376 protein-coding genes, 8 tRNA genes, 1 other RNA gene and 13 pseudogenes (2 of these 398 cut by a window edge) are annotated in these 461,373 nt (G+C 36.6%); 171 read left to right on the top strand and 227 right to left on the bottom strand.

Annotated elements, in window-relative coordinates; genetic code table 11:
• On the top strand, positions 1 to 1,262 hold the 3' portion of the coding sequence (locus IPM14_14860; GenBank protein MBK9099364.1) for an OmpA family protein. Its footprint begins 430 nt before the window's first position; the window shows 1,262 of its 1,692 coding nt (coding positions 431-1,692); the start codon falls outside the window, past its left edge; the stop codon is at positions 1,260 to 1,262.
• 229 nt (positions 1,263 to 1,491) lie between these two features.
• Here IPM14_14860 and IPM14_14855 read toward each other — a convergent pair whose 3' ends face one another.
• The 8 genes from IPM14_14855 to IPM14_14820 form a co-directional block, all read right to left on the bottom strand.
• Positions 1,492 to 3,426, bottom strand: a complete 1,935-nt coding sequence (locus tag IPM14_14855; GenBank protein ID MBK9099363.1) for a DUF2207 domain-containing protein — start codon at positions 3,424 to 3,426, stop codon at positions 1,492 to 1,494.
• Entirely contained in the window at positions 3,423 to 3,917 is a 495-nt protein-coding gene (locus IPM14_14850; GenBank protein ID MBK9099362.1) for a LemA family protein, read from the bottom strand. The genes IPM14_14855 and IPM14_14850 overlap by 4 nt, the downstream gene beginning before the upstream one ends.
• Positions 3,918 to 3,967: 50 nt before the next feature.
• Positions 3,968 to 4,639 (bottom strand): HAD family hydrolase, encoded by a 672-nt coding sequence (locus IPM14_14845; protein ID MBK9099361.1) that lies wholly within the window; start codon positions 4,637 to 4,639, stop codon positions 3,968 to 3,970.
• The gene (locus IPM14_14840) at positions 4,636 to 5,199 is read right to left on the bottom strand and encodes a CoA pyrophosphatase (protein ID MBK9099360.1); all 564 of its coding nucleotides are present in this window, start codon (positions 5,197 to 5,199) and stop codon (positions 4,636 to 4,638) included. The genes IPM14_14845 and IPM14_14840 overlap by 4 nt, the downstream gene beginning before the upstream one ends.
• A 197-nt stretch (positions 5,200 to 5,396) precedes the next feature.
• The gene (locus IPM14_14835) at positions 5,397 to 6,326 is read right to left on the bottom strand and encodes a DUF4340 domain-containing protein (GenBank protein MBK9099359.1); all 930 of its coding nucleotides are present in this window, start codon (positions 6,324 to 6,326) and stop codon (positions 5,397 to 5,399) included.
• On the bottom strand, positions 6,307 to 7,842 hold the full coding sequence (locus IPM14_14830; GenBank protein ID MBK9099358.1) for a Gldg family protein: 1,536 nt from the start codon (positions 7,840 to 7,842) through the stop codon (positions 6,307 to 6,309). The genes IPM14_14835 and IPM14_14830 overlap by 20 nt, the downstream gene beginning before the upstream one ends.
• Before the next feature lie 9 nt (positions 7,843 to 7,851).
• On the bottom strand, positions 7,852 to 8,577 hold the full coding sequence (locus IPM14_14825) for an ABC transporter permease subunit (protein ID MBK9099357.1): 726 nt from the start codon (positions 8,575 to 8,577) through the stop codon (positions 7,852 to 7,854).
• Between the two features lie 2 nt (positions 8,578 to 8,579).
• Positions 8,580 to 9,512, bottom strand: a complete 933-nt coding sequence (locus tag IPM14_14820; GenBank protein ID MBK9099356.1) for an ATP-binding cassette domain-containing protein — start codon at positions 9,510 to 9,512, stop codon at positions 8,580 to 8,582.
• A 187-nt stretch (positions 9,513 to 9,699) separates the two neighbouring features.
• Between IPM14_14820 and IPM14_14815 the strand changes: the two genes are divergently transcribed.
• On the top strand, positions 9,700 to 10,797 hold the full coding sequence (locus tag IPM14_14815) for a hypothetical protein (protein MBK9099355.1): 1,098 nt from the start codon (positions 9,700 to 9,702) through the stop codon (positions 10,795 to 10,797).
• Positions 10,798 to 10,869: 72 nt separating this feature from the next.
• Here IPM14_14815 and IPM14_14810 read toward each other — a convergent pair whose 3' ends face one another.
• The gene (locus tag IPM14_14810; protein MBK9099354.1) at positions 10,870 to 11,748 is read right to left on the bottom strand and encodes a CHAD domain-containing protein; all 879 of its coding nucleotides are present in this window, start codon (positions 11,746 to 11,748) and stop codon (positions 10,870 to 10,872) included.
• A 377-nt stretch (positions 11,749 to 12,125) separates the two neighbouring features.
• On the opposite strand from IPM14_14810, the pseudogene IPM14_14805 reads away from it, so the two are divergent.
• A pseudogene (locus tag IPM14_14805) lies at positions 12,126 to 13,704 on the top strand (OmpA family protein).
• Positions 13,705 to 13,807: 103 nt separating this feature from the next.
• Here IPM14_14805 and IPM14_14800 read toward each other — a convergent pair.
• From IPM14_14800 to IPM14_14570, 47 genes are all read right to left on the bottom strand, one after another.
• Entirely contained in the window at positions 13,808 to 14,182 is a 375-nt protein-coding gene (locus tag IPM14_14800; protein ID MBK9099353.1) for a hypothetical protein, read from the bottom strand.
• A complete protein-coding gene (locus tag IPM14_14795) occupies positions 14,128 to 15,312 on the bottom strand; it encodes an Omp28-related outer membrane protein (protein ID MBK9099352.1) in 1,185 nt (394 codons plus the stop codon). The genes IPM14_14800 and IPM14_14795 overlap by 55 nt, the downstream gene beginning before the upstream one ends.
• A 282-nt stretch (positions 15,313 to 15,594) precedes the next feature.
• Positions 15,595 to 16,170 carry a hypothetical protein gene (locus IPM14_14790; protein MBK9099351.1) on the bottom strand — a complete coding sequence of 192 codons (576 nt, stop codon included), beginning with the start codon at positions 16,168 to 16,170 and terminating at the stop codon, positions 15,595 to 15,597.
• A 39-nt stretch (positions 16,171 to 16,209) separates the two neighbouring features.
• The gene (locus IPM14_14785) at positions 16,210 to 16,566 is read right to left on the bottom strand and encodes a T9SS type A sorting domain-containing protein (GenBank protein MBK9099350.1); all 357 of its coding nucleotides are present in this window, start codon (positions 16,564 to 16,566) and stop codon (positions 16,210 to 16,212) included.
• Positions 16,560 to 16,862: a hypothetical protein gene (locus tag IPM14_14780; GenBank protein MBK9099349.1), complete on the bottom strand. Its 303-nt coding sequence runs from the start codon at positions 16,860 to 16,862 to the stop codon at positions 16,560 to 16,562. The genes IPM14_14785 and IPM14_14780 overlap by 7 nt, the downstream gene beginning before the upstream one ends.
• The gene (locus tag IPM14_14775) at positions 16,855 to 19,797 is read right to left on the bottom strand and encodes a PKD domain-containing protein (protein MBK9099348.1); all 2,943 of its coding nucleotides are present in this window, start codon (positions 19,795 to 19,797) and stop codon (positions 16,855 to 16,857) included. The genes IPM14_14780 and IPM14_14775 overlap by 8 nt, the downstream gene beginning before the upstream one ends.
• Before the next feature lie 152 nt (positions 19,798 to 19,949).
• On the bottom strand, positions 19,950 to 22,328 hold the full coding sequence (locus IPM14_14770) for a T9SS type A sorting domain-containing protein (GenBank protein ID MBK9099347.1): 2,379 nt from the start codon (positions 22,326 to 22,328) through the stop codon (positions 19,950 to 19,952).
• 350 nt (positions 22,329 to 22,678) lie between these two features.
• On the bottom strand, positions 22,679 to 26,914 hold the full coding sequence (locus IPM14_14765) for a choice-of-anchor D domain-containing protein (GenBank protein MBK9099346.1): 4,236 nt from the start codon (positions 26,912 to 26,914) through the stop codon (positions 22,679 to 22,681).
• A gap of 546 nt (positions 26,915 to 27,460) precedes the next feature.
• Complete coding sequence (locus IPM14_14760; protein ID MBK9099345.1) at positions 27,461 to 29,341, bottom strand: VCBS repeat-containing protein; 1,881 nt, start codon at positions 29,339 to 29,341, stop codon at positions 27,461 to 27,463.
• Between the two features lie 137 nt (positions 29,342 to 29,478).
• Entirely contained in the window at positions 29,479 to 30,417 is a 939-nt protein-coding gene (locus IPM14_14755) for a T9SS type A sorting domain-containing protein (protein ID MBK9099344.1), read from the bottom strand.
• Positions 30,414 to 32,918 (bottom strand): exo-alpha-sialidase, encoded by a 2,505-nt coding sequence (locus IPM14_14750; protein ID MBK9099343.1) that lies wholly within the window; start codon positions 32,916 to 32,918, stop codon positions 30,414 to 30,416. Before IPM14_14750 ends, IPM14_14755 begins: the two co-directional genes overlap by 4 nt.
• Before the next feature lie 367 nt (positions 32,919 to 33,285).
• The gene (locus IPM14_14745) at positions 33,286 to 35,868 is read right to left on the bottom strand and encodes a S8 family peptidase (protein ID MBK9099342.1); all 2,583 of its coding nucleotides are present in this window, start codon (positions 35,866 to 35,868) and stop codon (positions 33,286 to 33,288) included.
• A 161-nt stretch (positions 35,869 to 36,029) separates the two neighbouring features.
• Positions 36,030 to 38,930 carry a M28 family peptidase gene (locus tag IPM14_14740; GenBank protein ID MBK9099341.1) on the bottom strand — a complete coding sequence of 967 codons (2,901 nt, stop codon included), beginning with the start codon at positions 38,928 to 38,930 and terminating at the stop codon, positions 36,030 to 36,032.
• 60 nt (positions 38,931 to 38,990) lie between these two features.
• Positions 38,991 to 42,719 (bottom strand): T9SS type A sorting domain-containing protein, encoded by a 3,729-nt coding sequence (locus tag IPM14_14735; GenBank protein ID MBK9099340.1) that lies wholly within the window; start codon positions 42,717 to 42,719, stop codon positions 38,991 to 38,993.
• 143 nt (positions 42,720 to 42,862) lie between these two features.
• On the bottom strand, positions 42,863 to 46,261 hold the full coding sequence (locus IPM14_14730; protein MBK9099339.1) for a S8 family serine peptidase: 3,399 nt from the start codon (positions 46,259 to 46,261) through the stop codon (positions 42,863 to 42,865).
• A 78-nt stretch (positions 46,262 to 46,339) separates the two neighbouring features.
• Positions 46,340 to 48,997, bottom strand: coding sequence for an immune inhibitor A (locus tag IPM14_14725; GenBank protein ID MBK9099338.1), 2,658 nt, complete (start codon positions 48,995 to 48,997; stop codon positions 46,340 to 46,342).
• Between the two features lie 31 nt (positions 48,998 to 49,028).
• Entirely contained in the window at positions 49,029 to 50,504 is a 1,476-nt protein-coding gene (locus IPM14_14720; GenBank protein ID MBK9099337.1) for an endonuclease/exonuclease/phosphatase family protein, read from the bottom strand.
• 15 nt (positions 50,505 to 50,519) lie between these two features.
• Positions 50,520 to 51,425, bottom strand: coding sequence for a T9SS type A sorting domain-containing protein (locus IPM14_14715; protein MBK9099336.1), 906 nt, complete (start codon positions 51,423 to 51,425; stop codon positions 50,520 to 50,522).
• Positions 51,422 to 54,649: a T9SS type A sorting domain-containing protein gene (locus IPM14_14710; protein MBK9099335.1), complete on the bottom strand. Its 3,228-nt coding sequence runs from the start codon at positions 54,647 to 54,649 to the stop codon at positions 51,422 to 51,424. Before IPM14_14710 ends, IPM14_14715 begins: the two co-directional genes overlap by 4 nt.
• A gap of 19 nt (positions 54,650 to 54,668) precedes the next feature.
• Complete coding sequence (locus tag IPM14_14705; GenBank protein ID MBK9099334.1) at positions 54,669 to 56,231, bottom strand: T9SS type A sorting domain-containing protein; 1,563 nt, start codon at positions 56,229 to 56,231, stop codon at positions 54,669 to 54,671.
• A gap of 59 nt (positions 56,232 to 56,290) precedes the next feature.
• A complete protein-coding gene (locus IPM14_14700) occupies positions 56,291 to 57,487 on the bottom strand; it encodes a T9SS type A sorting domain-containing protein (protein MBK9099333.1) in 1,197 nt (398 codons plus the stop codon).
• 383 nt (positions 57,488 to 57,870) lie between these two features.
• Entirely contained in the window at positions 57,871 to 61,023 is a 3,153-nt protein-coding gene (locus IPM14_14695; protein ID MBK9099332.1) for a T9SS type A sorting domain-containing protein, read from the bottom strand.
• 323 nt (positions 61,024 to 61,346) lie between these two features.
• The gene (locus tag IPM14_14690; GenBank protein ID MBK9099331.1) at positions 61,347 to 62,150 is read right to left on the bottom strand and encodes a T9SS type A sorting domain-containing protein; all 804 of its coding nucleotides are present in this window, start codon (positions 62,148 to 62,150) and stop codon (positions 61,347 to 61,349) included.
• 203 nt (positions 62,151 to 62,353) lie between these two features.
• Positions 62,354 to 64,078, bottom strand: coding sequence for a T9SS type A sorting domain-containing protein (locus tag IPM14_14685; GenBank protein ID MBK9099330.1), 1,725 nt, complete (start codon positions 64,076 to 64,078; stop codon positions 62,354 to 62,356).
• A gap of 571 nt (positions 64,079 to 64,649) precedes the next feature.
• The gene (locus IPM14_14680) at positions 64,650 to 69,467 is read right to left on the bottom strand and encodes a T9SS type A sorting domain-containing protein (GenBank protein MBK9099329.1); all 4,818 of its coding nucleotides are present in this window, start codon (positions 69,465 to 69,467) and stop codon (positions 64,650 to 64,652) included.
• Positions 69,468 to 69,862: 395 nt separating this feature from the next.
• Entirely contained in the window at positions 69,863 to 74,566 is a 4,704-nt protein-coding gene (locus IPM14_14675; GenBank protein MBK9099328.1) for a choice-of-anchor J domain-containing protein, read from the bottom strand.
• A gap of 25 nt (positions 74,567 to 74,591) precedes the next feature.
• Entirely contained in the window at positions 74,592 to 77,489 is a 2,898-nt protein-coding gene (locus IPM14_14670; protein ID MBK9099327.1) for a hypothetical protein, read from the bottom strand.
• 168 nt (positions 77,490 to 77,657) lie between these two features.
• The gene (locus IPM14_14665; GenBank protein MBK9099326.1) at positions 77,658 to 82,685 is read right to left on the bottom strand and encodes a T9SS type A sorting domain-containing protein; all 5,028 of its coding nucleotides are present in this window, start codon (positions 82,683 to 82,685) and stop codon (positions 77,658 to 77,660) included.
• Between the two features lie 53 nt (positions 82,686 to 82,738).
• Positions 82,739 to 86,461 (bottom strand): T9SS type A sorting domain-containing protein, encoded by a 3,723-nt coding sequence (locus tag IPM14_14660; protein MBK9099325.1) that lies wholly within the window; start codon positions 86,459 to 86,461, stop codon positions 82,739 to 82,741.
• Between the two features lie 366 nt (positions 86,462 to 86,827).
• On the bottom strand, positions 86,828 to 87,934 hold the full coding sequence (locus IPM14_14655; protein ID MBK9099324.1) for a T9SS type A sorting domain-containing protein: 1,107 nt from the start codon (positions 87,932 to 87,934) through the stop codon (positions 86,828 to 86,830).
• Positions 87,935 to 88,121: 187 nt separating this feature from the next.
• Entirely contained in the window at positions 88,122 to 90,530 is a 2,409-nt protein-coding gene (locus tag IPM14_14650) for a choice-of-anchor D domain-containing protein (GenBank protein MBK9099323.1), read from the bottom strand.
• A 117-nt stretch (positions 90,531 to 90,647) separates the two neighbouring features.
• Positions 90,648 to 96,668 (bottom strand): choice-of-anchor D domain-containing protein, encoded by a 6,021-nt coding sequence (locus IPM14_14645; GenBank protein MBK9099322.1) that lies wholly within the window; start codon positions 96,666 to 96,668, stop codon positions 90,648 to 90,650.
• A 127-nt stretch (positions 96,669 to 96,795) separates the two neighbouring features.
• Entirely contained in the window at positions 96,796 to 97,194 is a 399-nt protein-coding gene (locus IPM14_14640) for a hypothetical protein (GenBank protein MBK9099321.1), read from the bottom strand.
• An 838-nt stretch (positions 97,195 to 98,032) separates the two neighbouring features.
• Positions 98,033 to 98,106, bottom strand: a tRNA-Ile gene (locus IPM14_14635).
• Positions 98,107 to 98,160: 54 nt separating this feature from the next.
• Positions 98,161 to 99,015: a DUF72 domain-containing protein gene (locus IPM14_14630; protein MBK9099320.1), complete on the bottom strand. Its 855-nt coding sequence runs from the start codon at positions 99,013 to 99,015 to the stop codon at positions 98,161 to 98,163.
• Positions 99,016 to 99,026: 11 nt separating this feature from the next.
• Complete coding sequence (locus tag IPM14_14625; GenBank protein ID MBK9099319.1) at positions 99,027 to 99,569, bottom strand: toxin-antitoxin system YwqK family antitoxin; 543 nt, start codon at positions 99,567 to 99,569, stop codon at positions 99,027 to 99,029.
• 34 nt (positions 99,570 to 99,603) lie between these two features.
• Entirely contained in the window at positions 99,604 to 100,110 is a 507-nt protein-coding gene (locus tag IPM14_14620; GenBank protein MBK9099318.1) for an HIT domain-containing protein, read from the bottom strand.
• Between the two features lie 58 nt (positions 100,111 to 100,168).
• Positions 100,169 to 102,262, bottom strand: a complete 2,094-nt coding sequence (fusA, locus tag IPM14_14615; GenBank protein ID MBK9099317.1) for an elongation factor G — start codon at positions 102,260 to 102,262, stop codon at positions 100,169 to 100,171.
• Positions 102,263 to 102,297: 35 nt separating this feature from the next.
• Positions 102,298 to 102,681, bottom strand: coding sequence for a hypothetical protein (locus tag IPM14_14610; GenBank protein MBK9099316.1), 384 nt, complete (start codon positions 102,679 to 102,681; stop codon positions 102,298 to 102,300).
• A gap of 8 nt (positions 102,682 to 102,689) precedes the next feature.
• Positions 102,690 to 103,112 (bottom strand): YtxH domain-containing protein, encoded by a 423-nt coding sequence (locus tag IPM14_14605; protein MBK9099315.1) that lies wholly within the window; start codon positions 103,110 to 103,112, stop codon positions 102,690 to 102,692.
• Positions 103,113 to 103,350: 238 nt separating this feature from the next.
• A complete protein-coding gene (locus tag IPM14_14600) occupies positions 103,351 to 104,304 on the bottom strand; it encodes a flippase-like domain-containing protein (protein ID MBK9099314.1) in 954 nt (317 codons plus the stop codon).
• 1 nt (position 104,305) lies between these two features.
• Positions 104,306 to 104,884, bottom strand: coding sequence for a septum formation protein Maf (maf, locus tag IPM14_14595; protein MBK9099313.1), 579 nt, complete (start codon positions 104,882 to 104,884; stop codon positions 104,306 to 104,308).
• Positions 104,877 to 106,202 (bottom strand): SpoIID/LytB domain-containing protein, encoded by a 1,326-nt coding sequence (locus IPM14_14590; GenBank protein ID MBK9099312.1) that lies wholly within the window; start codon positions 106,200 to 106,202, stop codon positions 104,877 to 104,879. The genes maf and IPM14_14590 overlap by 8 nt, the downstream gene beginning before the upstream one ends.
• Positions 106,203 to 106,216: 14 nt before the next feature.
• The gene (locus IPM14_14585; protein ID MBK9099311.1) at positions 106,217 to 106,615 is read right to left on the bottom strand and encodes a hypothetical protein; all 399 of its coding nucleotides are present in this window, start codon (positions 106,613 to 106,615) and stop codon (positions 106,217 to 106,219) included.
• 92 nt (positions 106,616 to 106,707) lie between these two features.
• A complete protein-coding gene (locus tag IPM14_14580; GenBank protein MBK9099310.1) occupies positions 106,708 to 107,772 on the bottom strand; it encodes an MATE family efflux transporter in 1,065 nt (354 codons plus the stop codon).
• Entirely contained in the window at positions 107,759 to 108,064 is a 306-nt protein-coding gene (locus IPM14_14575) for a hypothetical protein (GenBank protein ID MBK9099309.1), read from the bottom strand. The genes IPM14_14580 and IPM14_14575 overlap by 14 nt, the downstream gene beginning before the upstream one ends.
• Positions 108,065 to 108,285: 221 nt before the next feature.
• A tRNA-Ala gene (locus IPM14_14570) sits at positions 108,286 to 108,361 on the bottom strand.
• Between the two features lie 125 nt (positions 108,362 to 108,486).
• On the opposite strand from IPM14_14570, the gene IPM14_14565 reads away from it, so the two are divergent.
• Entirely contained in the window at positions 108,487 to 108,879 is a 393-nt protein-coding gene (locus tag IPM14_14565; GenBank protein MBK9099308.1) for a hypothetical protein, read from the top strand.
• Here IPM14_14565 and IPM14_14560 read toward each other — a convergent pair.
• Complete coding sequence (locus tag IPM14_14560) at positions 108,876 to 109,868, bottom strand: NAD(P)-dependent oxidoreductase (GenBank protein ID MBK9099307.1); 993 nt, start codon at positions 109,866 to 109,868, stop codon at positions 108,876 to 108,878. The genes IPM14_14565 and IPM14_14560 overlap by 4 nt on opposite strands.
• 112 nt (positions 109,869 to 109,980) lie before the next feature.
• On the opposite strand from IPM14_14560, the gene IPM14_14555 reads away from it, so the two are divergent.
• Entirely contained in the window at positions 109,981 to 111,171 is a 1,191-nt protein-coding gene (locus IPM14_14555; protein MBK9099306.1) for a pyridoxal phosphate-dependent aminotransferase family protein, read from the top strand.
• A gap of 72 nt (positions 111,172 to 111,243) precedes the next feature.
• A complete protein-coding gene (locus IPM14_14550; GenBank protein MBK9099305.1) occupies positions 111,244 to 112,365 on the top strand; it encodes a hypothetical protein in 1,122 nt (373 codons plus the stop codon).
• A gap of 227 nt (positions 112,366 to 112,592) precedes the next feature.
• On the opposite strand, the gene IPM14_14545 is transcribed toward IPM14_14550, so the two are convergent.
• A complete protein-coding gene (locus IPM14_14545) occupies positions 112,593 to 113,603 on the bottom strand; it encodes a hypothetical protein (protein MBK9099304.1) in 1,011 nt (336 codons plus the stop codon).
• 268 nt (positions 113,604 to 113,871) lie between these two features.
• Positions 113,872 to 114,582, bottom strand: a complete 711-nt coding sequence (locus IPM14_14540) for a redoxin domain-containing protein (GenBank protein ID MBK9099303.1) — start codon at positions 114,580 to 114,582, stop codon at positions 113,872 to 113,874.
• A gap of 402 nt (positions 114,583 to 114,984) precedes the next feature.
• Here IPM14_14540 and IPM14_14535 point away from each other — a divergent pair.
• The 3 genes and pseudogenes from IPM14_14535 to IPM14_14525 all read left to right on the top strand — a co-directional run bounded on the left by IPM14_14535 (position 114,985) and on the right by IPM14_14525 (position 119,653).
• Positions 114,985 to 116,401, top strand: a pseudogene (locus tag IPM14_14535) (FAD binding domain-containing protein).
• Positions 116,398 to 118,674 carry a molybdopterin-dependent oxidoreductase gene (locus tag IPM14_14530; GenBank protein MBK9099302.1) on the top strand — a complete coding sequence of 759 codons (2,277 nt, stop codon included), beginning with the start codon at positions 116,398 to 116,400 and terminating at the stop codon, positions 118,672 to 118,674. The pseudogene IPM14_14535 and the gene IPM14_14530 overlap by 4 nt, the downstream one beginning before the upstream one ends.
• Before the next feature lie 25 nt (positions 118,675 to 118,699).
• On the top strand, positions 118,700 to 119,653 hold the full coding sequence (locus IPM14_14525) for an XdhC family protein (protein MBK9099301.1): 954 nt from the start codon (positions 118,700 to 118,702) through the stop codon (positions 119,651 to 119,653).
• A gap of 130 nt (positions 119,654 to 119,783) precedes the next feature.
• On the opposite strand, the gene IPM14_14520 is transcribed toward IPM14_14525, so the two are convergent.
• Both IPM14_14520 and IPM14_14515 read right to left on the bottom strand, forming a co-directional pair.
• Positions 119,784 to 120,179: a T9SS type A sorting domain-containing protein gene (locus IPM14_14520; GenBank protein MBK9099300.1), complete on the bottom strand. Its 396-nt coding sequence runs from the start codon at positions 120,177 to 120,179 to the stop codon at positions 119,784 to 119,786.
• A 1,059-nt stretch (positions 120,180 to 121,238) separates the two neighbouring features.
• The gene (locus IPM14_14515) at positions 121,239 to 122,117 is read right to left on the bottom strand and encodes a DUF4835 family protein (protein MBK9099299.1); all 879 of its coding nucleotides are present in this window, start codon (positions 122,115 to 122,117) and stop codon (positions 121,239 to 121,241) included.
• A gap of 136 nt (positions 122,118 to 122,253) precedes the next feature.
• On the opposite strand from IPM14_14515, the gene IPM14_14510 reads away from it, so the two are divergent.
• The 7 genes from IPM14_14510 (at position 122,254) to IPM14_14480 (ending at position 130,956) form a co-directional block, all read left to right on the top strand.
• The gene (locus tag IPM14_14510) at positions 122,254 to 123,108 is read left to right on the top strand and encodes a hypothetical protein (protein ID MBK9099298.1); all 855 of its coding nucleotides are present in this window, start codon (positions 122,254 to 122,256) and stop codon (positions 123,106 to 123,108) included.
• A gap of 19 nt (positions 123,109 to 123,127) precedes the next feature.
• Positions 123,128 to 125,140 carry a helix-hairpin-helix domain-containing protein gene (locus IPM14_14505; GenBank protein MBK9099297.1) on the top strand — a complete coding sequence of 671 codons (2,013 nt, stop codon included), beginning with the start codon at positions 123,128 to 123,130 and terminating at the stop codon, positions 125,138 to 125,140.
• Between the two features lie 203 nt (positions 125,141 to 125,343).
• The gene (locus tag IPM14_14500) at positions 125,344 to 127,125 is read left to right on the top strand and encodes a response regulator (GenBank protein MBK9099296.1); all 1,782 of its coding nucleotides are present in this window, start codon (positions 125,344 to 125,346) and stop codon (positions 127,123 to 127,125) included.
• Between the two features lie 132 nt (positions 127,126 to 127,257).
• A complete protein-coding gene (locus IPM14_14495) occupies positions 127,258 to 127,698 on the top strand; it encodes a response regulator (GenBank protein ID MBK9099295.1) in 441 nt (146 codons plus the stop codon).
• A gap of 78 nt (positions 127,699 to 127,776) precedes the next feature.
• Positions 127,777 to 128,802: a glutamate--tRNA ligase gene (locus IPM14_14490; GenBank protein MBK9099294.1), complete on the top strand. Its 1,026-nt coding sequence runs from the start codon at positions 127,777 to 127,779 to the stop codon at positions 128,800 to 128,802.
• Positions 128,803 to 129,025: 223 nt separating this feature from the next.
• Positions 129,026 to 129,235, top strand: a complete 210-nt coding sequence (locus IPM14_14485; GenBank protein ID MBK9099293.1) for a hypothetical protein — start codon at positions 129,026 to 129,028, stop codon at positions 129,233 to 129,235.
• A gap of 17 nt (positions 129,236 to 129,252) precedes the next feature.
• Positions 129,253 to 130,956: a glutamine--tRNA ligase/YqeY domain fusion protein gene (locus tag IPM14_14480; GenBank protein MBK9099292.1), complete on the top strand. Its 1,704-nt coding sequence runs from the start codon at positions 129,253 to 129,255 to the stop codon at positions 130,954 to 130,956.
• Positions 130,957 to 131,025: 69 nt separating this feature from the next.
• Here the strand turns inward: IPM14_14480 and IPM14_14475 are convergent, their stop codons facing one another.
• A complete protein-coding gene (locus IPM14_14475; GenBank protein MBK9099291.1) occupies positions 131,026 to 131,232 on the bottom strand; it encodes a hypothetical protein in 207 nt (68 codons plus the stop codon).
• A 32-nt stretch (positions 131,233 to 131,264) separates the two neighbouring features.
• A complete protein-coding gene (locus tag IPM14_14470) occupies positions 131,265 to 131,471 on the bottom strand; it encodes a hypothetical protein (protein ID MBK9099290.1) in 207 nt (68 codons plus the stop codon).
• Between the two features lie 394 nt (positions 131,472 to 131,865).
• Here IPM14_14470 and IPM14_14465 point away from each other — a divergent pair, with 394 nt between their 5' ends.
• From IPM14_14465 to IPM14_14445, 5 genes are all read left to right on the top strand, one after another.
• Positions 131,866 to 132,102: a GIY-YIG nuclease family protein gene (locus IPM14_14465; GenBank protein ID MBK9099289.1), complete on the top strand. Its 237-nt coding sequence runs from the start codon at positions 131,866 to 131,868 to the stop codon at positions 132,100 to 132,102.
• A 1-nt stretch (position 132,103) separates the two neighbouring features.
• A tRNA-Leu gene (locus IPM14_14460) sits at positions 132,104 to 132,189 on the top strand.
• Positions 132,190 to 132,326: 137 nt separating this feature from the next.
• Complete coding sequence (locus tag IPM14_14455; GenBank protein MBK9099288.1) at positions 132,327 to 132,890, top strand: rhodanese-like domain-containing protein; 564 nt, start codon at positions 132,327 to 132,329, stop codon at positions 132,888 to 132,890.
• A gap of 2 nt (positions 132,891 to 132,892) precedes the next feature.
• Entirely contained in the window at positions 132,893 to 133,078 is a 186-nt protein-coding gene (locus IPM14_14450; GenBank protein ID MBK9099287.1) for a hypothetical protein, read from the top strand.
• A gap of 1 nt (position 133,079) precedes the next feature.
• Positions 133,080 to 133,337, top strand: coding sequence for a hypothetical protein (locus IPM14_14445; protein ID MBK9099286.1), 258 nt, complete (start codon positions 133,080 to 133,082; stop codon positions 133,335 to 133,337).
• A 10-nt stretch (positions 133,338 to 133,347) separates the two neighbouring features.
• On the opposite strand, the gene IPM14_14440 is transcribed toward IPM14_14445, so the two are convergent.
• The 5 genes and pseudogenes from IPM14_14440 to IPM14_14420 all read right to left on the bottom strand — a co-directional run bounded on the left by IPM14_14440 (position 133,348) and on the right by IPM14_14420 (position 140,256).
• Positions 133,348 to 134,943 (bottom strand): DNA polymerase III subunit alpha, encoded by a 1,596-nt coding sequence (locus IPM14_14440; GenBank protein MBK9099285.1) that lies wholly within the window; start codon positions 134,941 to 134,943, stop codon positions 133,348 to 133,350.
• A gap of 77 nt (positions 134,944 to 135,020) precedes the next feature.
• A pseudogene (purD, locus tag IPM14_14435) lies at positions 135,021 to 136,294 on the bottom strand (phosphoribosylamine--glycine ligase).
• A complete protein-coding gene (locus IPM14_14430) occupies positions 136,295 to 137,572 on the bottom strand; it encodes a glycosyltransferase family 4 protein (protein ID MBK9099284.1) in 1,278 nt (425 codons plus the stop codon).
• A 26-nt stretch (positions 137,573 to 137,598) separates the two neighbouring features.
• Entirely contained in the window at positions 137,599 to 139,071 is a 1,473-nt protein-coding gene (gene guaB, locus IPM14_14425; GenBank protein MBK9099283.1) for an IMP dehydrogenase, read from the bottom strand.
• Between the two features lie 15 nt (positions 139,072 to 139,086).
• On the bottom strand, positions 139,087 to 140,256 hold the full coding sequence (locus IPM14_14420) for an acyl-CoA dehydrogenase family protein (GenBank protein MBK9099282.1): 1,170 nt from the start codon (positions 140,254 to 140,256) through the stop codon (positions 139,087 to 139,089).
• 580 nt (positions 140,257 to 140,836) lie between these two features.
• On the opposite strand from IPM14_14420, the gene IPM14_14415 reads away from it, so the two are divergent.
• The 13 genes from IPM14_14415 to IPM14_14355 all read left to right on the top strand — a co-directional run bounded on the left by IPM14_14415 (position 140,837) and on the right by IPM14_14355 (position 152,051).
• On the top strand, positions 140,837 to 142,030 hold the full coding sequence (locus IPM14_14415; protein MBK9099281.1) for a hypothetical protein: 1,194 nt from the start codon (positions 140,837 to 140,839) through the stop codon (positions 142,028 to 142,030).
• An 18-nt stretch (positions 142,031 to 142,048) separates the two neighbouring features.
• Positions 142,049 to 142,924, top strand: a complete 876-nt coding sequence (locus tag IPM14_14410; protein ID MBK9099280.1) for a zinc ABC transporter substrate-binding protein — start codon at positions 142,049 to 142,051, stop codon at positions 142,922 to 142,924.
• Positions 142,917 to 143,672: a metal ABC transporter ATP-binding protein gene (locus IPM14_14405; GenBank protein ID MBK9099279.1), complete on the top strand. Its 756-nt coding sequence runs from the start codon at positions 142,917 to 142,919 to the stop codon at positions 143,670 to 143,672. Before IPM14_14410 ends, IPM14_14405 begins: the two co-directional genes overlap by 8 nt.
• 5 nt (positions 143,673 to 143,677) lie before the next feature.
• On the top strand, positions 143,678 to 144,556 hold the full coding sequence (locus tag IPM14_14400; protein MBK9099278.1) for a metal ABC transporter permease: 879 nt from the start codon (positions 143,678 to 143,680) through the stop codon (positions 144,554 to 144,556).
• A gap of 63 nt (positions 144,557 to 144,619) precedes the next feature.
• Positions 144,620 to 144,709, top strand: a tRNA-Ser gene (locus IPM14_14395).
• A gap of 101 nt (positions 144,710 to 144,810) precedes the next feature.
• Positions 144,811 to 145,890, top strand: coding sequence for a bifunctional diaminohydroxyphosphoribosylaminopyrimidine deaminase/5-amino-6-(5-phosphoribosylamino)uracil reductase RibD (gene ribD / locus IPM14_14390; protein MBK9099277.1), 1,080 nt, complete (start codon positions 144,811 to 144,813; stop codon positions 145,888 to 145,890).
• Positions 145,891 to 145,920: 30 nt separating this feature from the next.
• The gene (locus IPM14_14385) at positions 145,921 to 146,565 is read left to right on the top strand and encodes a riboflavin synthase (GenBank protein MBK9099276.1); all 645 of its coding nucleotides are present in this window, start codon (positions 145,921 to 145,923) and stop codon (positions 146,563 to 146,565) included.
• A 12-nt stretch (positions 146,566 to 146,577) separates the two neighbouring features.
• Positions 146,578 to 147,801, top strand: coding sequence for a bifunctional 3,4-dihydroxy-2-butanone-4-phosphate synthase/GTP cyclohydrolase II (locus IPM14_14380; GenBank protein MBK9099275.1), 1,224 nt, complete (start codon positions 146,578 to 146,580; stop codon positions 147,799 to 147,801).
• Positions 147,802 to 147,827: 26 nt separating this feature from the next.
• The gene (locus IPM14_14375) at positions 147,828 to 148,292 is read left to right on the top strand and encodes a 6,7-dimethyl-8-ribityllumazine synthase (protein ID MBK9099274.1); all 465 of its coding nucleotides are present in this window, start codon (positions 147,828 to 147,830) and stop codon (positions 148,290 to 148,292) included.
• A gap of 150 nt (positions 148,293 to 148,442) precedes the next feature.
• Complete coding sequence (gene aroF / locus IPM14_14370) at positions 148,443 to 149,285, top strand: 3-deoxy-7-phosphoheptulonate synthase (protein ID MBK9099273.1); 843 nt, start codon at positions 148,443 to 148,445, stop codon at positions 149,283 to 149,285.
• A gap of 205 nt (positions 149,286 to 149,490) precedes the next feature.
• Positions 149,491 to 150,123 carry a hypothetical protein gene (locus tag IPM14_14365; GenBank protein ID MBK9099272.1) on the top strand — a complete coding sequence of 211 codons (633 nt, stop codon included), beginning with the start codon at positions 149,491 to 149,493 and terminating at the stop codon, positions 150,121 to 150,123.
• 34 nt (positions 150,124 to 150,157) lie between these two features.
• On the top strand, positions 150,158 to 151,612 hold the full coding sequence (locus IPM14_14360; GenBank protein MBK9099271.1) for a hypothetical protein: 1,455 nt from the start codon (positions 150,158 to 150,160) through the stop codon (positions 151,610 to 151,612).
• 199 nt (positions 151,613 to 151,811) lie between these two features.
• A complete protein-coding gene (locus IPM14_14355) occupies positions 151,812 to 152,051 on the top strand; it encodes a hypothetical protein (GenBank protein MBK9099270.1) in 240 nt (79 codons plus the stop codon).
• Positions 152,052 to 152,061: 10 nt separating this feature from the next.
• Here IPM14_14355 and IPM14_14350 read toward each other — a convergent pair whose 3' ends face one another.
• Positions 152,062 to 154,407, bottom strand: coding sequence for a DUF748 domain-containing protein (locus IPM14_14350; GenBank protein MBK9099269.1), 2,346 nt, complete (start codon positions 154,405 to 154,407; stop codon positions 152,062 to 152,064).
• A gap of 359 nt (positions 154,408 to 154,766) precedes the next feature.
• On the opposite strand from IPM14_14350, the gene IPM14_14345 reads away from it, so the two are divergent.
• The 30 genes from IPM14_14345 (at position 154,767) to IPM14_14200 (ending at position 185,754) form a co-directional block, all read left to right on the top strand.
• A complete protein-coding gene (locus tag IPM14_14345) occupies positions 154,767 to 156,272 on the top strand; it encodes an arylsulfatase (protein MBK9099268.1) in 1,506 nt (501 codons plus the stop codon).
• 214 nt (positions 156,273 to 156,486) lie between these two features.
• A complete protein-coding gene (locus IPM14_14340) occupies positions 156,487 to 157,782 on the top strand; it encodes a cytochrome b N-terminal domain-containing protein (protein MBK9099267.1) in 1,296 nt (431 codons plus the stop codon).
• A gap of 3 nt (positions 157,783 to 157,785) precedes the next feature.
• Positions 157,786 to 158,340 carry a Rieske (2Fe-2S) protein gene (locus IPM14_14335; GenBank protein ID MBK9099266.1) on the top strand — a complete coding sequence of 185 codons (555 nt, stop codon included), beginning with the start codon at positions 157,786 to 157,788 and terminating at the stop codon, positions 158,338 to 158,340.
• A 5-nt stretch (positions 158,341 to 158,345) separates the two neighbouring features.
• A complete protein-coding gene (locus IPM14_14330) occupies positions 158,346 to 159,680 on the top strand; it encodes a hypothetical protein (protein MBK9099265.1) in 1,335 nt (444 codons plus the stop codon).
• Positions 159,644 to 160,579: a tetratricopeptide repeat protein gene (locus IPM14_14325; GenBank protein ID MBK9099264.1), complete on the top strand. Its 936-nt coding sequence runs from the start codon at positions 159,644 to 159,646 to the stop codon at positions 160,577 to 160,579. Before IPM14_14330 ends, IPM14_14325 begins: the two co-directional genes overlap by 37 nt.
• A gap of 3 nt (positions 160,580 to 160,582) precedes the next feature.
• Positions 160,583 to 161,134 carry a TetR/AcrR family transcriptional regulator gene (locus IPM14_14320; GenBank protein MBK9099263.1) on the top strand — a complete coding sequence of 184 codons (552 nt, stop codon included), beginning with the start codon at positions 160,583 to 160,585 and terminating at the stop codon, positions 161,132 to 161,134.
• 271 nt (positions 161,135 to 161,405) lie between these two features.
• The gene (locus IPM14_14315) at positions 161,406 to 162,746 is read left to right on the top strand and encodes a T9SS type A sorting domain-containing protein (GenBank protein MBK9099262.1); all 1,341 of its coding nucleotides are present in this window, start codon (positions 161,406 to 161,408) and stop codon (positions 162,744 to 162,746) included.
• A gap of 151 nt (positions 162,747 to 162,897) precedes the next feature.
• On the top strand, positions 162,898 to 165,252 hold the full coding sequence (locus IPM14_14310) for an arylsulfatase (protein ID MBK9099261.1): 2,355 nt from the start codon (positions 162,898 to 162,900) through the stop codon (positions 165,250 to 165,252).
• A gap of 97 nt (positions 165,253 to 165,349) precedes the next feature.
• Positions 165,350 to 165,940 (top strand): hypothetical protein, encoded by a 591-nt coding sequence (locus tag IPM14_14305; GenBank protein MBK9099260.1) that lies wholly within the window; start codon positions 165,350 to 165,352, stop codon positions 165,938 to 165,940.
• A 297-nt stretch (positions 165,941 to 166,237) separates the two neighbouring features.
• Positions 166,238 to 168,610: an arylsulfatase gene (locus tag IPM14_14300; GenBank protein ID MBK9099259.1), complete on the top strand. Its 2,373-nt coding sequence runs from the start codon at positions 166,238 to 166,240 to the stop codon at positions 168,608 to 168,610.
• Between the two features lie 216 nt (positions 168,611 to 168,826).
• Positions 168,827 to 169,429, top strand: a complete 603-nt coding sequence (locus IPM14_14295) for a DUF4136 domain-containing protein (protein ID MBK9099258.1) — start codon at positions 168,827 to 168,829, stop codon at positions 169,427 to 169,429.
• Positions 169,430 to 169,494: 65 nt separating this feature from the next.
• Positions 169,495 to 170,127: an outer membrane beta-barrel protein gene (locus IPM14_14290; protein ID MBK9099257.1), complete on the top strand. Its 633-nt coding sequence runs from the start codon at positions 169,495 to 169,497 to the stop codon at positions 170,125 to 170,127.
• 35 nt (positions 170,128 to 170,162) lie between these two features.
• Entirely contained in the window at positions 170,163 to 170,633 is a 471-nt protein-coding gene (locus IPM14_14285) for a hypothetical protein (protein ID MBK9099256.1), read from the top strand.
• Positions 170,634 to 170,745: 112 nt separating this feature from the next.
• Positions 170,746 to 171,465, top strand: coding sequence for a hypothetical protein (locus tag IPM14_14280; protein MBK9099255.1), 720 nt, complete (start codon positions 170,746 to 170,748; stop codon positions 171,463 to 171,465).
• Positions 171,466 to 171,476: 11 nt separating this feature from the next.
• Positions 171,477 to 172,721, top strand: coding sequence for a glycerophosphodiester phosphodiesterase (locus IPM14_14275; GenBank protein MBK9099254.1), 1,245 nt, complete (start codon positions 171,477 to 171,479; stop codon positions 172,719 to 172,721).
• 9 nt (positions 172,722 to 172,730) lie between these two features.
• Complete coding sequence (locus IPM14_14270) at positions 172,731 to 173,312, top strand: outer membrane beta-barrel protein (GenBank protein ID MBK9099253.1); 582 nt, start codon at positions 172,731 to 172,733, stop codon at positions 173,310 to 173,312.
• Between the two features lie 37 nt (positions 173,313 to 173,349).
• Entirely contained in the window at positions 173,350 to 173,541 is a 192-nt protein-coding gene (locus tag IPM14_14265; protein ID MBK9099252.1) for a hypothetical protein, read from the top strand.
• Positions 173,542 to 173,561: 20 nt separating this feature from the next.
• Positions 173,562 to 173,906: a DUF4136 domain-containing protein gene (locus IPM14_14260; GenBank protein ID MBK9099251.1), complete on the top strand. Its 345-nt coding sequence runs from the start codon at positions 173,562 to 173,564 to the stop codon at positions 173,904 to 173,906.
• Between the two features lie 294 nt (positions 173,907 to 174,200).
• The gene (locus IPM14_14255; GenBank protein ID MBK9099250.1) at positions 174,201 to 175,640 is read left to right on the top strand and encodes a DUF3943 domain-containing protein; all 1,440 of its coding nucleotides are present in this window, start codon (positions 174,201 to 174,203) and stop codon (positions 175,638 to 175,640) included.
• Between the two features lie 42 nt (positions 175,641 to 175,682).
• Positions 175,683 to 176,255, top strand: a complete 573-nt coding sequence (locus tag IPM14_14250; protein ID MBK9099249.1) for an outer membrane beta-barrel protein — start codon at positions 175,683 to 175,685, stop codon at positions 176,253 to 176,255.
• 19 nt (positions 176,256 to 176,274) lie between these two features.
• Positions 176,275 to 177,312, top strand: a complete 1,038-nt coding sequence (locus IPM14_14245) for an AI-2E family transporter (GenBank protein MBK9099248.1) — start codon at positions 176,275 to 176,277, stop codon at positions 177,310 to 177,312.
• A 22-nt stretch (positions 177,313 to 177,334) separates the two neighbouring features.
• Positions 177,335 to 178,372 (top strand): DUF481 domain-containing protein, encoded by a 1,038-nt coding sequence (locus tag IPM14_14240; GenBank protein MBK9099247.1) that lies wholly within the window; start codon positions 177,335 to 177,337, stop codon positions 178,370 to 178,372.
• 9 nt (positions 178,373 to 178,381) lie between these two features.
• A complete protein-coding gene (locus IPM14_14235) occupies positions 178,382 to 179,740 on the top strand; it encodes a hypothetical protein (protein ID MBK9099246.1) in 1,359 nt (452 codons plus the stop codon).
• A 101-nt stretch (positions 179,741 to 179,841) separates the two neighbouring features.
• Positions 179,842 to 180,735 (top strand): VOC family protein, encoded by an 894-nt coding sequence (locus IPM14_14230; GenBank protein MBK9099245.1) that lies wholly within the window; start codon positions 179,842 to 179,844, stop codon positions 180,733 to 180,735.
• A complete protein-coding gene (locus tag IPM14_14225) occupies positions 180,732 to 180,911 on the top strand; it encodes a hypothetical protein (GenBank protein ID MBK9099244.1) in 180 nt (59 codons plus the stop codon). The genes IPM14_14230 and IPM14_14225 overlap by 4 nt, the downstream gene beginning before the upstream one ends.
• Positions 180,912 to 180,944: 33 nt before the next feature.
• Positions 180,945 to 181,577 (top strand): hypothetical protein, encoded by a 633-nt coding sequence (locus IPM14_14220; GenBank protein MBK9099243.1) that lies wholly within the window; start codon positions 180,945 to 180,947, stop codon positions 181,575 to 181,577.
• Positions 181,577 to 182,419 carry an MBL fold metallo-hydrolase gene (locus IPM14_14215; GenBank protein MBK9099242.1) on the top strand — a complete coding sequence of 281 codons (843 nt, stop codon included), beginning with the start codon at positions 181,577 to 181,579 and terminating at the stop codon, positions 182,417 to 182,419. The genes IPM14_14220 and IPM14_14215 overlap by 1 nt, the downstream gene beginning before the upstream one ends.
• Before the next feature lie 32 nt (positions 182,420 to 182,451).
• Positions 182,452 to 183,111 (top strand): outer membrane beta-barrel protein, encoded by a 660-nt coding sequence (locus tag IPM14_14210; GenBank protein MBK9099241.1) that lies wholly within the window; start codon positions 182,452 to 182,454, stop codon positions 183,109 to 183,111.
• Positions 183,112 to 183,164: 53 nt separating this feature from the next.
• Entirely contained in the window at positions 183,165 to 183,701 is a 537-nt protein-coding gene (locus IPM14_14205; protein MBK9099240.1) for a DUF4136 domain-containing protein, read from the top strand.
• Between the two features lie 160 nt (positions 183,702 to 183,861).
• Positions 183,862 to 185,754 carry a T9SS type A sorting domain-containing protein gene (locus IPM14_14200; protein MBK9099239.1) on the top strand — a complete coding sequence of 631 codons (1,893 nt, stop codon included), beginning with the start codon at positions 183,862 to 183,864 and terminating at the stop codon, positions 185,752 to 185,754.
• Here the strand turns inward: IPM14_14200 and IPM14_14195 are convergent, their stop codons facing one another.
• Both IPM14_14195 and IPM14_14190 read right to left on the bottom strand, forming a co-directional pair.
• On the bottom strand, positions 185,755 to 186,003 hold the full coding sequence (locus IPM14_14195; GenBank protein MBK9099238.1) for a T9SS type A sorting domain-containing protein: 249 nt from the start codon (positions 186,001 to 186,003) through the stop codon (positions 185,755 to 185,757).
• A 40-nt stretch (positions 186,004 to 186,043) separates the two neighbouring features.
• Positions 186,044 to 187,060, bottom strand: coding sequence for a hypothetical protein (locus IPM14_14190; GenBank protein ID MBK9099237.1), 1,017 nt, complete (start codon positions 187,058 to 187,060; stop codon positions 186,044 to 186,046).
• Between the two features lie 170 nt (positions 187,061 to 187,230).
• On the opposite strand from IPM14_14190, the gene IPM14_14185 reads away from it, so the two are divergent.
• On the top strand, positions 187,231 to 187,935 hold the full coding sequence (locus IPM14_14185; GenBank protein ID MBK9099236.1) for a hypothetical protein: 705 nt from the start codon (positions 187,231 to 187,233) through the stop codon (positions 187,933 to 187,935).
• Positions 187,936 to 187,948: 13 nt separating this feature from the next.
• Here IPM14_14185 and IPM14_14180 read toward each other — a convergent pair whose 3' ends face one another.
• The gene (locus IPM14_14180) at positions 187,949 to 189,184 is read right to left on the bottom strand and encodes an HD domain-containing protein (protein MBK9099235.1); all 1,236 of its coding nucleotides are present in this window, start codon (positions 189,182 to 189,184) and stop codon (positions 187,949 to 187,951) included.
• A 220-nt stretch (positions 189,185 to 189,404) separates the two neighbouring features.
• Here IPM14_14180 and IPM14_14175 point away from each other — a divergent pair, with 220 nt between their 5' ends.
• Positions 189,405 to 189,899 carry a histidine phosphatase family protein gene (locus tag IPM14_14175; GenBank protein ID MBK9099234.1) on the top strand — a complete coding sequence of 165 codons (495 nt, stop codon included), beginning with the start codon at positions 189,405 to 189,407 and terminating at the stop codon, positions 189,897 to 189,899.
• A 10-nt stretch (positions 189,900 to 189,909) separates the two neighbouring features.
• Positions 189,910 to 191,970: a polyphosphate kinase 1 gene (gene ppk1, locus IPM14_14170; GenBank protein ID MBK9099233.1), complete on the top strand. Its 2,061-nt coding sequence runs from the start codon at positions 189,910 to 189,912 to the stop codon at positions 191,968 to 191,970.
• Positions 191,971 to 191,990: 20 nt separating this feature from the next.
• On the opposite strand, the gene IPM14_14165 is transcribed toward ppk1, so the two are convergent.
• From IPM14_14165 to IPM14_14095, 15 genes and pseudogenes are all read right to left on the bottom strand, one after another.
• The gene (locus IPM14_14165; protein ID MBK9099232.1) at positions 191,991 to 194,618 is read right to left on the bottom strand and encodes a BamA/TamA family outer membrane protein; all 2,628 of its coding nucleotides are present in this window, start codon (positions 194,616 to 194,618) and stop codon (positions 191,991 to 191,993) included.
• Positions 194,619 to 194,667: 49 nt separating this feature from the next.
• A complete protein-coding gene (locus IPM14_14160) occupies positions 194,668 to 195,828 on the bottom strand; it encodes a metallophosphoesterase (GenBank protein MBK9099231.1) in 1,161 nt (386 codons plus the stop codon).
• Positions 195,829 to 195,935: 107 nt separating this feature from the next.
• Positions 195,936 to 198,563 carry a BamA/TamA family outer membrane protein gene (locus IPM14_14155; GenBank protein MBK9099230.1) on the bottom strand — a complete coding sequence of 876 codons (2,628 nt, stop codon included), beginning with the start codon at positions 198,561 to 198,563 and terminating at the stop codon, positions 195,936 to 195,938.
• Between the two features lie 93 nt (positions 198,564 to 198,656).
• Positions 198,657 to 200,585: a tetratricopeptide repeat protein gene (locus IPM14_14150; GenBank protein MBK9099229.1), complete on the bottom strand. Its 1,929-nt coding sequence runs from the start codon at positions 200,583 to 200,585 to the stop codon at positions 198,657 to 198,659.
• Positions 200,586 to 200,738: 153 nt separating this feature from the next.
• A complete protein-coding gene (locus IPM14_14145; GenBank protein ID MBK9099228.1) occupies positions 200,739 to 202,994 on the bottom strand; it encodes an NADP-dependent malic enzyme in 2,256 nt (751 codons plus the stop codon).
• 220 nt (positions 202,995 to 203,214) lie between these two features.
• Positions 203,215 to 203,910, bottom strand: a pseudogene (locus tag IPM14_14140) (queuosine precursor transporter).
• 487 nt (positions 203,911 to 204,397) lie between these two features.
• Positions 204,398 to 204,676, bottom strand: a complete 279-nt coding sequence (locus tag IPM14_14135; protein MBK9099227.1) for a hypothetical protein — start codon at positions 204,674 to 204,676, stop codon at positions 204,398 to 204,400.
• Between the two features lie 17 nt (positions 204,677 to 204,693).
• Positions 204,694 to 205,446, bottom strand: a complete 753-nt coding sequence (locus tag IPM14_14130) for a hypothetical protein (protein MBK9099226.1) — start codon at positions 205,444 to 205,446, stop codon at positions 204,694 to 204,696.
• 136 nt (positions 205,447 to 205,582) lie between these two features.
• Entirely contained in the window at positions 205,583 to 206,233 is a 651-nt protein-coding gene (locus IPM14_14125) for a hypothetical protein (GenBank protein ID MBK9099225.1), read from the bottom strand.
• Positions 206,223 to 206,390 carry a hypothetical protein gene (locus IPM14_14120; GenBank protein ID MBK9099224.1) on the bottom strand — a complete coding sequence of 56 codons (168 nt, stop codon included), beginning with the start codon at positions 206,388 to 206,390 and terminating at the stop codon, positions 206,223 to 206,225. The genes IPM14_14125 and IPM14_14120 overlap by 11 nt, the downstream gene beginning before the upstream one ends.
• Positions 206,391 to 206,439: 49 nt before the next feature.
• Positions 206,440 to 206,553, bottom strand: a complete 114-nt coding sequence (locus tag IPM14_14115; protein MBK9099223.1) for a glycosyltransferase — start codon at positions 206,551 to 206,553, stop codon at positions 206,440 to 206,442.
• A gap of 597 nt (positions 206,554 to 207,150) precedes the next feature.
• Positions 207,151 to 207,444: a hypothetical protein gene (locus IPM14_14110; protein ID MBK9099222.1), complete on the bottom strand. Its 294-nt coding sequence runs from the start codon at positions 207,442 to 207,444 to the stop codon at positions 207,151 to 207,153.
• The gene (locus IPM14_14105; protein ID MBK9099221.1) at positions 207,434 to 207,697 is read right to left on the bottom strand and encodes a hypothetical protein; all 264 of its coding nucleotides are present in this window, start codon (positions 207,695 to 207,697) and stop codon (positions 207,434 to 207,436) included. Before IPM14_14105 ends, IPM14_14110 begins: the two co-directional genes overlap by 11 nt.
• A 9-nt stretch (positions 207,698 to 207,706) precedes the next feature.
• Positions 207,707 to 207,991 (bottom strand): SPASM domain-containing protein, encoded by a 285-nt coding sequence (locus tag IPM14_14100; protein MBK9099220.1) that lies wholly within the window; start codon positions 207,989 to 207,991, stop codon positions 207,707 to 207,709.
• A gap of 190 nt (positions 207,992 to 208,181) precedes the next feature.
• Positions 208,182 to 208,493 carry a hypothetical protein gene (locus IPM14_14095; protein ID MBK9099219.1) on the bottom strand — a complete coding sequence of 104 codons (312 nt, stop codon included), beginning with the start codon at positions 208,491 to 208,493 and terminating at the stop codon, positions 208,182 to 208,184.
• A 21-nt stretch (positions 208,494 to 208,514) separates the two neighbouring features.
• Between IPM14_14095 and IPM14_14090 the strand changes: the two genes are divergently transcribed.
• Both IPM14_14090 and bshC read left to right on the top strand, forming a co-directional pair.
• Positions 208,515 to 208,655 (top strand): hypothetical protein, encoded by a 141-nt coding sequence (locus IPM14_14090; GenBank protein MBK9099218.1) that lies wholly within the window; start codon positions 208,515 to 208,517, stop codon positions 208,653 to 208,655.
• A 198-nt stretch (positions 208,656 to 208,853) separates the two neighbouring features.
• Positions 208,854 to 210,475: pseudogene (gene bshC / locus IPM14_14085) on the top strand (bacillithiol biosynthesis cysteine-adding enzyme BshC).
• On the opposite strand, the gene aroA reads toward bshC, so the two are convergent.
• From aroA to IPM14_14050, 7 genes are all read right to left on the bottom strand, one after another.
• The gene (gene aroA / locus IPM14_14080) at positions 210,472 to 211,749 is read right to left on the bottom strand and encodes a 3-phosphoshikimate 1-carboxyvinyltransferase (GenBank protein ID MBK9099217.1); all 1,278 of its coding nucleotides are present in this window, start codon (positions 211,747 to 211,749) and stop codon (positions 210,472 to 210,474) included. The pseudogene bshC and the gene aroA sit on opposite strands and share 4 nt — an antisense overlap.
• Before the next feature lie 9 nt (positions 211,750 to 211,758).
• On the bottom strand, positions 211,759 to 212,355 hold the full coding sequence (locus IPM14_14075) for an RNA methyltransferase (GenBank protein MBK9099216.1): 597 nt from the start codon (positions 212,353 to 212,355) through the stop codon (positions 211,759 to 211,761).
• Positions 212,348 to 212,575, bottom strand: coding sequence for a hypothetical protein (locus tag IPM14_14070; GenBank protein ID MBK9099215.1), 228 nt, complete (start codon positions 212,573 to 212,575; stop codon positions 212,348 to 212,350). The genes IPM14_14075 and IPM14_14070 overlap by 8 nt, the downstream gene beginning before the upstream one ends.
• 12 nt (positions 212,576 to 212,587) lie before the next feature.
• Entirely contained in the window at positions 212,588 to 213,454 is an 867-nt protein-coding gene (gene deoC / locus IPM14_14065; protein MBK9099214.1) for a deoxyribose-phosphate aldolase, read from the bottom strand.
• 1 nt (position 213,455) lies between these two features.
• Positions 213,456 to 214,334, bottom strand: coding sequence for a bifunctional methylenetetrahydrofolate dehydrogenase/methenyltetrahydrofolate cyclohydrolase FolD (gene folD / locus IPM14_14060; GenBank protein MBK9099213.1), 879 nt, complete (start codon positions 214,332 to 214,334; stop codon positions 213,456 to 213,458).
• Positions 214,331 to 215,137, bottom strand: a complete 807-nt coding sequence (locus tag IPM14_14055) for a TIGR00282 family metallophosphoesterase (GenBank protein MBK9099212.1) — start codon at positions 215,135 to 215,137, stop codon at positions 214,331 to 214,333. Before IPM14_14055 ends, folD begins: the two co-directional genes overlap by 4 nt.
• A 166-nt stretch (positions 215,138 to 215,303) precedes the next feature.
• On the bottom strand, positions 215,304 to 215,846 hold the full coding sequence (locus tag IPM14_14050; protein ID MBK9099211.1) for a hypothetical protein: 543 nt from the start codon (positions 215,844 to 215,846) through the stop codon (positions 215,304 to 215,306).
• Positions 215,847 to 216,040: 194 nt separating this feature from the next.
• Between IPM14_14050 and IPM14_14045 the strand changes: the two genes are divergently transcribed.
• Positions 216,041 to 217,765, top strand: coding sequence for a GIY-YIG nuclease family protein (locus tag IPM14_14045; GenBank protein ID MBK9099210.1), 1,725 nt, complete (start codon positions 216,041 to 216,043; stop codon positions 217,763 to 217,765).
• A complete protein-coding gene (locus tag IPM14_14040; protein MBK9099209.1) occupies positions 217,758 to 218,546 on the top strand; it encodes a hypothetical protein in 789 nt (262 codons plus the stop codon). The genes IPM14_14045 and IPM14_14040 overlap by 8 nt, the downstream gene beginning before the upstream one ends.
• Here IPM14_14040 and IPM14_14035 read toward each other — a convergent pair.
• From IPM14_14035 to IPM14_14020, 4 genes are all read right to left on the bottom strand, one after another.
• On the bottom strand, positions 218,543 to 219,880 hold the full coding sequence (locus IPM14_14035; protein MBK9099208.1) for an MATE family efflux transporter: 1,338 nt from the start codon (positions 219,878 to 219,880) through the stop codon (positions 218,543 to 218,545). The two genes, IPM14_14040 and IPM14_14035, sit on opposite strands and share 4 nt — an antisense overlap.
• A gap of 314 nt (positions 219,881 to 220,194) precedes the next feature.
• A tRNA-Ser gene (locus IPM14_14030) sits at positions 220,195 to 220,278 on the bottom strand.
• Positions 220,279 to 220,373: 95 nt separating this feature from the next.
• The gene (locus tag IPM14_14025) at positions 220,374 to 220,544 is read right to left on the bottom strand and encodes a GIY-YIG nuclease family protein (GenBank protein ID MBK9099207.1); all 171 of its coding nucleotides are present in this window, start codon (positions 220,542 to 220,544) and stop codon (positions 220,374 to 220,376) included.
• Positions 220,545 to 220,570: 26 nt separating this feature from the next.
• Positions 220,571 to 220,657: transfer RNA gene (locus tag IPM14_14020), tRNA-Ser, on the bottom strand.
• Positions 220,658 to 220,950: 293 nt separating this feature from the next.
• Between IPM14_14020 and vanZ (IPM14_14015) the strand changes: the two genes are divergently transcribed.
• Together vanZ (IPM14_14015) and IPM14_14010 are read left to right on the top strand one after the other, a co-directional pair.
• Entirely contained in the window at positions 220,951 to 221,259 is a 309-nt protein-coding gene (vanZ, locus tag IPM14_14015) for a VanZ family protein (protein ID MBK9099206.1), read from the top strand.
• A 7-nt stretch (positions 221,260 to 221,266) separates the two neighbouring features.
• Positions 221,267 to 221,355: transfer RNA gene (locus IPM14_14010), tRNA-Ser, on the top strand.
• A gap of 517 nt (positions 221,356 to 221,872) precedes the next feature.
• On the opposite strand, the gene IPM14_14005 is transcribed toward IPM14_14010, so the two are convergent.
• The 3 genes from IPM14_14005 to IPM14_13995 are packed head-to-tail and all read right to left on the bottom strand — an operon-like array spanning position 221,873 to position 223,998.
• Entirely contained in the window at positions 221,873 to 222,922 is a 1,050-nt protein-coding gene (locus IPM14_14005; GenBank protein MBK9099205.1) for a hypothetical protein, read from the bottom strand.
• 1 nt (position 222,923) lies between these two features.
• On the bottom strand, positions 222,924 to 223,508 hold the full coding sequence (locus tag IPM14_14000; GenBank protein MBK9099204.1) for a hypothetical protein: 585 nt from the start codon (positions 223,506 to 223,508) through the stop codon (positions 222,924 to 222,926).
• Positions 223,509 to 223,515: 7 nt separating this feature from the next.
• Positions 223,516 to 223,998, bottom strand: coding sequence for a hypothetical protein (locus IPM14_13995; protein MBK9099203.1), 483 nt, complete (start codon positions 223,996 to 223,998; stop codon positions 223,516 to 223,518).
• Positions 223,999 to 224,355: 357 nt separating this feature from the next.
• Here IPM14_13995 and IPM14_13990 point away from each other — a divergent pair, with 357 nt between their 5' ends.
• Together IPM14_13990 and IPM14_13985 are read left to right on the top strand one after the other, a co-directional pair.
• Positions 224,356 to 224,451 carry a T9SS type A sorting domain-containing protein gene (locus IPM14_13990; GenBank protein ID MBK9099202.1) on the top strand — a complete coding sequence of 32 codons (96 nt, stop codon included), beginning with the start codon at positions 224,356 to 224,358 and terminating at the stop codon, positions 224,449 to 224,451.
• A 227-nt stretch (positions 224,452 to 224,678) separates the two neighbouring features.
• On the top strand, positions 224,679 to 225,116 hold the full coding sequence (locus tag IPM14_13985) for an STAS domain-containing protein (protein ID MBK9099201.1): 438 nt from the start codon (positions 224,679 to 224,681) through the stop codon (positions 225,114 to 225,116).
• A 983-nt stretch (positions 225,117 to 226,099) separates the two neighbouring features.
• Here IPM14_13985 and IPM14_13980 read toward each other — a convergent pair.
• The 6 genes from IPM14_13980 to IPM14_13955 form a co-directional block, all read right to left on the bottom strand.
• Complete coding sequence (locus IPM14_13980; GenBank protein MBK9099200.1) at positions 226,100 to 227,218, bottom strand: collagen-like protein; 1,119 nt, start codon at positions 227,216 to 227,218, stop codon at positions 226,100 to 226,102.
• Between the two features lie 42 nt (positions 227,219 to 227,260).
• Positions 227,261 to 228,337, bottom strand: a complete 1,077-nt coding sequence (locus tag IPM14_13975; protein ID MBK9099199.1) for a CxxxxCH/CxxCH domain-containing protein — start codon at positions 228,335 to 228,337, stop codon at positions 227,261 to 227,263.
• Between the two features lie 20 nt (positions 228,338 to 228,357).
• Positions 228,358 to 228,579, bottom strand: a complete 222-nt coding sequence (locus IPM14_13970) for a hypothetical protein (GenBank protein ID MBK9099198.1) — start codon at positions 228,577 to 228,579, stop codon at positions 228,358 to 228,360.
• The gene (locus IPM14_13965) at positions 228,557 to 229,552 is read right to left on the bottom strand and encodes a cytochrome C (GenBank protein ID MBK9099197.1); all 996 of its coding nucleotides are present in this window, start codon (positions 229,550 to 229,552) and stop codon (positions 228,557 to 228,559) included. Before IPM14_13965 ends, IPM14_13970 begins: the two co-directional genes overlap by 23 nt.
• A gap of 5 nt (positions 229,553 to 229,557) precedes the next feature.
• On the bottom strand, positions 229,558 to 230,679 hold the full coding sequence (locus IPM14_13960; protein MBK9099196.1) for a hypothetical protein: 1,122 nt from the start codon (positions 230,677 to 230,679) through the stop codon (positions 229,558 to 229,560).
• 186 nt (positions 230,680 to 230,865) lie between these two features.
• On the bottom strand, positions 230,866 to 231,402 hold the full coding sequence (locus IPM14_13955) for a cytochrome c family protein (protein MBK9099195.1): 537 nt from the start codon (positions 231,400 to 231,402) through the stop codon (positions 230,866 to 230,868).
• Between the two features lie 446 nt (positions 231,403 to 231,848).
• On the opposite strand from IPM14_13955, the gene IPM14_13950 reads away from it, so the two are divergent.
• Positions 231,849 to 232,307: a hypothetical protein gene (locus tag IPM14_13950; protein ID MBK9099194.1), complete on the top strand. Its 459-nt coding sequence runs from the start codon at positions 231,849 to 231,851 to the stop codon at positions 232,305 to 232,307.
• Positions 232,308 to 232,315: 8 nt separating this feature from the next.
• On the opposite strand, the gene IPM14_13945 is transcribed toward IPM14_13950, so the two are convergent.
• The gene (locus tag IPM14_13945) at positions 232,316 to 232,606 is read right to left on the bottom strand and encodes an ATP-dependent Clp protease adaptor ClpS (GenBank protein ID MBK9099193.1); all 291 of its coding nucleotides are present in this window, start codon (positions 232,604 to 232,606) and stop codon (positions 232,316 to 232,318) included.
• A gap of 140 nt (positions 232,607 to 232,746) precedes the next feature.
• On the opposite strand from IPM14_13945, the gene IPM14_13940 reads away from it, so the two are divergent.
• From IPM14_13940 to IPM14_13930, 3 genes are read left to right on the top strand one after another with little or no spacing between them, the layout of a single operon-like run.
• A complete protein-coding gene (locus IPM14_13940) occupies positions 232,747 to 233,496 on the top strand; it encodes an electron transfer flavoprotein subunit beta/FixA family protein (GenBank protein MBK9099192.1) in 750 nt (249 codons plus the stop codon).
• Positions 233,497 to 233,508: 12 nt separating this feature from the next.
• Positions 233,509 to 234,480, top strand: a complete 972-nt coding sequence (locus tag IPM14_13935; protein ID MBK9099191.1) for an electron transfer flavoprotein subunit alpha/FixB family protein — start codon at positions 233,509 to 233,511, stop codon at positions 234,478 to 234,480.
• Between the two features lie 15 nt (positions 234,481 to 234,495).
• Positions 234,496 to 235,089 carry a bifunctional nuclease family protein gene (locus tag IPM14_13930; GenBank protein ID MBK9099190.1) on the top strand — a complete coding sequence of 198 codons (594 nt, stop codon included), beginning with the start codon at positions 234,496 to 234,498 and terminating at the stop codon, positions 235,087 to 235,089.
• Positions 235,090 to 235,094: 5 nt separating this feature from the next.
• On the opposite strand, the gene IPM14_13925 is transcribed toward IPM14_13930, so the two are convergent.
• From IPM14_13925 to IPM14_13870, 12 genes and pseudogenes are all read right to left on the bottom strand, one after another.
• On the bottom strand, positions 235,095 to 235,454 hold the full coding sequence (locus tag IPM14_13925) for a DUF2851 family protein (protein ID MBK9099189.1): 360 nt from the start codon (positions 235,452 to 235,454) through the stop codon (positions 235,095 to 235,097).
• On the bottom strand, positions 235,417 to 236,544 hold the full coding sequence (locus IPM14_13920; GenBank protein MBK9099188.1) for a DUF2851 family protein: 1,128 nt from the start codon (positions 236,542 to 236,544) through the stop codon (positions 235,417 to 235,419). The genes IPM14_13925 and IPM14_13920 overlap by 38 nt, the downstream gene beginning before the upstream one ends.
• A gap of 175 nt (positions 236,545 to 236,719) precedes the next feature.
• On the bottom strand, positions 236,720 to 237,538 hold the full coding sequence (gene pyrF / locus IPM14_13915) for an orotidine-5'-phosphate decarboxylase (GenBank protein MBK9099187.1): 819 nt from the start codon (positions 237,536 to 237,538) through the stop codon (positions 236,720 to 236,722).
• Between the two features lie 6 nt (positions 237,539 to 237,544).
• Positions 237,545 to 238,773, bottom strand: a pseudogene (gene rodA, locus IPM14_13910) (rod shape-determining protein RodA).
• 13 nt (positions 238,774 to 238,786) lie between these two features.
• Positions 238,787 to 240,521: pseudogene (gene mrdA / locus IPM14_13905) on the bottom strand (penicillin-binding protein 2).
• A gap of 62 nt (positions 240,522 to 240,583) precedes the next feature.
• Positions 240,584 to 241,072, bottom strand: coding sequence for a rod shape-determining protein MreD (gene mreD, locus IPM14_13900; GenBank protein MBK9099186.1), 489 nt, complete (start codon positions 241,070 to 241,072; stop codon positions 240,584 to 240,586).
• A complete protein-coding gene (mreC, locus tag IPM14_13895) occupies positions 241,069 to 241,902 on the bottom strand; it encodes a rod shape-determining protein MreC (GenBank protein ID MBK9099185.1) in 834 nt (277 codons plus the stop codon). Before mreC ends, mreD begins: the two co-directional genes overlap by 4 nt.
• Entirely contained in the window at positions 241,902 to 242,927 is a 1,026-nt protein-coding gene (locus IPM14_13890) for a rod shape-determining protein (protein MBK9099184.1), read from the bottom strand. The genes mreC and IPM14_13890 overlap by 1 nt, the downstream gene beginning before the upstream one ends.
• Positions 242,928 to 242,935: 8 nt before the next feature.
• Positions 242,936 to 244,453, bottom strand: coding sequence for a bifunctional phosphoribosylaminoimidazolecarboxamide formyltransferase/IMP cyclohydrolase (purH, locus tag IPM14_13885; protein MBK9099183.1), 1,518 nt, complete (start codon positions 244,451 to 244,453; stop codon positions 242,936 to 242,938).
• 30 nt (positions 244,454 to 244,483) lie between these two features.
• Entirely contained in the window at positions 244,484 to 245,092 is a 609-nt protein-coding gene (purN, locus tag IPM14_13880) for a phosphoribosylglycinamide formyltransferase (protein MBK9099182.1), read from the bottom strand.
• 65 nt (positions 245,093 to 245,157) lie between these two features.
• Positions 245,158 to 246,675: a DUF3808 domain-containing protein gene (locus IPM14_13875; GenBank protein ID MBK9099181.1), complete on the bottom strand. Its 1,518-nt coding sequence runs from the start codon at positions 246,673 to 246,675 to the stop codon at positions 245,158 to 245,160.
• A gap of 47 nt (positions 246,676 to 246,722) precedes the next feature.
• Complete coding sequence (locus IPM14_13870) at positions 246,723 to 248,351, bottom strand: CTP synthase (GenBank protein ID MBK9099180.1); 1,629 nt, start codon at positions 248,349 to 248,351, stop codon at positions 246,723 to 246,725.
• Between the two features lie 180 nt (positions 248,352 to 248,531).
• Here IPM14_13870 and IPM14_13865 point away from each other — a divergent pair, with 180 nt between their 5' ends.
• From IPM14_13865 to IPM14_13850, 4 genes are all read left to right on the top strand, one after another.
• Complete coding sequence (locus IPM14_13865) at positions 248,532 to 248,948, top strand: SRPBCC domain-containing protein (protein MBK9099179.1); 417 nt, start codon at positions 248,532 to 248,534, stop codon at positions 248,946 to 248,948.
• Positions 248,949 to 249,045: 97 nt separating this feature from the next.
• Complete coding sequence (locus tag IPM14_13860; GenBank protein MBK9099178.1) at positions 249,046 to 250,602, top strand: sel1 repeat family protein; 1,557 nt, start codon at positions 249,046 to 249,048, stop codon at positions 250,600 to 250,602.
• A gap of 4 nt (positions 250,603 to 250,606) precedes the next feature.
• Positions 250,607 to 251,758, top strand: a complete 1,152-nt coding sequence (locus IPM14_13855; GenBank protein MBK9099177.1) for an aminotransferase class I/II-fold pyridoxal phosphate-dependent enzyme — start codon at positions 250,607 to 250,609, stop codon at positions 251,756 to 251,758.
• A complete protein-coding gene (locus tag IPM14_13850; protein ID MBK9099176.1) occupies positions 251,758 to 252,756 on the top strand; it encodes a cation transporter in 999 nt (332 codons plus the stop codon). The genes IPM14_13855 and IPM14_13850 overlap by 1 nt, the downstream gene beginning before the upstream one ends.
• On the opposite strand, the gene IPM14_13845 is transcribed toward IPM14_13850, so the two are convergent.
• From IPM14_13845 to asnS, 14 genes are all read right to left on the bottom strand, one after another.
• Entirely contained in the window at positions 252,749 to 253,963 is a 1,215-nt protein-coding gene (locus tag IPM14_13845) for an MFS transporter (GenBank protein MBK9099175.1), read from the bottom strand. The two genes, IPM14_13850 and IPM14_13845, sit on opposite strands and share 8 nt — an antisense overlap.
• A 3-nt stretch (positions 253,964 to 253,966) precedes the next feature.
• Complete coding sequence (gene nusB / locus IPM14_13840; GenBank protein ID MBK9099174.1) at positions 253,967 to 254,443, bottom strand: transcription antitermination factor NusB; 477 nt, start codon at positions 254,441 to 254,443, stop codon at positions 253,967 to 253,969.
• 62 nt (positions 254,444 to 254,505) lie between these two features.
• Positions 254,506 to 255,522 carry a YdcF family protein gene (locus IPM14_13835; protein MBK9099173.1) on the bottom strand — a complete coding sequence of 339 codons (1,017 nt, stop codon included), beginning with the start codon at positions 255,520 to 255,522 and terminating at the stop codon, positions 254,506 to 254,508.
• A 223-nt stretch (positions 255,523 to 255,745) separates the two neighbouring features.
• Positions 255,746 to 256,399, bottom strand: coding sequence for an energy transducer TonB (locus IPM14_13830; protein ID MBK9099172.1), 654 nt, complete (start codon positions 256,397 to 256,399; stop codon positions 255,746 to 255,748).
• Positions 256,400 to 256,493: 94 nt separating this feature from the next.
• Positions 256,494 to 256,931, bottom strand: a complete 438-nt coding sequence (vanZ, locus tag IPM14_13825; GenBank protein ID MBK9099171.1) for a VanZ family protein — start codon at positions 256,929 to 256,931, stop codon at positions 256,494 to 256,496.
• Positions 256,924 to 258,486 carry an NAD(P)H-hydrate dehydratase gene (locus tag IPM14_13820; GenBank protein ID MBK9099170.1) on the bottom strand — a complete coding sequence of 521 codons (1,563 nt, stop codon included), beginning with the start codon at positions 258,484 to 258,486 and terminating at the stop codon, positions 256,924 to 256,926. Before IPM14_13820 ends, vanZ (IPM14_13825) begins: the two co-directional genes overlap by 8 nt.
• Before the next feature lie 48 nt (positions 258,487 to 258,534).
• Positions 258,535 to 259,962: an NADH-quinone oxidoreductase subunit N gene (locus tag IPM14_13815; GenBank protein ID MBK9099169.1), complete on the bottom strand. Its 1,428-nt coding sequence runs from the start codon at positions 259,960 to 259,962 to the stop codon at positions 258,535 to 258,537.
• Between the two features lie 2 nt (positions 259,963 to 259,964).
• Positions 259,965 to 260,330, bottom strand: a complete 366-nt coding sequence (locus IPM14_13810) for a hypothetical protein (GenBank protein MBK9099168.1) — start codon at positions 260,328 to 260,330, stop codon at positions 259,965 to 259,967.
• 1 nt (position 260,331) lies between these two features.
• On the bottom strand, positions 260,332 to 261,771 hold the full coding sequence (locus IPM14_13805; protein MBK9099167.1) for a sodium:proton antiporter: 1,440 nt from the start codon (positions 261,769 to 261,771) through the stop codon (positions 260,332 to 260,334).
• 7 nt (positions 261,772 to 261,778) lie between these two features.
• Entirely contained in the window at positions 261,779 to 263,302 is a 1,524-nt protein-coding gene (locus IPM14_13800) for an NADH-quinone oxidoreductase subunit M (protein MBK9099166.1), read from the bottom strand.
• Between the two features lie 3 nt (positions 263,303 to 263,305).
• Positions 263,306 to 265,246: an NADH-quinone oxidoreductase subunit L gene (gene nuoL, locus IPM14_13795; GenBank protein ID MBK9099165.1), complete on the bottom strand. Its 1,941-nt coding sequence runs from the start codon at positions 265,244 to 265,246 to the stop codon at positions 263,306 to 263,308.
• Positions 265,247 to 265,256: 10 nt separating this feature from the next.
• A complete protein-coding gene (nuoK, locus tag IPM14_13790; GenBank protein ID MBK9099164.1) occupies positions 265,257 to 265,556 on the bottom strand; it encodes an NADH-quinone oxidoreductase subunit NuoK in 300 nt (99 codons plus the stop codon).
• 9 nt (positions 265,557 to 265,565) lie between these two features.
• A complete protein-coding gene (locus tag IPM14_13785; GenBank protein ID MBK9099163.1) occupies positions 265,566 to 266,081 on the bottom strand; it encodes an NADH-quinone oxidoreductase subunit J in 516 nt (171 codons plus the stop codon).
• A 181-nt stretch (positions 266,082 to 266,262) separates the two neighbouring features.
• Positions 266,263 to 267,558: an asparagine--tRNA ligase gene (gene asnS, locus IPM14_13780; GenBank protein ID MBK9099162.1), complete on the bottom strand. Its 1,296-nt coding sequence runs from the start codon at positions 267,556 to 267,558 to the stop codon at positions 266,263 to 266,265.
• Positions 267,559 to 267,802: 244 nt separating this feature from the next.
• Between asnS and IPM14_13775 the strand changes: the two genes are divergently transcribed.
• Positions 267,803 to 269,338 (top strand): T9SS type A sorting domain-containing protein, encoded by a 1,536-nt coding sequence (locus tag IPM14_13775; protein ID MBK9099161.1) that lies wholly within the window; start codon positions 267,803 to 267,805, stop codon positions 269,336 to 269,338.
• Between the two features lie 190 nt (positions 269,339 to 269,528).
• Positions 269,529 to 271,133 carry a C69 family dipeptidase gene (locus IPM14_13770; protein ID MBK9099160.1) on the top strand — a complete coding sequence of 535 codons (1,605 nt, stop codon included), beginning with the start codon at positions 269,529 to 269,531 and terminating at the stop codon, positions 271,131 to 271,133.
• A gap of 6 nt (positions 271,134 to 271,139) precedes the next feature.
• Here IPM14_13770 and IPM14_13765 read toward each other — a convergent pair whose 3' ends face one another.
• The 3 genes from IPM14_13765 to IPM14_13755 form a co-directional block, all read right to left on the bottom strand.
• Positions 271,140 to 273,833, bottom strand: coding sequence for a hypothetical protein (locus IPM14_13765; GenBank protein ID MBK9099159.1), 2,694 nt, complete (start codon positions 273,831 to 273,833; stop codon positions 271,140 to 271,142).
• Between the two features lie 8 nt (positions 273,834 to 273,841).
• Entirely contained in the window at positions 273,842 to 274,375 is a 534-nt protein-coding gene (locus IPM14_13760) for a hypothetical protein (protein ID MBK9099158.1), read from the bottom strand.
• Between the two features lie 329 nt (positions 274,376 to 274,704).
• The gene (locus tag IPM14_13755) at positions 274,705 to 276,345 is read right to left on the bottom strand and encodes a GAF domain-containing sensor histidine kinase (protein MBK9099157.1); all 1,641 of its coding nucleotides are present in this window, start codon (positions 276,343 to 276,345) and stop codon (positions 274,705 to 274,707) included.
• A 214-nt stretch (positions 276,346 to 276,559) separates the two neighbouring features.
• Between IPM14_13755 and IPM14_13750 the strand changes: the two genes are divergently transcribed.
• The 13 genes and pseudogenes from IPM14_13750 to IPM14_13690 all read left to right on the top strand — a co-directional run bounded on the left by IPM14_13750 (position 276,560) and on the right by IPM14_13690 (position 286,078).
• Positions 276,560 to 276,781, top strand: a complete 222-nt coding sequence (locus tag IPM14_13750; protein MBK9099156.1) for a ferrous iron transport protein A — start codon at positions 276,560 to 276,562, stop codon at positions 276,779 to 276,781.
• Complete coding sequence (feoB, locus tag IPM14_13745) at positions 276,778 to 278,811, top strand: ferrous iron transport protein B (GenBank protein MBK9099155.1); 2,034 nt, start codon at positions 276,778 to 276,780, stop codon at positions 278,809 to 278,811. The genes IPM14_13750 and feoB overlap by 4 nt, the downstream gene beginning before the upstream one ends.
• Positions 278,812 to 278,892: 81 nt before the next feature.
• A complete protein-coding gene (locus tag IPM14_13740) occupies positions 278,893 to 279,348 on the top strand; it encodes a transcriptional repressor (GenBank protein MBK9099154.1) in 456 nt (151 codons plus the stop codon).
• Positions 279,345 to 280,057, top strand: a pseudogene (locus IPM14_13735) (MBL fold metallo-hydrolase). Before IPM14_13740 ends, IPM14_13735 begins: the two are co-directional and overlap by 4 nt.
• Before the next feature lie 15 nt (positions 280,058 to 280,072).
• Positions 280,073 to 281,119, top strand: a complete 1,047-nt coding sequence (locus tag IPM14_13730) for a PD40 domain-containing protein (protein ID MBK9099153.1) — start codon at positions 280,073 to 280,075, stop codon at positions 281,117 to 281,119.
• Between the two features lie 104 nt (positions 281,120 to 281,223).
• The gene (locus IPM14_13725; GenBank protein ID MBK9099152.1) at positions 281,224 to 281,598 is read left to right on the top strand and encodes a hypothetical protein; all 375 of its coding nucleotides are present in this window, start codon (positions 281,224 to 281,226) and stop codon (positions 281,596 to 281,598) included.
• Positions 281,599 to 281,607: 9 nt separating this feature from the next.
• The gene (locus tag IPM14_13720) at positions 281,608 to 282,807 is read left to right on the top strand and encodes a M28 family peptidase (GenBank protein MBK9099151.1); all 1,200 of its coding nucleotides are present in this window, start codon (positions 281,608 to 281,610) and stop codon (positions 282,805 to 282,807) included.
• A complete protein-coding gene (locus IPM14_13715; GenBank protein MBK9099150.1) occupies positions 282,753 to 283,025 on the top strand; it encodes a PDZ domain-containing protein in 273 nt (90 codons plus the stop codon). Before IPM14_13720 ends, IPM14_13715 begins: the two co-directional genes overlap by 55 nt.
• A 99-nt stretch (positions 283,026 to 283,124) precedes the next feature.
• Positions 283,125 to 283,544 carry a hypothetical protein gene (locus tag IPM14_13710; protein MBK9099149.1) on the top strand — a complete coding sequence of 140 codons (420 nt, stop codon included), beginning with the start codon at positions 283,125 to 283,127 and terminating at the stop codon, positions 283,542 to 283,544.
• On the top strand, positions 283,544 to 283,969 hold the full coding sequence (locus tag IPM14_13705; protein MBK9099148.1) for a YjbQ family protein: 426 nt from the start codon (positions 283,544 to 283,546) through the stop codon (positions 283,967 to 283,969). The genes IPM14_13710 and IPM14_13705 overlap by 1 nt, the downstream gene beginning before the upstream one ends.
• Positions 283,970 to 283,995: 26 nt before the next feature.
• Positions 283,996 to 284,463, top strand: a complete 468-nt coding sequence (locus IPM14_13700; GenBank protein MBK9099147.1) for a low molecular weight phosphotyrosine protein phosphatase — start codon at positions 283,996 to 283,998, stop codon at positions 284,461 to 284,463.
• On the top strand, positions 284,435 to 285,307 hold the full coding sequence (locus IPM14_13695) for a fructosamine kinase family protein (GenBank protein ID MBK9099146.1): 873 nt from the start codon (positions 284,435 to 284,437) through the stop codon (positions 285,305 to 285,307). Before IPM14_13700 ends, IPM14_13695 begins: the two co-directional genes overlap by 29 nt.
• 27 nt (positions 285,308 to 285,334) lie before the next feature.
• A complete protein-coding gene (locus tag IPM14_13690; GenBank protein ID MBK9099145.1) occupies positions 285,335 to 286,078 on the top strand; it encodes a glycosyltransferase family 2 protein in 744 nt (247 codons plus the stop codon).
• 64 nt (positions 286,079 to 286,142) lie between these two features.
• On the opposite strand, the gene IPM14_13685 is transcribed toward IPM14_13690, so the two are convergent.
• A complete protein-coding gene (locus IPM14_13685; protein ID MBK9099144.1) occupies positions 286,143 to 286,979 on the bottom strand; it encodes an FKBP-type peptidyl-prolyl cis-trans isomerase in 837 nt (278 codons plus the stop codon).
• A gap of 149 nt (positions 286,980 to 287,128) precedes the next feature.
• Here IPM14_13685 and IPM14_13680 point away from each other — a divergent pair, with 149 nt between their 5' ends.
• Positions 287,129 to 287,773, top strand: a complete 645-nt coding sequence (locus IPM14_13680) for a M15 family metallopeptidase (protein ID MBK9099143.1) — start codon at positions 287,129 to 287,131, stop codon at positions 287,771 to 287,773.
• On the opposite strand, the gene IPM14_13675 is transcribed toward IPM14_13680, so the two are convergent.
• Positions 287,765 to 288,925 (bottom strand): histidine kinase, encoded by a 1,161-nt coding sequence (locus IPM14_13675; protein MBK9099142.1) that lies wholly within the window; start codon positions 288,923 to 288,925, stop codon positions 287,765 to 287,767. The genes IPM14_13680 and IPM14_13675 overlap by 9 nt on opposite strands.
• A gap of 75 nt (positions 288,926 to 289,000) precedes the next feature.
• Here IPM14_13675 and IPM14_13670 point away from each other — a divergent pair, with 75 nt between their 5' ends.
• The 4 genes from IPM14_13670 to IPM14_13655 are packed head-to-tail and all read left to right on the top strand — an operon-like array spanning position 289,001 to position 292,742.
• A complete protein-coding gene (locus IPM14_13670; GenBank protein ID MBK9099141.1) occupies positions 289,001 to 289,960 on the top strand; it encodes a right-handed parallel beta-helix repeat-containing protein in 960 nt (319 codons plus the stop codon).
• Positions 289,961 to 289,996: 36 nt separating this feature from the next.
• On the top strand, positions 289,997 to 290,530 hold the full coding sequence (locus IPM14_13665; protein MBK9099140.1) for a GNAT family N-acetyltransferase: 534 nt from the start codon (positions 289,997 to 289,999) through the stop codon (positions 290,528 to 290,530).
• Complete coding sequence (locus tag IPM14_13660; GenBank protein MBK9099139.1) at positions 290,527 to 291,999, top strand: phosphotransferase; 1,473 nt, start codon at positions 290,527 to 290,529, stop codon at positions 291,997 to 291,999. The genes IPM14_13665 and IPM14_13660 overlap by 4 nt, the downstream gene beginning before the upstream one ends.
• The gene (locus IPM14_13655) at positions 291,999 to 292,742 is read left to right on the top strand and encodes a nucleotidyltransferase family protein (protein MBK9099138.1); all 744 of its coding nucleotides are present in this window, start codon (positions 291,999 to 292,001) and stop codon (positions 292,740 to 292,742) included. The genes IPM14_13660 and IPM14_13655 overlap by 1 nt, the downstream gene beginning before the upstream one ends.
• Here IPM14_13655 and lptB read toward each other — a convergent pair.
• Genes lptB through kdsA form a run of 5 tightly spaced genes read right to left on the bottom strand, consistent with a single transcriptional unit; the run spans position 292,720 to position 297,202 of the window.
• On the bottom strand, positions 292,720 to 293,457 hold the full coding sequence (gene lptB / locus IPM14_13650) for an LPS export ABC transporter ATP-binding protein (protein MBK9099137.1): 738 nt from the start codon (positions 293,455 to 293,457) through the stop codon (positions 292,720 to 292,722). The genes IPM14_13655 and lptB overlap by 23 nt on opposite strands.
• A complete protein-coding gene (locus IPM14_13645) occupies positions 293,450 to 294,838 on the bottom strand; it encodes a hypothetical protein (GenBank protein MBK9099136.1) in 1,389 nt (462 codons plus the stop codon). Before IPM14_13645 ends, lptB begins: the two co-directional genes overlap by 8 nt.
• Positions 294,838 to 295,374, bottom strand: a complete 537-nt coding sequence (gene lptC / locus IPM14_13640; protein ID MBK9099135.1) for an LPS export ABC transporter periplasmic protein LptC — start codon at positions 295,372 to 295,374, stop codon at positions 294,838 to 294,840. Before lptC ends, IPM14_13645 begins: the two co-directional genes overlap by 1 nt.
• Complete coding sequence (locus IPM14_13635; GenBank protein MBK9099134.1) at positions 295,371 to 296,348, bottom strand: KpsF/GutQ family sugar-phosphate isomerase; 978 nt, start codon at positions 296,346 to 296,348, stop codon at positions 295,371 to 295,373. Before IPM14_13635 ends, lptC begins: the two co-directional genes overlap by 4 nt.
• A gap of 41 nt (positions 296,349 to 296,389) precedes the next feature.
• Positions 296,390 to 297,202 (bottom strand): 3-deoxy-8-phosphooctulonate synthase, encoded by an 813-nt coding sequence (gene kdsA / locus IPM14_13630; protein ID MBK9099133.1) that lies wholly within the window; start codon positions 297,200 to 297,202, stop codon positions 296,390 to 296,392.
• Positions 297,203 to 297,466: 264 nt separating this feature from the next.
• Between kdsA and IPM14_13625 the strand changes: the two genes are divergently transcribed.
• The 12 genes from IPM14_13625 (at position 297,467) to IPM14_13570 (ending at position 311,266) form a co-directional block, all read left to right on the top strand.
• A complete protein-coding gene (locus IPM14_13625; protein ID MBK9099132.1) occupies positions 297,467 to 299,941 on the top strand; it encodes a PIG-L family deacetylase in 2,475 nt (824 codons plus the stop codon).
• Between the two features lie 144 nt (positions 299,942 to 300,085).
• The gene (locus tag IPM14_13620) at positions 300,086 to 301,792 is read left to right on the top strand and encodes a sodium:solute symporter (GenBank protein MBK9099131.1); all 1,707 of its coding nucleotides are present in this window, start codon (positions 300,086 to 300,088) and stop codon (positions 301,790 to 301,792) included.
• A gap of 44 nt (positions 301,793 to 301,836) precedes the next feature.
• Complete coding sequence (locus tag IPM14_13615; protein MBK9099130.1) at positions 301,837 to 302,094, top strand: hypothetical protein; 258 nt, start codon at positions 301,837 to 301,839, stop codon at positions 302,092 to 302,094.
• 10 nt (positions 302,095 to 302,104) lie between these two features.
• Positions 302,105 to 302,500 carry a TetR/AcrR family transcriptional regulator gene (locus tag IPM14_13610; protein ID MBK9099129.1) on the top strand — a complete coding sequence of 132 codons (396 nt, stop codon included), beginning with the start codon at positions 302,105 to 302,107 and terminating at the stop codon, positions 302,498 to 302,500.
• A 563-nt stretch (positions 302,501 to 303,063) separates the two neighbouring features.
• Entirely contained in the window at positions 303,064 to 303,276 is a 213-nt protein-coding gene (locus tag IPM14_13605; GenBank protein MBK9099128.1) for a hypothetical protein, read from the top strand.
• Between the two features lie 16 nt (positions 303,277 to 303,292).
• Complete coding sequence (locus tag IPM14_13600) at positions 303,293 to 305,389, top strand: sodium:solute symporter family protein (protein ID MBK9099127.1); 2,097 nt, start codon at positions 303,293 to 303,295, stop codon at positions 305,387 to 305,389.
• A gap of 1,485 nt (positions 305,390 to 306,874) precedes the next feature.
• A complete protein-coding gene (locus IPM14_13595) occupies positions 306,875 to 307,480 on the top strand; it encodes a T9SS type A sorting domain-containing protein (GenBank protein MBK9099126.1) in 606 nt (201 codons plus the stop codon).
• A gap of 138 nt (positions 307,481 to 307,618) precedes the next feature.
• Entirely contained in the window at positions 307,619 to 308,095 is a 477-nt protein-coding gene (locus IPM14_13590; GenBank protein ID MBK9099125.1) for a hypothetical protein, read from the top strand.
• A 168-nt stretch (positions 308,096 to 308,263) separates the two neighbouring features.
• On the top strand, positions 308,264 to 309,502 hold the full coding sequence (locus IPM14_13585) for a SpoIIE family protein phosphatase (GenBank protein ID MBK9099124.1): 1,239 nt from the start codon (positions 308,264 to 308,266) through the stop codon (positions 309,500 to 309,502).
• A 23-nt stretch (positions 309,503 to 309,525) separates the two neighbouring features.
• On the top strand, positions 309,526 to 310,023 hold the full coding sequence (locus IPM14_13580; GenBank protein ID MBK9099123.1) for a DinB family protein: 498 nt from the start codon (positions 309,526 to 309,528) through the stop codon (positions 310,021 to 310,023).
• 67 nt (positions 310,024 to 310,090) lie between these two features.
• Complete coding sequence (locus tag IPM14_13575) at positions 310,091 to 310,693, top strand: hypothetical protein (protein ID MBK9099122.1); 603 nt, start codon at positions 310,091 to 310,093, stop codon at positions 310,691 to 310,693.
• Positions 310,694 to 310,843: 150 nt separating this feature from the next.
• Entirely contained in the window at positions 310,844 to 311,266 is a 423-nt protein-coding gene (locus IPM14_13570; GenBank protein ID MBK9099121.1) for a 30S ribosomal protein THX, read from the top strand.
• A 9-nt stretch (positions 311,267 to 311,275) separates the two neighbouring features.
• Here IPM14_13570 and IPM14_13565 read toward each other — a convergent pair whose 3' ends face one another.
• The 4 genes from IPM14_13565 to IPM14_13550 form a co-directional block, all read right to left on the bottom strand.
• Complete coding sequence (locus tag IPM14_13565) at positions 311,276 to 312,280, bottom strand: hypothetical protein (GenBank protein ID MBK9099120.1); 1,005 nt, start codon at positions 312,278 to 312,280, stop codon at positions 311,276 to 311,278.
• Positions 312,281 to 312,297: 17 nt separating this feature from the next.
• Positions 312,298 to 313,152: a hypothetical protein gene (locus IPM14_13560; GenBank protein ID MBK9099119.1), complete on the bottom strand. Its 855-nt coding sequence runs from the start codon at positions 313,150 to 313,152 to the stop codon at positions 312,298 to 312,300.
• A gap of 76 nt (positions 313,153 to 313,228) precedes the next feature.
• Positions 313,229 to 314,257, bottom strand: coding sequence for a Holliday junction branch migration DNA helicase RuvB (ruvB, locus tag IPM14_13555; protein ID MBK9099118.1), 1,029 nt, complete (start codon positions 314,255 to 314,257; stop codon positions 313,229 to 313,231).
• 71 nt (positions 314,258 to 314,328) lie between these two features.
• The gene (locus IPM14_13550; protein MBK9099117.1) at positions 314,329 to 315,378 is read right to left on the bottom strand and encodes a DUF1624 domain-containing protein; all 1,050 of its coding nucleotides are present in this window, start codon (positions 315,376 to 315,378) and stop codon (positions 314,329 to 314,331) included.
• A gap of 306 nt (positions 315,379 to 315,684) precedes the next feature.
• On the opposite strand from IPM14_13550, the gene IPM14_13545 reads away from it, so the two are divergent.
• Positions 315,685 to 316,917, top strand: coding sequence for a T9SS type A sorting domain-containing protein (locus IPM14_13545; protein MBK9099116.1), 1,233 nt, complete (start codon positions 315,685 to 315,687; stop codon positions 316,915 to 316,917).
• A 193-nt stretch (positions 316,918 to 317,110) separates the two neighbouring features.
• Here IPM14_13545 and IPM14_13540 read toward each other — a convergent pair whose 3' ends face one another.
• Positions 317,111 to 317,509, bottom strand: a complete 399-nt coding sequence (locus tag IPM14_13540) for an Hsp20/alpha crystallin family protein (protein MBK9099115.1) — start codon at positions 317,507 to 317,509, stop codon at positions 317,111 to 317,113.
• Between the two features lie 69 nt (positions 317,510 to 317,578).
• Positions 317,579 to 319,501, bottom strand: a complete 1,923-nt coding sequence (gene dnaK, locus IPM14_13535) for a molecular chaperone DnaK (GenBank protein ID MBK9099114.1) — start codon at positions 319,499 to 319,501, stop codon at positions 317,579 to 317,581.
• Between the two features lie 371 nt (positions 319,502 to 319,872).
• On the opposite strand from dnaK, the gene IPM14_13530 reads away from it, so the two are divergent.
• Positions 319,873 to 320,646, top strand: a complete 774-nt coding sequence (locus tag IPM14_13530; GenBank protein ID MBK9099113.1) for a biotin--[acetyl-CoA-carboxylase] ligase — start codon at positions 319,873 to 319,875, stop codon at positions 320,644 to 320,646.
• Complete coding sequence (locus IPM14_13525; protein ID MBK9099112.1) at positions 320,646 to 321,395, top strand: type III pantothenate kinase; 750 nt, start codon at positions 320,646 to 320,648, stop codon at positions 321,393 to 321,395. The genes IPM14_13530 and IPM14_13525 overlap by 1 nt, the downstream gene beginning before the upstream one ends.
• A 5-nt stretch (positions 321,396 to 321,400) precedes the next feature.
• Here the strand turns inward: IPM14_13525 and IPM14_13520 are convergent, their stop codons facing one another.
• From IPM14_13520 to IPM14_13475, 10 genes are all read right to left on the bottom strand, one after another.
• Positions 321,401 to 322,252 carry a pantoate--beta-alanine ligase gene (locus tag IPM14_13520; protein MBK9099111.1) on the bottom strand — a complete coding sequence of 284 codons (852 nt, stop codon included), beginning with the start codon at positions 322,250 to 322,252 and terminating at the stop codon, positions 321,401 to 321,403.
• A 7-nt stretch (positions 322,253 to 322,259) separates the two neighbouring features.
• The gene (locus IPM14_13515) at positions 322,260 to 323,099 is read right to left on the bottom strand and encodes an acetyl-CoA carboxylase carboxyltransferase subunit beta (protein MBK9099110.1); all 840 of its coding nucleotides are present in this window, start codon (positions 323,097 to 323,099) and stop codon (positions 322,260 to 322,262) included.
• Positions 323,099 to 323,818: a DUF1573 domain-containing protein gene (locus tag IPM14_13510; GenBank protein MBK9099109.1), complete on the bottom strand. Its 720-nt coding sequence runs from the start codon at positions 323,816 to 323,818 to the stop codon at positions 323,099 to 323,101. The genes IPM14_13515 and IPM14_13510 overlap by 1 nt, the downstream gene beginning before the upstream one ends.
• Complete coding sequence (tsaB, locus tag IPM14_13505; protein MBK9099108.1) at positions 323,815 to 324,486, bottom strand: tRNA (adenosine(37)-N6)-threonylcarbamoyltransferase complex dimerization subunit type 1 TsaB; 672 nt, start codon at positions 324,484 to 324,486, stop codon at positions 323,815 to 323,817. The genes IPM14_13510 and tsaB overlap by 4 nt, the downstream gene beginning before the upstream one ends.
• Positions 324,470 to 324,901 (bottom strand): tRNA (adenosine(37)-N6)-threonylcarbamoyltransferase complex ATPase subunit type 1 TsaE, encoded by a 432-nt coding sequence (tsaE, locus tag IPM14_13500; protein MBK9099107.1) that lies wholly within the window; start codon positions 324,899 to 324,901, stop codon positions 324,470 to 324,472. The genes tsaB and tsaE overlap by 17 nt, the downstream gene beginning before the upstream one ends.
• Before the next feature lies 1 nt (position 324,902).
• Positions 324,903 to 326,471, bottom strand: coding sequence for a bifunctional response regulator/alkaline phosphatase family protein (locus IPM14_13495; GenBank protein MBK9099106.1), 1,569 nt, complete (start codon positions 326,469 to 326,471; stop codon positions 324,903 to 324,905).
• An 81-nt stretch (positions 326,472 to 326,552) separates the two neighbouring features.
• Positions 326,553 to 327,761 carry a hypothetical protein gene (locus IPM14_13490; protein MBK9099105.1) on the bottom strand — a complete coding sequence of 403 codons (1,209 nt, stop codon included), beginning with the start codon at positions 327,759 to 327,761 and terminating at the stop codon, positions 326,553 to 326,555.
• On the bottom strand, positions 327,649 to 333,372 hold the full coding sequence (gene sprA, locus IPM14_13485; protein ID MBK9099104.1) for a cell surface protein SprA: 5,724 nt from the start codon (positions 333,370 to 333,372) through the stop codon (positions 327,649 to 327,651). The genes IPM14_13490 and sprA overlap by 113 nt, the downstream gene beginning before the upstream one ends.
• Before the next feature lie 265 nt (positions 333,373 to 333,637).
• Positions 333,638 to 334,153, bottom strand: coding sequence for a cupin domain-containing protein (locus tag IPM14_13480; protein ID MBK9099103.1), 516 nt, complete (start codon positions 334,151 to 334,153; stop codon positions 333,638 to 333,640).
• A 5-nt stretch (positions 334,154 to 334,158) separates the two neighbouring features.
• A complete protein-coding gene (locus IPM14_13475) occupies positions 334,159 to 335,898 on the bottom strand; it encodes an agmatine deiminase family protein (GenBank protein ID MBK9099102.1) in 1,740 nt (579 codons plus the stop codon).
• Between the two features lie 278 nt (positions 335,899 to 336,176).
• On the opposite strand from IPM14_13475, the gene IPM14_13470 reads away from it, so the two are divergent.
• Positions 336,177 to 337,433, top strand: a complete 1,257-nt coding sequence (locus IPM14_13470; protein MBK9099101.1) for a M20/M25/M40 family metallo-hydrolase — start codon at positions 336,177 to 336,179, stop codon at positions 337,431 to 337,433.
• Here IPM14_13470 and IPM14_13465 read toward each other — a convergent pair.
• Genes IPM14_13465 through hpnC form a run of 3 tightly spaced genes read right to left on the bottom strand, consistent with a single transcriptional unit; the run spans position 337,430 to position 340,432 of the window.
• A complete protein-coding gene (locus IPM14_13465; GenBank protein ID MBK9099100.1) occupies positions 337,430 to 338,716 on the bottom strand; it encodes an FAD-dependent oxidoreductase in 1,287 nt (428 codons plus the stop codon). The genes IPM14_13470 and IPM14_13465 overlap by 4 nt on opposite strands.
• A 19-nt stretch (positions 338,717 to 338,735) precedes the next feature.
• Positions 338,736 to 339,578, bottom strand: a complete 843-nt coding sequence (gene hpnD / locus IPM14_13460) for a presqualene diphosphate synthase HpnD (GenBank protein ID MBK9099099.1) — start codon at positions 339,576 to 339,578, stop codon at positions 338,736 to 338,738.
• Positions 339,575 to 340,432, bottom strand: coding sequence for a squalene synthase HpnC (gene hpnC, locus IPM14_13455; GenBank protein MBK9099098.1), 858 nt, complete (start codon positions 340,430 to 340,432; stop codon positions 339,575 to 339,577). The genes hpnD and hpnC overlap by 4 nt, the downstream gene beginning before the upstream one ends.
• 274 nt (positions 340,433 to 340,706) lie before the next feature.
• On the opposite strand from hpnC, the gene IPM14_13450 reads away from it, so the two are divergent.
• The gene (locus IPM14_13450; protein ID MBK9099097.1) at positions 340,707 to 340,949 is read left to right on the top strand and encodes an STAS domain-containing protein; all 243 of its coding nucleotides are present in this window, start codon (positions 340,707 to 340,709) and stop codon (positions 340,947 to 340,949) included.
• A 94-nt stretch (positions 340,950 to 341,043) separates the two neighbouring features.
• Here the strand turns inward: IPM14_13450 and IPM14_13445 are convergent.
• The 4 genes from IPM14_13445 to IPM14_13430 all read right to left on the bottom strand — a co-directional run bounded on the left by IPM14_13445 (position 341,044) and on the right by IPM14_13430 (position 345,751).
• Positions 341,044 to 341,127 (bottom strand) — tRNA-Leu (locus tag IPM14_13445).
• A gap of 91 nt (positions 341,128 to 341,218) precedes the next feature.
• Positions 341,219 to 343,429 carry a PBP1A family penicillin-binding protein gene (locus IPM14_13440; protein MBK9099096.1) on the bottom strand — a complete coding sequence of 737 codons (2,211 nt, stop codon included), beginning with the start codon at positions 343,427 to 343,429 and terminating at the stop codon, positions 341,219 to 341,221.
• Between the two features lie 82 nt (positions 343,430 to 343,511).
• Positions 343,512 to 344,084, bottom strand: coding sequence for a UDP-2,3-diacylglucosamine diphosphatase (locus IPM14_13435; protein ID MBK9099095.1), 573 nt, complete (start codon positions 344,082 to 344,084; stop codon positions 343,512 to 343,514).
• The gene (locus IPM14_13430) at positions 344,081 to 345,751 is read right to left on the bottom strand and encodes a M1 family metallopeptidase (GenBank protein ID MBK9099094.1); all 1,671 of its coding nucleotides are present in this window, start codon (positions 345,749 to 345,751) and stop codon (positions 344,081 to 344,083) included. The genes IPM14_13435 and IPM14_13430 overlap by 4 nt, the downstream gene beginning before the upstream one ends.
• Before the next feature lie 139 nt (positions 345,752 to 345,890).
• Between IPM14_13430 and glgC the strand changes: the two genes are divergently transcribed.
• The 4 genes from glgC to IPM14_13410 all read left to right on the top strand — a co-directional run bounded on the left by glgC (position 345,891) and on the right by IPM14_13410 (position 351,921).
• Positions 345,891 to 347,135: a glucose-1-phosphate adenylyltransferase gene (gene glgC, locus IPM14_13425; GenBank protein ID MBK9099093.1), complete on the top strand. Its 1,245-nt coding sequence runs from the start codon at positions 345,891 to 345,893 to the stop codon at positions 347,133 to 347,135.
• A gap of 95 nt (positions 347,136 to 347,230) precedes the next feature.
• Positions 347,231 to 349,057 (top strand): excinuclease ABC subunit C, encoded by a 1,827-nt coding sequence (locus IPM14_13420; protein ID MBK9099092.1) that lies wholly within the window; start codon positions 347,231 to 347,233, stop codon positions 349,055 to 349,057.
• Positions 349,041 to 349,928, top strand: coding sequence for a L,D-transpeptidase (locus IPM14_13415; protein MBK9099091.1), 888 nt, complete (start codon positions 349,041 to 349,043; stop codon positions 349,926 to 349,928). The genes IPM14_13420 and IPM14_13415 overlap by 17 nt, the downstream gene beginning before the upstream one ends.
• 235 nt (positions 349,929 to 350,163) lie before the next feature.
• Complete coding sequence (locus IPM14_13410) at positions 350,164 to 351,921, top strand: T9SS type A sorting domain-containing protein (GenBank protein ID MBK9099090.1); 1,758 nt, start codon at positions 350,164 to 350,166, stop codon at positions 351,919 to 351,921.
• 35 nt (positions 351,922 to 351,956) lie between these two features.
• Here the strand turns inward: IPM14_13410 and IPM14_13405 are convergent, their stop codons facing one another.
• Entirely contained in the window at positions 351,957 to 352,523 is a 567-nt protein-coding gene (locus IPM14_13405; protein ID MBK9099089.1) for a hypothetical protein, read from the bottom strand.
• Positions 352,514 to 353,845 carry a hypothetical protein gene (locus IPM14_13400; GenBank protein ID MBK9099088.1) on the bottom strand — a complete coding sequence of 444 codons (1,332 nt, stop codon included), beginning with the start codon at positions 353,843 to 353,845 and terminating at the stop codon, positions 352,514 to 352,516. Before IPM14_13400 ends, IPM14_13405 begins: the two co-directional genes overlap by 10 nt.
• 115 nt (positions 353,846 to 353,960) lie before the next feature.
• On the opposite strand from IPM14_13400, the gene IPM14_13395 reads away from it, so the two are divergent.
• Complete coding sequence (locus IPM14_13395; GenBank protein MBK9099087.1) at positions 353,961 to 354,722, top strand: hypothetical protein; 762 nt, start codon at positions 353,961 to 353,963, stop codon at positions 354,720 to 354,722.
• Positions 354,723 to 354,827: 105 nt separating this feature from the next.
• Positions 354,828 to 355,310: a histidine phosphatase family protein gene (locus IPM14_13390; GenBank protein MBK9099086.1), complete on the top strand. Its 483-nt coding sequence runs from the start codon at positions 354,828 to 354,830 to the stop codon at positions 355,308 to 355,310.
• Here IPM14_13390 and ffs read toward each other — a convergent pair.
• The 3 genes from ffs to IPM14_13375 form a co-directional block, all read right to left on the bottom strand.
• Positions 355,298 to 355,393, bottom strand: an RNA gene (ffs, locus tag IPM14_13385) — signal recognition particle sRNA small type. The two genes, IPM14_13390 and ffs, sit on opposite strands and share 13 nt — an antisense overlap.
• Positions 355,394 to 355,459: 66 nt before the next feature.
• The gene (locus IPM14_13380; protein MBK9099085.1) at positions 355,460 to 356,431 is read right to left on the bottom strand and encodes a site-specific DNA-methyltransferase; all 972 of its coding nucleotides are present in this window, start codon (positions 356,429 to 356,431) and stop codon (positions 355,460 to 355,462) included.
• A 21-nt stretch (positions 356,432 to 356,452) separates the two neighbouring features.
• Complete coding sequence (locus IPM14_13375) at positions 356,453 to 356,905, bottom strand: Hpt domain-containing protein (protein MBK9099084.1); 453 nt, start codon at positions 356,903 to 356,905, stop codon at positions 356,453 to 356,455.
• Between the two features lie 121 nt (positions 356,906 to 357,026).
• Between IPM14_13375 and IPM14_13370 the strand changes: the two genes are divergently transcribed.
• From IPM14_13370 to IPM14_13345, 6 genes are all read left to right on the top strand, one after another.
• A complete protein-coding gene (locus IPM14_13370) occupies positions 357,027 to 358,208 on the top strand; it encodes an isocitrate/isopropylmalate dehydrogenase family protein (GenBank protein ID MBK9099083.1) in 1,182 nt (393 codons plus the stop codon).
• A gap of 58 nt (positions 358,209 to 358,266) precedes the next feature.
• Complete coding sequence (locus IPM14_13365; protein ID MBK9099082.1) at positions 358,267 to 358,623, top strand: four helix bundle protein; 357 nt, start codon at positions 358,267 to 358,269, stop codon at positions 358,621 to 358,623.
• Positions 358,624 to 358,666: 43 nt separating this feature from the next.
• A complete protein-coding gene (locus tag IPM14_13360; GenBank protein MBK9099081.1) occupies positions 358,667 to 360,304 on the top strand; it encodes a carbon starvation protein A in 1,638 nt (545 codons plus the stop codon).
• Positions 360,305 to 360,316: 12 nt separating this feature from the next.
• Complete coding sequence (locus IPM14_13355) at positions 360,317 to 360,850, top strand: HD domain-containing protein (GenBank protein MBK9099080.1); 534 nt, start codon at positions 360,317 to 360,319, stop codon at positions 360,848 to 360,850.
• An 8-nt stretch (positions 360,851 to 360,858) separates the two neighbouring features.
• Positions 360,859 to 362,826, top strand: a complete 1,968-nt coding sequence (gene lysF, locus IPM14_13350) for a homoaconitase (GenBank protein ID MBK9099079.1) — start codon at positions 360,859 to 360,861, stop codon at positions 362,824 to 362,826.
• A 102-nt stretch (positions 362,827 to 362,928) separates the two neighbouring features.
• Positions 362,929 to 364,362 (top strand): MmgE/PrpD family protein, encoded by a 1,434-nt coding sequence (locus IPM14_13345; GenBank protein MBK9099078.1) that lies wholly within the window; start codon positions 362,929 to 362,931, stop codon positions 364,360 to 364,362.
• Here IPM14_13345 and IPM14_13340 read toward each other — a convergent pair.
• Positions 364,351 to 365,682, bottom strand: a complete 1,332-nt coding sequence (locus IPM14_13340) for a hypothetical protein (GenBank protein MBK9099077.1) — start codon at positions 365,680 to 365,682, stop codon at positions 364,351 to 364,353. The two genes, IPM14_13345 and IPM14_13340, sit on opposite strands and share 12 nt — an antisense overlap.
• Before the next feature lie 265 nt (positions 365,683 to 365,947).
• Entirely contained in the window at positions 365,948 to 366,907 is a 960-nt protein-coding gene (locus IPM14_13335) for a hypothetical protein (protein MBK9099076.1), read from the bottom strand.
• A gap of 212 nt (positions 366,908 to 367,119) precedes the next feature.
• Between IPM14_13335 and IPM14_13330 the strand changes: the two genes are divergently transcribed.
• Both IPM14_13330 and IPM14_13325 read left to right on the top strand, forming a co-directional pair.
• A complete protein-coding gene (locus tag IPM14_13330) occupies positions 367,120 to 368,340 on the top strand; it encodes an HpcH/HpaI aldolase/citrate lyase family protein (protein ID MBK9099075.1) in 1,221 nt (406 codons plus the stop codon).
• Positions 368,337 to 369,893 (top strand): citrate lyase subunit alpha, encoded by a 1,557-nt coding sequence (locus IPM14_13325; GenBank protein ID MBK9099074.1) that lies wholly within the window; start codon positions 368,337 to 368,339, stop codon positions 369,891 to 369,893. Before IPM14_13330 ends, IPM14_13325 begins: the two co-directional genes overlap by 4 nt.
• Positions 369,894 to 369,895: 2 nt before the next feature.
• Here the strand turns inward: IPM14_13325 and IPM14_13320 are convergent, their stop codons facing one another.
• The 7 genes from IPM14_13320 to IPM14_13290 all read right to left on the bottom strand — a co-directional run bounded on the left by IPM14_13320 (position 369,896) and on the right by IPM14_13290 (position 379,112).
• Complete coding sequence (locus IPM14_13320; GenBank protein ID MBK9099073.1) at positions 369,896 to 371,362, bottom strand: PEGA domain-containing protein; 1,467 nt, start codon at positions 371,360 to 371,362, stop codon at positions 369,896 to 369,898.
• 3 nt (positions 371,363 to 371,365) lie between these two features.
• Entirely contained in the window at positions 371,366 to 372,334 is a 969-nt protein-coding gene (locus IPM14_13315) for a DUF4249 family protein (GenBank protein MBK9099072.1), read from the bottom strand.
• Positions 372,331 to 374,574: a TonB-dependent receptor gene (locus IPM14_13310; protein ID MBK9099071.1), complete on the bottom strand. Its 2,244-nt coding sequence runs from the start codon at positions 374,572 to 374,574 to the stop codon at positions 372,331 to 372,333. Before IPM14_13310 ends, IPM14_13315 begins: the two co-directional genes overlap by 4 nt.
• Positions 374,575 to 374,669: 95 nt before the next feature.
• Positions 374,670 to 376,001 (bottom strand): ABC transporter permease, encoded by a 1,332-nt coding sequence (locus IPM14_13305; GenBank protein ID MBK9099070.1) that lies wholly within the window; start codon positions 375,999 to 376,001, stop codon positions 374,670 to 374,672.
• Positions 376,002 to 376,080: 79 nt separating this feature from the next.
• On the bottom strand, positions 376,081 to 377,241 hold the full coding sequence (locus tag IPM14_13300) for an FtsX-like permease family protein (GenBank protein ID MBK9099069.1): 1,161 nt from the start codon (positions 377,239 to 377,241) through the stop codon (positions 376,081 to 376,083).
• 5 nt (positions 377,242 to 377,246) lie between these two features.
• Positions 377,247 to 377,918 (bottom strand): ABC transporter ATP-binding protein, encoded by a 672-nt coding sequence (locus IPM14_13295; GenBank protein ID MBK9099068.1) that lies wholly within the window; start codon positions 377,916 to 377,918, stop codon positions 377,247 to 377,249.
• A 21-nt stretch (positions 377,919 to 377,939) separates the two neighbouring features.
• Complete coding sequence (locus IPM14_13290) at positions 377,940 to 379,112, bottom strand: efflux RND transporter periplasmic adaptor subunit (GenBank protein ID MBK9099067.1); 1,173 nt, start codon at positions 379,110 to 379,112, stop codon at positions 377,940 to 377,942.
• A 483-nt stretch (positions 379,113 to 379,595) separates the two neighbouring features.
• On the opposite strand from IPM14_13290, the pseudogene IPM14_13285 reads away from it, so the two are divergent.
• A pseudogene (locus IPM14_13285) lies at positions 379,596 to 381,194 on the top strand (sodium-dependent transporter).
• Between the two features lie 108 nt (positions 381,195 to 381,302).
• Here the strand turns inward: IPM14_13285 and acs are convergent.
• The 4 genes and pseudogenes from acs to bshB1 form a co-directional block, all read right to left on the bottom strand.
• Positions 381,303 to 383,191: pseudogene (gene acs, locus IPM14_13280) on the bottom strand (acetate--CoA ligase).
• Positions 383,192 to 383,298: 107 nt separating this feature from the next.
• Positions 383,299 to 383,745, bottom strand: coding sequence for a heme-binding domain-containing protein (locus IPM14_13275; GenBank protein MBK9099066.1), 447 nt, complete (start codon positions 383,743 to 383,745; stop codon positions 383,299 to 383,301).
• Between the two features lie 47 nt (positions 383,746 to 383,792).
• Entirely contained in the window at positions 383,793 to 385,391 is a 1,599-nt protein-coding gene (locus IPM14_13270; protein MBK9099065.1) for a phosphoenolpyruvate carboxykinase, read from the bottom strand.
• A gap of 44 nt (positions 385,392 to 385,435) precedes the next feature.
• Positions 385,436 to 386,149, bottom strand: a complete 714-nt coding sequence (bshB1, locus tag IPM14_13265) for a bacillithiol biosynthesis deacetylase BshB1 (protein MBK9099064.1) — start codon at positions 386,147 to 386,149, stop codon at positions 385,436 to 385,438.
• 225 nt (positions 386,150 to 386,374) lie between these two features.
• Here bshB1 and IPM14_13260 point away from each other — a divergent pair, with 225 nt between their 5' ends.
• Both IPM14_13260 and IPM14_13255 read left to right on the top strand, forming a co-directional pair.
• Entirely contained in the window at positions 386,375 to 387,928 is a 1,554-nt protein-coding gene (locus tag IPM14_13260) for a T9SS type A sorting domain-containing protein (protein ID MBK9099063.1), read from the top strand.
• A 289-nt stretch (positions 387,929 to 388,217) separates the two neighbouring features.
• Positions 388,218 to 388,862, top strand: a complete 645-nt coding sequence (locus tag IPM14_13255; protein MBK9099062.1) for a T9SS type A sorting domain-containing protein — start codon at positions 388,218 to 388,220, stop codon at positions 388,860 to 388,862.
• Positions 388,863 to 388,897: 35 nt separating this feature from the next.
• Here IPM14_13255 and IPM14_13250 read toward each other — a convergent pair whose 3' ends face one another.
• The 20 genes and pseudogenes from IPM14_13250 to IPM14_13155 form a co-directional block, all read right to left on the bottom strand.
• Complete coding sequence (locus tag IPM14_13250; protein ID MBK9099061.1) at positions 388,898 to 389,146, bottom strand: hypothetical protein; 249 nt, start codon at positions 389,144 to 389,146, stop codon at positions 388,898 to 388,900.
• Between the two features lie 82 nt (positions 389,147 to 389,228).
• Positions 389,229 to 390,890, bottom strand: coding sequence for an FAD-dependent oxidoreductase (locus tag IPM14_13245; protein MBK9099060.1), 1,662 nt, complete (start codon positions 390,888 to 390,890; stop codon positions 389,229 to 389,231).
• 12 nt (positions 390,891 to 390,902) lie between these two features.
• Positions 390,903 to 392,309, bottom strand: coding sequence for a GHKL domain-containing protein (locus IPM14_13240; GenBank protein ID MBK9099059.1), 1,407 nt, complete (start codon positions 392,307 to 392,309; stop codon positions 390,903 to 390,905).
• 421 nt (positions 392,310 to 392,730) lie between these two features.
• Complete coding sequence (locus tag IPM14_13235; protein MBK9099058.1) at positions 392,731 to 393,270, bottom strand: SRPBCC domain-containing protein; 540 nt, start codon at positions 393,268 to 393,270, stop codon at positions 392,731 to 392,733.
• A 19-nt stretch (positions 393,271 to 393,289) separates the two neighbouring features.
• Positions 393,290 to 393,619, bottom strand: coding sequence for a DHCW motif cupin fold protein (locus IPM14_13230; GenBank protein MBK9099057.1), 330 nt, complete (start codon positions 393,617 to 393,619; stop codon positions 393,290 to 393,292).
• A 38-nt stretch (positions 393,620 to 393,657) separates the two neighbouring features.
• Positions 393,658 to 394,155 (bottom strand): N-acetyltransferase, encoded by a 498-nt coding sequence (locus IPM14_13225; GenBank protein MBK9099056.1) that lies wholly within the window; start codon positions 394,153 to 394,155, stop codon positions 393,658 to 393,660.
• Positions 394,152 to 394,739, bottom strand: coding sequence for a YdeI/OmpD-associated family protein (locus IPM14_13220; protein ID MBK9099055.1), 588 nt, complete (start codon positions 394,737 to 394,739; stop codon positions 394,152 to 394,154). Before IPM14_13220 ends, IPM14_13225 begins: the two co-directional genes overlap by 4 nt.
• 6 nt (positions 394,740 to 394,745) lie before the next feature.
• A complete protein-coding gene (locus IPM14_13215) occupies positions 394,746 to 395,192 on the bottom strand; it encodes a hypothetical protein (GenBank protein MBK9099054.1) in 447 nt (148 codons plus the stop codon).
• Between the two features lie 106 nt (positions 395,193 to 395,298).
• Positions 395,299 to 395,700, bottom strand: a complete 402-nt coding sequence (locus IPM14_13210; protein MBK9099053.1) for a hypothetical protein — start codon at positions 395,698 to 395,700, stop codon at positions 395,299 to 395,301.
• Between the two features lie 21 nt (positions 395,701 to 395,721).
• Complete coding sequence (locus IPM14_13205; GenBank protein MBK9099052.1) at positions 395,722 to 396,156, bottom strand: hypothetical protein; 435 nt, start codon at positions 396,154 to 396,156, stop codon at positions 395,722 to 395,724.
• Between the two features lie 301 nt (positions 396,157 to 396,457).
• Positions 396,458 to 397,609, bottom strand: coding sequence for an acyl-CoA/acyl-ACP dehydrogenase (locus tag IPM14_13200; GenBank protein ID MBK9099051.1), 1,152 nt, complete (start codon positions 397,607 to 397,609; stop codon positions 396,458 to 396,460).
• Positions 397,610 to 397,707: 98 nt separating this feature from the next.
• The gene (locus tag IPM14_13195; GenBank protein MBK9099050.1) at positions 397,708 to 398,580 is read right to left on the bottom strand and encodes a helix-turn-helix transcriptional regulator; all 873 of its coding nucleotides are present in this window, start codon (positions 398,578 to 398,580) and stop codon (positions 397,708 to 397,710) included.
• Between the two features lie 143 nt (positions 398,581 to 398,723).
• A complete protein-coding gene (locus IPM14_13190) occupies positions 398,724 to 399,266 on the bottom strand; it encodes a GNAT family N-acetyltransferase (protein ID MBK9099049.1) in 543 nt (180 codons plus the stop codon).
• A gap of 5 nt (positions 399,267 to 399,271) precedes the next feature.
• Positions 399,272 to 400,193: pseudogene (locus tag IPM14_13185) on the bottom strand (cysteine synthase family protein).
• 17 nt (positions 400,194 to 400,210) lie between these two features.
• On the bottom strand, positions 400,211 to 401,116 hold the full coding sequence (locus tag IPM14_13180) for a polysaccharide deacetylase family protein (GenBank protein ID MBK9099048.1): 906 nt from the start codon (positions 401,114 to 401,116) through the stop codon (positions 400,211 to 400,213).
• A 16-nt stretch (positions 401,117 to 401,132) separates the two neighbouring features.
• Positions 401,133 to 401,720, bottom strand: coding sequence for an isoprenylcysteine carboxylmethyltransferase family protein (locus IPM14_13175; GenBank protein ID MBK9099047.1), 588 nt, complete (start codon positions 401,718 to 401,720; stop codon positions 401,133 to 401,135).
• On the bottom strand, positions 401,710 to 402,123 hold the full coding sequence (locus tag IPM14_13170) for a hypothetical protein (protein ID MBK9099046.1): 414 nt from the start codon (positions 402,121 to 402,123) through the stop codon (positions 401,710 to 401,712). The genes IPM14_13175 and IPM14_13170 overlap by 11 nt, the downstream gene beginning before the upstream one ends.
• 203 nt (positions 402,124 to 402,326) lie before the next feature.
• On the bottom strand, positions 402,327 to 402,665 hold the full coding sequence (locus IPM14_13165; GenBank protein MBK9099045.1) for a hypothetical protein: 339 nt from the start codon (positions 402,663 to 402,665) through the stop codon (positions 402,327 to 402,329).
• Between the two features lie 28 nt (positions 402,666 to 402,693).
• On the bottom strand, positions 402,694 to 403,479 hold the full coding sequence (locus IPM14_13160) for a nucleotidyltransferase domain-containing protein (protein ID MBK9099044.1): 786 nt from the start codon (positions 403,477 to 403,479) through the stop codon (positions 402,694 to 402,696).
• Positions 403,480 to 403,554: 75 nt separating this feature from the next.
• Positions 403,555 to 404,319, bottom strand: a complete 765-nt coding sequence (locus IPM14_13155) for a class I SAM-dependent methyltransferase (protein ID MBK9099043.1) — start codon at positions 404,317 to 404,319, stop codon at positions 403,555 to 403,557.
• Between the two features lie 119 nt (positions 404,320 to 404,438).
• Between IPM14_13155 and IPM14_13150 the strand changes: the two genes are divergently transcribed.
• Positions 404,439 to 405,275: a glycerophosphodiester phosphodiesterase gene (locus tag IPM14_13150; protein MBK9099042.1), complete on the top strand. Its 837-nt coding sequence runs from the start codon at positions 404,439 to 404,441 to the stop codon at positions 405,273 to 405,275.
• A 96-nt stretch (positions 405,276 to 405,371) separates the two neighbouring features.
• Here IPM14_13150 and IPM14_13145 read toward each other — a convergent pair whose 3' ends face one another.
• The 5 genes from IPM14_13145 to IPM14_13125 all read right to left on the bottom strand — a co-directional run bounded on the left by IPM14_13145 (position 405,372) and on the right by IPM14_13125 (position 408,378).
• Positions 405,372 to 405,953, bottom strand: a complete 582-nt coding sequence (locus IPM14_13145) for a transposase family protein (GenBank protein MBK9099041.1) — start codon at positions 405,951 to 405,953, stop codon at positions 405,372 to 405,374.
• A gap of 167 nt (positions 405,954 to 406,120) precedes the next feature.
• On the bottom strand, positions 406,121 to 406,339 hold the full coding sequence (locus IPM14_13140) for a hypothetical protein (protein MBK9099040.1): 219 nt from the start codon (positions 406,337 to 406,339) through the stop codon (positions 406,121 to 406,123).
• A gap of 175 nt (positions 406,340 to 406,514) precedes the next feature.
• On the bottom strand, positions 406,515 to 407,036 hold the full coding sequence (locus tag IPM14_13135) for a hypothetical protein (GenBank protein ID MBK9099039.1): 522 nt from the start codon (positions 407,034 to 407,036) through the stop codon (positions 406,515 to 406,517).
• A 242-nt stretch (positions 407,037 to 407,278) separates the two neighbouring features.
• A complete protein-coding gene (locus IPM14_13130; protein ID MBK9099038.1) occupies positions 407,279 to 407,644 on the bottom strand; it encodes a hypothetical protein in 366 nt (121 codons plus the stop codon).
• 254 nt (positions 407,645 to 407,898) lie between these two features.
• Complete coding sequence (locus tag IPM14_13125) at positions 407,899 to 408,378, bottom strand: hypothetical protein (GenBank protein ID MBK9099037.1); 480 nt, start codon at positions 408,376 to 408,378, stop codon at positions 407,899 to 407,901.
• 267 nt (positions 408,379 to 408,645) lie between these two features.
• On the opposite strand from IPM14_13125, the gene IPM14_13120 reads away from it, so the two are divergent.
• Positions 408,646 to 408,858, top strand: a complete 213-nt coding sequence (locus IPM14_13120) for a hypothetical protein (GenBank protein MBK9099036.1) — start codon at positions 408,646 to 408,648, stop codon at positions 408,856 to 408,858.
• A gap of 655 nt (positions 408,859 to 409,513) precedes the next feature.
• On the opposite strand, the gene IPM14_13115 is transcribed toward IPM14_13120, so the two are convergent.
• Complete coding sequence (locus IPM14_13115; protein MBK9099035.1) at positions 409,514 to 409,807, bottom strand: hypothetical protein; 294 nt, start codon at positions 409,805 to 409,807, stop codon at positions 409,514 to 409,516.
• A 151-nt stretch (positions 409,808 to 409,958) separates the two neighbouring features.
• Positions 409,959 to 410,528, bottom strand: a complete 570-nt coding sequence (locus IPM14_13110; protein ID MBK9099034.1) for a hypothetical protein — start codon at positions 410,526 to 410,528, stop codon at positions 409,959 to 409,961.
• 225 nt (positions 410,529 to 410,753) lie between these two features.
• Here IPM14_13110 and IPM14_13105 point away from each other — a divergent pair, with 225 nt between their 5' ends.
• Positions 410,754 to 411,740 (top strand): integron integrase, encoded by a 987-nt coding sequence (locus tag IPM14_13105; protein ID MBK9099033.1) that lies wholly within the window; start codon positions 410,754 to 410,756, stop codon positions 411,738 to 411,740.
• A 419-nt stretch (positions 411,741 to 412,159) separates the two neighbouring features.
• Positions 412,160 to 413,768, top strand: a pseudogene (locus IPM14_13100) (amidohydrolase).
• A 12-nt stretch (positions 413,769 to 413,780) separates the two neighbouring features.
• Here the strand turns inward: IPM14_13100 and IPM14_13095 are convergent.
• The 5 genes from IPM14_13095 to IPM14_13075 all read right to left on the bottom strand — a co-directional run bounded on the left by IPM14_13095 (position 413,781) and on the right by IPM14_13075 (position 418,956).
• Positions 413,781 to 414,209 carry an endonuclease domain-containing protein gene (locus IPM14_13095; GenBank protein MBK9099032.1) on the bottom strand — a complete coding sequence of 143 codons (429 nt, stop codon included), beginning with the start codon at positions 414,207 to 414,209 and terminating at the stop codon, positions 413,781 to 413,783.
• 77 nt (positions 414,210 to 414,286) lie between these two features.
• The gene (prmA, locus tag IPM14_13090; protein MBK9099031.1) at positions 414,287 to 415,129 is read right to left on the bottom strand and encodes a 50S ribosomal protein L11 methyltransferase; all 843 of its coding nucleotides are present in this window, start codon (positions 415,127 to 415,129) and stop codon (positions 414,287 to 414,289) included.
• A gap of 3 nt (positions 415,130 to 415,132) precedes the next feature.
• On the bottom strand, positions 415,133 to 416,569 hold the full coding sequence (dacB, locus tag IPM14_13085; GenBank protein ID MBK9099030.1) for a D-alanyl-D-alanine carboxypeptidase/D-alanyl-D-alanine-endopeptidase: 1,437 nt from the start codon (positions 416,567 to 416,569) through the stop codon (positions 415,133 to 415,135).
• A gap of 1 nt (position 416,570) precedes the next feature.
• Positions 416,571 to 417,944, bottom strand: a complete 1,374-nt coding sequence (locus tag IPM14_13080) for a YchF/TatD family DNA exonuclease (GenBank protein ID MBK9099029.1) — start codon at positions 417,942 to 417,944, stop codon at positions 416,571 to 416,573.
• 10 nt (positions 417,945 to 417,954) lie between these two features.
• Positions 417,955 to 418,956 carry a phosphoribosylformylglycinamidine cyclo-ligase gene (locus IPM14_13075; GenBank protein MBK9099028.1) on the bottom strand — a complete coding sequence of 334 codons (1,002 nt, stop codon included), beginning with the start codon at positions 418,954 to 418,956 and terminating at the stop codon, positions 417,955 to 417,957.
• A 223-nt stretch (positions 418,957 to 419,179) separates the two neighbouring features.
• On the opposite strand from IPM14_13075, the gene hrcA reads away from it, so the two are divergent.
• The 13 genes from hrcA to IPM14_13010 all read left to right on the top strand — a co-directional run bounded on the left by hrcA (position 419,180) and on the right by IPM14_13010 (position 431,163).
• Positions 419,180 to 420,223 carry a heat-inducible transcription repressor HrcA gene (gene hrcA, locus IPM14_13070; GenBank protein ID MBK9099027.1) on the top strand — a complete coding sequence of 348 codons (1,044 nt, stop codon included), beginning with the start codon at positions 419,180 to 419,182 and terminating at the stop codon, positions 420,221 to 420,223.
• Between the two features lie 22 nt (positions 420,224 to 420,245).
• Entirely contained in the window at positions 420,246 to 420,878 is a 633-nt protein-coding gene (grpE, locus tag IPM14_13065) for a nucleotide exchange factor GrpE (protein MBK9099026.1), read from the top strand.
• 5 nt (positions 420,879 to 420,883) lie between these two features.
• Positions 420,884 to 422,032 (top strand): molecular chaperone DnaJ, encoded by a 1,149-nt coding sequence (dnaJ, locus tag IPM14_13060; GenBank protein MBK9099025.1) that lies wholly within the window; start codon positions 420,884 to 420,886, stop codon positions 422,030 to 422,032.
• Between the two features lie 156 nt (positions 422,033 to 422,188).
• On the top strand, positions 422,189 to 422,608 hold the full coding sequence (locus IPM14_13055) for a ComEA family DNA-binding protein (protein ID MBK9099024.1): 420 nt from the start codon (positions 422,189 to 422,191) through the stop codon (positions 422,606 to 422,608).
• 27 nt (positions 422,609 to 422,635) lie between these two features.
• Positions 422,636 to 423,199, top strand: a complete 564-nt coding sequence (locus tag IPM14_13050) for a hypothetical protein (protein MBK9099023.1) — start codon at positions 422,636 to 422,638, stop codon at positions 423,197 to 423,199.
• 10 nt (positions 423,200 to 423,209) lie between these two features.
• Complete coding sequence (locus IPM14_13045; GenBank protein MBK9099022.1) at positions 423,210 to 423,737, top strand: hypothetical protein; 528 nt, start codon at positions 423,210 to 423,212, stop codon at positions 423,735 to 423,737.
• 62 nt (positions 423,738 to 423,799) lie between these two features.
• A complete protein-coding gene (locus IPM14_13040) occupies positions 423,800 to 424,132 on the top strand; it encodes a hypothetical protein (GenBank protein MBK9099021.1) in 333 nt (110 codons plus the stop codon).
• Positions 424,133 to 424,139: 7 nt separating this feature from the next.
• Complete coding sequence (rsmD, locus tag IPM14_13035) at positions 424,140 to 424,697, top strand: 16S rRNA (guanine(966)-N(2))-methyltransferase RsmD (protein ID MBK9099020.1); 558 nt, start codon at positions 424,140 to 424,142, stop codon at positions 424,695 to 424,697.
• Positions 424,667 to 426,781, top strand: coding sequence for a VCBS repeat-containing protein (locus tag IPM14_13030; GenBank protein MBK9099019.1), 2,115 nt, complete (start codon positions 424,667 to 424,669; stop codon positions 426,779 to 426,781). Before rsmD ends, IPM14_13030 begins: the two co-directional genes overlap by 31 nt.
• 10 nt (positions 426,782 to 426,791) lie before the next feature.
• On the top strand, positions 426,792 to 428,135 hold the full coding sequence (locus IPM14_13025) for a choice-of-anchor B family protein (protein ID MBK9099018.1): 1,344 nt from the start codon (positions 426,792 to 426,794) through the stop codon (positions 428,133 to 428,135).
• Positions 428,136 to 428,155: 20 nt separating this feature from the next.
• Positions 428,156 to 429,487 (top strand): choice-of-anchor B family protein, encoded by a 1,332-nt coding sequence (locus tag IPM14_13020; GenBank protein ID MBK9099017.1) that lies wholly within the window; start codon positions 428,156 to 428,158, stop codon positions 429,485 to 429,487.
• The gene (locus IPM14_13015; protein ID MBK9099016.1) at positions 429,471 to 429,746 is read left to right on the top strand and encodes a T9SS type A sorting domain-containing protein; all 276 of its coding nucleotides are present in this window, start codon (positions 429,471 to 429,473) and stop codon (positions 429,744 to 429,746) included. The genes IPM14_13020 and IPM14_13015 overlap by 17 nt, the downstream gene beginning before the upstream one ends.
• Positions 429,747 to 429,756: 10 nt before the next feature.
• Positions 429,757 to 431,163, top strand: coding sequence for a hypothetical protein (locus IPM14_13010; protein ID MBK9099015.1), 1,407 nt, complete (start codon positions 429,757 to 429,759; stop codon positions 431,161 to 431,163).
• Between the two features lie 286 nt (positions 431,164 to 431,449).
• Here IPM14_13010 and IPM14_13005 read toward each other — a convergent pair whose 3' ends face one another.
• Positions 431,450 to 432,277 (bottom strand): DUF2334 domain-containing protein, encoded by an 828-nt coding sequence (locus tag IPM14_13005; GenBank protein ID MBK9099014.1) that lies wholly within the window; start codon positions 432,275 to 432,277, stop codon positions 431,450 to 431,452.
• Positions 432,278 to 432,340: 63 nt separating this feature from the next.
• Positions 432,341 to 433,183, bottom strand: a complete 843-nt coding sequence (locus IPM14_13000) for a neutral zinc metallopeptidase (GenBank protein ID MBK9099013.1) — start codon at positions 433,181 to 433,183, stop codon at positions 432,341 to 432,343.
• 160 nt (positions 433,184 to 433,343) lie between these two features.
• On the opposite strand from IPM14_13000, the gene coaD reads away from it, so the two are divergent.
• The 8 genes from coaD to IPM14_12960 all read left to right on the top strand — a co-directional run bounded on the left by coaD (position 433,344) and on the right by IPM14_12960 (position 440,573).
• Positions 433,344 to 433,826 (top strand): pantetheine-phosphate adenylyltransferase, encoded by a 483-nt coding sequence (coaD, locus tag IPM14_12995; GenBank protein ID MBK9099012.1) that lies wholly within the window; start codon positions 433,344 to 433,346, stop codon positions 433,824 to 433,826.
• A gap of 535 nt (positions 433,827 to 434,361) precedes the next feature.
• Positions 434,362 to 435,579, top strand: coding sequence for a pyridoxal phosphate-dependent aminotransferase (locus IPM14_12990; protein MBK9099011.1), 1,218 nt, complete (start codon positions 434,362 to 434,364; stop codon positions 435,577 to 435,579).
• A complete protein-coding gene (gene pckA / locus IPM14_12985) occupies positions 435,576 to 437,228 on the top strand; it encodes a phosphoenolpyruvate carboxykinase (ATP) (protein MBK9099010.1) in 1,653 nt (550 codons plus the stop codon). Before IPM14_12990 ends, pckA begins: the two co-directional genes overlap by 4 nt.
• Positions 437,229 to 437,300: 72 nt before the next feature.
• Positions 437,301 to 438,272: a hypothetical protein gene (locus IPM14_12980; GenBank protein ID MBK9099009.1), complete on the top strand. Its 972-nt coding sequence runs from the start codon at positions 437,301 to 437,303 to the stop codon at positions 438,270 to 438,272.
• Between the two features lie 10 nt (positions 438,273 to 438,282).
• Entirely contained in the window at positions 438,283 to 438,726 is a 444-nt protein-coding gene (locus tag IPM14_12975) for a DinB family protein (protein ID MBK9099008.1), read from the top strand.
• Positions 438,727 to 438,811: 85 nt separating this feature from the next.
• Entirely contained in the window at positions 438,812 to 439,213 is a 402-nt protein-coding gene (mscL, locus tag IPM14_12970; protein ID MBK9099007.1) for a large-conductance mechanosensitive channel protein MscL, read from the top strand.
• 63 nt (positions 439,214 to 439,276) lie between these two features.
• Positions 439,277 to 439,774, top strand: coding sequence for a hypothetical protein (locus tag IPM14_12965; GenBank protein ID MBK9099006.1), 498 nt, complete (start codon positions 439,277 to 439,279; stop codon positions 439,772 to 439,774).
• A gap of 4 nt (positions 439,775 to 439,778) precedes the next feature.
• Positions 439,779 to 440,573 (top strand): methyltransferase domain-containing protein, encoded by a 795-nt coding sequence (locus tag IPM14_12960; protein ID MBK9099005.1) that lies wholly within the window; start codon positions 439,779 to 439,781, stop codon positions 440,571 to 440,573.
• Between the two features lies 1 nt (position 440,574).
• On the opposite strand, the gene IPM14_12955 is transcribed toward IPM14_12960, so the two are convergent.
• Positions 440,575 to 441,228 (bottom strand): hypothetical protein, encoded by a 654-nt coding sequence (locus IPM14_12955; GenBank protein ID MBK9099004.1) that lies wholly within the window; start codon positions 441,226 to 441,228, stop codon positions 440,575 to 440,577.
• Between the two features lie 202 nt (positions 441,229 to 441,430).
• Between IPM14_12955 and IPM14_12950 the strand changes: the two genes are divergently transcribed.
• A complete protein-coding gene (locus IPM14_12950; protein MBK9099003.1) occupies positions 441,431 to 442,624 on the top strand; it encodes a pyridoxal phosphate-dependent aminotransferase in 1,194 nt (397 codons plus the stop codon).
• Between the two features lie 11 nt (positions 442,625 to 442,635).
• Here the strand turns inward: IPM14_12950 and aroE are convergent, their stop codons facing one another.
• The 5 genes and pseudogenes from aroE to pruA form a co-directional block, all read right to left on the bottom strand.
• Positions 442,636 to 443,517: a shikimate dehydrogenase gene (aroE, locus tag IPM14_12945; protein MBK9099002.1), complete on the bottom strand. Its 882-nt coding sequence runs from the start codon at positions 443,515 to 443,517 to the stop codon at positions 442,636 to 442,638.
• A 39-nt stretch (positions 443,518 to 443,556) separates the two neighbouring features.
• Positions 443,557 to 444,969, bottom strand: a complete 1,413-nt coding sequence (locus IPM14_12940; protein ID MBK9099001.1) for a tetratricopeptide repeat protein — start codon at positions 444,967 to 444,969, stop codon at positions 443,557 to 443,559.
• A gap of 162 nt (positions 444,970 to 445,131) precedes the next feature.
• Positions 445,132 to 446,347, bottom strand: a pseudogene (gene sucC / locus IPM14_12935) (ADP-forming succinate--CoA ligase subunit beta).
• 113 nt (positions 446,348 to 446,460) lie between these two features.
• On the bottom strand, positions 446,461 to 446,670 hold the full coding sequence (locus tag IPM14_12930; protein MBK9099000.1) for a hypothetical protein: 210 nt from the start codon (positions 446,668 to 446,670) through the stop codon (positions 446,461 to 446,463).
• 288 nt (positions 446,671 to 446,958) lie between these two features.
• Positions 446,959 to 448,590 (bottom strand): L-glutamate gamma-semialdehyde dehydrogenase, encoded by a 1,632-nt coding sequence (pruA, locus tag IPM14_12925; protein ID MBK9098999.1) that lies wholly within the window; start codon positions 448,588 to 448,590, stop codon positions 446,959 to 446,961.
• Between the two features lie 242 nt (positions 448,591 to 448,832).
• Between pruA and IPM14_12920 the strand changes: the two genes are divergently transcribed.
• Positions 448,833 to 450,662: a long-chain fatty acid--CoA ligase gene (locus IPM14_12920; protein MBK9098998.1), complete on the top strand. Its 1,830-nt coding sequence runs from the start codon at positions 448,833 to 448,835 to the stop codon at positions 450,660 to 450,662.
• Between the two features lie 180 nt (positions 450,663 to 450,842).
• On the opposite strand, the gene IPM14_12915 is transcribed toward IPM14_12920, so the two are convergent.
• Positions 450,843 to 451,610 (bottom strand): inositol monophosphatase, encoded by a 768-nt coding sequence (locus IPM14_12915; GenBank protein MBK9098997.1) that lies wholly within the window; start codon positions 451,608 to 451,610, stop codon positions 450,843 to 450,845.
• Positions 451,611 to 451,852: 242 nt separating this feature from the next.
• Between IPM14_12915 and lon the strand changes: the two genes are divergently transcribed.
• The 7 genes from lon (at position 451,853) to IPM14_12880 (ending at position 461,257) form a co-directional block, all read left to right on the top strand.
• The gene (gene lon, locus IPM14_12910; GenBank protein MBK9098996.1) at positions 451,853 to 454,222 is read left to right on the top strand and encodes an endopeptidase La; all 2,370 of its coding nucleotides are present in this window, start codon (positions 451,853 to 451,855) and stop codon (positions 454,220 to 454,222) included.
• A 2-nt stretch (positions 454,223 to 454,224) separates the two neighbouring features.
• Positions 454,225 to 454,731, top strand: a complete 507-nt coding sequence (locus IPM14_12905; GenBank protein MBK9098995.1) for a GAF domain-containing protein — start codon at positions 454,225 to 454,227, stop codon at positions 454,729 to 454,731.
• Positions 454,732 to 456,387, top strand: a complete 1,656-nt coding sequence (dnaX, locus tag IPM14_12900) for a DNA polymerase III subunit gamma/tau (protein ID MBK9098994.1) — start codon at positions 454,732 to 454,734, stop codon at positions 456,385 to 456,387.
• A 96-nt stretch (positions 456,388 to 456,483) separates the two neighbouring features.
• Complete coding sequence (locus IPM14_12895; GenBank protein ID MBK9098993.1) at positions 456,484 to 457,188, top strand: (d)CMP kinase; 705 nt, start codon at positions 456,484 to 456,486, stop codon at positions 457,186 to 457,188.
• 98 nt (positions 457,189 to 457,286) lie between these two features.
• Entirely contained in the window at positions 457,287 to 459,104 is a 1,818-nt protein-coding gene (gene rpsA, locus IPM14_12890; GenBank protein ID MBK9098992.1) for a 30S ribosomal protein S1, read from the top strand.
• Positions 459,105 to 459,161: 57 nt separating this feature from the next.
• Positions 459,162 to 460,496, top strand: a complete 1,335-nt coding sequence (mtaB, locus tag IPM14_12885) for a tRNA (N(6)-L-threonylcarbamoyladenosine(37)-C(2))-methylthiotransferase MtaB (protein ID MBK9098991.1) — start codon at positions 459,162 to 459,164, stop codon at positions 460,494 to 460,496.
• A 17-nt stretch (positions 460,497 to 460,513) separates the two neighbouring features.
• The gene (locus tag IPM14_12880; protein ID MBK9098990.1) at positions 460,514 to 461,257 is read left to right on the top strand and encodes a hypothetical protein; all 744 of its coding nucleotides are present in this window, start codon (positions 460,514 to 460,516) and stop codon (positions 461,255 to 461,257) included.
• Here IPM14_12880 and IPM14_12875 read toward each other — a convergent pair.
• Positions 461,249 to 461,373, bottom strand: the 3' end of a protein-coding gene (locus IPM14_12875; protein MBK9098989.1) for a T9SS type A sorting domain-containing protein. It continues 688 nt past the right edge of the window; the window shows 125 of its 813 coding nt (coding positions 689-813); its start codon lies beyond the right edge, outside the window — the gene reads right to left on this strand; the stop codon is at positions 461,249 to 461,251. The genes IPM14_12880 and IPM14_12875 overlap by 9 nt on opposite strands.

Raw genomic sequence — 461,373 nt, 5'->3', positions numbered from 1 at the left:
CTTCCGGTGAACAGTTATTAAGGAACAGTCAGAAAAAATATTCAAAGCATGAATTTTCACTAATTGGTGAAGCTGGTTTTAAATTCCTGGTTTCGGATGATGTATCTCTGAATTTAGGTTTCAATATGAACTATGTAGATGTGGATAATCTCGATGATGTTGTTATCGGGTCGGACAATGATATTTTCTTTTCTGCATTTGGTGGACTTACAGTTTACTTTTTTGGTGTGAAAGATTCTGACTCCGATGGTGTTGCCGATGAGGATGATCTATGCCCGAATACAGGACCTAATGTGATTGTTGATCAGTTCGGCTGCCCCGTTGACAATGACAGAGACGGTGTACCGGATTATCTGGATCAATGTTCTGATACTCCCGCAAATATTCCGGTAGATGTGGATGGATGTCCTGTTGATTCAGATGATGATGGTATTCCCGATTACCTCGACCTCTGCAAGGATACACCTGAGGGTGTGCAAGTTGATAAAAGAGGCTGCCCTGAAGACAGCGATGGTGACGGAGTTCCGGATTTCCGGGATAACTGTCCTGATACTCCGCCTGGCACAGAAGTAAACAAGATGGGTTGTCCGATTGAATCCACAAAAGCCGAACTACCCGAAATAACATCAATGGTATTAAGCTCCGGGGTAAATTTTGAAACTGGAAAATCATTACTTCTACCTGGTGCCAGATCCGAATTGGAGAAGATGATTGCAGTTATGAAAAAACATCCCGATACATTCTGGCAAATAAGCGGTTATACAGATAATACAGGTTCTCTCTCACTTAATAAGGAACTTTCATACGAACGTGCGGAATCGGTTGCAGATTATCTTGTCTTAAATGGTATTAATAGATCAAGATTAATCGTTAAAGGATTTGGTCCGGAATACGCGGTAGCGGATAATAGTACGGAATTTGGAAGATCTCAAAACCGCCGGGTTGAAATAAACTTTCAGGATGGTACTGATACAAAAGAACTTCCGCGAACCGGTTACAGCGGCGATTATAATCCCGCAATTGAAAAGCATGTGGGTAATATGATTTTCACAGATGGTAACACTTATTGTTTCCAGGTTTCTTCATTCCGCTACAGAAGTCAGGCAGAAAAAGAAGCCTTGCAATTAAGGAATAAAGGTGAGAATGCATTTGTAGTTGAAGCAAATCTACCTGAACTCGATGGAACGTGGTACAGGGTCCGAGTGGGATATTTCAACTCACTAAGCGAAGCACGACAGAAAAAGGAAGAACTTAAAAGATAATTTGCAATACCCATTTATCGGGAGCACAACCTGGAGCTAAGTGATGGTTCACATATCACGATGTTATAATGATCATCACTTAATCAGAGATAACAAGGATTCGGCAGGCATTTTATATAAAGCAGTCGTCTTCTTTACTCCTAATAAAATTGGTTTGAGAAAAGAAAACTAATTAAAAGAATAGACTTAAGTTATAGAATACAATAAGTTAGTCAACTTTAACTAAGGATTACCATCCCCCACCACCGCCGCCACCGCCACCCCCACCTGATGAACCTCCTCCTCCGCCCCCGGATGATGAGCCCGGTGCAGTTGACGATGAAGAAATGGTCGAGCTGAAGCTTCCCGACAACGATGATGCAAATCCTGCTGCTCCCAGACTGCTCCAGGCTGCCCCTGAATACCAGCCGGGTTTATATCCTGCTCTCTCTCCATCTATACTTGATAATATGTCAGAAAACTTTTCTGCCCATTTGTTCTCAACTCCCAGTGCCAGTGCATAGGGTAAAAATGCTTCGAAAAGTTCTGGAGTTTTATTTGGTTCCTGAATTGAAGCGATACTGTCTCCTTCCGCAGTTCCAAGATACATTTTGAATCCTTCAATGCCGTCCATAATCTTTCTGCCAAGCAGTGTCGGTGCTTTTAACAGATGGTAGAACACAATATTAACTAGAACTATGATAGCAATGATCGGAATGATCAGCGGAGAGCTTAATTCGGAAAGGAAATAAAGCCCTACTATTTCACCAATAAGAAAGGGTATCGAGAATAGTGTTATAAATATTGCTCCGCCTAAAGCTGTTACTTTTCCCCTACCCTTATTGAGCACACCTTTCCATGCTTTGTGCGCTCCGAAAAGCAGAGCAGAAACTCCGAAGCTCCAGAATGTCGTCCATATCAGTATAAATATTTGTTCTCCTGAGCCTCCAATTATTGAAACTAGGAGTATCACTGCCGAGACAATTATTCCGATTATAAAATACCGGCGGTTTGTTATAAAGTAATTTCTTTCATAGCTGTTCTTTAATGAATTCTTTAATGCTTTTATAACACTTTGCAGAATTGAGTGATTCTTCTGCTCAAGCTCCAACTCTTGTCTGCCTCCGCTTTTTGAAAAAGATAGTTTATCTAGAACTGTCTGTTCATCAGCTAATAGCTGGCTTTTGCTTCCGCTGAGCTTTACAAGCTTATAATCTTTATCGTTCTCTTCAATCTTTAAATAGCCTTTTACAGCAAGTGAAACAATTGCACTTGTGAAGACTTTATTGTCATATCCCATTTCGGAGATAAACCGCACAGCAGCAGGAGATAAATTTTTAGGAGGTTCGTATAAAGGAATAATCAATCCTTTTGCAGGGTCCTTTCCCACACGAAACCAGATAAAAAGATAATACAATATCAATCCGACAACTCCAATAAGTCCGATAACTATCTGGATGTTATCAGCTATAAAATAACCGATTCTATCCGACTGACTTGGTTCGTAGACCAAACCTTTTGGCCACTGCACTACAATTGTCAGTCCTTGATTTGGATTAAACATTTCAGTTGCAGTAAACAAGACACGGTCAGAACTTAATATTTCATAGGAATAGTCTCTTCCCTGGTCACCACTGTAACCGGTATATCCATATAATTCCAGGTCATCACCTGAAACCGGTGCAGGCAAATTGATTGTTGCAGTAGTCTTTTCGATCAGGAAATCCCATCCATTGCCTGTTACATTCCAGTAGAGTTCATCGAAGTTATCGAAATACCCAATCTGACGATCAGTTTTATATTTGATGGTATATGAGTATTCTCCGCGTGGCAAATAATAATCGCTTCTTCCACAATAAACTCTTATCCCGTTAGTCTGATTTTCGGTATGGTAGTCTTCTGAATTCCCGTCTCTTGAAACTTCCAGCACTTCAAACTTTATTACCACATTGTTTCCGTACTGATCTTTGTATTTAGTTGGAAAATCTCGGTAAATACCTCTCTGGATTTTATTACCATCAGCAAATACTTTTATTTTCTCACTCACTATCATTGAAGCATCTTCATTAATCGTAATCTCGCTGTCAAATGATATTATCCTTTCAATATTTTCATATTGACCAAATAATGAGCCGATGAATATTAAAATTGAAATTAGTGAGATTAGTAAGATCAGTTTGCTCATATTTTCACCTGGGGTGTCGCACGCTCTGTGGCAAGAGTAATCTCAAAAAAGTTTTCTTGTTTAAAACTGAAAACACCTGCAATGATATTCGATGGAAATGATTCGACCCTGATATTGTAGTTTCTCACAGCACCATTATAATATCTTCTTGCATATTGAAGCTGATCTTCTATTTCAGTGAGCTGGTTCTGGAGATTAAGAAAGTTTTCACTTGCTTTAAGATCAGGATAGTTCTCTGCAACTATGAATAGATTTTTAAGCATTCCCGAAAGATCTGATTCAGCCGGAGCTTTATCCTTTACGCTTTCAGATTTTACTGCTTCACTTCTTTTTTTAGTGATATCTTCCAGCAGAGTTTTTTCGTGAGTGCTGTATCCTTGAACCGATGCAACAAGATTCGGTACCAGGTTGTGTCTTCTTTTAAGCTGAACATCAATTCCGCTCCAGGCTTCTTTGATAAGATTCCTGTCACGAATAAAAAGATTGTACATAAATACTGCCCATATCACTAATGCAGCAGCCAGTGCAATAAGGATTATGTTCAATTCAATTTTTCCTTAAGAATGATACTTAATTCTTCAAAGTTTTTTAATACAGGTATTCCAAGCTTCAATAACCGTTCCTCATCCTGATGACCATGTGAAAGTAGAATACAGTCAGAATTGATTTCCCGTGCAACTTCGTAGTCGTGAATTGTATCGCCGATAAGTAAAATATTACCTGAACTTCCATTTGCCCGGATCATTGATTCAAGTTTCTTTGCGAGATGTGCTTTCCCTCCGGCATAAATATTATCAAGCCCAACTATGTTCCTGAAATAATTTTCAATTGAAAAATGTTTCAGAATTCTATTCAGGCTGTTCTGCTCATACGCCGAGAGAAGATGCTGCTGAATTTTTCTTTTTTGTATTTCAGATAACAACTCTTTGACTCCAATATATAAATCACACTTGCCCTTTCTTACTTCATATTCATCCATAAACTGCTTGCCAAGAACTTCGAAAGAAGTTTTTTCAAAAGAGTGACCAGCTATCTTATAGTATTCAATAACCGGAAATGTGAATATCTCTTTATACTTTTGGATCGATATGTTAGGTAATGATTCCTGTGTCAGCAGTAAATTCATAATACCGGCGCACAACTCTACATCGTTGAAGAGAGTTCCGTTCCAGTCCCAGATAATGTGATTATACTTTTTTGAAGATTGGTTCATTTAGTTGAGTTGATAATCCTGCATAATTCAAATACAATTTCTGCAGTTATTCCCCAGATTACTTCTTCAGTTGAGTTATATACAAGTATACGATGGAAACCGTTTTTCCATGGTTTTGAATACCTCGAAGGCAGGCCAAGCTTACTTACGGGAAGTAATTCAACTTTCTTTCCATTTTCATCTGTGTATGAAGGATGAACTTCAAGCTTAACTGTGTACTCTTCAGGTTTTTGTCTCAGGAAATGTTCCACCGGAACTAAAAACACTTTTTCTACTTCATTAACATCGATTGCAAGTTCATCAAGATTTTTTATTGCGAGAATACCAACAAATGCATCTACTGTTACACCCATTGGAGCTACAAGCGTTCCGAACTTACCGATAATCTTGATTTTATCGGCTGACAGTCCAAGCTCTTCGGATGTTTCGCGTATTGCCGTATGACGCAGACCCTGATCTTTTTTACTATCGAATTCACCACCCGGAAAACTTACTTCCCCTCCCTGCCGGATTTGGTTTGAGCGCTTCTCAAAAAGAAAATGAAATTTATCGTCAATCATTACTAATGGAACAAGCACAGCAGAGTTAAAATATTTATCCTTGCCCAGGATTTCAGGTGAGTTGGTAAGAGCTAAAGTAATATTTTCGAGAGTAAGATTGCTCACAGATAAACAAAAAGAAAAATTGATTTCACAACTTCAATCTAAATTTTTCTTTTCAAATACTGAAATTTTTTTAGAAATGAAATCAATTAAGATTACTTTGTGAGGAAGGATGACTTGCCTGTAAAAATAGTTGATGATAGTGAGCTTCCATGAAACCATGCTTCCGGATTTTGAGATGAATGAATCAGGAACGAAGTAGAATCTTTGAATCCTTTGATCTCAATGAATTGTAAATCCTTCGTAGTGATATTCAGAGAAAATGTCGGCGAAACTGTCGGATCAATTTTAACATCGTCAACAAAATTACTGTTTGAAAGATTCGCAAGACGTGTGAGATAATTAGCTGTCTTCATCGAATCGGTTGGTATTCCATTCATTACCCAGCCATTATTGCTGTTAACAAGCTGGAAAGAACTATCTGCCGGATAAATAAACTGAAGCTGCTGCCAGTTTTTAAAATCAGATTTTATGACTGTTCCGTCCCTGAAAATATTCGCACCCTGGTTGAACATCATATCAAGAAAGCCGTCAACTTCATAAACATCTTTATCGTTATATAGCCTGACGAATGTATTCATCGTCCTCGGCTGCTGAAATGAAAACCTGCCGACGACAAGATCAAGTGTCTGCTTCGAACCTTCAAAAACTTTTACCCGGGAGCCAGTACTGTCTACCTGAAGTTCGTTCCATTTACTTTCGTCACGTGCTGCAAGTCTTTTAGGTTTAATAGTGATCAATTGAGTAAACAAATTACTTATCCTATCATTAAGCACTTTTGCGCTTCCCCCGGAAGGAAGAGTAACACGCCATTCATCGTTCTCTTTATATAGCTTTACTTCTTTATGATTCTGGGATTTTGGATAAATCAGTATTTCTGTCACTTTAGAAGTATCGATATCGACAAGAACTTCCCTGAAAGTTCTTTCATTTTTTCCTCCATCAAAAAGAAAAAGGAAAAGTCCTGCTAGAAGTAGCACTCCGAAAATTATTCCAAGTATTTTATTATTTATTGTCTGAAACATATTCTGTATTCATTAGTTCGTTGCGTTTTTTTCTTTTGATCTGGAATCGGATGACTCCATAAACAATTATAAATGCTATCGGCAGAAGGAAGTTCAAATATTTAAGAAGAGTTTTAGTTCCATCTTCCAGTGATGCATCGAGCGGACGAGCTGTGACACCCTTTGTCCTGAGTTCAATTAAACCTGTATCGTCAGAAAGCCAGTCAATAGAGTTAGCCATCAGACTGATGTTATCTTCACTAAGCTGCTGTGCGTTCTGTCCTTCGCCATTAACAGCAAAATCACCATCGCTGAATACTACCATCTTAAATCCGGAAGTCGCAGGAGATTTCCCTTCAGCAAGAACTGCAACCGGAAGAGAAGATAAAGTAAAATCGTTGAGTGTCCATTGCTTCATAACATCGAAATAAAGCGGCGGAGTTTGTATGCCCGATTTTTCAGAAGTGACTGCAAGCGGATACATCACTACTGAAGTATCAGTTGATGTTAATCTTATTGGACTTGCAAAAATTAATACCACTGATTCAATTCCATCTGTAATAGGATGCTTGGTAAAATTTGTAATATTTGGCAGATAAGGAAATTGAACCGGTGTATTCATCATAAACGGACCCTGCTGCTGCCGGACCATTATATTACTGCAGCTTGCATCTATTACAAAATTATCCTCGACTTCAATTCCCTTCAGCTTAAGCCAGGTTTCAAATCCTGTATAAACTTTGCTGCCGCTTCCATTGCTTAAATCTCCTTCAACAGTATTTAACGCTACTAGTAATCTTCCGCCCCTGTTCAAAAATTCATCAAGATAATTAAAATGAAGCTGCGGTACTGTATCCTTCGGTGCAATTACAACAAGAGTTTTATAATTTGGAGGAACTCCGGTTGAATCAGTGAATTGGACAGTTTCAACAGAATAGAGTATTGAAAGTTGATTCTGTAATTGCGGCATTGATGCTAATGTTGCTTCGCCGTGTCCCTGTAAAAATGCAATCGCAGGTTTATCTTTGACTGAAAGCTTTTTGATATTTGTCGAGAGAGCGTATTCCATCGCGGCACCCGGCTGAATAAACGGAATAACTTCCTTCCTGTCGCCCATCTGAACCAGTGCACCAAGATAAGCTCTCTGCTGCTTCATCTGGTCTCTTTCACGAACGTTGATCATTATCGGCTGGATACCACTTTGCTGGGCTTTCATTTCGCTTTCCTGGTTCTCACTCGGATTTAGGAACTCATACACAATGAGGCCATCGGAATTGCTTGAGTATTCAACAAGCATATCGCGGAAATCCTGTCTGACCTGCTCGATGTTTGGCGGAAGATCTTCCGAAAAATATGCACTGATGGTAACCGGTTCATCCAGTTCTTCAAGAATATCTTTTGTGGCTTTGCTTAATGTATAGCGTTGATCGGCAGTATAATCAAGTCTGAAGAAAAATCTGGAGACAATCAGGTTTATTAAAATGATAATTCCAATTACTAAAAGAATCGAGGTCTGAACTTTTTTTCTTGTAAGCATATCTCCTCCCTACTCAACAATATTTCTTTTTGATAAGGAAGTTTCTGCCAGTATTAATCCAAGGAAGGTTATTGAAAGAAAATAAATCACATCACGCAAATCAATAACTCCTCTTGAAATAGAATCGAAATGTGTTGACATACTTAAAAAGCTGAGCAGCTGACCGATTGTTCCTGTAAATGAGCTTGACAAAACATCAAATATTATCAGGAAGAAAACACCGATAAAAAGTGCAAGAAGAAATGATACTATCTGATTATTTGTTATGCTGCTGGCAAAAAGTCCTATTGCTATGTAAGCCATGCTCATTAAAACCATTCCCAGATAACCACACCAGACTGCACCGTGGTCAATCGGGCCGATAGCCCAAACTGTTATGTAATAAGGTATTGTTAACACGAGTGCAACGGAGATCAATATCAGGCAGGCAAGAAATTTTCCGAGTATCACCTGCCAATCCGAGACAGCTTTTGTAAGCAGCAGCTCAATCGTACCAATTCTTTTTTCTTCAGCGATCATTCTCATTGTTAATGCCGGTATAAAAAAGAATAATGTGAAATACGCAATTGAGAAAAACGGCTGAAGAGTTGCCTGACCGATCAGAAAAATATCTGATCCGAAAAGCCATGTGAAAAATCCGCCGATACCGAGAAATACAACGATGAAGATATAGGATACGAGCGAATCGAAAAATGAATTAAACTCTCTTTTTGAAATTACCCAGATTGATTGCATAGTTAGTTTGTAGTTAGTTCTCTGAAAATATCTTCTAATTTAGTTTCGATAGGTGTCATTTCATTCAGTACCCATTTCTTTTGAACGCATAAGTTAAAAATATCTTTGCGTGAACTTTGATTTTCCTTGCTGGTAACAAGAAAAGAATCGTTCGAATCTTTTACAAAATCAACGATCGAAACGGTATCTAATCCTTTCAATGAATTAACAACGACATCCTTGCTGTCAAAATCTTTAATCTGAACCTTAACCATTTCCTCACCTCTGGCTCTCTTACGAAGCATATCTGAAGTACCGTCAGCTACAATTTTCCCTTTGTTGATAATTAATATTCTGTCGCAGGTAGCTTCAACTTCCGGTAGAATGTGTGTACTCAGGATTACAGTTTTCTGTTTACCAATTTCCTTTATCAATTTTCTGATTTCAACTATTTGATTAGGATCAAGACCTGTGGTGGGTTCATCGAGTATTAAAATTTCCGGATCGTGAATTAGTGCCTGCGCCAAGCCAACTCTTTGCCTGAATCCTTTCGACAGCTCACCTATCTTCTTGTGCTTTTCAATATTAAGTCCACAAACAAAAACCATTTCAGTAATTTTATCCTGGATCTTATCTTTTGGAACTCCTTGCAGTTCAGCGACAAATTTTAGATAGTCAAGAACAGGCATATCATAATACAGCGGATTATTTTCGGGCAGATATCCTATCATTTTCTTTATTTCATTCTGATGTTCCAGTATTGATAAATCATTGACTTTAGCATCACCATCAGATGGAGCCATATAGCAGGTAAGAATTTTCATAGTGGTGGTTTTGCCTGCGCCATTTGGTCCGAGGAAACCGAGTATTTCACCTGTCTTTACTTCAAATGAAATATTATCCACAGCTCTTTGTGAACCGAATTTTTTGGTAAGGTTATTTACAACAATACTCATATAAATTTTCTTTTTTTGAACGGGAACAAAATTAAAGACACATTGAAATAAATTCAATGCCTCATAGACGATTCACTGACAAAAATGTTTCGTATAAAAAATGATTTTGTAATGTTTATTGATACTCTTTATTTTACTCCCCAAAATGTGTTAAAACACTAAACTTCATCCACACTAAGGAGCTAGTATGATAAAAAACCTTTTTCTGATCGTTTTACTGATCAGCCTTGTGCTGGTAAGTAACGTTTTCTCTCTCCCCCGTTTTGCCGTTAGACTTGGTGATAAATGTATTGACTGTCATTATAATCCAACCGGTGGAATTATGCGTAATGAAGACGGCTGGAATTTTGGGAAAAATATAATGAGTGCAATTACACCAAGGGACCCGGACTTTGCAACAACACCCAAAATTGGTGACAATATCAGCTTTGGTCTGGATTACAGAACACAGTTTCTTTATTCTGAAGAAAAAAGCAGAACTGATTTTCAACAGATGAGCGGTTCAATTTACACGAATGTTGGGCTTGCAAAAAATATTAATTTACTTGGGAGATACGATTTCATTACGCAAGTCTGGGAAGCTTATGGTATCGCTCACATTCTTCCAAATAATGGATATATAAAGGCAGGATCATTTGTCCCTAATTATGGAATCAGAATTGACGATCACACGGCTTACACAAGAGGCGGCGATATGTTTCTCCTGTCAACCGGTGGACGGCAGGGATTGATTTACTCCCCTTACTACACTGAAGCAGGAATTGAAGCAGGTCTATATATCAGTGATTGGGGATTTTTTACAGCAAGCGCTGGTTCTAATCTTGCAAATAATTTTACTCTGTCTAAAGATCCTACATACACAACACGGCTCGAACTTAATCCAAGAATCGGAAGAGTTGGTTTGTTATTCGGTGGTTCATATGCTGCAGCTAAAGTTCCCCAAACGGCAGATTTCTATGGAGGTTTTGCCGGATTTGGACTCGACCGGTTTTCACTTCTTGCTGAATTTGATATTGGAAATAATGTGATCACTAATGGAACCAAATCAAACTTCGCAATGGCAGAAGCCGCTTATGTTTTAACAATGGGTCTGGAAGCGGTTCTTCGTTATGACCGTATTGATCCAAACACTGATCTTGATAGTGATGAAATACAACACGTTATTGTTGGTTTCGAGTGGTTCCCTTATGCTTTTGTCGAGATAAGACCCCAGTACAGATTTGTCATAGAAGATCCGAGCCAAAATAATAATTCGGCTGTTATTCAATTTCACTTTTGGTATTAATAAGACTGTGTGCAACAAAAAACCCGACTTCGATTTGAAGCCGGATTTTTATTTTTTAAAATAATTTGATTATCAGACAGAGAAATATTTCAGAGGAGTATATTCGCTTCGCCAGATTTCAAAATAATTCTGCATTCTTCCAACAAAATATTTTGAGTCCTCCGAGTAAACTTTTCTCCCAATGGAACGCGCATCTCTGAGCAAATCCATTATTCGTCTGTCAATAAAATTTATCAGTTCTCTTGTATGCTGATCATCCTTAAACTTAACCTGATTAGCTATTATTTTTTCTTTAAGCAGAAATAAATCATTTGCATCACCAAGTGTGTCGGATAATTTCCCAAGCAGTGCCACCAGCGGACTCATGATTTCAGGCCAGATATTGCTCAGTATTCTCATTGCGTACCAGAGATCTTTCACTCTCTTTCTCCATTCATGCACATTTGCTTTAATTGATTCGCTGAATACCGCATACATATAACGCTGTCCTTGCTCATAAATTTTCTGCAGGTTCTTTTTTATAATCCTAAAATCATCTCCGGTTAGAGGCCAATTAAAAACCCTGCTTCGTGCAAGAATTAAATCAGTCGAGAGAGAATTAATGACAGCACTCTTTTTACTCTTTGCCAGCCTGATTGTCTTATGTTTTTCTACCAGGAATTCTCTGAACACTGAAAAATCAAAATTAGACATCTCGGTTTCAGAACTTTTCATGAGCTTATCGAATGTCTCAATAAGTACGGTGCTGTCTCTCAAATCAGACAAAGTTCTTCCGGCATCGCGGTAAAACATATTCTCGGAGCGAAAATTTTTTTCGCCAAGATCAGATCTTATCAATCTTAAAACTGTCCTTAGCTTCTTAAAATTTTTTCTCGTGTCGTGAATATCATCATTAAATGATCCATTTCCCTTTGCCAGGTTAAATACCGACCTGTCAATTAGTTCAAGCACAATCCTCTTCAAACCGAAGCTCAAGGTTTCATTATTTTCAAGCTGATAACTCATTGAATAATAATATTTTATTTTATTGACACCCCAAACAATTTAGTAAAAATATCGATGAAAATTTGTTAATAATTAACAACGATTTTCTCCAAATTATCTTAAATAATTACCAAAAAATATTGATTTTATTTAACCGGTTAGCAATCAGAGCCAGTAAAAATATTCATATAATAATCGACAAAAGAAGGAATTTGAAGATTATTTATGTTAATTTTAGTCCAAGAATTTTTCTTCTATTTAAAGTGAATCGTTCGGGGGATATTGCTCATAGCGTAACCCGAAAGATGTTTTAAAACTATCACCAAAATGATTTGGGGAGAAAGATGAATAAAGTGAGGGTTACTCTTTTCCTATTTGTTTTAATTATACTACAAAACTTTTCATATTCTCAATTAAAAGATTGGGGATCTAAGGTTGGAATACGCGCTAATATATTATTTCCGGAAAACGATTTTGCGAATCTGGGTTTTTCCGGTAATAATGATTTTTCATTCGATTGGTATAAATTCTCATACCATGGGGAAGCATTCTTTGGCCTGGCTGCTACAAAATCTCTCGAGGTTCATCTTAATCTTGGATATGGAATTTACACCGGTAAAGCATACTTCGATAGTCCCGATGAAAATTATGGTGAATACAGAACAACAATAATTCCAGTTAACCTTACCTTCAGGATTGCACCGTGGGATATACCAAGTTGGAATCCGTACTTATATGTGGGCGGCGGAATGATGAGCTATGACCTTACAACAGTACTCCATAGGTATTCCAGGTGAAAATAATGCAAAGGCTGCTGGCTGGACTGGATTGATACCTGTTGGATTAGGTGCTGAGTTTCCTTTATCAGACAATTTTTTGTTTGACTTGTCACTCGGCGGAGGATTTACTACAGGATTTGATGTTGAAGGTTATAGAAATGAAAATGATGAAACCTGGGAATCTTATTTCAATATTGGGCTAGGACTTACGATGATAACCGAAAGTTGTGATTCGGATAGGGATAATGACAAACTTGGCAGATGTGAAGAAGGAGAATTGGGCTGTGATCCAAGGAATCCCGATACCGATGGTGATGGATTAACTGACGGTGAAGAAGTTTTAACCTGGAGTACTATCCCAACAAAATCTGATAGTGATGATGATAAGTTAAGTGATTATGATGAAATTATGATGTTTCATACAAATCCTTTAATTGCTGATACTGATGAAGATGGATTGACGGATGGAGATGAAGTACTCGTTCATACAACAAATCCCTTAAAACAAGATACCGATAATGATGATTTAACGGATAGTTCTGAAATCCTCCAATATCTGACAAATCCACTAAAATCTGATACTGATGGTGATGGCTTATCAGATGGTGCCGAAGTAAATAATTATTTGACAAACCCGACAAATTTAGATAGCGATCTTGACGGACTATCAGATGGAGAAGAAGTTATTAAGTACGAAACAAATCCGCTGGATAGAGACACAGATGATGGATCAGTAGATGACTTTACCGAAGTACGTCGGGAAACAAATCCATTGGATCCTTCAGATGATATTATAAAATTAAATGTTCCGATTGTACTTGAAGGAATAACATTTGCAACTGGTAAATCTGAGATTGAACCTGAATCAGAATTTGTGCTACGGGGTGCTCTTGAAACTTTGCAAGAATATCCTGATATCGTTGTTGAAATTAGCGGACACACGGACAATGTAGGGAGTGAAGCTAATAATAAAATACTATCGCAGAAGAGAGCTGAAGCTGTTAGATTCTGGTTAATTAAAAATGGAATTGCACCAGATAGGATATTAGCAAGAGGCTATGGAGAAGATTTCCCAAGAGTACCAAATGAGACTGCCGAAAACAGAAGAATCAACAGAAGAATTGAGTTTAAGAGAATCCGATAATTTGATATTATAGCATTGAAATTGATTTTTCTAATGCCGTAATCAACCAGTAAGCATCAATTGAGCTCAAATATCGGACTATTTTAATACAGTTAATTATAAATTAATCTCGATCCTTCTTAAAGAAATTTGTATTTAGTTGAATTATTCCGTTTTCATTTGCTTTAATCCAGTACCCCCTTCCCGGTTCAAGTACATTTGCGACATAGTATCCGCCGCCATATCCATAAAATGAAGATGCTAAAAGGTTGGGTGGTTGGGTAGTGATTGAATTAATATTTACTACTTCATCAAATGGTCCAATGATATTCCATCCACTAACTACATTCACAGAATTCTGTGTAATAAAGTTGCCATAGACATCGATAATTTCCCCAGTATTAAATTTAAGCCAATAACCTTCTGCATTTCTTAAAGTATCAACTATTGAATAACCATTGTTGTATCTGTAAGCACCAGATATTGCGTTTGGAAACAAAATGTTTTGCTCATATCTTCGCTTAGAATTGGAACAGAAATTAAATTCCACCCGGTGAAAACATCAAATTGAAATGGATAGATTGTGAATGAATTATTACTTACATCATAATTTGCAGGACTAACAGTACTTGATATCCGGATTTTGCAATTTGTTGATGAAGTTTCTGGAACATCCCACTCAAATGAACCGGTATTTAAATATGAATTTACAACCGGAAGCCAGGTAATTCCAGAATCCGAAGAAAATTCGATCTTGACTGAATCTGTATTCTGTGCTATCCAGGTTACATCATAATTACTTCCACCCAATATATTTTCTCCTCCATTAGGCGAGGTAACCGTTATAGAGATTTGAGATAGATTTGTTAAAGTAAACTTGACTGCTTGTTGAATCTGAGATAAATAAAATGGCGACTGAACCTTGTAAACCAATATAACCAGATGACATCTTCCTATCACAAAATTTGCCGGAACTGTATATTGAATGTTCTTTGATATTGTTTCCCCCATATTCCAGGTTGATCCGTTAACCAACATCTCTCCTTCAGCACCATTAATCATTGCCCGGACAACATTGTCATGAACATATTGACTCCCTCCAGGACAACTGGTATTTCCAGATTGAGGATATACTAAACTATCTTCAATGATTATAAGATTCATTTTAAATGTTCCTGATAAATTTTGAAGAGCTGTTGAATTAATATTTAAATTCAGTAAGCGGTTAACCGGGTTGAATGTACCATTTGTGGCAATACTTACATTTGCCGGGACACTATTTCTATTATTTACAGAATTGAACCAGGACTCACGACCGACCGGTGCACTGGTTCTATCAATAATACCAGTTGGGTAAGCTGAGAATGTTAAAAAACTAATTATTGAATTACCGGGAAAATCATCAAAGGGATCACTACTACCAGCCGGACCATGATAACCGAGAAAAATCGCATTCGGTATACTGGCTTTTATCTGCTCTATAACTATATGCCCACAGGGACACCATTGACACCATGTTCCTGTGCAATATTCAAGCACAGGATTTCTTTGCTGCTGTGCGGATAAATCTTTTGGTAAATACAAATAGAGAAATGAAGTGATTAGTAAAATTCTTAGTAAGTACAGCATAACACCTTCCCTGAAATAATTCTAATGCTAACCTATTCAAAATAATTACATTGGACAAGTAAGAATTGTTATCAGGCAAACAAAAGTTCTTATAAAATTCATTTTACACAGTAGATGGGAAAAAATATTTTAGGAATTGGCTAAAGCCACTATCTAATGGAAAATGGTCCAATTGTTATTGATTAAACTTCACTAATAAATAAAATTGCTCAAGAATTGACTTCTTTTTGAAGAAAAATAAATTAATTAATCTCCTGTAAAATTTTTAAGAGGATTAAACTGCTACTTACTTTTCACATAAACTTTAAATTCATCAAGTGTTGGTTCAATGTTAATTGGAAATCCATTAAATGTAGAAGCCTGAGCATGAGATATTTTTATGGACGATTTAATTTCCTTTGCAGAAGCTACAACATCGATAATTTCATAAACTACTCTGACTAAATCATTATGGTCTCCAGGTGGCAATCCACCCTGCAGGTTGGAATTATATAGCACCACGTAAATTTCATCGTCAGCCGTGTTTGAACCTTTAATTACGTTATAGTCTAGCAACCAGCTTGGATCTTTTAAATCTGATCCTTTTTGAACATCCTTGAATGTGAGTATTGCGGTATCGTCGTCTGACTTATTAAATAATATTCTGAACTGCAAGGCCTGTACTTTTCCTGTAAGCTTAGTCAGTTGAATGATGTCAGTATAAGTACTGTCATCCAATTTGTGGTCACTCTCTTTGAGGAAATGTAAACCGCCAATATCAGGAGCAGTTGTAGATTGAAAATTTTTATCTGTTTGTGCGATACCTGTAAAATTTAACAGAATAAATAATACGATTATAGTTCTTGAGTAGTTTTTCATAATAATTTGAATAAGATAATATAAATTCTGTTTGATTAGTTATTTAATTAAAATCATTTTTTTAACAGACACAAATTTATCTGTAAGTAATTCATAGATATACATTCCGGTTGCTACATCTCTTGCATTCCACTGGTATTGATATCTTCCAGCCTGCAATGATGTGTTAACCAACTCGGCTACCTTTTCTCCCAATGCATTGTATATTGATAATTTCACATTTGCCACATCCTCCGGCAATGAGAACTCTATTACTGTGCTTGGGTTAAATGGGTTCGGATAGTTCTGCTCTAATGAGTAGACTGTTGGTAACAATTCGCCACTTACCATCAGCTTCTGTATTGTTGCGTCACTGATCACTACATCTTCGCCATCTTTCAGATTTGTATTCAACATCTTTCCTGTTCATCCATCAACCTGATATCCATTCCTTCTACTCTTACTGTCAATGGATATGTTACTCCACTCAGATCTATCGTTTTCAGTGAACTATTGATATCTTCTGCTATCCTTCCACTTTCGTATCTGATGTCAAACATTCCTGCCGGTGGTGCCGGTGGTAAATCGTATTGACTTAAGTCTACCTGTCCTTTTACTACATACAACGTGTAGCTTATTCCTGCTGCATCTGTTATTGTAATTTTACCCCAATCATCATCAATATATTTTACAATTTTATTATTACTATGCAAACTTACAAGGAGGAAATATCACAGCCGAGCATGAACCTTTTACATAATATCCATAACCGGGATATAGTGTATCTACAATTTGATATCCATTATTGTATCCATATACCGGAAGATTTAAACAATTTGGAGGTATAGTTTGAATATCAACTACTGCCACTGGACACTCATATACACCTAACATTTTCCATCCGTTTATATTTTGAAGTGTGTCGTGTGGAACTTTAATTATTCCGCTTGCCGGCCATTCATCTCCGGTATTATATGTTCTGGTTCCAGTATGTTTCATCCAGTAACCTTCAGTAGGTTCAGCTGTATTTACAGTATAATATCCATTGTTATATCCGAATACATTGGTTGCGAAATCTCTAAATTCCCACCAGGTACTTACATTCTGATCTACAGGATGTAATCCAGGTATTGATACCATATTCCAGCCATTGTTAATATTAACTGAAAATTGGAATGTATTTGATGGTTGGACATATGTTCCATAAACATTAAAGTTATCAATCACCCACCACCAATCCCATCCTGGCTGTACAGATCTTACTCTAATTTTAACATTTGATTTACCAGCAGCTAACGAAGAAATGTTTATTGTCTCGTGCGTATTTCTGATATCTGTACCGATCTGATCCCAAACTCCGACCCATGTTGAGCCGCCGTTAGTACTGACTTCGACATGAGCTTCATCTTGTGCATCATATATATTCCAGTCATTATCGAACTCAATTGTAACTACATCATAAATTGAAAAATCTAATATTTGATTTATTGTAGCTGTGGTATTCATAGTAGTACCGCTTCCGCATTCATCAGAATCAGCAGCAAGCAATCCACCAGAGGATGCTGCAGGAAGAGTGTATGCATTAGGATAAGGCGGAGTAATAATTTCCCAAACGCAGGTTCCACCATTATTTGTGATTGTCCAATTTCCGAGACCTGCTTCAAATTTGTCAATAAATAGTGTATCAGTCACCTGGTTAGGATCTGTAACAGTTATATAATCGATCTTAGTTTCTGTATCCACATTTGTTCCATCAGAAACAGTAAGTTTAACAGAAAATATTCCAAAGTCTGAATATATCCAGGTTGGATTCTGAGAAGTTGCATCAGTTATTCCATCATTATTAAAATCCCATTGCCAGGAAATAATTGGATTTGGTTGTGAGATTGACAAATCAGTAAAATGCACAGTTAACGGTGCTTGTCCATTGGTGACATCTGCCATAAAGTCTGCTGCAATTGGTCCTTCAATATAACCCCTGTCAGCAAACACAGGAATAATTTGTGTGAGATGACCACCTCCGTATAGTAATTGATCGGCAGCAATGAAGGCATTAGCTGCATCCTGCTGCCCTGAACTTCCATCTGTCATAGATAAAGCTTCGAGGAAGTTTTTGTCTGTAGGAATTTTTCCAATAAGATCGTAGATAGACATCAATGAGGATGACCACATTTGTCCATCCGTATGGATTGTTCCAGTTAATCCTTCCGGATAATGTGCAGTATAATTTGTTATTCTGCCTGCCCAGAATGGATTGTGACCATCCCAAATGAAAACCCAATTATATGCGGGATATGCCGGAGTCCAGTAACCTGTACTTCTTATGTAAGATGTTGCCCAATAGTCACAGCTTCCTTCGCTTAGTCCTTCAACCTGTGAAAGACCACCTGCAGTAATCCAATCATGAATACCATGACATAGTTCGTGAAGAACTACACCAAGATCTTCTGCATCATCAACACCGCCATCACCGTATGCAATACTTCCCGTAGAAGTGATATAGTGAGAATTGTCGGAACCACTGAGTCCATGAGGATCAAATCGAACACCGCCAACATATTGATATGGTGTTAAAGTAAAACCAAGAGAATTGTTTACCCATCTCATAGAATTATCTATGTGGAAATAAACGTTGACTGCTTCAAAGTTGTCATTAAATCTTGTGAACAAGAAATTACTAGTTGAATTTGTGTGTAAGCCGGTGTATGGTGATTCAAAATCTCTTATTTCTGCCCAGGGACCTTTTAATGTATAAACACTTCCATCAAATGTAATATCCTTAAGTGTCCTCAGCTCACGATGCGCAGTAAGAGAATCTGAATCAGCATCGTTATTATCAACAAACCCTGTGCTACCATAAGTAGTTCTTGCGTGGGTAATCGGATCAGGATCAAAAACATAACCGGTACCATCAACCAACAATGGATTACTAAGTGGCTTCGAATAACATGCAACATCCTCAACTCTGAAAAGTTCACCGGACTGTGCATCAATCATAATCTGCCATTCGCCAATAAGTTCTTCAGAAGGTACGATTGTAACAATCTGTGCCAAGCGGAATGTTCCTTTATTATAGTAAACTGCAGTTTCGCTTTTTTCAAACGCAATCGCTCCTTTTATTCCAAGGTATTCTTTTGCAGAAATTAAAGCTTGTTCCTTAGTGACATTAATCGTTTTTAGGTTAGCTTCTTCTTTCGTTTCATAACCGGATTTAAATCCATTAGTAACAAAAACTACTCGATTGTCTCTACTTATCGTAACATTAATTCTTGCATTAAACACCGGATAATCACCTTTATACTGAAGAAATCTAACATGATATCCACCTGGAGTCTCTGTAGTGTTCAAATATTTTAAATCAGATAAATCAGCACTGATCCGGAATAACCTATAATTATCTGAAAGGTACTGTCTTGCCATTTTTTCCGGTGAATCCCGACGAACCGAATAATTTGGTTTATAGAGAGCTAAAGGTACTCCAGTAATTTTATTCAGTCTCATATTATTCTGAACAAAACTCTCTTCAGTTTCATCGGGAATTATCTGAAGCGAAGGATAGTTTTGTGGCTTCTGGGCATGTAAATTATTTATCATAAATATTACAATCAGTAATAAAAACCAGCATTTGTACAGATGAGAATATCTCATATTATAACCCTCCAAAAAGTTATTTTAACTTCTTCATTCTAATTATTCCGAAATTATTTAATTATAGATCCTTATTCTTTTCTTATCAACAAATTGTCTTCTTTTATCTCAGAAGAAATTTATTAGACAACTTTTGTCTCATTCTTATAATTTTATTTCATCAGCATTAATTTCTTTGATGAAGTGTAATTTGGTGTTTCAATTCTATAGACATAAACTCCCGTTGCTAAATGAGCTGCGCTAAATACTATTTCGTACCTACCAGCTTTCTGCTCTTTGTTGACTAAAGTTGCTACAACTTCTCCAAGTGTATTATACACTACAAGCTTTACATATTCGTCATTCGATATTGAATAATTTATTGTAGTGCTCGGATTAAATGGATTAGGATAGTTTTGTTCTAATGCATATATCGTGGGCAGTAACTCTCCAGTCACTTTCAACTTTTTGATGGTTGCGTCACTGATGACAACGTCTTCCCCATCCTTTAGATTTACATTTAGAGTCTTTCCGCTTTCGTCCATCAACCTAATATCCATTCCCTCCACTCTTACCGTCAATGGATAAGTTACTCCACTCATTTCGATTGTCTTCATTGAATTATTAATATCTTCAGCTATCCTACCACTGCTGAATCTGATATCAAACATACCGGGCATTGGTGCAGGTGGAAGCTCATAGTCAGCAGCAGTAAATGCACCACTCGCTGTGTAGAGAGTATAATTTATTCCAGATGCATCTGAAAATATTATCTTTCCCCAATCTGCTGGAAAAAATTCTTTAGGTAGAATGTTTTCGGCAACTTCTTCGGGTAGAATGATATAACCTGGATTTGTAAGCTTAATCCAGTAACCATAACCAGGTTCAATCGTCAATGCCGGATGATATCCTCCTGAATATTTATAAATAGTTCCTGTCTGCAGACCTGGAGGGACTGTTATTATCTCTGATGTAGCAACAATTAATTCATAACCGCCAAATAGATTCCAGCCTTGAACTCCCGGAATCGGATAATGTTTTGTAACCTGAATTCCGTTTGCTGGCCATTCGTCGCCGGTATTATAAGTTCTGGCTCCAGCCTGCTTCAAGAAATATCCTGTACCTGGAACCATGTTCAACACGGATTGGTATCCACCCGAATATTTAAAAACATCCGCAGTCAAATCTCTGAAAGGCCACCAGGTATTTATATTCTGATTTAACGGATGTTTCCCCGGTATGGATACCATATTCCATCCATTAGCTAAGTTCACCGAAAGTTGAAAAGTTGGAACAGGTCTTACACGAATTTCCCCGTCAAATGTTCCCCTGATTAAATTTTGCGAACCCACATCAGCTAATATTGCATTAGTTAAATGCAAAGGAAAAATACCGGTATCATTACCTACAACAAAATTTATAGTCACAACAGTACCTGAGTCACCAATAAACGGCAGCTGATTTTGTGTAAAAGTAAATAAACGGAGTTTATTTGAAGATAAAAGTGCCTCGAAAACGAGATGATCCTGTTTACGGTTCGTTAATTCAGCACTATTAGGAACAAAAGTCAGACTATCTGGAAAATCTAAATCAACCTGAAAATTAACAAAGGGCTCATAGTTGTTAACATCAATTTTTAAAGTTACTGTATCACCAACAAAAGCTTCGGCATCCTGGATAAGCATGTAATTCGGGGCAAACGAAAGTGCAGCTGCGTTAAGATAAAAGGGATCCTCATCCGGATCGTTGCTTCTTATTGTGAAAACACTATTGTACAATCCTTTGTTAATATTATGAAACTTAAGATTGAAGGTCTGACTTTCTCCCGGAAGAATATCCTGAGGAAGCGTTGTTTCGTTCCAGAAATATATTTCTGAAGAAGAGAACTCGGTAATAAATAAAGTATCATTGCCAGTATTACTCAACTGATAGTTATATGAAAGAGTATCTAACACAGATACTTCTCCGAAATCTATATTCGTCTGCCCGGAAATATCAGGTGCAATAATTTTAATAAAGCCGGGATAATATCCGGTCAGTATATTTACCCCAATAGAATTTGAAACAACCACATTGTTAAGACCGACATTATAAGTTCCGCTGGTTCCACTTAAATTGAACAATACTCTAACTATCTCGCCACTGTTGCCGGTAAAAGGCTGATTTGTCGGAGAGTACGCAAAAATTCGTAGTGTCTGCTGGTTAATAAGATTTGCGATGATGATGTGATTAGTTTTTCTGAATAACCAGACCGAATCTTCAACAAATGTAAGTACTGATGGAAGAATAATATCAAATTGAAAACTAACAAATTGATCAGTGTTATTTATTGTATAGGAAATTGAAATTGGATATCCTGATCTTCCTGAATCCGGCACCATATGAAGCTCGTTAACAGCTAGTTCAATGTTTGAAGTTATACTTTGGTCAGAAGAATTAATTGAGATGCTTTGGTCTTTTGCAATTGTAATTGAATTTTGTCCACTCGTTGAAAAACAAATTAATAGTGTGACCAAAAAACATTGTGCAAATGTTCTGTAAAAATATTTCATCGGTAGTTCTCCAATTAGCCAGATAATAAAATTTTTGCGAATATATTATGGTTTTTAATGCATAATAATAAATGCTCTTAAAAAATCAAGCAGTAATTTAGAATTAACTTTTCCCGAAAAAGATGAATTATATTCTATGTAAATAAGTGCGCACCCTTTAAAAGATTTTCCACAATATATTACTAAGGCTATGTCAAACGTAAATAAAATAATATCAAAGCTCAATAATGCAAATCGCTGGTTATAAAATGATATCAATTTTGATATAGCTCATTATAAAAAATCCCACTTAATTATTTATTAAGTGGGATTTCAAATTCTTATGGCTGATATTCTGTTACCAGCATTTTTTATTTAACCAAAACCATCTTCTTCACAGCAACAAACTTTTCAGTCCTTAACTCATAAATATACATTCCTGTCGCGAAGTCATTAGCGTTCCATTGATAACTATGATAACCAGCCTGCAATGATGTATTAACTAATTCATCAACCTTTTCGCCAAGAGCGTTGTAAATTGATATTCTTGCATTCCCAACATCTTCAGGAAGAGTAAATTCAATAACAGTAGCCGGATTGAATGGGTTAGGATAGTTCTGGAACAGTGCATAATCCTCCGGAAGAGAAACTTGCTCTCCATAAATAATTTCAACCTGAATCTTCGCTAATTTTTCCCTGTTTATATCAACCAGAATTATTTTGTCCAGAGTCACTTCTTCGGGCTTTTCCAGCAAGAATGGCATTTCAGCTAAGAAATGTTCACCGGCTTCAATATACTTTTCACCTATTGGATCATACATTAATGTTCGCAAAAGTTGATTTGCATTAACATAGAAATAGAATCCTTGACCTAAATCTGTACTGATCAACATATTTCCAGGATCAGTACTAACATTTGCGAATTCTACCTGCGCTCCACGAATTCCAATTTTTGTATCAATGACACCTTTTATACCATCCTTGTTTACATAGAATGTTACTTTTGCATCTTCTTCGCCATTGAAAGCTGAATGTTTACCAAATGAGTTCGATCCGATAGGAGTTCCATCCGGATAATAACCGGTCAGTATAATGTTTTGAATCAATGATAGTTCCTGAACATTTACAACACCATCTGGTTCGGGTGCTGGAGTGCCAGGCAGCCAAGGCGCAATATCAGCTCTGAAGAATTCTGTTGCGTTCAGTGAATCAACGTTGACAATATGATCTACAACCATTATCAAATCAAGTACATCGAGATACCCATCACTGTTCACATCACCACGCCATGAAATTCTGTTTCTTGCAATTACTGTAAGTAAATCTCTTGATGGTGTAATATCAACTGGTAATCCCTGATAAGTACTGCCTTCAACATGTGTAATCCTGAATGTTGATTTCAAACTATCCTGTAACGGTTCAAGGTCAGCAACTGTATAATTAATTCTAAAAAGATTGTTATAATCTCCCGGAGCTAACGACACACCCTGATTGCTGTTATAAAGTAGAACGAATACTTCATCAGCGGATGCACCATTCGGTGTAATGGGTCCTCTTGTAATAGTGTATCTCATAATCCAGCTCGCATCACTAATATCAGAACCTTTCTGAATATTCTGGAATATCAGTATTACATCATCGCTTATTTCTTTGTTTACTTGAATTCTAAACTGTAAAGCATGTAAAGAATCCGTAAGATTCTTTAATTGCATTACTTCTACATATGAGTTGTCTTCTAATCTGTAAACAGAATCCTGTTCGAATATAATTCCTGCATCAGAGACTACATTTGCAGTAAGCGGAATATTCAATGAATTGAAGCCAGATGCATTGAATACTAATGTGTCTGCAAATACATTCGGAGTTGATGGGGCTGAAAAACTAAGAGCAAAGATTAAGCTGCTACTAGCAGGAATAATTGCAGTATCAGGTGATATGCTCCAATTAGAAGCACCAATAACTTCAGCACTCACAATCAATGGGTTATTATAATTATTCGTTATCGTTATTTGAGTATCAACTACCGTGCTCGTAATTACATTCACAAGATTTAATAGATTTATACTTGATGAGAATGCTTCAATTCCCGTTCCCTGTACTGAATATACTGTTGGTGATCCTGTTGCATTATGTGTTATCGTCAAATCTCCTGTAAGAAGTCCTGTTGCCGTCGGTGTGAAGGTTACGTCAACTATCTGACTTCCTCCTGCCAATATCGTTATCGGGAATACATTCGGACTGAATGTGAACTGTCCCGCTGATGATGTGATGTTACTTATTACAAGATCACTTGTTCCTGTGTTGCTTATCGTTGACTGTAATGTTGAACCTGTTCCTACTACTACGTTTCCAAAGTTCAAACTTGGCGGACTTATACTAAAACCTGCTGCTACTCCCGTTCCCTGTACTGAATATACTGTTGGTGATCCTGTTGCGTTATGTGTTATCGTCAAATCTCCTGTAAGAAGTCCTGTTGCCGTCGGTGTGAAGGTTACGTCAACTATCTGACTTCCTCCTGCCAATATCGTTATCGGGAATACATTCGGACTGAACGTGAACTGTCCTGCTGATGAGGTTATGTTACTTATTACAAGATCACTCGTTCCTGTGTTGCTTATCGTTGACTGTAATGTTGAACCTGTTCCTACTACTACGCTTCCAAAGTTCAAACTTGGCGGACTGATACTAAAACCTGCTGCTACTCCCGTTCCCTGTACCGAATATACCGTCGGTGATCCTGTTGCGTTATGTGTTATCGTCAAATCTCCTGTAAGAAGTCCTGTTGCCGTCGGTGTGAAGGTTACGTCAACTATCTGACTTCCTCCTGCCAATATCGTTATCGGGAATACATTCGGACTGAATGTGAACTGTCCCGCTGATGATGTGATGTTACTTATTACAAGATCACTTGTTCCTGTGTTGCTTATCGTTGACTGTAATGTTGAACCTGTTCCTACTACTACGCTTCCAAAGTTCAAACTTGGCGGACTTATACTAAAACCTGCTACTCCCGTTCCCTGTACTGAATATACTGTTGGTGATCCTGTTGCGTTATGTGTTATCGTCAAATCTCCTGTAAGAAGTCCTGTTGCCGTCGGTGTGAAGGTTACGTCAACTATCTGACTTCCTCCTGCCAATATCGTTATCGGGAATACATTCGGACTGAACGTGAACTGTCCTGCTGATGAGGTTATGTTACTTATTACAAGATCACTCGTTCCTGTGTTGCTTATCGTTGACTGTAATGTTGAACCTGTTCCTACTACTACGTTTCCAAAGTTCAAACTTGGCGGACTTATACTAAAACCTGCTGCTACTCCCGTTCCCTGTACTGAATATACCGTCGGTGATCCTGTTGCATTGTGCACTATCGTCAAATCTCCTGTAAGCAATCCCGTTGCCGTCGGTGTGAAGGTTACGTCAACTACCTGGCTTCCTCCTGCCAATATCGTTATCGGGAATACATTCGGACTGAATGTGAACTGTCCTGCTGATGATGTGATATTCGAGATGATTAGGTCACTCGTTCCTGTGTTGCTTACCGTTGACTGTAATGTTGAACCTGTTCCTACTACTACGTTTCCAAAGTTCAAACTTGGCGGACTTATACTAAAACCTGCTGCTACTCCCGTTCCCTGTACTGAATATACTGTTGGTGATCCTGTTGCATTATGTGTTATCGTCAAATCTCCTGTAAGAAGTCCTGTTGCCGTCGGTGTGAAGGTTACGTCAACTATCTGACTTCCTCCTGCCAATATCGTTATCGGGAATACATTCGGACTGAATGTGAACTGTCCCGCTGATGATGTGATGTTACTTATTACAAGATCACTTGTTCCTGTGTTGCTTATCGTTGACTGTAATGTTGAACCTGTTCCTACTACTACGCTTCCAAAGTTCAAACTTGGCGGACTTATACTAAAACCTGCTGCTACTCCCGTTCCCTGTACTGAATATACCGTCGGTGATCCTGTTGCATTATGTGTTATCGTCAAATCTCCTGTAAGCAATCCCGTTGCCGTCGGTGTGAAGGTTACGTCAACTACCTGGCTTCCTCCTGCCAATATCGTTATCGGGAATACATTCGGACTGAACGTGAACTGTCCTGCTGATGAGGTTATGTTACTTATTACAAGATCACTCGTTCCTGTGTTGCTTATCGTTGACTGTAATGTTGAACCTGTTCCTACTACTACGTTTCCAAAGTTCAAACTTGGCGGACTTATACTAAAACCTGCTTCTACTCCCGTTCCCTGTACTGAATATACCGTCGGTGATCCTGTTGCATTGTGCACTATCGTCAAATCTCCTGTAAGCAATCCCGTTGCCGTCGGTGTGAAGGTTACATCAACTACCTGGCTTCCTCCTGCCAATATCGTTATCGGGAATACATTCGGACTGAATGTGAACTGTCCCGCTGATGAGGTGATGTTACTTATTACAAGATCGATTGTATCAGTATTGCTTATTGTAGATTGCAAGGTTGAATTTGTACCCACGATTACAGAGCCGAAATCTAAATTCGGAGGACTGATAGTAATCCCTTGAGCAAATACTAATGAATTAAAGATCAGTATTGATGAAAAAATTGTAGAAAGTTTTAGCATGGCACACCCTAATGTTTTCTTTAGATTTTATTCTAAAATTCGGTTAAAAAGCAATCTCCGGATGATAAAAAATCATACCATAATAACTAAGTTATAATTTGATATATTTTTACTCCAAGATATAATAAAGATTATATCATGAAAATTTCGTCTCAATTCTGTACAAACGATTACTTAATCTGCATTCAGAAAATGATTTCGATAATAAAAATTATTAGATTTAATTTTTCGAAAAACTCTACCAGATTTAATATCAAATCACAGTAGTAATCACAAGTGATTCCCCCCGAAATTGCTGAAGATTGGACTACGCCAGAAAATCATACAAGCCCTCTTACGGCAGGAATAAAATGTATTGTAACTTCAATAAATTAAACTTAAAAGGCAAGCAATAGTTGATAATTAACAATTAAAAGTACGCTTCAAATATTATGCTTAAATCTTTAATAGAAAATGAAATGTGGCTTTATTTGATTAAGAACATTTTTTTAATAGCGACAGTATTGTCATTCCAGAGTTTAGAGCTTAAATTTCGGAAAACATTTACTACTCTCCCAGTGTCTCTAATGTTTCTGGGATTATTATCTGCCCGGCACCAGTTAGCTTCATGAAATATCCGTACCCAGGATTAATTGTTATAGCCACTGAATATCCGCCAGAATACTTGTAGATTGGTCCGCTCTGTAAGCCTGGAGGATTAGTAGTTACGTTTGCTGCCGATACAGCTATTTCATATCCTCCGAAAAGGTTCCAACCTGCCACTCCATTAATTGGATAGTGAGGAACAATCAATATTCCGCTTGCAGGCCATTCATCACCAGTATTATAAATTCTACCTCCTGAATGTTTCACCCAGTACCCAACTCCTACCTCGAGAGTATCTACAACCTGGTAGCCATTATTATAGCGAAACACATTTGTTAAAGTATCTCTATAAGGCCACCAATTATCAGGAGTATTTCCATCCGGATGATTACCTGGTATGGACAATAAATTCCAGCCACTAGAAACAGCCACAGTCAGCTGAAAACTTACTGGTGGATTTGTATTGAAGAAAAGATAATTACCTTTATTCTGATCCCAGTTTGTGATGCCCACATCTATATTACTTGAATAAGTAGATTTAATTTTTACCTCAACACCAGCAGCAGGTTGTGATGCAAGCATAACCCAGCCGTTCTCTATATCATAACAATATTGATCTGCCTGAAGAATGTTTGCTCCTACAGAAACTCTTATTATTTCCTGAACCGGGGTTTTAGAAAGATAAAATAATTTCTTAGCTCCGGTGCTTATAAATGTGTCCTCATAATCCACTGTTGCATCTTTATCAATATCACCACAGACAATTGCTTCAACTACACTCGTACTTGTTGAAGTATATTCAGGATTTGTGTTAAAAGATCCGTTAGTATTCAAATAAATTCTAACTGGCTGCCACCATCCACCTGTAAGCAAATCTTTGTCATCATCATTATCAATATCTGCCAGCATAATCCCGGATCCATAACCAGACCACGATGATGACCAAAAAGGTGTTGTACTTAATGTTCCATTATGATTTAAATAGATTTTAAATTTTCCGGTTCCACCGAGTTGACTGTTATCGGAAATCGCCAGGTCAAGAAACCCATCATTATTCACATCACCAACGAATAAAGAATTTGCATACTGACTTGCATCCGTTGATTGCCAAGTAGGAGTCGCACTAATTGTAGTACCATTATTCGCAAAGATATAATTCGGATTACTTTCACCAGCACATACCAAATCTAAATCACCATCTCTGTCAAAATCTGCCCAATCAACATCATAACTGTAAAAGGAACTTTGACTTTTCCATGAAGGCAAAGTTTCCAACGTTCCATTAGTGTTATAATAAATTCTCAGTTGACCGGGATTGTTGTAATATGATTCACCACAAGCAACTGCAAGATCGAGATCACCATCACCATCTGCGTCACCGAAAGCACAACTGAAAGTATAAAATTGATCGGCAGATACCCAGTTTGGATTTGAAGAAAGCGTTCCATTATTATTTAAATAGAGTTTAACTTTTCCCGGTGAAGTGAATCCTGTCGGACCGATATAAACAGAAACAGCAACATCCGGCCAACCGTCTCCATTAATATCGCCAACATCAAGATGCCCATGATAATCAATATCCGTTGCCTGCCAATTTGGTGTAGTGGGAAAACTTCCCGCACCAGTATTATTATACACTACAAGCTTTTGTCTGGAAATATCATTGCCGTTTGCAACAACAAAATCAAGCCAGCCATCCTGATTAATATCTTCAAATGAACCGCCGGTTGACACACTGCTCACATCTGTTGAACTCCAATCAGGATTTTGAGAATATGGAACCTGTGAATGAATATTTATCAAAAAAATAAATGAAGAGAATATTGAGATGTAATTTTTCATTTTTAAACCCCTAACGTTGCTTAACTTGAAGTAATGATTTGTAATTAATCAAAATTAATCATTTCCTTTATCAAATACATTTAAAAGTAAAAACCCCTCATTATTTAGAGGGGTTGTTTACTAATTATCGAATCAGCCTATTTAACAAGAAGCATTTTTTTAACTGACACAAAATTTTCTGTTCTCAATTCATAGATATACATTCCGGTTGCGACACTTCCTGCATTCCACTGGTATTGATATCTTCCTGCCTGCAGTGATGTGTTAACCAACTCTGCTACCTTTTCGCCCAATGCGTTGTAGATCGAGAGTTTTACACTTGCCACATCTTCCGGCAATGAGAACTCTATCACTGTGCTTGGGTTGAATGGATTCGGATAGTTCTGCTCTAATGAATATACTGTCGGCAGCAACTCTCCGCTTACCTTCAGCTTCTGTATTGTTGCATCACTGATCACTACATCTTCACCTGATTTCAGATTTGTGTTCAACATCTTTCCACTTTCATCCATCAGCCTGATATCCATTCCCTCCACCTTTACTGTCAATGGATATACTACCCCGCTCATCTCTATCGTCTGCACTGCACTGTTTATGTCTTCTGCTATCCTTCCACTCGTGAACCTGAAATCATACATTCCTGCCGGTGGTGCCGGTGGTAATTCATACTGACTTAGGTCTACTTCTCCCTTTACTGCATACAATGTGTAGCTTACTCCTTCTGCATCTGTCAGTATTATTCTTCCCCAGTCCTCAGCAAAGTATTCTACTGGCCTGCTTTCCTTTGCCATAGTCTCCGGTATGATTATCTGTCCCGCGCCTGTCAACTTTATCCAGTAGCCAAATCCAGGATCTATTGTCGTAGCTGCGGTGTATCCGCCTGAATACTTGAAGATTGGTCCACTCTGCAATCCACCTGGAACTGTGGTTACGTTGGCTGCTGTTACACTTAGCTCATATCCACCTATCATATTCCAGCCTGAATTTCCTGCTAGTGGTGCGTGTGGTACTATCTGTATTCCTCCTGATGGCCATTCGTCTCCTGTGTTATACAGTCTCGCTCCATCTTGTTTCATCCAGTATCCTCTCCCGGGATTGCTGTTGCTACTTGAGTGTATCCACCTTGATACTTGAATACCTGTGAGCCTGCTACTCTATATGCCCACCACGTACCTACATTCTGATCTACTGGATGCAATCCAGGTATCGATACCATATTCCAGCCATTGCTAACATTTACTGATAACTGGAATGTAGACTGCTGTAAATACATTCCATAGACACAGAAGTTATCTAATACCCACCACCAGTCCCATCCGGGTTGAACAGACCTCAATCTGAATTTTACATTTGATTGGCCGGCAGCTATACTGGTAATATCGATTACTTCATGAGTATTACGAATATCAGCACCTATCTGATCCCAAACCCCGACCCAGGTTGAACCTCCGTTAGTACTCACCTCAACGTGTGCTTCATCCTGTGTATCATAAATGTTCCAATCATTATCAAACTCAATCCATACCATTTCGGTGTATAATGTCAAATCAAATGATTGATTAATGGTAGCTGTGGATAGCAGAGTTGATCCGCTGCCACATTCATCAACATCCGCAGCAATAATTCCACCAGTCGAAGTTATTGGTAATGTATAAGTATTCGGGAAAGGTGCTATCCTGATTTGCCATACACAACTTGAACTACCACCATCATTCGTAATAGTCCAACCTCCAAGTCCACTTTCGAAGGCGTCACAGAAAACATTATCTATAACGATACTCGGATCATCCATAGTTGTAAAAGACCATGTAGGTCCACTTACACTACAAGTTCCATTCTTTCCAACAATTCTCCATTGGTAAGTGGTACCGTATGTTAATGGTTCAAACGTGGCTAATGAATATGAATTAATTAGTGCACCATCATAAACCATAGCCATACTTCCCTGAGGGCCAAACCATATTTCAATTTGCATCGCTCCAGATCCATTCGTCCAAGAGAGAGAATTTCCAGTTAATGAAAGTTCTGTTGCTCCATTTGCAGGACTTGGATTAGATGATGCAGTAATCGGACAGGGAGGACCAATAGGAATTTTATCATAGTAAACGTTTGGATCTTTTCGAGGTGCACCTCCCGGAAGATCATCTCTATTGTCTGACCAAATAACGTGAAAATCTGATGACGTTGCAAAGGCATGATTATAATCGCCCATATAAACAGAGTTAATTACATTGTCACGGCCGAACTCAGGTAAAGAACCTACATCACTGATTGCAAATCCAGGTTCAAATGTTACAGTAGAACCGGAAATATCAGCCAATCGGCCATAATATTTAAAAAGATTATTCGCTGTATCTTCCTGACGGCTGTAGTAAAAAATACCAAGTTTACTTCCACCGGGATTAACAGCTATCGTTGGCATCCATTGATCGGTTGTTGTTGCATCATCGTTTACTTTAACTGCTGAAGACCAGGACGTTCCACCATTGGTAGATGAAACCATAAAAACATCAGCTTTATCACTACCAGTGCCGTCATTAGCGAAGGTAACATAAATATCGCCGCTAACCGGATTTATTGCTGCGTGTGGAAATTCATTACTACGAAATGAGGAAGCAGTGCTTGTTCCCTGTCTGATTCCAACAAGACCAAGATCACCATTTACACCACCAACTAATCCGCTGACTACCGTGACTGCTGCACTGAAAGTTGCGCCATAATCAGAAGATTTTCTTACCTGAATTGAATTTGTGCCATTATAATAAAAAGCATAAACGGTATGATCCGGCCCGACTGCAACAAATGCACCTTGACCTCCGGAAAAGATATTTACACCGCCCGATGGAACAAATGTATTTCCATTATCTGTTGATCTGAACAAATAAATACCAGGTGTACCACCGAAACGTCTGGAAATCAGATAAACATTTCCATTTCCGGGACCTGCAAAATTATCCACTGCAATCCATTGCTTATCTTCTGAAGAACCACCAGGTGTACCATTTATTGGTGCTGCCCACGTTAAGCCGCCGTCATCTGAACGGAATATCTGGATTGTTGAAACATTGTAACCAAGTGTTGAGAAATAAATTCTACCTGTAGTTTCATTTCTTGCCAGTACGGGATCACCAGCATCTCCACCAGAATTGTTAGGTAATGTACCGCCATCAACAAATGAAACTCCTCCATCTGTCGAGTAAGAAAAACCAGTAAATTTACTTGCACCACCTGAATTTGAACCGGAATCATTGAAACCAATAAGAACATTACTGCCAAATGCCACAATGGAAGTTTCACTTTGAGTAAAATTTCCGGTACTGGTCAAACCATTATTATTGTTCACTAATGCATCAGCAGCAGCCGGAGAATAAATTATCTGAATATCATCTGATTTTTTTTCACTCTTCTCGTTTGCTAAAAATAATTGATAATCGTTATCCGTATATTGTTCACGCAATCCTTCTTTAATGGATTGAGCTCGCTCGCTATTATCAGTTTGTGAAAAAACTGATGTACTGAATAAGCAAAAACAGAACAAAAAGAACAAACCCAATATCAGATTCAATTTACTTTTCATTCGAACTGAATCAGATCTAAATTGTTTGGTCAGACTCATTTCTATAACTTTCAAAAAGTTTGTTAAATAGTTAATTAGATTAATAAATTGTCATAAGAAGTTTTGGGAAAGGCAGTTTAATCGATTTAAATCAATCGATCTGTAAAACAGCTCATTTTACCTCCAGACAAAAGTTTTCAACTAAATGGATTAATCTGAAGTATTCCCCATATGAAAATTAAATAAATAAAATGAATAATCAGCAATTTGAGAAGAGAATTGCTTAGAATTATTTTTTACCAGATACAAATCGATTTGTAGTTTGTAAATAAAACCCTAGCTGTATTTTATTTGACAGGGGATTTAATAATGTGAAAAATATTTTTACTTACTTCAACAGCAACATCTTTTTAACTGATAAAAACTTATCAGTTCTCAATTTGTAAATATACATTCCGGTTGCGACATCCTTTGCATTCCACTGGTATTGATATCTTCCAGCTGTCAATGATGTGTTAACCAGTTCTGCTACCTTTTCTCCCAATGCATTGTAAACAGAGAGCTTCACATTTGCCACATCTTCCGGCAATGAGAACTCTATCACTGTGCTTGGGTTGAATGGGTTCGGATAGTTCTGCTCCAATGAGTAGACAGTTGGTAACATCTCTCCGCTTACCATCAGTTTCTGTATTGTTGCGTTACTGATCACTACATCCTCACCTGACTTCAGGTTTGTGTTCAACATCTTTCCGCTTTCATCCATCAGCCTGATATCCATTCCTTCTACTCTTACTGTTAATGGATATACTACTCCGCTCATATCTATCGCCTTTATCGAACTGTTGATATCTTCTGCTATCCTTCCGCTTTCGTATCTGATGTCAAACATTCCTGCCGGTGGTGCCGGTGGTAAATCATATTGGCTCAGATCAACCTTACCTTTAACAGAATATAGTGTGTAGTTTGTACCTGTTGCGTCAGAGATTTTTATTCTTCCCCAATTTTCAGGAAAATATTCTGTCACTGATCCTTTTGCCATTGTCTCTGGTATGATAATTTGTCCTGCACCTGTCAGCTTTATCCAGTAACCATAACCAGGATTGAGTGTTGTAGCTACCTGGTATCCGCCTGAGTATGCATAGATCGGTCCACTCTGTAATCCCGGAGGATTTGTAGTTACAATACCTGCTGTTGCTGCTATTTCATAACCACCGAACAGATTCCATCCGCTGGCTCCTGCTATCGGATCGTGTGCTACTATCTGTATTCCGCCTGCCGGCCATTCATCTCCTGTATTATAGGTTCTGGCACCTGCGTGTTTCATCCAATATCCAATTCCAGGTACTGCATCTGTTACTGATTGATATCCGCCTGCATATCTGAATACGTTTGCACCCGGATCTCTGAACGCCCACCAGGTATTTACGTTCTGATCGGTTGGATACAATCCTGGAATTGAAACCATATTCCAACCATTCTCAATTTCAACTGAACCTTGAAAAGTTGCCGGAGGAGGTGGAAAATAATTTATTGCATTCAAAGCATTCAGGATTCCCCATCCATAAAGATTATCAGGATTGCTACTCTTAGAGGCAGTATTTCTCATAGCTTCCCTGACCTGCATAGGAGTCAGATTAGGATTAGCACATAATATTAACGCAGCAACACCGGCTGATAACGGACAACTGAAAGAAGTTCCACTTGCTGTTGTATAGGAATGATCACCATAAGGAGAAGCAACTACATTACTTGATCCACGAGCCATTATATCAGGTTTGATTCTTCCATCTACCGTTGGTCCAACACTGCTGAACGATGATCTGCTTCCTGTAGAAGTTACTGCCCCGGCAGTTATCACGCTATCACCATCGGCTGGTGCGCCAAGTGTATTATGAGAAGAATTATATCCTTCGTTTCCCGCAGAGTTAACCACAACAATCCCTATATATGCAGCATAATCGGCACCATTAGTAATGACGGTTGTATTTCCATCCATATCCATCCAGGTATAACTTGTATACGGAGGATCAAAACCAATATATCCCAGAGAGGTTGAAGTAACATCTACTCCAATGCTGTCAGCCCATTCCATTGCTGCAATCCAGTGATCTTCTTCTATAGGAGTTTCGCTCTCAGTATTTTCTGTTTTAGCTAAAATATAATCTGCATTGAAAGCGGGTCCTATTAATTGTCCTGGTGCAAATCCTCCAATATTCGAAAGTGTCATTGTTCCATGTGAACCTTCTCCCATATCATTCTGGTCACCGACATTCGGATCGTTATTAACAAAATCCCAGGCTGCAATTATATTCATTGATAAAAATGCATCGTGACTCAGACGATTAAATCCAGCATCCATTACACAAATAGTTACTCCTTGTCCTGTATACCCAGAATCGTGAACCGCTGGAACATTTATTTGTTGAAGTTGTGAATATGAGTTTCCATAATCGTAGCTATGTATTCCTTCCGGTTGTATTAATTTCGTTTGAATTTCAGGGGAGTTATCAAAATCCTGCTCTGGTTTGTTTCCACTTTTTAAACTATAAACTATGTCCATTTTTTTAATGAAAGGTAATGATGCAATCTCTTCCAATTGATACTTGTTTGCTTTACCGCTAACTGCATTTAACCATTTTGAAGTCCACCTGACTTTGAAGCCATTTGATCTAACTTGAGAGATATAATTCTGATTTACAGGAAGATCCCTAATTGTTAGTAGATTAGAATTGCCGAAAACTTTTGTCCTTCTGTTTAATGATTTTTGACTTACAACTAGTGCCGGATTGTTGAAATAAAAATTATTTTCTGGTCCCTTATCATTGAAATAAACCCAGATTAGAATTTCTTCACTCGAAGACGATTCACTCAATTTTAATTCAAGTGCCTTAGAAAATTTATTGATTTGTGCCTGCACAACGACATTTGAAAAAGAAAACAACAACAAAAACAATACAACAATTTTTTGCATTATGAGGCTCCAATATTTATGATAATCAGATTTTTAAGCTGTGATTTATTTTACTTTTAAAACATAAAGAATTTTACTGAGGAAATAAATCGCTCTTAATTTAATAATAAAAAACCCCCGCTTATTAAACTTGCAGGGGTTGTTGAAAGCTTTATTTGGATTTATTTCATTAGCAACATCTTTTTAACTGATACGAAATTATCTGTTCTCAATTCATAGATATACATTCCGGTTGCTACACTTCCTGCATTCCACTGATACTGATATTTTCCAGCCTGAAGTGTTGTGTTAACCAGTTCTGCTATCTTTTCTCCCAATGCGTTGTAAATAGATAACTTCACATTTGTCACATCTTCTGGCAATGAGAACTCTATCACCGTGCTTGGGTTGAATGGGTTAGGATAGTTCTGTTCAAGTGAATATATTGTTGGTAACATCTCGCCGCTTACCATCAGCTTCTGTAATGTTGCGTCACTGATCACTACATCTTCACCTGATTTCAGGTTTGTGTTGATCATCTTTCCGCTTTCATCCATCAATCTGATATCCATTCCTTCTACTCTTACTGTCAATGGATATGTTACTCCACTCATATCTATCGTCTTTATCGAACTGTTGATATCTTCTGCTATCCTTCCACTCTCGTATCTGATGTCAAACATTCCTGCCGGTGGTGCCGGTGGTAAATCATACTTACTTAAGTCAACTTCACCCTTTACTGCATACAACGTGTAGTTTACTCCAGTTGCATCTGTCAGGGTTATTTTTCCCCAATCTTCTGCAAAGTATTTTACTGGCTTTCCGTCTTTTGCTAATGTCTCAGGAATTATTATCTGTCCTGCTGCTGTCAATTTTATCCAGTAGCCATAGCCCGGCTCCAGTGTTGCTGCTACTGAATATCCGCCAGCGTATTTGTATATCGGTCCGCTCTGCAACCCCGGAGGATTCGTTGTTACATTAGCTGCAGTAGCTGCTATCTCATATCCGCCAAACATGTTCCATCCACTGGCTCCTGCTATAGGATCGTGAGCAACTATCTGTATTCCGCCTGACGGCCATTCATCACCAGTATTATAGGTTCTATTACCTAAATGTTTCATCCAGTAACCTGTGCTTGGTGTTACTTCCGTTATGGGTTGATATCCTCCTGCATACTTAAATACGTTTGCACCTGGATCTCTGAATGCCCACCAAGTATTCACATTCTGATCTATTGAATGTAATCCAGGTATTGATACCATATTCCAACCATCGTTTACATTTACTGATAACTGGAATGTAGACGTAGCTTCATATGTTGTAATTTTAATATTATCAACATACCATCCATCGAACGTCAGCGATCCATCTGATCTGAAATAAAATCTTATGGTAATATTCTGATTAACATAGTTTGAAATATCAATTGTCTCATGAACCCAGCTCAGCTGCGAACCATCATAAAGTGGTTGACCATTTGGCTGAAATGAACCAACTCCCGGATTCGTGTACAATCCTTGAAGTGCTGTCCAGGTTGAACCATTATTAGTTGATATTTGGATCTGACCATAATCCCAATCTGTTTCAATATTCCATTGAGTATCGAATTCAAGTGTAGCACCAAGAACATCCGTAAGATCTATCTGGCTATTATATTTCAATGACGAAGTGACATTGTTTGAATAACTTCCACTTGGTGAATCTGTGAAGGAAGTCGGTGGAGAAACATATTTAGCTGACGTGATATTCCATCCGCTAGTTGAAGTCCAGTTATTAATATTATTTGCTTCATCATATAATGCAACCACTTGCGAAGCAACATAGAACTGGAAGAAATTTAGCGGAGGTGTACTTCCCGGCGGATTGAACCCACTTCCTCCGGCAGGAAGAGTTTTAACTATATTTGAGTTTGCATCCTGTGCGGCCAGATAATATTGAACTATTGTTCCGAGTGATAATGAAGGAATAGTAAAATTGTAATTACCGCTTTCAGTCGGAACTCCCGTAACATCCGTAAAAGGACCAAAAGTTCCGCCGCTAATTTTTGTTCTGTAATAAATTCTTGGCGCTAGATTTCCACTACCAATTTGCAATGGGGTTTCTATTAATGCTGTTGTTATTATTGGAGTTGATTGTGAAGTTGATGCAATCGGAGTATGAATAATATCCATATTTAAGTTTAGTGCAAATGATGCAAGTGTTGCAAATGACAATTTTGCCATCTTGAAAAGATAGGGTTGATTTATATACTGGATAAGATCATTTACAGTATGATAATTAGGATGAAAATCATTATCATCTTCAATAAGCAGAATTGCACCGTAACCATGATCTAAAAATGATTGATGATCACTATATGGTTCAGCCGGAACCACATCGAGATCCAGATTAATTTCATAAAGAATATTTGCTTCAAGCATTTGGTCCTTTATTTTGCCAGTGTTTGCTACGGAGCTATTGTGAACATCAGCATTACCATCACCATTACCATCGTAGCCAATCATATCCATATTTACCACACCAAGAATTGAATCTCCTGCATTCTGTGCCTGAGTGGCGTAATACTCACTTCCAATCAATCCCTGCTCTTCTTCATCCCATAAAGCGTAGATAATTGTAAAGGGAAAATCGTACTGAGAAAAAATTCTTGCGGCTTCAATTACTGCAGCAGTTCCGCTGGCGTTGTCGTCAGCACCAGGCGCTGTTGTCCCGGAAGGCATATCATCATAGTGCGCACAGATAATATATTTTTGATTTGGAAACTCTGTTCCGCTCTGTACTCCCAAAACGTTTTTACCTGTAGTGCTAAATGACTGTATCGTAGTTGTCATCCCGTATGATTGCAGCTTTTGCTTAATATACGTTTCTGCAAGTGCATTCCCTGGTTGAAGTTTATGTCTTGATAAAATTGTTTGTGGAGTTCCATTAATTATTGTTGGGGTATTCCCGGAAAGTTCACGAACAAATTTCACCAGTGAATCCTGTATCGAAGCATTTAATATCTGTTGCACGACAGGTGATTGAGGAAAAAGATTTGAAGAAATAACCAGAAAAAAAACAAAGAAAACTATTTTTTGTCTCATAATGTTTACCCCGTAAAATTGAAGCCCTGCTTATGGGGCAGGGCTATATAATTTATGATACTATTTTACTAACACCATCTTTTTAACTGAAACGAAATTATCCGTTCTTAATTCATAGACATACATTCCGGTTGCGACACTTCCTGCATTCCACTGGTATTGATATCTTCCTGCCTGCAGTGATGTGTTAACCAACTCTGCTACCTTTTCGCCCAATGCGTTGTAGATCGAGAGTTTTACACTTGCCACATCTTCCGGCAATGAGAACTCTATCACTGTGCTTGGGTTGAATGGGTTCGGATAGTTCTGCTCCAATGAATATACTGTCGGCAGCAACTCTCCGCTTACCTTCAGCTTCTGTATCGTTGCATCACTGATCACTACATCTTCTCCTGATTTCAGATTTGTGTTCAACATCTTTCCGCTTTCATCCATCAATCTGATATCCATTCCTTCTACTCTTACTGTTAATGGATATGTTATTCCATTCATATCAATCGTTTTCACTGAACTGTTTATGTCTTCTGCTATCCTTCCACTCGTGAACCTGAAATCATACATTCCTGCCGGCGGTGCCGGTGGTAGTTCATACTGACTTAGGTCTACTTCTCCCTTTACTGCATACAATGTGTAGCTTACTCCTGCTGCATCTGTCAGTATTATTCTTCCCCAGTCCTCGGCAAAGTATTCTACTGGCCTGCTTTCCTTTGCCATAGTCTCCGGTATGATTATCTGTCCCGCGCCTGTCAACTTTATCCAGTATCCATATCCCGGATCTATTGTCGTGGCTACCTGATATCCACCTGAATACTTGAAGATTGAACCAGTCTGTAATCCACCTGGAACTGTGGTTACGTTGGCTGCTGTTACACTTAGCTCATATCCACCTATCATATTCCAGCCTGAATTTCCTGCTAGTGGTGCGTGTGCTACTATCTGTATTCCTCCTGATGGCCATTCGTCTCCTGTGTTATACAGTCTCGCTCCATCTTGTTTCATCCAGTATCCCTCTCCCGGGATTGCTGTTGCTACTTGAGTGTATCCACCTTGATACTTGAATACCTGTGAGCCTGCTACTCTATATGCCCACCACGTACCTACATTCTGATCTACTGGATGCAATCCAGGTATCGATACCATATTCCAGCCATTGAGTAAGTTTACTGATAGCTGGAAGGTGGTTAATCCGGAGCCCGGTATCCACGTATTTGCAATTCTTATACCTCCAAGTGTTAAAACTGCGGCAGTAGTTGTACCTCCCTGTCTGAGAGCTAACATTCCCAAACTCAATGCATCCTCACCCAAATCTGTCTGCGTTAATGTTGCAGCAGGTTCAATTCCATCCAGTACAGGATTTACCCACAATTTAACTTCATCATCTGTAGTTGTTCCGGCATTAAACGTGTACTTAACCGCAATTAAGTATGTTGTGTTTAAAGCATAGCTGAATGGTGTGTAAACAACATCTGTATTATTTCTTTTAGCTACACCGATCGCAAGACTGTCACCTGCATTTTTCTTTACAAATACTTTTGCATAAAATAATGAAGTAGTGTTTTCAGGACCCATGTGGAAGAAATAATCACCGTTAGCTTGTGCCGAAGAAAAATTCACCATAAAGGAAGCATACACACTTCCTGAGGTAACGCTATTAAATGCCCTATTATCATCTTCACCTGTTGTGGTCATTGCAACTGATTTACCTAATCCTGAATTAATATATCCCGAATATGATAATGGAGAATCATTAACAGGAATTGGATTTGTTCCAACACCACTGTGTGCAAGCCATCCATTATCGGTAAGAAAACTACCTGTTACATACTCAAAATTTTCTGTTAGTGGTAATGATGGTGCATTATTAGTAGCTATGCTAAATTGAGGAATAGTTCCATCAATTTTATAATTTATATTTGCGCCAGAGTTCGAGTAAGGGAAAATCTTAAAGTAATAGGTTGTTGCTGAATTGAATCCAAAAGTTTTAGTTTGAACTCCTTGAAGAACATTCTGAACAAAAAGTGAATTATTCTCTGGTATCCCATCAATCGGAACTTTAATTGAATCATAATTGAACGAGCTTCCCTTGATCAAATATCCATCTGGTGTTGTTCCACCAGCAGCATCTATCCAATTCAAAATAATAGAATAGTAAGATGGAATTCCAAGCACACCCGAAAAATTTGTCACATGATTTGTAGGTTCAGACTTGACAACAAAGCCATTGCAATTTACATTTTGAGTTGTTGCACCGCCACCAGCATTCGCTATCAATTCCCCATTGTAAGTTCCACCAAGTAATCCGGCTTTTAATCTTACATAGACAGGTGTTGCTGCTAAAGTCCCACCGGAATAAGGTACATTGACGCTTCCAGAAAAAGTGGTATTATTTAATGATACTTCGTAATTAGTTGAACCATTAACTGTGATGTTACCTGACGCAGGAGTTAAGCTGCTGCCGCTAAGATTATAGCTTTGTGACGGTGAAGGACCTGCCCCTTCAAAATAAGTGAATCCTGATAAAGTTGTTGGACTTACACTTATTAACGGAGTACCTGCAACCGGGAATATTTCAGACCAACTTGTTGCAACTCTGATTCCATCAATATTGCCGGTTGGTGTATTGGTTCCTTGCCGAATAGCTATTATTCCGATATTTGCAGGATCTGATGCTGTTCCTGAACCGGTCGGTCCAATAGTGACCAATGGTAAACCAGGTTCAGTCGTCGGATAACCAGTATCATATAAATAAAGTGTAACTAAATCATCATTCGCTAGTGCTGTACTATACGAATATTTTAATACTACTAAATATGTTTGATTGAAATTCAATACCGTATTATCATCAATACGGGTTTCAGTGGATTTAGAAAGTCCAAGACTCCATCCGGCACCGTTGCTTCGCGCAAAAACTCTTCCTCTGAACGTAGTACCAATTGGACTCGGTCCAACATGGAAAAAATAGTCAGCGGTTGGAAGTGCGGAGGTTAAGTTTAATAAAAATGATGAATAAACATTATTATCAGTTGCTACAGGCGTTGGCAGTGAACGATTTACATCACCATCATTGACTCCACTTCCACCATTAGTAAAAGTAACTGAGCCCCCAATTCCGGAAGAAAAATACGATGGATACGATAAACTTGTTGTAATGTAAGCCGGTCCTTGTGTACCACTATGTCTTACCCAATTTGTGGTCACAGCTAACAAATCCGGATTAGCCACGGTTCCATAATCAAAGTTTTCGTCGAGCATTAATTCTAAAACTGAAAGTCCAACATTTTGAATTTCCGAAGGAAGACCCGTTCCACTATCCCAGCTAAATATTCTGGTATAAGGAGTAATAGAATTTTTCCAGGTGATACTAAAAAATTCAGAGCTGAATGATGCCGCAGAGGTTTGTAACCTGAACCTATAAAGTCTTAAACTTTGTCCCGCCTGGATTACTCCATTTGAACCCGGTATGTTAGAAGATGTTCTCAATATATTTGGGCTCGTGATCAATGCAGAAGGCGGATAAGCACTCGCTGCAAAATCACTAAATCCTGGAACGAGTGAAAATGTCGGTGTTCCACCGTTGAGAAATGCTGGATCGTAAGTCCAAGCAAAACTGCCGTGACTATAAATTACACTTGATAAGCCAGTATTCTTTACAAATACATCAAATGTAAGTGAATTAGTTGACTCAAAATTTATGTTCGTGACACTTACTTCACTTTGCTGAGAAAAGAGATTGAAACTCCCCGCAAAGAATATCACTATCATAAATAAAGAAAGAATATGTTTTGGCATATCGCCCTCCGATTAGATTATTATTAATTAATGAATTTTAGTTAAGTCGATCAAACAATATTTATTGACACAATTAAAAATTAAAAAATTCTTTAAACTAAATTTTATTACACGTATTAATTTTATGTTAAAATTTATATTCATTATTCACTGGTTTTGAGAAAAATATTTTTATTACCAGAAGTTGTATACCCTGCAGGTGCTTTTCTCATCACTCCCAGAACACTATTATAAAATACAATACTCAAATCTTCTATCTCTGTAAATGCATCTCCATTTAAATCTGTATTAATATATCCTGTTGCACCAGTTACATTATCATTGAAAACCAAGTTCAAATCTGCGGTCTCAACAAAACCATCCTGATTAGCATCTCCGCCATAGATACACCATTTAGTACCTACAAGTTTTAGATTATTACCGAAAGCTTTATCCGCAGCGGTTGTAAAATCATAAATTAAATTATTCGCAGAAAAAGTTTGCGGAAGTGCACTCCAGGTTTCAACCGCATTACGATGTTGAAGTACGATATAATAAGGAATTCCGTTTGATGCATTTGTGAAACGGGCTGTTCCTTCTCCGCTGCTGTTCAGTAAAATTTTTGATTGATCCACAACTGAAAATGGAGAAACAGTATTTCTTAATTGAATGGTCACGGAATCAGGGATCATAGTAGTACCATTGTAAAATCCTTCCAGCAATGCAGTGAAAGAGGTAATTTCAAAAACATTTGCTATCTGCATTTCAACAGGAATGGTGAGTACCGGCGACAAAGGATCGTTACTGTTAATCATCACATCCATTGTGTAAGTACCAAGCGGATAATCTTCAGAGTTGAATGTTAATACAACATCTATCGAATTGCCGTTATAAATTCTTCCGCTGTTGATGTTATTCGATAACCAATCCGGATCTGCTGCAATTTTGACAGCGAGATTATTCGATACGTATGCTGAATTGTAAGCTATCTGGAGACCATCTGAACCTGTAACATTTTCAATCCCAACTGTCGCTGATGTTAGAGTTGCATTCATATTATTGTAATATATCATTATCCTGCCATTCTCATAGAGAACAACCTGAAACGTCAACGAGCCTGTTGCATCATATTTCTGCCAGTTTGTGAATTGAATATAAAATTTATCATTATCCAATAAATAATGAACTGTTCCCTGCGTTCTTCCATCCAGATCATCCCAAAACGGAGCGATAATATTATTTGGTAAACCTGTTGCAGGAATTATGCCGTTTGTAATATAAGATGACGATAATGCATTAAAACTGATAAATCCATTCGTACTCAAATAAAGATTATTAAAAAGATTTCCGTAGAACTTAAAAGGAAATCCGATAGGAATTGCATTGGTCCATCCGTCATCGAGATTACCATTCGGAAATGAAACTTGAACAGCAGATGGATTAGAAGTAATGTTATACCAGGTATATTGTGGTCCATTCGGGTCGTTACTGTCAATCCATTTATATCCAAATAAATCTGGTCCGCCCTGTCCTTCAATACTTATTCCATTATTTCCTGGCTGATTTTCCTTATCATAATCATTTTCGGAAAAATTCTCTTCTGATGATTTGGGAATTAATTTCACGTTGATAATACCATCCGGAAAAATATTATTCTCCAATGAGACTGTAAAATCAAGTGTGGATGGTAAAGTAGTTATATTAGCGATTGTAATTGAATCAATAATAGTTGACTGCTGTGATATAATATGATTAATCGATAACGGGTTAGCAGAGACTTGCGGCGCTATCCAGGTTGTACCTGAAGCTGGATTAGAAATATTAGACCAGTTGCCCCACATATCACTTGACTTAATTGAAAAATGATAATTAGTAGAAAAAATTATTCCGTTTACACTAAATGTTTCCGTTGCTCCAATTGTATCAGGTGATCCAATGAAGTTTAAAGGTGTTGCGTTATTAAATGTTGTTTCATCAATTATTGGATTTGTTGAATATCGAATATCATACTCTGTTATACCATTCACGGTTGAATCATATGGAACTGTCCATTGCAGTGTTAGTGAATTCGATGTTGGATTAATTACAGTCAGATTTACTATTGGGTCAGGAGGAGTTAAATCAGGTGTACCCAACGATAAAAATGCAGCATAAACATCAATCAGTCCTGTTCCATAAGTATTATCTTCTCCCGTTGTACCAAGATCTCTTGCGGTGTTGTACAATGCTTCAAGTATTTGCCTGCCTGTAAGACCCGGGAACGCTTGTTTTAGCAACGCGACAGCACCAGCAACATGCGGAGCTGCCATAGATGTACCGGTTGCAAGTGTATAACCACCTGAACTATTACAGGAACGAACAGATGTGCCCGGCGCGGACACTTCCGGCTTAATTAATAATGAACCTGTTCCTCCACAAACTGATGGACCACGGCTTGATGAACTTGTTATCGGATCGTTTGATCCTGCTAGCCACGATGCACCATTTATGTTAGCGACACAAAATACATTTACACTGTTTGTATTTATATTTTTTGGTTTTGTTATAGTTGAGGTTCCAGGACCAGCATTTCCTGCTGAGAATACTACAGCTATACCTGCAGCTTCAACAGCGTCAAGTGTTGTTTTATAAATTCCTGAACATTCATTCGTTACATCAGGATCATACCAGCTATTGCTTATCACATCTGGCATATCGTCCGTAGTTGCCGGATTACCATCCGGATTGATTGCCCACTGAAATGCGGCAATCGAGTTTGAAGTATGTGGACTTGAGCAAATAGTTTTTGCAGCAATCCATTCAGCATTGATAGCAACACCCACAGTATCAGCTGTTGTAATTGATCTCCCAACCATGGTTCCCATCGTATGAGATCCATGATAATCACAATCATTTGGTGTTGTGGTTCCACCTGAAGGATCGAACCATGCCTGATTATATGGAACATGGTTCCCTCTCCATTTATACTGCAGAGCCGGATGTTGAAGCTGGACACCAGTATCAATACCCATAACCAATCTTCCCTGCCCAGTAATTCCCATTGCCCAAAGTAAGTGAGCATTAATTATTTTTAACCCAGCTTCAACAGATTCAGTACCTTCAGGAGCATTTTCAATTACTTCGACTGGTTTATCTAATTCCAATAATGCATCCAGGTCCATTTGACTTACATCTAATCGCAGCATCAATTCATTGATCACATCCGTCTTAGCTTCAACTGCTACAAGATTGCTTATCCAAAAAGACTCATACCTGAATACTCTTCCCTGCACTGATCTCTCTTCCAGATAAGATAAAATATTTACTTGCGTGGTTCTCGCCTTTTCCTGCAGAGCATTTATTAAAATAAAAGCTCTTTGTTGATTCGAGACCGATTCCCTATAAAATTGTTCATCCATTGACAGAACATCCACCTGGTCCCGCAGCAGTACTAATACTTTTATATAGTCTTCAGGATTAGCTTCTGTTATTGCTTGCTGCAATCTTGAACTCACTTCTACCTGACTTAATGATAGTGATGTGTGTATAATTAATAAAAAAAGTGATAAGAGAATTGGTTTCATTGGATCCCCGATATTTTACTAAGATGATGTATATAGATTTTCATTGATTATTTTTTAAAAATTGACTTTGATATTTCGTTATGGACTCTTTCGTTCAACTCCAAGAACATTATTCCTAAATACTATATTCAAATCTTCAATCTCTGTGTATGAATCACCATTTAAATCTGTTGCTATGTATCCTGTTGCTCCATTAACGTTATCTATAAAAACTAAATTCAAGTCTGTCAACCCGACAAATCCATCCTGATTCACGTCCCCACCATAAATGCACCATTTGGATCCAACCAGCTTTAGATTATTACCAAATGCTTTATCCTGTCCTGTTGTAAAATCAAATGTTAAACTATTTGAACTGAAAGTCTGGGGTTGTGCGCTCCATGTTTCAACTGCATTTCTGTGTTTCAGGACTATGTAATATGGTATTCCGTTGACAGCATTATAAAATCTGCCTGAACCCTGTCCGTTTTCATTAAGAATCATTTTAGTCTGATCTATTAATGCATGCGGTGATGAAATATTTCTCAGCTCAACACTAACAGTATCTTCCACTGAAGATACACTATTATAAAATCCTTCAATCAGCGCTGTGAATGTTGTCAATTCAACAGAATTAACAGTGTAGTAGAAGATCTTTATATCATCCACATACCAGCCATCTTTTTCAACAGATACATCTGTTTTTAACTCAAATTTTATTTTGAACTGACTGCTTATATAGGACGAAAGAGATATCTCTTCTTTTACCCAGGTGGTTTGAGTTCCATCATAAAGGGGTTGACCAACCGGCTGGAAAGTACCCGTTCCCGGATTTGTATATTCACCCTGTAATGGTATCCATGTGGAACCATTATTCGTACTGATCTCAACCTGACCATAATCCCAGTTATTCTCAATATCAAATTTTGTATAAAATGATAAACGCGGATTTGAAATACCAATTAAATTGATCGGATTGGTTAGTGTCATGGTTATAGTTGAACTGGAAGCGTAGTTTCCTAATGGACTGTCAGTATAAGAATTAGGTGGAGAATTATATGTTGAGGTTGTTATCGCCCATTTTGGTGCTGCTGTCGGCGTTCCGGTAATTGTCCAGAGTGTATTTGGATTGTTTGTTGTATCAGCAAAAACATAAGTTGGCTTTCCAACAATCAGTTTTAAAGTATCGTTGCTCATCGGCACACCATTCGTGCTTGTAACTAATACCAGCTCTATAAGAGATTCAGCCTGTGCATTTGAAGATACTGTAAATGAAAGTGGTGATAAAACCATTGCAGTTTGACGCGAACTAATTGAATCGAATGATGCAGTACTCACTAGAACCGTTGCGTTAGTATTTAATGATGTAAGCTGAATAGAAATGTTGGTCGCAGTCGATAATCCTTTGTTCCTGAATTGAGGAGTCATCAAAATATTGTCACCCGGTAAAAAATATTGCTTGCTGTAAATCGGATTTATCATTTCAACAAAACCGCCGGCAACCCATGCATAGTATAAATTCGGGTGAACATTTTCGATTGCGAGAGGAAATATTTCCGATTGTGACGGCCAGAATCCTGTTGTTCCGACCTCAGGTGTCATTGCGAATATTTTTCCGCTGTTAAGTACAATATCACCATCATAAAAATAATCATCACTGTTCCCACGAGTGCTGTAATTGACTGTCTGCAAATCAGTTCCATAAGTATAGTTATTATAGACCGTCATATCCGAGGCATATTCTCTAAACGTTAGTGAATCTGGAGTTTCATGTTCCAATGCTCCGTATGGAAAAATCAGGTAGTTTCCGTAAGTATGATAGTTTAATGCGTTCTTAATTTTTCTCACTGCTAGAAAGTTCTTAATGTTAATAGTTTCAGGCTCTGAGAATGGTGCAGTTCCCCGATATGTATCACTTGATGGAGTTGTACTTGAACCACCGTTTGGTGCATTCCAGTAAGCATATGGTCCGTAATTTCTGTTCAAGTCAACACCATAGCTGCCGCCGTTATTTCTTCTGTTCTTGCGCCACATCCCCCCGCCGGACGGATATGTAATTCGGTTGTATTCATAACCATCAGGATTTACAACAGGTATAAAAAATAATTCCCGGTTGTTTACAAGATATTGTATAGATGCATCAGTGGAATAGTTTTCCAGCAGGTAGTACATAAAGTATATCATTTGCATCATACTTTCAGGTTCTCTGGCATGATGCAGCGCAGTGTAAAGAACTTCAGGTTCATTCTCATCAACATCGGGATTATCAGATATTTTCACCATATACATTGGTCTGCTTTCAATTGTATTACCAATTGATATTTTTGAAGTAATCAAATTCGGAAACAACACTTTCATACTGTCAAGTTCTGCGATCACTTCTGCAAGGGTGTAAAATCCTCCCATCGAACCAAAACCAAATCCGCTTACGTTCATCTCTGCTTTGCTTTGATTTATGAATGAAGACTTTTGATCTTCTGTTAATTTTGGAAGATTATTATAATAAGCATACCAGTCATCGATCAAGATTTCATATCTGAATCCTGATGTCTGCAATATGCTGAATTCATTATCATTCAGATAAACAGTAATTACATTGTCTTTAGAAAAATGCAAGTGATCAATTTCCAATCCTATATCTAATAGTACCTCAATATCAACCAGAGTATTTAAATAAATTTTGACCTGCTTATAGTTCTGTGACTGGATTGTTATTATAGTTATTAAAACAAAAAGAAGAGTAAAAATTTTTTTCATAGCTAATTTATGTTAAAGTCTTAGTTCATTATTAAGGGTTTAACTTTTGAATTCCCGAAATATTATTTCTGAATACGATATTTATATCTTCAATTTCCGTAAATGAATCTCCGTTCAAATCAGTTGGAACATATCCTGTAATACCGGAGATGTTATCTGTATAGACCAGATTCAAATCGGCTGCTTCAACAAATCCATCCTGGTTTACATCGCCGCCGTATATACACCACTTAGTTCCAACAAGCTTTAAGTTATTACCGAATGCTTTGTTCTGTGTCGTAGTAAAATCATAAGTCAAAGTATTTGCTGAAAAAGTTTGAGGTAAGGCGCTCCATGTTTCAACTGCATTTCGATGCTTAAGGACAATATAATAAGGAACACCATTCTCAATGTTATAAAATCTTGCTGCACCCTGTCCGCTGCTATTAAGAAATATCTTTGCCTGATCTACCAGTGCGAAGGGTGAAGTTGAATTGCGAAGTTCGACTGTTACAGTATCCGGCTTCATCGATGAACCATCGTAGAATCCTTCAATCAGTGTTGTAAGCGATGAAAGCTCGAGATACGGATTGTCAAATCCAAAAGTTGCATAAACTGGTAAATGGTCAGATGCATAATGCAGTGCATCAGCAACCTGCTGACTTACAACTGCATTTGGTGGTTTGTTGATTGAATCATTAAAATGGTTACCATCATTTCCGTAAGTCACAAATGAACCGGGATAATATGTTATTCCTCCAGCATTCATTATCGATTGGGACATAAGTATCATATCAAACCTGTCATCCAGACCACCAGTAGCACCGCCGTCACCTAAATTCCTGACTCTAGTTGATTGTGTGTGGTAAGAATCAAATGTTCCGTTGTTGCTCCAACTACCAACAAGATTTAATGGATCAATAAAATATCCTGATTGAGATTGGTTCAGCAGTTTCTGAAATGCTAATTCAGCAGAACTATAAATGTTAAAATCACCGAGTATGATAAAATTGGAATTTGGCGGCAGCGCATCTGTTATGATTCGCAAATTATCAATTTCTGCTGCTCTCTGAATACTGTCAGCACTTGTATCACCTGCTTTTAAATGTACTGAGTAAATAATAATTGTATCTCCGGTTGCATTATGACGAAGTCTGAATTCATTAATATCGCGCAGTGCTGTTGCGATTGGTGTATTACTTATGAAAGTGAACAAACTGGTTTTATAATAGATCGCATTGTCTGTATCAGTTCCATTAATAAAAGTTCCGGCAGCATAGCCTGATGAAACTCTGTTCAGCACTCTTATTAAAAATCCATTCACACCGGTCTGAGATGTCATTTCCTGGCAAACAAGAATATCCGGCTGAACATTTGAAAATATTGTTCTGTAATATGGATTGCGTTCTAAAGTATCAGTAAGTACCAGATTCAAAACATTATAAGACATTATTGTATGCTGGTTTTGTGAGAAGACAACACTTGTGAACATTAATAAAGTGAACAATGTTTTTGTTAATAAGCGCATTGATTACCAGTAATTTTATTTGAGAAAAATCATTTTTTTTGTTTGAATTAATTCATTAACCATAAGTTGATAGAAATAGATTCCACTTGGTAGCTCCATGATTCCGGACAAGCCGGAATGACTGTTAAACTCAATTTCATAGATGCCGGCAGGTTTTTCTTCGTTAACAAGAGTAGCGATTTCGTTTCCAAGTACATCATAAACTTTAAGTGTTATGAAAGAATTATCATTTCGAGGAGTTTGCGACGAGAAATCTTTAAGATTCCTCACTTCGTCTGGAATGACAAAACGAATTTTTGTTGAAGGATTAAACGGATTCGGGTAGTTCTGTTCAAGTTTGAAATCATATTCACCAGGATTACTATCAACAACATCAGTGACAACATTATTATAGTAAACAAATAATTTTAATTGATTGAAAACTTCGAAATTCATTATCTGATAAGAACCGTGACCTTCTATCGGAACACTTATGAAAGAACCGTCTATTAAATCCTGAACCAAACCTGTGACTTCAGGAGGCACATTCCATTTGAAATACATTTCCGTTGCACCGAGCATACTCTGATATCTGAGTCTGTGTTCGACTGTCCCTGAATAAGGAAAACCAGGAGCATTTCTGTAATCGAGCCAGGAACTAAGTGAACCATTAAATCCATTTTCAGGAAGAATCCATCTTGCATCGAATGCACCGGTCGGTGGATATGGTGGAAGATCGCTTTCTCCAAGAAGGAAATCTATTCCATTCGTTGCAGTCTGATCCAGTCCGAAGTACAGAATTTTTTGTCCGCCGGCATTATCATAAATCTCAAACGGGATTGAAACCTGTGCCTCAGTCTGGCATAAAGAGATGCTGCTGAAGAAGATAACAATAAAGAGAACCATTGTGTAAAGCAGAGTATTTTTTATATGAATTATCATTTTAAAAATATCATTTTCTTGGATGAAACAAATTTGTTTGTTCTTATTTCATAGATATAAATACCACTTGCAATGTCGGTGGCGTTCCACTGGTAGCTGTATCTTCCGGCTTCCAATGTTGTGTTTGCTATCTCATCTACCTTCTGTCCTAATGTGTTGTAAATCGTCAGCGTTACTTCTGTTGCTTCTGGCAGATCAAACTTTATCGTTGTCATCGGGTTAAATGGGTTCGGATAGTTCTGTTCTAAACTATATGTTTCCGGTATCTCTCCTGCTTTCTCTATCCTCAGCTTATTCACTGATTTGTTGCTGATTATTATTTCTTCACCTTCTACTAACCTGTGACTTCCTACTTCCTCTCCACTCGATATTTCTACTAATCTATATTCTACCCCATTCTTCAGGTTTGTAATCTTTATCCTCACAGGATATTCACTCGCCTGAATCTTTATTGTTGCTTCATCATTCTCCGTCAACTTGTAATCGTCTTCAAGTCTTACATCAAACGCTCCAACAGGCGGTACCGGCGGCATACTGTAGCTTTCCTTATTGATACTTCCTTCCAGCTTTCCGTTGAGGTATAACGTCTGGCTGTTGTTTGCTCTGTCAGTTATCTCTATCTGACTAAATTCTTCTGTTGCTTCTGAAATCTTTTCTAATTCATTATTCTCTTTCATCACCACATTATTGCAGCTTATTGTTATCGTTCCCGAACTACTTGCTTTAATCCAGTAAGCTTTTGTTCCATCAATGGAATTTGCACTGATATAACCGCCTGAATATTCAAACAAGGTGCCTGTAACTATTATACCACCTGGATCTTGAACACTGCTTAATGGAACATTACAATATGGTCCTCCGATGATATTCCAGCCAGTATTTAATGAAATGACACAATCAATCCTATCTGCTCCACTGACCGGAACAACTTGTGAGGATGGAAATTTCAACCAATAACCAGTACAATTACTAACTGTTTCAGTCGAGAAATATCCATTTGAATAGCCGAATAAAGTTCCCGCTATTGCGGATGGAAATAATGCAAGATAGTTATTATTTGAAACATCAACCGGAAGACTTATCATATTCCAGCCTGATGATATATTATAGTTTGAAGTAATTTGATAATTGAATTTTATCCTAAGAATTCCAAAACCTGATACATCATTAAACTGATTGGTAGTTCTCATATTTACATTAACAATGTTGTTGGATCCCGGGTCGACGAGATGAAAATATCCTGTCGACGGTAATTGTGAAGCATTCCAACTTAAATTTGCTGGCTCACAGCCTGTAGCCGGTTGATAACGTAAGCTCCAGAATCTTTCACCTGAAAGATTAGTACCTCGGACGTCCGTTAAAAATGGAATGCCACAACTTGTGAATCTTGCATCAAATGCATCTACGGGTGGTGGAGGTGGGGCTTCAATATCTAATCCCGGGTCGAAACAATCTGTAGCTCCGGGTGCAGTTCCGAATTTCAGAGCGACCTGATTTGTGCAATTATCAGATACAATTAAATCAACACCGAAGTCCAGTGCCGGTACTACCACCTGAATTGATGCAGTCCTACGATGAACGGGGGTTCCATTCGGACCTTCACCTTTAATATTGATAGTGTAGTTTCCGAGTGTAACATTCCCGGACGTCCTAATCCGCATCGTAACATTTCCAGGAAATGAACTTAATGTATTACCCTGCGGGAAATCAATAATGAATGAACCGCTCGGCGGAGTCGGAGTAATGTTAGCAGAAAATATTGCTGTTGAATTATAAAGCTTGACACTCGGTACTTCAATATTTATAAATGCACTATCATTATTATTATCAATAGTTGAATTTGATGGCGAGACTTTCATTGCAAAATCAGGAAAGTAAGCAACATAACTTCCAAAATCTCCGAAACGAAAATCCGTCCACATCATCATTGCCTGATTATTTGTGGAAACGACAGCATCATAATCACCCTGATAACGAGGCGTTCCTCCACCGCCGCAGGTAGAACAATTAATCTTCATTTTTTGATTTGATATTCTTTGATTTTGTGCCCACGTAACTCCGCCGTCATCCGAATAGCTTGCATAAATGTAAGCGCTGTCGCTTGTCGGAGTGTCTCTCGTATCCATCCACTTCACGTACAATCTGCCGGAAGATTTATCGCACCAGATAGATGGATGCCATTGATGATTAGCGGTCGTGTTCAAATCATCATTAACTCTTATTGCAGATGACCATGTTATTCCCTGGTTAGTTGAATACCTGCAGAAAATATCAGGCTTGTTTCCATTGCCTGAGGGAGTATTGGAAGCATAAACACAATAAAATCTTCCCCGGTAGGTACCGTTACTTTGATCAGCAGCAATGAATGGATATGGACGCGTTCTCATATTCTGAACAGAATTTCTTCCGTTAACATCCGTGCCGACATAGTTAGCAAAATTCTGTGCTGATTTTTGTGTGAAGTTTAATCCGCCGTTTGTCGATGCATAAAAAGTATATGTAGAAGCAAAAGAACTTCCGGAATTAGTGACAACATACACCGCACCTCCGTCCGTAGTTCCGTTCGGTCCGACACAAACCATCATACCGGGTAATGTTTGTGTTGAGAAAGTTGCCGTTGTTGTCCAGCTTGCACCAAAATTTGTAGAGCGTGCAAAGTTACCGGGAGTCATTGTTGTGTAAACATAATTTGCATATGGACCTGTTGTCTGATCAGCAGCCATCCAGTTTTTGTCATTGCCGGAAATAGCTGTAACAGAAGCAGACCAAGTCGCGCCGTTATTTGTGGATCTCATCACTTTACAGCCTGTAATTCCTCCGAACATAGTTTCGTAATATAAATTACCTGCACCATCGTACGCCGTGCAAGGATCGCCATCTGCAGGAACACCAAATACAGGCGATGAACTTAACCAGTTAAATCCATCGGTCGTACGCCAGGCATTATTAATATTGTATGCGCCGAAATACTGCAGCGGATTATTTGGATTTTGTGAAAGATGCGGTTCGGCAAAATCAACTTCGAGGTTAAAATTATCATAGCCATCATTATCTGTTATTACATCCTCTTCACTATCAGAATAATTAATATTTTCCAGCCACTCACGGGGGACACGATCGACAAAAGGATTATCGCCCTGAGGATGAACAATGCCAGTAAAAACTATCAACAATAAAACTGCTAATGATTCTATTCTATTTTTAATGATAAAAATATTTTTCATTCAGGATTTTCTTCTCTTGTCACTTTAAGATTGTTAATTTTTTAGATAGTACTTGATTGTCTGTTTCCAGGGTATAGAAGTACACACCAGATGGAAGATTATCGGCATTAAAGCTAATCGAGTATGTACCAATACTTTTATATTCATCCGAAATTGTTTTTAGGTTTTCTCCAAGAATATTGTAGAGAACAATTCTTATTCTCCCTTCTTTTGGAATTGAATAACTAATATTCGTGATTGAATTAAAGGGATTGGGGTAATTTTGGTATAGAATTATTTCTGTGGGAAATATCTCTTGATCTTCTTGAGGAATTGAAGTAATAATCTCGCCCAAGTATCCATACTTATTAACTTGCTGCGCAATTATTGTAAATTGATTTATCGGACCAATGGTTATAAAACCACCTTGACCATCGGTTGTATTCTCATATGCTATTGCAGGATAAGAAACTACAATGCCATTTTCATTCCACAACTTATTACCAAGTGTATCATACATCTGGGCAATTGTTGAAGACGTGATTGTTGCATCATTCCATACAAAAATTGTTCTACCAGAATCTGATGAAATAATATAGGGTCTACCTATTGGTGCATTATTACTTATTTGAACGCTGCCTTGTGGGAACAATTTACTTCCATCTTGTCTTAGCGCTTGGTATTGAGCAACTTGCACAATTCCATACTTTGTCCCGCTCCATCCATAATAATAATAACCATCATTACACTGGATATTAAATCTTGGATTTATATAATAAAGACTATCGGCAATCACAACATAAGGCTCTTGCCAGAGGTTGTTGCCGAGTGAATCTTTTCTTTGTGCTACAAGTTTTGGTATCATTCCAGTCCATACTAAACCGCTTACCACTACTCCTCCTTCAGGATCAGGTACAGGCTGCCCGAGTATAGTACTGCTGAATTGTTTTAATATTTCCCCGTTTTGATTTATCCGATATATAATTGTTCCAGCCTGTAAATAATAATTTCCATCTGCAGCTTTTATTACTATTGGCTGTTCATTGGATCCACTAGTTAGCATTATTCCACTATCTCCCCATACCCTTTGTCCTTCACTGTTTATCCTATTAACTTTATATTGATCAAATGTATTTACCCAGCCTACAACTGCTCCCCCATTGCCATCTGTTACAAGCTGTTGTTTTCCGTGATTTATTTCTTCGAGTGTTACTTTTACTCCTGTTGTCCCCCACAAAGAATTTCCACTGCTGTCAACTCTTTGCAACCTTACTCTTTGTTCAGTGTTAGGGAGATCTTCAAATCGGTCTTCATAGCTTACTATTACTCCACTTTCACCGTCTTCAATTATCTCTGCGTGTGATTGTTCCGGTAACTCGCCAAGTATTTGTTTTAATGTTCCCCAGGGTTTGTAACCGTATTTATCCAATCTTTCAAGAGCAAGCTTTCGCGGATAATAAATATTTTCGTAATCGTAAGTAAAATAGCATCCGCCAGCACTATCGCTACAAATGTGCGGGTCTAATCCGTAACCAACAATCAAATTATTGTTTGGATCGGTAGACCATTGTGCGTGCATTACAAACGCAGTTATAATAAACAATATTGAAATGTAATATGCCCGCATAGTTATGGTATTAAATAAATCATATTAAGTTACATCTATTTTAAAAGAAGCATTTTCTTAGTTTCAACGAAATTGCCAGCCTTTAAAACATAAAAGTACATTCCACTTGATAATCCAGCTGCGTTGAATTCAACTCTGTAAATTCCTTCTGGTTTTTCTTCATTTACCAGTAATGCCAATTCGTTACCGAGAATATCATAAACTTTTAAAGTGACTAATTGAGATTGCTTCTCCGGCAATTGCCGGATCGCAATGACAGATGGAATCGAAAAACGAATAGATGTTGTCGGGTTAAATGGATTTGGATAATTTTGTTCAAGGGAATATTCCACCGGAGTTGAGACTTCAACAGTAATTACATCAGAGAATTCATATCTGCCATTATAATCAATCTGTTTTAGCTGATAGAAATAATTTCCATTTTTAACATCTCTGTCAATGTAAAAATAATCTTTTGGTTCAGTGCTGCTGCCAGATCCCGGAACAAAAGTTATTTTTTGCCAATCGGTTCCGTGAGTCAGTCGATAAATTTCAAAGCCGGAATTATTTAATTCAGTCTGCGTTGTCCATCTTATATGAACTTCATTTCCATCTACTTCGGCAGCAAAGCTGGTCAATTCAACCGGTACTATGTAATCATTGTTTTTTAGAAATTTACCTCCTGATCCGCAGATAAGTCCAACCTGGTTTTCGGTAAATAAAATCTCATAAAAAGAAGTAATATTTCCTCCGCTGAAATCACTGAACCAGGAGGAACCTCCATTTGTAGTTTTGTAAACCAGCTCAGGAGAACCGACAACAAAAGAATTCTGCTGATCGACAATATGAATATCGTTGAGCAATCCTAAGCTGCTTACTGTATTCAAATCCCAGATCACTCCGGCATCTGTTGTAACAAGAACTTTTCCGCTGTCACCACAGACCAATCCGTAATCAGCATTTAAAAATTCCACTCCATAGAAATCTTTCAGGATAGTTCCACCATAAACTTCAGTCCATAACAAACCGCTGTCAGTAGATTTATAAATTTTCTCATCGCCACCTGTAAGAAATAAATTTGTGTCATCTGCGTAACAAATATCTTCAACGCTGCGCTTAACTCCCAAAGTTGAATCCCAGGTTACTCCGCCATCTGAAGTTGTATAAACTTCAGATGGATAGCTGACAATAACACCGTTATTTTCATCAAAGAATTTGATGTTATTGAAGTACCATAATTTGTCATCGATCATTTGAAATGTCCAATTAGTTCCGCCATCGGTTGTTTTCATCAGAAAGTTCTGGTATCCACCAACAAATCCTACATTCAATGAAGTAAAGCAGACAGCCTTCAAACCGGGTAAAGTATCAGCAGAAATTTTTGTCCAGTTTGAGCCGCCGTCAGTTGTTTTAAGAATGATTCCATCTCCACCAAATGGTAAAGAAGATCCGACTGCAAAACCAACATTGCTTTGTCCCGGCGGAAAGCTCATATCAAATATGTGAACCGGAAAACCGGTATCAATCCATTGCCAGCCCTGAGCAGTAATATTTTGAATGAAGAATAAAAATAAAACTGCTGTGGCTGTTATTATATTTTTCATTTTGTTCCCATAATCTTTTATGATTATAAATTTTACTTGAGAAGAATCATCTTCCTTATGGCATTAAATTTTTCTGTCCTTAATTCATAGATATACATTCCGGTTGCAACACTGCTTGCATTCCACTGATACTGATATTTACCAGCTGTCAATGATGTGTTCACCAACTCTGCTACCTTTTCTCCCAATGCATTGTATATTGATAACTTCACATTTGCCACATCTTCCGGCAATGAGAACTCTATCACTGTGCTTGGGTTGAATGGGTTCGGATAGTTCTGCTCTAATGAGTAGACTGTTGGTAACAATTCGCCACTTACCATCAGCTTCTGTATCGTTGCGTCACTGATCACTACATCCTCACCTGACTTCAGGTTTGTGTTCAACATCTTTCCGCTTTCATCCATCAGCCTGATATCCATTCCTTCTACTCTTACCGTCAATGGATATGTTACTCCACTCATATCTATCGCCTTTATCGAACTGTTTATATCTTCTGCTATCCTTCCACTGTTGTACCTGATGTCAAACATTCCTGCAGGTGGTGCCGGTGGTAAGTCATACTGGCTTAAGTCTACTTCTCCTTTTACTCCATACAATGTGTAGTTTATTCCAGTTGCATCTGTCAGGATGATTCTTCCCCAATTCTCCGGGAAGTATTCTACCGGTTCACTCTTTGCCATTGTCTCAGGTATGATTATCTGTCCTGCACCTGTAAGTTTTATCCAGTATCCATATCCTGGATCAAGTGTCGTTGCAGTTGAATATCCTCCTGCATATTTGTATATCGGTCCACTCTGCAATCCCGGTGGATTTGTTGTTACGTTGGCTGCTGTTACAACCAGTTCATATCCTCCAAACAGATTCCATCCACTGGCTCCTGCTATCGGATCGTGTGCTACTATCTGTATTCCGCCTGCCGGCCATTCGTCACCTGTGTTATAGGTTCTTGCACCGGTGTGTTTCATCCAGTAGCCTGTTCCTGGTACTGCTGTCGTTACTGATTGATATCCACCTGCATATCTGAATACGTTTGCACCCGGATCTCTGAACTGCCACCACGTATTTACGTTCTGATCGGTTGGATGCAATCCCGGTATTGATATCATATTCCAGCCATCACTTACATTCGCTGACAGTTGGAAAGTTGTTGCAGCTTCAACAACTTTAATAATTCCCTCGAATGGAATAGTTCTTCCACCACTTACCGTTATATTAAGATCACCGGTTGATTGAGTAGATAAACTAATTAATGCTGTTCCATTGGAAAGTGTTGTTTCGACCTGAAAATTATTAGGACCTGAAATGCAAACTAAAGCATCAGATACAGGCGTACCGGTTCCGGATTCAGTAACCAATACACTCACCTGACTATTTCCAACTCCAACCGTATCAGTATAATTTACTGTAATATTTCTTGGAGTATCTTTCCAGATATGTAGGCTTGGATCACCAAGGATGTGGTAAATCCTGTAATGGTAGCCGACAAAATAATCTGCTCCTCCAAAGATTTCGTACATATAAAACTTACCTCTTAGCAAAGCTTCACCCGGAGAATCCAATCCTTCGTCGAACATCCCAATATAAATTCCTTTATCCAACTGATTATTATAAGCTGTGTGAGTATTTGAAGTTGGTCCAATAAACGCGCAAGCGCCTTTAGGATTATTTTCATCACCGATTTCCAGCCAAGCTTCACCGAAATTATTACTTGAGTTTGCAACCCAATTGGCAACGCCACAGCCAATACTTGTAACGAAAGTTGATTTCGCACCATTATTAAGAGCATTAACTTGAGTAGTACTATAAGAAAAACAATCAGCCCACCATTGAGTGTACCATCCTTCGCCTCTGTAATTTAACCAGCCGCGGCCGGCATTGATCATATTAGAAATTGTTGTTACGTTACCTGGACAAGGATACCCATTATACATCGAATCTACTGAAATAAAATTACCACTGGTTAACATTTTTTGTGCTGTAAACCTTTTGGTCTCTATTTGTGATACATAAGCATCATTAGAACAAACTAATCCTTTTCTAAACCAGTCTGGATCAACTAGAAAAGGAGCTTTCTCATAATTCATCAGTTTATTTCTGATGTTTCTAAGCTTTGCACTTGCCTGATTTGTCCATCTGCCAATCATCATTTCAGGGAAATAATCATTTCCGGCTAATTCAACAAAATAATTATCGTACGCGAATGTCCATCCATCCATAGTAATGTTCTGATGCGGAGCAACTCCATTATCACCAATCAGCAATACATGTGTTGGAGGGTGAAGCCAGGTGGAATATGCTGTCAAAATATAATTTCTAATTGGTGTCGGATTTGTCCCTGTAGCACCTATATCACTGAATTTTATAACATTTATATAAGTTCCGGTTTTATGATTCCAATCAGCATAAGATTGAAATGAAGTCACGAATGAATCGGGCATGATGCAAAGCATATGATCATAACCGGTGACATTACCATTGTACTCACGCTGCAGTACTTCCTTGTAATTAAATATGCTACTCCTGTAAATCCTATCGAAGGATGGAGATATTGGTTTTTTCAGACTCAACTTAGGATTTATCCCTAACCCTCCACCATATTTTATCTTTACTGTTATCGAAGATACTATTTCAATTTCCTTTTTTAATGGTGAATACCTTATAGGAAATATTGAAATACGGGTAATTCTGAAGTCCCTGAAAATCCCTGGTTCTTCCACACTAACATATTCTGCCGGGTAGAACTTTTCTGAATTAAAGGCCGAATTATTCTTTATATATTCAGATTCAGGTTCACCTTCAAACCAGCTCTTTCTAACAGGAGGAAGATTAATTCCTTTAAAAGTTTTAAATCCTTCTGTTTCTAATACTTCCACGCTGATATTCCCTTGATCGGGTATTGCCAGTACTTTTGCTATGTGTGGAATTTTAGGAAGACCAACCTCTGTGGTCACTGCTTCATCGCCAATTAATATTGAATTATAAACAACACCATCGGAATTAAATTCTTTAATTCTAATTCCTGGAAGTTGAACCTTAATTATTGTGCCCGATATGTCATCACTTAATAGTTCGACAATCGGTTTTGAATCGGGCAATGAATTTTCATTAAGTGGTATCCACTGAGCAATGACGAAAGAATTGAATGATAAAACAAGAGCAAAAAGGAGTAAATGTTTTTTCATTTTAAGTACCCTTAGTTAATGGGAAAAGATGACTATATAAATTTAATTGTTTAATGCCTGAATTCGGTCTAATAATAATTAATAAATACTGGAGGTAATTTTTCCTCAACAATTTTACTCGAATGTAATAAAAATCTCAAATATTTATTAATGATTATTCATTCCTGAAAAAAATATTTAGAAAAACGGATGTAAGTAATAAATGATTTTCAGGGAGGAGAGTTAATAGAATTATCTCTATTATTTTTAATAATATTTTCCCTCACTCCTTAAAAATACATTTTTAAGAGCCCTGTCCGCACCGAAAGGGCTCCTACTTCAACTTACCTCAATAATAACATCTTCTTTACTGAAACAAAATTATCTGTCATCAATTCATAGATATACATTCCGGTTGCTACATCCTGTGCATTCCACTGGTATTGATATCTTCCAACCTGCAATGATGTGTTAACCAGTTCTGCTACTTTCTCTCCAAGTATACTGTATATAGAAAGTCTAACATTTGCCACATCTTCAGGCAATGAGAATTCTATCACTGTGCTTGGGTTGAATGGATTCGGAAAATTCTGCTCAAGTTGATAAATCAAGGGTAATTCATAAATATCCTCAACTGAGGATACTACATTGTTGTAATAAATAAAAAGTTTTAATCGATCAATATTCTGGAAATTGTTTATCTCATAAATACCGCTTCCACTTATTTCGAGATTGATTATTGTTCCATTTGAAAGATCTTGTATAAGTCCAGTTACTGTTGCAGGTAAGTTCCAACCTATATACATCACGGTTGCACCTGATCTACTTTGATATCTGAATCTATGTTCAATTGTTCCAGTAAAAGGAAATGCTGGGACAAATCTATAATCGCTCCATGAACTCAGAGTTCCACTGAATCCATTTTCTGGTAGAAGCCACCTCGCATCGAAGGCTCCAACCGGAGGATAAGGTGGTAGTTCACTTTCCCCCAGATGAATGTCAATCCCATCTGTTGCGGTTTGATCAAGCCCGAAGTAAAGAGTTTTTTGCCCACCTGCATCATCATAGATCTCAAAAGAAATGGAAATTTGTGGTGTCGATTGACAAAAATTATTAACATAACATAAAGACAAGATGGTAAATACCAATACTAAATTACTTCTCACGCTATAGTATTTAAGTTTATTAAATGAGTAAAAGGAAATCTTCAACTATATGTGTCGTATAAAATAATCTAATTTCCAAATAATTATAACGGAATATTTTATTAATTGCTTACTAAATTTTATGAATACTCACATTAATATTATTGACGAGCCCTGCATCGACGCTGGGTTCAACTATCTACTAATTATTTCAAGAGTAACATCTTTTTAACGGAAACGAAATTATCAGTTCTTAATTCATAAATATACATTCCTGATGGAACTCCACTTGCATTCCACTGGTATTGATATCTCCCAGCTTGCAGTGATGTATTAACAAGTTCTGCTATTTTCTCACCAACAGTATTATAAATTGAAAGCTTCACATCGGCTACTTCTTCCGGTAAAGAGAACTCGATTATTGTACTCGGGTTAAATGGATTTGGATAACTTTGATATAATGTATACTCTGTAGGCAATTCGGATTTATCTTCAACCGAAACAATTGGTTCTATCGTAAATATATTGTCACTAACGTCGTTTATTTCAGCACTATCTACATCACTGATTCGTACGAGACATTGTGTTGATGGAGTATTAGGAATTGTCCAATTATAACTTCCAAGTGCCGCCAGCCTTGAGGGAACCACAACGATCCATTCACTTCCATTATTTGTTGAATATTCAATTTTGATGTAAGAAACATCCTGCCTTGTCCATTTAACCTGATGGATTGTGCCAGCTACCCAGTCTTCACCACCATTTGGAGCAGTTACCGTTACCACTGGATTTGGAGCTATGGTTATTGTAAAAGTTGCATCGCTAACATCATTGATAGATGCATTACTTGCATCACTGATACGAACCAAACACTGAGTTGATGGTGTGTTTGGTACTGCCCAGCTAAAGCTACCGCTTGATGCAGGTGTTGATGCTATCACACTTAACCAGCTACTACCATTATCTATCGAATAATCAATACTGACATCTGTAATATTCTGGCTAGTCCAAGTTATATTATGCTGACTATTACCTATCCAACTTTCGCCACCATTTGGATCAGTAACTGTAATTGCAGGAGAAATTATAAAAGCGCTATCACTGACATCAAATCTAGAAGCAATACTTTCATCACTGATTCGTACAAGACATACTGTTGATGGAGTATTAGGTATTGTCCAGCTATAACTTCCATTTACTGCAGGAACTGAAGATGCAACATTTAACCAAAGACCACCATTGTTTGTTGAATAATCAATTTTTACATTATTAATATTAGAGCTGGTCCAGGTTATATTTTGTTGACTATTAACCAGCCAGTCTTCACCTCCGTTTGGAGAAGTTACCTGAACTGTTGCCTGTCCAGGAACAGGCACAATGACAAAGTCATCTAAGTGTAAAGTTAGTGAAGTTCCTGAACTGGCTTCTTCAAATTTAAGCAGGTAGCCTAAATAATCCTGACCTGAATTAAAGTAATAATTTATTCTGCCCCAGTTTTGAAAGAAATTTTGTGTAATAATTATTCTACCACTATCAGGATCAATTATTGCAGTATTATTTAGAGAATCAATACCAAGAGCAACTTCCCCAGCTGCAGTCAATCCATAAACACCTAAAAAGTTATTTGCTGTAACAGAGTCTTTGATCCAGAACGTTAACTTGTAATCTATATTATTTAAAGGAGTCAATAATGTCTGCATCAATTGAGTCCATCCTCCGATAGGATCTGTTCCTGATTTAATTTCCACACTCCAGCTTCCTAAGTGCGCTACTGTATTCACCGGTTCGACAGAAGCACCGGTTACTGTTACGTTTGCATCCCAAAATTCAAAGTTATTAGCATTCTCAAATCCTCCATTCCTTACCAGATCTTGTCCATTTAAAATTGAAAATGAAAATGCTAAAATGCAGAATGTATAAAGTGCCTTCATTTAATCTCTCCTCATTATTTTTAATAATTATAATAGTTAATAAATTTTAAAAAACTTCTCTTTGATTAAAATAAAATTTTAGTTGAGACATTACCTTTTAGAAACTCTGAAAAATTTCAATGTCTAAAATGAATATAGAAAAAATCAATTTTGCTTAATTAACTTATGCCGCTCTTCGAACAATTGATCATATTGCCGGACTCTTTCAGAATTTTTTGTTTCATAACTTATTGAAACTGCTGAAGTATATTAATCGACATTACTACTGTTCTTGCTTCTTATTTTAATATTTTTATTTATTGCAGCAACTATTATCGAAATTTTCAGCTTATGTCAATGAATTCTTCAGCAGTTTAAATATGTTAATTACTGTTTCAGCAAATCCTTGTGAGTAAATGTGATACTTTAATTTGAGTTATAAATTTCCCTTCAGCTCATAATTGAAATATTTAAATATCCATTTAATTACTAAATTATATTTTAATAAATCACTTCGATAGTACTATAGACAACTTATTTTCTAATTAAATAAAGGCGGCCTTAATCAGACCGCCCTTTATATTTCAGATAATTACTTCAACAATAACATCTTTTTAACTGAGACGAACTTATCCGTCCTCAGTTCATAGATATACATTCCGGTTGCGACACTTCCTGCATTCCACTGGTATTGATATCTTCCTGCCTGCAGTGATGTGTTAACCAGTTCTGCTACCTTTTCTCCCAATGCATTATAGATCGATAACTTCACATTTGCCACATCTTCCGGCAATGAGAACTCTATCACTGTGCTTGGGTTGAATGGATTCGGATAGTTCTGCTCCAATGAATATACTGTCGGCAGCAACTCTCCGCTTACCTTCAGCTTCTGTATCGTTGCATCACTGATCACTACATCTTCACCTGATTTCAGATTTGTGTTCAACATCTTTCCGCTTTCATCCATCAGCCTGATATCCATTCCTTCTACCTTTACTGTCAATGGATATACTACCCCGCTCATCTCTATCGTCTGCACTGCACTGTTGATGTCTTCTGCTATCCTTCCACTCGTGAACCTGAAATCATACATACCTGCCGGTGGTGCCGGTGGTAATTCATACTGACTTAGGTCTACTTCTCCCTTTACTGCATACAATGTGTAGCTTACTCCTGCTGCATCTGTCAGTATTATTCTTCCCCAATCCTCTGCAAAGTATTCTACTGGTCTGCTTTCCTTTGCCATCGTCTCCGGTATGATTATCTGTCCCGCGCCTGTTAGCTTTATCCAGTATCCAAATCCCGGATCGATTGTCGTAGCTACGCTGTATCCACCTTGATACTTGAAGATTGAGCCGGTCTGCAGTCCCGGAGGATTTGTTGTTACGTTGGCTGCTGTTACACTTAGCTCATATCCGCCTATCATATTCCAGCCTGAGGCTCCTGCTAGTGGTACGTGTGGTACTATTTGTATTCCTCCTGATGGCCATTCGTCTCCTGTGTTATATACTCTGGCTCCATCTTGTTTCATCCAGTATCCCACTCCCGGAGTGGCTGTGGTTACTTGTGTATATCCACCTTGATACCTGAACACCTGTGAGCCTGCTACTCTAAATGCCCACCACGTACCTACATTCTGATCTACCGGATGCAATCCAGGTATCGATACCATATTCCAGCCATTGCCTAAGTTGACTGAAAGCTGGAAGGTGGTTGCGCCGCCTAAGGTTTGGGTATAAATTTGCGTATTTTTACGACCAAAATTACCATCATTACCTCCGGCAACAATAAGTTTCCAAATATTCCCATCATTCACTGTTCCAAATGAAGAACCAACAACCGGTACTGGGAGATTTTCCTGAGCTGACCATGTATCAGTTCCAGGATAATAAACAAAGCAATAGTTTGGATCTGTAGGTATAAAACCGCCTGGAGCTCCAGTTGTTACTATTACACCGTCAGTACCCCATTTTGCTGCATCAAATCTATATAAAGGACCAGCGGGATTTCCACCAACTAAACGAGAATGCTCTTTTGGTTTAGTTGGATTATTAATCGATTCAATAAGATTAACACTATATTCTAAGTATGATTTGTTCTGAGCACCAGGATACATACTTAGTTGCGTTGTCCAGGTGATTACTGCCGGATTTCCTGCATCTATCGTTCCGACAAATACAGTATTTTCAATTCCTTCCGGACTGGCACCACCGATATAAACAAGCTTGTTGCCTGAAATGGCAAAGGCACCACCAAATCTTGCACCTGGCATTGAAGTGGCTGTTGACCATGTATTAGTTGTTACATTATATAATAAAACTGAGCTTTCATACTCGAAAGTAGTACCGCCTATATCTCCTGTTATTCCACCAGCTACATATACGTAATTATTATTATATGCTACAGCTTTATGCCACCCTCTTTCCTCACCTGTTGGTAGTGGTGCAACAGTAGTCCAGGAATTTCCAATAATGTCATACTTAAACACTGAACCCGAAGGCACCGTAACAGCTTCAGGGTAACCGCCCATCGCATAAATAAAATTACCAACAGTAGCTGAAGCGAACCTGTCTCTGTCTCCGGGCATCGAGGCCTTCACTGTCCACGTATTTGTATTAACATTATAGTCATAACAAGCTGTTTTTGTGATACTTCCAGTTCCAACACCTCCGATGCTAAATAAATGACCAACAGTAGCATCTACAGTTGTTTCAATCCAGCTTGTACCAGTTCCCAAAAATGTTGTATCTGGTAACTCAGCACCAACGGTCCAATCACCACTAGCGTCCCATACATATAGTGGTTGGCTGGAACAATTATTGGCGTTATTAAGATCTCCTACCAATTCTGTACAAACATTAACTGTAAAAGGACCACCTGTTGCGGCTGTCCAGGGATCAAATGTCACTTGCTGAGTAGCATCAGGGGCGAGATTTGTTACAGTCTTTGTAGATGAGTAAGTACCGATTGTCATTGTAACAGGAAACGTTTGTGTTAGACCACCATAATTACGTACTGTAGCCTGCGGGGTTGGGCTGCCCGGAGCAATTGCAATACCAAGATCAATTGAAACCATTCCGGCATCCGCTGGCAGCAGTTGAATAGGAGATGGTATTGCTGAGAAATAATAATTATCAATATACATTTCATCAGAAGCTGTAGCACCGAAGAAATCATTCGCTTCTAATTGTTTTGCGATTGGATCGCCAAATGTACCAAGTGTATATTGCCAGGTGTATACTAAGGAACCGTTAATCCTCAGCGTAGCCAAATCAGCATCAAGATCAATCTTCAACCATACTTGAAACCATTGATCATGTGGATAGAAGAATGATGCTGCGCTTGCACCTCCAGCATCAATTGTTCCCGTACCACCCGGATTAAAATATGCCTGCATAGCGAATTCGGAGGCCGCACCAGCAAAATCTGATAGTGTATTAAAGTATCCAGCTTTACCTGCTGGTATGTAAGTCATCCAGCTCAAATACCAAACCCCAGATGTGACTGTGCTATTTACCCTAACAAGGTCATTATTCTGTACTATTTTAACAGAATTATTTGGACTGAAAGCATATGTTGAAGAGACGAAAGGATCTTCAGCCGTGCTCGTCGGACCACTCCAGGTTTGCCAATTAGTAGTTTGTCCACATAATTGTAATCCAGCTGTATACGAATCAAAGTTGTCAAAAAATTGATCTGAGATCCCTATGTTGTCTAAGAAAAGCCAATTACCATAATCAGATATTGCTGTAAACTTAACATTGGTTGTATTAGGCGGTAGATTTAATGTTCGAGTTGACCATTCAGTATCTAATGGGAAATATGGATCCGTATCTGACAGACCATATGGATTCAGATTATCATCACCCGGTGCACCATTATACATAGCAGCTAATATAGTCCAGGTAGTACCTCCATCTGTTGAATAATAAATGTCCAATTCATCTTGTTCAACACCACTGTAATCTGCATAAGCCCAATCAAATGTTAAAGCAGGATTTGAAGCTGCAGCTGAGTTATACTCTAATGAAATAAGATCCATTTGAGCTGGTGGTCCAACGACATAAAAATCAGCAAGAGCAGAGTACAGACCAAGACCATAACCGCTAGCACTATCAGATTCTGCATAGTAGGCGTTACTTTTCCATAAAGTACCAGTTGATAGCGTCCAGCATTCAGGTGGGAACAATCCATCTTCAAAATTTGCTGTTACTGGAAAATTAAATACAGGGCATGGTTCTGCTTCTGTAGTGAAACTCCACAAAGTACCTGTTGTGGTACCCGTTGCACCTATTTCATCAACTCGCCAATAATATTTAGTTGAATAAGTAAGACCAGTTACAGCTTTCGAAGTAACAAGAGAGCCTGTGTGAATCTGAGTCAAACTTGCTGGATTCAATCCAAGATATACATTAACGGATGTTGCCCCAGCCGGATTAACCCAGCTCAATGTGTTGTTTGGTACAGTAATTCCTGTTGCAGCATTAGCGGGATTTGGGGTTATAGCGTAACCTGGTCCCTGAGGTGTAGATGGAACAAGTTCATATGCAAAAAATCTATCAGGTCCTCCTTGCATAACACCACCTAAAGTTACTTCGCCTGAAATGAACTGGTTAGTAATAAACAAACCACCTGCAATTCCTGTATTGGGTTGACCTATGCCTACATCGTTTTTCACATCTTTCGCAACACCGGTATATAGACCTGTTGTATAGTTCATTTGATAAATATATTGTGGTGTACCCTCACCGGCTCCTTGGCTCCATACCCAAAGATAAGGTCCCCCTGAGGTCCACTTATCATATGCAAGACCATATACTCCAGTAACAGTATTTGTAATTGTCCTCAATAATGTACCTGTCAAACTGAACTCATAAAAATTCAGATTTGGCGCTGTCCAGTTTCCACCAATGATTGAACCAGCGCCTCCATTTCCATCAGGATTATAGGTTATAAATCTGAAACCGTTAGGTGCACCTACAACTGAAACCGTTCCAACGACTGTTTTAGTTACTGGATCGACTTTCTGAACTGTAGTTGATGAAGTAGAGTGATAAACTACGGTGCCATCAAAACACATTCCTCTAGTACCTGCAAATGGTAGTGTAAATTCAATATCTAATGTACCATTAGTATTCCACTGATGTGCAATGGCTGAACCCCACCTGCTTGTCCAGAATTTTCCAATTGTAGGGATATAAACACAGCCTGCATTTCCTGCAGCACCCGTTACTGTATTCATATCGTAATTAAATTCAACATCCCACTGAGATTCAGTAGGTTGTAGAATTTGTAAATTTTGTTTGTAGAACGGACTAACGTCCAATGTGTTTTGAGCAAAAACATTGGATGATAAACTAATTACAATAGCTATTAATAATAGCGTATTAAATTTGAAAATGAATTTCATAAGAATCCTCCATTTATGATTCTTTGTGAATAAATAATTGATTTATTATTAACGGACTTTTCTTAATCAATGCTCTACAGGTTACAGTTAACACGAACTTCTGTAAAGCTATTATAAAGGAAAGATTAATGGATTGCTGTTATGCATAGTACCTCCGTTTTTAAAATATTAAAGTTGATGTTAATTAGGGTATTAAGTGAGAATTGTATCTTATAACAAGATAACAGGATTGAATTATGTATATAAGCTCTTAACATTTTTATTGTTAAATACTGATTTATAATTTTTTTAAGACCTAAAACACGTTTAACTCTTTTTTTTCACATTTACTTTATGACTTATTATTAACATAACCCGTCCCGAATATACGGGACGGGTTGTAATTATTTATCTGATTACTTCAAGAGTAACATCTTTTTAACTGAGACGAACTTGTCTGTTCTCAGTTCATAGATATACATTCCGGTTGCGACACTTCCTGCATTCCACTGGTATTGATATCTTCCTGCCTGCAGTGATGTGTTAACCAGTTCTGCTACCTTTTCTCCCAATGCATTATAGATCGATAACTTCACATTTGCCACATCTTCCGGCAATGAGAACTCTATCACTGTGCTTGGGTTGAATGGATTCGGATAGTTCTGCTCCAATGAATATACTGTCGGCAGCAACTCTCCGCTTACCTTCAGCTTCTGTATCGTTGCATCACTGATCACTACATCTTCACCTGATTTCAGATTTGTGTTCAACATCTTTCCGCTTTCATCCATCAGCCTGATATCCATTCCTTCTACCTTTACTGTCAATGGATATACTACCCCGCTCATCTCTATCGTCTGCACTGCACTGTTGATGTCTTCTGCTATCCTTCCACTCGTGAACCTGAAATCATACATCCCTGCCGGCGGTGCCGGTGGTAATTCATACTGACTTAGGTCTACTTCTCCCTTTACTGCATACAATGTGTAGCTTATTCCTGCTGCATCCGTCAGTACTATTCTTCCCCAGTCCTCGGCAAAGTATTCTACTGGCCTGCTTTCCTTTGCCATAGTCTCCGGTATGATTATCTGTCCCGCGCCTGTCAACTTTATCCAGTAGCCAAATCCAGGATCTATTGTCGTAGCTGCGGTGTATCCGCCTGAATACTTGAAGATTGGACCACTCTGCAGTCCACCTGGAACTGTGGTTACGTTGGCTGCTGTTACACTTAGCTCATATCCACCTATCATATTCCAGCCTGAGGCTCCTGCTAGTGGTGCGTGTGGTACTATCTGTATTCCGCCTGATGGCCATTCGTCTCCTGTGTTATATACTCTGGCTCCATCTTGTTTCATCCAGTATCCCTCTCCCGGGGTTGCTGTAGTTACTTGTGTATATCCACCTTGATACTTGAATACCTGTGAGCCTGCTACTCTATATGCCCACCACGTACCTACATTCTGATCTACCGGATGTAGTCCAGGTATCGATACCATATTCCAGCCATTGGCTACGTTTACTGAAAGCTGGAAGGTGTTTGATGCCGCAACTTCAACAGATCGCATTATCCATGCTCTTTCTGTAGTTATAATGAGGGGTGACCAAGTAGTAGTATCAGGTGAATTTTCGTAGTAGCTTCTTCCTGGTGTAAATCCATTGTTATGAGCACCACACGGATATAAAATTCCTAAAGGAGCTTTAATTGTAATCCAATAATCATCACCTGCTGGTATAATTGGTGCGGTATCGTCAAATGCAAAGTGAATATAATCACCGGCACTGGCATAATAACTCACTGTATCATAGATGATTTTTTCATAAAGTACTGCACCAGGAGCGTTAGGTGACGAACTTGTATCTCTAATCTGAATTTCCCAGGTTCCACCTGTCACAGTTTCAGTTCTGCATATGAAATCAACTCCTGCTAATTTTATATCATTCGCCGGTGCAGTAAATCTAACACCAGCTTTAAATGTGATTGCAGCATTATTGAATCCTATGTAAGTATCAACAGTATTATCTCCACGATCATAAATAGTACGTGTGAATGTATCCGGATAAACACGCATACGGAATGGAGTTGCAGTGTTATTTCCGGTCACCTCATCACCAGCTACTGTAATGTCACCAGCGATCATAAATGTACCACGTTCTCCGGAAGTCCAGGAAATTGTAGCAGTATCTGTGCCTGATGCTGGTACGCTGGGTCCATTATATGTTGGCTGAGCAACGCCACCAGCGGTCCAATTCAAATTATATGCAGCAGCATTTAAACCGAAGTTTTCTATAACACCTTTTAAGCTAGCTGCAACTAATTCAGGATTGAAAGGAATTACCCCGCCATACGAAATCGGATTTAATCTTTCAACATTTGTTGATTGAACACCAATAGCAGTTGGTGATAAACTAGTTTCGTTCTTTATACCGGTGTGAATCAATTCCTCATTCTCACTTACTTTATAATCGGTGAACTTTTCACCTGGTCCTGGAACAGGTAAACCTGTAGCTTGATAGAAATCTGTAAATGCCAGATCTACTGCCGGAACATATACCTGCGGACCTTGAATATCATCCAGGAATATTCTGAATTTATTTAAACCTCTATTTACAAATGCTATGTAAACATTCCCTGAATAAACAGACAAATTATATGACTTCCTCATCCAGGTAGCACTATTACTTGCCAAAGAGTCAAGATCAGTCCAGGTTCCATATGGATCATTGGTTAATCCAATTTTAATAACCATACTTTCAGTGTACGTTGAACTGTAAGCACGCCACCAGAATACAAGGCTATCTCCTGAAACGACCGTAAGTTTTGGAGTTATTAACCAGTCATTGTTCTGAATGGTAGTAGATTCCCATCTACTAGATGCTGATGCTGGTGGTGACAAGAAATATGGACTAGTTGTATAACGACCCCAAGCTCCTGATGTTCCAGCATCGAGGTTTGCAACTGTCCAGCCTGCTGGTGGGAATGTTGTACCCGTAAAGTCTTCAAATAGGATTCCTTGAGGAAGAGCTGTACCGGCTAGTGGAACTAATGCAGGTGAACCAGTTGCATTGTGTACGATCTGCATTGTAGCACTCTTTGCACCTGCTGAAGTAGGCGCAAATGATACCGTAATAACTTCATTTTCACCAAGGCCTAAATTAATTGGATAAGCTATACTGCCAAGTGTGAACTGATCGGCATTAGTACCTGTCAATGTTATGCCGCCGGAATTAATTGTTAGTGTGCTGCCGCCATCGTTTGTAATAGTGAAGTTTCTATCTACTGTAGTACCAGCTAAAGTTGTTCCAAAATCTGCGCTGGCTGGATCAATTGCAAATATTGGTGAGGTTGGTACTGCCTCCCAGCTCACATTATCAATTAAAATACTTGACGCTGGATTACCGGTATGGCGAATTGCTAAGTATTGGTTAGAGCCAGGTGCTGTTCCTAAAATTGCCGTATATAACTGATAAGTAAGACTAGCCATCGTAACTGTATCAACTGGCACAAATGTCAATGGGTCAACAGGATTAGTCAGATAACCAATCTGAAGATTTCCACCAACAGAAACATTTCCTCTAGCATAAAATTTAAGCCAATGTGTGCCTGCACCTGCATTACTCACTGGAGGTAGAGATACCATCGCTATACTAGATGTTGAGGTCGAATAAATATACAAGCAATTTGGTGCTGAGTAGTTGTTGCTAGTTTGTGTATAAACAGAACCTGTTGTTCCTACTTTAGCCCAGCAACTCGGTAGTGCTGGAGTTGTTACTCCATCAAAATTCTCGAAGAAATCAGTAACTACTCCACAAGGTGTCGTTGCGTTAGCATTAACACCAAATGAATAATTCACACCATCGTAAGAGAATAATCTATAGTAGTATGTTGTTAATGGTGTTAATCCAGTATGATTGTACGGTGATGTTGTTGTATTTGCAATTAATGTACCTCCTGCGAACAAATTACCCGGTGCTGGCGGAGGACCTGAAGGTGTTGTGAAATTACCATCAAGGTTAAATACAATAACAACATTATTATTATTTCCATTAGGAGTAAATGCTATATTAATCTGATCACCACTAATAGCTGTGGCACTTACATCTGTAGGATCAACTACTGATGGTGGTACATAAGCATACTCATCCGCACCAATATCCGGTGTTGTTGCGTTTCTTGTATCTCCATCAATATCATTTGGTATTGATGCAAAATACAAACCTTTACCATCCAGCAGATTGATAAACGGCTTAATATGTAAATCATCATTGCCAATAAAACCGGGATCTCCGTAAAGACCACTAGCATCTAATCCCGTAGATGTTCTCCAGGTAGAAAGATCTGCTACATCATTAATGCCCTGATAAAATCCCATTACCCCGCCTATCCCATCCGTAAAGTAACTGTTGTAGTCGAATTCACGCACAACCTGGTTGGTATCACTTATATAAACAGCATAGTGCTTGCCGGTCCCTGTGCCATTTGATCGAGCAGAATATACTGCGTTATTATATGCTTTAAAGATATTTGCATCATCTCTAAGAGCGAGAGCATTAGTTGTGCTTGTACCTGTAATACCTGAACCGCCAAGATATATGGAATTAAAATATACTTCCATTGAATTTGCCGAATAACCGAAATAATCTATTCCTGCTAATATTCCACTTGTATGTCCTGGATTGGCAAGAGAAATGAAATTATTCCTTACAATATAATCACCTGAGGTACTGCTACCAGCTACATAAATGCCTTTAACTGTAGTACCATCAAGATTATATATTTTGGAATTTTCAATAATTAATCCATTTGCCCTCAGGACGTAAATACCATAAGTTAAAGTGGTCGTTACATCATCAGTCATATAGATTTCACAACCGTCAATAAGTGTATTAGTATTTGGTCCACCGTTAACATAAATACCATAATCATCGAAGTTGTAAATATCACATCCAACAATACTATTTCCTGTACCTGTAAAAGTGCTAAAGAAATAGACTCCAACACCGGGTCTGGTAGCAACAGTATCGCTGTTTTTAATAGTACAATTTCCAAGATAGTTGTTATCATTCATTCCAGCATTAAATACTACGGTACCTGAAGATGAACTTGAATTTTCACTTTCCAATACCAAATTCTTTGCAACATTATTACTAGCCCCACCCCAAAAATGCAGTGCTGAAAGTTTCGTTCGGATAGTAAGAATCGACCAACGAAAATGTAACCGGACCTGAAACACCTCTCAAGTTAAGATCATTAATAGCTTCAGTTAGCGTAGGATATATCCCATCTGTGCTTTCCTGATAAAATCTTCGATCGAATGGTTTACCATTTTCCATCAGTTCTTTGTATGTCTCTGTTACTGTTACAAATTGGGGAGATCTGTCAGGATTTAAAAGTTCAATTTTGCTCTCTGTCTGATCTTCTTTAACTGCATTTATATCCTGCATTGCATCAGGACCATTAATATCCTTTGTTACAGTTCGAGTACGAGTTTCAAAGTAGACCTGTTTGCCTGTCTTTTGAATGAACTCAGCTAATCCGACCGTATAAGTTCCACTGAGAGGCAGATCAGTAATAAGGTAGAAATTTGGTGTTGATGGTGGAGTTGTGCCCGGAGGATTTGAACCTGAGCCTCCAAAAGGATTTGTTATAACATTTCCATTTACATCTTGTGCAGCAACATAATAAACGATTGTATCTCCCTGTGCAATACCACCAATAGCAGAATAATTAATCGTAAATGTGTAATCGTCACCGGAAATAGTTGGCGCATTATCAAAAACATAAGATAGATCGTTAATTTTTTTAAGATAGAATCTCGGGGAATTTGATCCACCTGCAATACCACTTGCATCTGTAATAGTTGCCGTTAAGCTAACAGAAGTCGAAGTGTAATTTACATTTGGAAGCAGAGTATATGTTATATTAGGTGGAGTTAAATCTGCACCAATTCCTACGAATTCATCAGCACCAATATCCGGTGTTGTTGCATTACGGGTATCACCATCATAATCATCATTAACAGCAATAGGTGTGGTGATTGGAGTTCCACCGCTCTCAAGCTGCGTTGGTGTTGTTGTACTGATATGTAAATCATACGGAGCTGAACCAACATTTATAAATGGTGGATTACCGGAAACAGAAGCTGATTCTCCCGGTGTTAAATGTGCCTGAACTTCGGAGATCAGCTGAAGATTATTTGTACCATCAGAAAAAAGAAGGTTGCTGGCACTTGGTGTCCCTGCATAAAAATTATTATTGTTAGAGATTGTGTTGTAATTTGCAAGACTTGTTGCACTGCTTCTTCTGAACGCAACAGTCAATCCGGTTCCCGTGGGAGTAGAATTATTTACTATCACATTATTTCTGATATCAAGTGTGGAATAAGTAGCGGTTGCGCTGTAAGTATGGTAGAGACCAGACGATCCGAAATTTGCACCTGATGAAGATGCATCTAGGTAAACGGTATTATAATATAAATTCCGGGTTCCGGTTGCTGAAGCACTGGAAAGATAAATACCTCTTATAGCATCAGTTGAAGCAGATGCTGGTGCTTTTAAATCAGAAATGAAATTATTGTAAACATATATATCTGTTCCCGTACTTATTTGAAGACCTGCAACCATTGATGTAGTTGTCGTAGTAGTACTGGAAGTAAGATCATAAATATTATTCTGATATATATGACCAACTGCAGCATCTGTGCTATAAATACCATATATATTATCAGGGCCAGTATTATCATAAACTGAATTGCCATAAACCATCTTTGTCGTCGTAGCAACTTCACTACTATATAGGCAATATACATCACCTGTCCCGCCAGAATTTGTATTGCCATATATTTGATTATCATATACATTTGCAAAACCATTCGCTGCAGTACTACTGTTATATACCCAATATGTGGATAGTGTCCCGGTTCCTGCGATTGTCTTTGTATTATTCCTAACAATATTACCGTACATATTTACAGTTTCCGCACTTGCACTATTATATACACCATAGACAGATCCTGTTGATGTAACGTTAAAATTCTCAATAGTATTGTTATATATATTTACTGTATTGCCCACACCAGTGCTGCCAGAACTATTACTAATACCATAAGTTGAAGAGGAAGTACTAGTATTCGTCAGTGTAATCGTATTCTCAAAAATATCAACATTAGCATCTGTACTTGATGACACCAATGTTCCATACAATGTTGATGTACCAGCACCTGAAAAACTATTATATGCAACCTGGATATCATTGGCATAAATTGAGTAGAAACCATATGAGGTTGAGGGTGAGCCAAGGTTTGTACATACATTACCGCCACCTGATTGTCCGATGGTAATTACACCATCATACATTGCTGTAGCGCCTCTCTGATAAATAGAGGTCGCAGCATTATCAATTGTGCAACCCGCAATTAGGATGTTATCATTCATACCACTTGAGGTAGAAACAACAACACCTGTTGCAGATGATACGGAGGTAGGTCCATTGCTTATGCAAATACCGATTACTTCATCACGAGCACCTTTGTTCAATGTAACTGAAGCATTCAATATTGATACAAACTGGCAGCCATTTGTACCATCGGGTTTATTAGTAAAATATCCATACTCGATGCCTTCGTCCGTGGCTGTTAAATCAATTCTATCAAATGTGATATAATCAGTTCCTTCTAACCTGATCACTGCATCACCCTGGGCTCCGGGTGCTGTAGTTGAAAGAGATCCTGCATCAGTTCTTGTGACTAATGGATTAGTTCCACCGCCACTCTTTTGAAAAGTGATAGTATTACCGCCTGTTCCTGTGACAGTAATTGTTATCGGTGCTGTTACGCTTTCTGTATGTCCGGCAGTAACATTAAATGTTACACCGCCCGTTCCCACACCGACCAGATTTAATGAATCAACTGCCTGTTTAATCGTTGCAAACGGGCTTCCCGGAATAGTATACGAACCGGATAAACCCTGTGCAAACGAATACTGCGTGGCTATAGACAGTGTTATTATGAAGCCAAGCAATACGATTCTGAAATTATTCGATTTCATAACACCTCTCTTAATAATTGAATGAAATTAATTAATTAGTTGTCCCCTCCACAGTAAGTAGTAAAATCTCCTTGAATTAATTTTATGATCACTTTAATCAAATTTCTTCCTTTTATTCATCTGTTAAATCTATCGCCTAATTTTCGTCAATGTTACTTAAGTATTGATTTATTTCAAAAACATCATTTTCTTAACTGAATTAAACTTATCTGTTCTCAATTCATAGATATACATTCCGGTTGCTACATCTCTTGCATTCCACTGGTATTGATATCTGCCAGCCTGCAGTGATGTGTTAACCAGTTCTGCTACCTTTTCTCCCAATGCATTATAGATCGATAACTTCACATTTGCCACATCTTCCGGCAATGAGAACTCTATCACTGTGCTTGGGTTGAATGGATTCGGATAGTTCTGCTCCAATGCATATACTGTCGGCAGCAACTCTCCGCTTACCTTCAACTTCTGTATCGTTGCATCACTGATCACTACATCTTCACCTGATTTCAGATTTGTGTTCAACATCTTTCCGCTTTCATCCATCAACCTGATATCCATTCCTTCTACCTTTACTGTCAATGGATATACTACTCCGCTCATCTCTATCGTCTGCACTGCACTGTTGATGTCTTCTGCTATCCTTCCACTCGTGAACCTGAAATCATACATCCCTGCCGGTGGTGCTGGTGGTAGTTCATACTGACTTAGGTCTACTTCTCCCTTTACTGCATACAGTGTGTAGCTTACTCCTGCTGCATCTGTCAGTATTATTCTTCCCCAATCCTCTGCAAAGTATTCTACTGGTCTGCTTTTCTTTGCCATCGTCTCCGGTATGATTATCTGTCCCGCGCCTGTCAACTTTATCCAGTAGCCAAATCCAGGATCTATTGTCGTAGCTGCGGTGTATCCGCCTGAATACTTGAAGATTGGACCACTCTGCAGTCCACCTGGAACTGTGGTTACGTTGGCTGCTGTTACACTTAGCTCATATCCACCTATCATATTCCAGCCTGAGGCTCCTGCTAGTGGTGCGTGTGGTACTATCTGTATTCCGCCTGATGGCCATTCGTCTCCTGTGTTATATACTCTGGCTCCATCTTGTTTCATCCAGTATCCCTCTCCCGGGGTGGCTGTGGTTACTTGTGTATATCCACCTTGATACTTGAATACCTGTGAGCCTGCTACTCTATATGCCCACCACGTACCTACATTCTGATCTACCGGATGTAGTCCAGGTATCGATACCATATTCCAGCCGTTGAGTAAGTCAACGGATAATTGAAAAGTATTAGTCCCACAGTCGTATTCGTCTGCACCGATATCAGGTGTGGTTTCACTTCTTAAATCTCCGTCAATATCAGTTGTTATTGCGGCGATTGGAACACCAATATCACAAACAGTGCTGAATGAAGGATTAATATGCAGATCAGTTTCGCTTAGGTAATGTGGATCTTCAGAAATACTATTAACATCCTGACCAGTTATGGTTCTCCAATCAGTCAATGTTGCAACATCAGCACCAAAATATCCAATTACACCACCAGTAGTCCAGTAGTCATTATAATCAATGAACTGAAATGTTGTCGTGTTTGGAGAAAATACTGCATAGTTCTTCGGTGAAGTCCCACCTAACCTTGTATTAGAGAAAATATTATTTCTGATATCTATGTTTGTTGCAGCAACAGATAAATAAAGACATGATGAAACCAACCCGCCAGCAGGATTTCCAATTGAATCTGAAATACTAACTGAATTGTAGTACACTTTATATCCGGAACCACCTGCAATTCGTATTCCAACGAGGTACATATTTGTATTTCCGTAAGTACTCAGATCATAAATCATATTATTAACAATCTGGTTATCGTAGCAATTCGTAGCAGATGCAAAGTAGATTCCCAAGGAATTATATCCCGTCGTTCCCGGCTGCTTGATTGAATGTATTTTGTTTTTACTTACAAATGCATTGTTAACGTTTTGGGTAAAATATATCGCCCATTTGCTGACATCAAAATACATGTTATATACTTCATTGCTTAAAACTTGTGGTGCATCTGCATAACCAATATACATTCCATATTCAGTTATCGATTCACTTACAAGATCTGCTCCAAAAATATTTCCTGCTACCAATAAATTAATCATTTGATCTGAAGACGTTCCTCTTATCCATAAACCGTTACGAGTATTATAAATCTTGTTTTCAATAATTGAAATATTATCAAAGTCTGCACCGCCAGCATTTCCTGTACTTAAAGATCCAGTCGAGCTTCCACCAAAAATTGCGAAGACGTTTGCAACATTATTTATCCCGGCTTTAATGTTGCAGTTTCTTATCGTAATATCCGAACATCCTAATCCAGCACCCAGACTTATCAATTGGAATGTTGCTGTGTTGTTTGTGTCTTTGTTATTAACAAAGGTAAGATAGTTTCCGGAACCATTAAATCGTCCGTCGATGGAAACACGATCTGCACCGGTAAGACGGAACAAACCACCTTTATAGGTTCCTGAGATAGTTCTGTTTACAGTCGAGTTGGGTTGAATAATTAAAGTATAGTTTCCAGCTCCCTGCTCAACCCACTGATTAAGACTGTATTCGCCTGTTTCACTTAGATCGCTTATAATTTCTGCAACCACATTTCCGGTTACAATGTTATCATTAAAAGTATTAAATAATCCATATTGACCAGTTAATGAAGGATAGTCTCCTCCGGTGCCTACTGTTACAGTACCATTCAGTAATGCAATAATGTAATATGAATTAATATCTCCGGTAATCGGAAATGCTGCTGGAGTTAAATTCACCGATGTCGGTGGAGTATTAAAATCACCTTTGTTGATACCAACATTTACCGGGGATGCATTATCCTGTGCAATAACAAAATATTGAATTATGTCACCCATTTGGACGCCTGTTCCTCCGAAAAGCAATGCATAGTTTATTAGAAATTCAAACGGAGAACTTGTATTGCTTGTTTCCACATACTTCCAACCATTTGTGCCCGAAGTATTATCAACAAAAGTATTATTATCAGACAATCTCCTGAAATAAATTCTCGGTGCAGTACCAGGAGTTACGTTGATACCACTTTGATCAGTTATAGTGACATTGGATAATGTTCTGTTTGATGTCGAAGTTGTAGGATCCAATACAGTATATATGATGGAGGGTGCCGTGATATCATTACCAATTCCAATAAACTCATCTGCCCCAACATCCGGAGTTGTTGCATCCCTTAGCTCTCCATCAATGTCTGCATTAACTGTTATAGGATTAGTGACCGGTGTTCCGCCACTTTCAGTTTGTGTTGCCACCGTTGTTTTTACATGAAGATCATACGGAGGAGTTGTTGAATTTTCAAAAGGTACATTTTCAGTAAATGAGCTGGTCTCCCTGGGTGCAACGCGAAGTTTAAATTCATCCAGTGTTTGATCGAAATTTGTTCCATCATAAAATATTACATTGCTGGCGCTTGGTGTACCTGCATAGAAACAATTATTATTTGAAAGATTTGAATAATTGTTCAGATTTACATTAGCCGCACTTCTTCTGAATGCAGCAGTTTTACCAGTGCCGCTTGCGGTTGAAAGATTTACAACGATATTGTTACGCATATCCAATGCTGCAGTTGTCGATGTAGTACTGTTTGTGTGATAGATACCAGACGAACCAAAATTGGTTCCACCTGAGGCATTCAGGAATATAGTGTTATGGTATAAACCGATATTGGACCCTGCAGTGGTGCTAGTAATATTGATGCCTCTGACAGCATTTACATCAGAAGAATTAGAAGCCTTTATATCAGAAATAAAATTATTATAAATAAATGTATTTAAAGGTCCTGAAGGAATTAATATACCTGAAGCAACAGATCCTGAACTGCTTATGGTTCTGTTATCGAAAATTTTATTTCCATAAATATAATTATTTCGGCCACCCGTAATGTGGATACCATTTATCGCACCACCTGAACTATTATTATAAATTTCATTATTATAAATATTTAAATATTCTGTGCTATCAGTAGTTGGATTGAAATAAATACAATGCATTGGACCCGTACCAGCAGCCTTTGTATTGTTTCTACAACGGTTTCCATAAATATTGACAGTGGCCGCACTAGCTAAATTATAAATCATCCAGAAACTATTAATTGAAGAACCTGCGTACAAACAATTCTCAATTGTGTTATTATAAATATTTACTCTGTTATTCTCACCCGAACTTCCCATCGAATTTGTAATCGCGTAGATAAGACTTGTACCGCTTTGGGTTACGGTGACGCTATTTAAATAAATATCAACGTTTGAATTGGTTCCACTTCCAGTTCTTATACCATACAGTACGCCCGTTTGAGATGCACCACCACCATTAACGGAATTATGGGCAATCTTAAGATTATTCTGGTATTCAATGTTCATTCCGTAAGCAGTTGCCGATCCATTACCATATGCAAGAATAAAATTACCAGCATTTACACCAATCTCATTCTTATTACCATAATAGGGAGGTGTTGTTGCACTAATTATTCTGATTCCATTATATGAATCAATTGTATTATTATCAAACTTACAATAACTCATTACATCTAATGTATCCGAAAGAGTAAGACCAGTTGATGATGATGGTGTATGGTTAGCAGCATAAATTCCCCACGTAGAGGTATTTGCCTTGTTGAGAGTTATTGTTGAGTTTTTTATCGTTACAAAATAGCAACCATCTACAGGCGCAGTTGCATTCTTCTTCAATAATGCATAGCCCCATTCCATTCTCGAAATGTTGTCCGGATTAGCTGCATCTTCTGATACATTTATTCCGTCAAAAGTGATATAGTCGCCACCTGCAATTACAATTATTCCATCGAGTGTACCTATTCCAGTCCATGCGACTATTGTTGGATTAGTTCCTGCACCACTTTTTTGAAATATTATTGGATTAGATTGTGTTCCGGTTGCAGTAATCAATCCGGCAGTCGATGAAGGAAGTGTATCTATAAATCCGGCTGATACATTAAATGTAACTCCGCCGGTACCAACACCTTGAGTATTTAAATCTGCAACAGCTGCGGCAAATGTTGCATAGTCTCCGGGAATTGTTTTAATTCCGGTTAATTGAGCAAGGGAATTTCCCTGGATCATAAAAAGTGTTATGAAAAAAACTAAAGCAAATTGTTTAACGAGCCAATATCTCATTACACGCTCCAATAAAAAATTAATAAATGATTACTTAATTGCTCCTTCATTTTTTATTTCATAAATATCATTTTCTTGGATGAAATAAATTTATTTGTTCTTAATTCATAGATATAAATACCACTTGCAATGTCAGTTGCGTTCCACTGGTAGCTGTATCTTCCTGCTTCCAATGTTGTGTTTACTACCTCATCTACCTTCTGTCCTAATGTGTTGTAAATCGTCAGCGTTACTTCTGATGCTTCAGGCAGATCAAACTTTATCGTTGTCATCGGGTTGAATGGATTCGGATAGTTCTGTTCTAAACTATATGCTTCAGGTATCTCTCCTGCTTTCTCTATCCTCAGCTTATTTACTGATTCATTATTTATTATTATCTCTTCACCATTTACTACTTTGTGACTTCCTGCTTCCTCTCCACTCGATATTTCTACTAATCTATATTCTACCCCATTCTTCAGGTTTGTAATCTTTATCCTCACAGGATATTCACTCGCCTGAATCTTTATTGTTGCTTCATCATTCTCCGTCAACTTGTAATCGTCTTCAAGTCTTACATCAAACGCTCCAACCGGTGGTACAGGAGGCATACTGTAGCTTTCCTTATTGATACTTCCTTCCAGCTTTCCGTTGAGGTATAACGTCTGGCTGTTGTTTGCTCTGTCAGTTATCTCTATCTGACTAAATTCTTCTGTTGCTTCTGAAATCTTTTCTAATTCATTATTCTCTTTCATCACCACATTATTGCAGCTTATTGTTATCGTTCCCGAACTACTTGCTTTAATCCAGTAAGCTTTTGTTCCATCAATGGAATTTGCACTGATATAACCGCCTGAATATTCAAACAAGGTGCCTGTAACTATTATACCACCTGGATCTTGAACACTGCTTAATGGTACATTACAATATGGTCCTCCAATGATATTCCAGCCAGTATTTAATGAAATGACACAATCAATCCTATCTGCTCCACTGACCGGAACAACTTGTGAGGATGCAAATTTCAACCAATACCCAGTACAAGTATTAACGGTTTCAGTCGAGAAATATCCATTTGAATAGCCGAATAAAGTTCCCGCTATTGCGGATGGAAATAATGCAAGATAGTTATTATTTGAAACATCAACCGGAAGACTTATCATATTCCAGCCTGATGATATATTATAGTTTGAAGTAATTTGATAATTGAATTTTATTCTAAGAATTCCAAAACCTGATAAATCATTAAACTGATTGGTAGTTCTCATATTTACATTAACAATGTTGTTGGATCCCGGGTCGACGAGATGAAAATATCCTGTCGACGGTAATTGTGAAGCATTCCAACTTAAATTTGCTGGTTCACAGCCTGTAGCCGGTTGATAACGTAGGCTCCAGAATCTTTCACCTGAAAGATTAGTACCTCGGACGTCCGTTAAAAATGGAATGCCACAACTTGTGAATCTTGCATCAAATGCATCTACGGGTGGTGGAGGTGGGGCTTCAATATCTAATCCCGGGTCGAAACAATCTGTAGCTCCCGGAGCTGTACCAAATTTTATTATCATTGAATTATTGCACTCATCACTTACTATAAGATCAACTAAGAAGTCTGTTAGAACCAGAGTTGTTGTATTAACTGTGATACCCGAAGAGTAGTTAGCACCGTCGTAAGAAAATGCTTTGTAATAATATGTTGTAAACGGATTTAAACCTATGTGATTAAACGGCGATACAATTCCATTATATAATAATGTGCCTCCTGCGAATGGCTGCCCCACTGCAGGTGGTGTTCCAGAAGGAGTTGTAAATGTGCCAGATAAATTCCAAACAAGTACAACATTATTATTGAAAATATTCGGAGTAAATCCAATATCTATTTGCGATGAACTTATTGCAGTTGCTGTAACATTTGTTGGATTGGAAATACTTAGTGTTGTTGCATTTATAGGAACTCCGGAAGAATAGGTACTTCCATTGTATGAAAAAAGTTTATAATAATAATTTGTCTCAGGAATTAAGCCTGTATGCTGAACAGGTGAGATCGTACCATTGTATAATAAAGTACCTCCAGCAAAAGATTGCCCGACTACTGGTGGAGTTCCTGATGGTGTCGTAAAAGTACCCGTTAAATTCCAAACAACAACTACATTATTGTTACTAGAGTTTGGATTAAAACTAATGTTTATCTGAGAGGAGTTAATTGCATTGGCTGAAACACTAGTCGGATTTAAGATCCCTAATCCGAGAGAAGCAATCCGTGTTCTCCAATTGAAACTTCCAGTGGATGGCTGGTATTGATTTACATACCAAAATGTCTCCCCATTCGGATCAACAACCATTTGGGTATAATCGCCCCATCTGTCTAAACCACCAGTTTGAGCACCCAATCCATCTTGAATTGTCCCTTCAGTAAAAGTCATTTGACCAAGTGCGTCTCCTGACAATCTGCCTGTGTAGCGAATACCGGGATAGATGGAAGAACCTGATACTGAGTAGCCGAGTGCAATGTCGCCAGCGCTGTTTATTGCTATACTTCCCATCCATCTGTGCAATCCATCGGAAGGTGCATAAGTTCCCTGCTGATATATACTCCAATTTCCGCTTGTTCTTCTGAACTCATACCATCTTACCCCCGCACGACCGCTTCCAGCATTAACTGTATGGCATACTACCATAGATTGATGTGTACCAAAATTTCTATAATCTAGTCGATTCATAGTCATCACAGATAAGTCATCAAGTAATTGACTTGTACCTAGTTGTGGAATACCATTAACTGTGCTGAATGCATTTGTAGCTAAAAAAGTTGGACCAGTAAAAGTCGAGTTACTAGGTGTCGTCCAATTAACACTAAATGAATAAATATCAAAACCATCTGAACCACCATATCGGGAATTATCGTGTATCTGCCCGAAGTAATTAGGTGCACTAGCTGGTGGAGTTGTAGTCCCATTCCAATCAGAAGGAAGCAATGACCAGGTTGATGAAGAGGAATTTGAGAATGTGACCATTTGTGCAGATAATCCATTTAACATTTGCGATCTTTGAAATGCTGCCACAATTGTTCCTACGTAACCTGGATTAAAAGAATTAGCAGACATATAATATCCATCAGGCCAAATTCCAAATTTAGGATAATCCGGAATTCCAGTACTAAATGAGAACCCATAACGATGCCATGCACCTGTTGGATTTCCTGTTTGTGATATCGCAATGAGAATATAGGACGGACTACTTGGATAATTCGGTAAGGAAAATTGAGCAATGAACCATCTATCAGCAGTTTCATCATATAATACTATAGGATCTCCATCATTTAAACTACTAGCCCAGGGACCAGGAAATCCTGACCATATTGTTCCGAGATTTAGTGGCCCTAGAAGAGAAGTTCCTGTTTTGTTCCAGATTTGAAACCGTACATTCGTTGCTAGCATATAATGATTAAGTCCTACATCACCGCTCGGATCCGGCGGTGCATATCCATCTGCTGAAATACCATTCCAGCTGGTAATGATTTCACTTATACCATCAACCCCCATTAACGTTTGTAAATCAGGGTCGTTACCGTAACGATCTTCAAATTGAAGCCCAATTTTATTTAGCGGTATTATTCCATCGCGCCACTTCGATTGTGTAATAGGAAGTTCTGGTATATCGCTGAGCGGTGGAGAAGTATCGTGATAGATAGCGTTAAATACTTGAGGAATAGGACTCTCCAACTGGGCTGGAATAGAGATATTACATACAATTACAATAAATATTATAAATGAAAAAAAGTAGTTATCTTTCTTCATTGTATTCCTTAAAAAATATGGGTTCCGGATAGAATTGAATTAGTAAACTAATAAAGAATTGAAATTTTACGCAGTAACTAACACAAGAATTTTGAATAATTGAAAGCATTTGTTAAAAAGATTTATTTTAAGCACAGCACGTGAAGTTATTAGTTCAAAATAAATTAAATTAAAATTTATTTTTATTTCTTTCGTAATAATAACCTGAAAGTAATTGAATCCTAAAATCAGATATAATTCACTAACGGTTAATTATCAAATATTCAATCTTAAAGTATTGAATAACAAATTAACTCATACTTGGACAACAAAATATTTAAAATAAAAGAGCCCTGCTTTTAAACGCAGGGCTCAAATTTTTAACTATTATTTCAGAAGAATCATTTCCTTTACATCAATGAACTCTTCTGCTGTCATTCTATAAATATAGGTGCCAGAACTCATCTTTGCACCTGAATTATTCAAACCATCCCATTCAACAGTATATTTACCAGCTTGAACCTGACCAACGAATAAACTTTTAACTTCCTGACCCAGCATATCGTAAACTACAATGTTTACATCGCTTACTTTGGGTACCTGGAATTGAATTGTGGTAGCCGGATTAAATGGATTTGGATAATTCTGGAACAATATAAAATTATCCGGGGTTAAATCAACTTCAATTTCTACAGCATCCGAATAATGAAAAGTGCCGTCAAAATCAATTTGCTTCAGTCGATAAGAATAGATTCCCGTTTCTACTTTTTCATCAAGAAACGAATAAGATTTTGGTTCCGTGGTAGTTCCAAATCCGGGAACAAATCCTATTTTCTGCCAGCTCTGTTCAACTGTTGATCTTTCTATTTCAAAGCCCTGGTTGTTTAATTCTGTTGCAGTTCTCCAGTTTAATATAACACCCTGACCAGATAAATTTGCTGTAAAAGAAGTTAACTCAACTGGTGTTATATCGCTGTAAACAACAATTATATTTACCCTATCGTAATCAACCGGAAATGGAATTGTCAATGAGCCGGTTCCAACAAATGGTGCTGTTTCTGAACCTCCAAAATTTATATTGGAGATCACACTTCCTGCTACGATTTGCGGAGGTAAATTCCAGCTAATTGTAATTGTTTGTGATGTCCAGTTCGGGTCGCCTGGTTGAAATTTCACTCTATGAGAATATGTACCATTAAAAGGAAATGATGGTGCATTTCTGATATCCTTAAGTGTACCTTCACCCAGAGTCGATTGACCGGTGAAATTTATAAATCTTGCTTCGAATGCACCCCCTGGAGGAAATGGAGGCTGTTCTATCTCACCGAGAGCTACATCGATACCGCCAGTTGCTGTCTGATCAAGACCAAAAATTAATGTTCTTGTATTACCGTGACTATCTGATACAGTAAAAGGGATTTCTACTGCTGCTTGTCCAAATGCAACAGTAACATAAATTAATAGAATGGAAAAAATTGAAAAGAGTTTATGCATAACATGCCTCTCTATTTAGTGAAAAAATATTGTTAGTTAATCAAAATCTTTTAGCCTAAAATTATTATTACCTCATTTCTAATAATTATTTTTTAGGTAATTAAATATACACTAGAAATCAGGTTATAAAAATTCTAATTGAAAAAATATTGAGCCCCGCCTAAGCGGGGCTCATTTCAAACAGATCTTACTTTACATAAACCATCTTTTTCGACTGAACAAATTCACCTGCAGTCATTCTGTAAATATATGTTCCTGAGCTCATCCGTACACCTGCGTTACTTAATCCATCCCATTCAGTTGTATAGGTTCCTCTCAGAACTTCACCTGAGAACAATGTTCTTACTTCCTGACCAAGCATATCATATATCTTAATGGTTACGTCGCTGGTCTTTGGAACCTGGAACTTAACCGATGTGCTTGGGTTGAATGGATTAGGATAATTCTGGAATAAGATATAATCCAGCGGTAATGGCGGAGCCTGATGAATTATGTTGACCTCGATGTTCATTACTCTCTGAACGTTTATATCTACAAGTACCAGCCTGTCAAGAGTAATATCATTATAATTTGATATAGTGAACGGCATATCTGCCATAAAGTGCATACCTGGTTCAATGTATCTCTGTGCAAGGCGATCATACATCAAAGTTCTTAACATATCTTCAACCTGCAAGTAATATCCCTGACCAAGATCAGTATTAATTACAAGATTACCTACGTTGTCAACTACACTACCGAATTCCATCTGTGCACCTCGTATTCCTACCTGTGAATCCAGATATACGCTAATTCCGTCCGGAGTAATATATACGTTAACTGTAGCATCAGCGTTACCTTCGATCTTAGGTAAAGTTGCATAGCCGCAAGGACCAACAGGATCATCATTCGGGAAGAAGCCGGTAAGAATAATGTTTTGAATTAATGCAAGATCCTGAACGTTTACAAACTCATCCGGATCGGGAAGTTCATTTCCGGGAACCCAAGGTGCAATGTTTGCTCTCTCGAATTCACTTGTCGTAAATCCAGGTGATGATTTTGAATAGTCTACCAGTGCGGGTAAATCAGCAACTCTATAATTTACTCTCAGCAGATCTAAGTAATCTACGCCTGTAGGTAATCCATTATCCTGTTGTAAATTATAAAGCAGAACATAAATTGTATCTTCTGATGCTCCATTAGCAGTAATATCGCCTCTTACCAAATTATAATCTAATACCCAATCCGAAGTTGCTACCTCAGTACCCTTTTGAATATTCTGGAATGTCAATATGGTCTCATCATCAATTGCCATATTTGTTAACAATCTGAATTGCAGAGCTTGAATTTTTACACCGGGAACTGTACCTCGCAATTGCATTTTTTCTTGATAGAAAGCTGCTTCCAGAACGTATGAGGTATCTTTCTCAAATACCAACCCACTTAAAGCTGCAGGAATAAAGCCGGCTCCTGTTACAGGTACTGTGTAGTTTGCCGGTGTTGCGTTAGTTGCAAATACAACATCTGTAAGAAGTGGACCAGCTACTGTAGGAGCAAATTCTACTGTAAATACTTGATTTGCACCTGGCAATATTGTAGCAGTAGTTGGTGTGATAGAATAATTTACTGGATCGGTAACGCTTGCTGAAGTTATTTCGAGAGTATTAAACAATCCATTGTGTGGAACTGTTAATATTCTTGTCTGACTATTCCCTACAATAAGCGTTGGAAAAGTCAATGAAGTCGGAGTAACTGCAAACGTTGGACCAGCATCTGCTCCAACTCCTTGTACCGGAAAGAGGAACGGATCGGCCACATTAATTGCATTATGATCAAATTGTAAATCTGCAGTAAATGGACCTAATGCCGGAGGTGTAAATGTAACATTAAATATTTGATTTCCAGCAGGGGGTATTGTAGCGGTAGTAGGTGTAATTACAAACGCTGCATTTGTTGATGTAATACCTGCTATTACTAAGTCAACATCTCCTGTATTACTTACCGTTACCTGTTGTGGTGGACTTGTTAAACCAACACCAACCGGGCCAAAATTTAAGCTTGCTGGTGTTATCGCGAATTCTGGCATAGGAACAACAGGCATAATATTGCTATACTGAAGAACAATAGTAACTCTATCATTGTCTTCAACTGGAGCTGGTGCTACCAGTGAACCAGTCCCAACAAATGGAACAGGTGATCCACCAAGGAGTGTTATTGTACTACCTGCTATAATTTCGGGAGGCAGATTCCAGCTAACAGTGATTGTGCCAGCAGCTTGATCTTCAGGTTGGAATCTAACTCTATGTGAATAAGTTCCTGTAAAGGGAAATGACGGTGCATTTCTAATGTCCTTTAAGGTTCCTTCACCAAGAGTTGATTGACCCGTAAAATTTATAAAACGGGCTTCATACGCACCTCCTGGAGGAAAAGGTGGTTGTTCGACTTCACCAAGAGCTACATCAATACCACCAGTAGCTGCTGGATCAAGGCCGAAAATTAATGTTCGTGTGTTACCATTGCTGTCCTCAACGGTAATCGGAATTTCTATTGCTGCCTGCCCGAAGGCGATTGTTACGTAAAGCAGCACGAGCGAAAGAATTGAAAATAGTTTACGCATAACGCACCCTTTTTATTTATTGATGAATAAGTTGATTAAAGTTCATATGCCCTACAAACTTATTGTCTATACAATCCCGTCCCGATTGAACGGGACGGGTTGTAATTATTTATCTGATTACTTCAAGAGTAACATCTTTTTAACTGAGACGAACTTGTCCGTTCTCAGTTCATAGATATACATTCCGGTTGCGACACTTCCTGCATTCCACTGGTATTGATATCTGCCAGCCTGCAGTGATGTGTTAACCAACTCTGCTACCTTTTCTCCCAATGCATTGTAGATACTGAGTTTTACACTTGCCACATCTTCCGGCAATGAGAACTCTATCACTGTGCTTGGGTTGAATGGATTCGGATAGTTCTGCTCTAATGAATATACTGTCGGCAGCAACTCTCCGCTTACCTTCAGCTTCTGTATCGTTGCATCACTGATCACTACATCTTCACCTGATTTCAGATTTGTGTTCAACATCTTTCCGCTTTCATCCATCAACCTGATATCCATTCCTTCTACCTTTACTGTCAATGGATATACTACTCCGCTCATCTCTATCGTCTGCACTGCACTGTTGATGTCTTCTGCTATCCTTCCACTCGTGAACCTGAAATCATACATCCCTGCCGGTGGTGCTGGTGGTAGTTCATACTGACTTAGGTCTACTTCTCCCTTTACTGCATACAGTGTGTAGCTTACTCCTGCTGCATCTGTCAGTATTATTCTTCCCCAGTCCTCAGCAAAGTATTCTACTGGCCTGCTTTCCTTTGCCATAGTCTCCGGTATGATTATCTGTCCCGCGCCTGTCAACTTTATCCAGTAGCCAAATCCAGGATCTATTGTCGTAGCTGCGGTGTATCCGCCTGAATACTTGAAGATTGGGCCACTCTGCAGTCCACCTGGAACTGTGGTTACGTTGGCTGCTGTTACACTTAGCTCATATCCGCCTATCATATTCCAGCCTGAATTTCCTGCTAGTGGTGCGTGTGCTACTATCTGTATTCCGCCTGATGGCCATTCGTCGCCTGTGTTATACAGTCTCGCTCCATCTTGTTTCATCCAGTATCCCTCTCCCGGGGTGGCTGTTGTTACTTGTGTATATCCACCTTGATACTTGAATACCTGTGAGCCTGCTACTCTATATGCCCACCACGTACCTACATTCTGATCAACCGGATGTAGTCCAGGTATCGATACCATATTCCAGCCGTTGAGTAAGTTTACTGATAGCTGGAAGGTCGTTGAGCCAACAACAACAAACTCTCTGTTGAGTATGTCATTAGCTGGAACTAAGTCACCAATCAGATCTGTGTAAGCTTTGAAAGTATAATTACCTTCCGGAGTTGCTGTCCACGGATCAAAATTTACAACTTGTGAAGCACCACTTCCTAAACCTGTAACCGTAACATTGTCACTGTAAACAAGTACAGGTGTGTATTCAGTGTAAATTAATATGTCATCAACACTGCATTGAGCAGCATCGACTGCCAGGTATCGGAATCTCAGTTTAACATTTGATTGACCTGCATAAGTAGATAAGTCAATATGAGTTCCGAGATTTGCATCGTACCAAACCCAGCTTGTAAAAGTACCAACAGCGTCTTCATTAAATAAATTGGTTGGCCAAGTTGCACCGCCATCAGTTGAGATATCTACGGTAAAATCACCATTATCATATGGATTTACCATCCAATAGTAACTGGTTAACCACCAGAAACTAAGCTTGATCGTTTGGCCGGTATAGCTACTCAAATCAATTACCGGCGAAACTAATATCTCATCCTGTGGAACAAGAGCAGGATCATAGTCGACTGTCATGCCATATAATCCTGAATGGAAACTTGCATTATCTATATACCATGTAAACGATGTATTTTGTGATTCAAGTGTCCAACCAGTCGGAGGCACTACACCACCTTCAAAGTCCTCACTCAAGATAGTAGCATCTGGTGACAAAGTTGGAGGTGTATAGTTTGAACGATTTGTTATTTCAATACCGTTCAGGCTTTTTGTCTCCTTGCTGATATTCTCAGCTACTGGTTTTGGATCTTCAATTGTGTTTCGGAAAAACGTTCCTTCAGAAGTCCAGATTTCTGCATAAACAGGTATATCCTGAGCTGCATCACTATTATTGGTAATAGTTACAGAAGGATTAAATACTGCATCCAGATTTTCAGTAAGGTTAGGTCGTTCAATTGAAGTTACTTCTGCATCAATCAGAGCTAAGCCGACAAGAGAAATATTATCAAAAGAAATTGGTGGCTGTTCTCCATCAACTCCGTCATTTCTCCAGCTGAATACTAATCGTTTTGTGGACCCAGTTAGTGAAGATGGTAATAGAATTGTTGCTTCAACATAATCAAGTTGATTATTGTATTCGGTTCCAACCTGATTAAGTGCAGGTAATTGTACTGCTTCAACCGGGATTACATCAGTATCAACTACATATACCTTTAAGAAATCCCAACCGGGTTCTGCAATACCTTTATACCAGAATTTTAATTCATAACCGCCTGAACCACCTGAAAATGTAATATCTCTGTACAGATGGACAACGCTGGAAGCGGTGTTAGTATAAGCGTATGTCGTACCGCCATCATTAGAGATGTAAGCTGATTTGGTGCCTGCATAAGGAAGAGCAGCAGTTCCTACAAACCATTGATTAGTCTGTGCACCATTTACAACAGTCCATAATCCTGGCCAGCTACCTTCAAAGTCCTCAGTAAACGGAATTGTACCTGGTGTAGGTACAATCTGAACTACAACAGGACCTGCAGGAGCGGCTTCACCCTCTGAGTAAACTGCAACCACTTCGTAGCTGTAAACTCCCAAAGGCAGATTATTATCGTTATAGAATAAATTGGTCGTGTTATCTGCAACTAATATATCATCTTTGTAGACATCATAACCGAGTAGTGTAGCATCAATTGCTCCACTGCGATTATGTACGAGTTTGCTCTCCACATCCGAACGGTTGTTATTTGTGCTTCCAGTTTGTAACAATATTCCATTGCTTAAATCTGGTTTTTCTTTATTAACAATAGGAGATTTTTCCTCGCTATTTTTTGCTAATGCTATAACACTTTCCTCACCATCTGTGAGGGTATTATATACGTAGCCGGCAATATTCCAGTCATATGTTAAAGCTGGATTCAGAGCTGTTAGTTCAACCCAAGCACCACCAAAATCTGTTGAGTATATCATATTTCCTTTACCAGGATACTCAAGAGTTGCATCGCAGCCTGCTGGATAACCAGTAGTTGTATTTATATTATAACCAATCCACAATTCTTGTGTACCATCAATCTCCACTGGTGTTGTAAGATTTACTTCATTCCAAGCATTTATTGTAGGTGAGGTAACCGCCTGTGAGTATACTTCAGTTAATGAACCAGCATTTGCTCCTTGCCATACTTTTATTGTATAAGTGGCAGCTACTTGAGCTGGGAAGAAATAAACTACCTTAAGATACTTTCCATCAACACCTAAATCAGTGAGATCAGCAACTGGCCATCTATGAGCCACATCAAATACGAGTGGGCCGTTTACGCCGATTGAGGCGTAATTAACACCATCATCCCATTGTAACACAACATTTGGAGGTGCATTCCAGGTTAACTGAACATCATCACCTGTAACGGCAGCTTCCAAATTAGTTGCTGGGAAGAGTAACTCATCTAGTGCAATATTTTGTGTAGTTGTAGCACCATCTGTTACAATAACGCCTGTAACGGTTGTGCTTGCATAACCATATTTACTTGCAGTTACATTATACGTTCCTGTTAATATATTTAAGAACTCATAATTTCCTGAAGCATTAGTAGTTGTGCTATAAGGACCAGCAGTAACAGTTGCCCCAACCAGAGGATTTGTTGTGAATGCATTTGTAACTAATCCATTTAAGTTACCGTATGTTGCTTCATCAACCGTTACATCGTCTACACAGATATAATATTGATCAGCAGCACTGTAACCATGCCATCCAATGAAATATGTTCCTGTTGTAGTTGGTGTAAACATTCCACTACCTTCAGTATAGGTACTAAAGCTAAATGCAGGATTGTCAAAAATTGGACCTTCGGTCATCCCTGCAGAAGTTGGTGCACTACCCCACATCACTTCCATACTTTCAGTAAATCCGCTTGCTCTATACCAGAAGTTTACTCTATAAGTTACACCACCGGTAAGTTGGATAGGCGGACTAAAGAACCAATCGTCCATTGCGAGTGAAGCGTTGTATGATATTCTCATACTATTGGGTGTAGAACGTGGTGCAGATGTAGAATTTACCCACAGAACAGCATCAGCATTAGTATTCTCTACAGTCCAACCTAACGGTAATGCTGGTGCAGTTACACCATCAAAATTCTGGGTGTATGGTAGAGTTGTTATTGTTGCATCAACACCTGTACCTGTGAGAGGAACTGTATGCGTAGCATCCAATGCGGTGTTGTCAACAATTTGTAAGCTTGCTGTTTTTGCACCAACAGTTGTAGGTGAGAAATTAACATCTACTGTTGCTGTTTCACCTGTACCTAATTCTATCGGATAGGTGTTTCCATCTGTTAGTACAAATTGGCTTGCATCGGTACCAACTATCGAAATGTTTCCAGCAGTAATTGTTAATGTTCCAACACCAGTATTAGAAATTGTAAATGTCTGGTTAGCTGACGATGTATTTATTTGAACTTCGCCAAATGCTTTTGAAGTTGGATCAATTGAAAAAACTGGAACTGCAGGTGTCAGAAACACAGATATATCATCAAGCGAAATATACCACGGTGTAGAGTTCATATATCCCTTGATTCCAATATAATAAACACCAGTAGTACTTGGTGTAAATGTGCCAAATAATCTTTGATAATCACCATTAATAATCCCAGTCGTTGCTACAATAGGATTAGTCATTGCAGCAGCGTTAGGTGCATCACCATAACTTACTGTCATATTTGAATTAGTGGATGTTGCACCATCTTGTCGAGCATACATTTCAAAAGTGTAGCTGGTACCACCTGTTAATTGAAATGGCTTAAACATCCAGCGTTCATTTCCGTAGCGTAAATAAGCATTCCATGTACCTGTACGTGGTGTTCTATTATAAGTTGTTAGCGAGCTATTAGCAGTCCAGATACTCGTACCTGTAACGGCCTCCTGCGTCCAACCTACTATAGCTGTCTGATCTGTATTTCCTGCTTCAAATCCTTCAACAAATGGATATGAATATACTGTCGGATCAACCAATGTTGTAAATGACCAGACAACTGTTCCTGTTGCATTGCCACTACCATTATAAGGAATTATTTCCCAATAGTATGTTGTGTTATATGCTAACGGTGAACCAGGTGTATATGAGGTATTCAGACCATTATCATAGTTATTTAGTATGTTAGTTGGTGGATTATCAGTACCAAAATTAATATAGTAACCAGTTTCCGGAGTGCCACCGCCACTTGCCCAGTTTAATGTAGCAGTAAGTAATATATTTGTTGCACCATTAAGTGGTGAAACTAAAACAGCGGGAGCTGGTGGACCTGCAGGTGGTTCTCGCAGAAAGACGTTATCAATATCAAAATAATAATCGCCAGCACCCCATTGTAGGTTCCATTTAACAACAGCATTACTACCAGCATAGGCACCGAGCGGAATGATAACCTTTGCAAAATTTGTAGTTACAACGTGATTAGCGGAATTAATAGTATAAACAGTAGTGAATGTCAGACCTCCATCTGTGGAGACCTGTATATTATATATATCACTAGCCCCGATGATTGTTGCCGTGCTAGGATATCCAGTATAGTCCACAATTCTGTAATCAAACTCAAGCTGCGATGTAGCTGTTAACGGCCCGATTCCTATCTGAGGCGATAATGCAAAAGCAGTTGTAACACCTGAATATAAATTTCTGTTTAGTCCATTCGAACCTAAAGTTCCGTGATTTGTAGTAACATTCATGTTGCCACCCCAGTAAGCTAGTGAATTAACACCAGCATTAAAATCCTGGCTAAATGGTAAACCAACGATGCCGGATGTCACAGTAAAATTGTCAACTCTACCAGTTCCAGCAGTAGCAACAGTACCGCCATTGATGCTTGTGGTGGTTGTTTGTACCAGCCTGATATAAACAGTAGATTGATTATTCAAGCCTGTCACACCGCTAAGGACAAGAGATCTCCTTGACCAGAGCGCTGTAGTGGTAGTTGACCAAGAAGTTAAATTGGGAAGTGAGTAAGCACCACCTGCAGCATCAGTAAAATTTTACCATCTGATTTTACTTTACTTTGAAATCTCTCGGTCCAGTACTACTTCCCATCTGATCCCACGTAATAGCAATGTTACTATAACCTGTTGTGCTGAATGAAAATTGATAGTAATCCCCAACAGTCCAATAGTTTGAGGAAACCGATTTGACAGATCCGTTGCCTGCCGGATTAGACCAAACTGTTAATGCATTTGCGTGCAGAGCAGTAAAAGCAGAGCCTGCAGTTAAAGCACCAGCATCAGCTAACGGACTCCCTACTGATATAATAGGCGTAGTACCGGTGTTGGTTGTTGTTACCCCCTCAAAGCTCCATGAAGCTGTAATTGTTTGTGCAAAAATATTTTGCCCAAATACAAAAACTAGCAGGAGGAAGACAATGGGAATAAATTTGAAAATTTTTAAAAACATAATCCCTCCAAAATGAGATTAAAAAAATTAGTTATTTAAGATCACAAATTAGCTTTACAGTTAAGCACCCCGAGCACACGCCTGTAAAGCAATTATAACAGAAAGATGAGTGGAAAATTATTCTCCATGAAGCCCTCCTGCATTATCAATGAGTAATTGGTAGTTAGTTAGGTTTGAGTAAAATAAACTGGTATGGTTAGAATTTTCCAATTCAGGAAATTCCCCGATAAAAATTTTCTTTGTAAAAAATTTTATTTTTTTGTGGTGCATAGCCAGTAGCTCTTTTTAAAAGCTAAGTGAATAACTAATTTCAGTTTCAGCATCCCTATTCCGCTAAGAGAGAAGAACAATAAAATAATAATGAGTTAATTAGAATTATTTTAAAACCCGCACAGCCTCGAAAGTTGGTATAGCCCTAAATTTTTGCTTCAAAAGTTAATGCAACCTTAATAAAAAAATTTTAAAGAGTCAAAAATTTGGATATTAATTTTTTATGACTTTTTTTATAAAAAAAAATTTCGCCGTGATCACAAAAAATGCCAAACAATTTCTTCTCTGATGATTAGCTTTAGATACATTGCTCTAAGTGTTTGTTTTTACTTACAAAATTTCTCAACGACAAGTTTGACTTTCAACTGGCCTACGATTTGAACATAATTACACAACTATTCTGATCCGTGATTGAAATAAATTTTTCATAAATAATTTGATGGCTTAAAAAATTTTCACGAAAAGTTGCTCAGTTCTCAATCTCCAGAAAAAGTTTTAAATAATAGAATTGTAAAGTCAGGATAAGCTAAAAGAAAAAACCCTGCAGAAAGATCCGCAGGGTTTCTTGTGGGCCCAGATGGGCTTGAACCACCGACCCTCTGATTATGAGTCAGATGCTCTAACCAACTGAGCTATGGGCCCGAATTTGTGGCAGCAAATTTAACACTATGCAAACAGTAAATCAACCAGCATACTTTAACTCAGTTTATCCTTGATCTTTTTAATCGTAAGTGGCGCCGAGCCTTCAAAATGATTATTTACATTTACAAAAAGATCAACTTGATCCTTTTGCATTTCCTTTATCATCTCAACTAAAGAATTAATTTCTTTATCGCGGTTTATGTAAATCTGGTTCCAGTTTTCATTAGATATTTTTTCGATTCCTTGTCTGTCGGGTCCGTGCAGTCTGAGCACAACAACCTCTCTGATATATTCTTTAAATTTTGAATATGTCTCGATTACAGGAGGTATATAGTATCCTTCAAGCAAAACAGGGACTATTTTTTGTTCCATCAAAAACCGAAAATATTTTTCATTGAGATAATTTGGATTTCTTATTTCAATTCCAATTGGTAGAAGAGAATTTTTTATTTGTTTTCTGAACTCTGAAAATCTTAATTGAAAATCTGATAACGATTTCATCTTCTGCTTGTTCAAATATTCAAACTGAAATATCAGGCAGCCCGTTTGATCCAGTATCGGTTCGATAGAATTTAAGAACTCTTGAAAAATTTCGATGGAAAGAAAATACGGATTTGCTCTTAACTCATCTTCCTTCGACTCTTTATAAAAATGAGTAAGTGTAATTGAGTTTGGAACCTTTACGGTGAAAAGAAAATCCTTCGGAACAGATTTCGAATATTCTTCAGCAACTTTCTTTTGAGGCAGGACTACTTTTGACGGGGAGAATAAGGACCAGAACCATTGATCAATCTCGACTGTCTCGAATTTCTTTGAATATTCTTTCAGATAATTTTTCTTGTTGTTTTCTGAATATACAATTCCTTTCCAGGAATCATATTTCCAGCTACAAGTTCCGATTCGGATCATTTTGATTATTTCTAATCGATGATTTTCAAATCTTCGTCTTCAACTGTAGTTGAATCTTCTATATCATAATTTTTTTCGAAGGAGATATTTCCTGCTGTATCGTAGATATACCACAAGCCAACTCTTTTTCCTTGCTTGTAATGTCCTTCTTCTTTTTTCTTACCGTCTGGATAGTTCCATATCCAGAGTCCTTCAGGTATATCATTAACAAAATTTCCCTCGGATTCAATTTTACCATCTGAATAAAAGTATTTCCATTTACCGACATTCCGATTACTATCAGTCTGTCCTTCCATTTCAAGAACACCTTCTTCTGAAAATATTCTGAAATCACCATGCTTAAGTCCATCTTTAACATCGTATTCAATTATTTTATTTTCAACGAGTGCTCTTTCACGTCCTGTAAATGGAACATTACTTCCCTGTTTGTAAAGCAAATTATCTTTTATTACCAGAGTTGATTTTGGAATCTCTTCCTTGCCGCAGGAAATTGAGAGAATTGTGATTGAAATTAAAAGTAAAAAAAAGATAACGCGGGATTTGTAATTCATCATTTTGGCTTTTTAAATATTGGGGGAGATTAGATAATTACTTTTTAATTAATTCTTGGTAACCGGCTATCAGCTTTTCTTTGGTTATCGAAAGTTCCTGCGAGATTACTTTCACTTCACCGATTGCAGGCATAAAGTTCGTGTCACCATTCCATCTGGGCACAATGTGAAAATGAATGTGGTCTTCTATTCCTGCACCGCCTGCTCTACCTAGATTCGCACCGATATTGAATCCCTGCGGTGAATATACTTTCTGAAGTATCATCTCAGCTAATATAATTTCATCCATTAATTCATGAGATTCTTCTGCACTGAGCTGCTCAACAGAACCAAGATGTCTCTTTGGAACGATCATCAGATGACCATTATTATATGGATAGAGGTTCAGCATCACCAAGGTATTTTTTGATTTACGGACAAGAAGATTGTTTAGATCAGATACCTCTTTATCCAATGCTTCGCAAAAAATGCATCCACCAGACGATTGTTCTTCTCTAAATGATTCGATATAGTTAGATCTCCAGGGAGACCAAAGATTTTTCATATAATATATTAATAAAAATAAAGGCGGATATTATCCGCCTGTTTAATTTATCAGAGAATTAATTTTCTTCTTCTTTTGATTTCTTGTATTCCTCGATTACCTTCTGCTCAATTTCTTTCGGCATTTCTTCATAATGATCAAACCGTCGTTTATGAACTCCTCTTCCCTGTGTTAAGCTTCTAAGGTGTGAAGAATACTTGTAAAGTTCAGCAAGAGGCACGAGCGCTTTAATAATCTGAAATCTTCCATCACTATCCATTCCTAAAATCTTTCCACGCTTGCTGGAGATATCTCCCATAACATCGCCCATATATTCTTCCGGAACTTTAACTTCGATTTCAAAAATAGGTTCAAGCAGCACAGGTTTTGCTTCAAGGAATCCTTTTTTAAATCCCTGGCTTGCCGCAATCTTGAATGACATTTCATCAGAGTCAACAGTGTGATAAGTCCCATCAAAAAGTGTTACCTTAACATCAACAACTTGATTGCCAGCAAGTACACCCTTCGTCATTGTTTCAATAATTCCTTTTTCGACTGCTGGAATGAATCTACCCGGAACAACTCCACCAACAATTGCATTAACAAACTCAAATCCTTTACCTCTCGGAAGAGGTTCCATTTTAATATGTATATGCCCGTACTGACCACGTCCACCCGACTGCTTCTTATGTTTATATTCAACGTCATTAGCAATTGCTTTTATAGTTTCGCGGAATGGAATTCTCGGTTCAACAAGATCAACATCAACTCCGTATCTGTCCTTCAATCTTTTAACAGCAAGTAAAAGCTGCAGTTCACCCTGGCCTGATATGATCGTCTGTGAGATTTCCGGATCAAAGTTTACGTTGAATGACGGATCTTCCTCGTGCAATGTGTGAAGTCCTGTTGCAATTTTGTCTTCATCACCTTTTGCTTTCGCTTTAATTGCACCGCGGATAACAGGCTCTGGAAATTCAATAGGATTAATGATAACCGAATAATTTTTAGAAGCCAGTGTATTATTTGTATGAGTGTCTTTTAGTTTTACTACTGCAGCAATATCTCCTGCAACAACCTGAGCAATATCCTTTCTGTTGTGTCCGTTCAATGTGAACAGTTGGTTTAATCTTTCAACCTTATTGTTATTTTCATTCATAAGATCCAGACCAGGCGAAACTTTACCTGAGTATAATTTAAAGAGCGAAAGTTCACCTACATGCTGTTCAGAAATTGTTTTGAAAATGAAAAGTACGGGTTCAGCGTTAGAATCAACTTTAACCATTACAGGTTCATTTTTTCCTGCAAGTTTGGCTGGAGCTGGTCCTCTGTCCACAGGTGAAGGAAAATAATTGCTCACAAAATCCAGAAAATTATTAATGCCGACCGCTTTATTTGCAGATACAGCAAATACCGGAAGCAGGTTTCCATTCACGATTGAAGCTTTTAATCCTTTCTTTAAATCAGCTTCTGAGAGAGAACCTTCCTCAAAATATTTATTCATTAAATCTTCTGAATACTCAGCAACTTTTTCTATTAACTGAGTTCGGAAATCCTCTGCCTGTTCTTTTACATCTGCAGGAATATCGGATTCAGTAACAGTCCGGCTTCCAGCTTCACCAAAAGTATAAGCCTTCATAGCAACTATATCAACAACTGCATTAAAATGAAGTCCTTCCGATACAGGGAAAGTAATGATCGTTGATCCTTGATGAATTCTTTCCTTCACTGCTTCAAAGGTTTCAAAAAAAGTTGAATGTTCACTATCAACTTTATTAATGATAACAGAAGATGGCAGTTTGTATTCATCGATAATATTTTTTGCCGAATCCGTACCAACTTCAATTCCTTCAACAGATTTGATTACCATCACTGCATTATCACAAACTTTTAGAGCACTTTTTACATCACCAACGAAATCAGAAAATCCCGGAGCATCAATGATATTAATTTTGGTATTATTCCATTCTATATTCATTAAAGAGGATGATATCGAGATCTGTTTTTCAACTTCATTAGGAGTATAATCGGAAACGGTATTACCATCTTCGATTTTTCCGATCCTGTTAGTTTCTTTAGCTGTGTAAAGAATAATTTCTGATAATGTTGTTTTGCCGCCTCCGCCGTGACCGACTAATGCAATATTACGTATAGCCTCTGAACTGATCTCTTTCAAGGGTATCCTCCTGGAAGTATTTTTTTAATTAGAAATTATTTTTTTAGGTAGTTGAGAAAAGTGCTTACTCCGTTCGAGATTGCTTTTATCTGAGTAAGAAAACCGGAAATCGGGCCATCAATTCCGGCTCTTATTTTTTCTTCAAATTTAAGAATTGTATCCACTCTGTCTCTAACGCTGAAAACTATGCCCTTCGTAGCTTCCAGCTGTCTTTTTGCCTGATCGCTCAAATCAGTAAGCTTAGTTGTAAGATCGGCAAGAGAAAATACAAGCGGTTCAAGTTTATCAGAAAGGTCGCTTATATCTTTCTGTAATTCCTGAATTGATTTTGTAATTTTCCCAAGGTATACAATCAAGAAAACAATAAGAGCCGAAACAAGAATTAAAACTACAGCGGTTAATACATCAATAACAGTCATTAACTAAATTAATCCCCGGAATGTTTGGATTCTTTATAAGCATCCACACCGGCTTTTATCGCATCTTTTATCTGATCTTTTTTATGCTCTATAGAATCTTTACCGGTTTTAATTGAATCAGAAACTTTTTCCCTTGCATCTTTATAAACTTTTTCAGCATCCTTCATCAGCTGATCGGATTTATCTTTAGCATCTCTGACTAATTTTTCTGATCGCTTCTTTCCCTCATTAATCATATCGACGGCTTTTTCTCTGGCTTGAGAAATATATTTCTCGGCTTCATCCAGATACTCTTCGCTTTTATCTTTAATGTCCTTCCTCAATTCTTTTCCACTTTTAGGTGCAAAAAGCAAAGCAAGAGCAGCACCCAGTGCGCCGCCGGTAAAAAATCCAATCAAAAGACCTTTTTTGAAATTATTTCCTTGTCCCATAATCGTCTCCTTTCATTTATTAGTGGGGCACAAAAATACCAAGCTTAATGCTTTAAGTCAAGGAAATTAAGCTATTTATAGTTGCTGAATTGATTAACATTAGACAAATAATAAATTAATTAAAATGCGAGTTGATGCTATATGATTTTTCAGTTCAAATAGGTAATCAAATGCTTTAACTCTGTTTCGGTAAGATTAGATATATCTAAAAAATATTATTTCTTTTGATAGAAGAGGATCAGATTTGATCGTTGTTTATTTGCCCGAATCTTTTTTGGTAGAATGATAGGCTTACTATTCCAACCAAAACTGCAAACCACAAAGTAACAACCCGAACGATGAATGTTGTTGCTACTGCAATATCTGCTGAGATCCCTTTTTGTACTAATAGAAATGTTAATGAACCTTCTGTTAATCCTAAACCTCCAGGTAACATAGATATAGCTCCGACAATTGTTGAAAAGCTGTAACTAAATGATGCCCACAGAAGTCCGAAATCCGCATTAAAATTGACGAGGATTAAATAATACCCCAGGCACTCAAAACCCCAGGAAATCAAACTAAGCAGTGTCATTAAAATCAATGGCTTTAGTTTTAATAACTGATAAGAACTTTCATAAGCAGAATGAATGTGTTGAATATATTTTTTGATGAGCGGAATTTTTTCAGATACATTAATAATAGGTAAAGCAATCCGCTTGTTGCTTATTACAATTATCAGGATTACAAAAAATATCGCTACCATAATTGTGATATTCCCACCGTAATCGAATACGATAGCACCAGCAATAGATATCACAAGCAGGGATAAAAAATCTGTAATACGTTCAGCTAAAATTATCGGAGCTGTTTTGCTGATTGAGTCACCCGTTATTTCTTTCACCAAAACAGATTTAAGAACTTCTCCAAGTTTTGCTGGAGTAACACTCATAATTAATCCGGACATAAAAGTAGAAAGTGAATCAATTTTTTTTAACTTAACTTTTACTATTGAGAGATAATAATCCCACTTTAAAAATCTTGTGAAGTAATTAAGAAATGAAAGGACAAGTAATAATGGAAGAAGCCAAAGATTAAATCTTCCGAAAGCCTGAATAACCTGATTGAAGTCAGCATAAATTGTAAACGCAAGATAAAATACACCTGCTATAACAATCGAAACGATTACTTTTTGTTTAAGTTTTTTTAACAACTCAGCTTACTTCCCGAAGAGCTTTGTATAATTTGGTCAGCGGTAACCCGACAACATTATAGTAACAACCATTTATTCTTTTTACGAAGACAGCACCAAAATCATCCTGAATTCCATATGCACCTGCTTTATCCATCGGACTGCCGCCATCAACATAATCAATGATTTCATCTTTCATAAGTTTACGGAATTCAACTTCAGTCTTTTCATAATCGATCACCATCACGCCGGTTTTTTGATTTAGGACACAAAAGCCGGTGTAGACTGTATGAACTTTTCCACTCAGCTGCGAAAGTATTTTTATTGCATCTATTTTGGTAACAGGCTTGCCGATAACTTTATGATTCAACACAACAATGGTGTCAGCAGTTATTATTATACCTCCGTTTACTTTGCGTTTGGCAAACTCCATTTTTTCAAGAGCAATTCTTTTAACACAACGGACCGGATGCTCACCATCAAGAAAATCTTCAGGAGAATTGACTGAGAAGGCTTTGAATTTTATCCCGAGCTGCTTCAATAGTTTTCTCCGTCGAGGGGATTTTGAAGCAAGATAAATTGGAATTTTCGTTTTAATCATCTATGATTCCTTCATATGTTCCGGGATAATAATGTTCAAGAATTTCCTCATAGCTCCAGCCCATTCTTGATAACGCTATTGCTCCCCATTGACAGAGACCAACACCATGTCCAAATCCATTTCCGACAAGAACAATATTATTTCTTTCAGTTGAGATATTAAACATAGTACTCCATAAAATATTTTTTCCGTCTCCTGTACGTAAAACACTCCTGATTTCATTCCCACGGACGATTATTGAATTCCTATTTCCATTATGATCAGTGGTTCTAAATTCTAATTCATCTACTCTTCCTGAATCAAGCCTGCTCAGGATATTTACTTCCTCCAGGCTATAATTAGCGTTATCTAAAAGTGAATAATTTTTTAACCGCTCAATTATTAATTCTTTATTGAAAGATTCTTCCCATTCAAATCTTGGTGAAATTTTACAGTAGGGATCCGATCCGTCCTGGATTCCTGATAGATATGGAAATTGTTCTTTTGTAAAAACATTTTGAGAAGATTCAGTATATCCCCCGCAGGTGGAATGATAGAACACGATTGCTGGAGCGTCTCCATACATTAAAATTATATTCGCTGTTTGCTCAACTGCTTTATTAGTGATTGGACTTTCTGCGTCAGCACCGCCGTAAACCTGGTCGCGAGTATCTGAATAAAGATCAAAATAAATTTTTCCATCTTTAAGTCTTTGCAGAGCGTAAGTTCTCACGCAGATTGCAAGTGCTTTAAGCGCTTCAAGATTTTCTTCATTTTTTCCGATTGGCATTTCCTTAGCCAACACACCCTTTACATAATCTTCAAGATTAATAAAATTAATTACATTTACTGAATTACCTGAAGACGAAATTTGAATTTTACCCCTGTAGTTCCTTCCATTAATATTAACTATGTCTTCGCCATTGGAGGAAACAAGAAAATAAATCTCTCCTTCGAAGCTTTCATTATTAATTGTGAGATTTATTCTTCCATCATTCTCAGAACAATTTATTTTGTTCCCTGGCTTGATGAGAGCAATTCTGGAATTACCATTAATTAAATATGCTGATGATCCTATTGATAAATATTCTGTTGAAGTAACACCAGAGAGCAGCACTCGTAAATTTGAATATGTAAATTCCGAAGAAACATCCTCTTTTGCTTCAATTATATCATTACTCTCTTTTTCAATTCTACCGCTTTCCTTTCCATCATCCGCCGGGAACCTCTTAGAGGGTGAGCAGCTAATAAAAATTAATAACGAAAAAAGAATGAAAGTGGGAAAAATTTTGTTAAAGAGATTATAGTAAAAGGAAAAGGGATATTTAAAGGAGGGCAAAAGGAAATTACAAATCACCGAAACATAGCCTTGATACTACCCCAAGTTCGCTTTACACCGGAAACACTATGCGAAACAGTAACCTCATTCGAGTAAGATGCCTGTCCATTAGTATCAACAATTTTCAATCTGTAGATAAAAATCATATCAGTAATTTTATACGTTGTCTGATCAAGGTAAGAGTAATAAGAATTACTTCCTTTAGGCTGGATAGTAGCAATCTCAGCAAATGCACTTTGTGGAGTTTTTCTCTCAATCTTAAAATTCTGGAGATTTACTTCTTCCCTCGTCTTCCATTCAAGCCTAATATCATCACCTTCACTTCTTCCATGAAAATATTCGAGGAAAGTTCCAGCAAATACCGCTGTCGTCAAGAGGAAAATAATAAGAATGTGCGAAAGTTTCATTTTCATAGTGTGAATATATTTCACTTAAAGCTTAATGTCAATACTTTTTTCTAAAACTTTATAGTACAAATCCTTTAAAATACCTTTTCCAAATTTCTTCACTTTTCAAGCTGAATGGTCGTATACCAGTTTGATGAACTGAATTTGAGATAAATAATAAGTGAATATAGAATAATATAAACCGGAAGCGCCATCCAGGCCCAGGTTAATCCAAGATTAAGATACACACCCAAAAAGTATGCTATTGGGACAAAAATTATGAGATTAGTTATTACTTCGGACATCATAACATAAAAAGATCTTCCGGCGGCTTGCAGTCCGTTTGCCAAAACGACACCCACTCCATAAAAGATTTGTGCAAAACCTGCAACCCGTAATGATGGAACAGCAGTTTGGATAATAGTCTGATCATTTGTAATAATTAATAATACGCATTGAGGAATCAGTGTGAAGACAAATCCAAGTATAATAGTGTAGATGGTAGCTACTTTCGCCGTCTCGAAGCCATAAATTTTCGCAAGGATATATTTTTTTGCACCCAGATTATTTCCGACTAAAGTTTGCACAGCAATACCAAAACCAAAGCACGGCAAAAATGAAATGAATAGTGTACTTATGATAGCCTGTGTCGCTGCTTGCTCTAAAGTTCCGATGATTCCGGTGATAGAAACAAAACTGAGAAATCCTATAAGTATAAACACATTTTGAAATGAGACCGGCCAAGAGATTCTGACAATAGCTGAAATAATATTTTTACTAATAATTAAGTGCTTAAGATTTTGGAATCGTTTTCGATACGAAGGTAATAGAATAATAACAATGTAGAAAAGACCATCAAACACAGTAGCAAGTGTAGAACCCAATCCTGCACCTGCTAAACCCATTTCAGGAAAACCGAAATGTCCGTAAATAAAAATATAGTTGAATATGATGTTCAGAAGATTTGTAATAATACCGGAGAACATGAAAATTTTTGTTTTACTAATACCGAAGAAGAATCCGCGGAAAGAAACCGAGATGAGAAAAAATGGTATCCCCATAAAGCGATAGTAAAGATATTCACTCGCATAATTTCCTACAGTTTCATCTGTTGCAAAAAGATGAGCTATCGGGTAAGAAAAAACACACCGACCATCGCAACTAGAGCACCTACCAGACAGCAATCAGAATAGAATTATTAAGCGTAATTCCGCAGGATATATAATCACCTTCTCCAAATTTGCGTGCAACTACAACATGAATTCCTGTCGCCAGACTTGAAAAAAAACTTATTAGTGCCCAGGTTGCAAGCACTCCAATTCCCATAGCTGCCAAAGCATATTTAGCATCATCAATTCTTCCAACCATTGCCGAATCTACAAGCGAGACTACCATTTGAGTAGATAATCCTGCAATTGCAGGTAAAGCAACCTGAAGAATCTTTTTGTAGTAATTATTTACTGGTAGTATTCTCATTAAAGGAGTTTACAAAAAGTAATCCAAAGTTTTTGGCCGAAATTATTAGAATGAAAATTTCGTAATATGATTTATAAAAAAAGGCGTTGAATATTATATCTTCAACGCCTGAAATGCCTGCCAGGGCGAAGTTTAGGTCATAATGAATTATGTAGCCAATCCGTCTCCGCAAAGCTTCGCCGTGACAGTCTTCGCTCTATCACATTGCTTAAAACGAAGACTGGTGGAGCTAAGGAGGATCGAACTCCTGACCTCTTGAATGCCATTCAAGCGCTCTCCCAGCTGAGCTATAGCCCCAGATTTTCTTTTTACGTGAGCAAAACTAATTATCTTTTATTCCTTTGTCAATTTCATTCTCGATAGGAGTGCATTTATTTTATCATTTGAAATGTTCATCATCACAAAATATTTTTATTATACTCATGAAAAAACATTCTGTCAAATATCTCGTTCTCTTATCACTACTACTGCTTGTATTTATTTCACAAAACTGTGATGATAGTCTGACTTCAAGCGATATCGATAATATTGTAATGCCTGATTCAAATGTAAGCTATTTACAGCATGTTGCTCCTGTTTTTGAAGTAAAGTGTGTACCTTGCCATAATGATCAAAGAAGTGAAGGAGGTGTAAATTTATCTTCATGGACAAATGTAACCAATCCTAACATTGTGATTCCCGGAGATGATAGTTCAAGTGTTTTAGTATGGACAGTTGAACGACTCTACAAACCTATGCCTCCCAATGAATCTCTGAAAAGGAATCACATAAACGGCATAAGAATTTGGATCAGAGAAGGTGCTCAGTACAATTAAATCCATTTCATTTCTTTATACCACGAGCAAGTTCGTCTTATCCCCTCTTCGACAGAAACATTTTGTCTGTAACCAAGCTCTCTGACAGCTTTTGAAGTATCGCATATCCAATATCGCTGCACCAAATCTTTTGCTTTTTCGATATTCAAAGTTGCAGGTTTTGAACTGAACATCGCAAAGAATTGTGCGACTGCAGCAATTATAAATACAATGAAGTGTGGTATCCTGATTTTAAATGCTTTCTTGTTAAGAACCGATGAAGTGATTTTGCCAACTTCATCCCATGTATAAAATTTTTCCGAACTGATATAATATATTTGCCCGTTACTTTTTTCTGAAATAGCTGCGAGGTACAATCCTTCAGCTAAATCGGTAACATGAAGTAAACTTAATTCCTTTTTATCAAAACCGATCATCGTAGTTAATCCACGATTGAACACCTGGAAATAAATAAATATTTCAGTATCTCTTTCACCAAAGATAGCCGGTGCGCGGCAAATCGTCACAGGAAAAATATTCTTATAACTTAAAGCCGTTTGTTCTTGTTTGAGTTTACTACGTGCATAAGTTGTTAATGGATTTGGTTTCATTTCTTCGGTGACCGGTATTCCGTTCAATGAAGGACCACTGACTGTCTGACTGCTTACGACAATGAACTTTTTTAGTGTATCTTTCACTTCCGAAGCAACTTCGAGAAGAACTTTAGTCGCTTCAACATTACCTTTCAGATATCCTTCTTCATTTTTTGCTTTTACGACTCCGGCAACGTGAAAAATATAGTTCGCATCTTTAAATGCTTTGCGCAATCCTTCTCTATCAAATAAACCGCAATCACATATTTGTACGTTTTTTCCTTCGAGCCAACGGAGATTACTGGATTTTCTTACGATGCATCTCACTTCAAAATTTTTTGAGAGAAGGTTATCCACGAGGTGACTGCCAACAAAACCATTGGCTCCGGTTACAACTGCTATTTGCTTGTCATTCATTAAGTTTGCTTGCTTTTAAAACGTTTTAGTAATACATTTTATTCCAAAATTAACAAAAATCTACAACTTTTTAGTTTTACGTTACTATCTATAACCAACCAAGGAGTTCCATTTGGACCTATTCACAAAATGTTTTGAATTTACAAGAGCAGATGAAGTTAAAGCTTTAGGTGTTTATCCTTATTTCAGACCAATTGAAGAAAATGAAGGACCTGTCGTACAGATTGAAGGAAGAAAAATTATTATGGCAGGTTCAAATAATTATCTCGGATTAACAGCCCACCCAAAAGTAGTTGAAGCTGCTGTTAAAGCAGTGGAAAAATACGGCACAGGCTGTTCGGGCTCACGCTATTTAACAGGTACACTTGATCTTCATATTGAACTGGAAGAACGACTCGCAAAATTTTTTAATGTTGAAAGTGTTCTTCTTTTCAGCACAGGTTACCAATCAGCACAGGGCGTTATACCAACACTAGTCGGAAGAAATGAATATATAATTTCTGATAAAGATAACCACGCCTGCATAATGGCTGGCAACTTAATGGCAAAAGGTGCAATGGGGAATTTTCTACGCTATAAACATAACGATATGGATGACCTCGAACGTGTTATTGAAAAAGTTCCAATCGATGCAGCAAAATTTATTGTTAGTGATGGGGTTTTCAGCACCGGCGGTGAAATTGTTGATCTTCCAAGATTAAATGAGATTGCAAAAAAATTCAAAGCCAGAATAATGATTGACGACGCTCATTCTGTTGGCGTCATCGGTAAAGGCGGAAGAGGAACTGCCAGTGAATTCAATCTTGAAAAAGATATAGATCTCACGATGGGTACTTTCAGCAAAACATTTGCATCGCTTGGCGGATTTGTTGCAGGACCGGAAAGAGTAATCAATTACATAAAGCATTTTTCACTTGCTTTAATCTTTAGCGCGTCACCAACACCGGCAGCTGTTGCCGCTGCGTTAGCTGCACTTAATATTCTTGAAAAAGAACCGGAACGTGTTCAAAAACTCATAAGCAATGCAAACTATATGAGGAAGAATCTCAAAGAAAAAGGATTTAATGTTATTGAAGGACGAACAGCAATTGTTCCCGTAATAGTTGGAAATGATGAACTCGCATTCAAGATGTGGCGCTTACTATATGACAGCGGTGTTTTTGTAAATGTATTCATCTCACCGGGTGTACCTGAAGGAAGACAGATGATGAGAACCAGTTACATGGCAACTCACGAAAAAGAACATCTTGATGAAATAATTCATTTATTCGAAAAAGCTGGAAAAGCAATCGGCTTGATCTAAATCATATTTTAAAATGATGAAGCATACTTTGGTAAGATACTGAGGTATGCTTTTTTTATGAGAGGAATGATGATGCAGGAAATAATAGTAAAACCGGTTACGACAAAATCTGAACTAAATCAGTTTATAAAATTTCCGTGGAAAATTTATAAAGGCAACAGTCATTGGGTCCCACCATTATTAATGGAACAGAAAACACTCCTCAACAAGCAAAAAAATCCATTCTTCAAAGGAGCTGATGCTGAGTACTTTCTTGCATATAGAAACGGAGAACTCGATGGACGTATCGCCGCTATCAGGAATGAAATTCATCTAAAATATCATAAAGATGATGCAGGTCAATTCGGTTTTTTCGAATGCATAAACGATCAGCAGGTAGCGAATGCATTGTTTGACAAAGCAAAATCCTGGATGAAAGAAAAAGGTTTGAAGTATATGAGAGGTCCTGCAAATCCATCTAGTAATGATATCTATGGAATGTTGATTGAAGGTTTCGATGATTCACCGAGATTACTAATGCCGTACAATCCTGAGTATTACATAAAACTATGTGAAGGTTACGGACTGCAAAAAGCAAAAGATTTGTTTGCATGGAAATTAGTTAATGAAAAAGTTATGGCTTCCGATAAATTAAAACGCGGACAGGAATTAGTCAGGAAAAGATACAATTTGAAAATTTCTCAACTTGATATGAAAAATTTTCAGAAAGATCTCGAGAAATTTAAATACGTTTACAACAAAGCCTGGGCACCTAACTGGGGTTTTGTTCCTATGACGGAAGAACAAATTGATGCAATGGCAAAAGATATGAAACCTATCGCTGAACCTTCACTTGTTCTTTTTGGTGAGGTTGATGGAAATCTAATTGGAGCTGCATTAGTAATGCTGGATTATAATTTTATTTTTAGAAAGATGAACGGCAGACTTTTCCCATTCAATTTTTTAAAATTATTCACTCAAAAGAAAAATATCAGATGGGCACGAATCCTGACACTCGGTATTATTCCTGAATATCAAAAGAAGGGATTGGATACCATTTTCTATTGGGAGATAGTAAATCGTGCTGCTAAGATTGGAATTCTACTTGGAGAAGCCAGTTGGGTTTTAGAAGACAATGATATGATGAACCGCGGTCTTGAGCTGATGAATGCAGATAGATACAAACGGTACAGGATTTGGGAGATCGAAGTTTAAAATCATTAACTGAAAAAAATGCAACTGTAGAAACACTCTTGATTAATTATTAAATTCGTTTTATTCAGCTCTCAGTTGAAAATAAGAATTCCCTGCCGAATATTTCCGACAAAGATTTCAAGCATTTAAAGAAACTTACAGTTCCTTAATCAAATTCAACTTTTAATTTCCTACAATTCCTCCTCTCCGATGAAAAAGTAATTTGTTACTTTCATCGTATAAAATATCTATTGCATTTTACTGTTTATCAGTTTTGCCAGGTCACTCCACGGTGCAAGCATTGCAGGCATTATGTAAAGCCTGAAACCTTGAGAAACTCCAGGTGCATACTCAGGTGTTTTAATTGAGTAATACCATTCAACACCAATAGAAATTGGTAGCGGACCGATGTAAACTGTTTTATTGAACCCAAAACCAATTGGAAAAGTTAATTGATCCTCAGGTGCAGCATTCCAGTTAATTGTAAAATTTGGACTCATCCCGAATGCCCAGTTTGGATCAGGTGTATAATAAATGAAGTATTGAACGTTTGACATATTAACATCAGCCCGGTTTTCTTCACCCGCAAAGCTCCACCATTGCTGCCAGAAAATTCCGTACTTCCAGCTGCTGCCATTATAAACAATAACTCCGGCAGGTCCTGCGCACCACTTTCCTGTTCCGAGAATATCTTTACTTGCTGTTGGTAAAATAACGGTTGGACCAACTGCCCAGATTATGCTGGCATCTTCCATTTTATAACCAAGCTTCGGTCCGAATAATCCTAAGTAAACCATATCACCGAATCCAGTTGTTTTGCCAAACGGATCTCGAATAAGATTGACCAAAGCTGTATCACCGATAACCTGTCCACCTCCGGGAGTTATACTGAATAATTTACCCACTTCTTCTTTAAGAGGAATTGTCGGCCATTGAAATAAAATTCGGTTTACCCAATTCCAGCTTCCAAGAGGTATAGGAAAGGTTGGCATCAACGTGTAAACACTTGCCCATTCAGCGCGCCTTGTATTAGGTTTAAAAGGATGAAGCCTGTTTGCTGGCTGAGGAAAAGTAACTTGTTTCCAATCTAACTGGTTCCAAAGAACAAAAAGCTCAGATATCGGACTATCCATAGCATCATCTATTGCTTTGAGAACTTCAGGATCTTTTGTGTAATCATATTCTTCCGATTCTTGGGAGTAAATTATCACATTAAAGAAAATGACTATCGCAACGAGAATAAAAATTTTGTGTGACATATCAGACCTCCATAAAAAGTTGAAAGAGTTATTTTCAAAACCTCTGCCCCGGGGAGTTTGTTCTTGAGTAATTTCAAAATATTACTGACTAACATTCTACAGCGATTGACTCCCGTAGGATTTAGAAGTATTTATTTTTTGATCTTACTTATTATCACGGTTAAGAAATTTTCAAAGTAATCCTTAAAGCATTATGATAGCAAATAAACTCTATATAATCAGTTTAGAGCAAATCCGATATCTACCAAGATATTTTGATACGGAAATTTCATTTAACAATCATTGTGTCGATAATTTTTATCAAGTATTTTGAAGAAGGTCTGTCAATAGTATGCTGACTTATATATTTGAAAACTACCTTACCTTCTGTATCCAATAGAATTAATGCGGGAATATTTTGATCAACCTTTGTCCCCCACCATTCGGTCCTAAAAATATCTAATCTTTCAGAAAGCTCGTGTTTTTCGTCTGATAATATTATAAACGGTTGAGGTGTTTCACCTTTTTTGATGGAAAAAGTTTTGGGGTAATGTTTATTTGCAAAATGTACCCATGTCTTTGATTTTTCATTTGTTAAAGTATCCGGCAGATGTTTGCCAGCTTCCAGACCTGCATAGACATCAGGTATTTCTTCCAACCATTTTCGAATTGTACTTGTGTCATATGGTAAAACAAAAACTAACTCGAGGTTATATTTTTCAGCAAGATTTTTGTTGGAAAATTCATCCACAAGATCCAGATATTCATAAGCACAGATGTCACACCAAACGTCTTTATCATAATAACCCCTGGGAAAAACCAATAAAATATTTTTTCCAGCTGCATCTGAAAGCTGAAAAATGCCTCCATTATAGATTGGTAGGCTGAATTCTTTTAATGGTTCACCGATTATTGCTAGATCGAGAGGTTTTTTTTGAGAAAGACTATTTGCACTAAAAAATACAACGATTGTGAAAAGAATATAAACTCTGTGAATCATCTCAGCCTCCGATTCTTAATTAAATGACTACTGAATTTTGTGCTTCGGGAGAGTATTGGGGATGCAGTCTTCGATAATTAAATTTGGCTGTACTCGTGCCCTCACGGAGAAGAAAAATATTTCTATATGAAACTTGAATCAATTTTTTACCAAAGTCAAAGGCAATCGATTTGTAATTAGCAAATAAAAACACATTTGTATTGAATTGTGTGGACGATAATTATGCAAAAAATATTTTAATCCCTTATTACAAATCAAAGACAAAACTCTTTTACGAATCCTGCAAGCCAAGAGATTCAAAATCGATAAATTCTTTTTTCTTAAGATATAAGAAATTCAATCCGTGATTATTTTTATAATTTTTAGATAAATTGCATTCGTGATTATAATCTAGTTTACTAAATGTTAGAAGAAATAAAATTCATATTAAATAATGAATTAATTTCTGTTAAGATTAATCCAGCAATTGTACTTCTGGATTTTATCAGAAAACAAATGCACCTTACAGGAACGAAGGAAGGTTGTAAAGAAGGTGATTGCGGTGCATGCACAGTTTTAGTCGGATATTTTAGGAATAATAAACTTGAATATCACACTGTTAATTCCTGTCTGCTTCCACTCGGAAATTTAAAGAATACTCACACCGTTACAATTGAAGGACTAACTTCAAATAATCGTACTCATATTCAGAACGATTTTATTAATGAAGGTGCGTCTCAGTGTGGATTCTGTACGCCTGGTTTTATTGTTTCTCTCACCGGTTATCTAATTAATAATGATGTTTACAATATTGATAAAGCTGTAAATTCAATTGCTGGTAATATCTGCCGCTGCACAGGTTACTCTTCGATTAAAAGAACAGTTGACAATATTTTAAAAAGATTACCTTCACAAGCAATAAATGAGTCAGATAGAATTTCATTCTTAGTAAATAATAACATTCTTCCAGATTATTTCACAGAAATTCCTGAAAGACTGAGAAGACTAAAAAGCGATGATTCAAACGGATACAATAAAGTCGCTAAATATTTTGTAGCTGGCGGAACAGATCTATTCGTTCAGAAACCCGATGAACTTTTAGAAAAACAAATCACTTTTATAAAAGATAAAAATCTTTCTTACATAAATTTTAATGATAATGTTTGTCGTGTGGGTGCTGGAACATCTTTTGAAATGATTAAAAACTCCTCTGTTTTTCAGAAACATTTTCCCAGGCTTGAAAGTTTTATGAATTTGATGGCTTCTTTGCCAATCAGAAATAGCGCAACAATTGGAGGAAATATTATTAATGCTTCACCAATTGGTGATATGACAGTTTTCTTTCTTGCTTTAAATTCATCTGTTATTTTGAACAACGGATCGAAGCAGAGAAATATTCTATTGAAAGATTTTTATAAAGGTTATAAAAAATTAGATAAATCGGATGATGAATATTTAGAATTCATTGAGTTCAATCTTTCCTCAGAAAATTCACATTTCAATTTTGAAAAAGTTTCAAAGCGTACATCTTGATATAGCGAGTGTAAATTCTGCAATATATCTAGAAGTAGTAAACGAAACTATAAAAGAAGTACATCTCTCCGCAGGTGGAGTTGCACCGATTCCTTTCTATTTAGAAGAGACATCTAAGTTCTTGATCGGAAAAGAAATTGAAAATAATATTTTAGTTAAAGCACTTTCAATCATTCAATCAGAAATTTCACCAATCAGCGATATAAGAGGGAGTGAAGATTATAAGAGATTATTATTAAATCAATTATTTAAAGCTCACTTTATAGAATTATTTCCGAAACTAATAAATGTTGAAGCTCTGATATGAGAAACACAGATATAGAAAAACATGTTCGTGGTGAGTCGCAGTTTATTGATGACTTAATTGTTCCCGCAGGAACACTATACGCTGCTGTTTTTGATTCAACAATTGCTCATGGAAAAATTCTAAATATTAATATCGATGAAGCAAAATCAATCTCTGGAGTAAAAGCTTTTTTTACTGCAAAAGATATTCCCGGTGTTAACCAGGTTGGTGGAATTATACCTGATGAAACTCTTTTTTCAGAGGATGAAGTTCAATTTGTAAGTGAACCAATTGGAATTGTAGTCGCAGACTCAATTGTGACAGCACAAAAAGCAGTCAAGAAAATTAAGATTGATTACGATCCTTTGACCGCAATTTTTGACCCTCGTGAAGCCTACGCAAAAGGTCAGCTGATAATGCCGCCTAGAATATTTTCTTTTGGCAATGTTGATGAAGCGTGGAGCAATTGTGATATCATTGTTGAAGGAAAAGTTGAAACGGGAGGGCAGGAACATCTCTATTTAGAAACACAAGGCTCAGTTTCTGTTCCTCAGGAAGGTGGAAAGATAAAAATATTTTCTGCAACTCAAAGTCCAACAACAGTACAAAGGACTGTCGCAAGAATTCTTGCAGTTGATATGAATAATATCGAAGTTGATGTTTTACGATTAGGTGGTGCATTCGGTGGTAAAGAAGATCAGGCAACACACTGGGCTGTAATGAGTGCACTTGCTGCACATAAATTAAATAAACCTGTAAAGCTCGTTCTAAACCGAATGGATGACATCAGAATGACAGGAAAGCGTCATCCTTATTCATCAGATTATAAAATCGGTTTAACATCTGATGGGAAAATATTAGCATATGAAGCAACTTATTATCAAAATGCAGGTGCAGTAGCGGATCTTTCTCCTGCAATTCTTGATAGAACATTATTCCATGCCACGAACAGTTATTTTATTCCAAACGTAAAGACAACAGGTATTAGCTGCAAAACAAATCTTCCACCAAATACTGCTTTCAGAGGTTTTGGCGGTCCGCAGGGAAAATTTGTAATTGAAGCTGCAATTCATAAAGCCGCAGAGATAATGGGAGTCGATGCTCAAGAAATTCAAAAAAAGAATCTTCTTAAAGAAGGCGATTCATTTTATTATGGACAAAAGGCAGATAAATGTTATGCGGAGAAATGCTGGACAAATGCTGAAGAAAAATATGATTTTAAAAAATTAAAGAAAGAAGTAGAAGACTTTAACAAGAAAAATTATCAATTTAAAAAAGGCATTGCTGTAATGCCGATTTGTTTTGGTATTTCTTTCACAAACACTTTTCTGAATCAGGCAAGTGCATTAGTTCATGTTTACACAGATGGAAGTATCGGAGTAAGCACGGCAGCTGTTGAAATGGGACAAGGTGTAAATGAAAAAATCAAAATTGCAGTCGCAAATACTTTGTCTGTTTCCAAAGATAAAATAAGAATTGAAACTACAAATACAACTAGAATAGCAAACACTTCAGCAACTGCAGCAAGCAGCGGCGCAGATTTAAATGGGAATGCTGCAATTCTTGCGAGTAAAAATATTCTGGAAAGACTGCTCAAAGTTGCAACGGAAGAGTTAAAAGCAGCAGAAGCAAGCGAGTTGGAATTGAAGGATGAAGTAATATTTCATCAAGGAATAAAATCAAAATTATTATGGAATGATCTTGTCAAAATAGCTTATCAAAAAAGAATAAGTTTGTCTTCGCAAGCATATTACGCAACTCCTAATATTTATTTTGATAGAGGGACGAATAAAGGCAAACCGTTTGCATATCATGTTTATGGAACAGGAATAACTACAGTTACACTTGATTGCTTGCGCGGAACTTACACCATTGATTCAGTAAAAGTTGTTCACGACTTTGGAAAGAGTTTAAATCCTGTCATTGATCTTGGACAAGCAGAAGGAGGTATTGTTCAGGGAATAGGCTGGTTGACTGTCGAAGAAGTTGTCCATTCTAACGAAGGAAAATTATTGTCTAATAGTCTTTCTACTTATAAAGTCCCTGATATTTATTCTTCACCGAAAGAAATAGAAGTTGTTTTTTTAGAAGATTCAGAAAATCATTATGGACCTTTTAATTCAAAAGCAATCGGGGAACCGCCATTGATGTATGGCATTGGTGCATACTTTGCAATATTAAATGCGATGAAGGCATTCAGACCTAAGAATGAATTTGAGATCAATGCTCCGATTACACCCGAAAAAGTATTGATGAATCTTTATAGTAAAATTGATGGCCCAATAACCACTTGAATTTGTTAAACCATCGACATTTTTTATGAATGAAACATATTTCTGGAATTTTATATTAAAGCAAATCAACTCTGCTAAAAAAATTATACTGATGATAGTTGCGGAATCATCAAATTCATCTCCCGGGAAACAGGGATTTAAGATGGCAGTGACTGAAGATGCAGAAATGATCGGCACTATTGGCGGCGGTATAATGGAAAAAGATATGATTGATTATTCACTTGATCTTCTCTTTGGCAAAGAAACTCGGCTGATTAAAAAACTTCATCATTCAGATAAAACCAATTTTGAAAAATCTGGATTGATTTGCGGTGGTTATCAGACAATAATTTTCAGTGTTATTGATAACTCACTTGTCCAGACAATTGAAAACATACTTTCATCTATAAGTCAAAAGCAAAATGGAAAACTTTCAGTTATGCCAGTTAAAATTGAATATCAGCAAACTGAAAATATCCATCCAATTTTTTTTCATTACAACAATGATGAAGATTGGAATTACATTGAAAATTTAGGGTTACCATTAATTACCTACATCGCAGGCAGCGGACATGTTGGTCTTGCAGTCTCACGAGTTATGAAATCACTTGGCTTTTACGTAATCGTATTTGATCATCGCGAAAATGTTTATACAATTGAGCAAAACAAGTTTGCGGATGAAATCATAATTTGTAAATATGAAGAAATCGGAAGTAAGATTATTGAAAGTGAAAGATCTTTCGTTACAATTGTTACCCCAATGCACGCAGGTGATAAGGATACTTTAAAATCTGTTATAAATAAAAATGTCAAATACATTGGAATGATGGGAAGTCAAAGAAAAATAAAAAGTATATTTGATGCATTGACGGGCGAAGGCGTAGATAGTGAACTTCTGAAAAAAGTGCATACACCAATCGGACTTGAAATAGAAGCCGAAACACCGGAAGAAATTGCTATAAGCATTGCCGCAGAGATTATTAAAGTGAAGAACAGTTAATTAGTAATAAGCGTTATAGAATTCGGATTGGCTGGATTTTAAAATAAATTTTGAATAGAGAAAGCTGGTCGGATTTTTGGCTCATAAAAAGAAAATCTTTTCACTCCCGCAAAAATGATTCTTTAAAATACTATTTGAGTAGAAGCATCTTTTTAGTCTCAATAAAGCTTCCAGTCTGAAGTCTATAAAAATATACTCCACTTGGTAATCCTTCTGCATACCAAGTTATTTCATAAGTGCCTGCGGATTTTTCTTCGTCGACAAGAGTTTCTATTTCGTTACCCAATACATCATAAACTCTCAGAGAAACAATTTGAGATTGCTTCACTTCGTTCGCAATGACACTTGAGATTGAATATTTTATTTTTGTTGACGGATTAAACGGGTTAGGATAGTTCTGCGATAAAATAAATCCCGATGGCAGATGATTTTCATTGCCGGAAATATTCGTAGTGTTTCCAGCATTCTGCCAGGCTGTATAAATTACACACGTTAATTTGTATGATGCTTTTTGAAATAAACCTATGGTGAATCCTTTCGCAAGTTCCCAGAATTTATTGTAGTAAGTCGTACTATTATGATTACCGGCATAAGCTTCAGCAACTGAATCAGCATAAAGTACTGAGTCAACATATTGATAATTGTTATAAATCATCTCAAACACAAAATCAGGTAGGTTCTCTATATATTGAAGTGTATCTCCACTATATACTATCTGCGATTGGAAAGTCTGAATTAAATTCGATTCATATCTTGAATGAACACCATATTGATTAGTATACTGTCCGTTATAATTTCTCGTTATGTGTAAAGGCATATGAGCATCGCCTATGTAATGACCGAGATCTGCAGCAATCAGCATTGCTGTGTGCATATCATTCAGTTCAAATAATGTTTGAAGTGAGTCAGCAGTTTTGATTATTGCCCACGGAAGTATTCCCTGCTCCATTACAAATGAATAACCATGCAAGGTAACAAGCGAGTCAAAATCCTGAGGTATAGTACCAGTTAGAATAAATTCAGGGTAATTATCAATGTCGATATAATGCTTTGGAGCTTCATCCGGATCCCAGGATTTTCTGTAATCTGCATCAGAGCCGTGTGCTCTGATAGAATCAGCCCAGGTATCGAAGAATTCCATTTGAGGAAGAGCAGAAAGAATCGTGTTGTAATTAATAATTCTGTGACCAATGTAACCCCAGCCGGTAAATAAGGACGATATTAAAACTACTGATGTGAGAATTAGTTTTGAATTAATATTTGTTTTCATTTTAATTGTGCGTATTCAAATAGTTATTTGTTTGCGAAAATAATACTATTTCCTTATTTGTCTGAATTTGTGCTGAATAACTGAGGGATTTATTGATTTCAAAGTAAACATTTTAATTTGACAACATTTCCACTTATGTGATTTTTCCTTGCTATTGAGTTCAGTTTCAACAGTTCTTTTACCTTCTCTTTTCCCTGATAATTTTCATCGTTTCAACGCTGTCGGTTGTGACTTTTTGTAGAAGCTCAATCACGTGCTCTTTGTAATCAGCGAAGTGTTAGGTGTTGATTTTTTCTACGCAATTATAAAAGTTTTTTACGGCATAGCCGAATCGTACTTTGCTGAGTGCGGCGGGTCTATTTTTTTTAGTTTGTTGAAAATTTCCGGATCGGGATATGATCGCAGGTAATCAACTATCTCTCCGTTCTTTGCATCAAAAAAAGTTCTTACGTAGACGCTATTAATGCTGCCGGTTTTCTGATACATATCCCATAAATTATTAACAAGCTGAGCTATATACTCCTGTGCAAGCTTCGGATTTTTTGCATAGCTATCCAATCCATATTGATGATAATCGAAAACTGAGCTTCTGAATGCAGCATATTTTTCATTTAAAATATCACCTACCAATCCAATCCTGTTGTAAACTGCACTGCTCGGGAGCCATCCGGTATTCGAGCTGCTTGTTGCCGCAAGATTTGCGATGTCGAGTGCACGTTTAAAGTAAACTGTACCACCAAAATTTTCGAATGTATCCATATCCATCCCGATAATAATGAATGCATAAAAATCAAGGAAGCTCGAAAGTGGATCGAATGTAGATTGGTTCGCATACAATGCTTGTCCGCGTTGGTATTTGAAAGTCCATTGTCCATCATTAATGGTCAGCATTGGTGAATTTTTTGGAGAGTTGTAGATCGGTCGTTGACTCACAATTACGATCTGAGCAGAATAATCAACATCACTGCTGGCTCCAGTGAAGAAAATACTGAATGTGCAATCTATTTTCTGAGCCCAGTCATCGTTGGTAAATCGGGTAGTATTCAAATAATTTTCAATAACACCTTTAAAATCTGATAACAGTTCACGGTTATTAACTGGTAAGCTTTCAAAATTTACTTCCACTGTACAGTTCAATTCCTGTGCAGATAAAACGGATACAAATAAGAATACCATTAAAATTGTATTTTTCATTAATTCCTCTTAGAAATCTGTGGTTTTAACACGATGGATATTTCCTTTTGAAAGACTTAAATAATATTTTTGTCATCGAATGGGTTTAATATATAAATTTAGTTATACTGTCTCAACAAATTAAAATTCACACACAATGAGATTACTTTTTACCCTTTGGCTGTTAAGTGCAGTCACCATATCAACCTTTGCACAATACGCACCAGGTGCCAGGCAAATTTCAATGGCTAACTCCGATGTTGCATTAGCTAATGATGTATTCTCAATTTTTGGCAATCCTGCCGGTCTCTCACAATTTGATTGGAGAGAAGTCGGCATTTACTACTCACCCGCTCCATTCGGATTGAGTGAGCTTTCAAACGGATACATCGCATACAATGAACCACTTAATTTTGGTTCATTAAGTATCGGTGGTATGACGTACGGTTTTGATCTTTACCGCGAATCCAGAGTCGCTCTGGGATATTCTTATAATTACGAAAATATTCTGTTCGCTGGAATCACAGTTAATTATCACAATTACTCAATACAGAATTATGGTAGCACAGGCGCGTTTTATGTAAATGTCGGCGGATTGGTTTACATTCTCGATCAACTTCGCTGGGGATTTTCTGTTGATAATCTTAACAGAGCAACAATTGCAAATATAGATGACCAGATTCCGATGGTGCTTGTAACAGGATTAAGTTATGATATCATAAATGATTTTTCATTGAACTTTGCACTGGAAAAAGATATCAGGTATAATCCTTCTGTAAAATTCGGAATTGAATACGATATCATAGAGTATTTATCTCTTCGCGCAGGAACATCGAATGAACCATCGAGATTTACCGCCGGCGTCGGAATCAATTATTCTATGTTCAGTCTTGACTACGCTTTTTTCACTCACCAGGATCTCGGTTTGTCTCATCAGGCAGGAATCATCATCAACTTTGGTAAAGAAGGAAGCCGTTCTTCTGCAATAAGAAATTATCTCAACTCAAAGTAAAATCGTATTTGAGAAACAGTTGAAGAATACTAATCACATATTTTTTTCATCGATCATTTTTGTGATATGGGTCTCCGCTGAAACCTTTTCTCAAACCGATTCTTCATATCTCAGGACAGAAGAAATACTGGAAGACATTCTTCAAGAACCTGTTGGAGAAATTGATAATTCCGATTTGTATGAACAGCTTGAATTACTGATGCTTAATCCTGTTAACCTGAATACCGCAAGTGTGAACGAACTTTTATCAATACCAATTATGGAAATCAATGCAGCAAAATTGATTGTCGAACACCGGAAAAAGTTCGGAAATTTTTTCTCTGTTAATGAACTTTATGCAGTTGAGAATCTGGATAACACACTTGTTCAAAAAGTCACTCCTTTCCTGTATGTCGAGAAACCCACAATCGAACAGCCTGAACCACCAGGAACATTCGAGACTATTTCTGCACAATCAAATATTCTTTTAAGAAGCAGATTGATAAACTCACTCCAAATGAATAAAGGATTCTCAGAAAATAAATACATAGGCACAAAACCAAAAACATACAACAGACTGCTTGTTAAGTATAACAATCAGTTCCAGGCTGGTTATCTTGCTGATAAAGATGCCGGTGAAATGGATTTCAATGAGTTTTCTTCCTTTCACATAGCAGTAAATGATTTTGATTTCCTCGAGAAAGCTGTTATACTCGATTATCAACTGGAGTTCGGACAGGGATTAACGTTCTGGAGTCCTTATGCTTATTCCAAAGGAGCAGATGCAATTGTTCCTGTTAAAAGACGAGATCGTAACATCAGACCATACACCAGTTCAACCGAAAATAATTTTTTCCGTGGAGCGGCGGCGGCATTCAGATTTGGGAATTTTGTTTTCACGGGGTTTTATTCGAACAATGATTTTGATGCTAATATTGACAGCACAACGGGTAAAATAACTTCAACTCCTGTGGATGGTCTTCACAGAACTACCAATGAAATACTTAAACGAAATTCTGCAAACGAAAAGATGATGGGAGGTAGAATTGATTACCGGTATGAAAATACTCTCAATCTTGGAATGATTTATTATCAATCACAAATAAGCAACGAATTTCAACCATCTTCTGTATATGATATTTCAGGTGATAAACTCAACTACACTGCGGTATCATATAATTTACTTCTGAATCGATTCAATTTTTCAGGGGAATTTTCATATAATGGAATATCAGTTGCTTCAATCAATATGATGCAGTTTCTAATAACCAACAATTTTACTTTTATTACTTCTTTTAGAAATTATCCGAGGAATTTTTACAGTCTCCATGGTTATGCTTTCGGTGAAAGAAGCGGAGCGACACAAAACGAAGTTGGAATATACGCGGGATTTAAATGGAGAACTCCAATCGGACTTTTGAATTTTTATTATGACCAGTTCAAATTTCCATATGCAACTTTCTTTAATCCAACTCCAACACAGGGGGATGAATATCTCGTGGATTTCCTTTCAAAGCCGATTAACAAATTTGAAATAAGAGGACGATACAAATATGAAAATAAAGATCTTACTGAAGCAGTAGATAATACAAAAAATGTTGTCAAACGCTTAAGACAGGTTTTCCGCGGTGAACTAATCTATTCAATTTCAAACACAATCAGATTGAGAGGAAGATTTGAATACAACACATTCAGGATAGCTGCAACCGGAGAGAACGAAAATGGTTACTTGATCTTCCAGGATGTGAGATATTCGCCATCTGTCAATTTAAATGTTTACGGAAGGATTATTTTCTTCAGAACAGATTCTTTCGATTCAGCTATTTACGAGTATGAAAATAACCTTACTGGCGTTTTGACAAACGTTCCGCTTTATGATGAAGGAATAAGATGGTATCTGTTAATACGCTTCAGACCTCACAAAATATTTACTATTTCTGCTAAATACTCTGAAACTTACAAGCCGGCTGAAAGATCTCTCGGTTCCGGAGACAATTTAATACAGGGCAATCTGGATAACTCTGTATCGGTGCAGCTTGATGTAAACCTATGATTATGCTGTTCCACTTCCGCTCAGAACAATAATTTAATTTCGAAACTTGTTCTATTTTTCAACTTATTTAATATATTTACAGCGACAAATTAGACGGTATTTAACATAAATAAATAATTGTAATTGTTAGGGGAAGAAGAAGTCATTATTTGGCTTCTCAACCCAAATGCGGGAACCATTAAAACAGAAAAGACAGAACATAGATGCTTAGTTCAAAAATAGATTTCATCTCGAAATACAATGATTTAGTTCTCTACGCACTATCCACAGCCAAGGAATTTCCTGATAATCTCTGCGATTATCTCGTAAATGAATTTGAATTTGAAGCTGTAGTACTAGCAAAAGTTAAAGATAAAACTTTTGAGCTTTTAGGTAAGTCAACATCAGCAAGAAAATCACTGGTAGATGGCTCGGAATTATTTTGTAAGAATTGTGAATCACTCCTTAATCCCTCAAACGAAGTAACTTTTGAAATGAATCCGAAATGCGAATTCAAAGCAACGGATTTAGTGGTTGTTGAAGGATGCTTATACATACCCGTTGCAGATGATGAAAGAGTTATTCTTAAAATTGCAAAGAAGAGTGAATTTACAAATGTTGAGAAGGATAACCTTATCATTGTAGGTAATACAATAAGAAATCTTCTGCGTATCTGGATGGGTAAAAAAGGCGGATTAAGTTATTCTATTAGCGAGATAATCTCTACGGTAGGTCCTGAAATAAGAACACCTATAAATAGTATTTTAGGATTTGCTTCGTTGCTTAACGAGGAAAATTTATCTCAGGCACAGCATGAATATCTTTCAACACTTAAGGAAAATGCATACGAACTGCTTTCTCTCCTGAATGACCTGATCGACCTGGTAAAGATAGAAAGCTTTAAGGGTGTTGAGGAATACACCGAAATAAATATAGTTAATTTCTTCAGTGATATCCTTAAAGGATTTGAAGATAAAAATTTTCGAAACAGAATTGAGATAATATCAAACATCGATAAAGGATTGCCGAAATCCGTAAAATGCAACTCGCAGAAACTTCATTATATTATCACGAACCTGATAACAAATTCACTTCGCTTAACCGAAAGAGGAAAAATAAGTGTTGCTGTTTTTTCACCAGAAAAGGACAGGCTGACAATCAGAATTTCTGATACAGGTGTGGGTATACCTTCCGACAAGATGAAAGATCTTTTCAATCCTTTTGCATTGACTGATCAGTACATAACTACAATTGGGAATACTACTGGTCTGGGCTTAACACTTGTAAAAAGATATGTCGACTTTTTGAATGGTGAACTGAATGTTACCAGCACTATCGGTAAAGGAACCACCTTCAACTTAACAATTCCTGTAGAAGAAATTTCAATAATAGAACAGCAGATAAGCAGCCTGCCAAAACCTGATTTTACGAATAAAGTACTCGTTGTTGAAGACGATTACGCAACATCTAAACTTCTTTCAAATTATCTTCACAAATGGGGATATGAACCAACCATCGTTAACTCCGCTGAACAAACTCTGAAAGTAATTCAGAAAGAGCAATACCTCGCGATATTAATGGATATCGTTTTACCGGATGCAAACGGTTTAGAGCTGCTTCACAAAATACGGGAAACCAGTAATGCTAAATCAACACCGGTAATTGTTTGTTCCGTGGAAGCAGAACAGCAGAAAGCTTTTCTGATGGGTGCGGTTGAGTACTTTGTAAAGCCGATTAATTACAAATATCTCATCGAAGTATTGACAAACTACCGTTTAAGGAAGGATTCAAATATCCTTCTGGTTGATGATGATATTCCAAGTCTTAACTTGCTTAAAGAAGCGGTTGAACGAAATGGATTTAAAGCAATTGCATTTTCAGATTCAACGCGCGTACTTGATGCGATACAAAACATCCATCTAGATTTAGCAATAATCGATCTTGATATGCCTGAAATTGATGGAATTGCTCTTATTGAAAAAATTAAATCTCTTGGAGACATTTAAAATCTTCCAATTATCATTTACACCGGTAAAGAAAATTTTGAAGAAGATATCAGGCGAATTGATGGTCTTTTTGAAAATCTGCTCAGGAAAAGCAGCACGAGTATCGAGGATCTTCAGCAGACAATCAACCAGATGATTAATCGTTATGAAGAACCATCATCGCAGGAAGAGGTCAAGGAGAAAAAAGATACTGTAAAAATTCTTTTGGTTGAAGACTATAAACACTCACAAATTATTGTAACCCGTTTATTAAAGAAAAATGATTTCGACTCAATAGTTGTTGTTGAGAACGGACAGGAAGCACTGGATGCAGTCAAACAACAACACTACGATCTTATTTTAATGGATATGCAGATGCCTGTAATGAATGGATTTGAAGCAACTAGAAAAATCAGGGAACTGAATGAATATAAAGACACACCTATTGTTGCACTGACAGCTTTTGCAATGAAAGGAGATAGAGAAAAATGTCTTGATGCCGGTGCAACTGATTACATTCCAAAACCAATTGACAGCCACGAATTCATTCAAAAAGTAAAATACTATACAGAGAAAAAATTGGTTGCAAAATAATCCACGCTTCTCTCCTCTTAATTATTTAAGCATTTACTTCGTTATCTTTACATTTAAATTTTTAGTTTAATTTAAAGTATGACGATAAATAAAACTCCGAGAGTACGATTCGCTCCAAGCCCAACTGGTTATCTGCATATCGGCGGATTGAGGACAGCATTATACAATTATCTTTTTGCAAAAAATCAGAATGGCAAATTGATACTAAGAATTGAAGATACTGACAGGAAAAGATTTGTTGAAGGTGCTGTAGAAAACCTGATCGATACATTAAACTGGGCTGGAATTAATTTTGATGAAGGACCAGGCTTTGGAGGAAGCTTCGGTCCGTATATGCAATCAGAGCGGCTGAACATTTATAAAGAACTTGTCGAAAAGCTTGTGTCCGAAGAAAAAGCTTATTATTGTTTCTGCACACCTGAGAGACTTGAACAACTGAGAGAAGAACAGCAGAAGCAGAAACTCCCACAGGCTAAATATGATAAACATTGTCTTCATCTTTCAAAAGAAGAAATCGAAGAGAAGTTAAATTCTGCGATACCTTTCGTAATAAGATTGAATATCCAGCCGAATCAGAAAATTACCTTCAATGATGTTATTAGAGAAACTGTTGAATTTGATACTGAGAACATTGATGATCAGGTTCTTCTAAAAAGTGATGGCTACCCAACATATCATCTTGCAAATGTAGTTGATGATCATTTGATGAAAATCACTCATGTTATCAGGGGAGAAGAATGGCTGTCTTCAACACCAAAGCATATTATTTTGTATGATTATTTCGGCTGGGAAAAGCCGGTTTTCGCACACCTCCCTCTTCTGCTGAACCCTGATAAATCAAAATTGAGTAAAAGACAGGGCGATGTTGCAGTTGAAGATTACAGAGATAAAGGCTATCTAAAAGAAGCGTTGATTAATTTCGTTGCACTACTGGGATGGAATTACGGTGACGACAAAGAATTTTATGAAATGAATGAGTTGATTGAAAAATTTTCACTTGAAAGAGTTCACAAAGCCGGAGCAGTTTTTAATCTGGAAAAATTAAACTGGCTTAATTTTGAACATCTTCGCAAAAAACCCGATTACAAAGTACTGCTAATTTAAAATCAGAAATTGCAAAGTCTGAATTTAAAGACAATGTTTACAGTGATGATTACCTGCTTAAAATAATATCTGCAATGAAAGAAAGAGTTTCATTTGTAAAAGAATACTTAACAAAAAGTACATACTTTTCACTGCACCTGAAGTTTATGAAGAACAGAATCTGAAGAAAAGATGGAAAGAAGATTCGGCAGAATTACTCGGAAAGCTGAAAGAGAAATTTGAATTGCTTAACAATCCTGTTAAGGAAGATTTTGAAAAAGCTCTGGATGAATTGGCAACCCAGTTGAATATCAGCAAAGGCAAATTCGTTCATCCGCTAAGGATTGCAGTATCAGGAGTTGGTGAAGGCCCCGGAGTTTATGATATCGTCGCAACGCTTGGCAAAGAAGAAACACTAAAAAGAATAAATACAGCATTACAGAAATTGAGCTAACTAATTCTAATCCTTTTATGAATCAAGAAGAAAATAAAAACGAAGTTAAAAAACCTTCAAACTTTATCAGAGAAATTATTGACGAAGATCTGAATTCAGGAAAGCACAAAGAAATAAACACCCGCTTCCCTCCTGAACCAAACGGTTATCTGCATATCGGTCACGCAAAGTCTATTTGCCTGAATTTTGGTTTAGCAATCGATTATAAAGGAAAATGTAACTTACGTTTTGACGATACGAATCCTACTAAGGAAGAACAAGAATATGTTGATTCTATTAAAGAAGATATTCGCTGGCTCGGATTTGATTGGGAAGACCGTGAGTATTATGCATCGGATTATTTTGAACAGTTGTATGAATATGCAATAAAACTCATTAAAAAAGGAAAAGCTTATGTTGATTCACTGAATGCTGATCAGATAAGAGAATTAAGAGGAACACCGACCGAAGCAGGTAAAGAAAGTCCTTACCGCAGCAGAACTGTAGAAGAGAATCTTAATCTATTCGAAAGAATGAAGAATGGAGAATTCAAAGAAGGTGAATATGTTCTTCGTGCGAAAATTGATATGTCATCACCAAATTTGAATATGCGTGATCCGGTGATGTACAGGATTCTTCATAAATCACATCATCGGACAGGAAATAAATGGTGCATTTACCCAATGTATGATTGGGCACACGGTCAGTCCGATTCCATTGAGCGAATCACTCATTCACTCTGCACACTTGAGTTTGAAAACCACCGACCTCTTTATGACTGGTTCATCGAGGAACTTGAAATTTATCCGCCACGTCAGATTGAATTTGCTAGATTGAATCTGAGTTATACTATTATGAGTAAACGGAAACTTCTCGCGCTGGTTGAAGGTAAATATGTTGACGGATGGGATGATCCCAGAATGCCAACCATTTCAGGATTGAGAAGAAGAGGCTACACTCCAGAATCAATCAGAAACTTTTCTGACCGTGTGGGAATTGCCAAACGTGAAAATACAATCGATGTTTCACTTCTTGAGTTCAGTGTTCGCGAGGATTTAAATCTTCATTCCAAAAGAGTAATGGCCGTTCTAAACCCCTTGAAAGTTATCATCACAAATTACCCGGAAGATCAATCTGAGGAACTCGATGCAGTTAACAATCCCGAAGATCCTTCAATGGGAACACGGAAAATTCCTTTTTCAAGGGAGATATTTATTGATAGAGATGATTTCAAAGAAGTTCCGCCACCAAAATTTCACAGGTTATTTCCTGGAAGTGAAGTGCGTCTGAGATATGCTTACATAATTAAGTGTGATGAAGTAATTAAAGACTCTACTACAGGTAAAGTTATCGAACTACGTTGCACTTATTTCCCTGACACAAAAAGCGGATCAGGAACAAGTCAGAAAAAAGCAAAAGGAACAATCCATTGGGTTTCAGCGAAACATGCATTTGATGCTGAAGTCCGATTATATGACAGATTATTTTCAGTAGCCGATCCCGAAGGAGAAGATGGAAAAGAGTTTACGGATTTTCTAAATCCGAATTCACTTGAAATTTTACGTGGTTGTAAGCTTGAGCCATCTTTGCAATCCGCAGATGCTGGTGATAAATTCCAATTTGAGAGAACAGGGTACTTTTGCGTTGATTCCAAATACAGCAAAAAAGGTTCGCCAGTATTTAACAGGATTGTTACACTAAAAGATTCGTGGGTAAAAATTGAACAGGCAGGGAAAAAATAGACCAGGTTTCTTTCCTGATAATCAGATTTGTTTCAGTACAGATCTCTTCTTTCGTTCCTAAATTAAAAGTTAACTGCGACCGACAAATTTATAAAGGTTAAGAATTTTCAATAAGTTATTGATGGCATCTCTGTCGAATGGATTAGGAATCTTATTTATATCTTTATATTCTTTTATGATTCCGGTTAGCTTACCTAATCCATCAACCATTCTCTGGATTACGTTGCCATTATCCTCAATGTCATAATAACCTTCTTTTCCGATGAAAGTTTTCATTTGTAATCCCTCACTCCTAATTAATTTATAAATTATAATTCCATAAAATCATCATAATCATCCAGCTCGAGTTCGTTCATACTGATATCTCCGTAGCCGTTGTTATCAATGATTTCATATATCTGTTCATTGTCAACGCATTCAGGATCAAGACAAGGTTCTTCATCCGAGAAAAGCGGCAGATCTTCATCACTGAAGAATGAATCAAAAATTTGTTTTTGCTGTAGATGTTTGTTCACTTTTTATACCTCCTGTTGTTTATGGATATATTTTCATATTAGATGCCAACAATAATGCCAGAACTGACGCAGCGACAATTTTAACTCGAAGAAAAAAATTGTTTTAATTCTTATCCAATAAAAGCAATTTAATCTGTACAAATGTGTAATAGAATTAGAATTGGAAGCAATAAAGAGTCACTTTTGCAGGAGAAATTTCCACGTTGAATATATTTTACATGATTCCACGCATAATTTGACGTTTTGGAATTGCCATATCGGATGAAGTTCTTTAATTTTGCCGGGTTCATTTTAGTTCTTAGAAAAAGTATTTTGCCGAAGTGGCGAAACCTGTCTACCGACAGGTAGATTGGTAGACCTGCCTACCGCAGGCAGGCACGCTGAACATAAAAGTATGTACACAGTATATGCAATGAGAAGTAAATGGAAAAACTACATTTATGTCGGAATGAACCTTGACTTGCTTGGGTATTTGAAAAGACATAATGATGGTCGGGAAAAAACGACTAGACCTAATCGACCTATTGAGTTGATTTATAAGGAGTTTCAACTACCAAGAAAAGATGCACGTTCAAGAGAAAAATATTTTAAGTTTGGTTTAGGAAAAGAGTTCCTAAGAAGAATTAGTTAATGCCGAAGTGGCGGAATTGGTAGACGCGCTGGACTCAAAATCCAGTCTGGCTTACACCAGGTGCCGGTTCGAGTCCGGCCTTCGGTACTCATTCAAACCCTCTTGAGGAGGGTTTTATTTTAGGAGAAGGTCTGAAACTTAGCGTTAGTAAAATATCTGGAATAATTTTAACAAGCGTTTTTCTGGGATTAATAGTCAATTATTTTAATCCAAAAGGAATCTCTTTGGTACGTGAAAAGATAGAATTAAAATGGGCACCTGATTCTCTTTTCAACAATTCACTTGAAGATACAATTTCCGTTAAAACAGATTCTTCAGCTTTATTACTAACTGAAATTGAAAAGCAAGTGGTTGAAGCAAAACAAAAAGAAGAAATAGCTAAATCAGAAAACAATCCCGTTACGGAAGAAAAAGAAAAAACCACTGAAGAAATTAAAGAGATCGTAGCATTTACAGAACCTCAGGCCATAACACTCGAACAGGCTTATAAACTCTACACAAAAGGCGTTAAGTTTGTCGATGCTAGAGATGAAGCAGATTTTATCGCAGGACATATCACAAATTCCATAAATATTCCATTTGACGATTTAGATAATCATAAACAAAAGTTTGAGCTTCTGTCCAAAGAAAAACCGATGGTAATTTATTGTGCGGGTACTGAATGTGACTTGAGTATTCTCCTCGGGAATTTGCTTTTTGAACAAGGTTACAAACAGGTTTATGTTTTCTTTGGTGGCTGGAATGAATGGCTCGAAGCAAATTACCCTACTGAAAAATCTTCTGAATAATTATGGTAAATAAATTTTTAGAAAATAAATATCTACTGCTCTGTATAAGAATTTTCCTTGGTTTTATTTTTGTTTTGGCTGCCATAACTAAAAGTAACAGATTCAACTTGTTTTCTCAATCGATATATAATTATAAACTGCTGCCGGATTTTACAATAAACTTTTGCGATTGCTTTTCCGTGGATTGAATTGGTTGCTGGTGTCCTTCTGATTTTTGGAGTTTCGGTAAAAGAGAATTCTGCTATTCTTAGCAGTTTGCTTTTAGTATTTATCATTGCGATTATAATTAGTGTTGCAAGAGGATTAGATATTGACTGCGGTTGTTTCGGAACTGTTGATGGCGCTAAAGTGGGTTTAGTAAAAATTTTAGAAAATGTTGGTTTGCTGATACTTGGACTGATATTAATTAAATTCGATTCTAATTTTCTTTCTCTATCAAAACAGTAAATATTCATTCTTAATTTTTGATACTTTCCATTGTATCTCTTAACACGCCAAGTGATCTCTGACTAAGTATATCAATCTTAATCAATCCCAAATCTTCAATTGAATACATATCGGGTTGTGTAACGATTAGCCCGAGACCTTTGTTTTTTGCGTACTCAAGTGCAACGTAGTCGGTTATTTTTGTTGGAGTGATTACTATCCCACCGGGATGAATTGAAATATGTCTTGGATATCTTGCAATCTGTGAGGCAATATTTACAATAGTTTTCCACGGTTCCTGTTTGAAGTTCAATTTTTTTGATTCAGGAAAAAGCTCTGCAAGATGAGGAAGGTTTGCCGCATCTGTCCACGGAATTTTCCTGCTAAACTTTGATATCTCTTCATTAGTAAAACCAAAAGCCTTTGCTACTTCTCTGAATGCTGACCTTGCTCTAAAAGTCACCGTTGTTGAAATCATAGCAACTCTTTCGTATCCATATTTTTCAAAAATATACTTTATGATTTCATCACGTTCCTTCCAAGAAAAGTCAATATCAAAATCAGGCGGAGAACTTCTGGCTTTGTTTAAAAATCTTTCGAAGTAAAGATTGTGTTCAAGCGGATCAATTTGTGTGATTCCAAGACAATACGCGACGAGACTATTCGCCGCTGAACCTCTTCCTATAGTCATCATTCCCCTTTTCTTAGCTTCATTCACAATATCCCATACAATCAAGAAATAATTTGAAAATCCCATTTCAATTATAACGGATAGTTCCATCTCAGTTCTTTTTCTTGCTACATCAGTAATGTGATTAAATCTTTTTTCGATACCTTTAAAGGATTCGTTCCATAATATTGTATCAGCTGAAATATTTTCAGGAGTGGAATAAACCGGAAACTTGTAGTCGTTTAATTTTAAATCGACATTACAATCTTTTGCAATCATCTCAGAGTTTTGTAATGCCAGCGGAATATTTCTCCACTCACTTTCAATAAGTTTTGGATCTTTGAAATAAAAATCCTCATCTGCAATATCTTCACTTTGAAGATTGTCAATATTTTTTCTCAATCTGATTGCAGTAAGTACTTTATGAAGCAGATAATCATCCTTATTTAGAAAGTAAATTGGATTTGCTGCAACTATATTGAATCCCTTCTCTTCGGCAAACTGGTATCGCATCCTGTTATTTCTTTTTTCACTTTTAGCAGCAATCAGTTCGATGAAAATGTTTTCTGTGGGTTGAATGTCTTTAACAATTTCAATTGATGGAGTAAGAATAAAAAAGTTATCCAGCTTTTTCAGCAACAGACTATTAATATTAAAGTCATCATTCAATTTCCTTGAAGTAATAATTTGGCATAATTCAGAATATCCTCTGCTGTTTTTTGCAAGAAGAATTATATACTCCTTTGGGTTCTTAGGAGTATCAATCAAACTTCCGATAATTGGATTGATCTTTTTTCCTTTTGCAAGTTTGTAAAATTGGATTGTGCCGTGCATTGAATTCTTATCTGTTAGAGCAATCGACGATAATCCGAAATCAGATGCTCTTTGAATAAGCTTATCGACAGAAATAGTTCCTTCCAAAAAAGTATTATTTGAATGCACGTGAAGCGGAATCATCTGAAATTATGAAAGTTATTTTATAAAGAAATGTATTAATAAAATTTTAGAAGAGAAAGACAGATATGATTGAAATATTATTTGAACGCTTTATCTGAAATGTCTTTGCGATAATAAATGTTTTTAAATTGAATACCCTCAAGTGCCTTGTAGGCAAGATCTTTTGCCAAAGTTAAATTAAAATCTGGTAATACTGATGTAACACCAAGCACCCTTCCCCCATTAGTAATAATTTTTCCATTAACTTCTTTTGTGCCTGCATGATAAACAATAATGTCAGCTCGTAATTCATCAAGTCCGGTTATTTCAAATCCCTTGTCGTATGAATCCGGATAACCTTTTGAAGCGGCAACAACACAAACCGATGAACCACCATTATATTCAACTGCTGCTTTATCGATTTGGCCAAGCGCAGCTGTATAAAGTAATTGAAGAAAGTCACCTTTAATTACCGGCAGAACGACTTGTGTTTCAGGATCTCCAAACCTGCAGTTGAACTCGATTACTTTTGGTCCTACTTCTGTAATTATCAAACCGGCATAAAGACATCCAATGAAACTTGCATTTCTTTTATTAAGATTTTTTACTACGGGATACAAAATTCTGTTTTTTATTTCTTCAAACATTTTGGGTGTCACAATAGGTGCCGGCGCATAAGCACCCATTCCGCCAGTGTTTTTTCCAGAGTCATTATCTCCAATTCTTTTATGATCCTGGGATGCTGGCAAACAAACAAAATCATTGCCATCGCAAATGGCAAACACAGATACTTCTTCCCCTGTTAAAAATTCCTCGACAAGAACTTTCTCTCCTGATTCTTTAAATACATTATCATGAAAATCAGGTTAAGAGCTTCCTCTGCTTCCTGCGAGTTCTGACAGACAAAAACACCTTTGCCAGCAGCTAAGCCATCAACTTTAATTACACAGGGATATTTCTTTGTTCTTATATACTCTTTTGCTGGTTCGAACATATTGGAAGTGAATGGAAGATATTTTGCAGTAGGAACTCCAGCATCTTTCATTACTTTTTTAGCGAAATGTTTTGAAGATTCTATCAGAGCGGCTTCTTTATTCGGACCGAAAACATTTATTTTATTTTCTCTCAATATGTTTGCAAGACCTTCAACTAAAGGCTGTTCAGGACCAATAACTACAAGATCAATGTTTATTTGTTTACAGAACTCGATAATCTTTGAATGATCGGAGATATCAATCTGTATATTATCACCAAGAAATTTCGTTCCAGGATTACCGGGAATGATATATAAATTTGTTAATTGAGAACTTTCTCTAATTTTAAGTGCAAGCGCATGCTCTCTTCCACCGGAACCAATTATAGCTACATTCATTTACACTCTGAGTACTTTGTTCATTTGTTTTGCAAGCTGCTCGGTTAACAAATCACGTCTGAATGATTCCACATACTTTTCATCGGGAGTTGGTAATTTCCCTTCCTTATACAGATTATAAACATGTATTATCGTATCCTTGATCTGTTCAATATTATCAGGCTCCGTAATAAAAGCGGCTTTGTATTCAGTGGCTGCTATTTTCGCTGCACCTTCAGGCACACATGCGATAATTGGCTTCTTTGAACCTATATATTCGTATACTTTCCCGGGAAGAATTGTATCAATATTTTTTCTTTTACCTACCATGAACCATAAAATATCAGCAGATTTTAATTTTGCAATTGATTCTGCATGATTGACATATCCATGATCTTTAACAAAGGACTGAAGATTTAATTTGCGAATCAACTTTTGATTTTCCTTCCTTAAAAATCCTACGAAATGAAGTTCAATGTTGGAGGCGATATCAGTTCTTTCAATTGAGAGTTGCTTAAATGCTTTTAGAAAATATTCGGGCGTGCTGTAGACTAAGAATATTCCAGAATACATGAGAACCATTTTATTCTGGGGTTTGGGTTGAGGAGAGATGTTATCAAAATCTTCCTGATCATAACCGTGGGAAACAATTGTAACATCGTTAAATGTTAAGAATTTGTAATTATTGATTAGATTTTCTTTTAGCTTCCTATTAGTTGCAATAATTATATCTGCTGCTTTAAGTGCCCGGTATTCTTTTTTCTTATGTGCAATTCTATGAAATGGAGTTGGGTAAAAAGAAAAATAGCTATCAACCCAAAGATCTCGGTAATCAAGAATTAAAGGAATGTTGTGAGTTTTTTTAATTTCACTGAAAACATCAAATTGACTGAAAGGTGGTCCTGAAATAAATATACAGTCAAAATGTTCATTCGATAAAAGTTCTACGCTTTTTTTGTAAGCTATTTTAGACCAAGAAAGTTTATTATCAGGAATAAAAAATATCTGGCTGAGTCTGTTGAATGTTTTACGAACAAACTCACTGGGAAGTTTTACGGTTCCTTTTTTTGATAATAGTGAATTTGGATCAGCACCAGAAACTCTGATTACCCTGATCCCGGTTTCATCCAATTCTTTTTGAAGTGAATTATCATGAGCAAAATATGCAACTTCAGCAGTTGTAACTACCGTCGGTTCCCAGCCATAATTTTTCAAATACTTTAGAAATTTAAGTGTGCGTTGTACGCCACTTAAACCCATTGGAGGGAAATAGTAAGCAATAACAAGAACTTTATGCATTATTATAAATCGCCCTTTATAGAAGCCTATGATTTAACCTGATAATTAGGAGCTTCCTTGGTAATTATTACATCGTGTGGATGACTTTCCTTTAAACCTGCAGAAGTTATTTTAACAAAGGTAGCATTCTTTCTTAGAGCCTCAATATTTTTAACTCCGCAATATCCCATTGCTGCTCTTAGTCCACCAACTAACTGATAAATAGTATTTTCTAATGGACCTTTGTAAGGAACTCTTCCTTCAACACCTTCCGGTACTAATTTGGCTATATCATCTTCAACATCTTGAAAATATCTGTCTTTACTTCCCTCTTTCATTGCACCGAGACTGCCCATTCCTCTGTATGATTTGAAGCTTCTTCCTTCATATAAAATTGTTTCCCCCGGACTTTCTTCAACACCTGCAAAGAGACTTCCAATCATTACACTGTGTGCTCCCGCAGCCAATGCTTTTGCCACATCACCAGTCTGTTTAATTCCACCATCTGCAATCACTGGAATTCCATATTTTTTTGCTGCACGGTACGAATTCATTACTGCTGAAATCTGAGGTACTCCAACTCCGGCTATTACTCTTGTCGTACAAATCGAGCCAGGACCAATTCCAACTTTTATGGCATCTACTTTACAATTTATTAAATCAAGTGATGCTTCGTAAGTTCCTATATTACCAGCTATTAACTGAATATATCTGAATTTTTCCCTTGCTTCCTTAATAGTTTTAATTACTCCAGCTGAATGACCATGGGCTGTATCGATTATTATTGTATCAGCACCTGCTAAACTTAATGCATGAATTCTTTCAAAGGTATCTTTGGTAACACCCACTGCTGCTCCCACTCTTAATCTACCATGTTCATCTTTGCAAGCATTTGGGTGCTTCTTCTTCTTCATAATATCTTTAAAGGTAATTAATCCTTTTAGAATTCCTCTTTTATCAACCACCGGCAACTTTTCGATTTTATACCTTTGAAGAATTTTTTCCGCTTTCTCTAAAGTAGTTCCTAATGGAGCAGTGACAAGGTTTTCCTTTGTCATCAACTGTGAGACTTTCAGCTTTTCATTCGGTTCAAAGCGCAAATCTCTGTTCGTGAGAATGCCGACTAGTTTCTTTGAATTATCAACTATGGGTATGCCTGAAACACTGTACTTTTTCATCAACTCCAACGCTTCTCTAATTGTCTTATCGGGCGAGAGAGTAACCGGATCCTTTATCATCCCACTTTCTGATCTTTTAACTTTATCAACTTCTTCACATTGTCTTTCGATACTCATGTTTTTATGGAGAATCCCTATACCACCTTCTCTTGCTAAAGCAATCGCCAGATTTGATTCAGTAACGGTATCCATCGCGGCTGAAATAATCGGAATATTAAGTTTTATTTCAGGAGTAAGATATGTAGTAACATCAACTTCCCGAGGAAGGACGGATGATTTTGCAGGAACCAATAAAACATCATCAAAAGTAAGAGCTTCTTCTATTTTGAATTTATCATTCATAGTGATTCCTGTTAGTTAATCAAATGCTGGGATTCCTGTTATGTCTTCGCCAAGAATAAGTGTATGCATTTCGTGGGTGCCTTCATATGTTTTAACGGACTCTAAGTTTGCTGAATGCCGCATTATCGGGTATTCATCGAGAATTCCGTTTGCACCATGAATTTCTCGAGCTATCCTTGCAATCTCAAGTGCTTTTTCGCAGTTGTTTCTCTTCGCCATTGAAACGTGAACATGTTTTGCTTCGCCTTTATCCATCAGTCTTCCGAGCTGCAAATTAAGTAACTGAGCTTTGGTAATTTCAGTTAACATATAAACAAGTTTTTCCTGTGTCATCTGATAACCTGCTATCGGCTTGCTAAATTGTTTCCTGCTCTTTGCATAATTCAGAGATGAGTCATAACAAGCCATCATCGCACCGACAACTCCCCAGGCAATACCATATCTCGCCTGATTTAAACACATTAATGCGTTTTTTAATCCTTCAGTTTTTGGAAGAAGATTCGTTACAGGCAGGAAAACATTATCAAAAATTAATTCTGAAGTTACTGATGCCCGGAGAGAATGTTTACCTTTCATCTCTGGTGCGGTAAATCCTTTCATTCCCTTTTCAACTAAAAATCCTCGTACAACTCCATTCAATTTTACCCATACTACGGCAACATCAGCGAGTGTTCCATTTGTAATCCACATCTTTGCTCCATTCAGAACATAACCGCCATCGACTTTTTCAGCTTTAGTAACCATCCCTGAAGGATTAGAACCATAATCTGGTTCTGTTAAACCAAAACAGCCAATTGCTTTTCCACTCGCTAAAAGTGGCAGCCATTTATCTTTCTGTTCTTCACTTCCAAACTTGAAGATTGGGTACATTACTAATGAGCTTTGAACTGAAACGAAACTTCTTATTCCGCTATCTCCTCTTTCAAGTTCTTGTGCAATCAAACCATATGAAACATAATTAAGTTCTGCACAACCATATTTTTGAGGAAGTGTATTTCCATATAATCCCAATTCAGCCATTTTCGACACAAGATGCATTGGAAATGTGGATTCTCTGTTATGCTTTTCTATTATTGGAATTACTTCATCTGATACAAATTCGCGAACAGTATCCCGAATCATTATCTCTTCCGGAGATAGAAGGGACTCAATATTATAATAATCTACGCCTTTAAAATTCTTCATACTTAATGATTTTAGGAATAAAAATTTATTTATCAAATCTATCAAAACACACTTTGATATACAATTAAAACATTCCTGCTAAGGTTAAAGTTCTGTTGAAAATATTAACTTGATAATTAACCAAATTTGTCAAAACTTGCCTACCGTATTGTGAAAAACTCCATAATTAAATACCGTTCTTCTGCTGCAAGTATAATTCTGCTTTGCTACCTGTTCATTTTTTCCATAAATATTTTTCATTATCACAATTTTGATTTTAAAAGTACTGCAGTTTTTAATTTCAATAGCGATTCAACCTCACAACACAAAGCTGGTAATTCCGGGTTTGGATGTTTCATCCATCAAAATTTTAATTCACTTCACACATATACTATCTACATAACATCTGTTTGCGATTTTCACCTGAACTTTCATTCATACACGGATCTCAGTTTAGAACATTCACTAATAACTAAATTATTCAATTCAACAAATCAGCTAAGAGCACCTCCTTTTTTCTGCTAAGCTCTCGAATTTTATCTCTCGTTTTCTTTTGTCGTAAAAAGATTCATTAAGTTTATTAACCTAAAGGAGAAATTTTATGCAGAATCTGATCTTCTCAGTTCTGATTGTTTTTGGGTTTACTATTGCGTCAGCACAAACTTCGATAAACCCGGATATAAGTGCGATAGGCACATTTAACACATTTACAAACTTTATTAAAGATACACCGGAGTATGGAAAATTAAATTTTGATCTTCCGGAGTTCGAATTATTTGTTGACGGTTATCTAAATCCTTACGCCCGCGCAACTTTCAATGTTGCTTTTCATGATGGAGAATTCCACGGTGAAGAGATTTATGCGCAGATTGTCCGGGGATTACCGCTGGATATTCAAATAAAAGCTGGAAAATATTTATTAGGATTTGGAAAAATTAATACAATTCATCCTCACGCCTGGTCGTTTATTTACAGACCATTATATCAGCAGATTTATTTTGGTGAAGAAGGATTTAATGATGTTGGTGCTGATTTCAGTATTATTCTCCCAACAGGAGATATTTATACAACTCTTGATTTGGGAATCTTCAAAGGCGATGCATTAGTAAATGAACATGATCATGAACATGAAGAAGATCACGAAGGCGAAGAAGAAGATCATTTTGAATTAGAAAGAGGAAACAGTCCAATTTTTGTTGGACGACTTGGATCATTTTTTCCTTTGGGTGATTTCAGCAATCTTGAATTTGGATTAAGCGGATCTTATGGAGTTTATTCAAAAGCAGATTTTTATACATCTGAAGACTCAACAGCACTTCCTGAGAATAAATCTTTAAATTATTTATACGGTGGAGTTGATTTCAAATACAAATACAGACCCAACTCTTACACTGCCCTGACAATTCAAGGTGAAGCATTGTGGAATAATCGCAATGTTCTCCGGACAAATGATCTTGGCTTAGATTTTCAGGAAGACATTAACACCTTCGGAGCTTTCATTTACGTTGATTATCAGTTTAATAAAATATTCAGTGTCGGTGCAAAATATGATTTCACTTATGGAATAATTGGCGATGAATTGTATTACAACACACTTGCAAACGATGATAAAAATAAAACTTCAGGCATTGAGGGATGGTTCGGTTACTACCCATTTGAAGAAACTCTCGCACTCAGATTAGGTGTTCAGAATCTTTCTTTCAACTACGCTGATGGAACTCAGAGTGATAGTGAAACAACTATCAATCTTCAATTAATTTTCTCTTTGGGTCCCCATAAAGCTCATCCATTTTAAATTTTGAAAGGCAATAAAATGTTTAATAAGATAATTCTAATTCTGTTAATATTCTCAATCAGCAGCTTTGCACAAATTAAAGTTGTAACAACAACAACTGTTATTTATGATCTGGTAAAAAATGTCGGCGGGGATAAAGTAGAAGTTGATTACATTTCACGGGGGGATCAGGATGTACACTTTCTTGAAATTCTCCCAAGCTACATGATGAAACTCAGAAAAGCTGATATATTTTTTCAAATTGGTTTACAGCTTGAAATGTGGGCTCCCCAATTAGTTGATGGTTCCAGAAATTCTTCACTTAAAATTGTTTATTTGTCTGATGCGATTGCTCCAAAAGAAATTCCCACAACAAAGATCGATGCCAGTCAAGGAGACGTTCATCCGCAAGGGAATCCACATTACTGGCTTGATCCAGAGAACGCAAAATTGATGGCAAAGAAAATTTATGAGGAATTAGTAGAGCAATCACCAAACGATGGATCATACTTCAAAAAAAATCTTGATAATTATCTGTCAAAGCTGGATAAGAAAGTAGCGGAATGGCAAAATAAAATGGCTCAGTTAAAGCAAAAGGAAATGATTTTCTTCCATTCTTCATGGATATATTTTACTGACAGGTTTGGAATAAAAATCGCAGGATATGTTGAACCAAAACCGGGTATTCCTCCAACACCGTCACACAATGCTGAGATCATCCGGATAATTCAACAAAAAGATATTAAGTTGATAGTGACTGATGTTTTTTACAGTGACAATGCGCCAAACCAAATTGCAAAAGCAAACGGAGCGAAAGTAATCAAAGTTCCGACACAAGTTTATGGAATAGAGAATGTTAACTCATACATTGAAATGATGGATTACATCATTAATCAAATGACGGCAAATGGATAAAAATAGTACGCTAATAAAATTTGATGACGTTTCTATTGGTTACGGAACAAAGGTAATTCATAGAAATATTAATATTGAAATAGAGAAGAATGATTTCATTGGATTGGTTGGACCTAATGGTTCCGGCAAAACAACTTTTTTAAAGACATTACTTGGAAACATAAAACCGCTGTCAGGAGTGATTGAGAAAAAAGATATAATATTTGGTTATGTTCCGCAGCGGGATACTGTTCAGCCATTGTTGCCCTATACAGTGCACGACGTTGTTATGATGGGAAGATATTCACTTATGGGTCTGCTCAGGAAGCCATCGAAATCTGATGAAGAAAAAGTTGAAGAGTGTATGGAAAAAGTTGGTATTGCTCAGTTAAAAAATAATAACTATAACAGTCTGAGCGGCGGACAACGACAGAGAACACTAATTGCCCGAGCGCTTGCAGTTCGACCTGATGTTTTGATTCTCGATGAACCGACGAACGGAATGGATACTCCTTCACATTACTCTTTACTCAATTTAATATCGGATCTACATTTAAATAGAAATCTTACTGTGCTTCTTGTCAGTCATCTATTGAGTGATGTTGCTAACCTCGTAAAAAAATTAATGCTGTTTGAAAGCGGTAAATTTCAAAGTGGGTCAATCGAGGAAATGCTTTCAGAAAAAAATCTTGCACAGACGTACTCAGCGGATATCCGGGTGAAAAAAATAAACGGAGAGTTTTATATTTCTTCAAGGCATGGTGAATAAATAATTTGGATACAATCAATATTCTTTTTGAACTATTCCCTTATGCATTACTCGGAAGTATTGCAGCAGGAATAATTTGTAGTTTCCTTGGTGTCTTTGTTGTTTCACAGAGAGTAGTTTTCCTTGGAGCCGCATTAACTCAGGCAGCTATTGCTGGCGTTGCATTTTCATTTCTTCACTTATTAAATCTTGAACAAATGCTAGCTTCTGCATTTAGTATCGAAGTAATTGACGATTCCTTCTTACATCATTTTGAGCATACATTTTTTTCATTACTGTTTGCTGTAATTGCAGTAATCATTTTTTCACAGAGTAGTCGTCAAAAGTTCATAACTCAGGATAGTTTGTTAGGGATAATTTTTGTAGCAGCGATCGCATTAAGAATCATATTCATTCAAAAAAGTCCTATTGCGGAAGTTGCTGAAATAGAATCAATATTAAAAGGTGACATTCTCTTCATTGGTGCGAATGAGTTTTTTACACTGCTGATACTTTTAATTATGATCTTTTTCATTTTCTCTCTTTTCAGTAAGCAGCTCAAGTTTGTTACATTCGATGCAGATACTGCTTCTGCACATGGAATAAACGACAGGTTGTGGTTATTAATTTTTTATCTCATAGTTGGAGTCGGAATCTCATTGACAACGAGGTTTGTCGGTGATGTTTTCACATTTGCATTTTTAATCCTTCCGGCTTCTACTGCATTATTACTGGCAAAGCGGATTACAAGTGTTTTTATTTATTCGGTTCTGATTGGATCAATCATTCCGCCGATTGCCATCTATGTAGCATTTGTGTATGATATATCAAGCGGTCCAACAGCAGTTGTAGCGGCATTGCTTATATTTCTGATTGTTTTTGTGATTAAAAAAATCAAGAAATGAGATGAGTGCAAAAGTTTCAATATTAACTTGAAAGTAGTATTTTTGCACTGCGAATTACGATTCGGAGAGATGGCCGAGTGGCTGAAGGCAACGGTTTGCTAAACCGTCGTACTGGGTAAACTGGTACCGAGAGTTCGAATCTCTCTCTCTCCGCAATTTAAGCTTCCTTATGGAAGCTTTTATTATTTTTATCGGTGGATTATTTTTTAGGCTAAAATTTTGCTCCAATAAAATTCTTTTCGATTTATTTTCTCATGAACGATAAATATTATTTAAAAAAGTGTTTTAGTCTTGCCCGGAAAGCACAAGGAAGTGTGAGTCCGAATCCACTTGTCGGTGCTGTACTTGTAAAAAACGGTAAAGTGATCGGAAAGGGTTGGCATAAAAAGTACGGAATAGCTCATGCAGAAGTAAATGCGATTCAAAATGCAACTGAAGATATCGCTGGCTCAACACTTTATTGTAACCTCGAACCTTGCTGTCACACTAATAAGCAAACTCCTCCCTGTGTTCCGTTGGTAATCAATAAAAAAATTAAAAAAGTTGTAATCAGCAATCTCGATCCTAATAAAAATGTAAATGGGAAAGGCATCAAGCAATTACAAGATGCAGGAATAGAAGTCATCACCGGGATTGCAGAAGACGAAGGTAAAGATTTAAATAAATTTTATTTCAAATATGTGTCTGAAAATATTCCATACATCACTTTAAAAATTGCGCAGTCAATCGATGGGAAAATCAGTGAATCAAAAAACAAGCAAACCTGGCTAACAGGAAAAGAATCTATTAAATATGTTCACAAACTAAGAGGTGAGTATGATGCGGTTTTGGTTGGTGCAAATACGATCAAAGTTGATAATCCCCTTCTTACATTAAGAGAAATTAAAGGAAGAAATCCGGTCAGAGTTGTAATTGATGGAAAACTGAGTATTCCTGTAAAATCAAAGATTTTTAACTCTTCCGATCCTGAAAAAACGTGGATCTTCACTTCGTCAACATCAAGTTCAAAAAAAATTTTTCAGCTGGAACAATTGGGAGCTAAAGTATTTAAAATTCGATCATCAGCTAATAAAGAAATTAGACTGATTCAAGTTTTAAAAAGTCTGGCTGAGAATAAAATTACTTCCCTACTTGTGGAAGGTGGACAAAAGATTTTCACACAATTTTTAGATCAAAATCTTTTTGATGAGATTGTAATACTTCAAAGTCCGAAAATTTTAAGTCGCGGAATTAATGCTTTTGAATCGGGTAAATCTAAAGCACTTGAAACCAAAGAAATTTCAAAACTGGGTAATGATATAAGGATAGTTTTTGGCAGGAAATTCGCTGATTAGTTTTCGACTGAAAATAATTAACTTTGCTTTATGTTTACCGGAATAGTTGAGGAAATAGGCAAAATAGAGAGAATTAGCCCAATCCAGGGAGGTTATTCAATTAAAATAAAATCGAGTAAAATAATTGAAGATCTCACAGTCAATGATTCTGTTTCCATCGATGGAGTTTGCCTCACAGCCACAAATATAGAAATTCCATTTTTTTATGCAGATGCTGTTGGTGCAACCCTGGAAAAAACTACATTTAAAAATCTAAAAGCCGATTCATTTGTGAATCTTGAGAGATCTTTAAAGATGAGTGATAGACTTGGTGGTCATTTAGTTCAAGGACATGTGAATGGCATCGGAAGCATTACAGAAATTAAAAAGCTTGGTGAAAATTATCTTGTAAAAGTTGTAATTCCTCAGGAACTGGAAAGGTATTTAATCAAAGAAGGTTCTATTGCTATAAATGGTATAAGTCTAACCATTGCGGAATTGAACAAAAATGAAATTGCAATCTCTGTTATTCCACATACGTGGCAGAATACAAACTTTAAAAACAAAAAAGTGAATGATGAAGTAAATATTGAAATTGATATTTTAGCCAAGTACGTTGAGAAATTATTAATTGGGAATGATGCTAAACTAAATTCAAGCATAACAGAAAGCTGGTTAAAGCAGCTTGGCTATTAAATGAAAGGAAAAATGAAGAGTAATAACGAATTTGTTTTCAACACTATTGAAGAGGGAATCGAAGATATCAAAGCAGGAAAAATGCTGATAGTTGTTGATGATCCTGATAGAGAGAATGAAGGCGATCTGGTGATGGCTGCCGAATTATGCAAACCAAAGGACGTTAACTTTATTACTAAAGAAGGTCGTGGAATTCTTTGTTTGCCGATCACCGAAGAAAAAGCAAAAGAACTTGAACTCGATTTGATGGTTCAAAACAATACTGCACTGCACGGTACTCCCTTCTCAGTTTCAATCGATTATAAGCACGGAACAACAACGGGTATATCTACACACGATAGAGCCATAACAATAAATCGTGCTGCAGATATTAAAGTTAATCCTGAAGATTTCGGACGGCCGGGACATATTTTCCCTTTAATTGCAAAAAAAGGTGGAGTATTAAAACGTGCCGGTCATACCGAAGCTGTAGTTGACCTTGTAAAATTAGCAGGACTAAATCCTGTCGGAGTTCTTTGTGAAATTCTTGCAGAAGACGGAACAATGGCTCGTGTTCCGAAGCTGATGGAGTTTGCAAAGAAGCATAATTTGAAAATTATCACCATTGCTGATCTCATAGAATACAGGATGGCGAGAGAACATTTCATTCAGAAAAAAGTTGTTGTTGATCTTCCTACTAGATATGGTTCTTTCAAGCTTCATCTTTATGAAAATACGCTTGATTCTCTCGATAACCCGATGGCACTTGTAAAAGGAGATATAAATACCGGTGAACCTGTGCTTGTGAGAGTCCATTCAGAATGTTTAACGGGAGATATTTTCGGTTCAAGACGCTGTGATTGCGGCGAACAATTAATTGCTGCAATGAGCATGGTTGAGAGAGAAGGAAAAGGTGTTGTTCTTTATATGCGTCAGGAAGGAAGAGGAATTGGACTGGTCAACAAGCTACTCGCCTATCATCTCCAGGAACAAGGCAAAGATACTGTCGAAGCAAATGAAGCACTCGGCTTTAAAGCTGATTTGAGAGATTATGGAACCGGTGCGCAAATTCTCAAAGACCTTGGATTGAAAAAAATCAGGCTGTTGACAAACAATCCCAAAAAAGTAATCGGTTTGAAAGGCTATGATCTGGAAATTGTCGAAAGAATACCGCTTGAGATTCCACCGAACCCGGTAAATGAAAAATATTTGAAAACAAAACGTGACAGATTAGGTCATCTTCTTCATTCAGAATAAAATTTAAATAATACTTAGAGGATAAAATGGCAAATATTATCGAAGGAAAACTTAACGCTAAAGGAAAGAAATTCGGAATAGTAGTAAGCAGATTTAACGAATTGATTTCTTCACAGCTGCTTTCCGGTGCAAAGGATTGTCTTATCAGACATGATTGCAAGGAAGAGGATATAACAATTGCGTGGGTACCTGGCTCGTACGAAATTCCATTAGCTGCAAAAAAGATGGCTCACTCAAAAAAGCATGATGCAGTAATTTGTCTAGGTGCTGTTATTCGCGGCGGAACACCTCATTTCGATTATATCGCCGCTGAAGTTTCCAAAGGAGTTGCTCAGGTTGGACTTGAATCAAATCTGCCGGTTATTTTCGGTGTACTAACCACTGATAATATTGAGCAAGCGTTGGAAAGAGCTGGAACAAAAGCTGGTAACAAGGGATGGGATGCAGCTCTTTCGGCAATAGAAATGGTCAGTTTGTTTAAGCAGCTGTGATGTTTTGTGTCTCTAATCACTTACTTTATTCGCACACTGTTTTTGCCCTGTATAACTGCTTGTATAAAGAACTAATTATTAATCAGATGTGTTCTTAATGTAAGTATTTTATATTTTTGTTAGTTGAATTTGAAGAAATATCAATTATTAATGAAAAGATTAGCAGAAACAAAAGTTCAGAAAATTAATAAAGAGCATAATACAATTATAGAAGAAGGCTCAGTTTTTTTTGGAGAAGGCCACTTCACTGTCATTGCAGGTCCTTGTGCTCTCGAAAGTGAAGAGATTGCCATAAAAACTGCAAAAGCTGTTGAGTATGCAGGTGCAAAAGCATTCCGCTGTTCGCTATTTAAACCCAGAACCTCTCCATATACTTACCAAGGTTATGGAATTGATGGAGTTGAACTTTTAAAGAAGCTTCACGCTGAAACGAATCTCCTGCTTGAAACTGAAATATTAAGCACAGAACATCTCGATGCTCTGGCTAGTGAAGCTGACATTTTAAGAATTGGCTCAAGAAATATGGATAATTATGAATTACTTAAAGCCGTCGGAAAAACGAACAAGCCGGTTATTCTTAAAAGAAATATGAGCGCTACTCTCGAAGAATTTCTGTTAGCAGCTGAGTATATCTTATCAGTTGGAAATGAAAAAGTAATTCTTTGTGAACGAGGAATAAGAACCTTTGAAAACTACACCCGGAATACTTTGGATATTCTTGCTGTTCCGGCTTTAAAGGAACTAACACACCTTCCTGTTATCGTCGATCCATCTCACAGCACAGGTAAAAGTAGTCTTGTACCTGCAGCAAGCAAAGCCGCTATTGCTGCTGGTGCCGATGGATTAATGATTGAAGTTCACCCTGATCCGGTTTCCTCATATTCGGATGGCCAACAATCACTTGATATACCTTCATTCGAAAAGCTCATGAAAGAATTATCGGAACTGGCAAATCTTTTAGGTAAAAAAACTTCGACAACCGTATTTAGTTAAAAGCACACCATTTATTATATAGCGGGCAAATCGAATCAAAGTTGATTCACCACTGATTAACCACCATCTGAGAATTAATTCCAACAGACCCGGAGAATGTCTGAGTACTTAGATTTGGGACTAAGTACCCATTTATGAATAATCATAAAAAAATTAAATTTATATTAACAATCGTTATTCTAAAAAATTAACAAATGAGGGTTCAATGATTTCACTAAATTACAAAAGTATTTTTTTCATCGGCTTATTTATAATTTCAGTTTCTTCAAGCACTTTTGCACAAGCTGAAATTTTTGGTTTTGGCGGTTACGAAGTCGCTTCGGATGTTCAGGTAACACAAGGACAATTGAACATATACAGCAATCCAAATTATGGTGCAGGTATTTCTTTCGAAGTCGAAAGAGGTGTACAAGCAGAGGTATTCTGGATTGGTCAGCAGACTCCAATGGAATTAAAAAGATACAACGGACTTACCGAACCTCTGTTTGATGTCGGCATCCATTATTTTCAGGCCGGTGCTGTTTATGAATTTCGTCAAACAAAAGCACAGAAAGCATTTCCATTTACTTCATTTAGTTTAGGCGCAACACTTTTCAGTCCGGTTGACTCAAACTTTAGTGAGGAGTGGAGATTTTCGATTACTTTTGGCGGCGGTGGAAAGTTTTATATTTCAGACAGAGTTGGACTGCGATTGCAGGCAAGAATGTTACTTCCCCTTAACTTTAATAGTGTGGGCATGTGGTGCGGCAGCGGTGGATGCAGCGCAGGAGTTAGTAGTTGGGCAACTTTATTGCAAGCTGATTTTACCGGAGGAATTTTCGTTCGACTTGGAAAATAGTTTATAAATAAAAATTCTATAAAGTTATTTCCTAATGAAAAAGATAATCGCATTAATATTTATTTTAAATTTATTTGCTAATGCACAAGACCGTCATTTCTGGGATCAGGCAGTTGGTGGAAGAACAGCATTGCTTGGCGGAATTGCTGTTGGCGGAGTTAGAGATTACAGCGCAACATTTTACAATCCCGGGGCATTAAGTTTTGTAAGTAAAAAAAGCATGAGTGTAAATTTTAATATGTATGGAATTAAAGATTTTTCATTCATTAATGGCGGCGGACCCGGAATTGATTCCAGATATACAAGAGTTTCTTTATACCCTGCTTCTTTAGCCGGACCTTTGCCTTTTATTGGTGATTCTCTCAACCGGTTCAGTTATATGATTTATGCCAACGGCTATTCATACGTTAGGGTATCTGAAAGATATGAGGGTTATTCTGATGTTATTCCAACAAGAATTCAGCCTGGACTAATAAATAATTTTGAAGGTAATGAATATCTGATTAACCAGGGAAAACTTGATGCATTACTCTCTGAAGTAAGCGTAGGATTTGGCTATTCAAAAAAGATTGCAGACAATGTTGGGATCGGATTTACTTTATTAGGTGCTTATCGTGATCAAACGAAGCAGCGATATGAATCTTATACAGCCTATGATACTTCTAATCAGCGATCAGCCACTTCGGACATCTTTATTGATATTGACTATTGGGCAGTCAGATTTTCCGGAAAGTTTGGAATATCAGTAGAATGGGAAGACCTGAAATTAGGTGCAACAATCACGACCCCAAGTCTAGCAATAAAATTGGCAAGCGGTGGAACTGATCATATGAGCCTCACTTCGAACAACGTTATTGTAGATTCCACAACCGGTAACCCTATTGATATTCTTGCATCAGACAGGCAGGAAGGTTTGCCTGTCCACTATAAAACTCCCTTTTCGATTGCAGCAGGTATGGAATATAAAATATCAGATGAATCATTGATTCATTTTGCTGCAGAATGGTTTGCTCCAATTTCTACTTATGCTGTGATGCAGCCGGAAAGCGGTAATTTTATTCTGAATAATCCTGCTATTGTCAGACCAAGAGATAGTGCGGAACTTTTAAAAGTGTATGATTCAATGAAAAGTATTTTTAACGCGGGTATAGCTTTTGAACATAAAATGAATGAAAAAATTACTGGTTATGCAGCTATTAGAACGGATTTCAGTAATGCTAATTATAAAGATATTAAGGGTTTGTTTGTTGGATTTACGGATTTTGACATTTATCATTTTACACTCGGCGCTTCAACAACTCTTGATGATACAATGATTGGGGTTGGATTTGAGTATAGCCACGGACAAAGGTCTGATTTTCCACAGATATTTAATTTCCCAACCGGAGTGGTCAAGCCTGATGATTTAGTTTTATTTGACAGACGCGGTACAAGTAAAGCAATCTACAACAACTTTAATTTGTTTTTTGGAGTGACTCAGCTGCTTTAGGAAAGAATAAATTTTAATAATGCAAAAAATTAAACACACTTTCAAATTTATTTTACTAATTATATTCATTTGTATAACAATTACCTCGTGCCAACAATCTTCTAAAGAAAAATCACTAAAAACAAAAAACACAGACAACTCTATTCTTATCGGTAATTGGTTAAGGACTGATTCAGATTACCGACTACAAATTTCCAAAGTGAATGAGGATAATACTCTTGACGCCAAATACTTTAATCCCTATCCGATTAATGTTGGTAAAGCGAGTTGGCAACATATTTCCGGTAACATAAAAATTATTGTTGAGTTGAGAGATGTTAATTATCCTGGTTCAACTTACACATTAAATTATCTTCCCGACCGTGATATTCTGGCTGGTGATTATTATCAGGCAGTTGAAGGATTGACTTTTTACGTTGAGTTTGCCAGAAGCAACTGATTTTTTTGATTCATTCCAAAGAACCTATTCCGAGTCTGCATCTCACCCAATTACGATCTTCATCTTCAAAGATTTCATTTTCTTTGATTGCGATTCTTTCTGCGGGTATCTGATGAACTGTCATCATATGATTTCTAACAACTTCAGCTCTTTCTGTAGCCAGCATCTGGAATTCAATTTCAGTGACATGCTGAACGGAAACAATTTTCTCTTTAAGTTCTTCAAGGTAATTTCTCAGGTCGCCGGACTCAACTGAATCAATAGAATGTTTTACTTTAACAAGATTTAATAATGAATCGTTGTAAGCCTTGACGAACATCTCTTCAAGAATCTGCTGTCCTTTGGTGTAGTCGGTATTCGTCCTTTTTAAAGTTGAATCACTTCCTCCACCCATTAATTTTTGATTATAAATGCTATCAAATTTTGCTTCACGCAGTGCCCGTGCATCTGTTATTGTATCTACCGCGCCATAAATCTCTAGCACAATTCCTGGACGTTCAGCCATAATTTTTGACAAGTTTATCATTTTCTCGAACTGGTGATTTTGTAATTCAGATTTGCCAACTTCAAAATCAACTGACTCGAGTTCTTCACCGCCAATACCGAGCAAACCTCCTAGAAAACGAAATGGTGCCGTAACAATTGTAGAAAGCACTCTTTTAACAGCCCACCAGATTAATGCACCGGTATCAGTTTCGGGATCATTTAAATCTCCTTCAACTTCCAGATCCAGGTCGATATTCCCATCAGCATCTTTTAGTAGTGCAATTGCCAGTTTTATTGGAAGCCCTAATCCCTCCTGCCCTTCGTACTCATCACCCAAAGTGAATTTGTTCAGAAATATTTTATTATATGAAGTAAGCATGCCCTTGTCGATCTTGTATGCAATATCTAAAGAGAGTTTTCCGCTTTCAACCTCGTATCCGAGAAACTCTACTGTGTAGGGAGTGAGATTGGTTAATTCAATATTGTGGAAATTCATTTTTATGTTTGAATATGCAATCGGATCAAACGGATCCATTCTGCCATTAATTTTTGCGTATCCATATTCATCAACAGTTCCTTCCATTTTTATTTCTGCTCCAAGCGGATTTTCACTGGAGAAGCCATCTATCGAACCATTCAGTTGATGTATTTTAGATGCAAATTTTAAGGGCAAACTGAAATCAGAAAAATACATTTCACTGTTTTCAATTTTTATACTGCTAATGTCATATTTAAAGTCTATCTGCTCGTTTTCAGTATCAGTAGATTTAATAAAAAGTGTATCAGAGGTTTGTCCGGAATCAACTTGCACCGGAGATTCTTTCAGCACTTCAATCAAATTTATGCTTTTATCTTCAGCGATAGCAATTCTTGTATAAAGATTTTGCAGATTCACTTCGCTAATCGAAACCTGCATTGGATTAAGCTTCCCCTTGATATCCGAAATTTTTAGTTCTTTCCATTCAAGAAATCTTTCATCGTGTTTGGTATCATAAAGAACAAAATTTGTGATGCTCGTATTAGTCGTAAAAGAAATATCCATTTTTTCTGATGGATCAGGTTCATCAATTTTGATGTTTCCGTCAATTGATAGTAACCCATCGTCCAATCGTAAATATGTAAATTGTGCCAGGTATGGAGCTAAAGGTTTCAAGTTGGCTTGGTTTAGAGTAAAATTTAAATCTGCTTTTAGTGGAGTCATTGAGAAATTGCCGCTAAGAGAAAAGCTTCCGCCGTGTCTGAGATTTGATGTCAAATAAAAATCAGATGTATCTGATGAATTGAATCTTAGGTTTGTAACGACCACACTGAAGCTGTCAACCCTTGTTTCTCCGGGAGGACTTACTGCTCTGTCTGTGATTAGTAAATGAAGTCTCTGCAATTCAAATTTCTGAATGAAAATCTCCCAAGGTTCTACATTGTCTTCAGTTTTTATAGAATCAACATTCTGCTCAGTTGATGTCTTCATTAGATCCGAAAAGTTAAATTCTTCTTCATTATAACGGATAATATTTCCATCCGGTTCGGTTAATCTTATTTCTTCAAAGTTAACCTCCTTACTCAGTAATGGAAGTAAACTGATGTTTATGAAGAATTCTTTAAAAGACAAAAACGTCCCCTCTTTGTCTTTCTCAAATAATTTAAACCCCTCAACTGAAAGTGTAAAGGAGAATGGATTGAAGGAAACAGATTCGATTTCAACATCGCGTTTGAATTCCTCTTTTATATAATCAACCGCTTCACTTTTAACGATCATAGGAACGATAAAGAATCCTGCTATACTATAAATGATCACCAGTGCAAATGCAACATAGACCAAAATTCTAATCAGCTTGTAAAAGCGTGACTTTTTTTCTTTCTTACTATTCATGAGTATGTAATTAAACAAAAATGAATATTCTTATTGAATATATTTAACAATCTAATCTTATCCTTAGATATTATCAAAAATATTAAGTTGTTGGACGCTACTTACAAATAGTCATTTATAGATAATCTTCAACTATCTTTAATACCATTTCAAAATTGAAATAATCATCACATAGTCTTATTTTTAAGAAGAAAATCGTCTGTATTACAATTTCATTGTTAAAATCAGGGATGCCTCCTTTCCTCAGAATTTTAGTTTCGGTTCGCTTCTGATCAAAGTAGTTTTAACAGCTCTGTTTTTTTTATAACCAAGTTTTCAATAATTAACTCAATTCATAATCATATTAAGGAGGCATCATAATGCTCAAAAATTATTTGTTAATAATTTTCTTCTGTGCAAGTCTAACTTTGTTTGCACAGGAGAAACCTAACATTCTAGTTATCTGGGGTGATGATATTGGCTGGTCAAATGTAAGTGCTTACAGCCATGGAATGATGGGTTATCAGACACCCAATATTGACCGGATTGCTAAGGAAGGTGCTATGTTTACCGACTGGTATGCACAGCAATCCTGTACTGCCGGTAGAGCAGCCTTTATTCTTGGTCAGCATCCTTTCAGGACTGGTTTGTTAACCATTGGTATGCCAGGCTCAGAACAAGGTATCAAGGATAATCAGCCAACTATAGCGGAACTACTAAAACCACTTGGTTATACTTCAGGTCAATTTGGGAAAAACCATCTTGGGGACAGAGATGAAATGTTACCAACAAATCACGGGTTTGATGAGTTTTATGGAAATCTATATCACTTAAACGCAGAAGAAGAACCTGAAACATATTACTATCCTGACGATCCTGAATTTCACAAAAAATATGGACCGCGTGGAGTTTTACATTCATATTCTGATGGAAGAATTGAAGACACAGGACCGATGACCAGAAAAAGAATGGAAACAGCCGATGAAGAGTTTACAAACGCTGCAATCGCATTTATAGAAAAAGCTCATAAAGATGGAAAGCCATTTTTTGTTTGGTTGAGTGCGACTCGTATGCACGTCTGGACTCATCTAAAACCTGAAAGTGATGGTGTAACAGGAATTGGACTTTATCCTGATGGAATGGTAGAACACGATAAAGCAATTGGTGTAGTTCTTAAAAAACTTGAAGACCTTGGAATAATTGACAATACTATTATTATGTATTCAACTGATAATGGTGCGGAAAAATTCACCTGGCCTGATGGCGGAACAACACCGTTTGCAGGCGAGAAAGGGTCTACCTGGGAAGGTGGATTCAGAGTTCCGTGTGTGATCCGCTGGCTCGGGGTTATTAAACCCGGAACAATTGACAACAATATTTATTCTCACGAAGATATGATGCCAACATTACTAGCGGCAGCCGGTGTTCCAGACATAAAAGAAAGACTACTTTCCGGTTATCAGGCTGGAGCAAAAACTTTTAAAGTACACTTAGATGGATACAACCAGATGCAATTCTGGAAAGGTGAAGTAAAAGAAGATCCAAGAAAAGAAATTTTTTATTTTGATGCTGGTGGAAATTTAAATGCCATCAGATACGAAAACTGGAAACTTCATTTTTCCTATATGGAAGGCTCAATCAATGAAGGATTTCGTAAAACTCCATCCTGGCCATTAGTCATAAATTTACGAGCTGATCCTTTTGAGGTTTCATGGAAATCTGCTCTGTATACAAGATGGTATGGGGATAATATGTGGTTGTTCGTTCCGGCACAGACAATTACAGGAAAGTTTCTTGCGACTTTTAAAGATTTCCCACCAGTAATGGGATCGTCTTTAGGTATTGATAAAGTACTGGAAAGTATGCAGTCAAAACCGCAGAATTAAAAATATTGAGTTATTGTATAAAGGCGTTGAAGTATTTCAACGCTTTTTTTAATTAATTAGATAAAGTTGAGAGATTTAATTATTCGATTGAAAAAGACTGACTGATTGTCGACATAAAACCAATTTGCATAAAATTTTTCCAGATTAAATAGTTTGTTCTATTTCAGTAAGTTATCAGTGTAAATTTTTCAAAATTATTTTCCGCAATTATTTAGTGCCAACTTCTGAAAACATCAAACCCAAAAGATTCGCAGGTATACTTCTTCATCTGCATCCGCAATCAATTAAGAAAGATGCTATAGAATTCAATCGCACTTTCGGTTTGGGTGGAATGGCAGCACTGCTCATCGTGATTCAGTTTGTCACAGGAATAATGCTCCGCTTTTATTATGAACCTTTCCCGCAAAAAGCTTACGACTCAATTTTACATCTGCAAAACAATGTACTCTTCGGTCAACTAATTAGAAATATTCATCATTGGTGCGGAGTGTTTCTTGTAATGATCGCTTTCCTTCATCTGCTCAGAGTTTTTTTTACTGGGGGATTTCAGTCTTCAAGAAAAGTCAACTGGATTATTGGATTAGCACTTTTCGTTTTAATTATCTTTTCAAACTTCACAGGTTACTTGCTTCCATGGGATCAATTAGCATACTGGGCAGTAACAGTCGGAACAAGTCTGTTAAATTACTTTCCTGTTATCGGTGAAGGTATCAGGCAATTTGTTTTATCAGGTGACGAAGTAAATGCAAATACATTAATTATCTTTTACAATTTTCACACCGCAGTGCTTCCGATTCTTTTACTTCTTCTGATGGCTTATCATTTCTGGCGTGTCAGAAAAGCCGGTGGAGTTTATCTTCCTAAATCAAATGAAGTAAATGAAATTGTACCAACATATCCGAATTTAGTTTACAAGGAATTCATTGTTGCTTTAGCGCTGATAGCAATTGTGCTTGTTTTTTCTGTTTTTCTAAATGCACCTTTACTTGCAAAAGCGAATCCTGATGTTAGTCTTAATCCGACCAAAGCTCCGTGGTATTTTGCTGGCGTACAGGAATTGCTTTTACACTTTCATCCGTTTGTCGCTGCATTTCTGATTCCGCTGACAATTATTTTTTTACTAACAGCACTGCCATTTATTAACTATAAGGAAGAACCAAGCGGTTACTGGTTTCATTCTGAAAATGCAAAACAAGCAGCTAAGTTTACAGCAATTAGTTCTTCAATAATAACTTTGATACTTATAATTATAAATGAATTCGTTCCCGACTTTGAAATTCTTTTACCTCAATTAAACCCTTTCATAAGCAATGGAATAATTCCTCTTCTAATCATCATGTTGATAATATGGTCATTCTATAAATTTGTAACAAAGAAATTTAACTTATCTTATCTTGAAGTTGTACAAACCATGTTTGTATTTATAGCAACTTCGTTCATCTTCCTTACTTTAATTGGAATATTTTTTCGTGGTGTTGATATGGCATTAACATTTCCGTGGAATCTGTAAATAATGAAGCAAAAAAAAGAAAAGAAAAAAATAAGGCAAACTGATACGAAAGTTTCTGAACAAACTCAGCCCAAAGATCCTGTACAAAGCAGGCGTGAGTTTCTGAATAAACTCTGGAAAGGATTAGGGATTGTTGCTGTAGTTGAGTTCACTGCTGTCTTCTTCGGATTTCTTTTCACCGGCAAAGATGAGAAGGAAAATGAAAAACCAAAACAACTATTCGATGCAGGCGATATCAATTCTTTTCAATCAAATTCGGTTACAATTTTCAGAGGAGGAAGATTTTATCTGGTTAGATTAGAAGATGGCGGTTTTCTGGCTTTGTCCTTAAGATGTACTCATTTAGGCTGCTCAATTAACTGGGAAGAAGATAAAAAAAGATTTATCTGTCCCTGCCATGCTTCTGCATTTGAAATTAATGGGAATGTCCAGAATCCACCTGCACCATCAGCTTTAGATTACTTCCCTGTCACAATCCAGAGTGGAAGAGTTATGGTTGACATCGGAACAAAGCTAAGCAGAAACCGGTTCAGTAAAGATCAAGTCGTGTACGTTTAACTATTATGATAAGTAAGTGGAAGCTAACCGGAATTATTGCTACAGGAATTATCGTATTGATGATTCCTTTATCACTTATTCTTCACTCTCCTTCTACACAATCGTATCAAAAAAAAGCACAGTTTGTCGGCGGAAAAGAATGTATAAGCTGTCATCAAAGAGAATATGAACTCTGGAAAGGTTCTGATCACGACAGAGCAATGATGATCGCAAACGATTCAACTGTACTTGGCGATTTTAATAATGTAGAAGTTGAATTCAGAGGCAAGACACACAAATTCTACAAACGCGACGGAAAGTTTTTTACGCACACTGAAGGTATCGGTGGAAAGATGAGTGAGTTTCAAATCACTCATACATTTGGAGTCATACCTCTTCAACAATATTTAATTCCATTTGAAAATGGAAAATATCAATGCCTGCCGATTGCCTGGGACTCAGAAAAAAACAGATGGTTTGATATGGCGGGAATGGTTTATTCCGAAGAGGAGTTGAAACCTGAAAGCTGGTTCCACTGGACAAATCAATCACAGAACTGGAATGGGATGTGTGCAGAATGTCATTCAACAAATCTGCAGAAAAATTATGATTTGGAAAAAGATTCTTTCAACACAACCTGGTCAGATATAAATGTAAACTGTGAAGCCTGTCACGGTCCCGGTTCTGATCATCTCGACTGGGCAAAACTTCCTGAAGGTTCCCGTGATTATGATGGGAATATGGGATTAGTATTGAAGACAAGCGAAACAACTTCTAAACAATATATTGAAGCTTGTGCACCATGTCATTCAAGAAGAACTTCTTTTGGTCCGAATGAACATAGTGATGCTGAATATTATAATCTTCATCGTCCGCAAAATATTTCTCCCCCGCTCTATTATGCTGACGGACAGATACTTGATGAGGTTTATGTGTTTGCATCGTTCACACAAAGTAAAATGTATATGCATGATGTAAAGTGCAGTGATTGTCACGATTCTCATAGTATAAAATTCAAGTTCGAGGGGAATGCTCTTTGCACTCAGTGTCACCGACTGGAAGAGTATGACACTTTTCAGCATCACTTTCACAAATACGCTAATGAAAAAGGTGAACCTGTTAAAAATAAATTTGGTGAAATGACTCCGGTTGGTGAAGGAGCTCTCTGCAAAACCTGTCATATGCCGGGGAACTATTATATGGGAATTGATTTCAGAAGAGATCACAGCTTCAGAATTCCAAGACCGGATCTTTCAATTAAGTATAACGTTCCGAATGCCTGCAACGATTGTCACGCCGATAAAAGTTTTCAGTGGTCGGAAGATTGGATAAAAAAATACACACCAGCCTTATCAGATTAATTAAGAATGATCTTTATCCTGAAATGGTAAGAGCGACTGCAATTAGTTATTTATCTGCTTACAATAATCCTCTGGCTGACTCGGTGGTTGTAGAAATGCTCTATAACATTGAGCCTTTGGTTCGTGAAAGAGCTATCGATGCCTTTAATACAAATGATGCACAGAAATTAATAAATACGATTTTTCCATTGCTGAATGACCCGATAAGGATGGTACGAATTGCTGCTGCATCAAAACTTTCTGTTGTTGGCAAAGAGTTTTTTACTGATGAACAATTCAAAAAGCTGAATGAGGTGCTTGACGAGTATCTTCAAACACTAAAATACACAGCTGACTTCCCTTCCGGTAAATACAACCTTGGGAATTATTATTCCAACAAAGGTGACTATGCTAAAGCAGAAAAATTTTATTTAGATGCGATAAAGCTGGATAATGATTTGTATCCTGCAAAATCAAACCTTGCACTGCTTTACTACAACCAGGGGAAGTTGAAAGAAGCAGAAAATTTATTTCTTGATCTGATTAAAAATCATTCCGAATACACTCAGGGCGAATATTATCTTGGATTACTGTATGCTGAACAGAAAAGGTATAGTGAAGCGGCACAAGTTCTTGAGAAAGCAACTTTTAAAGCTGATGTTAATCCAAGAATTTATTATAATCTCGGATTGATTTATCAATATCTAAACAATCAAAAGAAGGCTGAGTCTTCCCTGCTTAAAGCCAATTCCATTTCTCCTAATCAATTCGATATAATTTATGCTTTAGCAGATTTTTATATTAAAGCTGGAGATTTAACCAGAGCAATGAAGTATGCTGAAGAACTTAACGAAAAGTTTCCAGGCAATCCTGAAATTGAAAAACTTTTAAATTATTTATCACAACGACTGAATAATTAATCAATGGATGAAAAAGCAAGAAAGTGGATAGAAACGGGTTACGAGCATTTTGCTTTATATGGTCCTGAAAATCTGAGCATAGATAAAATTGCTAAAGATGTCGGCGCAGCAAGGACTACTTTCTATTATTATTTTGGCGATTTTGATTTATTCATCGATGATCTTTTATCCTGGCATATTAACCTAGCAAATCAAATTAAAGAAAAAGTTTTTGAACACTGCGCTAATTATATACCCGATTTTATTAGCTTAATTGCAAAGAATAAAACTACAGTATTGTTCCATAAACAATTAGTGAAAAATCGGAACAATCCGAAATACCTGCTCACTTACAATCAGGGGAATAATATTGTTGATAATGCGACGCTTGATTTATGGTCCAAGGATTTTGGAATATCAGGGGATAAGGATTTCAGGATGGCTGTTTACTCTTTGCTCAGGGATTCCTTTTATAACAGAATAACCGTGGAAACGCTGGATTATGATTCGATAATTAAGTTAATAATCGAAATCCGCGAGGTAACAACCAAGCTTATTGCAAATCAACTGAAATAAATTGTATTTGCTCTTTAATACTTATCAGTTCTATATCACAACTATTTTTTGACACCACTGTCAAAAGTTAATAATCGATAATTATAAATTATTCATATTCGATTAAAATATTCTTACAAACCAAATTTTCATCAACTTTTACAATATAACTAATATTCTCACTATAGAATTAAAGCCGGAGAATTTTGGACTCAACATTATTCATCAGCTTCTTAATAAATATAAATAGTAAAAACTTTGAACTTATTATTAACTAATTAAAGGAATAAAAATGAAATATGTTCTCATTCTGCTAATTTTTTCACAAGTAATTTATTCACAAAACACCGTTCAGGTATTTGAAATACAAGGAAGCGTAAATGGCATTTCGGATAATGGTATTTATGCATGTGGTTTTGATTTCAATGCCGGCGAATCATTCCTGTGGACGGAAGCAGGAGGCAAAGTTTTGCTTGGACAGAATACTGAAGCAAATGGTGTTTCAAATGATGGAATTGTAGCTGGAAAATTTTTAGACCCGAACACACTTTCCAACGGAGAACCTACATGGGTAGCTGGTTTTTATTCAAGCGGTCAATGGAATAAAGTTGGCGGAATTCACGGAGTCGAGCCATTCGATCCGAACTTTTATACATATGCTTATTCCATAAATGCCTCCGGAACTTTGATGACTGGAATGGCTGCAAGACCAAATTACAAAGTTGAAGCTTGCTATTGGAATCTACCTGATACTACTATTCACCTGCTGGGACAAATCAATGGACAGAATGGACGTGCTGATGATGCTTCAAACGATGGTTCAATTATAGTTGGCTGGAGTGCTGATTCTTCCGGACAGCCGGATCGGGAACCATATTATTGGGATCCTGCACCACATTTTATGGGAGGTTTTGATCCAAGCTGGCCTGCGGGAGAATGCAATGGAATTAGTCCTGATGGAAATATCTTGGTTGGTACTTCCTCCGCTGGATTTTCACCAGGTTATGCATTTCGATATACAGTCTTAAACGGAATGCAGATGATTACAGACTCATTGCTTTGGGCAAGAGGTTACAGTGCAGATGTTTCAAACAATGATGTGATAGTTGGACATGTTGAAGATTTCTTCTCACCATTTGCATTTATCTGGCAATCAGGTTGGACTAATTCAGTACTGCTAGGCACATTTTTACAGGATTCACTAGGTGTTACAGGAATATCAGACTGGATGTTTTTATATGCACGGGGTATTTCGGCAGATGGAAATGTTATTGGTGGTGAAATGATTAATAACAATTTTCCATTCGGTGGAGGATTTGTAGTTAAGATTTCAAGTTCGACTTCTGTTGATGATGATATAAATAATCCAGATGGATATATTTTGAATCAAAATTATCCGAATCCTTTTAATCCATCTACACAAATTAATTTTACCATCCCGAAAAGTGAATTTGTAAGTCTTACATTATATAATTCACTTGGTCAGGAAGTTTCTACATTAGCTAACGAAGTTTATAATGCAGGTTTGCATACACTTCAATTCGATGCTTCTGGATTAGCAAGTGGTATCTATTTAGTTAAGATGAATGCTGGTAAATTTGTAAAGACTATAAAAATGAATCTGATAAAGTAATCATTAAAAACAATTAACTTTTCCGAAGCGTATTTATTGTTTGTAAACTTTTTTGCGGAAAAATAGCTTAACTTGATATTATAAATAATAATATATATTCTTTAAACTATTTATACATCTACTCATATTTAATGAAGGAGGAACAACACTTATGTCTAAAACTCTATTAGCCTTTAGCCTGCTAATTTTCATTTTATTAGCTCTTGGCTGTCAGGAAGGAACCGAAAAAACAACTTCATCGGGTAAGTTGGATAGAACGGTTCTTCCAATTAAAGAACCAACTCGTCAAACATATACCGAACTTGATGCACGCAATGCCACTGCTCCTCCAAGATTTGAAGTGAAAGCTCCGGAAGGTGCACCCAATGTGGTAATTATATTAATAGATGACATGGGTTTTGGAGTATCCGAAGCTTTTGGCGGACCTGTTACCACACCAACTATGGATAAACTTAGTAAAAACGGTTTAATGTATAACCGTTTTCATACTACTGCGCTTTGCTCGCCTACCCGTGTGGCTTTACTTACCGGGTATAATCATCACAGCAATAATATGGGTGCTATTACTGAAGCTGCTACAACCTTTCCTGGAAATACCGGAGTGAGACCGCAAACAATTACACCAGTGGCTGAAGTGCTTCGCCAAAACGGATACAATACTGCAGCATTCGGTAAGTATCATGAAACACCACCATGGGAAATATCAAATTCAGGTCCTCAGGACCGTTGGCCAACACGTTCAGGCTTTGAGAAATTTTATGGCTTCATTGGCGGTGAGACCAATCAATGGGCACCACTCATTTATGACGGAGTAACATTGGTTGAAACTCCGGAAGATCCGAATTATCACTTTACCACCGACATGACCAACCAAGCTATTTCATGGGTTCGTTACCAGCAGGCTTTATCTCCCGATAAGCCTTTCTTTATGTACTTTGCACCAGGCGCAACCCATGCACCGCATCATGTTCCAAAAGAGTGGATTGAAAAATACAAAGGGAAATTTGATGAGGGCTGGGACAAGATTCGTGAACTGACATTAGAACGTCAGATAAAACTGGGCATAGTTCCTGAAAACACAAAGCTTGCACCAAAACCAAAAGATATTAAAGACTGGGAAAAACTTTCAGCCGATGAAAAGAAATTATTTACCCGCCAGATGGAAGTGTATGCCGCATTTGCCGAACAGACTGATTACGAAGTCGGAAGACTCATATCAGCAATTGAAAAATTGGGTGTAATGGATAATACGGTAATAATATTTATTGCCGGTGATAATGGTGCAAGCGCCGAAGGCCAGATGAACGGTATGTTTAGTGAAATGACTTACTTCAATGCGGTTCCCGAAACAGTTCCGGATATGTTAAAGCATTACGACGAATGGGGTGGACCAAGCACTTATCCGCACTTTGCAGCAGGATGGGCAGTTGCAATGGATGCACCTTTCTCCTATACCAAACAGGTTGCTTCAGATTTTGGAGGTACAAGAAACGGAATGATTATTCAATGGCCGGAAGGTATCAAAGCAAAGGGAGAATTGCGCTCACAGTTTGGTCATGTAATTGATATTGCTCCAACCATTTATGAGGTTACAAAAATACCTGCACCAAAAATGGTAAATGGTATAGAACAGGATCCGATTGAGGGTACAAGTTTGGCTTATACATTTAATGATGCCAGTTCGGAAGAAAAACATAAAGTCCAGTACTTTGAAATGTTTGGCAACAGGAGCGTGTATCAGGATGGCTGGTATGCTCGCACAATTCACAGACCAGCATGGTTACAGAAACCTCTCAATACCCTGCAGGAAGATAAATGGGAGTTATATAATACAAATGAAGATTTCAGTCTTGCTAATGATTTGGCTTCACAAAATCCAGATAAGCTGAAAGACATGCAAGCGTTGTTCATGAAAGAGGCTGAAAAATATCATGTGCTGCCGATTGATGATCGCCTGCTCGAAAGAACCAATGCTGAACTCATGGGCAGACCAACTGTTATGGGCAATAGAAATATTATTACATATGGCGAAGGTATGAAAGGAATGGGCGTTGATATCTTCATTGACCTAAGAAATACAGCGTATACGATCACTGCAGAAGTCGCAGTAAATGCAAATGGAAACGGTGTAATTGTATGCCAGGGCGGAAGATTTGGTGGTCTGTCTTTCTACATGAAAAACGGGAAACCGGCATTTTCATATAATTACCTTGGGTTGGAATCATCACATATAATCGCACCTGAAGCATTGAAACCAGGGAACTACAAATTGGTTTACGACTTTAAGTACGATGGTGGCGGAATGGGTAAAGGTGGTATTGGTACCATCTTAGTAAATGATAAAAAAGTTGTAGAAAAGAGAATTGAAAAAACACAACCCGGTATTTTCTCTGTTGATGATTTGGCGGATATTGGTGTTGATGACGGTACCCATGTAGCAGATTACGGAGCTTCGGCTAAGTTCAACGGAAAAATTGAATACGTGACCATCGAGCGAAAAAAGTAGTTAAGTCTCAATAATTAAAGTAATCAACGGTAATCAATTTTGGTGACCGTTGATTAAAAAATCGGGAATGTGTAATTAAAATATTAAAGAGGTATTCATGTCATTAAAATTAATCTTTGCTTTTATTTTCACCTTTGTTGTATGCAATCTGCAATCGGTTTCTGTAGCTCAAACAGATTCATCTGCAGCACAAATTACTACTACCACTGAACCGATAAGCAGTTTAACAATTCCCGAAGGAACCAAACTTATGGTGAATGTTAATGAACCAATTAACACTGCCAAAAACCCGGCTGGATCGACATTCAAATCAATCCTGGAAGTCGATTTTATTTATAATGGTAAAGTAATTTCACCGAAAGGTTCACCTGTTTACGGAAAAATAATTGAGTGCCGTGGTGGTAGAGTTTTGGGCGGATCAAAGCTTACTTTTCAATTCACCGATATTATGGTGAACGGACAACTGACCCCAATAGTTACTGATCCGATTGGAGTTGAAGGCGGAAAAGGAAATACAGCAAAGACTGTAGGTGCTGGTGCTCTTATCGGTGCTGCATTTGGTGGTGCAGGTGAAGGTGCTGCGATAGCAGGTGGATTAGCACTTTTAAGTGCTGGTAAAAATCATATTCAGGTTCCGGCCGGCACACTCGCGGAAATTCCGTTGAAGGCGCCATTAGTTATTAAGTAATTCAACTAATCAGAGAGGTTTATCAACATAGGACAAAGTAACTATTTATTTGTGCATCAATAGCGACTACATTTAATTGGTTTTTTGGTAAGTTTATCCAGTTTATTCTTAAAATATATTATAAAGCGTAATTCAATGCAGAAAAAATATTTTCTTAAGCTGCTCTTCCTGCAAATGTTTATGTTATCTACCTTTTCATTTGCACAACAATTAATTGAATATATTAATCAGGTGTCAATTAAATAATTTTTAACACTTCTTCTCTGGAAAATCACAGACTATTTAGAAGGAAACCGTATGAAAAAAATATTTGCATTAATCCCACTACTTCTGCTTTTCGCATTTTTTTTTGGTTGTCAGGAAGGTACTGATAGACAAACAACTAGTGGTGAACTTGACAGAACAATTCTTCCAATCAAAGAACCAACTCCACCGACTTACAAAGAACTTGATGCAAGGGATGCAACTCCACCTGAGAGGTTCGAAGTTAAAGCGCCTGAAGGTGCACCGAATGTTGTAATTGTTTTAATCGATGACATCGGATTCGGTCACTCAAGTGCATTTGGAGGTCCAATCAATATGCCGACGCTTGACAGACTTGCAAGCAATGGTTTGCGTTACAACAGGTTTCATACAACGGCGTTATGCTCGCCGACTCGAGTTGCTCTATTAACCGGACGCAATCATCATGTAAATAATGCAGGTGCCATAATGGAATTGGCGACAGGATTTCCTGGAAATACCGGTGTTCGTCCGAACAGCGTTACACCGCTGGCGGAAATTTTAAGACAGAACGGATTCAGCACTGCTGCATTCGGCAAATATCATGAAACAGCTCCTTGGGAAGTTTCTGTTTCCGGTCCATATGATAGATGGCCAACCCGTTCAGGCTTCGATAAATTTTATGGATTCATCGGTGGTGAAACTAATCAATGGGCACCGGCAATTTTTAATGGTACTATTAGAATTGAAACTCCTGAGGATCCTAACTATCATTTCACAGAAGACATGACTGATCAGGCAATCCAATTTATGCAGGCACAACAATCGTTAACTCCAGATAAACCGTTTTATGTTTACTTTGCACCGGGCGCTACTCACGCACCGCATCACGTTCCCAAAGAATGGGCGGATAAGTATAAAGGAAAATTCGACCAGGGCTGGGATAAGTTAAGGGAAGAAACTTTTTCACGTCAAAAAGCTTTGGGAATAATCCCCCAGGATACTCGTCTTACAGAACGACCAAAAGAAATTCAGGCATGGGATGATTTAAGTGCTGATCAGAAAAGATTGTTTGCAAGACAAATGGAAGTCTTTGCTGGATTTGGTGAACATACAGATTACAACGTTGGCAGATTAGTTCAAGCACTTGAAGAGATGGGAGAGATGGATAACACTATTTTCTTTTATATTGTTGGTGATAACGGATCAAGTGCAGAAGGCGGACCAGAAGGAACCTATAACGAAATGATGGCGTTAAATGGAATTGTTGGTCAAGCTTCCCAGATGATGAACCACTATGATGATTGGGGAAGCCCTGAGACTTATCCGCATTTTGCTGTTGGCTGGGCCCATGCCGGCAACACTCCTTTCCAATGGACAAAACAGGTAGCATCTCATTTCGGCGGAACAAGAAACGGAATGGTAGTTCACTGGCCGGAGGGAATAAAATCCAAAAATGAAATTCGCTCGCAGTTTCATCATGTAATCGATATTGCGCCAACTGTGCTGGAAGCCTGTAAACTTCCCGAACCAAAAATTGTAAATGGAGTTGAGCAGTATCCAATGGATGGAGTTTCGATGATGTACACATTTGAAGATGCAACAGCAAAAGACAAAAGGACAACTCAATATTTTGAAATGTTCGGCAATAGGGCAATCTATCACGAAGGATGGGTTGCGGCTGCACGTCATTCGATTCCATGGCTGCTGGCTCAACTTCCAAAATTTTCTGATGATGTTTGGGAACTTTATAACATAGACGAAGATTTCAGCCAGGCAAATAATTTAGCATCACAAAATCCCGAAAAATTGAAAGAGCTTCAGGATTTATTTATGAAAGAAGCTGAAAAATATCACGTTTTGCCAATTGACGACCGGAGATCAGAAAGATTCGATCCTTCAATTGCCGGAAGACCTGATCTGATGGGCAAACGAACTTCATTGACCGTCTATGAAGGAATGACTGGTATGATGGAAAATGCTTTCATTAATATTAAAAATAAATCATATACTATTACCGCAGAAGTTGAATTGAAAAAGAATAATGAAAGTGGTGTGATCATCTCTCAGGGTGGTCGATTCGGCGGATGGGTAATTTATATGAAAAATGGTAAAGTTCATCACGAATATAACTTCTTCGGACTGGAGCGCACTAATATTTCATCCTCGACTTCCATCCCAATAGGAAAACATTCGATCAAATATGAATTTATTTCCGACGGCCCCAAGCCCGGTTTAGGAGGTAAATCAATTTTGTACATCGATGGAAATAAAGTTGCAGAGGGATATGTTCCTAAAACTCAGCCGTTCGCATTTTCGGGTGATGAAGGTGCTGATGTTGGTATAGATAGTGAAACGAATGTATCCAACGATTACAAGGAAAGAGATAACAAATTCACTGGAAAGATTCACAAGGTAATCATTAATATTGCTCCGGCAAAAATTTAACTAAGTCTTCAGTTACTATGAACAGCCCAAACTTTATCTCTGAGTTTGGGCTTTTTAATAGGACTAAGTACCTATTTTCAGCTACTTTTATAGATTTTAATTTATAAGCAAAAAAAAGATAAATTAACAAAGACAATTACTTTAAACTTTGAGCCTTCATTATTAAGAGACTATTTCATTAGAATTAACAAACATATAAACAGAAAGGTAAAATCAATGAGAAAAACTACATTGAGCTTAATCATATTTATCGCCGCTGCAATAGTTGTATTGCAATCATGTTATCCGGGCGATGAATTAACTTACAGTGATACAGATATCGTAGCAACATTCTACGATAAAGAAGCTGATTTTTCCACAAAGCTTACTTATGCAATGCCCGATACTATTTACAGGCTGGATGATGAGGGCAATCCTATTGTAGATGTCGGTGCAAATGATCAGAATATCATAGACAAAGTAAAGGATGAACTGGAAGGTTATGGCTTTACTGAAGCGGCAACACCTGCTGCTGCAGATGTTATTGTTTTTTCAGTTATAACAACCACAAGCTGGGTTTCTGGCGGATGTTACTATGACTGGTGGTATGGTTGGTGGTATCCTTATTACGGGTGGTGTTACCCTGTTTACTACACTTACGATACCGGAACATTACTCATTGCAATGCTCGATAATGATGCTACTGAAGCAAGAACGGGTCTGTGGGTTGCAGCAATGAACGGATTGCTTGGTGATTCTAATGCTGGCACGCTATCACGCGTAAACGCAGGTATAGAGCAGGCATTTAGTCAATCACCGTATCTGGGCACAGGTAAATAACCAGCGATATAAAGAAATTATATCATCAATTAATAATTGAAATTAAAATTTATAAGGATAACAAGATGAATAATCATAAAAAATTTTGGCAATTACTTACAGTATTTGCTTTAACAATTTTGCTGTTCAGCAGCAGCTACGCACAAAGAGAGCAATGGTATGGAGCTCTTACCTATTCTGTTTCTGTTCCATCAGGCGATACCAAAGACATTATCGGAGATATCGGCTGGTGGGGAATGGGATTAGATTATCGCTATATGCTTCAAAAGAATTTATCTGTCGGATTGTATTTCGGCTGGAATACTATGTATGAGAGAGTAACCGGACTTACTGAACTCAACACTGATCCTCCGGGAGCCATTTACGGAACGCAAGACAATACTATTAATTCATTCCCTATTATGGCAAATATCCATTACTACTTTGGTGAAAGAAAACAATTAAGACCATATATCGGTTTGAATGCGGGCGGATCAATCATGCTTCAGGAAAAAGCTGTTGGAATTTTCTTATGGAATAATGATCAATGGCAATGGGGTGTTGCACCGGAAGTCGGTGTTGCAATTCCTGTTGAACGAGATTTTGGTTTATTGATTAATGGAAAGTACAATATGTATTTTTCCGGTCAAGATGCTATCGGTAACGATATAAATAATTCTTACTGGGCTATAAACGTTGGCTTTATTTGGGAACCATAGAATTTGTTGAATAAAATATTTCAGAAAGGTTAATAATGAAAAAATTAATTTTAATATCATTCCTGTTGGCATTCACAAGCGTAATTGCTCAGGATATGGACAGCTATATCGAGCTTCTTAAATCTGATTTAAAGACAGATAAAAAAGCCATCATTACTGAGGTCATGCAATTCGATGAAACTCAGTCAGCAGCCTTCTGGCCTATCTATAAAGAATTTGAATTTGATCTCGATAAATTATCTGAAAAACGTATAGCGAACATCAAAGACTTCGCAGCAAATTACGATGTAATGAGTGACGAAAAAGCAAAAGAACTTATTGAAAATGCTTTTGATTTTCAGGATGACAGATTAGATCTGAATAAAAAATATCACAAAAAATTTGCGGAAGCTTTAGGTCCAATTGTAGCAGCCAAGTATATGCAGCTTGAATACGAAATACAGCTGCTGGTAGATTTGAGCATTAACTCAAATCTTCCCCTGGCAAAAAAGCCGGGCGGTAAATAAGACTGAAAAATATTAACCGGTTGGAATAAATTTCAACCGGTTTTTTTGTTTTACTATCTGTTGATTTAAAGTGCTAATTTAAATCGGGCAAAAAAAATAATTAGGTATCTTAATGAAAATAACTTTACTAACACTAATAACTTTTATATCTTTTTTTTACTTCGCCTCAGCTACCTCTGCTCAGCAACTAAATTTTAACGAGAATACTTTTTTCTATCCGCACACTTATCAATCAGGTCAGATTGTAAGTTCTTTGGGGTTGGCACTGGCGAAACTTCCCGAAGATGTTGTAGAAACTGATGACGTTTTCAGAGCACCGCTTTTTTCTTACCGAATAAAATATGGTTTACCTGAAAACTTTTTAGCTGAAGGAAGTGTTGAGACCAACATAGTGACATTCAACTTTATGTTAGGTCCCAAATGGAACTATGAAATTGATCGTATCGGTTTTTCTGTTGGAACTGATTTGTCATACTATTTCGGAAAGCTTGAGCAATTTGGTTTCGATACCAAGTTTAACGGATGGGCGTTGTATCCGAACATCAGTGCAGGATACCAATTTGAAAAGTTTACTCTATCTGTAAAATCAGAACTCGTCTTTAATCTTGCAGAGCAATCAAAAAATGGCGAATCAGAAATCGAAAACGATCTGGATTTTTTCAATGGATGGACTATCGGAATTTATCTTGAGCAGCCATTCTGGAAAGATAATTATGTTGTTCTTGGTGTGAGATCCACATTCCTAAAATTTTATTACCCGATGTGGGCTGCGTTCTCAACATTTGACAGATCGTTCTATATCCCTGAAGCAACTTTTACATTTATTTTTTGAGAATATCAGATATGAAAAAAATATTTATTCTACTTACAAGCTTTTTATTTATCTACTCGTGTAATAATGAAGTGGAAGTAATTACACCTGTAGTTGATGCGAGCGGCTTTCTTGATCAAACCTATCCCCTTCCTGACAATGTGAAGCCAATTATGGAAGGTGTATATGAAGTAACTACAGGAACCGATCTGCTTGGTGATCAGGTTGTGGTTAAATGGAACAGGGACAGATTATCCATCTTCGCAAAAAAGAATGGTGGTTACCTTGTGCTTGAAAGCGGCTATCTTGATTCAGTTATCTTCTTTTTTGGATATTGGAGATATTCTACGAATCTGGAAACCGGTGCAGCAACATTTTATATTCCTGCGGATGAAGGAGGAAGCAATATCCTATCTAATACTCCCGATAGCACAATAAAATTTGTGGGTGAGTATGGTGTTGGAAATGAATTAGCTGCTAATCCATTAACGCTAAAATACAAAAGACCTTTTAGTCAGAAAGTAAAGCAAGGAAATTTCAATATTCTGGCCCATCGTGGCGGCGGAAGAAATTCAGACTATCTTGGTGTATCAGAAAATTCAATCGAAATGATTAGCATTGCCGAAAGATTTGGCACTACAGGAATTGAAATTGATGCGAGACTTTCGAAAGATGGTGTGCCATTCATTTATCATGACGGTGATATTAATCTTCGCCTTTGCCAGAAAAGTTTAATCTGGGGAAATATTGAAGATTTTACCTGGGCACAGCTCAGAACTCTAATTACTCTTAGAAATGGAGAAAGGATTCCTTCTCTCCGTGAAGCTCTTGAATTTACACTGGAGGAAACGAATATTGAAACAGTCTGGCTTGACACAAAAGATGTTGATGTTATTCCTGCGTCAATTGCTCTCCTTACCGAAATTAATGAGCGTGCATTATTAATGGGAAGAGATCTGAAAATATATCTTGGTATTCCTGCGGATGATATTTATGAAGGATTTCTTGCTCAGCCCAACTATCAAGATGTGCCATCACTATGTGAATTATCAATTGATCAGGTTAGAGAGGCGAACTCAATGATTTGGGCTCCAAGATGGACTCAGGGGACTCAAACTTCAACCGTTCAGCAAATGCAGTCAGAAGGAAGAAAAGTTTTTACCTGGACACTGGATGACGAAAATTATATCGAACAATTTATTAACGAAGGTCAGTTTGATGGCATTCTTACAAACTATCCCACCATTGTTTCATACTTCCATTATATTCAAGAGTAGAGAATCACTATGAACTTATTAAAAATATTAATGCTCGTGACAATACTTTCCTGTATGGTTTTCCCGCAGTTGAATGATACTACATATTCTCTTTCAACTGAAATAGGAGTTGGTTATTCAAGATACTTTACAACAATGGATTATGAAGATCTAAATAAAAACGGTTTCTCCGGAACAGTTCGTGTTATGTGGAATCCGGAATACTTATTAAGCATCGGACTTGAGACTGGTTATCAATATCTGTATTCATTTAATTACGATGGTTATGTAACTGAATTTGATACAACAGATCTATCAGCATCCATGTATACAATACCGGTGTTCATAATTTTTTCCATGAAGATTTTACCCAATATCAAATTGAGCGCCGGATCAGGCGTTTACTTACTTTATAATTCGGGAGAATCATTCGGCGAGGAAATCAGCAGCCATCAATTAAGCATTGGTGCACATACAGGAATTTCATATACATATCCTTTGAATGAGTCAATGGCAATTGGTGGAGAGTTACTTTATTCATATTTCTCAAAGCTTCAGGATCAGACTGTAGCCTTGCAGTTTTTATTTGTATATGATTTTCTCAAATGGTAAGTAATATTTAATTAATAAATTTCTTAAGGAGTTAACTATGTATTCGTTTAAAAACATCTTTTCATTTTTGATTCTTTTAATTGCTACTTTGATTTGTACAGGATGTTCAAGCATTTCAGTAAATCAGGACTATGATCCTGAATATGATTTTTCAAAACTGAAAACTTATGGTTTCATACCTCTTTCCTCAGAAGCTGGAATCGATCAGCCTCAGGTGCTGATAAATTAGGTGCTGCAATAAAGAATGAATTGGATGCAAAGGGTTATACAGTTGCAGACAAGGCAGATTTCGGAATTGCACTAATGTTTAGCTCAAAAACCAAAACGAATATTCAATCTTATGGATACGGATATGGTTATGGTTACTGGGGCAGACCCGGAATGTATGGTACAGGTGGAGTTGATGTAACTCAGTACGATGAAGGAACATTAGTTATTGACATCATCGATATGGCAGAGCAAAAGTTAGTTTGGCGTGGAATCGGTTCGGGTGCGATGGAACAATCCCCAACTGTTGAGGAAAGGACTGAAAATATTAATAATGCAGTAAATAAAATATTAGCTCAGTTTCCACCAGATAAATCTGACAAGTAAAATTATTTTATTTTAATTTTTTGGAAATAAGAACTAATTATTTCGCGTTAATTATTTTAACATCTCATTGCTATAAATTTTTCTAAGTGAGAGCACATTTATATGATACATTCGCACGGTTTTAAACTATCAACCCGATATTTGCTCCTGCTTACCTTCCTCTTGTCCTCTAGTAACATTGCGCAGGATAGCAAATTCAACAAGAGGGGTGAAGCAGAATCAGAAACAAATGAATCATTGTATTTGACCAGCTATTATTTAAATAATAATGGGGATTCTAAATACCAGAAAAGTTTGGTACATAAGTCAGAATCAGTTAACAAATGGGGTTCAGTTAATCTCCCGAACAATTTAAATAACGGAGACTTTATACCATGGGAATCCGAAAAGCATTTTTGGGTTGGAGTCGGTGAAGTAGCTATTCTTGAGTTTATCCCGTGGGCACTCGCTAAGTGGTTCAGAACATGGGAAGATCCCGAAGATAATTGGGCTAATGTTTCTTCAAAAACCTGGTGGAGCAACCTGCAAAACGGATTTGAGTACGATGGAGATAATTTCCTGACAAACAACTTTTCACATCCATATCACGGCGCTTTATTTTTTAATGCCGGAAGAACAAACGGATATGATTTCTGGGGATCATCTGCCTTTTCTCTTACAGGTAGTGCTGTGTGGGAATTCTTTGGTGAAACTTTCCGACCTTCATTCAATGACTGGATATACACGGGCGTTGGAGGTGCTAACCTTGGAGAAATACTTTACAGATTATCATCTATGGTTACAGATAATCGAGCAACTGGTTCAGAAAGAGTCTGGTCAGAGATCTGGGGATCGTTACTCAATCCTGTGAGAGGATTTAACAGAGCAATTTCCGGAGAGATGGGACAAAGTTTTGATAACCCGGAATGGAGCAGACCAAAAAATTTTCTAATTACATTCGATGGTGGCTCAAGATCAATGGATAAAGATGGAGATGAACATTATACTTCTAAAGAGGTCGAAGGACTCTTTACATTGAATATAGCTTACGGAAATCGTTTCAAAGTAAAAAAACCATTTGATTTTTTCGGATTTGAATTTGCAATCGCTTCTAATAAACCTCATTTGACGACAATGAATAGTACAGGATTTTTATTTGGCTGGGAATTGGAAAACAACAAGCACCGCTTTGATGTTAGTCTCGATTTCAATTTTAATGATCTAATAAAAGAAGAAATTTCAGAAAATGATACCACATACAAGGGCTTTTTATTCGGTTCAACTCAGATATTCCCTCACCTGTCTTCTGTTTTTCCCATTGGGGAAAAAACTAATATCATAACGCGTGTAGGAATAAATGGAATGATGATGGCAGCTACTCCAAACGATTACTACATTGACGTTGAAGGCAGAGCAAATGACTTTGGACCGGGTGTTGGAACTAGACTTTATGCTGCTGTTCAAAATGGCATCTGGAATTATGTTAGTGTGATGTACTACGGTGCCTGGCTTTGGACACAATCGCAGCCTGATAATTCCAAACATCACATTCACTTCCTGATACTGGAGGCACAATATCCAATTACAAAATATTTCTCAATCGGATTCAGCACAGGAGTTTACTGGAGAAACAGTTATTATGATTCTTATGAAGGTATTATCAACGGCGTCGAATACAGCAGAGAAGCCAGCGATGTTTTCAAAACTCATCCTGTTGGAAGAATATTTTTCAGAACTGCTATACTTGACTTATAATTATTTGAGAATAAACAGAATTTCTTTTAAAGGAATTTCAATATGAAAAAAATAATTTTAACAATAATAATTTTAATTTCAGCCGCTGCATTATTTTCCGGTTCGGCACAATCCGATAATTATCTTAAAAACAGAATATTCGTTGAAGGATTGTACATCAGGAATATCGGAAATTTTGGAAATGTCTGGTCAAATGCTTCAGGTGGTTACCTTGGTTATGGAATCGCTTTTCCTGATCATAATTATCTTATGATGCGAACTGGCATCATCAGCAATAAACTTAATGATGATATGATGAATGAAGATGCTTATCTGACAATGATTCCTATCGAAGCAGGTGGAAGATATTATTTTGTTGACAATATGTTTATGCCATTTGTCCAGTTTATGACCGGTTTAAATTTAGTTTTTACGAATGGTGATATTGTTGGAGAGAATGAAGCAGAGAATCTTGTTAAGTTTGCCTGGCAGGTCGGTTTAGGGTTTACGATAAATGTTATAGAAAACATCAGTGTTGATGCAGGTGTAAATTATCAATCTAATTTTTATGACGACGATGCAATGAATACTGGTTTTGAATATACAATTGGATTGGGTTACGCATTTGGCAATTAATATTCAAATTCAATAAAGCATGACTGGGCCAATCAATAAAACAGGAAAAAGTTTTCAGGTAATGGTGATTCTTGCCAGCTTTGTAATCATTGTTGCCGGCATGAAAGCAGCCGAATCAATTGTGGTTCCATTCCTTCTGTCTTTATTTATATCCATTATTGCACTGCCTCCATTTATCTGGCTGCAAGAGAAAAAAATTCCGAGAGGCATTGCTCTCGTTCTGATAATTCTCATCTTTTTAGGTTTCATTTTTTTGATCGGACTGCTAATCGGTACATCTGTAACTGACTTTTCAACAAGATTACCTCTTTATGAAGAAAAACTGCAGAGCCAGACACAGGCAATCATAACCTGGCTGATAGAAAAAGGATTCATCGAGTCCGATTTCGAGATTACAAATGCATTTAATCCGGCTGTAATATTTCAAATTGTGGGAGATACTTTTAACCAGGTGAGTAATCTATTCACAAACGGGTTTCTTATTCTGCTTACAGTGATTTTCATCATGCTCGAAGAAGTTAGCCTTCCAATAAAAATCAAAAAAATGTCCAGCGATCCGGAAAATTCTCTTTCAAGAATCAAGGATGTTACTCATAACATAAATAAATATATCGCTATTAAAACATTTATCAGTTTAGGGACTGGTTTACTCGTCTATATTCTACTGATAATAGTTGGAGTTGATTATCCCCTGCTCTGGGCTGTGCTTGCTTTTGCGCTCAACTTCATTCCTAATATCGGTTCCATAATTGCGTTAATTCCACCTGTGCTTTTGACCATAATCCAGATTGGATTCGGCAAAGCATTGATAGTATTGCTCGGCTATATTGTCATTAATACAATTATGGGGAATATTCTTGAACCAAAATTTATGGGTAAAGGTTTGGGACTTTCCACTCTTGTTGTATTCTTATCTCTTATTTTTTGGGGATGGATTCTTGGGCCGATTGGTATGCTGCTTTCGGTTCCACTCACTATCGCCATAAAAATAGCTCTTGATAGTTCTGATGAAACCCGGTGGCTTGCAATTCTACTTGGTCCTGAAAAGACGGAATAGCTAAATAGAAACACCCATGCAATTGACATCAATAGCATATTCCAATTTTTTTATCATTTTAATAATATCTCTTTTAATAAGTGCCTCTTCTTTTGCTCAAAAAACAGATGTAGTAATCTTAAATAATGGCGATAAAATAACCGGTGAAGTTAAAAGTTTAAGAGTAGGCATTCTCAATTACAAAACAGATAATATGGAAACTGTAAGCATACAATGGGATAAAATTAAAAGCATTCAAACAGAGAATTTTTTTGAAGTAGAGGTAACTGATGGGAGAGTCTTTTTTGGTTCAATTAGTCCCTCCGACGATGAAGGGATGATGATCGTTAAGGGTGTTACACTGGAGCATAATCTTTTTATGAAATATGTTGTTAGAATTAATAGAATAAAGGAATCTTTCTGGGATATACTCGATGGTTATATCAAATTTGGTTTCAGTTTCACAAAGGCAAGCCAGGTTGGTCAACTCAGCCTTGGCGGTAATGCAAAATACAGAACAAAAATTAATTACTCTGAACTAACTTTAAATTCAATTATTACAACAACAGAAAGTGATCCTACTTCCAGAAAACAGGATTTATCCTTTACCTACCAGCATAATCTTGATTATAATTGGTTCGCAGCTGGACTTGCGTCAATTGAATCCAACACGGAACTTGGAGTCAAACTTAGAGCATCGCTCGGCGGTGGCATTGGAAACAATTTAATCCAGTCGGGTAATCAATGGCTTTATGGTCTGGCAGGACTATCATTTAACCGGGAATTGAAAGCAGATCAGAGTAATCCAACTTATAACCTGGAAGGTCTGATTAATGCACAATACCAGTTTTTCAAATATGATCATCCAAAGGCAAGCTTGCTTACATATGTTAACATCTTACCAAGTTTTACTGACTTAGGCAGGTTCAGGTTTAATTACAATGCCCAGTTAAGCTGGGAAATGTTCATCGATTTTTACTGGGATCTTACTTTTTATCTTGAATACGACAGTGAACTCCAATCTTTAACTGCTTCACAGTATGACTATAGTATTGATACTTCACTCAAATACGAATTTTAGGAGAACGAGATGAAAAATATTTTGATTTATCTACTGGTTACTTTTGGGTTGCTATCAGCTATTAACAAAAACATGCTTGCTCAGGAAAATAATTACTGGAACATTCAATATGGAACAAGATCTACCTTGCTGGGTGGTGCGGTAATTGGAAGTGTGTCAGATCTAAGTGCAACATTTTATAATCCCGGGGCCATTGCTCTGTTCCCTGATGTAAAATTTATTTTAAGTGCACAGGTCTATCAACTAGATAATTACACAATTAAAGATGGAGCAGCAGAAGGAAAAGATCTTGAATATTCTTCAATCGTTCCTTCTCCAAACTTTGTTGCATTCGATCTCGCATTCAATTTTCTTGGGGATGATCGTCTAGCTTTTTCAATATTAACCAGACAAAACTCTAATTCGGAATTTGCAGCCAGGGTTATTGATTCACTTGAAGTAATTGAGTCGTCACCTGGTAAAGAAAGTTTTGCCGGGGGAATTAACTCAGAGAAAAAATTTAGTGACGTATGGGGTGGCATTACTTACTCAACTAAACTCAGCCAAATAGTGGGTGTTGGAGTTACAGGATATATTTCTTACCGAAGTCATAAAGCAACTTCTATTAATATTCTTCAAGCATTACTATCAGACGGGGATATTGCATCATACTCAAATATTAATAACTATCGATATAACAATTGTCGTGCATTAGCAAAAGTAGGATTAGGCTTAAACCTTAAACCATTAACTATCGGAATAACAGCTACCACTCCAAGTGTTAATATTTTCGGCACAGGCTCAGTTGGTACTCATTTGTTTATTTCTGGAATAGATACTAATCGATTTGAAAGCAATTACCAGGAAGAGGTTGAATCACAATTTAAATCTTCCTGGGCAGCAGGTATCGGAGGTTCTTATAATTTTGGTAAAGTAATACTTCACTTAAGTGCTGAATGGTACGATGCAATCAGCAAATTTTATGTGCTCGATACTGAATCATACTTATCCCAAAGCTCTGGAGAAACTTTGACTAATGATCTAACACACGAAGCTAAAAGTATTGTAAACTTCGGTGCCGGATTTGATTACTTCGCAAGCGACAGTCTGATATTTTCTTTGAGTGTTACAACCGACTTTTCAGCCCATATGGAAAACACAACCACAAATCTTGCACCTTACTCAGCCTGGGACTTGATACATATCGCCGGTGGTTCCACATTTAATTTTTTAAAATCAGAAGTTACGGTGGGAGTAGTATATTCATTTGGTTCACAAACGCTTGAGAATACGATTAATATAACACCGGGAGATGATAACGAAATGGTTAGTCGTCAATCGGATTTCGAATACTCGCAGATAAAAGTTTTACTTGGATTTGAGTTATAATTTGTTGTTATTGATTTATCTGCCGTATTATTAAATTGATAAGAGTTCAATAAATTATAAGCAAAAAATAACTTAACAATTTAGAATAGTATAATCATTAAATGGAAATATTTAGAACTTATTTTCTTATTATCATCTCCCTTCTATTAATCATTGGATGCTCGCAGGATTTACCAATTGTCCCGCCAATAAATACAACTCCCACAGGTGAATCACACCCTGGAAAATTTATTTGGCGTGATTTAATGACGGACGACATTCCATCAGTAAAAAATTTCTATGCTGAGTTATTTGGATGGACTTATCTTGACATTGGCGAAACGGATAATGATTATACTGTTGTGCTGCATAACGGTAAACCGATCGCCGGGATGTTCCGTTTAAGAGACGTCGAACAAAAGCACAGATATTCTCAATGGATCAGTTATCTTTCAGTCGCTGATATCAATCAGAGTGTCAACTTTATAAAATCTATTGGTGGTAAGATATACAGAGATCCTTTCGAACTGCCCAACAGAGGCATGGTTTCATTTGTGTTTGATTCTCAGAATGCGGTTTTCGCTTTCGTCAAATCAAGTAGCGGCGATCCAATAGATCAAGATCCAATTTACAATCAATGGTTTTGGACAGAGCTATGGACGAATGATGTTGACAAGTCAGTAAAGTTTTATACAGATTTAATTGGATATAATCATAAGACATTTGACACCCGGGCAGAAAATCAGTACATCGTGCTAGAAAAAGAAAACAGACCACGCGCTGGTATTATCAAAATCCCATTTGAAAATGTTAAACCCCACTGGATGCCGTACATTGCTGTGAAAGATCCTTCTGCAATAGTGAAAAGAGTTGAACAGCTTGGTGGAACAGTATATCTCGGAACAGAAGGAATTGCCGGTAACAATGCTGCTATTATTGCTGATCCTTCCGGAGCTGTTTTCACAGTTCAAAAATGGCCATTGGAAAAAGGAGAATTTAATGAGGTTAAAGAATGAGAAATAAACTAATAGTTTTGCTTGCTGCAATTGTAATATTTATTCTATTTTCTTTAAGTGGCTGCGGAACTGGCCAGGTTAGTGTTGGCGTTGGTGTGTATGTTCCCGGAGCCTGGGGTGGACCGTATGGAGCTGGTTACTATCCCCCGGTTCGAGTCGGATATCCAATATATTAATTAAATATTAAATTGAATCAATTAGGAATTCTAATGAAAAATATTTTGCGGATTTTAATTTTACTGGTGTTTTTTACTACACTATTTATATCCTGTTCATCAACAAAGACTGAAATAATTGGAGAGTGGCAGAATGATTCATATCAAAAAGGAAATATAGAAAAAGTTCTTGTGCTTGGAATTGTAAATAAAGAAAAACCGCTACTCAGAAGAAATTTTGAAGATGGAATGGCAAAAGCTTTTAATGATGGTGGAATCTACGCAACTCCTTCAATGGATCATATGCCATACGATGTTGCAATTGACTCAACAGCTTTTGAAAAATATTTTAAAGAGCTTGATGTAGAGGCAGTTGTGGTGTCCAGACTGGTTGCTGTGGATGCTAACCGAGATTATAAAGCCGGATATCTGTACACGATTCCGTATAACTCTTACTATGGTTTTTATGGTTATTACTATGCGGGAATTTCATATGCGAATAGCTCTGGATACCTTTCTCAAAATGTAGTAGTTGTCCTAGAAACAAATGTTTATGAAACCACAGACAAAAAATTAATCTGGAGTGGAGTTTCAGAAACTGTTGAACCGGATAAAGCATCTGATGTGATAAATTCTTTTTCGGATGAGCTTGTGCGCAAACTTAAAAGTGAAGGCTACTTTAAATAATGTTTGTCAAGTTTTATGGAACTCGTGGTTCGGTACCCGTCTGCCATACTGACTTCCAGGAGTTCGGTGGAAATACAACATGTATCCAGGTACGAGATAAAGATTCGAATAATATTGCGATACTTGACGCGGGAACAGGTATTCGTGAATTAGGAAAAGACTTCCTTGAAAGCGGACACAAACAAGGTGAAATTTTTATTGCTTTCACCCACTTTCATTGGGACCATATCCAGGGATTTCCTTTTTTCGCTCCTGCATTTAACAAAAAACAAAAAATTAATATTCTCGCTCTCGGCTGGGGACAAAGAATAACCTGTCTCAAGGACATATTCAAAGCACAAATGCAGAAAGAATTTTTTCCAATTAGTTTGCAAAAGATGGGTGCGAAAATAAAATTTATTCTGCTTAAAGAAACAGAAAGAGTTTTTAGTACTCAAGCCAAATCGCCTAAACCTGTTTTAGTCAGATCAAATAAACATAAACATCCCGGTGGAGCATATGGATACCGGATTGAGATGGATGGGAAAGTACTTGTTTTCTGCACTGATATTGAACATGGTAAAACACTCGATGAAAAAGTAATTGAATTTGCTGCTGATGCTGATCTGCTGATTCATGATGCTCAATTCACAGATGAAGAGCTTAAAAGGAAGAAAGGCTGGGGACACAGCAGTTTCTCACAGGCAATTGAAGTTGCTGAAAAAGCTAATGTCAAAATGCTGGCACTCACCCATCACGACCCAGATCATGATGATGTGTTCCTAAAAAAAATCGAAAAGAAATGTCAGGCAAGATTTAAAGACTGTTTTCTTGCAAGAGAAAAATTGGAATTAGAATTATAGTCGACTAACTCACTCATTAAAAAGGAGATAAAATGAAAAAGTTCTTACTACTTATACTCTGCTGTACAGGGTTTATCTATAATACATTTGCGCAGGCTGGTTACGGAACTGAATTAACAGGTAATTTATTAATCCCATTGGGAAAATATGCCGATGATTATAGTCCTGGATTTGGTGCACTTGTCGGTTTCTACTATGACATTGAAGAAAATTTCAGATTAGCTTTTGTGACAGGTTTTTTGAGATCGAGTATCAATGAAAGTAAATTTAATGGAGATTTTACGAGCGGTGGTGAGCAAGGAACAATTGACGTTTCTGGTGGTGTTAGTACTATTCCAGCATTATTAAGTTTACGTCTTATATCTCCCGGACCAGGAATGAGAATGTATGCAATGGTTGAATTGGGACTTTATACTTATAAAACAGATATTACAGGTACGTACACTCTGGCTGGAGTATCAACGCCAGTCGATCAGTCAGAGTACAGATTTGAAGGTGGATTCGCCGCTGGCGGAGGAGTTCTGTTTCCATTAAATGAAGAACTTTCGATTGATGCAAACCTGAGATATCATTGGATAAATGATTCTGAGTATTCAGATGTTCCAACAACAGATGGGACCTACCTCGGAAGCAGTAAAATATTTTCAATAGGTGTTGGTGTAAATTGGTTTTTCCCGTTAAAGAAACCTTGATAAAATTATTTTTATATTCTAAATAATCATTCAAAAATAAAAATGGAGAATCTATGATTAAATATTTATTCGCTGCACTCATTCTGTTAGTGTTTGCAGCCTGTTCCTCGATTTCAACTACGAGTGACTATAATCCGGATACGGATTTTACTTCGTACAGCACATTCAGCATTTATGATGGTGTCATAAAGAACAGTGAACTCGAAACCAGGCCGCTTGCAAAGAAAAGAATCCTGGAAGCGATAAATAATGAGATGCAGACGAAAGGATTAACTTCTACCGACTCTGCCAGTGCATCGCTGATAATATTTGCACATGGCGGTACCACCGAAAAAATGAACGTCACAGATTATGGTTATGGTTATGGCGGATGGTGGGGACCATATCCGTATGGAAGAAACATTGATGTTTCATACTATACACAAGGTTCTTTAGTTATAGATTTTGTTGATAATGTAAAAGATGAACTTGTGTGGCGCGGAATTGGTACTGCTGCTTTACAGGATCAGGGAACACCTGAAGGAAGACAGGCTTTCATTGATGAAGCTGTAGCAAAAATTCTTGCTCAATATCCTCCCGTGAAGGAATAAACTTTTGATTCATTCGGGCTGTCAAAATTTAACAGCAGCCCTTTTTTTTCCTGATTCTTTTCTTTCCTTCATCCTATTATCCACATATTCCATTGAATTCTCTTACAATTCTTCTTCATAATTGTTATCTTTGAAATAAAAATTAGAACGGTAAACGATAATGCACTATTACTCTCATTTGTTCAGTTTTATTTTGTTCTCAACCTGCATTCTTGCCCAGGAAATAGAAAAGCAAACCTCGCTATCAATTGGAGAAAATTTTAGAATTTATCCAAGTAATGTATCGCAAACAGAAGTATTTTCTGTCAACCATCCTGTAAATCCTGATATAATATTTGCATCTGCCAATACAATTGTATTTAATCCATTTTTTATAAGTGAAGGTATTTACGTTACTACAAATGGCGGAACAAATTGGTATGGTTCCGATACGTGTAAAGGAGCCCCAATAACTCTTCACGGCGGCGATCCTGGAATTACAATAAACAAGCATGGAACTTTCATCTTAACAAGACGTGGCTTCTCCCCTGGATTATATTCTCATTATTCGACAGACAATGGTATAACCTGGTCTAATCAGAAAACTATAACAAATGATGATCTGGAAAGAGCTACAATGACATCAGATGTTCATCCGTCGAGTACTTATTTTGGAAGAAGCTATGCTGCTTGGGTAAAATTTGCACCTCCTTTTCCAATTAATTTTGCATATACGGATGATGGTGGAGTTACCTGGTCATCCCCTGCTCAAATTAACAATCCACTGCAACGAAGCGCCGGAGGTGATATAGCGATGGGACCGGACGCAAAGGTTTTTGTTTGCTGGGCTGGAGTAACTTCAATTTCTCCGTTTACTGAAGACTTTGTTGGATTTGCATTTACTACTAATGGTGGAACTAATTGGCAGGTAACTGAGAATGCATTTGATATGAATGGAATAAATGGAATCTTAACTCAAAAAGCAAATATCAGAGTGAATGGTTTACCTAATATTGCAATCGATACAACTGGTGGTCCAAGAAATGGATGGATTTATATCATCACGACTCAGAAAAACTTAGCACCTGCTGGAAGTGATCCGGATGTAATCTTAAATCGTTCAACTGACGGCGGACAAACATGGTCAGCCGGAATCAGAGTAAATCAGGATCCGGTCAATAACGGAAAAATCCAATACTTCCCTGCTGTTCACGTAGATAAAACAGGCGGACTAAATGTAATTTTTTATGATGACAGAAATACAACTTCTGATTCAACGGGAGTATTTTTAGCTCGCTCCGAAGACGGCGGAACTACCTGGAAAGAATTTGAAATCAGCGACAAAAATTTCAAGCCGATTCCAATTGGCGGATTAGGGCAAGGTTACCAGGGTGATAATATCTGCCTCACTTCTGCAAACAACAAACTCTGGCCGTTTTGGATGGATAACAGGACCGGCGTCTATCAGATCTGGACGACATCAATTTATATTGACTCTAGTGCTCTAATATTAGCTCCACCATCCAATTTAAGTGCGGTTGCTGATACTTTCTCTATAACACTAACTTGGAGTGATAACTCAGATAACGAATTTGGATTTATAGTTGAACGGAAATCAGGTTCAATTTCAAGTGGAAATTCATTCATAAAAATTGATAGCACAGGAGAAAATACAACTACATATTTAGATATGAATTTAATGCCGAACACAACATATACCTATCGAATACAAGCATTTAATGATGATACGGTATCATCTTATAGTAATCTGATTGAAGCGACTACTTTGCTAAGTACAGATTCAGTTTCATATACTTTTAATTTGGAACAAAATTATCCAAATCCATTTACATCAGAAACATTAATAAAATTTGAACTTGCAATTTCGTCCAATGCTTCTTTAAAAGTATTCGATATTTTAGGAAACGAAGTAGTTACGATTGTTAATCAAGAATTATCTGCAGGATCGCATAAGGTAAATTTAAATTCTGGCAAATTATCCAGCGGAATCTATTTCTACCAATTGACAGCTGGTTCTTTTACAGATACGAAGAAGCTGATTCTAATCAGATAATTATTTTAGAAGCATCATCTTTTGGGTCATCAGTTTACCATTTACATTCAACTGAATGAAGTATGTACCGCTGGCTTCATTATCAGCGCTCCATTCTATTTTATAATTACCACTTTGTTTAAATTCATCTACAAGTGTAATTATATTTTTACCGAGTGCATCAAATATTTTCAATTTTACATAACCCGGTTCATTTAAAATATAGCTTATCGTAGTTGAAGGATTGAATGGATTAGGATAGTTCTGCAAAAGAGCAAAATCATTTACAACTAAATATTGATCATCAACATTATCTGGCTTTTTGGTATTTGTATTTCAGAATCACACCTTCTTCACCGACTGCATAACCTGTAAGCGAATCAGTAAAAACAATATCATATAATCTTGAACTGTCAGTTGTGGTATATCTTGTCCAGGTTTGGCCATAATCATACGTTGCAACGAAATTTTCAGAAGTCGGGACAACTGCCCATCCTTCATACTCAGTTCGGAACGACATGGCATGTGCCTGTCCAAAAACTCCGATTTCAAAATAGCTCCATGAGTTGCCTGCGTTTGTTGAATGCAGAATACCAACACCAAATAAATCCGGATCGCCGCCAATTCCCATCACGTGAACTGAATCAAAAAAATGTATATCGTAAACCTGATCAGCTGGTGCAGATGCAGAATCGATAGGTGTCCAGTTTTCTCCGGAATTTGTAGTTCGCCAGATTACGCCTGCAATATCAAACCTTCCGCCACAGGCATATCCATAGAGATCACTATAGAATTTAAAATCAATAACCGGAAAAAATGAAAATGTACCGGTATCAATATGAGCAGGTTCCCAATTTAATCCGCCATCTGTCGTTTGAAGAAATTTACTCGGTTCACCGCCTGCAAAGCCTCGCAATGTATCGAGGAAAAATATTCCCCTGAGAAAAACATTTTCCTCTCTGAACTGTTCCACTGACCAGTTTTCACCACCATCTGTAGTAGTTAAAATTTCAGTCCCAAAGAAAGAATTGTTTTTTTCACTCGCATCTACCCATGCTAATGCCCAGGCTCTGTTATCATCAAGAAAAAACAATCTCATAATTTTACTGTTTGTATTAGTCTGCTGCTGAACCCAGTTATTGCCTCCGTCACTTGTATAAAATATTGAACCGGAATCACCACCAACCCAGCCACGAAGGCTGTCAGCAAAATGAAGTGTTCTTAAAAAATTATCCGTGGGACTATCTATGCGTTCCCAAAAGTTCTGACCGACAGCTATCTGATGGGGAATTATCAGAAAGATAAATATGAAGATTTTAAGATCCATCATGCCCGAATAAAAATTAATTTTTTACTAACAAAAAGATAACAAATATTAAAATTAAATGATTGAAAAAATTTTTAATCGTTTACTGACTGTTGCTGGATCTGTTAGAAATTTTCTCCGCATTAATAGGTATATTTGCAGTAAATATTAACAAATCTTTAGGAAATAAAATGAAATTGATCTCAACTTTAGTCTTAATCTCAATTCTAATATTCTCAGGTTGTGAAAGTGAAGAAAAGAGGGAATTAACTGAACAGGAAGCGATGAAGAGCGAACCCCACATTGCTAAAGTTATTGATAAAATTTCCGCCAAAGGCTATACATATCTTCAGGTATCGGAAAATAAAGAAGATTTCTGGATTGCAGTTCCAACAATGGAAGTTGAAATTGGTGAAACTGTTTACTTTTCGCGTTATATGGTAATGTATGATTTTAAGAGTGAAAATATCAACAAATCATTCGACGAAATTTTATTTGTAGAAGATGCAAGAAAATCACCAACTCCGCAGGAGATGAAAAATATTCATTCGGGAGTTACTTCTGTTGAAAAACAGACTATTAAAATCGAACCGCTTAAAGATGGCAAAACAGTTCAGCAAATTTTTGCCGATAAAACTTCACTGGGTGGACAGACTGTTAAAGTCAAAGGTAAAGTTGTAAAATTTAACAAGCAGATAATGAAGAGAAACTGGATACATATTCAGGATGGCACTGGTACCGAAAAAGATTTTGACCTTGTAATCACATCGGATGATGAAGTTTCAGTTGGCGATATTATTGTAGCTGAAGGAAAAGTTTCTGTCGATAAAGATTTCGGTGCGGGGTATTTTTTCCCAGTTCTAATTGAGGATGCGAAAATTCAGAGAGAACTTTAAGCTATATTTTTAGCTATTCAATTAGCGGACCAAGGTCGGTACCTGGGTACAGAATAAAAGCGATTGCGAAAGCAAGAACTGAAATTATTAATCCATACATAAAAAAAGTGTAACAAATCCGCAGTTTCTGGTACTTTTGTCCCAAGACCTGCCCAAGGTAATAGAAATCCATTATCATATTATCATACAGGAATTCTTTATCCTTCATCATTTCTTTCATTGCCCACTTAAAATCATTCAGTGACATTTTATGGAAATTGCCGAAGAAGAGAAGGTTGACTTTTTTCTCCTTTATATCATCCTCCGTGAACAATCCACGTGTTACTTTTGGACGAGTTACCAGAATTGCATAAACAAGAGTGACAAGACTTGTAAGAGTCAGCATTGCTGTTGGAATAATCAAATGAGGGTTTGTATCAAGTTTCCTAACCATTATGCTAACTATAATCGTGAGAACGAGTGTGTTAACACTTATCATAATGTTGGCTTTTGTATCTGCCATCGAGCTGAAATCGACATGTGTTCGGACTGTGTTGCGGAACATCGTTTCAATTGAACGTCCGGCATCTTTCTCTTTATCTTTTTCTTTATCCTTCTTCTTATCCTTTTTTGATTCTTCAAAAACGGAATTCTTTTCTTCTTCCATTCTCTTCTGCACCTTTTTTAATTTCTTCTCGATCTTAATATAGTTAATATTTTTTTGAGTTTCGAATCGTTGTTTTGCATATTCAGTATAGAATTGATGCTGCACGAAGAATTTAAGATTGTTGGTGAGCCATTCTTCATCAGATATTTGACAGCAGTTCAATGCTTCCAGTTCATTTTTGAACAGCTCTCCTTTTACATCAAACTTATCGGTTCCCAAATGATGAAGATCTGCATCGCAAATTATTTCTTCAAGAATATTTTTGGGATTCCTGGGCATCCTGGTAGCATCTATCAATGAAATAACTTTGTCAATTCCTTCTGATGGATAATTATTTTCCTGGAGGAATTTAGTAGCCATCGCAATCCCAATATCTTCGTGTCCTTCACATTTTTCAGTATGACCGATATCATGAAACCATGCTGCTATCAACAATGCTTCTTTATCATTTTCATTAACTCCCATTGCATCAGCAATTTCTTCAGCTACTTTGGCTACTTCCGCTGTATGAGTAAAGTTATGATAATAAGCATCCGAAGAACCTTTATAACGGAATGTTCTTCCTATAAACTCTTTTACTTTGCTGAGAATTCCATTATTCATTTTACTACCCTTGAATTGTCGTTTAATTGCAAAGTAGATGTATTTATCGTTATGTCTTTCACCATTTGATTGTTAAATATTCTATTATTTCGAGTAAAAGTTAGATTCTATTTTGATTTAGTATGGTGATAATCATCACAATTATTTAATATTGTATAGCCAATTTCTTCTATCCAATTAACTAATTTTACTTTACTAATAAAATGTGACTAAAAGCATAATGAAAACTCTTTACCTTGCAAGACATGCAAAATCATTCTGGGGTGATCAAAGTCTCCCTGATTTTGATCGTCCACTAAATAAACGTGGTAAACGCGATGCACCATTTATGGGTGAAGTGTTACGGGATAAAAAAGTTAAACCGGATTTAATTATTTGCAGTCCTGCTAAGCGAACGAAAAAAACTGCTATTGAAATCGCTGATAAAATTGGGTATGCCGATAAGAAAATTCTATTTGATGAAAATTTGTATGAAGCATCGTCAAATGCAATTCTCGGATTAATAAAATATATTGATGAAAAATTTGAATCGCTTATGATCTTCGGACACAATCCCGGACTTACACTATTAAATAATCACATCTCTGACCAATACCTTGATAATATTCCAACTTGCGGGATAGTCGCATTGCGATCTGAAAAAAAGTGGAGTGAAATCGGAAAGAATTCCTTTAAACAAATTTTCTTTGAATATCCAAAATTATACCTCGACTAAATTTTTATCTATGAAAGAAAATATTTTTTATAATCGTGAGCTGAGCTGGCTTTCATTTAATCACAGAGTTTTACAGGAAGCGAAAGATCGCTCGGTCCCATTGTATGAAAGACTAAAATTTCTCGCGATATATTCCTCCAATCTGGATGAATATTTCAGAGTTAGAGTTACTTCATTAAGAAGTCTTTTAAATCTTAAGGAAAAATCACGGGAAGGACTTCCCTTCCAGCCGAGAATTCTTCTAAAAAAAATTAAAGACTTAGTCCAGCTTCAGCAGGAAGAGTTCGGCAGAATATACAAGGAAGAAATAATACAAGGACTAAATGAACAGAATATTTTTCTTGTTGATGAAAAAAATATTAGTGAAAATCAAAGAAATTTTATAAGCACATACTTTTTAGATCAGGTTCTACCTTATGTTCAGCCGACACTTCTTGATAAAAACAGGATATCTACTTTTCTTCATAACCGTGCAATTTATCTGGCTGTAAAATTAAAAAGTAAGAAGAAGTCGAAACCATTAGGAAGAACCAGACCAGAAAGATTCAAATATGCTATCGCTGAAATTCCAACAGAAAAGCTCGGCAGGTTTGTAACTCTTCCATCAGATGACGCAAAACATTTTGTGATATTTCTTGATGATGTTTTAAGAATTAATTTGCCAGCACTCTTTCCCGGTTATCAAATTGATTGTGTTTATTCTGTTAAACTTACACGGGACGCCGAGCTTTATATTGATGATGAATTTACTGGAGATCTGCTTCTTAAAATCAAAAAAGGATTATCAAAAAGAAAGACAGGCGTTCCTTCAAGATTTCTGTTTGATAAAGAAATGCCGGATGATTTTCTAAAATTCTTGCGGCAAGCCTTAAAACTTAATAATGACGATCTCATACCGGGCGGAAGATACCATAACTTCAATGACTTTTTCAACTTTCCGAAGTTCAATAAACCGCATCTTGAATATGAACCAATGCCTCCTCAGACATGTAAAGAGCTTGATGGTGTGATTTCAGTATTCGATATCATCTCCCAGAAAGATATCCTCTTGAGCTTTCCATATCAATCGTATGGTTATGTGCTGAAATTCGTTGAAGCTGCAGCAGAGGATGTTTCTGTTAAATCGATTAAAATTACTCTTTATAGAATTGCTGATGATTCACTCGTTATCCGTTCACTTATTAAAGCAGCTGAAAACGGTAAAGATGTCACTGCATTCGTTGAAGTGAAAGCAAGGTTCGATGAAGAAACAAATTTCGCTTCTGCAGATGCTATGCAGAAAGCTGGTGTGAAGGTTTATTTCAGCTTTCCGGGATTAAAAGTACACTCAAAACTATGTCTTGTCGAAAGAACAGAAAAAAGTAAATCCAGGTTTTACTGTTATCTCGCGACTGGAAACTTCAACGAAAAGACTGCTAGAATTTACGCAGACTATGGTCTGTTAACTGCTAATCAGGATTTTGGCAAAGAGATAAAAAAGGTTTTTAATTTTCTTGAAAGAAAAAGTGAAAAGGAAAAGTTTAATCACTTGCTTGTTGCACCTTTTAATTTAAGAAAGACTTTGTTCCTACTGATTGACGATGAAATTAAAAATGCAAGCGAAGGAAAAACCGCAGAGATAATCTTAAAGCTGAACAGTCTCGAAGACCGAAAGATGATTAAAAAGCTTTACGAAGCTTCGCAGGCTGGAGTAAAAATAAAATTAATTATCCGCGGCATTTGTTGTCTTTTACCAGGTGTAAAAGGATTGAGCGAGAACATTGAAGCTATTAGTATTGTTGACAGATTTCTTGAGCATTCCAGGATTTACATATTCCACAATAATGGTGATAAAAAATATTTTCTTGCCTCCTCAGATTGGATGAAAAGAAACTTAAGCCGCAGAGTTGAGGTCGCTTTCCCTGTTTATGATAAAGCCATACAAAAACAACTACAGAAAATGATTGATCTGCAATGGAATGATAATCAAAAGGCAAGAATAATTGATCGAAACCAGAGTAATGAATATAGATTGAAGACACAGGAAGGTCAGATCAGAAGTCAATATGAGATTTATGAAATGCTGAGATGAAGTTACGATTTTATTCCATCTCAAAACGCCATTCCCAACCCTAAATGAAAAGTGGTTCTTTCCTGCGAGAAAGCAATGTAAGTTGATCCAATGATCAATGAATTAAGATAGGAAACCAAAATTCCAACTCCATAAGATAGGTGCCACTTATCAGAAGTATCATTCTCTGTAAAAACTCTTCCCGTTTCAGCAAATAGATTTATGCCTGTCCTGCTCTTCAAAATTATATTTATTTGTGTAACGAAAAGTCTGAGTTCAGCCTGTCCAAAAAGTGCAGCATCACCTGAAAATCTTTTATGGTTATAACCTCTTAAATTATTTTCTCCACCAACCGTAGCACCGGCATAGAATGGATATTTGCCTAACATTTTACTCCCGCCGGCTCTCAGTGCAAATGTCGCAAATGAAGTGAATGACGGCGTTAAATATGTTCGCAGATCAAACCCAGCCTGGTAAAAAGATTCTGGAATATCAAATACTCCCGGGAAAATTTTCCCGTAAAAGTTCATCCAGTAACCGGCGGTCGGATATTCCTGATGATCTTTTTCATCAACTTCCACTGCTAAATGAATACCGAAAGGATTCTGTGTACCTAATCCATAATCTCCATATTTAAATCCTGTTAGCAGTGTATCATTTTTCAATGAAGTATTAGTGTGAATGAATGATACTCCAAAACTTCCTGTGAGCCGTTCTGTAAAACCATAATGAATAGTAGGGAAAAAAGTTATTAGTTTTTGATTAGTTTCGTAGTAATTATTTATTTCGAGTTCATCATCGTAAGTGGTTTCATTTCCATAACCGAAGTAGCGGGTAACAAATTGCTCGGTAGCTGCAACAAGCAAATTTAATCTTCCATCTCTGACAACTGAATAAAAATCGCCCTCATACGCAGCGGCAAAATTTCCAAAGCGAGTTGCATAACTAAAAGTAACTTGCTGCATATAATCCTTTGGAACTGCTCTGAAGCTAAACTGATTTAATTGTATACCTCCGCCAATTGTTAAACCGTAATCAGTATCAAGTCCGATTATGGGAACAGGCAGCCAATCATGACCACGATCTCTTTGCTGAGGTTCATATTTCTCGAAATCATCTTCAGGTTCCGGCCAAAATGAATCGTCGAATGTTGTCCCAGGTCCTAATACAACAGAAGTATGTTTACCACTATCATAAAAATAAGTTTTTCCTTGTGATGCAGTAAAAGGTGTTATAGAAAGAAAATATCCATAAACAATTGATTCATCAATAAATTCGTCCCTGCCTTTGCCACCGATGACTCTAATTACGGGCGCTTCTGAACACTCACCAAAAATGTAAGTTTTATCATCACCATCATCTAAATGAATTCTCAAATCTTTGGTAATTTTATTATCAAATACTTTATGAAATAATGGATCACCTTTCGCATTACTAGTAGATTTATCTCTGCGATAAATTGTTACAACTGTTGATTTATCATCTAATCGGTTCAATTCCACATAATCATCTTCATTGCTGCAGAATACATCAGCATATTTATTAACAAGTCCATATAACTGATCAGATGCCCATTGAAGACTATCTCGCCTTGATTTCAGGTTGTATGAAATTTCTGAAGCACAGATATCGTGAACTTCGGGCGGCAGCATCTTTAAAGAACTATCAATAAGCTCGTCCGTAACTTGTACCTGAACAGCAACGGTGACCGAATCCCATTTTTGTTTATCAAGTTCAGTCAGCACTCTTCTGTCGAGAAATCTTCCGTTCCAGGTAAGGTCTTCCATTTGAGGATAATCTTCGCTAAAATGGGTTATCTGCGGAACAATATAATCTGCAATTGAAGGAAAAAGTCCATCATACTTTGAGAATACCTGATCCCTGTCACGTGGAATCGGTTTCCAGATATCTTTCGATTTACCATCAATGATTTCTTCATATTTAGCCCACCGCCACTGGTCCATATGTCTGTCCCAGTCACCGAGCAGAATATCAATAAGTCTGGCTTTGAGAAATTCTTCAGCATCAATTTTTTGACTTCTTTTTTCAGCAAGATGATCAAATAACTTGTAAGTACCTTTAACATCAAGTGCATTTTCGAAACCGGGCAAATCATTCTCTCCTTCAGATGGATGTTCTTCTATAAAACCAAGAATACCACCGAACTCTTCACGAAATTCTCCCAATCTTTCGTCATCAGGAAGAAAAACTAATTTCGGTTCAGCTTCAAGTATATTTAAGGACTTCAAGATTGGAGAAACCACCAAAGCTGCATAAGGATTTGCGGAGCTAATCTGATCCTTGAGGATATGCTCTGCTATTGATTCCTGCAAAGCCTCAGGTAAAACTTTTGAAGGATCTTTATCAATAGATCTGAACTTCCAGATTTTATTATCCTTACTAACGAACCTTAGTGATTTTGTCTGCATTCCTCCGCCGCGTTCAGTTGGAACAATTCCACCTGAAAAATTTTCGAGGTCAAGTATTTCAACTTTAACTGGAGTTGTCCAGACATCACGCCAGTGTCTACCAAAAAATAATTCGTGCAATCCGTTCGCAGCATATCTTTCGTTTGGGATTACAGTAATGTATCCGGGTATTGTATCAGATTGCGGATATACAATTGAATAGCCGATTAGTAAGATCAAAAAGGATTGAAATAGTTTCATATTACCTGGTATCAATTACAAACAAATATAAATAATGAATTGAAAATTATCATTCCTTAACCCACATGGTAAAAACGTTTTCGGAGTCGCCATTTTCATTAATTACTCTTATCACGTTTAATTGAATGCGATTATCTTTTAAAATACTGAGAGTAACAAAGCCTTCGAATCTTCCTGCAAAAAACGTATCATCTCCTTCACCAAGTGCTTTTTCAACGTGACCCCAAATTCCGGCACCACTTACAATGTAAATATTATCATTTACCCCTTCTAATATTTGCAAAGCATGTTCATGACCTGAAGCATATACTATTCCTGAATATTTGGATAAAACTGTTTCAATTTTGATTTTAAAATTTTGATAATAATCGCTGGCAATATCCTGTCTGGAGACTCCACTACCCCGGATCAACGGATATAATGAGCCAATGATTGGCAGTGGAAGCCAAAAATATTCATTCACATTAGTGAGCGGGAAAATATGGTCCTGCCACGTAAAATAACTACCATGCGGTCCGTGCGTACTTAATGGATGATGAGAAGCAACCACAACAAATTTATCCTGAAAAATAAAAAACAAACTATCCAATTTATTTGTTATCTCTGATTCCGTACAGCTTGAGCATAGTTTATCAATTGGTGCATAACGCAAGTGTTCATCCTGAAACCACCATTGTGAATCCAATATAATTACACGAATCTTTTCTCCAAAACTAAAGACTTCCGGACCGGGACATCCGTCAATTGGTAAGAAAGTTACGTTATCAATTTCTTTATCGTTTACATATTCAGCTTGTCTAGTTATTCTTTCCCAGGAATCCCCATAATCCTGCCCCCAATCGTGATTTCCCGGAATGAGGACACCCTTAGCACCGGATTTAACAACTGTATTAATCTGTTCATTAATCCGCCTTTCATATTCTTGCCTGTCCGGATCATCTTCGGCTGGAAGTCCATTTGGATAAATATTGTCTCCAAGAAAAATAACCAGAGTACTATCGGGATTAATTGATGCTTCAGTTTTTAATGCCTGAAGAACGGGTTCATTGATATCTTTTGCCGGTTCACCAGCATCTCCGATTAAGATTATTTTATAGACTACATCACTTTGACTTTGTCCAGAGATTGAATCCTGTGCAACTAAAAATGTATTAACTACACAAACTGTGATTAGGCAAATAACTTTTAACAAAAAATTATTTTTTTTCATTCCTAATTATTTACTTCCAATCTTATGATCATTTTACTAACTATTTTCGCCATAACAGAATTCGGCAAGGTTCAACACGTTCAAGAATAGAGTCATAATATCCAGCACTAAAACATTTGTCCAGCAGTAATATAAAATCTTAGCGTTTCCGGAGACTTTGCAATATTCAAAGAAAAATTTATTGCACGATCATTTATGCTGAACCAGAATCCTCCGCCAAATGAAGTGTGCCATTTGAAAGATTTTTCGTCATCATAAAAAACACGCCCGGTATCTGTGAACAGATTAATTCCTAATTGAAATGGGATTAAAAAATAAACTTTAGTTAAATAATATCTCAGCTCTGCTGAACCAAGAACAGCAAAATCACCAACGTATCTGTCACGGCTGAATCCACGCAATGTTTTTTTCCCTCCGACCGATGCTCCCTTATAAAAAGGATAATCACCCCAAACAATTTCACTATACGCTCTCAATGCAAGTGTTAAATCATTAAAATATTTGGGAGTTAAATAAGTTCTGCCATCCAGAGTTATTTTGCCGAAAAAATCTTTGTTGTTAAATGTCGGAGGATAAATATCGCCGTAAATATCAAAATAGTATCCGGTAAACGGAAGTTCTTTGTCGTCCCTGTTGTCATATCTGAGTAATGTCGAGACTGCAAAAAAATCGAGAGTACCTAAACCGTAAGGCTGCAGTTCATTAATCAGATGATCTTCTTGTCTTAAAACCGTAGAAAGTTCAAATAAAAGTCCTGTGTGTACTGTCAAATCTTTTAGTACCGGAATTTTCAGATAAAACCCTGCGCTAAAATATCTCTGATTTACATTGTAGTATTCTGCTTTGACTAAACTGTCATTCCTGACGGTTTCATTTCCGAAGCCGTAGAATCGAGTTATCTCAAGACCAGTAAACTTTGCAGGGATTTTAACATTCAATCCATCAAACATATCATTAAAATCTCCGAGAAAAATAAATTCAGCTCTCTTGGATATTGCAGCATAAGAACCTGTAAGTTCATATCGATGAGCGAATGGTAATTTTCTGAAATCATAATAGTTTATTCTACCACCGAGTCCAAGAATAAAACCATCGTCCGTGTTATACTCAAATGGTACTAATACGTTGTAATCTCTGAACCTATCTTCAATCACCGGTTCGTATCTTTGCTGCGGATCTTCAGGTAAAATATATTCTTCATCATTTGTATATGTTCCTTCACCTTCAATGAATATTGTCTTCTTACCTGAGTCATAAAATTCAGTCATCGTTTTGGTTGTTTGAAGTGGAGTAATAGATAAAAAATAACCCTGAACATTTGAACTGTCAATTAGCTCATCTTTGCCATCTCCACCTTCAATAATAATTCTCATCCCTTCTTGAACTTCTCCTGTAACGATAACAAAATCATCTCCGCCAAACATATGAAGTCTCAGTTCATCCGTGACAGAGTTTTCGAGAAGCCGATTATACACAATTGATTCTTTTTTATTGCCGGTTTCTTTGTCGCGCTTGAAAATGGTTACTTCTGTAAATGTATCATTTACTCTTTTTATTTCAGCATATTCATCTTTATCGCTGCAGTAAACATCCACATATTTTGAAACCCAATTATAATATTCATCTGAAGCACTTTTTAACTGATCTCGCCTCGATTTAAGTTTTGCAATTAAATGCTCGCCTTCAATTTGGTAATATTCTTTAGGCATTTGACTGACTGCTTGTTCGATAGTTTCGTCGGTGAATTTACTCTGCATATAAACTGCAACAGAATCCCAAATAGGTTTATCCAGTGAACTTAAAAGTCTTCTATCTAAATGTCTTCCTTCCCACGTCATATCAAGCATAGCCGGCATATCATAATCAAAATGAACCATAGAAGTAATTGCAACTGTCATTACAGTTGGAAATAGTCCATCGTAAAGTGGAAATGCAAAATCTCTGTCTTTGGGAATTGGTTTCCAGATTCTTTTTTTACCATTCTTGTAGCCAGCCCAATTCCATTGACCAGCGTGTCTATCACGATCACCAATAAATACATCAAACAAACGGGCTTTTAGAAATTCAACGGCATCAACTTTTTCATCATTATCTTCCTGAAGTTCACCGTATAACTTAAAAGTGTTTATAATTTTATCTGCACCAGCAAAATTTAAGGATTCATTTTTATAATCTTCTGGATTTTCTTCAATCGTGCCTAATACTCCGGCAAATTCTTCTCTGAACTCACCTAATAGTTCATCATCAGGCATAATACAAATTGCAGTTTTTGCATTTAGAATTCCGATGGAATCCATCAGCAATGAAGTTATTACGGAGGAAGCAGGCATTGTAACACTTATCTGATCCTGCATTGCTTCAGCAACGACTGATTCTTTGAAATCCGGTGGCAGGCTTCTCGTAACATCTTTATCAATTGAACGGAATCTGTATTCCTTACCATCGTTGCCAATAAATTTCAGAGATTTGGTCTGAAGTCCTCCGCCTTTTTCATAAGGAGCTAATCCACCTGCAAATTTTTTAAGATCAAGAACTGGTACCTTTATTGGACTGATCCAGAGATTTCTCCAATGATCTCCGGCAAAAAATCTAGTAAAACCGCTTGCATCATAATCTCCTGCAACAACAATTTCAGTCCCGCTAAAAAAACTTGTTGTGTCTTGTGAGAAACAATTCTCAATTAGTAAGAATAAGAGTATTGATATTAGGAATTTATTGTTGAAGTTCTTTATCAAAGAAATCAGAATAATTTTAAATATTATAATCGGTGTAATAAATCGATAGTGAAAATTTAGAAGCAAATATTCTTACGATCAGATAGGAGAGAGCTACTCCATCGGTAAATTCATTCGTTTCAGAATTTCTTTGAAGCGCGGATGTTCTTGTAGTTCTTTCCAGAATTTACCATTAATAAAATTAAGTCCTCCCAAGCGTTTATCAATCGCTCTGTGAAGCGAATCAATTGCTTTATCCAATTCACCTAATCCTGTATATACAATTGCCAACTCGAGTTCCAAAGTTGGACTTTTAAGCTGTTCTTTTTCCGCTTTATGTATGAATTCAATCGCCCTCTCTGTTTGTCCAAGCTTAGCGTACGCGTAACTAAGTCCGGATTCTGCTTTCAAAATATTAGTTGGATTATCCAATATTTTATTGAATATCTCTATTGCTTTATCATAATTGTTCGATCTTAAATACATCCAGGCCATACTATTCCAGGAATCACCAAAATCGGGATCAAGCTCAATTGTTTTGTTCTGTTGTGCAATCGCCTGTTCGGTCTGGTTGTTATTAAAATAAACAAATGATAATATGTAACTGATTGGTGGATTTAATGGATCTATCTGATGAGCAAGTTCAGCTTCCTTTAAAGCTTTTTTATGATAACCGAGAGTAGTCAATAACATCGCATAATACTGATGTGTTTCAGCGGAGTTTGGATTCTTCTCAAAGACTTTCAAAAAACATTTTTCAGCACCTTCCCAATCCCAATCATTGAAGTATTTTATCATCCCAAGTGAAATATGGGCAAATACAGAATTACTATCCAGCTCGTACGACTTAAGAGCATATTCTTTCGCTTTAGGATATGCTGTTTGAGTTGGCATAAAGCCAACTGCCCCGAAATAAACATAACACGCTGATAATCTTGAATAAGCTAAAGCAAAGTCGGGAGACATTTTTATTGCATCTTCAAAACAATTTACTGCTTTAAGAACAAATTCAGGAGCCCATTTATTCCAATAAAATAATCCCTTTAAATAAAGATTATATGCTTCAATGTTTTCAGTGGGAACATTGACAAGATGCTTTACGGGCTTATGGATATTTATTGTCTTTTTTAGTTGATCAACAATCGAATTTGCAATTTCATCCTGAACTTCAAATATGTCTTTCAGGTCTCTGTCAAAAGTTTCTGACCATTTGTGATAACCATTTTCTGAATTAATCAGCTGTGCCGTGACACGTACTCGGTTACCGTATTTTCGCACGCTTCCTTCAAGAACAGTTTTAACACCGAGCGTTTTGCCGATTTCTCGTATATCCGAATTCTTTCCTTTAAATGCAAATGAGGATGTACGTGAAGTAACCAGAAGACCATCTACTTTAGCAAGTGCATTGAGAAGTTCCTCTGTCATACCATCGCTGAAATATTCATTATCTTTATCTGCGCTGAGATTGATGAATGGTAGAACAGCGATGGAGTTCTCAGAAATCGCTGATTTACCTTCAATCTGATCATGAGTTGGAATAACTAATCCATCACAATTTATTGCGTAAATTTTTACAGGATACTTAACATTTTTAAGTTCAAACCTTCCGAGAAAAACGGATGAAACTTCAGTTTGATTTTTCAGTTCATCGTTTATTTTATCTGAGACTAAAACACTACCAGGTACCGCCATATTTTCTATTCTTGAAGCAATGTTAACTCCGTCACCATAAACACCTTCATCATCATAAACAACATCACCAGCGTGAATACCAATGCGGAGCGGAACTTTTGGTTCAGTCTGAAGTTCTTTCTGGATTTTTGCGGCACAAATAGCTGCTTCAATTGCACTTCCAAATATGGATAAAGTCCCGTCACCATAATACTGGAGTATCTGTCCACGATGCTCTAATATCAGTCTTTCAAGGACTGCACGATGCTTGTCTCTTAAAATTTTTGCCTGCCGCTCATTCTCCTGCATGAGTGCAGTATAGCCCACCATATCGGTAAACATAATTGCGGCGAGCATTCTAATTTCTTTCATATAAAAAATTTGTAAATATTTTAAGTAAAAATTTTAAGAAGTGGGAAGAAATTAAAGGACTAATCGGTTAAATGCAAAATAACATCAACCAGCGGAAAAAGTCAATTTTGGGTGAAAGGAAGAAATTCAACTCCTCCCTTCACCCTTAATAATTTATTTTTTCTTTGCACCAGCTTCGGCAACAGCAATTGCAGTCATATTGATGATATCATCAACAGTTGCGCCACGCTGTAATACATGGATAGGTTTTTTCATACCCATCAAAATTGGTCCAACGACTGAGGCCTGGCCAATCCTTGCCATAAGCTTATAGGCGATGTTCCCTGAATTCAGATCCGGGAAGATGAGAATATTTGGTTTTCCTTTTAATGAACTGAAGGAAAATTCTTTTTCGATTATTTCCGGAACTATCGCGGTATCAGCCTGCATTTCACCATCAATCATCAAGTCAGGTCGGAGTTTCTTAACTATTTCAGTAGCGTGTTTTACTTTTATTGATTCAGGATATGGTGCGCTGCCAAAATTACTGAAAGATAGCATTGCTATTTTCGGCACAACATCGAAAGTTTTTACTGTATCGGCTGTCGATATAGCAATTTCAGCAAGCTGCTCAGCATTCGGATTAACATTTACAGTTGTATCAGCAAAGAAGTAAACATCCTGTTTTGCAAAAATTATATACAACCCCGAAACAACTTTAAGTCCTTCTTTCATACCGACACAATGAAGAGCAGGTCTGATAGTATTGGGATAGCTCGTAGTTAACCCGCTTATAAGTGCATCAGCTTCACCTAACTCAACCATCATTGAACCAAAATAATTCGGTTTCTTCATAAGGTTTTTAGTGTCCTTTAAGGTTGCCCCTTTTCGTGAGCGCTTTTTGAAAAATGCTTCAGCGTACTCGTTTCTTTTTTCACTTGCTTCAGGATCAAATATCTGGAATTCTTTTTGATCGAAACCAAGTTTTTCAATTTCTTCTTTTATAATCTTTTCATTACCAAGCAGAACAGGAAAAGCCATATTATCGTTATATACAACGTGAGCGGCCCTGATTATTTTTTCTTCTTCACCTTCAGGATAAACAACTTTGAGTGGACGCTTTTGAGCTTTATGAATCATCACACGAATTAATTCTTTTGACAGTCCAAGTCTCTCTTTAAGTTTTTCTTCGTACTGCTGCCAATCCAATTCTTTGATTTTCGCAACTCCGGTTTCAATAGCAGCTTTTGCAACAGCAGGTGCAACGTACCAAAGAACTCTTGGGTCAAAAGGTTTTGGAATAATATATTCTTTACCGAAGGAAAAATCCTCTCCACCATATGCTCTAATAACCATCTCAGGTACTTTTTCTTTTGCAAGTCTTGCCAATGCCAGCGTGGCGGCCATTTTCATTTCGTCATTTATTGCAACTGCCCTTACATCTAAAGCACCTCTGAAGATAAACGGAAATCCGAGGACATTATTTACCTGATTCGGAAAGTCACTTCTGCCGGTAGCCATAATTAAATCTTCTCTGACAGATACGGCTTCATCATACATTATTTCAGGATCAGGATTTGCCATCGCAAAAATGATCGGATTTTTGCCCATTGATTTTACCATATCCTTACTAACTACACCACCGGTTGATAAGCCAATAAATACATCTGCTCCTACCATTGCATCAGCTAAAGATGCAAATCCTTTGGTCTGCGCAAACAATTCTTTATACTTATTAAGGTCTTTTCTGTCTTTGGTAACGCAGCCTTTAGTATCGAACATCCAAATATTTTCTCTTTTTGCACCTGCCATTATATAATGCTTGCAGCAGGAAATTGCTGAAGCACCAGCACCACTGACAACAATTTTTATCTTATCTAATTTTTTGCCTGCCACTTCAACTGCATTAATAAGTGCAGCGCAGGAGATTATAGCTGTACCATGCTGGTCATCATGAAAAACGGGAATCTTCATTGTTGCTTTTAATTCTTCTTCTATCTCGAAACACTCAGGAGCTTTAATATCCTCAAGATTAATTCCTCCAAAGGTTGGTTCGAGCATCTGTACAGCTCTGATTATTTCTTTCGAATCGTGCGAAGCAAGTTCAATATCAAAAACATCAATGTCTGCAAATCTTTTAAAGAGAACTCCCTTTCCTTCCATCACCGGCTTTCCTGCTTCAGCTCCGATGTCACCAAGGCCAAGCACAGCCGTGCCATTAGATACGACAGCAACAAGATTTCCCTTAGCCGTGTACTTATAAACATCTTCAACATTTTTATGAATCTCACGGCAGGGTTCCGCAACGCCAGGTGTGTAGGCAAGCGAAAGATCACGTGACGTTAAACAAGGTTTTGAGGCGATAACTTCTATTTTGCCTTTTCTTTCTATCGAGTGGTATTGTAGTGCTTCTTCTTTACTTATTTTCATTTTAACTCCTGGTAATTTTTTATTTCACTAAGATAAATTATTGTTTAACATAAGAATGGATATTATCAAATTTGTACAAAATTCCTCTATCCGGAATGAGAATTTGATTTGAATGATGATGTAAAATTTGCATAAAATTACATCACAAAATTACTTCAAAATTCTGAATAAGCCTAAGTAATACGGTCTTTTTTAATCAATAAAACTTAATAATTAGCAATTAATTCATTCGGCTTGAAGCTGCAGCCTCTTCTATCAGCCTTTCAGAAAGTTCTTTGCCAAGATATATATCAATTATAAAATGAATGAGGTATAAAAGCGGTGTGAGCACTACTGCTACGAGAAATTTATAAATATAATTGACAATACCAATTGCCATTATTAGAGTAAAATCCCATCCAGCTCCAACATAAAAAGCAATAAAAAGAACAACAAAGCTGTCAATGAATTGAGAAACTAATGTTGAACCCGTAGCCCGCAACCAGATTTTTGAACTGCCGGTGAATGACCTTAAAAAATGGAAAACGTAGACATCGACTAATTGTCCAATCAGAAAGCGGTTAACGAACCGGCTATTATCCATAAGCCCTGTCCGAAAATAGTGTTGAACGCCAGATCCATATTGATTACAGCCATAATCAGTTTCCGTTGATCCAGAAATCAGCGGGACGCAGTCCCATTGCAAAGTAGACCATTAGAAATGCATAAGCAATTAACGTTGCCGCGGTAAATGACATAAATCCGAACACCTTTTCGTCCGGAATATTCATTGATTATATCAGTCATAATAAATACAATTGGCCAGAGCAAAACTCCAGCAGTTAGATTGAAAGACAAATTGCTTTCTCCAAAAAAGGAAAGATTAATCGGTGGAATACCAAAGCAATTTTTCCAGTGAAAATATTTTCACACCGATAAATTCAGCGAGAAGCGCGTTGGCAACAAAAACGATCCAAGGATGTAAAATAAGTTATTACTTTTATTACCTTATTTAAATTTTTATTGTGATTGATTTTTAATGTTAATATAAATAAAAAAGCGGTACCATTACTGATACCGCTTTCGTGGAGAGCGTCAGATGCTTTGCGTTATCTTCTGTTTTTATCCCTTGAATTGTTGTTTTCAGTTGACCTGTCTGTTTCGAACTTCGTATCATTGCTTTCGGGTCTGCTGGTTATTATTTCTGTTCTTTCTACTTTCTTCTTGACTTCATTTTTATTCCTGATCCTGGTGTCTGCTTGACTTTTGTATTCTCACGTTTAACATCTTTCGTCTGCATTTGATTTGTGCTCTTGTTCTCACTTCCTTTGCCTCAATTCTGTTCTTGTTCGGTTCTGATTCAAAGATTTGTTTTTTACACGAGTTATGTTTTTAACCTGGTTTTCTTTTCTCGTATTGAAATCTTATTCATTTCTAATTGTTTCATTGTTTCTTTTTTCAACAGTTTCTCTCGTACGGTTTGTTTTGATTTCAGTATTCCGGTTAGAATCAGTTCTGTTCTTTTCGAAAATTTTATCAACACCTGTTTTTATATCTCTTCTTTCCTGATCTTTTTTCCGTGTATCAACATTTCTTTCGATGGTTTTATTTTCAGTTCTACCGGTATTGATATTCTCTCTTCTGCCAATCTGAACCTTTTCGACATCAAGAGATGTACGTCTGTTTTCTCTTTTGATTTCCATACGACCTAAATCATTCCTTACCAGTTCATCCTGTTTAGATCAAGAGTCCTGATTTCATCACGCTTTCCATATCCATCTCTTTTCAATTCTCTGGAATCATTTGTTCTGATTATATCTCGCTGTTTTATTTTCTGACCAGATCGTGTACTGATGTAATTTACATCAATTCCTCTGTTTTGAATCCGGCCATTTCTATAACCATAGTCGTGACGATATTTTGTTCCGCTGTATATTCTATATTTATAATCTGGTCCAACATAATAGTTATATACATACGGATCACAGAAATTATTATACGTCACAAAATGCCAATGGTGATATGGTGAGTAGTATGTATTACTCCAGAATATTCCGATTGAGATCGAAAAAGATGCATAAGGATGTAAAGGAGCCCAACCGATGTAATCGTTGTCATATCTCCATTCAACCCATGCAGGAGCCCACTCGTAGTCAGGATACCAGAGCCATCCGTAATAATCATCGTAATACCATCTTCCATAATGATAAGTGATGAAACCGAAAGGTTCATACGAATCCCAGTACCAACCGTCGTAGGTCCAAACCCATCTACCCATTTGATACGGCATCCAGTTAACACGAATGATAGTTGGTCTCCAAACCACTACACCGTAATCTACTTCAATCCAGCTCCCATAAGGAGACAGTTCTGTGTAGAAGTATCCACCCACCCCGTGATTATGTCTTTTTGCTTCTGCATTAAAAGTTACTGCAACAAAAAGAACTACTGCAAGAATTATGATCCGTTTCATTTTACACCTCCGTGTTATGTTTACGGTACAAATAGTCCAATGAAGGTGCCAATAGTGAAAACCTAATTTTATTTGATTTCAAGCTATTTGGAAGGTTTTGTGTCTATTTAATTAGACAGAATGTATGCTATGTATGCTAAAATCTCATCTCTTGACCTTTCTTGATTTCCACAAGTAGTTGCCAAATGCACCGACTAATCCGGTAATGATTGTAAGGGATTTGAAATATTTCTACAATTAATAAATAATTTAACTTAAGATTGTTCAAAAGAATTTCTTTTCCCTTATAAAGAATTCTGAATTCAAAAATGATTTTCAGAAAAAGTGAAATCAAAAATGAAAACAAAAATATTTTATTAAGCCAAATACCAAGAATTATTTGTGCAACTAATCCAATATAAAATGCATAAATTAAAATTAGTTTGAGAACAAGACTTTTATCGCTGTAAAATAATCCTTTGCTCGCCCATCGTTTTCTCTGCTGATAAAAATCTCCAATACTTTGATTAGCTGAAGTTTTAACAATGGCTTTTTTATTGATGCAGAATTTCACTTTAAAGTCAGTATCTCTTGCTATTTTTTGCATAAGAAGTTCATCATCACCCGATGATAAATCCATATTATCATTAAAGCCGCCGACTTCGTCAAATACTTTTTTTCTGTATGCAATATTTGCTGCATTACAGATAGTTGGATGACCTGCTCCTATCAATCCTGCGCCGCAAAGTACCAATCCTGCAAATTCAAGTTTCTGAAATTCTGCGAACAACCTCTTATCATCTCTCAAACTCAACCGGACCTGAAACAAAACCGGTTACGGGATCAAATGATTGCATTAATGAATTCAGCCATTCTTCATCGTGAATACAATCTGCATCAGTTGTAACGATTATCTCCTTTTGCATTTTCAATACCATATCTGATTGCTCTTTTCTTGTGAGCATTCTTTGAAAAGATCCTCAGGAACTGATAATACTCCGATATTATTGCTTTTTAATATTTTTTTAGTAATTCGAGAGAATTATCTTCCGACGAATCATTTACATAAATAACTTCAAACTTTTCAATTGGATACAACTGAGATTCTATAGACTTAAGACTTGCCAAAATATTTTCTTCTTCATTTCGGAATGGAATTATGATTGATATGAATTCATGAGGAATTTTTTCGTTTACTGCCAGATTTTAAATTTCCAATCCTCTGAATATTCTCTGTAGAAAAAGGAGATAATGAATAGAAATAATAGAAATATAAAAGTAGAAAAATGTAAACGAAGAATCAATTATCATTTTTTCTTAAGAACATTCCAACGCCAATTAAAGCTGGAATAAGCAGATTAATTATGAAAAGAAAAATGGACGCATTAAAACCAATAGAAGCAGTTTCACCCATTTGAGTAATAAAAAAAAACTGAAGCACCCTCCGTATTCCAAGTTCTCCAAAAGAAATTGGAGGGAATAATTGTTTTAGTAAACATTATCAGGTTGGCTGCCCAGAGGTAGTGAACAAAATCAAAATGATTTGAAAATGCGACACTAAAAGCGCATATTGAATTAAGAAACAGAAATAAAATAAAAAGGATATGAAAAGCATTTTAAAAATATTTTTATCCAGATTTTCAAAAATTCTTAACTTATCAAGAAAAGGTTTCAGCTTGTGATGAATTAAGTTTTGAAAATAAAATACTATTCCAAAATTTATTACTAAGCAGCAGAATAATTAGCAAATAGAAAAATGTAAAGATCAGAATGAAAAGTGATAAAACTATATAAATGGACACATTGTAATAGAAATAAATAAAAGCAAACTCGAAATGAACCGAGCGATGCAACCATCAATAAAGGAAAAAATTTATCTATAAGTGTTGCAACTGTTACCTGGACAATTGATTTATCTTTGAATTCAATTCCTCTTCCAAAATATTCACCGATTCTTAATGGAGTGATTATCCCTGCTGAAAAACCAAAAAAAGTGATCTGAATATTTTCAATTATCATTTACTCCAAGCACTTCAACGCAGGTTATTCTCCATTTAGTGTATTGAAGATAAATATTGAGTACACCTAAAAGGATGACAAACCCGATAATGGCAATGTTTGCTTCACTTATTGCTAGGATAATTTGATTGTAATCAACAGAACTTATAAGATAAGATAGCAATCCGGCTGCGATTATTAACTTAGCAGCAATTACCAAAGTTGTTTTGTTAATCAGCCGATGCTTTTGGATTCCTGTTAAATTCTTTTCCATCAAAATATTTTATTGCTCTATTTCAAATATATTAACTTTTAATCCTTCGGTACAGTTTGTGCACATTGGTTCCGATTTCCGGTCCGAAAGAATTTTAGTTCTGAATTCGTAATATTTATCAGAATTCCAAACCTCAGAGAATGACTTCCCATTTACAATTCCTATTTCATTTTCGGCATCTTTGTCAAAACAGCAAGGAACTACTCTGCCATCCCAGGTAATCACTGATGTTCTCCACAAAGCGAAGCAGTGATTTTTAATTTCGTTTTTAATTCTGAAGGAATTGTTTTCCACTAGATATCTTCTAAATTTTTATTTGTTGGAAGAAATTTAACCGCATTCTCGTATGAGGATATTTGCATTGTCTTAAACACAAGCTTATCTACACCAACCTCTTTGCAGTACTTTCTGACCTCATCCATCTGGTGCTCATTTTGCTTCATCACAATAAATTGAAATTCAATAAAGGTTTTTTAATCCACGTTCATTTTCTTCGGATTAATGATCTTAATCCTTTATCCGCTTGCTCGAAAGTTCCACCAACTCTATATTTTTGGTAACTTTCTTCATCAAGTCCATCAACAGAAAATATTAGTTTGTCCGGTGCATTATCAATAACCAGATCGACGTTATTCTTATTAACAAAATGTCCGTTAGTACTGATGGAGACATATACATTTTTATCTTGAGCATATTTTATCATCTCGGGAAGCTTTTTATTTATGTAAGGTTCACCCTGAAAGTAAAGCTGAATGTAAAAACCAGTATCACTGATTTCATCAATAATTTTTAAAATCCTCTGTTTTTAGTAAGCCCAATGGTCGAGTTAATGTTCCTAATCCTGAAGGACATTCCGGACATTTTAAATTACAGTGATTGGTTGGTTCAATGGAATATGAGATGGGCATTCCCCAAACGATTGGCTTACGGAATATTCTCGAAAGATGAAAAGAACTAATTATCTTAATAGCATTAAAAGCTTTTTTAACAGTAAAATATTTGACTAAATTTATTTCCAAGTATCCGAACTAATTTGTTAATTCTGGAACAAAAATAGTCAATTGCATTTTAACCTGAAAGATTATCCTTTTTAAAATAGCTGTTAAAACATTATCTTTCGAACAATAAACTCGCCAATTCATTTACCGAGGAATAAATGTACATTAATTTTAGCGATATACCGGGACATCAAAATCTTTTTCTTGATTACCTGTACGAGTTTGAAAACGTTGCTGATTTCTATGCTGATGACTTTCGAAATAAGGAAAATTATTTAAAATTATTTAAGACAATAATCGATAACAGGCGAAATCTTTCACTGATATGGGTAATATGTTACATCCAATATTCTCAAGTGACAACCCTTCAAACTTTCTCAACAGAACATAAAAAAGCTTTCCGATAAAAAGACGCTTGCAATTGTAACCGGACAACAGCTTGGAATTTTGGGCGGCCCTCTATATACATTCTATAAAATAATGACAGCAATAAAATTAAGCAGCTATCTATCTGAGAGATACGACGACTACAATTTTGTCCCTGTTTTCTGGTTAGAAGGTGACGATCATGATTTCAACGAAGTCAGAGCTGTTAAATTAATTGATGATGCAAATTCACTTTCAACGATTGGTTACAAAGAAGAGATTGAAGAAGATGATTTAAAACAGAGTGTCGGGTTAATAACTCTCGATAGTTCAATAAATGATTTCTTTGAAAAACTTAACGGCGTATTAAAGGAGACTGAGTTTAAACCAGTAATCTTCGAACAGCTTAAAGGATTTTATAAAGAAGGTAAGACATTCAAATCAGCTTTCAAAGAATTAATATTTAAATACTTTGATGAATACGGATTGGTGATATTCGATCCCCAGGATGATGAGGTTAAAAAACTGCTCAAGCCGATCTTCAAAAAGAAATAACTGATTTTCGAATTCACACAGAAAAGCTGGTGCACGTAAGTGCAACACTTGAAGAACTTTATCATGCCCAAGTAAAAGTGAAACCAGTAAACCTATTTTTGAGCGTTGATAATGGACGTCATTCTATTGAACCGGTTGATAATGAATACAGATTGAGACGAAAGCGCAAAAGTTTTTCACAGGAACAATTGCTTGAGCTTCTTGAAAATGAACCGGATAAATTCAGTCCGAATGTCTTACTGCGTCCGATCTGCCAGGATTATTTACTCCCTACTGCATTTTATATAGCAGGACCAAGTGAGATATCTTACTTTGCACAAATTAAATCATTGTATGAATTATACAATATTACAGAGCCTATAATTTATCCACGATCTTCTGTAACTGTCCTTGAAAACTCCATTGCAAACTCACTAGAGAAGTATTCAGTTGAAATAAATGAAATCTTCATTGATGTGGAGAATGTTAAGAAAAGAATTATAAACTCAGTTGAAGAAAGTTCTGTTGATGAAATGTTTGATGGAATTTCCAATCAAATTGAATCGTCATTTGATCAGTTAAAGGAAAAGCTGCTGGATCTTGATAAAACGATTGCAGACTCGAGCAACCGTTACAGGGATAAAATACTAAGCACAGTCTCCGAGTTAAAATCAAAAGCTGAAAAAGCTCAGCAGAAAAAATATGAAGTAACTTTACGGCAAATTGACCGAGCCGCGGTTCATCTCTTTCCAAATTCTAATCTGCAGGAGAGAAAATCAACTTTATTTATTTCGTAAACAAGTATGGCGAAGATTTTGTAAAAAGAGTTTTTGAAGAATTACAAATAAATAAATTCGAGCATCAGGTAATCAGGTTTTAACTTGTTATCGAACTGAGTTGCGAAAGAAATTTCGGGTTTGAGACCGAGACATATTCAAATCCATTTACTTCTCCCCCACTCTCGAGTAATGACGAAAGAATTGCAAACGCCATTGCAATTCTGTGATCACCAAAACCTTCAAAAGGTTCTGATGGTTTCTGAAGCTTACCACTAACATTAAAACCATCAAAAAATTCTTCAACGATCAACCCGAGTTTTAATAAGTTACAACAAATAGCTTTTATTCTGTCTGATTCTTTAATTCTTAATTCAGATGCACCCCTTAAAACAAAATTCCCTTCAGCAAAAAGTCCTGCAATAGTTAGAATCGGAATTTCATCAATGATCGATGGAATTAATTCACTTGAGATTTCGATATTCTTTAGATGGCTTGACTGCACAATAATATCGCCAAAGATCTCTTTGTTTGAAGTACCTTTTTCTTCTATTTCAATTTTAGCACCCATTCTCTTCAAAATATTTAAACATTCAGTCCGGGTTGGATTCAATGAAAGATTCTTTATGGTCATTTCAGAATTATTCGAGAGCAAAGTCAAAACGATAAAAAACATTGCCGATGATATGTCACCTGGAATAAAATACTCTTTAGGTTCCGGATAATTATTCTTAGACACTTTTGAAACAATCTTCTGATTCTTTTTTGAAACTTCGAGATTTAATAAATTCTCAGTGTGATTTCTTGTCTGAGTCGATTCAATCACAGTGGTTGTATCATCTAAATGTAATCCAGCTAGTAGAATTGCACTTTTCACTTGCGCACTAGCAACAGGCATTTCATATTTTAATGAATTTAAGTTATCTGTTGAAAATATTCTTAAAGGAAGCTTTCCATCATGATTCTCTATCTTAGCGTTCATTTGTGTCAATGGTTCAATCACTCGCTTCATCGGTCTTGATGAAAGTGATTCATCGCCAATGATTATTGATTCAAAGTTTTGAGCAGCAAGAATGCCAGTTAATAATCTCGCAGTAGTTCCCGAATTTCCCGCATCCATTGGTTTAGCAGGTTTTTGATATCCCTTAAATCCTCTTCCAAAAACAATTGCTACATTATTATCTACTTCAATATGAATTCCGAGTTCCCGGAGACAATTGATTGTTGATCTAACATCATCACTGTTGGAAAGATTTCTGATAACAGATTGTCCATCAGCAAGCGAGGAAATAAGTAAAGCTCTGTGTGATATTGATTTATCGCCGCGAAAACTCAAGCTTCCACTTACTTTGTTAATTTTCTCAACTGATTGAATCATAAACACAAGTTACTTTTTTGACCATTCTTCTATCATTGCTTTTAATTCTTTCGAACTCATCTCGCTTTTATCATAAAGTCCGTTAAGAGTTCGTTGTCTGAGTGCTTCATAAATGCAAATCGCAGCGGAGACAGATACATTTAAGCTTTGGACCATTCCATACATTGGGATAAAAAATCTTTCATCGGACAGTTCTTCTGCTTCCTTTGAAAGTCCACGGTGCTCGTTTCCGAAAACGACAGCAGTCTTTTTAGTAAAATCGAGTTCGTAAAGTGACTTTGAATCAGAATTCAATGACGAAGCATAGACAATAAAATTTTCTTCCCGAAGCTTCTGATAACATTCTTCAACAGTTTTAAACTTTTCCCTTTCAATCCACTTGTATGCAGATGCTGAAGATTTCTTTCCTATCTTTGGAAATTTTTCTATGTTATAAAGGAGAGAAACTTTCGGGATGCCTGCTGCATCACAGGTTCTGAAGATTGCACTAACATTATGAGGATCGTGGATGTTTTCGAATACAACGTGCAGAGAAGGTTGTCTTTTTAAAACTACCCACTTAATTTTTTCAATTCGTTTTTCAGTTCTGAAATATGAATCAGACACTTTTATTGAACACTAATTTGTAAACGGAATGGTTTTTAACTTTTCTTGCTTTGTCTACTTTTAATTTTTTAATGTCGGTTTTGAGGTAGAAGGCAGCTAATTCAAGTATCTTCGAGAGAACAGTATCTTCATCGTGCGCCCAGCTTTCACATCCTGATAAGGAAGGAATTTCGGCAGTGAAACCATCGTTTGTTTTTGTTACTAAAATATCAAGAACCACTTCAGCCGGACATTAATAATTTGATTCACTTTTTTCGCCCGAAACAATTTTAACACTCGCACTTGCACCAATTCTATCAGCTCCTGATGCGATCATTGCTTCAGCATCCTCTTTCGATCGGATTCCACCTGCTGCTTTAACACCAATGGAACTTCCAACAACATATTTCATCAACGCTACGTCACCAACTGTAGCTCCACCTTTACTAAATCCTGTCGAGGTTTTCACAAAATCAGCGCCTGCTTTTTTACAGATCAGACATGCTTTTACTTTTTCCTCATCAGTCAATAAAGCGGCCTCTATAATTACTTTTACAAGAGCACCATTCTTTTTTGCGGATTGCACGACCTGCATTACATCGTTTTCAACATAATCGTTATCACCGGCTTTTAATCTACCGACATTGATAACCATATCGATTTCTGTCGCCCCATTTGCGATTGCCTGTACAGTTTCAAATTTCTTTACTTCAGTTGTATTCGACCCAAGCGGAAATCCAACTACTGTGCAAACTCTTACATCAGTTCCACTTAGTAATGAGGAGCATAAAGAAACATATCCCGGATTTATACATACAGAGGCAAAGTGATATTTTTTTGCTTCTTCGCAGAGCTCAGTTATTTCTTTTGGAGTAGCATCCGGCTTAAGTAATGTATGATCAATTTTAGAAGCAATGTTCTTATCTTTTATAGAATTGCCAACTCCCTTTCCTGCAGCAATTCGTGATGCACCAACATCAACAATATTTTTTACTGTTTGTGGTTGGGTTATAACATTTGTTTCCCAGCCTTTGCAGGAATCGCCGTAGCAGTAATAATCTTTTAATACTTTCTCAAGAAATTCCTGAGATACATCTTCATCTGAAATTTTATGATTCATTTTATTCTCCATACTTTATGAAGCCTTCATAAGTATTTTTTAATAACATTGCAATCGTCATTGGCCCAACTCCGCCGGGAACCGGTGTGATATATGAAGTTTTTTTTGATACTTCCTTAAAATCCACATCACCGACAAGTTTATATCCTTTAGTCGCTGATTTGTCCTCAACACGATTTATTCCTACATCGATTACAACAACTCCATCTTTAACCATATTTCCTTTTACAAATTCGGGAGATCCCATTGCAGCAATTAAAATATCAGCTTGTTTTGTATAATATGAAACATCAGGTGCTGCAGAATGGCAAATGGTAACAATCGAATTAGCGAATTCTTTTTTCTGAAGTAAGATATTTTCAATTGGTTTTCCGACAATATTACTTCTTCCGAGTACAACTACGTGTTTGCCTTTAGTTTCAATTTTATATCTGATCAGCAATTCCTGAATTCCTGCTGGTGTACAGGATCTGAATGCTGGTTTTCCTATCACTAAATTTCCAACGCTTATCGGATGAAATCCGTCAACATCTTTTTTGGGTGAAATTGCTTCAATGACTTTATCTTCATCGATATGTTTTGGAAGCGGAAGCTGAACGAGAATTCCATTAAATAAAATATTTTGATTGTACAATTCAATCAATTCAAGTAAAGCTGCTTCTTTCATATCTGACGGATGTCTTTCCGTAACAGCTCTCATTCCGATTTCTTCACAAGCTTTTGCTTTGCCTCTCACATAACTTTCTGAAGCAGGATTATCACCTACTAGTATTGCAACCAATCCGGGAACATCCTTTCCTGTTGATTTTAACTTATCAATTTCAGTTTTTAATTCAGCTCTTATTTCCTGAGCTATTTTTTTACCATCGATGATTGTCATTTTTCAATTGCCTTAACAAAATCCGGGAATAATATTCTTTCTATATGAATTGTTTTTCCTGAATCAGAATCTACTTTTAAAAACACTCCGCAAAGATGAACATCATTCGTTGCAGCCTCATACTTTTGTGGAGTCTGATACAAAAACCTGTTTACTGCAGCCTGAACTTTCATTCCAACCACAGACTCGTATGGACCAGACATTCCTACATCCGTAATAAAACCAGTTCCTTTTGGCATAATTCGTTCATCTGCAGTCTGAATGTGTGTGTGAGTGCCAAGCAAAGCACTTACACGTCCATCAAGATAGTGTGACATTGCAATCTTCTCTGCAGTTGCTTCAGCGTGGAAGTCAACGATTATAACTTTTGTTTCACTTTCAATTTTCGGTAAAATCCAATCAGCAGAACGAAATGGACAATCAATTGAAGCCATAAAAGTTCTTCCCTGAAGATTCAGAACTGCTACTTTTCCTTTTTTGGTATCAGCGACATAATAACCATTTCCGTAAGTTCCTTTGGGATAATTTAACGGACGTAATGCTCTTGGTTCTTTCCTTAAATAATCCTGAGATTGATGTTTATCCCAAGTATGATTTCCACCTGTAAGAACGTGAACTCCAAGATCTAAAAGCTGGTTTCCTTCTTTATCTGTACAGCCTTTACCTTCTGAGGCATTTTCTCCGTTAGCAATTACAAGGTCAGCTTTGTATTTCTGGATCATTCCGGGAAGCCAGGTTTGAACGAGATCCATTCCGGGCTTTCCAACAATGTCACCAATGAAAAGAATATTGATTGTGGGCATATAAGTGTGAATTTTTAGTGCAAAATATAGCTATAAACAGTGAAAGTTTACAGAGAAGTATTGACAACAATTTATAGAAATGATGAATTTTGAGAGACTTAGAGAATCAATATACGCTTATTATAATCTCGTATTAATATGTCTTGATCTAGAATAATGACGATTGTTACAATCTCCAGGCAAAACCAATATTAAAACTAATAACAGCATCAAAATTGGTCGAATAATAATCTTTATTTTCGATGTAGGAATGATAATAATATACTCCATTCGGAAATGGTTTTTGAAATGTAATGTCAAATGTTATGAAAGTCTTCTGCAGCATAGTCTTGTATCCTATTCCAAGTAAAGGTAATACGAACAAATCATTTCTAACGAAATGTGATGTACCACTTCCTCCTGAATTTGCATGTAATTTTAGACCAACAATTAAATTAACACCTGATTTGAATGGGAAATATTTTAAATTGGAGCTTAGTTCAAAACCATTAAAGTCCTCTGAGTTAAAAGCAATGCCTGGTCTGAATTCCATCTCAATATTACTACTTAGCGGGAAATTAACAGAAAGATTAAAGTTCATCCCGACAGAAGTTTCTTTTTCAAATATTAATAAGTCCGGTCCTAGACCTGTTCCTATTAAAACTGTTTGAGGTCGGATAATTCCAGACAGTATCAAAAATAGAATTAAAGCACTAATTGTTTTTGACATCTAACCGCCTAAAAATAAAAACGTTATTCGATCACTTCCATTGTTCACCAATCTGCAGAAATAGGTTTTCAATGGAGGATTAAAATTAACTTCATCATGATAATTTTAATTCTTATTAGAAAATTAATTGATGTTTTATCCTATATCAAAAATATTATTTTGATAGTCTAATTCACAAGTAATAGATTTCGGATATGATTACATCAGAACTTCCATCAACACTTCTTAAAGACACAGAATTCAGTGTGCTTGATGTTGAAACTACAGGTCTCTCTGCAAGAAACAACCGCATAATTGAAATTGGGATTGTAAAAATTAAAAACCTAAAAATAGTCGACAGATATTCAACTCTAATTAATCCGGGATGTGACATACCTTATTTCATAACTCAGTTTACCGGTATTGCGAATAGTGATGTCGAATATTCACCGGGTTTTTATGATACAGCAGAAGAGATTGAGGAATTGATAGGCAACTCAATTATAGGCGGACACAATTTAAGTTTTGATGAAGGTTTTTTACGATATGAGTTTATTAGAAACGGTTTTGAACCATTAAGCAATCTGAATGTATGCACATTAAAATTATCGAGGAAAGTTTTTCCGTCACTTAAAAGTAAATCGCTGGCATCGGTTTCGGAACATCTAGGAATTGTGAACAAAGATTCACACCGTGCATTATCTGATGCTGAAGCTACTGCAAAAATTCTGATCAAGCTGATAAAAAAGTTATCTAAAGAAAAAGGAATAAAAACATTACAGCAACTACTAGAATTTGAATCTTCCACGGTTGCTTCGAACTTACAGATCAAATTGCCAAAAGATGTTCACGACTCGCTTTACACACTTCCAGATGCACCGGGAGTTTATTATTTCCTGAATAAAAAAAATGAAATCATTTATATCGGTAAAGCAAAATCTTTAAAGGACAGAGTTCGGAGTTATTTTTCGCCAACAACGATTGGTAAACAGAAGAAAATTGTTAAACAGGCAGCTAAAATTAAGACCGAAATAACCAATTCTGAACTGACTGCATTGCTTTTAGAAGCTGAAAGCATCAAGCTCATAAATCCCCGACATAACCGACAACTCAAGAAATATGGCAACAAATATTTCATCAGAATAAATAAAACTCATGCATATCCAAAAGCAGAAATCACAACAAAATTTGATTTTGACGGCAATGATTATTTCGGGTTGTTTATATCGCGAAGAAAAGCTGAGGTAGTGATGGATATTATTGACAAAACATTTGCATTGAGAGAGTGCGATGAGAAGGAATTCAAAAAAGGAAGAAAATGTTTCCTCGCTGATATTGAAAGATGCACCGCTCCTTGTGTAAAATCACACGAGCAGGAATATTTTGAAGAACTTGAACGAGTTTATGAGTTTCTTTCGGGCGGAAATCAATCAGCACTTAACCGTATGCTTAATAAAATGAAAGACTATGCAGCTAAAGAGAAATTCGAAAAAGCTGCTGAGACGAAGCAAGTAATAGACTTGATGCTATCGCAAACACACAAGTCTTCCCTGCTATCCGAACCGATCAATAAAGCGAATGTGCTTTTTGATGTTACTGAAGGAATTAACAAAGATCATATTTTGTTGCTTGAAGGAAAATATTTCATAAGAAAAGATTCTGCATCGGGAAAAGATATTTTTGAAAATGCAATAGATGATTATTATTCTCATACAAACAGAATTGACATAAATCCAACTGAAGAAGATCTGGAGAAGATGAAAATTTCGCTGAACTGGTTGACTAAAAACAGAAATAAGGTCAGAATATTTTATTTAAAAGATTATAGTTCTAAGGCCGAATTGTTCAATGCAGTAAGTTCAAATAAAGCTGTTTCGAAAAAATCATCACGCAGTTTTAATCTCAGACGAATAGTTGTTCAGGATTCGATTGATGAATAAAGAAAAATCACACAAACTTGATCAAATACTTAACAACAAAACTCTTGGCTCTTCCGAACTTGTTCATTTATTAAACGATTACTTTCTTTCTCTTCAAAACAATAAAATAGAAATATTACGGTGCATTCTATTAATAAAAGTGAAACTCGGTCACTTTGAAGCAGTGAATTTTTATCTGAAAAAGTTGAAATCAGCGACGGGATCAGAGAAGAACTTATTAAAATTCTTAGAAATCCATTCATACCATCAAAAATATGAGTTTGAAATAATTTTTAAGAAGATCTATCCACAATTAAGAAATCTTAACAAAATAATTACGCTATCAAGGAGTGGGACTGTAATTGAGATACTGAAACTATGGCATCAAAAAAATAAAGGGATTAAAATTGTTGTTTGTGAATCACGACCAAAGTTTGAAGGCAGACTGATGGCAGAATCGCTAGCTAAGTCGGGCATTAGAACAGAATTGATAACTGATGCTATGATGAGTGTTTATATTTTAAAAGTTGATGCAGCGATAATTGGTGCAGATTCTACACTGAAAAACGGAAACGTTATAAATAAAGTTGGGAGTAAATCATTAGCCTTATTGTGCAAAGAGTACAGAAAACCATTTTTTGTTGTTGCCACAAAATCTAAATCATCCGCTACTAATAGATTCAAACCTGCACGAGAAGATCCGAAAGAAGTATTCAATAAAAGAATGGAAAATCTGTCAGTCAGCAATATTTATTTTGAGGAAGTCGAACGGAAATTCATAACCAATATTTTTACTGATTAAACAGTAATAATGTATTTGCTTCGTGAATTGAATCGAAGCGTTAGTAAAATTGCTGAAGTAGTTAGACCCATCAGCAGACCTATCCAGACACCCTGAACACCAAGTTCAAAATTGAATCCAAGAAGATAACCTACAGGAAGTCCAACAATCCAGTACGCAATGAATGTTATTGCAGTCGGGATTTTAACATCAGTCAACCCGCGAAGAATACCGATACCAACCGCTTGAATTCCATCCGAAAGTTGAAAAAGTGCAGCAATGATTAACAGTGATGAAGCATATGAAATTACAACTTCGTCATTTACATACAAAGTTGGAAGAAAGTTTCTGAATATGATGAAGATTAAACCTGACACAAGCATAATCGAGGCACCAAGCATTGAAGCAGTAAAACCTGCCCGTCGGGTTTCTCCGATATCTTTCTTTCCAACAAAATTCCCTACTCTAATTGAACCTGCTACTGAAATTCCTAAAACTGCCATAAATGAAATAGAGGCAAGACTGATTGCAATCTGGTGAGCTGCTTGCTGATTTGTTCCAAGCCAGCCAACCATAACAACAGCAAATGAAAATGCACCAACCTCAAAGAAATACTGGAAGCCGCTGGGTAATCCAAGTGAAAGAATTTTTTTAATAACGGGCCAGTTAATGCTTCTGTAATGGAAGGAAACATCAAATTGTTTGAAATATTTATTGTTCATTACAAAACCCATTAAAGCCAGAGACATAAATAATCTTGATGCAAAGGTTGCCCATCCTGCACCATCAAGTCCGAGAGCAGGAAATCCAAGATTGCCATAAATCATCACCCAGTTGGCAAAAATATTAACGAGATTTGCCAGCAACGTGATGATCATTGCAGGACGCATAACAGATAAACCTTCTATAAACTGTTTGTAGGATTGGAATAGTAAAAGTGGAATTGAACTCAGTCCGATAATTCTCATATAAGAAACTGCCTGCTTTTGCACTTCTTTTGGTTGATTGAGATATTGGAGAAGGTCTGAAGCAAAGTAAATAAATAATGCAATGATTATTGAAGCAATGCTGTTTACAAGAAGCGATTGCCTGAAGTATATACCACATTCTTCAAATTTTCCAGCACCAACCGCAATTGCAACCAGCGGTGTTACAGCATATGATAGACCGATACCGATTATTATTATAATAAATGCAGTGCCATTACCTAAGGAAGCAGCGGCAAGAGGAGCCGCACCTAGCTTCCCTACCATAAGGCTATCGACAACACCCATCATAATTATTCCAAGCTGACCTATTATAACCGGATATGCAAGCTGGAATGTGCTTATAATATGTTTTTTAAGATGACCCATTGACTTAAAATTTTGCCGGTAAAGTTACTGAAACGAGAAAGAAATATTGTGAGGATTATCAAAAGGAATAAAAAGAAAAGTCCCGAATTACTTCGGGACTCTTCCAGGGTAGCATGTTTATCTGCTGTCTTGGGGGGAACTTATCTTAATTATGACTTCTCAAATCTTTGCTTGAAACATATTATAAAAGATGAGGCAATAAAATTGATTATTGATCAGCGGTGAATTCTTATGATTAATAAATTGGAATAATTATGAAGTGAGAACCGGTTTTTTACCGTTTTTAAATTTGCAGCATATGGATTTTACTTTAGCGGAAAGAGAGGGATTCGAACCCTCGGTACGGTTTCCCGTACACACGCTCTCCAGGCGTGCCATCCGCCATAGGCGGACACTCCTGCATTTATGTACTTCGCCTCGAGTATTTTGAGTATTTTTTGTCAAGCCAGTCTCTTCCAACACCCGACTTAAGAAATTTCTCTCTTTTTAATGCTTATGCTTTAGTATCAAATTCTTCTGAATGAATTAAAATCCGAGGGATACCTCGACTAGTAAAAGTACTTAGTCCTGCATTATGCTTAACTAATCTTTCCTGAATATTTATGCTTGAACCTATATATCTCTTTTGAAGTTTGTCACTCCAGAGAACATAAACGAAATACATAATGGTATATATATGGATTGAAAAAGCGGAAAGAGAGGGATTCGAACCCTCGGTACGGTTTCCCGTACACACGCTCTCCAGGCGTGCCAGTTAAACCACTCCTGCATCTTTCCGAAATTGGGTTACAAATATATTGAATACCTGCGAAAGAAGCATATCAGGTAAATTTTTTATTGACAATAAAGTGGATTGTCATCAAAAATGAAATTGCATAATTTCAAAGCACTCAAATATGGCTATTTACTTAATAAGTATTTTTTTAACAGCTTGAGAAATATTTCAATATAAACCTAATGGAGTAATAATTTATTGAACAAATTCCAAAAGAAATATCATAAATTCTTTATCAATACATCTTTAGTAAGTTATACTATTATACTATTTATTTTGAGTACACTACCTCAGTTTGCTTCGAAAAAAATTAGCTTATCTCGATAAGTTGCAACACTTAGGTGCTTATGCCATTCTTACATTCATTCTTTATTTTGCATTGAAGTTTCAGAATCGATTCTGGCTTTTAAAAGAACATCCGGCATCATTTGCATTTATCTTTGCTTTCTCTATAGGTTTCTTAATAGAATTTAACCAGATTTTACTCCCTTCGAGAACTTTCAATAAATATGATCTATTAGCAAATACTCTTGGTTCAACTTTAACGATTTTAATAATTAAGTTTAGTGTTAAGATATTTAAAGTTATTAAGGAAAGTATCTAAATTCTCAGGAGAGGTGCCGGAGTGGTTGAACGGGGCGGTCTCGAAAACCGTTGTCCCGCTTACGCGGGACCGAGAGTTCGAATCTCTCCCTCTCCGCTGATATTTTATTTTTAGATTTCACTTTCAATCTGGTTTTGACTTTTACGAAATGAAAATTTTCAAATCTTAGCAATTAGAATCTCTCCGACAATTACAGTTTTTATGTATTCCATAAAAATTACTGATGCTATGTAAACATTAAGTCCAAGTACCAGACTGATCTCTTTTAATTTAAGATTTACCGTAGCTACATATCAAAATTAACGTTGTACACTCAGTGAGCATCTATAGAAAACTTGGAAAAGATGAAAGGATAATGATTTTTTCTTTTCAGTAAGACTAATCGATAATAGTAGAGTCGATTAATTCAGACATAACGTAAAATGTCAAAACAAATTATTTGCTGTAAAAAAATTTTTTTATAAAATAATATCTCGCAAAGGGTCTATTGAAAAACAATTTTATGATCGTGGAATTGTAATCAATTTTGTAATAGGTTTAATTATCATTAGTCCAAAATTAAAGTGATTTATTGACTCCGCTGTTTTCAAATAAAAGTTAAGCCAACTGTTCTTTACTCATACCAAGCCAATATTGTGAAACCATCAGCCTTTAAGTTGGTTTTAAGTTTATTGATAACATCTAGACTATATTTTACATTCATTGTCCCGGTGAGCTTAAAACCTACATTTTGACCTGCGATAATTACACCCCCTAAAACCTGATTCGTACCGGTTGACTCAAATGTTATATCTGTATTCTTATAACAAAGTATTATTCCCTTGTAACTAAAGTTACCTGCAAACTTCACATTTCCATTAACAACAAGAATACCAGCACCCTCCCCACCATTTATCATTATTGATTTACTAGGATTAGCATTTGCATTAACCAATGTAATTTTAGGAGAGGATAGTGTACCTAAATTAGCTCCCTTCGGAATGTCCGCGATGAAAGTTTGATCAGCTGAATTAGCAAGATATTGATAAATTTCGCTCCACTGAATCCCAAGGTTGTGAACACCAACACTAGGATAACCTGTCTCTCCTGTACTCGCATTTATCAGGCCTTTCAGATTCTCAGGTTTTTTTAGACCCTTTAATATTGCGTCTTTCTGTGCAGCGTCTTCTACACCTACTGCCCACACAGCAGGTTTACCATCTCCTTTTACCACACCGGAGGTATCATGATTAAGTCCACTCACTCCCATATCACCTATCTCTGTGGCATTTACCACCGCATTAGCACTAATAGAAATGCCTCCAGGCAAATTAGGCAGATTTATTGGCTCTAACCAGGCATCAGCAACCGATACATGCGTGACTCCCTGAAATGTTGCAGTAGAAGTAACCCTTACATTAGGAAGTGTTCCGGCTAAATTAACAGTGTATGTCCCATTGAATAAATTTTGTGTTGAACTGGTAGTATTTATTAATGCAGGATTTGCGTAAAGCTTTTCAAGATATATTTCTACTCCTGTATTGGCAATCAAACGAGCCTGTGTCTGTTCAAACATATTAACTGTTGTATCTAAATGCGCTTTAGAATTAGCATTCATTTTTAATATGAAGAATGCAATAATTGCTGACAGACCAAGTACGATTATTAAAGAGCTTTTACCCATGTTATATATTCCTTGGATTAATTGTAAATTCCCAGTAAGTAAAGACAGAATCATTTTGTCCGGTTACAAAATTATCGATTGGTTCTGTAGGCTGAACCCACATTTCAGTCTTTATGTATTTAATTCTCGATAAGTTGGCTGTTGGCTGGCTAAGACTATCAAGATATAAAAAATTTATCTTTACCAATCCCAATGACGATCCTGTTATTGAATCAGTATTATTAACAACGCGTACAAGTATTATATCACTTTGATTCGATGTCCCGGATGCATAAGTAGAATCCCAAACAAAATACTCTACGGTATCGATAACACCAAAGCCACTTTGACCCGGACGCTCTAAATCTCCCAGAAATTTAAAACGGTCTTTTTGGGCGGTTAGGATTGCAGTTGAGTCATATTTGTAACCTACTTTTCTAAAGTCATTATTCAAAATCTCTGCAAGTGTCTTTGCGTTTTGCTGGAGCTTTAACTCATTATCCGAAGCAAAGCTTGCATTCGACATAAACAGATTCATCTTAATAACCAGGAGAAATAATATACCGCCGATGAAAGCTGAACCAACAAAATCTAATAATGTACCCATAATTTTTTTAGTTTTTTGAATGTAATGAAAAAATAAAATTCATTTGAAGCGGACTACTTAAATACTTGCTCGTTACGGTAATAGTAACCTTTTTAAAGAAACTCTGCACAAGAATATTCTGACCGGAAGAATTAACATAATTTACCTTTGAAGTAACTGTATAATCCTCTACATGTGGAAGACTAACAGGCTTCGAATAATTATTATAATCATCCATATCATCAAAATTTGGCCATACTTCACCTATTTCAGGACCACAAGGAAGAGTAAGCTGATTTTCATTAATTGCCTGAAAATCTATTGTCCGTTCATCAAAGGCTTTTTGTTTAATTTCTTCAATCAGATCATCACCAAGAGAAAATGCAGTAAGATATACTTTATTCTCGGTTTCGACCGTGGTTGTTTGAAGTAGTGTCGAATTAAAGTTCAATGAAATAAAGGCTAGAAGCAATATTGCTCCCAAACTCAACATAGACTGCCCTGTACTCATCTAATAGACTCCTATACTATAGCTAGAAATGTTAATAAATAGATCAGCATAATTTCACAATACCAATGCCAAAAACAATAACTTTCACTTGTTTGTTTTTAACCCATTTTCAATTTTATAAATTCGCTTCACGATTGTTCAATGACATATTTAACGGTGATATTGTAAACAATTTCAGGAGAAGACAGTAATAATTGCTTGCAGCTTTTAAAATTTCGCTAGATTCTTGAGGATAAAATCACCCGACGACAATTTTGGTAAAGCGCTACATATGACTCGTTAAAATCCACCATTTTTGATGAATACAAAATACCATGAAGTTATGAAGTTGAGTTCGGTACGAGTAGTCATTCCGGCTTGTTCGGAATCAAGAATCTACCAAGCGGAGTTTATTTCTATCAGTTGCAGGCTGGTGAATTTGTAAACACAAAGAAGATGATTCTTTTGAAATAAAAATCTTTGTGGGTTTTAAATATTGAATTCTTTTAAAAATGAAATTATTAGTAAAAGCGAGTTGGCGACTCGTTTTTTTTGTATTCTGATTTCTAGGAGAATGAAAATTAATCCGAATATTTTGACGGTAAAATCAACAATTGTTTATTGGCACAGCAGTTGAAAAAATATAATCTGAAAATGAATGAGAATTCTGAATAATTCTTTATTAACTATAAGGTAGAACTATGAACTCAATTCATCGGATTTTAAGGAATGGTGCGGCCATTGAGAGAGTTGATCTGGTCCGGGCCACAATAAATGAGGCAGAGGAGATAAAAGATAACCTTCTCAATGATATTAACTTCAATAAAATAATTGTTGATCTGAGCACCTGCAACTACATTGACAGCACATTTTTTGGGGCTTTAGTATTTGCGTATAAGATGTTAAAACAGCGTGGATGTGCAATGGTACTGGTAGTAAGCAAATCGCTTTTGCTAAGAAGTTTTATCTATAAGGAAATAGCATCTGTTTTCAAGGTCTACCATTCGATCTCCGAGGCATTGGAAGCTTTTAATAATAATAATTACGGTTCGGTTTCTAATAATAATTATCATAGTTTAGCAAGCAGGAAAGAACCCGTCAAAATTGTCCAGTTGCCTTTACAAATTAATTCTGAATAAAAATTTTAAGTAAAATTGACTTCCAATCGCCCAACATTTACAATTTAATTTAATGAGCGGCTAAATGAAAATACTTTTCATTCTATCTATTATTTTGATTTGCACAATTATTTTTACAGCTATAAAAATAAGATCGGGACATAAAAAGGAACTAGCTGATATCTTTCAAATATTAAACGAGCGCAAAAGATTAAGCGAGGAATAAAATACTTAGGAAATGAATGTAAATTTTATCTGCTATATTTAATTCTCCATTTGCTAGTGCAATAGCACCATTCAACAGTTTCACCATTTATTGTTAGCAATAATTTTTTTTAGAGATCTAGTGGTATGCTTTAAATCTTTTACTTGATATAATCTTGCAGCTTGTATTTAAAAGCCCCCATTTCATCTTCAGCCGTAATGTATTCGCTGTTCTTCTTCTAAGCACCAATATTGGTGAATTGACAATTCCGGATTTACTAAAGTTGAGTAACAGATATGGTCAATTCCTCACTGAAAATAAAAAAGGGCACTATGTGCCCCATCCCTCAAAATACTACACTCCATCTGAACTTCTCACCTCATTATTTTTAATTTCTGGTACAATGAGAAAGCGAGCACAACAAGTATGATTGTATAAATAATAATTAGCATATTACCCCACAATTTTGATCTTCTTTTAGGCCAATTATTATACCAGCATCCGAACCATTTTTTTTTAATAATTGATGTATATCTGAATTAAAATGACTTTTTAAATAACGGGATGTTTATTTATGAGTCAACATTATTCGAACCATGTGAAATATTTGTCGCCAATTCTACGATAAGATATCACTTCAAGCCAATCGTATCATACATTCGTACTGATGGAGAATAAGTATCATTACTGAGCACATTTATGAGGACTAATACTGCTTGAGCCGAATTGAAATATTAGAGGCAGTAAAAAAAAAGCCGCTATTAAAGCGGCTTTTTTATTAACTATTAGAACAGGTAAATTATTCAGCGGTTAATACTTCTATCGAAGATTCGAGCAGATCACGTGTGTACTTGAAGTTATGACCACCGAAACTTAAATCGTGTTCAACAAAGAAGTAATTATACAACGCACCCGAATGAAATGCTGGAGCAATCTTTAATGGATTACTTGAACTTGCATTGATTGAACCAGAAGCTGTTATCCAGTTACGATCAAGCAGAAGTGTATGCAGACTATCCAATAAAGTGTGTACTTCGGTTTGTGTACCTTCATAGTCTAATTCCATTCCAGCTCCATGACAACCAGTTGTTTCGCAACCAGCTACCAATTCACCCTCTTCAGATTCCAGCTTCATTGTATGACCACCGGCTGGATTTCTTTCCTCAAGCGCCATATGACAGATACTACATCCATCATCTTTAATTGCCTGAGCAGTAGTATGGAATGAATTTGTATAGGTGTAACCCTGGAACTCAAATCCATTAGTTCCTGCCAACATTGGACCTTGAACACCATAGTGCTGATACCAACGGCTTGATGTAATGGTGATTGTATCAGTTGCAGCAGTTTTCGTTGGATCTGGTTTTGGATTTATAGAACGTGGTTTATGGCAATTAGCACAGAGGTTGCCTTTTCCATAATCGAATACCGGATCAGCTTCACCAACCACGCCAGCTAACATAGTAACTGGCTCAACAGTTCGGAGAGAAAAGTCTGCACGTGAGTGTGGTGAGTGACATGCAAAACATCCGATTGGAGAAGAAATTGGTTGACCAGTTACAGTCTGACCAAGTGATGCTTGTACAAATCCTTCGGTCGTATGACAAGGTGCACAAGAGCTGCTGTTTTCAAAGTATGCACCACCGTTAGAATGTTTGGAATCTAACCACTGTGTTCTGATACCCCATACATAATACAATGTATCATAATCGGGGTTATGGCATTGTGCACAAACGATGCCTTCTTTGAATCCTTCCCAGTTAACTACAGATCCTGGACCTGGGTCTCCCGGATCTCCTTTATCGCCTTTGTCACCTTTTGGTCCCATCGGGCCTTCAGGTCCTTCGCAGGCTGCAAACATACCTACTAGAAAGATTCCTGCTACGAGTAATCTTAATAGGCTGCTTAGTTTTTTCATATAAGTACTCCTGATTAATTATTTATATTAACTATTATAGAGCTAGAATTCAATATCACTTCCAAAAAGATTCAGCAAACCATCAATGTGCTTTTCTGGATTTATAATATTCCGATTTTGATCAACAACTCCGCCATGACAATTAGTACAATTTGTAGCATTCGGATGACTGCCACCTTGTGCCTGTGTTTTTGGCAATGGATTACCCGGACCTCCACCATGACAGCTACCACACTGAGATGTAGATGGATCGTTCCAAACCGGTTGGTTATCTAAATTTCCATTCTTGAAATAGCCATGACAATAAGTGTTTGCACAAGTAAGACTACCTGCATTATATGCTGGATTAGGAATATATACTTGTTGATTTGGATCAATTGGAACTCCCGGTGAAGCATCATCATTAGTAGTAGTATTTGCTCTTCTATTATTCATCAACACTTCTGCGGGCAAATCGGAATCAACATGTCCAGGTGTATACACACTGCCGGGAACGTTATGACATTCCGTGCAGGTTAAGTTTCTTCCTACGTCTCCACCATTAAGATGTATCTGATGAGCACCAACTCCTCTTTCACTTGTAGAGCTATTACCATTTATGTCTGTGGGTGGTGCATTTGAACCGGGACTTCCATGACACGTTGTGCAATTTTCCGGTCCGCTAACATAAGTATGGCAATCCAAACAAGTTGGTGATAATGAACTGCCATCGGAGTTTTTGAAACTTCCACCATCATAGTTGTCTCCATGACAGCTTTTACATTGGTTCATATCCCATTGAATATTTCGGATGTATTTACCATGAAAATTATCACTTGAGGGATCGTTAATACCATCAACGTGAACATTAATCGTTGGATGACATTCAGTTGTATTACATCCAACCTTAGCCACGCCTCCTGAAAAATCAGCCGCGTGACATTCCTGGCAATCATACATTCCATTGGGTGAGCCAGCAATTGTTTTGGGATGAAAATCAGGCGATGTTGGAGAATAAAGACTATCACCGTGCGTACTGATTTTTGGAACTGAAGGAATATCAGTATTGAGTTCACTGCAGGCTGCTAATAAAATTAAAGCTGAAAAGAATGTTAAATATGTTAGTAAAATTTTGCTCATACTATTTTCCAAATTTTTCATTACATACCATGACAATAATTACAGAAACCGGAAGTTTGCTGAGACATTGGTGATGCACTTGTATGGCAATTATAACACATTGATCCTTGTGTATCGTGCCAATCACCTCTTTCGTCTCTCATAAAATTGGTCACGTGGGTCTTTGGATTTGTGCCTTTGATTCCATCGCTATCGAGATGACAGGTTATACAAGTCGGATCAGCTCCTGTACATCGTGACAAGATACGCATCTTTCAATATCTCTTCTTGCCAATCTTGCATGATCACCACCACCGTACCAACACCAATAGTTTTGAATGTTGGAGAAAGATGCGACGATGGAACAATTCCTCCCATAGCAAAATCTGCGTTTTCAGACTGGTGACAACTCGCGCAGAAGGTTTCTATCTGATGACAGGACTGACATTCATTTGTCTTTCCTTTTGCATCAATTCCGTGGGAGAATCTATAGCCAAAATCTCCATGCACCTTTAATATAGCTTGTTGTTTCGCACCATCAACAGAATTACTTGGATAATATGGTGCATAAAAATCATCCGGTAAATTCATTTCTGTTATTCCGGTTGTCGCAACGTGGCAATCCTGACAGGTGGTATTATCATGACACATCATACAGTTCGCATTCAATTCCCATGCAAGGAATTTATGTGATCTTTCAAAGTCAACAGTTCTGTGATTTTGCGGTTTTAAATAATTAGTTGAGATATGACAGGATTCACATGCATTGGATGCAATCTTAACTTCATTATGACATCCTGAACACATTTCCATTGGTGGATTCACTTCGGCACTCTCAAAACTATAATCCACTTTATCCAAGCCTTTATGGCAATCGAGGCATTGAATTCCCTGGACAGCGTGAATCTTGTGATTGTACATTAACTCGGATTTTTTCTGAATCAGTGGCTCATAGTTGTCATCAATATGGCAAGTACTGCATTCATCGTCGTTATCTACTTCGTGACAGTCAACGCAGTTATCGTGATTTGGCAGAAGCCGGTCATTTAAAGAAATGCTTTCGGCAACCGAAGAATGACAATCACCACATTCAACTAATTCACTGTGCAGAGAGTGAGAAAATTTAATCAGATCTTTATTGCTTTTTAAGGGTTCAGATTGCTCGCCTGAAAAAGCAACTAAAAGAAGTAGTGTGCCGCTGATGGCAAAGATTGTTATGTATAAATTCTTAATCATAATTCTCAATTAAAAATTGTATTAAACCAGAAGTTAAGCTTAAAGAATAAGCGCCAATCATTTTGATAAATTTTGTTATCCAGATACTGGCCCTGAATATCGAAAGACAAAGTTCTGAATGGCCGAACATTTGCACCAGCCAGAACAGAAACTAATTCATTTGACGGATCATCCGCTGATAGTTTATATCTGGTATATGAAAATCCCAAAGAAGGAGTTAACAATCCTTCTAGTTGAGAAAAAGCAGTGTATAAAGAAATTGCATCCATCTCACCAGCGTAACCAAAATTCTTTCTGGCTGTGATAGTTCCATAGGGTGATGATAGTCCGAGAGTAAGTCGTTGTGATCTTTCATCCTTATAAGTCACGTTAGCAAATTTTCCGATAACAGTATATTTATTATCGATTAAGTAATCAACTCCGCCTTCAATTTCCCAGGTATTGCCGTAATCAAATACCGAGAAGATCGAGTTGTATCTTATTTTCGGCTCACGGTAATTATAATAAAGGCTAACACCCAGATTCTTTATCTGATTGTATCTTCCTGAAATTTCAAATCTTGAAGAAGTATTGAAATTCAAATCATAGTCATATCTGATGTTTCCACTGCCAAAATTTTGTTTGAAGTAAGAAACTTCACCTGACAGGAATTGATACTGATTGGATTCATTCTCAATTAGAACATTGATCGGATTGAGTTCCGGATCTAATCTGACTGCAGTATATGATTGGCTTAAAAAATTCTTGTTGATATACTTAGCACTGAATCTCCAGTCCATCAGAGCTAGAATAGTAAATTCACCACCAAGCAGATAATTTTCACTCCAATTTTCTACGAGTTCAAGCTTTTGATATGCAGGCACATTACCACCGTAATATCCTGACAGTTTGTATCCTTTATAATTCAATCCAAGCGTTGCTCCATCAAAAACACCGCCGGCAATCGAATTAAAAAGCGGCTGTCTTCCTAACTTCAGAGACGCTACATCAAAAATATTACTGAAATCAGCATATAGATTATAAACTCTGAATCTTGGATCACTTTGCTGTGGATTTGAAAGGTCATACTCAAGATTTAAGTTCGAACGCAGCCACATGTTTTCTTTTCCGAAATTGAACGAAAGCATTTGGTAAGTTCTTGCGTTAGTAGTTGAAGAGCCCGCTGTGTCGAAGCGTTCGAAGGTGTAAATTGAACTTGAGAATCTGCCGTTAAGGCTTTGTGGGATGACTGTATACAGCATCCCACCTGCTAAAAGTAACAGTAAAATTTTTTTCATACACTAGTATAGCTGTTTATGCAATTACTTTATTCTTTATTCAGTCGGAACCGGATGCTTAATTTTATCCCACATCTCTTCCAACTTGAATTCAACATAAGTGGGGCTTTCAGCATTATGACATCCGATACAAAAGCTTTCTAAATTTTCGTGGACGATCATACCATTTGCAATGGCTTCAGCACGGTTTTCCATAACCTTTTTACTTTTATAATCTGCTCCTGCGCCATGGCATGTTTCGCATTGAACACCGTCTTCAACTTTGAATTTTTCACCGATAAACTTCGCATCAACATTATAGCCTGATGCGTGACATTTCAAACATTCAGGTGTTTCAACTGCTTTCGTTGTAAAACCTTTTTCTTTTGCTATCTGGTCTGCTTTTTCTGATTGAAGAGTCAAATATGCCTGAGCATGTTTAGTGTTTTGCCAGATTGATAATTGGCTACCCTGCTTCTCTGTCTTATGACACATTCCACAAGCACTTGTGCCGATAAAACCGCGTTGTTCTGTTTGAGCAGAGATAATTATGATTGGTAAGCTGATGAGTGCAACAAGGATTCTGATAAACATGATCCCTCCTGGATAATGATTTTTTTTTACAATACTTATTTAAACAATGTCTTAAAAAAAACAAAGGAGAGCACCAAAATTATAAGTTGTTACAATCAGGCTCTCCTTTGTACTAAGGAGGCTATGCCGAGATATTGACAACAATCACACCAATTTTAACTGAAATGAAGTTAAAATATTTCCATTTTTTTAGTGATACATTCCAATTATTGGGAAAAGACAATTATTTCTTCTCATTCATTAGAAATGAAAACTCTCTATCAATATTTAATCTTAATTAGAATAAGGATAAAATTTTGGAGCCCCTGCTATCAACGAGAGCACTATCTGGTAGATTTCACAAGGCAAATTGAATTCTCAGCAACAAGATGTTACTCAATTTGTTCTTTTTTGATGATAACTGATTTAATTATCTTTTCGAAAAGATTTAAAGGGAATTCCGGCTTATGCTAAAAACTATATTGATTATTCTTTTTGCTTACATATCACTTATGTCACAACAGGATGATAAACACGTCTGGAAAGTTATTAATGCTGATGACGGTTCAAAATTCTGGTTTGATGCAGCGTCGTTGGATACAATTAATGGTGATAGATTTAATATCTGGATACTTCAAACAAATCAGCCTCCTAAAACTTATGAAGGTATCGATGGAGAAGTGTTCAGAGTAAAAACTCTTTATACGATAAATTTAACAACTGTTAAATATGGTATTCTGAAAGTTCGATACTATAATTTAAGCAACCAGGAGATATTCTCATTCGACTACGATAAACCAATGCCGCCGGAAAGTATAAGATATCCTTACCCGATTACTGATCACTCTCAATTATTTTATCTTATAAGGAGTTGTACGGACCCAAAGAAGAGCAGACTAAGAAGTTTAATTAGAAAATATAGATAAAGATATTGTCAGGTTTCAATTTGAGTGTGGAGAAGTATCTCTTCAAGAATAGCTGATACTCGCAAGCAATCTGCCAGTTCGCCTGAAAAAACAACAGCCTTTCCATTTATGTGAACTTCAAAAGTTTTATCACGCGCCTCAATAAAAGAACAGTTTGTAGCTTTAATGATTTGAGAAATAACTTCCTCAAAAGTATGCCAATCATCATTAAAAAGTATTACCCTGCTTCCTAAACTGACGTCCGATTTTTCTTCTTCAATTATCTCTAACTCTGGCGATTGCTTAACTGGATTTTCCATACTGTGAAAATAATTATTAGATGGAATAAATTAAAGAAGGATATTGTTCTAATAGAATTTCAATTGAGAAAATTAATTGTTTTTATAGCAGGTCATCTATATATTTTGACTATAAAATAATGTAATAAAATGGAGATCAAATGAAAATTGTTGCTTGTGTTAGTCACGTCCCCGATACAGCCACAAGAATAAAAGTCGGAAGTGATGGTAAAACGATCGACCCCAGCGGAGTCACTTATATTATAAATCCTTATGACGAATATGCAGTTGAAGAAGCCTTAAAAATAAAAGAAAAGTCCGGATCAGGTGAAGTTATCGTTGTAACATTAGGAACTGAGAGCAGTAAAGAAACAATCAGAAAAGCATTAGCGATGGGCGCGGACAGTGGAATTCTTTTGAAAGATGATAATCATCGGGATTCGATTGGGATAGCCAAAGCGCTGGCTGATGAAATTAAAGCTCAAGGTGCGCAATTGGTTTTTATGGGTAAGCAATCAGTCGATTATGATAATTCAATCGTAGGTCAATTGACTGCAGAGCTGCTTGGTTATAATTGTGTTGCCGTTTGTGTTAAGCTGGATATTGATGGTGATAAAGTAATTGCTGAGCGTGAAATTGAAGGAGGACGTGAAGTTGTCGAGACTTCATTACCAGTTATAATTACCTGCCAGAAAGGGCTTAATGAACCAAGATATGCTTCATTAAAAGGAATAATGGCTGCGAAGAAAAAAACAATAGAAGAAAAACCTGCAGTTACTTATACACAAACAAGTGAAGTTGTTGGTATGAAACTTCCCGCTGGCAAACAGCCCGGCAGGATAGTTGGCAGTGATGCATCTGCAGTACCAGAACTGATCAGGTTATTAAAAGAAGAAGCAAAAGTAATTTAAGGAATAAATCGAATGCCGAATAAAATTTTAGCAATACTCGAACAACGTGAAGGAATAATTAAAAGATCAGGGTTTGAAGCCGTAAGCACAGCTGCAAACCTTGCTAAAGATTTAGAAACTTCTGCTGAAGCAGTTGTGGTTGGAGATTCAATCGCAAATATTGATGACATCTCCAAATATGGGATCCAAAAAGTTTATCATTTAAAAAACGTCGCGCTGGCAGACTATTCTTCGTCAGGATATTCCGAAGCGATAACAAACCTGGCAAAAGAATTCGATTATGATATCCTGATTCTGGCCAATACTACATTAGGTAAAGACCTTGCACCCCGGTTAAGTGTTCAACTGAACGCTGCTTGTCTGGTCGATTGTATAAAAATAAACTTAACCGGAGCTGAATTATTTTTTACCAGACCGGCTTATGCAGGTAAAGCACTTATCGATGTAAAACTTTTAGGTGATAAAAAAGTTATTACAATAAGACCAAATGTTTTTAAAGCCCAGGTAATTGATGAAACTGCAAAAGCTGAAATAATTGTTAAGGAATTATCTGACGTGAATTTGAAGTGTAAAGTGACAGCATTCAAAAAGTCTGAAGGCAAGCTTGATGTTGCAGAAGCAGATATAATTGTTTCCGGCGGAAGAGGTATGAAAGGTCCGGAAAATTTCCATCTTATCGAAGAACTTGCCGAAGCTCTTGGTGGAGCTGTCGGTGCATCTCGTGCAGTTGTAGATGCTGGATGGCGGCCTCACAATGAACAAGTTGGTCAAACAGGTAAGACTGTTTCCCCTTCTCTTTATGTTGCTTGTGGAATATCAGGTGCGATACAACACCTTGCGGGAATGTCTTCATCCAAATATATTGTTGCAATAAATAAAGATAAAGATGCACCTATTTTCAATGTTGCCGATTATGGAATTACCGGTGATTTATTTGAAATCATTCCGGCATTGACGAGTGAAATTAAAAAAGTTAAACAATAATCAAAGAGTGCCTATTTGCAAAAGATAGCCTGTGAAATATTAAACCTCTCTTCAAGTCCTGCAACAGGTGGAGCTTATGCCATACTTCTTAAGGAAATTGAGGGCAAGAGAAGGCTACCAATTATAATCGGTGCTTTCGAGGCTCAGGCTATCGCACTTGAAATTGAAGGAATAAAACCACCGAGACCTCTTACGCACGACTTATTAAAGCAGTTAACCGATAGTCTTGGGGCATCCGTCCTGGAAGTAATTATTGATGAACTGAGAGATAATACTTTTTTTGCAAAAATAATTCTAGAAGTTTCAGGATTTACACAGGAAATTGACGCACGACCAAGCGATGCGATTGCTCTGGCGGTCCGATCACAATCAGCTATCTATGTCGCAGAAAATGTTATGGATGCCGCAGCTTTCGTACCGACAGATGAAGTTGAGGAGACATCTCCATTAACTCCAATTCCAAACTCAGCAGAATCGAAGAAGCCACCTACAAAAGAAGCAAAACTTGCGGCATTACAGAATCAATTAAGAGAAGCAATTGAGGGCGAGGAATATGAGAGAGCTGCAAAAATTCGTGATCAGATTAAAAACCTGACAAGTGAGAATTAATTATTTCAGTTAAAAATTTTCTGCCCGATTTTACAATCAAGACATCTTTCCTTAACACAATAGTTTCTGAAGAGTTCTATCATTGCCTGGTAATTTATACTCCTTCTTGAAGCTTTACTCAACCCGAGCGTCGATTCAACTTGATCTACAACCATGTTCGAACCGTATTGAGTATAGTTCATATACAGTTCTTTTACTTTTCTCTCAGATTCTTTTTTGCCGAATATTTCAAAGTATAAACTCAAAATCGGAAACAGTACATTGATTATTATTTCATCGGCTCTCGAAACACCAATAAAATAATTTAGTTTTTCACTGGACAATTTGTCAAAATTGAAATGAGTTGACCAGTATCCTTTTTGCATCTGTAATCAGATAATTTCTCAGTACAACATTCGCTTCTTTTACAGTTCTCTCATCAGTAAAATAATTTATCAGGGATTTAAAGACATCATTTATCAGAAAATGAGAAATCAGAAGTCCACCGCCGCATAATCTTATGGTAGGAAAATTCTGCGGACGGCTTTTGAAAAAGTTCCAGTCTGCTTTTTTAAAAATTGCCCCATCATACTTTTCACGAACTGAATTCCATACCTCGATTAAATTTCTGATATACTCTGCTGTTGAATCTTCCTTAAAAGTAACTTTTTGAGGAATGAGTCCGCTAACATTGAACAGTGAACTTTCAACGATCACTTCAAAATTCTCTGCTGTCCGGAAATTATTTAGAAAAGAAATGTTAACAGCTTTTGCCATCCGCAGCATAATTTCTTTATTTCTTGAATAACCGAGAGCTTCAAAAATCATTTCATATACAAGTTGTTCCCAAAGATGAATATCAGTAAAATCTGAGGGTGAATATTTTTTATTAAAGTAATCCTCGCCAAAATCATATTTCAATATTGGTTCTCTAATATTCATTTCCTTCAGATAGAGCATTTCTTTTAACCGGTCTAGAAACCGTCGTGATTTTCTGTTGAATCTGTCAACGCCAAGTTCGACTAAGAAATCAAGCTTTTCCTTTTTATGAATCGAATCATTCCTACCCTCGCACGGCATCCGGAATTTTCTGTTTTCTTTTTCGGACTGAACTGCATCAACTAACGATTTGTGAATATTCGATTCAACAAAATCCAGTAAACATAAGGAACTTATTTTCCTGCCATCTTTGCTATAAACAAACGGTTGATGTTTTTCTTTGGAAATGACTATATGTAATATGACTTTATTATATTTCTTATCGAAGGAATGACCGTGAGTTTTCCAATCGGAGTGAAACGTGTCTATTTCTATATCACCTAGGTATGTGATGTTGCCAAATTTAATCCGAGCATTCAGAAAATCCGGACCGGCTAAATCTTTATTGTGCGTACCCGGATCAATTATCTCAATTTTTTGAGCACTATCCAGAGTAAGTTCTCTAACAAAATTTCCCTCTTTCCAGATTTCATGCACTAATTTTTCGCTGATGCTCATTTTGAATAAAATTTATCAGTATAGATGATACTTAGCATTTCCGGTCTAAAGATATTTTCTTTTTGATATAAAGAAAATACTAAAAGAGGATTTTTTTTGGGTAGAATATTCTACCAAAAAATTTCTTGTTGATAAATTGAATATTAGGTCTTATTTAAGCGTTATTCGTTTTTTTTTCTGACACAACCAGATTCATCTGTTTCAGTTCTGATTTTGCCGCTTCGTCGAAATCTTCGCCAAAACTTTTGTGGATGATTCCCCTGCTTACGTTCACAAGGAAATAATGCTTTCTCTCTTTAAATAACAACTCAGCAACATCAGCAAGACTTCCACCCTGCGCACCAACTCCGGGAATTAATAAAGGCAGATTATCAATTAAGTTTAGATTTTCATGTAACTCATTAAGTTGAGTGGCACCAAAGACGAGGCCGCAATTTAAATTTTTATTCCAGTTATGGATCTTTTTGATTACTTCCTGAAAAAGATAATCACCAGATAAAAGCATGGATTTTTGAAAATCCATTGAGCCAGGATTTGAAGTTAATGCAAGGATAAAATTAAATTTATCAGAGTACGAGAGAAACGGATGGAGAGAATCCTCACCCATATAAGGATTCAGGGTTGAGGAATCAAAATTGAAATGTTCGAAGATAGATCTTGCGTACAAGTTAGATGTGTTCCCAATGTCCCCTCTTTTTCCATCAGCAATTGTTAAAATGTGCTGAGGAATGAATGACAAAGTTTCCTCCAGGCTTTCAATTCCGGATTTTCCTTCACTCTCATAAAAAGCGAGGTTCAATTTATATGCTGCAGCCGCATTTTTCGTCGATTCAATTATTCTTCTGTTGAATTCAATTACCGGATTTTTATGTGAGGCTAAAAGATTTGGTAGCTTCCGGGAATCAGTATCGAGTCCGATACAAATATATTTTCCTTCGTCATTTGCTGATTTAAGTTTTTGATAAGCATTCATTTGATATCAGGTATAATTTTTTCTTGTACGATAGAGATTTGCAAGTATTCCCAGCATGAACATATTCACAAGCAGTGAACTTCCGCCATAACTAATAAAAGGTAACGGTATCCCGATTACAGGAAGAATTCCAACCACCATTCCAAGGTTAATTATGAAGTGGATTAAATAAACTGAAAGAATACCGACTGAAACTAAACTGAGAAATTCATCCTTCGTATTATGTGTGAGCTTCAAAATTCTAAGAAAAAGAACTAAAAAAATACTGATCACGAAAATACTTCCGATAAATCCAAACTCTTCACCGATAACACAGAAAGCAAAATCTGTCCATTGCTCAGGAATAAATTGAAGCTGTGTTTGATTACCTGCTAAGAATCCTTTACCAGTAAGACCGCCTGAACCAATCGCAACTTTGGCCTGAATGGTATTGTAACCCGAGCCAAGTGGATCAGCATTTGGATCTAAAAATGATTGAATTCGTCTTTGCTGATGCGGACTCAAAGCATGATAAACATAATCAGCGAAGAAACCACTGGCTAAACCAATTGCAAAGATAGATGCACTAAAAAATAAATTCCTTTTGAATGTTATCAGTAATGCAATAACCAGAAGCATCGCAACGATAAAATAAATCGTACCAAAGATAGAAGCAATCGCGACAAATGCTGGTGATAATACAACAAATAATGAAAACGTACTTATTCCCTTCCAGAAAAACATCATAAGAATTACACCCATAAAGACAATGGATGTACCCATATCCGGTTCCATAAGAATCAAAAGAACAGGAGTAAATCCAATTGCCAGAGTAAAAAGTATATCTTTAAAGGAATCAATGTTAGAATTATTCCTGCTTAGATAAGCTGCTATTGCCATGATCGTTGCAATTTTTGCCAGCTCTGAAGGCTGAAAACCTATTGCTCCGATTACAAGCCAGCTTTTTGATCCTGATATCTGCCTCCCCATTCCAAGAACTGCTACAAGCAGAAGCAAAGCAACTATATAAGCTGGAATCGCTAAAGATTTATAAACATTTGTTGGGAGTGAATAAGTGATGAAAAAATTATGAAAGATACAATTCCCCATACAACCTGCTTCTGAAAATTTTCCTGAGCAAAAGTATTATTGACTGTGGAGCTGTAAATTGCCAACAATCCAAAACCAAAAAGAATTAACGCAGGTAAAAAGAGTCCGAAATCAAATTTATCTTTTATGTTATAGTCAATTCTCACTTAAGATTATTCCTCAATTAATCTTTGCTGAAGCGATTTCGTTCTCAAATGTTTTTCCTTCTCCCTTGAAACTGTTCATATATGCCTGTATTACATTTTTTGCAATTGGTGCCGCATGAGTTCCTCCAAAACCAATATTTTCAACGAGTACTGCGATTGCAATTTTAGGATTTTCGTACGGTGCAAAACCAACAAACCAGGCATGATCTTGTCCGTGAGGATTCTGAGCTGTTCCTGTTTTACCACAAATTTCAATATCCGGTAACTTAATGTGAGTCGCTGTCCCGTGACCATTCACGACTAAGTACATTCCCTTCTTTACAATATCTAAAGCTGACTGACTTACACCGGTACTTATTTCTTTAAATTCGAGTGAAACAAGTTTTTCTGTTTTATCATCCAGATAGCCTTTTACGACATGCGGAATTTTTGATTTTCCATTATTAGCAATCAGACTAGCATAGACAGCTAATTGCAATGGGGTTACACTTACCTCTCCTTGTCCGATACCGAGACTTGCCATTATACTTTTTGGCCAATTTTCTCCATATCTTTTTATATAGTATTGTTCATTGGGAATTAGACCTGGGACTTCTTCAGTAAGGTCAATTCCTGTCATACTTCCAAATCCGAACTTTGATGCATATTCTTTCCACTTATCAATACCGATTTTATAGATAAGTCTGTAGAAGAATGAATTACAAGATTTTTCAATGGCGGTAACAACATTTACAGTTCCATGATTTCCATGACATTTAAAAAACCTTCCGAAAGTAAAACCACCACCACAAGTCATTGAAGTTGATTCATCAATTACACCCATATCAAGTGCTGCAAGTGCTGCAAGCATCTTAAAAGTGGAACCCGGCGGATGGATTGACATTGTTGCGCGGTTGAATAATGGTGTAAATGGATCACTGTAAATACTGTCCAAAAAAGTTTTTGGAGTATAATATGAAAACCTGTTCAAATCATAATCAGGTGAGCTGACCATCGCTAAAATTTCACCGGTTGTAGGTTCGATTGCAACGAGAGCTCCTCTCTTTCCTTTGAACTGCTCCTCAGCAACTTTTTGTGCTGAGGCTTCAATTCCTAATACAAGATCTTTTCCTTTAATTGGGAGTAGATCATCTTTTCCATCCTGAAATCTTCCGATCTGTCTTTGTCTTGAATCAACGAGAACATATCTGTAACCTTTCGTTCCGCTGATTATTTTTTCGTAGGTCTTCTCTATACCATTGTGTCCAACGTAGTCACCCGGATTATAAAGTTCTTTTTCTTTAGCCAGCTGTTCTGGAGAAATTTCTTTGGTGTAACCAAAAGTATGGGATGCTAATAGCTGTGCTGGATAATAACGCTGCATTTCAATAATATAATCCACTCCTGTTAAGTGTTCAGAATTCTCTTCATACCAGGCTATCACTTTAAAATCCACACCTCGTCTTACTTTTACAGGAAGAAATTTCGAATAAATTTTATTTTTCTTTAACAAGTTATTTACGTAGCCAGGCTCGGTACCTATAACAGCTTCAAGAATAGTGTTAAGGGTAGTATCATAAAATGCAGGGGTTATCCGGATTGTGTATGCAGGAACATTGCTTACAAGAACTTTATAATTTCTGTCGTAGAAAATACCACGGAGCGGCTGAAGCTCGATACTTTTAATGCTGTTATCTGTAGATTTTTTATCGTACTCCAATTCTATGAAGAATCTGCATTTGAAATAATCTTCCGGCAAGTATTATCATTGTAGCGATAATAACCGTGAAGATAATTGTTTTGCGTTTCAGTGATCCAAAGTTTTCTGTCTTCAATCGAAAGCTCTTCTATAAGGTACAATTACTACTAAAATACTTACTATCGATGTATAAATTGAAGGCAATAATGCGTGATTAAATAACGCTTGAACAAAGTTTGTGTTGAAATCTATCACCGAGAAAAAAGAAAAAATAACTGAATTAATCAGTGCGCATATTGCCACGACCAACGAGAATGAATAAGTGTAAAGATATTTTTCACGTTTTGTTTCACCTGAAAAATATCCGGCAATAAACCCGGCAACAGTCAATGAAAGCATATTACTTCCAGCAAGATTTCCTGAAATCAGATCGTAAACCAATCCAAATGCAGCACCGTTTATTGTTCCGAATATCTGTCCATTCGCAATTGAGAAATAAACCACTGCTATTACCAGTAAATTCGGGATTACTTCTTCAACTGCAACAAATGGAATAATTGTCAATTGTATTATTACAACCGGAATGAAAATTAACGGTGGTATAAAATATTTCAGCTTCATTGCCTGTTGTAAAAATTAAGTTCAAGATTATTTTTTTCTAAATTTTCTACAAGCATCAGTATGAATACGTTTTCAACACTCAACACTTCTTCAAAAGGTTTTATATGGATAAGATTCAGAAGTCCTGTTTTATCTTCTTCGATTTTTGATATTATTCCAACAGGGATTGGTACAGGAATAATTGAGCTGACTTCCGATGTTACTATTCTATCACCAACATCAAAATCAAATGTTCTGGGAACATCAACAATTATTAATTTTTCGCCATCCCATTTCATAATTCCATTTAACCTGTTCTTTTCATTTTTTACGGTGAGCTTGAGATCAACATTTTTAATCGTTCGTACTATAGAAAAACTTTCTGAGCATGATTGTACAATTCCAACAAGCCCGCGGTAACTGATAACTGGCATCCCTGGTTTAATGCCTTCGTTGCTTCCGGCATTAATAGTGATTGTGTTTTGTGTTACTGATAGTGATTTTGAAACGATGCTCGCAGGTGTCAGCGGCAGCGACGTACTATCTTTCATTTCTAGCATCCTTTTCAGCTCACTGTTCAATATCCCTTCTTCTCTCAAAATACTTAGCTGAAGCATCAACTGAGCATTCAATTCTCTTAATGCAAGATTTTCTTTTTTGAGCTGAGTTATGTTAAATACATCATAAAATACGGACGTAACAGAAGCAAAACTCGCAAAAGCAAGTGCCCGTACTTTTTGAACCTGCGGATTATTATTTTGTGTGAGTAGTGAGAGACTTATAATAACCAGTAAAACTAAAACCAGATATTCCCTGAATTGATTCCAAACATATGAGAATAGCTTGAACATTAATATCTTCTGTTACGAATAAGAACCTTTGAATATTCATTGAGATTTTCGATAACTTTTCCGGCACCTCTTGCAACAGCCGTCAATGGATCTTCAGCAACGTGAACCGGCAAATTGGTTTCCATTTTAATTCGTTCATCGAGACCTTTCAACAAAGCTCCACCGCCTGTTAGCATCACTCCCCGATCAAGAATATCTGCTGAAAGTTCCGGAGGTGTTCGTTCCAATGTTTGACGCACAGTATTTACAATCTGTGTAATTGCTTCATTTAATGCTTCACGAATTTCGACTGAACTAACTTCTGTTGTCTTTGGAATACCACCAACAAGGTCGCGACCTTTCACCTGAATTGTTATTTCCTCTTTCAAAGGAACTGCTGAACCTACTTCACATTTAATTGCTTCGGCTGTTCTTTCGCCGATAAGTATGTTATGATTTCTTTTAAAGAATTGCATAATAGCATAATTCATCTCATCGCCGGCGATACGAATTGATTCTTCATTTACTATGCCTGATAATGCGATAACCGCAATCTCGGTAGTTCCACCACCGATGTCAATTATCATATTTCCGACAGGTGCGTGCACGTCAATTCCGATTCCTATCGCTGCTGCCATCGGTTCCGCAACAAGGTGAACTTCTTTTGCACCAGCGTGTTCGGCACTATCTCTTACTGCACGTTTCTCGACTTCTGTAACTCCACTCGGAACTGCAACAACAATACGACGGCTGCTCAATGCACCTGCTTTAACTCTTTTTATGAATGCACGAATCATTCCTTCAGCAATTTCGAAGTCTGCAATTACACCATCTCTCATCGGACGAGTAACTTTTATTTCCTTATGTTCTCTTCCCTGCATTTCTTTGGCTTTGTTTCCAAGTGCAATAATCCTCTTTGAACTTTTATCGAATGCTACAATCGAAGGTTCGTTGAGTACGATGCCTTTTCCTTTTACATAGATCAGCGTGTTGGCAGTTCCAAGATCGATTGCAATGTCAGTTGAAAAAAAGTCAAATAATCCCATAAATCCTCTTAATGTTTAAAGTGCCTTATTCCTGTAAAAACCATTGAGATATTTCTCTGGTTGGCAGCATCAATTACTTCCTGATCACGTACCGAACCTCCCGGCTGAATTACGGAAACAGCTCCGCAATTAACAATTTCGATTAGTCCATCAGCAAACGGAAAAAATGCATCGGATGCAGCTACTGAGCCATGCAAATCAAGTCCGTGCTCTTCAGCTTTCATCTTCGCAATTTTTGCTGAATCAATCCTTGACATCTGTCCTGCACCAACACCAAGCGTTGCTTTATCTTTCACAAATACAATTGCATTTGATTTTGTGTACTTGGCAATTTTCCATGCGAACTTTAAATCTTCCAGTTCCTCTGCTGAAGGCTTTTTATCTGTTACGGACTTTAATTTTGTTTCATCGAGTTCGAGAAGATCGGCATCCTGAACAATAGCTCCACCTGGTATCGAACGGAAAGTTGTGGTCTCAGTCAATATAGATTCTTTTTGTTTGAGAAGTCTTCTGTCTTTTTTCTTTTTTAAAATTGAAATCGCTCCATCGGTATATTCAGGAGCGCAAACAACTTCAAGAAAAATCTCGTTTAATTTCTCAGCAAGCTTTTCATCAACAATAGAAGTGAAAGCAACAATTCCTCCAAAAGAAGAAACGGGATCGCACTTTAATGCTTTAACGTAAGCATCAAATGAATCATTACCAATTGCCGCACCAGCAGGATTATTATGCTTGATTATTGTGCAAGCATTTTTACCAAGAGATTCGACTAACTCGACTGCGGATACAAGATCAAGAATGTTGTTGTAGGAAAGTTCTTTGCCGTGAAGAAACTCAAAGTGATCATAAAACTCTCCGTATACTTCCGCTTTCTGGTGTGGATTTTCTCCGTATCGAAGTGAAGATGCAAGTTTATAACTTCTGCTAAATAAGTTTGATGATATTTTCATTTTATATTGCAGAGAGTTCACAATATGTGAATCATAATCGGCTGTGTGTGCAAATGCTGCAATGGCTAACTTCTTTCTTGTATCCTCACTTATATTTCCGGTTTTCAATTCTGCGATGAATGGCTGGTATTGGTTTGGATCAGTTAATATTGAAACATACTTATTATTTTTTGCAGCGGCCCGAATCATAGTTGGTCCACCGATGTCAATATTTTCGATGAGAGTATCGAGATCAGCATCCGGATTTTTTGAAACTTCTTTGAAAGGATAAAGATTAACGCAAACTACTTCGATGGGAAAAATATTGTTCTCTTCAGCTTCTTTTTTGTCAGATGGATTATCTCTTCTCATCAAAATTCCGCCGCTTATTTTTGGGTGAAGAGTTTTCACCCTGCCGTGAAATATTTCGGGGAATCCGGTCACATCTTTTATTTCAGTTACAGAAATACCTTTATCGGAAAGAAGTTTGAATGTATTACCGGTAGCTATTAATTCGAAGCCATTTTCTACTAAACCGGCTGCGAAGTCTGCGATTCCTGTTTTATCAAAAACGCTGATTAGAGCTAATTTTTTCAATGCATCATTTGAGGTTTGAATGAATAAAAATTACGTCCCGACCCGTACCCTATTATTCTCAACAAAGACTTTGCCAAGGGCAATTTTCTCAAGCACATATGGCAAGAGTTGATGTTCTACGCTTAGGACACGTTCGGCTATTTGTTCGGGTGATGTAACATCTGAAATATCTACACACCGCTGGGCAATAATTCTTCCGGTGTCGTAAGTTTCGTCCACAAAATGAACGGTTGCACCTGATACCTGGGCTGAAGATTCAAAAACTGCTCGGTGAACATTCATTCCGTACATTCCGGCACCGCCAAATAAAGGAAGAAGAGCCGGATGAATATTGATGATCTTATTTCGAAAAGCTCTGACAAATGTTTCCGGAATCAATTTCAGAAATCCTGCAAGGACAATCAGCTCAACTTTTAAACTTTTCAGATTTGTTTCAAGATCATCGAAAGAAAAAAATCCTTCTTTCTTTCCAACACTAAAAACCGGGATTGAAAAATTTTTTGCTATATCGAATGCGGGACAGTACAGTTTATCACCAACTACAGCTTTTACTTCGATTATGTCCTTAAGTGCTGGTGAATCGAGTATAGCTTTTAGATTTGAACCCCGACCCGAAACAAAGACCGCAAGTGCTAACACATTCCTGTTAAATTATTTGGCCAAAACTACTTAAAGTGATTTAATTTATCAAATAAAAGCATTTATCAATTCTTATTTTCATCAAGTAAGAATGAGAGATAACTTAATTTATCCTGAAGCTTATTTTCAAAAAAATAATTTTTAAAATTGCCGGCATAGCCAATAAAAAATTCTGCATCAACAAAGTTTTTTAGTTCCTTACTGGCTCTCGCCGCGTAGTAACAAGCAAAAGGCTTTACCCAAAGTTCGCATTCATCAAAATTAAAAACTGCAACAGCATACTCGAGTGATCGCTTAAATTTTCCCTGAAGATAAAGTGCATTACTGAAACTTAGAATTGCATCTGCACGAAGCGTATCCGAAACCGGGAGCTCAATAAATTTTTCAAGTGAGTCGATTGCAGCATTCAATTTACCGGCATCGATCATGTTCTTAATTCTTATCAATTTTAATTCGCTTGATGATGGAAGTTGGTTCAGATACTGTTCCCCCTTCATTTTTGCATATGCATCGTCATCAACATCCATATTTCCCTGATTAGTTTTATCAAAATAAAGGATTGCTGAAAGCGAATCTCCTTCAATCAAATGACTCAACCCTATCTTAAGAGCTGCAACACTTTTAAAGTGATTATCAATGGATTGCTCTAAAAAATTTATATGATATTTTCTCGATTCTTCATATTCACCTTTTGAATATAGTATATCCCCAAGTGCCATTCCTGAATAATTTCTTAATTGAACAAAATTTGTATCCTTTGATGAATGAATCGTTTTATAATTTCTAACAGCGCTATTATATTCTAAAGTTTTAACCTGCAGATTTGCAAGCGCAAAACGAAATAATAAATTTTTGGGATATCTTAAAATCAATTCATTCAACAACCTTTTAGACTGGGGATATTTTAATAAAAATTCCGAATAGATTTGCGACAGATAAAATTTAGCTTCTACTTTTGAATATTTTCCTTTTTTTATCGCAGTTTCAAGATAGTTCAAGCCTTTCTTTTTGTCACCGGTCATACCAGCTAAATTTATTGCCCACGACCAAGTCTGTGGCGCCTGTGAAATAGCAAAGTTAAAAAGTCCCTTTCCCATATATGCATCGTAGTACAGGCTGTCACGCTTTAAAAGTTCATCAAAATAGAGATGAAACTTCCTTGCAGCCAGAACTGCATCAAAATAATTTTCTTCTCTTGTATATGCAAATGTTCTATTCCCGAAAACAGAGCCGATGATGTATAAGCTGAGAAGATCTGATGAATCACTCTCCAATTTTAATTCAGCTTTTTCAATTGCAGAATCAGTAAGTTCGATGAATCTATCTAAGTTGCTTTCTTCTCTACTATCGAGATAAAACCATAAATAGCTTATTGATTTGTAATGATAACCGGCAGGATGATCCGGATACTTATCAATTATGCTGTTGAAAGTTTTATCAGAGGACTTGAAATTGAAATTGTATAATGCTTCAAGCCCGGATGATATTTTTGATTTGATATCCGCCTGTGCAGATACAAAAGTGCAGTCAGAGAATGATAAGAATAAGATCAGGATTACCTTGATGAAGCTACGGGCCAACATTTTAACCGGGGATTTAATAATAATTTACTTGTCAATAATCAGATATTTCAGCTACCGTTATTAGCGATTGAATATTCCATTGCTGCACGAACAAATTCCCGGAATAACGGATGAGCATTAGTGGCTCTTGATTTTAATTCCGGATGGAATTGACAAGCAACAAACCATGGATGATCTTTCAATTCAATCATTTCAACTAATTCTTTATCCGGGGAAACTCCGCTGATTACAAGTCCATTTTCAGTTAATTTCTTACGAAACTTATTGTTAACTTCATACCGATGACGATGTCTTTCTGAAATGTAATTCGTTTTATAAGCGTCGTATGCTTTTGTTTTATCCTGAATCACACAAGGATAAGCACCAAGTCTCATCGTAGCGCCCATTTCTTTAATATCTTTTTGCCCGGGCATTAAATCAATTACGTTGTACTTAGTTTTTTTAAACTCAGAGCTGTTGGCATTTTTCATTCCGCAAACATTTCTAGCAAACTCAACAACTGCACATTGAAGCCCGAGACAAATACCAAAGAAAGGAATTTTATTTTCTCGTGCGAATTCAATCGCTTTAATTTTTCCTTCGATACCTCTTTCACCAAATCCTCCGGGAACAAGCACACCTGATACTCCCTTCAAAAGCTCTTCAAAACTACCGGACTCACAATCCTCTGCGTTTACTGGTTTCATTTTCACTTTGATCTGGTTAGCAGCACCCGCATGAATAAAAGCTTCCATTATGCTCTTGTAAGCGTCGAGATGAGTAATGTATTTCCCGCAAACTGCTATTTCAACTTCGCGGGTGGGGTTTCTGATTCCATCAACAAAATTTTCCCATTCATCGAGCTTAATTTTTCTTTCAGGAAGATGGAGACGGTTTGCAACCAATGTATCTAATTTTTCTTTGTGAAGAACGAGGGGCACTTCATAAATCGAGTGGACATCATAAGCCGAAATAACAGCTTTCGAATCAACGTTACAGAACAAAGCAATCTTTTCCCTGATATCGCGGGCTAATTTTTTTTCTGATCTGCAGATAAGAACATCCGGCTGAATACCAAGCTCCAATAAATTTTTAACGCTGTGCTGAGTCGGTTTTGTCTTCACTTCTCCAGCAGAAGCAATATAAGGTACAAGCGTTACGTGGATAACCATCGAGTTAGCTCTTCCGAACTCAAGCATGTGCTGTCTCATCGCTTCGATGAATGGCAGACTTTCAATATCACCTACTGTTCCGCCAATTTCAGTAATTATCACTTCATACTCACCAAGTTCACTAAGTCGAACAAGCTTTCTTTTAATTTCGTCTGTTATATGAGGTATAACCTGAACAGTAGCACCAAGATAATCCCCTCTTCTTTCTTTAGTGATAACTTCGTGATAAATCTGACCTGTAGTTGTATTATTAGCGCGAGTCATACTGACATCTAAAAATCTTTCATAGTGACCAAGGTCAAGATCTGTCTCAGCGCCGTCGTCTGTTACATAAACTTCACCATGCTGGAACGGACTCATCGTTCCGGGATCAACATTTATATACGGATCAAATTTCTGGATAGTAACGCTAAATCCTCTTTGTTTGAGGAGAAGTCCAAGTGAGGAGGCAGTTATTCCTTTACCTAATGAAGATACAACACCACCTGTTATGAATATGAATTTTACTTTTTTTCCGCGGGACATTTATTTTTTTTTTGCTTTCAAATATAGACTAAGGTCGATTTATTACCAATTTAATGTCCTATAAAATTAAGTGAAGAATAATCCTCCAGTTTATCCAAGAAAAAAAATTTAATATTAATTGCATTTAGATTTGCCATTAGATATAAATTTTATTATTCTTATAAAAAAAAGATTTATTAATTGGAACCCGGTATTAAATTATCAGCTATATTCCCCGTTAGTGCCAAGAGACTATATGATTCGTGGCTTAACAGTAAAATCCATTCCGCCTTTACGGGAACAAAGTCCCATATAGAACCAAGAAATGGATCTCATTTCTCCATTGCAAATGGCTACATAACAGGCACAAACCTTATACTCCAGCCATACGGAAGGATTGTACAAAATTGGAGAACATCAGACTTTCCCGACGGTGCTACTGATTCAAAGGTCGAAATACTGTTCGAAAAGCATAATAACAGCACGAAGTTGACTATAATACATACTCAACTTCCTGTGGGAGACGAAAAAAAATACGAAAAGGGCTGGAAGGATCACTATCTGAAACCTATGAAAGCTTACTTTCAAAAAGACAGAGCCGTTAAAAAAGTCAAATAGCAAATACCTCCTGCACCAACCCACTATTTTACTTGAACCGCCTTAAATATTTAAACTATATTTGATTTAATAATCTTAAGATTTTACAAGGCAATTTTTGAAAAGAAAATATTGGTTGATTTTTATATTTGTTTTTGCGTTCAGTTTACTTTCTTCTGCTCAGGATACTACACAAAGTCTTGCCTTCAAGAATAAAAGACCTCAACAGCATTCACCTTATTTTTATAGACCCGATCTGGCATATCAAATCTGGCAAAAGTTCCGACTGACTCAGGAAGCCAACGCTGGTGATCCACTCGCACAGCACGAACTGGGATTAAGATTTCTGCTCGGTGAAGGAGTTCCTGCTGATACTGCCCAGGCAGTTTACTGGATTAAAAAGGCTGCGGACCAAAATCTCACTTCTGCAAAATATAATTATGCTATCATGCTGATAAATGGTATCGGTGTTACTTGGGATCCTTATGCGGCCTTCAAACTTTTCGAGAGCGCTGCTAACGATGGTATGGTTCAGTCACAATATGTTGTTGGAGTTTTATATACAGATAATCTTACTGTTCAGCGGGATTACAACCTCGCATATTACTGGATTAAAAAAGCTGCAGATGAAGATTATGAACCCGCTCAGGAGATAGTAGCCAAACTTGAACCGAAAGTTTCAAAGAAGGTGGTTGATTCTTTAATCAGTTCATCCGGTAAGCTTGAAGACAAAAATCCTATTCCTGATCCATCAGAAAATCTAACCTCCAATCTTGGTTTGGTTTTTATAGACTTCGAGACAATAACTGATTCTGCTATGACAATTACCGATAGTCTTTTGATTGAGCAGCTGGAAATAATTGGCAACGATAGTCTTTCCAAATCAATGTTAGCCGATAATTCAAAATCTCTGGAAGAATTAAGCACACCGGGCAATATTGAGAAATTACAGAAGCTAGCCGAATCTGGTAGTCCCGAAGCTCAAACTATTCTCGGGAGAATGTACGAGCAAGGATTATATTTTGATAAAAATCTTGTCGATGCAGCAGTTCATTATTATAGAGCACTGCGGAATGATTCACCAACCGGTACTTATTTGCTCTGGCAGTTATCCCAAAAAGAAAATTTTCAACAGACAGTTCAGCGGGAAAGTGAAAACGGTAATGTTATTGCAAAATTTTTATGGTATGGATTAACTGCAATAGGGTTCGACAGAAGAATCACGATTGCTGATGCCTTGAATTTACTTGATAAATCAGTTGATGCGATATACTTGCCAGCAATGGTTGAATCGGGATTAAACTATTATTCAAACAGATTTGGAAGATATGATACTGATACTGGATTGTCACTCTGGCAAAATGCAGCCAGACTCGGAAGCAGAGAAGCAGAGATAAGATTGGCTGCATCGAGACTTCTGGATGAATTCAGCAGTTATAACAGGACAGAAGATTTCAATAAAATTAAAAAAGCTGCCGAAGAAGGTTCCCTGTTCGCAATGGTTACGACTGGAATGTGCTATAATCAAGGACTTGGAATAGCACAGTCAAAATCTGAAGCTGTAAATTATTTTAAGATGGCAGCACAGCGTGGCAGCCGGTTCGCTTATGATGAATTGAAAAGAATTTATGACGAAATGAGACCTGCAGATCAACAATTTATTATCTCAAATTAAATTGATGAAAATTGTTCAAAAACTCCCTGAATGGGGAACAAGTATTTTTACTGTGATGTCACGAATGGCAGTCGAACATAATGCTGTTAATCTCGCACAAGGCTTCCCCGATTGGAACTGTGATGATGAGTTAATTGAACTCGTTCATCATTTCCAGAAAAAAGGATTTAATCAGTACGCACCGATGCAGGGAGTTCAATCACTCCGAAAAATTATTTCAGAAAAAATTAAAAATCTTTACCTCAGACATTATGATTTTGAAAAAGAAATAACAATTACGGCAGGTGCAACTCAGGCTCTATTTACAGCAATAACTTCAATCATTAAAGCTGGTGACGAAGTAATTGTATTCGAACCTGCTTATGATAGTTATGTCCCGGATATACTTTCGAACGGTGGTATTCCTGTTTACGTTCCGCTCAACCCTGAGGATTACTCATACAATTGGGAATTAGTCCGTAAAAAAATCACTCAACGGACAAAAGCAATTATTATCAACTCACCTCATAATCCAACCGGAAGTCTTTTGAATGAAGATGATATTAAGGAACTCGAGAAGATTACGAGTGGGACCGAAATTCTGATCATAAGTGATGAAGTTTATGAGCATATCACATATGATAATAAAAGGCACATCAGTCTAGCAAGTTCTGATGAATTAGCAAAACGAACATTCGTTATTTCTTCATTCGGAAAAACTTATCACACAACGGGCTGGAAAATGGGTTATTGTGCTGCACCTGAGTTTCTGACAAATGAGTTCAGGAAGATGCATCAGTTCGTAGTATTTTCTGTAAACACACCAATACAATATGCATATGCAGAATTTATGAAACAGGAAGAGAGATATCTTTCACTCGGTAAATTTTATGAGCATAAACGGAATGTCTGTATTGATGCAATTAAAAGTTCTAAGTTCAGAATCAAAAATTGTTACGGGACATATTTCCAGATTCTTGATTACTCAACAATTTCAAACAAGCCTGATAAGGAATTTTCAGAATATCTTACAAAAGAAATTGGAGTAGCAGTTATTCCTTTATCACCATTTTATGAGGACAGAGTGAGCAGATCTCAAAATAGAGTTTGTTTTGCCAAGTCAGATAATGTGCTGAAGGATGCAGGTAATAAACTCACCAAATTAGATTTTATCTAATGAACAAAACAGAACAAATAAATCTTCGTAAAAAAGCTGCATACATTTCACTTGCGGTTGGTATCGGAATGTTCATCACTAAGATGACTGCGTATTTTATTACGGGTTCGGTAGCAATTTTTTCAGATGCGGCTGAATCTGTTGTTCATGTTGCTGCAACAGGAATGGCATTGTTCAGCATAATTTTAAGTTCCAAACCTGCAGATAAAACTCACCTCTACGGGCACGGTAATGTAGAATATTTCTCAGCAGGAGTTGAAGGCTTTCTGATTTTACTTGCTGCAGGAGTGATAATATTTACAGCAATTGGGGATATTATCGCTGGACCAACTCTGGAATCATTAAGTGTCGGCGTAATATTTATAAGTGCTGCCGGAGTTGTTAATCTTGGACTAGGTTTTTATCTGATCAGAACCGGAAAGAAAACAAACTCGATAACTCTTGTTGCTGATGGCAAGCACGTATTGACTGATGCTTACACCAGCATCGGTGTACTGGTTGGAGTAATTCTAGTTATGATCACAGGTTATGTTTTGTTAGATCCGATTCTTGCAATAATAGTTGCGTTGAATATTGTTTTTACGGGCTACAAACTTATAAGAGAATCTGTTGGCGGATTGATGCTTGAAACTAATCCTGAGATGCTAAAAAAAATCTCAGATAAACTTATCTCCATGAAAAAAGATTACTGGATTGATATTCACGAGCTGCGCTACTGGCAATCGGGTGACAGAACTTTCATCGATTTCCATTTGATACTTCCCTATTACTTCACAATCGAGCAATCTCACAAAGAAGAAAAGATAATTGATGAAGAGTTAGAGAAAGATTTTCCTAACTCACAAATAAAAATTCATTTTGACTACTGCGTCCCAGAGTTATGCAAATTCTGCGGCTACGATGTTTGCAAAGTACGAACCGAGGAAAAGAAAATTAATTTTGAGTGGAATGTTGAGAAGTCTGCGGGTAAAGCGGTTTATAAAATTTTACCTACGTGATGATCTTTGGATCTTTTACTTTCGTTAAAATCAGCAATCCGATTATAAAGAAAAACGCTATCGATATAATTGCAATCCTTTGATCACCTGATATAAAGCTGACCAATCCAAATACCAATGGTCCAACAACTGCAGAGCTTTTTCCGAAGAAAGAATAAAATCCGAAGAACTCAGTTTTCTTTTCGGGCGGAGTTAATTTGCTCATCAGACTTCTGCTCGTTGATTGAGATGAACCCATAGCTGCGCCAGCAAGTAATCCAACAACATAAAATCCTGTTTTATCATAAATGAAGTAGGCAAGAGCAACTGTAAGCAGCCATATAAATAATGTTATAACAATAGTTTTTTTCTGCCCGATCTTATCTGCAACTATTCCAAGCAGTACTGAACCAACAATCGCAGTCGTTTGAACAACAATAAAAAAGATTAGCAATTCCATTTCGGAAAATCCAAGTGTAGTGCTTGCATAATTTCCTGAAAAGAAAATAACAGTATTCACTCCTTCAATGTAGAAGAAGTATGCGAGAAGGAAGATTGCCAGGTTCTTGTAATATTTTAAGTGTGTTAATGTCGACCAGACTCTTCCAAATCCAATTGAAATGAACGATTGATTTTTGTCAGCTTTATTTCTTGTCTCCTTCAAAAAGAAAAACAGCGGTAGAGAAAAAATCAAAAAGAAAGCTGCTGCAATAGGAAATGTTTCTTTGATCATTGATGCTTCAATGAAAGGGAAAACAATTGCCAGTGTTGCCAGTGAACCAAGATATCCCATCCCAAAACCGTAACCGCTCACTCTTCCATAATTTTTCGGTGTGGTTATTTCCGGAAGGAATGCATCGTAGAAAACAAGTCCTGCTTCGAAACCTACATTAGCAAGTACAAATAAAAATATTCCCCAGAAAATTTGTCCCGGTCCGATAAAATAAAGTGAGGCTGTTCCAACAATACAGAGTGAGGTAAAGAAAAGTAGAAATCTTTTTTTACCTGCACTATAATCAGCGATTGCACCAAGCACCGGAGATATTATCGCGGTGATCACCATTGCAATGCTTGTACTTATACTCCAGTACAAATCCCCAATCGCTTCATTACCTGCGACTGTTTTCTTGAAGTAGACAGCATAAAGAAACGTAACAACAATTATTGAAAAAGATGTGTTGGCAAAATCGAAGAGAGTCCAGACAAATACTCTTCCCTTTTCTTTCATCCGTTACTGCCTTGAAGGTGAGATTGATTCTTCGACAAGTCCCCTGCCAGTCTTGTTAAGTTTGCCTGATTTCTTTTCTTCGGCAAGAACAGCATCGAGAATTCCGTTTATAAATTTTGCACTACCTGATGTACTGAAATCTTTTGCAATCTCAATTGATTCGTTAATAGAAACTTTTGGTGGAATATCAGGGAAAAATAACAGCTCACAAATTCCCATTCGCAGAAGAATTTTATCAATCAATGCGATTCGGTTCATTTCCCAGTTTGTGACTCGCTGTATTATCCTCTCATCAAGATCTGCAACATTATCAATCACTTTCCTGACCAGGCTCTGTGCAAACTTTTTATCCGCGGTCTCTGAAATATCAATGAGTATTTCTGTTGAGAGTGGTTGGAGAGAATCTTTATTCATCTCATATGCATACAAAATCTGCAGAACCTTTTCTCTGACAATTCTTCGTTTCGATTTGTTGGTCATTTTAAGAACAATAAAATTTTAATATTCAACTTTAATTCTGTTACAAAGATCAGTACAGTTTATTACAATGCAAAATTCCAAAAGTTAAAAACTGCGATGCATTCCCTGACCTTTGTAAAAATCTTATCTTTAAATTCCTGCTTATGAATAGATTCTGCAACTTTAATATCAAGATTGAAGAACTTGCTAATTTCAATTGCTCGTGGTAGATGGTAAGCATCAGAAACGATAATCACATTTGAAGAGTTACCAGCATTCAGCTCATTTAAAATCCATTTAATCTGGTCGCTGGTTGAAGAAGTAACATTTTCAATTACTACTTTTGATGTGTCGATTCCTTTTGCGCGTGCGTACTCGAATGCTACTTCGGATTCACTCATTTCACCAGGAGCTTTACCGCCTGTTAAAACGATTTTTCCTGCAAATCCTGCATTCAAAAGATACAAAGCTTTATCAACTCTTGATGATAAAGTAGGACTTGGAATATTTCCGCTCCAGACTGCAGCGCCTAAAACGATAGCAATATTTTCATTACTTTTTTTCAATGCCCACCTACCAGATGTATAACTCATATTATCAATATAGACTAGGATAAACACCAGGAAGAGCAGCAGAATTAAAATGGATCTGGTTAGTACTGAAATAAATGAAGATTTTTTTTTACTGAAAACCCTGCTCCAGATAAATACCAGATAATAAAGCAATGAAAAGAAAAATAAGAGAAATAGAAAACCTGTTAGTACTTTATCGCCCGGTTGATCGTAAAAATATACAGATGAGGAAATAATTTTAACTTTCGTCGAGATAAAAGCCATTAATAATAACAAATAGCTAACAATTAAAAATAAAGTGATTTGCTTTCTCGATACAATCGAAATTCCTTGCTTACTCGAAATAAATAATCCGGATATAATTCCCAGATACATTAAGAAATTAATCAGATTACCTGTTTTGAACAGAGAGAAATAAGTGATTGGAAAATCCTGGTTATTATACTTAATCAGATACAAGCCACAAAGTTGAAGTGCAAGTAAAACAGTTGTAGTCACATTAAAGTTTTTTTCAGAACCTTTGGCCATAGTTTTTTTTCAGAGTGAACTTATCAGTGAGTTGATCCGGAAAATTTTTTCACAAAGTTAAGAGTTAAAAATGATATAAATGAAAGTAAACACACGCTGAAAGCTAATGAGAGGACAATATATTTCAAACAGATTTACTGGTATTTAATTGTTCCATTGCAGCAAATACTTTTAATGATTGATTATGGGATATAAAAAAGGCGTCCATTAGACGCCTTAAATTTTATTGAAGCTTAAATATGATCGGGATTGAAACCTGCACTTTTACAGGTTTACCTCTTTGCTTACCTGGTTTGAATTTTGTTTTTTGCACAGCATCCAAAGCTGCTTCATCACATCCAGCGCCTATTCCTTTTAATACCTGAGCCTTTGTAACTGTTCCTGATTCATCAACAAATGCAAGAACATAAACTTTTCCTTCAACACCGGCTCTTTTAGCAATTTCAGGATAAACAATTTTTTCCTGGATTGCTTTTATTCCGCCGATTGGTTCTGGCATTTCTTCAACAGCAACGAAGTAAGTTGGTTCTTCTTCAACTTTTTTCTCTTCTTTTGGAGGAGGAGGTGGAGCTTCCATTTCTGCTTCGAGATCTATTTCAGTATCTCCTATTTCGATATCTTCAAGAACATCATCACTTGGTGCTTCAATTGGAATTGGAGGTTTAGGTGGTGGCGGAGGTCTGTTTTCCTGTTTGGTCTGTTGAATATCTTCCACAGTAAACAGTTCCTGAGGACCTTCAAGTTTAACTTCGCCGCCTTTTAATTCTGGAAAGAATTTAAAAGCAGCAATCATTATTACAAGAGCTATGATAAGACTTATTTCAAAAGCACGCTTATATTTAAGTCTTAAATCAGCAATCGGGTTTTTTAGTTTCATTTCAGCTCTCCTATAAAAAGCATTTAACTGATGAAAAATTACTAAATGATATTTGGTTTGTCAACTTAGTTTCTACCCCTTTTACAAATATTTTTCAAGAAAGTTCCATGTTTGATAAACTTTTATCCCTAGAATAATCCGGTTGATAATTAAATCTGTTTTTTAGAAAATAAACTAATAAAATGCCAAGTATAGCACCAAGAGCATCCGCTACCCAATCAAGCACTTCTGCAGATCTGCCGGGGATCAGCATCTGATGAAGTTCATCTGCAATTCCGTAAAATGAACTTATTAACAATGTTGCTATTGCCGCATACTTAAAAAGAAATTCGGACTTTCGCTGGAATAGTAAAGTCAGGTTAACCAGCACAGCAAGAACAAAATATGCCATTAAGTGATTTACTTTGTCTGATAATCCCATGCTTGGTAGCTTTTCAACGGGAAGGCTGGTTGCTGTAAAAAGAATTAGCCAGTAAACAATTAACGGTGTGTATACCAATAATGCTTTTTTCTTATTTAGATATTCAAACAATAGAATTTTCCAGGAATTTTATTGTTTGCGGTACATAATTCTGAATATCTGTAGCTAGAATATCCAGCTTTGTTCTATTATGTGCTAGTATATCGGCTGCAAGACTATGAATATAAACAGCAGTGATGACTGCTTTCTCAGCATCTTTTTGCTGAGCCAATAATCCTGCTATAAATCCTGTTAAAACATCACCTGTTCCAAATTTTGCAAGCGCAGGATTTCCGGTGGTATTGATTAACGCTTCACCAGCTGGATTAAAAATTATTGTTGGTGCGCCTTTTAATACAAGATATGCACCAGTACGAAGTGTAAAAGATTTGCCATACTTCAGAATATCTTTTTTCAGTTCAGAAATTGAAATACCAATCAGTGCTGCAAACTCAGCGTGGTGAGGTGTGATTACACAACCTTTAAGATTGTTTTTTTTGTACCGACCATTTCCAAGTGCAAAAACTGCATCAGCATCGATTATAAATTTTTTGTATCTATATTTTTTCAAAACGTGGAGGACAGCATTCTGAGTTTCTTTTTCCCTGCCAAGACCCGGACCTATTGCAATAATATCTGCCCAACGAATTTTTCCATCAAGTTCTTCAATGTTACTTTCACTTAAATATTCTTTCTCTAAATCATCATATGTCTTCACAACAACTTCACCAAGTTTTCTGTGAACAAGTTCCCTGACAGATTTTGGAAAACAAAGTATTGATGCGCCGGCGCCTATTTTCAATGCAGATGTTGAAGTTAAAACAGCAGCACCCGGCAATGAACCTGAACCGGCAATGGTCAAAACTTTTCCCGCAGAATATTTGTGCAGGTTTTTAGCTTTTACAGGTAAACCAGCCATGGCGTCTTCCGGTTCGATTAAAAATTCTGTGGGAATGGATTTATTATACAATGAATCGGGAATTCCAATTCCGCCCTTTTCAACTTCGCCGGAATAAACATATCCATCATTAAAGAACAAACCTTTCTTCAATTGACCAAGAGTTATTGTTAAGTCTGCATTAAATGAATTCTCTGTAAAACCAGTATCAGCATTTAAACCGGTTGGAATATCAATTGCAACACGAATGGTTTTGAGTTTATTAACATAATTTATGATTGACGAATATGGTTCTCGAAGAGATCCTGTTATTCCACTGCCTAATAATGCATCGCAAACTACGCTGCAATCTTTGAGTGATTTAAGAGTTGAACTTGAAGTATATTTCTTTAAAACAATTCGTTTATTTGATTGTGATAATTTTTTCAAAACATTAAAATTAAATCTGCAATCCTCCGACATTTCATTTTCATTACCAAGATAGATGACAACAACCTCAAAACCAGCATTGGAAAAATGTCTCGCTGCAGCAAATCCATCACCTCCGTTATTTCCTTTTCCACATAAGAATCCGATCTCAGAAAAATTCAGATGTGAGGTTCTATCAATAATATTCTGGAAAATTTCACGGGAAGCATTTTCCATTAAAACAATTCCGGGAATACCCAATTGTTTGATGGCAATATCATCGATTTGCCGGATTTGTTTTGTGGAATAAAGAGGAATCATAACAAATTAAAATTCTATTAAAGAGATTATCTGATCGAACAATTCAACTTAAAGATATGCTGTGATCAGATCCAGTAATGAACCGGGCATAATACCGAATAAAATAACAAGCAATACTGACACTGCCACTCCAAATAATCCAGTCTTACTTTTAGAGTGTGCGATTTCACCTTCAGCTTCTCTGAAATACATAAGGACAACAATTCTCAAATAAAAGTAAACACTGATTACACTTGAAATAATTCCGAGAATCGCCAGCCAGGTTAAATCTGATTTGATTGCTGCAACGAATACATAATACTTTGCAAAAAATCCGGCCAATGGTGGAAGTCCAGCAAGTGAAAACATAATTATCGCGAGCAATGCAGCAAGTACCGGATTCTTCGTACCTAAACCGGAATAAGAATTAATATTGAGATTTGTATCGCCTTCACCTTCGATGAGAGAAATAATTCCAAACGCAGCTAAATTCATAAAAGTATAAACTGCGAGATAGAAAACTACCCCCGCAACTCCCGATGGAGTTCCTGCAGCTAAACCAATCAAAATATAACCCGCATGTGAAATTGAAGAATAAGCAAGCATTCTTTTAATATTGGTTTGTGCTATAGCAACGATGCTTCCAAACAACATTGAGAAAACGGATAACACAGCTAAATATGGTAGAAACAGACTTGAGTTTTGTCCTGAAAATAATGCTGTGAGAGTTGCAATGATTGCGGCGAATGCAGCCGCTTTTCCGATGGTTGAAAATAACCCGGTAACGGTTGTCGGCGCACCTTCATAAACATCAGGCACCCACATATGAAAAGGAAATGCAGCGATCTTAAATGAAAATCCGATTAGAAAAAGAAGGATGCCTAATAGAAATAGAATATCAGATGAATACTCCGGAAAGCCTGCTGTTATAGATTCAATGGATGTTGTATGTGCTGAACCGTATATCAGAGCTATTCCGTAAACTAAAAATCCGGTAGCAAAAGCACCAAGTAAAAAATATTTGAGTGAAGCCTCAATTGCTTTTTCTTTTTTCCTGTTTACACCTGCAAGCACATAAAAACATACTGACATGATCTCGAGGCCAAGGAAAATCATAAATAAACTCTTGGCGCCTGCCATAAACATCATACCTAAAACCGAACTTTGAATCAGGATATAATACTCACTGTAATTGATTCCATATTTTTTTGTGTAATCAACTGACAGAAAACACACCAGAGCTGCTCCGATGTTAAAAATAAAATAGAATACGTTTGTGATACCGCCGGTAGATAACATTCCCTGAAAAATTATAGACTGATTCTGCACTGTTAATAATGAATAAAATGCAGCAGTAATAAACAGAAGTATTGAAAACCATGGCAGGATTTTCTTCCCGGATTTCAAATAAAGTTCGAAAACTATCGAAAGAACAATTCCGCTCCCGATGATTACGAGCGGCATTATGTTAAAAAAATCTTGTAAGCTTATCATAATTTTTACTCTATGAAGATTGTGTTTTCATCAAGTTCTTTAATTGAGAGAATGTGATTGCCTTCTGGTTTAATGGCAATTTTCCTGTGAGTTTTAAAATCAAAAATATCTTTTCCTTTCTCAACAACTACCATTTTTATATTTTCATATTTTGATATACTTGTTTCAAGATCAGGATAATCAACAAAATAAATCTCTGTATAATCTGTGGTCTGGTTAATGAAAGCACCCTTTTCCCTGATACTAAAATCATAAATATTATCATTTTCAATCACAATCTTAAGAATGGTGAAATGAAAAGGCACGAGAATTCTGTTACCATAATACAAACCATTTATTTCATTTTTCAATATTTCATCAAGTGATTTCAAATTATACCTCGCCAAAATAAAAAACTAACCAAACTATTGTAAATATCGGAATTAAAATCGGGAATGAATATTTTATTAGATAACCGAAGAAGCTTGGCATTTTGATTCCCGATCTTTCACTAATCGATTTTACCATAAAGTTTGGTCCATTGCCAATGTAAGTCATTGCACCAAAAAATACCGCTGCAACTGAAATGGCAGAAATATAAATCGGATGCAGTCTTTCAAACTTTAAGACTTCAGAAGGTAGATTAACATCCATTCCAAATTTACCCATCGCAGCACTAAGAAAGTTTAAGTATGTCGGTGCATTATCAAGAAAAGCTGATAGTAAACCAGTCGCCCAATAAAATATTCCTGGAGTTAATTTTTCGCCAAGAACATTAGCTTCGTATGAAATTAATTGTAATGCAGGAATCATAGTGGCGAATATTCCCACAAATAAATATGCAACTTCTTTGATTGGTTCAAAATTAAATTCGTTTGATTTAAGCACGTACTCATCAGCTGTTTTGTATGCGATGAAAACCATAGAAAACATAATTATCTCGCGAATTCCTATAGGCAGAGGACTAAGTTTCGGTACCCAACTCATTACCGCAGGATCAACAAAAACAGAAGCTACTATGATCATCAGGTAGAATACATTTTTCATCCCTTTGAATTCTATTTTACCGCTGTAATTAACTTCAGTCTCGCTAGTTGATTTATTTCGTGAATCAATAAGAACAAAAATTGCTGTGATCAGCAGAATTGTTGGAAGCCATATATACCATACTTCTGTAATCACCAGAAAGAACCTGACACCTCTAAGAAATCCAAGGAACAACGGAGGATCACCAATGGGCGTTAGACATCCTCCAATATTACTTACCAGGAAAATAAAAAATATTATATGATAGGGTTTTATCCTGTCCTTATTGATTTTTATGAATGGTCTGATAAGAAGCATCGATGCACCGGTAGTTCCGATAATATTTGCGATAACAGAACCGAATAGTAAAATACCAGCATTTAACCATGGTGTGGCTTTTTTGTCTACGTTAATCAGAATTCCGCCCGATGCAACGAATAGTGAACTAAGCAATGCTATAAAGGAAAGATACTCAGCTGCTGTGTGGAGAAGACTGTGAGTATCTTGCAGAAAAATTAAGTAGTACAGTACTGTTATTAGTCCAAGAATGATAGAAATCAGCGGATAGTATTTTTCCCAGAAATGATGATAGAAAAGCGGCCCGGTTGCAATCATCAGCAGAAGTACTACAAAAGGAATCACCATAAACACATCGGGCAAATTATGAGCTTCCGAATGACTCAATGCAGAACCTTCAACTATGGTTGTTGTATCGCTTATGTTTTTTTCAACGCCATTAATATCACAAGTAAATGAAGTGAGTACGAGTGTCAGTATGATTAAGTGGAAGAACTTCTTATTAATCATACCTGAATTATTCTAACGTTAGTTTATCAGGATTAATAACTTGTTCTATGACTTTTTCAGAAGATTTTTCAGATACTTTTAAGAAAGTGCTCGGATATATTCCAATCCACACAATAAAAAGGAAAATAGGAATGAGCACAAGTTTTTCACGGAAGTTTAAATCGGTCAATGAATTTAAATTTGAATTAGTCACTTCACCAAAAACGACTTTCTTATACATCCACAACAAATAAACCGCAGCGAAAATTACACCTGTGGCAGAAAAGATTGCGAACCACCAGCTGTTCAACACTGTTGATTTGAAAGCTCCTGTTAAAATTAAAAACTCACCAACAAAACCATTTAGTCCCGGTAATCCAATCGATGAAAGTGATGTAAATAAAAATGCAAATGAAAACCAGGGAACAAGTTTTGCGATACCACCATAGTCAGCAATTTTTCTTGTGTGAGTTCTTTCGTAAATCATTCCAACTAAAAGGAAGAGAGCTCCTGTCGATAATCCGTGATTAATCATTTGAATAACTGCCCCTTGAACCGCTTCCTGATTCAGTGCGAATATTCCAAGCATTACAAATCCTAAATGAGAGACTGATGAATATGCAACCAACTTTTTCATATCAGTCTGAACCATCGCAACGAGCGCACCATATATAATTCCGATCACTGCAAGAACAGAAATCAATCCTGCATAATCAAGTGCTGCCTGAGGAAAAAGCGGAAGATTGAATCGTAAAAATCCATACGTACCCATCTTCAGCAGAACACCAGCAAGAATAACACTGCCTGCAGTTGGTGCTTCAACGTGTGCATCGGGTAACCAGGTGTGAAATGGAAACAACGGAACTTTAATTGCAAAGCTTAATGCAAATGCAAGGAACAGTAATCCCTGAACTGTTATATCGATAGTTGGACCAGTTTTATAAAGATCAAGAAGATTTGTTGTAAATCCACCGAGCATTTCTGCTGAATAAACTACAAGCCAGATAATAGCGACCAGCATCAGCAAGCTGCCAGCCATAGTGTAAATAAAAAACTTTATTGAAGCATAAATTCTTCTTTCACCGCCCCAGATTCCGATAATGAAATACATCGGAATAAGCATTGCTTCCCAGAATACGTAAAACAAAAACATATCAAGTGAAGCAAAAACACCTAGCATTCCTAATTCAAGGAAAAGCATAAAGAATGTAAATTCTTTTACTTTATTTTTTATACTGCTCCAGCTTGAAATGAGTGTAAGCGGAGTCAGGAAAGTTGTCAGAAGAATTAACAGCATGGATAAGCCATCTATTCCAACGTGATAGCTGATATTGAGATCGGTTATCCAGTTAAATTTATGTACAAACTGAAATGCGTCGGTTTGATTATCAAAATCAAAGTAAATGATTAACGAAATTACAAAAGCCACGAGTGAAATTGCCAGTCCGGTGTATTTAATCAGCTGAGCTTTTTCTTTATTGATAAAAAGAATTAATATTGAACCGATTACCGGAACTGCGAGAAGATATGTCAATAATAATGATTGTTCCATTTACTAGTAGCTTAAAATTATCCAGAATAGAGCGATTAAGATTCCTAGAACCATTACAAGAGCATAGGACTGAGCAACACCGTTTTGAATTTTTTTGATTACACCGGAAATACCTTCAATGAGTTTCGCAAGATAGTTTATAAGTCCATCTATAATTTTATTATCCGCAATCTTCCAGAGAATATTCTCGGAGCCCTTCACAATCGGATTAACTATTGAAACTTCATAAGCTTCGTCCAGAAAATATTTGTTCAAAAGGACATTATAAGCACCTTTGAACTTCGAAGCAGTTTTATCTGCAACTTCCGGTTTCTTCAAATAAACAAATCGTGCATACAAAATTGCACTCACGGCTGCAACAATTGAAATAATCATCAACAGCAATTCTTCAAAATGTGAGTGACTACCAAAATCCATTAACTTTATTTCAGCTGTTTTGAAGACAGGAGCTAACCAGCTGTGAAAAAGATTTCCGTGTTCACCTGAAAAAATTTCCGGAACTCCGATGAATCCACCGATTGCAGACAAAACAGCAAGAACAACAAGAGGATAGGTCATTACCTTCGGAGATTCGTGAGGATGAACTTTATGATGATCGAATTTTTCGTTTCCTTCGAATGTCATAAAATAAAGTCTGAACATATAAAATGCAGTCATCACTGCTGTAATAACACCGATAATCCAGAAAATAATTCCAAGATTGGCGTATGAGTACCAGAGAATTTCATCTTTACTAAAAAATCCTGATAAAGGTGGAATTCCCGAAATGGCAACAGCAGCGACTAAAAAAGTTCCATAAGTCAAAGGCATATATTTTTTTAATCCGCCGTAATGCCTGATATCCTGCTGTTCGTGCATTGAATGAATAACTGATCCTGCACCAAGAAAGAGAAGTGCTTTAAAGAAAGCGTGAGTCATCACGTGAAATATTCCTGCTGAAAACGCACCAGCACCCAAAGCAAGGAACATATATCCAAGCTGACTTACAGTTGAATATGCAAGAACTTTTTTAATATCATTTTGAACAAGACCGATTGTAGCAGCAAAGAAAGCTGTGAACACACCGATTACAGCTACAACCATCATCGCTGCAGGAGCTGATGCATAAATAATACTGCATCTCGCAACCATGTAAACACCGGCGGTAACCATCGTTGCAGCATGGATCAATGCTGAAACCGGAGTTGGACCAGCCATTGCATCCGGCAGCCAAACAAGCAGTGGAATCTGAGCAGATTTCCCTGTAGCTCCAATAAATAAAAATATTGCGATGAGAACAAAGATGTGTTCAGGTACATTGAAAGAAACTGCTCTGGCAAATACATCGGTAAAAATCAAAGTTCCAAAAGTTGAATAGATTAAAAACATTCCGAGAAGGAATCCAAAATCACCGATCCTATTGACAATGAATGCTTTTAATCCGGCAGCAGATGTTGTGCTTTTTTCAAATTTTCTGTCATACCAAAATCCAATAAGTAAATAAGAACAGAGACCAACACCTTCCCATCCAAGAAACAAAAGAAGAAAATTATCAGCGAGTACAAGATTCATCATTGCGAAGATGAAAAGATTCAGATATGCGAAGAATCTCCAAAAACTTTTATCGCCATGCATATAACCGATCGAGTAAACGTGAATTATAAATCCAACACCGGTTACAATTAAAGACATTACAAGTGAAAGTTGATCAACCTGGTAGGAAAAACTGATGTTCAATCCGCCGACAGCTATCCACTGAAACAAAGTGACAATATTTAATCGCTGTTCGACAGGAAGAGCAAGTGTTTCAAAGAAAGCACCAACAGCAACAATGAACGATAATCCAATTGCACCGCTTCCAACAATTCCAATCAACTTTTCATTTTTTATCTTTGAACCAAGGAGTCCATTAAAAAGAAATCCGAGTAACGGAAAGAGAACTGTGAGATATATTAATTCAATCATCTGAAACGGTTTACCATTTGAGAATATTTATCTGATCAATATTAACTGTAAGTTTATTTCTATAAATAGCGATGATGATAGCCAACCCGACTGCTGCTTCAGCAGCTGCAACCGCCATCACAAAGAATACAAAAAGCTGTCCGCCGACATCACCTAAATACGACGAAAAAGTAATCAATGTAAGATTAGCTGAGTTGAGCATCAATTCAATGCACATAAACACAACGATTGCATTTCTGCGCGTCAGCACACCAACTATTCCGACTGTGAACATAAAAGCGCTAAGTATTAAATAATATTCTATCGGTATTGACATAGCTTATTCGAATTTCTTTTTTGCTAAAACTAATGCGCCAATCGTTGCTGCAAGAAGTAAATAACCAGCAGCTTCAAATGGCAAAATGTAATTGGTGAACATTTCCCTTCCGATATTTTCAATCGTTCCCGTTTCAATACTTCGGGCAGCATCGGATGAAATTTTTTCAGACGGGCTCGAGAGAAAGATTATATAGATAACCTGCAACAGGACTAAAGCAACAACGGCAATTACAAATATTCTGAGCTTTTTTTTCTGCTCAAAAAATCTTTTTTCTCTTTCAGGATTAAGAAGCATAATTACAAAGAGAAAGAATACCATAATCGCGCCGGCATAAACAATAACCTGTGCAACAGCAATAAATTGAGCATTTAATGTAAGATACAATCCGGCAAGTGAACAAAAATTTATAACCAGGAACAGTGCTGAAATAATCGGGTTTGGCCTGGTAACCATCAATACTGCTGAGACAGCACAGATAGAAGCGAAGATTATGAAAAGCAATACCTCTAAAGTCATCGTGCCCTCAATGGAAGATGGTTGATGTATGAGGGAATATGTTTTTTATCGTTTTTCAGCTTGTTCTGCAGATTTTAAATTTTGTTGTGCCGTTAATTTAATCGAAGTGAAAATCTTTTTCAAATCAAAACTCCAGGTTCTCCAACTACTTACTACTAACTACCAACTACTTACACACCAGTCACGGCGTATTACGGTAAATCATCCTCGGGAACGGAATCGCTTCCCTTAAATGGTCGAGTCCGCAAATCCAGCTTACAGTTCGTTCGAGACCGATTCCGAATCCAGCGTGAGGAACAGTTCCATATCTTCTTAGATCAAGATACCATTCGAAGACTTCCTGAGGAAGATTGTGCTCTTTAATTCTTGCAATCAGTTCATCAAGACTATCTTCTCTTTGGCTTCCACCAATTATTTCACCGTAACCTTCAGGTGCAAGAACATCAACTGCAAGTGCGACTTTCGGATTTTCCGGATCGCGTTTCATATAAAATGCTTTTACTTCTGCAGGATAACGATGAACCATTACCGGCTTGTCGAACTGCTGGACAATTACTGTTTCATCCGGTGCACCGAAGTCATTTCCCCACTCAAACTTTACTCCGTTCTTGTGGAGAATTTCAACTGCCTCATCATAACTGATTCTTGGAAACGGACGAACAACTTTTTCCAACTTTGTTGTATCACGTTCAAGAATTTTTAACTCTTCCGCTCTTTCCTTCAAAACTGTTTGAACAATGTACTCAAGCATTGATTCTGCTAAATCCATATCGTCATTTAAATCTGCATACGCAACTTCAGGTTCACACATCCAGAATTCGGTTAAGTGTCTTCTTGTTTTTGATTTCTCGGCTCTGAATGTTGGACCGAAAGTATAAACTTTCCCGTGAGCCATTGCCCCGGCTTCTGCGTAAAGCTGTCCCGACTGAGTTAAATAAGCATTTCCAAGATCGAAGTACGGAGTTTCAAATAATGTTGATGTTCCTTCAACAGCATTTGGAGTGAGTATCGGCGGATCCATCAAAACGAAATCGCGTTCATCAAAAAAATCTCTGATAGCTTTTATTATGCGATGACGAATTCTCATTATCGCAACCTGTCTTTTTGAACGAAGCCAGAGATGACGATTATCGAGTAAGAATTCCGGTCCGTGTTCTTTTGGAGTGATTGGATAATCTTTTGCATCCTGGATAACTGTCAAACCGGTTGCATCAATTTCAACTCCGCCAACCTGTCGCGCATCTTCTTTAACTCTTCCTGTTACGATTATGGAAGATTCCTGTCCAATCTTATCAGCCAATTCAAAAATTTCTTCCGAAACATTTCCTTTGAAGTAAACACACTGAACATAACCGGTTCCGTCTCTTAAAATTACAAACCTGATTTTTCCGCTTGAACGCTTGTTGAAAAGCCAGCCGTGAAGCGTAACTTCCTGACCAACGTAGTCTTTTAGTTTATTGATGAATACTTTCTGCATTAATGTAGTTTTTTCTTAAAAAATTGAAGCCAAATATAAAGATTTTTTTTGATTCGGAGGATAAAAAAATACCTTAGCTCAGTTCTCTTGAACTGAGCAAATTGCAGTTGTGCGTAGGAAATTACAAAATCTCAGGACTGGATCCGCCTGAGGCGGACTGAGCTACAACTTAAATAATACCTCTCGCATTTCTCAAAATAATTTTTTAAGTTTCCATTGAGTTTAACATTTAATGGAGCGTAAAATGCGAACCCTTAAAATATCTCTCCTGGTTTTTATTCTTTCGATTAGTATATCTGCACAGTGGTATCAGCAAAATAGTGGAAACAGTCAAGCTCTTTATGGATTAGACTTCACGGATTCACTCAATGGAACTGCAGTTGGTGGAACTGGAATAATTATTAGAACAACGAATGGTGGGGATGACTGGCTTACACAAATAAGTGGAACAACTAATGATTTATTAGGGGTTTCATTCATTGATGAATACAACGGCTTTGCAGTTGGGACTTATGGAACTATCCTAAAAACAACTAATGGAGGACAAAACTGGTTAGAACTAACTAGTGGGACAAATTATACATTCTTGGGAATCCAAATGCTAAATGAAAATGTTGCAGTTGCTGTAGGATATTTTGGAACAATATTAAAAACTGTCGATGGTGGGCAAACGTGGATTCCAAAGTCAAGCGGTACTGGAAAGCATATTAATAACATATCATTTGTGGATGTGAACAATGGAATTGCAGTTGGAGGAACCACACAAGGTGGGATTATTCTTAAAACAACAGATGGTGGCGAAACTTGGATGACAAAACTTGAGGGAATGCCTGAAGAATTATTCGGTGTATCTTTCGTTGATATTAATAATTGTTCAGTTGTCGGTGGATATTGGACTTTATATTTTAGAACAAAAATTATACTTAGAACTTTTGATGGCGGGGATAATTGGAATGTCCAATTATTCGAAACAGTTAATCCACTTCGGGGCGTCTCTTGTACTGATTCAATTAATGGATCAGCTGTTGGAGAATATGGAGTAGTGTTTAGGACAACAAATGCGGGACTAAGTTGGATTAATCAACCTAGTTCAACGGATAATACTTTAATAGCAGTATCATTTACAGATGCAAACCATGGATGGGCCGTTGGCTGGAATGGTACGGTTTTACATACAAATAATGGTGGAACACCAGTAGAATTAATTTCATTTACTGCTACTTTAGATGTAAATAAAATAATTCTCAACTGGTCAACAGCAACAGAAACTAACAACTCTGGTTTTGAGATTCTTCGCAAAACTCAGAATGACAGCGAAGAATGGAATAAAATATGTTTTGTTCCCGGACACGGAACAACAACAGAAACTCAAAATTACTCTTTTACAGATAACGATGTTAAACCGGGCAAGTATCAATACAAACTAAAACAAATTGATTACGATGGAACGTTTGAGTATTCACAAATTGTAGAAGTCGAGATTCCATTTGCAAATAGATTTTCTCTACAGCAAAACTACCCCAACCCGTTTAATCCAGTTACAAAAATAAAATATTCATTTCCTGCCGTAGAGACGAGGCATGCCTCGTCTCTACAACTGGTAACGCTAAAAGTTTACGACATACTCGGAAGAGAAGTTACAACACTTGTTAACGAAGAAAAATCCGCTGGTGATTATGAAGTTGAATTTAACGCTGCAACTCTTCCAACCGGGATTTATTTTTATCAGTTGAAAGCTGGTCAGTTTTCTAAGACAAGAAAAATGGTTTTGCTGAGATGATAATTTAAAAAGGTGTCTGAGTGTTCATCAGAGATGAACTTATCGAAGACACCGTCGGAATGGTTGTCTCGATACATTCCTCGCTCCGCTCGGAATTACTCGACAACCTCACATTTTATTTTCATAATTCCTACCAACCTTTTTATATTTCCAATATTGATTATCAATCAACTAAATCTGAGGAATACAAATGTTCAGAATATTTCTACCGATTGCGCTAATATTATTTTGTCTAACTGCTTTCTCACAAAACAAACAAACAAATGGGGAAGATAAACCAGATTGGGAAGGCGGAATTCCCGATGGATGCACAACTGTTGCAGTTGGGAAGCTCGCATCTTTTGATGGTTCTGTAATGACATCACACACAGATGATAGTCACAGAACACGAAGCAATCTGGATATTGTTCCTGCAATGCGTCATGATAGTGATGAATTGGTCACTCTATACAAAAGAGGAATCGACGACACACAAAAAATGCCCGCTTATAGTAATATTCCAACAGGACAAATACCTCAGATCGATTACACATACGGATATATCAACACAGCATATCCCTGCATCAATGATCAGCAGGTTGCAATCGGTGAAACAACTTTCGGCGGAAGAGAAGAATTAAAAACCGATAAAGGATTAATTGACTGCCAGCGGTTGTGTATGCTTATGCTCGAGCGTGCAAAAACTGCACGTGAAGCAATCGAAATTGCCGGTGAACTTCTGGAAATGTACGGCTGGATTGATGATGGCGAAATGCTGACGATAGCAGATCCAAATGAAGTCTGGGTGTTCGAAGTACTTGGACCAGGCAAAGATAAAATCGGTGCTGTGTGGGCAGCGCAAAGAGTTCCGGAGGATCACATTTTCGTTGGTGCAAACGGAAGCCGTATCAGACAAATAGATACAGAAAATCCTGATTATTTTATGTATTCCAAAAATGTTTTCGATGTGGCAAAAGAACATGGCTGGTGGAAACCTGAAGACGGACCTTTTGAATTCTGCTACGCTTACGCTGATAGAAATTCACTCGCAACCAGAAGAAGAGAGTGGAGAGTTTTTGATCTTGTCGCGCCTTCACTAAAGCTGGATCCAAATTCTGAAAATTATCCTTTCTCAGTAAAACCGGAAAAGCTAGTCACACTTGAAAAGATGGTTGAAATCTTTTCAGATTACTATGAGGGAACTGAATTCAATTTTGTAAAAGATTTGACCGTAACCGATGACAGTGGAAAAACTGTTATCTCCCCTCTTGCAAATCCTTTTATGCCTTATGATATGAACAAACTTTTTAAAATTAATGGCGGCTGGGGCTGGAGAGGTGAAAGAACAATTGCAAGATGGTACACTATGTACGCAACGATAATCCAGTGCAGAAGCTGGCTTCCAAATGAAATTGGCGGGCTTGTCTGGCTAGCATGGGATAATGTTGCAACTTCAATCTATGCACCTTTCTATGCAGGAATAACCAGAGTTCATAAAACTTCTTCAACTGATGGAAGAGTTACAGGTTTTTCACGAAACTCTGCATGGTGGGCATTCAATCATCTTGGAACTCTCGCTGCTCAACGTTGGGGCGATATGCGTCATGATGTTCGTGCTGTCTGGGATCCATGGCAGGCGGAATTATTCGCAAAACAAAAATCTTTTGAGGATGAAGTACTTCAACTCTGGAGTGCAGACAGAGAAAAAGCAAAAGAAAAGTTAACAATGTATTGTATTGAAACTCAGGCTGCTATCGTTGAACGTGCGTGGGAACTTGGTGAGGAACTCTGGACTAAATATGACGAACTATTTTAAATGAATTTATTGTTTGTTTGAAACAGTTAGTCCGACTCTGACTAAAAATCCGGATAAAGACTGACCATCAAGAAGAGTGACATTTTCTCTCAGTTTACTTTCATCTATTTTTGGTAAGGTAGTTCTTGAGATAATAAAGATTTTATCCTGTCTTGGAGAAATAGTTTCTTCAATAACACTCTCTACATCAGCTTTGCTGATTTTATTTTCCATAATTACGCGAGCAACAAGGAAGAACACTCTGCTGTTTCTTTGAGCTTTTCCTACAATATTAAATGAGTGAGAGTTCGGCAGTTCAAGAATATCAACTTCCGAATACCCCAGGATTGTAAAAAATCTCACCAGCATTTTTCTGAAATCATCTATCGTCATTTTTTTAATCACTTCAGAAGTAATAAAAGTATCTTCAGAAAACTTTGATTCACCGCTTACCGGCATTCCGAATATGTTAAGCCATTCATCGATCGTTATCAATTCCTCGTAAATCTTTGGCTGCATAAGTTCGAATACATTGCGATTCATCAAATCACCTTCCAGCAGCATTTCTCTAACCTTCTGATCAAGTGTTCCGACTGAGTAATAATTCAGCACACTTACACTTTCATTATGGATTTCATCACTTGATTTGGAAAACATATCTTCAAGTTCCCAATTCGGCATCGGACTCCACCATTGATCGAAATTAATAACATACGGTACATCTATATCAGAAAATTTCAGCTTCGAAGTTTTTGCATCCGATATGAATGCAACGATATCTTTCTGCTGATGGAAATTTGTAATTCTTTCTTTTAATTCTTCTGCAGATAATCCGTTTGGTGCTGTCAGATGCCTGATATCATGAAGTGTAAGCATTTCACTTATCTTTTTTATGCCGAGCTTTTCATACTGCGTTAAGATCAGAACTTTTTTCCCATTATCCTTGATGTTCAATACATGTCTTAGCAGCAACTCTGTTTTAGGACTCTTGGATTTACCGGTTGCAAAATTTCCGAGCTGATTTAATTTATGATAAAGAGTGAAAATATTCGCGGCAAACCTGAGTGGATTACCTGATTCAAGAACACGTCTCAATTCCTTTCTTGCTTCAATCAATGCCGCCTTGAATTCTGATGCCTGCTTATCATCAGCGTCGCACCAATATTCATTCAAAATGAATTTAGGTGTATCAGCCACAATCAATGCTTTACTTCTGATTTTAACCCGATCAATTTTCACCTGAGGATTCAACAATTGGTTAAGCGAGTGCTGAATATCATTATTTAGTGAAGATGTAGTGGCCCACAATATTTTTGGTTTGATGGAAGAAAGGAACTCATCGCTTACTTCCTTCATCGATAATATACCATCGACAGAATCAAGAATAATACAATCGAATTTATCAAGACGTTTTGCCTCGAGCAATTTCAATCTGTAATCATTCATTGCAGTGTCAATATCAGCAAGAACAATTGCCTTTGTCTGATTCCACATCTCAGCCCGTTCATCATTGTTTCCCTGTATAACGTGGAATTCCTGGTCTGGACAGTGCTTTTGAATTTTATCACTCCAGCCGATTTCAAGATTAAGATGCTTTGCAAAATTCGGATTGCCAAGCTTTGTTATGTCGGTAACAATTAAGGCGGATTTAATCACACGATTACCGAATAAAATCTTTAAAGCAGCAACGGCTTCTTTTTCAATATCAATTCCGAATTCATCCTGAAGCAATGCGCATTCATTTTCAGCTAAAAATTTTGCGCCGGATTCTTCATAATTCTTCAGCTTAATATGCAGTCTGACATTCTTCTCCCAGTCAATTCTTTTTACGTTACTCAGTATGAACTTCAACTGATCCTGAAGTTGTTGACTTACCTTTGGACTAACTGCGTTTTGTCCGGTCTTACCGGTTTTATCCGGTATTGTATAATAGAGAACTGATTCCTTCTTTGCTAATTTGAAATTAGCATAGAAATTCTTTCCCCGTGCAATCTGAAAGTTTTGTGCTTCAGTAACTGTTGGTACAGAAAATTCTGGGAACTTAATCTGATTTTGCTTGGATTTATAAACTCCAATAGGTGGAACTTTAATGTTAAATGTCTTCTTCGAATCAGGAAGACCGGGGAGAGGTTGTTTTTCAATTTTTGATTTTTTGAACTTTGCGATCTCGATGTTTGTAATATCGACTCTCTTAGAAGAGGAAGCCAAATCCTCAAAATCCAGTAAATCGATTTTAAGAATCTCCGGAATAAGATTACTGAGATAGTTGAATATTTCAGGAACGACAAGTTCAAATTGGTAATCAGCTGGAGGCTTACCATCAAACTTTACCTTAACCTCTCTCATCCCTGGATTGTTAATCAGGAACTTTACTTTTTTAATTTTATAGGTGCGCGGCTTTACATCAACATCCCTGAACACAAATGAATTTTCAACAACATCAGCAATCATGAAAAAGATTGCATTGCTTCGAACCTTTTTGAACTCGCAGTTTTTTAACTCATCATGTACATCCGGCTCCTTCATATCAAACTTAAACTTAGAATTTCCAGGAACCAGAAATTCAAGTTGAAGATCCGGAATATCGTTTAAATAGGAAGAAAGGGCATCAACAGGATAATTTTCTTGAAATGGTTTTTTTAACCAGTTCGCAAAATTAAAATCCTCTGCCTCTTTAATTTTAGAAATTTTAGAGGCAACTTTAGAACGAACACTCAGCATTATTTCTTTTAATCGATAGACTTTTGCTGCTGCACCTGTTCGCAGGCAAGTTTTAATCTTTCAAATGGTTCAAGAAGATTTCGCTGTTCAGCAAGTTTATTCAATTGATCTTTGATTGGAGCGAGTTCAGTTTCAAACTTCTTTGAAGTTTCAATCATCATCTTTCCGCCGCCCGTTCCTGGAAAAGCGATTGCTTCAGCTTTGGTGCTTGCACGTGATTTTCCATCTGATTCATTAAATACTCTTACGACTCTGATCCCCTGCTTATTATTTGCACCGAGAAAGAAAGGATCTTTTACAAGAATAAGATCGACGTGCTCATTTATTGCACTTAATAATGGGACAGAAATTAATTCAACGAGAATGTGTTCGAGAAGAACATCTCCATACAAAGTTTTTTGAAACCCTGTTGGCTTAATCGGGGATGTTACTCTGAATTCCAGCGGTTTCGTTTCAGCGTCAGTGACTAAGATGGCCCCGATTATTCCACCACCATCTTCTGAAGTATAGGTTTCTAAAAATGCAATTTTTCCTATTTCCATTTTTTAACTCCAATTTGATTAAATAATAAACTCAACCGACCTGATTTAACATATTCAGTGCCACTTTTGTCGCCAAAATCTTAAAATGATTCATGTAAAATTGGAAAAGCTGCGAATTAAAATTCAAGCATGGCTATATGCATTAGTTGATTTAATTCTCAATTAGCATTGATTGGAAATTTTAGAAAGGTCAAAAATGCAATAAAATGTCAAAATTACTCTGGAATTCTTTCACATTTATCTTAAATACTTCTGTAAAATTTACCGTAATCGTAAAATTAAATTAACCGATAATCTCAGATATCTAGATAGCGGCGAAGTAAAAAAACTTACGGTTTTATGCTTGGGAAAGTTATTACAACAGTAGTCCCCTGTCCTTCGGAGCTCAATATTTCTAATCTGCCTTTGTTCAACTCAACATATTTTTTTGTGAGAAGCAATCCTAATCCCGAACCTGGTTCCTTTTCAGTTCCCTGAGTTGAAAACATCACACCGGAATTAATTAATATCTGATTTTCTTCAGAGATTCCTATTCCTTCATCAGAAATACTAATTTGTGCTGAAAGTGAGTCTGTGCTGTTATCGTGAGCTTCTTCTGCAAAAATTTTAATTGAACTTTGTCTTTGCGAAAACTTTAATGCGTTTGAGATAACATTTCTGAATGTTGTTATCAGCATTTCTTCATCAGCCACTAGCAAGTAGTTTTGCTTTAGCTCTACTCTGATCGAAATATTCTTCTTTTGGATTCTGTATCTTAAAGATTCAATTGCTTCGTTTATCACTTCATTCAGTAAAACTTTTTTCGGTATGTAGTCATATTTGTTCAGTTGAAGTCTGGAATAGTGAAGCAGGTTATTTGTCATTTCAAACAAAGTATTTGAAGAATCATTAATTACATTTATGTATTCTTTGATATCCCTGTGAGTCAGATTCTCAAAGTCAGTGCGGAGAATTTCGGCGAATCCAAGTAAAGAATTAAACGGTGAACGAAGATCGTGCGAAATCAATGAAAACAATCTGTCCTTTGAAGTATTCATCTCTTTCAGCTTAACAATCATCTCTTTCCGTTCTTCCTCAACAATTTTTCTTTCAATTGCTCGTGAGATAGGATAAGAAATTACATCCAGTATCTGCTGATGTGCAGGTGTATATGTTTTAGGATCCTTATAATCCTGAACAACGAGCACACCTATTGTTTTCTCTTTAATCTTCAAAGGTACTCCGAGCCAGATTGGAGACTGCGGACCAATTAATTCTATCTCGCCTTTCCTGCGAAGATCCTCATCTTTGTGCAGATCAACCAATGCTGATTTACCGGTTCTCAAAACGTATTCTGTAAGTCCCTTTCCAAGTTTTTTGGAAGAAGAATCATTGTCAACTTCGTCAACAAAATAAGGGAATGTCAACAGGTCTGAATCTCTTTTATAATAAGCAATATAAAAGTTATCTGCTTTCATTAATTTTTTTATGCAGGAGTGAATAAACTTAAAAAGCTCACTTAAATTCTTTTCTGAATTAGCTGCTTCAAGAATTTCCAAAATAATCTGCTTAAGTTTTTCTTCCCTCAACTTTTCACTAACATCCCGCAGAAGACCTACACGAGATAATTTTGAATTATCAGAATCGAAGTAAGTTATTGAGTTATCCTCGATCCACTTTTTGTCACCGCATTTTGTTTCAATAAAGTAGACGGTCAATCGTTCTTCTATTTGCGGTCTATCCTTTTTACCATTCGCCGGATATTTTGAGCTGTATTCATCATACTTTGTAATCACGATGTTTTCAAATTTTATCTCATTCAATTCAGTAGTATTATAACCGAGTAGTCTGCTGACTGCAGGATTAATAAAACTATATTTTTTCGATGTACAATCGAAATTATAAAATACCTGGTCCGGAGAGTAAGACTTGAAATGTGTTGATTCAACGACCTCTTTAAATCGAGGTAATTTTATATCTGCATCTAACAATTTGAGCTCAGATTTATTGAAATAAACTTCGAAAAAGGCAATTATTATGCCGCATACTATGTTTTTAATTCATTTTCGTATGAAATGCTTGTGTATTCAGGAGAACTAATTGTGCTGGAAATTTTACTTGATTCGGTAGAATTTATTGACAATCTGAGAGATACTCACTATTTTTATGTAGACTAAATCTTAATAATATTTAAATAGTATTGAAATGCGTACAGCAGCAGAACTTAACTACAGAGAAAAGGGAATTATTTCAGAAATTGATCCTTCCCATCCATCCAGTAAAAGAATTTTGGAACACGGTTTCACACCAGGTCAAATTATTGAGTTAATGTGTAAATCGACTTTCAACGATCCAATCGCAGTATCAATTCGCGGTACTTTAATAGCGATTAGAAAAAGCGAAGCTGGTTGCATTAAGCTTAAATGAAAACTGAAATCGGTATTCAGACTCCTCTGATTACATTAGTCGGTCCTCCAAATTCAGGAAAAACGACTCTCTTTAATCTTCTAAGTGGAAAAAATTATAAGACGGTAAACTATCCAGGTTCCACCGTAGAATATTACACAAGTAAAATCCTTCCTAAATATAAAATAGACGCAGAGGTACTTGATTCACCCGGAATTGTCAGCTTAATTCCTGAATCTCTCGATGAAAAAGTAGCTGTCGATTCGTTGTATTCACATCCAAAGCTTGGCAGGCCTGATCTGGTTATAGTTACAGTTGACTCCTGCCAGCTTTCAAGACATCTCTTATTACCGAAACAATTAATTAGTTCAGGATTCAATGTTATCATTGTTTTAACGATGGCTGACATCCTCAAGAAGCGAGGATTAAAAGTATCCGAACGTAAATTGAGTGAAGCATTGAATTGCGATGTTGTTCTGGTGAATGGAAGATCAAAAGAAGGAATAGAAAAATTAATAGGATTGATAAACAATAATTTAATTCATAACGATAAAGCTTCGAGAAAAATATTGCCGTACAACGGCCTGAATGATAATACCAGATTACTTGATTCGTTCAGTGAGATTGAAAAAATCGTTCATGGTGTTTATGAACCTTTAACCTCTGACAGAAATATTGATTTAAAATCCGCTAACAAAGAACTGCAAGTTTTGCAACCGGATACCACGTCAACTAACTTCCCGATTGATGAAGTCACGTTAAAAATTGACAAAATATTGTTACACCGGTTTTGGGGATTTGTCATTTTTCTAATTGTTATGGGTGTTACGTTTACGAGCATTTTTTGGCTGGCGCAACCACTCATGAACCTGGTCGATGAATTATTTTCAAATCTCAACAGCCTTGTTGTTGAAAATTTTGAAAAGGGTTGGTTCACATACCTGGTATCTGATGGTATTATTTCCGGAACCGGTTCTGTACTTGTATTCGTTCCGCAAATCTTAATTTTATTTTTAATTCTCGGATTGCTTGAAGATTCGGGTTATCTTGCGCGCGGTGCAATGCTGATTGATAAACCATTATCCAAAGTTGGTTTAAATGGAAGATCATTTGTTCCAATGTTATCAGGATATGCATGTGCAATTCCAGCAATCATTGCAGCAAGAACAATTCCTAATCGCAAAGAAAGATTATTTACCATCTTCATCATTCCCTTGATGAGCTGCAGTGCAAGATTGCCGGTATATGCATTGTTGATTGCGTACATTATTCCTCAGGATAAGCTCTGGTTGGGTGGAATTATTCTTGGAGGAATTTATCTACTTAGCATGATTATATCAATGATGGTTGCATGGAGCGTTAATAAATTTTCGAAAAAAATTTTTAAGGAACAGGAATCATCATCATTTATTCTTGAACTTCCTTCATATCGAATACCGAAATTGAGCTCAGTAATAAATCACACATACAATAGTTCAAAGCAGTATATTCTTAAAGCCGGTCCGATGATTTTAGGATTTTCATTAATTCTCTGGTTCCTCACTTTCTTCCCGAATATAAATCCTGCGGTTGAAACAGCGGGTTTACCTTCTGATCAAGCAGAGAATCTGATTCGTGCGGAAAGACTTGAGAACTCCTTCGCCTCAGATCTTGGTAAAATCATTCAACCGGTAATGACACCTATCGGGATGGATTGGAGAATTGGCGTATCGCTTATATCTGCATTTGCAGCACGAGAAGTTTTTGTTTCATCGCTGGCATTAACTTTTAAAGTCACTTCGGATATTGAACAAGAACAGAATACTTTACTTAATTCGTTAAGAAGCGCAAGAATTGAATCAACAGGACAACAACTATTTACCACGGCTACATCTATCGGTCTGATTGTATTTTTCATTTTTGCACTTCAATGCTTATCGACAGTGGCAGTTTCAAAAAAAGAAACTGGTGGCTGGAAAATACCTCTCCTGCAAGTAACAATATTTACTTCATTGGCTTATGTAATGACATTAATTACTGTCAATGGGTTAAGATTTTTGGGAATACAATGAGGCAAACAATTCTTGATAAAAATGGTTATTTTGGGAATGCTCAGCTTCAGTCATATTTAAATTGAATTACAGATTACAGAATTGAAAAACAAACAAGCAGAAGAAATTTTCAGGAATTTTCTCAAATCCGGAAAGAACAGGATAACTCCCGAAAGATTTGAAGTACTTGAAGCCGCTTTGGATTATGAAGGTCATTTCGGTGCTGATGATTTATACATCATAATGAAGAATGCAAATTCAAGGGTTTCCAGAGCTACTGTTTACAAAACTCTTGAACTGCTTGAACAATGTAATCTTCTTTCAAAAAGAAATTTCGGCGATAATGTTAATAGATTTGAAAGCAGTTTTAAACGTCAGGTACACGACCATTTGATCTGCGTTGTCTGTGGCAAAATTGTCGAATTTGCAGACCCAAGAATTAAGCAACTTCCAGAACAGATCAGCGATGAATTAGGATTCAATTTCGAAAGTTATTCGTTTAATATTTTCGCTCGCTGTAAAGATCCAAAAAAATGTAAACAGTCCAGAGAGAGATGACAGAACAGCAATACCCTCTTCATTGGAAGAAAAAAAATTTTTCTATAAAAATATTTTGCTCAATACCTAATATTGCCACCGGTATTTTACTAAAGGCAGGAAATTCAAATTTTATTATCGATCCCGGTGATGGAATATTAAGAGATCTGAATACGGAAATTGGAGTTAAAAACCTTCTCGAGATTTCGGACGTTTTCATTACCCACGGGCACCTTATGATCATGTTGGTGGCGTCTGGTCTTTGCTTACTTATCTCAGGGTTATGCAAAAAAAATCACCTTTAACAATTCACTATCCTTCCGGCTGTGTTGAAATAGAAAGTATATACAATGCGTTCAAAAAAGTTTATTCAAAATCTATCACTTACAAAATAAATCTGAAACCGATAAAGAAGACAAGCGGTTTTACAGCAGGTAATATTTCAGTCAAACCATTTCCTGTAATCCATAAAGAGTACTTGAGCAGCGGCAAAACCCGTCAGGTTCCGGCTCTTGGATATAACTTTATTTACGATAGCATGAAAATTTGTTATGGCGGTGATACGGCATACTGCGAAGAACTTGTAGCCCATGCAAAAAACGCTGACCTTGCAGTTCTTGAAGCAGGTCACGACGAAGAAACTCCTGATGAAATGCATATGACAATGAAAGAAGCTGTATCTATCGGTAAATCGGCAAAAAAATATTTCTTAGTTCACGTTCCCCATTAACCAAACCGGATTACCATGAAAAATCTAATTTATATTAATTTAATATTTTCTCTCTCATTATTTGGTTTTCAATTCAGCTATTCGCAAGAGCAGTTTACTATTGAAGGAGAAAAACATTTAAGCAATGTAAGGATGCTCACCGATGGTGGAGAAAATGCTGAAGCCTATCTTTCTTTCGCTGAAAACAAATTAATTTTTCAGGCAACAGTCGATGATTTGAAATGCGATCAGATTTTTACAATGAATATTGATGGAAGTGAAAAGCAATTAGTTTCTACCGGAAAAGGAAGAACTACCTGTGCATATTATTTACCCGGTGATGGAAAAATCATTTATGCTTCTACCCATTTAGTTGACGAGAACTGCCCTGCTCCACCCGACAGAGCAAAAGGTTATGTTTGGCAGTTGTATGATTCGTTCGATATCTTCTCAGCTGATGCAGATGGAAGTGATGTCAAACAGTTAACTTTTTCCGGAAAGTATGATGCTGAAGCGACAGTTTCTCCCAAAGGCGATAAAATTGTTTTCACTTCAACAAGAGATGGTGATCCTGAAATATATGTGATGGACATCGATGGCACGAATCAAACAAGATTAACATTCGAAAAAGGATACGACGGTGGCGCATTCTTTTCACAGGACGGAAGCAAAATAGTATTTCGTGCAAGCAGACCAAAAACTGAAGAAGAATTAAAAGATTACGAAGAGCTAGCACAAAACGGATTATTCCGTCCATCAATTCTGGAATTGTATATTATGAATGCAGATGGTTCAGATATAAAACAAATTACAAATTTCGGCAAGGCTAGCTTCGCACCTTTCTTTCATCCTGATGGCAAACGAATAATTTTTTCATCCAATATCAATAGTGAAAAAGGAAGAAATTTTGATTTATATTTAATCAATATTGACGGAACCGGATTAGAGCAAATTACATTCAACGAAACCTTCGATGGATTTCCGATGTTCACAAAAGATGGCAAGCAGCTTGTCTTTTGTTCAAACAGATTTAATAAAAAAGAAGGCGACACGAATGTGTTTATCGCAGAATGGGTGGATTAGATTGTTAATGCTAGATGCAGGATTCAGCTACTCGATACTTGGTAGCAGATTCCGGATACCTGTGAATGATTTACAATTTTTGAATAAAATTTTAAAGGGAAAAAATGAATAACAATAATTCAAAAAAAATCTTAGTGCTAATTTTAATTCTTTTCACTTATGCTTCAACATATTCACAGACTATTTCTAGTCCTGAAATAACTGCTGAAGAAATTAAAGAACATATTACTTTTCTTGCATCAGATAAATTAAAAGGGAGAGACAGTGGTACACAGGAATTATTTGCAGCCGCAGTTTATATCAGCGATGAATTTAAAAATTATGGTCTGGAACCATTATTTGGTGATAACTACTTGCAGGAATTTCCATTTATCAAAACTATTGAACTTACAGACAAAAATAATCTATCATTCACTTCAAATGGGAAAGAAGTCACACCTAAGCTGAACGAAGAATACATAACCGTACCATTCTCCTGAAATGTTGAAGTGAATTCAAAATTGGTTTTTGCCGGATTTGGAATTTCAGCTTCCGATCTTGAATATGATGACTACAATGGAATTGATGTTAAAGATAAAATCGTAATTGTTTTCAGAAATACTCCTGAACCGAATGTTGCTCATTCAGGTTTTGATGCTCACTCACCTTTGAGGAAGAAAGCATCGGTTGCAAGAGATAAAGGCGCAGCTGGAATCATTTTTATTAATCCATATGATGAAAACAAAACAAGTGATGATCTTGTTGAATTCAGCTTTGACAGAGGCGGTTCAATCAGCGGTTTTGCTGCTGTAAGTATTAAACGAAGTTTTATCGAACAGCTTTTTCAATCTGAAGGATTAAGTCTGAAGGAAATTCACAGTAAAATAATCGAAACCAAAAAACCAGCATCAATTGAATTAAAGAATTCATCAGCAAAAATTTCAACTGAAGTAAAAGAGGTTGAATCAATCAGCTGGAACGTGGGCGGTTTCATCGAGGGAACCGATCCTGAATTAAAGAACGAATGGATAATAATTGGTGCTCACTTCGATCATCTTGGAATGGGTGGTGAAGGTTCACTTTATCGCGGTGATGAACCGCAGATACACAATGGCGCTGATGATAACGCTTCAGGAACAACCGGAGTTTTAGAAATAGCTGAAAAATTTGCTTCACAAAAAGATAAATTAAAAAGAAGCATCGCGTTTTTTGCTTTCTCCGGTGAAGAGCTTGGTTTGCTTGGTTCAAATTATCTTGTTAATAATTTGCCCTTCCCTGCTGAGGATGCAATTACGATGGTAAATATGGATATGATTGGAAGATTGAAAGACAGCTCTCTTATTGTTTATGGAACAGGCACATCTTCAAACTGGAAAGATATACTTAACAACCACAACAAGTACGGATTCAAATTGACTTTTAATGATGAAGGATTTGGACCGAGCGATCATTCATCTTTTTATGGTAAGAAAATACCTGTATTATTTTTCTTCACCGGGACACACGAAGATTATCACAAGCCTTCCGATGATACAGAAAAAATAAATTTCGCTGCTGAGGAAAATATTCTGAATTATGTTTATGATATTGTTGCTGATATTGATCAAAATCCTGAGCGACCGGATTATCTGCTCGTTGAAAAGAATCAGGACAGATGTTTACAAGAAAAGTTTATGTTGGTACCGTTCCCGATTTTGCAAGCAACGTAGATGGTTATAAAATCAGCGGCGTATCTGAAGGAAGTCCCGCACAGCTTGCAGGATTGCAGGGCGGCGATATAATTGTTTCTTTCGGCGGGAAACAGATTTCAAATATTTATGATTTTACTTATGCACTAGGTGATTTTGTTCCCGGCGATGAAGTGGATGTGGTTGTAAAACGAGGTAACGAAGAAATTACATTCAAAGTTAAACTTGCATCGAAGTAATTCTCGCAATAATTAATTTGTAGAGGCGAATCTCAAGATTCGCCTTTCTTATTTTAAAGAATTAATTTCGCTGATATGAATTGCAGGATTAATAAATAATTGAAAAAGAAGAAGAGGAAATATGCAAACGTCCTAATGCTTCTGCTGATAATATTTGTTCTTTTCTTCATTGTTTATCAGGATAAAAATATAGTTATTAGTGCGAGTGAACTAGTAGAAAGCTATTCCATCGATCAGAAAACAGCAGATAGTAAATTTATCGACAAAGACATTGAGCTATCGGGAAGTGTTAAGTCCTTTATTCAATCAGAAAGCGGAAATAGTTTTCTGGAACTTCAATCAAATAACGACAACTTAAAAATCTTTTGCATAATAAAAGATGAAGTTACTGTGCAGAAAGCATCTTCATTGACAAATGGCTCACTCATCATTGTTTTTGGCAAGTGTTTGGGACTAAATCCAATAGGTTACGAAAAATTTCCAAACTGCATTTTTGTAGAAGCGGAATTAATAAAATGATCTGGTATCAAAAAGAAATCACATTAAAACCACGCGGAAGAGGATTTCATCTCGTGACTGATGGGATCGTTAACCAGTTACCTGAACTAAATAAAATTCAAATTGGATTGATGCATATTTTAATTAAGCATACTTCTGCATCAATCACTCTAAATGAAAATTTTGATCCTGAAGTTCGTTCTGATATGGAAAAATATTTTAGTCGCACCGTCAAAGAAAACGAACCCTGGTATGATCACAACTCAGAAGGTTCAGATGATATGCCTGCACATATTAAATCAACTTTAATTGGAAATTCATTAACAATCCCGATAACAAATGGGAAACTGAACCTCGGAACCTGGCAGGGAATTTATTTGTGCGAACATCGGAATCATGCCGGAAGCAGAAAAATTGTTGTAACAATCTTTGGGGAGAATACTTGAGTAAGAAAAGAATTTTATTTGTTTGTATGGGAAATATTTGCCGATCCCCCGCAGCTGAAGGGATCGCAAAGACACTGGCTGAAAAAAGAGGGCTTGATGGCAAAGTAGAAATTGAGTCGGCGGGAACACTCGACTATCATTCAGGAGAATCTCCTGATCCAAGAATGATTAAACACGCGTCAAATCGTGGTTATAAACTTGATAGTAGAGCAAGACAATTCAATCCGGAGAAAGATTTTGAGCATTTTGATTACATCGTAACAATGGATGATGATAATTATTACGAGATAACTTCGCTCGACAAAAGAAATCGATTCAAGGATAAAGTTTATAAAATGGTAAACTTCGGAAATAAAATGAAGGTCAATGAAGTTCCGGATCCATATTACAGCGGCAGTGATGGGTTCGAATATGTTCTTGACATTCTTGAAGATTCAGTTGAAGGATTACTGAACAAAGTTGAAGATGATATCAGAAGAGAAAATAAAAACTAAAATCCAACAGAAACTTGGGAGTAAAATCAAAAGCTTGACCTCCCTTTCTGGTGGGTGTATCAGTGATGCTTACAAAATAACAACCGAAGAAAGCGAACAATATTTTCTGAAGTTCAACTCTTCTGTTTCAAATGATATGTTTATAAAAGAAGCACACGGATTAATGGAACTTGAGAAAGCAAATGCGATACGGATTCCAAAACTCTTAAACTTTGATAAAGATTATATTCTTCTTGAGTTCATTCCGTCAGGAAATAAGATTAAAAATTTTTTCGAGGACTTTGGAAGGAACTTTGCTGAAATGCACAAGTATTCTTCTGAAACATTCGGTTTTTATGAAGACAATTTTATTGGCTCAAATCCGCAGATTAATATTCCTGACGAGAAAGAAAAATCGGACTGGACTGCTTTTTATTTCAACAAAAGAATATTGTTTCAGCATCAGCTTGCTGAAAAGCAAGGTAATTCAACAGGTGAATTGAGAAAAGGAATATCTAAACTTGAAAATAAGATTGTAGATGTTATCGGCAACACACAAGAGAAGCCTTCATTGCTGCACGGTGATCTTTGGGGAGGCAACTATATGGTTGATGAAAATGGAAATGCAGTATTGATTGATCCGGCTGTTTATTACGGGCACCGCGAAGCTGATCTTGGAATGACAAAATTATTCGGCGGATTTAGTTTTGAATTTTATCGAGCTTACAACGAGACTTTCCCACTGGAAGATGGTTACGACTACAGAGAGAATATTTATAAGCTATACCATGTTCTTAACCATCTGAATCTTTTTGGTGGAGTATACTATTCGCAGGCAATAAGTCTCATAAAGTTTTATATTTGACTCATCCATTTTCACTTATAATAATCGATGAACAAAATTTCCGTAATAGTTATAACGAAGGACGAAGAAAAAAATATTTCTGATTGCCTGCAGAGTGTCGAATGGGCTGATGAGATTATTGTAGTTGATTCTGAGAGTACTGATAAAACCATCGAGCTTGCAAAACAATTCACAGACAAAGTTATAATCAAAAAATGGGAAGGTTACGTTCCCCAGAAAAGGTTTGCACTTAGTCTCGCCACAAATGAATGGGTACTGAGTCTTGATGCAGACGAGCGAGTCACTCCTGAATTAAAAGAAGAAATAATGAATCTTGATCCGGATGATTTTAACGGTTTTAAAATCAGGAGAAAAAATTTCCTGATGGATAAGGAAATAACAAGCTGCGGCTGGGAAAAAGATTTTCAGTTGAGATTGATGAAAAAATCCAAAGCTGATTTCAGCAATCGACTTGTACACGAGAAATTTATCGTTGACGGTAAAATCAGTGTGCTTAAAAATCCGATGCTCCATTATACATTCTCTTCTTTCTCAGATTATTTAGCAAAAATTAATCGTTACAGTTCTTTAAAATCCCAGGAACTATTTCAAAAGAAAAAACGTGTTAACGGCTGGATAATCTTTTCACACACGGTCTCAGCTTTCTTTGCTTTTTTCTTTATCAGGCGGGGATTTAAAGATGGAGTTTATGGATTGATCATTTCCCTGCTGCATTCCGTCAGCACGATGATGAATTACATCAAGTTGTGGGAACTTCAGAATAAAAAATGAATCGAGCGATTGGTTGATTGCATGATTGCATGAGGACATGCAACCATGCATCAACTATGAAGTGCTATTTTACGTCCACTATTTCAGTGTCAAATATTAAAGTTGAGTTCGCTGGTATTTTCTCAAGTGCCATTTCACCATAACCAAGCTGCGGTGGAACAATAAATCTTGCTTTGTCACCTTTTTTAAGAAGTTGCATTCCTTCATCCCAACCTGGAATTACCTGACCTTGTCCAACAACAAACTGAATTGGTTCATCTCTCTCAACAGAGCTGTCAAACAAAGTTCCGTCCTGCAAATAACCTGAATAATGTACAGTTACAACTTTCCCGGCTTCAACGGTAGGTCCTTCACCTTGAGAGATGATTGCGTATTTTAATCCGCTAGCAGTTGCTTTAAATAACGTTGAATCTACCTCCCACATTTTGGCAACACCTTTATCTTTAACTTCAAGGAGTTCAACCACAACTTTTAAATCAGTATTTGGAGGAACAAAACCGACTCCAGCTTCACCGTAAGCAAGCTTAGAAGGAATGATCATAGTTCTCACACCGCCGGCTTTCATACCAACGATACCTTCATCCGTGCCTTTAATAAATGAACCTGTATTTAGTACAAACTTAATTGGCTGGTTTCTCATTTTTGAATCACCCAGTGACAACATTTTTTTTGATTCATCTACAGACCAATCAGAAAACAATTCGCCGGCAGTATCTTTCGGAACCATCCATCCTTTGAAGTGAATTGATACAAGATCACCAGCTTTAGCTTCTCTGCCAGTACCAAGAGAATCATCTAAATACTGTAATCCTGATTCAAGTGTTTTTATTTCTGGTCCTTTATTGCAGCCTATCAACGCAACGGTTAAAACTGCTACCAATACGAACAATAATTTTTGCATTTTTTTCCTTTTTAAAATTTTGACGGCGAAATATATTCATAATTAATATCATCTACTCATTGCGTAATAATTTTATCCTATGTTTTTACAAAAAGTGGTTTTACTTTTACGATAAATTTCAGCTAAACATTGATTGATTCCAGAGCAAAATGATAAGAAATAAAATCTCTTTTACTCAAACATTAGTATTTCTGACTGTTGCTTTTTTAGTATTCAATTTTGATAACGCACAAAGTCAAAAATCCGATTCTGATTCTGTAATTGATTCGAATGTGGATTTTGATGAAGCTGTTGCCGGTCAGTCAATTCCGCAAACTACACTTGAAAATTTGCGTATTGTGGATGTTTATTATTATGGTTTTGATGAAAAGCTTCATAAAGGACAGCTGGTAGTTCATAAAGATGTTGTGCTTGATATTATTGAAGTATTTGAGTTCATCAGAGAGTCACGCTTTCCTGTCGAAAAAGTTATCCCGATCAGCAAATACGACTGGTCAGATGAAAAATCAATGAAGGACAATAATAGTTCCGCTTTTAATTACAGATTCATTTCCGGAACGAGAGTAATTTCAAATCACGCTGCCGGATTAGCGATTGACATAAATCCGCGTCAAAATCCTTACATTAAAAACGGATCGAGTTTGCCATCAGACTGTATTTATGATACTACAAAAGCCGGGACAATTTCATCTTCATCTCAGCTTGTTAAAGAATTCAAACAGAGAGGCTGGAGTTGGGGCGGTGATTGGAAGAGTCTGAAAGATTATCAGCACTTCGAGAAAAAATTAAAGTAAACTTTTCCCCTTTTCCGTTCCGAACAAATAAATTAATGCACGTGAAATATTTTTCGCCCAATCCCTTTCACCGTGTAGAGAGTTTTTGGATTTAATGTAAATATAATCCGACTTCTCTTTGAACCCTTGCTTAATTAAAGCCTTTAGCATTTCATCAACACCGGTTTGTAACTGCGTATCAAGTTCATTATCTCCGTTGTGAATAAATAATTTAATCTCTTTTTTATTTCCTGAATACTTCAGCACATTATCCACAAAGTTATACTGATCAACTTTAAAAGCCGGTGAAAAACAAATTGCCTTCGAAAAAACATCAGAATATTCCCACGCGAGGATAAAAGAAATCAATCCTCCAAGTGATCCTCCACCGTTCGCTGTATTATTTCTATCAGGTTTTGTTCTGTAAGTTCTGTCAATAAACGGTTTAAGTGAATCGACTATGAAATTCATATAAGCATAACTTGTATCATTTTCTGCATATTCGCTGTTTCGATCAGTTGTATTATAGATTCCGACTATAATTATCGGTTCAATTAATTTTTGTTTAATGAGACTATCTGCTGCTTCATCAATTTGCCAATCAACTTGAAATGTCGAAGTTGAAGGATCTACAATATTTTGTCCATCGTGCATGTATAAAACAGCGTATCGTTCCTCGGTGTTTAATTGATAGTTAGGAGGTAGCCAAACTATAATATCACGGGGTTTTATTCCCTCCCCTAAAAAATTTTTATGATACTCAACGATTCCGGTAATCTGTCCGCCAATTTTCCTCTCAACCTGATCAGCCCAAAGATTTATTTCAATTGAAATAGTCGTATCATTACGGACTTCAAACGCATAATTTGGTGGTGTTGTACTATCCTCATTTAATGCTTCAGTTTCCCAGTTTCCTCGTGTGAATTTAAATTCCAGTTTTTTTCCTCTTGGGAAAGAAAAACTTTTTATCCATTTACCTTTTTCGACTTCTTCAAGCGCTGTTAAATTAGGCTGCCAGTTACCTAGTTGATCATCGTTTCCGGTTATGTATACAACACTTCCGGTTGGTAAGTTATTTGATACAACTTCAATTTTAACAGAGACTTCATTTCGTGAACACGATGAAATCACCAATATCAGAAAAATGGAAAAGTTGAGTAAATATTTTTTCATACCAAATTGAATAGGAAAATGTATTTTTTAAATGAGTGAATTTTAATTTTAGTCAATCGGTTTCAGTATTATTAAATGAAATCTTACTTAGCAAAAATAGCATTTATAATTTTTATTTTTCTGAACAGTTGCTCTGAACGTTCTCTGTTTACCGATCCAGCTGATCCGGGTCTTGGTGGAGTTTTCACAGTTATTAAAGGCGAACTTTCAGATCCATTACTGAAAAGCAAATCTCCATATTATGTTTCATCAGACATTTCAGTTTCGGCAGGAACAACACTCACAATTGAATCCGGCACTTTAATTTTTTTCAAATCAGATGCGGGACTGTACATTTCCGGAGGAATTAGAGCAATTGGTAACAAACAATCCCGGATAGTTCTTGAGGGTTTCGGAACAGCCTGGAAAGGAATTCACTCTGAAAATCCGACTGATAGTTTAATTTTTATTTTTTGTGATATTGAGGAAGTTTATCTGCCTATCGGGAGTGATTCAAAACATGGTGCGATAGAAACATCAAATGCCAGCCTGGTTGTTAAGAACTGTTATTTCAACTATAATTATGCTCAATACGGAGGAGCAATTTCTTTACTTTACTGTAATTCGGAAATAATCAACAATATCTTTTATGACAATGAATGTCTTGATTATGGCGGAGCAATTCTTTCACAAAACTCTTCCAACAAAATTATTAACAACACATTCTACAAAAACTATTGTTTGAATTTTGGCGGCGCAATCACATTTGTTGATCCGGTTTACGAAGAAATACAGAATAATATATTTTACAAAAACTTTTCATACCTCGGCGATACGAGGATTCATCTTGTTTCAGGTGACAGCACAAATATTTTTGAGCAATATAATTTTATGGACCCGGATAGTTTGGATCCGTTATTTATTTCGGAATCAGATTATCATCTGCAGGGGAATTCTCCTTGTAAAGATGCCGGTAATCCCTCATTCGAGTTTAATGATTGGGATGGCTCGCGGAATGACCAGGGTGCTTACGGCGGATCTGATGGAGATTGGTAAAAGTATTCCTTGCTTTATTTTTCTTACTTTTACGTTATGAAAATTTCTTTTGGTGAATATTGTATCCGCAGCTATGAGTATTCTGACAAGACAGCAATTGTGAAATATGCCAACAACTACAACGTTTCTAAATTATTAAGAGATCAATTCCCCTTTCCGTATACAGAAGAGATGGCAGAAATGTGGCTCGTTCACACCTGCAACCAGGATCCTGAATCAAATTTTGCGATTGCCAGCGAGAGAGAACTTATTGGTGCAATTGGGATTCATCTTCAGGAAGATGTTAACAGGTTTTCAGCAGAAATTGGTTACTGGCTCGGCGAACCATTCTGGAATAAAGGAATAATTTCTCAGGCGTTAAAATTATTTACTGATTTTGTATTCACTAATTTTGAGCTGAACAGAATTTTCGCAAATGTATTTGAGGGTAACGACATATCTGAAAAAGTTTTGCTAAAATGCGGTTACAAAAAGGAAGCAACTTTAAGGAAAGCAGTTTTCAAAGAAGGAAAATTTATTGATCAATATATCTACGCACTATTAAAAGAAGAATTCCTGAATCCCAGATGACAAATACACGTCAAAAACTTATCAAGCTTTTTAAAGATTGGGCAAATGAAGAAGTGGTAGATTTTCAACCATTAGTCCAATCAGGTTCAGACAGAAAATATTTCAGAATATCAGGCAAACAAAAAAGTGCTATTGGAGTTTTCAATCCGGAGAAGAAAGAGAACAAAGCTTTCATAACATTCACCAAACATTTTCTCAAAAGAGGTTTGAATGTTCCGAAACTTTATTCTCAGCAGTTAAATGAAAATGTTTACCTCCTTGAAGACCTCGGAGATACAACTCTTTTTTCTATTGTTGAAAAGGAAATCTCGCAGGGTGGAATATCAAAAAAAACAATTGACTATTACAAAGACTCTCTTACTCATCTGCTCAAATTTCAGATAGATGGCAACAAAGGATTGGATTATTCAGTTTGTTATCCGAGAAATAGATTTGATAAGCAGTCAATTATTTGGGACTTAAACTATTTCAAATATTACTTTCTTAAGCTGGCAAAAATTCCTTTCGATGAGCAGAAATTGGAAGATGATTTCCATGCTTTCTCAAAGTTTCTTCTTTCTGCTGATGCAAAATATTTTATGTATCGTGATTTTCAGTCGCGAAATATTTTAATCTGTAACGACCAGCTTTATTTTATCGATTACCAGGGAGGAAAAAAAGGAGCACTGCAGTATGATGTTGCATCGCTTTTATTTCAAGCGAAAGTAAATTTATCCCCGCAGATTAGAGATGAATTATTGCAATATTATCTAGTTCAGGCAGGTCAAAAGTCTCATCCAAAGGCTGATCAGCCTCCGGCTGAAAAAGTCAAAAGTCAAAGTTTTTTAAAATATTATTATGGTTTTGTTTTGATAAGACTGATGCAAACACTCGGTGCTTATGGATTCAGAGGATATTATGAAAATAAATCTCATTTCCTGTCGAGCATTCCTTTTGCGTTGAAGAATCTTCAGTGGCTGTCTGAAAAAAATCATATTCCCAAATATCTTCCTGAACTCACGAAAGTGGTTGATTCAATTTTAGTAAATGAAGAATTGAAAAATCTGAACTTGAAAGCGTCTAGCAATAGACTAAAAGTTACAATCAATAGTTTCTCATACAAGAATGGAATTCCAAAAGACTTTTCAGGCAATGGCGGAGGTTTTGTATTTGATTGCCGCTCACTTGAAAATCCAGGACGATATCCGGAGTACGTCAATAACACCGGACAAGATGAAAATGTAATTAACTTCCTGAAAAATAAAAGTAATGTAAAAAACTTTTTAGAATCTGTTTATTCAATCGTTGATGCAGCAGTTAATAATTATTCAGAACGTGGTTTCAAAAATCTGATGATAAACTTCGGTTGCACTGGTGGACAGCATCGCTCTGTTTACTGTGCTGAAAATCTTGCCAAGCATATCACGAAAAACTTTAAAGTCGATGTTTCATTGAATCACACGCAGATCAATAAAAAAGGAAATCTGTGATGCGTGCGATGATTCTCGCTGCGGGACTCGGTACAAGATTAAAACCACTTACAGATTCAACCCCAAAAGCATTAATAAGGATTAAGGACAAAACTCTCCTCGAACTTCAAATCAACAAACTAAAATCAGAAGGATTTGATCAGATTATAATAAACTTGCATCATTATGCTGAGCAGATAAAAAATTATCTCGAACAGAAAAATTTTTTCAACTGCAAAATTGAAATCTCTGACGAAAGCAATTTGTTATTAGATACCGGCGGCGGATTAAAAAAAGCGTCACACTTTTTTTCAGATGGAAAACCATTCCTGGTTTACAATGTTGATATACTTTCAAACATCAGCTTGAAAAAGCTGATGGACTTCCACATTGATTCTAATAGCATTGCAACTTTAGCGGTTCAAGAAAGAGAATCTTCCCGCAAATTTCTATTTGATGAAAATAATATTCTCGGCGGATGGACAAACGAAAAAACAGGGGAAAAAATTATTTCCAGGAATTCTCCAACTAAATTAAAGGCAATGTCATTCAGCGGTATCCAGATAATCGATCCAAATATTTTTAAATACTTTCCCGAAAAAAATGTTTTTTCGTTAGTCGAGTTTTACATGACAGCTGCAAGGGAAGAAAAGATTTTTGGTTATGTCCACAATGAGAATGAATGGATTGATGTTGGGAAGATTAATAACTTAAAAGTTGCTGAGAAGCTTTTAGCAAATTTTAAGAGTACCTATCCAATCTGAATTTTTCACCAAGATATAATTTCTTTACCTCCTCGTCATTTGCAAGAACATCCGCACTTCCTTGTTTGAAAATTACTCCATCGATTAGAATGTAAGCTTTATCAACAATGCTTAATGTCTCGTGAACGTTGTGGTCAGTGATTAAAATTCCTATTCCCCTGTTCTTCAAATTTGCAACTATGTTCATGATATCTTCAACAGCAATCGGATCAATTCCTGCAAATGGTTCGTCAAGTAAGATAAAGCTTGGATCGGTTGCAAGTGCCCGAGCAATTTCAGTTCTTCGTCTTTCTCCTCCGCTAAGCTGAAATCCTTTGCTCTTTCGGATATTAGTTATTGATAATTCATTCAGCAGAGTTTCACATTTTTTTATTCTTGCATCTTTGTCAAGTTCTGCCATCTCAAGAACTGCTAAAATATTTTCTTCAACTGTCAGCCGTCTGAAGATTGAAGCTTCCTGCGGAAGATAACCGATTCCCATTCGTGCACGTTTATACATAGGAATTTTTGTTATCTCTTCATCATCGAGAAAAACTCGTCCAGCATCAGGTTTTATCATCCCTGTTATCATATAAAAAGTTGTGGTTTTACCAGCACCGTTTGGTCCAAGTAATCCAACAATTTCGCCCTTTGAAACTTCAACAGAAGCTTTGTTAACAACTTTTCGCTTCTTATAAATTTTTACGAGTGAATCGCTTCTAAGTGTTTTACTCATTTTCTGATTGGTTCGTTATAAAATCTTTTTTTCCAGGTCTGTTTTCTCGTAAAACAAATTTAGGTAAAGTAAATGTTCTTTCTAAACCTTCGACTTTAATTTCAGGATGATATTCGCTTGTTGGTGAACCAAATAGTTTTACCTGGTTTATTTCATTTTCCTGAAAAAGAATTAGGGCTTTTTGTGCAGTCGATTTCACGAGACCGTTGGGTGTGTCCTCATCGTACATATAATATATTGACTGAACTTTACCTTCAAATTCCGCTCTCTGTAATCTGTTATTAAAAAAATGAAGCTGCACGCTGTCAGAAGATGTCTGGTCAAATCGTTGCTGATATATTTTATTCTGTGAAAGCATGAAAGCATTTCTATCAACAACCAGGGATTTAATCGCACCATCTTCCAAATAAATTGTAATTGAATCGCCTGTCAATTGCGACGATTCATACCACATAACCGGTCTCGGTCTTTCTTCACCCAACCTGTTGGTGACAATTTTTTCTTCATCTCTGAAATAAACTGATAAATCATTGAGAGAAGCAAAACCACCACGCAAAATTTTTACTGAATCAGTTGCTTTAAACATATCCAAGCCACTTCTGAAACTCTCCATAACCCGGCTTTTAATAAGAAGTGTATCAATGGAAATTCTATCCTGATCAACTTCTTCTGTGTTGAAAGTTGTATCAATCTGCATCAGCAATGGTGATTCATCAATCAAAGTATATTTTAACTGACCATCGTCTTCAAGATGATTACCGAATATCGTCAAATTATCCCGAAGAATTTTTATGCTCACATTTCCATCGGCAATACTGTATTTTGTTCTGCGAAGATGCGTTAAAGTATCGGCATAGATGATATTATCTTTATCGGTAATATTCACATTTCCGATGGCTATAGATTTATCCAATTTTTGAAAATATGTGAGTTCATCGGATGAAAGAGTAGTAGTTGAATCAACAAGAGTTACGTTTGTCTGGAAAAAAGCACGAGCTTCATCGAAATAGTACTCGCCGCTGTCTGCAGACAAAATAACTTTTGTATCATCTAGAATAATTCCAGAGGTGCTTTTGGTTTTTCTTAAGTTACCGTAGTAGAAACCTTTTTCTGTCTGAAGTGTCAGACTATCCTGTTTTGCAATAACATTTCCAATCAACTCCGCTTCATTCCTTGCAAGATATTGAATAGCCATATTGCATGTTACAATTACATTTCCCTGACTTAATCTTACATTACCGACAACTTCTCTTATCGATTCACCTTCAATAAATTTTCCCACAAGACTATCACCAATAACGATGATCCTCTCATCTTCAACTTGAGCAAGGATCAAAACCTGAAAAAATATCAAATAAGTAATCGCAAATATTCGGAGCATTATTCCTGTTTTGCTTTAGTGATGTAAGTGATATTATAAATGACATAATTCCTAAGATGCTGATCAGATTCAAATCCATATCCTTCTATGTGTTCATCAGGTGAATCTATTGTAACAAATTTATCTGAAACAATTTTCTTGTCACTGTTACGCCATTTTAATTCGTTTGTTTTGACAACAATTCCGCTGTCATTGACAGCAACAACACTATCAATCGCAAACAAATCATTTGTTGTTTCGTCTACTCTTCCCCGTTTAGATGTTAGAGTCGTAGTTTTTATTTCAAGTGCATTGAAAAAATCCACTTTAACACCAGCATCGAGGATCGTTTCTTTTCTTGTATTAAATACCTGTAAATGACCGGCAGTGAGCACAGCTCGAGTTTTTCCTGAATCAGTAAAAAAAACAGTTGAGTTCCAGCTTTCCTGTGCGGGTAATTCTTCAACGACAAATGAAGAATCTACGTGTGGTTTTACATCTTTACCAGTGCAGCGAAATATTAAGAATGAAAATAAAATCAGGAGGAAATATTTCATCTTCTCTGAAGTCCAAGGTTAACAAGATCATGAAGATGAACAATTCCGATGGGTTTTTTATCACGGTCAGCTACAATGAGAGAAGTGATTTTGTGACTTTCCATTATTTGCAGAGCGAATGATGCCAGATAATCTTTGTCGGTAACTTTCGGATTTTTTGACATGATATCAGTAGCGACAAGATTTTTTACTTCCATCGTTTTTTCAAGAAGTCTTCTTAAATCACCATCAGTAATAACGCCGGTTAATTTGCCTTCCTTATTTACAACACAGGTGGTTCCGAGTCGTTTACTTGTCATTTCGATGATGATATCTTTTATTGAGGCATCTTCCTTCACTATCGGTACTCCATCGCCTTTAGTCATTATTTCATCAATCTTAAGAGATAATCTTTTACCAAGACTTCCACCCGGATGAAGCAATGCAAAATCTTCAATTGTAAATCCGCGTTTTTGCAGAAGTGCAACTGAAAGTGCATCACCCATTACAAGAGTCGCTGTTGTTGAAGAAGTTGGCGCAAGATCGTGAGGACAGGCTTCTTCTTTTACACTAATGTTAAGGAAGATATCACTTTCATTTACAAGTGATGAATCAGGATTTCCAGACATTGCAATGATCTTCACACCGAGTCTTTTGAACATTGGGAAGAGTCGTGAGATCTCTTCTGTTGAACCACTTTTGGAAATTATCATTACGACATCTTCTTTCCTCACCATTCCAAGATCGCCGTGAAGTGCATCTGTCGGATGAAGATAAATTGCAGCTGTACCGGTTGAATTTAATGTCGCAACGATTTTTCTGGCAATTAGTCCTGACTTTCCCATTCCAGTTAGAACTACTCTTCCTTTAGCTTTGTAAATTGTTTCAACAGCTTTTACAAAATCTGAATTTATACTTTGCTCAAGATTTGCAACTGCTTCAGATTCAATTCGAACAACGCTTCTTCCTGTTTTTATAATTTCATTTTCTGTCAAAATCAACCTTCTATCATTTTAGATAAAAAATAAAATTCTATTTATAGTTTTTTAATTAATGAATCAATTTGCTGAACTTCAATAAGTAACTCCTCGAGAGCAGATAGAGGTAACTGACTTTCAGCATCACTCAATGCTTTTTTAGGATCGGGATGAACCTCAAGAAACAGAGCATCAATACCGACTGCTGCTGCAGCTTTTGCTAATGGCTTTATAAATTTCGGCTGACCGCTGGTTTTGCCTCCGCTACCAGGTAATTGAACAGAATGAGTTGCATCCATAACAATCGGATATCCAAATTCTTTCATAATTACCAGTGCTCTCATATCGACAACAAGATTATTGTAACCGAATGTTGAGCCTCGTTCTGTCACGAGAATTTTTTTATTCCCCGTAGATTCAATTTTTTCGACAGCATATTTCATATCCTCAGGCGCAACGAACTGACCTTTCTTCACATTCACGGCTTTCCCAGTCTGGCCTGCAGCTATCAACAATTCTGTCTGTCTGCATAAGAAAGCTGGAATTTGAATAACATCAGCAACTTCATCAGCAGTTGCAATTTCATCTATTGAATGAACATCAGTCAGCACCGGTACATCAAATTTCTTTTTTACATCACCGAGAATTTTTATTGCCGCCTCATCACCAATACTTTTAAAGGAAGTCAGACTTGTCCTGTTTGCTTTCTTATAACTTGATTTGAATATGAATGGAATACCGAGTTTTGAAGTTATGCTTTTGATTTGTTCAGCAGTGGAAAAAGTAATTTTTTCGTTCTCAACAACGCAGGGACCAGCGATAAGTACAAACGGCAGATTTGAACCAATCTTTACATTTTTTATTTCAATCATGACTTTGTTTAATTATTAACTCTAAAGGTATGTAAATATAAGAAAATATAGGCTTTTTGTCTTCAGATGCTGAGATATCATCTGGAAGGATATTGAAAGAAATTCATCCATTTAAATCGCTAAAAATCCAAATCAAATTTTATCAAGGATTTTTGCCGTTGATATAATCCCAAATTTTACCCTAAAAATTTTATTGGATTATCGGGACTAATCATTAAATTTTAATTCAAATCTTTCAATATTTCAATTTATTATTTTGTGTTTATGACAAAAAAAATTTTTCTGTTACTGTTAGTTTCGATAAAGGTAATAATTTGCCAGCCATCCGAATCACTGAATGCATCCGAAATAAAAATTGCTCTGAAAAAATTAAACACACTTGGAAGTGTTTTATACATTGCTGCTCATCCTGACGATGAGAACACTGCTTTTCTATCATACTTCAATTATTCAAAAAATTTAAGAACTGGTTACCTATCCCTTACCCGTGGTGATGGCGGTCAAAATCTCATCGGTGACGAACAAGGTGATTTACTCGGAGTTATAAGAACACAGGAATTACTGCAAGCAAGAAATATCGATGGAGCAGAGCAATTTTTTACAAGAGCGGTCGATTTTGGATACTCCAAAACTCCTGATGAGACATTGAAAAAATGGGGCAAGGAAGAAATTCTTTCGGATGTGGTTTGGGTTATAAGAAAGTTTAAACCGGACGTCATCGTCACACGATTTCCGACCAACGGATTAGGAACTCATGGACATCATACAGCATCAGCTATTTTAGCAGTTGAAGCATTTAACCTCTCCGGTAAAAAAGAATCTTTCCCAGAGCAATTAAAATATGTTGAACCATGGCAGCCAAAAAGAATTTTCTGGAATGCGTGGCCACCAGCTTTAAGTTCAATGGGAATAAACGGCGATACGTTAATCAAAATAAATTTTGGTGAATACAATAACCTTCTTGGTAGATCTTACACCGAAATTTCTGCACTAAGCCGAACAATGCATAAAAGTCAGGGCTTCGGTGCATCAGGTAGACGTGAAAATTTATTTAATTATTTTTTTCAGCTTGATGGTGAGCCAGCAAGTAACGATTTGTTTCGAGGAGTTGATTTGAGCTGGAATCGTGTCGATGGAAGTGAAAATGTCTCGAAGCTATTAGAACAAGCTGAAACAGAATTTGATTTTGAAAATCCATCCGCGATACTTCCACTTTTAGTAAAAGCTTATTCTGAACTTCAGAAGCTGAGAGACAAATATTGGGTCGGCGTAAAATCTATTGAACTTATGAATGTAATAAAATCCTGTGCCGGAATCTGGGCTGAAGTCGTAACCGAGGAAAATTTTCTATCACCTGGAACTGAAAAATTAGTCAAAGCTGGATTTGTCGTGAGGTCAGATGCTCCAATAATTTTAAAGTCAATCTCAATTGATTATCAAACTAAAGATTCATTACTCAACTCCATTCTTGTAAAGGGTGAAATGCTTTCGATAGAAAGAAAAATTTCTATTCCTTCGAATAAGGCATATAGTCAGCCTTACTGGCTAAAAGATGGACATCATAAAGACATTCACACAGTTAAAGATCAAAACTTAATTGGAAATCCGAAATCTGATTACCCGATCTACTCAACATTCAACTTTGAATTATTTGGGACCGAAGTTAGTTTGAAAATTCCTGTCTTCTTCAGAAAAAATGATCCCGTAGAAGGTGAAGTTTACAAGAGAATTGAAATTGTGCCTCAAGTTGTTATCAGCTTTGACAAAGATTTATACTTGTTAAAGAATGGAGAAGAAAAAGAAATAACAGTCTTTGTGAAAAGTATGAAAAGTAATTCGAATGGGATATTGAAAATTACTCCGTCTGAGGGATGGGATATTTCTCCATCGACTTACCAATTCGCATTTTCAGAAAAAGGACAGGAGCAAGAATTTAAATTCAGGATTAAGTCAATCAATAATGATAATTTGGCAGGGATAAAAGCTCAAGCTGAAATTGGCGAAAAATTATTTACGCACAGTCTTAAAACAATTGAGTATCCACATATTCAGCCTCAGATTGTTTTACCAATTGCTTCGGCAAAAATTTTAAAGCTTGATCTTCCACAAAAAACTCTGCAAAAAATCGCATACATAATGGGCTCCGGTGACAAAATACCGGAATTGCTGAAAGATTTGGAATACATGGTTGATGTTTTCACAAATGAACCAATCACTGCAGAATTACTCCAAAATTATGATGTCGTTATCACAGGCATTCGTGCGTACAATACTTATCAAAGACTTTCGACTGATCAGCAGAATCTTCTGAATTTTGTGCAGAATGGCGGCACTCTCATCGTTCAATACAACACACTTGGCGAAATGCTCGCTGATCCTTCTCCATACAAATTAACAATCTCGAGAGACCGTGTGACTGAAGAGGATTCACCTGTCAAAATAATTAATAATGAAAATTCAGTTCTGAATTATCCATTTAAAATATCTGAAAATGATTTTAACGGATGGATTCAGGAAAGAGGTTTGTATTTCCCCAATGAGTGGGATGAAAAATTCACTCCGCTTTTGGAAATGAATGATACAGGCGAAGATGTTAAAAGAGGATCAATATTGATTTCAAACTATGGTAAAGGAATTTTTATTTATACTGGACTGTCTTTTTTCCGACAACTACCAGCTGGTGTTGAAGGCGCATATAAACTTTTTATTAATTTAATCTCAGCGGATACGAATGAGTAATGATATTAAAAACGACATCAATGAGCTAAATGAGTCTGAAAATAATCCTCCATTTTTTGATACATGGTACAAATTATATAGTGTTGTCTTCATCAGTCTCGTAATCATGGTAATGCTTTTCTACTTATTCACCAAGGCATTTGAATGACCACAGTTGATTGGATTGTACTAAGCGGTTTCATTGGATTTGTGGTTTTATATGGCACCTGGAAATCGAGAAATACAAATGATGTTGATGGTTATATTCGTGCTGGAAGAACTTCCAAATGGTGGCTTGTTGCACTATCGATTATGGCAACGCAAGCGAGTGCAATAACATTTCTTTCAACTCCCGGGCAAGCATACGTTGATGGGATGAGTTTCGTGCAATTCTATCTTGGCTTGCCTATCGCAATGATTATTCTTTCCATAACTGCGGTACCGATTTACAATAAGCTGAATGTTTACACAGCTTATGAATATCTTGAAAAAAGATTTGATTTAAAGAACAGGATGCTCGGAAGCGCATTGTTTTTGACCCAGCGAGGATTAGCAGCGGGATTTACTATCTATGCACCTTCATTGATTTTGTCTGTTATACTTGGTTGGGATTTAGACATTACAATTATCATCACAGGTGCAATGGTGATATTGTACACAACTATCGGCGGTTCAGTTGCTGTAAATAAAACTCACCTTCTGCAAATGATAATTATAACTACAGGAATGTTTGCTGCTTTTTACATTTTGATCTCACTGCTGCCAGAAGATGTTTCTTTTCTTGATGCAACTTATGTTGCTGGGAAAATGGGAAAACTTAAAGCAATAGATTTCACATTCGATTTAAGCAATCGTTACACGTTTTGGTCCGGAATAATTGGCGGCACTTTCCTGATGCTTTCGTATTTCGGGACTGATCAATCACAGGTTCAAAGATATCTTGCTGGCAGTTCAATAAAAGAAAGCAGACTTGCACTACTTACAAACGGGATGGTAAAAGTTCCGATGCAATTCATAATTCTTTTTATCGGTGCGATGGTATTTGTTTTCTTTCAGTTTGTTACTCCTCCACTGTTCTTTAATCCTGTTGAAGAAACAAAAGTTAAGTCCGGATCATATGCTTCTGAGTACAATGAAATTGAAAAAGAGTATGCTGAGATTCACTCTAAAAAGCAGGAAGAACTCAAATCACTGATTCAATCAATTCATAGTGATGACGACATAAAGATTAAAGAGCAAACTAAAAACTTGGTGGAAACCCAAAAAAAATCAGATGAGTTAAAAAATCAGGCTATTCAAGTCATCAAAAAATCTGATCCTGCTTCTGATGCGAATGATACAAATTACATTTTTCTCTCTTTCATTATTAACTTTTTACCGATTGGATTTGTCGGACTTTTAATAGCCGCAATACTTTCTGCTTCGATGTCTTCCACATCCGCTGAACTAAATGCACTCGCCTCAACAACTGTAATTGATTTTTATAAAAGGCTTATAAATAAGGATGCCACGGATGCACAGTATGTAAAAGTTTCAAAGCTTGCTACAATTTTTTGGGGAATTTATGCCATTCTGTTTGCTCTATTCGCAAAGGAACTCGGTTCATTAATCGAAGCAGTAAACATTTTAGGCTCGCTGGTATATGGAACAATTCTTGGTATCTTCTTAACAGCGTTCTACTTAAAAAAAGTTTCAGGGACTCCAACTTTTCTGGCTGCAATTGCAGCGGAACTGATTGTGTTATATTGTTACTTATTTACTGAAATTCCATTTCTATGGTATAACGTAATCGGTTGCCTCGTAGTTGTAATTGGTGCATTTTTACTAAGCAGGTTTTTCAAAGTATCAGAAAATGTTAAGCAAGTTGAATAGCTTTAATTCAAATATTTTTTATAAAATAAAATAGGGGTTATACGATGAGCAAAAATAAATCGAATTTACTTTTATATGGAATTATCCTCGGCGGAATAATCGGTGCAGGTATAGCTGTATATTTTGGCTCAAAAGCAGTCATCAACAATAAAAGAAACAAGAAAGAGAGAAAGCATAAATTCTTTGAAGGCATTGACGATATATTTGATGCAAGTTCGAGGGATGTTGCTGATTCCGGTTCAAATATTCAGAGCGATGCCGAAAAAGAAATTGCTGATCAATTGTTCTCACGTTCTAATTAATTGAAATATTTTGGCTAAAGAACGAAAAGAAGAAATTATCCGGGCAGCCGCAAAAAGGTTCAGCCGGCACGGATTTAACAAAACAACTCTTGAAGAAATTGCCCGCGATGTTCGAATAGGTAAACCGACCATCTATCATTATTTTAAATCAAAAGATGAGCTTTACTACAGTTCAATAGAATTCCAATCCTTACAATTTATTGACGATATCAAAGCAATTTTCAATAATCAGGATCTTCCGGTAGGTGCAAGGCTTCTAGAATATTTTGCATTTAAAGAAACACTCCCGCAGCGTTACAAGCTTTTGTACGATCTTCTGCTTCTGCTTTTCAAAGATGAATCTCAGGAAAAAGAAAAATCAATCCTTCAACATTTACTAAAAAAGAAAGCGAAGTTGTATCGCTGATTTTAAGTTCAATCTACACCGGCAGAATTGAAAGTATGAACATCGCCTTACCATTTTACATTGTTCATCTAAGCTGGGGTTTTTTGTTTAGTACAATTTTAAAAGAATTCAATAATGAAAGTAAATCAGCGAATTTTAAAGAGCTGACATTTAAAAGTCTTGAAACCCTGCTATCGTGATAAATAGTAACAACAATAAATTTCATAAAATCAAAATGACTAATTCAGTTGAATCTTTAAGCCCCGTTGCCTAACTTTCTTTTGAAAATTCCAATAAATATTTCTTAAACTATTTTTACCGATGCCTACTTTTTTTAACAGCTGGCTTCCATTTATCTACTTATATGTAATTGGAGGAATATTCTTTTTTACAGGGCTCCGGATAATCACAAAAAGCGGTTCTCTGGATTTGAAAAAAAAACACCACCGCGTCTGGCTGACGATTCTTATTTCAGGATTTTTCTTTTTTGTAATCGTGCATGCTTCTCTTATTGTTGCTGCACTTTATTTATAATTTATTGTTTCGAGTAATTAATTTTTATATCTCTACAATCGGATAAATTTATGCCAACATTTGAGCAAACCTGGCTACCTTTTATTTACCTTTATGGATTCGGTGGAATATTTTTTTTAAGCGGAATGATATTGGTAAGAAAAGCTGGAAGTGTTGATCTTCATAAACGCAGACATAAGTACTGGTGGAATATTCTGATTTTTGGATTCTTCTATTTCGTTTTTATACACGCAGCATTAATCCTCGCTGCCTTATACCTCTAATTAAAGAAAAACATTAATGGAAACATATCACAGCATTGGAACATCGACAGACTGGATAGTAATGATTGTCTACTTCATTGCTATCATGCTTTTTGGTTCATATTTCGGAAAATACAACAGAACAACCACTGATTTCTTTTTTGGAGGAAGACGTTTTGCATGGTGGCTGATTGCAATGAGTATAGTAGCCACGGGAGTTGGAAGTCATAGTTTTATAAAGTATTCAGCAAAAGGATTTGAAGCTGGTCTATCTTCTACAATGACTTATATGAACGACTGGTTCTTTCTTCCATTTTTTATTTTCGGATGGCTTCCAATAATTGTATATACAAAGATTCGCTCCATACCCGAGTATTTTGAAAAAAGATTTTCAGCAGCAACCAGGTTTCTTGCAACCATACTTCTTCTGCTTTATATGATTGGTTATGTCGGTATCGGATTGTTGACGATGGGTAAAGCCATCCTGCCATTACTTCCACCCAGCTTTGATATTTTCGGAATGAATATACAAGTAACTTTGATGGGTCTTGTAGTAGTAATTGCTTTGATCGTTGGAATATATATTACTTATGGCGGACAGACGGCCGTAATATTCACTGATCTGGCACAAGGATTCATTTTAATTTTTGCTGGAATGTTGGTATTCTTCCTTGGAATTTCTTACCTAGGTGGATTTGATATTTTTTGGAATTTACTTCCGACAGAATGGAAACTACCACTTGCACATTTTAATGAGCCACCCGGTTTTAACTTTGTAGGAATATTCTGGCAGGATGGTGTTGCTGGCTCAATCGGATTTTTATTTATGAACATGGGCTTGATTATGCGCTTTATGTCATGTAAAAGTGTTGATGAAGGAAGAAAGGCTGCAGCATTTAATATCTTGTTTATGCTTCCTATCTCTGCTATTGTGGTTGGTAATGCAGGTTGGATTGGCAAAGCAATATCCATTATCAACCCGGATGTAGTAAGCCCGAACACTGACCCCGACGCAATATTTGTGGTCGTCGCGAACGTAATATCACATCCCGGTGTTTTTGGATTTGTGATGGCAGCATTAACCGCCGCATTAATGTCAACGGTTGATACTTTGCTAAATGCGATTGCTGCGATTTATATTAATGATGTTCATCGTCCTGCAAAAAAATGGTTGAGTAAAAAAGTGCAAACCTGGAAAGAAGAAGACAGGCAGGAATTATTATCCGCAAGGGTTGCTACAGCAGTTTTTACAGTTATGGGTGTACTCGCCGTAATACCATTCAGCCAGTTCCCTACAGTGTATGAAGCTCATGGATATTTTCACTCAACTTTAACTCCACCACTGGTTGTTGGAATTTTCCTCGGAATTTTCTGGAAAAAATTTACAAACACCGCAGTCATTTCAACATTCGTTGGCGGCGTTGCACTTATGGTTCTGGGAATGCATTACCCGGTCCCACTGATTCAGATTTTTGCTCATGGCACTGAGTACGTTCCCGAACATCCTTACATTTATATCGGCGCTCTTTATAACCTGATCGTATGTTTGGGAGTTGCAGTGATTACCACCATCACACAGAAGCAACAGCAGCAATTAATAGAGAAGATTAAACGATTACCCAATCACGGATTATTAATGATCGGAATGATAACCGCTTCCATAATATTATTCCTGATGATAATACTTAATTTAGCTTCGTTACCTGTTTTACTTGGTGCAGTAATTATACTTGTCATTTTAGTAATTATAATATCTGATTATTACATCGAGTATAACGAAGAAGAAAAGACCGATGGACTTACTGTTTGGTCACTAAGTAAAACTAAAGAATATTTCAAAGGCAGTAAGATAAATGATGCTGAGGGTGAGAAAGTAAAAGTGCATTGGAAACAAAAGCCCGGTGAAGATGACACTGTTAACTTTTCTACGACAGAAATGGTAAAAATGAAAGCCAATCCAGGCGATTTAGTGTATCTCACCGATGCACGAAAGTGGCTTGGAGGGCTTAAATCAGTTCATTCAGTCTTTGGTGAGCCGCATAATGAAAATGGCACAGTATATGTCACTCAAGACCACATCGAACAAGGACAATTTGTAGATAAAAAATTGTTACTTGCAGAAAAAGAGATGTAAGAAGAATTGAAAAACTTAATTCAAACAATTTTTCGTTTTAGTTATTTTTTTTCAACTCAATTTGTAGATTTTATCAAAAAAGTTACTATCATAAATTAAAATTGTAATCATTATTCAAGTTTATAAGTTATATAATTACTTCTTTTTCTTCGGAATCATTTTCAGTATAGAAGTGGTTTGACCAATACTTGCTCTGTAAAATTGATACTCTTTTTTCTAAATACGGCAATCTTTTTTCCATTCATATTAGTAATTAAAACCTAAACTAACTATCTATCACTAAACACAAGGAGGTCACATATGAAACAACTTATAGTTGTTTTCACTTTTCTTTTTTCCATTTGCTCAGTACTAATTAATGCTCAATCTGGAGATATGGTTTCTGGCAGCAAATCCATTGTTGTGCCGGAAAATATCAAATCTCTGATTCAGCAAATAACAGATGCCGAGTCGAACGAGGATTGGAACTTATACTACCAATTAAGAGAACAAATAATACAAGCTTGGCAGGAAGCGGATCCTGAGGTTGCAAAACTTTACGGCACAGTGAGCGATGGAACTTTCGATCCTACCGCTGATGGAATGCCTGAGGGTTCTCCAAAACAATTTGACAATAAACCGGAAGAAAGCATTCTTTTTGAAACACCGGCACAATCCAAAGTACTTTGGGGTGACGATTTGATGATTACAAGTGGAAGTGCATACGATATCAGTATGGACATTTCCCGTAATGGAGAAATCTTCCTAGCAGTTATAGGACGTAAAGATGGATCATCAACCAAAGATAGCTTATACATTTATAAATCTGATGATGGCGGTCTTTCCTGGTTACAATGGGGTTACATAGGACTTGGTGGGCAATTATTTAGTAAAGTAGAAATAATGTGTTTTGATGGCCAGATTGGTGGAGCCTCAACACAAGAGTCTTATCTTTTAGTTTTCTATACATTTGAAGGAGGATGGCTAAGACTTGCTAAAAGCGAAATGGCTTCTCAAAACTTTACTTATCAGACAGTTGTTGGCTCTTCAGGAAGTGGATATCCAACAGATTTTGCAGTTGACAGAAATAATTCATCCACAAATTACCGAGCAATTTGTTTGTACGACAGTTTAAATGTAGTTAAATGTATCCGTTCTGAACCTAGTAGTTATGGCACGGTTTGGCAGGATGCACATTCTCTGGGATTTTTAGGTAGAGATATTGATTTTTGCTATGGCTGGAATGGTGCTGTATATGCAAGTTATAATGGTTTCAACAGTGGTAATCTTTATGCTAGAGAGAACACTGACTATGGTGATCCTGCATCATGGATAACTCATGTAACAGTTGTAGACGGTTCAACAGATACTACAAGACATGGACAAATTATCGCTTCAAGAGAAGATGATCCAAATAATATAGTTGCACTTGTTTTTGAGAAAAGTAACGGCAGCTCTTATGATCTGTACTGGGCTTTAAGGCCAAGCGGTGGAAGCTGGGGGTCAATGCAAACCTGGGTTGTTCCTGAAGAGAATAAATGGCCTGCTCTCTATTCAAGAAAAACTGACGGCAATCAGATATTCAAAAGTGTATTTGAACAGTCTGGCACTGGTAATGCGGCACCTCGTTCAATCAGGTATAAAGGTTTTAATGGAACAAGCTGGACTGGTAGCGTGCAAGTTTCAGATACAACTACCGATGTGACAGGCTTACAAAGGCCAGAAGTTGGAGAGCTAGCAGGTGATGTTGCTATTTACGCATTTGCAGGCGCTAACTCACTCGGGGTCTATTTTGATAATTCCAGTTGGACGCCTTCAGATGTTAGTGAAATACCCAGTAATATTCCGACTGAGTATTTATTAGAACAAAACTATCCTAACCCATTCAATCCAAGCACTACCATTAAATTCAGAATCCCGGAAGGTTCTTATGTATCGCTTAAAGTTTATAATGTGCTTGGAAAAGAAATTGCTACACTCGTCAGCGAAGAGATGAATGCCGGCACATATGAAGTAAACTTCGATGCAAGCAATCTTTCCAGCGGAGTATATTTCTATAAAATCGAATCCGGGAACTTTGTTAAGACAAATAAAATGATTCTAATGAAATAAGCTTAGATAAACAGAGACGTATGCATTTTAAGACCACCTTCACGGTGGTCTTTTTATTTATATTGGCTGAAGTTGTAATAGTTTATTATTTTCATTCTGTAAATAAATCATCAATAATCATTACTAAAGGTATTCACAATGTATGATCTTGCTATTGCGAGGATCCTTCATATACTTGGTGTTGTATTATGGATTGGCGGTGTAGCATTTGTTACAACAGTTCTTCTCCCAACAGTTAAACAATTCAAATCAAAAGAAGAGAGAATTGACTTTTTTGAAAAAGCCGAGCATAGATTCGCAAGACAATCGAGAATTACAACTTTACTTGTCGGTCTAACTGGATTTCATATGGTAGCAAGATTAAATATGTGGGAAAGGTTTCTGGATATTTCTTATTGGTGGATGCATCTGATGGTTTTAATCTGGTTGATTTTTACTCTCCTGCTTTTTGTATTAGAACCACTTTTCCTACATAAAAAAATGAGAGAAAAAGCAGAGATCGATCCTGAAGGAACGTACAGAAGAATTTATAAAATGCATCTTCATCTTTTTATATTAAGCATAATTACGATCATTGGTGCAGCAGCAGGCAGCCACGGTTGGTTATTCTTCTGATATTTTTGTTTGATATTTTTCAACGTTAAATTGACTTAATCTTGATATTAAAATTTAATCTTCATTTAATAGAAATTTTTCTGAGTGTCTGAATCGGTTAAAAAATACTTGACTTGTCTAAAGTAAAAAAACTGAAATTATTATCTATCTAATTACTAACATCAAAAAATGTCCGATAATCAAAACCAGCAGATAAAGGAATTATTATTACTTCAGCGTGTAGCTCAAAGGATTAATTCAATCTTAGATCTCGAAACACTCCTGGAAGAGGTCGTAAGCGATGTTGCACAGACGTTCGGGTATTCTCGTTCAGGAATATTGCTGAAGGTTGAAGAAACGAACGAGTTAGAAATTGTTGCTGTGAGAGGATGGACTGTAAACTTCCATATAAAAGGTGATAGATTTAAGATAGGTGAATATGGAATGGTTGGTCACGTAGGACTCATTGGCGAAACTTACTACGCACCAGATGTAACTAATGATCCGTATTACCAGGTAAGTGAAGAATCTACATGTTCGGAACTTGATATTCCTCTGAAAATTCGGGGACAACTTATAGGAGTATTTAATTTTCAACATCAGGAAAAAAATGCTTTCTCTCCTGAAAGAATTCAGCTTCTGGAAGCTTTGGCCGGTCACGTTTCGACCGCAATTGAAAATGCCAGATTATTTAAAATCGAGCGCGAAGAAAAAGAAAGAATGTCTCGGGAACTTGATGAAGCCAAGACCGTGCAGATGTCTTTATTCCCGAATTGGAAACCGGAGCTGCAGGGATTTGAAATTGAAGGACTTTGCATTCCATGCAGAGAAGTTGGTGGAGACTGGTTCGATTACATCCAATTAGATGAAGGAAAGCTGGGAATTGTTTTAGCGGACGTTGCAGGCAAAGGAATGGCAGCAGCTCTTTTAATGGCTTCAACTCGGAGCATTTTACGAATGTTTGCAGAAAAAGGTTTGTCTCCTGCTAAAGTACTGACTGAGGTCAACAAAATTCTGATACAGGATTTTCCAAAGACACGGTTTGTAACAATGATATATGCAATTCTTGACACCCGATCAGGTACTTTTTCTTTTGCAAATGCAGGTCATCTTCCACCATTATTAATTAACTCAAAAGAAATAAATATTCTGGAAACAAATTCCGGTGTACCTTTGGGTTTATTGGACTACGTTTTTGCGGAAAATAAAATTGAAATAAGGCCCGGAAGCAGGTTACTTCTATTTTCGGATGGTGTTAGTGAAGCGATGAATACCTCATTTGAAGAGTATGGAATGGATAGAATCCAAAAACACATGGCTAAAAGTGAATCTACAATTCAAACTCTGCTCCACGATGTTCACTTATTTACTGCCGGTCAGCCCGCATCTGATGATATTACATTACTAATTATAGGTTCAAAATCATGACTGAGAGGAAATACAACATAGAAATGAAAAAAAATTATCGCAAAGGCGGAATCGGTGCCGTGATGGATGAATATGAAAGAGCTGCAACTGAATTTAAATATCTTATCGGGAACATAAACGAATCGGACTTTGTCAAAATTGTTGATACCGAAACTAAAGATGAAGATTGCCGTTCTGTCCAGACAATCTGTTCACACGTTACGAATTCCGGTTATGCTTATGCTGATTATATCCGTGATTGGTTCGGTATTACAAAAAGTTCTCCTGAGAGAAGAGTTCTTTCAAAGGAGGAATTTGTATTAGAGTTTGAAAAAATGCTGGCATATACCTCTGAAACATTACAGGACAAATGGGAATATTCAGACGATGATATTCAGAAAGTGAAATTGATAGTCCGATGGGGTCCGCAATATGATCTCGAACAATTACTCGAACACGCAGTGGTTCATATTCTTCGGCACAGGAGACAGATAGAAAAGTTTGCAGCTAATCATAAGATCAAAATTTCAGGTCATCAATAAAAAGAATCAAATAACTCAATTGCAAAAGGAAAAGAACCTAATACTGGTAATCATATTTGTGGTTGCAATGGCTTATCTGGAATCCGCTGTTGTTGTTTATCTGAGAGGATTATATGGAATTAAAGATCTGCTCAGAGATATGAATTTCAAACCAGATATGTATACTTTCATAGAGCTTGGCAGAGAAGCTGCAACTATTGTGATGCTGATAATAATTGGTTTAATGGCTGGCAATACTGCGTGGAAAAAAGCAGGATATTTTTTTATAGCTTTTGGAGTCTGGGATATCTTCTATTATATCTGGTTATTCGTTTTTATTCAGTGGCCAAAATCTTTATTTGAATGGGATATACTTTTTCTTATTCCTTTACCCTGGTGGGGACCGGTGCTTGCACCAGTTTTGATTTCTCTGCTGCTAATCGTGACAGGTTACTTTTTGGTAAAAGAAAAACAATTTAGAATTAGAAAGGTGGACTGGATATTTATCATATTATCAATGATGATTATTTTGTTCACTTTCATGGAAGATAGTATCAGCATCATCATTAGTGGAACCGGAGATTTAACAACCGTAAGACCGACTTATTTCAACTGGATAATTTTTTTAACTGCATATTTTATTTGGCTTATAACTACCTTTCGCGTATTCAACCCTTCAAAAGCTAAATAATCGACACATTTAAGCAATTATTGCTGAGCATTACAACTCATCCCTCAGAATAAAATATGTTTTGAGGTCGTATTCTCTTTGAAATTTTGCACTTTGAAAAGTATTATTGTGAGGGCAATATTTCATCATAAAAAATGTGGAGAGAATTTAATGGGAAAAGGTGATAAAAAATCAAAAAAGGGCAAAAGATTCCGCCACTCATATGGAAAAACCCGAACGCGGAAAAGTGGACGAAAGATAGTTATAGCAAAGAAAGTCGAAGACAAACCAAAACCAATCGAACAAAAAAAGCCAGTTAAATCTGAACCAGAATTTGTAACTCCAGTTGCAGTTGTAGAACCTCCTGTTCAGGAAATTGCTTTTAAAGAACCAGAGATAAAAGAAATTAAAGAAGAAGTTCCCGTTCCGGAAATTAAAGAAGAACCAATAACTCAAGTTCCTGCTTCAACTCCATCACTTGTTGTTGAGAAAGAGAAAGTTGAAACAGCAAAAACGGAGGAGATTGCTGAAGAAAAACCTGTAGAGGAAGCTCCGAAAAAAAGAGGCAGACCTAAAAAGAAAAAAGAAGAATAACCTTTCCGCTTAGTGAACTATAAACAAGTTATTTTCACGATCAGAATCGGGAATTGTTAAATCACCGAGTTCGATTTGTTTTAGTGTTCCGTTTATTTCAATCCTTGTTGAAAATTCTTTATTGCCATTTTTCCAGGTATCAGCTGGAAAAAATATCTCCTGTACTGATTCATCCTCATAAGTCAGCTTAAGTTTTACCGGAGTTGGTATATTACCTATTTTTTTTATCGTTACTTCAGCTGATTTTTCATTCATCAATACTCTGTCGATCGCTAAATCGGGAAAACCTTTATCAAAAAACCATGGCTTCCAGAACCAGTTCAAGTTTTGTCCTGCAACATCATTGAATGTAAAAAAGAAATCATAAGGAGTTGGATGTTTCTCTTTCCACCTGTTGATGTACTCACGCAATGCATTAAAAAATATTTCATCGCCAAGTAATTCACGCAATATGTTATACGAAATTGAAGAACGATCGTAAGCAGAGCTTCGGTACGAATTGTAAGGCATATTAACAGAAGGTATCATCGCCGGGTAATCATCTTCTGTCCCTGCAATGTATTCATAATTTCCGACATTGCTAATCAATCTTGAATTGATACTGGTTAGTTTCTCCATATAATCGAAAGGAAGAAAGACAGCCCAGCCTTCATCCATAAAAGCATATTTCTTTTCGTTTGTACCGACATAAAAAGGAAAATATTGATGTGCGAGTTCATGAGCAGTTAATGAAACTGTATTCTCCCAAATATCCGGCGATCCATCATTAATCATCATTGGAAATTCCATTCCACCTCCTCCCACTCTTCCATTGTTAAATGCCACGATGGATGGAAATGGAAATTTTACTCCGGGAACTTCCTCTGAGAAGTGATTAATTAAATCTTTGCAGGCTTGAGCAACATTATAAAAGTCCGGAGATGTTACAGGATATACTGCTTGAATGAATACTGATTTGTTATCAGGACTATCGGTACTAGCCGATAAACCATCCCATAAATATTTGTCACTCAAAGCAAAAGCGAAATCTGTTACGTTTTCAGCTTTGTAGAACCATGTATTTTCTCTTCTTCATTTTTATAGATAGCTGAAGAATTTAAATCATCCGGAGTAATAATTTTAACTACCTCATCAGAATTTCTCGCTAAAAAATATTTTTCTGCAATCTCTGTTTCTAAAACCTCTTCCGGATTTTGAAGTTCGCCAGTTGCCCAGACGCCATAGTTATTAGGTACAGTTATTTTAACTTCAAAGTTTGAAAAGTCATTGTAAAATTCTGCCTGTCCGCTATAATTATAGTAATCCCAGCCTTCGGTATCATCATAAACAGCAATCTGTGGATACCAGTAACCAAGAAAAACCGCTGTTGTATCATAAACTCCCATTCTCAAAGTCGCTTTAGTTGGTAAAGTAAAACTCCATTCAACTGAAATCTCAACAGACGAGTTTGCCTGAACTGCTCTTGGTAAATAAAGAATTGCGACAGTGCTTGTCACTCTGAAAATGCTTCTGTTCTCTAAATTGATTGAACGTCCATCAATACCTATATTTCTTATAGTTACTCCTTCGTTTACAGCTTCCGGAACCATTGAATAATCTCGAGCACTTCCTTTTTTAAAAATGTTTGGGTATAATCTTATTACAAGCCGATTCAATGAATCCGGACTATTGTTTTTATATAACACCTCTTCCCTGCCAGTAAGTGTATAATTAATTGGATCGAATTCCGCATCGATTTTATAATCGGCTGAGTTCTGCCAGTAATTTGGTCCGGGCCTTCCATCAAATGATCGAGTCTCTTTATCGTATGCTTCCAGTATATTTCTTGGAATGAATAAATCATCTTGGGAGATTAATGGATAATTTGCCAGGGTAATTAACATCAAAAAAACGTTTATTCGAATTTGTTTTAAATGGATATTCATAAAATTGTATTTCAATTGGTAGGTTTAAAACTGAGTACTACTCAAAAAGAGACTTTGAGTCTCCTTCCCTGAATTTATTCTTATTGAATCTTTTATAAGCGAGTGCTGTTGCTTCCCTTCCCCGGGCAGTTCTTTGAATGAATCCCTGCTGAATAAGAAATGGTTCGTACACTTCTTCAATAGTACCGGGATCTTCATTTACTGCAACCGATAAAGTATTCAAACCAACCGGACCGCCATTATATTTTTCTATTATTGCCAGAATAATTTCTTTATCCATTTCATCCAATCCGTAATCATCTACTTCAAGAGCAGATAAAGCTTTTTTAGCAACTTCAATATCTATTTTTTTCTTGTTGTCATAATCAGCAAAGTCCCGAGTTCTCCGTAATAACCTGTTTGCTATTCTCGGTGTTCCGCGTGAACGCTTAGCGATTTCATAAGAAGCATCTTCATCAATTTCAACATTGAGAATTTTGGACGAGCGTAAAATTATTTTTTGAATGCTGTCAGCTTCATAATAATCCAACCTGAATTTTATTCCAAACCTGTCACGTAAAGGTGAAGTTAACATTCCGGCTCTGGTTGTTGCACCGACAAGAGTGTATTTGGGTAAACTGAGTTGAATAGTACGAGCATTTGGTCCGCTATCAATCATAATATCGAGTTTGTAATCTTCCATTGCAGAGTAAAGATATTCTTCAACAACAGGACTTAAACGATGAATTTCATCAATAAACAGAACAGATTTTTCTTCGAGATTGGTTAAAATACCTGCAAGATCTCCCGGTTTTTCGAGTACGGGACCGGATGTGACTTTCAGTTTAACTCCCATCTCGTTTGCTATGATATAAGCCAATGTAGTTTTTCCGAGACCAGGAGGTCCGGTGAGCAATGAATGATCCAACGCTTCATCCCTTTTTTTTGCAGCTGAAATAAAAACATTAAGATTATCTGTGATTTTCTGTTGTCCGCTGAAATCTTTTATGCTCAACGGTCTGAGCGATTGCTCAAAGTTTTTTTCATCTTCACTGGCAATTGGATCTGTTGATTTGGATTTACGCATTAATTGATTTCAAAATTTTATTTATCTGTTAGATCAATTTATAAAAAGGAAAATTAAGTTTTACATTCGATTCAAGTAACCAGCTCTTTGTTCCTGATTTTAAATTTGTGAATCATTAGAACCATTAAAGTCATCACTGCTATCATTACTATTGCTGCAAAAAATGATTGCCAGCCGCTCAAGCTTGGGCCCATAATTAATCCAAGTCCGGGTGTCCAGGTACTTCCATACAGAATAACCAGATGCACCACGTAAATAAGTAATGTGTTTCTACCAATAAGAATGATTAAATGTGGAATATGTTCTACTTTGAGTGATATGTAGGAAACTAAAGACGTCAGTAGAAGAACAAAACCCATCCTGAATAAAATTGTCACTGGTGTAACCTGCGGATTTGCAATACTTATAGAAAAAGAATTAAGGATTATATCACTCAGGTAGGAAGAGAGCATTAATAAAAATCCAATAACTCCAATTAAGATACTGAACCGGGCAGATTTAAAAACCATCGGATTTTGAGCAAGATAACTTCCTAATACTCCTCCTGAAATTACGTAACCAGCCCAAGGGAAAATCGGGAACAACGATCCTGAGCCAGTATAAAAATATGCAGCAAGTGGAGCAGGCAGTATTTCAATCCAGTTTATTATTTCTGTAATTGGTGAAATTAAAAAAACGATTGAAGCGGCGATAGTAAAAGTAGCTGTATAGTTTAATTTTAATTTCTCTACCACAAACAAAATAAATAATAAAAACAACAAACTGATTCCGATTAAATGAAGAACATCAACAGTAAAGAAGGATTGCCAGTCTGCTGCAGTTACCTGAGAAAAATCAAAGAGAGTCCAGGCCGGATAACGGAGCAAATATCCGATGAACAATAAAAGGATTACTCTGCGTAATCCTTTTTTTACTCTGTAATTTTCCAGAAAAGGTTTTCTTACTGAACGAAAAAGGTAAGTAAACACAGTTCCGGCAGTGAACATAAAAATCGGGGCTGTCATTCCTCTCAGGAAATGCCACACAGCATAAATTGGCAGGTCTTCTGTTCTTAAATTATTTGCGAGCAATACGTTTACTGTATGCCCCTGCACCATTTGAATTACAGCAATAGCCCGCATCAAATCTATAAAAATGACTCTATGTTTAGGTTCTGATGAATGCACTAAAAATTAATACATTATTGCAAGTGACTAAAGAAATTTAGTAATAAATAAAATAATACGAACCATAATAACAACCTATTGATTATCTTCTATAATATTAGCAAGTTAATAGAAGTAATATTTCTCTACTCCGAGAGAGTTAGAGTTTGATTACGTTTTTTTCCCTTGGCTGACAATTTGAAAACTCTCCCGAAGCAGAAGTTTTAAAAGTAACTCTTTCAACTTTTAAAAGGATGTAATATGAAAAATTTATTACTAACCTTGTCCCTATTTTTTTTAACATTCTCTACAAATGAAATTAAACCTCAAATAGTAATCGGAAAATTAGTCGATGAAAATGGAGTCGGGCTTGCAAACATAGAATTGCAGCTTTATATCACAACGAATGTTTATAATACGACTTCGGACACAGCTGGATACTTTACATTTAATAATATTATCACAGTGCAAGACGAATTCCTGCCATTAGGTTACTCAGTATCCAATAACTATCCAAATCCATTTAATCCAACAACAAGATTTGTAATTACCATACCTGTAAGTGGAATTGTTAAAGTGGAAGTATTTAACCTGCTCGGTCAAATAGTTTTAGATGTAACCGAAAAGACTTTTGATGCCGGTACAAATTACATAGATATAGAATTGAACGGCTTGCCCAATGGTTTTTACATTTCAAGAATAACCATTGACGATAAATACGTGGTTGTAAAAAAAATGATGTTGATTTATGGAAGTCAACATTTAACAACTATTGGGAGTCCAATCAATATTCCATTAAATAAATCCAACAATACTTACCTAGTAACAAAAATAGATAGTCTCGTAGCAACAAGTTCAATTATTGGAAGAAAAACATTTTCTAATCTACCAGGTATAACTAGTGATACTCTGGACTTAGGAAACTTGGCAATAGAGAGATTTTGTCCTGATTGTCCCACAGTTCTATATGAAGGTAAAACATACCACACAGTAAAGATAGGAACTCAATGTTGGTTAAAAGAAAATCTTGAGGCGGGCATATATATACCGGGAAGCCAGAACGCAACAAACAATGGTATTATAGAAAAATACTGTTACAATAATGATCCAAACAATTGTAATACTTATGGTGGATTATATCATTGGAATGAAGCAATGCAGTATATCACGTCAAATGCACAAGGAATTTGTCCTCCAGGCTGGCATATCCCAACTTTATCAGAATTACTTACACTTAGAGCAACTGTCAACAACGATGGCAATGCATTAAAAGCAGTAGGACAAGGAATAGGTAGTGGTGCTGGTACAAACATTAGTGGATTCTCTGCTTTATTGGCGGGCTACCGTTATGGCAATGGTGTATTCTACGGTTTAGGTGAAGGCACTCTTTTTTGGGGTTCTACGGAGAGCTCGTCCGAAGCGTATATCTTGAGTCTGGGTAGTGAGGGTGGCGATATCTACATATATAGCACTGATAAATCCTTTGGGTTTAGTGTTCGATGTCTCAAGGATTAAACGATTTACGTATCTAGAGTGTTCTCCAGAGGATTTTATTAATGGAATCTCGTGCGAAGTTTATTTTTATCATCTTAAATTTGGAGTATTCGTTCAGAAAAAAAATGAATCGTTTTTGATAAGCAACAGAGAATTTGGGTAAGAATAAAAAAACCCGCTAAAAAGCGGGCAATGAATTCATAATATTATTCAATCAGGCAATATCAATTGTTCTTGGTTTTATCTTTTCACTCTTTGGAAGATGAACAATCAATTGACCGTTATCATATTTTGCATTGATTTTCGTTTTATCTATTGAATCAGATATTTTGAACTTCCTAAAATAATTTCCAACCTCATTTTCATTCAGGATATAATTTCTGTTTGAAACTTCATCGTAATTTATCCTGCCAAATACAACGAGAGATTCTTCGATGACTTTTACCTGCACTTCACTTCGTGCAACTCCCGGCATATTCGCAATCAGGATATACTCATCTTTATTCTCAAAAATATCCGATGCCGGTGAAATATTATTCTCTGTCCGCAGAATTTCCTCGATTGAATAATTATTAATTGCTTTGACAGCTATTATTTCTTTATTCTCTGACATTTTTTTCTCCTTGAATCCGTTTCTTAATTTAAAAGAGGATCAGTTTCCCAATCCTCCCATTATTTAACTTTACTTGTCTTTGTTATCGTTGTCGTCAACTACTTCGTATGATGCATCCTGAACATTTTCCTTCTTATCCTGCGTTTGTTCAGGTTCACCTGCAGCCTGCTGTTGACCACTTTGCTGCTGGCCAGCCTGCTGATAAAGCTGAGATGCTATTTCATTCCATACTTTATTTAATGATTCAGTTGCAGATTTCATCTGATCGGAATTGTTAGTCGCAATTGCTTCTTCTACTTTTTTAATTTCTGTCTCTAATCTAGATTTTGCATCAGCAGAAAGTTTGTCTTTCATATCTTCAATCTGTTTCTTCGTTTGGAACACAAGACTATCTGCCTGATTCCTGATATCAACACTTTCTTTTTTCTTCTTATCTTCTGCAGCATGCTCTTTTGCATCTCGTTTCATCTTGTCGATTTCTTCGTTGCTCAAACCGCTGGAAGAAGTTATCCTGATGCTCTGTTCTTTATTTGTTGCTTTGTCTTTTGCGGCAACGTGAAGAATACCGTTAGCATCAATATCAAAAGTAACTTCAATCTGAGGAACGCCTCGTGGTGCTGGTGGAATTCCATCAAGATGAAATCTTCCAAGTGTTCTGTTATCTGCAGCCATTGGCCGTTCGCCCTGAAGAATATGTATTTCTACAGATGGCTGACTATCTGAAGCAGTTGAGAATACTTCGCTTTTCTTTGTCGGTATGGTAGTATTCGCATCGATCAACTTAGTCATTACACCGCCAAGTGTTTCAATGCCGAGAGACAATGGAGTTACATCAAGAAGTAATACATCTTTAACATCACCAGCAAGTACACCACCCTGAATAGCTGCACCGATTGCAACAACTTCATCAGGATTTACACCTTTGTGAGGTTCTCTGCCAAATAAATCTTTTACGAGCTGTTGAACCATCGGAATTCTAGTTGAACCTCCAACCAGAATTACCTCGTGAATATCCGATGGAGAAACTCCGGCATCTTTCATTGCCTGCTGACAAGGAATTTTTGTCCTGTCTACGAGGTCATGTATCAATTGCTCAAATTTTGCTCTGCTTAAGTTGATGTTTAAATGTTTTGGTCCATCCTGAGTTGCTGTTATGAATGGAAGATTTACATCAGTCGAATTTGAAGAGGACAATTCTATCTTGGCTTTTTCGGCAGCTTCCTTTAATCTCTGTAAAGCCATCGGATCTTTTTTAAGATCAATTCCTTCCTGTTTCTTAAATTCATCAGCTAAATAATCAATTAACCTCTGATCAAAATCATCGCCGCCAAGATGCGTATCACCATTTGTTGATTTGACTTCAAAGACACCATCACCAAGCTGTAATATAGAAATATCGAAAGTACCACCGCCTAAATCGTAAATAGCGACCATATGATCTCTACTGGTTTTATCAAGACCATATGCTAATGCAGCGGCTGTCGGTTCATTAATAATTCTTTTTACTTGAAGACCGGCAATTTCACCTGCATCTTTTGTTGCTTGTCTTTGTGAATCATTGAAATATGCGGGAACAGTTATCACTGCTTCTGTCACCGGTTGACCGAGATAATCTTCTGCGGTTTTCTTCATCTTCTGTAAAATCATTGCACTTATTTCCGGTGGTGAATAAATGCGATCCTGAATTTTTACTCTTGCTGAGTTACTGTCTCCAGTTACAATTTCATAAGGAACTTCACTTCTTTCTGTTCCAACTTCATTCACGAATCTTCCCATGAATCTTTTGATTGAGAAGACGGTATTCTTCGGATTGGTGATCGCTTGTCTCTTTGCAGGTTGACCGACCAATCTCTCACCTGATTTTGTAAATGCAACGACTGAAGGTGTTGTTCTTCCACCCTCAGAATTCGGAATCACTACCGGATCATTTCCTTCCATAACCGCAACGCACGAATTCGTAGTACCCAAATCAATGCCTATTATTTTTCCCATTTTCTTTCTCCTTTGCTTTATATTGTTATTATCTAAAAACCTGATACTTCAAAATTTGTATTAAACAAGATTTAAATAACCCAATATTAATGCCATAATACATCATTTTCTATAATTCCCTTATTTATAAAGACTTAAGAGGAAGTTTGAACAAAGCTCATAATTTTGGAGAGACATACAGCTTGCCACAATGGCAGTGAAAAGCGGTGAGCAAGTCTTTTAATCTGACATACTTGCCCCGCTATAAATTAGTGGGATTTTCAGGAATAGGTCGCCACAAATCAATCCGAATTGAATATATAAATAGCAACCAATTTTCGACAAAAATTCCTTTTCAATTAGCTAACTTTGAGAAAGTGATTGGAGTAAATATGTTCAACCTGGAAAACTTCGATATAAAATTAGAAACAGAGATAATAGGCCGTAATTTTATTTATTGCGAGGAGATTGATTCAACGAATAGTGAACTTCTTGCGGGTAAGCAGAACTATAAAAAGAACGGAACAGTGTTGCTAGCTGAGAAACAACTCGCCGGAAAAGGCAGAAAAGACAGAACGTGGCAAAGTGCTAAAGGATTGAATCTTACATTTTCTATTTTACTTACTAAGGAATCTATTACATCAATAAATATTAACCACCTTAATTTTGCTGCTTCACTTGCAGTTGCAAATGCTATTGAAAATCTTTTCCAATTGAAGACGGAACTGAAATGGCCAAATGATGTTCTCATTAATAAAAAGAAAGTTTCCGGCATATTAACCGAATCTTCCATTAAAGGAAGCAAGGTAGAACGCGTAGTTATCGGCATCGGTTTAAATTTGAACCAGGTAGCATTTCAAGGAGAATTCAATTTCCCACCAACATCACTAAAGCTTGAAGCCGGCGATACAATCGACAGGGAAAATATGCTTGCTGAGATACTGAATAATTTCGAAGAATTACTACTGGAACTTTCCAGTAAACCGGAAAATATTTTGAATGATTGGAGAGCAAAGTGTAAAATGATCGGCGATAAAATCTCTATTAGTGAAAACGATAAAATCAAAACAGGAATTTTTTACGATATCGACGAAAATGGGTACTTGATTCTCAAGCACAACAATTCAATTGAAAAAATTCATTTTGGTGATGTGGGATTTATCTAATGCTATTAGCTCTCGATATTGGGAACACAAATACTAAGTCCGCATTATTTGAAGGTGATGCGTTTATTGACTTTACAGTTCATTCGGATTCAAAAGTTTTTAATAAATATTTCGATAGCATCAGTTTCACAAATGTCGCTATCAGTTCTGTAAACAAGTTTTCAGAAAATAAAATACTCGAACTACTTTCTATTAAAAATGTTCAGATATTTCGAGCCAGTAGTCAAAATAAATTTAATTTCGATATTGCTTATGAAACTCCTGATACACTAGGGGTAGACAGACTTTGCTCAGCATCAGGAGCTTTTAATTTAGCAGTAAAAAATAAACTACTTTCTGATGACCAATATCTATTAACAATAGATTTCGGAACTGCAACAACTATAAATATTGTTTCTCCAGATAAAAAATATTTAGGCGGATTAATTGCCCCGGGACTTTCTACTATGTTGAAAGCGCTGAATGAAAAAACAGCACAGCTTCCTCTTCCGGAACTTAAGTCATACAAGGGTATTATTGGAACTACGACTGATTCTTCGATACTTAGCGGAGTAATTACCGCAACAATCGGAATGATAAATGAAACAACCTTTTATTTAGAAAATAGATCAAAAGTTTTTCCTTTGATCTATGCTACAGGTGGGAATGCCAGATATGTTCTTCCTTATCTGGATAAAAGGATAATTTATGATGAAGCGCTGGTTTTAAAAGGTTTGAAAACGATTTATGATCTGAATAATCCAGATTAAAATTTTTAGATTTTAATTTTCAAATTATCTATCAATCTCGTCTTTCCGATTTTACAAGCAACAAGCACAAAATATTCTTCGCCTTCAACCAAATGGTCAACCAATTCGAAGGTATCTGCATCTACGATTTTAATGTAATCGGGTTTAGCAGATGGGATTTCAGGAAATAACTGCATCATCTCTGATAAAATAAAGCTGACTCTTCGTTCACCAGAATCAATTAATTTCTTTGCAATATTTAATGATTGATTGAGTACTAACGCATCCTTTCTATCGCTGGCTGACAAGTAAACGTTTCTTGAACTCATTGCAAGTCCATCATTTTCCCTGATTATCGGACATCCAATTATTTCAACATCAAGTTTTAAATCTTTAACCATCTGCTTAATTACTGCAAGCTGTTGTGCATCTTTCTGACCAAAGAACGCATAATCAGGTTTAACACAATTAAATAGTATAAGCACGACAGTGGAAACCCCTCGAAAGTGAGCAGGCCGGAATTCGCCTTCAAGATTTTTTGTCACATATTCGACGTTCACATAAGTCTGAAAATTTTTAGGATAAATTTCTTCCGTTGAAGGTGTGAATAGAAAATCAACTTTTTCATTTTCTAAAAGTCTGATGTCTCGAGCTTCATCTCTCGGATAGCTCGTAAAATCTTCTGAAGGACCAAACTGTGTTGGATTAACAAAGATTGAAACTACTGTTATATCACAATTTTTTTTTGATTCTCTGATAAGGGAAAGATGACCTTCGTGAAGAAAGCCCATTGTTGGGACAAAACCGATTGTTTTACCGGCTGATTTATTTTTTTTTACGATGGATAGAATTTCTTGTGCAGATGAAACAGTTTTAATTTCTGCCTCAGGACATCAGTTCAAGTAGATTGCTTATTGTTTGCCGAAGATTCTTTCTGTGGGCAATAACATCGATGAATCCCTTCTCTAATAAGAATTCTGATTTTTGAAAACCTTCAGGCAGGTCTTTACCGATAGTTTGCTTTATTACTCTTGGACCAGCAAATCCGATTAGTGCATTGGGTTCTGCAATATTAACATCGCCAAGCATTGCATAACTCGCCGTAGTTCCCCCGGTTGTAGGATCCGTAATCAGAGAAATGTACGGGATACCAAGTTCAGCTAATCTTGTTAACCTTGCACTTGTTTTAGCTAACTGCATTAATGAAAACGCAGCTTCCATCATTCTTGCACCGCCGCTTTCAGAAATAATTATCAGAGGAATTTTTTCTTTACAGGCTTTATCAATTATTCTGGCTATTTTTTCACCAACAACCGAACCCATACTGCCACCGATAAATTGAAAATCCATGCAGGCAAATGCAACCTCTCTCTTTTCAATTTTACCGGTTCCAACTCGTACGGCTTCGTAAAGCCCCAATGATTTAACGGTGTTGTGAAGTCGATCTTTATATTTTTTTGTATCTACGAAGTTCAACGGATCAGGAGAACGCATTTTTTTGTGCATCTCTTTAAAGCTTCCTTCATCGAGAAGAATATTTATATATTCTTCACTTCCAATTCTAAAATGATGATCACATTTAAGGCATGTCCAGAGATTTGCTTCAAGCTGTTTCTTGTGAATTATTTCTCCACACCCGGGACATTTTTCCCAGAGACCATCTGGCAAATCTTTTTTCTGCGAATCAGGTGAAATATTATCTTTAGACCGGCTGAACCAAGGCATTAGCTTCCTTTTCGAATAATATCGGCATAGATGGTAAGAATCTTTGCCGGATCCTTTGGATCATTTGAATTAATTGTTACAGTGCGACTCATCTTTCCAGACCTGTTCTTTGTATCAAGTTCTACTTTCAGAGTTCCTTCCTGTCCTGGTGCCAAATTATCCTGACTCAATAATGCTGCAGTACATCCACAGGAAGTTTTAATATCTTTTATTACAAGATTTGATGAGCCTTTATTGACAAATTTAAATGTGTAATTAACCTTATCGCCTTCATTTACTTTACCAAAATCATGCTGAGTTTCTGTTAAATAAATTAAAGGATTCCCAGCATTTGCTTCTGAAGGTTTTAGAATATTGCAGCGAATCGTCACTATCATTTCAGGATTCTGCGGATCATTAGAAAAAATCTTTACTGTTTTATTTTGTTTTCCGAGTCTGCCTGCAGAATTAAATTTTACCGTGAGATTTGTTGATTCACCAGGACCAAGTTCATTTTTCTCTGGCGCAGCAGCTGTACAACCGCAGGACGCCTGAACGTTTGTTATTTTCAATAGATCGCCACCGTTATTCGATAATACGAATGTATGTGAAACCACTTCTCCTTGCTTAATATCACCAAAATCAAATTCTTTTTGCTGAAGAATTAATTGCGGCTGCATGAGTTGAGCAAATAGTAATGATGAAAATAAAAAGAATGAAAGCAGAACGTTCTTTATCATTTACTTTTCTCCTTTATTATAAATTCTTTTAAATAATTTGGTTCTAAAAAGTCGTAATTAAAAATTCTTTTTTCCTTGCCAAATTCTGAAGCCCATTTGGCTATAAATAATGGGTCAGGAACCTGGGGAAATTTATTTTCTTGCCCAACTAACACTCCGGAATTACCAAATACTCTGTAACCCTCAGCTTTTTGAATGAAAAGCTCATTGGTTAATATGGTTAATTGCTCACCAAATATATAATTATTGCCTCTAATTTGAAACCTTGTAAAATAGACCTCATCTTTACTTACTTTATTAGAGATGATGAAATCAGCATTATTTTCTAAAATTGTTGATAGTTGAAATGCAAATGCTTCGTATGTTGGAACGGGTATGATGGGCAAATTCGCTTCATGTGCAATTCCTTTTGCTGCTGAAAATCCTATCCGTAAACCTGTGAAAGAACCGGGACCTTCAGAAACTGCAATGGAATCTAGATCAGTTGAGTTTACTTTCGCAGCTTGAAATAAGTTTTTAATAATCTCAAAAATTTTTTCCGAATGAGAATGTCTCAGATTTATAGAAGAAGAAAAATATTTTTCATCAGAAAAGTAAACACAAACGCCGCAGACATTTTCCGAAGTTTCAATTGCAAGAATTGGTTTACCGTCATCCGATTTTTTCAAAACTGAATTCCCTTTCTGAACCGGCCAATGTAAAAATGTTGATCTCAATTCTTTTTGCCGGTAAAATTGAATTGAAGCGATTGCCCCATTCAATGAAAATGATTGATTCGTCATCGTTTAAATAATCCTGCCAGCCAATGTCATACAACTCTTTGAAATTTTTTAAGCGGTAAAAGTCAAAGTGATAAATATGAGAACTGTTTTGGTATTCATTCACAATAGCGAAAGATGGACTGCTGGCATTTACAATTCCAACTGAGGCAAGAGCAGCTTTAATAAAAAAAGTTTTCCCTGCACCAAGGTCACCATTTAAAACAATTCTATCACCTTGTGAACAGAATTTCATAAAATCAGCTGCGAGAGAAACTGATTCAGCTTCGTTTCTCGTTTTGATTTTTGAAGGATAAATTATCAATTTACTTTGGCTCCATAGTGATAACTGGAAGTATCATTTCTTCGAGTGATATTCCTCCATGCTGAAAAGTGTCTTTGTAGTAACTCAGATATTTATGATAATCAGTTGGATAGACAAAATAGTAATCTTCTTTAGCGATAATATAATTTATAGTCACGCCACGTTTTGGTAGTTTATATTCCTGAGAATTTTTAATGTATACAGCGTGCTTATCATCAACTTTCAGATTTCTGCCGTACTTAAATCTTAAATTAGTTGATGCTTCCCTATCACCAAGTACTTTTGCCCCGCGCAGAGAACGAATGCTGCCGTGATCAGTGGTAATAATAATTTTTACATTCTCCATTTTAGATATGGCTTTGAAAGTGCCAAGCAAAGATGAATGAGTAAACCAGCTATTTGTTAGTGAACGATAAGCTGGCTCATCAGGTGCAATTTCTTTAAGGATATCTGAATCGGATCTTCCGTGTGCAATCATATCAAGAAAATTTACAACGACGGCGGTGAAATGATTATTTTTATACGAAAGAATGTTTTGTTCAAAGTTTCTCCCGACTTCCGGATCAATTATTTTTATATACTTCAGATCATTTCTGAGATTAATTCGTTTTCTATTTAACAGAAGCTGCAATAATTCTTTTTCATATTTATTCATACTGTTTTCATCGTCATCATTCCCTGACCACAAATCAGGATAATATTTTTCTATTTCAGATGGAAACAACCCGCTGAACAATGAATTCCGGGCATATGGAGTTGAAGTCGGAAGTATTGCATAGTAATAATCTTTTTCAATCTTAAATAAATCTCGAAGATGCTTTTCAAGAACCAGCCATTGATCCATCCTTAAACAATCCAGCACAAAATAAAATACTGAAGGTCCATCGACTTTCAAATGATTGAGCACATACTTCTCTGTAATTTCGGGAGTAAGAGTTGGTGCATCGACATTCCCCATAGAGTTTATCCAGCTCCGGTAGTTCTTCTCAACAAACTTGGAAAATTCCTTGTTCGCTTCGCGCTTTTGATCGTTAAGTGTTTGCTGCAAACCAATTTCTGGGTGGACGTCAAGTTCAACCTCCCAGTTGACGAGCTTTAAATATAACTCAATCCATTCAGCAAAATCCGGATTACTCGTTAATGATTGCGATATCTGATTAAAATCCTGAAGATAATCTTTGGCAGCATACTGCCCGGAAATTTTTTTGCCTTCAAGAATTTTTTTACATACTAGCAACACCTGGCTTGGATTAACCGGTTTTGTTAAATAATCAGAAATCCTTCCGCCGATAGCATCATTCATCAGGCTTTCTTCTTCACTCTTGGTTATCATAACAACGGGAATACTCTGGTTAATATCTTTTATTCGTGCAAGTGTTTCCAGGCCTCCCATTCCCGCCATCATTTCATCAAGAAAAATAAGATCATAATTTTTTTCTTTGACTGATTCAATTGCATCAGCGCCGTTCATTGCCGTATCAACTTCGTAACCTTTTTCTGAGAGAAAAATTATATGCGATCTTAATAAATCTATCTCGTCATCAACCCAGAGCAGCTTCTTTTTATTCATTAATTTCTCTTTTCTTGCTTAGTATTCTGATTATTTGAATAGTTAAATTATGTAAAAGCAGGAATAAATGATACGATGTAATTATTGTATAACAATATTTACATCGAGACCGGCTTCATTAGTTGTCGTAGGAGGAATTCGTGCAGCTCCTTCCGGTTCAACCGTAGATCGTTTGTAATAAATTGATAATGAGACCTTTGAGCTGATCGTATATTTAATTCGTGGTTCGATAGTGGTTCTTGTTGTTCCATCCTGAGGAATACCGTCTTCAGTAAAGTTATTCATCTCATATCTTACCACTGAATTTTTTGTACTCGTATATGAGATCAAAAATTCAACATCATTTTTCAATGATACTCCGAATAATGGCACTTCAAATCCAGCTTTTGAGAAGCTTGCAGTAAAACCAATATCCCTTGAAAGCGTCTCGTTAATGTTTGTCGTACTTGCACTTAAATCATAGGTTGTTCGTGATGAAAACTTAATGCTGCCGTTAAGGTTTCCATCCCAGACCTGACCAAAAGTAATATTCAGTCCAACAAAAGGAGTAAATCCGTATTCAACACGTTGTGTTTGAATTTCCTGGTTACCTTCTGCGGATAGTTTCCAGCCTTCAGTGTATGAAGAGCTATACGCATGTTCAAGCGAAATACGCTGAGCCAGCGATTTGAAGAAAAGAATTTTTTCCAGCCCATCCCAAGTCAATCTCCAGTTTGCTCTTGGAATATATTCATTAACATCTTCGAACATTGGTAAACCGGAAAGTATCGGCAGAGTTTCAAATCCTTCTACGAAAGCATCGGATAGACTTTTTCTCGGATCAGCCGCGTTCGGATTATACAAAGCAAAAACTTTTTGAATTCCTGATTCAACTAAAGGCAAACTTGGCGGCAATGAGAGAAACGATCTTGTCAGACTTCCTGTTGCTGTGGTATTTGTAATTGTAATATTGCCAAATCCATCAGCATTGAGTGACACATTTTTATTTTGCGACCAGTTCACATTCCAGTTGATGTCGATCTTTGCACCTTCCCACAAAGGTCGTGCAGTTTTAAAATCGATGCTGTTCTTTTCTGTGTAAAGATCGCTGAGATTTGTATTAGCATTTGGTGAAAATGCCCGCGGACCGACATCACTGCTCAATCCAAGCTGAAACGCTCGTGAAGGTCCGTTATCATCACTCTGGGTAATACCCCAAAAAGTTATAGAAACCGGTTCCTCTCCCTTTAATTCCGGACTTAGAAACGCTGTAATCGTGACTGTAATTTGTTGTGAAATTATCCCAATCAAAGAAGACGTATTTAATCGCTGACACAAAAAACTGAAATGCTCTGCTGATAGAGGATGGTTTGTCACCTACGACAACATTTGAACTGTCATCAGTTTCTCCTTTGTCAACTTCTAACTTTTTATCCGTTTCGCTTTTAGAATCTTCCGTTGCAAACAATGGTTCTGTTAACGACTTCCAACGGAGAACCATTCCAGCAGTAAACTTTTGTGTGTTCCCTGCACTTCGTCCGATATCTTCCTGACGAAGATCGTAATCCCATCTGTAGCCAACAGAATATCCTGCATTGAGAGTGAAATACCTATTAATATCCCACAACGCTGGAAGTTTTGGAGATGTTCTTAAATCAAAACTCTGCTGGTAACGATAATCCTGTCCAAATCCTGCACCACCAACAATATCATTCCAAATATCACCTTCTGTTCGTTCTGCTCCCGTTGAGTCAAGCAGAAGATTGGCAAGTGAAGAATTCATATTTACATTATAGTTAACATTAAGATTTAACAATCCGCCTTCAGTGAGTTTCCAGTTGAAGCTAAACCCTCTTCCGGTTGTAAAATCCTGTGATACAATCGGTTCTGTTGGAATTCCTGGTCTTGGTCTGGTTTGATTGCTGTTCCGATTTCGATTAGCGGTTACGTTCGCACTGAAGTTCTGTGGTGCAAAGTAAATCTTCAGGTCTTTGTAATCTTTAAAGATTGAAAATACAATTCCCACAACCGGCAGATCAGATAATTTGATGTACAAATCCGGACTAAAATTAAACGCATAGTTAGTAGACGCATTCCACAACCAGCTTGTTGATTCCAGTACAGTTGGACTTCGATTAAACCGGTTATTGTAATTGAAACCAAAGCTTAATGAATTCCATGTATCTCTTACATACCATACGTCTGTTGGAAGTTTTAATTTAATGTTTGAAGATGAAATTGTGTTCGTAACTGTCAGCGTTTGCGTTTCCAGATAAAGTTGTTCCGGAGTTTGTTTGTTCCCTAATGAATCCGGTTCTGTATTTTCCAATTGTTTTGCAGCTTCATCAACTTTGACATCTGTACCGGGAATATAAAGTGGTTTGCCGAGTGATTCTGTATGTGAATAACTCACCTTAAGATTGCTTTCCCGCATATTGAACGGAACTAGTTTCAGAACATCTAGATCAGTTGACACTGCCCAGTTCTGGTTTTCTACTCTTGAGCCAAACCTCTCAGATAATCGATGGAAATACGGATCAGTATGGCTAGCATTAAAATTAACTGTCATCAAATCTGCAAACTTCAACGACGTATTAAACGTGAATGCTGCTCCAGGAGTATCGTCAGCACCAACTACTCTTAATTCGTTTACCCATACTTCACCAGATAAAGGGCCAGAATTAAAAGTTGGATCATCAATATTAAAAACTCCAAATGAAAGAAATTTTATTGCAGTTAAAGTGGGATTACCTTTTACAACATAGAAATGTCCCGGCGCTCCCGGCACCGGAATTTTCACCAAACCAGTAGCTGAATCAGGAGTTGCCTGTTTTAGTGCAGAAATTTCACTAAAATTAATTGAGATGCTTGTCCAGCCGGAATCCACAGGCTGACGGTATTCGTAGTAGTTTGCGGTGTCAGTACCAAAACGGAAGAATGCCTCAGAAGAATATTTACCGGTAATAGGATCGGTATACGATAAACCTCCGGATTCTTTTTCAGTATCGCCATGGATGTATAATTTCATCTCCTTATAACTGAATACATCCAGAGGTCTGAACAAATATTTAACTGCTTCACGCGATTCGCCTTCAGGCAGTTTATTATAAATTAAACTAAGTGCCTGTTCATTATTATAAATTTCTTCGTCAGGACGCGTTCTGTCTCTCTCTCTGAAAACCCCGGGAGGACTTGTATATCTTTGGTTCTCTTCATAACTAACTGTAGAAACTGAAAGTGTTGAATCTTCAACTAACAATTTTTGCCATTGATTTCCAACCAAATTAAATTCAGTTATCCTTACCCACACCAGAGAATCAACACCCTGGATGTACATTCTTATTGTTTCAACATTTGAGAAACTTGGGCTACCGAACACTCCTGATGTATCTTTCAATGGTATTCTGTATAAAAACCAGTTGGAAGATGTCCAGCCACCTCCGGCAATAAATGGGTTCGACGCTGTATCAATTGAGAGAGGTACTGTGTATCGATAATAATTATTCGCAAGATCGACAGAACCATTTCGATTTAAATCTTCGGTATCCGGAAGTAATCCAACATCGGTTAATTCAGCGTTTCCCTCAGTACCGTTTATATTGAAATAATCAAAAATTGATGTTATTTGCGGTGGAAATGAAAAGTTATCCGAGCTTGGATCTGATTTTCCATTAGGGTGAGTAATTCGTTCCTGAGCATCAAATTCGCCATCAATACCGGTATCTTCGCCTTCATCAATTGCATCATTCAGGTTTTTGTCTTCAGTATCAAGTTTGTTATTTGGAATTACATCTTCACTTATGACACCAAGATCGATATTTAAAGAAGCACCAACAGGAGCATTTTTGATCTGCATCCAGAATTCAATGAACTCAATGTTCTGCTCAACTAAGTTATTCGCGGTTGAAGAAAGTAGCCTCTGCATACCGCCCCAGTTATTTTGTTTCTGAGCAAGATCAGGATTCCAGTTATAAGTACCGGGTGTATCCGGAACAAAGACATAATCCAGCACAGTTATCTGCTGATCTGAACGCGCAACTTGTTTTCTTCCTCCATAAATACTGTCAACGGTGACATCGGATGGAGTGATAGTAAACCAGATACTCTTTGCTTTATAGTCCATTCGATCCGATCTCGGTAAACCGCCAATAATATTCAATCCTTCAGGAACACTAAGGTCTTTCCATCCAGTGTAACTAACTCCAAGAGGAATTGTTCTTTTCGCTCCTTCAAAGTCGTCTATGTAAGCAATACTTTGTCCGGCATCTGCAGGTATGGTGCTTTTCTTTGTATTAGGATCAGGAGACATATAAGCATATTCACCATTGAAAGTAAAATTGGACATCTCTTTTGTAGAAATAATGTTATCAAGTGCGCTTGTCAGGAATGGAAGATCAGCACTCGTTTTGAAATCAAGTCCATAGATCGTGTTGCTGAGTGGTTCCTCGCCAATTCTTACTTTGTCGCTTAATGTTTCCTGGTTCAAATTCATAATTGTAAAACCTAGCTGTGTTTTGTCAGAGAAATCATAAACACCTCTTGCACCGAGCAATGTTTTTGATGCAAGCTGAAACAGGTCATTTTGTTCATAAGTAATTTTCAAATCAGCTCCCGGTACAAGCGCTGCTTCATTACGAATCGTCAACTGACCGATATTGTAATCAACAGTATAGTCAGTTCCTTCTCTCAACTCTCTTCCGTTCAAACGAACTTTAACAGAGTTTTCTACTATATTAAATCCAAGCTGATAAGTGGCTGAGCTTGTTCCCGTATTCTTTCCTGCAAAGACCCATTTATCAGGACCTTTATCCTGACGTGCATAAGTTTTAGATGTATCATAAATTGATTGATAAACTCTGTCTTCAAGTCCGACAGGAATATCTCGTCCGAATGGTTCGAGTGTTGGGAAGATAATTTCCCCGGTTTCAGGAAAGATTGTTAAACCAACTCTCCAATCAAAAACGTTATCAGGTACAGGACTTCCACCGGATCCCTGCTGGTCAAATCCAAATGCCTGGATTAACCTCACATTTCCATTTGGAGTTTGAACTTCTTCGGTAGGTTCCTGGCCAACTACTTCATATTTTATTTTGAATTCGAATCCTTCCTGCTTAACATTTCGCGCACCGGTTGGATAAATGTTTTTCAGTCTCAGACTCCATGCTTCATCATAAGTCGGTTGAAGGTTTCTTGGCTTGACAAGTTTCAGGACTAACAGAGTCAGAGTATCATTTTGCGTTACTGTATTTAAAAATTGTCCGTAAGTATTTACGTTTCCCGGACCTTGCTTGAAGGCAACTGCAATTACATCCTGTTCATTCAATGCAGTTTTGAATGAAAGAAATCCGGTTTCAGGATGAAGTACATAATCTGTTCCTTCTTCAAGCTTCAAAAATCTTCCTGTTTCCTCTCTTCCAGCAACAGGATTTTCAAGCGGCTGCTTGTAGGATGCGGGATATGAACCTCCAACATCATTAAGAGTTGGCAAATCGATAAAGCAATTTGCGTATCTAATTTTTGATTGATCAGCTACAATTTGATTGATAGACTTCCAAACTTCAATTTCATTGATGTTGTATAGCGGATCGTACTGTGAAGGAATATTGCTGTAAAAATTCTCAAATATATTCAGGTTACGATCAGCATAAACTTTATCCACAAAATAATGATTCTCAGAATAATCATATGCTCGGATTGAATATTCCTGCGAAGTAGAACCACCTGATACCGCTACTTCTTTTGTTTCACCTTTTTTCTGGCTCGCGAGAGTTGTCAGCTTGAATGGACCCATCTGGAATAATGCTTTCACTCCAAAGAGAGCTTCCGCACCGCCAACTAGGGATGGGGTCTGCATTGATACGTTTCCTGCTTCAATGCTCTGGATTATTTCATCTTCGTAGCCGGTGTATTTTATCTTAAGCTGGTTCTCATATTCGAATGTTCGCTCGGTGTTCCAGTCAGCATTGATGTTCAGTTTATCACCAATTGTACCGCTAACATTTATTTGCACCTGCTGTTTGAAGTCGGGTTCATTCCTAGTATTACCGAGTCGATTAGCAGTTACACCCTCAGTAGTTTCACTTCTCCACGCACCATGAATCTGAACAGAACCACCGATCTTCAAACTTATTTTTGGTTCACCAAAAATACTGAGTACACCAACACTTGGAAGTGGTATTTCAAAATCAGTGAAACTAGTAATCAGCTCACCAAGTCCTACAGTTCCGCTTTTTAATTCGTACGCATAAGCAAGTTTTTCCCAATCATCTCTTTCTTTCAATGCAAGTTTCAAATTAACATAATCTTCGAGAGACATCCTGAGTACCAATTTTGGTTCGTGCGATCCAATTTTTTCACGGACTTCAACAAATTGTCCAGTTGAATCAATCTTAACAGTTCGCTGTTTGTAGTTTGATGTCGGTTGAGCAAAAAACTTCGATTGCTTTTTTTCTCCTGCATCAACGTAAGATTTTTCTTCTCGTTGAAATCTGAATTGAGCAAGTCTTGCTGTGGAATCTAAAGTTCTCCAATCAATTTTTACAGTATCTTCTTTTGCTAACAAAGTATCTGGTAAAATCTCTGTTGAATCTTTTGGTATTTCAGCGGGATCAAGAACGATTTCTTCTTCTTTGATCTTTTCTTCCCCGGAATCTAATTCAGGAATTTCGAAGTCGAATTTCAATTCTCCCGGGGTTTCAGGAGGAAGTATATAATCCATCAGGTTTAAGGATGCACTTGAATTTTCCGGCTGTAATGAGCTGTTAGTTAATTCTAGTTGTTTTTCTTGTTGAAGAGTTTGAGCATACTCCGCCTGAACCGTTTGAAAAACGGCATTGAACCACAACGGATGGTTCAGGTTGGGCTTTTGCGGTGAGCGGAATCCAAGATTGATTCCCGCAAAAAAGATCACACCAGCGAACATAATGATGCGAAGAATCTCTTTAGCCAGATTTAGGATCCTGTGTTTGATGAATTTTCTCTTAAGGATATATCTGTATTTAACTAATAAAAAATTGTAGAAATTTTTCTATAAGATATCCTTCTTTAATTCGATGAGATTCTTTCCAAAACATTATTTTCATTGATGCAAAATTTACTTCAAAGAAGCTAATTTGCAAGGAAAATATATATCCTATGAAGATTTAATATTGGGCAGAATTTTAGTATCACATTACCAAAGTAAATGTTCAAGATTTTGAACGAATTGGTTTTGTCAGTCGATGAATCAACTTTTTATGCAGAGGAAATCTTTCGGATAAAAGTTCTCTGCTTCCCATTTGAAAATCTTCGAAGTCAAATCCGGGGGATACAGTACAACCGAATAGCGCAAAAGATTTTTTATCCTCGATCTCGGCAGCAAACCAGTTTTGCTTTTCAATTGCAATCTGAAGCTCACAGTCTTTTTTCTTTCCCAATTTTTTTCTCGTGAGCTCTCCCTTTTGGTTTATGATATAGATGATGACCCGACATCCATCGTAAAAGTGCCAGAGTTCATCTGACTGTAAAAGATGAAACGCAGAAAATTGTTTTCCTTCGAGAAGAAAATAGATTGAAGTTGAAAAGTTTCTAGATGACCTGTATCGCGCCGGTAAATGCCCGGGTAAAATCAATTCACCGGAACGATAAACTTCCTTAAAGTAACCACCTTCGGGATGTTTTTTTAACTGAAGCTGTTTTATGTACTGTTTAGCTTTAAGGTGCATTGGAATTACTTTAGCAGAAGCATCTTCTTTGTTTCAATGAACGAGTTAGCCTTTAATTGATAGAAATAAACTCCACTCGGTAATTCAGCTGCATCGAAATTAACTTCATAAGTACCTGCTGGTCTTTCTTCATTCACTAAAGTAGCAACTTCATTGCCCAGTATGTCATAAACCTTCAGAAAAACGAATTGAGATTGCTTCGCTCCGCTCGCAATGACAGATGGAAGAGTGAATTTAATTTTTGTCGATGGATTAAATGGGTTTGGATAATTCTGAGATAAATAAAATTCTTCAGGCTGAGAATTGTCCGCGATATTTGTTACTGAATTTATGACGAGGAATTTATAAAATCCATCAGGTGCAACTATCGGTTTTGTAATTGTCTTTCCTCTGTTTGAAGTAGCTGATATGTAGTAAAATATTTCCGTGCTATCGGATTGCGCAGGAATATATCCTACTGCTGTATCACCATTAAATTGCATTTCTGCTGCATTGAATCCCTGCGAAGTATCTGATGTCCAAAAGACAGAAGCATCAACAATATCAAATTTTGATTTGATTACTGCCGTGATTGGTATTGAATCGGGAGTTTCTATTTCCTCTTCCATTTTCGGATGTGAAATCCAGATTGGGTCAAATGCTCCAACTTCCTTTACAATACAATGTATCGTCCCAAGCGAAGGAATAATTGCATTTGAGTTTATTCCAAGAATATTATAACCGGGCATTGCTTCCCTGTAAATTCGAAACGCAGTCGTGTCGTATTGAAGTTCATACGTTGGGATAATTACAGTTTTATTAATGATCATCGAATTTGTATACGTACGATAATCGCCAGACGGAGGATATTGGCCACCTTCCGGAGGCATTGGAATTCTAACAACTTTGTACGGTCTGCCAAAACACGTTTGAAAATTATTCAGCACATATTGTAAATTAGCTTCAATCTGCGGACCATCAGCAACACCGGTAGGATATTCACCCACGAGCAATGTTTCTTCATCAAGAAGTTTCATATGCATATCGATGTGATGAATAACATCGTATGGCAGAGTATTCATTTTTATATATCTATCAATCCCTAAAAACTTATTCATAATCTCATCGATCTGTGCCTCAGACTTAGATGCATTTTCATTTAAAATTAATTTTGATGAGAAAGCCGTTCCATGACCGTCAACCATTAAATTACCGCCAGTATGCACGAGATCGTATGGTGGAGTTGTTGTTTGATAGATCGGTGAATTTATATAGTTTGCAAAGAAAACAGGAGTTACATCATCCTGAGGTCTTGGTCTGTTGTAAATCCAATCAATTATATTCAGTGTGTCTATATCATTAGTGTATGCTGTCCACGGTCCGTAATCCCGCACCCAGATAGAATTAAAAGATGTTATAAGATATTTTATATTGTAAAGCGGTACGCCACCTGCCTGCAAATAAGTTTTCACTGAGTTCGAATCACTGCAAATGATAAAAACCTGTACTTCCTCCTGTGCATAATCCACAATTTGACGAAGGATACTTGTGAATGAAGTCCACGTTATAATAATTCCCTGTAATTCTTCCCACTCAGCCATACCTCGAACAGGTAAAGGAGGTGGATCAGAGAATAGCGGATTGACCGGATAATGATAATTTTGCCAGAGAATTGATTCTTCTTCGGTCAGCCAATTCGGTAAATCCTGTGAATAAAAAGTTTGTGATAATGCGATGAGAATAAGTGCTGTAAAAGTTAGTTTCATTTTATTTGCTTCCTTAAATTGCAGTGCAAAATAATTAAATTCTTAAAAGAAACATTTAACTATCGAAATATAAATACTAAACAAGCTAATCACTCATCGGAACTTATTTTAATCTAAAATATTTTAACACTTCAACCACTGTGAATATCCGCTTAATCAATTCAATACTATTTTTATTCATTTTTATCAATATAAAATCAATTATGTCTCAGACCATTACCAACGAAACAAATTTTGATCAATATATTACTACCGCTCAACTAATTGTGGAAAATGCATTGAGTGAACGAAAAGGTTACTCGTATCTCCGTGAGCTTTGCGAAATAGGACCAAGGTTAAGCGGTTCAGAAAAATCTATGAAAGCAATCAACTGGGCGTATGAAAAAATGAAATCTCTTGGATTTGATAATGTATGGCTTCAGCCGGTAATGGTGCCGCATTGGGAACGCGGCGATGTTGAAAGTTGTAAGATCATTGATTCCGGAAAAGAACTTTCATTACTTGCACTAGGCGGAAGTATTGCAACTCCGGTTAACGGAATAACTGCCGGAGTCATTGAAGTGAAGTCATTTGAAGAATTAGCTGAAAGTAAAGCTGAAGCTAAAGGTAAAATTGTTTTCTTTAGCCGTGCACTGGATGAATCAAAAATAAATACCTTTGCAGGTTATGGTGGCGCAGTTGATCAAAGAGTAAATGGCGCAATCGAAGCTGCAAAGTACGGAGCAGTTGGAGTCATCATCAGATCAATTACTACTAAGCGCGATAATGTTCCTCACACTGGAGTAATGGATTACAACGATACCATCCCAAAAATTCCTGCTGCTGCAATTGGTTATCTTGATGCAGATTTTTTAAGTGAAGAATTAAAGAAAAATCCTGACTTGAAAATAAATTTAAAGTTAAGCTGCAAGACTTTCCCGGATGCACAATCATACAATGTTATCGGCGAAATAAAGGGAACCGAATTACCTGATGAGATAGTTTTAGTCGGTGGACATTTTGATAGCTGGGACGTGGGATGCGGCGCTCATGATAACGGTGCAGGATGTATTCAGACAATGGAAGCGCTTGATTTGATTAAAAGACTTGGCATTCAAACAAAGCGAACTCTGCGATGTGTGTTTTTCATCAACGAGGAAAATGGCACACGCGGGGCAATTGAATACGCAAAATTTGCTGACACTTCTTCACAAGTTCACTTGGCAGTTCTTGAATCTGATCGTGGCGCGTTCACTCCAATTGGATTTTATGCTGAAACAGATTCGACTGAGATTATAAATAGATTACAGAGCTGGCTTCCTGTTTTAGAGAAAGCGAATATCGAATGGATAAGAAAAGGCGGCAGCGGAGTTGATGTTCAGAAAATAAAAAATGCAAAGCTCCATCTTGGTTACGTCCCTGATGATCAAAGGTATATGGATTATCATCATTCAGCAAATGATACTTTTGACGCTGTCCATCCAAGAGAATTTGAACTCGGAGCAGCAGCGATTGCAATTATTGCTTACTTGCTTAGTGAGGAAGGCATCAATTAGTTTGTTTTCATAATAATATCTGCAGCAATTCTTCCACTTTTTACAGCACTTTCTATTGTCGAAGGTAAGCTTGTATCAACCCAATCACCGGCAAATATTAAATTTTTTATTGGAGTCTTTTGAGCAGGTCGTTTATTAATTACATTATTTGTTGGAATAAAAGTAGCTCGTTTCTCCTTAATAACTTTGTAGGAAGATATTAGTTCCTGATCGAGCAAAAAGAATTTTTTCATTTCATCTTTTACCATCAACATCAATTCGTCATCTGATTTGTTGACAAGCTCATCTGCATCACTGATTACGATATTCAGGTGAGAGCCTTTATTGAAAACCCAGTGCATTGGTGAATTGATAAGTCCCAAAAATCCATTAGGAAACTTATTCTCTTTTAACCAGAGATGAATATTCAGGATAGATGAATATTTAAAATCAGGGAAGTTGATATTAATTTTTTCGTCCATTATTCTTGAAAGAGCAAAGGCAGGGATTGCAGAGACAACATAATCAAAGTCTGAATATTTATTTTTTAATGTTTGCAATTCAACAACTTTATCATTAGCCACAATTATTTTTTCAACCGCTTCAGATTTTATTAACTCTCCCCCGTTTTTAATAACAAACTCCTCAGCATTATTACAATAAGATTCACTCAAACCAAACTTAGGTAAAACAATGGTTGCCGATTTATTCCCTCTCAAAAATATTTGCCTGAGAATGTCAATAAAAATTTTGGCTGAAGCTTTTTCGATACCTGTATTCAATGCACCAACTGCAAGTATTTTCCAGAATGAATCCCGCGTATTTTCTGACTGATCTTCAGCTTCCAGCCATTGTAGAATGGTTCTTTGACTGTATCTGACCGGATCTATAAAAGGAAGTTTTAAAAATAATTTTAGCAGATGGATTCTTTCAATGAAGCTCAGTGCTTTGTAATTCAATAAACCGAGCATCAAATTGATTGGATAAAATTTAGAAAAGCTTTTTATCGATGAAAGTTGAAATCCTTCATTTACAAATTTTACTTCCAGTTTTTTTTGAAAGTAGAAATTATCAGTTGCATTAATTAAAGAAAGGAAGTTGAGCGTTTCCTTGTAACAGCCCATCATGATATGCTGACCGTTATCAATTACAGTATTAGTTTCTTTATCCTTAAAGGAATAAGCCCTGCCGCCTAATTTCGGTGAAGCTTCAAGAAGTGTAACTTTGATATTATTTTTAGAAAGATAAGTTGCTGCGGTAAGTCCTGCAAAACCTCCCCCGATCACAATTACTTTCTTTTGCATTAATTAGTTTGCAATTATCTCAGTAAACCACTCTGTACTTAGCCCAAACTCCAAGTGAAATACCGACCTTTTTTACTTTTGATATCCTGATTTTCTTGTTATACACATCATAATCAGCATCGACAATTTTGTTGAGCATCCGGTAATAAATGTGCTGCATTGCTCTGGCTGCAAACATTGCTTTCTTGTCTTCATGATTCAGAGAATTTGTCGCTGTATTGAAATATTGCCTGGCTCGCTCAACCTGAAATTTCATCATCTGCTGAAAATTTTCATTATACGTATTATTAAAGATATCTGATTCTTTGTAGTTAAACTTTTCAAGATCTTCTTTCGGAAGATATATTCTTCCGCGTTCAGCATCTTTTTTTACATCACGTAAAATATTAGTTAGTTGTAGTGCTATACCAAGATTGATTGCGAAATCTTTTGCAGATGGATGACGATATCCAAAAATTTCTATGCACATCAATCCAACTGTTGAGGCAACGTGATAGCAGTAATTCTGCAGATCATTAAATGTAACATATCTTTTCTGCTGAAGGTCCATCTCCATTCCTTTAAGCAAATCGAAGAATGGTTCAAGCGGAATATTAAATTTCTGGATTGTCCTGGATAGTTTATTAATCAATTGATAATCGGAATGACCATCAAGCGATTTCTCAAGTTCGATTCTCCACTTACGAAGCTTTTCATATTTCAGATTATCATCAACTGAGCCTTCATCTACTATATCATCAGTTTCACGACAGAAAGCATAGACTGTATTCATAGCGTCACGCTGTTCAGCAGGAAGCAGGTTAAAAGCATAATAGAAGCTGCTTTTACTTTTTTTAGCTATTTCTTTTGCGATATCAGTCATCTATGAATAAATGCTTTGAATAATATTTTTATATAATCTGTCTTCGTTAAAAATGGTCTGTTTGAGAATACATCAAAATCAGCGCCGCGTATTTTTCTGAGAATTTCCTCTCCACCTTTTATTGTCCAGGCTATCTCATACCGAAATCTACCGGAAAGATAATCCAGCAAGGGCTTTCCTTCATTGAACAGCGACTGAGTTCTATCCACACTGAATTCAATAAGCCTCTTCAAATTATCATTAATTTGCTTCATCTCAAACAAATTTTCATCAACACCGAACTTTTCCATTTCATCTAAAGGATAATAAATTCTTCCTTTTTGAGAATCGATCAGCGTATCCTGGATAAAATTAGTGATTTGCAGTGCAGTACATATTTTATCTGAATGATAAACAGCTTTTTCATTCCTGATATTAAACAACTCCAGCAAAATTCTCCCTACCGGATTTGCTGAATTTGAGCAGTAATGCATCACTTCAGAAAAATTTTTATAACGGGTCTTGGTTACATCCTGTTTAAATGCTTTGATTAAATTATGAAAGTTAGCTGGTGTCAGTTCTCTTGTTGTGATTGTTTTACCAAGTGCTGCTTCCAAATTATTGGTTGGTGAATTGCTAATAACAGATTTCAATTTGTTTTCTAGTTCTTCCAGCTTTTCCAGTCGATGCTGGACTGATAAGTTTCCTTCATCGGCAATATCATCTGCGGTTCTGGCAAACCAATAAACTATAGCAATATCATTTCTGAATTTTTTCGGGATTAAAAGTGAAACGACTGGAAAATTTTCGTAATGCTCTTTTGCAAGAGCAGAAGCTTCAGCGTAGCCTGATGCAATATGTTCGTTGGAATTGATTGTTCTCTCTTATGAATTATTCTATTCAAAAAAAATTTGGCATCTTAACCTAAGAAATATTTTCATTTGCAAGAAAAACAGTTTATTTTGGGATAAGGATCAAATGAAATTGTACTCAAAAATACTCAGATAATTTTATTCCTTAATTCATTTTTCAAATACTTATCGGAAAACAATTATGGATGATTTTGAAAAGAAAATAGAAAAAGACGTAGTTGTTGAAGTCGTAAATTTAAGTCGAGCAACCTGGAAGGAAGCATAGGAATTCAAAAAAATTCTAGAGGAAGACGTTGAGAAAAAATTCAGGAAACTGGTTGTTGACATCAGTCAATGTGAATTCCTCGATTCAACTTTCCTTGGAGCATTGGTTCTTGCTAAAAGATCATTAAATAAAATCGGCGGTGATTTAAAAATTGTCGAGCCGGCTTCTGTCTTTAAGGTTCTGAGAGAAAAAACGTCTACGCTGCAAGTATTTGATTCATATAAATCGCTGGAAGATGCGATAAACAGTTTTTAAAGAAATTTTTTTGAAGGGATAAAAGCTTTGATTGGTGCCCGGAACAGGACTTGAACCTACCTGTCGGTAGACAGGCCTGCACTCAAAACATTTGTGCCCGAAGGGGGACTTGAACCCCCACCCACTTGCGTGGACTAGCTCCTGAAGCTAGCGTGTATACCAATTTCACCATCCGGGCAAGACAATGTATAATGTATAATTTATAATGTAAAATTAAGAATTAAATTTCTTAAATTATACATTATACATTCTAAATTATAAATTAAAAATCACCATCCTGTTTCGCCAGTACGTTCTTCTCTTATTATAACATTTTTATCCGAATGTATTTCACAAGTCATTGGAATATTTTTAGAATTAACAATATCATAAACAATTTCCGGGCAATAGTTATTGGCTATCCTCGTATCTCCTAATTCCATTGACTTTTTGCAAAATGAAACTGTATCAATTCCATCGACAGAACTAAAATATCCGACCGGAATTTTTATCTCTTTATAAGCTCCTTCCATAAACATTGCCCAGATAGGCAGAGCGGCTCTGGCTCCCTGTCCATACCAATCAGTAAATTTAACTCTGTGATCATCAAAGCCAACCCAGCATCCGGCGACAAGTTCCGGCGTGTATCCTACAAACCAGGCATCTGAAAAATTTTGTGTTGTCCCTGTTTTTCCTGCTGCTGGATATTGATAATATCTTCGCACACCAGCACCTGTTCCATAGGCGACGACATCCTCCATCATACTTTGCATAATTGCTGCGGATTGAGGTGAAATCGCTTGAACATATTCAGGAACAAATTGATCTACAAGTATCCCGTTTTTATCTTCAACTTTTAAAATTGAAATAGGTTCAACATGAATTCCTTGGTTGACAAAAGTCCCGAAGGCTGAAGTCATTTCAAGCGGACTAACTTCAGATGTTCCAAGTGCAATTGCAGGATATGGATCAATATTTGAATCGATTCCCATCCTCTTTGCAATTTGAACAACTTGCTTTGGTGGCGCAATATCGCTTATTGTCATTCTCCCGGTAACAACGTTTAGTGACAACGCAAGTGCATATCTCATCGTTTCATACGCTGTATATTCATTATCGGAATTTGAAGGACTCCAGCCGTTGTAATCAAATTTTTGGTTTAGAATTGTGTAAGCAGGATAATAGCCGTTCTCCATTGCTGTTGCATATATGATAGGTTTAAATGATGAACCAGGTTGTCTTTTTATTCCGGAAACATGATTTAATCCTCTTCCGAACTCCTGGTTCGTTCCGCCGACCATCGCTTTAATTTCACCGGTAAATGGATCAATTACAACAAAACCTACTTCAATTTTTGTTGCAACTGATTTCACTGAATCGATAAATGCTTCATCTTTTTTTAATCGGTTATAGAGTGCTGCCTTATCTTCCGATGTTTCAGCATTTATGTATCCGCGGGATTTTTTAATGGCATTATCAACGAGATCAGCCAATAAATCTTTATTACGGTTCCAGTTCCAGTTCTTGTCAAATATTTTTTGATAATCCTGAATGTGTTTGGCAGAAACCAGGTTTGCAATTTTTTGCATCCGGGAATCAATTGAAGTATAAATATTTAAACCATCTCTGTATAAATCGAAACCATGCTTGTCAGCGATTTCTGACATCTGCAGACGAATATACTCCAAAAAATGCGGAGCAATTGTTCTCATTACACTTGGCTTTTCTGAAGCAAGTGCAATAGGTTCCTGTTTAAGTTTATCATATTCATTCCTATCGAGAAATCCTACTGAAACCATATTATACATTACGAGGTTTCGTCTCCTCAATGCGTTGTCATAATTGTTAACCGGATCGAAATCTCGTGGTGATTTTAGCAATGCGATGAACAAAGCAGATTCAGGAAGAGTTAGTTCGCTTGCACTTTTACCAAAATAAACCCGACTTGCGGCCTCAATTCCGTAAGCACTTCTTCCGAAATACGAAACATTAAGATATAGCTCGATAATTTCGTCCTTGGTGAAGTTCTTCTCTATCTGGACGGCTGTAATCCATTCGCGAATTTTTCTTATTGCTTTATCAAATTGCGTTTCACGGGTTACTTTAAGCTCATAAAGGTTTCTTGCGAGCTGTTGTGTAAGTGTACTTGCTCCCTCTCCGAGAGAAAGGGAAAACACATTTTTCACCATAGCCTTAATAAACCGGGAAACATCAACTCCCCAATGACTATAAAATTTTCTATCCTCAGTTGCTATTAATGCTTTTATAAGATGATCAGGAAGCTTACCAATATTTGTTTCGATCCGATTTTCTATAAAGAATTGTCCCAGTAATTCACCATCTGCTGTAAATACTTTACTAGCTAGCTGCGGTTTTGGATTTTCAAGCTCTTCCAATGAAGGTAGACCGGAATAAATGAATGCGATAAAACTTCCAAGAAGAACAAATATCACGGCTCCGGTTATTAACCAGGTCTTTTTCTTATTCTTTCCCGATTTCATTTTTTTATTTCTATAATTCGAATCATTAAAATACTTTTCGAAATCTATCTCACCCATATCCCCTTCAGCATTTACTTAAAATTTATAAATCCACAATTTCAAATTTTTGTTCTTTAAATACACCGTAACAAGGTTTATCAAGCCACGATCCTAAATTGATGTAGTTACCCTGTTTATATTTTTCCCAGATACGCTTATGCAGATGTCCAAACAAGACATAATCAAAACCTTCATCAATTTTTTTCTTGGCTGCTTCAAATAATCCGTCAACTTCTCCGTAATCTTTCTTATCGGTGTAACTTCGGCTTGATTTGCTTGTTCTACTCGCAAGACCGATTCCTAAATCAGGGTGAAGCAATGAATAAAGCCACTGAAAAAATTTATTTCGTAAAATCCATTTAAGAATATTATAGCCCATATCATTACTTACCATACCATCGCCGTGTGCAATAAAAAATTTCTTGTTGTTTAATTCAACTCGTAATCCATCATGATATAATATCGCTCCAAACTCTTTTTCAAAAAAATCACGGTGCAGGAAATCGTGGTTACCGATAAAGTAATGCAGCTTCACCTTTTTTTCACTTAAATCCTTTAAATTAATAATATCCTGAACAAAGGTAAATATATACGGATGGAAAAAAAATTCGATCATTCATCTACTGAATTTATTTGTGCCAGCAGCCAGTTATTTGGATCAAAGTCAATCGATTCAGTAACATTCTTTATTGGTATTTCAAGCACCGTATCTGTTGAGACAATGTTGAACCGATAATTCTGCTCAGATAAATCCTCATACTTTAATTTTATTTCCAGCGGAAAGTGAAATTCCTCATATTCTTCCTGTACCTGTTCAATATATATTTTCAATATCGCTCCATCATCTTTGGTTTCTGTTTCTGTTTTATACTCCAATTCGATTTGTCCTTTACCATAAACCCACTGATCAAAAAATTTATCCAGGTCTTTTTCCGATACATTTTCACAAACAAATTTAAAATCACTTATTGAAGCGTTTGAGTATTTATAAGTCTCGTAATGTGTTCTCAAAATTTTAAAGAATGATGAATCTCCAACTTCCCAACGAAGCATATGAAGAACCCACGCACCTTTATCATACATTGTTCTTGTGAACAAAAACGGACCTGGTTCAGCCAGAGAACCTGAAAAGCTGCTGCTGTATTTACTCAACATCGTTGATTGGAGAGCTTCTCTACCTGACTCAGCTTCGTAATATAGTGCTTCGCAGTAAGTGGCAAATCCTTCATTAAGCCAGATATCTTTCCAGCTTTTTGGTCCGACTGCATTTCCCCACCACTGATGAGCAAGTTCGTGAACAAACGTATCTTCAAATAATTTCTTACCTCCGATCATATTCGATGAGACGCCTGTAATTGTCTGATGTTCCATTGCACCGGCATACCATAAAAATTCTGCAATACCATATTTTTCCCTAATGAATGGGTACTCACCAAACATTTTCGAAAATACTTCTAACATATTCACGTGAGTTGAGAAATCTATTTTCGCTTCCTCTAGCTTATCGGGAAGAACATAATACTCAACATCCATCGTGTCTTTTCCATCCAATGAAATGTACTTGTCTGAGAAATATTCATAATCTGATGAATAAATAGCTACCAGGTATGTTGAAATCGGATATTCAGTTTTCCAACGATATGTTTTTCTGCTGCCATTTGTCGTTACATCAATCAGCACTCCGTTGGAAACAGAAACCATACTTGAATCATTCGTAATCTTTATTTCAAGATTCGTTTTGTCGAATGGAATATCATTGCACGGAAACCAGGATGATGCATAAGTCGGTTCACTCAAATTATAAACGACTGAAGTTCCATTTCTTTTTCCGAATACAAATCCTTCCAGTCCGGCTTTCTTCGGAGTACCTTCATAATCAACCACGATTTCAAATTCATCCGTTTCAGATTTAGTGTACGGAAGAGTTAACCTTGTATCTTCATTTTTATAATCAACGGATTTACCGTTAAGATTAATATTTTTTATATCAAAATTGTCGTAGAAATTTAAGTCAATAGTTTTGAGAGTCGAATCCAAGACTTTACCAGTCAATATTGCTCTGGCAATTATAATTTTATTCTCCGGATAGAGATCAAATGAAAGATCATACTTTGTTATATCCAGTTTTCTCTGGTTAGGAGCAATATAATTTTCATCGAGCTTCTGGAAATAAGTATAAATATAAGTCATCTTAAATAACTGAATTTTATAGTACACTGCTCCGGGCAAAATCAGTATAAGAATCACCAGAAAAATTATCAGTATTATTCTTCTTTTTTTCATTTATAATAAGTTCAGATTAAACTGCTATTATTTCGTTTAACTGCCTTTCTAAATTTACGACTTTTAGGATTTAACCATTTCTTAAATTGTCAATGAAGCCATATTTATATATTTTTGAAGTGAAATTAAAGGAGAGAAAATGACCATTCACGGTTCTTCAATACTTAGAGATACAATAACAATGCTTCTGGCCGGTGGTCAGGGCGAAAGACTTTATCCCCTAACAAAAGTCAGGAGCAAACCTGCTGTATCATTCGGAGGAAAATACCGGATAATTGATTTTGCACTTTCAAACTGCCTGAACTCTGAGTTGAGAAGAATTTACATTCTCACTCAGTATAAATCAGATTCTCTCAATCAACACATCTTCGAAGCTTGGAGTATTTTTAATCCTGAACTTGGCGAATTTATTTATACCGTTCCTCCCCAACGAAAACTGAATAATGATTGGTATCTCGGAACTGCAAACGCAATCTATCAGAATATGAATTTGTTTTCTTCCGACAGAAAAGCAAAGCAGGTACTAATTTTAAGCGGTGACCATATTTATAAGATGGACTATTTGAAACTGCTTCAATATCATGTTGATAAGAAAGCACATCTTTCCATGGCCTGCATTGAAGTGCCGAAAGAAGAAGCAACACGGTTTGGAATTGTAAGCGTAAATACAGAGTATAAAGTTGATTCATTCATTGAGAAACCAAAAAATCCTCCGACTATTCCTGATAATCCGAACCATTCATTTGTGAATATGGGTATCTATGTTTTCGATGCGAATGCATTAAGAGAAATTTTCACTGAGATGGAAGAAAAACATATTCCTTCGAATGACTTTGGGCAGGATGTGATTCCTTATATGGTGATGACCGGCAGAGATGTTTTTGCTTACAAATTTGTTGATGAGAATAAAAAATCACAGCCTTACTGGAAAGATATTGGAACAATAGACAGCTACTATGCCTCAAGTATGAACTTACTGAGCGTTTCACCTGATTTTAATATGTATGATCCAAACTGGTATATCCGTGGTTACCAATATCAGTTTCCTCCTGCGAAAACCGTTTCACACGAAGGAGAGCGAGTTGGTAGAAGTCTGAATTCTTTGGTCTGTGATGGTTGCATTGTTTCGGGTGGACTTGTTGAACGCTCGATTCTCAGTCCAAATGTTCGGGTAAATAGTTACTCATACATAACTGATTCAATCATCATGGATAACTGCAACATCGGAAGACATGCACGGATTAGAAGAGCAATTATTGATAAAAACGTTACCGTTCCTGAAGGATACGAAATCGGGTTTGATCTAGAAGGTGATAAGAAAAAATTTACTGTGACTGAAAGCGGAATTGTCGTAATCGGCAAGAATGAGATATTGCCAAAGTAGGGATTCCTGTCAGCAAGATTTTATTCTCATTTTTCAATTGATTTAATCCAACTTTTTCTAAAGATTCATCAGCGAAAATTTTTTAATTTAGAATGATGAATCCCGAACTCCAAAATAAATTATCCAATCTTCCTGCAAAGCCGGGAGTTTACCAGTTCTTTAATGATAAGAAGAAAGTAATCTACGTCGGTAAAGCAAACAATCTACGCAGCAGAGTAAAGAGTTATTTCCATTCTAAAAATCCCAATGCGAAAACAGAAGCACTTGTAAGTAAAATTGCTGATCTTGAACTGGTTGTTACAGATTCGGAGGTAGAAGCACTCGTACTCGAAAACAACCTCATCAAAGAACTCAAGCCGAGATATAATGTAAATTTAAAAGACGACAAATCTTTCCCTTTTATAAAAGTAACGAATGAGCCATTCCCAAGAATTTTTTCTACGAGGAGAGTTATTCGCGATGGTTCAAAATATTTTGGTCCGTACACAAGCGTTAAGAATATGAAAGCAGCTTTAAGGATGATCAATCAGGTTTTCAAAATAAGAAGCTGCAAATTTGATATTAACGATGATTCAATCGCAAAGAAAAAATTCAAAGTTTGTCTCGACTATCATATTAAAAAATGTGATGGTCCCTGTGAAGGACTCGTCAGCCAAAAAGATTACAACGATATGGTTGACGAAGTTGTAAAAGTTATCCGCGGAAGAACCGACGATCTGATAAAAGAACTGAATGATAAAATGAAATCAGCTTCCGTCAATATGGAATTTGAGAAAGCAGCAGAGATACGGGACAAGATTGAACAGTTGCAAATAATTTCATCCAAACAAAAAGTCGTAAGTAATGATTTCGAAGACAGAGACGTAATCTCAATAGCATTTGAAGATAAAGATTCTGCTTGTTCTGTATTTAATATTCGTGGTGGAAAGCTTGTCGGAAAGAAACAGCTTCGCTTGAGTTTACAAGGGAAAGAAGATATTAATGAAATTTATAACTCAGCAATTAAGTTTTATTACAGCGATCACGTTGAAATCCCAAAAGAAATTTTGCTTGAAACAGAACCGCTTGAAAAAGATCTCCTCGAAGAATGGCTCAATCAAAAAGCAGAAAGAAAAGTTAAAATATTTATACCGCAACGAGGTGAACTGAAAGCTCTCGTTGCAATGTGCAAAGAGAATGCAAATCTTCAGCTCAAAGAAATACAACTTCAAAAAATGAAGAAAGAAGGAAATGTTCCTTTTGCACTTTCGGCATTGCAGAGAGATTTACGTTTGAAAGTTCTCCCAAGACGAATTGAGTGCTTCGATATTTCCAACATTCAGGGATCAGATTCTGTTGCAAGTATGGTTGTATTTGTTGACGGCAAATCGAAAAAAAGTGAGTATAAAAAATTCATCATTAAAGAAGTTGAAGGTCCGGATGACTTTGCAAGTATGCAGGAAGTAATTCGAAGAAGATACACACGATTGCTTGATAGCAAAGAACCTCTTCCGGATTTAATTGTGGTTGATGGCGGCAAAGGACAACTATCAAGTGCGTGTGAAATATTAGACAGTCTCGGAATAAAACAATACAATATCATTGGTCTCGCAAAGAGACTTGAAGAAGTTTTCTTTCCTGAAAATTCAGAACCAGAATCAATTCCAAAAACATCTTCAGGATTAAAGCTTTTACAGCAAATAAGAGATGAAGCACATCGTTTTGCAATTACTTTTCACAGAGCAAGAAGATCCAAAAGAACGATAACGACAGAACTGACAGAGATAAAAGGAATAGGAAAAGCAACGGCATATCAGTTGCTCTCGGAGCTGGGCAGTGTTGAAAAAATTAAAAATTCTAACACTGAAACTTTATCAAAAATTATTGGAAATAAGAAAGCCCAGCTTGTCAGAGAGTATTTTGAAAATGAAAAGAACGAATAAGATTTTTTTAGCAGCTTTAGTTGTCACATCAATTCTCCTCTTCAACAGCGCCTACCTTAAAAAAAGCACAGCAGACTTTTCACCAGCAAAATTTAATTATTCATTTCATCCATTTGCAGGATACGACTTTAAACAACTTCGTGATACTGTTTACACAAACAAAGATCACTACATCGAAGTAAATCTTGCAACGCAGCACGCAACGCTTTATTCGCGAGATGGAAACGAATTCCATTTTCCTATTTCTTCCGGAACAAAACGAGTTGAAAAAGGAATGGAAACGAACACAGGTTTGTTTGCAATCCAGTGGAAAGCGAAGAAACAATATTCAGTTCAGTTTGACAGCACAGTAATGCTGAACTGGATGGGCTTCAACGACGGAATTGGTTTTCACGCATTGCTTGGGAAAAGTTATTACAAATATCTTGGGAAGAAGAATGTTTCTCACGGATGCGTTAGAGTTTCAAGAGAAGATGCACAAATCGTTTATGAAAAAGTTGAAAAAGGGACTCCGGTTCTTGTTCACAAAGGAAATAATGCAATAAAAATAGCTTTCACCTGTGAGGGCGAAAGCTATAATCAATACTCCTACAGGGATACTTACAATCTACTGAAAGAGAGATATCAGAAAATATACGACGGTGATTACCTGATATCTTCTAACGAAAAAATTCTTGTGGATGAAAATAATATTTACTCGAACGGTTTACCTATTGGCAACTCAGAATTTATTCCGACCAGACAAAACCTGAAACCAACATATCTCTGGGTTGATAAGAACAAATCTGAAGAAGAAAGATTAGCTGAGATATTTGCAGGAAAAGAAAAATTTGATTTTACACTTAATCCATTTTTAGATTCCAGAAATTAAGGACATTAGCTGACCCTATACTCCTTAATATTGTAGAGACACGTGAGGGCGTGTCTCTATAAATGAATGATTCTCAAAATACATTATTCTAAAATTCCTGCCTGTTCGAAATCTACAAAATCGTTTTAATCAAATAATTATTTCATTCATAAGGGCTTAAAAACTGAGGCCCTACTTGCCTTCCACAAATATTTTACCTTAGTTTGTGATACAAATTTTCATCAGGGAGACAATAATGAAAAACAGAATTAAATATTTACCTCAGCTTCTTTTAGTAATATTATTTTTCTCCAATCAGATGTTCCCGCAAGCACCCGATACAATGTGGACAAAAACTTTCGGCGGGACTAATATTGATATCGGACACTGCGTTCAGCAAACTGCTGACAGCGGATATATCCTTACCGGTTACACTCGCTCGTACGGAACTATCAGCGGTAGAAATGTGTGGCTGGTCAAAACAGACAAATACGGAAATCATCAATGGAACAATACCTTTGGCGGAAACAGTGACGACGAAGGATATTCAGTTCAGCAAACAACTGACGGCGGGTACATTATCGCCGGATATACAGAATCTTTCGGTGCCGGTTTAAATGATGTGTTTCTTGTTAAAGCTGATGCTTCAGGAAATCAGGTCTGGACAAAAACATTTGGGGGTGCTCAGGATGATGAAGGTTATTCTGTCCTCCAAACAAATGATGGAGGTTTTCTTATTGGTGGAGTTACATCATCATACGGTGCAGGAAGCAGAGATATGTGGATGATTAAAACCGATCCAGCAGGAAATTTAATCTGGCAGAAAACTCACGGCGGACTGAGTTCGGATGGTGCGTGGTATGTTGATAAAACTTCTGATGGCGGATTTATTCTTACCGGTTGGACATTATCCTATGGTCCGGGATTTATTGGAAATGCCTGGCTTGTAAAAACAGATTCACTCGGCAATCAGCAATGGAATAAATTTTTTGGCGGCGATGATGTTGATCGTGGATATGCAGTTCAGCAAACAACCGATGGCGGATATATCCTTACCGGTTACACAGATTCTTTTGGTGCCGGACTTTATGATATGCTTTTAATAAAAACAGATCCTTCCGGAAATGCAGTATGGACAAAAACTTTTGGCGGAACAGGAAGAGATTATGGCAATTCAGTTCAGCAGACAAGTGATGGCGGATTTATTGTTCTTGGTTATACTCTTTCTTTTGGTGCGGGAGGTGATGATTTCTATCTTGTTAAAACCGATGCAAACGGCAATGAAGAATGGTTTAAAACTTATGGCGGTTCTGCTTCCGATGTCGGATTTTTTGTAAGACAAACAAACGACGGCGGACTGATTATGACAGGTCATACTTTGTCATTTGGTGCTGGAGTTCACGATGTTTGGTTAATCAAAACTGATAATATTATTCCTGTTGAGCTGCTTAGTTTTACTGCAGAACTTTATGGCAATGATGTTAAACTGTTCTGGTCAACGTCGACAGAAACAAACAACTCTGGGTTTGAGATTCTTCGCTTCGCTCAGAATAACAACAACAGTTGGGTGAATATTGGTTTTGTTCCTGGTTTTGGAACTACAACTGAAGTTCATCAATATTCTTTTACTGATCAATCACTTCAAACTGGAAAATATCAATACAGATTAAAGCAAATTGACTTTGATGTAACATTTACTTTTTCAAACATCATCGAAGTCACAGTTGATGCACCAATAATATTTTCTCTTGAACAAAACTACCCTAACCCATTTAACCCGACAACGAAAATAAAATTTTCTGTTCCGTCAAATGTCAAAAGTGAAGTGTCAAACGTAACCTTAAAAATTTATGATGTTTTGGGGAATGAAGTATCAATACTAGTTAACGAACCAATACCAGCAGGTGCGTATGAAATTGAATTTAGTGGAATTAACCTTTCAAGTGGAATTTATTTTTATCAATTGAAAGCTGGCTCATTCGTTGAAACAAAGAAGATGGTTTTGCTAAGGTAATCATTTCATTCGTAGGGGTTCAAAATTTTGAACCCCTACTGTAAAGCCGAGGGAATCACATCAACCCTTCTTCCAAACAAATAAATAATTCCAACCAGAATTGTTGAAATTATTATCAATGCAATTACCGGGGACAATCCAAACGCAGTCAGAATATCACCAATCAACATAGTTACAATTCCAACTGTAATTGCATAAGTAAGCTGCGTTCTCACGTGATCGATGTGATCGCATCCGGAAGCCATTGAACTTAGAATTGTAGTATCTGAAATTGGTGAACAATGATCTCCCCAGACACATCCAGCTAGCACAGAACTTACAACTCCGATCAAAATTAAATGTGTATCCGCAGGTGAGTAGTTATTCATTCCGGTAACTGCAGCCGAAAGCGGAATTACGATCGGGAACATAATGGCCATTGTTCCCCAGCTTGTTCCGGTTGCAAAACTGGTAATGCCGCAAACGATAAATACAATCACCGGAAGAAAGCGTGGATCAATTGAATCGCTTATAAGACTTATTATATAATCTGCTGTTCTGATTTCACTTGTTACTGCTCCGATGCTCCAGGCAAGAGTTAAAATCAACACAGCTAAAAACATTGAGCGAATTCCGGCAAACCATAGTCAACCGTTTGTCGCAAAGTCAAGAGTCGTTGTGCAACTATCATCAAAGCAGCAACAACACATGCTGAGAAACTTCCCCAGAGTAAAGCAAGATATGAGTTTGAATTACTTATAATATCTCTTAATCCATAATCTTTCACTCCCTGCTCTTTCAATGATTCTATTCCTGTAAACATCAAACCAAAAACAGTAACTGAAACAAGAACCAGAATTGGAATAACACCGTTGTACCATTTAGCTTTATCTTCGTTTCCAAATAGTTCACTCTTCTCAGAAAATTCAGCAGCAGTAAAAGTTGAAGCAGAAACTTTTCCCTCTTCTGCTGCACGTCGTTCGGCTTTAAGCATAGAGCCGAAATCTCTTTTAGTAAATGCAATAAGAAAAACAAATACTAGCATTGCTATGGGATAGAAACGAAAAATTATTGTATCAATAAAAACAGAATAAGCGTTCAGTGGTGAGCCAATGACATCTAGTCCGTCCTGTATCAATCCGACTTCATAGCCAATCCACGAACTTACAATAAATATGCTTGCAACAGGTGCGGAAGTTGCATCAACAATAAATGAAAGTTTTTCACGGGAAATTTTCAATTTGTCAGTAATTGGTCTCATCAGGTTACCGACTACAAGTGCGTTGGCATAATCATCAAAGAAAATAATTAATCCGGAAAGCCACGTTGCAATCATTCCGGATCTTCTTGTTCTTGCAAATTTTGAAAGCGAATTAGCAATCCCAGTGGTTCCACCGCTTCTGGAAATTAATCCTATCACACCTCCGAATAAAAGAGTAAAAACAATTATTTGTGTATGCGAAACATCACTGACTGCTTCGATGACATACTTATCTATCAATCGTAAAAAAGCTGTAAGAGGATCAAAGCCGTAAATGAAAAGAGCTCCGGAATAGATTCCAAGGATTAATGAAATAACAACTTGCCTGAAAATTAATGCAAGAGCAATCGCAAGCAACGGAGGAATAATGCTCAATATTCCAGGTATGATGTTGACTGTAGTTTCTTCAACTTCGAATTTAGGGATTACAATTTTGTAAGTGCCCGAATTGTTGATTGTCAGTAAAGTATCGAAGGCTCCGTTGGTAAGTTTTATATTGAGTTTATCTGTGATGTCCTTCCCGAGTAAATGCATCTCTAATTTATCGAGACTATCTGGAAAATCGTTACCGGATATTTTGAAGTTTATACCTGATAAGGCAAGCGATGGAAAATCAAGATTCTGTGCAGAAAGTGATTTGCAGAATGATAAAACAATTAGTGCCAGAAGTAAAATTCTATTCAAATTAAATCTTCAATGAATACGATAATGTTTCGGTGAATGACAGATGAAATATAGGTATCAAAAAAATATTTCGAAAATAATCCTTATTTTTACTACTAATGAGAGAGAACAATTAATGCATAAATATATTTTGATCATCGTTGCGCTAACTAATCTGCTATTGGTTAGCTGTGGCTCTGAAATTGATAAAATTAATAACGAAGGGCTTCGAAGTCTAATCGTAAAGGCAATATCAGGGGATCCGGAAGCAAACGAAAAATTGCCCGGATTTTTAACTGATAAGCACATCCATCAAACAAATTTCAACGACCTGACGGTTGAAAGTCTGGCCATCAACAATAAAGTTTTTTATTCAGTCTTGCTCGAGTACTACGATCCGACTTTAAATCTATTTGCCATTTTTGATGATCAGTTGAATATGTACTTACTCGATAAATCATTGAATGGCTATTTAAGTTCAGAGTGGAATGTATTGGGAAAACGAAGATTTGTTTTTGTTCAGGAGAGTTTTTTAACAAAAGATGTTCTTTCACTTGACCGGCTTTCTATCTACGAAATTTTCGAAAATTCTGCAGCATTGGTTTACAGATCTCTCAGTCGTTTTGTCAAAGAGAATAAAATCACAAACCAAACAGTTGAATCGATCACTGAAAATATTATACTAACTAAAATTACAGGCTTATCTGAGAAGGAAGCTGAGAGTCAAATTGATACATTTTATTTTAATCCTGGTTTAGAAAAATATTTAAGTAAATCCGACCTGTTTAATAATTATGTCAAACAGCAGATAAAAGAATTTAACTGGACAGTCCTTAAATCAGAAATACCAGCCGAAATTAAGGATTCAGGATCCGATTCAGTTAAAAACGTAAATTAGATTTTCTGAATCATTAACCAGTAATAATTTCTTGCTGTGGATTTGAAAAATTATTTCAGACAATATTAATTTATGTGCGAATAAAAATATTTTATCACTTCTAAAATGAATATATATTTAATAAGACACGGTGAAGCAGAACCGCCCTCAGATAATAAACCCCACGAAGAAAGAATGCTAACTGCAAACGGGATAGAAATTCTTAAGACCTCATTGATTTTCTGGAAACATTATATTGATCATTTTGATATCATCCTGACATCTCCATTGAAGCGTGCTAAACAGACAGCGCAGCTAATCAACAATGAATTTAAGGCAGAGTTTGAGGTGGTTGAAGAAATCTGTCTGCTTAATGGTGGGATGACAGATGATCTTCTTTCAATTGCCCGCTCCTTGAATCTTAATGAAATTGCAATGGTAGGTCATCAACCGGATATAGCTGATCATATTGCAGCGATGACGAGTTCAAAAGAAACGCATTACAAAATTCCTGCGGGTTCAATTGCTAAAATTCATTTTAAGGAAAAAGCAATCGTTGGTAAAGGAGTGCTCGAGTTTCTAATCCCGCCTCAAAATAAAAAAGGGTAACCAGTTACACAAGTTTTTGCTTACCGCTGCTTCCTTCCGGACCTGACGGAGTTGGGCAATAGCTTGTTAACCGGCACCCAGAATCAATTTAGAATGAATAATGTAAAATTTATAGTTCGAATTTAAAGATTATACTTGAGAATTTGCAGTCATTTTCTTTTGACTTTTGACTTCTGACTTTTGACCTGTTCAGTCAAAGTATTCCTTTCCCAAAAAACCCCATTCTCATAACCTTGTATTCTATTATTACTCTCAGCTAATTCCAATCTCTTTAAGGCAAGAGCACAATAATACTTATCGATTTCAATTCCTAAAAATTTCCGGCCAAGCTTTTTTGCAACTACTGCTGTTGTTCCGGAGCCAAGAAAAGGATCAAAAACAAAATCTCCTTTATTCGTGCTGGCAAGGATAATTTTTGCAAGAAGTTTTTCAGGTTTTTGAGTTGGATGATCAGTGTTTTCCGGCATTGACCAGAATGGTATCGAAATGTCATTCCAGATATTTGATGGAGATGTATCTCTGAATTTACCTGATGAATTTTTCTTCCAGTCTTTTGGATTTCTTTTTTCATCCGTATATGGCGCTAATACCTTCCGTCGGAGTTTGACTTCGTTGACATTAAACGTATAGTTATTCGATTTTGTAAAGAACCAGATATCTTCACTGCAATTCTTCCAGTTAGCTTTTGCTCCTCTTCCCTTCTCTCTTTCCCAGGTGATTCTGTTCCTTACAGTGAAATGCTTAGAACCGACATTGTATATCGACGAAGAAGTTTTCCAGTCGCCGCAGATGTATATGGACGAATTGTCCTTTAATAAAAATTTCAATTTGCTCAGCCATGAATCAAGCCAGGATTCATAGTCAGTGTCTTTCATTTCTTTAAATGAAACTTTATTGAATTTTTTTGTGAGATTGTACGGAGGATCAATAAACAACAAGTCAACAAAATTTCCAGGAAGACATTTAAATACCTCAAAAATATCCTGATTGATAATTTTATTGGTAACTGATTGAACGGTTTGTTTTCTATCAAGTGTTAACATTCTTTGAGAATATTTAACAATTTCTCTTTCAGTAAGACTGATAGACCTATTAAGCTTAGCGGGTACTTTCTTTATCATAAAATATAGATTTAGATGCAATTAATGATTATCACCGGAAACCGGATACTTCTCCATCAATTCATTCAATTCAGCGACAAGCTTTTTAATACTCCCGGTTAATTCACGAATCATAAGAGAAAAGTTTTCGTCAAAAATATTTTTCTTCATTGATTTTTCAATACTCTGGCATAAGACAACTAAATCATTACATCCTAAATTCAACAGACTACCTGAAAGTTTATGAGTATAGAAAGTTATTCGGTTTGAGTCTTTTTTCTTACAAGAAATTTCTAATTCTTTGCTGATAAATGGTAATTCATTAACATAAACGTTTAAAACTTCCGAAATGAATTTATTATCCGAATTCCCATCAACATTGAAGTTTGAAAGGATCTGTTCTTCATCAATCAGTTTTTGTAGTGGACTATTATTCAATTCTGATATTCCTTTATCATTATAATCAAAGTGCAAATCCTTTGTTTGAATTTTCACAATTTTTAACATGGCTAAAATAGGAATTTTCGATGTAATCACTTCTTATAATCTTGCTTACCTACAGCCAAATATCTAATTTTCAATAACAATTTTTTCACTTTTTCCAGGATACATTTTTATGAAAAGAACTATCGTTTCAATGCCCGGAGATGGCATTGGTAAAACAGTATTACCCGAATCAATTAGAGTATTAAACGCAGTTAGATTTGACGCCGAATATGTTCACGGAGATATCGGATGGGATTTTTGGTGTTCTGAAGGTAATGCTCTTCCTCAAAGAACAATTGATTTATTAAAGAAACATAAACTCGGACTCTTCGGTGCGATCACATCCAAACCAAAAGATGCAGCGGATAAGGAACTTGATCCATCTTTAAAAGGAAAAGGATACTCTTACTTTTCACCAATCGTTTCAATGAGACAGATTTTTAATCTTGATATATGTATTCGTCCCTGTATATCGTTTAAAGGAAATCCATTAAACTTCATTCGCAAAGATGGTAAAGGTGGATATGAAGAACCAATAGTTAACTCTGTCATCTTCAGACAAAACACAGAAGGACTTTATGCTGGACTCGAATGGACAAATCCTCCTGCAAATGTTCGTGCTGCATTTGAATCACATCCAAAGTGGAAAGCATTCAAAGATGTTCCTAATGAAGAACTTGCAATTTCAACGAGAATCATTACCAAACAAGCTGCCACCAGAATTATCCGGGCAGCATTTGAATATGCAAAGAAATTTGGATATAAGAATGTAACCGTTTGTGAAAAACCGAACGTTCTTCGCGAAACTTCCGGAATGATGTTAAAGATTGGAAAAGAAATTGCTAAAGAGTACCCTGGAATTTCGATGTGGGATACAAATATTGATGCTCAAATGATGTGGCTGACAAAAAATCCGGAAGATTATGGAGTTGTTGTTGCAGAGAATATGTTCGGTGATATCATTTCCGATGGATTCGCAGGATTAGTCGGCGGACTTGGATTTGCGTGCAGTGCAAATCTTGGCGATGAAGTTGCTGTATTTGAACCAACACACGGAAGTGCGCCCAAATATCAAGAACTAAATCCTTCGATCGTTAATCCAATTGCGATGATAATGAGTGCCTGTATGATGCTCGATCATATTGGTGAAACGGAAAAAGCTGACAGGATTAGAAAAGCGATCGCAAAAGTTGTTGAAGAAGGAAAAGTTAAAACTTACGATATGATGAAACTTCGCGGTGGTCCTGATGTATTTAGTAAAGGTGCCTGCACGACTCAACAGATGACGGATGAGATAATTTCAAAACTGTGAAACGGTAAACGTCAAAAGTCAAATGATTTTTAATATTTTAAATCTATAAAGAGATTTAATGCTAAAACTAAATCATAAAAATCTTAATGTTTGGCAACTTTCAGTGAAATTTGTTTCATTCATTTATAAGATTACATCACAATACCCAAAAGAGGAATTGTTTGGATTGACAAGCCAAACTAGAAGAGCTTCAGTATCTATCTCGGCAAACATTGCTGAAGGATCCTCAAGGAAAAGTTTAGTGGAAAGAAAAAGATTTTATGAGATTGCTAGATCATCTCTGGTTGAAGTGGATAATCATTTGGAAATTGCAATTACATTAAATTATTTGGATGATAAAACAATTAAAGAAATTGAGGAAAAGCTAAATGAACTATTCGCAAAACTTTCAAAGTTTACTGAAAGAGCAAAATAAATTAACTTTTGACATTTGACTTTTCACATTTGACATTAAGAAAATGAACGGAATAGAATTAATACTAATCGCTTTAGTAATGTATGCTGTTGCTTACAAGCTGTATGGAGGATTTATAACCAAACGGCTTGAAGTGAACAACAGCCAAAACACTCCTTCGCACACTATGTACGATGGAGTTGATTATGTCCCGGCAAAAGCTCCGGTGTTACTTGGTCATCACTTCGCATCTATTGCAGGTGCAGGCCCGATTGTCGGACCTGTAATCGCTGCCGGATTCGGCTGGCTTCCGGTTTATCTGTGGGTAATTTTTGGTGCTATATTCATTGGTGGTGTTCACGATTATTCATCCATAGTTGCATCAATTCGTCATCAAAGTAAATCGATCGGGTACGTAATTCAAACTTACCTTGGCGTGAATGGTAAAAAGTTATTCCTCATTTTTTCGTGGGCAACTTTGATTCTTGTAATAGCTGTATTTACAATTATTGTTGCTGATACTTTTACGCATATTCCAAGTGCCGGTACTTCATCCATTCTGTTTATGTTACTTGCCGTAATATTCGGATTAGCTTTGTATAAATTTAAAGTGCCACTTTGGATTGCAACAATAGTTGGCGTTATTCTTTTATTCCTATCTATTCCAGCTGGGAACGCTTTCCCGATACAACTTGATAATCTTTCCTGGCAATTAATTCTTTTCGCGTACATATTTACCGCATCAGTAACTCCGGTCTGGATATTACTTCAGCCAAGAGACTACTTAAATTCTTTTTTCCTATATGCATTAATGATTTTAGGATTTGTTGGAATTTTCTTTGCTGCTCCATCAATCAATCTTCCTGCATTCAGTACATTTTCGTTAGATAAAGTCGGATACCTATTCCCTGCTCTCTTTGTTACTGTTGCTTGCGGTGCAATCAGTGGCTTTCATTCGCTGGTTGCAAGTGGGACGACTGCTAAACAGCTGAACAAAGAAACTGATGGTAGAATTATTGGCTATGGTGGGATGTTGATTGAAGGATTACTTGCTGTGTTATCTCTCGTTGCGGTTGCTTCAATGGTAAATAAAGAATTTTTGGATATTCTTGTTAATAAAGGACCGGTTCCCGCTTTTTCACTCGGTGTTGCAAGATTCATAAATGCAATTCCAGTGTTAAACATTTCAATTCCTCTGGCACAGACATTCACTGCTCTTGCTGTCTCTGCCTTTGCACTTACTTCGCTCGATACAGCGACAAGATTAGCAAGATTTATGTTCCAGGAATATTTTGAAATAAAAGATCAGCCAGAAAAAAAATCAGTTATGCAAAACAGGTTTATTGCGACAGGAATAACTGTTGTTTTTGGTGCTGCACTTACATTCAGCGGACAAACAATGTCAATCTGGCCGGTATTCGGAAGTGCTAATCAATTGCTCGCAGCACTCGCCTTGCTTGCCTTAACAGTGTGGGTTGCAAATCTTAAGAAAGGATTTTTATTTGTACTGATTCCAATGATTTTCATGTTTGCTGTTACACTCACTGCACTTGGAACTTTGATTTATCAGAATTTTATTATCAATAATTACTCGCTAGCTATTATATCTGTTCTGTTATTTGCATTGTCAGTAATGCTTGGCATTAAAGCTTATGGTGTTCTGATTAACGGTAAACAATTATCTGAAATTAAAATTGATTAAAAGGAAATTCAAATGCGCGAAAAAGTTTTAAAAATATGGCCTGAAATAAACTGGATCGAAAATATAGAACTCAGAGAAAAAGTACTGGACTGCTGGGTCTATGCAATTGAAAACTCCGTTCTCTCTCCTGAAGATCTAGAAGTGATTCCATTTTCATTGTTGATTAAAGATTGTAAAATATCTTTTATGAATCATAAGAGAACCGCAGTTCAATTGTCTGTGGATATTGCAAAAAGGATGAAAGAAAATTTTGGTGATGAAATAAAAATAGATATGGATCTGCTTATTGCAGGAGCAATATTAATAGATATCGGTAAGTTAATAGAATATGATAAAGTAGATGGTAAACTTGTAACAAGTAAAGCAGGAACTTTGCTTCGCCATCCATTTAGCGGGGTATCAATTGCTGATCGTTTTGGTTTGCCTTATGAAGTACAGCACATAATCGCATATCATGCAAAAGAAGGCGATTTGGCTAAAAGAAATGTTGAAGCAATAATTGTTCATCATGCTGACTTCGTTTCATTTGATCCATTTAAAGCATAGGAGGTTTTATGTCCCAGACCCTCATCGAAAAAATAGCACAAAAATTTGCATTTGGATTAGATCCAAAACACGAAGTTCATGCAGGTGATTATTTATCAATTAAACCTGCGTATGTTATGACGCACGATAACACCGGCGCAGTTATTCCAAAATTCAAATCGATTGGGGCAAAGAAACTGTTTAATCCACGACAGGTTGTTCACACTCTTGATCACGATATTCAAAACAAAACAGAAAAAAATTTAGAGAAGTATAAAAAGATAGAAGATTTTTCTAAATCTGTTGGAGCTGACTTTTATCCAGCTGGTCGGGGTATCGGACATCAAATTATGTGTGAAGAAGGTTATGCATTCCCAGGTACAATGGCGGTTGCTTCTGATTCACATTCAAATATGTATGGTGGATTGGGCTGTTTGGGAACTCCAATTGTACGAACTGACGCTGCTGCTATCTGGGCAACAGGAAGAACATGGTGGCAGGTTCCACCAATCGCAAAAGTTGAACTGAAAGGAAATCTTCGACACGGTGTCACCGGAAAAGATGTTATAATTGCTTTGTGCGGTTACTTCAATAATGATGAAGTTCTTAACCACGCAATTGAATTTGTCGGAGATGGAATTCGTTATCTTACAATCGATGAAAGACTTGCAATTGCAAACATGACAACCGAATGGGGCGCGCTTGCAGGAGTCTTTCCGGTTGATCTTGCAACAATTTTATGGCTGAAAAGAAGAGAAAGTTTTATAGAACATCGCGGACTTGAAGGAGTTTTTTCAGATGCAGATGGAAAAGGACAGCATCCAAGAATTAATCACAAAAGAATTGAAGAATTGGAACACAACATTCCAAAAGCAGATTCTGATGCTTATTATGCAAAAGAATTATCAATTGATTTGACTACAATAGAACCATTTGTTTCCGGTCCGAACACAGTAAAAACTTATGCCGCAGTTTCAGAACTAAAAGAGAAGAACGTTAAAATTAATAAAGCATATCTTGTGTCCTGCGTTAACAGTAGAGTTGATGATATTGCGGAAGCTGCTGCAGAAGTGAAAGGGAAAAAAGTTGCTGATCATGTAAAGTTTTACATTGCTGCTGCATCAAGTGAAGTACAAAAAGAAGCAGAGCGATACGGTTACTGGCAATCACTAATCGAAGCTGGTGCAATTCCTCTTCCACCAGGTTGCGGACCTTGTATAGGTCTCGGAACAGGTTTGCTTGAAGATGGTGAAGTTGGAATTTCTGCAACGAACAGAAATTTTAAAGGAAGAATGGGTTCACCAAATGCACAGGCTTATCTTGCTTCACCTGCAGTTGTAGCAGCATCGGCAGTTGCAGGTAAAATTTATTTCGATTGGAAGAATAAAGAACACCGCGAACTGAAAGGATCAATCAAGATAAATGAAAAAAAATCTGAGAAAAAATCTTCAGTAAAAATTATTGATGGTTTTAAACCTGTTGTTGAAGGTGAATTAATATTCTGTCATCAGGATAATCTTAATACTGACGGAATTTACCCGGGCAAATCTTACAATGATGATATGACCCCGCAACAGCAAGCAGAAGTCGTAATGGAAAATTATGATTCTGAATTTGTTAAGATCACAAAAGCCGGAGATATTCTTGTTGGTGGTTTTAATTTTGGAACTGGTTCTTCACGTGAGCAGGCTGCAACAGCATTAAAGTATAAAGGCATTCAGCTTGTTGTTGCTGGAACATTCAACGAAACATACAAAAGAAATGCTTTGAACAACGGATACTTGCTAATTGAATGTCCTTCGCTTGTAAATAATTTGAAAGCGAAGTATGGAAAAGCAAAACTCACTGTGAAAACAGGAATAAATGTAAAAATAGATTTTGAAAATTCAGTTTTAACTTTTGATAATAAAACCTATTCTATTGATCCGGTTGGTGAGGCTGCGCAGGAGTTGATAGTTACCGGTGGACTTGAGGAGTGGGTAAAGAAGAATTTGTAACACAACCGTCATTGCGAATCCCGATTTATCGGAATGAAGCAATCTGCATAAAATGATTGCTTCGCTTCGCTCGCAATGACATCAAAAAAATTAAGGGAAAATATGAATAAATCAATATCACGCACCATCTCAGAATTTGCAGTAAATCTTAAATACAACGATTTACCAAAAGAAGTAATACACGAAGTAAAAAGATATTTGTACGATTCTATCGGCTGTGCATACGGTGGATATCGCACAAAGGATGTGAAAATTATTCACAACATTTACAAAGATATGGGCGGCAAAAAGGAATCAACCGTAATTGGTTTTGGTGACAGAATTCCTGCAGTCAATACAACACTCGTTAATTCACTTATGATCCGTGCGCTCGACTTCAATGACATCTACTGGAAAGAAGATCCATCTCATCCGTCTGATATTATTCCTGCAGCACTTTCTGTTGGCGAAATGGTTGGTGCTTCGATGAAAGAAGTAATCACAGCAATCGTTCTCGCTTATGAATTTGAACAAAGACTTTGCTTATTTGCGTCGCCCGGTGTTCGTGAACGTAAATGGCATCACGCAACCTTAACTCAATTTGTTTCACCGATTGTTGCAGGTAAAATGTTGGGATTAAATGTTGACCAAATGGTGAACGCAGTTGGAATTAGCGGAAGTCATAATCACACAATCGGTTGTCCGACAGCAGGAAAACTTACGATGATGAAAAACACTGTTGATCCGATGGCAGTTCAAAGCGGAGTATTTGCGGCGTTGATGGCTAAGAAAGGTTACACCGGCACTGAAGCTGTGTTCGAGGGTAAAGAAGGATTCATGGATACTTTTCTTGGATGGAATGCGAAAGAACAAAAAGTTGATCCGGTAAGTATGAGAGGACGAGATGGAGTTTCTGATTGGAAATGGAATATCGAAAAACTTATCGGTGGCTTAGGTGAGAGTTATAAAATTTTAGAATGCAGTATGAAAGCTTTCCCTACTGAAGCGTTAACTCATACTCATCTTTCTGCAACACTTAATGCAGTTGTAAAAAACAATATCACCTACGACCAAATTGAAACTGTAACATTAACAACGCTCGCTCAAGCTTATGATATTTTATTTGATCCGCATAAGTATCGTCCTGAATCCAGAGAAACTGCAGATCATTCACTTCCCTACTGCATTGCTGCTGCATTGGTTGATCATAAAGTAACAACTCAATCTTTCAGTGATGAGAAATTAAAGGACCCGAGAATCTGGGAAGTTATTAACAGGATAAAAGGTGAACCATCACAGGAATTTGAAAAAATGTTTCCTACAAAACAACCAAGCAAAGTTGTTGTAAAGACAAAAGATGGAAGACAATTTTCTGAGTATCTCGAGTATCCTAAAGGAGATCCAAGAGAACCAATGACGATGGATGACCTCGATAATAAATTTGAAGGACTTGTTGGAAAACTTCTTACAAAAGGAAGACGAAGTGAAGTGAGGGATGCTATTTTTAATGCTGAGCTTCTTACAGCAAAAGAATTTATGAAGAAATTAATTGTTTAACTCATGCGCCCAAACACCGGTTGTAGTTCCTGCATAGAGAACATTATTCTTTACTGTTAGAGAAAGTACCCATAAATCTTTTAGTCCAAAGTTAAATGGAATCCAGTCCTTACCTTCATTCAAGGAAAGAAAAACTCCTAAACGTTCTGAAGTTGCAAATAAATACTTACCGTGAGTAGTAAGATTACTAAACCCATAAAATTTAAAATCATTATCATATGCAAGCCAGCTATTACCATTGTCAGATGAAACAATAACACCACACTTTCCAGCTACAGCATAATATTTGTCATCGCCGACTACAAATGAACTAACTATGCAATCTTCATCAGTATTTACAGGAATCCATTTTATTCCATTATCAGTTGAACGAAGCATTTCCTTATGAGTTATGAGAAAAAGATCATCGCCACTTTTTTTAATTGATTTGACAATCACTCTTGTAAGGAGTGTATCCCAGCTTTTGCCAAAATCCGATGAACATAAAAGATTGTTATCAACTGAAGCGAAGAGTTTATTCATAATAAAAAATACTTTTCGAGTATTTTTATTTATTAAAATTTGTGACCAATTTTCACCATCATCAGAAGTAATCAGCATCGCATCTGTTGTTACAACAATAATCTTTTTTTCATCACAGGCAACGGAATTAAATTCATTGAATTGTAAATTCTCACTGATTGACGACCAACTAAAACCATTATCTGTTGAAAGAAATATTCCTTGGGTATAAACTTTTGCAATTAGATCATCAGCGCGCACACTAAGATCATCTATGGCAGTATTTTTTAATCCTTCATTAATGTTAAACCATGTTTTACCATAATCAGAAGAATAGTGAACTCCATTGTCCCCTGTGTAAAGTATTGAATCATGAGGGGCAATTGATGTATATACAGATCTTGAGAGATCTTTTTTAAGCCCGCTCCAAGTTTCTCCATTATCTGTTGAGCGAAATATTCCATTTCTTGTACTTACAAACAGATTTGAGGGAATTCCTTTTATTGAATTAACACGGGTTTTTTTTAGATCAAGATTAACAGGAGTCCACGTTTCTCCAAAGTTTGTTGATAAATACATACCATCTTCCTCTGTTCCGATAAATATTTTATCTCCGCTCATCCAGACAGTATTAACATATAACCATACCATCTTTGTATTTGGATAAAGACGATTTGGAAGTCCAGTATTAATAGATCGCCAATTTTCTCCATCATCTGTTGAAACAAAAATTCCTCCGTACGTTCCTGCGAATAGATATTTCTCGCAAGTTAAAAGACAATTAACTTGTAAATTTGATAATCCTGAATTAACTGCCAACCAGCTTTCCCCATTATCAGATGAACGAAAGACGCCGCTATGATTACTTCCAGCAAAGAGATATTTCTCTGAGATAGCAAATGCGTAAACACGAAAAACTTTTTTAATCTCAAATCCATTATTTATAGCTATCCAGCTTTCTCCGTTATTTGTTGAACGAAATGCACCGGAATCGGTTCCTGCATAAATACTATTACCATTAGTAAAAACAGTATAAATATATGGATTGGTTAATCCAGAATTAATTGAAAACCAATTTTCCCCATTATTGGTTGAACGAAATACTCCATTTGTTCTTGTCCCCGCGAAGAGAGTTTTGATCTGAGTTATTTAAAATAAGACTGGTTATCGAACCACCGTAAGGACCATTAGTTTGAAACCATCTAGAAGTTAATGAAGCGGGAATTTCAGGATGCAGCGTGGTATCGGCAGCAGGACGCTCAAATCTTTTTGGCATTTGCAATATCATTTCTTGTTTAATGACATCACTTTTGATATTTCCATTAATTATCTCTAAAAAATCTTTCTTTGAATATGAACTGAAAGAAAAAAGTCTCTTTATTATTTCTGCCTTATCCACATCTGATGACGCAACTGAAAGACGGTAAAAATCCTTCCGCAATTCGAAATGATATTGCTCCTGATAAGATAGCCTCAGGTTTTCAGATTCTTTCGAATTATATAATGTCAGTTTTTTTAGAAAACTTTTGTTGGAATCGATACAAGCATATCTATAATCATAAATTGACTTTTTTGATGAGAACAAAATAGCAGGTTCCTTAAAATTCTTAGATAATCTAAACATATTGCGAGGACTTATATCAAGTATGATAAAATCTGCTTCAATATCATTCTTAATAAATACTGATTTCTTCCCGACTATTCTTAATTCCATTCCTACAGGATATAATTGTTTAAAAGATTTTTCGTCCCACGTGGTCAATTCACAGGCTGCCCCCAGTTCATAAGGAACAATTTTAATTTTTCTATAGATCGTGTCTGGCAGATATACCGATTCAATAATCTCAACGATCAATCCCTGAAAACTTCGGTGTAGTGAATCAGAATAGATGTTACCTGTATAATCCATAATCTTTCCAATAAAAATATATTCTGTTGAATCAAATTTTACAGGAGGGACATAAATAATACTGCAAGGAAATATTGATTTATTCATCAAACAAAAAAAACAAAATGCTAATAGCAAAGGGAATATTTTTTTCATTTGGGATACTCTCGCAAATATGAATGGTTTCTTAATAACATATGTAAACCATAGAAGGATAAAAAGCAATTATTATTTTGTGCCAAACTTACCGATCATCGTCTCTGAAAGTTTTATGTTAATCTAATTTAAGTTGATATAATAATTAACTGCTTAATCATTAAATTTGTTACAGTTAATAAATAAGAATTATTAAATTGGAGATTTTTTTTATGAGGGGCAGGAATACCAATTCATCAGCAGGCAAACGAGGCGACTCAGTCCGTTCTGATTGTTATTTTGAAATTGAGTTAAAAAATTCTGGTGGTGTTAAACTCGAAATTAAAAGTAAAGTGGAATCGATGTATGGAGAATCAATTAAAGAAATGATTCTCGATATGTCAAAATTCTTCGGATTGAAAGACGCAATAATTCTTTGCGAAGATTATGGTGCGTTACCTTTCGTAATGGCAGCACGATTTGAGCTTGCTGTAAAAAGATTATTCCCGCAAACAAAGAAAGAATATCTGCTTCCAATCATTGAGCAAAATCTGTACTCGACAAAAAAAGATCAACTTCGAAGAAGCAGACTTTATCTACCTGGAAATGAACCAAAGTTTTTTGTTAATGCAGGACTTCATTCTCCTGACGGAATAATTCTGGATTTGGAAGACAGCGTTGCGCCAACCGAAAAAGATGCAGCGCAGCTTCTTGTCAGAAATGCATTACGATCAGTTGATTTTTATAATGCTGAAAGAATGGTTCGTATAAATCAATTACCGAAGGGATTAGATGATCTGAAATACATCATTCCTCACAATGTAAATGTAATTCTAGTTCCGAAGTGCGAATCAGCAGAACAGATTCATCAGCTAGAAAAAGAAGTCGAAAAGTTGAAGAAGCAGCATAAAGTTAAAAATCCAATTTACTTTATGCCGATAATAGAAAGTGCACTCGGAGTAATCAAATCTTACGAAATTGCAACTGCATCAAAAAATAATTGTGCGCTTGCAATAGGACTCGAAGATTACACAGCCGATATCGGAACCCAGCGAACAAATGAAGGTCGTGAAAGTATTTTTGCCAGGCAAATGTTAGTCAATGCTGCAAAAGCTGCTGGCATTCAAGCTATTGATACAGTGTTCTCTGATACTTCAGATATGGAAGGATTAAGGCAAAGCGTTCTGGAGGCAAAGTCTCTTGGTTTTGAGGGAAAAGGTTGTATTCATCCAAGGCAAATCCAGGTTGTTCACGAGGCATTTGCACCCACTACTGAAGAAATTGAAAAAGCAAAAAAAATTGTTCTAGCATTCGAAGAAGCTGAAAAGAAAGGACTCGGAGTGGTTTCGCTTGGAAGTAAAATGATTGATCCGCCAGTTGTTAAGAGAGCACAAAGGACTATAAATCTTGCAATGATGAATAACCAGATTAGTAGAGATTGGAGGAAGCAATGAAATTAGTAAAAAACGCTGCAGGCAGATTAGTCCCAACTGAAGTAAATGGACAACAACAGATTCCCTTTCAGGGAATTAATAAATACAAACCATCAGGCAATAAAGCTAAACCACCAATCAGATCGTGCATTGACTACCCAAAAGATGGAAACAAAGTTGTTAAAGATTTAAAAACAGCTTTGAAAAAAGCAGGATTGAAAGATGGAATGACGATTTCAACACATCATCATCTTCGCAATGGTGATGCGGTTACAAATATGCTGTTCGATGTTGTAAAAGAAATGGGTGTTAAAAATATTCACTGGTTTCCTTCCGCTTCATTTCCTGTTCATTCACATTTAATAAAATATTTGGAGGATGGAACTATTCATCACATCGAGGGAAGTATGAATGGCCCTCTCGGCAAATTCACTTCCGAAGGCAAGATGAAAGGTGTTGGAGTTCTTCGTTCACACGGTGGGAGATATCAATCAATTCAGGATGGCGAAGTTCATATTGATATTGCTGTCATTGCTGCACCAACCTCCGATCCTTTTGGAAACGCAACCGGTGATAGAGGAAAATCTGCTTGCGGATTAATTGGTTTTGCACTTGGTGATTCTGAATACGCAAACAGAGTTATAGTTGTGACTGATAATCTTGTTCACTTCCCTTGTGTTCCGTGGCAAATCCAGGGCAACAATGTTGATTATGTTGTTGAAGTCGAATCGCTAGGTGATCCAACTAAAATAGTTTCAGGAACAACCGAAGTAACAAAATCACCTGATCGATTGCTGATTGCAGAGTATGTTGCTCAGTTTCTCGACGAAGCAGGAATAATGAAAAACGGATTTTCGTTTCAAGCCGGAGCCGGTGGAACTGCACTCGCATTTGCAATCTTTCTGAAGGAAAGAATGAAAAAGAAAAATGTTAAAGCAAGATTTATAAGAGGGGGATCGACAAAATATCTTGTGCAAATGCTCGAAGATGGTTTAACAGATTATATTCTGGACGGTCAAACTTTCGATCTAGAAGGTGTAAGAAGTATGCGAGAAAATGATGGTCATGTCAACACTTCTCCATTTACTAGCTACAATTTTCATGGCAAAGGAAATTTTGCTTCAATGGTTGATGCTGCAATACTCGGCGCAACAGAAGTAGATATAAACTTCAATGCGAATGTTGTTACACATTCAGACGGATACTTACTACATGGAATTGGCGGTTGGCAGAATTGTCTTTATTCAAAATGCACAATACTTGCAATCCCATCATTCAGAGACAGAATCCCGGTAATTGTTGATGAAGTTACAACACTTTGTGGTCCAGGAGAATTGATTGATGTCATCGCAACTGAAAGAGGACTCTGCATCAATCCAAAAAGAAAAGATTTATTGAAAGCGATGAAGAATTCATCAATTCCAATTCTTGATATTAAGGATTTGAAGAAACAAGTCGACGAAATATGTGGAGGTGCACCAGCAAAACCGAAAGTGAATAAAGAAAAAGTTGTCGCAATAATAAAATGGGTGGATGGGACTGTCTTAGATTCGGTGTTCCAGGTAGTAAAATAAATTTATCGCTGTGGTTTGTATTTGTTTAGACCACCTCCTGTGGTGGTTATCCAAACACTTCCGTTTTCATCCCTTGCTGAAGCTTTTATATTATTTGCACTTATTAAAGAATTGTAAGTTGCAAAAACTACCGAATTGTTCTGTGCATCGAACTGAAAAAAGCCTTCTGTAGTTGCAACCCATTTATTATCTTCATCATCGATATTAATATGATTAAATAAATTTTGTATTGTACCTAGTAAGTAAGAGTTAAAACTACCTCCATTGAAATTTGAAACTGCACCTCTACCCGACGTGTCAGGTAGAAAGCAGAACCATAAATTGCTAAATGCATCTATGTCGATTGAGCTAACATTATAAGATGGATATCCATAAGTGGTTTTTGGAAGTGATGTAAATATTGAATTCTCGAATAGGAAAATACCACCTAACTTTGTTGCAATCCACAATTTTGAATCGGTCTCAATAAAAATATCATTTATCCAATCAAGGCTGTTTGGTTCATTATAGTTAGTCCAATTAAAACCATCAAATTTTACTAGGTTAGCGCTTGTACCTATCCATGCAGTTCCTGAATTATCAAATTGAATGGTATTTATAAATTCTGAAGTTAGACCTGAGTTTGTTCTATTATACGTAATCCAAAAATTACCATCAAAGATTCCAATCCCAAAATTAGTTCCAACCCAAATCCTATTTTGATCGTCAACTTTAATACAATTAACCTGATTACCGGGGATTGAAGAATTTGTCAAATCATAGTTGACAAAATTCACTTCATCATATCTAATTAAACCTTTATCAGTAGACCCAATCCATTTTATATTATTATTGTCAATCGCTATTGCCGTTAAATTATTTGATTGGATTTCGGAATTAAAAACCTGGTAATCAACCCAAACTGACGTATCTCTGAGCGTTTCAGTGTAACTATTTGTTTTACTGCTCTGTACGATTGAAGTGATTTCCATATCTCTGTGATTTGCAAGTTTGAATTTAATTAAATATTCACCCGGCAGTAAGTTTGAAAAAGTTGAAGGCGTGACATTTCCTGTAGCTGAGTCATTAAAAATAATTTCGGCACCAACCGGTGAACTATTCAAAAACAGTTTTCCATACATTGAAGGATTTGAAGCGATATCAATAAAAACACTTATTTTCTCATTATCACCAAGGCTTACCACGATTGAAGTATCTTTAAAATATTTTTTCTTGAGAGTGATTTCATAATCACCTCCGTCAATATATGAGATACTATCGGGTGTTAATCTGCCTGTGTTTCGTCCATTCTGGAAGATAGCAAATCCATCTGGTAATGAATTAATATGAATAAATCCTTTTGGTGCTTCCGACTCAACAGGTGAACGAGAAACTTCTCTATCGCATCCTGATAGCGCGAAGACAACCAGTAGTATCAAGTATGTGAATAATTGGTTAATACCAATTTTAAATGCACAAATTAAATTCATTATCTAATTTTCAACTATGAAATTATATCCAAAAGATTCAATATAATCTTCCATAAATCTCAAACGGGTATAAGCTTTACTGTAATATGAACCAAATAAACCAAAACCACCTTCGATATTTGTATAATCTGAAACATCAACACTGACAGTCAGGTCATCAATTGTTCCGCTTGTTGAAGAAATGTATCTTGATGTAGGTAAATCAAGTGCAGCTGTTGCAAAGATTACTCTCTGGTAAACTGAATAATTATTTTTGTTCGGATCACCTTCTGAGATCTCTTCAAGGGCTTTTGTAATGGCTGACAGATCATAAACGATTGTAGTTGAGGCAGATGCATTTGGATATACTGCAACCTGTTCGTTTCCCTTGTTTACGTAATTAATTGGAACATCTTTTAACTTGTCAACAATCTGGCCGTTTATATTTTGTTTATACCTTATCGTCATTTTTGGTAAAAAGAAATTTCCCGCGTCAAGAGCATTCCAGAAAAATTGAACGATCTGTTTAACTCCCGAAGGTATTAAAACATCGCTCCTGTCTTCATAATTAATCTGACCGGGCGTAACAGAACTTGAGCGAAGTCTTTTTCCATTTGGAAGAAGTACTTCAAGCTCAATTGTCTTTCTGCTTCCCACATAAAAATTATCGTTGTAATAGTATCTGAATGGTGTTTTATATCTCGATGTGTCGGTCCTCGCTTCGGATGTATCCCTGAAAACAAAAACAGAATCATTATACCAAATACGAATATCTGCACCGACAACAGAAGGGTCTTCTGTATAAGTGGATGGATCGTAGCCATCCGGCCTGTAACTTCGGAATAAAGTTGCAGTTTGATTCTTTTGATCACTTTTTAGGATACAAGTAAAAGCGTATCTCTCAAAGTAATCACCATAAGGATTGAAATCTTCTTCGCAGGAAAGAAAGATGAAGCCTATAAATCCAATCAGCATAAATTTAAAGTATTTCATATTTCCACCTTCAAAGTAGCAGTCACCATAAATGGCAGCATATTAACTATTTCCCCTGTGTCTCTGTCGAAGTAAAATATATTCTGCCGATCATACACATTTATAGCGCTGACTCCCAGCTCAAGATTGACATAATATAGAGTTATTCTTTTAATAAGGCTTAAATCGAGCCGATGATATGCAGGCAATCTCCCAAGATTCTTATCGCCAAGATAGGAGTAAGGATTATATTCTCCACTAAATTGTCCACTGCCATAAATATTTGTGAGGAAATATTTATCATAGAATCCTATCATTTCTGTAAATGGATAACCGGAAGATAAATTCCAAATCGAACTGGCAATCCAGCCATCACCAATATTAAATTCAACGATGATGTTTCCTGAATGTCTTGCATCATATTTTGGATAGTAAAGCCAGTCGTCTACTTCTTTGTACGCCCAGCTTAAAGAATAAGATGCAGTGACGTTTAGCGGATCAAGACTGTAGTTCAAAGAAAATTCAGAACCATATGATTCCCCGGTCCCTGATAACAAATCAGGATCAGATACAGTGAACTTCTGGTCATTAACTATCGGGAGATAATGAGTAATTTTATAGTAGCCTTCGACAGAAAAATGGATTCCTCTCATAACATCGAAATCCAGGCCGGCAATATAGTGTATTGATCTTGCAGGATTTAAATAATCAGGTGTGATAATCCAAGGATCGAAGATGGATATGATTTCGCTTTCATCAGAGACAGTTAACATTTCCTGCTGATAAATTCCCCAGGCAGCTTTAAATCCTATAGAAGGATGAAATCTATAAGTCATACTTATTCGCGGTTCAAAAACACCTCCACCCTCACTGCTGAGTCCGGTAACATTAAACCTGGTTCCCGCATCTAATCCGAAATTTTTCCATTGCAGAAATTTGTATTTGCCATAAAGGCTCAGATTACCTGCAAACTTTTCAAGATCACTCTGAACACCTACAAAATTTGTCTGCTGGAATTTTGTATCAACTGTTTTAAGCTTTAATCCCAGACCAATTTCATCGCGATTATCATAAACAACATTCATATCAAAACTAATTGTAAAGTCTTTTACTTCATTGTAACGAGGTTTTAAACTGCTGAGATTCGGGATAACTTCTCCTTCAAATGAACTGAGTGAAATTCCAAGCCTCGAAAATAATGGGACATCGTAAACCTGGAGCCATTCGAATCCAAACACGTTGTTGTTCCATTTGAATTGCTCCCTGAATGGATCTTCATAGTCAACATTATCATTAGATAGAAAACCAAAGACAGCAAACTTTGCATTTTCAAAAATATCTTCGCTGCTGTAGTTCAGCTTGAAAGAAAGATCGTAAAAATCTATCGGCACTGTTTCTTCATTAAAAAATTTTTTCAATACATCATTATCGTAGCTCATTCTTCCCGTTATCATAAAAGAGCCATTGGGTATCGGACCTTCCAGTAATCCCTTTGCTGTAAGAAAACTCAGACCGCCTTTGAAACCTAATCTGTTTTTATTTCCATCTTTAGAAACAACATCCATTACCGAAGAAACTCTTCCGCTGTATTCGGAAGTGAATCCGCCCTTGTAAAACTCAATGCTGTTAATCATATCTGGGTCAATCACACTGAATAGTCCAAGTGAGTGGAAAGGATTGTAAATCTCAACACCGTTGAGCAAAATCTGGTTTTGGTCACCGCTTCCGCCGCGCACGTAAAATTTAGCTGTAACATCTCCAGTCGTACTTACTCCGGGAATATACTGTAGCGAACGAAAAATATCTGTCTCAACTCCTTTTGGTTGAATTTCAATTTCTTTTACTGAAATTCTTTCAAGACTAATATCCGTTGTGTTTTCGTAAATAATTTTTTCACCAACTTTTTCGATAGTCTGAAGTTCGACGTTCAATGGTTGAAGTTTAACATCGAGCTGCGTAACAACTGCTGGTTCGACAAATACTTTGACAATTTTTGTTTTGTAACCGACATAAGATACCGTTACTTGATATTCTTTACCGGAAGGAATTGATTTGATTAAATACATTCCTCTTTCATTAGTTGAGGAACCAACATTTATTTCTTTGAGGAAAACATTACAGAAAACCAATGCTTCGCCATTTGTAGAATCAGTAACGAAACCGCGAAGGTTACCCGTTTGCTGTGGCAGAATTAGTCCGGCTGGAAGTATTGACAGAACTAAAAAGAAAATGAAAAGATAAGAAAACCGCTGAACCCGCATTTGACGTAAATAATGAAAAATAAAATTACAGGTTCAAATATATATTAAACTTATTTTTGTTAATACACTTATTTTATGCCTGAATGAATTCTTTTTTATACGGATCTCAATGCGTCCACTATTTTCAATCTTGAAGCACGAACTGAAGGAAAAAATCCGCCAACAATTCCCATAATTATTGCAAATAGAAGTGAAGTGATTATAATTGCTGGTGAAAGACTGAAGCTGAAGGCCAGCTCAGAAAATGATTGAAAGTTTAATGTCGAAATATTGAAAAACTGTAAAAATGATGCGAGAAAAATTCCTATTAATCCGCCGGTAATTGCGATAACAAGCGATTCAATTAAAAATACAACGAGTATACTTCTTCTTTTAAATCCAAGTGCGCGGAGTGTTCCAACTTCAACAGTACGATTGGCAACTGCTGCGTACATTGTAATTGCCGCGCCAATCATTGCTCCGAAGCTGAATATAACAGTAATAACAATGCCTATTATTCTTATGAAAGCGGCCATAAATTCTGACTGCTCTTCAAAATACTTCTGTTCTATTTTCGGTTCAAACTGCTGGAGTCGTTTATCAAATTCAAATTGTTTTTTAAAATTATCAAAGTTGCTTAGATCATCAAGTTTAAGAGTCATCGAGGAAACATTATTTCCCCTGTTGAATGCGTTAAGAAGTTGCTGGGAATCACCCCACAATTCAGAATCGAAGCCACTTCCTTCAGAATCAAAAATGCCAACAATTTTCCAGTCATCTCCGGCAAACCTTACTTCATCTCCGATTGCAGCGCCTTTAAATTTTGTGGTTACACCTGAACCAACAATCAATTCACGCAAACCAAACTTGAACATTTGACCTTCAATAATTTTAACTTGCGGCCTTAATTCAAGTACTACATTCGAAACACCTCTTACAGTTACGTTACTCATCCCACCGCTAAATTTTTCAAGGTTGATCACAACCACCGGTTCTGTTGAAATGATTTGATAGCCATTTTTATCAACAGCGATATGCGGAAGCGTTCTTATAACATCCTGAGTCTCACCATCAACGATACTTGTAATTTCACCGGTAGCTGCTTTTCTTGTTACGATTACGTTGTCAGGTTGTCCGGTCGCAATTAGTGTCTTTTGAATTCCGTAAGCCATCATCAGAACAGCTGTAAATACAAATACAACCAATGCAACACCAAAGATTGTAATAAAAGTCGTTAGCTTTCTTGAAGTGAAATTTTTTATTGAATATTTAAAAGGAACATTTAATACATATACAAGATAGTAAATGATTGGTACGATCGGAACAATTATTATAAATGCTGTCCAAACAAATCTTTTCTTTGAAACAGAATCAATAGTAATCTTGATTAGAAAAAATAAATATGCAATAGTGATTACAACTAAAACTATTAATACCGGTAAATTCATATTTCCTATTAAATTTCCATTGAATTCAATTGTGGTACAAGATAATATTTCTTTATCGCGAAAATGCGAAATAAATTACTCATCCAATAAACCTTAATCCATCAACAATGCTTGTCCTCAATGCTTTCATAATCGGAAAGATTGATGCAGCGATTCCGATTAAAATAGCCGATGACACAGCGAAAATTAAAGTGATCGGTTCAAGTTCAAATACCGGGAACATACCTTTAGGAATTGCCTGACTTACTCCTTCAACAATTGGAAATGAAAGAAACAATCCTAATCCTCCGCCAATTGCAGCGATGAAAAGAGATTCTCCTAAAATTAATCCAATCATATGTTTTGCTGAGAACCCGATAGTTTTAAATACAGCATATTCTCTTGTTCTTTCTCTTGCAGACATAATCATCGTGTTGCCGAGAACAAGCATAATTATTCCGATGATGACAAATGAAATTACATTTATGGATGTTAAAATTGCACTCGATGCGGCAACGAAACCCTGCTGAAATGCTCTTTCAGATTCAGTTTTGGTTTCTGCACGAGAATTTTTAAACAACGCATCAATCTGTTCTGAAATCAAAGCTGATTTATCCGGATCATTTATTTTTACCACGTACCATCCAACTTCATTATCTCTTCCTGTATCCCATTCCTTCATTCGTTCATTTAAATAATCCCAGTGGAAAAGCATTTGAGTAGCATCTGTAGTTTTATCTCTTGGTTTATAAATGCCTCGAATCACAAATTGCCAGTCACCCGGATAAATATCACCTTCGATTGTCATTAAATCACCCACTTTTAAATTGTACTGCTTTGCAATACCCTCGCCAATGATACAACTGTTTCTTTCTTTTAGAAAAGTCTGATATTCTTGATCGCTAATCAGAAATTCAGGGTATACATCAAAGATAGTTTCGGCGTCAACTGCAAGTCGTGCAAAGAATTGATTCTTATCAATGTAAACTCCACCGAACCAGTTTGCGAAGGTGACTACATCCACTCCGGGAATTTTCGAAATCTGATCCCTGTAGGCAAGCGGAAGCGGAAAGATAAACGAAACAGCCTGCCGTGTAACAAGTCGATTAGCTGCGGAGGCTTCGACACCTGCATTCCATGCTGTCACAACGGTGCGTAATAATCCAAATGCAAAAACTGCAATTGAAATTCCAAGTATGGTAAGAATAGTTCTTAACTTATGCCTGAGTGAATTTTTAATTATTAACTTTAATATTCTCATGATTCTTAAACAAAATCTCCTTTTTCAAGATGCTTAATTATATGAGCTCTTTCGGCAGCGTGCGGATCGTGAGTTACCATTACAATCGTTTTCTTAAATTCTTTATTAAGTCTTTCCATTAATGTTAAAATTTCTTCAGCTGATACTCTATCAAGATCACCGGTAGGTTCATCGGCAACAATGATCATAGGATCAGTTACAATTGCTCTTGCTATTGCAACTCTTTGTTCCTGACCACCTGAAAGTTGTTTTGGATAATGCTTTATGCGATCTCCAAGTCCTACAACTCCAAGAGCAAATTCAACGCGTTTTTTCCTTTCAACTTTTGATAGATTTGTCAGCAAGAGTGGGAGTTCAACATTTTCGAAAGCTGTCAGTACAGGAATAAGATTATAGAATTGAAAAATAAAACCTACATTATCCGATCTCCATTTTGCAAGTGCGGATTCACCAAAACTTGAAATCTCTTTTTCAGCTATAATAACTTTACCAGCAGTTGGTTTATCTATTCCACCAATAAGGTTAAGCAAAGTAGTTTTGCCGGAACCTGATGGACCCATCAATGCGAGAAATTCACCTTCCGGCACTTCCATATTCACATTATTGAGTACAGGAATTTTAAGACTATCTCGCTGATAAAATTTTGAAATATTGATTAGCTTAATTAATGATGACATTTAAACTCCAAATGAATTTCTTTATAAAACTTTTACCTGAATACCATCTCTAATTTTTTCACTCAGGTTATCAATTATCTTATCACCTTCACTCAAACCTGAAGTTACCTCAACATAACTTCCAAAGAGACGACCAGTAGTTATTTCCTTTTGAACTGCTGCATCATCAACTATGACATAAACTATCTTCTGGCCACCCACATCTTCTACTGCTGACAATGGTGCAGTTAAAACAGGAGTCATATCTACTTCTTCGCTTTTTTCAGATAAGAAAGATACTTTTGCGCTCATTTCAGGAAGAACATTGCTGTCATAACTTTTAAAAGCAACTTTAACTAAAACAGTAGCTTTCGATCTGTCTGCCGTGGGAACAATTTTAAAAACATAGCCTTGATAACTTTTACCGGGATTGGAATCAAGAGTAATTTCGCAATCAATATCCTGTTTTATCTTTTCGATATTTGATTCTGAAACATCTGCTTCAACCATTAAAGAATTCATATCAGCAATTGTAACAACAGCTGCACGTGAAGTAGTGCTTGCACCGAACGGTGCAACAATTTCACCAACCTCCGCATTCTTTGTTAGAACTGTTCCATCAAAAGGTGCACGGATTATCATGTTTTCCAGCGCAACTTCTGCAGCTCTGATTCTTGCCTCGGCAATATCAATATTCGCAAGTAAAGATTTATAAGCTGTTTCAGCCTGGTCTAAAGTCTGCTGCGAAGATAATCCCCTGCTAAATAATTCTTTTTCACGATTGTAATTATTTTGGATTTCGTTCAGCTGTGCCTGAAAAAGTTGAAGGCTTGATTTTGCTTCATCCAACTGAGCAACAATGTCTCTATCATCCAGTCTTGCAATTATCTGACCTTTCTTAACCTTGTCACCTTCTACAACTCCAAGATAAACTAAAACTCCAGTTCCTTTTGAACTAACAGAAGCTTCCCTCTGAGCCACTATATATCCGCTCGCAGTTAATACAGCACTTGATCTTCCCGGAGTCTGTTTTATTACAGATGTAAGTTTAACTTCTATTTCATTGGTTGATAAACTTCCAAATATGAGATAAGCAACCGTCAGAATGACAATTAATATAACTGCATAAATTATCCATTTCAATTTGGGTTTATTATCTTCATCGCCTGATCTATCTATTTTTAAAGAAGACAAATCTACTGTCTTCGTTTCCATTTTCTATTCCGTAATTAATGTTATGAGTGTCTAAAAATTTGAAGGGAAATATATTGAATTACATGTCATGAGCAAATAAAATAATGGTTATTTATTTAATGATGTGATAAATGGCAACCCGACAATCGGCATAATATTCATCTTTAACCCACCAGGAATAGACTAGTATTTAATTATTAAATTCAAAGAAACCAATCCTTAAAAAAAATATATCTAAAAGGTTTGGTGATATTAATATTCAGGTTTGATTTCCAGACCTTATCCAAATAGCTTTTTTTGCTAAAAGTACACAAGCACCACAGATAAACAGAACAAATTGTTTTATTCACGAAGGAAAGATTTATTACTCTCTGAAGAAAAAAAATTCAAATTTTATTTGTAATAAATCTCAAAGAATTTATTTTTCGATACACTGTTAATTTTTTGGAGTGAATTATCAAATCTAAAGAAGCCTGGGGATCTCGTATTGGTTTAGTTCTTGCTATGGCAGGCAATGCCGTTGGACTCAGGTAACTTCCTTCGCTTTCCTGCTCAGGCAGCACAAAACGGCGGCGGTGCATTTATCATTCCCTATCTAATTTCATTCCTTTTAATGGGTATTCCACTATTATATATTGAATGGGCGATTGGAAGAAATGGTGGAAAATACGGCCATCACTCGACACCCGGTATGTTCGATGTTATGGGAAAATCGAGATTTATTAAATACATCGGCGTTTTCGGATTATTTACGAACCTTGGTATAGCTGCATACTACTGTTACATAGAATCCTGGACTTTATCATATGTTTTCCATTCCATAACCGGAACATTCTGGGATATCAAGCCTACTGAATTCTTCCCAAAGTATTTAGGACTTCATGAGGATTCCATTTTTGCCATTCCTACTGAAGCTGTCTTCTGGTTTTATTAACACTCACTTTAAATACATGGATTTTATCAAAAGGACTTGCCAAAGGAATTGAGGTTGCTGCAAAAATCGGAATGCCGCTGCTGTTATTATTTGGAGTTGTTTTAGTTATAAAAGGATTGACTCTGGATACAAGCGGTCCTGGTGTAATTGAAAGTCCGCTTGTTGGATTAAATTTTGTCTGGGAACCAAATTTTACTGGTTTAACAAATCCAACTACCTGGCTTGCAGCAGCAGGACAAATTTTCTTTACTCTTTCGGTAGGAATGGGATGTATTCACAGCTATGCATCTTATGTCAAAGAAAAACAAGACATTGCACTAAACGCTTCATCTGCAGGATGGATGAATGAATTTGTCGAAGTTATTCTTGGCGGTTCTCTGTTAATTCCGATCGCAACAGCATATCTTGGATTACAAGCAGTTCAAGCTGCAACAATGGGCGGAAGCGGATTCGGTTTAGGATTCTTAACTCTTCCAACATTATTTAATAATTGGGGATGGTTTGCACCAATTGCAGGGGCAATGTGGTTTGGATTGTTATTCTTTGCAGGAATAACTTCATCTTTGGCTATGGGCCAACCCATTGTTGCATTTTTTAAAGATGATTTGAAATTTACACATAACAGAAGTGCAATAAATTTCGGACTGTGTACTCTACTGCTAGGATTTGTTTGTGTTTGGTTGTACCCCGGTGGATCTTTTGATGAATTTGATTTTTGGACAGGAACATTTTCACTTGTGGTGTTCGCACTGCTGGAAACAATAATCTTTGCTTATGTTTTTGGAATTGATAAAGGGTGGAATGAAATTACAACTGGTGCTGATATGGCCGTACCGAGAATTTTCAAAATATTTATTAAATACATCACTCCATTATTTATTATAGTAATTTTTATCGGTTCTGTAATTAAACCAAGCACTGATTGGATAAGTGCGATCTCGAGTTTATTCAGCGGTAACGGCTGGCCATTTGCATCTGACAGCGTAATAGGTGTTATATTTCATCTCGGAGTTGATAAATATGTCTGGTTCGAGAATGGTGAACCAACAAGAGAATTTGTGAAAGATGCAACAAGATTATTATTATTAGGCGTATTTGCTACTTTTGGATATCTCGTTCACAAAGCCTGGGTTATGAAAAGAAAAGAAAACGGAGAAATTATCAAATGAGTTTTTCTGCAATCCTGATGATGATATTAGCCTGGTCTGTAATAATTTTTTTTACAGTAAGATTCTTCATCAAAGTACTTAAGACACCTCAGAAAGAAGATTAATTTACTATTCTTCAAGAGTTGAAAGATTTCCGGGATCAATTCCAAGCGCACGAGCTTTTAGAACCCTTCGCATAATTTTTCCGCTTCTGGTTTTGGGTAAAGAATCCACTATTTCAATATGTTCGGGTTTGGCAATTGGTCCAACTTCGTGACCAACGTGTTGTCTCAGCTCTTCAATTAGTTTATCACTCTTTTGATAACCAGTTTTCAAAATGACGAATGTGTGGATCGCATTTCCTTTTACTTCGTGCGGAAGACCTATTGCAGCTGCTTCTGCAACAGCTTGATGACTAACCAGTGCACTCTCAATTTCAGCGGTTCCTAATCGATAACCGGAAACTTTAATCACATCATCAACTCTGCCGATAATCCAATAATATCCATCTTCATCTCTACGAGCCGAATCACCTGTCATATATACTCCTGGAAATCTCGTCCAATACTGTTGAACATACCTGTCCGGATCATTCCATATCGTTCTTAGCATCGATGGCCACGGAGTTTTAATAACAAGAAAACCTTCTTCGTTATCCTTCACCGGTTTTCCTTCTTCATCAACAATATCCATTTTTAATCCGGGAAATGGTTTTGTGCCTGAACCAGGTTTTAAAGGAGTACAGGGCATCGGAGTAATCATGAACATTCCTGTTTCTGTTTGCCACCAGGTATCCATCACAGGACAACGTTCACCTCCGATCACTTTAAATACCATCTCCACGCTTCGGGATTGATGGGTTCACCTACACTTCCCAGCAATCTTAATGAAGATAAATTATGACGTTTCACCCAGGCATCACCGAATCTCATAAAACCTCTAATCGCAGTTGGTGCTGTGTAGAGAATATTTATTCCATACTTTTCAATCATTCCCCACCAACGGCTTGGATATGGATAAGTTGGAGCACCTTCGTACATAAATGATGTCGCACCATTTAAGAATGGTCCATATACGATATAACTGTGTCCGGTAACCCAGCCGGGGTCTGCGGCACACCAGAAACGATCTTCTTCATGAATATCAAAAACATATTTTAAAGTCGTGTAAGTACCAACCATATAGCCGCCGTGTGTGTGCATTATTGCTTTTGGTTTTCCGGTCGTTCCTGAAGTGTATAGCAGATATAATGGGTCTTCAGCATCCATTATTTCTATATCACAGGAATTTCCAGCAATCGGCAACGACATTAGATCGTGATACCACATATCTCTTCCGAATTCCATATTGACTTCGTGTCCGGTTCTTTTTACAACTAAAACACTTTCGACAGTTGCTGCTCTTTGAAGCGCTTCGTCAGCTATCTTTTTTAGCTCGACAATTTTTCCTCTTTGATATGCACCATCTGCTACAATTAAAACTTTTGACTGGCTGTCTTCCAATCTTTCGTGAAGAGCTTCAACTGAAAATCCACCGTACACAACAGAGTGAATTGCACCGATTCGTGCACAGGCAAGCATCGCTGTTACAATTTCGGGAATTCTTCCCATATAAATTGTAACCCTATCACCTTTCTTTACACCAAGACTTCTTAAAACATTTGCAAAGCGGCATGTTTCTCTTCTTAAAGCAAAGTATGATAGTGAACGGAATTCTCCGTTCTCACCTTCCCAAATCAATGCAACTTTATTTCGTCGGTAAGTTTCGCAATGAACATCAAGGCAGTTATAAGCAATATTAGTTTTTCCATTAACAAACCATTTGTAGAAAGGCTTCTTTGAATCGTCAAGAACTTTGTCCCACTTTTTAAACCAATGAAGTTCGCTGGCTTCTTTTTCCCAAAAGCCTAAATAATCTTTTTCGGCAGATTCATAAAGCTGCTGGCACTTAGCATGTGCATTTTTTACAATCTCCTCTGAAGGATAGAAGACTTCACCGGAAAGTTTTTTTTCTGCCATCTCAAATTTCCTTTGCTTGTGGGAAAAACATGTTTTTCAATTTATATGAAGTTAAAACTTATAAATAATATTCTCAAGGATTAATCAGTTATTTCATGTTAGCAAATTTATTTTTTATATCGAAGCGATCCGTCATGGTTACTGCCTGAATTAACCCAATCTTCGATCAACTTAATGCGATAATCGTCCAGTTTTGCATTCGGATGAGTGAAAGTATAACTGGAAAGCGGCATATTTTCTTTCTGAATTTCTTCGACAATTTCTTCCAGAATTTTTCCTTTCTTATCCGCATTATATTTATCCCATTCGGAAAAGTTGAGATGTTCCCTTCCTTCTTTAACATCGCCTGCAACCAGAAATGATACAGGTGCGATTTTGGAATACCATGGCCAAACCGTTTCGTTTGAATGACAATCATAACAAGATGTTCTTAATATGCCAGCGATATTTTCCGGTGCATTAATATCCATGCTTACGGGAGGGTTAGTTCTTTCGACCGGAATAAATTGAATTCCTAAAAGTATTACACCCAAGCCAATTAATATTTTTTTCAGCATAAAATTCCTTACAATTTTATTTTACGATAATAATTTACTGTCAATTATTTGTTTGGTCCTGCTGCGACTATCTCTTTTTCTGTTTCAGCTTCGTAATCTTTAAAATTATTCACGAACATAGTAGCCAGCTTATTCGCCATTTCGTCGTAGGCTTTTTTATCCTTCCAGGTATTCCTTGGATTTAAGACTTCAGAAGGTACTCCATCACAAGATTTAGGAATTTGCAATTTGAAGATCGGATCTGTTTCGAATTCAACTTTATCCAGCTTTCCATCTAGTGCTGCGTTTAACATCGCACGTGTGTACTGAATTTTCATTCTGCTTCCTGTTCCGTACGGCCCACCTGTCCAGCCAGTGTTCACAAGCCAGCATTTTACTTTATGCTTTCTGATTTTCTCTCCAAGCATTTTCGCATACACAGTCGGATGCCAGACCATAAACGGTGCACCAAAACAAGTACTAAATGTTGCTTTTGGTTCGGTCACACCTTTTTCTGTTCCTGCAACTTTTGCAGTGTACCCGGAAATGAAATGATACATTGCCTGTTCAGTTGTAAGTTTTGAGATTGGAGGAAGAACACCGAATGCATCAGCAGTGAGCATAACAATATTTTCAGGATGACCCGCTTTACCGTCTTCAACAATATTTTTTATGTGCGTTAGAGGATAAGCAGCGCGGGTATTTTCAGTGAACGTATCGTCGTTCAAATCTATTCTTCTCGTTTGTGCATCAATCTGAACATTTTCAAGAATGGTACCGAATCTTCTGGTTGTGTCATAAATTTCTGGTTCCGCTTCTTCTGAAAGACGAATAACTTTTGCATAGCAACCACCTTCGTAATTAAATACTCCGTTTTCACTCCAGCCATGTTCATCATCGCCGATTAATCTTCTATTCGGATCTGCAGATAAAGTGGTTTTCCCGGTTCCGGATAATCCAAAAAATAATGCAACATCATCACGCTCTCCAAGATTTGCCGAACAGTGCATTGACATTACGTTTTGCATCGGCATTAAATAATTAAGAATTGTAAAGATGGATTTTTTAATTTCACCGGCATAGCTTGTTCCGCCAATAAGTACAATTTTCTTTTGAAAATTAATAACAATAAAGACTTCCGAATTTGTGTTATCAAACTGGGGGAAAGCATGGAAATTCGGCATTTGTATAACTGTGAATTGAGGAATGTGTTTTTCAAGTTCTGAAGGATCGTTGTATCGTCTAAACATATTTCTTGCAAAAAGATTGTGCCACGCTGCTTCAGTAATAACTCTGATTGGGAGCCGGTATTTTTCATCTGCGCAAACGTAACAGTCCTCGACATACAAATCTTTTCCCTGTATGTAAGCCATCATCTTGGCAAACAGGCGATTGAAATCCTCTTCAGTCATTGATTTGTTTACCTTGCCCCACCAAATATTATTTTCGCTGGTTGATTCTTTAACAATAAACTTATCATTCGGACTTCTGCCTGTATGATATCCTGTTCTTACTACGATAGGCCCAAGGTGTGCAAGCAGCCCTTCTCTTCTTCTTACGACTTGCTCATATAAAGCAGGCGTACCGTAATTATAAAATACTTCACGAATATTTCTAATACCTTGTGATTCAAGCTCTTTTATTACTTTATCTTTAAGAATCATCTTTACTCCTTAGTTTACTTGGTTATGCAATTATTAAATATTCATTAGAGCAAATCCGAAAAATCGTACTCGATATTCTCTTCACAATAAAACGGCTCGCCATATTTTTTTCTTATTTGAAATCCATAAAACTCTGCTCTTGCTTTAACATAGTCGAGGAATTCAGGTTTGCTGATAAATGTATCATCTCTTTTGATAGAAGGATTATGAAATTGGCTTTTAAACTCATTGACTGATTTCATTTTCTGTTCAAAATGTTCTGATATATCTACAATAAATGTCGGCTGGAAAAGATATGTCTGCATGTAATAGAAGATTTTCTTTGGTCTGTATTGAAGCTGAGGTTTACCTGCAACTACTGTTTTGAATTTTTCCAGACCGGAACTAAATACAGCCCTTTTAATCAAATGACTTGCATCAATGTGATCAGGATGACGATCATTGAAGTAGGGTGCAAAAACTATTTTTGGTTTGTACTTCCGTATCGATGTAACAACTTTCTTCAAATTTTCCTGAGAGATGGAAATATTACCGTCTTTGATTCCAATGTTCTCGCGAATTTTAAGTTTTAGCACCTGTGAAGCAGCAGCTGTTTCTTTTGCACGTGTTATCACATTACCTCTTGTACTAAGTTCAGCTTTTGTTAAATCAGCAACACCAACTTTCAATCCCTTTGAAGTAAATTTCGAAATTGTACCTCCCATCGATAACTCAGCATCATCGGGATGAGCAGCAAATACCAGAATATCTAAATTCATCGCTTAACTTTTTTCCTTAATACTTAATAATGATATGATTGAATCCAAATATACTTTTACTGTTTAAACACTCAAAGAAATATCCTCAACATCGGTTGTGAGTGTATAATTAGTTTTTATCAATAACATTTTTCGCTATTAAGAAATATTTGTTTTTTATCAACTAATGCTTAATTTCGGGCAATTCTTTTCTAGACAAACCATTTTTTAATAATCGGAGTAATAATGAAATACCTTGTAACCGCGATTTTTTTATTTTCTGTTTTCTTTTCTGTGATTAATGCTCAGCCAGCTTACCAGTGGGTTTTAAAGAGATCAGGAGGCAGTCTTGGCGGACCAATAGATTATAATAAATTCAACCCTGATATAGTTTATTATGGCTCGGGATCTACTATATATAAAAGCACAGATCGTGGTGAAACTTTTTTTGTTACTGGTACTAGTATTCCTGGTTCTTCTGAAATTAAATCAATTCTTCTTGATGATAATAACCCTGGAACATTCCTGGTTGCAATTGAGTCCTCTCCTGATAAGATTATGAAAACAACGGATGACGGACAGACATGGACAATCTCTCTTAACAATGCTACATTTTCCTATTTCGGAATTCCGATGACAGAAGATCCATCTCATCCGGACACAATCTATACAATGAATGGAGTTAATTTTTTAAGATCACCGGATTTTGGGACTAACTGGTTTATACTTTCCTCTAGCACGGGTTCAAATTCAGCCCCGTGCGATATTGAAGTATTTCCTGATACAAGCATAATTTTAATTGGTGATAATGGAACAGGAATTTTCAGAAGTACGGATTACGGACTAACCTGGCAGCAGAAGTATTTTACCAGCGGAGAAATTCCAACGATAGCTATTGACTTCACGAATCCCGGTATTGCGTGGGCAACTAAGTGGGGCGGCGGCGGTGGTTTCTTGAAGTCAACTGATTACGGAAACACCTGGATTGCACAAAATACATTTACAGGAAACAATATGTGGGGTGTTCACGTTCAGCCTACAGATGGAAACGTTGTAATAGCTGGTTGCTACTCCTGCGGAACTTCCTGGAGAACCAAAAATGGCGGACAAACATGGACACAAATATCTATTGGCGGATCAAATTATCAGTATGTTGTTGCTGATTCAATGACCCAATTTGCAGCTCAGAGCAATGGATTCTATAAATTGGAATCGCAGTTCTTTGTACCTGTCGAACTTGCTTCATTCACAGCAGAATTATCCGGAAATGATGCCATTCTTAAATGGACCACTGCATCCGAACTTAATAACCAGGGATTTGAAATTGAGCACAGCATCGATAACCAAAATTTCAGCAAAATTGGATTTGTGCCGGGATTCGGAACAACAACGGAAATGAAATCATATTCTTTCAGAGTTTCGGACATAAGTTCAGGCATTCAATATTACCGATTAAAACAAATTGATTTTGATGGAACATCAACAACTTATAATTCTGTTGAAGTCGCAGGCCCGATGCCTAATAACTTTGTGCTTCATCAGAATCATCCGAATCCATTCAATCCTTCAACTACAATTTCATTTTCATTACCGGTTGAAGCAAACGTAACAATAAAACTTTTCAACATGCTCGGACAAGAAGTTGCAAAAGTTACAGAGAGAAGTTTCCAGGCTGGAAATCACAATATTGATTTCAATGCCGAGAACTTAACTACTGGAGCATACATTTATACTCTTGAAGCATCGGGGGTAAATGGTGCAAGCTTTAAATCAACAAAGAAAATGTTATTGCTACGTTAAAGTTTCAATTGATGCAGTTTTATTTTTTAGCTATTATGAAGTCCCGGTTTTCGGGACTTTTTTATTCAGGAGATAAACAATGAGAATTAATTTTTTACTCGCATTAGCTTTTATTTCTTTCATCGGTTATGCAAATATTGATTACCTGCACGGTATCGTTGGAATGACTTTAAGAGACGGCGGAATTGGTTGTATCTGTCATAACTTTTCACCAGACAATTCTGTTACAGTATGGATTGAAGGTCCCGACAGCGTTATCAGAAATTCTACTCAACAGTATAAAATATTCATGACAGGAGGACCAGCAGTAGCGGCCGGGTTCAATATTGCAAGCTACAGCGGCATACTTGATTCAGCAGATACGCTAACTCAGCCTCTGTTTGGCGAGCTTACTCATAATTTCCCAAATCAATTTATAAATGACACAGTATCCTGGAATTTTTTATATATCGCTCCGGATAGTATTATAATTGACACTATTTATTCCGTTGGTAACAGCGTTAATTACGATAGCATTCCAAGCGCATTTGATAAATGGAATTTTGGAGAGAATTTTGCCATACATGTTATTGATAATCCCGTAAATGTGCCTGAAGAAATATCCACTCCCAAGAATTTTATTCTGAATCAGAATTACCCAAATCCATTTAATCCGACGACGATCATAAAATTTCGGATCTCGGATTTCGGATTTGTCTCGTTAAAAATTTACGATGTGCTGGGTAATGAAGTGGCTACTCTTGTTGATGAATATAAATCTGCCGGAAACTATGAGGTCGAGTTTAATGTAGGGACAAGTCAGGGCTTGTCCTTACCAAGCGGTGTTTACTTCTATCAATTAAGGATTCAAGTCCCTGTCCAAGAGGATTCCTATGCAGGAATAAATTCAGGACAAGAAATTATTCAAACAAAAAAGATGGTACTGCTAAAGTAATTTAGCTTTTAATGCTTATTTGTACAATAAGCAAACTACCAATGCTTGACTTTTTCCGGATCGAATTGAACCAAACCTATTGCTTTACCTTTTTTGCGGATCATTGTTGGAATTGAAAGAAGTGCTTCATCCGCATTATTAGCTTCTATCATTGCATATCCTGTATGGTCACCTGATTTACAGCCCCACCAGAAATGAGTGAGATAACCTATTGCCAGAGTTTGCTTTACTACAGTGTTGCATTCCTCATGAGTGTGCGGAGATATAATCATGAATTTTTGCATTGTTGAACCTCCTGTTTTTTAATTGTTAATTTAATTTCTTTTTTGTTCTCAGTAGAAAAATTGAATTGAAATAAATTTTGATTTACATCGATTCAAGATATTTACGAATAAACCGAATAGCCATTGCTCCCTCACCTACTGCAGATGATATTCCTGTTAAAGCCGTCGATCTCACGTCTCCACATGCAAAAATCCCGGGAACATTCGATTCAGGAAGAAATGGTTTCCTTTCCAATTTCCAAAACGTATTAAATGATTTTTCCTCCATTAGTTCGTTACCGGTAATGATATATCCTTTTGGATCTTTCAAAATGAAATTGTTCATCCACATTGTTCCAGGTTTTGCACCGATATAAATAAACAGAGCTTTTGCAGGGACAGTTTTTTCTGTACCTGTGTCAATATCTTTGAGAGTAATTTTTTGCAGAATGTTTTCACCATCAACTGAAACCACTTCAGTACGCGTGTGAACATTGATGTTTGGTGTTTTGTTTATGTTTTCAATCAGATAGTTTGCAGCCGTCTTTGTAATTGAATCACGCCTGATAACAATATTCACTTCCTTTGCAAATTTACAGATGTGCATTGCTGCCTGGCAGGCTGAGTTTCCGCCTCCAACGATATAAACGATCTCATCTTTACATGCGTGTGCTTCCACAGATGCCGAACCATAATACACACCTGCTCCCGTAAATTTTTCTAATCCAGGAATTTCAAGTTTTGTGTATTCTACTCCGGTTGCAATAAGTACAGATTTACTGTGAATCTCAGTGCCATCAGTCATTTCAGTAATTTTGTATCCGTCCTGAACACGGATGTTTTTTACTGCCTTTGGTGTAAGGATTTCAGTTCCGAATCGAAGTGTTTGAGCCATAGCTCTTCGTGTAAGTTCAGCTCCTGATAAACCTTTGGGAAATCCAAGATAGTTTTCGATACGTGCACTGCTGCTTGCCTGCCCACCCGGATTACTTTTCTCGACCAGAATAGTTTTCAATCCCTCACAGGAACCATAAACTGAAGCAGCTAATCCCGCTGGTCCCCCACCGATGATTAGTACATCATACATTTTCTGAGTCGCTGTCTGCTGAAGTCCAATTTTTTGTGCCAGTTCTGGTAAGGTAGGATCGACAATCCAGCTGCCATCTTTCAATATCACTAGCGGTAATGAGTCTGTCTTTACGTTCGTGCTAATAAGATACTTCTCGGCTTCCGAATCATTCTCGGCATCCATCCAGATATATGGAATTAAATTACCGGAAAGAAATTCTTTGAGACGATGTGACTTAGGTGACCACTGAAACCCAACAATACGGATGCCTTCGTGATCAGGTTTGTATTGTGCCTGCCAGTCATCCAGTAAATCGTCCACAACCGGATATAGTTTTTCTTCAGGGGGATTCCAAGGTTTCAATAAATAATAATCTAGCTTCAAATTATTTATTGCACTGATGGCAACATCGATATCAGAATATGCTGTTAGTAATACTAGTTTTGCTTCCGGATAAATTTCCTTTGACATTCCAAGAAATGTTACGCCATCAATTTCAGGCATACGCTGATCCGAAATGAATAATGCTACAGTTTCATTCTTTAGCTTTAGTTCTTTGATAAGCTCGATTGCTTCCTTTGCTGAATCAGATGCACTAATTCTGTATTCGTTTTGATATTTTTTACGAACATCACGCTGAATTGCCCTTAGAACCTGCTCATCGTCATCAACTATAATTATAAATGGTAATTTCATTTAGATATAAACTTATTGTTGTGAAATTGGAATACAAACATCAAACTCGGTTCTGCCGGGTTTTGAGAATACTTTTATCTCACCGTTATGACGTTTTATGATTCTTTGAACTAAGTCAAGACCGATACCTGTTCCCTCACCAACTTTTTTTGTAGTGAAAAAAGGATCAAATATTCTTGATTGGATTTCAGATGGAATACCGGAACCATTATCAATAATTTTTACATTAACATTTTTATTATCACAATTCGTCTCAATCACTAGCTCACCATTTTTTTCCATCGCATAAATTGCATTGTCAATCAGGTTTGTCCAAACCTGATTTAACTCACCCACATATGCTGGTAATAAAACCAGATCGTTACAGAAAGTTTTTTTAACTGAAATACTTTTATCCCGAAGCTTGTATCCTAAAAGCGTGAGTGTATTTTCAATATCCCTGTGAATGTCAGTTGGCTGCATTTCATTTATTTTATCCATATGAACGTGACTTTTAATTGCACCAACGAGATTTGAAATACGTGTGGAAGCTTCAGCCAGGTCATTAATAATTTTTTGAGATGTAAGCAGATTTTCAATCCATAATAATATTTGCAGTAGTTCCTCCTTTGGGAGATTATTTGCAAGATCCTCAAGTTCTTTACCAGTAAAGCCAGCATCTGTAAACGTATCAACAACATCCTGATCTGTCGGAAGACCTTTTTCTTCAAGCCAATGCATTAATTCATCTTCTTTGTTCATTCTTTGCACTGCACTTAATTTTTGTTTCGGTTCACATTCTTTTAATTGTATTTTATCCCGCAGATATTTTATGTGATCAGCATTAATACCCTGTCTGATCATTTTTTCCGTTAGCTCAATATTCAGGAATAATCTGTTAGCTAAATCATAAGATATCCTGTTAATTGCAGAAGCTGGATTATTCAGTTCGTGTGCAATGCCTGCAGAAAGTTTACCAAGAGCACTTACTTTTTCAAGCTGCATCTGTGTTGTAGCAAACGAACGTGCACGCTCCGTCATGTAGCCAATTAGTTGCTGAATAAAATCCGGATTGAGCTGCTCAAGTTGATGAAAATATTTTTTGTGCATTCTTATTCCACGTAATCTGCCCGAAGCAATAGAATTACCTGGAGATATTTTTAATCTTGAGTATGGTAATAAACCTGTAACTCCACCGGAAGCATTGTCATTAGTAAAAGAATGATAGAACACTAATTTATCGTTTACGTTCATGTAGAAATCTACCCGGCCTTCAATAATAAAATACATCCATTCCACAGGGTCCCCTGTTTTTGCAATAATCTCATTATCTTCATATTCGACAACTTCTGAGTGATCTAAAATCCATGTCAGATGTTGAACAGGAAGGTTACTCAGTGCGAACACTTTTTTTAATTCTTCAATTGTTACATGTTGCATAATTCAATTAATGTGGTGAAGACAAAACCAATATATGGTTGCTGAATTATAATTATCCATTAAAATTAATATTTGCTGATTAGTTAGCATTAAGATTGTTAAAAAAATAATTACAAGTCAAGAGTCGGATTGGATTATTTGATAGCCGGTAAAAAATCTTCAATAAAAAGTGTATTTGATCAATTGGTTGATTTGATTTACTTCAGAATGAATGATGAAAATATTTAACGAGCAAAAGCTATGATTGTATGGTCAAGGTACTTCAGTCATCACCGTTATCATATCATCGCTTAAAAGAATCCCTTTAAAAAATATTTAAACATCTTCATTATGTGTATCGACACTTGATTGCTAATTTTTCGGTTTTGAATGAACGATTCTTCACAAAGCAGACTCACTGAATTAAATATAAATCGTCTTTCTATTTTTCTAAATGTTTGCCGGACTTAATATACGGCTCAAGCTGCTCGAATATGAAATGTTCCCAGACCTTTTCAACAATTGAAGGAATACCGTCAGCAACTTCTCCTGCAGCGTGCACCGAGACTTTAAACAGAGTTGAATCAGTTCCAACTGGTTCGAACTGATAAGTTGTTACTACCTGAATTGCCTGACCCGATAAGCCAAGCGGCCCATCGAAACGCAGCAGCTTTCCCCTGTCAGCATAAATTATTCTTGCGTGGAGAACACCGTTGCCTTCATCATCAAAAATTTCCCAGAAACCACCGCCGGGAACAGGCTCAATAAAAAACTCTTTTGGATGTTCCGACATTGAATGATCCCACCAGCCGCTGATGTCGCCGGTAACCGCATCGAATATAACTTCCGGTGTCCCGCGAAGAGTTACTTCTTTATCGAATGAGAAAACATCATACTTTGCTTTGGTTTGGTTTTCATTCTGGCCGTAAATTGATACTCCAACTATTGCATGACAAAGAATAAAATAAATAATTGATTTCATTCTAACCTCCTTTAAATAATTAATCAACTATAAATAATTTTACACCGGTTTTTGTTGAAGACCGGTGCGGCAAATCGTTATCAGCTACCTGGTAACTCATTCCGGATTTTAGTGTGTGCTTTTTTCCATCTTTAGTTTCCGTACTGAGTTCACCTTCCAGGCAGAGAAGTATATGACCTTTGGAGCACCAGTGGTCTGCATAATATCCTGGTGAATATTCAACAATTCGAACTCTTATATTGTCAAAATTCTGTGTTCTCCAGAATGAAGTTCCTGTTTCACCTTTATGTTCTATTTTTTCAATTCCTTCCCAATTCGTAATTCCAAAAGGAATATTTTTCATTTCCATTTCATTTGTCTCCGACTATTTTACTTCATCCCGAAAATTTAATTTCCCAGTTTTTTCCCATAAATAAATTGACCGCAAATTGTACCATCAATCTCGGCGATATCCGGTAGATGACCCCATTTATCAAATCCGAATTTTTCAAGAATTTGAATGCTTGGTTTGTTAAGATCAAGCAGAATAGAAATTAGATTTTTAAAACCAAGTAATTCAGCTGACTCAATTGTGTGTCGAATTAATGAACTTACTACACCTTTCTTTCTGTGATCTTTATGAATGTAGTAACTGATTTCCGCAACAGTTCTCAGAGCTTTTCTTCCGGGTCTGTGCGGACTCAGTGAACACCAGCCGATAATCTCACCATTCTCTTCTGCAACATAAATCGGATATGTATCTGCCGAATGTTGTGCAAACCAATCTTTCCTGCTTTCGACAGTAACATATTCAGTATCTGCCGTAGCGAATTTTTCATCAACAGCATGATTGTAAATTTTTACAATTGTCTCAAGATCATCTTTAGTAAAATTTCGTATTATCATCTGGATTTTGATTTCACTTTAGGATTTAGCAAATCGATCCTTCGTTTCTTTTCGCAGTCATTAATTAAAACATTAAGCCTTCGCTGACGTGTCTCTTCTTTCTTTGCACTCATAATCCAGAAACTCACTATTCTTTTATAGTATGGCGCCTGGATTTGAAAAAATTCAAAGGCATCTTTATTCTCTTTAAATTTCTTCCCGTATTCAGTTGAAAGTTTTTCAATCTTTTCTTCATAGGAATATTTCACACTTTTATAGTTTTTCCGGTTTTCAAATTCCTTCAATCCGGCAGGCTTCATCTTTCCCGCTTTTATTAATTCTTTAGCTCTCTTAATATTCACATTGCTCCACTTACTTTCCTTTCTTCTCGGAGTAAAACGAATATGATATCGCTCTTCATCAATACTTTTTCTGATGCCGTCAATCCAGCCAAAGCATAAAGCCTCATCGAGAGCCTGAGAATATGTAACGCTTTTGTTTTTAGTGTGAACCTTGAAGAATCCAACATAAATCTCGTTAGATTTATTATGATTTTTCTCCAGCCATTTTCCGAAATCGTTTTGAGTTTTGAAATATTTTATCATTCTAATTCAATCCTCAACAATCATATAATTAAATTCTCTCCGCTTAACTTCACCACTAACTATTCCCTCAATTGCCGCTGTCAGCTTTCCGTCCTCAAGAAACTCATAGATAATTTTTTGTGGGAAGTCGTGCTCATCATTTTGGAATATAAATTTTCTAACTGAAAAATCAGTTAGAGCAAAAAGAGTAATGTTTTGATTTGAAGGCATTGCTACGTAAGTCCAGGTATCATCAAACTTTTTCAGAAAAAGTCTTTCACTTAATATTGTGTCTCCTTCTGCAGTGCTAAAACCAGCACCAGCAAGTTCTTTTTCATTTAGCAATTCCCATTCTTCAAAATACTCTATGTTATCAGAAATCATTTTCCATTTGCCGGGGAATAGCTTAGTAATGGAGTCATCCTGCGCCAGGATGTTTGAGAAAAACAAAAACAAAAGAATTAATGTTTTCATATTATAAAATGTAATGTGATAAGAAAAATGAAAACAAGATTAAAAAAGAAATAATTGACCAAAAAACTTTGCATTCAATCCAAAATAAGAAATGTGTTCAATATACTTATTGCACAAAAACTGAATCAATTAGATATGAATTATCGGGTTGTTTTACCTTAACCAAAAACAAACCTTGTTGCTCGGGGACAACTTTACGAATTGTACCTCTCATTTCAACAATTACTGCTGAACATACTGTTGGAAAATCAGGCTTTTTACCCCAAACTTGTATTTCGACTTCTTCGGGTTTTTTAATTTCTTCAAATCGTGAAATTGTGTGACAACCATCCGGACCAACAAAGCCATAGAATTTAATTAGTAATGTATCGCCTAATAAAATAGAATTCGGATGTACTAAACTATCCACTTTAATTTTATATTCGATATAATTGTATTCGGGTTCTGTGGAGCAGGCAGAAAGAATTAACATGGCAATAGGTAGAAATAGAAGCCAAATATATTTCATTATTCACCTCAATTTTTATTATTAATTTATTCTAAAATTTTTTCTGACAGATGACGAATTATTATTAAGTAAAAATGCTTCTATCTCATAACTGCCCTGTGGAAGATATTTGTAATACTGATCAACTAATGGTAGTCTGATTTCAAATTGCTTTGACTCTCCACTTTTTAGAGTTAAAGATGATAGTACAGCCGCACATACTTCAGGCAGTTGACGATAAACAGTGTTTCCACTTTTTATTATTAAACCATACTGGCAACTTGATGAAAATCGGAAGTTTACAGTTCGAATTGAGTAATTTGTTACATTGAAAGTTCCCAGAAGTGTATCGGCTACTGAAAAATTTTGTTGATAGATCTTAAGATTTAATGCTATATCGCTATCGCCACTGTCGGTTACATTACAGCTTGTAACGAGAATCATAAGCCAGAGAAAGTTCGAAATTATTAGCTTCATAATTATGACTAACTCCTATTGCTTTATACAAAGTTTAATGATCTATTAACAATTTCATTTGAATACAAAACTGCTTACGGGAAAATTACAATTGGAGTTAATTAATTCAAACGTTAAAATTTGCCCTATTAAACCGAGTCAATATCAATGCTTAACTGAAAGTAAGTAATAAATGCCGAAAACATAATAGAGTTTTGTCATTTAGTCGGAAGGCTGGATATAAATATTAAGTTAATAATAATTAACAGGGACACTGCGCGCTGTGTCCCTTTGCTTTCACATATGCGAGAACATTAAGTTTTTATGCAGCTAATATTACAGGTGATTTTTGAGAAGCATTTTTCAAAATATATTCACCCGAAAAACGAAGCTGGTCCTTTTCCTGAAGCGGATGATACTTTGCTGCCTGAACATCTCTGAAAAGTCTTTCAAGTCCAAAGCTGCGATAAAATCCTTGTCCACCGACAATCTCCATAGCTTTTTCGACAACTTTAATCGAGGCATTTGCTGCATTAGTTTTTCTTGATAATATATTCTGACCGTTCTGATCAATTGGTTTGAAGTCAAAATCATTCGCGATCCTTATCATATCTTTCACATTCAACTCAGCAGTTGTAAGTGCATTGTGCATTTCACCAATAAGATCAGGAAGATATGGTCTGATTTTCTTTTGATTTGCCGCTTGCTTGATGGCGATCTGTTCAGCCTTTTGAGCGATTCCAAGATAAACAGACATAATCAACGGCATTGCAACTGTAAGTATCACATTCCATACAGGATGAAATTCTCCTCGTGGTCTGCGTAGAGAGATTGCTGTCTCAGGAATGAAAACTTTATCCAGCTTTACGCTGTGTGAACCTGTTCCTCTCATTCCCATCGCCTGCCAGTTATTCATAACAGTTATTCCTTGTGATTTGATCGGAATTGAAAAATGTAAGACCTGCCAGCCTTGTTCGGGATCTTCATATGCAGCACTTGTTACTAAGATATCGCCTCCGGCTGATTGACTCGCAAAATGTTTTATTGCTGTTACGAGAAATCCATCTTTTGTTTTTTCCATTTCACCGCTTGATTCAAGCCAGTCATTTGCTCCGGTGCTTATAAGAACCGGCTGATTAGCTGCAACTTTTTTCAACATTTCTTCCATTCCCTGTCCTTGCCTGTATTTCCAGACATTTGCAGAAAGAAGATGCTGATGCATTGAAAGAGCTAATGCTGTTGATCCGCAGTACTGAGCTAAAACCCGAAGTATATCACACATTTCCGAATGAGTAACACCAATGCCTCCGAGTTCTTCAGGAATTATTGCTTTAAAGAATCCGTGTTCTTTTAACGCAGCGTAATTTTCCGCAACGAACGAATCATTAGTATCCGATAGTTCTGCTCTTGATTCAAAATCCTTTCCAAGCTTATGAATAAGCTCAATCCAACTACTATTCGATTGAACTGACATAAATAACCTCCTTATTATTTTTCAAATTGACGCTGAAAATTTAAATGATATGAAAGAAGGTTACTTTGCTGAGAAGTCCAAAAATTTGTTTTTATGGTTCAGTGTTGAGAAATTGGTTGATTTCTGAATTGAGTCGGTGACAATCCAAACCTGCTCTTGAATGCTCTGCTGAAATGCGAGAGATCTTCAAAACCACTCTCAAATACTATTTGAGAGATATTCATATGGTTATTTCTCAACAATACTGCTGAGTATTCAAGCCTTTTGTTCAAAAGCCACCTGCCAGGTGTTTCATTATACTGTTTCTGGAATTCCCTTTTGAAGGATGACAGACTTTTATGACATAGCTCAGCAAAATTTTCTAGTGACAAATTATAACGAAAGTTTGATTCCATTATTTCGCTTACCATTGGTGAATCCTGCGCTGCTACTTTTCGAAAGTAATTTGATAATTCGGGATTACTTCGGCTAACAAGTATGCTCAGAATTAGTTCTTTCAGTTTTAATTTTAACAAAGCTTCAGACGGCTGGTCAACCCCTGAAAAATAAGTCATCATCGATTGGAAAAAGACATTCAGCGCAGCATCATTATTTACACGAACTGTTGATTGGCTTGGCACAGATTTATCAAATTGATCTTTCATCTCAGCAGCATATTCTTTAACAACACTTCTGATAAAATCATCCGGTACAAAGAACAAAAGCAGGCAAAATTCTTCATTAAAAAATTGTTCTACTATTGCTGCACCTTTTTTGAAGTATAATGACTGTCCTGCTTCCGCAGTAAAACTTCCCTCGGTTGTGTGCCAGGTCTTTTTTCCTGAAACAACGTGAACGAGATAATCTGTATGAGTCCAGATACCGACAAACTTTTCTTCGAGCGGACATTTGTATTCTGCAAAAAGAAGCCCGCCGATTTCAAATTTGTTATAATGATCTTTTGACTTTATGTCTTCGTAAAGATTAATCATTTAGATATGCGTTAAATAAATGAACTATTTAGGTGAAAACTATAATGCTGTTCAGATAAATTCAATATTATTAGTTATTTAAACAAATATCCCGTCATCACTTACTACTTCTTATTTGCTTTTTCACCCGCTTAAAAAATTATTTAAAAATCGTAGTACCAAACCATTTTCCCCGGTTTTAACTCATCCGGTTGGCCAAGATGGAATCCCAGCCTCTTTGGTACTGCCGCGCTTGGAACATTTTCAGCGTCACATCGGATTTCAACAAGTTTAATACCTTTAAGAGATTTTGATAAATTAAACATAGCTTCTGCAGCCTCAGTTGCATAGCCTTTTCCGGTTACATCTGATCTAAGCCAATAACCAATCTCGACACGGTCTGCGGATTCAAAATTCACACGACCATCCTTATTCCTTGGAAACAAGCTGACTTCACCGAGCAAAGTCATTTCATCTGAAGTGAATATTGCAAACCGCCATTCTTTACCCGCATTAAAATCGGATTTAAAACCTGATAGTCGTAACTCTAATTTAGCAAGTGAAGCAGGTTTTGATATCCTTTCGGGTATCCATTCTTTAAGATGTTCAAAGTTTGATTGCAGGACGGGTGAAAGAATTTCTGCGTCATCACTCTCCCAGCATCTTAATATCAGGCGTTTTGTCTGGATTGATTTTGGTGTGATCATAATTATTAACTCCTATAAATGTCCGTGCTCAGATATTTCAAACCGGAATCACACATCAGTGTTACAATGTTGACTTCAGCACCTGTTCGTTCTGCAAATTGAATTGAAGCAGTAACATTCGCACCTGATGATGTTCCTGCAAAAAATCCTTCTTCACTTGCTAATCGCCTTGCCATTGCTTTCGCATCTTCAGTTTTGACTGAGATTATTTCATCGACAAGATCTGGTTCCCAAAGCGGAGGTGTGTAACCGATACCGACACCTTCAATTTTATGCGGACCGGGCTGACCACCCGAAAGTACAGGCGATTCTGCAGGCTCAACCGCTACAATTTTAATTTTAGGATTTTTTACTTTTCAGAATAGTTGCGACACCCCGCAATGATGCTGCTGTTCCGACAGAGTGAACAAACGCATCAATTTTACCGTTTGTCTGATTCCAGATTTCCTCACCAAGTGAATAATATCCCGTGATTGAATCTTCGTTAAAAAGCTGGTTTGTCCAATATGTGTTTGGATTTTTGCTGATTTCTTTAGCTGCTTCGATCATATCGAGAATTAATTTCTTTGTTGTCAGTCCTCCCTCACTCGGAATCATAGTAAGTTCTGCACCAAACGCTTTCATCTGTAATAGTTTGTCATTGCTGAATGCATCAGAAGTTACAATTCGAAGCTTGTATCCTTTAGCTGTGCAAATCAATGCCAGTGAAATTCCAGTGCTTCCTCCTGTATACTCAACAACAGTATAACCGGGTTTCAATCTTCCATTTTTCTCCGCACGCGATATCATTGCCAGTGCAGCGCGGTCTTTCATACTTCCTGTTGGATTTTCCCATTCAAGCTTTGCAAAAATTTTTCCACCATTCGATGGAACTACCTTTTGAAGCTGAACTAATGAAGTGTTACCAATCGCATTAAGAATATTCATTGCTGTATTCAGATCCTTTACAATCCTAATTTATTCATTCTTTCCTCTTCGTACGGACTATCCTCTGCAGGATATCTTATCACATCATCAAACTTGCCTGATTCTCTCGCAAGTCCCCAGATAATACTTTCACCCGCAGGGACTATATCAGGAATCATCTCAAATACCGGATCTGTCAGTGCATCATCAGCATCAATTAATTCCCATCCTTCCTTTTCAAACGCATCCATCAAGTCATTTAGAAACAATGCTGATGTCAAATTGTGATGAAGAAGCAGAGTGTGTTTGACTCTTCTTCCAAGTAATTTAAAAGCTATATCGTCGTAGTATTTGGCTCTGTCAATCAGATGCTCGATGTAATACTTTTTATATTTCTCAATACTTGAATCAGGGTTTTCCTCCATAAATTTTATCATCCGTGAATTGATGAACCAATCTGAGTTATCAATTGTAACATAACCGTTTTTGTAACCTGCTTGTTGAAGGAATATATTTATCGAATCTCTCTTTTCTCTTGTTTCACCAGCTTTGAGCATCGGGAATCTGAAATATTTCTGAAAGTTACTGTAGTCATTAATTAACGAATCGCATCTGAGAATATCATCCCTGAATTTTTCAAAATCATTATTCGGATTATTATAGTTGAGATGACTGTAAGTGTGGTTAGCGATTATGTGTCCAGCATCGTTCCAGCTTTGCATAATTTTTTCACCTTGTTCATTATCAAGATTTCTTCCGCAGACAAACAACACTGCCTGTAAATCTCTTTTTTCTAATTGATCTAAAATCACCTGATTCCAGACGTCGTTATCATACTGCAGGATATCTTTTGGGTTTCCATCATCGAATGTGAAGCAGACGGATGGTTTTTCCTGCGGGAATAAATTAATAGCAAACAGAAACAATAGTAATATTTTTTTCATTGATCATCTATTGAATTTAGATTAATAAATATCGTGGGACATTATTTTTATAATCCAGATACTTGACACCGTGTAAAGCTTCCAGATATTTCTCTTCTTTCAATATCATTTTATGTATTGAGATAAATGAAAGTACGGAGGAGATTATTATCAGAACATTTGCAACTGACAATATGTAAGCAAGAAACAAAATAATGTATGAAAGAAAATATGGGTTTCTCGTTACTTTAAATATTCCGCTGTTTATTAAATCTGTTTTATCATCTTCTTTAATACCGACACGCCATGAATCACGCATCTGTACTAAAGCAAGAAATGAGATTACAAGATTAAGAGATAATAAAAACATTCCGATAAATATTATATAATCATTTTCAAGGAAAGGAATCGGAATAAATAATTCATTTAGATATTCTGAAAGCACAGAAGTAATTGCAATTACAATTGTCACGGTAAATAATATTATTGAAATGCTTGCTTCTTTATTTTTGCCCCTGACCGTAGCTTTAAGTTTTTTTGATAACATTACGTTCTTAACAAAAAACATCGACTCAAAAAGAAACAAATGTGAGATTACAATTATTGCTATAATGTTATCTGACATACGGTACTTCTTGCTTTAAAGTTTTATAGCTGAAATACATAACCCACAAACCAAAAGGTATATCTATTCCCGCACAGAATGCGGGCCACCAAACGGGAACACCAGTATTGATATAAAAATGACCATAAGTAAAATCAAATAATCCATGCAGAGTTATACCTGCACCAACTAATATTGGAAACCGAAAGCTCCCCCATACCGCTAATACTGAAAAAAATAAAGTTACAGCAATTTCAATTAGTAAAGTTGGAATGGAATCAGTTAAAGTTGCAAAAAGTAAATAGTAGGATGCAATTATTATTAATAACGTAGGAAAGAAACTTCTGTCTTTTTCGTAGCCCGTAAGTTTTCCAAATATAATTAACACGACCGCCAAAGCTGCACCTATAATGAAAGCAGTCAATTAGTCTCCTCCTTTTGTTAACATAAATAATTTGCATCTAACCTTAGCTTAGTTAAAAACTGCTTATTAGAATTAGCTGGCAGGTTGAAGCATTGTTAATTTGTTTCTAAATCTTCCTGTAAGTTTTTAAACATACAGTAAGAAGATACCGGAATTATCAATATGAAGGAAATAATAATTAACTATTTCCTTTACAAACAATATTAACTGGCGGAAGGTTTTATTTGTTTTGTATTTAATGCTATCAAAAGAGTAATTACAAAAGCAGAAAGCAAAATAATGGCAGCCGAAATCCCGATCTTCCAAAAAGTTAACAATGCCATAATCAGAAGAATGCCGCTGCGAAAGATGCTACCTGATTTCGGTCCTTCTGCCCGTCTGCATGCAAAAGCTGAGATTACAATAAGCCCACCGATAACAATACCAAATGTCAAATCAACCCATACAACTTGCTGATCTGTTCCGCCGAAAAAGAAAAAATACAACCAGATGATTACTCCGGCAAGAAATGTTGCTGCTGGCAGAATAAATTTTTTTTCCATTTGTACCCCCAATGAGTAATTGTAGTGATTACCAAACTTCTTCAAGTGCCGAACGGAACAGCAGGTTTAATTTTTCCGTGTCATATTCAGTTTTCGGGAAGTCGAATTTTTTCTTGCTCAATCTCTCAACTTCATACTCGATGAAATTACTGATCTCCGGGATCCTTTCACCCCACGACAACTCCGCACCTTTTCTTTTTTTCTCAATCAATTCATCAATTGCCTTTTTCAATTTCGCTTCTTTAACAATTTCATCCGCCAGCTTTTCAAATTTCGTCGGGACAGGACCGAGATTATTTTCAATCCAGATGCTAGCCAGTACAGGACGCAGAACATAAAAATATTTTTTCAGCCATACTTTATCGTGTTTCAGATAATCGCGGAGATTTCCTTCTGCCATATTTGTATAGTGATGAATGCAGGCTAGCGGTGAATAGTAAACCGGCAAAAGTGATTTAATCTTTTCGTAAATACTGAACTGCTTCATATAAACGATTGGTGACTGAAACCATTCAAGCAAAGGCGGATTTGATTTCCTGAAAAGCTTTAACGTTTTTTTCAAATCCCAGCCGCTTAAGTCAATATCATCAACAATTGGTTTTTCGATTACATCCCGTCCTTCATCGATGGAAAGATAGAACTCCGGTTTCCTGATGTAAATAAAACGGACATCATAATCACTGTCGTTAGAAGGAAAACCCCACGCTCTGCTTCCCGATTCGCAGGCATAAAGAATTTTGACTTCATTTTCAGACTGGATTTTTTCCAGCCTGCTTTTTATTTCCCTGAGTATTTCGTTTTCGATCAAATGCATAAATATGTTTAAATGACCACCAGGCTCACCGGTGTTAATAAAGCACTGCGTATATATTTACAGCGCATTTACCTGTCAACTATTTTTCTTTTTCAAATAGATGGCACTCTGACCATCTGCTTCTGTCCCGTGTGTAAATTGTATTATTGAGTATCCGATTTCATCAAGTATAGAGAATAAATATTCTTTTCTGTATCGTACGATGTGAAGCGGACCAGAGCACTTCAAGCGATAGTTCTCTGGATTTATTGAAATATCCGGAACATCCTCCTCAACAAAAGCTGTAAAAAATATTTTGCCTCCTTCATCAAGAATGCGTAAGAATTCTTTTAAGTAAACGCGCATATCCTCTTCAGTTGTATGAGAAAAAACCGAATACAGATAAATTATATCAATGCTTTTTGCAGGAATATCAAAATGGAAACTATCATCAATCCTAATTCCTTGTATGTTGTATCGCTCATTGTAAAGATCAAGATGCTTGAATTTAAAAGATAAGTGATTCTGTTCGATATAACGTTTACACCAATCAATGGATTTCTTATCGACATCTACTCCTGTGTAATCAAGCTCACCAATTACCCGGAGAATACCATTGGGTAAACGGCCCTGGCCGCATCCTACGTCTAACACCCGGCTTTTCTTACTGCACTGAAAATGATCAATCAATCGTCTGGCTTCTGCTTCGGCGGATTTTAAGTAGAAGTTATCGTCTTTGAATTCCAGACCGCACCACCTTTTATCTGGTGAAGGTATGATGCTTCCGGAAATTTCCACATATTCCTGCTTCGGTAAGATCTTCTGAACAGCCCGATGAACTATATCTGAAAATTGCTTCATAATTTTTTAGTTAGTTTATTTCTTAAGGTTATGTAACTAAGCCGAAATGTGTAAAAACTTATTCACCTTTTAATACTTATGTAAACATAATAAATTGTCAAATAAACTATAGAGTAATATTGAACAAGATTTTTACATACTGCCTGATAATATTTAGCTGCCTTGGCTGTGAATGCGCATTAGCTCAGCCATTGATAGTAGCTCACAGAGGTGCATCAGCTTATGCACCGGAAAATACAATCGCAGCATTTAAAAAAGCTTTGGAGTTAGGTGCAGATGCGCTTGAACTTGATTTGAGGCAGACATCAGACAGCGTACTTGTAGTTCTGCACGATACTGACGTTGAGAGAACGACCAATGGAAAAGGAAATGTAAAATATTTTTCTTTTGAAGAATTACAAAAACTTGATGCGGGTTCGTGGTTCGATAAGAAATTCAGTGATGAAAAAATACCCTCTCTCCGGGAAGTAATTGATCTGCTGGATGACAGTACATTAATCATTATCGAATTGAAGGAAGGAAACGAAACTTACCCAGGAATCGAGGAGCGAGTCGTAGAACTAGTGAATCAAAATAATATTGAATCGCAGACAATCCTTAAATCGTTTGACCCTAACGTGCTTAAGAGATTGAGAATTTTAGAACCGGATATTCCCCTGCTTTATGTTTATGCATTGAGAATTCCCTGGCTCGGAATGATCATCGATCGCGGTGTTACATTCGACAGCGTGTACGATCTTGATGTGGAGTATCTTCAGCCGCATCGCTTCTTCCTTTCACAATCATTTGTTAATGACGCACAATCAAAAAGCTTTAAAATAATTTCCTGGGGAGTTAACAGTACAGAAGCAATTAATGAATCGTTTGACTTTGGTGTTGATGGGATTGAAACTGATTATCCCGATAAAGTCCTTGGGATCATTAATGAAATAAGAAATGGAAGCGATTCGGAATAAGAAATAAGTATAACAGCGTTGCAACTAACAAGCGGCTGCACCGTTTTTTATGTTTACTTTTTGTTTAACTGATAATGCCTGCCTGCCGGTAGTGTACTACTTCAGTAATTCGGTAACATGACGCAGGCAGTCTAAAGGAGTTAAATAATTTAAAGAACCATGACGACGTTGATAATTATAACGAAATAAGTAACTACTAATTTCAGATGATAAAGTATCTAAAGATTGACCAAAGTTCAAATGGATTAAACATTCTTGATGTAAGATCCGCCAAAAACGTTCAATCTTACCATTGGATTGAGGATGATATGGCCGAGTGTATGTATGATCAATACCAACGATACTAAGCATAGTTTCAAAGAAATGAGTTCTTTTAGCTTTTTGAGAAGTAAAAGCAGTGAACTCAACACCGTTATCAGTCATAACCCGCTCAAGGCGGATGCCGTGAGCTAAGAAGAAACGGACAGAGTAAAAAAATGCTTTTGAAACTTCAGCTGCATTTATTGCAGGAATCACTTGTAGATAAGCTAATCGGCTATAATCATCGATGATGCCGAACAGATAGTATCTTTTTCTATCTTGCATCATTGATTTAGCAAGATGATAAGTATCTGCGTGAAGAAGTTCACCAGGATACTTTTTAACATAACGTTTGATCTTTTGTTTTCTTTTTAGCATTTAATGGATATCTCTTAAAAGTTCTATAAATCGTTGAAACAGAAGGATGAAAATCAAATTTGTTCTCTAATAAATGAAATATTTCAAATTCATTAGCACCAAGTCTGCGCCGAATTTTAATAATTATTCGTTCTTCATCTTTGGTGAGAAGTTTATACTTACCAGGTCTAGGGCCTCTTTTTATGTGGAAGAAGAGCAGATTGATCTTTACCAGATTTAATCCATCGTTCGTAATATTTCCTTATATCCTTACGATGGATATGGTGAACTTCACAAAGTTGATTAACTGTCTTAAATACAGAAAAATCACCAGATTTGATTTTTTCATAATCGCGCAAAATGGTTAACCATTTTGCAGTAATGGCACTGATTGTTGATTTGTTCATAATAACACCAGAATATTATTTGAAAAATAACTCCAGTGTTACCGAAATGCTGAAGAATTATACGGTAGGCAGGTTATTTACTTACTAAAAACTTTTTCTTACATAACCAACCCGAACTGCAAATGCCAAGACCTGAATGAAGCCGTCTTTGTTGAGTTGCTGGTTAGGTAGCTTTTTAATTTTTGTTATAAACCAAATTAATTTTATTACTATAAATTGAACCAGAAATAGCATTACAACATTTTAAAAATTTGTCTTCATATACCAATTCTATTTTATAATTTCCATAATTAATATTCTTCCCACGAAACATCATTTTTTCACTAGCGTAATCAGATATATCAAAATCAAAAATAAAACTAATTTCTTTTGATGGATCAATTTCTATATAATCACTACATGAAGGCACTACGAAGTCTATAAACATTTGAAGATCATATCTGACACTATCTTCGAACAGAACAATTGGATTCCAATCTCTATGAAAATTGGATAAGATTGAAATAGTTGTTTTTGAATTATTCATCAAATAAACTTTCAATTTTGCAATAGGTTCTTGTGTAGTAACAACTGAATCTATTATGTCCAATCTGACAGAAACTTCTTTCTCTTGAGGTTGTTGAAAATTAGAGAAAGTGCAACAAGAACTAATCAAAAAGGAAAATGATATTATAATTAATACTATAATTTTTTCCATTTAAAATAGCTACCTAACGGCGTTGTGCCTAAGCTGCTGCCCAGAATGACAATGCAGTATAGAACACAACTGCAAATGATTTTGTAAACTGTGCTTATCTTTTTCCCAAGCACAGTTTACAAGTTAGTTAATTAGAATGAACACTATTACCAAAAAACCTTCTTACGGAACAATTAACCCGAAAATATTTGAAATGCCGATTGCGAATTGGCAGTCAGCTTGAGGCACGGGTTAGCTGTAGTTTATAATTTTTTAGAACTCATTCTTGACAAAGGAAAAGCATAAGACTTATCCTTAATCAGAAAAATTATTTTATACCCTTTAAATTCACTAAGAGCATCTTTTCTAATTGAACTTTTAGATATATACCAGGGATTAATCTGGAAATAATAGTAGCCAGTATCTAATTTATCATAGTTAGGATTGAAATAAATCGAGTCGTTTGAATCTGTAAATATTATTTGTACTTCAGTTATTTCAGGAACATTAAAAATAAATGTTTCATTTCGCATTGATGGTGAACATGGATTTGGATAACTGAATCTAAATGAAGGATCAAGTGGAACATTTACGTAAATTGGGTAAGCACACGCAAATTCATTTCTCATTTGGTTTATATCCCTATCAGCACCAATAATTTAACGTAGAATTGATACGAACTATCAATTGTAGTGTATAGTTTTATTTGAGAAATTATATCATTAGAACAGTATATAAAGATAATCAAGAACAATATTTCTGTAATAACTTTTCTTTTCATTTTTGATACAGCTAACATCCAGGCTCAGCTGCAAGACAACTTGGCGCGCCCTTTGCGCATGCAAAGGGCGTGACGAGTTGACTTGTCAGCTGCAGCCATTTGTTAGGCGGCACCGGCGCCACCGCCCTTTCCGGGACCGGCAGCCCGGATAGCACCTACGATAGCGGAAACGAACCGGTCAAATTCCTCGCGTTTTGGTCCAACCTTCGCGATGGTTAACACTGGCGTACCCGCAGAGTTATTGAACGAAGCCCACTCGACGCGACGAAACGTTACGGCTGCAAGTAACACTCCACCGACTGCGACCACCCAGAGAAGTCCCATCCAGAACTGAGGAAGTACTTCAGTGAAGCCCAGAGCCAGAATTGCGCTCACGACCGCCAAGACGATACCTTGCCAGAATCCGCGAGAGCGAGCCCAGAGACGATCAGCAACCGGAACGAGCGAATTCAGTTGCACCGTCATTTCAAATCGCGGACCCAGCGATGTGGTTCCAGAGATTGCCACTTTGTCTGCAAACAGCGTGAATTCGCGACGACCGTCGAATCGTCGTTCCGAATACGTTGCGATAGCGTCTGACATTGCCGCCTAACGGCGTTGTGCCTAAGCTGCTGCCAGGAACAAGTTTGCAGAACAAAGGCACTAAAGCCAAAGATTAAGCCGAAGGTGCTTAACTTTTCTTGGTAGCACCGAAGGCAAGTAGTTAATTAAAAAGAACAATGTTAAACAAGAAACTAAAAACGGAGCAACAACTTATGAGAACCAAAATTGCTGAATGCGAAAGAGCAGTCAGCTTGAGGCACGGGTTAGTTGCGATTTTAATAAACATAAACTAAAAGGAGTAATAAAATGATAGAAATAAAATTTGCACAATATGATAATACAGTAATTTGTTTTATCAAAAATATTTTACTAAACCTTTCTAACATAAAAAGCCTAACGTTGGAAAAAACAGGAGTAGGCGTTTATGGAACAGATGGACGCTATACTTATTTGGAAACAAAAGAAGATTCTTCTGTAACCCCAATAATTTTATCAGAGGGAAAGAAGGCAACTTCTTGATTGCGACCAGATTCATCTTTAGAATAAAAATGGACACCATCTTTATCGGAAACTATATAGTCGGCTTTTACTTTTATAGGCTGAGAATCTTTTATATGAACCAAATAAGTTTTCATTATAGCACCTTTCGTTTTATTGATGAAATATTTTTGGGAAACAAATTGAAGCAACTAACGGCGTTGTGCCTAAGCTGCTGCCCAGAATGACAATGCAGTATAGAACACAACTGCAAATGATTTTGTAAACTGTGCTTATCTTTTTCCCAAGCACAGTTTACAAGTTAGTTAATTAGAATGAACACTATTACCAAAAACCTTCTTACGGAACAATTAACCCGAAAATATTTGAAATGCCGATTGCGAATTGGCAGTCAGCTTGAGGCACGGGTTAGCTGTAGTTTATAATTTTTTAGAACTCATTCTTGACAAAGGAAAAGCATAAGACTTATCCTTAATCAGAAAAAATTATTTTATACCCTTTTAAATTCACTAAGAGCATCTTTTCTAATTGAACTTTTAGATATATACCAGGATTAATCTGGAAATAATAGTAGCCAGTATCTAATTTATCATAGTTAGGATTGAAATAAATCGAGTCGTTTGAATCTGTAAATATTATTTACTCAGTTATTTCAGGAACATTAAAAATAAATGTTTCATTTCGCATTGATGGTGAAATATGGATTTGGATAACTGAATCTAAATGAAGGATCAAGTGGAACATTTACGTAAATTGGGTAAGCACACGCAAATTCATTTCTCATTTGGTTTATATCCCTATCAGCACCAATAAATTTAACGTAGAATTGATACGAACTATCAATTGTAGTGTATAGTTTTATTTGAGAAATTATATCATTAGAACAGTATATAAAGATAATCAAGAACAATATTTCTGTAATAACTTTTCTTTTCATTTTTGATACAGCTAACGGCGTTGCAACTAACAAGCGGTTGCACCGTTTTTAATGTTTATATTTTGTTTTACTGACAATGTTAATTATTTACTAAAAAATTTTAAAAAACAGAACCAACTTTAACTTGCAAATGCCAAGACTTGAATGAAGCCGTCTTTGTTGAGTTGCTGGTTATATGGCACTTTCATTTATATACTAATTTTGCGGATACAATTTTGTTATTAACACTGTGAATAATATAAAATTGATCTTCCTTTGATATTGTCTCTATATCTTTATAGTCTTTAAGATTTCCTTCGATTGAAATATTATAGTCTATCTCCAATACATATTCTAGTATATCTTTCTCGAACAATTCTTCATCGCCATCAAATCTCACTCTTGGAATAGAATCATTTTCAGAAGATTCAACAAAAGCTTGAAGTTCTTTATCATTTGCTTTTAGGGTTATCACTGTATTTTGAAGAATAACCTTTATATCGTCAAAATATTTTGAAAGATACTCATAGTAGTAAAGACTATCTTTTTCTTTATTTATACCTAAACTGTCTAAAATTTCAAAGTAATGATTATCTCCTTTCATTAAAAACATTTTCTTACTTTCAGCTAATTCAACGCCTAAAGAAATTGCCTTGAAAGCAGAGGAGGATACTAATCTATTTTGATAATCCTCCACTAAAGAAGTAACATCAATTGTTACACATCCATATAAAAGGAGTAATGATATTACTAAAGTTTTTAAGAGTGAATACATTTATAAACCTATAACGAATTACTTTGCCATATAACTAATACTTATCAGGAAATGCCCACATTGGTTTTTCAACAAATCCTGTTTTTTCTAATCCTAATATTAAGATAACTTCTAAAGAAGTCAATAAATAAATTTGATTACTGCACTAATACACAATTTATCTGCAATAATCGAATAATATTAGGATAGAACGATTCTTGATATTATTTTTGACCCGCAGTGCAAATTAAGAATCAATCTCAAAATCAATCTGGCAAACCAAAGCTGTTAGACCAGGTAAAAACTCATCTCCGCTCACTGCATTACAGCAGGCGGACTGAGGAATCCTATATCAACTGGATAAAACGTTTTATTATTTTTCATAATAAAACCCATCCGGAAAAACTTGGCAAAGACGAAATAAGGGAATTCCTTAATCATCTCGCGGTCGATAGAAACGTTTCTGCTTCAACACAAAACCAGGCACTCCAGGGAATTCTTTTTCTCTACAAAGAAATTATTCATAAAGATATCGGCTGGGTTGATGATATTAAGCGTCCGACAAAACCAAAGCACATCCCTGTTGTTTTTACAAAAGCTGAAGCACATTCTATAATTCAAAATATGGAAGGCTTGCCTAAAATTGTTGCCGGACTTTTATATGGTTCCGGTCTTCGTTTGTCTGAAGCATTGCGTCTGCGTGTTAAAGATATTGATTTTGAAATGAAAAGTATTATTGTCCGGGCAGGAAAAGGTGAAAAGGACAGACCAACTCTTCTTCCCGAATCATTAATCCCTCATCTCAAAGAACAAATTGAAAAACGTCGTGCGGTTCACAACTCAGATTTGAAAAAAGGATTTGGTGATACTGTTCTCCCCTATGCTCTCGCTGAAAAATATCCTAACGCATCTAAAGAATTCGGCTGGCAGTACGTATTTGCAGCAGATAAATATTTTTACGATGAAGGAACCAAAAAGAAGTTTAGACTTCATATTCACGATTCAACAGTTTCAAAGGCAATTAAAAATTCAATAAGAAAACTTAAAATAGAAAAACCAACTGCTAGTGCGCATACTTTCCGGCACAGTTTTGCAACACATCTTCTGCAAAATAATTATGACATCAGAACCGTTCAGGAGCTTCTCGGTCATAAGGATGTTCGTATTACGATGGTTTACTTACATATAATAAAAAATCTAAGTAAGAATGTGAAAAGCCATTTGGATTTTTAATTTAATATTTCCTGTGAATGTTTTCATTTTACAGCCTGCCACAATTACTTAACAGAAAAAACTATTTTAACCGGCACAAATTAAAAAACTGCATTTTTTGTTCACATTCAAAGTTTGCACTACTTCGCTACTATTTCGCTATAATTCCGTTACAATTTCGCTCTAATTGGCCTCTAACTGTTTTTAAAAATATTCGTCTGCCTGTTTGACATAAAATAGCCCCAATGCAAAAAAATTCCCGTCCATTTATGGATTATTTATATTTGCACATCAACATTCATCAAAAGAAATTTATGAAACATACATCAATAATATTCTTCGTCCTCATTATAATTCATTCAATCCTGCCTGTCCGGCAGGCAGGCATTCAATCATTCAACCTGTCCGCCGGAACTTTAGTGAAGGAGGATCATTCTATAATGGCTCAAACAAAGCTAACCGCTTTCATTAACGGAAAAATTTATACAGTAAACGAAAACCAGCCGTACGCAGAAGCAGTGATCGTTGAAGGAAATAAAATAAAATTCGTCGGCTCAACCAGTGAAGCAAGAAAATTCATCGATGCAAATACAGAGGTGATTGATCTCGAAGGAAAATTGTTGCTGCCGGGATTTAACGATGGTCATCTTCACTTTACCAGCGGCGGACATTATCTGCTTGGGATAAATCTTCGTCCCGCTCTCAGCAAAGAAGAGTTTGCTGAGATGATTCAATCGTACATTTTAAAAAGAAGTCTTCCACTTGCAGCCTGGATAACCGGCGGCAGATGGGACCACGAACTCTGGCCTGATAAAACACTTCCCACAAAAGAGCTGATTGATCCGTTTACAGAAAACACTCCCGTTTTTGTCAGCAGAATAGATGGACACGTTGGTCTTGCAAATTCAAAAGCACTCGAGCTTGCAGGAATAACAAGAAATACTCCCGATCCTGCCGGAGGATTAATTGAAAGAGATGAAGACGGTAATCCGACCGGAATTTTAAAAGACAATGCAATGGATCTTGTTTTCAAAGTAATTCCTCCTCCATCGCTCGAAGAAAATGTTGAAGCCGCTCTCCGTGCGCTTGAAGAAGCAAGACAGCTTGGCATCACAAGCGTACAGGATATGACTCAGCCGGATGAGTTTGAAGCTTATAAAAAAATTCTCGCCGATGGAAATCTTACCTGCCGTATTTATTCCGTTTGGCCGATTGATAAGTACGAAGACATCGTCCGTGCAGGAGTTACCGTCGGTAATGAAGAAGGTTTTCTGAAACGCGGCGGATTGAAAGCATATGCAGATGGTTCTCTTGGTGCAAGCACTGCGTGGTTCTTTGAACCGTATGTTCAGGATCCAACAACATCAGGATTGGCGATTGATATTGTAACGAACGGTAACCTTGAAAAATGGGCAACCGATGCAGACAGAAATCGTCTGCAGATCTGCACTCACGCTATCTGGTGACAGAGCAAATGCATTCATGCTCGATCTTTACGAGAAGATAAAAAATGTAAACTCGCCCTGGGAAAGAAGATTCAGGATTGAACATGCACAACATCTGCGCAGAGAAGATATAAAAAGATTTGCTGAGATCGGTGTGATTGCATCAGTACAGCCTTATCATTGCATTGATGACGGTGTATGGGCAGAAAAAAGAATTGGTCCTGAAAGAATAAAGACAACTCACCCATACAGATCATTATTAAATAACAACGCTGTAGTTGCATTCGGTACCGATTGGCCAGTTGCACCGCTTAATCCTCTTTACGGAATTTACGCAGCAGTCACCCGCCAGACTGTTGACGGTAAAAATTCCACTGGATGGATACCTGAAGAAAAAATATCTGTTGAAGATGCGATCAGGTGCTACACTTTAAATGCTGCGTATGCTTCGTATGAAGAAAAAATAAAAGGGAGCATTGAAGTCGGCAAGCTCGCAGATTTCGTTGTGTTGAGTGATGATATTTTAAGTATCGATCCGGAAGAAATAAAGGATGTTGTTGTTGAGATGACAGTTTTTAACGGCGAGATTGTTTACCGAAAGTAGAAACGTTTTGGCTTAATCTGGATTTCCACCACCCCGTCCCTTCGGGCCACCCCTCCTCAATTGAGGAGGGGATTTTTTAATTAAATTTGCTTTAAATTCTTTGACAATTTTATTTAACGAGTATTCAAGATTTAATAAAATTTCAATATTCTCGAATCTTAAAACTTTTATATCCAACTTATTTAGATAAGCTGTTCTTTCCTCATCATACTGCTTTATCTCTTCATCGAAATGAAAATCACCATCGAGTTCGATAACCAGTCTTTCCTCAGGACAATAAAAATCTACTATGTAATCACTAATGCTATGTTGTCTTCGAAATTTTCTCCCATTCAATTGCTTTCTCTTTAAGTGATTCCATAAAATAATTTCTGCTGCAGTAGATTTATTTCTAAGGTCCTTCCTCTTCTGCTCGAGATATTTTTTATTATAAATTCTCATACAAAAAATTCCAAATAATCCCCTCCTTATTTAAGGAGGGGTCTCCCGATGAAATCGGGAGGGGGTGGTTATGGCATCTACATTAGCACCACCGCAATCCACTCACCCAGCTTTTCAACTTGCAATGTATTAAATCCAAGCGAGTGATATTTCTTTTCGTATTCATCCTGATCTGAATCAAGCAAACCTGAAAGAATTACTACTCCGTTTTTCTTCAATCGTGATTTTATTGCTTCAGCTATCTCAAGAAGCACATTCTTCTGGATGTTCGCAAGAATCAAATCAAAATCATTTTCTTCAACATCATCAATTACACCGGTTAGTATGTAAACTGAATCACCGACCTGATTTAACACACAGTTCTCATTACAATTTTCAAGACAGACTTCATCATTATCGACAGCAACAGCACTTGACGCACCACGCTTAATTGAAGCAATTGCCAGTATTCCCGTTCCTGAGCCAACATCAAGAACTTTGATCCCGGGTTTGACATAATTTTCCAAAAGTCTGAGAATTAATTTTGTTGTCTGATGCTCTCCAGTACCGAATGACATTTTCGGATCGATTGTTAAGACTATTTCGTTTTCTTTTGGTGAGTAATTTTTAAAAGTTGGTTTGATGACAATTCTTTCCGAAATACGGATTACTTCCCTGCTCTTTTCCCATTCTTCATTCCAGTTTTTATCTTCGAGTATTTCTTTTTCAACTTTGAAAGAAGTAATGAGATTAACAGCCTGCAATTTTTTCAATGAACTTTCGATTGTCTGAATGCTAATGTCTGTATTTTCTTCACAGAATATTTTTATGTGATCAGTTTCTTCGGTTAAGCCAGTGATTTCAAACTCCCACATTAATCCTGATAACAGTTCAGGATCAAATGGCTGAGCGTAAATCTTATATACTAAATATTTTTTCATTAGCTACTCAAACTCAGCTAGCAATTCACAAATTTTATTCTGAAAAACCCTCGCTTTCGAAGATTCATCAACATAGTTCTGTATCAAAATTGAGAATGCAAGCAGGTGACCATTCTTTGCTGTTACATAACCGGAAAGATTACTTACTCCGTTCAGAGTTCCCGTTTTTGCATGAACATTGTTTTGAGCAGAAGTATTCTTCATTCGATTCTTTAATGTGCCGTCAACTCCGGCAACAGCCAGTGAGTTGTAAAAAAGTTCGAACAAATCTCTCTGATCATAATACATATACTTCAGCGTTTCAAGGATTAATTCCGCTGAAAGTAAATTATAATGCGAAACACCTGAACCATCCGCTATTGAAAAATCATCAGAATTAAATCCAGCAGAATCAATTAATCTTTTTACCGCAGCAAGTCCATCGACCGCAGAAGCAGGAGCACCGGAATCTTCATAAGCAATTGCGTAGATCAGCATTTCAGCACTTAGGTTGTCACTATCCTTATTAACAACCGAAAGAACAGTATCAATAGAACGATAAATAGATGTAAGGTAAACGGAATTCTTATCTAAATTTTTAACATTAGTCTGCTCATCAACTGATATGCCTTCTTTTTCCAATTCCTCTATGAATAAAGTAAGAAAGAATCTTTCAGGATAGAGAACGTTTACGATCGAAGAATATTCATTGTGTTTCGAACTGCTTACTTCACCACTTACAAGAATTGTATTTTTTTTATTTACCCAATCGCGTGTAACTAAAATATCTGCAGCAGCAGCTGAACCAATCGTCACTGAAGTGTTTACAACACTCACATATTTAGTATCAGGTAAAAGTTTAACAACTGCAGGTGAATCTATTTCTGCTTCGTCAACAAAAACTTGAATTGAATTTTCGTTTATGTTCAAAGCACTCAAGTAAGGTGCGCTTGGTTCCGGATCATCATCCCACATCCATCCTTTGCCCCAATAAATTGAATCTTTTTTAGATATATCAGCATAAACTCCGCCAGTAATTTTTTTTATGTCAAGTGATTTAACAACTGCAACTAGCGAATGCAGATCCTGAAGAGAAAAATTCGGATCAAATCCGCCAACTATATAAAGATCTCCGAATAAAGTTTTTCCTTCAATAACTCCTGTGTGATAAAGATCGGTTCTGAAAGAATAATACTCACCACGATTTAGAAGTGCCGCCGCAGTAGTAAGCAGTTTCATATTTGAAGCAGGACGAAGAAGAAGCTTATTGTTTTTTTGAAAAAGTGAAATGCTGTCAGTCAAATCAAATATATCAATCGCAATTAATGTTTTGTCAAAGAAAGGATCGTTGATGAGTTCAGTGATATCGGATTCCAGATGCTGATGATTAATTTGGGAAAATATTATTGATGTGAATAGAAAAAGGTAGCTAAGAAGAAAATATTTTGGAATGATCTTCAATTTAACTTTCCGAAGTGAAGAACTCTCTTACTCTGAATTCAGCACCGATTTCTTCTTCGGTTATTTTTCTTGCACGTTCGATATCAACTTCATCGATTGAAACAATTGACATTACAACCTTCTCAACAAATGGTTTGGATTTTTTTGCAAAGTCAATCATTTCATCAAAATAGGATTTATCGAGCCCGACCAATTCGGAATATTGTTTTGGATCGAATGTATTGAGACTTATTGAAACAACATCAATCAAACCTTTCATCTCAGGAGTAATATCTTTTTTGTTTATGATATTTCCATGACCATTTGTGTTAAGCCGCGTTCTTCCACCATTTGCTTTCACAAAACGGGAAATATCTTTCACTACATCCCATCTGATTGTCGGTTCACCATAGCCGCAAAAGACAATTTCATTATAATTTTTTGGGTCACCGATTTCATTTATGTATACATCGGCAGAAGGTTCCTCGCCTCTTTCCATTCCGAGATTGTAGCCTCTGAGAACGGGATTATCTTTTCTTCTGCAAAATGAACAATGCGCATTACAGCGATTAGTAACATTTATGTACAGCGAATTACCAAGCTTGTAGGTAAATGCTGTTTCAGGTTTGCTTCCGATTCCAAATATTCTGAATGCATTGAACGAAGTTATTTTTGCCACATCTTCAATTCTGAGATTATGAAGTTCGGCAATTTTATCTGCAATAAATTTTACGTAAGAAGGTTCATTTCTTTTTCCACGATGCGGAGTCGGAGTCATAAAGGGAGAATCTGTTTCTAAAAGTAAATGCTCAGTAGGAATATGCTTGAGAATGTTTCTGAGACCATCCGCTTTTTTATAAGTGATATTTCCTGTAAATGAAATCATGAAGTTCATTCCAACAAGCTCCATCGCATGTTCGAGCGATCCGTTGAAGCAATGAAACTGACCTTTCAATCCTGCACCGCAGTAACTTCGGATAATGTTCATCATGTCTTCATCGGAATCGCGATTATGGATAATGATCGGCAAGTCCAACTTCAACGCAAGATCAATTTGTGCTTTGAATGCTTCAATCTGTTTTTCTTTCGGAGAGAAATCATAGTAGTAGTCCAATCCGATTTCACCGATAGCAACAATCTTTTGGTGTTTAGCAAGCTTTTCAATTTGAGGGATGAAAGATGAATTCCAGTCTTTTGTATCGTGTGGATGAACTCCGACAGCACCGTAAACCATTTCATACTTTTCAGTTAGTTGAATTACTTGTTCTGCAGTCTTTAAATCTGTTGCAGGAACGAGAATGTAATCAACTCCGTTTTGCCTGGCGTTGGATATAATTTCGTCCAGTTCACCTTCAAAGTTGGGATAGAAAAGATGTGCGTGAGTATCTATTAACATAAAGTGATTGTTAGATTTTATCTACTTCGCCAATGATAATAAACTGTTCGTTCATTTCATTGGAAAGTTTTAATGCAGCAGTAACTTTTTTCTTTGGGATGACTATCACAAGACCGATTCCCATATTAAATACTTCTCTCATCTCTTCATCAGGGATTTCACCTGCAGCTTGTATGAGTTTGAAGATTTGCGGGACTTCCCAGTTGCTCCAGTTAATATTCAAATTTAAACCTTCGGGAAGAATTCTTTTTGTATTACCTATTATCCCGCCTCCGGTAATATGTGACAGACCTTTAACTTCAATTTTATTTTTTAAGCTTCTTATTAATTTCAGATATGATCTGTGAACTGAAAGAAGCTCGTCACCCAACGATTTATTAAGTGAAGGAATTTTTTCATTAAGCTTATATTTTTCAAGAAGAACTTTTCTTGCTAGTGAAAAGCCGTTTGTGTGAAGTCCGGAAGATGGAACTCCTATCAGCACATCACCCGAAACAATTTTTTCTCCTTTAATGATTTTTGATTTTTCGACTACTCCGACGATTGATCCGGAAAGATCGTAATCACCAGCTTGATAAACTCCGGGCATCTCCGCGGTTTCTCCGCCAATGAGTGCAAAGTCATTTTCTTTGCAGGCAATTGAAAATCCTTTTACTATTTCTGCAGCAGTATTCGAGTCAAGCTTACCAAAAGCCATATAATCCAAAAAGAAAAGCGGTTCTGCTCCGCAAACTGCAATATCGTTCACACAATGATTTACCAAATCCTGACCGATTGTATCGTGTTTTTTTAGTTCGATTGCAATTTTAAGTTTTGTCCCCACTCCATCCACGCTGGAAACCAAAACGGGTTCTTTGTATTGTGAAAAATCTGGCTGGAAGAATGCACCGAAAAGTCCAATATCTGTTAAAACTGATTTGTTAAAAGTTGATTTTGCATATTCTTTTATTTTATCAACTGTCTCGTCACCGGCTTTAATACTAACACCTGCTTCTTCATATTTCTTAGCCAAGTTGGATTCCCTTCAATCAAAAATTAAAATGAATTTTCCCGTTGAAAATTAAGCAGATAAGCCATCTTATTCAAAGCAATAGCTTTTGAGATGCTGAATATTTTCTATTCTGAAATAATGTTTTAATTGTGACCGATTGAGTACAAACTCATCCTATGCCTGCAAAATTTTGCTTAAATTTGATATATTTGCGCCTCGATTTTATACCAGACAAATACTAAAAATGGAAACGGAAGAATTAAATCAAAGAGAAAAAGCGATACTTCGATCGATCGTGCAGCAGTTTATTTTAACTGCAACACCGGTCGGTTCAAGAAATATCACAAAAAAGTATGATATCGGTTTTTCACCGGCTACGGTAAGGAATGTAATGTCTGATCTGGAAGATTCAGGATATATTAATCATCCACATACATCTGCCGGACGCGTGCCGACTGATAAAGGTTATCGGTATTATGTCGATTCACTTATGGACGTGGACAGGATAAATACCAAAGAAAGAAGTATGACTGAAAACAGTTTTGGTCAAATACTTGACGAAACTGATGACCTGGTTCGGGTCACTTCCAAATTGCTCAGCTCAATTACTAAACAAATCGCCTGTGTAACTTATCCTAATCTTGAATCTGGCATACTTGAGAAGATCCAAATAATAACTTTAACTTCAACAAGAATTCTGGTGGTGATTAGTATAAAATCCGGACTCGTAAAAACTATCACCATGGAGCTCGATACAGAAATGAAAGAAACTCATATAGAATCTGTGCAACTTCTGTTGAATGAAAAATTGTCAGGTTTAAGTCTTTCAGAAATCAGAAATACTTTCAAGGAAAGATTCATTGATATTGAAGATGATCAGAAACCAATAATCAGGCTTTTTGTTGATTCGGTTGATAAACTATTCAGAGACGAAGTACGTACTGATCGTCTGATTGTAACCGGAGCTAAGAATGTTATTCAACAGCCTGAGTTTGAAAATCCGGAAAATTTCCAGAGTATAATTGAACTAATAGAAGATAAAGATGTAATAATCCACATAATGGATAAATCTTCCGGATCAAAAAAAGAAGAAGTTTCAATTTCAATAGGCAGTGAGCTTATTGATAAAAAACTTCAGGAGTATAGTTTCGTTAGTAAAGAATATAAATTCGGTGAAACAAGCGGAACGCTCGGAATTATTGGTCCGAAGAGGATGGAGTACTCCCGCATAGTTGCAATTGTAGATTATCTCGCAAAAGTTTTATCCGAACATTTAAAATCACGTTAATTAAAACAGGAGTAGATGAATTATGAACAAACATAAAAAAGATAAAAACCACGAAGAACAAAATATCGAACAGGAAGAAATAAAATCAGAAGATACTTTACAACAAGGATCTGAAGAACCGGCACAATCAGAAAAGTCCGATGCAAAAATTGCAGAGCTTGAAGCACGAGTAAAAGAATGGAACGATAAGTTTTTAAGGAAAGCTGCCGAGTTTGAAAATTATAAACGAAGAACTGAAAACGATCAGTTTAATCTGATTAATTATGCTGCGGAATCTTTCATCATCAAACTGCTTCCAGTGGTTGATGATTTTGAACGGTCGATGGAACATATCGATGATATCGATAATAATAAATCAGTGAAGGATGGAATCAAATTAGTTTATGAAAAACTCCTGAAACTTCTGAATGAACAGGGAGTGAAAAAAATGCAGACTAAAGGCGAACCATTCAACGTTGATTATCATGATGCATTAATGCAGAGAAAGGACGATTCTGTTCCTCCGCACACAGTACTGGAGGAAGTTGAATCTGGCTATTTGTATCGAGATAAAGTAATAAGGCATGCAAAAGTAATCGTCAGTGAAGAATCAACAGATGATAGTCAGATATCGAATGAAGGTTCTTCCGAATCATCTACAGAGAAAGAGAATTAATTTAAATGACTAGGAGAGATTATTACGAAGTTCTTGGTGTTACAAGAAATGCCACGAAAGAAGAAATAAAGAAAGCTTACCGTAAACTTGCAATGCAGTATCATCCCGACAGAAATCCGGGTGATAAATCTGCCGAAGATAAATTTAAAGAAGCAGCAGAAGCATACGAGATACTCAGCCACGATGATAAAAGAAATAATTATGACAGGTTTGGTCACGAAGGAGTAAGAGGCAGCGGTTTTGGTGCTGAGGGATTCTCTAACGTCAACGATATCTTTTCGCATTTTTCTGATATCTTCGGCGGCTCATCAATATTCGATGAATTTTTTGGTGGAACTCAGCGAGGCAGATCACGTCGTCGCGGTGCCGGAACACCTGGCTCTGATTTACGTGTTACACTGAAACTTACACTCGAGGAAATTGCAACCGGCACATCAAAAAAAATAAAAATCAGGAAACAGGTAAAATGTAATGATTGTAACGGAACAGGTGCCCAGGCTGGTACGTCATTAAAAACTTGTCCTGCTTGCAATGGAACCGGTGAAATAAAAAGTGTTTCGAGATCAGTGTTCGGACAATTCGTAAACATAACAACTTGCAATAACTGCAGTGGCGAAGGACAGGTTGTTGATTCTCCCTGCAGAACCTGTTCCGGCGATGGAAGAGTAACTGATGAATCAACTTTAAAGATTGATGTACCTGCAGGTGTTGAAGATAGTAATTATATGACGATGCGAGGTGAAGGTAATGCAGGAAAACGCGGAGGTCAGCCCGGCGATATAATTGTTGTATTCCAGGAATTGCCACACGAACATTTTATTCGTGAAAAAAATGACATCATTTATAACTTGTTTCTTTCATTTCCACAGGCAGCGCTCGGAGCAGAAGTAGAAGTTCCTACACTCACCGGAAAGTCGATGTTAAAAATTGAACAAGGAACTCAACCCGGAAAATTATTAAAGATGAAAGGAAAAGGAATACGACATCTTAATTACTCCGGCAGCGGAGATCAGATCGTGAGGATTAATGTTGCAATTCCCCAAAAGCTGAATTCAAAAGAAAAAGAATTAATCAAACAGCTTTCTGAAATGCCGAATATCAAAACTTCATCTGAAGATGAAAAGAAAAATTTCTTCAGCAAATTCGGATTGTAACTGTTCGAAGAGAATGATCGAATAAATTGGAATTAATTTAGTTGTTGGTTTTTAATGGTATTATGTCTTCATTTGATCAATGTTTGAAAAATTATCTAAAAAATTGGTTTTACTCAAACAGAAATATCAGTAATCCTCTTTCTTGCAGGATTATTTTTGTTGGGTTTCATTTATGTAGAATTTTTCAAACAAAGTGATAACGATACGGAATATTTTGACTATACAAAGCAGGACAGTTTATTTTACTATTACTCGAATTTGAATCCCGAGATAGATCCGGAAGATTCGCTATTAATCAGCGACCTTGAAATTAAAAAACGGGTGCTGGAACTCTCAGATACTTTCGCATATACTAAGAAAGATATATCATCCTTAACAGAAAAGAGCATAAATCTTAATAAAGCTGGAATAAATGATTTAGTTAAACTTCCCGGTATTGGTGAAAAAACTGCTGAAAAAATCATTCAGCTAAGAGATGAAAGAAAAGGCTTTAAGAGGTTAGATGAGCTTATGGATGTTAAAGGAATAGGCGAAGTGAAGTTTAACAAAATTAAAAAGTTTTTATATATTGAGTAGGCAAACAAAAAATTTTTTCCCGGAGGAATGATGAAATCCCAAGCTAGCGATCCCTGGTATATACACGCAGTTCTCTACCTTGTTATCGCAATATTGACTATTTTGTTGATTAAAGTTGCAATTATTGATCCAAAAGATGCTGTTGAGCAAGAGAAGTTCTACCGGACTGAATCAAGACTTAGAATGAATAATATCAAAGCAGCACAAATATTGTTTCAAAAGAAATTCGGGAATTATACAGATAACCTCGATATGCTGGTGCAGTTCATCCGGGAAGATAAGTTTGTAGATAGTGTAATGAATGGCTTCGATTCATTAACGATGAAACCTTCAAATCCATTTAAACCGCTAGCACATGGTGAGTTTACTCCGGAAAGCTTAAAACTTTCCCCTAAATCATTCCAGCCATATATCATTCAGATAGATACCTCCATGTCTATTGATACAACCATAAACCGTCGTGGTGTTGTAGTGAAGATTGATACCACGCGTGTGCTTGGAACAAAATATTTTCTCGAAGATCCTGATGGGTATGGAACGGTTGGTGATCTCTATAATGACGCTTTGAAAAATACTTCCTCCTGGGAGTAATCCCGGATAAATGGATGTTTTCCAGAGCTACGCCGTTGTAAACGTAACAGCTTCGCGGTTGCAATTTATAGAGCTGGAAAAAATATCAAACCAGATTTTTATAAGTAACATTGGGCAAACTTTTTTAAGTCCATCAATTAATTTTGATGAACCAGTTGAAGATATCATCCTTCCTCAGCTCCAGAATGCTTTCGATGAGATTAAAATCAGATGCAATTTTAAAAGCAATCTGGTTTCTTTTACACTTCCATCTGAACTATTCTACACAATCCAGCTTCCATATGATGCTAATTTGACACAGAAGGAAATCCGGGAAGAGTTTAACTGGGAAATTTCGCAACTATTCCCTTTCATTCCTGTTGATGATCTTGCAATGAAATTTTATGAGCTTGATAATAAATTTTTACCCGGAAAAAATAATGCTCTCGTGGTTGCTCTTCCTAAAAAGTACTTAATCTTATTAAAAAATTTCTGCTCAATAAATAATCTTCAGCCGAGACTGGTTGATAATGCGCAATCAGTGCTAATAGTTTCCTAAATGCAGTGATGAATGAAACGAACAGGTCAATGAGCATTAATATTTTCAATTCGAGGAGCTCAATGACACTATTTGTAAACAATTTATCAAAACCAGCCTTCGTAAAAGTATTTAATAAGCATAATGGAGAAGTGATCAGCTCAGTACTGAATGAACTCAGGATGGATCGATTCAGCAAAGTATTTAATCAGCCTCCGGTAAATGCATGGATTGCAGGCGAAGACTTCGGGTCCGATTCCTTGGAGCAGATGGAACAGGAACTTAAAATAAAATTTGATGTCTTCAACCCTTTTGACTTTGTTCGATTTAAAGAAAATTATGAATCTCATGAAATACCTATAGATTATTTTAGTTCATTTACACCTGCAGCCGGTGCTGCTTTACGTTTTAATTAAAAGTAAAATGCGATTAAGAATAACATCCGGAGAACTTAAAGGAAGATATATCAATGTTCCCAAATCCGATCTCGTCAGACCAACTACCGAACGAGTGCGGGAGACAATTTTCAACATTCTCATTAATAAAATTTCTTTTGAAGGAATAAAAGTTCTCGATCTTTATGCTGGTTCCGGTGCACTTGGATTCGAGTGTTTGAGCCGAGGTGCCGATGAGGTTCATTTCGTTGAAAAGAATGCGGTGATCTATCGTAATCTTGAAGAGAACATCCAAACGCTTCAAGCCGGAGAAAGATGCAAAATATTTAAAATGCCTGCTATAAAATTTTCTTCCATGAATCCTGCTACTGAATATGATTTAATCCTTGCCGATCCGCCTTTTTTCAAAGATGATATTTATATTGTCGTTGGAAATATTTTAAAGAATAAATACCTTCGCACCAATTGTTTTATGATCATAGAAAGATCAATTCAAACTAAACAAAAGGATATTGACAATCTTGGAATTGAACCTTTCAAAATAATTGGAGATACTTGTCTTTACGAAATAAAATACTCAGAATAGTTACCATTCTATTTCTTTTTCCTTTTACATCAATTATTTCTCCGCAACCATTTCAAAGAGAGTTGAATACAATTCCTTTAAGCGATGCGGATGGATTGATACCCAATATTTTCAGCGGCGGACACAATAACCTCGAACATCAATTTGTGGATATAGATAACGACGAAGACCTTGATATTTTTTACCTGGATAGTGACAAGACTTATGGCTGGTTTGAAAACACCGGCACACGATTTAACCCGAATTTTGAATACTCACTTACTAATCCCTCAGGATTATTTTTTTCCAATTGGTTTTTCTTTGTTGATATTGATAATGACAACGATCTTGATTATTTCACGAGTAATAATGACCTGATTTCATTTTATAGAAATGATGGCAGCATGACTTCCCCGCTTTTCGTGCTTGCGAAGGATACTGTCCGCGATTTCGATGGTGAGCCAATATACAGTGAATTTGCGAGCAATGCTCTCTTTGCAGATATTGATAATGATGGCGACTATGATTTTTTTAGTGGTAATTCTGCCGGTACTGTTAAATTCTATGAAAATGTTGGAACGTCTGGTAGTTTTAGTTTTAAATTTATCACGAATGAATGGCAAGATCTTTACATCGTCGGAACAATAGCTGATAATCCTTTACATGGAGCCAGTTCACTGGATTTTATAGATATTGATGCTGACAGTGATCTTGATCTCTTTTGGGGAGATTTCTTCAGTAACAGCCTTTATATGATTGAAAACCAGGGTACACCGGCATCACCTGATATGCAGAGAATCTCCGATATATATCCTGTAAATTCAGACAGTGTGAACACAAGCGGCTTTAATATGCCAAGGTTTTGTGACATAGATAGCGATGGCGATTATGATTTATTCGTGTCAGTTCTTTATGATCCAACCGTTCCTCAGTCATTAATGTTTTACGAAAATGTTGGCAACTCTCAAACAGCCAATCATATTTTAAGGACTAAAGACTATCTCAAAACTCTCGATGTTGGCAACAACAGTGCACCGGTTTTTGCTGATATTGACAATGACGGAGATCTTGATATGTTCATTGGATCACTCAATAATCCAATTGGTTCGATTCACTTTCTTGAAAACACCGGATCGAAAAATAATCCAGCATATTATTATAATGATTCAGCTTTTTTCAATATTACCGGAGACTTGAGCGTCTCTCCGGAGTTTGGCGATATTGACAACGATGGAGATTTGGATCTTCTCGTTGGAAAACTTAACGGCACAATCGATCTATACACAAATACTGGTTCACCAAGTTCGCCAATTTTCTTAAACAGTATTTTGTTAAGAAATAGTAACGGGGATAGCATCGATGTTGGTTCGAGTTCAGTTCCTTTTTTAATCGATATTGATTCCGATTCAGATCTTGATCTTGTCTTAGGTGGATTCAATGGCAGATTTACTTTTTATGAGAATACAGGAAATGTATTCATACAAGAATTCACTTTGAATACAGGTTACTTTGCCGGAGTTGATGTTGGTGATAATAGTACACCCTATTTATTTGACTTTAATAAAGACGGAAATTTTGATCTGTTTTCCGGTAGCAGAAACGGTGAGTTGTTTTACTTTCAAAATGATGGGAACAATCTAACACCAATCTGGAATCTCATAACAAACAGATTCATACAAGACAATTTTGGCGGATACACCTTTCCAAATTTCGTAGACATTGATAATGATACTGATTATGATTTATTCCTTGGAAATGTTAAAGGTGGTCTATATTTTTACATCAATTCTGAAATAACAAATATTGCGGAGTGGGGATTAGAGCCAGTTAGCAATTATAAGCTCGAAGCATTTCCTAATCCCTTTAATCCAGGTACACAGATCAGAATATTTACTAAGGAAGCACAATTCACGACGATTGATATTTTCAATTCGCTCGGAGAAAAAGTAAAGTCTTTGCATAATGACTATATGCCCGCCGGTACAAACTCCTTTTACTGGTATGGAGATAATAACGCTGGAGTAATTTTGCCTTCAGGAGTTTACTTCATACTTGCTTCTTCTGACATAAATTCAGAAGCTATTAAAGTTCTGTTTCTTAAATAATAAAAAAATAATGACAAAATTTTCTGCTTCAGTATGCAGTATACTATTGCTTACTTCGCCTATTTTGCTTGGACAAAATATTAATTTGCTGGGTTCAATTAATCCATACCCTGGTACTGCCTACACAGATGTTTGGGGATATGAAGAAAACGGCAGAGAGTATGCATTTATTGGGATGACTGGTGGAACTTCAATTATCGATGTAACGGATCCGGCTAATCCGGAAGAAATTATCCAGATTCAAGGGCCAACTGCGCCTCCCTATGAATGGAGAGATTTTAAAACTCATTCTCATTATTTATATGTTACAAGTGAAGGCAACGGTAATGGCTCGGGTCTTCAAATAATAGATTTATCACAACTTCCCGATACTGCATTTCTTGTAAACACTTATAACCAAACATTCAACTCGGCGCATAATCTTTATATTGCTGATGGTTTTGCTTATGTAGTTGGAACCAGTCAGGGAGGAATGCATATACTTGACCTGTCAGATCCAATCAATCCTGTTCAATCAGCTTATTATTCTGCCAGCGGATATGTGCATGATGTTTACGTTTGGAATGATACTGCTTATGTCTCTTCGGCTGATACTTATGAGCTTGTGAATGTGACAAATAAATCAAATCCACAACTGATTAATCAGAGTTCTGTACTTCCGGGAATCTATGCTCACAGCGGCTGGTTGACTGAAGATAAGAGATATTTTATTGCCTGCGAAGAATTCAACACCAGAGATATTACTGTTTGGGATTTACAAGACAGATCATCTTGGGATTTGGTCGTTACCGGTTGGCAGATGACTGGAAATTCTCCAGTGCATAATTTATTCATACTTGGCGATTATGCTCATATAGCTTATTATAAAGATGGATATGTAGTTCTGGATATTTCTGATCCAGAGAACCCGGTGTTTGCCGGCCAATACGATACTTATCCGAGCTCGAGCGGCGGGACCTACAACGGTGCCTGGGGTGCATATCCTTATTTACCTTCCGGTAATATTTTAATATCCGATATGTCCACAGGGCTTTATATCTTTAAGTTTATTCCTTCTACAACTGTTATTGAAAACGAAAATACTGATGTTTCCGGTTTTTCCCTCGAACAAAATTATCCGAATCCATTTAATCCATCCACTCAGATAAAATTCACAATTGAGAAATCCGGATTCGTAAGCTTAAAAATTTTTAATGGAATTGGTCAGGAAATATCAACACTTATTAATGAAGAAAAAAATGCCGGAACTTATAAAGTAACTTTCAATGCATCAGATCTTCCATCAGGAATTTATTTTGCAAGACTTATTTCCGGAAATCAGACAGAAATTATTAAAATGAGTTTACTGAAATAACAATTAAACCAGAGGTCATAATGAAAATTCTCTTAACAATTCTTTTTGCTGCAGGTATTTTGGTTGCACAGAATAATGTTACGTTCCTAAGTAATCTGAATCAATATCCTTCTGCCGGATATAATGATATCTGGGGATATGTAGATGGTTTTGGAAATGAGTATGCTTTGCTTGGTGTCCAGACCGGGACTTCAATCATTAATGTTACCAATCCTTCACTCCCCGTTCAGGTGGCTTTTATTCCCGGACCAAATTCAGTATGGCGGGATATTAAAACTCATAGTACTTATGCATACATAGTCACTGAAGGAACCGGTACGGGAAGAGGTTTACAAATTGTAGATCTTTCTCAGCTGCCTGCTACAGCAACTCTTGTCAATACTATAGAAACCTGGTTTACCCGAGCGCATAATATTTACATTGATAATGGCTACGCTTATGTAATCGGAACAAATAATGGCGGAGGTATGCATATTCTTGATCTTGGCAATCCTGTGAATCCGACAAGAACGTTTTATTATACAGGGAGCAACTATATTCACGATGTTTATGTCTGGAATGATACAGTTGTTGCAGCCGCTGAAGATTCATATGATTTAATAAATGTATCGAATAAATTTAGTCCACAACTGCTTTCGGTTAGTATGAATCTTCCCGGAATTTATGCACACAGCGGCTGGATGACAGAAGATAAAAAATATTTTGTCGGAACTGAAGAGTTCAACGTGAGAGATGTAACGGTTTGGGATCTTGAAGACAGAAGCAGCTGGAATCTGACTGTTCCAACCTGGCAGATGCCCGGTTCTAGTTCCTATGTACATAATTTATTCATACTTGGTGACTACGCACATATTTCTTACTATACTTCCGGATATGTTGTACTCGATATTTCGAATCCGGCAAGTCCACAACTTGCAGGTCAATACGATACATACCCGACAAGTAATGGAGGATTTTACGATGGTGCGTGGGGATGTTATCCATACTTACCGTCAGGCAATACTTTGATTTCAGACATGTCAACAGGTCTTTATGTTTTGAAATTTAATGGATCAATTCCGGTCGAGCTTTCTTCATTCACTGCTGAAGTAATTGCAGATGATGTGAATCTTAAATGGACTACTTCTTCAGAAAAAAATAATCAGGGATTTGAAATACAGAGAAAACTTGATAATGAATATTACACTATAGGATTTGTAGAAGGAAATGGAACTTCAACAGAAATTAATGACTACTCTTTTATAGACCGCGAAGTTCAACCAGGAAGTTACTACTACAGACTAAAACAAGTCGACTTTGATGGAAGCAGCGAATACCTGATGAAATTTTGTAGAAGTGACAGGACCAGCTGAATTCTTACTTGAGCAGAATTATCCTAATCCGTTCAATCCAGCAACAAATGTGAGGTTTAATCTTCCGACTAATGAATTTGTAAATTTATCAATTTACAACCTCGTGGGAGAAAAAGTAAGTGAGTTGGTAAATGAGGTTCTTGAACAGGGTGAACATAATTTAACATTCAACGCATCCGATCTTCCTTCCGGAATATATATAGCAAAACTTTCTGCCGGTAATCTCAGCCAATCAATAAAAATGACTTTACTTAAATAGGAAATTAAAAATGCGAATCCGTTATAATCTTCTTGCTTTAATTCTAATATCAATAATTGCTTTTTCTGGATGTGATGAAGAAACAATTGTTCCTCTAGTTGATGAAACAAACAATGGCTTTCAGAAAAAGGAAGTTGCGGAAATCTTTGCCCAGAATTGTCTGGATGCAGGTTGTCATGGTAATTCAGAACCTCATCATGATTTGAAATTAACTTCCTTTTCTGAGATGATTAAAGGTTCTATTGGCAGACCTTTAGGTAATCATTCACATAAGCTTCTGACAAAAACTACTCACGGTGATGATGTTTACGGGGGAAGCCCAATAGTTCCTTTCAATGCGGAGAAAAGTCTTCTATATCAGCTCATCACAGGCAGTGTAGAGGATCAAAATCAACGAATGCCTTACCAGAGAAATGTGTTGTCACAATCTCAAATTGACATAATCAAGAACTGGATTAATGAAGGAGCTCGTGATTATAACGGTAATGTACCTTATTCAGGTGGACAAAAAATATTTGTTTGCAATCAAGGTTCAGATGAAATTTTTGAAATTGATGCTCAGTACAATGTAGTATCACGGATTATTAATGTTGATCAGATTGCATCAGTCACGGACGCACCGCACAACATTCAAATCCATAGCGGTTATTATTATGTCACATTGATAGCTGCCGGCCGTCTTCTAAAAATTGATGCTGCAACCAATCAGGTTGTTGGTCAGGTAAGCGGAATTGAAAATGCAGGTATGATACAAATAACCAATGATGGGAAAACGGCTTTCGTTTCAAGATCATCAACAGCACCAAGCATTTATAATGTGATTTATGCAATAGATACGGAAACGATGACTAAAAAAGCTGATATAAGCTTACCCGTAACAGGATTACCCCATGCAATCTGGTTAAGCAGTGATGATAAAAAACTTTACGTTGGAAACATGACAAAAGACAGGATTTCTATCGTAGATGTTGCAAGCCTTGAAGTTCTCGAGGATGATATTGTGCTTTCTGCTGGTGTTGATCCAACTCACGAACCAATGCACTTATATGTTTCACCGGACAACAAATATCTTTATGTAAACTGCAGGAAGTCCAGCCTGATGCTCATAATTAATCTGGTCACAAAACAAATTCTGCAAGAGCTTGTCATTAAAGAACACCCGATGCAATCTGCTATTTCAGAGGATGGAAATAAAATCTATACTGTGTCGCATCATGAACCAATAATAACAGAGATTACAAAGAACGGTGAAAGCTGGAGCATTACGCGGGAATTTACAAGTGAAGCATTTCATCATTTGTATGGAGCCGATTTATCTCCGGATGGAAAGTTTCTTTACGTAACTTGTTCAAACAACGATCCGAATCATCAGTTTGAAAGGCATTACAAAATCGCAGGTGAGGTTCGCCGTCATTAGTTTGTGTTTATGACGTAACTACAAAATGAATTGGTAAAAATTGTGGATGTAGGAAGCTTTGCGACAGGTATTGCTGCAAGACAAAACTAATTAATTTCTTCTGTTACCTTCATATTATAAAATTCGAATGGTAAAATAAAAGTCAACTCCTGTTCTTTCAGATAGCTAATAATTTTTGTGAATTCATTAAATTGATTTTCATTCCACATGTTGGGATGAATCTGAAAGACTATGTAGCTGCTTTTTTGATCATGGTTTTTTACAAATGATGTGAAATCCGGATTCCCTACCGGATACTCATTTCTGCACTCCTGCCCAGAACAAGTTTATTTGAGCCTTCCTGACCAAAAAACCAAACTTTTATTTCATCGAAAGCATCAAGAGCAATTTTGGTGTTATCATCAATTGCATTTCCAGGTGCTCCAAAAGTTTGCATTGTGAAACCAAGTTTCTGCTTTGAAAGATCAAGAGCTTTTTTAATTTGCTCTTTCTGAAATTCGAGAGATGAATTTCGGAATTCATCATACGGCTCGCCATTAGGATCAATCGCCCCCAACCTATGATCATAACCATGAATCCATAGTTCAATATAACCAGTTCTGTTAAGATACTTCAGCAGACCGGAATATCTTTCATCGTCAGTTTCAAGAGAATTTACTATTAGTCCGACACTCGCCTTAATTTTATCTGAAACCACATAGTGCAGAAAGCGCGTCCAATTTTCTGATATCACTTTAGTGTTATCATAGATAAGATCATCAGCTTTAAGAATTACAAGCTGTTTGAAAATAGAAATATTAAATGAAACTGATTTGCTTAGTTTGTCACCATAATAAATATCTAATTTAATTCGAGCTTCACCCGTTGAATCGGGTGCGTGAAATACTGCTTCACTGCCATTCGATTCTATTCTGCCAAGGTTGGTTTCCCATTTAAAATTAAACTGATTCAGAGATTCTCTTTTCGAAGTGATAATTATTTTTGCTGATTCATTGACTCGAACAAGTTTTGAGTAAGTAATTTCAAAGTTTGAATTGATATTTGGAGGATAAAAGGAAAATGCCGAAATAATGAATATTATAGAAAGAACTGCCATATAAAGAAGGTTTCTCATTGAAATCCGGGATAGTGAAGAATTGAGTATTTAAATTCGCTCAAATGATGTCCATATATTCAGTTAAAGATTTTCCGCATCAAAAGTATCACCATCATCAAGATTCCCGGCTCTGAATCCCTTATAAAACCACCTTTTTCTTTGTTCAGAAGTGCCGTGCGTAAAACTTTCGGGAACGACATAACCTTGCATACTTTTTTGAATTCTATCATCACCAACAGCGCTTGCAGCGTTCAATGCTTCTTCAAGATCACCTTCTTCAAGCAAGTCGATTCTATCAGCATAATGAGCCCAAACACCAGCGAGATAATCTGCCTGTAATTCCAAACGAACAAGATATTTATTGAACTCTTTTTCGCTCACTCGTGAACGAAGTGAATTTACTTTTTCATTAATACCAAGTAATGTTTGAACGTGGTGCCCGACTTCGTGAGCGATAACATACGCCATTGCAAAATCGCCGGGAGCTTTAAATTTATTTCTCAGTTCCTCATAAAAACTCAAATCAATGTATAATTTATAATCTCCGGGACAATAGAATGGTCCTGTCGCGGCACTTGAAAATCCGCATGCAGATTGAACGCTTCCGGTATACAGAACGAGTTTCGGGTATTGATACGTTAATCCTTCTTTCCTGAATAATTCTGTCCATACATCTTCAGTTTCTGCAAGAACTACTGAGACAAATTGCGCAAGTTCATTTTCCTCAGCAGTTCCCTGATAAGGAGAAGTTGTTGTCTGATTATCAAATTGCGAAGTGTTCATAATCTGGGAAGGATCACCACCAAGAAAATATATCGCGAGAATCAGAATAATACTACCAATGCCACCACCAACCATACCTTTGGAGTAACCACCGCGACGATCCTCGACATTGCTGCTTTCTCTTCTACCTTTCCAACGCATAATTTTCTCCTTAAAATATCTAAAAAAATATAAGTATAATATTTAAATCTTTTCTACAAATATCCTATCAATATCCACAAAAGCAAAGCTATTTTTTGTTAAGTCTTCCTAATGTTTAATATTTACACAGTCATTTACAAAATTATTGGTAGTTATAAATATGCGAAAAGTTTTATATCCCGGAACTTTTGATCCGGTTACTTATGGACACATCGATTTAATTAAAAGAGCAATTGAACTTTTTGACGCTGTAGTAGTTACAGTAGCAATAAATCCTGGTAAAGCTCCTCTTTTCACGACAGAAGAAAGAGTGAATATGTTAAAGGAGAGTCTCAAGCAATTTCCAAATGTATCGGTTGATTCCTTTGACGGATTGGTTGTTGATCATGCAAAAATTGTTGGTGCATCGGGGATTCTGAGAGGGCTTCGTGCAGTCAGTGATTTTGAATACGAATTTCAGATGGCATTAATGAACAGAAAACTGGCGAATGATATCGCCACTGTTTTTCTTATGCCTCACGAAAAATTCACTTATCTTAACTCAACAATTATCAGAAATCTTGCGAGCTTAAAAAGTGATGTAAGTGATTTTGTACCACCGATTGTTGCTGAAGCATTAAAGAAAAAATTTCAAGGTATGTAGGGTGTAATTTGGAAACAAAAAAGGGTGTCAGATGACACCCTTTTTATTTTGGGAAAAAATGATTATCAAGCTAAAAAAACTATGGTAACAAGCAAGAAAAGTGCACTGAAAATAAAACTTGTCACGATATTTAATGCGGTATCATTTTGCATACGACTGGACCAAAATTTTGTTAATGATTTATTAATTGATTGATTTTTTTCAAGAATTATACCGCCATAATACTGTCATTTAGTTTGTTTTTAGACTAAATTCTAAAGAAACAATGTAAATTCTACGCTTTCGAAGGTCATTTTTGGAGAAAAAATTTGAGCTGTTAAAGAAGTCTATAAACAGGATGACAGATTTGTCATTTACAATTTATCAATGAAGAAACTAAAATATTAATTCTTCGTTAGCCGGATTTATAACACAATAATTATCATTTCTCAAGCAGATCAATATCGATTTTACTTGTATCTGGCTTACAGTACAAATAATTTTCAATGGTTAATTTTTATTATTTAAATAATCATCAAAATACAGGGCTGAAAATATGAGCTTAAGTCTTATCGCTAAATCAATAAAGCCCTCTCCCACCCTTGCACTCAATGAAAAGTTTGCAATCTTAAAAGAGAAAGGTGACCCGGTAATTCACCTCGGCGGAGGAGAGCCAAAAACCCGTGTACCGATGGAAGCTATTATGGCAACCGTTGCACACGTAAATACAGGTGAAGTCAGGTATGCACCGGCTGATGGAATACCTGCACTCAAACAAGCAATCATCAGATACACAGAAGAATTTTACGACAGGAAAGTAACACCTCAACACATCATCGCTTCCGGTGGAGCCAAACAGGCATTGATGGTTGCGCTGCAAGCAATTCTTAATCCGCAGGAAGAAGTTATTTTTCCTGCACCGTACTGGGTAAGTTATCCGGATATGGCAAGATTAATTGGAGCAATTCCTGTTCCTGCACCAGCAGAGGATGGTACTTTCTATCCTAGATTAAAGGATATTGAAGATCGTGTTGGTTCATATACTAAAGCTGTTATAATTAATAGTCCTAACAATCCAACCGGTGCAATGTATTCCGAAGAATTTATTTCTGATGTTGTTCAATTCTGTGAGAAAAAAGATATCTGGCTGATAATGGATGATATTTATCATCGATTGATTTTTGATGGAAGAAAGCCAATCAATGCATTAAAGTATGCGAAGAAACAGGATGAAAACTCCAAGATCATAATCGTTAATGGAGTATCGAAACAATATGCAATGACCGGCTTCCGGATTGGATGGGCAGTTGGAAATAAAAAAGTAATTGCTGCGATGAGCAATATCCAGGGACATCAGACTTCCGGTCCATCTGTTCTTTTGCAGAAGGCTGCTGTCGGTGCACTTAACGGAATTCAATCCAGTGTTGAGTCATTAAGAGTTACTTTGGAGAATAACAGAAATGTTATGATCGATCTTCTTCATTCATTCGAGGGAGTCAAAGTAACAAAACCAGATGGCACATTTTATTGCTTCGCAGATTTCAGTGCTTATAATAAAAGTTCAAATGCTCTTTCAGCATTCTTAATTGATAAAGTTCAAGTGCTGACTGTTCCCGGTGCCGAGTTTGGACTTGAAGGTTATTTAAGGTTGAGCTACTGCGGAACAATCAAAGATATCCAGGACGGAATCGAGAGAATGAAATGGGCACTTGATCCTAATTCACCAAATGAACTCTACATCGGCGACAGAAAATTAGTGAGGGATTGGTCATGAGTAAATATTTAGAATTCGATACTCCGGCAACCAAGCAGGCGATGGAGCTTGCTTCAGATTTCAGGTTGAAGAACCAGGGATTTACAGAACTTGATCGTGTATTCTGGAATCTGCCGGATGAAGCTTTATATGAAGAAGCTGTTTTCAGAAATGAAGGAAAACTTTCCAAAGGTGGACCACTTCTTGTGAACACAAAACCTCACACTGCAAGAGCTGCATCAGATAAATTTGTTGTTGAAGAGCAATCAACAAAGGATAAAATCTGGTGGGGAGTTTACAATCGTCCTTTCAGCCAGGAAAAATTCACTGCTGTTATGGCAAGAGCAAGAGCATTTCTGCAAGGCGAAGAATTATTTGTTCAGGATGTTTATGCAGGTGCTGATCCTGATTATAGATTGAAAGTAAGAGTAATTACTGAGAAAGCCTGGCATAGTTTGTTTGCAAGAAATATGTTTCTGACTATCGCTAACAAAGACGAATTGAAAAATTTCATTCCCGATTTTACAGTTATCGCTTTACCCGGGTTCAAACTCGATCCATCAATTGATGGTACAAGATCTCAAACCGGAATTATTTTAAACTTCGCAGAACGAACTGCGATAATTGCTAATTCACTTTACGGCGGTGAAATTAAAAAATCAGTCTTTACAGTTTTGAATTTCCTTTTAACATTTGAAGATGTGCTTCCAATGCATTGCTCTGCGAACGTTGGGAAAAAAGGTGACGTTGCGCTCTTCTTTGGATTGAGTGGGACTGGTAAAACTACATTATCTGCTGATCCAAACAGATTACTCATCGGTGATGATGAACACGGCTGGAGTTCAAATGGAGTTTTCAATTTTGAAGGCGGATGTTATGCAAAAGTGATTCGTTTGTCAGCAGAAGCTGAACCTGAAATCTACGCCACAACAAAAAGATTTGGAACTATTCTCGAAAATGTTGTTTACGATCCGGTGAGCAGACATATTGATCTTGATGATGATATGATCACTGAGAATACACGATGTTCTTATCCAATTGATTTTATTCCGAATGTTGTGAAAGAAGGATATGTCCACAAGCATCCAAAGAATATTATTTTCCTGACTTGTGATGCATCAGGTGTAATGCCTCCGATAGCAAAACTTAATCCCGAACAAGCTCAATACCATTTTATCAGCGGTTACACATCAAAGATTGCTGGAACAGAAATCGGTCTTGGCATTGAACCACAGATAACTTTCTCGGCTTGTTTTGGTGCGCCGTTTATGGTTCGTCATCCATATGAATATTCACAAATGCTAAAAGAAAGAATGTTGAAGCACAAAGCTAACGTCTGGCTTGTAAATACCGGCTGGGTTGGCGGAAGATTCGGAGTTGGGAAGCGTATAAGCATTCGTCACACAAGAAATCTTTTAAATGCTGCTCTTGATGGAAAGTTGGACACTGTTAAATACAGAAAAGATAAATTGTTCGGATTTGAAGTACCTCTCTCTTGTCCAGATGTTCCCGAAGATGTTCTCGAACCATCTAACAGTTGGGGAAACAAAGACGAATACTGGAAAAAATACGATGCTCTCGCAGCACGATTTGTAGAAAACTTCAAACTATTTGCTGATGGAACTGCGGAGGAAGTGAAGAAAGCAGGACCGGTAAGGTTGAAAGCATAATTGAAAATTGTAGAGACGGATCAATGACCCGTCTCCTTATTTATACTTGGTAAATAATTTTAAGGTAAAAACTTGAAATCTCATAAACTATCTTTTATTCTGCTCTCATTAATAACAGTTTTGATTCTAACATTTTGTACTGAAGATTCGACAAATCCTCCCGAAGAAGAATTAAATGATATAACCAATCCACCGGGTGGCTATATAAATGAAATAGGCATTAACTCGCAAGGAGATTTTTTTGCAGCAACTCATGAGGGCCTGTTTATTTCAACAGATCGAGGAAGCACCTGGCATTCGCAAACTTTGTTAATCGATTCAATTACAAGTGTAACAGAGATTAAAATAACTTCAGATGATTACGTATTCATTTCATATATCAAATCTGGAAATTCCCATATACTTCGTTCATCGGATAATGGAAATACGTGGATTTCCTTAAGTTCTACGATGACATTAATTCACCAATTCGAAGAAGATTTATATGGAAATATTTACGTTGCAGGAGATGGTTTGCATAAATCATCAGATAAAGGAAATACATGGGAAGTGTTATATACTGATAATCATATCTTTGATGTCTTTTTCCCTGATACTAGTTCTATCATTATAGGAATTTCGTTCGATTTCCCAGGACAAATATTATACTCTTCTGATAGGGGTATTACATGGGACTCAACTGGATATCAAATTCATGTAGCTTCCTTCTATTCACACAATTCAATGCTTTTTGCCGGTGGAGTATCAAGTAGTATATATGGGGGTGGCGGAATTCACAAATCAGTTGATGGGGGAAAATCGTGGAGTCTCTCTGGTCTTGGCACAGCTTCTACAACACAATATATAACGAATAGGATAAATAAATTATTTATTGGCACTGGGTATGGAATTTTTTCTACATCCGATGATGGAGAATCCTGGACGCATACCGTGGATACAGTAGCGATATCATATATGAAAGATCGGCTCGGTTATTTGTATGCAGGAACAATTTGGGGTAATTTTATTAGGTCAACCGATGATGGTAATTCTTGGCACAACTAAAAATCAAATTATGATAGAAACATTAACAAAACTCTTCATCCGCGATCTCGAAAAACTAAAAACAGAAATAACTTCCTACAAAGATGAAAAAATCGTTTGGAAAATTTCCGGAGACATTAAAAACTCAGCGGGAAATCTTTGTCTGCATCTCTGCGGAAATCTTCAGCATTTCGTTGGTGCCGTTCTCGGTGATTCCGGTTATGTAAGAAATCGTGATGCAGAATTCAGCAAGAAGGATGTTCCTATTCGTGAACTAGTGGCTGAAATTGAATCGACATCGAAGGTTTTACAAGAAACATTTGCCAAATTAAGCGAAGATGATCTTCAAAAAATCTATCCTATCAATGTCTTTGGTTATGAAATGACAACAGAATATCTGCTCACTCATATGGCCGCACATCTCAACTACCATCTCGGACAGATTAATTATCATAGAAGATTGTTAGACATCTAACTTTAAATTGCTTTTTTTGTCGCACTGATTTTGTAAATTTCGGTTAGTTTTTTCCTTTCAAACTAAAAATTATCGGAGTGCATCTATGAAAATGTTACAAGAATTTAAACAATTTGCTATGCGTGGAAATGTTCTCGATATGGCAATCGGTATCATTATCGGTGCTGCATTTGGGAAAATCGTTTCTTCATTCGTTGCTGATGTAATTATGCCGCCAATAGGTGTGCTGCTTGGCGGTGTTGATTTTTCAAATCTTGCAATAACTCTTAAGCAAGGTACAGATACTGTTCCGGCAGTGGTACTGAAGTACGGAACTTTTATTAACACCATCATCGACTTTGTAATAATTGCGTTCGCAATTTTTATGGTTGTTAAAGCGATAAACTCCTTCAAGAAAAAAGAAGAGGAAAAACCTGCTGCTCCACCCGCACCAACCAAATCGGAAATTCTTTTAGAAGAAATCAGAAACGAATTGAGGAAAAAATAAACTATCTTTTTATCTTTGAGCCACGGATTAGCCGTGGCTTTTTATTTTTAAAAATATGGTATCATGAAATATTTCTTAGCAATCATTTTTGTAGTCATATCATTATTCATTTCCTGCGGAAGAAAAGAATATACTGAGCAAGGCATACTCGAGATCAAAAAAGAAATTGATTCCTTACTTTACAATCCCGAGGCCGAAGAACATTTTAATTGGGGATCATCGGCTGCGTATTCTAATTTCAGAGCATATTTTCATAAGCAAAAACTGATTTTTATTAATGAAGATTTCCGTTACAGAGAGCCAGGAGAGGCATTTAACAGATACTATTTCAAAGATGGAAAGATGCTTTATTTTGTCGGAAGAGAACTAACTTATATGCCCGACAAGCAATTTAAAAATGTTGAACTGATGGTTGACCCCGATGGAAGTGTAATTGCCTACGATTATGTTATAAATGGACAAAGAACCGGGCTGGATAGTGATGATTCAAAAAAAATTATTGAACACTCCCGGGAACTTGAAAGGATAGTTTCAGAAAGATCTAAGATCGTCCGGAAATAAAATTATGGAGTATGATAGCCTGAACAACGAACAGAAAGTTCAGGTAGCAAAAGGCTTTGATGCGACACCTGAACTGATTCCATACATTCCTTTTCTACTGCAAGATTTGTTTGCGCTTGGCGCATCACCACAAATTATAATACAAACACTTAAATCACTCAATCTTAAAAAAGACTCAACTGTTCTTGACCTGGCATGTGGGAAAGGTGCAGTATCAATTCAAATAGCAAAGAGTCTTGGATTTTCTTGCAAAGGAATAGATTTATTCAAACCATTTGTTGAACTAGCAAATAGAAAAGCAATTGAAGAAGGTGTAGATCATTTATGTCAATTTGAAGTTTCCGATATAAAGACCTCGGTTCAAAATGAAAGAAATTACGATATTGTTGTTCTTGCTTCTGCGGAAACGCTTCTTGGAGAGATTCATAATGCAATTCGAGAATTGAGAAAATGTATTCGCAGTGGCGGATTTATTATCTATGATGGATGCTTTCTGAATAATGAATCTTCTTTGGAGAATCCAGATTATTCAGTAATAAAAAATTATGAGACGACAGTTAAACAGCTAACCTCATTCGGAGATAAGATAATCAATGAGGTAATAATTCCTGTTGAGGATACTATTAATATAGATAGAATGTACACCGAGGCTATTAGAAAAAGAGCAAAAGAACTAGCAAAAAAATATCCAGACAAAGAGAAATTATTTTTCGATTATGTAAAGAGACAGGAAGAAGAGTGTTCAATTATTGAAAATGATATCACCAGTTGTGTCTGGTGCATCAGGAAAACTGGCTGATTCACCTGCTGGACAAATAATATCTCACTCCAAAAGTATAATTCATTGCACTAAAAGCACCGGGTCTATATTCAGCATCACTCTGAGCATAGTTGTACTGAGCTTCAGCAAATGTGGAAAAGTTACTGTCATCCCAGCGTTTTTCTGCTACGAGTCCGCCAAATGCACCCCAGATATTTTCATTATCAACGCTTGAAATTACTCTGCCGGTTCTCAACCTTGCTTCCTGGTTTACAACCATAAATGTCATTCCTCCATTTATACCTAACACAAAATCATCAGTTACAAGAAAATTGTAAAGCAGTCCTCCGTTAATTATCAATTGGCTGAACGAAGAATTGACTTCCACAAAATCTTCCGAAAGCTGAATGTTGGTATTCAGGTATGATGTGTTGTAAAACGATTGAAAGTTTGATTGTGAGATATATGATGTTCGTGCATAGAGAAAAAGATTTTTTATGAGTGGAATCGGTATTCCAACACTTCCACCAAAAGCGAGCGATACAGGATTCTGTCCATCATTGCCTGATAGATTGACGGTTGCGACTCCGGCCATTCCACCGAAAAACACTGAATTGTGCTGCAGATAAGTCTGTGCGCCAGTATCAAATTCAATTAAAACAAAGAATAAGAAAATCGGAATAATTTTTTTCATAAATCACCTTTGTTTTTAACAAACGTAATAAATAATCCGGTTTTAGTCAAACTATTTTAACGGCTTATTCATTTGAAAAATATTTTTTTTAATTCAGTGCTACAGGTTTATATTTCGCCAAATTTTTTTTGAGATTTAAAACATCTTCCAACAAGCTTGCCTGAACCGGGCAGAATCAATATTAACAATTTAGGAATTTTTAATGATCGCCAATAGGGTTAATGAGATTGCTGTATCTGAAACTATGCACATCGCTGCGGAAGCAAAGAAGCTAAAAACCGAAGGAGTTGATGTAATAAATTTAAGTATGGGAGAACCTGACTTCCCTACTCCGCATAATATTAAAGAAGCCGGAAAAACGGGCATTGAAGAAAACCATACAAGATATACAATCAATTCAGGAACGGTTGAATTGAGAACAGCAATTCAGGCAAAACTTAAAAGAGATAATCATCTTGAATACAAGCTGAGTGAAATAATTGTATCCAGCGGTGCAAAACAAAGCTGCTACAATGCAATTTTAACCACCGTAAATCCCGGAGACGAAGTTATAATTCCTTCACCTTATTGGGTTTCTTACCCGGCAATGGTGAATCTTGCTGGTGGAAAAGTTGTAGTCATCGAGACAACTGAAAAAAGTGGATTCAGAATTACGCCTGAACAGCTCAAAAATGCTATCACACCAAAAACCAAAATATTCATCCTTTGCAATCCATCGAATCCAACAGGCTCAGCATACAACAAACAAGAGCTTGAAGCATTAGCTAAAGTTGCGGAGAAAGGAAACTTTTATATTCTCGCAGACGAAATTTATGAGAAGATGGTTTATGATAATTTTGAATTTTTTAGTTTCGCAACAATAGCCACACAACTGCGAAACAGAATAATACTGGTAAACGGTATATCGAAATCTTACGCAATGACCGGCTGGAGAATCGGTTATACTGCAGCAAACGAGCATATCATTGAAGGTATGAATAAGATTCAGAGTCACAGTACGTCACATCCATCTTCTGTTTCGCAGTTTGCTGCGATTGAAGCATTAACCGGACCTCAATACGTTATCAATGAAATGTTTGTTGAGTTCAGAAAGCGCAGGGAGTTTTTATTTAGCGAACTTGTTTCGATTAAAGGAATAACCTGCTATAAACCCGAAGGAGCATTTTATTTATTTCCAAATATTTCTGCATTTATGCACAAACATTCAAAAGTTCTCCAGGTAGAAAACTCTTTCGACTTTGCAATGCATCTTCTATATGAAGCACATATTGCCGTCGTACCTGGTAATGCATTCGGCGCAGATGGTTATCTGAGAATTTCTTATGCCACATCAATGGAAAATCTGAAGGTAGCGGTTATCAGACTCAGGAAAGCTTTAGCAAAGCTGGAAGTTTAATCCAAAATGAATTATGCGTTTTGCTGCTTGATATATTCTTGAAGTGAATCGAAGATAATTTCCACCGGCATTTCCACTCCAGTCCATAATTCAAAAGATTTTGCAGCCTGAGAAATCAGCATCTTCAATCCGCCAACAACATTTGCACCCTGTATCTCAGCAGTTTTCAGGAATTTTGTTTTGGTTGGATTGTAAATCAAATCAAATACTATGTGTTCATCATTGAATGAGTCATCAATGTCAGTGATTGTATCTTCAACATCCGGATACATTCCCAAAGTTGTAGCGTTAAAAATCAGGCTGGAGTTTTTTAATGTCTCAACATTATCCGGTGGAAAAAGTTCGAATGTATGAAAGGAATCGTATCTCATCTTCAATGCAAAATCGTTTGCAAGTGTATCAGCTTTCTGCTGAGTACGATTGATGATGTTTATTTCTTCCGGTTTGAAATATCGAAGCAGAGTATAAATTACAGCCCGGGCACTTCCTCCAGCACCAATTACGGTTGCTTTAGTTCCTGAAATTTTTTCTTTAAAGGGCAGCAGCGTTTCTAAAATTCCGTAAGCATCTGTATTGTAACCCATCAGTTTACCATGATCGTTAACAATTGTATTCACAGCGCCGATGATCGAAGCTTCCTCAGAAACTTCGTCAAGATATTTTATGATTTTTTCCTTATGAGGAAGAGTAACATTTAAGCCTTTCAAACCTAATGCAAGCACTCCGTTTACCGCAGCTTTAAGATTTTCGGATGGCACATCAAATGGTAGGTAAACATAATCAAGATTCATCTGTTCAAGTGCAAAGTTTTGAATGAATGGAGAATAAGAATGCTTAATGGGATGTCCAATCAAACCAATCAGTTCAGTATTTGCTAAAAAAGAATTTCTCACATTGCCCTCTTAAATCTGCCACTGGAATTCAATCCGCTGTCAGTTTTCACCCAGGAGCTTTTTGAACAGTTTGGAGGATTTAATTTCCGGATAATCATTAGTAAACTCTTCCTGAATGCTCGGATCCAATTCAAATGCTTTTTTCAGGCATTGAAGTGCATCTTCAGTCCTGCTGAGTATAAAATTAACTTTTGCTTTTTCATAAATTGCTTTGGCATCGTTTTCCTTCAGCGTAATACATTTGTCAAAAGCTTCGAGTGCACTGAGCCATTCGCCAAGTTCAACATAAGTCTCCGCAAGTGTAAACCATATATCGTAGCTTGCCGGCGAAATCTTCAATGCTTTTATATAACTATTAACTGCTTCTTTCAACTTACCTAAAGAATACTCAAGATCAGCTTTTGCGTACCATGCTTCAGCACTATCCTGCGCGAGTGTTACTGCTTTATTAAAATCTCGTAATGCAAATTGATACTTCCCTGCTGAATCATAGCAGTAACCGCGCGCCAGATACGCTTCAAAGTATGCATCGTTGTTTTTTATTGCTTCACTGTAAAACCTGAGAGCGTTTTTTAAGTCGCCGAGTTCTTCATATAAATTTCCGATATTGTAACAAGTAGTTTCGTCACCCGAATCCAGCTCATAAGCTTTCCTGAAACTTTCAAGCGCTTCAGGATATCGTTGCAATTCAGCTAGAATATTTCCTTTGTTGAACCAGGCGCTCGTAAAATTTTCCCTTATAGAAACAGCCAATTCATAGCTGTTGATAGCTTGTTCCATCTTGTTCATTTTTGAAAGAATAACCCCTCGATTGTACCAACCGTTAGGATTGTATGGATCTATCTCAAGAAACTTTTCGTAGGAAATTAAAGCATTTGAATAATCTTCCAGATTTTCGTAGCAAAATCCCAACTCGTAATAAGCTTCAGCATATTCAGAATTAAGCTTTAACACCTGATTAAAAAATCTGATCGCTGCTTCAAACTCCTCGTTTCGCTGATGAAGTATACCAAGGCTGTAAAGAGCATCTTCATTATTCGGATCGTTTGCTAAAGCTTTGTGTAGAGATTCTTTAGCCTGCTTAAACAGTCCAATATTCTCCTCGGCAATCGATCTGTCGACAAGCGCATCAGAATCTCCGGGGTTTAGTGACAATGCTTTATTGAAACACTCAATTGATTCATTGAAATATCCAAGTGCATTAAGGAACAAACCTTTTTTAATCCAGTATTCAGAATTGTAAGGTGCAATTTCAATCAGTGCATTTATGAGGTATAATCCATCTTCATTTAAATCATTATCCAGACATGCCTGTGTCACTTCGTCAAACATATCGAGATATCCATAAACAGATCCTGAATCAATTAACCGTTTACACTCTTCTATCTGTTCCCTGAGGTTCTCATTTTCGGAGGATTCACTAAAATCATACTCTTCATCAAAGAAGCTCATCCACTTTCCTTATTAATTTTAATTCCACAAAAAATGTATAACTAAAAAAAACTAAAAACAAGAACGCAAAGATTTGACAGATTAATAAAATTTTACTAAGCAAATACCAGGTATAAAAAAGCCCTGCTATTACAGGGCTGGCATATAATTATATTTTCTGAGTCATTTCCTTAAAACTGCCGTCACTTTTTTCGCAGCATCATCAAATGATTCGGCCACTTCAAAGTTGAGATGAGATTCTCTTAAAAGCACTCCGGCTTCTTTTGCATTTGTTCCTTCAAGCCGAACAACAATTGGAACAGCAACGTGCATCTCTTTTGCAGCATCAATAACTCCCTGTGCAACACGGTCGCATCTAACTATTCCACCAAAGATATTAATCAATATTGCTTTAACATTTTTGTCAGATAAAATAATTTTAAAACCGTTTGCGACTGTTTCTTTGCTTGCACCACCGCCAACGTCAAGGAAGTTTGCCGGCTCGCCGCCAGCAAGTTTGATAATATCCATAGTAGCCATTGCAAGTCCGGCACCGTTTACCATACAGCCAACGTTCCCATCCAACTTTATGTAATTGAGATTGTACTTCGAAGCTTCAATTTCCAACGGATCCTCTTCATCAAGATCTCGGTACGCAGCAATTTCAGGATGACGGTAAAGAGCGTTATCGTCAAAATTCATTTTTGCATCGAGTGCAACAACTTTGTCATCATTAGTTATAATCAATGGATTGATTTCCAACAGTGATGCATCTGTCTTTTCATAAGCATTGTATAGTGATTTTATAAAAGGAATGAAACTCTTGAACGCATTTCCTTCCAGACCAAGTGCAAATGCAAGTTTACGAGCCTGGAAATCACGTAATCCAATTGCCGGATCAATCCATTCTTTAATGATTTTTTCAGGAGTTTCCGCTGCAACTTTTTCAATCTCGACTCCACCTTCAGTGGATACCATTATTACGTTTTTGGAAACTGCACGGTCTAGGAGAATTCCGAGATACAATTCTTTCTTGTAATCAAGTCCTTCAGTGATGAAAAGTGTTTTTACAATTTTACCTTCAGGTCCGGTTTGATGAGTAACAAGCAAGTTGCCTAAAAATCTTACTTGCTATTTCCTTTGCTTTCTCAACTGAAGTTGTGAACTTAACTCCACCTTCAAGAATTAATTCACTTGGATTTTTAGGATTATACAACTTCCCTTTCCCTCTTCCACCAGCGTGAATCTGTGACTTCACGACAAATTGATTTATTCCTTTCTGCTTAAGCTGGAATATTGCCCCATCAAATTCTTCCATACTCCTGATAGGAACACCATCTTGAACAGGAACGTTGAATTTCTTTAAGGTTTCTTTTGCCTGATACTCGTGAATTTTCATTTATCTTTACTTTTAGTTAAAAATTTTAATTTTAATTAGCTTCATATCAATTTCGGATTTCCTTGAATGAAAAACTGCTAAAACATATATACTGTCTTCAATAATCTCATAAATTATCTTAAAAGGAAATCTTCTAACGACTTTCTTTCTATAATTATCAAATTCGATTGGATAGAGTTCCGGATTCTTATAATTTTTTGGATAGCATCATCTATACAGCGAGCAAATTCTATATCAAGTCCTTTTTGTTGATTTCCATACCACAGAATAGCTTCATTGAATTCTTCTTCAGCTCCGGGATGAAAAACGACATCTGATATCATTTAATTTTTCCTAAAAACTCATCTCTTATTTCTTCCCACTTTCTTCCATGGGTTACATTTATTTCATTACTTCTTTTAGAATATTTTTGCATCAGTTAACTCAAGTTGTCCTCGTTACTATCCCAAATTTCTTCAACCAAGAGTATCTTCTCAGAAACATTGAGTTTATTGATTTGATTTCTTAGTTCGTCATTCATTTCCTTAATCCTTTATCTACTTTTTCATTTATTAAAATAAAAATAGCATCTTTAACAACAACCTCTTTTGAGAACTTCTGCGAAGAGTTTTTTATTTCTCACTCATAAACGGATAACGCCAATCTTTCGGAGGATCAAAAGTTTCTTTTATTGTTCTGGCAGTCATCCATCTCAAAATATTCATAGCACTTCCGGCCTTATCATTCGTGCCTGAAGCTCTTCCACCACCAAACGGCTGCTGACCAACAACTGCTCCTGTTGGTTTATCATTTATGTAGAAATTTCCGGCAGCATTTCTTAATCTATTTGACATTTTAACAATTACTTTTCTATCCTGAGCAAAGATTGCACCTGTTAATGCATATGGAGAAGTTTCATCACAGAGTGTTAAAGTTTCATCGAGCTTGTTATCATCATAGACATAAATCGTTAACACAGGACCAAAAATTTCTTCTTCCATCGTTTTGAATTTCGGATTTGTGGTAACAATCGTTGTCGGCTCAATGAAATACCCTTTTGAATCATCAAAGTTTCCACCGGTTATTATCTCGACTTCATTAGAACCTTTTGCATATTTGATGTATTCGGTAATTGATTTGAAAGCTCCTTTATCAATTACAGCACCCATAAAGTTTGTGAAGTCTTCAATATCACCCATTTTAATTTTGCCAACTTCAGCAACGTACTTTTCTTTAAACTCTTTCCAGATAGATTTTGGAATGTACATTCTTGAAGCAGCAGAACATTTCTGACCCTGGTATTCAAAAGCACCGCGTAAAGCTGCAACAACAAGTGCATCAACATCTGCTGAACTATGAGCAAATATAAAATCTTTACCGCCGGTTTCACCAACTATGCGAGGATAGTACTTCATATTTTTTAGATTATCGGAAATAGTTTTCCACATATTCTGAAAAACTTCGGTTGATCCTGTAAAGTGAACACCAGCAAGATTTGGATTTGTAAATGCAGGAGTTCCAACCTGTCCACCGGATCCGGGAACAAAATTGATCACACCTTTTGGCAATCCAGCTTCTTCAAATAATTTCATCAGCCAATATGCCGAGTATACTGCACTTGAAGCAGGTTTCCACAAACTTACATTACCAACAATTGCCGGAGCAGTTGGAAGATTTCCTGCAATTGATGTGAAGTTAAAAGGAGTCACAGAAAAAATAAATCCTTCCAGCGGACGATATTCCAAACGATTCCACATTCCGCTTCCGGAGTAAGGCTGATCCTGCATCAACTGAGCCATATAAAAACTGTTGAAGCGATAGAAGTCAACAAGCTCAGCAGCCGAATCAATCTCTGCCTGATAAACTGTCTTAGATTGTCCAAGCATTGTAGCAGCATTTATTGTTGATCTCCACGGGCCAGCTAACAAATCAGCTATCTTTAAGAAAATAGAAACTCTGTGTTCCCACGGCATTTCTGCCCATTCCTTGCGAGCTTCGAGTGCGGCTTCAACAGCCATATCAACTTCTTTTTTACTTGCTTTATGATAAACACCAAGAACGTGACTGTGATTGTGCGGCATTACCATTTTTTCTGTATTGCCGGTTCTAACTTCTTCTCCGCCAATAATTAATGGAGCTTCAATTTGTTTGGATTTTAGTTCTGCTAATTTTTTCTTTAATTCTTCTCTTTCCGGACTCCCCGGTTTATAGCTTTTAACTGGTTCATTTATTGGTTGTGGTACTTTGAAATATGCATTTGACATAGGATTTCCTCATAAATAAAAATTGTGTTATGAAAATTACCGTTTTTGGTTTTGAGATACAATTTAAACTCACATAATTCAGATGAATTTTATAGGCGATTTCATTAAATAAAATTTCTTTGCAATTAATTTGATTGGCATTATTTTGCAGGCAGTTAAATTGTATGGAAGCAGCGAGAGAGGGCTGGTATCCATTCATCCCGAAAAATAACAATGCTTTTCCAATTTAAGCGGAGAAATTTATGGGTTCTTTAAAAGCATTTTACACAATACCCGAGCTTTATAAATTTTTAACTGAAGATTTTGGTCCTATAAAAGGAGGACATATTATCTTCAGAAAAGTTGATAATGTCTACAAAGGAATTACCTATCCGGAATTAAAAACGGAGACCGACTCATTTGCTTTCGGTTTGAACGCTCTCGGTCTGAGAAAAGGTGATTGTGTCGCACTTATTTCCGAAAACCGTCCTGAATGGGTTTATGCTGATTTTGCAATGCAGATGCTCGGAATAGTAAATGTTCCTCTTTATCCTTCATTAACTTCAGATTCAATAGAATACATACTCAACGATTCAGAATCGAAAGCAATAATTATTTCAACCGGATTTCAACTAAACAAGGTTCAGAAAGTTTTAAAGAACTGCAAACATTTGAAACATATTATAATTCTTAATGACCATGATGATGTAGCAGTTACAGATCACCTTTTCACGTTTGCTCAAATCCAGGAAAAAGGGAAAAGCATTCAGCACAGTAGTCCTGACTTACTGAAAAAATCTGCTGCAGAAATTAAAGAAGATGATGTCTGCACGATTATTTATACATCCGGGACAACCGGAGAACCGAAAGGGGTAATCCTGACTCATCAGAATATTATTTCAAATGTAAATGCTGCGCTAGATATTTTCCCAATTACAAAAGATGATGTGTTCCTTTCGTTTCTTCCTCTTTGCCATATATTTGAACGAATGGCTGGGTATTACACTGCGTTTGCCGCGGGATGCACAATTTATTACGCTGAAAGTATTGAAAAGGTTGCAACAAATCTTCAGGAAGCAAGACCCACTCTGATGACATCAGTTCCGAGATTGTTTGAAAGAATTCAGTCAAGAATTATTAAAAATGTAGAGAGTCAGTCAGTTACCAAACAAAAGATTTTCTATTGGGCTTTGGATTTGGGTAAGAAATTTTGTGCTGCAAAAAAGAAAGGCCCGGTTCCATTTGCACTCGCAGCAAAATATAGAATAGCCGATAAACTTGTCTTTAAAAAAATAAGAGAACGAACCGGCGGAAGATTGAGATTTTTTATTTCAGGTGGAGCAGCACTTTCCAAAGAACTCGGAGAATTTTTTGAAGCGGCCGGAATTCAGATTGTCGAAGGATATGGACTGACTGAATCATCTCCGGTGATAACAGCTAACAAACCTGATGACTATAAATTCGGAACTGTCGGCAAGCCTTTGCCGGGAGTTGAAGTAAAAATTGCTCCCGATGGTGAAATACTGGCTCGTGGTCCAAACATTATGAAAGGGTATTACAAAAAGAAGAAAGAAACCGAAGAGACAATCATTCACGGATGGCTCCACACCGGAGACATTGGTGTATTTGATTCTGAAGGATTTTTACAAATAACTGACCGGAAAAAACATCTGTTTAAAACTAGTGCTGGAAAATATATTGCTCCAACTCCGATTGAAAATATTTTTCTTGCCAGCAAATACATTGACCAGTTTGTATTGATCGGTGATAAAAGAATGTTCCTCAGTGCATTAATAGTTCCCGATTATGAGGCATTAAAAGAATTTGCGGATGCTCATAACATTCCTTATAAGAATGAATCCGACTTAACAAACAACGATCAGATTTATAAGTTGATTGAAAGTGATATGGCAAAACTTCAAAAACAGCTTGCGAATTATGAACGAGTAAGGAAGTTTGCTTTACTTGATAAGCCTTTCACAATAGAAACCGGTGAAATTACGCCGAGCTTAAAGATCAAAAGAAAAGTTGTAGAAGAAAAATACAATTATCTGATTGAGAAAATGTACTACGGCGGAATGGAGAAGGATTAAATTTTCTACTGTTTACAATCATTCCCGGGAGTGAAGAGATCCTGTCTACTGGACAGTTAGGTCGGGAATTCGATCGCAGATTCCGGACAAGCCGGAATGACTGACCGTTTCTTGTCATTCCTGCGATCCCGCACTAGCTGGAGAGTCGGGAATCTGACGACTGATACTCAACTCAATCAGCTAAACACCATTCAAAACATTAATCATCTTTTTATGGACGAGACTGTTCGTTGCCAGTATTCTCTTCGAATATATATCAATTTTATCACCATCAAAATCTGTAACAACTCCGCCGGCTTCTTCAACAATTAGTTTTCCGGCACATATATCCCACGGATGAAGTGATACTTCCCAGAAACCATCAAATACTCCGCTCGCTACATAACAAAAATCAATTGCGGCAGAACCGAGTCTTCTTATTGCGCGTACTTGTTTTAAAAATGCAACAAATCTTTCAGATGCCTTGTCAGGATTTTCTTTGATGTTGTACGGAAATCCGGTAACGAGAACACTGTGTCCAAGGATTTCATTCTTACTCACGAATATTTTCCGACCATTTTCAAAGCTTCCTTTTCCTTTTTCTGCTGAATAGATCACATCTCTCATAACATCATATACGACTCCGGCAATCGTATCTCTATTTTTCTGAACTCCGATTGACACTGCAAAGATTGGTAATCCGTGAGCAAAATTTGTTGTTCCATCAAGAGGATCAATCACCCAAAGATATTCAGCTGATTTATTCACTTCACTTCCCTCTTCTGCGAGAATTCCGTGGGAAGGATATTTTTTTCTGATGAAATCGGTTATCAGCTTTTCTGATGCTTTGTCAGTTTCTGTAACCAGATTCAGTTCATTTGTTTTAAACTCAATTGAATGAGATTTGCCAAAAGCATTTCTTATCAGTTCACCAGCTTCTTTTGATATTTTAATTATATCATCAATCATAAAATCGGGATTTTTTTTGTTACAAATATAAACGAAACAGCTTTCATCAATAACCTAAAGGTCCGAACGTCAAGCTTATTAAGAAATACTGTAACGAAACTTTCCTTGATAGCAGGTTGTTAATTAGATATATTTCGACCCGAATTTATGTTCAATAAAGGAGAAATTTTTTGGAAAATCTTAAGGATCTGGAAATCCATCCGTCCGAAAGCAATTCAATAGTAGATAGTATCCCTGAAGAAATGCCGATTTTACCGCTGAGAGATATTGTAATCTTTCCGTATATGATATTTCCGGTTCTTGTCGGACGAGAACAATCTATCAGGGCAGCTAATTTTGCGGCTGAGCATACTAAGTATATCTTTTTATCAACACAAAAAAAATCAGCGATCGAAGATCCTTCAATAAAAGATTTATATCCGGAAGGAACGGTAGCGAAAATTGTTCAGATATTAAAGCTTCCAAACGGACTAATGAAAATTCTTGTCGATGGTTTGTTCCAGGCAAGGATAACTGAGTTCACTAACAATAAAAGTTTCTTTGAAGGCAAAATAGAACTGATCATTCCAACCGTTGATAATGACCACGAAATGAATGCGATGATCAGGCAGATGACTCAGCTTTTCAAAGATTATGTTAAGATCAGCAAGAATGTTCCAAAGGATACGATTACAGCATTTGATAATATCGAAGAGCCTGACAGAAAACTTTTTTACGCTGCAGCTAATATCAATCAATCAATTGAAGTCAAGCAGACCATTCTTCAGAAATTTACTCTCAAAGAACAATATCTTGAAGTAATAAAAGTATTGAACTCTGAAATCGATATTCTGAGGATTGAAAAAGAGATTGATAATAAAGTCCAGGAAAACATTGCAAAGACCCAGCGAAAGTTTATTATACAGGAACAAATAAAAATTCTGCAGGATGAATTAGGTGAAGATGAAGACGCATCACCTGAGTTTGCTAAAATTCGGGATCAGATTAAAAAGGCAAAGATGCCGAAGGAAGTTGAAGACAAAGCTCTAGAAGAATTCAACAAGCTAAAAAAAACTCCGCCAATGTCTCCCGAATCAACTGTAATAAGAAATTATCTGGACTGGCTTGTTGGTGTACCTTGGAGTAAAAGATCAAAAGACAATCTTGACATCAAGCACGTTCAAAAAATTCTTGACCAGGATCATTTCGGATTAGAAAAACCAAAAGAAAGAATCATCGAGCATATTGCTGTTCTTAATTTAGTTAAGCAGATGAAAGGTCAGATATTATGTTTCGTCGGTCCTCCGGGAGTTGGTAAAACTTCTTTAGGTAAATCAATTGCTCGTGCTCTTGGTAGAAATTTTGTTCGTATCAGTCTCGGTGGCGTTCGTGATGAAGCAGAAATTCGCGGACACAGAAGAACCTATATCGGTTCAATGCCGGGAAAAATTATTCAATCAATGAAAAGAGCGGGAACTATTAATCCCGTAATTCTGCTTGATGAAATTGATAAGATGAGTATGGATTTCCGGGGCGATCCATCATCAGCTATGCTTGAAGTTCTGGATCCTGAACAAAACCACACTTTCAATGATCATTACCTTGAAGTTGATTACAATCTTCAGCAGGTGATGTTCATTACGACAGCTAACATTCGATACAACATTCCACTGCCTCTTCAGGACAGAATGGAAATAATTGAGCTCCCCGGTTATCTCGAATATGACAAGCTTGAAATAGCAAAGAAGCATCTTATTCCGAAACAATTAAATGCACACGGACTTGAAAATAAACACATTGAGTTCAGTGAGAATGCTATTAAAAAAATTATTGGTGAATACACCAGAGAAGCGGGTGTCAGAAATCTTGAAAGAGAGATAGCTTCAATCCTCCGAAAACTTGCTAAGGAAATTGTTGTAAAAGAATCGACAAATGGAAAAAGTAAAAAGAAAGCAAAGTATGTGATCAACGAAGAATTAGTTGAAGAATATTTAAAAACTCCGCGATACAGATATCAAAGACATAGTAAAGGAAATAAAGTCGGTAGCGTAACCGGTTTAGCATGGACAAGCACCGGAGGTGAGTTGCTTTCAGTTGATGTTACAATTATGAATGGTGCAGGTAAATTGAATCTTACCGGTCAGCTTGGAAATGTTATGAAAGAATCTGCGCAAGCCGCATTGAGTTATCTGCGTGCTTCTGCTAAAAGGTTAGGCCTGAATCCCGATTTCTTCAAAGGCAGAGAAATTCACATTCACTTGCCGGAAGGAGCAATTCCAAAAGATGGTCCATCTGCTGGTGTTGCAATGGCAATGGCGATGCTGTCAGCAATAAGCGGAAAACCAGCATCCAACAATGTTGCTATGACAGGTGAAATTACACTAACAGGATCAATACTCGCAATCGGCGGACTAACTGAAAAACTTTTAGCTGCAAAAAGAAATAATATTAAGACGGTTCTTATTCCAAAAGAAAATGAAATTGATCTGAAAGAAGTTTCGGATAAAGTTAAGTCAGGTTTAGATATTGTTACTATTGGACGAGCAGAACAGGCTATTCCCTATTTGTTTGAGGGTGTCACGATGAAGAAATCCACTGAAGCAAAAAACCGGAAATTAAAAAAGAAAAGTTGACAATGTCAGAGGAAATCAGAATTGATAAGCATCTATCTGAAGAAGAAAAGTACAGACTTCTGGTTTCGCAGGTTAAATCTCTTTTATCCAAAGAAGATAATCTAATTTCGAACTTATCAAATTTGACAGCAGCAGTAAGAGATACTTTTGACAAAATTAGTTGGATTGGTTTTTACCTTTTTGATGGAGATAAACTATATCTAGGACCATTCCAGGGAAAAGTTGCGTGCACAAATATTGAAATCGGGAAAGGTGTTTGCGGAACATCTGCCCAAAAACGGGAAACGATAATTGTTCCTGATGTTAATAAGTTTCCGGGACATATTTTCTGTGATAGCGATTCAAAATCAGAAATTGTAATTCCTCTTATAAAAGATAAAAAACTGCTCGGTGTGCTTGACGTGGACAGCCACAAGTATAATTCTTTCAGTGATATGGATAAAGAATATTTAGAGGAAATTTGTAAATTTCTGTGTGAGGAAATCTTCCCATCAACTAATAAAGATTAAATGAGCAATTTTGTAGTTACAGCAAGAAAGTGGAGACCGCAGCGATTTGAAGACGTTGTTGGTCAGGAACATATCACCAGCACTCTGAAAAATGCAATCAAAGAAAAACGTATTGCTCATGCATATCTTTTTACTGGTCCACGCGGTGTTGGGAAAACTACGACAGCAAGAATTCTAGCCAAAACTCTGAATTGTGAAAACCGAAAAGACTCTGAACCTTGCAATGAATGTGAAATGTGCAGGTCAATTCAGAATTCGCAATTGATCGATATAATTGAAATTGACGGAGCTTCCAATCGTGGAATTGATGAAATCAGAACTTTAAGAGATTCAGTCAAGTATGCACCAACCCGAGGTAAGTATAAAGTTTATATTATCGATGAAGTACATATGCTCACAAAGGAATCATTCAATGCTTTCCTGAAAACACTTGAGGAACCACCGGAACATATAATTTTCATCTTTGCAACTACCGATGTGCATAAAGTTCCTTTGACAATTATTTCAAGATGCCAGCGTTATGATTTCAGAAGAATTCAGCTTGATAAGATAAAAGAGACTTTGAAGATGATTGCCGATGAAGAGAAGATAAAGATTGATGATAAAACTCTGACAATAATTGCAAAGAAAGCAGACGGAGCGTTACGTGACGCTGAAAGTTATTTCGATCAGGTGGTAGCATTTTCAAAAGGAAAAATAGACGCTGAACTTGTAACTCAAATGCTTAATCTTATTGATGAAGAAATTTATTTCCTTATTTCTGATGCTGTTATTAATAAAGATTTCAAGATAGTTTTTCAGTCCTCAGAGAAGATTTATGAGAATGGATGGGACTTCGGGGATTTTATGGATGGACTAATAGAACATTTCAGAAATATATTATCAGTTGTAATAACTGGTTCAACTTCTGCTGTCGAAACCGCTGATATCTACAAGAAAAAATATCTGGAATATGCTGATAAATTTTCAGAAAGTGATATACTCAGGCTGCTGAATTATCTTAGCAAATCACAACAAGAACTTCGATATTCGCAGAATCAGAAACTTAAAACAGAAATTATCCTTAGTCACTTAGTTGCGCTGGAAAATTCGAGAACTATTTCAGAATTAGTCTCGGAAGTCGGTGCAGCAGATTCAAAAATTAACTCTGTAAAAGAATCAACTAAACCTTTGTACTCTTCGGAATCAACATCTAAAAAAAAAGTAGTCGATAACCAATTTAAGTCGAACAAATCCGAGCTGATTGAGAACCATTCATCAAACAAGATTGAAAGTCCTGCAACACAACCACATTATACTTTTGATGATGTTGTAAAAAAATGGGAAGGATTTATTGAATCCATTAATTCCGAAAAAGGATTTACTCTCGGCCCTGCATTAAAAAACTTCAGTTTACTTTCTTTAAAAGACAACAGCCTCTCGTGTTCTGCAAAGAATGAATCTGATCTAAATATGTTCAGGATTAACGAAAAGTATTTGACCAAAAAGTCCGAGGAATTCTTCGGTAGAAGATTTAATTTTTTAGTAAGTCACGCAGTAACAGCAAATACGAAAAGCCCAAAATCTGAAAAAGAAGTAGAACCCACATCTTCTCCCGACTCAGATCCATACGAAGATATTATCATCAACCAGCTTGGAGCTGAAAAAATAGGCTGAAAATTAGTTTTTCAGCATTTTTAATAGTATTCATCCCTGAATTTGCCACCTCCAAATTCTTTGATTTTGAAGTAATAATGAATATTTTTGTGGTCTATGTCAAATGGACTTGTTGTAGCAATTGATGGTCCTGCCGGTTCTGGAAAAAGCACGTCGGCTAAGCTTATCGCTCAAAAACTTGGATACATATACATAGACACTGGCGCAATGTACCGTGCGATAACTTACCTCGCTTTAAAAGATAGAGCAATCGGAGATAATTCCCGTATTATTGAACTGGCAAGGAAATGTAAAATTGATCTTAAGTTTGAAGATGGTAAAGTAATTGTTCTTTTAAATGATCAGGATGTTTCAAGAGAAATTCGTTCGGCTGAAGTGAATGCACATGTAAGCGATGTCAGCAAAATTAGTGAAGTAAGAAAAGTTTTAGTCGAAAAACAAAGAGAAATGGCAGCAGAAGGAAGTGGTGTTGTGATGGAAGGACGGGATATCGGAACTGTTGTATTCCCGGATGCTGATGTAAAGATATTCTTGACTGCATCACTTGATATTCGTGCAGATAGAAGAGTAAAAGAGTACCTCGAAAAAGGATCGAATGTTTATGTTGACGATATCAAAAGCAATTTATCAAATAGAGATAAAATTGATTCAAGCAGGAATGACAGTCCGCTTACAAAAGCAGCCGACGCAGTTGAAGTTGATACAACAAATATTACAATTGATCAGCAGGTAAAACTGATTCTTGACGAAGTAAAAAAAGTAGCAAAGAAAAAAAATATTCATATAATACTTAAAGATTAATAAACCGGCTAAATAAATATGTCAAACAAAACAAAATATATCTTAACTGTTCTTCCGGTTTTGGGCAGAAAGATATCTAATTAATTTCAGGAGGATTAATGGCCACTGATGTCAAAGTTAAGTCAACCAATGTATTAGAAGATTTCGAAAAAGCGAAAAACAAATTCAATACGTACGATTACACACAGGAAGAATTTGAACAGCTTGCGAATATGTACACCGAGTCTTTTCGGGATGTGAAGCAAGGTGAGATGGTTAAAGGTAAGCTTGTTAGAATTCAGAATGATAATGTAATTATTGATGTCGGATTTAAATCTGAGGGAACTATTCCAAGAAGCGAGTTCGGTGAAGATGCCAAACTTGAAGTCGGACAGGAAGTAGAAGTAGTTCTTGAGAGTGTTGAAGATCAGGAAGGAAACCTTGTTCTTAGCAAATCAAGAGCAGATTTCTTACGAATCTGGGAGAAAGTTTTACGAGCCCACGATACCGGCGAAATCATCGATGGTAAAATTATCAAAAGAATTAAAGGCGGAATGGTTGTCGATTTAATTGGTATGGAAGCATTCCTTCCGGGTTCGCAAATCGATATCAGACCTATCCGTGATTTTGATGCATTAGTTGGACAAACGATGGACTTCAAAGTTGTTAAAGTTAACATACCAACAGAAAACGTCGTAGTATCTCACAAAGTTCTGATCGAAGAAGAAATAGCAGATCAGAGAAAAGCAATTCTTGAAAGCCTTGAAAGAGGACAAATTCTTGAAGGTGTTGTAAAAGCTGTAACGGATTTCGGAGTGTTCGTTGATCTCGGCGGAGTTGATGGTTTAATTCATATAACCGACCTCAGCTGGGGAAGAATAAACCATCCGAGCGAAGTAGTTAAGCTTGACGAAACTTTAAAAGTTGTTGTCACCGACTACGATGAAGCTAAGAAGAGAATTTCGCTCAGTCTTAAAAAGCTTCTCCCCCATCCATGGGAAAATATTGATGAGAAATATAAAATTGGTGATAAAGTTGCGGGAAGAGTTGTTTCACTTACTGATTACGGTGCATTCATTGAAATTGAAAAAGGCATTGAAGGATTGATTCATAATTCAGAAATGAGCTGGACTCAGCACATTAAACATCCTTCACAGGTTGTTGCTATGGGACAAATCGTTGAAGCAATTATTCTAAGTCTTGATAAAGATGAAAAGAAAATCTCACTTGGTATCAAGCAGCTTGAGCCGGATCCATGGCAAACATTGATGATAAAATATCCAGTTGGTTCAAGACATACCGGAGTTGCTCGAAATCTTACAAACTTCGGAGTCTTCGTTGAACTTGAACCCGGCGTTGACGGACTGGTTCACATTTCTGATCTTTCCTGGACAAAGAAGATTCGTCATCCCGGGGAAGTTGTTAAGAAAGGTGAATCACTTGAAGTTATCGTTCTCAGTGTTGATGTTGAATCAAGAAAAATTTCTCTCGGCCACAAGCAGATTATGGATAATCCCTGGGATACATTCGAGCAGAAATTTGCTGTTGGAACTATCACAGAAGGAAAAGTAGTTCGAATAATTGAAAAAGGTTTGATTGCTGAATTGCCTGAAGGTGTTGATGGATTTGTTCCTGCAAATCAATTATCAACTTCAAAGCTGAAAAATCTTGCAAATCATTTTCCTGTTGATGATTCTATCCCAATAAAAGTAATCGAATTCGATAAGAGCAACAAGAAAATTGTGCTCAGCACTATTGCTGCTTTGAAGGATAAATCGGATAATGAAATTCTTGATTATCTCAACAAGCATAAGCTTGATAAAGTATCTTTGGATAGCATCAAGAATGCAGATACCGGCGCAATTGATTCTTCTGAATTCCCGATTTTTGAGATTCACGAAAGTCCAGAAGTAAAAAAGACTGAAGAACCTCAATAATCTTTTGATGATTAAATTTGAAAAGCGGGAATTCTCCCGCTTTTCTTTTAAGTAGTAATGAATAAAAAAGTAGCACTACATACACTCGGTTGTAAATTGAATTTCTCGGAGACTTCTTCGATCGGAAGACGGTTCCTCGACCGGGAATTTGAACTGGTAGATTTTCAGCAGTCAGCTGATGTTTATGTTTTGAATACCTGCTCAGTTACAGAATCTGCAGAAAGAGAATGCCGTCAAATTATCAGACGAGCACTCAGGCAAAATCCAGAAGCATTCATCATCGTTACAGGCTGTTATGCTCAACTTCGCCCTGAAGAAATAGCTAGGATTGAGGGTGTTGATGCGATTCTCGGAAGTAACGAAAAATTCAAACTCTTTTCACTGCTGGATAATTTTAATAAACGAGAACTTACCTGCATATCAGTCACACCCACAGAAAATCTCACTGAATTCGGCGTAGCGCATTCCACTGATGCTGATAGTAGGACGCGCGCATTTCTTAAAATTCAGGATGGATGTGACTATACTTGTTCATTCTGTACAATTCCATTAGCCCGTGGTGCAAGCAGAAGTCTTGAAGTAACAAATGTTATAAATGAATTTAAAAAATTACTCGATGCAGGCTATAAAGAAATAGTTTTAACGGGAGTGAATGTCGGAGATTATGGAAAAAATATCGACACAAATTTATTTAATCTTCTCAACGAGCTGATTAAAATCGAAGGTGAATTCAGAATTCGTATTAGTTCAATTGAACCTAATCTTCTTTCTGAAGAAATAATAAATCTAACTGCTGAATCGGATAAACTTTGTAATCATTTCCACATACCTTTACAGAATGGTAGCCCGCGTATCCTCAAAGCAATGCAGAGAAGATACACTGCTGAAGATTATTTCAAATTAATTCATAAAATAAAAGAACGTTTACCGAATGCGGGAATCGGTGTTGATGTTATCGTTGGTTTCCCGGGAGAAACCGAAGAGGATTTCATTCACACTCATAATTTTTTAAGAGATTTGCCTGTCTCCTATCTCCACGTTTTCACTTATTCCGAGAGACCCGATACAAAAGCAATTTCACTTCCCGGTTCAGTTGACGTGCAGGAAAGAAAGAGAAGAAATAATATCCTCAGAATATTAAGTGAGAAAAAAAGAGCAAAATTCTACGAAGAGATGATTGGCACACACCACAAAGTTTTATTTGAACATACAGACAAAGACGGGATGATTCAGGGATTCACATCAAATTATATAAGAGTTCAGCATGAATATAATGACGAATTGGCTGGTAAAATTGTCCCTATTTTTATTGATTCGATTACAGATGATATTTGCAATTGCCAGTTAATATCCACAAAAAATTCAGTTGATTTAGTCGCTGCAGAACTATAAACTTCAAATAAAAAAATATGAAATTATTTTCTGTCATACTTCTGCTTTCAACCACAATCATCTTTTCACAAACAGAAAATTCCAGATCGATTCAGGAACTAAAAAATTCACTTAAAGATTCTGAAGTGAATTATGAGTCATCATCTGTTTCTATCAATTCTTATTTAAGCAATGAAAAGAAAAGCGTTGGACTTGGAATAGTTTACTCGCTTCTTCTGCCCGGAATGGGAGAACTTTACGCAGATGCATACAATGTTGGAAAATATTTTACTATTGCCGACGGACTTTTATGGGGAACATTTATCGGAATGAATGCATATTCAAACTGGCAGGAAGACAATTATAAATCGTATGCTGCTTCAACTGCAGGAGTGATAAACGATGGAATTAAAGACGAAGATTTTTATGCAAATATCGGCGATTACACGAGCGTCTATACTTACAATGAACAGAAAACTTTGGAAAGAAATTTTAACGAGATGTACGATGAACAGGCTTATTTCTGGAAATGGAATACTACTGACGAGCGCAGAACCTACCGCGATATGTGGAATTCCAGTGAGACAGCTAGCAACGGAATCAGGTTTGTTGTTGGTGGTTTAATTTTGAACAGACTTGTAAGTGCAATCAATGCAGCAAGATTAGTTTCAGCGTACAATAATAATTTAGAAGAAGAAGTAAGCTGGAATTTTTCAGTAGGATTTATGAACGCACATAATTTACCGACAAGTCTTGCACTCCACGTGCAAAAATCATTTTAAGAGAATCATTTTTTTAGTCAAAGTATAATTACCGGCTTCGAGTTTATAAAAATAAATTCCACTTGGTAATCCCGAAGCAGTGAAACTCACTTCATAGCTGCCTGCAGATTTATATT

It is taken from the genome of bacterium (assembly GCA_016716565.1).
Lineage (GTDB): Bacteria > Bacteroidota > Ignavibacteria > Ignavibacteriales > Ignavibacteriaceae > IGN2.
Note: the sequence above shows the minus strand (reverse complement) of the source record. Positions and strands in the feature narration are given on the sequence as shown.

What these genes read in the sequence shown, in the direction of transcription:
- IPM14_14855 (MBK9099363.1), bottom strand. Translation starts at nt 3,426, where the DNA reads ATGAGCAAACTGATCTTACTAATCTCACTAATTTCAATTTTAATATTC.
- IPM14_14850 (MBK9099362.1), bottom strand. Translation starts at nt 3,917, where the DNA reads ATGTACAATCTTTTTATTCGTGACAGGAATCTTATCAAAGAAGCCTGG.
- IPM14_14845 (MBK9099361.1), bottom strand. Translation starts at nt 4,639, where the DNA reads ATGAACCAATCTTCAAAAAAGTATAATCACATTATCTGGGACTGGAAC.
- IPM14_14840 (MBK9099360.1), bottom strand. Translation starts at nt 5,199, where the DNA reads ATGATTGACGATAAATTTCATTTTCTTTTTGAGAAGCGCTCAAACCAA.
- IPM14_14835 (MBK9099359.1), bottom strand. Translation starts at nt 6,326, where the DNA reads ATGTTTCAGACAATAAATAATAAAATACTTGGAATAATTTTCGGAGTG.
- IPM14_14830 (MBK9099358.1), bottom strand. Translation starts at nt 7,842, where the DNA reads ATGCTTACAAGAAAAAAAGTTCAGACCTCGATTCTTTTAGTAATTGGA.
- IPM14_14825 (MBK9099357.1), bottom strand. Translation starts at nt 8,577, where the DNA reads ATGCAATCAATCTGGGTAATTTCAAAAAGAGAGTTTAATTCATTTTTC.
- IPM14_14820 (MBK9099356.1), bottom strand. Translation starts at nt 9,512, where the DNA reads ATGAGTATTGTTGTAAATAACCTTACCAAAAAATTCGGTTCACAAAGA.
- IPM14_14815 (MBK9099355.1), top strand. Translation starts at nt 9,700, where the DNA reads ATGATAAAAAACCTTTTTCTGATCGTTTTACTGATCAGCCTTGTGCTG.
- IPM14_14795 (MBK9099352.1), bottom strand. Translation starts at nt 15,312, where the DNA reads ATGCTGTACTTACTAAGAATTTTACTAATCACTTCATTTCTCTATTTG.
- IPM14_14790 (MBK9099351.1), bottom strand. Translation starts at nt 16,170, where the DNA reads ATGAAAAACTACTCAAGAACTATAATCGTATTATTTATTCTGTTAAAT.
- IPM14_14785 (MBK9099350.1), bottom strand. Translation starts at nt 16,566, where the DNA reads ATGTTGAATACAAATCTGAAAGATGGCGAAGATGTAGTGATCAGTGAC.
- IPM14_14775 (MBK9099348.1), bottom strand. Translation starts at nt 19,797, where the DNA reads ATGAGATATTCTCATCTGTACAAATGCTGGTTTTTATTACTGATTGTA.
- IPM14_14770 (MBK9099347.1), bottom strand. Translation starts at nt 22,328, where the DNA reads ATGAAATATTTTTACAGAACATTTGCACAATGTTTTTTGGTCACACTA.
- IPM14_14765 (MBK9099346.1), bottom strand. Translation starts at nt 26,914, where the DNA reads ATGCTAAAACTTTCTACAATTTTTTCATCAATACTGATCTTTAATTCA.
- IPM14_14760 (MBK9099345.1), bottom strand. Translation starts at nt 29,341, where the DNA reads ATGAAAAATTACATCTCAATATTCTCTTCATTTATTTTTTTGATAAAT.
- IPM14_14755 (MBK9099344.1), bottom strand. Translation starts at nt 30,417, where the DNA reads ATGAAACAAGATGGAGCGAGACTGTATAACACAGGAGACGAATGGCCA.
- IPM14_14750 (MBK9099343.1), bottom strand. Translation starts at nt 32,918, where the DNA reads ATGAAAAGTAAATTGAATCTGATATTGGGTTTGTTCTTTTTGTTCTGT.
- IPM14_14745 (MBK9099342.1), bottom strand. Translation starts at nt 35,868, where the DNA reads ATGCAAAAAATTGTTGTATTGTTTTTGTTGTTGTTTTCTTTTTCAAAT.
- IPM14_14740 (MBK9099341.1), bottom strand. Translation starts at nt 38,930, where the DNA reads ATGAGACAAAAAATAGTTTTCTTTGTTTTTTTTCTGGTTATTTCTTCA.
- IPM14_14735 (MBK9099340.1), bottom strand. Translation starts at nt 42,719, where the DNA reads ATGCCAAAACATATTCTTTCTTTATTTATGATAGTGATATTCTTTGCG.
- IPM14_14730 (MBK9099339.1), bottom strand. Translation starts at nt 46,261, where the DNA reads ATGAAACCAATTCTCTTATCACTTTTTTTATTAATTATACACACATCA.
- IPM14_14725 (MBK9099338.1), bottom strand. Translation starts at nt 48,997, where the DNA reads ATGAAAAAAATTTTTACTCTTCTTTTTGTTTTAATAACTATAATAACA.
- IPM14_14720 (MBK9099337.1), bottom strand. Translation starts at nt 50,504, where the DNA reads ATGCGCTTATTAACAAAAACATTGTTCACTTTATTAATGTTCACAAGT.
- IPM14_14715 (MBK9099336.1), bottom strand. Translation starts at nt 51,425, where the DNA reads ATGATAATTCATATAAAAAATACTCTGCTTTACACAATGGTTCTCTTT.
- IPM14_14710 (MBK9099335.1), bottom strand. Translation starts at nt 54,649, where the DNA reads ATGAAAAATATTTTTATCATTAAAAATAGAATAGAATCATTAGCAGTT.
- IPM14_14700 (MBK9099333.1), bottom strand. Translation starts at nt 57,487, where the DNA reads ATGATCGATGACAAATTATGGTACTTCAATAACATCAAATTCTTTGAT.
- IPM14_14695 (MBK9099332.1), bottom strand. Translation starts at nt 61,023, where the DNA reads ATGAAAAAACATTTACTCCTTTTTGCTCTTGTTTTATCATTCAATTCT.
- IPM14_14685 (MBK9099330.1), bottom strand. Translation starts at nt 64,078, where the DNA reads ATGAAGGCACTTTATACATTCTGCATTTTAGCATTTTCATTTTCAATT.
- IPM14_14680 (MBK9099329.1), bottom strand. Translation starts at nt 69,467, where the DNA reads ATGAAATTCATTTTCAAATTTAATACGCTATTATTAATAGCTATTGTA.
- IPM14_14670 (MBK9099327.1), bottom strand. Translation starts at nt 77,489, where the DNA reads ATGAAATCGAATAATTTCAGAATCGTATTGCTTGGCTTCATAATAACA.
- IPM14_14665 (MBK9099326.1), bottom strand. Translation starts at nt 82,685, where the DNA reads ATGAGATATTGGCTCGTTAAACAATTTGCTTTAGTTTTTTTCATAACA.
- IPM14_14660 (MBK9099325.1), bottom strand. Translation starts at nt 86,461, where the DNA reads ATGAAGAAAGATAACTACTTTTTTTCATTTATAATATTTATTGTAATT.
- IPM14_14655 (MBK9099324.1), bottom strand. Translation starts at nt 87,934, where the DNA reads ATGCATAAACTCTTTTCAATTTTTTCCATTCTATTAATTTATGTTACT.
- IPM14_14650 (MBK9099323.1), bottom strand. Translation starts at nt 90,530, where the DNA reads ATGCGTAAACTATTTTCAATTCTTTCGCTCGTGCTGCTTTACGTAACA.
- IPM14_14640 (MBK9099321.1), bottom strand. Translation starts at nt 97,194, where the DNA reads ATGTTTTTAAAAATTTTCAAATTTATTCCCATTGTCTTCCTCCTGCTA.
- IPM14_14630 (MBK9099320.1), bottom strand. Translation starts at nt 99,015, where the DNA reads ATGATCCGAATCGGAACTTGTAGCTGGAAATATGATTCCTGGAAAGGA.
- IPM14_14625 (MBK9099319.1), bottom strand. Translation starts at nt 99,569, where the DNA reads ATGATGAATTACAAATCCCGCGTTATCTTTTTTTTACTTTTAATTTCA.
- IPM14_14620 (MBK9099318.1), bottom strand. Translation starts at nt 100,110, where the DNA reads ATGAAAAATCTTTGGTCTCCCTGGAGATCTAACTATATCGAATCATTT.
- IPM14_14610 (MBK9099316.1), bottom strand. Translation starts at nt 102,681, where the DNA reads ATGACTGTTATTGATGTATTAACCGCTGTAGTTTTAATTCTTGTTTCG.
- IPM14_14605 (MBK9099315.1), bottom strand. Translation starts at nt 103,112, where the DNA reads ATGGGACAAGGAAATAATTTCAAAAAAGGTCTTTTGATTGGATTTTTT.
- maf (MBK9099313.1), bottom strand. Translation starts at nt 104,884, where the DNA reads ATGATTAAAACGAAAATTCCAATTTATCTTGCTTCAAAATCCCCTCGA.
- IPM14_14585 (MBK9099311.1), bottom strand. Translation starts at nt 106,615, where the DNA reads ATGAAAATGAAACTTTCGCACATTCTTATTATTTTCCTCTTGACGACA.
- IPM14_14575 (MBK9099309.1), bottom strand. Translation starts at nt 108,064, where the DNA reads ATGAGAATACTACCAGTAAATAATTACTACAAAAAGATTCTTCAGGTT.
- IPM14_14565 (MBK9099308.1), top strand. Translation starts at nt 108,487, where the DNA reads ATGAAAAAACATTCTGTCAAATATCTCGTTCTCTTATCACTACTACTG.
- IPM14_14560 (MBK9099307.1), bottom strand. Translation starts at nt 109,868, where the DNA reads ATGAATGACAAGCAAATAGCAGTTGTAACCGGAGCCAATGGTTTTGTT.
- IPM14_14550 (MBK9099305.1), top strand. Translation starts at nt 111,244, where the DNA reads ATGCAGGAAATAATAGTAAAACCGGTTACGACAAAATCTGAACTAAAT.
- IPM14_14545 (MBK9099304.1), bottom strand. Translation starts at nt 113,603, where the DNA reads ATGTCACACAAAATTTTTATTCTCGTTGCGATAGTCATTTTCTTTAAT.
- IPM14_14540 (MBK9099303.1), bottom strand. Translation starts at nt 114,582, where the DNA reads ATGATTCACAGAGTTTATATTCTTTTCACAATCGTTGTATTTTTTAGT.
- IPM14_14530 (MBK9099302.1), top strand. Translation starts at nt 116,398, where the DNA reads ATGAGAAACACAGATATAGAAAAACATGTTCGTGGTGAGTCGCAGTTT.
- IPM14_14525 (MBK9099301.1), top strand. Translation starts at nt 118,700, where the DNA reads ATGAATGAAACATATTTCTGGAATTTTATATTAAAGCAAATCAACTCT.
- IPM14_14515 (MBK9099299.1), bottom strand. Translation starts at nt 122,117, where the DNA reads ATGAAAAATACAATTTTAATGGTATTCTTATTTGTATCCGTTTTATCT.
- IPM14_14510 (MBK9099298.1), top strand. Translation starts at nt 122,254, where the DNA reads ATGAGATTACTTTTTACCCTTTGGCTGTTAAGTGCAGTCACCATATCA.
- IPM14_14500 (MBK9099296.1), top strand. Translation starts at nt 125,344, where the DNA reads ATGCTTAGTTCAAAAATAGATTTCATCTCGAAATACAATGATTTAGTT.
- IPM14_14495 (MBK9099295.1), top strand. Translation starts at nt 127,258, where the DNA reads ATGATTAATCGTTATGAAGAACCATCATCGCAGGAAGAGGTCAAGGAG.
- IPM14_14490 (MBK9099294.1), top strand. Translation starts at nt 127,777, where the DNA reads ATGACGATAAATAAAACTCCGAGAGTACGATTCGCTCCAAGCCCAACT.
- IPM14_14480 (MBK9099292.1), top strand. Translation starts at nt 129,253, where the DNA reads ATGAATCAAGAAGAAAATAAAAACGAAGTTAAAAAACCTTCAAACTTT.
- IPM14_14475 (MBK9099291.1), bottom strand. Translation starts at nt 131,232, where the DNA reads ATGAAAACTTTCATCGGAAAAGAAGGTTATTATGACATTGAGGATAAT.
- IPM14_14465 (MBK9099289.1), top strand. Translation starts at nt 131,866, where the DNA reads ATGTACACAGTATATGCAATGAGAAGTAAATGGAAAAACTACATTTAT.
- IPM14_14450 (MBK9099287.1), top strand. Translation starts at nt 132,893, where the DNA reads ATGGTAAATAAATTTTTAGAAAATAAATATCTACTGCTCTGTATAAGA.
- IPM14_14440 (MBK9099285.1), bottom strand. Translation starts at nt 134,943, where the DNA reads ATGATTCCGCTTCACGTGCATTCAAATAATACTTTTTTGGAAGGAACT.
- IPM14_14430 (MBK9099284.1), bottom strand. Translation starts at nt 137,572, where the DNA reads ATGCATAAAGTTCTTGTTATTGCTTACTATTTCCCTCCAATGGGTTTA.
- guaB (MBK9099283.1), bottom strand. Translation starts at nt 139,071, where the DNA reads ATGAATGATAAATTCAAAATAGAAGAAGCTCTTACTTTTGATGATGTT.
- IPM14_14420 (MBK9099282.1), bottom strand. Translation starts at nt 140,256, where the DNA reads ATGAAGAATTTTAAAGGCGTAGATTATTATAATATTGAGTCCCTTCTA.
- IPM14_14415 (MBK9099281.1), top strand. Translation starts at nt 140,837, where the DNA reads ATGCAGAATCTGATCTTCTCAGTTCTGATTGTTTTTGGGTTTACTATT.
- IPM14_14410 (MBK9099280.1), top strand. Translation starts at nt 142,049, where the DNA reads ATGTTTAATAAGATAATTCTAATTCTGTTAATATTCTCAATCAGCAGC.
- IPM14_14405 (MBK9099279.1), top strand. Translation starts at nt 142,917, where the DNA reads ATGGATAAAAATAGTACGCTAATAAAATTTGATGACGTTTCTATTGGT.
- ribD (MBK9099277.1), top strand. Translation starts at nt 144,811, where the DNA reads ATGAACGATAAATATTATTTAAAAAAGTGTTTTAGTCTTGCCCGGAAA.
- IPM14_14385 (MBK9099276.1), top strand. Translation starts at nt 145,921, where the DNA reads ATGTTTACCGGAATAGTTGAGGAAATAGGCAAAATAGAGAGAATTAGC.
- IPM14_14380 (MBK9099275.1), top strand. Translation starts at nt 146,578, where the DNA reads ATGAAGAGTAATAACGAATTTGTTTTCAACACTATTGAAGAGGGAATC.
- IPM14_14375 (MBK9099274.1), top strand. Translation starts at nt 147,828, where the DNA reads ATGGCAAATATTATCGAAGGAAAACTTAACGCTAAAGGAAAGAAATTC.
- aroF (MBK9099273.1), top strand. Translation starts at nt 148,443, where the DNA reads ATGAAAAGATTAGCAGAAACAAAAGTTCAGAAAATTAATAAAGAGCAT.
- IPM14_14365 (MBK9099272.1), top strand. Translation starts at nt 149,491, where the DNA reads ATGATTTCACTAAATTACAAAAGTATTTTTTTCATCGGCTTATTTATA.
- IPM14_14360 (MBK9099271.1), top strand. Translation starts at nt 150,158, where the DNA reads ATGAAAAAGATAATCGCATTAATATTTATTTTAAATTTATTTGCTAAT.
- IPM14_14350 (MBK9099269.1), bottom strand. Translation starts at nt 154,407, where the DNA reads ATGAATAGTAAGAAAGAAAAAAAGTCACGCTTTTACAAGCTGATTAGA.
- IPM14_14345 (MBK9099268.1), top strand. Translation starts at nt 154,767, where the DNA reads ATGCTCAAAAATTATTTGTTAATAATTTTCTTCTGTGCAAGTCTAACT.
- IPM14_14335 (MBK9099266.1), top strand. Translation starts at nt 157,786, where the DNA reads ATGAAGCAAAAAAAAGAAAAGAAAAAAATAAGGCAAACTGATACGAAA.
- IPM14_14330 (MBK9099265.1), top strand. Translation starts at nt 158,346, where the DNA reads ATGATAAGTAAGTGGAAGCTAACCGGAATTATTGCTACAGGAATTATC.
- IPM14_14320 (MBK9099263.1), top strand. Translation starts at nt 160,583, where the DNA reads ATGGATGAAAAAGCAAGAAAGTGGATAGAAACGGGTTACGAGCATTTT.
- IPM14_14315 (MBK9099262.1), top strand. Translation starts at nt 161,406, where the DNA reads ATGAAATATGTTCTCATTCTGCTAATTTTTTCACAAGTAATTTATTCA.
- IPM14_14310 (MBK9099261.1), top strand. Translation starts at nt 162,898, where the DNA reads ATGTCTAAAACTCTATTAGCCTTTAGCCTGCTAATTTTCATTTTATTA.
- IPM14_14305 (MBK9099260.1), top strand. Translation starts at nt 165,350, where the DNA reads ATGTCATTAAAATTAATCTTTGCTTTTATTTTCACCTTTGTTGTATGC.
- IPM14_14300 (MBK9099259.1), top strand. Translation starts at nt 166,238, where the DNA reads ATGAAAAAAATATTTGCATTAATCCCACTACTTCTGCTTTTCGCATTT.
- IPM14_14295 (MBK9099258.1), top strand. Translation starts at nt 168,827, where the DNA reads ATGAGAAAAACTACATTGAGCTTAATCATATTTATCGCCGCTGCAATA.
- IPM14_14290 (MBK9099257.1), top strand. Translation starts at nt 169,495, where the DNA reads ATGAATAATCATAAAAAATTTTGGCAATTACTTACAGTATTTGCTTTA.
- IPM14_14285 (MBK9099256.1), top strand. Translation starts at nt 170,163, where the DNA reads ATGAAAAAATTAATTTTAATATCATTCCTGTTGGCATTCACAAGCGTA.
- IPM14_14280 (MBK9099255.1), top strand. Translation starts at nt 170,746, where the DNA reads ATGAAAATAACTTTACTAACACTAATAACTTTTATATCTTTTTTTTAC.
- IPM14_14275 (MBK9099254.1), top strand. Translation starts at nt 171,477, where the DNA reads ATGAAAAAAATATTTATTCTACTTACAAGCTTTTTATTTATCTACTCG.
- IPM14_14270 (MBK9099253.1), top strand. Translation starts at nt 172,731, where the DNA reads ATGAACTTATTAAAAATATTAATGCTCGTGACAATACTTTCCTGTATG.
- IPM14_14265 (MBK9099252.1), top strand. Translation starts at nt 173,350, where the DNA reads ATGTATTCGTTTAAAAACATCTTTTCATTTTTGATTCTTTTAATTGCT.
- IPM14_14250 (MBK9099249.1), top strand. Translation starts at nt 175,683, where the DNA reads ATGAAAAAAATAATTTTAACAATAATAATTTTAATTTCAGCCGCTGCA.
- IPM14_14245 (MBK9099248.1), top strand. Translation starts at nt 176,275, where the DNA reads ATGACTGGGCCAATCAATAAAACAGGAAAAAGTTTTCAGGTAATGGTG.
- IPM14_14235 (MBK9099246.1), top strand. Translation starts at nt 178,382, where the DNA reads ATGAAAAATATTTTGATTTATCTACTGGTTACTTTTGGGTTGCTATCA.
- IPM14_14230 (MBK9099245.1), top strand. Translation starts at nt 179,842, where the DNA reads ATGGAAATATTTAGAACTTATTTTCTTATTATCATCTCCCTTCTATTA.
- IPM14_14225 (MBK9099244.1), top strand. Translation starts at nt 180,732, where the DNA reads ATGAGAAATAAACTAATAGTTTTGCTTGCTGCAATTGTAATATTTATT.
- IPM14_14220 (MBK9099243.1), top strand. Translation starts at nt 180,945, where the DNA reads ATGAAAAATATTTTGCGGATTTTAATTTTACTGGTGTTTTTTACTACA.
- IPM14_14215 (MBK9099242.1), top strand. Translation starts at nt 181,577, where the DNA reads ATGTTTGTCAAGTTTTATGGAACTCGTGGTTCGGTACCCGTCTGCCAT.
- IPM14_14210 (MBK9099241.1), top strand. Translation starts at nt 182,452, where the DNA reads ATGAAAAAGTTCTTACTACTTATACTCTGCTGTACAGGGTTTATCTAT.
- IPM14_14205 (MBK9099240.1), top strand. Translation starts at nt 183,165, where the DNA reads ATGATTAAATATTTATTCGCTGCACTCATTCTGTTAGTGTTTGCAGCC.
- IPM14_14200 (MBK9099239.1), top strand. Translation starts at nt 183,862, where the DNA reads ATGCACTATTACTCTCATTTGTTCAGTTTTATTTTGTTCTCAACCTGC.
- IPM14_14190 (MBK9099237.1), bottom strand. Translation starts at nt 187,060, where the DNA reads ATGGATCTTAAAATCTTCATATTTATCTTTCTGATAATTCCCCATCAG.
- IPM14_14185 (MBK9099236.1), top strand. Translation starts at nt 187,231, where the DNA reads ATGAAATTGATCTCAACTTTAGTCTTAATCTCAATTCTAATATTCTCA.
- IPM14_14180 (MBK9099235.1), bottom strand. Translation starts at nt 189,184, where the DNA reads ATGAATAATGGAATTCTCAGCAAAGTAAAAGAGTTTATAGGAAGAACA.
- IPM14_14175 (MBK9099234.1), top strand. Translation starts at nt 189,405, where the DNA reads ATGAAAACTCTTTACCTTGCAAGACATGCAAAATCATTCTGGGGTGAT.
- ppk1 (MBK9099233.1), top strand. Translation starts at nt 189,910, where the DNA reads ATGAAAGAAAATATTTTTTATAATCGTGAGCTGAGCTGGCTTTCATTT.
- IPM14_14165 (MBK9099232.1), bottom strand. Translation starts at nt 194,618, where the DNA reads ATGAAACTATTTCAATCCTTTTTGATCTTACTAATCGGCTATTCAATT.
- IPM14_14160 (MBK9099231.1), bottom strand. Translation starts at nt 195,828, where the DNA reads ATGAAAAAAAATAATTTTTTGTTAAAAGTTATTTGCCTAATCACAGTT.
- IPM14_14150 (MBK9099229.1), bottom strand. Translation starts at nt 200,585, where the DNA reads ATGAAAGAAATTAGAATGCTCGCCGCAATTATGTTTACCGATATGGTG.
- IPM14_14145 (MBK9099228.1), bottom strand. Translation starts at nt 202,994, where the DNA reads ATGAAAATAAGTAAAGAAGAAGCACTACAATACCACTCGATAGAAAGA.
- IPM14_14135 (MBK9099227.1), bottom strand. Translation starts at nt 204,676, where the DNA reads ATGGAAATCAAAAGAGAAAACAGACGTACATCTCTTGATGTCGAAAAG.
- IPM14_14130 (MBK9099226.1), bottom strand. Translation starts at nt 205,446, where the DNA reads ATGAAACGGATCATAATTCTTGCAGTAGTTCTTTTTGTTGCAGTAACT.
- IPM14_14120 (MBK9099224.1), bottom strand. Translation starts at nt 206,390, where the DNA reads ATGCTCACAAGAAAAGAGCAATCAGATATGGTATTGAAAATGCAAAAG.
- IPM14_14110 (MBK9099222.1), bottom strand. Translation starts at nt 207,444, where the DNA reads ATGATAATTGAAAATATTCAGATCACTTTTTTTGGTTTTTCAGCAGGG.
- IPM14_14105 (MBK9099221.1), bottom strand. Translation starts at nt 207,697, where the DNA reads ATGGAAAAGAATTTAACAGGAATCCAAAAGCATCGGCTGATTAACAAA.
- IPM14_14090 (MBK9099218.1), top strand. Translation starts at nt 208,515, where the DNA reads ATGGTCGAGTTAATGTTCCTAATCCTGAAGGACATTCCGGACATTTTA.
- aroA (MBK9099217.1), bottom strand. Translation starts at nt 211,749, where the DNA reads ATGATTCAATCAGTTGAGAAAATTAACAAAGTAAGTGGAAGCTTGAGT.
- deoC (MBK9099214.1), bottom strand. Translation starts at nt 213,454, where the DNA reads ATGAATCATAAAATTTCAGATGAAGATGTATCTCAGGAATTTCTTGAG.
- folD (MBK9099213.1), bottom strand. Translation starts at nt 214,334, where the DNA reads ATGACAATCATCGATGGTAAAAAAATAGCTCAGGAAATAAGAGCTGAA.
- IPM14_14055 (MBK9099212.1), bottom strand. Translation starts at nt 215,137, where the DNA reads ATGCCCACAATCAATATTCTTTTCATTGGTGACATTGTTGGAAAGCCC.
- IPM14_14050 (MBK9099211.1), bottom strand. Translation starts at nt 215,846, where the DNA reads ATGTCAAAAACAATTAGTGCTTTAATTCTATTTTTGATACTGTCTGGA.
- IPM14_14045 (MBK9099210.1), top strand. Translation starts at nt 216,041, where the DNA reads ATGATTACATCAGAACTTCCATCAACACTTCTTAAAGACACAGAATTC.
- IPM14_14040 (MBK9099209.1), top strand. Translation starts at nt 217,758, where the DNA reads ATGAATAAAGAAAAATCACACAAACTTGATCAAATACTTAACAACAAA.
- IPM14_14035 (MBK9099208.1), bottom strand. Translation starts at nt 219,880, where the DNA reads ATGGGTCATCTTAAAAAACATATTATAAGCACATTCCAGCTTGCATAT.
- IPM14_14025 (MBK9099207.1), bottom strand. Translation starts at nt 220,544, where the DNA reads ATGTATTTCGTTTATGTTCTCTGGAGTGACAAACTTCAAAAGAGATAT.
- IPM14_14005 (MBK9099205.1), bottom strand. Translation starts at nt 222,922, where the DNA reads ATGGGTAAAAGCTCTTTAATAATCGTACTTGGTCTGTCAGCAATTATT.
- IPM14_14000 (MBK9099204.1), bottom strand. Translation starts at nt 223,508, where the DNA reads ATGGGTACATTATTAGATTTTGTTGGTTCAGCTTTCATCGGCGGTATA.
- IPM14_13995 (MBK9099203.1), bottom strand. Translation starts at nt 223,998, where the DNA reads ATGAGTACAGGGCAGTCTATGTTGAGTTTGGGAGCAATATTGCTTCTA.
- IPM14_13985 (MBK9099201.1), top strand. Translation starts at nt 224,679, where the DNA reads ATGAACTCAATTCATCGGATTTTAAGGAATGGTGCGGCCATTGAGAGA.
- IPM14_13980 (MBK9099200.1), bottom strand. Translation starts at nt 227,218, where the DNA reads ATGAAAAAACTAAGCAGCCTATTAAGATTACTCGTAGCAGGAATCTTT.
- IPM14_13975 (MBK9099199.1), bottom strand. Translation starts at nt 228,337, where the DNA reads ATGAGCAAAATTTTACTAACATATTTAACATTCTTTTCAGCTTTAATT.
- IPM14_13965 (MBK9099197.1), bottom strand. Translation starts at nt 229,552, where the DNA reads ATGATTAAGAATTTATACATAACAATCTTTGCCATCAGCGGCACACTA.
- IPM14_13960 (MBK9099196.1), bottom strand. Translation starts at nt 230,679, where the DNA reads ATGCTTTCGTTCAATTTCGGAAAAGAAAACATGTGGCTGCGTTCGAAC.
- IPM14_13955 (MBK9099195.1), bottom strand. Translation starts at nt 231,402, where the DNA reads ATGTTTATCAGAATCCTTGTTGCACTCATCAGCTTACCAATCATAATT.
- IPM14_13950 (MBK9099194.1), top strand. Translation starts at nt 231,849, where the DNA reads ATGCTAAAAACTATATTGATTATTCTTTTTGCTTACATATCACTTATG.
- IPM14_13945 (MBK9099193.1), bottom strand. Translation starts at nt 232,606, where the DNA reads ATGGAAAATCCAGTTAAGCAATCGCCAGAGTTAGAGATAATTGAAGAA.
- IPM14_13940 (MBK9099192.1), top strand. Translation starts at nt 232,747, where the DNA reads ATGAAAATTGTTGCTTGTGTTAGTCACGTCCCCGATACAGCCACAAGA.
- IPM14_13935 (MBK9099191.1), top strand. Translation starts at nt 233,509, where the DNA reads ATGCCGAATAAAATTTTAGCAATACTCGAACAACGTGAAGGAATAATT.
- IPM14_13925 (MBK9099189.1), bottom strand. Translation starts at nt 235,454, where the DNA reads ATGCAAAAAGGATACTGGTCAACTCATTTCAATTTTGACAAATTGTCC.
- pyrF (MBK9099187.1), bottom strand. Translation starts at nt 237,538, where the DNA reads ATGAATGCTTATCAAAAACTTAAATCAGCAAATGACGAAGGAAAATAT.
- mreD (MBK9099186.1), bottom strand. Translation starts at nt 241,072, where the DNA reads ATGAAGCTGAAATATTTTATACCACCGTTAATTTTCATTCCGGTTGTA.
- mreC (MBK9099185.1), bottom strand. Translation starts at nt 241,902, where the DNA reads ATGTTCAAGCTATTCTCATATGTTTGGAATCAATTCAGGGAATATCTG.
- IPM14_13890 (MBK9099184.1), bottom strand. Translation starts at nt 242,927, where the DNA reads ATGGGATTATTTGACTTTTTTTCAACTGACATTGCAATCGATCTTGGA.
- IPM14_13875 (MBK9099181.1), bottom strand. Translation starts at nt 246,675, where the DNA reads ATGTTGGCCCGTAGCTTCATCAAGGTAATCCTGATCTTATTCTTATCA.
- IPM14_13870 (MBK9099180.1), bottom strand. Translation starts at nt 248,351, where the DNA reads ATGTCCCGCGGAAAAAAAGTAAAATTCATATTCATAACAGGTGGTGTT.
- IPM14_13855 (MBK9099177.1), top strand. Translation starts at nt 250,607, where the DNA reads ATGAAAATTGTTCAAAAACTCCCTGAATGGGGAACAAGTATTTTTACT.
- IPM14_13850 (MBK9099176.1), top strand. Translation starts at nt 251,758, where the DNA reads ATGAACAAAACAGAACAAATAAATCTTCGTAAAAAAGCTGCATACATT.
- IPM14_13845 (MBK9099175.1), bottom strand. Translation starts at nt 253,963, where the DNA reads ATGAAAGAAAAGGGAAGAGTATTTGTCTGGACTCTCTTCGATTTTGCC.
- nusB (MBK9099174.1), bottom strand. Translation starts at nt 254,443, where the DNA reads ATGACCAACAAATCGAAACGAAGAATTGTCAGAGAAAAGGTTCTGCAG.
- IPM14_13835 (MBK9099173.1), bottom strand. Translation starts at nt 255,522, where the DNA reads ATGGCCAAAGGTTCTGAAAAAAACTTTAATGTGACTACAACTGTTTTA.
- IPM14_13830 (MBK9099172.1), bottom strand. Translation starts at nt 256,399, where the DNA reads ATGAAACTAAAAAACCCGATTGCTGATTTAAGACTTAAATATAAGCGT.
- IPM14_13820 (MBK9099170.1), bottom strand. Translation starts at nt 258,486, where the DNA reads ATGATTCCTCTTTATTCCACAAAACAAATCCGGCAAATCGATGATATT.
- IPM14_13805 (MBK9099167.1), bottom strand. Translation starts at nt 261,771, where the DNA reads ATGATTAATAAGAAGTTCTTCCACTTAATCATACTGACACTCGTACTC.
- IPM14_13800 (MBK9099166.1), bottom strand. Translation starts at nt 263,302, where the DNA reads ATGGAACAATCATTATTATTGACATATCTTCTCGCAGTTCCGGTAATC.
- nuoL (MBK9099165.1), bottom strand. Translation starts at nt 265,246, where the DNA reads ATGATTGAATTAATATATCTCACAGTTCTCTTTCCGTTACTCGGATTT.
- IPM14_13785 (MBK9099163.1), bottom strand. Translation starts at nt 266,081, where the DNA reads ATGACTTTAGAGGTATTGCTTTTCATAATCTTCGCTTCTATCTGTGCT.
- asnS (MBK9099162.1), bottom strand. Translation starts at nt 267,558, where the DNA reads ATGCAGAAAGTATTCATCAATAAACTAAAAGACTACGTTGGTCAGGAA.
- IPM14_13775 (MBK9099161.1), top strand. Translation starts at nt 267,803, where the DNA reads ATGCGAACCCTTAAAATATCTCTCCTGGTTTTTATTCTTTCGATTAGT.
- IPM14_13770 (MBK9099160.1), top strand. Translation starts at nt 269,529, where the DNA reads ATGTTCAGAATATTTCTACCGATTGCGCTAATATTATTTTGTCTAACT.
- IPM14_13765 (MBK9099159.1), bottom strand. Translation starts at nt 273,833, where the DNA reads ATGCTGAGTGTTCGTTCTAAAGTTGCCTCTAAAATTTCTAAAATTAAA.
- IPM14_13760 (MBK9099158.1), bottom strand. Translation starts at nt 274,375, where the DNA reads ATGGAAATAGGAAAAATTGCATTTTTAGAAACCTATACTTCAGAAGAT.
- IPM14_13750 (MBK9099156.1), top strand. Translation starts at nt 276,560, where the DNA reads ATGCGTACAGCAGCAGAACTTAACTACAGAGAAAAGGGAATTATTTCA.
- feoB (MBK9099155.1), top strand. Translation starts at nt 276,778, where the DNA reads ATGAAAACTGAAATCGGTATTCAGACTCCTCTGATTACATTAGTCGGT.
- IPM14_13730 (MBK9099153.1), top strand. Translation starts at nt 280,073, where the DNA reads ATGAAAAATCTAATTTATATTAATTTAATATTTTCTCTCTCATTATTT.
- IPM14_13725 (MBK9099152.1), top strand. Translation starts at nt 281,224, where the DNA reads ATGAATAACAATAATTCAAAAAAAATCTTAGTGCTAATTTTAATTCTT.
- IPM14_13715 (MBK9099150.1), top strand. Translation starts at nt 282,753, where the DNA reads ATGTTTACAAGAAAAGTTTATGTTGGTACCGTTCCCGATTTTGCAAGC.
- IPM14_13700 (MBK9099147.1), top strand. Translation starts at nt 283,996, where the DNA reads ATGGGAAATATTTGCCGATCCCCCGCAGCTGAAGGGATCGCAAAGACA.
- IPM14_13695 (MBK9099146.1), top strand. Translation starts at nt 284,435, where the DNA reads ATGATATCAGAAGAGAAAATAAAAACTAAAATCCAACAGAAACTTGGG.
- IPM14_13690 (MBK9099145.1), top strand. Translation starts at nt 285,335, where the DNA reads ATGAACAAAATTTCCGTAATAGTTATAACGAAGGACGAAGAAAAAAAT.
- IPM14_13685 (MBK9099144.1), bottom strand. Translation starts at nt 286,979, where the DNA reads ATGCAAAAATTATTGTTCGTATTGGTAGCAGTTTTAACCGTTGCGTTG.
- IPM14_13680 (MBK9099143.1), top strand. Translation starts at nt 287,129, where the DNA reads ATGATAAGAAATAAAATCTCTTTTACTCAAACATTAGTATTTCTGACT.
- IPM14_13675 (MBK9099142.1), bottom strand. Translation starts at nt 288,925, where the DNA reads ATGAAAAAATATTTACTCAACTTTTCCATTTTTCTGATATTGGTGATT.
- IPM14_13670 (MBK9099141.1), top strand. Translation starts at nt 289,001, where the DNA reads ATGAAATCTTACTTAGCAAAAATAGCATTTATAATTTTTATTTTTCTG.
- IPM14_13665 (MBK9099140.1), top strand. Translation starts at nt 289,997, where the DNA reads ATGAAAATTTCTTTTGGTGAATATTGTATCCGCAGCTATGAGTATTCT.
- IPM14_13660 (MBK9099139.1), top strand. Translation starts at nt 290,527, where the DNA reads ATGACAAATACACGTCAAAAACTTATCAAGCTTTTTAAAGATTGGGCA.
- IPM14_13655 (MBK9099138.1), top strand. Translation starts at nt 291,999, where the DNA reads ATGCGTGCGATGATTCTCGCTGCGGGACTCGGTACAAGATTAAAACCA.
- lptB (MBK9099137.1), bottom strand. Translation starts at nt 293,457, where the DNA reads ATGAGTAAAACACTTAGAAGCGATTCACTCGTAAAAATTTATAAGAAG.
- IPM14_13645 (MBK9099136.1), bottom strand. Translation starts at nt 294,838, where the DNA reads ATGCTCCGAATATTTGCGATTACTTATTTGATATTTTTTCAGGTTTTG.
- lptC (MBK9099135.1), bottom strand. Translation starts at nt 295,374, where the DNA reads ATGAAATATTTCCTCCTGATTTTATTTTCATTCTTAATATTTCGCTGC.
- kdsA (MBK9099133.1), bottom strand. Translation starts at nt 297,202, where the DNA reads ATGATTGAAATAAAAAATGTAAAGATTGGTTCAAATCTGCCGTTTGTA.
- IPM14_13625 (MBK9099132.1), top strand. Translation starts at nt 297,467, where the DNA reads ATGACAAAAAAAATTTTTCTGTTACTGTTAGTTTCGATAAAGGTAATA.
- IPM14_13620 (MBK9099131.1), top strand. Translation starts at nt 300,086, where the DNA reads ATGACCACAGTTGATTGGATTGTACTAAGCGGTTTCATTGGATTTGTG.
- IPM14_13615 (MBK9099130.1), top strand. Translation starts at nt 301,837, where the DNA reads ATGAGCAAAAATAAATCGAATTTACTTTTATATGGAATTATCCTCGGC.
- IPM14_13605 (MBK9099128.1), top strand. Translation starts at nt 303,064, where the DNA reads ATGCCAACATTTGAGCAAACCTGGCTACCTTTTATTTACCTTTATGGA.
- IPM14_13600 (MBK9099127.1), top strand. Translation starts at nt 303,293, where the DNA reads ATGGAAACATATCACAGCATTGGAACATCGACAGACTGGATAGTAATG.
- IPM14_13595 (MBK9099126.1), top strand. Translation starts at nt 306,875, where the DNA reads ATGCAAACCTGGGTTGTTCCTGAAGAGAATAAATGGCCTGCTCTCTAT.
- IPM14_13590 (MBK9099125.1), top strand. Translation starts at nt 307,619, where the DNA reads ATGTATGATCTTGCTATTGCGAGGATCCTTCATATACTTGGTGTTGTA.
- IPM14_13585 (MBK9099124.1), top strand. Translation starts at nt 308,264, where the DNA reads ATGTCCGATAATCAAAACCAGCAGATAAAGGAATTATTATTACTTCAG.
- IPM14_13580 (MBK9099123.1), top strand. Translation starts at nt 309,526, where the DNA reads ATGAAAAAAAATTATCGCAAAGGCGGAATCGGTGCCGTGATGGATGAA.
- IPM14_13575 (MBK9099122.1), top strand. Translation starts at nt 310,091, where the DNA reads ATGGCTTATCTGGAATCCGCTGTTGTTGTTTATCTGAGAGGATTATAT.
- IPM14_13570 (MBK9099121.1), top strand. Translation starts at nt 310,844, where the DNA reads ATGGGAAAAGGTGATAAAAAATCAAAAAAGGGCAAAAGATTCCGCCAC.
- ruvB (MBK9099118.1), bottom strand. Translation starts at nt 314,257, where the DNA reads ATGCGTAAATCCAAATCAACAGATCCAATTGCCAGTGAAGATGAAAAA.
- IPM14_13550 (MBK9099117.1), bottom strand. Translation starts at nt 315,378, where the DNA reads ATGCGGGCTATTGCTGTAATTCAAATGGTGCAGGGGCATACAGTAAAC.
- IPM14_13540 (MBK9099115.1), bottom strand. Translation starts at nt 317,509, where the DNA reads ATGTCAGAGAATAAAGAAATAATAGCTGTCAAAGCAATTAATAATTAT.
- dnaK (MBK9099114.1), bottom strand. Translation starts at nt 319,501, where the DNA reads ATGGGAAAAATAATAGGCATTGATTTGGGTACTACGAATTCGTGCGTT.
- IPM14_13530 (MBK9099113.1), top strand. Translation starts at nt 319,873, where the DNA reads ATGTTCAACCTGGAAAACTTCGATATAAAATTAGAAACAGAGATAATA.
- IPM14_13525 (MBK9099112.1), top strand. Translation starts at nt 320,646, where the DNA reads ATGCTATTAGCTCTCGATATTGGGAACACAAATACTAAGTCCGCATTA.
- IPM14_13515 (MBK9099110.1), bottom strand. Translation starts at nt 323,099, where the DNA reads ATGCCTTGGTTCAGCCGGTCTAAAGATAATATTTCACCTGATTCGCAG.
- IPM14_13510 (MBK9099109.1), bottom strand. Translation starts at nt 323,818, where the DNA reads ATGATAAAGAACGTTCTGCTTTCATTCTTTTTATTTTCATCATTACTA.
- IPM14_13495 (MBK9099106.1), bottom strand. Translation starts at nt 326,471, where the DNA reads ATGAATAAAAAGAAGCTGCTCTGGGTTGATGACGAGATAGATTTATTA.
- sprA (MBK9099104.1), bottom strand. Translation starts at nt 333,372, where the DNA reads ATGTTCGCTGGTGTGATCTTTTTTGCGGGAATCAATCTTGGATTCCGC.
- IPM14_13480 (MBK9099103.1), bottom strand. Translation starts at nt 334,153, where the DNA reads ATGCACCTTAAAGCTAAACAGTACATAAAACAGCTTCAGTTAAAAAAA.
- IPM14_13475 (MBK9099102.1), bottom strand. Translation starts at nt 335,898, where the DNA reads ATGAAACTAACTTTTACAGCACTTATTCTCATCGCATTATCACAAACT.
- IPM14_13465 (MBK9099100.1), bottom strand. Translation starts at nt 338,716, where the DNA reads ATGCAAAAGAAAGTAATTGTGATCGGGGGAGGTTTTGCAGGACTTACC.
- hpnD (MBK9099099.1), bottom strand. Translation starts at nt 339,578, where the DNA reads ATGACTGATATCGCAAAAGAAATAGCTAAAAAAAGTAAAAGCAGCTTC.
- IPM14_13440 (MBK9099096.1), bottom strand. Translation starts at nt 343,429, where the DNA reads ATGAAATCGGGAAAGAATAAGAAAAAGACCTGGTTAATAACCGGAGCC.
- IPM14_13435 (MBK9099095.1), bottom strand. Translation starts at nt 344,084, where the DNA reads ATGATCGAATTTTTTTTCCATCCGTATATATTTACCTTTGTTCAGGAT.
- IPM14_13430 (MBK9099094.1), bottom strand. Translation starts at nt 345,751, where the DNA reads ATGAAAAAAAGAAGAATAATACTGATAATTTTTCTGGTGATTCTTATA.
- glgC (MBK9099093.1), top strand. Translation starts at nt 345,891, where the DNA reads ATGACCATTCACGGTTCTTCAATACTTAGAGATACAATAACAATGCTT.
- IPM14_13420 (MBK9099092.1), top strand. Translation starts at nt 347,231, where the DNA reads ATGAATCCCGAACTCCAAAATAAATTATCCAATCTTCCTGCAAAGCCG.
- IPM14_13415 (MBK9099091.1), top strand. Translation starts at nt 349,041, where the DNA reads ATGAAAAGAACGAATAAGATTTTTTTAGCAGCTTTAGTTGTCACATCA.
- IPM14_13410 (MBK9099090.1), top strand. Translation starts at nt 350,164, where the DNA reads ATGAAAAACAGAATTAAATATTTACCTCAGCTTCTTTTAGTAATATTA.
- IPM14_13405 (MBK9099089.1), bottom strand. Translation starts at nt 352,523, where the DNA reads ATGTTTTTAGCTGTGTTGATTTTAACTCTTGCCTGGAGCATCGGAGCA.
- IPM14_13395 (MBK9099087.1), top strand. Translation starts at nt 353,961, where the DNA reads ATGCATAAATATATTTTGATCATCGTTGCGCTAACTAATCTGCTATTG.
- IPM14_13390 (MBK9099086.1), top strand. Translation starts at nt 354,828, where the DNA reads ATGAATATATATTTAATAAGACACGGTGAAGCAGAACCGCCCTCAGAT.
- IPM14_13380 (MBK9099085.1), bottom strand. Translation starts at nt 356,431, where the DNA reads ATGATAAAGAAAGTACCCGCTAAGCTTAATAGGTCTATCAGTCTTACT.
- IPM14_13370 (MBK9099083.1), top strand. Translation starts at nt 357,027, where the DNA reads ATGAAAAGAACTATCGTTTCAATGCCCGGAGATGGCATTGGTAAAACA.
- IPM14_13365 (MBK9099082.1), top strand. Translation starts at nt 358,267, where the DNA reads ATGCTAAAACTAAATCATAAAAATCTTAATGTTTGGCAACTTTCAGTG.
- IPM14_13360 (MBK9099081.1), top strand. Translation starts at nt 358,667, where the DNA reads ATGAACGGAATAGAATTAATACTAATCGCTTTAGTAATGTATGCTGTT.
- IPM14_13355 (MBK9099080.1), top strand. Translation starts at nt 360,317, where the DNA reads ATGCGCGAAAAAGTTTTAAAAATATGGCCTGAAATAAACTGGATCGAA.
- lysF (MBK9099079.1), top strand. Translation starts at nt 360,859, where the DNA reads ATGTCCCAGACCCTCATCGAAAAAATAGCACAAAAATTTGCATTTGGA.
- IPM14_13345 (MBK9099078.1), top strand. Translation starts at nt 362,929, where the DNA reads ATGAATAAATCAATATCACGCACCATCTCAGAATTTGCAGTAAATCTT.
- IPM14_13335 (MBK9099076.1), bottom strand. Translation starts at nt 366,907, where the DNA reads ATGAAAAAAATATTCCCTTTGCTATTAGCATTTTGTTTTTTTTGTTTG.
- IPM14_13330 (MBK9099075.1), top strand. Translation starts at nt 367,120, where the DNA reads ATGAGGGGCAGGAATACCAATTCATCAGCAGGCAAACGAGGCGACTCA.
- IPM14_13325 (MBK9099074.1), top strand. Translation starts at nt 368,337, where the DNA reads ATGAAATTAGTAAAAAACGCTGCAGGCAGATTAGTCCCAACTGAAGTA.
- IPM14_13320 (MBK9099073.1), bottom strand. Translation starts at nt 371,362, where the DNA reads ATGAATTTAATTTGTGCATTTAAAATTGGTATTAACCAATTATTCACA.
- IPM14_13315 (MBK9099072.1), bottom strand. Translation starts at nt 372,334, where the DNA reads ATGAAATACTTTAAATTTATGCTGATTGGATTTATAGGCTTCATCTTT.
- IPM14_13310 (MBK9099071.1), bottom strand. Translation starts at nt 374,574, where the DNA reads ATGCGGGTTCAGCGGTTTTCTTATCTTTTCATTTTCTTTTTAGTTCTG.
- IPM14_13305 (MBK9099070.1), bottom strand. Translation starts at nt 376,001, where the DNA reads ATGAATTTACCGGTATTAATAGTTTTAGTTGTAATCACTATTGCATAT.
- IPM14_13300 (MBK9099069.1), bottom strand. Translation starts at nt 377,241, where the DNA reads ATGAGAATATTAAAGTTAATAATTAAAAATTCACTCAGGCATAAGTTA.
- IPM14_13295 (MBK9099068.1), bottom strand. Translation starts at nt 377,918, where the DNA reads ATGTCATCATTAATTAAGCTAATCAATATTTCAAAATTTTATCAGCGA.
- IPM14_13290 (MBK9099067.1), bottom strand. Translation starts at nt 379,112, where the DNA reads ATGGAAACGAAGACAGTAGATTTGTCTTCTTTAAAAATAGATAGATCA.
- IPM14_13270 (MBK9099065.1), bottom strand. Translation starts at nt 385,391, where the DNA reads ATGATTCTTAAAGATAAAGTAATAAAAGAGCTTGAATCACAAGGTATT.
- bshB1 (MBK9099064.1), bottom strand. Translation starts at nt 386,149, where the DNA reads ATGAATTTAGATATTCTGGTATTTGCTGCTCATCCCGATGATGCTGAG.
- IPM14_13260 (MBK9099063.1), top strand. Translation starts at nt 386,375, where the DNA reads ATGAAATACCTTGTAACCGCGATTTTTTTATTTTCTGTTTTCTTTTCT.
- IPM14_13255 (MBK9099062.1), top strand. Translation starts at nt 388,218, where the DNA reads ATGACAGGAGGACCAGCAGTAGCGGCCGGGTTCAATATTGCAAGCTAC.
- IPM14_13250 (MBK9099061.1), bottom strand. Translation starts at nt 389,146, where the DNA reads ATGCAAAAATTCATGATTATATCTCCGCACACTCATGAGGAATGCAAC.
- IPM14_13245 (MBK9099060.1), bottom strand. Translation starts at nt 390,890, where the DNA reads ATGAAATTACCATTTATAATTATAGTTGATGACGATGAGCAGGTTCTA.
- IPM14_13240 (MBK9099059.1), bottom strand. Translation starts at nt 392,309, where the DNA reads ATGCAACATGTAACAATTGAAGAATTAAAAAAAGTGTTCGCACTGAGT.
- IPM14_13235 (MBK9099058.1), bottom strand. Translation starts at nt 393,270, where the DNA reads ATGAAATCAATTATTTATTTTATTCTTTGTCATGCAATAGTTGGAGTA.
- IPM14_13230 (MBK9099057.1), bottom strand. Translation starts at nt 393,619, where the DNA reads ATGGAAATGAAAAATATTCCTTTTGGAATTACGAATTGGGAAGGAATT.
- IPM14_13225 (MBK9099056.1), bottom strand. Translation starts at nt 394,155, where the DNA reads ATGATAATACGAAATTTTACTAAAGATGATCTTGAGACAATTGTAAAA.
- IPM14_13220 (MBK9099055.1), bottom strand. Translation starts at nt 394,739, where the DNA reads ATGATAAAATATTTCAAAACTCAAAACGATTTCGGAAAATGGCTGGAG.
- IPM14_13215 (MBK9099054.1), bottom strand. Translation starts at nt 395,192, where the DNA reads ATGAAAACATTAATTCTTTTGTTTTTGTTTTTCTCAAACATCCTGGCG.
- IPM14_13210 (MBK9099053.1), bottom strand. Translation starts at nt 395,700, where the DNA reads ATGAAATATATTTGGCTTCTATTTCTACCTATTGCCATGTTAATTCTT.
- IPM14_13205 (MBK9099052.1), bottom strand. Translation starts at nt 396,156, where the DNA reads ATGAAGCTAATAATTTCGAACTTTCTCTGGCTTATGATTCTCGTTACA.
- IPM14_13200 (MBK9099051.1), bottom strand. Translation starts at nt 397,609, where the DNA reads ATGTCAGTTCAATCGAATAGTAGTTGGATTGAGCTTATTCATAAGCTT.
- IPM14_13195 (MBK9099050.1), bottom strand. Translation starts at nt 398,580, where the DNA reads ATGATTAATCTTTACGAAGACATAAAGTCAAAAGATCATTATAACAAA.
- IPM14_13190 (MBK9099049.1), bottom strand. Translation starts at nt 399,266, where the DNA reads ATGATCACACCAAAATCAATCCAGACAAAACGCCTGATATTAAGATGC.
- IPM14_13180 (MBK9099048.1), bottom strand. Translation starts at nt 401,116, where the DNA reads ATGAAAAAAATATTACTATTGTTTCTGTTTGCTATTAATTTATTCCCG.
- IPM14_13175 (MBK9099047.1), bottom strand. Translation starts at nt 401,720, where the DNA reads ATGTCAGATAACATTATAGCAATAATTGTAATCTCACATTTGTTTCTT.
- IPM14_13165 (MBK9099045.1), bottom strand. Translation starts at nt 402,665, where the DNA reads ATGGAAAAAAAATTTATTCTGCCAGCAGCAACATTTCTTGCCGGAGTA.
- IPM14_13160 (MBK9099044.1), bottom strand. Translation starts at nt 403,479, where the DNA reads ATGCATTTGATCGAAAACGAAATACTCAGGGAAATAAAAAGCAGGCTG.
- IPM14_13155 (MBK9099043.1), bottom strand. Translation starts at nt 404,319, where the DNA reads ATGAAGCAATTTTCAGATATAGTTCATCGGGCTGTTCAGAAGATCTTA.
- IPM14_13145 (MBK9099041.1), bottom strand. Translation starts at nt 405,953, where the DNA reads ATGCTAAAAAGAAAACAAAAGATCAAACGTTATGTTAAAAAGTATCCT.
- IPM14_13140 (MBK9099040.1), bottom strand. Translation starts at nt 406,339, where the DNA reads ATGAACAAATCAACAATCAGTGCCATTACTGCAAAATGGTTAACCATT.
- IPM14_13135 (MBK9099039.1), bottom strand. Translation starts at nt 407,036, where the DNA reads ATGGAAAAAATTATAGTATTAATTATAATATCATTTTCCTTTTTGATT.
- IPM14_13130 (MBK9099038.1), bottom strand. Translation starts at nt 407,644, where the DNA reads ATGAGAAATGAATTTGCGTGTGCTTACCCAATTTACGTAAATGTTCCA.
- IPM14_13125 (MBK9099037.1), bottom strand. Translation starts at nt 408,378, where the DNA reads ATGTCAGACGCTATCGCAACGTATTCGGAACGACGATTCGACGGTCGT.
- IPM14_13120 (MBK9099036.1), top strand. Translation starts at nt 408,646, where the DNA reads ATGATAGAAATAAAATTTGCACAATATGATAATACAGTAATTTGTTTT.
- IPM14_13110 (MBK9099034.1), bottom strand. Translation starts at nt 410,528, where the DNA reads ATGTATTCACTCTTAAAAACTTTAGTAATATCATTACTCCTTTTATAT.
- IPM14_13095 (MBK9099032.1), bottom strand. Translation starts at nt 414,209, where the DNA reads ATGAGAATTTATAATAAAAAATATCTCGAGCAGAAGAGGAAGGACCTT.
- prmA (MBK9099031.1), bottom strand. Translation starts at nt 415,129, where the DNA reads ATGAAAAAATATTTAGTATATAAGATTTACGCTCAGCCATTTGATCCT.
- IPM14_13080 (MBK9099029.1), bottom strand. Translation starts at nt 417,944, where the DNA reads ATGTTAATAGATACTCACGCACATCTTTTCTATCCCAACTTTGAAGGT.
- hrcA (MBK9099027.1), top strand. Translation starts at nt 419,180, where the DNA reads ATGGAAACGGAAGAATTAAATCAAAGAGAAAAAGCGATACTTCGATCG.
- grpE (MBK9099026.1), top strand. Translation starts at nt 420,246, where the DNA reads ATGAACAAACATAAAAAAGATAAAAACCACGAAGAACAAAATATCGAA.
- dnaJ (MBK9099025.1), top strand. Translation starts at nt 420,884, where the DNA reads ATGACTAGGAGAGATTATTACGAAGTTCTTGGTGTTACAAGAAATGCC.
- IPM14_13050 (MBK9099023.1), top strand. Translation starts at nt 422,636, where the DNA reads ATGATGAAATCCCAAGCTAGCGATCCCTGGTATATACACGCAGTTCTC.
- IPM14_13045 (MBK9099022.1), top strand. Translation starts at nt 423,210, where the DNA reads ATGGATGTTTTCCAGAGCTACGCCGTTGTAAACGTAACAGCTTCGCGG.
- IPM14_13040 (MBK9099021.1), top strand. Translation starts at nt 423,800, where the DNA reads ATGACACTATTTGTAAACAATTTATCAAAACCAGCCTTCGTAAAAGTA.
- rsmD (MBK9099020.1), top strand. Translation starts at nt 424,140, where the DNA reads ATGCGATTAAGAATAACATCCGGAGAACTTAAAGGAAGATATATCAAT.
- IPM14_13025 (MBK9099018.1), top strand. Translation starts at nt 426,792, where the DNA reads ATGACAAAATTTTCTGCTTCAGTATGCAGTATACTATTGCTTACTTCG.
- IPM14_13020 (MBK9099017.1), top strand. Translation starts at nt 428,156, where the DNA reads ATGAAAATTCTCTTAACAATTCTTTTTGCTGCAGGTATTTTGGTTGCA.
- IPM14_13010 (MBK9099015.1), top strand. Translation starts at nt 429,757, where the DNA reads ATGCGAATCCGTTATAATCTTCTTGCTTTAATTCTAATATCAATAATT.
- IPM14_13005 (MBK9099014.1), bottom strand. Translation starts at nt 432,277, where the DNA reads ATGAGAAACCTTCTTTATATGGCAGTTCTTTCTATAATATTCATTATT.
- IPM14_13000 (MBK9099013.1), bottom strand. Translation starts at nt 433,183, where the DNA reads ATGCGTTGGAAAGGTAGAAGAGAAAGCAGCAATGTCGAGGATCGTCGC.
- coaD (MBK9099012.1), top strand. Translation starts at nt 433,344, where the DNA reads ATGCGAAAAGTTTTATATCCCGGAACTTTTGATCCGGTTACTTATGGA.
- IPM14_12990 (MBK9099011.1), top strand. Translation starts at nt 434,362, where the DNA reads ATGAGCTTAAGTCTTATCGCTAAATCAATAAAGCCCTCTCCCACCCTT.
- pckA (MBK9099010.1), top strand. Translation starts at nt 435,576, where the DNA reads ATGAGTAAATATTTAGAATTCGATACTCCGGCAACCAAGCAGGCGATG.
- IPM14_12975 (MBK9099008.1), top strand. Translation starts at nt 438,283, where the DNA reads ATGATAGAAACATTAACAAAACTCTTCATCCGCGATCTCGAAAAACTA.
- mscL (MBK9099007.1), top strand. Translation starts at nt 438,812, where the DNA reads ATGAAAATGTTACAAGAATTTAAACAATTTGCTATGCGTGGAAATGTT.
- IPM14_12965 (MBK9099006.1), top strand. Translation starts at nt 439,277, where the DNA reads ATGAAATATTTCTTAGCAATCATTTTTGTAGTCATATCATTATTCATT.
- IPM14_12960 (MBK9099005.1), top strand. Translation starts at nt 439,779, where the DNA reads ATGGAGTATGATAGCCTGAACAACGAACAGAAAGTTCAGGTAGCAAAA.
- IPM14_12955 (MBK9099004.1), bottom strand. Translation starts at nt 441,228, where the DNA reads ATGAAAAAAATTATTCCGATTTTCTTATTCTTTGTTTTAATTGAATTT.
- IPM14_12950 (MBK9099003.1), top strand. Translation starts at nt 441,431, where the DNA reads ATGATCGCCAATAGGGTTAATGAGATTGCTGTATCTGAAACTATGCAC.
- IPM14_12940 (MBK9099001.1), bottom strand. Translation starts at nt 444,969, where the DNA reads ATGAGCTTCTTTGATGAAGAGTATGATTTTAGTGAATCCTCCGAAAAT.
- IPM14_12930 (MBK9099000.1), bottom strand. Translation starts at nt 446,670, where the DNA reads ATGATATCAGATGTCGTTTTTCATCCCGGAGCTGAAGAAGAATTCAAT.
- pruA (MBK9098999.1), bottom strand. Translation starts at nt 448,590, where the DNA reads ATGTCAAATGCATATTTCAAAGTACCACAACCAATAAATGAACCAGTT.
- IPM14_12920 (MBK9098998.1), top strand. Translation starts at nt 448,833, where the DNA reads ATGGGTTCTTTAAAAGCATTTTACACAATACCCGAGCTTTATAAATTT.
- IPM14_12915 (MBK9098997.1), bottom strand. Translation starts at nt 451,610, where the DNA reads ATGATTGATGATATAATTAAAATATCAAAAGAAGCTGGTGAACTGATA.
- lon (MBK9098996.1), top strand. Translation starts at nt 451,853, where the DNA reads ATGCCGATTTTACCGCTGAGAGATATTGTAATCTTTCCGTATATGATA.
- IPM14_12905 (MBK9098995.1), top strand. Translation starts at nt 454,225, where the DNA reads ATGTCAGAGGAAATCAGAATTGATAAGCATCTATCTGAAGAAGAAAAG.
- dnaX (MBK9098994.1), top strand. Translation starts at nt 454,732, where the DNA reads ATGAGCAATTTTGTAGTTACAGCAAGAAAGTGGAGACCGCAGCGATTT.
- IPM14_12895 (MBK9098993.1), top strand. Translation starts at nt 456,484, where the DNA reads ATGTCAAATGGACTTGTTGTAGCAATTGATGGTCCTGCCGGTTCTGGA.
- rpsA (MBK9098992.1), top strand. Translation starts at nt 457,287, where the DNA reads ATGGCCACTGATGTCAAAGTTAAGTCAACCAATGTATTAGAAGATTTC.
- mtaB (MBK9098991.1), top strand. Translation starts at nt 459,162, where the DNA reads ATGAATAAAAAAGTAGCACTACATACACTCGGTTGTAAATTGAATTTC.
- IPM14_12880 (MBK9098990.1), top strand. Translation starts at nt 460,514, where the DNA reads ATGAAATTATTTTCTGTCATACTTCTGCTTTCAACCACAATCATCTTT.